The organism is Ensifer sp. BR816, assembly GCF_000378985.1.
Taxonomy (GTDB): domain Bacteria; phylum Pseudomonadota; class Alphaproteobacteria; order Rhizobiales; family Rhizobiaceae; genus Sinorhizobium.
The window spans coordinates 4,383,603-4,839,879 of sequence record NZ_KB905370.1 but is presented as its reverse complement, the minus strand read 5'-3'; the positions used below and the strand labels follow the sequence as shown (position 1 = coordinate 4,839,879).

The following is a 456,277-nucleotide window of genomic DNA, read 5'->3' as shown; positions in this document are numbered from 1 at the left end:
TGTTCCTTTTCCTCGGATCCGCGGCGGCCGGGACCTTCCTCGGCGGGCCGATTGGCGACCGCTATGGCGCTCGCTTCGTCATCTGGCTGTCGATCCTCGGCGTCATTCCCTTCGCGCTCATGCTTCCTTACGCGAACCTGTTCTGGACGGGTGTGCTCAGCGTGGTGATCGGCCTCGTCTTCTCGTCGGCCTTCTCTGCGATCGTCGTCTTCGCGCAGGAGCTCGTTCCCGGCCGCGTCGGGCTCATCGCCGGCGTCTTCTTCGGTTTTGCCTTCGGCTTCGGCGGCATGGGTGCGGCGGTGCTCGGCATCTTCGCCGACAGCCATGGCATCGAATTCGTCTACAGGATCTGCTCCTACCTGCCGCTGCTCGGCATCTTCACCGTGTTCCTGCCGAAAATCCCGTCGCGATAGCCTCTCATGACGGAGCGGTGCATGGCTCGCGCCGCCCCGTAAGCATTCCTAAATTATTGCCGGTTACCGTCTGCCAGTGGGGGTTGAAGGGCGAGGGGCAAGGAATGAGAAGGCGCGCGGCTACATCCGTCTTTCTGGCGACGTTGCTTTGCGCGGCCGCAAGCCGCGCCGAAACGCTGAACTTGCTGATCTGGGAAGCCTATATCGACCAAGGCCTCATCGACCGATGGACGCAGGAGACGGGCGTCTCGATCCGTCAGATCAATTTCGATAGCGACGACGCCCGCGACGAGATTCTCGCCGATCCGAGCAACAATATCGATCTCGTCGTCGTCGATGAGAACGGCGCGCAGCTTTTCGGTAAGAAAGGCGTTCTCGAGCCGCTTGAAGAGGCAAATTTGCCCACGCTCGCCGACTATGAGCCCAAGTGGCGCGATCGCTGCGCCGGACGCGGACTGCCCTATTTCTCCGGAACGGTCGGCATTCTCTATCGGTCCGATATCATCGCGCGGGCGCCGACCTCCTGGCAGGACATGATGCGGCCGTCAGTGTCGCTCAAGAAGCACATCGCGATGTTCGACGACCATACCGAACTCTTCGTGCCGCCGCTGATGCTGCTCGGCACATCCATCAATGCCAGCGAAACAGGAACCTTGAAGGCCGCCTTCGATCTTCTGAAGGCGCAGGCGCCGGCCGTGCTGACCTACGACTATGTCATCACCGCCATCCAGGACGGGGCGACCGGCAAAGAGATCCATATGGCGCTCGGCTACAGCGGTGACCAGCACGTCCTCAATGACAAGGTCGGCAAGCCGGGACTCTGGCGCTATTCGGTCCCCCGGGAAGGGACGCTTTCCTGGCTCGACTGCGTTTCGGTTATCGCAGGTTCGCCCCACAAACAGCGCGCCTTGGAGTTCCTCGACTTCATCGGTTCGCCGGAAGGCGCCGCGGCCAACGCCGTTGCCTTGACGATGCCGACCACGAGCAGCGCGGCATTGAAGCTTCTACCGGAAGCGATGCGCTCCGATCCGGAGATCTATCCGCCGGCCGCGACCCTGGCAAAAAGCCAGTACCAGCAGGAACTCTCGATCCAGTCGGTCCAGGCGCGCCGACGCATCATCAGCACATTGGCGAATTTTCAGTGACCCTCAGCAAGCGTGCACTCTATCTGATCTTTCCGGTCGTGCTTCTCGGCTACCTGCTTGCGGCGCTGTCGGTCTACTTCGCCCAGGAGCGCTCCATTCAGGCGCTGGAGAAGGCGAAGCTTTCCCAACGGCTCGAGCACGCGGCCGCGGTTTTCCAGAACGAGGTTCACCGCAGCAGGAGCTTCCTCAACGCGCTGCTGAACGGCAACGTCCTGCGCCAGTTCGTGGCCGAGGCCGATGAGCGCTACCGCGTCACCGCACACGGCACGCGTCTGCAGGAAAGCATAAAGTCGCTGTCGGAGGATCCGATAGCCTACATCTCCTTTGCGGTCCTCAACTCGAAAGAAGAAGCCGAATACTATTTCGAGAACAGCTGGGATCCCTTTGCCGAGATCGACGAACCCCAGCGCGACCTTGCAAGAAAGCTGATCGCCGGCAAGCGGCTGAGCGACTTAACCTATCTCGAGCCGACCGGCGACCGGCCGCGGATCGTCTACTCCCTCTTCGTCGACCCGGTCACCTTCGCCCGGCCGATGCCGAGCAACAAGACCAATGCGCTGCTGATGCAGATAGCCGTCCTGCCGGACCGGTTCCTCGCAATGCAGGCGGCACTGAAGAAGGAGTACGGAGCCGATCTCGTTCTCCAACCATGGCCGCTCGCCGTCACCGACAGGCTTTCGGCGAGCACGCCCCTCGGTACGCAGCTTTACGCGACGATCGTCGTCCCGGACGACTATCTCGGGGCCCAAGTGCTGCGCCGCAAGGTGCTGCTTGCCTGTGGCGCTCTCGCCATGAGCCTGATTTCCATTTTCCTGATCGTGCTGTTGATCAGGCGTTTCATCACCGGGCCGATCGCGAGCCTCGACGCCGATGTCACGGCGGTGATGAACGGCCAGCGTGACGATATCCGGGACATGGACGAAGCGGGCGAGATCGGGCGTTTGACCCATAACATCCGCGAGCTTCATGGCCAGTCTGCCAATGCGCTGCGCCTGGTGCAGCAAAGCTCCTGGGCCGACACCCTCACCGGCATCAACAACCGCGGCCGCTTCAACGCGCTGGCGGCCGGCGTCGTCGAGCAAGTGATCGCTTCGGACGAGAAGTGCAGCCTCTTGTTCATCGACATCGACAATTTCAAATTCGTCAATGACAAGCACGGCCATGATGTTGGCGACGACCTGCTCAGGACGCTTGCGATGCGCATCGGGCAAACGGTGGAGACGATCACCCGGCGGAGACAGCTGGAGCCTGCCGTCCTCGCCCGCCTGTCCGGTGATGAATTTGCGGTTCTGGTGAGGTCGAACCCCGGTAAAGGCACCGTCCGCGAAATCTCGGATGCAATCCTCGCCCTTTTCGATGGCGGCTTCGAAGTTTCCGGCAAGCGCTATCCGGTGACTGCAAGCATCGGCGTGGCGATCTGCCCGGATGACGCGACGAACATCGCCGAACTGATCTCCAATGCCGATGCCGCCATGTACCAGGCGAAATCCGGCGGCAGGAATCGCTCCTCTCGTTTCTCGCGTGCGCTCCACGACAAGCGGACGCGGCTGCGCCAGATCCAGGAGGAACTGCGGGGACTCGATCCTGACGAGCAATTCCGCCTGGTCTACATGCCGATCGTCAACGTGCGCGGCCAGGTCACCGGCTGCGAGGCCCTGTTGCGCTGGAATTCGCCCGTTCTCGGCCCCGTGACGCCGGACGAATTCGTCCCGATCGCCGAAAGCTCCGGTCTTTTCACCAAGATCGACTGGTGGGTCATCGACAAGGCGATGTCCGACTGCCGCCAGTTGAAGGCCCTTTTCGGACAAGATACGGTGCTGGCGATCAACATTTCCTCGGCGGAGCTGCATTCGCGCGCCCTCGGCGACTACCTGTCGGACTGCGCGACCCTCCATCGGCTCGAACCGCGATCGATCGACATCGAGCTTACCGAAACGTTCGCCGTCAAGATCAGCGACCAGCTTCGGCAGAACATCGAGGAACTGCGCCACAAAGGCTTCCGCCTGTCGATCGACGACTTCGGTGCCGGCTATACCTCGATCCAGCAGATCATCGACTACGCCGCGGACACGATCAAACTCGACCGGGCGCTCGTCACCAACCTCACGGCCTCGCACTCCCTTTCCGTGCTCAAGGCGGTGATCGCACTCTGCCATGCCAAGGACATGGCAGTGATCGGCGAAGGCGTCGATACGCCGGAAAAGCTCGCCATGCTGACGGCAGCCGGCTGCGACCGCTTCCAAGGCTATCTGATCAGCAAGCCGCTCTCGCTCGACGATCTGGCCATCTGGGCGCTGACCCGGACGGCGCAGCACGTCAAGGGCCGGCCCGCCGACGAGCAGTCCGGCAGCGCACGTCGGAGCTCGGGCCGCGAGGCGCGCCGGTGAATCTTGATCGCGGGGCCGGTTTTTCCTTGACCTTGCCCCGCCCAACGTCCTAACCGCAGCGCATCAATGCGCTGACGGCAGGGATGGCAATGAAGGTTCTTCTGATCGGTTCGGGCGGACGCGAACACGCGCTGGCGTGGAAGATCGCGCAGTCGCCGCAGCTTACCGCGCTCTACGCGGCACCGGGCAATCCCGGCATTGCCGAAGAGGCGACGATCGTCGCGCTCGACATCGACAACCATGCAGCTGTCGTCGACTTCTGCCGCGAGAAGGTGATCGATTTCGTCGTGGTCGGCCCGGAGGCCCCCTTGGTTGCCGGCCTCGCGGACGTACTCCGCGCCGCCGACATTGCCGTCTTCGGTCCCTCCGCCGCTGCCGCCCAGCTCGAAGGTTCCAAAGGCTTTACCAAGGATCTTTGCGCCAGATACGCAATCCCGACAGGAGCCTATAGGCGCTTTGCCGAAGGCGAGCCGGCCAAGGCCTATATCCGCGAACAGGGCGCCCCGATCGTCATCAAGGCGGATGGGCTCGCTGCCGGCAAGGGCGTCACGGTCGCGATGACGCTCGACGAGGCGCTCGCCGCCGTCGACGAATGTTTCGCCGGCGCCTTCGGCGCCGCCGGGGCCGAGGTTGTCGTCGAGGCGTTTCTCGACGGCGAGGAAGCGAGCTTCTTCTGCCTCTCGGACGGCAAGACCGTGCTGCCGCTCGCCTCGGCGCAGGACCACAAGCGCGTCGGCGACGGCGATACGGGACCGAACACCGGCGGGATGGGTGCCTATTCGCCGGCCCCGGTGATGACTGCCGAGCTGGTCGAGCGGACGATGAAGGAGATCATCGAGCCGACGGTGCGCGGCATGGCCGAAAGCGGACATCCGTTCACGGGTGTTTTCTTCGCCGGCCTGATGATCACGGCGAAGGGACCCGAACTCATCGAATACAATGTCCGTTTCGGCGATCCGGAATGCCAGGTCCTGATGATGCGCATGAAGAGCGACCTGCTGCCGCTGCTCTACGCCGCAGCGACGGGCACGCTCGACGGCATGCAGATAGAATGGCACGACGACGCGGCGCTAACGGTGGTGATGGCTTCGCGCGGCTATCCGGGAAGCTATGAGAAGAACACGCCGATCGCGGCCCTGCCCGAGGCGTCCGCCACGACCAAGGTGTTTCATGCCGGGACGGCACTCAAGGATGGCCGCCTCGTCGCCACCGGAGGCCGTGTGCTGAACGTCACGGCCATGGGGCGGACCGTCAGCGACGCCAAGGATGCCGCCTATGCAGGCGTAAACGCCGTTTCCTGGGAGAACGGCTTCTACCGCCGCGACATCGGGTGGCGTGCGGTCTCGCGCGAGAAGGCGTAAACGCCCGCAATCGCGGCATCATTCAATTTTTACCAATTCTCCTGACGGGAAGGTAAGGGAAGCCTCATATTCTCCTCCTCGATACTTTCGAGGAGAAACCGATGCGTTCCCTGCTGATCACCGCCGCCTTGACACTTGCCGCCGGCACAGCGACAGCGTCGTCGGTCGAGGACGTGACGTCCGGAACGGCGGTCAATTCCAGCGTCGCGACGATTTCCTGCTCCCAGTGCCCGCCACTGCAGCCCAAAAAGAAGGTTTCCTATGTCGTGCCCGAGCTGGCACCCGGTACCGCCAAGCTCGAACTCAAGGAAATCGATGGCGAAATGAAGTCGGTCCGTACCGAAGCCTGGCTCGGAGGATCGCCGGTCGTCTTCGTCAACAAGGCCTCGGAGGACGTCATCAAGGCCGCGGCCATGAAGGCAGATCCGGCACCGACGGGCGCGGCCGCCACCTCGATCGCCGCGGTGGCGGCCGTCGACCGGACGGCGAAGACCGCCGCGGTCGCGATCGTGGCGCGCGCCGAACCGGTGAGCGCGTCGATGGACGGCGGCAGCCGTTCACAGGAATTTGATCCGTCGGGCTTCGAACTTAGATTAGATTAGCACCATATAAATGAAGTTCCCTGCCCCATCGGCCGGATACTCAAGGCTGACGGGCGTTTCGCTGCAATGGCGAGAGGTTGCGCCCCTGAGAGAAGCAGGGGCGTAATCTTTTATAGGGCATCCTCGCCGGCAAGCCTCTCCACCAGCTGCTCGACTTCGCGGTCGGAGAAAACCTCGATGCCGTTCTGGCGAAGAAGCGCGGCGGTCACCCCCTCGCCTTTGACGCGCTCGCCGTTGAAGCTCCCGTCATACACGAAGCTGGAGCCGCAGGACGGGCTACCGTCAATCAGCAATGCGAAGCGACAGTTCGCCGCGCGTGCGAGCGCGAGAGCGTTTTCGGCGCCACGGCGAAACGCATCGGTTACGTCGCCGCCGGTCTTTTCAAGGACGCGTCCCAGACCGGAAAGGACGTTCGCACCGGTCCCGCCCATTTCGATCTCTGCCGGCGGCCGCGGAACCGGCATGCCCGCCGACATCTCGGGACAGAGGGTCACGAGCCGACCTTCCGCGCGCCAACGGTCGATCGCCGGATGGCACAGCGGTTTGGCGGCACCATCATAGCGCACCGCATGGCCCATGAGACAGGCGCTGACGAGGATCTTGGCGGTCATCGGTCTTCATAGACGGCCGGCCGCTGCTTCTTCAAGGGCGAGGCTCTATCTGAGGAATGCTACGACAACAGAGATCAACAGGAGACCGGCGAAGATGAGGTTGGCGATGCGTGCCTTCCTTGGATCGCGCAGTGTGGCGGCGATGGCAGCGCCGAAGGCGAGCCAGGTGGTATTCACGGCGATCGCGACGAAGGCCAGAACCAGAATCTTGGCAATCGCCGCAGGCTGCTGCCCTGATTCGATCAGACTGCCGGCATAGACGGCGCCGATCCCCGCATAGGCCTTCGGATTGGCGATCGCGAGAACGAACCCGCCGAGGAACGAAGGCACTGTCGATCGCCCTTCGTCCGCCGCGACCGGCGGCGCGGTGGCGATGTGCCAGGTCAGATAAAGCATATAGGCGGCGGCAAGAACCGCAACCGCCGTCTTCATGCCCGGCAGGCCGAGGAACACGGCGGTGACGCCGGTTGCTATCAGCAAAACGACAGTAACGGTGCCGAGATTGATGCCGGCGGCATAACGCAGGCTCCGCGCGACGCCATGGGCGGCGCCCATGCCGGCGAGGCTCAGCGTCGCCGGCCCGGGACTGCCCATCATCGGCAAGGCCCCAAGCGCGAGAAGTGCGAGTTCGCTGACCATCGCATCAGATCCACACGTCATTCGCAGCGGTGCGTTCGCCGCCTGCCTGTCCGGTGTTCAGCGTGCCGGTCGGCTCGATGAGCAGCATCTTCACTTCCTCTTCCGCATAGGGTTTGTGCTCGACGCCCTTCGGCACGACGTACATTTCACCCGGACCGATCGAGACCGAGCCGTCGCGAAAATCGATCCGAAGCGTCCCCTCCAGAACGATGAAGGCCTCATCGGTTTCCGGGTGATCGTGCCAGATGAAATCGCCCTCGATCCGGACGATCTTGAATTGGTAGTCGTTGAGCTCGGCGATCACGCGCGGCTGCCACTGATCGGTGAACATCCCGAGCTTCTCGGCAAAATTGATCGAGGCGTAGTTCCGGCTGGATGGGTTCATGGCTGCTTCCTCAAGCTGTCTTCAGCCCGGAATACAGCAGTTCAAGCGACCGGATCTTGAACGATCGTGCGGGATTCAATCGGCGGCAGAGGCCCCGCCATGCGCAGCCATCGGCCCGGCGAGACGCCAAAAGCCTTCTTGAAATGACGGCTCATATGCGCCTGATCGGCAAATCCGGCATCGAGCGCGGCTTGTGCCGTCGGGACGCCTCGCCGGAGGCCGGCCTTCACCGCCTCGAGGCGCCGTTGCACGAGATATCGATAAGGACTCGTCCCGAACAGCCGGCGGAAGTCGCGGCTGAGGCCCCAACGGTCGCGGCCGCTGATCGCCTCGAGCTTCTCCAGCGTTGTGGTGCCTTCGGGCAGGTCATGAAGATAAAGGCGCGCGCGCTCCGCCGCGCGATAGTCGAGCGCCCCGCCAACCTTGCCAGGACCACCGGCCGCGGCTTCGAGCGCATGGGCAAGTTCGAAGAGGCCGTCCTCGAACTCCAGGACATCGATCCGGGTATCCGTCGCCGGCAACAGGGCATGGACGGCAGCGAAGAGGCGCGGGTCGGATGAAAGGCCTCCCTTGATGTAGGGCAGCGGCCGGCCGCCCAGGACTCCCTGGACAGCGGCTGGCTCGATATAGATCATCCGGTAGCGGAATCCGTCCTCGGCACCGGCTTGGCCGTCATGCAATTCGTCCGGATGCAGCACCATCGTCGTACCGGGCAGGCTGGTGCGCTCGGCGCCGCGATAACGAAAACTTTGAACGCCCGAAAGCGTCTGGCCGACGGCATAGGTATCATGCCGATGCGGTTCGTAGGCGCGTCCGGCGAAGAAGGCTTCAATGCGCTCGAAGGGGATCGCGTCGTCGGCCACGGCGATCCAGTCGCCGCGCCGCCTCAGGCCCGGAGGCTCGATGGCACCTGCACCTGCGCTCGGATGATCGCTCGTCATTCTCCACAGATAGGATGGAGCCCGCCGGTTGTCGACGGGCACCCGATCGCACCGGGCGGCCTTTATCCCGAGATCTTCGAGAAGTCGGCAACTTCGCCGGTCGCGGAGCGGATCAGCCCCAGGAGCGCCAAGCGGTTGGCGCGGATCGCCTTGTCCTCGTCATTGACGAGCACGTCGTTGAAGAACACGTCGACCGGCTGGCGCAATTTGGAGAGCGCTTCCATGGCGGAGCGGAAATCCTCCTTGACGATCGCCTCGCGCGCATCATCGGAGGCGAGCTTGATCGAGGCGTGAAGGGTCCGCTCGGCGTCGAGCCGGAAAAGCTTCTCGTCGACGCTGGCGGCGACCTCGGTACCCTTCTTCTCTTCAGCCGCGAGAATCTGCGTGGCGCGCTTCGTGCCGGCGAGCAGGTTCTTGCCCTCCTCGTCCGTGATGAACGCCGTCAGCGCCTCGACGCGACGCGCGATCATCAACAGGTCGTCGGCCCCCGGCGTCAATACCGCGTCGATCAGGTCGTAGCGCGCCCCGAGATCGCGCAGGTAGACCTTCAGGCGATCGTGGAAGAAGGCGAGAAGGTCCGCGGCGACATCGCCGGCCACATCGGGCCGCTGCGCCTTGAGGGTCTTGAGCGCGACGTCGAAGAACGGCAGCAGCGGCAGGCGCGCCCTGCCCTCGAGAATGAGCCGGATGACGCCGAGCGCGGCACGACGCAGCGCATAGGGATCCTTCGATCCGGTCGGCTTCTCGTCGATCGCCCAGAAGCCGACGAGCGTATCAAGCTTGTCGGCAAGCGCAACCGCCACCGACACGGGATCGGTCGGCACGCGGTCGGAGGGGCCTTGCGGCTTGTAATGGTCCTCGATCGCATTGGCGACCGTGGCGTCCTCGCCTTGCAGTACCGCGTATTTGTGGCCCATGATGCCCTGCAACTCGGGAAACTCCCCAACGGCCTCGGTGCGCAGATCGGCCTTGGCAAGCACCGCGGCCCGCGCAACCAGGCCGTGACCGGCGCCGGTGACTTCGGCAAGCGCCGAGGCGATCGAACGGATGCGATCAACCCGCTCGCCCTGCGTGCCGAGCTTGGCATGGAAGGTGACGTTCAGCGCGTCGAGCTTCGCCATGCGCTGGTCGAGCGGCTTCGTCAGATCGAGCCCGAATTTCTCTGCGGACGGCTTCAGCGTTTCGAGATCCGGCAGGTCGCCCTGGTCGCGTTTCCAGAAATGCGCCGCGTCGGAGAGGCGTGCGCGCACAACCTTGCCGTTGCCGTGGACGATCTCCCTGCCGCCGTCCTTGGCCTCGATATTCGAAACGAGGATGAACCGGTTCGACAGCGTTTCTGCGCCCGGCTGCCGGGTCACGAAGCATTTCTGATTGGTCTTGATCGTCAGGCGGATGATCTCGGACGGAATTTCGAGATAGCTTTCCTCGAAGCTCCCCATCAGCACCCGCGGCCATTCGACGAGACCCGCCACTTCCTCGAGCAGGCCCTCGTCCTCGACCAATTCAAGACCGTTGGCGAAGGCGACGTTGCGCGCATCAGCGCCGATGATCTCCTTGCGGCGCTCGGCGTCGAGCACGACCTTCGCCTTTTCGAGCTTGTCGGCATAGTCGGCGAAGCGGCGAACGGTGATCGGCTCCGGCGCGTGGAAGCGGTGGCCGTAGGTGACATTTGAGGCGACGATGCCGTCGACCTCGAAGGGGATGACCCTCGTCTCCTCGGTTTCCGCACCGAAGGTGCAGACGATCGATTGCAGGGGCCGCACCCAGCGCAAGCTGCCTGGCCTCGCGGAGGCGACGCCGGAGCGCATGGACTTCGGCCAGGGAAAATCGCGAATGATCGCCGGCATCACCTCGGCGATGATGTCCTCTGCGTCCCGGCCCGGCTTGACGATGTGGGCGACGTAGAATTCGCCCTTCTTCGGATCGCTGTGGACATGGGCCTCGCCGATCGAGGAGAGGCCCGCGGCACGCAGAAAGCCTTCGATCGCCTTCTCGTTGGCGTCGGTGCGCGGTCCCTTGCGCTCTTCGCGGAGATCCGCGGAGCGGGCATTGAGGCCACGGATGTCGAGCGTCAGCCGACGGGGCGTCCAATACTCGCGCGCACCTTCATAGGTGAGACCCGACTCGACGAGCGCATCCGTCACGAGCTTCTTCAGATCGCCGGCCGCCTTGCGCTGCATGCGGGCAGGAATTTCTTCTGAGCGCAGTTCAATAAGAAGATCGGGCATGAATCGAGACTTTGTTCTGTTCCGGTGGGTGGCCTCGACTTAGCAAGCCCGGGTGAAAATGTCATCAAGTGCGGCGAGGAAATTGGCCCTCTCTACCAGCCGCCGCCACCGCCGCCGCCACCACCGCCGCCGGAAAAGCCGCCGCCTGAAGAAAAGCCGGAAGACGAACTCTTGGGCGGAGGCGGCAGCGAAGAGGTCATCGTATCGGCCATCGATCCCGCGAAGCCGCCGATCGTGTCGGAGAAAGATCCGGGACCGAAGGAGTCGCCATGGTACCAGCCTGGCTGGTAGGCAGCCGCTGCCGCGCCTCCGGCTGCGGCCAGAAGCCAGCGATCGAATGTCTCGGTCCAGGGCTTTTCGACGCCGAGTGCTACGGCGTAGGGCAGAAGCGTTTCGAAATGCCGCGGCGACATGTCCGGTGCCCCTTGCATGTTCAGCCGGTCTTTTTCGGCAAGCGTCAGATATTGCCGCAATCCGTCGATGCCATCCATCATCCGGCTGCCGAGCGGCGTCGGCGCGCCCATCAGGTAATAGAACAGGCCGTTGGCGAGGATGATGCCGCCGACCGCGAAAAACAACGGCAGGTCGTCCGCATCGGTCGCCGACGAGACAAGGACCGCCAGAATGCTCGAAACCACCGCAAACAGCACGAAGCCGATGAAGGCCAGCACGACGATCGACAGGATGCGCCGCTTGAGGCTCGAGCCGCGCTGCAACGACTTGCCGACCGAAACGGCGAAACCGGAAACGAAAACGGCGAAGAAAACCGGAACGATGATGAAGGGAAGCGTCTCCTCGCCAAGGTCGCCAAAGATGAAGAGTGCCGCTAGGGCCGCGATCGAAAGCACGACGCCGCCGATGATGTAGCCGGTATTGGCACGGTAATACTTGCCTCGGTGCTCGCGCTCCATGGCGCTGCGGAAGGTCGACCCGGTATCCGCCACAGCCTTGCCGTTCGCCCGATCGATCTTGAGCGTGCCGCCGGCCGTGTCGACTGCCCTCATCAGCGCCGCCTCGCCGCTAGGGAGCTTTTCGCCGCCGCCTTTGCCCGTCGCCGAAATGATGATGGCGTTCTTCAGGTCCTCCAGGACGACATGTCCCTTCACCGCCAGGTTGAGAACCGCCGCCGAGAGCGCAGTCCAACCCTCTCCGGAAAACCCTTTGTTGTCGATGTAATTGACGAGCGCCGGCGAGATGCCGTCCGGTGGATCCCAGCGCGGTACCATGACCCCGCGGGCAGGATCACGTCCGACGCGGACCCAGGCGCGGCCGTAGTAGAGGCTCACGACGACGAGACCGGCGCCGGCGATGACCAGTGCCAGGTGGTCGCGCAGCCACCAGATATTCTGCTGTGAGGCGCTCGGCCGGTCGATGCTGCCCTTCGGCAGCTTGACGGCGATAGTCAGCCCCTCCTGGGGGCGAAGCCTGCGCGTCGTGGCAAAGAAGATCTCTCCCCCCTCTTCGACCGCGCGCGCGTCCTTGCCCGTGGCGCCGTAGCCGCCTGTAAAGACGTCGAGCCCCTGGGCCACGACGCCATCCGGCAAGGTGACGGTCGCGGTCGCCTCCTCGATCGGGAAGGCCCATTCGGTGCCGGTCACGTTCCAGTAGAGCTCGTCGTGATCATCGAAAAAGCGTATCTGGCGGCTGGTCTCATAGGTGATCTGAAATATATGCTCACCGCGGGACAGGAAGACATCGGCGTTGCCGGTATAAATGCGGATGCCGCCGCTCGTCGATTCGGTTCGGTATTCCTCCTCCTCGCCATCGCGTTCGACAGATACGAGCTTGAAATCCACCCGGACGCGCCGGCCGTTCGGATCAAGGAAGGTCAAGGGAAAGTCACGATAAATGCCGCGGCGAATCTGGTTGCCTTCGACATTCGCGGTGATCGTTTCGGTCACCGTGAGCGCTCCGTCCTTGGCGACATCGATGACCGAATGGTAGGAAGAAATGATCTCTTCCGCCGCAGCCGGCCAAGACGCCGCAACGACGAAAAACACGAACGCAAGCGCCGCGAGAAGCCGCCTCATCAGGATTTCCTCTTCCGTGCCGCCTCAGAACTTGACCGACGGCACAGCGCGATCCGCTTCGTTGGTGATCTCGAAATAGCTGGCCTTGGCAAAGCGGAAGGCGCCGGCGATCAAGTTGGAGGGGAAACTTTCGACCTTGACGTTGAGATCGCGGGCAGCGCCGTTGTAGTAACGTCGTGACATCTGGATCTCGCCTTCGATCGTCTCCAGCGAGCCCTGGAGCTCGGCAAAATTCTCATTGGCCTTCAGATCCGGATAGGCTTCGGCGAGCGCAAAGATCCGACCAAGCGCCTGAGAAAGCGCTCCTTCCGCGGCCGCCCGCGCGGCGATGTCGCCCTCGGGAACAGCCTGGGCGCGATTGCGCAGAGCGACGACCTCTTCGAGCGTCGACTTCTCGTGTGCCGCATAGCCCTTCACCGTCTCGATCAGGTTCGGAATGAGGTCGGCGCGACGCTTCAACTGCACGTCGATGCCGGACCAGGCCTCTTCGGCCATCTGCCGCGCCTTGACGAGGCCGTTGTAGACGAACACCAGGTAAAGGATCACGGCGACCCCGATTGCCAGCCCGATCATGAAATGCCCTCCTTCGAAACCCGCGGGAGGTTAGCACCGACTCCGCGTGCGAGATACAGGACCTACAGGCGAAAAGCGTAGATTTCCCCGCTCCAGTTTTGAGGGCATTTGCGCCGTTAGGCCGGCCCCGCCGCAAGGCCGCCGCCCGCCAATCGCACCCGCCCAATCAATGGCTTGCAGCAGTTCTCATGCGACCCGCCGAGCTGTTCCGCCGGGAACGGCGCGACGGGCGCTTGTGGCGGATACTCAAACCATCAGAACAACCGCAACACGCAGACAAGACCATGACTTCGCTCGCCAACCTCATCAACGTCGTCGCCTTTACGGCCCTCTTCACTGCCCATGCGAGCGCAGCACCGGTCGAGAGGCCAACCGGCGTTCGCCGCGCCTTGCAGATCTTCGCCGGGGAGCTGTCGAATGGCCCCTCTCTGGAACCGATGTGGCGGCTCGACGGCAGCGAATTCTTTTGCACGCAACGCGGCGACCGCTCTTCCAGCACGCAGGCGCGAACCAGCCGGCACGCCACCATGCCGTGTGGTCGCAAGATCAGATTGGCCTGATCAGGCCGCGTCCCGCGTCGCGTTTACACCACCCGCTTCGGTCAGCAGGAAGGCTTCGCCACAGGCCTTGGCCAACGTCCGCACCCGCAGGATATAGCTCTGCCTTTCGGTCACGGAGATGACGCCGCGAGCATCCAGAAGATTGAAGACATGGCTCGCCTTGATGCACTGGTCATAGGCGGGAAGGACGCATTTGTGCAGGCGGTTGGTGCTGGCGTCGCCCGGCGCGCCGGCGGCGAGCAGCGCAATGCACTCCCTCTCGGCGTCGATGAAGTGCTGGTGCAACATGGCCGTGTTGGCATATTCGAAATTGTGCCGCGAATATTCCTGCTCGGCCTGCAGGAACACGTCGCCATAGCTGATCTTCTCCGCCCCCTCGCGACCGTTGAAGTTCAGGTCGTAGACGTTGTCGACGCCCTGGACATACATCGCCAGGCGTTCGAGACCATAGGTCAACTCGCCCGAAACCGGCGAGCACTCGATGCCGCAGACCTGCTGGAAATAGGTGAACTGCGAGACTTCCATGCCATCGCACCAGCATTCCCAGCCAAGCCCCCAGGCGCCGAGTGTCGGGCTTTCCCAATCATCCTCGACGAAGCGGATATCGTGCAGCAGCGGATCGAGGCCGATCGCCTCCAGCGAGCCGAGGTAGAGTTCCTGCAGGTTGGACGGGTTCGGCTTCAGGAGCACCTGGTACTGGTAATAATGCTGGAGCCGGTTCGGGTTCTCGCCGTAGCGGCCGTCGGTCGGGCGGCGCGACGGCTGGACATAGGCGGCACGCCACGGCTTCGGCCCGAGTGCACGCAACGTCGTTGCCGGATGGAACGTCCCGGCGCCCACTTCCATGTCATAGGGCTGAAGCACGGCGCAGCCCTTGTCGGCCCAGTAATTGTGCAGCGTCAGGATCAGGGCCTGGAAGGAACGCTTCGGGTTCATATGGTCCGGCAGGGAAGCGGTGGTCATGGATCACGTCCGAATTCTTCTAAGTCTTGGCGGGACAGGTGCCATGCCGCAGGGCAAGGGTCAAGCGCCTTGGCCCGATCCGCCCATCGAACGCCGGACCGGCGGACGTCATTCGTCCTCGCGCTTCAGGCGGTATTCCCCGGTTTTTGGATCCTTGACCAGCGTCCCGTTGGCCCCGGTCTCGCGTTCCCGGCGCACCCGTTCCTGGTGGCGCGTCACCTTTTGGGCATCGGCGATGAACTTGCGGTAGCCGATCCAGGCGATGAGGGCGACGATCAAGAGCAGGATGATCTGTGGCATGGTTTCTCCTCCGCTCCTCCTTGGATCAGACGGGATGCCGGACAGGAGATACAGCACCTTTTGTTACAGCGACCTTGCACGCCTGACCAGATGCCGTACCCATTGTCTCACAGGCCGAAGCGGGCCCAAAGCGCCCTTTCCTCGATCGCTTCGATGAGGCCCGCAGCGGCCGAGGCCGCCAGGGGTGCTGCGATCGATCCGCCAATCGCGGCGCCCGGCTGACGGCGTCCGAAGAGGCTGCGGCTCGGTTGGATCAGCTCCAGGCGTGCCTTCTCGCCGTAGCGTCTCTTCACCTCGCCGCGCATGTCGCCGAGCGCGTCGACGAGGCCCAGTTCCTGGCCGCGCCGACCGGTCCAGAAGAGGCCCGAGAAAATATCGGGATGGTCGGCAAGCAGCGAGCCGCGACGGGACTTGACCAGTCGGATGAAGGTATCGTGGATATCGAGCTGAAGGCTCTTGAGGAACTCGACGTCACGCTCCTTTTCCGGCTGGAACGGGTCGAGCACGACCTTGTTCTCGCCGGCGGTGTAGACGCGCCGCTCGACGCCGACTTTCTTCAGAAGCTCCGGAAAGCCGAAGCCGCCGGAGACGACGCCGATCGAGCCGACGATCGAACTCGGATCGGCAATGATCTCATCTCCTGCAAGCGCGATCATGTAACCGCCGGAGGCCGCGACGTCCTCGACGAAGATCAGCACGCGCTTCTTTTTCTCTTCCGCAAGATCGCGAATGCGCTGGTAGATCAGCCGGGATTGCACGGGCGAGCCGCCGGGCGAATTGACGGAAATGGCAACGGCCGGCGCTCCCTTGACCGAAAAGGCCTTTTCGAGAAGTGGCGCCACGGTCGCGAGATTGAGAGCCGGGCGGAACTGCCCGCCCCCGGACACGATGGTGCCGTGAAGCCGGATCGCCGGGATCGCAATCCCGTCCCTGCGAAAACGCCTCGGCATCAGTTTTCTTACGAACCCGGCCATTTCAACTCCTGCCCGATACGAACCCGACCCTGCATGTATGCATTGGCGCCGCAAACGCAATGGCATGCTTACCGTTAATCATCGGCGGCGATAGGCGCTGCGGCCATTGTTGAGATCATCGACCTCCGGCGAGAACCGATGCGTCCCTTCTGCGTGCATGATCAGCGGCGCGCGGAGCACCAGCCGCTTGCGGCTCTGCTTGATTGCCGTCACCAGGATCCTGACTGCATTCTCGCCGGCACGCGGCAAGAGCGGCGTGATCTCGATGCCGCCGAAACGGCGGCCGCAGGCCGCGATGATCTCGGCGATCGATTCCGGCCGGGCGATGAGCGAAAGCTGCCCGCCCGGCCTCATGATCGCTCCGGCCGTCTTGATCCAGGTCTCGAAGAGATCGTCGCTCATCGCATGCGCTTCGGCCTTGAGGCGATCCGGCGTCCTGCGGTCGGCAGCATCGTTGAACGGCGGATTCATGATGACGTGGTCGAAGGCATCATCCGGCAGGCCGGCCGCAACGCGGGCCTTGCCGTTCAGCGAAACATCCGCCTCGAGCACCGCGACCCGCGCCGCAAAATGGGCGTTCTCCGACAAGGCAAGGCTGCGGCGGGCGAAGTCGGCCATGATTTGCGAACGCTCGACGAGCAGCACCTCGGCCCCTGTGAGCCGCGCGGCGACGGCCATGCCGGCGGCGCCGGCACCCGCACCGAGATCGGCGACGCGGCAGGAACGCTCGCATGAAACGAGCGCGGCAAGCAGCATCGCATCCATGCCAGAGCGATGGCCCTGGCCGAGCGGCTGGATCAGATGAAACCGGCCGCGGTGAAACGCATCCACGGTTTCCGCCGTCGTCGTCATCGTCGTTATCGTCATGGCAGCATCCGCCTCTCGGACGGGCCGCAGTCGCCTCGCGACCAGCAAGGCTTCATTGCCGCAGTTCCTTTTCCAGCCCGGCATCGATCAGAATGCGCCGGGCCCTCTCGGCATCCTCTTCGGCCACCAGAAACCGCCGCGGCAAGAGGCCGAGCGAGCCTTCGAGGATGCTCATGTCCCGATCGGCGATGAGACACACGATCCCCGCATCCTTCATCAGGCTTTCCGCAAAGGAGAGCAGCACGGCGTCGTTGGTGCGGATCAGTTCCTTCATTCGCCTCATTGATCCCGTCTTAAATTGCAGAGGGCGAGGCAATTCGCCTCTTGCCGCCCGAAGCCCCTCTTTCTATTGTCGAACCTGACAACGAAGCAGGAGTCCGGGGCGTTGGGCGTAGTGATACCGCTGGAAGACAATAAAAACAAACCGGCTTCGGTGAAGCCGCTCGTCGGCCTGACGTCCTCCGACATGGAGCGCGTCAACCAGCTCATCCTTTCCAAAGCAGGCTCCGACGTTCAAATGATTCCGGAGGTCGCCAATCACCTGATTTCCTCCGGCGGAAAGCGGCTGAGGCCGATGCTGACGCTCGCCGCCGCCTCGATGTTCGGCTACGAGGGCGACGCCCATGTCAAGCTCGCGACAAGCGTGGAATTCATGCACACGGCGACGCTCCTCCACGACGACGTGGTCGATGAAAGCGATCTCAGACGCGGCAAGTCGACGGCGCGGACGATCTGGGGCAACCAGGCAAGCGTGCTCGTCGGCGACTTCCTGCTCGGACAGGCTTTCCGCATGATGGTCGAGGTCGGCTCGCTCGATGCGCTCGACGTGCTATCGACCGCCGCATCGGTGATTGCCGAAGGCGAAGTGCTGCAGCTCTCCGTCGCCAAGAACATGGAGACGACCGAGGACGACTACCTGCAGGTCATCCGGGCCAAGACCGCGGCACTCTTCGCCGCGGCCTCGGAGGTCGGACCGATCGTTGCGAGCGCCAGCAGGGCCGACCGCAACGCGCTGAAATCCTACGGCATGAATCTCGGCCTCGCCTTCCAGCTCGTCGACGACGTTCTCGACTATGGCGGCTCGTCGAGCGACCTTGGCAAGAATGTCGGCGACGACTTCCGCGAGGGCAAGATCACCCTTCCGGTCATCCTCTCCTACCGTCGTGGCACGCCGGAGGATCGGGCCTTCTGGCGCGAAGCCATCGAGGGCGGCGCCAGCGATGCGGCCAACCTCGACAAGGCCCTCGGACTCATTCGCCGCTACGGCGGATTGACCGACACGATCGCACGCGCCCAGCACTATGGGACGATTGCGCGCGACGCTCTGGCGCCGTTGCCGGCCTCTCCCTGGAAGGCCGCCTTGATCGAGGTGATAGACTTCTGCATCGATCGCGTGAGCTGAACGCCGGCCTAGGAGCAATATTCTCCGCGGGAGGATTTTCTTGCCGCGTTGCGCCAAAAAAGCCATTCTATTCTTTAAGACTTGCGTTCGGCAACTTGCGACCGACTCCGGAACAACCAGCAAAGACGCGGCGAGCCGAGACGATCGGCAACGAAAGGTTTGACATGCGGCATACTAAACTCCTTCGCCTCCTCAGCGGCGCGGCAATGCTGGCTCTTCTGTGCGTGACCGGCAGCCAACAAGCCTTTGCTGAAGACAAGGCGGCTGTCGAGGATGCCCGGCCTTTCGACATCAGGAGCGTCAACACCTTCGCTGGCGCCTTCCTGGCGGGGCGGACGGCCGATGTCGATCGCGATTTCGCGACGGCGACGGCGCTTTATCGCATCGCCCTGCAGTTCGAACCGGACAATAGCGAGGTCAAGCAGCGGCTGATGATCACGCTGCTGATGAGCGGCAAGTTCGACGAAGGCGTCAAGATTGCCGAGCAGCTGAAATCGGATCCGGCCGTCGAGCGAATCACCACGGCCGTCCGCGCCATCGAGGCGATCCGCAAGCGCGAATATCGCAGCGCCCAGAAGCTCCTGAACTATCAGGGTCCGAACGATCTCGACCGGCTGATGAGTACGCTTCTTTCCTCCTGGGCGAAATTCGGGCAGGGCCGGCCCAAGGAGGCAATCGCCCAGATCAAGGCGCTCGAAGGGCCGGAATGGTTCCGGGTGTTCAAGAACTACCATGCCGGCGCGATCGCTCTAGCCGCCGGTGACAAGGCGACCGCACGGGCGCGGCTGAACGATGCCATTCTCGACCGCGAGGGCGGCAGCGCCGCGCCGGATACCTTCATGCGCGCGGTCGAGGCGCTGGCACGCTTCGAAGCCCGCGAGGGCAACAAGCAGAAGGCGCTGGACACGGTTGCCGTCGGCGAGAGCATGGTCAACAACTACACGCCGCTCGAGGCGCTCAGAGCGAACATCGAAGAGGGCAAGCCCCAGGAGCAGCAGGTGCGCAGTGCCGTGCAAGGGGCTGCCGCCGTCCTCTTTTCAATCGGCGGCGCTCTCAACCGCGAGGGTGCCGAAGACATCGTCACGCTCTATCTGCAGACGGCGCGCAGCCTCGATCCGGAAAGCGCCGACATCCTGGTCATGCTCGGCGGTATCGCGGAAAATCTGAAGAAGCAGGACGAGGCAATCGCGCTTTACAAAAGCGTGCCGGCGGATTCGCCGATGCGCCGCGTCTCCGAGCTTCAGCTCGGCTTGGCGCTTGCCAGCGTCGGCAAGGTCGACGAGGCGAAGAAGCACCTGCAGGCGCTGATCGAAGTCGATCCGAAGAACATCCGCAACTACCTGGCCTATGGCAGCGTCCTTTCCGATGCCAAGGCGTACAAGGAGATGGGCGAACTCTACGACCGCGCCGTCGAGGCGATCGGCCCGGTTCCGAAGCGCAGCGACTGGACGGTGTTCTTCCAGCGCGGGATCGCCTACGAACGGCAGAAGATCTGGGAGAAAGCGGAGCCGAGTTTCCTCAAGGCGCTGGAACTCAACCCCAACCAGCCGCAGGTCCTGAATTATCTCGGCTATTCGTGGGTCGACATGAACATCAATCTCGACAAGGGCCTGGAGATGATCCGCAAGGCCGTCGAGCTCAAGCCCGACGACGGCTACATCGTCGATTCGCTCGGATGGGCCTATTTCCGCATGAACCGGTTCGACGAGGCGGTGACCGAGCTGGAGCGCGCCGCCGAACTGATGGCCGGCGACCCGACGATCAACGACCATCTTGGCGATGCCTATTGGCGGGTCGGACGCAAGCTCGAGGCCGTCTTCCAGTGGAACCAGGCGCTCGAAATGAAGCCTGAGGAAGCGGAAGTCCCGAAGATCAGGGCGAAGATCGAGAAAGGCCTACCGCCCATCAAGCCGGACGTCCCGGCCGCGGCGGATGCCAAGGAGACGCTGCCGAAGAAGCCGGGCCCCGAGGTCGCCTCGCCGGACAAGAAATCCTGACGGCATGCAGGCGGACAGCATAGCCGGCTTCGCGCTGACCTGTGCGGCGCCGGCCAAGATCAATCTGGCACTACATGTCGTCGGCCAGCGCGCCGATGGACATCACCTCCTGGAAAGCCTCGTCACTTTTGCAGAGTGCGGCGACCGGCTCGCATTCGCACCGTCGAATGCCGACCGTTTCACGGTATCGGGACCTTTTTCGCGTGATCTGCCGGTCTCGGCGGACAGCAAGAGCGGCAATCTGGTGCTGCGGGCTCGCGATCTGCTGCGGCAGGAGCTGACCGGGCGGGGCGACGCGGCGGGCCCTGTCCATCTGCACCTTGAAAAGAACCTCCCGATCGCCTCCGGGATCGGCGGCGGCTCGGCGGACGCGGCTGCGGCGCTTCGGGGCCTGCTTTCCCTATGGAACGCCGAGATCGCGCCGGAAAGACTCACGAAGCTGGCGCTGGACCTCGGCGCCGACGTGCCGATGTGTCTCGACGGTAGGCCGCTGCTTGCCAAGGGGATCGGCGAAGAGATCACCCCCCTTGTCGAGTTGCCGTCTTTCGCGATCGTCCTTGTCAATCCGCTCGTCGCCGTCTCGACACCGATTATCTTTCGAATGCTCGCCGAGAAGCGCAATCCTCCCCTCGCCCTTCCGCAAGGCGCCCGCACGGGAGCGGACTGGCTGACGGTGCTGACGGGGATGCGCAACGATCTGGAGCGGCCGGCGCGGGCGCTGGAACCGACGATCGAGGCGGTGTCGAACACGCTGCAGGAAACGGATGCCGATCTCGTCCGGATGTCCGGCTCGGGCGCCACATGTTTCGGGCTGTTCGACACCGACGAAAAGGCGGCTGCGGCGGCGCAGCACATTTCCGCCGGTCACCCACGGTGGTACGTTCTCGCCACCCGGACTGCGGGGAAGCAAGGATAAGCCAATGCCCGGCATCGACGAAACACGCCCCTTCATTCCCGTCGGCATCGCCGTCCTCACGGTTTCCGATACGCGCACGCCGGCAGACGACACGTCTGGCGACACGCTCGAGGCGCGGATACGAGCGGCCGGCCATCGGCTCGAGGCGCGCGCAATCGTGTCCGACGACCGGCAGAAGATCTATGATCAGGTGAGGGCCTGGACGCTGGAGGCGTCGATCGACGTCGTCGTCACCACCGGCGGCACCGGCTTCACCGGCCGCGACGTGACGCCCGAAGCGCTGGAGCCGCTTTTCGAGAAACGCATGGACGGGTTTTCCGAGGTCTTTCACCGGATCTCCTACGACAAGATCGGCACGTCGACGATCCAGTCGCGGGCAACAGGCGGCGTTGCCAACGCCACCTTCATCTTCGTGCTGCCCGGTTCGCCCGGCGCCTGCAAGGATGCCTGGGACGGGATCCTGAAGCAGCAGCTCGACTACCGGCACATGCCCTGCAACTTCGTCGAGATCATGCCGCGGCTGGATGAGCACCTGAAGCGCGGCTGAGCGCTCGCCTGTTCCGTTTGGAACAGCCACGTGCGGTTGAAAACCGCTAAGTTACTGCTCGTCAGCCCGTCAGACGGCAATGCACATGGCGAGCATTCCTTTCGGACGAAGCGAAGACGCCTCTTTCCATCTTATCCCCGCGGAAAGAGACACACAGGAGTAATATGACGTGGTGCCCCGCCGTTATGGAGATGGAGCAACACGGCAAGCCCTTTTTGGACAAGGTCATTTGAGAGTCGCTTCAGGGGGTGCCGCAAGGCACACCCCTCTTGTGACGAGAAACGTCGAAAGACCGGGCTGTTTCAGGCCCGCACGGCCGAGGATCGATTGCCGACGGTAACCCACGCCGGAACGAGTTCGGTCACAAGCTTGCGAGCCGCGCGGGCGCTGGCGATGTCGCTGAGCCGCATATTGGCGCGCGCGGCCGCAACGGCGTCCTGCTTTCGCAGCAAGAACCCAGCTTCCAACGGCGCAGCCCGCTGCGACAAGCGCTTGAGAAGCGGTCGACGATGCATGCGCGATGGTGAAAATCGCGCCGGATCCTTGTTGAGCGAGACATACTCGCTGAGTTCGTCCACCCATCGCCCAACGGGACGAGCACCCGGTTCAAGCAGCATCAGCCATTCGCCGCGCGCGGAACGGACGATATCGGCAAGGTCCCATTCGGCGCAGAAGCGGCAGCCGGCCGCATCGGCAACATGGACGGACCCATCGCGCGAGCCGTGATCCAGGATGATGACGTCGCTGACAAGCCCCTCGACGGCCCCGGCGACGAGCACGGACAACGTCTGTGCCAGTTCCGCTTCGTTATCCCTCGTCTCCATTATGATAGTCAGCATAACCGTTCCTAGCGTATCGCCGGTTCAAATACCACAATTCTTCAGGGGTGTTAGCGACCGTGTCTCGAGCATCTCGCGGTGCAACAAATTTTGTTCTTGCTTTGTTCCACTGGGTGCGCTAGGAAAATAATCAGAGCGGAACGATGCTGCAAAATCGGTTCCGAGGAGATTTCCATGACCGAGCTGTCTCAACTCAGGCAGGGCGCATTCGCGCCCGGCAACAGCGCAGAGCTGGCTGAAGCCATCGTCACCGGTACGGGCGTCAGAATAGAGATCGATCGCCGTCGAGGACGCGGTGCCGCCCTCAACATGGGCGGCCGCTTCGAGCCCCGGACCCATGAAGTGTTCGACGACGGGTGGCAGACGATTGAGGAATTGCCGCCGTTCAAGACGGAAGTTCAGGTCGAAAAGCCCCGTAACGTCATCACCCGAAACGAGTCGCCCGACATTTCCTTCGATCGTTCCATCAACCCTTACCGGGGCTGCGAGCACGGCTGCATCTATTGTTTCGCCCGACCGACGCACGCTTATATGGGGCTCTCCGCTGGGCTTGATTTCGAATCGAAGCTGTTCGCCAAGCCGGACGCGCCCCGCCTGCTGGAACGCGAATTGGCGAGGCCTGACTACAAGGTGCGTCCCATCGCGATCGGCACCAACACGGACCCCTATCAACCGATCGAGAAGGAATGGCGCATCATGCGCCAGATACTCGAGGTTCTGAAGGCCGCCAATCACCCGGTGATGATCGTGACAAAATCGGCGATGGTGGCGCGCGACATCGATCTGCTCGCGCCGATGGCGGAAAAGGGTCTGGCACGGGTCGGCATTTCCGTAACCACGCTCGACCGCAAACTGGCACGCACCATGGAGCCGCGGGCCTCGACGCCGAGCAAGCGGCTCGAAGCCATTCGCGCGGTCTCCGAAGCAGGCATTCCAGCCGGCGTCTTGGTGGCGCCGATCATCCCCGCCCTGAACGACCACGAGATCGAACGTGTGCTCGACGCGGCGAAAACAGCGGGCGCCACCGAAGCAAGCTACGTGCTTCTGCGTCTGCCGCTCGAGGTGAGCCCGCTCTTCCGCGACTGGCTGCTGAGAAATTATCCGGACCGCTACAGACACGTGATGGCGCTCGTCCGCTCGATGCGCGGCGGCAAGGATTATGACGCCGAGTTCGGCAAGCGGATGAAGGGCGCCGGTCCCTATGCGTGGCAGATCGGCCGGCGGTTCGAACTGGCGGCCAAGCGCCTGGAGCTCAATCTCACTCGCCGCCAGTTGCGGCACGATATCTTCGTGCCCCCGCTTGGGATGGGCGTGCAACTCTCGTTGTTGTAGGAGGACGCCAGCGCGCACCGACGCGTGTTCAACAGGATGAGCATCAAGGCGGTTTCACCCCAAGTTTCGGTTCCGGCGCCTCCCTTGCCTCAGGATGGCGCTGGCTTTCCTCCCGGTTACCGCCGCACACGTACCGGGGGGCTTGAAGGGAATCGGGCGAATATGCGAGGGTCCCCCGCATGTCACGTCGCAAGTCGCCCGATTCCCCGCTTTTTCCACTCGACCCGGTGCTTCCGGATTTCAGCTTCGAGATCGCTGCACAACGGGACGGTTGGTGGCCGGTCGCAGGCGCCGACGAAGCGGGCCGTGGCCCGCTCGCCGGCCCGGTGGTGGCAGCAGCGGTCATCCTCGACCCGGACGCACTGCCGGTCGGACTCAACGACAGCAAACTGCTGACGGCCGAGCAGCGCGAAGCGCTGTTCAACGAGATCATGGCGACCGCGACCGTATCGATTGCCTCCTCCTCCGCAGCGCATATCGACGCGACCGACATCCTCAAGGCCAGCCTCGATGCCATGCGCCGCGCCATCGACGGCCTGTCGATGGCGGCCCGTTTCGCGCTCATCGACGGGCGCGATGTACCGCCCGGGATCTCCTGCCATGCAAAGGCGATCATCAAGGGAGATTCGCGATCGGTATCGATTGCCGCCGCCTCCATCGTCGCGAAGGTCACACGCGACCGCATGATGGCCCGCGCCGACGCGACCTTTCCCGCCTATGGCTTTGCCATGCACGCAGGCTATGCCACGGTCAGGCACCGAAACGCCATTGACAGCCACGGCCCGTGTTCGTTGCATCGCATGAGCTTCCGTCCGTTTCGGCAGGACCAGGAGCAACCCGTTGCAATGAGCGCTGAACCGCTCGAGGCCAGTTCCTGACGAAGGACGCCTCGCCTACGGCTTGTCCTTGTATCGTGGCCGACCCGGGGACGCATCGTCGGCTGCCGTACGGCAGGGCTCTGTTTTTGATCCTCATTCCTGTGCTGGTCGCAGGTGTCCAGCCAGCCCAAGTGCTCGCGCTGAAGGACTCTTGCGCGCCGCGCCTGTAGCCGATCCGAGAACGGCAATGCCTGCGAATGCGGCGATGCGGGTCGCCGCATCGTGACAGCCGCCATCGCGATCGGCCCGCGCATCGCAGGTTGGAGCAGTTGCCTTTGCGGCCGCCCGTACCACAGAAAAAGCCCCGCGGAAGCGGGGCTCTCAACGTCACGAGATATGTTTGGAGCCTAGTTGAGGCGTCCCTTGACCTCGCCGAGCGCCTGGTTGAAAAGCGCTTGCTGAGCACTTGCATCGGTCTTGGCCGCAAGCACTTTTTCTGCTGCGCTGATCGCGAGATCGACAGCCGTCGCGCGAACCGCATTGATCGCGTCGCTTTCGGCCTGCTTGATCTTCTGCTCAGAGAGAGCCGTACGGCGGGCGACATAGTCCTCGGTCTTCTGCCTGGCTTCGGCGGTCAGCATCTCCGCCTCGCGCTGGGCGGCGGCGACGATGCCGGCGGCTTCGGCCTCGGCATCCTTGCGCTTGCGCTGGTACTCGGCAACCAGCTTCTGCGCTTCTTCGCGCAGGCGCTTGGCTTCCGCCAGTTCGTTGCCGATCTTGTCGGCACGCGCATCGAGCGCTTCGGCAATCTTGCCCGGCACCTTGAGATAGGCGATGAGGGCGAAGAAAAGGATCAGACCGACGAGGGCGTAGAAAGTCGCATCAAGAGCCATGGTTGGTTGTTCCTCAATTGCCTGCCGACGCTTTGACCGCGGCGGCGATCTCGGTCTTGGTGACGGTTCCGCCAATCAATTGCTTGACGACGGCCGTTGCCGTCTCCTCGGCGATCGCGCCGACATCGGCAAGTGCCTTGGACTTGATGTCGGCAATGCGCGTTTCGGCGGCAGAGATCTTCTTTGCGAGTTCGGCTTCGACAGCGGCGCGATCGGCGCTGGCCTTGCCCTTGGCATCTTCGCGGGCGGCCTCGGCGATCGAGTGGCCCTTTGCCTTGGCATTCGCCAGGTCCTGCTCGTAGGCCGCAATGGCGGCATCGGCCTCACCCTTCATGCGGGATGCTTCGTCGAGATCACGCGCAATACGGTCATGACGCGACTCGAGAATGCCGCCGATGCGCGGAATGATGACCTTCGACATCAGGAGATAGAAAAGCCCGAAGGTGATCGCCAGCCAGAGCAGCTGCGAAGCGAAATGGGTCGAATCGAAGGGCGGGAACACGCCGGAACCATGCTCGCCTTCGTGGGCCACACCCGTTTCGGTGTGCACCTCACCGGCCGCAGGGGCATCGTGCGCGTCAGCGCCTTCTGTGGTGGTTGACTGCTGGGCATAGGCCGCGGTCACAAACATGCTCACCTCCAAGGTGCACTCAAGAATATGCGCGGCCGCGACCCCGTAGGATCGCGGCCGGAACTTCAGCCGTTATCAGACGGCGAAGAGGAGGAGCAGGGCTACGAGCAGCGAGAAGATGCCCAGAGCTTCCGTAACGGCGAAGCCGAATACGAGGCGGCCGAACTGGCCGTCAGCTGCCGACGGATTGCGCAGAGCGCCGGAGAGGTAGCTGCCGAAGATGTTGCCGAGGCCGAGAGCCGTGCCGGCCATACCAAGGCATGCAAGACCTGCACCGATGAACTTTGCTGCTTCCGCTTCCATGATTGAACTCCTTCGAAATGGTGTTGCGGCTAGATTTGTGCTTCCGGCGGCGAGCCGACCGGAAGCCAGCGACTGTTATTCCTTAGTGGCTTCCGGGATGGACAGCGTCGTTGAGGTACATGCAGGTCAGCACCGCAAAGACATAGGCCTGAAGGAAGGCGACCAGGAATTCAAGACCGGTGAGAGCGACGGTCATGAGGAGCGGCAGGACCGCGCCACCGATGCCGAGCGCACCAAAGGCGCTGAGCGAGGCGACAAAGCCTGCGAAGACCTTCAGCGTGATATGGCCGGCCAGCATATTGGCGAAGAGACGGACCGAAAGGCTGATGGGACGGGAAAGGAACGAGATGACTTCGATCGACACCACCAGCGGCAGCAGCGCGCCCGGCACGCCATGCGGCACAAAAAGCTTCAGGAAGCCAAGGCCGTGCTTGTAGAAGCCGTAGAGGAGGACCGTGCCGATCACGAAGACGGCGAGAGCGAAGGTCACGATGATCTGGCTGGTGACCGTGAAGAAATACGGAAACATGCCGAGCAGGTTCGCCGTCAGAATGAACATGAACAACGAGAAGACCATCGGGAAGAACTTCATCCCATGGCTGCCCGCACCTTCACGAAGCATCGAGGCAATGAATTCGTAAGACAGCTCCGAGACCGACTGCATGCGCGTCGGGATAACGCCGCGCTGAGAGGTCGTCAGGTAAAGAAAGCCTGCGGCCGCCCCGACGGTCGCCACCATGAACAGCGACGCATTGGTGAAGGAAAAGTCAATTCCGCCAATTTCGATCGGGACAATCTTGTTGATCAGGAACTGGTGGGTCGGATCGTTTGACACCGCGCTTCTCTTTCGTTCTGCCCGCCCGCAAGCGGAAACCCTGTTCTTCCGGACGACGCCTCAGGCGCCGTCCCCGTCCTTCTTGTCACTTCCAGGGCCGCCTCCGCGCTGGTCGGGTGTCGCCACCAGACCGGCAGAACGCAGCACGTTCAAAACGCCGGCACAGAAACCAAGAAGCAGGAGGACGATCATGCCCCACGGCCCTGTACCCGCAAAATGGTCCAAAAGATAGCCCAGGAACGCCCCGACCACGATGCCGGCGATGAACTCGCTCGAGAGCTTCATCGCTGCAGCATAGCCCTTGCGGCTCTCCGCACTGCGGAGCTCGGCCTCGTCCGAAACATCCACGCGCTTCGACGCAATGTCTTCGCCAAGGCGCTTCAGCCGCGCTTCCAGACTTTCTTCCGGCTTCTCCGTCACATGGCTCCCCTTTGCAGCCCCACGCGGTCGAACGCGATCTCGGTCATACAAACGGCCGGCGCTCTAGCCACGGTTCGGCCCCATTTGAAGTCGCGCGCAACATAGTTTTAGGCACCTGCATAGTCAAGGCATGCAAGGGCATTGGGGGTGGACAATATTCACCCATTATTTCAGTAACTTAGGGGAAAGCTGCGACACCTGCGACAAAGCTGCAACGGGAATCGACATCGTTCTTGCGGGCCGTGTCCGCCTCGCAGCCACAAGTCGAGTGGAATCGAGGATCCCTGATCAGCTCCAGCCGCCGCCATAGGTCCGGTAGAAAATGTGCAGGCCGATCTGCCCCACACGCTTCATGGTCTTCGCCCAGGCGGGCTTCACATAGGTGGCGTGGTAATGCGTCGCAGAGCCGACTTCCGGCAACCATATCTTTCCGGCGGTGACGGCCATCGCGACCTCCTTCGCCGTCTTCCAATGCGAACGTGAGTAGATGAGGTCGCGGATCATGTCGCAGGCGAAGGAGAACTGGCAGCGGTTGCGCCAGGCCTTGTTTTGATAAACCACGCCGCAGATGGTCTTCGGATAGGTCGGATTGCGTACCCGGTTGAGAATCACCTGAGCAACCGCGGCCTGCCCCTTCACCGATTCGCTTCGCGCTTCGAAGTAAATGCCTTCGGCAAGGCAGGTCTGCTCGTCCTTGCTGAAGACCGTCGCCGGCAAAGCCGTCGCCGCCCAGGCATGATCGTCGGGTGCGATGTCCGGGATGAAGCGCCCGCCATTCTTGTCTTCCCGAAGGATCGAATCGAAAGGCGATTGACGTGCATAGTCCGGCTCCGGCCGGACGTAAGCGGTTGCGAGGATGTCGGCGTTGCTATTCGTCACGAGCTTGGCGAGCATCGGCGAAACGCCGGGATCCGGCTTCGGCGGCTTCTTGCGGTAGAAGGCCGTGGCGATCTCGATCTCCTTGCCTTTGATATTCGGCTTGGCGAAGGCCATCTTGTCGGCCCCGTCGAAATCCGGCTCCATCAGGAAGCTCGTGCGTTTAAGGATCGAGCCAGCGCTGAAGTCTTTCGGCGGCGTCACCGGGCTGACGGCAACGATGCGGCCCTTCTTCAGCTTGCGGGTGACGCGATCCTCATCGGGCGTCTCTCCCCGATGCTTTGATTCGGCGGTCAGGGCGACCTGCCTGCCATCGGGCAGCGTCATGCCGGCACCGCCGCCGAGCCCGCCCGTCGTGACCGGATCGGCGAACACCATTTCGACGTCGTGAACCGATCCTGCCGGCGACCGGGTCAAATACATGCGCCAGCGCTCGCCGTCGCCCCGGTTGCTACCGGAGAGAAATGTGGCGAGATCCGAATAGGCGGCGACCGAAGGAAAGCCGAGAAAAATGGCGAGGCCGATGAGCGCCGGGGCGCGCCAGGCCGAGAAGGACATGCGAAACTTCAGACGCGACTTCTGACCACTACGCACCATACCGCTCCACGCAACACTCACTCGCGCACGCGTTCTCGCAAGCCGGCTCCAAAGCCGGCCCGAAGATGCAATGCAGGGACGCTAGCGCATCGGCCCGAAAATCGGACCCGATTTTCGGAAAGCTCGACGCGTAGATTCAAAGACTTACAGCGACCTTTGTCGTCCTAAAGGACGCACGGCGCTGTAAGGACTTGAAGCGGCCGGACGGTTGACCGGAGTCGCTTCGTTGAGCCTCGAAAATGAAGCATTAACCTTGATGTTTGGTTAATGCGGAGCAGTTCGGTGAAGGCTCGTCAGATGATCACGTGGGAGCCGAGTTCGACGACGCGGTTGGTCGGCAGGCGGAAATAGTCGGACGGATCGATGGCCGCGTTGGCGAGCGCGATGAACAGGCGATCCTGCCAGTGCGGCATACCGGACTGGGCGTCGGGCACGAGCTTGCGCCGGCCGAGATAGAAGGACGTCGACATGATGTCGAACTTCAGGCCCGATTTGCGGAAGAGGCCGAGCGCCTGCGAAACGTTCTGCGTCTCCATGTAGCCGAATTTCATCTCGAGCAGCGTGAAGCGGTCCGAGAGCGGCCGGACGCTGACGCGCTCGTCCTTGGCCACCTTCGGCGTGTTGGCGGTGCGCACCGTCAGGATGAAGTTCTGCTGGTGCAGGACGTGATTGTGCTTGATGTTGTGCAGGAGGGCGGCGGGCGTCGAATCCGGATCGCTCGTGAGGAAGATCGCCGTGCCCGGTACGGCGACCGGCCCATGCTCGCTCTTGCGTTCGATCGACTTGATGAAGCTTGCCAGCGGAATGTCGATATGCCGCGTCTTGGCGTGGAGGATCTCGGTGCCGCGCTTCCAGGTCCACATGACGATGATGAACGTCGCGGCGATCAGGATCGGCACATAGCCGCCGTCATGGATCTTCAGCATGTTCGCGCCGAGGAAGACAATTTCCAACGCGAGGAGCGGCAGCAGAGCGGCGGCCGCCCACCAGGCCGACCAGTTCCAGCGCGCGCGCAGGAACTCGAAGGCGAGCAGAGTCGTCACGACCATGGCGCCGGTGACGGAGATGCCGTAGGCGGTCGCAAGCGATTCAGAGGAGCCGAAGACCAAGACCAGTGCCATCACGCCGAACATCAGCAGCGTGTTGACGTTCGGCAAATAGATCTGGCCGGTATGGGTCTCGGACGTGTGGAAAATCGCCATGCGCGGCAGGAAACCGAGATGGATCGCCTGGCGCGTCAGGGAGAAGGCGCCGGTGATAACCGCCTGGCTGGCAATGATGGTCGCGGCCGTGGCGAGAATGACCACCGGGAGCAGTGCCCATTTCGGGAACATCAGGAAGAACGGATCGGACATGGCCTCCGGATGCTCGAGCACGAAGGCGCCCTGCCCGAGATAGTTCAGGGTCAAGGCCGGAAAGACGACGGTGAACCAGGCCCATTGGATCGGCCGGCGACCGAAATGGCCGAGATCGGCGTAGAGCGCTTCCGCTCCGGTCACCGTCAGGAAGACCGCGCCCAGTACGACAATGCCGACATAGCCTTCGGTGAACAGGAACGTGGCGGCATGGATCGGATTGAAGGCAGCAAAGATCGACAGATCGTCGGCGATATGCACGAGGCCGATGCCGCCCATGACGAGGAACCAGACGAGCGTGATCGGCCCGAAGAAATTCGAGACGGCCGCCGTGCCCTTCGACTGCACGGCAAAGAGCAGCAGCAGAATGACCACGGCAATCGGCACGACGTAATCGCCCAGATCGGGGGTTACCAGTTTCAGGCCCTCGACAGCGGAGAGAACGGAGAGCGCCGGCGTGATCATCGCGTCGCCGATGAAGAGCGCCGCTCCCGCGACCCCCATGAAGAACAGGATCGGCGCATGTCCGTTGGCCGTCTTCATCAGCAGGGCGAGCAGCGAAAGCGTACCGCCCTCACCCTGGTTGTCGGCCCGCAACAGAAAGAGCACGTATTTGATCGTCACGATGATTGTCAGCGACCAGATCATCATCGAAATCAGGCCGATGATCTCGGCGTCGGTGACGCCGTCATGCGCGACCGGCCGCAGCGCTTCGCGAAAGGCATAGAGCGGGCTCGTGCCGATGTCGCCATAGACGACGCCTATGGAGCCAAGCCCAAGCACGAGCAGGCGGCGCAAGTTCTCGGATCCATGTACGGCAGGGGCAGACGACTGAGACATGGTTGTCCAACAGGCTCCTAGAGCCAGCCTTTCCAGCGAAAAAAGAAAAAGGGTGTCACGGCCGAAGAGACAATGACCGCCGTGAGAGCGGCGGCCTCGCCGTTGACGCCATATCTCGAAATCATGCGGCCGCCTTCTGGATGGGACCGATGAGGACGAACCATGATGGATTGGAAGGATCAGCCGCCACAGGATTTCCACAATGCCGATTCATCTGGTGCAGACCTCCGCCCCGCGACACCTCCCCTTGGCTGTCGTCCGGGCCGAAATCTCAGGCGAGAGGCGTCGAGCGCCTGCCTCTGCGCAAGCGGCAGGCATATGGCGCAACGCTCAGATAAAATCAATGCTTTTTCCCCATGCCGTCCGATGCGGCACCTCGGATGTCGTTGCGAACAGAACCTGACTCGACTTCGTGAATTCGGCAAGTCCTATGCTGTTTTTCCGGTAAGCCATGGGGTTTGGCGCTTAGGCTCCTCATCGAGGGCCTATTCGAAGACTATGTTCGGCATCGCACGGCCCTTGTTCCCCTCCGCGGCAGAGATTTGCTCCCAGACCCGAGTCGCGATGCCACGGTAGGTGTGCGCCACCTCACCGTCGGGATCGGAAACCACCAGGGGAGTGCCCGCATCCGAGGTTTCCCGGATTCCCATGGTGAGCGGAACCTCCCCGAGGAAGGGCACGTCGATGCGCTCGGCCTCCTTGCGGGCACCGCCATGGCCGAAAATATCGTAGCGATTGCCCGTGTCGGGGGCGACGAAATAGCTCATGTTCTCAACAATTCCGAGCACCGGAACCTCGACCTTGCGAAACATGGTAATGCCCTTGCGCGCGTCGGCAAGAGCGAGGTCCTGCGGCGTCGACACGATGACGGCGCCGGCGAGCGGTACCTGCTGTGCCATCGTCAATTGCGCATCGCCGGTGCCCGGCGGCATGTCGACGACGAGCACGTCGAGTTCGCCCCACGCCACCTCGCGCAGCATCTGAAGAAGAGCGGACTGGATCATCGGCCCGCGCCAGATCATCGCAACCTCCTCGTCGACGAGGAAGCCCATGGACATCACTTTCAACCCGTAATTTTCCATCGGCCGGATCAGCCGTCCCTCGATTTGCTGGGGGCGGCCGGAAATCTTCAAGAGGCGCGGCATCGAGGGGCCGTAGATATCGGCGTCGAGCAGCCCGACCTTGAGGCCATTCGCCAGAAGCGCCAGGGCGAGGTTTACCGAAGTCGTCGACTTGCCGACGCCGCCCTTGCCCGAGGCAACCGCAATGATCGCGCCGACGCCCGGAATGCCCGCCTTTGCCGGGGCGCCTCCGGCCGGTCGCGGGGGATGCGCGTGCCCGGACGGCGGTGCTGGCCGCTGAACCGGGGCAGCCTGGGGTGCCGCCTTGCGGTCGGCGGTCAGCGCGACCATCGCCGCCTTCACACCCGGGATCTCGCGCACGACCCTCTCGGCGGCAGCGCGCATCGGTTCGAGCTCCTTCGCGCGGTCGGCCGGCACCGTGATCGAGAAATAGGCCTTGCCGTCGGAGATGAACACGTCAGAGACCATACCCAGATCGACGATGTTGCCTTCCATGTCCGGGCCGCGCACGTTCCGCAGCTTTTCTAGAACCATTTCCCTGGTCACGTCCGGCATCTCGCCCTCTTGTCTCTCTGCGCGTCGCCAAAGCCCCCCGCCTACGCGAAAGGCCGCCGCGACGCCTTGAACGGCTGCACAATCAACCCTCAAATCGAATCCGATCCAAGGAACATGTGCAGTAAATAGTCGAGGCGGAGCCCTTCGCCAATGTGACATATGTGAAAATGAAGGACCGCCAGCCGACCACAGTGTCCGTACATCCGGGATCACAGGTGGCCGGCGGCGGCCCTTTGCTTCGCGACCTTCTTGGGCGCTGTCTTGTTTTAGTCCCCTCTGTGGACTGGCATTGGAAAAGCAGGAAACGTGCCAGTTACCTTTCGCTGGGAAAGGACAAGTTTTTCAAAATGATAACGATTAGGTGGCACGAAATCCGGGGCACGACTTCGCTTAATTTATGAGCATGCGTGTTTTTTGAGCACAACAGCCGGAGCGCAAGCGGGCAATCTGCGTCTACGTCAAATCCAGCGTGTCAGCTGATGTAGCCCTTCTTCATCGCCTTCACGACCGCCTGTGTGCGGTTTACGGCGTCGAGCTTCTTGGTGACATGGTTGAGGTAATGATTGACCGTGTGTTCGGAGAGGCCGAGGATCCCTGCAATTTCAGCACTGGTCTTGCCGGCTGCCGTCCAGCTCAGGCACTGGATTTCCCGCTCCGAGAGCGTCGTGTTGCTGCTCTTCCAGACGGAACCGATCTCGGCAAGGCGGTTGTAGACGTGGATCGCGATCATCTGTAGTTCCATCGCCGCGGTCATCGGCAAATCGGCCTCCGGGCCCATGAGTATGACGGCACCGCGACCGCCCTCGGCATCATGGACCGGGAAGTAATTTGCCTGGAAGATGCCGTTCTCGCGCAGCATTTCGATATATTCCGCGGCGGAAGCGGGCTTGCCACTCTCCTTCTCCCAGTCTTCGAGCGTGATCTGGAAGGGCGTAGTCGTCTCCCTCAAACGGCGAACGCCCGTGCTGAAGCGCAGCATCGACAGGCTGTCGTATTTGTTGAGAAGCTCCGCAGGCATATTGGAAATAACGGTGGCAGCGGAGAGCCGCTCCATGTCGATCGGCGGGATCGAGCAGATGAGGAAAGTCTTGAAACCGAAGATATGCGTGATCCGCCGCATGAAGCGGATGATGTCGAACTGAGTCTCCAGCTTTGCGATTTCAGACGCGAAATCACCGCCCCGGGGGAGATCGACGTCAGTCATCCCGGTCGTCATCGTATCCTGCATTCGCGCGTTCCATGACATTCATCAAACATCAAATAGCCTGAGCCGCGCATGATTGCCAACAGATGATCGGCGATGAGCGCCCGTCGGAGGCAAAAGGCTGTGTATTTCGTTTCACGCGGCCCGACGCACGGCGGGCCGCGTGAGGCTGATCCTTACTAGTTGATGAGGCCGGCTCGCATAGCCTTCGCGACCGTCTGAACGCGGTTGACCGAATCAAGCTTGCGTGTCGCGCGGTTGAGATAGTGATTCACCGTATATTCGGAGAGTGCCATGATTCGCGCCATCTCCACGGTTGTCTTGCCGGCAGCGGCCCAGCGCAGGCATTCGATCTCGCGCCGGGAAAGACTGCCAGGGCGACGCCTGTCACCCGTTCTAACCTCGCAAAGCCGGCTGTAGAGAAGCCCTGCCCAGAAATTGAGCGCCTGCATCTCGTCGCCCGTCACCACCTCCCTGTCACCGCCAAAGGCAATCGCCGCCCGACCTCCCTTCGCGTCGTGGACCGGCAGATAGAGACCGCGCGGCATGCCGGCCTGCTCGAAGACGCTGATGGCGGCCTCGCCCTTGCCGTCGACGCGCCGGCGCGCCAGGAGATGCGCATCATAGGTGAAGGGAATGGTGCTGCGGCGCAACCGCTGGATGACCGGACTTCCCTCGATCAGACCGGCGCTATCATAACGGCTCAGGAATTCCGCCGACCAGGACGTGAGCAGCGCCTGCGCTGCCAGGCTGTGGCAATCGGAATCCGGAATGGCCAGGACCATGAAGCCGCGGAATCCGAAAGCTTCGGAGACCTCGTCGAGCGCGCGCTTGACATCGTCTTCGTTGCCGATCGCGCCGTTGATGGAGCGGCCGTTCGGAAGGGCCAGCGACGTCATGTCCGCGTTGAAATCTATCATCGTTCCGCTCGCCTCCCACAACCTGCCCGATCCGTTTGCGAGCCCGGCTGGTTCACCGTCATAAACTGCTTCAGCGCCAAGAACCGGCCCCGCGAATCTGCAACCAGTCGTGGAGGCGGGGCCAGTCAGTTGAAGCTAGCGATCTATGGTCGCCGCGTCCAGTCGAAACTTCTAATTTACCGTAAAGCCATGCTACCGACCGCCGCGCCCGGGCCCCAACCGGATTCTGACCTCCTCTTCGATCTTGCCCGCGGCCCTGCGCACATCCGCCGCCCAGGCTGCGAGTTGCGTCATGGTGACGCGGTAGGAGGGCCCGGTTACCGATATGCCGGCAACCAGTTCATGCTCCGGAACGACAATCGGCGCCGCCACACAGCAGATTTCGGCCTCGTGCTCCTCGCGGTCGAAGGCATGGCCTTCGCGGCGAATCTCTTCGATTTCAGCGAGCAGGGATGGGGAAGAGCGGTGGGTACGCTCGGTGAACGGAACGAATTGCGTCTTTGCCGCGATTCGTTCCAGCTCGCCCTGGGGCAGCGACGACAGGGCCGCCTTGCCGATCCCCGTGCAATAGGCCGGCGAAGCCTTGCCGATCTGCGAACTCATGCGCACCGTCTGGCGGCTTTCGACCTTGTCGACATAGATGATCTCGGTCTCGCGCAATATGCCGAGATGAACGGTCTCGCCGGTCAGTTCATGCAGACGCAGGAGGTGCGGTTCGGCGATATCGCGAAACTGATTGCCGGACCAGGAGCGATAGGCGAGCTTCAGGAGGCGCAGTCCGGGCTCGTAGGAAAGGTCTCCCCGCTGCACCAGCAATCCTTCGTCGACCAGATGGCCGAGCAGCCGATGCAGCGTGCCGCGCGGCTGGCGGACGGATTGAAGGATGTCCGTGAACCGCTGGGGCCGGTCGGCCATTGCGACGGCCTCGAGCACCGCCATCGCCTTCCCCAGCGTGCCCGTCCCCGGCCCGTCGCTTTCCAGATCGGCTACACTCTTCCGGTCCATTTCGTCCGCTTTCGCCCGTTTCCGACCTTGACAGGATAAAAGCCCTGGCGCGATAATTCCAGAAAATAAAACACCGTTCCACATATTGGAACAAATCCCGTTTGGAAAGGTCGTATTCATGACGCTGCCGGGCAGTCAGTTTGCCGACTTGCGCAATCGCGGCGTGCTGGTGACCGGCGGAGGCTCCGGCATAGGCGCTGCACTTGTGGAGGGTTTTGCGCGCCAAGGGGCGCGCGTCGCCTTCATCGATATTGCCGAGAACGCCAGCCGGGCGCTCGCCGACAGGCTCGCCACCGAGACGGGGCAAAGGCCCGAATTCATTGCCGCCGATCTCACGGACGTCGGGGCCGCAAGAGCGGCTGCCGCTGCTGCCGTCGCGGCGCTCGGCTCCATTCGCGTGCTCGTCAACAATGCCGCACGGGACGACCGGCAGCCGCTCGAGGCGGTGACGGGAGAAAGCTGGGACGAAAGCCTCGCGGTCAATCTCAGGCATTTCTTCTTCCTCTCCCAGGCGATCGCACCGCACATGCGGCAGACGGGCGGCGGATCGATCATCAATTTCTCGTCCATCGCCTTCATGCTGAACATGCCGGAAATTCCCGCCTACGCGACCGCAAAGGCGGGTATCATTGGGCTCACCAAATCGCTCGCCGGAAAGCTCGGGCCGGACAATATCCGCGTCAACGCCATCCTGCCCGGCATGATCGTCACCGAACGGCAGAGGCGGCTGTGGCTCACGGAGGACTCGATCGCCCGTATGCAGGAGAGGCAGTGCCTCAAACGTGTTCTGGTCGCCGAAGATCTCGTCGGCCCTTGCCTCTTTCTGGCGTCGGACTGTTCCGGGGCAATGACGGCGCAGGCAATGATCATCGATGGAGGCGTGTCTTGATGACGGCAGGCTATTATGCCGCAGTGGATTGGGGGACTTCGAGCTTCCGCCTGTGGATCATCGGAGAGGACGGGACGGTGCTCGCCGAACGCCGCAGCGCGGAAGGCATGACGACCGCGGTCAGAACCGGCTTCCACGCCGTCCTCGACAGCCATCTTGCCGCCGTTGCGGCACCGGCCCATCTGCCGATCATCATCTGCGGGATGGCAGGCGCCCGCCAAGGCTGGCGGGAAGCGGGCTATCTCGATACGCCGGCGACGCTTGGCGCCATCGCAGGCAATGCGATCGCCGTTCCGGACGTGGATCGCGATATTCGCATCCTGCCGGGCCTGGCACAGCGCGACGGCCGGCATCCGGACGTGATGCGCGGAGAGGAGACGCAGTTGCTCGGGGCGGCTGGCATGCTCGACGGTGGCCGCCACCTCGTGTGCATGCCCGGCACCCACAGCAAGTGGGTCCGGCTTTCCGGCCAGACGGTCGACGGCTTTTCGACCTACATGACCGGCGAATTGTTCGACGCGATTTCGAAACACACGATCCTGAGCCATGCGGTGGTGGAGGCGGATACCATCGCCGCCGACAGCGCCGTCTTTGCGGAAGCGGTCACCCGGGCCCGGGAAACGCCGGCGCTGGCGACCAACCTCCTGTTTTCCGTGCGGGCGGGACAGTTGCTCCATGGCTTGGGCAGCGCCGACGCCAGGGCCCGCCTGTCCGGCACGCTGATCGGTCTGGAAATCGCCGGAGCGCTCGCCTCGGCGGGTTCGGTCGATGGCATTTGCCTCGTCGGCTCGGGCAGGCTTGGCACCCTCTATCGTTCGGCCCTGGAAAGCCAGGGGCTCGCAGTCCGGCTCGTCGACGCCGATGAGGCGGTGCGGGCCGGCCTTTCGACCGCTGCCCAGGCCATTTGGCCCCTTTGACGGAAGAAGAAGATGAACCGCATTCCTTTGCCACCGATGAAATATCCGCTGATTGCGATCCTGCGCGGGTTGAAGCCGGAAGAGACCGAAAGCATCGTCGGCGCGTTGATCGAAACGGGCTTTGCGGCGATCGAGATTCCGCTGAACTCGCCCGACCCGTTCCGATCCATCGAAACTGCGGTGAAGATGGCGCCTGCCCATTGCCTCATCGGCGCGGGCACGGTGTTGACGACGGCGCAGGTGGAGGAACTTGACAACGTCGGCGGGCGCCTCATGGTCAGCCCGAATGTCGAGCCGTCAGTCATTCGGCTTGCTGCGGCGAAGGGCATGGTGACGATGCCGGGGGTGTTCACCCCGACGGAAGCGCTCGCAGCCGCCGCAGCCGGCGCCAGCGGCCTGAAATTCTTCCCGGCCAGTGTCCTCGGTCCTTCGGGCATTGCAGCCATCCGCGCGGTGCTTCCGGGCGACCTCGAAATCGCCGCAGTCGGCGGCGTCTCGGAGACCAATTTTGCCGACTACGCCAAGATCGGCGTGCGCAGCTTCGGGCTCGGCTCGAGCCTCTACAAGCCGGGAATGAGCGCCGCGGATGTCAGGCAGCGGGCAGTTGCCACGCTCGCGGCCTATGATGCCGTCCATGGAGGCCAAGAGTGACCGATCTCGTTCCCTTTTCCGGCCGCATTCTCTGCGACTTCGTCTCCGAGCTTGGTGAAGGCCCGACCTACGACCCAAGCACCGACACCGCCTGGTGGTTCAACATCAAGGGCCAGGAGCTGCACGAGCTCCATCTCGAAAGCGGACACAAGACCATACATCCCCTGCCCTTTCTCGGCAGCGTGCTTGCCACCATCGATCCCGGCCGGCAATTGATCGCGTCGGATCTCGGACTTTTCGTTCGCGACACGGCGAGCTATACGCTCAGTCCCTTCAATACGATCGAGGACAAGCCCGGCAACCGGTCGAATGACGGCCGCGTCCATGCCTCGGGCGCTCTCTGGATCGGCACCATGGGGCGGACAGCTGAGAAGCATGCCGGCGCGATCTATCACGTCGCCGGCAGCCGGATCACCAAGCTCTACGGCAATATCACCATCCCGAACGGCATCTGCTTTTCGCCGGATGGCGCCACCGCCTATTTCACCGACACGGACGTCAATCACCTGATGCGCGTCGCCATCGACCCGGCAACGGGCCTGCCGACCGGCGACCCTGTCATCCTTTCCGACGAGAGCGCGGCACCCGGCGGCATCGACGGCTCGGTCTGCGATGCCGACGGTTTGATCTGGAACGCCCGCTGGGGGGCCGGCGCCGTCGAGGTATACAAGCCTGACGGCCGGAAGGTCGCCCACTATGCCGTGCCGGCGACGCAACCGAGTTGTCCGGCCTTCATCGGCAAGCGGGCGGACAGGCTGCTGGTGACCTCGGCCTGGCAGGATCTCGACGACGCGGCACGCTCCGCCGATCCCAACGCCGGCAAGACCTTCGAACTCGGCATTGAGGTCAAGGGCCGTTTCGAGCCGGCGTTCCTGCTCTAGGACAAGAACCGCCGACGAAGGCGGTCCTCTCATTCGGTACCCGATCTCAACAAATGCTGGCGGCGCCGAGAAAAAGTCATACAATTAATCCATGCGGTGAATCGCGCATGGAAAGGGAGTGCTCGGATGAGCGAAAAGAAAAAAGAACTGAGAAGCCGGCACTGGTACGGCGGCACACACAAGGATGGCTTCATTCACCGGTCCTGGATGAAGAACCAGGGGTTTCCGGATCATGTCTTCGACGGCCGGCCGATCATCGGCATCTGCAACACCTGGTCCGAGCTGACGCCCTGCAACAGCCACCTGCGCATCCTTGCGGAGGGCGTCAAGCGCGGCGTGTGGGAGGCCGGCGGCTTTCCGGTCGAATTTCCCGTCTCGTCGCTCGGCGAAACGCAGATGCGGCCAACGGCCATGCTGTTCCGCAATCTCCTGGCGATGGACGTGGAAGAGGCGATCCGCGCCTATGGCATCGACGGCGTCGTGCTGCTCGGCGGCTGCGACAAGACGACGCCGGGCCAGTTGATGGGGGCGGCCTCCGTCGACCTGCCGACGATCGTCGTTTCCTCCGGCCCGATGCTCAACGGCAAATGGAAGGGCAAGGATATCGGTTCGGGCACCGATGTGTGGAAGTTCTCCGAAGCGGTGCGTGCCGGCGAAATGAGCCTACAGGAATTCATGGCGGCCGAAAGCGGCATGTCGCGCTCGCCCGGCGTCTGCATGACGATGGGCACGGCAACGACAATGGCCTCGGTGGTCGAGGCGATGGGCCTTTCGCTGCCGACCAATGCAGCGCTGCCGGCCGTCGACGCGCGGCGCATGGCGCTGGCGCACATGACCGGCAAGCGGATCGTCGACATGGTGCACGAGGATCTGAGGCTGTCGAAGCTCCTGACGCGCAAGAACTTCGAGAACGGCATCATCGCCAATGCCGCCGTCGGCGGCTCGACCAATGCCGTCGTCCACCTGCTGGCGATCGCCGGACGCGCCGGTGTCGACCTCTGTCTGGAGGATTTCGACCGCGTCGGCGGCCAGGTGCCCTGCATCGTCAACTGCATGCCCTCGGGCAAGTACCTGATCGAGGACCTCGCCTATGCGGGCGGCCTGCCGGCAGTGATGAACCGCATTCAGCACCTGATGCACGCCGATGCGCCGACGGTGTTCGGCGTCCCGATCAGCAAATACTGGGAAGGTGCCGAGGTCTATAACGACGACGTCATCCGGCCGCTCGACAATCCGCTGCGTGCTGCCGCGGGCATCCGCGTGCTGAAGGGCAACCTGGCGCCGAACGGCGCAGTAATCAAGCCGTCGGCGGCAAGCGAACACCTGCTTGCCCATGAGGGGCCCGCCTATGTCTTCGAGACGATCGAAGACCTCAAGGCGAAGATCGACGACCCGGACCTGCCGGTCACCGAGGATACGATCCTCGTGCTCAAGGGTTGCGGCCCGAAAGGCTATCCCGGCATGGCGGAAGTCGGCAATATGCCGATCCCACGCCGGCTCGTCGAAAAGGGCGTTCGCGACATGGTGCGCATCTCGGATGCGCGCATGTCCGGCACCGCTTTCGGCACCGTCGTGCTGCATGTCAGCCCCGAAGCCAATGCCGGCGGACCGCTGGCGATCGTCAGGACCGGCGACCGCATCCGGCTCGACGCGATGAAGGGGGAATTGAACCTTCTGATCGGCGAGGAAGAGTTCGCGAGCCGCATGGCAGCCTGGCAGCCGCCGGAGAAAAAATGGGACCGCGGTTACTACAAGCTCTATTACGACACCGTGCTGCAGGCCGATAAGGGCGCCGACCTCGATTTCCTCGTCGGCAAGAGTGGCGACGAGGTGCTGCGCGAGAGCCACTGAAGCCTTTGGCCGCAGATTAATGGATGGATATGCGCCGCGCGCCGACTTCGGCATGCGGCGTTTCCTTTTCGGCCGCGTTGGCGCAAATGGCCGCCATACCGCTCGGTTGAGCGCATGCAAATCCGAAACAACCACCGGCTTTATATTTGTACTTTTTCCGGAACAGTTTTCGCTGCCGGACGTTGCTTGAGTACCACCGGCGCAGCGCAATCCGGAGCACCGGGCCTGCGCTTTGTCCGACAACGTCAACGAAAGGCACACTGATATGACCGACAAATTTATATCTTCCGTTGCCGCCGGCGCGCTTCTCGTGGGCGTTGCCGTCGCTCCGATGAGCTTCGCGCAGGAGACGACCACCCCGCCGGCACCGGCGCCCGAGACGCAGATGCAACCTGCGCCGGCTGCTCCGGCACCGGCTGAGCAGGCACAGACACCGGCACCTGCGGACAAGACCATGGCCGCTTCCGATGGAACGTACCTGACCGAACAGGCTGCAGAGCAGGTATCCGCCAACACCTATATCGGTCAGTCGGTGTACAACGCCAATGATGAAAGCATCGGCGAAATCAACGACCTCATCATCGAGAAGGAAGGCGGCGTCGCTGCTGCGATCGTCGGAGTCGGCGGTTTCCTCGGCATCGGCGAGAAGAACGTAGCGGTTCCGTTCGAGAGCATCTCGATCGCCGAACAGCCCGACTCGGATGCCCTGAAGCTGACGACGACGGAAACGGCTGAATCGTTGAAGGCCGCGCCGGAATTCAAGACAAAGGCGCAGCTGATGGCTGAACGGAATGCCGCGCAGCCGGTCGACACGTCGACCACCTCGGCTACCGGCACGACCCCGGCACCCGCACCGGCAGAACCTGCGCCTCAGCAGTAAGCAGTCTGCGGGCGACTGGCCAAATCGGAAAGCGGCGCTCAACGGCGCCGCTTTTCATTTTTAATACCAGGCATCAGCCACTGCGGCGGCCAGCGACGACGGTCAGCGTGCCGCAGCGTCTCGATGACGATCGGAGAGGTAGCGCATGGTGGCGACCGCATCGGCTGGCTTGCCGTAGAAGTAGCCCTGCCCCATGCCGCAGCCGAGCGCCTTCAACTTCAACACTTCTGACAAATCCTCGATCCCCTCGGCGACGACCTCGAGTTCCAGGCCCTCGCACAGCGACACGATCGCCCTGACGATATGCTCCGAGGCCCGATCGGCTGAAATCCGCGAGACGAAGGCGCGGTCGATCTTCACCTTGTCGAAGGAGAAATCCCGCAACCGGCAGAGGCTCGACTGCCCTGTGCCGAAATCGTCGAGCGACACGCGGACGCCGGCCGCTCGCAGTTCGGAGACGATCTTCTGGGCCACGTCGGCATCGGCCATAACAGCCGTTTCGGTGATCTCCAGCTCCAGGCGGCGCGGGTCGAGGCCTACCTGGTTAACGATCGCCAGGAGGCGGCCGCTCGTCGCCGAGTCCATCAACTGGGCCGACGACAGGTTGAAGGAGAGGAACAACTCCTTCGGCCATGCCAAGGCCGTCTGTGCCGCCTTGCGCAACAGCATTTCGGCGAGAGCCTCGATGAAGCCGCGTTCCTCGGCCAGCGGCACGAAGACCGAAGGCGAGACATAGCCGAAATCCGGATCGCACCACCTGGCGAGCGCTTCGAAACCGACGACGGCGTCGTTGCGAAGGTCGACGATCGGCTGGAAATGGACGTCGATCTCTTCGGCGATGATGGCGTTGCGCAAGGCCTGTTCGAGTTGCGTCGCCCGCTTCATCTCCTGGGCGATCTCCTGCGAATAAACCGTGATCTGGCCCCGGCCGCGCCGCTTCGAGCGGTAAAGGGCCGTGTCTGCGCTCTTCAAGAGATCCTCGAAGGCGGCACCGGCAAACGGATAGACGGCAAAGCCGAAGGAGGCGGAGAGCCGAACGGTGCGGTCGCCGAGATCGAAGGGAGCGGAGAGAATTTCCTTCAGCATCTGGCCGAGCTTCTCGGCGCCCTTCCGTTCGAAGACAAGCGGCAGCACGAGGGCGAACTCATCGTCGGCCGTGCGCATCACCGTCGCCCCTTCCGGAACGCAGGCCCTCAACCGTTGCGCGACCTGGCACAGGATCTGATCGCCTGCCTCCGGCCCGAAGAGATCGTTGATCGGCTTGAAGCCGTCGAGATTGGCGAGACCGATGGTGAACGGCGCCGGATCGCTGGCGCGTTCGGCCGCAAGTTCGCAAACCTTTTGGCGCAATTGCTGTGCGTTGCCCAGCCCCGTCAGCGGATCGGCGAAAGGGGGCCTATCCGGACCATGTCGGCCGGTGACGAGCTCGGCGAGCATCATTGCGGGGCGCTCTCGGCCGCAGCGCGCGCCGCTGCCGCACGCAGCACGCCCCGTCGATCGGAACTGATGTCCGACCAGGATAAGGGCAGTTTGGCTGACGTGCTCATTCCTGTAATGCCCTACTCTTGCAGGCCTGGAACGACAGCATCCGCGCGTTCGGCGCGCAAGGACTGCAGAATTCCAACGACTGGGCAGTTTCTCCCCGGTGGCGGCACCCATGAAAGGTACCTTGCATCGAACGATGCCAATCGGCGGTTAACAATCCTATATCGACCGATCATCAAATCTACGGAGTCGAAGCCGCCGGGGTGCTGCCGGCCGATCAGGCTGTCATTCGCAGAGTGGCGCCGCGCATGTATTTCCGCAGCAAAGCTTCGATCATGTCGGGACTGATCGGTTTCATGATGTGATCGTCCATTCCCGACGTCTCGCACTGCCGCAGGTCGATGTCGAGGGCCTGCGCGGTGACCGCAATGATGGGCGTGCGACGCCCCGTCTGACTTTCCGCGCCGCGAATGGCAACCGCCGCCTCGAACCCGTTCATGACCGGCATCGACACGTCCATCAGGACCAGTGACGGCCGGAGTTCATGCCAGAGTTCAACCGCTTCCCGTCCGTTCGCCGCAATCCGATAGGAGACGCCGAGACCGTCCAATATCTGCGCGAATACGAACTGGTTGATCTGGTTGTCCTCGGCGACGAGCACATCCACCTCGGGCACTTCCGACAGAGCCGCCGCATCCCCGTCATAGGAGACTTCCCAATCCGCCTCCTGAAACTGCGAAGCCGCCTGCTGCCGGTCGGTGCAGGCCCTGAAGATTTCGCCAAGCAGGGTCGCGGCGTCCGCATCCGACGCGACCTCGAGCAGCGGGCAGGTCTTCCACCCCGCGAGGATGGCGTCCCTGTCCGAAATTGCCGTATCCAATGCCAGAATGTCGAGCTTCAAGCCGTGGTCCTCTGCGAGGGCCGCAAAAGCTTCGAGTTCCTGCAGATTTCTCACGGCGCAGGCATCGAGGCCCGAGCCGCGCAGCCGTGCGACGATCCGCCCCTCCAATTCCCTGTCTGCCGTCGCCAAGAGCACGCGCAGACCGCGGGCCGGCAGCGTCTCGATTATCGAGCCGGTTTCAACAAGCTGCTGGACGTTCAGCGCCCGGAACGGATCGTAGAAATTCTGCGCCGGCGTGAAGATGCTGTAGTCACGGATCTGCAGCCCCGAATTGCCACCGCCATCTTCAGCGCCATGATACCAGGCGGCGATGTCGGTGACGTCGTTCATGCAGGTGACGACGAAGTGGCGGCCCGGTACGCCAACGCGATACTTGCGCGTCACGACCCACAAGTCACTGCCGTCCGCACGGACGATATGCTCCGCCTCGGAGTGCGGCCTGCCGGTCGCCAGCACGTGCCGGTCCGATTGCTCGAAGCGTTCCGCAAGCTCCGCCTCGACAACATCCCAGGCGGAACGACCGAGGATCGCCTCCGGCACCACATCGTGAATGGCGCAGAAGGCCTTGTTCGCGGCTATGTAGTTCAGGTTGCGATCCTTGACGCAGATGGGATTGGGCTGGGCATCGAGGATCTGCTCGGTGAGTTCGACACGTTCCAGGTCGGTCTGAAGCTGTTCCTCGCGCTTCTTCTGGTCGGAGACGTCGCAGACCGAAAATATGCCGATGCCGCTCGACAGGCGGCGCTTGCGCAGGCAGATCCAACGTGTACGGCCGGCCCGCTCGACATTTTCGTAGCGCTCCCGCCAATGGAGCCCCATGTGCTCGGCGATCCAGTCCTCCCGGTTCGCACGACGCCGGCTGTTCTCGGGCAGCGTTCCCGGCCGAAGGCCGGTATCGTAGACCGCGCCAAGGAAATCGCGAAGCCGCGTGCCGGGCTTCAACAGGTGCGGCTGGACAGGGAAGAATTGCAGCATCGAGGCGCTGGCATAGAGTATCCTGTCGTCCCGGCCGCAGACGAGTACGGCAAGGCCAAGCGCGTCGCAACTCGCCTCCAGAACAATCCTGTTGATGTCCGCGCCGCCCGACGCCACATCGTTCATTACACTGCCCTCGTCTCGCCGACTGCATGGGATCCTTCAAAAACCATGCAGCAACTGAAGTATTGCAGCGAGCTGGTGCGGCGCTGCAGCGGCGGTTCTGTTTCGGGACATGCTGGCTGGCCGCTCTACGGCACTCTTCGGGCGGGATCCGAGCGGCGTCCAGCAACGCCGCGGTGCTCCAAAGAACAAAACCCGTGATCATTCAGGTTGTTGTGGAAAATCGCAGCAGAACGTTAAGGCGGGATTAAATCGGCTTCCGATTTTTTCCCATCTGCTGCACGACGAGAACCAAGTTCTGCCCTCCCACCGATTGAACACTCACAGGAGCCCCTTTCCCTCTTCCTCCGAATCCTGGAAAATGGGCCATGGCCATCAAGCAACTCTCGGAAACGCTCATCAACCAGATCGCCGCCGGTGAGGTCATCGAGCGGCCCGCCAGCGCCGCCAAGGAACTGATCGAGAATGCGCTCGACGCGGGCGCGACCAGGATCGAGATCGCGACGGCTGGGGGCGGCAAGACGCTGCTCAGGGTGAGCGACAACGGCGGCGGCATGTCGCCCGCCGATCTCGAACTGGCGATCCGCCGTCATTGCACGTCCAAGATCAACGACAGCCTTGCGGACATCCATACGCTTGGTTTTCGCGGCGAAGCGCTCCCGTCGATCGGATCGGTCGCGCGCCTGTCGATCACCACGCGGACCGCAGGCGCCAGGGAAGGCGCGGCGATTTCGGTGACGGGCGGCAGGACCGATCCGGTCCGTCCCTCGCCTGCCAATGTCGGCACCGTCGTCGAGGTGCGCGACCTTTTCTTTGCCACGCCGGCGCGGCTCAAATTCATGAAGTCGGAAAAGGCGGAAGCCGCGGCGATTTCCGAAGTCGTCCGCCGCATGGCGATCGCCTTTCCGAAGGTGCGTTTCGTACTTTCCGGTTCGGATCGCGCGACCTTGGAGTTTCCGACGACCGGCGACGACCGGCTGGCGCGCATGGCGCAGGTGCTGGGCAAGGACTTTCGCGACAATGCCATCGAGATCGATGCGGAGCGCGAAGAGGCGAGGCTGACGGGTTTTGCCGGCGTGCCGACCTTCAACCGCGGCAACTCGCTGCAGCAATATGCCTTCGTCAACGGCCGGCCGGTGCAGGACAAGCTCATCCTCTCCGCCATTCGCGCCGCCTATGCCGAAACCATTCCGCAGGGACGCTATCCGGTTGCGGTGCTTTCGATCCTGCTCGACCCGGCCTTGGTCGACGTCAACGTCCATCCGGCCAAATCGGACGTGCGCTTCCGCGACCCCGGATTGATCCGTGGGCTGATCATCGGCGCGATCCGAGAGGCCTTGACCCGCGGCGGCGACCGGGCGGCGACAACCGGCACGCAAGGCATGATGCGCGCCTTCCGCCCCGAATTCTATCGCGCCGAACCGCACAGAGCACAGGCGCCCTGGACCGCCGCCGCCTCGCCCTATCGGCCGATGCAATTCGACGAGCCCGCGCGCGGCTTTGCCGAGGCACCGCAAGCGGCATTCGCGGAATTTGCGCAGCCATCGGCGCGTGCCGCAACTCCAGCCGCCGAGCCGAAGACCCCGAACGGCGCCGGCGAGCCCTCATTTCCCCTCGGTGCGGCACGCGCGCAGCTCCACGAGAACTATATCGTCGCCCAGACCGAAGACGGCCTCGTCATCGTCGACCAGCATGCCGCGCATGAACGCCTCGTCTTCGAGGCAATGCGGACGGCGCTGCATTCGCGGCCGGTGCCGGCGCAGGCGCTGCTGATCCCTGAGATCGTCGATCTCCCCGAGGACGACTGCGACCGGCTGGTGGCGCATGCGGAGGAATTCCTCCGCCTCGGGCTTGCGATCGAGCGCTTCGGGCCGGGTGCGATCGCGGTACGCGAGACGCCGGCGATGCTCGGCGAGATGGACGCGTCAGGGCTGGTGCGACAGCTCGCCGACGAGCTTGCCGAATGGGACACGGCCAGCGGCCTCGCGGGCCGCCTCGAATATCTCGCCGCGACCATGGCGTGCCATGGCTCCGTCCGTTCCGGTCGCCGGATGCGACCGGAGGAGATGAACGCGCTGCTCCGCCAGATGGAGGCCACACCCGGCTCGGGGCAGTGCAACCACGGCCGGCCGACCTATATCGAGCTCAAGCTTGCAGACATCGAACGGCTCTTTGGCCGCAGTTGAAAACCGCGCATCAGACCGCACGAGGCCGCAGTCACAATGGCGCCGGACCTGGAATTTCACTGGTCTTTTTGCGGTTGGCGGGATAGATCAGCTAGCAGGGCACTCACGAGGCACGCGCGCAAATGATGAACCGTTTGGACGGAAACTCCTCCCGGGAAGCGAAAATCCGCTATCTCGACGGCGACTTTCAGATCGTGTTGGCTGGTTCGCACGTCGTCTGCGCCATGACCGGCAAGGCGATACCGGTGGATGAGCTTCGCTATTGGAGCGTGGTGCGGCAGGAGCCCTATATCGACGCGGCCGCCTCGCTCGAAGCGGAGCGGCGTGCCGGCGGACTGCCTACGCAACAGTCCTGACGGGACTGCACTGCGCCTCCGGAGCGCTTCAACCCTTCCTGGCCGCGCTCAGTTTGCGCGCCCGCGCGGCGGCAAGCGTCGCATCGATGATCTTGGCGGGCGCCCGAGGATCATCGAACCGCACTTCGATTTCGATGACCCGGCTTTTGGCGGCCAGTTCGGCGGCCCGCCCGTGGCCGGGCTCGAGGCGGACCATGTCCTTCGCCGTCGTCACCAGCGTGTAGCCTCGGCTTTCGGCATGATCGATGAGATCGGCGATCTCGTCCTCCGAAAAATGGTGATGGTCCGCAAAACTCCGCGTCTCCTCGACGATCGCCCCCGTCTCGCGCACCGTCCGATAGAACTTCTCCGGATCGGCAATGCCCGCCCAGGCCAATACCTTCACGCCGGACAGCGATCGATGATCGAGACGCACCGTGTCGGCGACGTAGACGGCCTTGCCGGCGCGCGCCGCACGGCGAATCAGGCGATCGGCGGCCGGGCCGTGGCCGATCTTCAGAAGCGCCGTCGCGTGCCTGAGCTGGTTGGCGATCGGCGCGCGAACCGGGCCCGATGGCACCAGATGGCCATTGCCGATGCCGCGGCCGGAATCGATCACCAACAGTGCGAAATCGAAGGCGAGGCGGGCACTCTGGAAGCCGTCATCCATGATGATGATGTCGGCGCCTTCGGCAGCGAGCCTGCGGGCACCGTCGACGCGGCGACGGCACACGACCGTCAGGGCCTCGCGCGCGAGCAGCAGCGGCTCGTCGCCGACGTCCCGGGCCCGGTGATGGCCGGGATCGACGACGGTCGTGACATCCAGGGAGCCGCCATAGCCGCGGCTCAGGAACCCCGGCTTCAACCCCCGCGCCTTGGCCGCCTGCGCCAGTGCGATGGCGGTCGGCGTCTTGCCTGCCCCGCCAACCGTGAAGTTGCCGACGCAGATCAGCGGCACCGGCGGCGCGGCGCGACGCGCCCGGTCCATGCGGATTGCGGCGACGCGGCCATAGAGCCAGGAGAAGGGCCAGAGCGCATAGGCACGCCAATCGGCCTTTGTCCACCAGAACGGAGGCGCTTCGGAAACCATCTGCGACTGTGTTGCCTCCGCGGCTCTTGCTCGATCATTTCACAGTTTCGTTGAAACAGTGAAATGATCTAACTCTTTGAAACGGCGCAATTCCGGACGGAAAACCGTTACACACTTTTCCTGGAATTGCTCTAGATCATTTCATCGTTTCATTGAAACGGTGAAATGATCCAACTCTTTGAAATTACGCAATTCCGGGCGGAAAACCGTTACACACTTTTCCTGGAATTGCTCTAGCAGGCCGTTGAAGAAGTCAGTCGCGTTCGCAGACGAAGCCTGAATCGTCTCCGTTGTGGACGTAGAAGTGCCCGACAAGGCGTCCGGCGGAGCCGAGAGTTGCCCATCCGCGACCACAGACCGGGTCGCTCTCGTCTTGTCCCTCCCATGAGAACTCCGCACAGGCTGATCCATCGCGTGCGCCGTAGCGGACATCGAGAAAGCCCCTGAGCGCGACGAATGCGATTTCGCCGTCCGCCGTGCCCTGGAATGTCAAATGCGCCTCTTCGACGAGATCGAGGACGTCGTTGTCCCAGTTGTCCATCTCGACGATGCGCCAACGACCGGCGAAAGCCTTGGCGAAGGGAGAAACTCTCGCCATCAGCCTGTCTCCGTCATGAGCTTCGGCAGCCGCACAAGATTGTAGGCGGCGGCCGCGAAGGTGAAGGCCCATCCGACGCGGTCGCGCCCACGGAACTTCGTCTTGTCCTGCCCTGCAACGGTCTTGATCCAGCCGAATGCCTCCTCGATGCGCTTGCGGATGCGCAAGCTGACCCCATAGCCGGAATGGCGCGTCGTGCGACCATCAATGGCCGAGCGGCGGCCGTTGATGTTCTGCGCCACATGGGGCGTCACCTTCATCGACCGCAAATCTTTGACGAAGTCCTTTGTGTCATAGGCCTTGTCGGCACCCAGCGTGATCGCTTGTGGCCGGTCGGCGAAGGGCTCGATCATGTGCAGCGCCGCGACCCGTTCAGCATATCCGCTGGCCTCTGTCAGATAGGCATCGACCAGCAGACCATGGCGGTTTTCCATCAGCCCATGCCCCATGAAGCACAGCTTGGCCTCCTTGCCTTTGCCCTTCTTATAAAGTCTTGCGTCTGGGTCGGTCGTTGAAGCATGCGTCTCGTTGGAACGCTTTTCGCCATGAAAGTCTGCTTCGACATTCCGACCACCTGCATCCGAAGGTGGTTCGCGAGGGCCGTCCTTCGGCTTGAAGCTCTTGATCGACGCCCAGGCTTCGATCAGCGTGCCATCGACAGAGAAGTGGTCCGTTGACAGCAACCGCTTTACCTTGGGCTGCGAAAGGATCGCACCGAGGAGCTTCGCAGCGATGTCACCTTCCAGCAACCGGTCGCGGTTCTTCGAAAACACCGAATGGTCCCAAGCTGGATCGTCAATGCCAATGCCGACGAACCAGCGGAACAGAAGGTCGTATTCCAACCGCTCCATCAGAAGTCGTTCAGAACGGATCGAATAGAAGGCTTGCAAAAGCATGGCACGAAGAAGCTTTTCAGGCGCGATCGACGGCCGTCCGATCGGTGAATAAAGCGCTGCAAACTCCCGTTCCAAGAAAACCAGAGCGTCGTTCACGATCTGCCGGATGGCCCGCAGCGGATGATCACGACGAACGCGATCCTCCAGATCGACATAGCTGAAGAGTTCACCCGTCCTCACATCGCCGCCGCGCATGCATCACTCCAAAACTCGACGAAGCGAGTGAATCACGGCGAAAGCCTCCAGGCCAGCTTCTTTTTCAACAGCCTGCTAGGCCATTCGCCGCGAGGTGCTGCTGAGCGTACGCTTGGCGGCCGCCGACCGGCGACGCCACAAGAGACTTCAGAACGGGAAAAAAGGCAAGCGGATCAGCGGACCGTCGTTCAGAGTACCGCTTCCAATTCGGTGATGTCCGCCAGGCAATGATCGGAGGCCTCGGCGAGCGACTGTCTCGAGCCGGTTCCCGTCAACACTGCAACCGTCATGCCGACACCGGCATTGCGACCCATATGCATGTCGTGATTGTTGTCGCCGACCACCGCAACCTGCCGAGGCGTCAGCCCAGTCGCCGCGCAGAAGCCGAGCACCATGCCCGGCTGCGGCTTGACGCCATAGCCGCTGTCATAGCCGGCCACGTAGTGGAGATAGTTTTCAAAACCGAAGCGCCTGGCCGTTTCCCGGATCGAACGCTCGTTGTCGCTCGAGGCAACGCCGAGGCGGTAGCCCTTCGCGTGCAGGGCAGCGAAAAAGGCGCCGAGATCGGTCACCGGTACCGCATAGTCTGCGGACTGCGCAAACAACCCATCGAAGAGCGTCGTCAGTTCATCGACCGTGAAGGGCGCACCGGCGTGGACCATGCCTGTCGCAATCTCCACCGTGTTGCCGGCGGCGAGCAGGCTGTCCGGTGCGACATGGCCCGTGTCCGGGTCCATGCCGCCGGCCTGGAGGAGGACCCTTGCGAGACTCTCGTCGCCCCTGGCTGCGATGCGCGCCAGTTCGTAGTTCACCGGAACCCAGCTTTTCACGTAGTCGAGAAGCGTGCCGTCCTTGTCGAACAATATCCCGGCGATCGTATTGCCCGCAGCCATGGTGCCATCCGAATTGTTGTCAGCTTTCAGCCCGCGGCCTGAGCCGCGCCTTGACCACCAGCGGATTGATATAGGGTTCGAGCCCTTTCATCGTCGCCGTCAGCGCGCCTCGCATCTGTTGCACGGTTTCAAGCCCGGCGTCGATCATCGAGCGACGCATGTCGTCGTTGCCAAGCAGGTAGTTGACGCCTTTCGCCAGCATTTCGACATCGCGGACGATCTTGGCGCTGCCGTTCTTGGCGAGCGTCTGATAGGTCTCGCGGAAATTCTGGACATTGCTGCCCGACAGCACCGCACAGCCGAGCATGGCCGGTTCGAGCGGATTCTGCCCGCCTTCGGCAAAGAGCGAACGGCCGACGAAAGCAACCTCGGTCAGCCGCAGATAGAGGCCCATTTCGCCGATCGTGTCGCCGAGGAAAATGTCGACATCCGGCGTCAGGCGATCGCCGCGCGTGCGGCGCGCGACCTTCAGTCCCTTGGCCATCAATGCCGCTTCAACCGCGTCGCCGCGCTCGGGATGACGCGGAACGACGATCGTCAGGAGACCATTACGCTGCTTCAGAGCGTGGTGGACGACCCCTGCCGCCTCTTCCTCGCCCTCGAAGGTGGAGATCGCCGCCCAGGTCTTGCGCGAACCGATCTGCTGGGCATAGTCGCGCAGTGCCTGCGGGTCATGCGGCGGCGCATCGGTATCAACCTTGAGATTGCCGGACACCATCACCGGCAGCGCTCCGAGCGAACGGAAACGTTCCGCATCGACATCGGACTGGGCGATGACGAGCGCGAGGTTCTCGAACAGTGCATCGGCGAGCGACGGCCGCTTTTTCCAACGGGCGAACGTCCGGTCCGACAGGCGCGCGTTGACCAGAACCTGCGGAATGTGGCGTCGCCCCAGTTCGACGATCGTCATCGGCCACATTTCCGACTCGGCGATGATCGCCAGATCCGGCTGCCAATAGTCGAGGAAGCGGCTCACCGCCGGCTTGAAATCGAGCGGCACATACTGATGGATGACGGCGGTGCCCAGGCGCTCGGCGACGACCCGCGCCGAAGTCGTCGTCCCGGTCGTCAGGACCACGGCGATGCCGCGGCGGCGGATTTCCTTGACCAGCGGCGTTACCGCGACCGTCTCGCCGACGCTGGCGGCATGAAACCAGACAAGCGGCCCTGGCGGGCGCGGCGCGCTCGCATGGCCGTAGCGCTCGCGGCGCCGCGCCGGATCCTCTTTGCCCTTTGCCGCCCGCAAGGCCAGATAAGGTCCGACAAACGGGTAGATCGCCGTGCCAAGCCAACGATAGCTGGAAAGCGCAAGCCGTGCGCGCAGGCTACTCATAAACGCTCGCCCTTACCCGCGCCAATCAAGACATTAATCATTTTCCGGATCGAGCAGCCGGTGCATGTGGACGATGAAATAGCGCATATGGGCATTATCCACGGTCATCTGCGCCTTGGCCTTCCAGGCAACATGGGCGCTCTCGAAATCGGGGAAGATGCCGACGATATCGAGGTTGTTGAGATCGCGGAACTGCACGTCGGTCAGCGTCGTCAACTCGCCGCCAAAGACGAGGTGCAGGAGCTGCTTCTTGTCGGTATTCTGAGCCATTGTGTTCCCATTGTTCTTTCAAAACGTCGGCGTTGGTTTGCGGCATTCGCACCCAAAGGTCAATGGGAGTCGAACGGCCTGGAGGCGGCCAGCAATTCCGGCAGAACAAGCCCGGATCCGGCCCCCAGAACTCCATGGCTGACAATCGGGCGATTGTAGGACAGGGGCATGCCGTCGAGCCCCCGCAGCGCGCCGCCAGCACGCTCCAGAATGAGATCGGCCGCGGCAAGATCCCAGTCGTGCGCGTTCTTCTTGACGATCGTGCCGTCGATGCGGCCATCGGCGATCATCGCCAAACGATAGGCGAGCGACGGCACGTGCGGCACGCGCGCCAGCCTCTCGTTATGGGGGGAGACGAGCTTTCCGGCGATGTCCTCGGCCATCGCCACCTGCAGCGGCTCGTCCGGCACGGGGTCACGCACGGCAATCTCCACGCCATTCTTTCGCGCCACCCCGGCACGGGTCGCCTGGTAGACTTCCCCGAGCGCCGGCGCATAGAGCACGCCGGCCGTCGGCTGGCCTTGGTGAACGACGGCAACGCTGACGCACCAAAGATCCTTGCCGGCGATGAAGGCACGCGTGCCGTCGATCGGATCGACGACAAAGACGGTGTCGCGGGAAAGGCGCGTCGCGTCATCGTCGGTTTCCTCGGAAAGCCAGCCATAGTCCGGCCGCGCCGCAAGCAGCCTTGTCTTCAGTATGTCGTTCGCGGCGAGGTCGGCCTCGCTCACGGGGGAGCGGCCTTCATTCTTCCAGCGCACGTCGACGGTCTTGCGGAAATATCCGAGCGCGGTATCGCCTGCGGCCACCGCTGCGGCGAGAATGACCTTGAGATCCTCGTCCCAGCTGGGGGCGGTCTGGATGGCTGCTTCTGACATTCGACTCCTTCAAGCGCCGGACCGAGCCCACGCGTCTCATTCTGGCAGGAACTTACGGCCAGCACTCACGTTCCGGCAAGCGTCATGCCTTCGATGGCAAATGTCGGTGCGGCGATGCCGAACTTCCTGTCGATATCGTCGGCAGGCGTCAAAGCCATGAACATATGCTTGAGGTTGGAAGCGATCGTCACCTCCGACACCGGGAAGGTGATCTCGCCGTTCTCGATCCAGAAGCCGGAGGCGCCGCGGCTATACTCGCCCGTCACCATGTTGACACCCTGGCCGATGAGCTCAGTCACGTAGAAGCCGGCGCCGACGCCGCGGATCAGTTCGTCGCGCGAAATGGTCCCCGGCTCCAGGGCGAGATTGGTCGAGGCCGGATTGACCGTCGGCCCACCGCGCACGCCCCGCCCATTGGTCTCGAGCCCCAGTTCCCGTGCCGCCGACGTCGAGAGGAACCAGTGCTTGAGCACGCCATCCTCGACCATCGACAGCTTCGAGCCGGTGACCCCCTCGCCGTCGAAGGGACGCGAGGAGGAGCCGCGCACGATCAGCGGATCGTCCGTAACGGCGATGCCCTGCTTCATGATCTGCTTGCCCATCATGTCGCGCAGGAAGCTCGTCTTGCGCGCCACCGCGGCACCGTTGATGGCGCCCGCCAAGTGTCCGACGAACCCGCGCGCCATGCGCGGATCGAAGACCACGGTGACGTTCCTGGCGGTGGCGACCTGACGCGGGTTGAGGCGCGCCACCGCCCGCTCGCCGGCAACGCGTCCGATATCGTCGGCGCTGCGAAGCTCGTCGAAATAGAGCCGGCTGTCATAATCGTAGTCGCGCTCCATCTTGGTGCCTTCGCCGGCGATCGCGCTGACGGAGCGGCCGAAACGGGTCGCCATGTAGGAACCCGAAAATCCATGCGACGTCACCAGAACCAAACCGCCCATGCCGGCGGAGGCGCTGGCGCCGCTCGAATTGGTGACGCCGGGCACCGCAAGCGCCGCCGCCTCGGCCGCAAGCGCGGCTTCGGTCAGAGTCTCGGTCGAAACCTCGCACGCGTCGAAGAGATCCAGATCCGGATAGGATGTCGCCAACCGATCGGGAGCGGCGAGCGAGGCAAACGGGTCCTCCGGCGAAGCTTTCGCCATCGCCACGGCACGCTCCGCCAGGAGCTTCAGATCGAAGCCTGGATTGGCCGAAACGCTGGCGACGCGCCGCCCGACGAATACCCGAAGCGAGAACTCGTCGCTTTCGGAGGCTTCCGTCGCCTCGACCTTGCCCAGCCGCACGGAGACCGCGCGGGAACGGCCCCGCACGACGACCGCGTCGGCGGCCTCCGCGCCGGCCCGGCGCGCACGGTCCACCAGCTCGGCGGCGCGTTGTTGGAGGGTGGCGGAATCGATCGTCTCGGACATGATTAGGCCTTTCATTCCTGCCCCATTTATTGTGCAGTGGAGCACGCATCAAGGGCATCGCGATGATTCCCCGCCCAGCATCCGAATGATATCCGGCCGAACGCTCCCGTTTGAGGTCGTCGAACGCCGTTAGCATGAAAGCGTCGAGCATGGAAACGACACCGATCCTCTACACCCAGGCGCTGATGCTGCTCGGCGGCGCCGTTCTTGCAGCACCTTTGTTCAAGCGCCTCGGACTCGGCACCATCCTCGGTTATCTCGCCGCCGGCATCCTGATCGGCCCGGTCGCCCAGCAAATCACCGAGGGCGAGGAAATCCTTCATGTCTCCGAACTTGGCGTCGTGTTCCTGCTGTTCATCATCGGCCTGGAACTGAAGCCGTCGCGACTGTGGCAGATGCGGCGCGACATCTTCGGCCTCGGCACCGCGCAGGTGGTCGTAACCGGTCTCGTTCTCTCTTTTCTGATCACCTTCTTCGGCCTGCTCCAACCGGGCGGAAGCATCATCGCGGGATTCGGCCTGGCGCTTTCATCGACGGCCTTCGCCATGCAGATCCTCGATGAGAACAACGACGCAAACACGCGCTACGGCCAGCGCGCCTTCTCCATCCTGTTGCTCCAGGACTTGGCGATCGTCCCACTCCTGGCGCTGATTCCCCTCATGGCGGCACGGGCACCGGAAGCCACGATGACGCCGCTCCAGGCTTTCGCCGTTGCGGTCGCCGCCATTGCCGCGCTTTTTGCGGCAGGTCGCTACCTGCTCAATCCGCTCTTCCAGGCCATCGCCCGCACCGGCGCCCGCGACGTGATGATTGCGGCCGCCCTGCTCGTCGTCATGGGGGCGGCGACGATGATGCAGCTCGCCGGCCTGTCGATGGCAATGGGCGCCTTTCTGGCGGGCGTACTGCTCGCGGAATCCTCGTATCGCCACGAGCTCGAAGCCGATATCGAGCCATTTCGCGGCATCCTGCAGGCGCTGTTTTTCATGGCCGTGGGCCTGTCGCTCGAACTTCACGTCATTGTCGAGAACTATCTTCTGATCCTTGTGGCGGTACCACTCCTCATGGCGGTGAAGAGCCTGGTCATCTACGGGCTTTGCCGGGCGACGGGCTCTCACCACAATGACGCCGTGCGCATCGGCCTCCTTCTGCCCCAGGGCGGCGAGTTCGGTTTCGTGCTCTTCACGACCGCCGCCGTTGCTGGCGTATTCTCGCAGGGCGTCGCTTCCCTGCTCGTCGCCATCGTCACCCTTTCCATGGCATTGACGCCCGTGGCTGCCCTGCTGTCGAAGCGGCTTCTGCGCGACCAGGAGGACATGGAAGACGAAATCGAGGAGGATTTCGAAGGCGCCGGCGCCGACGTGCTGATGATCGGCTTCTCCCGCTTCGCCCAGATCGCCGCGCAGATCCTGCTGGCCGGTGGTCGCGAGGTGACGATCATCGACCATTCTGCCGCACGCGTTCGCCAGGCGGCGACATTCGGCTTCCGCATCTATTTCGGCGACGGCACACGGCTCGACGTGTTGAGGGCGGCCGGGATCGAGAAGGCGAAGATCGTGGCGGTCTGTACACAGAAGAAGGAGATCACCGACAGGATCATCAGCCTCGTCCAGGCGGAATATCCGAACGCCCGCATCTTCGCGCGCTCCTACGATCGCCTGCATACGCTGGAACTGCGTGCCCAGGGGGTCGAATACGAGTTGCGCGAAACGTTCGAGTCCGGCCTGCTGTTCGGCCGCAAGACAATCGAGGCGCTCGGCGTCGGCGGCGAGGAAGCAATCGCCATCATGGACGACATCCGCCGCCGCGACGAGGCGCGGCTGGTGCTGCAGGAGGCCGAGGGCATCACGGCCGGCCGCCACATGCTGCATTCAGAGCCTGTGCGGCCGGAACCGCTGGTCAAGCCGAAACGGGACGTCGACCACACCGTGGAGACGGAAGAGCGAATGCTGCCTCAGCTGCCGCCCGGAGAGAACGGACGAGCCGGCGATACGATGGCCAGTGCCGACTGAAGGGGGAAGCGTGGCGGCGAGCGAAATCAGTGCCCCGCCTGCCATTGGTCGATCCGTTCGGAGAGCGCCCGCTTCAGTTGTTCCTTCGTCGCAGCCGTGGCGGCAAGCACCTCCCGGGCACGCAGGAAATCCAAGGCGCGGAATCGGCCGACATCCGGGCGGAGCAGAATATCCGGGGCGCCGGCTTTCATTTTCATGGCGATGATCGATTGCATCATCAATTGGCTCGCGCCGAACAGGCTGTCGATGCGGCTCGGTATCGTCTTGCCGTCGCCATCAGGACCGCCGACGACGTCGACGGCGATGACGATGTCGGCAAGGTCGCGCAAGTGGTCGAAGGGAATCGGATTGTACATGCCGCCATCGATCATGACGCGGCCCTCGATCTTGACGGGCATGAAGATCGCTGGCAGGGCACAGGAGGCGGCGATCGCCTTGCGCAGATCGCCATGCTCGCAGACGCGCTCGGATTGCCCGTAATAATCGGTCGCCGTGACCTTCAGCGGTATCAGCAGGTCGGAAAAACGTGCGGGGATCGCCTCGGGAAGAAAGGCCGTCAGCACCCGCTCGATATTGAACTGCCCGAAGCGGAAGCCGCTCGACACGGCCTCCGACAGACTGCTCGGACGCAGCTGCCACAGGCGGTTGAGCACTTCGCCGCGATTGCCGACGGTTGAAAGCGTATAGGCGCGAATTTCGCTGCCGGTCATGCCGGCGGCCATGCCTGCACCCATGATCGCGCCGATGGACGAGCCGGCAATCGCCAGTGGCCGGATGCCCATCTCGTCAAGCGCCTCGATGATGTGGATATGGGCCAGGCCGCGCGCACCGCCGCCGCCAAGCGCGAGCGCGATCGTCGGTTCGCCCGCCAGGTCCGGCCGATCGCGCCGTGCAGATACGTGCTGCTCCATTGCCGTTCTCCGCTCCGTCCGCGCTCAGCCGGTGGCCCAGTCAGGCGGGCCAGAAAGGTCCAACTTAGATCAAGCGCCAAGAAATCGGTAGAAATGCATTCGCGTGTCGCCGAAGGCGCGATCGTCGAGCAGATCGAAGGCTCCGGACAATTGCGGTCGCACATCGGCCCGCTCCTCCAGCACCACCAGAGCGCCCGGCACGAGCCATCCGCCGGCTGCCGCCGACTCGAGCGCACGCTCGCCGAGCCCCCTGCCATAGGGCGGATCTGCGAAAACCAGATGAAACGGCTCCATCGTGCCGACCGGGCCGAGGTCCACGGCATCGCGGCGAAAGATCTTGGCGCGGCCCTGGAGCCCGAGCGCTTCGATATTGACCCGGATGAGCCCGCGCCCCTCGACCCCCTGTTCGACGAAGAGCGCCTGCCGGCACCCCCGCGACAGCGCTTCCAGCCCGACCGCGCCGGTGCCGGCGAAAAGGTCGAGAAGGCGGGTTCCCTCCAGTGCCTCGGGATAGGCATGGCTCAGGATGTTGAACAGGCTTTCGCGGGTCCGGTCGGTGGTCGGCCGGATATCATTTGATTTGGGCGTGGCGAGCGTGCGGCCCCGAAACTCTCCGCCGACGATGCGCACGGCCGGTTACTTCCCCTTGCCGCGCGGCTTGCCGCCGCCCGTGCGACCGCCGGACTTGTTACCGCCGGGCTTGCCGCCGGGTCTGCCACCGCTGGGCTTGCCGCCGCCGGGCTTGCCGCCGCGTGGACCGCCTGAGCGCTGACCGAACGGCTTTCCCCCCGCCGGCTTGCCGCCGGCCGGCTTTCCACGGGGCCGGTCGCCGAACGGACGATCGCCGCCTTCGCGGCCTTGAGGGCGATCTTCCTTGCTGCGGCTTGTCCGTGGCTTTTCGGAGAATGCGCGGCTGTCGCCTGCGGCCCGCGCCGGACGCTCGCCACGAGGGCGCTCGCTGCCTTCGCGGCGCGGCGGGCGATCGCCGTGGTCGCGCGATTTTCGTTCGCCGGGATCGAAGGACCGGCGCCGTTCAAAACCGCCGTCGCGCGCGTCGTCCTTGCGGCGGACCGGTTCGCTGGCGCTGATCCAGTCCCCGTCCTCGTCGGCACGCTTGACCGACGGACGCGGAGCGCGGTCCGGCCGAGCAGCGCCCTTGCTGGCACCGGCCTTGCGGTCGGGATCGAACTTTGCCGATGTTTTCGTGGCCGCGCCGTCTTTCGTCCTGCCGTAGCGCTTCGTCTTCGGCGCGCCTTCCGGACGCTCGCGACGAGCGGGCTTCGCTGACGGGTCTTCCTCGGCCGCCTTCGGCTTCTTTTCCGCGACCGGGCGCGCGCCAGGGGCCATCCACACATTTGCCGTTCGGCTGCGCTTGGCGGGCGCCCTCGGCGGACGATCCTCGAATTTTTCGCGGGGACGATCACGGCGATCGCGCGAACGGCTGTCATCGCGCTGCGTATCAAGGCGAGCAAGCGCCCGCTCGCGCTTGTCCTCGGGCTTTTCACGCCAGGCACCGCGTTCCGGCTTGCCCTTTTCAGCGTCCTCGCTGTGGATCTCTTTTTCCGCCGCGGCCGGCTGGTCGTTGTAGAGCGGCGCGTCGAAATTCGCCTTCGCTTCCGCGATCAGGCGCGGGCCGAGCTGATCCCGGAGCGTGCGGCCGCGGATCTCCTGGACATGGCCCTCGGGCAGGTCGCCGAGCTGGAACGGCCCATAGGAAATCCGGATCAGGCGGTTCACGTCGAGGCCGAGGGCCCCGAGCACGTTCTTGATCTCGCGGTTCTTGCCTTCGCGCAGGCCCATGGTGATCCAGACGTTCGAACCCTGGACCCGGTCGAGCGTCGCCTCGATCGCACCATAGAGGACGCCATCGACGGCAATGCCATCCTTCAGCCGGTCAAGCGCTTCCTGATCGATCTCGCCATGCGCGCGGACACGGTAGCGCCGCAACCATCCGGTCGAGGGCAATTCGAGCGCGCGCGCGAGCCCGCCGTCGTTCGTCAGAAGCAGCAGGCCCTCGGTATTGATGTCGAGGCGGCCGATCGACAATACGCGCGGCAGCTCATCCGGCAGGTTGTCGAAGACCGTCGACCGACCTTCCGGATCGGAATTGGTCGTCACCAGACCGGCCGGCTTGTGATAGAGCCAGAGGCGGGTGCGCTCGATACCGCGGATCGGATGGCCGTCGACCTCGATCCTGTCGGCGAGCGTTGCATTGACGACCGGGGTGTCGAGCACGACGCCATTGAGGCTGACCCGCCCTTCCATGATCATCCGCTCGACGTCGCGACGCGAGGCAACGCCGGCGCGCGACAGGATCTTCGAGATGCGTTGCGGCTCGTCGGCGCCGACGTCGGCTCCCGGCGCTGCGCCCTTGCCGGGCCGTGCCGCGTTGGCCTTCTTCTCGCCGGAAGGAAAATTGCCCTTCCGACCTTTTCCCTTGCCGGGCCCGGTGGACTTGTCTTTGAATGTCATTTCTGTTGCCTGCCTTTTGCGGCTGTCCTATCAGGTCGAAGGCCGTGGGTTAAGAGGAATTATGTGCACGTGATGGCGGAAACGACCCGCTACATGGATGCGGCGCTCGTCGAGGCGCGCAAAGCGGCGGCACGCGGCGAGGTGCCGATCGGCGCCGTCGTGGTGCTCGACGGCGAAGTGGTCGCTGCGGCCGGAAACCGCACGCGCGAATTGCGGGACATTACCGCCCATGCCGAGATCGAGGCGATCCGCCAGGCGGCGGCCGCCGTCGGCGACGAGCGGCTCTCCGGCGCCGATCTCTATGTCACGCTCGAACCCTGCACCATGTGCGCTGCGGCGATCTCGTTTGCCCGCATACGCCGCCTCTACTACGGCGCCGAGGACCCGAAGGGCGGCGCCGTCGAAAGTGGCGTAAGGTTCTATGGCTCGCCGACCTGCCATCATGTGCCGGACGTCTATTCCGGCCTCGCCGAGCGCGAAGCGGCCGAGCTGCTTCGCGATTTTTTCGCCGCCCGGCGTTGATGGATAGAATCAGCTGGCGGCGAGCGCCTCGAGCTCCTGGCCCGTCAGCCGGTAGCGCGTCCACTCCGAGAGCGGTTCGGCGCCGATCGCCTCGTAGACACGGATGGCGGGCTCGTTCCAATCGAGAACGCTCCACTCGAAGCGGCCGCAGCCCTCGGCAATCGCAATGCGGGCCAAGTGCTTGAGCAGCATCTTGCCCGCACCGGAGCCGCGATGCTCGGGCGTCACGTAGAGATCCTCGAGATAGAGGCCCTTGCGCGCCTGCCAGGTCGAATAGTTGTAAAACCAGATGGCGAAGCCGACCGGCGCGCCATCGACCTCGCAGATCACTGCCCGGCTGATCGAGCCCGGCCCGAATAGCGACGCCGTCAAGAGATCGACCGTCGCCTCGACCTCGTGCTCGGCCTTCTCATAGATGGCGAGTTCGGTGATGAAACGCAGGATCGTCGCCGCATCGGCCGGGACTGCATCGCGAATGCTGATGGCCATCGCTTAGAACGGCCAGTACCACTTGCTGCCGCTGTTGGCGACTTGCGCCGCCTTCTTGCGCCGGCGCTCCTTGTCCTTCTCCGACTCGCCGAGATCCGCTTCGGCACCCTCTGGCAGTCGGCGATATTCGAGCGGCGGGTCGCTCAGGAAACGGCGCTTGTCGGAATAAGCGCCCTGCTCGATCTTGCGGGCTTCGCGATAGGCCGCCTGTTGTTCCTTGGCGGAAAGACGGCGGCCGTTGGCGCTCGCCTTCGCGAGCGGCGAGACGTAGTTGGGATTGTTCTTGTTGGCGTCGGCTTCTTCGCGCAGCCGATCGCGCACCTCCTCGGGCGACTCGACCCAGGCGGGATTGGCCTCGCGGCTTGCGAGCGACTGCTGCGGCTGGATCAGCGAAGCCTGCTCTCCCTGCGGCGGCAATACCAGGCCGGCACGCGGCTGGTACTTGACCGGGTCCTTCTTCGGCGGAGCCAGGCTGATGGCGCTGCCAAGGTCGTCGACCAGCTGTTCGCCTGCCGTCTTGTCCGTACCATAGGTCGGGCCGCCGATGCAGCCGGAAAGCGCCAGGCTGCCCGCCACGACAGCAGCCAAGCTCGCAAACACCCGCAACGCTCGCGTCATTTCCATGAAGTTCCTTCCAGCCCGCCGCACCGCGCCCACCGCGGTCATTAAACGCCCCATGGCGGAAAAATCCGCCAAATTTCGGGCAGGTTGTACCGGATGAATGCGCCAAGCGCAATTCACCCGGCAACATCCGTCAAGCTTCGAAGCCGAGTTCCCTCAATGTGGCGGCGTCTCGCGCCGACACATCCGGATAAAGCGGATCGGATCCGACATCGGTGGTGATCCGCCAGGAGCGCGCGCATTTGCGGCCCTCGGCAAGCTTCGGCACGACTGCGACCTTGGCCACTTCCGGCAGGATGAACGCGCCGTCCGGCCCCTCGGCGGCGTCGATCGCAATCGCCGAGGTGATGCAGATCTCGGCGAAGTCCTGACCGTCAAGGGCGGCCCTCAGATCCGGATCGGCGACGTGGACGACCGGCGCGGCTTCCAGCGAGGAGCCGATGCGCTTGTCCTTGCGCTCGATCTCGAGCGCGCCGGTGACAACCTTGCGCACTTCCCGGATCTTCCGCCATTTTTCGGCCAGCGCATCGTTGCGCCATTCCGCCGGTACGGCCGGGAATTGCTCGAGATGCACGGAGACGGCCTGCGGATTGCGGGAAAGCCAGGCTTCCTCGGCGGTAAAGGGCAGCATCGGCGCAAGCCACGTCACCAGGCAATCGAACAGCGTGCGGATGACATTGAGCGCGGCGCGGCGGCGGAGCGACGAAGGCGCATCGCAGTAGAGCGCGTCCTTGCGGATATCGAAATAGAAGGCCGAGAGTTCGACATTCGAGAAATCGATCAGCGCGCGGGCGATCCGCTTGAAGTCGAAGGCGTCGTAGCCGTCGCGCACCAGCCGGTCGAGTTCGGCAAGGCGATGCAGCATCAGTTGCTCGAGTTCGGGCATGTCGGCGAGCGCGATCACCTCGCCCTTGTCGTGGGCGAGCGTGCCGAGCATCCACCGGACGGTGTTCCTGAGCTTGCGATAGGCGTCGATGTTGGTCTGGATGATCGTCTTGCCGAGGCGCTGGTCTTCCCAGTAGTCGGTCGTCATCACCCACAGGCGCAGGATGTCGGCGCCGGCATCCTTCATCACCTCCTGCGGGGTGACGGTGTTGCCCTTCGACTTCGACATCTTCTCGCCCTTCTCGTCCATGGTGAAACCATGGGTGACGACGGCGTCGTAGGGCGCACGGCCGCGCGTTGCGCAGCTTTCGAGGAGCGAGGAATGGAACCAGCCGCGATGCTGGTCGGAGCCCTCGAGGTAGACATCGGCCGGCCATTTCAGGTCCGGACGGTCCTCGAGCGTGAAGGTGTGGGTCGAGCCGGAATCGAACCAGACATCCAGGATGTCCATGACCTGGTTCCAGCGAGCATGGTCGTGGTCGTTTCCGAGGAAGCGTTCCTTCGCTCCCTCGGCGAACCAGGCATCGGCCCCTTCCTTCTCGAAGGCCTCGAGAATTTGGGCATTGACGGCGTCGTCCACGAGGATCTGGCCGTCATCGTCGGCGAAGATCGCGATCGGCACGCCCCAGGCGCGCTGGCGCGACAGAACCCAGTCCGGGCGTTGCTCGATCATGGCGCGCAGGCGGTTCTGGCCGGCGCCCGGGACGAAGCGGGTTTCGTCGATGGCATTCAACGCCCGCGAGCGCAACGTCGTGCCATCGCCGAAGTCCTTGTCCATGTAGACGAACCACTGCGGCGTGTTGCGGAAGATGACAGGCTTCTTCGACCGCCAGGAATGCGGATAGGAATGCTTCAGCCGGCCGCGGGCAAAAAGCGCGTGGCGGGCGATCAGCGCCTTGATGACGCGGTCATTGGCGTCGCCCTTCTTGCCCTTGTCGTCGATGACGCGGCCGGCGCCGCCTTCGGCGTCGGGACCGAAGCCGTGCGCCTCGGCGGTGAAGTAACCGGCGTCGTCGACGGTGAAGGGGATCGCCGAAGAGATGCCGCGCGCTTCAAGCGCCCGGGCGCTGTCCATCCAGGCATCGAAGTCCTCGCGGCCGTGCCCGGGCGCCGTATGGACGAAACCGGTACCGGCGTCATCGGTGACGTGTTCTCCATCGAGCAACGGCACCTTGAAGGCATAGCCCCCGCCGAGGCCATGCAACGGGTGCGCGCAGGTTATCGCTGCAAGCTCGTCTGCTTCGATGTCGCGGACGAAATTGAAGGTGACCTTCGCCTTGGCGGCCGACTCGTCCGCCAAGCGCTTGGCGAAGATCAGCTTTTCGCCGGGCTGCGGGCCATACTCGTTCTCGGCGGTCGCCACTTCGTAGAGGCCGTAGGCGTAGCGCGACGAATAGGCGATGGCGCGGTTGCCGGGGATTGTCCAGGGCGTGGTCGTCCAGATCACGACGAAGGCGCCGGCAAGCGCATCCGGTCCCTCGGTCACCGGGAACTTCACCCAGATCATGTCGCTTTCGACATCGGCATATTCGACTTCGGCCTCGGCAAGCGCGGTGCGCTCGACCACCGACCACATGACCGGCTTCGAGCCGCGATAGAGCTGGCCGGCTCTGGCGATCTTCATCAATTCGCCGGCGATGCGCGCTTCCGCATGGAAGTTCATCGTCGTGTAGGGATTTTCGAAGTCGCCCTCAATGCCGAGACGCTTGAATTCCTCGGTCTGAACCTGAATCCAGCCGCTGGCGAAATCACGGCATTCCTTGCGGAATTCGTTGACCGGGACGTCGTCCTTGTTACGGCCCTTCTCGCGATACTTCTCCTCGATCTTCCATTCGATCGGCAGGCCGTGGCAGTCCCAGCCGGGGACGTAATTGGCGTCGAAGCCGCGCATCTGGAACGAGCGGTTGATGACGTCCTTGAGGATCTTGTTCAGCGCATGGCCGATATGGATGTTGCCGTTCGCATAGGGCGGGCCGTCATGCAGCACGAATTTCTCGCGGCCGGCGGCGGAAGCACGAAGCTTCTTGTAGAGCTCCATCTGCTGCCAGCGGGCGACGGTTTCCGGCTCCTTCTGCGGCAGGCCGGCGCGCATCGGAAACTCCGTCTGCGGCAGGTAGAGCGTCGAGGAATAGTCGATCTTTTCAGCGGTTTCTGTCATGGTCTTTTGCATTCGTCTTTTCCGCGCGGATGATCACGCAGGCGGAAGGGTTCGGTATCTCGAAGATGACTGGAAGGGCGTGAAACGCCGAAATCCCGGACCTTCCGGCACGCTCTAGCGCGCACGGAAAGCCGGGCCAATAATTCGCTGATCGATGGTCAATCGACGGTGCCTGATCATAGTGGCCGGTTGTTTAAGGCGTTTTCGGCCTTTTGAAAAGGTCCGCGAGCACAGCATGGCTCGATTCTTTGGCCGAGAAGCAAGCGTACTTCCGTGCCGACCTCAGACAAAGTTGATCATGCGGTCGATGTCGCTCAAGGGCTGCACGCCGGAAAGAAGGGCACGCGCCTCCCTCTCGTCCTCCTTCATCTGCACCATCAACGGCTCGAGCCCGTCGAATTTCAGCTCGTCGCGCAGATGGCCGAAGAAGGAGACGGCGCAGACCTCGCCATAGAGGTCGCCGGAGAAGTCGAAGACGAAGGTCTCCAGCAGCGCTTCGCCGTCGCTGTCGACCGTCGGACGGCGGCCGAAGCTTGCGACGCCGTCATGAAGGGAACCGTCGGCGCGACGGAAGCGCACCGCATAGATGCCGTTCCTGAGTTCGACCTCCGGCGGCAAGCGCATGTTCGCGGTCGGATAGCCGAGCGTGCGTCCGAGCTTCTTACCGCCGATCACCTCGGCTTCGACCGTATAGCGATAGCCGAGCAGGCCGGCCGCGTGCGAGACGTCACCCTCGGCCAACAAGGAACGGATGAAGCTCGAGGAGATCACCGAGGCGTTCTCGTCGCGAAAAGCGTCGACCAGCGTCACGCCGAAACCCTCCTTGGCACCGGCTGCCATCAGGAAGGCCGGGCCGCCTTCGCGTCCCTTGCCGAAGTGGAAATCGAAGCCAGTGACGACGTGCGACGCGTGCAGCCATTCGCGCAGGATGCGATGGATGAAATCGGAGGCCGAAAGCTCGGAAAAGGTCCGGTCGAAGGGGTATTCGATTACGGCGCCGAAACCCATTCCCTCGAGGATGCGCGCCTTCAGCGGTGCCGGGGTCAGGCGGAACACGGGCTGGTCGGGCCTGAAAACGGTACGCGGATGCGGTTCGAAGGTGAGCACGAGGGCCGGAACGCCGCGGCCCTTTGCTTCATCAAGCGCACGGTTCAGCACCGACTGATGGCCCCGGTGGACTCCGTCGAAATTGCCGATCGCGATCACGCCGCCGCGCAGGCGTTCGGGAAGCGGATCACGGGTTTCGTTGCGATGAAAAACCGTCATGGCCGTCGTCCTGTCAGGCGAGCCGGGGCATCCAGCACTTCGGCGTCGCCCCTTCCTTTTTCAGGAAGGCGGCAAGCTTCGCCTCGTCGGTGCGGCTTTCATGCATGTATTCCTGCGCGTGGATGCCCGCACTGATATAGAGGAGATCGAAGCCCGCGTCCTGCGCCCCCTTCACATCGGTCGGCATGCCGTCCCCCACGGCGATGACCCGCGCCAGATCGAAGGCACCTCTCACTGCCTTCGCTTCCCCCAGCGCGGCGCGGTAGATGGCCTTGTAGGGCTTGCCGGCAATGCGCGCGTCGCCGCCGAGTTCCTCGTAGAGCTTGGCAATGGCGCCTGCACAAGGGATCAGCCGATGGCCGCGTTCCACGACAAGATCGGGATTGGCACAGATGAACGGTATTTTCCGCTTGGCGAGCGCCGTCAGCGTGGCGCGGTAGTGTTCGGGCGTTTCGGTCTCGTCGTCGTAAAAACCGGCACAAACGATCGTCTCGGCCTCTTCCGCCGAAACGATCTCGGTGCCCAATCCTTCGAGCAAAGGCAGGTCGCGATCGGCGCCGATAAAGAATATCCTCTTCTCGGCGGAAGCGATCAGTGCCCGCGTGACGTCGCCGGAGGTGACGATCCGATCATAGGCCTCGTCGGGAACGCCGAGGCCGCGGATCTGCACCTTGACGCTCGGATGCGGGCGCGGCGAATTGGTGATGAGGACGACCGTCACGCCGCGGGCGCGCGCCTCGGCAAGCGCCTCGCAGGCGGAGGCAAAAGCCTGAACGCCATTGTGAAGCACGCCCCAGACGTCGCAAAGCACCACGTCGTATCGGCCGGCGATTTCCCGAAAACTGTTGATCCTGACGGCCATCCTGGCTTCCTGCAAACTCGGCTTCCCGGCTGACATCGCAAGGAAGGGCCAAGAATACAAGCCTCGCCCGCAGAAAAACGCCGCACTTCCCACGATTCGGCACCGGCGGGCGCAGCGAAATCAGACAAGCATCAGCAGCCAGCCGGCGGCCGCACAGATTGCCAGCGTCTGGAAAATGCCGCGCTTCCACCACAGAAGCGAAGCCGCCGCCAACAGAGTCAGGAACAGCGCAGCCGGCTGGAGCGTCGCCGGGTCCGGATAGGGCAGTGAGAGGGGGCCGCTCTCCAACCGTTCGACGCGGCCAAAAAGGACGTGAAGGCCGAACCAGACGGCGAGGTTGAGGATGACGCCCGCGACCGCCGCCGAGATCGCCGACAGAGCGCCGGAGAGCGCGGCGTTGGCGCGCAGCCGCTCGACATAGGGCGCGCCGAGAAAGATCCAGAGGAAGCACGGAACGAATGTGACCCAGGTCGCAAGCGTCGCGCCGAGCACACCAGACGTCAGCGCATCGACACCGACCGGCGCCCTATGCGCTCCCATGAAGCCGACAAAGGCGAGCACGAGCACCAGCGGTCCCGGCGTCGTCTCCGCCAGCGCCAGTCCATCGACCATCTCGCCCGGCTGCAGCCAATGATAGGTCTCGACCGCCTGCTGTGCCACATAGGCAAGAACCGCATAGGCGCCGCCGAAGGTGACGACCGCCATCTGCGAGAAGAAGACGCCGATGTCGGTGTAGACGTTCGGACCGCCGAAGACAGCCGCGATCAGGAGGAAGGGGGCGAGCCAAAGAGCCCCCCAAACGGCAACGACCGCCGCCGCCCTCCCCCAGGTCGGCTTGCGATCGGGGTAGTCCGCTCCGATGACGGAGGGGCGATCGCCGATGTCTGGTCGATCACGTCCGCTTCCCCTTGCCGCCGTGCGATACCCAATCGTGCTTCTCCTCTCTCGCATCGCGCGCCCAGCGGTAGAGGGCGTCATAAAGGGTCATCCCCGCCTCGAGCTGTTCGAGGTCGTCGGCATACATGCGGGATAGACCAAGCGATACGGCGAGAAGACCGGCCGCCTGCGGCTCGAGATCGTGCCTGTCGGTATCGGCACCGCGGACGATGCGGGCGACATGCTCCAAGGCAGGGAAGGAAAGGCAGAATTCCTTGACCATCGTGTCGAACGTGCAGTCGTCGCCGCGGTGGCTCCAAAACACGCCTTCGATGTCGAACGGCGTTGCGCCGAAACGCTCGCCGACCGCTTCGACCTCGGCCGGCGCCACGTAGAGGAACCGGGCGCGCGGATCGACGAAGCGGCGGATCAGCCATGGGCAGGCGATACGGTCGATCTTCGGCCGGGAGCGCGTCACCCACACTGTGCCGCCCGAGGGATCGGCATTCGGCAAGCTCGCCATCGGCACGAGAGGCAGATCCCCCTCGCGCCAAGCTTCGAGACCGCCTTCCAGTATTTCCGCAGACGCACCGGCGTGCCGAAGCCATGCGGCAACGCCTTCGCTGAGTTTGCCGCCGTGCTTGCAGAGCACGACGACCCACTGGTCCTTGTATGCGTCCGCCCATTCGGGCGTATCGGCATGGGACCGGTGGAACGACGACGGCACGAGAAAAGGATCGGCGGCGAAATCGTCGTCATCGCGGACATCGATGAGGACGGGGGCTTTCGGAGTGCCGACGAGCCGGGCAAGTTTTTCGGGAGAGATGGAGTTGAACGAGGCCATGATACGACGTCCTTGATAGCTGTTGGACGCGAATTCCAGCATGACGCCTCGTGGGGCATTCGCTTACCCCATCGACACATGAAACAAAAAACCGCTTTTCATGTCAACGTTCGCGGCCGGCAAAAAAATCTCGAAGTCGATCCTTGACTCGTTCGGTAGCCAGCCTTATCTCGGCGGCGCTAGCACTCTTCAGACATGAGTGCTAAACACCCATCCACCGGGTCGATGAACGATCCGCAATGTCATTTGATCGAGGGATTAGACAATGGCAAGCACCAACTTCCGTCCGCTGCACGACCGCGTTGTCGTCCGCCGCGTCGAGTCTGAAGAAAAGACCAAGGGCGGCATCATCATTCCGGACACCGCGAAGGAAAAGCCGCAAGAAGGCGAAATCGTGGCTGTCGGTTCGGGTGCCCGTGACGAAAGCGGCAAGGTTGTTCCGCTCGACGTCAAGGCTGGTGACCGCGTCCTGTTCGGCAAGTGGTCCGGCACCGAAGTCAAGATCAACGGCGAAGACCTTCTGATCATGAAGGAAGCCGACATCATGGGCATCATCGGCTGATCGGCCGGCAACCCGACCTTCCGTAATTTGAAACCGGGCCCGTCCCGGAACTTCGAAACCAGGAGCTTTCAAAAATGGCAGCTAAAGAAGTCAAGTTCGGCCGCAGCGCGCGTGAAAAGATGCTGCGCGGCGTCGACATCCTCGCCGACGCAGTCAAGGTAACGCTCGGCCCGAAGGGTCGTAACGTCGTTATCGACAAGTCCTTCGGCGCTCCGCGCATCACCAAGGACGGCGTTTCGGTCGCCAAGGAAATCGAACTCGAAGACAAGTTCGAGAACATGGGCGCCCAGATGGTCCGCGAAGTCGCTTCGAAGACCAACGACATCGCCGGTGACGGCACGACGACGGCAACCGTCCTCGCCCAGGCCATCGTTCGCGAAGGCGCCAAGGCCGTTGCTGCCGGCATGAACCCGATGGACCTGAAGCGCGGCATCGACCTCGCCGTTGCCGAAGTCGTCAAGGACCTGCTCGCCAAGGCGAAGAAGATCAACACCTCGGACGAAGTCGCCCAGGTCGGCACGATCTCGGCTAACGGCGAGAAGCAGATCGGCCTCGACATCGCCGAAGCGATGCAGAAGGTCGGCAACGAAGGCGTCATCACGGTTGAAGAAGCCAAGACCGCCGAGACCGAGCTCGAAGTCGTCGAAGGCATGCAGTTCGACCGCGGCTACCTCTCGCCCTACTTCGTCACCAACCCGGAAAAGATGGTCGCCGACCTCGAAGACGCTTTCATTCTCCTGCACGAGAAGAAGGTTTCGAACCTCCAGGCCATGCTCCCGGTTCTCGAAGCCGTCGTCCAGACCGGCAAGCCGCTCCTGATCATCGCTGAAGACGTCGAAGGCGAAGCTCTTGCAACCCTCGTCGTCAACAAGCTGCGTGGTGGTCTGAAGATCGCTGCCGTCAAGGCTCCGGGCTTCGGCGACCGCCGCAAGGCCATGCTCGAAGACATCGCCATCCTGACGGGCGGCACGGTGATCTCCGAAGACCTCGGCATCAAGCTCGAAAACGTCACGCTCGACATGCTCGGCCGTGCGAAGAAGGTGTCGATCTCCAAGGAAAACACCACGATCGTCGACGGCGCCGGCCAGAAGGCCGACATCGAAGGCCGCGTTGGCCAGATCAAGGCGCAGATCGAAGAAACCACTTCGGACTACGACCGCGAGAAGCTGCAGGAACGCCTTGCCAAGCTCGCTGGCGGCGTCGCCGTCATCCGCGTCGGCGGTGCGACGGAAGTTGAAGTGAAGGAAAAGAAGGACCGCATCGACGACGCGCTCAACGCGACGCGCGCTGCCGTTCAGGAAGGCATCGTACCGGGCGGCGGCGTCGCCCTGCTGCGCTCCTCCGTCAAGATCACCGCCAAGGGCGAGAACGACGACCAGGACGCTGGCGTCAACATCGTTCGCCGCGCTCTGCAGGCTCCGGCCCGCCAGATCGTGGAAAACGCTGGTGACGAAGCCTCGATCGTTGTCGGCAAGATCCTCGAGAAGAACACCGACGACTTCGGCTACAACGCCCAGACCGGCGAATATGGCGACATGATCGCCATGGGCATCATCGACCCGGTCAAGGTCGTTCGCACCGCGCTCCAGGACGCAGCTTCGGTTGCTTCGCTGCTGATCACCACCGAAGCCATGATCGCCGAGCTGCCGAAGAAGGACGCTCCGGCAATGCCGGGCGGCATGGGCGGAATGGGCGGCATGGACATGATGTGATAAGGCGACAGCCTTAGCACAGGTGATCCATCCGGATCGGAAGGGCGGCTCTTCGAGCCGCCCTTTTGCTATTCGCGATTTCCGCCGACGATTACGTCAAGCTACTGCATGTCTCCTTAAATCGACCTCGATTTAAGGACAAAGACACGCAGCAATTCAAAGTGCTACAGCGACCTTTGCGCGTCTGATAAGACGCGCGGCGCTGTAGTCGCCCCTCCAGGCGCTTTCGCGCACTGGTCGGGCGATCTCCCACCGGGCCTTCACGCTCGTCCGCAAGCCGGCGCCTTCATGCCCAGCGCCGAGTGGCTTGCATCAGAGCAGGGCCCTCTGCTGGAATCGTTGCTGCGGTCGGAGATACCCCCCTCTGCCCTGCCGGGCATCTCCCCCACAAGGGGGAGATCGGCAAGTGGCAATGTCCCGCCCATCAAATATCCGTACATGGACTTAGCAGGTGCCTTGATTTCGGCATACACATGCTGGAGCGGGGCAGATCGGCGCTTTCCAGCCAATCTCCCTCCTTGTGGGGGAGATGCCTGGCAGGGCAGAGGGGGGTATCACACCCGCTCTCCCGATTTCCCATTCCAATCTGATCGGATGCCGCTACCAGGCCTTCCGAGCGCCTCAGGCGGCTTCGGTCCTGACACCGACCACCGAACCGATCGGCGCCGGCCGCCCGAGAAGATAGCCCTGCGCCTCGTCGCAGCCTTCCGCATGGAGAATGTCGAGTTGCTTCTGCGTTTCCACCCCTTCGGCGAGCACTGGCACTTGCAGGCTGTGGCCGAGGGCAAGGATGGCGCGGATGATGGCCTTTGCCTGGGGGCTGCCTTCGACTTCCGACATAAAGCTCTTGTCGAGCTTGATCTTGTCGAAGGGGAATGAACGCAGCGTTTCAAGCGAGGAATAGCCCGTGCCGAAATCGTCGATGGCGATCGTCACGCCAAGCGCCTTGATGTCGCGAAGCGTCATCAGGGCGCGTTCCTTGTCGTCGATGATCGTCGACTCGGTAATTTCCAGTTCGAGCCGCTTCGGGTCGAGCCCGGTCTCGACGAGAACGGTGCGGACGAGGCTGACTACGTCGCCATTCGCCAGTTGCACCGGCGACAGGTTGACGGCGATCTTGTACTCAGCGTCCCAGCCGGCCGCCTCGCGGCAGGCTTCGCGCAGCACCCATTCGCCGATCGGCAAGATGGCGCCGCATTCTTCGGCAAGCGGAATGAACTCGTTCGGCGGGACCATGCCGCGTTCCGGATGATTCCAGCGCAGCAGGACTTCGTAGCCGATCACGTCCGATGTCGTCACCGATTTCTGGACCTGGTAGTGCAGCGCCAGCTGGTTCTTCTCCACCGCCTCCCAAAGATCGTTTGCGAGCGCCCTGCGGCCCCGCGCAGCCTCGTCCATCGAGACCTCGTAGAAGCAGATCGACTGATTGAGTGCCGCCTTGGCGCGATACATGGCGAGGTCGGCGTTGTTGATCAACGTATCGGCGGTCTCAGCGTCCTGCGGATAGATTGCCACACCCATGCTGCCGCCGGATTTCAGCTCGAAATCGCCGAAGCGCATCTCTTCCTGCAGGCATTTCTCGATCCGTCGCACGAAATCGTTGAGCTCGGACAGGTCCTCGAAGCGCTTCACCGCAGCGAATTCGTCGCCGCCGAAGCGGGCGACGAATTCGCCTTCCTGAAGGCGCTCCTTCATCCGCTGAGCGATCGTGACGAGCACGAAGTCGCCGGCAGCATGACCGTGCAAATCATTGATTTCCTTGAACTTGTCCAGATCGATCCCGACGACTGCCACCTTGCGCGAGAACCATTGAGCCGCATCGAGCTCCTCATCCAGGTGACTGTTGAACTGCAGCCGGTTGGGCAGACCCGTGAGGCTGTCATGGCGGGCGAGGAAGGAAATCTGCTCCTCGGAGTCGAGCCGCTCGGTAATATCCTCGTAGGTGGAAACCCAGCCGCCATCGGGAAGGGTGCGGTGCTTGGCGAGGATCGAGCGACCGTTCGACAATTTCTCGACCAGGTCTCCGCCGCCCTTCGCGACGATGTCCAGCCTGTGTCTCTGATAGGCTTCTGTTGCCTTCGCCTGAGCGACCGCCGGGTCCGGATAGCTGCGGGCAAATGCCCGATCAAGGACTTCGCGAAACGTGAAGCCCTTGCCTGCCATGGAGTCCGGAAGATCGAATATCTCGAGGCAGCGACGGTTCGAAATCAGCAGGCGGTCGGCATGATCGAAGAGACATATGCCCTGGCTCATATTCTCGAGCGCGATATCGAGATTCTTGCTTACCTCGGCGATACGATCGGCATCCTCCTTCTGCTTGGTGATGTCCTTGGCGATCTTGATGAAGCCGGCGTGCCCGCCGTCCTCGCCGATGATCGGATCGATGACCACATGCGCCCAGAAGCGGGTGCCATCCTTCCGGTAGCGCCAGCCCTCGGTTTCATACTTCCCGGCGTCAAGAGCGATGCGCAGGGCGCGCGCCGGCAGGTTTGCCGCCTGATCCCTGGGCGAATAGAAGCAGGCAAAGTTCTTGCCGATGATATCCTCGGCCACGTATCCCTTGTTGGCCTCGGCGCCGGCATTCCAGCTCGCCACACGGCCGTCGACATCGAGCATGTAGATGGCATAGTCCTTGACGCTGCGCACGAAGCGGGAAAACTCCTTCTCCGAGGCCGCGGCGAGGATTTCGGCCTGGCGCGCGAAGCCGGCAGCAATCAGCACGGCGGATAGAAGAAAGAAGGCCGTGCCGGCGAGGACGAAGGCGAAAAGATGCGGCTGGATCATGCCTTCCCGCGTCCCGGCCGCGAACTCGACTTCGATCGTCACCGCACCCATCGCCGTGAAGTGCAGCACGACGATGCCGAGCGTCATCGCCAATGTTGCGACGAACTGGGCTTTCGGCGCGTGACCGCCTCGATTGATCGCATAGATCGCCACCATGTCGAAGAGCACCCCGGCCACGACCGACGCGACGACCAGCGTCGAATCCCAGCGTATGAAACCAGGCAGTTCCAGTGCGGCCATTCCGATGAAGTGCATGCAGCCCACTCCGGCGCCCAGCACCAAACCACCGAGCAGCCATGCGGGACGGCCCTTCGCATAGGTGGCGATTGTCAGGGCCGAGGTCGTCAGCAGGATCGCGACGATCAGCGACAAGGTGGTAAGGCGTGGCTGATAGCCGAGCACGACACCGGCGTCATAGGCGAGCATGGCGATGAAATGGGTCGCCCAGATGCCGAAGCCGCTGGCGATGCCCGCCGCTCCCAGCCAGATCGCCCGGGGCCTGCCTTTGGAAAGATGGGCGCGTTGAAGCAGCGTCACGGCACCATAGCTCGACAGGGCACAAATTACCGCTGCCAACGCCACCAGCCGCAGATCGTGTTCCACGACGAGGCACGAGAGAATCTTGAACATCGCAGGTCGCCCAAATAAACGCACAGCCCCGCACGCGCTTGTCCCACGTCGGGCGCTATCTGTTCGCTTTGCTCTCTTTAAGGAAGGATGAAAAATGGGCGAGCCCGGCGCCAATTCAACCAGACAGTGTTAACGAATTCTCGCGTAGCCGGAGCCGCCGGGGCGGCGGCCCGCCGCTATGCCAGCAACGACTTGAGGTCGATCTGCGGATCGGCCAGGAGCGCAGGATCGGGCGTCACGCCCGCTTCGAGCAGCTTCTTGCCGGTCACATAGGCCTTGGCGTCGTTGATGGCGTCGACGGCGATCAGCTTGCCCTGGCGGAAGTACCAGATCGAGACGCTGCCCTCGCGCTGGCCGGGGCGGACCAGGGTTTCGTCGTGGCCAAGCCCGAAACCGGCGATCTGCAGCTTGACGTCATACTGGTCCGACCAGAACCAGGGCTTGGGGTCATAGGGCGCGGAACCGCCGGCGAGAATGGCGGCGACCGCTTCCGCCTGGTCCACGGCGTTCTGGACGGATTCGAGACGGACGCGCATGTCCTGCCAGGGGAGCACCGCGCAGTCGCCGATCGCAAAGATCGCCGGATCGGATGTCCGGCCGTGGCTGTCGACCAGGATGCCGTTGGCAGTTTCGAGGCCCGCATCATGCGCCAGGGCATCGTTTGCCGCCACGCCGATGCCGACGATGACGACGTCGACCGGGATGACCGAGCCATCGGAGAGTTCCGCCGCGGTCACCTTTCCGTCTTCGCCGATCAACCGATGAAGGCCCATCCGCTCGCGGACATCGACCCCATGCGAGCGGTGGATCTCGCGGACGATCGCGGAGGTCGCGGCGGACGCCACACGCTGCAGGATACGGTCCGCCATCTCGATCACGGTGACGTCCAGCCCACAAGTGCGGGCAACTGCCGCCGCCTCCAGGCCGATATAGCCGCCGCCGACCACCAAGGCCCGCCGCTCCGGCTTCATCTCCTCGGCAAGCCGGTCCGCATCCTTGAAATCGCGCACCACATAGACGCCTGCGAGGTCGCCGCCGATCGCCGCCGGTAGCCGGCGCGGCGTGGCGCCCGTTGTGAAAGCCAGCGTGTCGTAGGCAAGCTTCGAGCCGTCGTCGAGCGTGACTTCTCTTGCGTGACGGTCCACCCGGGTGACGGTTGTCGACAGGCGAATCTCGATCCCGTGTTCCACATACCACGGCTCCGGCCGATAGAGCAGCCGGTCGAGCGTCATTTCGCGAAGCAGGTATTTCTTGGAGAGCGGCGGGCGCTGATAGGGAAGGCTCGCCTCGGCAGCGAGGATGGTGATCGGGCGAGCGTCCTGCAATGCACGGAGCTTGGCAACGAGAGCGAAGGCCGCCTGGCCGCCACCGATAACAACAAGTCTTCCCGACACGTTTCCCACCCGTTTGGACAGCCGATTCCAAAGCCGAGAGCAGGTGCGGGCGGAAAACCGCACACATATTGCCTCGTTCTGCCGCCTATCCGTAGCCTCCCGTCCCGAGTTTCGTCAACTCGGGACGGGACGGCCAGGATCATTCCTTGCGCGGGATTTCGATGCCCTTCTGCGCGGCCGGGCGTGCCAGACCGCGCTCGACCCAGGCCATCACGTTCGGGAAGCTCTTGTAGTCGAGCACTTCGGCACCGCCATAGAACTTGCGTGCGCCTTCGACCCAGGGATAGGTGGCGATGTCGGCAATGGTGTACTGGTCGCCCATCAGCCACTGCCGGCCTTCCAGCCGCGCTTCGAGAACGCCGAGCAGACGCTTTGCCTCGTCGCGGTAGCGTTCCACCGGGTAGGAGTTGTTGGCGACCTTTTCTGCCGCAAATTTGAAGAAATGGCCGAACTGGCCGAGCATCGGCCCGACGCCGCCCATCTGGAACATCACCCAGCACAGCGTCTCATAGCGGCCGGCCGGATCGGCCGGAATGAGCTTGCCGGTCTTTTCCGCGAGGTAGACGAGGATCGCACCGGATTCGAAGAGGCCGATCGGTTTGCCGTCCGGCCCGTTCGGATCGATGATGGCCGGGATGCGGCCGTTCGGGTTGAGCGAGACGAATTCGGGCGACTTCTGCTCGTTCGCATCGAAGGCGATGCGGTGCGCCTCATAGGGCAATCCGAGTTCTTCCAAAGCGATCGAGATCTTCACGCCATTCGGCGTCGGCAGCGAATAGAGCTGGATAATGTCTGGATTCTTCGCCGGCCAGCGGCTCGTGATCGGGAAAGAGGAAAGATCAGCCATAGGATGCCTCGAGGTGAATGGTGGGATGATGGGTGTTCGCCGTCCCTACATAGGTCGCCACGGTTGCATTTGTCAGTCCCGGAGCGAAATTCCGATCTTGCGACGGTTCAGAGGGCCGAGCGCACGGATGAAATGATGCGATCGATGGCCGGATTGCCTTCATGGGCCGCCTTGCGGGCCCGGACGAGGCAGGCTTCGGAGCGCAGGATCACACCGTCCGAGAGGATCTTCAGATGGTTCGCCTTCAAGGTGGAGCCGGTCGAGGTGATATCGACGATGATGTCGGCCGAGCCGGAGGCCGGCGCACCCTCGGTCGCGCCCAGGCTTTCGACAATGCGATAGAGCTGGATGCCGTGGCTGCCGGAGAAGAACTGCTGCGTCAGCCGCCAGTATTTGGTGGCGATCGCGAGCCGGCGGCCATGGCGGGCGCGGAAATCGGCCGCGACATCGCCGAGATCGGCCATGGTATCGACGTCGTACCAGACTTCCGGCACCGCGACGACGACATCTGCATGGCCGAAGCCGAGCCGGGCGGCGAATTCGACGCGCGCATCGGCGTCGGCAATGCCTTCGCGCACCAGGTCCTCGCCGGTCACGCCGAAATCGAAGGCGCCGCTGCCGACCTCGCGGGAGATTTCGGAAGCCGACAGGAAGGCGACTTCGACATCGTCCCAGCCCTCGACGCGTCCGCGATAGGAGCGGTCGTTGCCGACCGCGACGATCTTCAAGCCGGCGCGCTCGAAGATGGCCGAGGCATCGTCCTTCATCCGGCCCTTGGACGGCAGCGCAATGGTAATCGTCATTCCGCGCCCCCTGCGGCAGCGATGGCCCGTTCGATCCGGTCGAGCCAGAGAGAAAAACCGACCGCCGGAATATGCTCGCGGGCGCCGAGCAAAGTCAGCAGACGATCGAAGCGGCCGCCACCGGCAAGCACCGCCGGCGCTCCCTCGGCTTCGATCTCGAAGACGAGGCCGGTATAGTAGTCGAGCGGACGGCCGAAGGCGGCGCGGTAGCGGATGAGACTGGGATCGGCGCCCGCCTTGGCAAGCGCCGCGACCCGCGCGTCGAAGAGCGATAATGCGCCGTCGATCTTCAGTTTCGACTTCCTGGCGAATGCATGGAGCGCCGCCGGAGCCTCGGCGAGCGGCACGTCGAAGGCGAGGAACTCGCGCATGACGGCGAGTGCCGCCTTGTCGAGCCGCGTCGTCGCAAGCTCCATCTTCTCCTTCAGGCGGCGGGCGATGTCGCGCGGCGAACGGCTGGCATTGGTGGAATAGCCGGTTGCCTCCATCGTCTCGGCGAGATGGGCGACGAGCCGCTGCTCATCATCGAGGATGCCCATGATGGCGAGCCGCTCTACTTCGGGACCGAAGACACCGGGGGACTTGGGGTCGGCAAGCTCGCCCAGGAGCTTCTGCAATTGTTTCGGGTCGCCGAAGGCATGGATCAAGCGTTTTTGCCAGCCGCCCGGCAACCCGCAGGCGGCAATGACCGCCTCGAAGACGGACTGGTCACCGAGCGTCACCTTCAGCCGCCTACCCCGCAGCCGGTTGGCAAGCACCAGCATTGCGTCGCCGATCGCCCGCGCGTCGGCAGAGGCCGTATCGGTGTCGCCGAGGTCCTCTATGCCCGCCTGGTAGAATTCGCTTGACCCCTCGCGGCGCTGCCGGAACACCTCGCCGAGATAGGCGTAGCGCTGCGGCGTGCCGGTTGCGGTCTCGATATGGCGAAGACAGACCGGAATGGTGAACTCCGGGCGCAGGCAGAGGCTCTCGCCGGTCTCGCTTTCCGTCATGAAGATCCGCCGGCGCAGGTCTTCTCCGGCCATGTCCAGAAAGGGCTCGGCCGGCTGGATGACCGGCGTGTCGACGCGCAGCGTCTTCAACCGCTCGAAATCGGCAAGCAGGTCGCCGGCAAAGGCCGGAAGGTTGATCAGCGGCATCAGCCTGCCCTTTTCCGGTCCTCGGCCTGTTCTGCCAGAATCTCGCAGACCTTTGCGACGAGCTCACTCTCCGAGACGGAGACCTGGGCGACACGCGCCTCGCGCCAGGCGACATTGTCCTCGATCTCGCCCGAAAGCCGCTTGCCCTCGATCAGGTCCTTGATCTGAACGACGCCCGACGCGCGTTCGTCGCCGCCCTGGATGATGGCGATCGGCGAGCCGCGGCGGTCGGCATATTTGAGCTGGTCGCCGAAATTCTTCTTGTTGCCCTGGTACATTTCGGCGCGGATGCCGGAATGGCGCAATTGCTGCACGAAGCGCTGGTAGCGGCCCATGCTGTCGAGGTCGCGGTCCATAACGCAGACGACGACCGGCGCAACCACCTCTTCAACACCCAGCTTGCCGAGATTCTTTAACGCCGTCATCAGCCGCGACACGCCGATCGAGAAGCCCGTTGCCGGCACCGGCTGGCCCATGAAGCGCGAGACGAGACCGTCATAGCGGCCACCGCCGCCGACCGAGCCGAACACGACCTTCTCGCCCTTCTCGTTGGTGACGGCAAACTGCAGCTCGGCCTCGAAAACCGGACCGGTGTAATATTCGAGGCCGCGGACGACCGACGGGTCGATCTTGATGCGATCTGCGTCATAGCCGGCGCTGAGGACGAGACTGCGGATCGTGTTCAGTTCCTGGACGCCCTCCGCACCACGCGCCGTACCGGCGACGAGCTCGGCGAGTTCATCGGCGCTCTTCGCATAGTCGGTGATGCCGACGAAGAAGAGGATCCTGCGGATCTGCTCCACGTCGAGCCCGGCACCCTTGGTGAAGTCGCCGCTCTCGTCCTTGCGCCCCTCGCCGAGAAGCAGGCGCACGCCTTCGGGGCCGAACTTGTCGAGCTTGTCGATGGCACGCAGGACGGCGAGCCGCGCGTTCGCCTGGTCGTCGCCACCGAGACCGATCGCCTCCAGCACGCCATCCAGGACCTTGCGGTTGTTGACGCGGATCACATAGTCGCCGCGCGCAATCCCGAGCGCCTCCATCGTGTCCGCCATCATCATGCACATCTCGGCATCGGCCTGGACGCCGGCGGCACCGACAGTATCGGCATCGAACTGCATGAATTGGCGGAAGCGGCCCGGCCCCGGCTTTTCGTTGCGGAACACATAACCGGCGCGATAGGTGCGATAGGGTAGCTGGATCTCGTTGAAATTCTCCGCCACGTGCCTTGCAAGCGGCGCCGTCAGGTCGTAGCGCAGGCTCATCCATTGCTCGTCGTCGTCCGTCAGCGAGAAGACGCCTTCGTTCGGGCGATCGCTGTCGGGAAGGAACTTGCCAAGCGCATCCGTATATTCGAACAGCGGCGTTTCCACGGGGTCGAAACCGTAGCGCTCATAGACCTCGCGGATCTTCATGATCATCTCGTCGACGGCGCGGATATCGTCGGCCGAACGGTCGACAAAGCCGCGCGGCAGGCGCGCCTTGAGCTTCTGCGGTTTCTTGGGTTTGTCGTTCATGGAAGGCATTCCGGGCTTCAAGCTAGGTCGGGGCCTTCCCTACCGGATCGCGTCAAGGGCGGCAAGGGCAGCGGTCGACAAAGGACTACCGGCCGGACATCCGAAAGGGGTACGGAACCTGGCTGCGCGGAAAAGCGTTCCGGCTTGATGGCTGGCGATAACAAAGCGATGATTGTAAATCGTTATCGGTACGCTTATAAGTTAAGCCGATCGAGACGAGGGCTTCAACGGAGACTTTGGCAAAATGCTGACTGTCATGACGCCCGGGGCGGCAGCGATAAGACCGCTGAATCCGGAAACCCACGGAGCCTGGACCCGCATGCTCGCGAAGGCGGGCTACATGATCGACCCATGGCGCTGTGACGTCGACAGCGGCGCCTTCATGGTCGGCCTGCGGACCCTTTCGCTCCTTGGGCTTAGGCAGAATCCCTGCGGCATCATCGACCTCGTGCGCGCCTGTGACCAGGAAGATCGGGCGACGATCCTGGGCATCCTGGAGCAGGCGACCGCAACGTCCTCGTCCTTCTGTTTTTCTGCGATGGTCCGCCGGCCTCGCGGGATCTCATACCAACTTTGCTGCATCGGAAATTCAACGCTCAGCGAGCACGGCGCGGGAGGCTCCCTGCAGGGCGTCTTCGCGGTTCCCCGGAGTGGAGCGGCGCTGCCGGCTTGATGCAGGGCGATCACGACTTGGCGATCTCCTGGTGCCGCCTCTTCTTATTCCAGATCGGGTAGCCTATCTTGCCGGCATGCTTCGCTGGCTCGCCATCATCCTGCTGCTTCTGTCCGCCCCGCTTGGCGGAGCCCTTCCCGCGATCGCCTGGGCGCATGATCTTGCGGCGGCGACGGTGAGTGCGCATCGTCACGACGCAGCGGCCTCAGGTAGAATGCAGCACGCCTCCGCTGATCATGGCAGCCATTGTGTGCAGCAGGCCCATTGTCCGAGTTCGGCAAAACCAGGACACCCTGCGCTCTGCTCGGCCTGTGTCGCGATCCAGGCGGCGCCCCTTGGGCTCACGCGATCCGTGGGGCTTTCGATACGGCTCTCGCCGCAACAACAAGCGGCGCTGCCCGACCAGGCTGTCGAACCCCAGTCCCCACCGCCCAAACCCAACCTGTCCATCGAAAGCTGGCGCATCTGAGCGGACGCGACGAGCTTCCCTGGCGCACAGCAACAAATCTCAAAACTCGCATGAATGGAAAGGCACACTTATGTCCCTGAAAAGGATCACCGCTGCTTTGCTTGTTGCCGGATTGGTCGGCATGCCCGCCCTCGCCGAGGAGAGCCATCAAGGCATGCATCAAGACTCGACGGCGGCCAGCGTGGCACCGTCGAGCAAGGCCTTCGCCGAAGCGAACGCCAGGATGCACAAGGCCATGGACATCGTCTTTACCGGCAAAGCCGACGTCGACTTCGTGCGCGGCATGATCGCTCACCACCAGGGCGCGATCGACATGGCCAAGGTCGAACTCGAGCACGGCAAGGATGAAGCGATCCGCAAACTGGCGGAAGACATCATCAAAGCCCAGGAGGGTGAGATCAAGATGATGAAGGAATGGCTCGCCGAGCACGGCGGCTAGAGGCGACCGCCCTTCCCGCCTGGCAATCGGGGAGGGCGACTGCAATGCAGGCGGTCATGCAGCCGGCCGGACAAGCTTCCGCCGCATGTCCTCGATTCCGGCACGGCAGAAGCAGCCTTCCAGATGGTCGTTGACGAGCCCCATGGCCTGCATGAAGGCATAGACGGTGGTGGGGCCGACGAAGCTCCAGCCGCGCTTCTTCAGGTCCTTCGAAATCCGGACCGAGGTCGGCGTTGTCGGGTTGGCGATCAGCGTCTCGTAGTCCACGACACTGGGGCGCTCGCTTCCCTGCGGTTCATGTGCCCAAAAATAGACGGCGAGCGAGCCGAATTCCGATCGCAGCTCCTTTGCCCGCCGCGCATTGTTGATGGTCGAGACGATCTTGCCGCGATGGCGGACGATGCCGGAGTCGGCGAGGCAGCGCTCGATGTCCGCCTCGCCGAATTCGGCAACCATGTCAAAGTCGAAGCCGGCGAAAGCCGCGCGAAACGCCGCGCGCTTCCTCAGGATCGTCAGCCAGGAGAGGCCCGACTGGAAGCCTTCCAGGCAGATCTTTTCGAACAGCCGGTGGTCGTCTGTCACCGGGCGTCCCCATTCCTCATCATGATAGCGGCGATAATCTTCGAGATTGCCGTGCCAGGCGCAACGCTGCAGCCCGTCTTCGCCCGTGATCAAGCCTCTCGCCGACATCGCCGCCCTCTTACCATTGTTTCTCTTTTGTTCCGTTTACCATTTGCATACCAGATTCATAAAGCGGGGAATAACCCTACCCAAAGCTTTATCCACATCGCGGCCTTTTAGCGAAGCTGCGTTTACCATTCGGTGGCGGAGGAATGCGAGCATCGCGCCATTCCGATGTGCAGCCGCCGCGCTGCACGTGAAATTGTTCGGCGTAAGGTAGCGAGTCCGTCCGATGTTGAAGAAGTTCCTTTTGCTTGCCACGTGCCTTGTCTCAACCCTGCCCGCCGGCGCCGGCGCTCGGGATAGATACCAGAACCGGCCGCCGGTCATCGTCAGCCCGGATCTCACCGCTCCCTGGGTGATGCAACTCACCGGCGAAGGGGTTCGCCCGGCCGTCTATCGGCCGCAAGCCTCGGCCGCCACCCGAAAACAGGCGGAACCCCGTCCGTTGAAGCGTCGACTGGAAACGGCGGCCGTACAGCCTGCCGCCGCACGTGCACAACGACCGGCGAAGACGCCGTTCGACCCGCAATTCCTGCCACAGATGGTGGCCTACGACACGGGCGAGAAGGCCGGCACGATCGTCATCGACACGAACAACCGTTTCCTTTATCTCGTGACGGGCGACGGACAGGCACGGCGCTACGGTGTCGGCGTCGGCAAGCCGGGCTTCGAATGGGCCGGCGAACACAAGATCACGCGGAAGGCCGAATGGCCGAACTGGACTCCGCCTGAGGAGATGATCGCGCGCGAAGCGGCCAAGGGTCATTATCTGCCGGACCGCATGGACGGCGGCCCTCAGAACCCGCTCGGCGCCCGCGCCATGTATCTCGGCTCGACGCTCTATCGCATCCACGGCACCAACGCGCCCTGGACGATTGGCTATGGCGTGTCGTCCGGGTGCATCCGCATGCGCAACGAGGATGTCGTCGATCTTTACGAGCGCGTCAAAGTCGGCACCAAGGTTATCGTGATCTAGCGACACTCCGCCAAGTAGAATACATTCCCGTTAAAACTGGATTTTTCTCTTGCCGGATCGTGTTCAAACAGCAACAGCCGTTCCCTACGATACAAGTTCCGACCCTCACCTTGTTCTACAGGATGTATCACGGGCTTGCACTTGGGTTTATTTTGCATAGCTTGCCCGCAACGAGGGTTCAGAGGGAATCATAAATGAGACTTCATGCCACCCGGCTGGCCGCGCTCACCGTCGCGGCCGCTGCTTTTCTCATTGCCGCAAACGCGTCCGCCTTCACGCCGGCCGACATTGCCGGCGCCAAGGTCAAGCGCTCCGATGTCGTTCTGGCTGCCCAGCCTAAGAAGCCGCCGCAGAGATATTGGCGCACCAAGGTACGGTTCCGCACCAACGAGGCGCCCGGCACGGTGATTGTCGATACCAACAACAAGTATCTCTACTACATCGACGGCCCGAACCGCGCGACACGCTATGGTATCGGCGTCGGCCGCGAGGGCTTCGGCTGGTCCGGCGTGGTCAAGGTGGGCCGCAAGGCCGAGTGGCCGGCCTGGACGCCACCGGCGGAGATGCGCGTGCGCGAAGCAGCCAAGGGACGCATCCTACCGATGACGCAGGAAGGCGGCATCGACAATCCGCTCGGCGCCCGCGCGCTATATCTCTACAAGGGCGGCCGCGACACGATCTTCCGCATCCACGGGACGAACCAGCCCTGGACGATCGGCCAGAACATGTCGTCCGGCTGCATCCGGATGATGAACGAGGACGTCGAGCATCTCTATGATCGCGCCTCGATCGGCACCAAGGTGATCGTCATCGGTCCGGGCAACAAGGCCGGCGACGTCAGCTTCGACGACCGCGGCGTCGATATCTTCCGCCAGATTTTCGGCGGCTGACGCGTCGGGAGATTTGCCCCTCACCCTAGGCCTCTCCCCGTCCTGACGGGGAGAGGGACCGAGGCAGCGCCGCGTGTCCCTTCGCCCCGCTTGCGGGGAGAAGGTGCCGGCAGGCGGATGAGGTGGCAACCGCCACCGCTCAAATCCCGGCAGGTCTCGGACCCCCATAGGCCCAATCGAGCAACTCGACAGTGTGCAGGATCGGGATGTTCGTGCCGCTCGCGATCTGGGTGATGCAGCCGATATTGCCGGTGGCGATGACGTTCGGCTTGGTTGCCTCGATGTTCCTCACCTTGCGCGCCTTGAGTTTCGCCGAAATCTCGGGCTGCAGGATGTTGTAGGTCCCGGCCGAGCCGCAGCAGAGGTGCCCTTCCGCCGGCTCGCGAACCGCGAAGCCCGCCCGTTTCAGAAGCTGCTTCGGCGCCAGGGTGATCTTCTGCCCGTGCTGCATCGAGCAGGCGGAATGATAGGCGACGGTGAGGCCGCGCGCGCCCTGTTCCGGCAATTCCAGCTCCGAAAGATATTCGGTTATGTCTTTCGCCAGGGCGGAAACTCTCGCCGCTTTCTCGGCATAGGCCGGATCCAGCCGCAGCATATGGCCGTAGTCCTTGATCGTCGTGCCGCAGCCGGACGCGGTGATGACGATCGCGTCGAGGCCGTCCTCCTCGGCGGCCTTCAGCCAGACATCGACGTTGCGCCTGGCGGCGGCGAGCGCCTGCTCCTCGCGTCCCATGTGATGCACCAGCGCGCCGCAACAGCCCTCGCCCGCCGAAACGACGACCTCGACCCCCTGCCCGGTGAGGAGCCGGATGGTCGCCTCGTTGATCTCCGGTCTCAGAACCGGCTGGGCGCAGCCTGCGAGTAGCGCCACACGGCCACGCGGCGTGCCCTTTGCCGCATAAACGGCCGGTCTGACCGCCGCCGATGCCGGCGGCACCGCGCGCGGTGCGAGATCGAGCATGACGCCGAAGGTGCTGAGCCCCGGAATTCGCTTCAGCAAGCCCGCAAACGGGCGGGCAAGCCCGGCCGCCCGCAGCGCCAGCCGGAAGCGCGAGGAAGAGGGCAAGGTCGCGGCGATGACGGAGCGCGCGAAACGATCCTTGAGCGGCCGCTTGTAGGTTTTCTCGATGTGGATACGGGCGTGATCGACGAGATGCATGTAGTCGACGCCCGACGGGCAGGTGGTCATGCAGGAAAGACAGGAGAGACACCGGTCGATATGCGTGACGGTTTCGGTATCGGCGGCGCGGCCATTTTCGAGCATATCCTTGATGAGGTAGATCCGCCCGCGCGGACTGTCGAGCTCGTCGCCGAGCAGCACATAGGTCGGACAGGTGGCGGTGCAGAAGCCGCAATGGACGCATTTGCGCAGGATCTTTTCCGATTCGGCGACATGCGGGTCGGCAAGTTGTTCTGGGGTGAAATTGGTCTGCAACCGGATACTCCAATTCATTACGCGAGGCGGCGGCTCCGTTCTAGGCCAGCCAGCTTTCGGGATCGGTGATCGGCTCCTCGCGGGCCGCCTTCTGGAGCCCGATGACGCAGCGCACGACGATCCAGACCGCCGTCGCGACGAATCCGAGCACGCCGATGAGCACCACCGACAGAAGCGCCGAAATGACGCCGAACAGCAAGGCGATCCAAAAAGTGCGGATCGCCCAGGTGTAGTGCGTCCTTGCCCAGCCTTCGGCCTTGTCGCGGTTGAGATAGGCGAGAACGATGCCGACGAGTACGGTGACGCCGATCGCGAAGCCGATCAGGTAGAGCAGGTAGATGATCTGGATGTTGACCTTGCCCGGCTCCAACCAGCGATCGGTGTCACGGGAAGGCGGCGTCTGCGGACCAGGATCGGACATCGAGTTCTCCTTTCGCGTGTCGGCACGACTTGCCGCGGCATCCGACTCCAGTCAGGCGACCGCCGCCAGCCGCCCCGGGTTGAAGATCCCCGCCGGATCGAGCGCGGCGCGAACACGTTCGCTGAGTTGCGCCACCGCCGGAGCCTGCGGCTCGAAGGCCGGTATACCGGCGCGTGCTCCGCCCTCGGCGCGGACAAGAGTGGCATGGCCGCCACCCAGGGCGCGCACGTAGCGGCGAACCAGTTCAGCCTCGGCGCCTGCCTCCATGCGCAGCCAGACAAGACCGCCCTGCCAATCGTAGAATGCATCCACGCCCGTCTGAAGACGCAGCGCCGCCACGAGCTGGTGGCCCGCGGACGGCGCGGCGGAAACGCGCCACAACGGTCTTGCGGTGCCGTCTGCATAAGGCTTCACGTTGCGGATCTCGGTCCAGAGGGTTTTCGTCTCTGCGCTGTCGAGCTTCGATCCGGGGCCGAAGCGCGACAGCGCCGCAACGAGCTTTTCACTGCGCATCTCTACCGACGCCGCCAGGCCTTCGAGCCTGAGCACGGTTGCCGCGCCCCCCGGCAGGGCGCCATCGATGAAGCGGCCTCGCACGCTTTCGGGCAGATGAGCGGCGCCCGATACCTCCACCGGCTGGGCCATCGCCTCGGCCATGACCGCGGCTGCTTCCGCATCGTTGAGACCCGGGACGACGACGGTTGCGGCGGCCGGCGGAACCGGCAGGACCTTGAACGTGACCTCCGTCAGAATGCCGAGCGTCCCGTAGGAGCCCGCCATCAGCTTGACGAGATCAAGCCCCGTGACGTTCTTCATGACACGACCGCCGGCCTTGATTGCCTCGCCGCGGCCATTGACGAACCGCACGCCGAGCAGGCTGTCGCGGGCGGCACCGGCGACATAGCGGCGAGGGCCGGAGACGTTGGCTGCGAAGACCCCGCCAATCGTTGGCTCGCCGGTCGTCGCGAAAATCGGGCGATGATCCATCGGTTCGAAAGACAGCATCTGGCCATTGGCCGCGAGAGCCGCCTCGATCTCGGCGAGCGGCGTCCCGGCAAGCGCGCTCATCGTCATCTCCGCCGGGTTGTAGGTGACGATGCCCGAAAGACGCCGCGTCGAAAGCGTTCGGTCGGCCCGCACCGGATTCCCGAGTCCCGAACGTGTCCCGCCGCCGACGATGGCAAGCGTGACCCGCTCGGCCGCCGCGGAGCGCACTACGGTGGCGATCCCCTCCTCGCTTGCCGGTTCGAAATGGACGATCATGCCGCGGGCCGTCCTTCGAGCGGAAACACTTTCGAGGGATTCAAGAGCCATTGCGGATCGAAGGCGGCGCGCACCGCCATCTGCTGGCCGAGATCGGCCTTGCCGTACTGATGGTGCATCAGGTCGCGCTTCTCGATGCCGACCCCGTGCTCGCCAGTCAGGCAGCCACCCGCCTCGACGCAGAGCTTCAGGATGTCGTTGCCGGCAGCTTCAGCGCGCGCGGCGTCTGCGGGATCGTTGATGTCATAGAGGATCAGCGGATGCATGTTGCCGTCGCCGGCATGGAAGACATTGGCGACACGGAGCCCGTAGCTCGCGACGATCTCGCCGGTCCTGCGCAACACATGCGACAGCTGGCTGAGCGGAACCGTGCCGTCCATGCAGATGTAATCCGCAACCCGGCCGGTGGCGCCGAAGGCGGATTTCCGGCCTTTCCAGATCAGTGCCGCTTCCAGCGCCGACTGCGATTCCTTGATCGTCACGACGCCGTGACGCCGGGCGATCTCGATGATGCCTTGAAGCATCGCATCCATCTCCGCCTCGGAGCCTTCGACCTCGACAATGAGCAAGGCTTCGACGTCGAGCGGATAGCCGGCATGGGCAAAAGCCTCGCAGATCTCGATCGCCGGCCTGTCCATGAATTCGATCGCCACCGGGATGATGCCCGACCCGATGATATCGGCCACGCAGGAACCGGCCGCTTCCGACGAGGCGAAGCCGAACAACACCGGACGGGCGCCTTCGGGCTTGGCGATCAGCCGGACGGTCGCCTCGGTGACGATGCCGAGCTGGCCTTCCGAGCCGCAGGCGAGACCGAGCAGATCGTAGCCGGGCGCATCGAGCGCCTTCCCGCCGAGCTCGATCACCGTTCCGTCGAAGAGTACCATCTTGACGCCCAGGAGGTTGTTGGTCGTCACCCCGTATTTGAGGCAATGGGCACCGCCGGAATTCATGCCGATATTGCCGCCGATCGTGCAGGCGAGTTGCGAACTCGGATCGGGCGCATAGAAAAAGCCGTCGGCGCCCACCGCTTCCGAAATGTTGAGATTGGTGACACCCGCCTCAACCGTTGCCGTCCGGTTAAAAAGATCGACATCGAGAATGCGCGACATCTTCGAGAGACCGACGACGATGGCGTCCTCCTGAGGAATGGCGCCGCCGGAGAGCGAGGTGCCTGCGCCGCGCGGCACGACTGGGATGCCGTAGCGACTGCAATATTTGAGGACGGCGGCGACCTGCTCGGTCGTCTCCGGCAGGACGACCGCGAGCGGCAGGCGGCGATAGGCGAGAAATGCGTCGGTCTCGAACGGCTTCAGCCCCCGCTCGTCACTGATCAGACAGCCTTCAGGCAACAGGTCGGCAAGGTCGGCGATAATCTCCCGCCGACGGTCGAGGACGGCCTGCCTGGGCCTCAGAAACCCGATCGTCTCCGGCATGAACTCCTCCAACCAATGCGCCATGGCGCTTCAGAGCGGAATGGGGAAAAGCACAGGCGGTTTCCCGTTTCCCCGCGTCCCAAGCTCTTAGAATCGATCACGTTTATGCCTCTGAATCTTAGAGCATCTTGTCGACTTTGTGAAAGCCGAATGCACTATGACTGACATTCGGCAACTGCTATTCATCTTTTCCTTATCGGAAAAAATGGTCAGGATTGATGACAAATCTCGGTGATCTCGAAGTGTTCGCGCGCGTGGTCTCCAGCGGCAGCATGTCGGCGGCGGGTCGCGCGCTCGGCCTCTCCGCGGCGGTGATCTCCAAGCGTGTCAAGCGGCTCGAGGAGAGGCTCGGCACGCGCCTTTTGCAACGTACGACGAGACAGGTCTCCCTGACGGAAGCCGGACAGGGCTTCTATGACCGCGTCCTCGGCGTCCTCGCCGGCATAGAGGAGGCGGAGGCCTACGCTTCGGGGCGTTCGTCGCAGGCTCAGGGAACGCTGCGCATCACGGCACCGACCTCCTTCGGCCGCATGCATATCGCGCCGCACCTGACCGGCTTCATGAAGGATCATCCGGATCTGAAGCTCCACATCGTGCTCAGCGACGAATTCAGCGACATCGTCGCTGACGGCTTCGACCTCGCTATCCGGATCGGCGAACTCACCGATTCGAGCCTCGTCGCCCGCAAGCTCACGCCGGTCCGTCGCCTTCTCTGCGCCGCACCGAGCTACATCGCCCTTCACGGCGCCCCGCAGGAGATCGGTGACCTCGCGGACCACATCTGCCTGCCGGCGCACAACAACGACAATTGGAAGCTGGAAGGTCCGGGCGGCGCGCTTTCCTATCGTCCGGAAGGGCCGCTGGTTACCAATTCGTCGGAGATCATCCGCGAGGCCGTGATCGCCGGGGCGGGCATTGCGCTCCGCTCAACCTGGGACATCGGCACGGAATTGCGCGACGGACGGCTAGTCCAGGTGCTGCCGGAATGGGAAGGATCACACAAGCTGACGCTCTCGGCGGTCTATCCGAGCCGGCAATTCCTGCCAGCCAAGGTGCGGCTGTTCATCGACTATCTCGCCGCACTTTACGGCCCCGTCCCCTATTGGGAGCAATGACCCACGAAAACGTCAGCAGCCGCTATTTATGCTCAGCTTCCTCGTGATGGCGGCGGATGCGCCGGACGATGAGCCAGACGCCCAGAACCGCGAAAGGGACGGCAAGGCCGGTCAGGACTCCGGGGTCGATCGGGATCTCGTGGCTGACGGCCTTGGCGAGATAACCGAACAGCCCGACGACGTAGTAAGAGATGGCGGCGACCGACAAGCCTTCGACGGTCTGCTGCAACCGCAATTGCAGTTTCGCCCGGCGATCCATCGAATTCAGCAGAGCGCCGTTCTGCCGCTCGAGCTCGACATCGATCCAGCTTCTGAGCAGCGCTGTCGCGCGGGCAAGCTTGCGCGACAGGTTTGCCTGCCGTTCCTCGATCGACTGACAGGTACGCATTGCCGGCGCCAGCCTGCGTTCGAGAAAGGTGCCGATCGTCTCGTAACCGGGCACCGGCATTTCCGAGAGCGTGCGGATGCGTTCCTGGACGATGCCGTAATAGGCGCGGCTCGCCCCGAAGCGATAGAGGCTCAAGGCGGCGCCGGCCTCGAGGTCGGAGGCAAGGCGGGTGATTTCCGCCAAGAGGTCGTCCGCCTCCTCGCGCACGTTCGCCTTCATTCGCTGGGTCACGCCGGTCAGGCCATCCTCGGTCCGGCGGATTTCGGACGACAGCGATTGCGCCAGCGGCAGGCCCAACATGGCCAGCGTGCGATAGGTCTCGATGTCGAGCAGGCGCTGCACGAGCGCACCGGTTCCAGCTTCCGTCATGCCGCGGTCGATGATGAGAATCTGGGTAAGCCCATCGCCGTTCTGGCGGAAGTCGGTGAGGAGCACCGCCTGGCCGTTCTTCGTTTCGCTGTAACAGAGGCTCGTCGGATCGAAGGCCTTGATCGCCTCGCGCGTTTCCGGCGTATCCGGACGGATTTCGAGACGGATGCCGGCGATCAACAGGCCGGGCGGAGAGAAGCCGTCGCCAAAAGGATGGATCGGCACTTCGCCGCCGAACAGCTCTGGCGCCGGCGCATCCCAAAAATAGGTGGAGAACTCGGTGTGCCGCTCCCAGCGCAATGTCCCCTGTCCCCAGGGCATGGCGTGGTGATTGGCGTCGCGGCCGGGCGGTGCGATGCCGCGCGAGCGCGACAGTTCGGAGAGGACGGCATGGTCGACGATCGAGCCGCCCTCGGTGATGAAGGCGAGCTGAAAGATGACGCGCGGCGTCGTCACCAGCGCATAGGGCCGAGAATGAACTTCGCCGAGCACCTGGGCACGCAGGGGCGCTGCTGGAAATCCAAAACTTGCTTTCGCCATGAGCGCTTCATCCCCCTCGCGCGTCCATCACCGTTTTCTTATCAATCAACGGCGCAAATTGAACAGGACGCATTGACGCAGTTTGACTTTTGTCAGCGCCCGGCCGCCTACAGCGCTGCGCGTCTATCAGACGCGCAAAGGTCGCTTAGCACTTTGAACTGCCGCATGCTTCCTTAAATCGACTCCGATTCAAGGAAACATACTCGAGTGGACAATCAATTTGACCACTTGATCGGGCCTGCTAGATTGCCGCCGATGGCGGAAACAGATCCGCGGGAGATTTGCCGTGACCGAAGACCAGAGCGACCTCTACGCGCGGATCAGCCACAGCCGCACGGCGGACGAGGTCGTCCAGCAGATCGAGCTGCTGATCCTCGAGGGTGTACTGCGTGACGGCGACCGGCTGCCGGGCGAGCGGGACCTTTCGAAGAGGCTCGACGTGTCGCGGCCCATCCTGCGCGAGGCGCTCAAGGAGCTGGAAGCGCGCGGCCTGGTCGAGAGCCGCCACGGCGGGGGCACCTTTGTCGCCGACGTCGTCGGTCAGATCTTTTCGAAACCACTGATCGAGCTCATCGGTCGTCACCACAAGGCGACCCAGGATTATCTCGAATACCGGCGCGAACTGGAGGGCCTGACGGCGGAACTTGCCGCGACGCGCGCCACGGACTACGATCGCGATCTTCTCACCCGTGTCATCGAGCGCATGCGCGAGGCACACCGCCGCGGCGACTTCGACGACGAGCTCGAAGCGGACATCGAGTTGCACCATACGATCGGCGAAAGCGCCCACAACATCATTCTGCTGCATACGCTGAGAGCCTGCTACCGCCTCTTGACCCAGGGCATCTTCTTTCATCGCAGCTCGGTCTTCGGCGCACCGGGTGCGCGCGACCGGCTGCTTTCACAGCACGAGGCGATCTACGCCGCGATCATGGCGCGAGACCCGAAGGCCGCCAAGGCGGCCGCACAGAGCCATATCGACTTCGTTGCCGCCGCGGCACGCGAGGCGGAGCGCAGCGGCGAGTGGGCCCGCATCGCCCGGCTACGCCTCAAGCAGCGTAATGGGGCCGGATTCTAGACATTCCTCCAGGCGCCGGCCCGCCGCAGGCTTCCTCGACCACGATTAGCAATGAATACGACCCACAATGTCGTTTCCTGGCAAGCGGCACTCGGAAGCATTACATGTATTCATGCAGCGACGGTTTTGCTCACGGAACCGCAACGCTTCTTATCAGTTATTGATCGACGGACGTCATTTACACGCAAGTCAGACGCGCCATAATCTCGAATAGCTGATTTTGAATGTGATTCGTACAGGAGTCCTGAACCCCTTGAACCTCTTGCACCGGCTAGCTTCTGACGTGCATTTGATGCTGCGTCGACCGGCGCGCATGCAATATGCCGCGCTGTGCTACCGCATCCGCAAGAAGTCGAGGTCTCCGGAAATCCTGCTGCTCACCAGTCGCGACACGGGCCGTTGGGTCATTCCCAAGGGATGGCCGATGCAGGGCAAGCGGGCGTATGAAGTCGCCGAACGCGAGGCCTATGAAGAGGCCGGCGTGAAGGGGAAGGTGCAGAAGGCCGCGGCCGGCTCCTATGTCTACAAGAAACGCATGGACCATGGGCTGAAGATTCCCTGCAAGGTTCAGGTCCACGCCCTCGAAGTCGACAGTCTGTGCAAGAATTTCCCAGAGAAGGGTGAGCGGAAGCTCGAATGGGTCGACTACGAAGAGGCGGCCAGGCGCGTCGTCGAACCGTCGCTGAAGGAGCTCATCCTTGGCTTCGGCAAGCGGATGGCGGTCGCCCACCAGCCGGAGCCCGTGACCTCGGCAGACTGACGAAGCGGCGGTTCAAGCCCGCCCGCTCCGCCTTATCGTCGTCAATTTTTCCAACACTGCTTGAATGTGCCGTCGCGGACCGCTACTGGCGAATATGACAATGGAGAAATATTTGTGGCCAGGCCGCGCCTCGAAAAGCTGACGCTCGACAAGGATCTCGACAAGGTCAGCCTTGCCGAAGAGGCATCGCAATATGTCATGCGCCGGCTTGCCGCCCCCGGGCTCGGTCTGCTGTTCCTGATCCTCAGCATGGCATTCGCCGCCAGCTATTTCACAGGCGCGTCCGGCTCCGCCATTGTCGTCGCCGGGGCCGCGGTAGCTGCCTACATGGCGATGAACATCGGCGCCAACGATGTCACGAACAACGTCGGAGCCGCGGTCGGCGCGAAGGCCATGACGATGGCGACGGCGCTCGGTATTGCCGCCGTCTTCGAAATTGCCGGGGCGGTGATCGCCGGGCGCAGGGTGACGCTCACCATCGAGGCCGGTCTCGTCGACGGCGCCCGGCTGGTCAGCCTTGACGCGCTGGTCTGGGTGATGATGGCAGCGCTGCTGTCCTCGGCCGTCTGGATCAACGTCGCCACCTACGCGCGCGCGCCGGTCTCGACCACCCATTCGATCGTCGGCGGCATCATCGGTGCCGGCGTGGCGGCCGAGGGTCTCGCCGGCGTCAAATGGTGGACGATCGCCGGAATCACCGCGAGCTGGTCCGTCTCCCCGCTGCTCGGCGGCGCCGTTGCCGCCCTTTTCCTGGCATTTCTCAAGGAATTCATCATCTACCGCGACGACAAGATCGAGGCGGCGCGGTTTTGGATGCCGATCGTGCTCGGCGTCACGGCAGGCTCCTTCACCGCCTATGTTGCGGTGTTCGGGCTTGTCCATCTGCAGTTGATTTCGCTCTGGACGGCCCTCATCATCGGCGTCCTCGCCGGCATTGCCTGTTACGGACTGTGCAAGCCATGGATTCGCCGCCAGTCCGAGGGGCTCGATAACCGCAACCAGTCGCTTCGCAGGCTGTTTCGCCTGCCGCTCATCTTCTCCGCCGCGCTGCTTTCCTTCGCGCACGGCGCCAATGACGTGTCGAACGCCATCGGGCCGCTGTCGGCGATCGTCTCGGCCGTGGGCGGCACCCTATCGACGGCGCGTTCGGAAGCACCCTTCTGGGTGCTCACCATCGGCGCTCTCGGCATTTCCATCGGTCTGCTTCTCTATGGCCCGATCCTGATCCGCGTCGTCGGCGAGGAGATCACCCGCCTCAATCCGATGCGCGCCTTCTGTGTGGCGCTGGCAACGGCGGTCACCGTGCTGCTGGCATCGGCGCTGGGCGTGCCGATCAGTTCCACCCATACCGCGGTCGGCGCCGTCTTCGGCGTCGGCTTCTTCCGCGAATGGTACACGCGCCATTCGCAGCGCCGGCTCGACTATGTCCGGCGAAAGACCGGGAAAAGCGACTTCATGGTCGAGGCCATCGAAACGAATTTCGCCGAGGTGCGCCGCCGCCGGCTGGTGCGGCGCTCCTATTTCCTGTCGATCGTCGCCGCCTGGGTCGTCACGCTTCCGGCTTCCGCACTGCTCTCGGCGCTCGTCTATCGTCTCCTCGCCGGCCTGTTTCTGTGAGTAAAGTCGAATGCGCGCCAATTTCCGCATGCAACGCCTGTTCATCGATAGCCCCCTTCACACCGGAGCTACGCACGAGGCGACGAGGGAGCAGTTCAACTATCTCGTCAATGTGCTGCGCTTTGACGAGGGCTCGTCGATCCTGGCCTTCAACGGGCGAGACGGCGAATGGCGTGCGGAACTGTCCAGGCCAACCCGAAAGCACCTGGTGCTGACGGCAAGCGAGCAGACGCGTCCGCAGCCGGCTGCCTCAGACCTCGTCTATCTGTTTGCCCCGCTCAAGTCGGGGCGGCTCGATTATCTTGTGCAAAAGGCCGTCGAGATGGGCGCCGGCGCTCTGCAGCCGGTGATGACGCAGCATGTGCAAGGCAAGCTCGGCAATCTCGACCGCCTTCGCGCCAATGTGGTCGAGGCCGCAGAACAATGCGGCGTTCTCGGCATTCCTTCGGTGGAAGCGCCGCGAAAACTCGAGGAGCTTTTGGCGGACTGGCCGCGCGATCGGCGCATCATCTTCTGCGACGAGGGCAACGAGAGCCAGAATCCGCTGCCGGTCCTCGATAAGATCAACGAACGCAGGCTCGCCCTGCTGATCGGTCCGGAAGGCGGCTTCTCGGAAGCCGAGCGCGTGCTGCTGCGCAGCCTCGATTTCGTCACGGCGATCCCGCTCGGCCCGCGCATCCTGCGCGCCGATACGGCGGCGGTGGCCGCGCTGGCGGTCATTCAGGCGACGCTTGGCGACTGGCGATGAAGCCATCGATCGGCAGCGGCACGGGCACAGAGTTTTTTTGAGGGCATCTTGAAAGAAATTGACTTGCACCGCACTTGATTACGGTTCAAGCACCCTCCATCCAATCCTGCTGCTGGCGGGATCCCGCACATGTGAAGAAGACGAATATGGCCCGAGACACCACCGACCAGACGCCGGTCACCTCCGTTGCCGACCTGACCGCCTATCTCGCGTCCGGATCGAAGCCGAAGGAGAGATTTCGGATCGGCACGGAGCACGAGAAATTCGCCTTCTTCAAGGCGGACAACAGTCCGGTGCCCTATTTCGGCGAAGCCAGCATCCAGGCGCTTTTGAAAGGCATGGCCGAACGGAACGGCTGGGAGCCGATCGTCGACGAGGGCAATATCATTGGCCTTGCCGAACGCGACGGCAACGGCGCGATATCCCTGGAACCCGGCGGTCAATTCGAGCTTTCCGGTGCGCCGCTCGAGAACCTGCATCAGACCTGCAAGGAATCGAACCAGCACCTGGCCGTGCTTCGCGAAATCGCCGAGCCGCTCGGTATCCGCTTCCTCGGCATCGGCGGCAGCCCGAAATGGACGTTCGAAGAGACGCCGCGCATGCCGAAGTCGCGCTACGCGATCATGACGCGCTACATGCCCAAGGTCGGGACCAAGGGTCTCGACATGATGTATCGCACCTGCACGATCCAGGTGAATCTCGACTTCTCCTCCGAGGAGGACATGCGGAGCAAGATGCAGGTTTCGATGAAACTGCAATCGCTCGCCACCGCCCTCTTCGCCAGTTCACCTTTCACCGACGGCAAGCCGAACGGGCTCCTATCGTGGCGTGGAGAGATCTGGCGCGACACCGACAACCGCCGTGCCGGCCTGCTGCCCGCGAGCTTCAGGCAGGACTTCGGCTTCGCCGACTACGTCGAATGGGCACTCGACGTGCCGATGTATTTCGTCGTGCGCGACGGCCACTACCATGACTGCACCCATGTGACCTTCCGCCAGTTCATGAACGGGGCGCTGAAGGGTGAGATCGCCGAGTGGCAGCCCACCATGGGCGACTGGACCAATCATCTCTCGACCCTCTTCCCCGATGTCCGGCTGAAGCGCTTCCTCGAGATGCGCGGCGCCGACGGCGGACCCTGGCGGCGGATCTGTGCGCTGCCCGCCTTCTGGGTCGGGCTGCTCTATGACGACCAGGCGTTGGCGGATGCGGCGGCCCTTACCCGGGACTGGAGCTACGAGGAGGTTCAGGCTCTCAGGGACGCGGTTCCCAGCGAGGGGCTGGCCGCCAAGTTCAGAACGGCGTCGCTTCTCGACGTCGCCCGCGAGGTGCTGGCAATTTCCCGCGCCGGTCTGAAACGGCGCAACCGCTTGAATGGCGACGGCATAGACGAGAGCCACTTCCTGGAGCCGCTCGACGAGGTGCTGGCAAAGAAGGCGACGCTCGCCGAGGACCTGCTGGCGCTTTATAACGGCCGCTGGGACCGTTCCGTCGACCCGGTCTTCACGGAATACCAGTACTAGAGCATCGTGCTTTCAAGTAGAGTCACTGAAAGCAGAAAAGATGGCCTAGATTCAAGGTGCTAGAGCGTCCTTTGCACGTTCAAACGAACGCGCGGCGCTTTAGCGCATCGGCCCAAAAATCGGCATCGATTTTCGGAATGCACGATGCGTAGATTCAAAATGCTGCAGTGTCCTTTGCGCGTCTGAAGGGCATGCGGCGCTGTAAGCAGCGGAACACCTCGCGCGCCCAACAAAAAGCGGTTTCCAGCCCTTCGATTCCCGTTATAGTGCAATGACATGCGTCGCTCGCCCGGGAAGGAAATTGCCATGGCACCGCTTTTTGACATGTTCGCACAAGCGCAGAACGGCCAGGCGATCGAACTGATGGCGAAGCAGTTCGGTCTGGCCCAGGAGCAGATGGCCAAGGCGACGGCGGCCCTGTTGCCCGCCTTCTCTACGGGCTTCAAGCGCAACACCGCCAATCCCTATGATTTCGGAGCGCTGCTGACAGCACTCTCGACCGGCAATTATGTAAAGTATTTCGAGGACATGCGGCAGGCCTTCACGCCGCAGGGTGTAGCAGACGGCAACGATATCCTCGGGCAGATCTTCGGCTCCAAGGAGATGTCGCGGGCGATTGCGGCGCAGGCGGCGCAGATGACCGGCATCGGCCAGGAAGTCTACAAGCAGATGTTGCCGGTGATGGCGAGCACCCTGATGGGCGGCCTTTTCAAGGAGACCACCAGCCAGGTCAACGAAGCGCTCGCCAACAATCCGATGATGACGCTGATGCGGCAATGGATGGAGGCGACCGGCCTCGCCAAGAAGCCCGAACCCCAGCCGAACCCGTTCGACAACCCCTTCACCCAGGCAATGCAAGGGTTCTTCCGCGCGGGGCAAACGCAGGAGAAACCGAAAGCACCGGATTTCTTCGCTGACAATCCATTCGTAAAGGCATTTCAGGACGCGATGGGAAGCGGCAGTAGGGCGACCGACAACCCGCCCCAGGAAAACCCCGCCTTCGCCCAGTTCTCGCAGATGATGAACAAGATGTTCGATAGCGGCCTGGAGATGCAGAAGGAATATCAGAAGAACGTCGACGCGCTGTTCGAAGGCTATAAGAGCGCCTCCGATGGCAAAGGCTGAGGCGGCAGAATTTGCCGCTCGTGCCGGCCTTCTCCTCGCCTGCGGGAAGGTGCCGACAGGCGGTTGAGCGGCAAGGGCCATCCTCCCTTTGGTTCGCATTTCCTTACAGACAATGAAAAATGCCCGGTACATGTCTTGGCATGTACCGGGCAAGCGGCAGGGTCTATTGGCTCATACCCTGCGGGGAACGGATCGGTGAGTCATTGTCACCGTAGCTCGAATTTCGCGGCATGATCCGCGCGATGGCGGCATGTTTTCGCGGGATCATGCCGTAAATGGCGCATCCCTTTGAGGGCTGCATGATTTTGCCCTTCAATCGGATCGATTTCAGGAACCATGCAGAGGGCGGCGGGATGCGCCAGGGGATCAATCGTGGCGAACACCCTTGTAGAAAAGGTTCGCCCGGTTTCGCGACGCGCGCGTCAGGGAACTGCCCGGGTTCTCGAAGAAGGACGAGGTCATGGCCTCGCGCAGGTCTTCGCGTTTCAGACCCATGTCGAGCAGTTGCCGGTCGTCGAGATCGTGGAGACGCGCAATCTGGCAGCGGTTTCGGTACAGGCGCCAGACAGCCGTCAGCACGCCGATTGCGCCTGCTGTGGGGGACGCAAGCGACGGCTTGCCGGCAGCGAGGTCGAGATCGAGGGCGTGTTCGGTCGTGCGCATGGCGGAACTCCTTTTTCAGGCACGAAGAGGCCCACTCCCTGCGTGGGAGGTTACGCAGGGGCAAGCAGGAACGGTTTGGTTGATCGGCGGTGACGTCGCCGGGAGGATTGACGTGATTTTGCACGCTATGAATCGCAAATCCTTATTGATCAGTCCAACGAATGTTTCTAATGATATTCATCAAACAATTTTATGGGTATTCGGCCATGTCCGCACCGCTCGATATCGATCAGTTGCAAACCTTCGTCGCCATCGCCGATACGGGCAGCTTCACCAAGGCGGCCGATCGCGTCTTCAAGACTCAGTCGGCGGTGTCGATGCAGATGCGCCGGCTGGAGGAACGCATCGGCAAGCCGCTGTTCATGAAGGACGGGCGCGGCAACCGGCTGACCGTCGAGGGCGACAGGCTTTTGAATTTCGCCCGGCGGATGCTCCGCCTGAACAACGAGGCGATCGCCTCCTTCGACGATAACAGGCTCGAAGGCACGCTCCGGATCGGCACGCCCGACGACTATGCCGACCGCTACATGCCCGAGATCATCGTTCGGTTTGCAAAGACGCATCCGAATGTCGAGCTTTACATCGTGTGCGAGCCCTCCGCCGATCTCGCAGAGAAGATGGCAAAGGGCGACCTCGACATCGCACTCGTCACGCACAATCCGCGGGTGCGGGCATCCGACGTGGTCAGGACCGAACCGCTTTGCTGGGTCAGTTCGATCAATCACCCGCTACCGGAAAACGCGCCGATCCCGCTCGCCGTCGGACGCCGCGACTGCATTTGGCGCCAAGCGGCCTGTGCCGCTCTCGATGCGACCGGCCGGGAGTATCAGATCCTGTTCACAAGCTGGTCGTCGACGGTCGTCGCCGCCGCCGTGCTCGCCGGAATGGCCGTCTCGGTGCTGCCGGAATCGGCCCTTCGTCCGGGCATGAAGGTGCTGACGCTCGCCGACGGGTTCCCGGCGCTCGCGCCCGTGCAGATCGGCATCATGAAGCGGCCCGGCCTGTCGCCGTCGCTCTCGAACGCGATCACCAACCACATCACCGCCTGCCTCGACAACATCACCCCGATCGCGGTCAACGACGACCTCGACAACGACATCAAGGGCTATCCGCGCTATCCGCGTCTCAGGCAGAGCCATATGCTGCCCGGCTGGTGAGCCGCTTCACAGGCAAGGCGACGAGGGCCGCGACTCTTCCGAGACGTGGCCCTTCGCCCTTTCCGGCAACCTATCCCCGTGCCCCGCTACGATAATCCACGATTGAAATTCGAGCGGTTGTTCGATAGGCGTTTCCTATCATGCTGACGCTTCGACAGATGCGCTATTTTGATGCCCTCGCGACGGCCCGGCATTTCGGCCGAGCGGCCGAGCTCGCCCATGTCAGCCAGCCCGCCCTTTCGGCACAGATCATGGAAATGGAAGAGCATCTCGGGGTCAAACTCGTCGAGAGAAGCCGCGGCGGCGTGTTTTTGACCGGCAAGGGCGAAGACGTGCTGGCGCGGGTCCGGGTGATCCTGGCCGATGTCGACAGGTTGGAGGAGAGCGTCCGGGCGAATTCGGGAACGCTCGAGGGGCGCATCCGCCTTGGCGTCATCCCGACTCTGGCGCCCTATCTCGTGCCTAAGCTCATTCCCTATCTGCGTCGGCGATATGCAGAGATCGAAATCGAGCTCAAGGAATCGCTGACCGACAGGCTGGTCGCCGATCTTGGCGACGGCCGGCTCGACGCGGTGGTCGCCGCGCTGCCGATCGACGCGGACGGCATCGCCACGCGTGCACTGTTCTCGGACCGGTTCTTCATGGCGGTGGCAGACAACGACCGGAACGTGCTGATGTCGCCCCTGACCGAGGAGCAGGTCGATATATCGCAACTCCTCTTGCTGGAAGAGGGCCATTGCCTGCGCGATCAGGCGCTAGCCGTCTGCAGCACCGCAGGAAAGCGGCAATTGATGAGCTTCGGTGCCACCTCCATGGCGACGCTCCTGCAGATGGTGGCGAACGGCATGGGCATGACGCTCATTCCAGAGATCGCCGTTCCGAGTGAAGCGGCGCGCAATGCCATCCGCATCGTGCCCTTTGCAGCCCCCGAGCCCGCCCGCGAGATCGGCCTCGTCTGGCGCCGCAGCAATCCGCGCCGGCGCGACATGGACGCGCTGGCAGAAGCGATCGTCGACTGTGCCCGCGCGATATCCGGGGAGGCATCCACCTCGGGATAGAGGAACGCACAGCGATCCCCTGCCCCGAACTTCGGCGCTACGTCAGGCGAGCTTCGTCTTCAGGAACTCGATGGTCCGTCCCCAGGCGAGGTCGGCGGCGGCCTTGTCGTAGCGAGCCGCCGAGGTGTCGTTGTTGAAGGCATGGTTGACGCCGTCATAGACATAGATCGTGGCGTCCTTGCCGTTCTCCGTCAGCGCCTTGCGGTAGGCCTCGATGCCGGCGTTGATGCGCTCGTCGAGCCCGGCATAGTGGAGAAGCATCGCGGCCTTGATCTTCGCCACGTCCTCGGCCTTCGGTTGAGCGCCATAGTAGGCGACGCCGGCCTTGAGGTCCGCAGAATTCACGGCAAGGCGATTGACCATGCCGCCGCCCCAGCAGAAGCCGATCGCGCCGACATTGCCGGTGCTTTCCGGGTGCCCCTTGAGGAAGGTCACGGTCGCCACCGCATTGGAATTGGTCTTGCCCGCGTCGAGCGCACCGATCATCTCGCGCGCCTTGTCCTCGTCGCTCGGCGTTCCGCCGTCGGGCGAGAGGAAATCCGGGGCGAGCGCGACAAATCCGTCGAGGGCGACACGCCGCGCGACGTCCTTGATGTGCGGATTGAGGCCGCGATTTTCATGGATGACGATGACCGCCGGAAGCTTGCCCGACGCATTGGCCGGCCTGACCAGGTAGCCCTTCATCTCGCCATCTGCACCTGGATAGGTAACGTCCTCCCCTTTGAGCCGCTCGTCCGTCGCAGCAATCATTTCGGCCTTGGCGCTGTTGGCGGCCAGCATCGGCGCGATCGCGGCGGCCGCGCCCCCCCCCGCCGCCGAACCGGCGAGCGTCGTCAGCCTCTCCATGAAGCGGCGGCGATCCAGGGTCAGATGCGTGTATTCGTCATAGGCATCGACCATCGCCTGAGTGATCACAGGCTTGTTCATGACGCTCTCCATCAGCAGGTTTCCGCAGGCGACAGAGCAATGGCAAGCCGCCCCTCGACAGGATAGGTCAAGGGGCGGTGCACACACGTCAAAACTGCGTTACTTGCCGTGATCGATGCCTCAACTCAGGTCGAGAACGATGCGGCCGTCGATCTTGCCTTCTTCCATACGCTCGAAGATGGCGTTGATGTTCTCTATCTTGTCCCAGGAGAAGTGGGCTGCGACCTTGCCCTCGCCGGCAAATTCCAAAGCTTCCTCCAGATCCTGGCGCGTACCCACGATTGAGCCCCGCACCGTGATACGCTTCAGCACCGTATCGAAGACCGGCAGGCAGATCTGGCTCGGCGGCAAACCGACGAGCGCCATGGTGCCCTTCGAACGCAGCATACGGTAGGCCTGCTCCATCGCCTTTGGCGAGACCGCCGTGACCAGCGCTCCGTGGACGCCGCCGGTCCGCTTCTGCACCTGCTCGATAGCGTCAGCCGCCCTTGCATCGATGACGAGGTCGGCGCCGAGCTTCTCGGCGAGCGCGATCTTGTCGGGGAAGATGTCGGCCGCGGCGACATGCATGCCCATGGCCTTGGCATATTGCACGCCCATGTGGCCGAGACCGCCGATGCCGGAGATCAAGACCCATTCACCAGGCTTCGCCTCCGTCTCCTTCAGGCCCTTGTAGACGGTGACGCCGGCGCAGAGCAGCGGCGCAGCCGGACCGAACTCCAGCTTGGCGGGCAGCCGGCCGACGAAATTCGGATCCGCCAGGCCGTACTGGGCAAAGGTGCCGTCGACCGAATAGCCGGTATTCTGCTGGCTGCCGCACAGCGTTTCCCACCCGGTGCGGCATGGCGTGCAGCAGCCGCAGGCGGTGTGCAGCCATGGGACGCCGACCCGGTCGCCCTCCTTCAGCCGTGTGACGCCGGCGCCAAGCTTGGCGACGCAGCCGACGCCTTCGTGGCCGGGAATGAAGGGCGGATTGGGTCGCACCGGCCAGTCGCCCTTGGCGGCGTGCAGGTCGGTATGGCACACGCCCGTGGCCTCGTATTTGATGAGGACCTGGCCCGGTCCCGGCTGCGGTATGGGCAAATCCTCGATCACGAGCGGCTTGCCGAATTCGCGCACGACTGCGGCTTTCATTGTTCCGGCCATATCGATCTCCTCCGATGTTGAATGCTGGCATTGGAAATTGCGCCGGCGCCGCATCACCCTCCGCCAAAGCAGCGCGTTGACGGACGCAAGCTAGTGCGGGATCCGGCGCGCTCCCTTGACGCGCATCAAGGCGCGGCGGTTCGATGGAGGAGATCGTCTCAGAACTGAGACATTGAAGCCGGCAGATGCCGGGCGATCGTCAGTTCATTGCCATCCAGAGGGCAAGCCAGGTCCACATGGCCGCGAGCGTCACAAAACCGGCCAGGAAGAGAGGGCCGCGATGGCGAAGCCGATTGCTGGTCACATGCACGAGGGCGTGCGCGTAGCGTAAGCCGACGAAAAGCCAGGCGAGAGCCACCGCCAGAAGATTGTCGGCCTCGGCGATGTAAAGGAGGACGCAGCAGGCATAGAAGAGCACCGGCAGTTCGAACTGGTTGGCAATGCTGTTGCGCACGACCAGGCTCTCGCTCGGCTCCTGGCGATTCTCGCGAAATTGCGACGACTGCGCCTTGCCGGCGCGGACGACCGCCGACCGGCGCAGCGAGAGAAGCGCATAAAGCATGTAGACCAGCGCGACATGGGCGACCACGGGCCAGAATATCTCGAACCCCGTCATCGGTGCTCCGCTTCAAATTCCTGGATGGGAGAGCAAGGGCGTGGGACGCCGGGGCGGCGTCCCATCGAAGGTATCAGGCGGCGCCCGGATAGTTCGGGCTCTCGCGGGTGATCGTCACGTCGTGAGCGTGGCTTTCGCGAAGGCCGGCGCCGGATATGCGGACGAAGGTGGCGCGCTCCTGATACTCCTTGATCGTGGCGCCGCCGACATAGCCCATCGACGCCTTGAGACCACCGGCGAGCTGGTGCAGGACACCGCCAACGGCCCCTTTATAGGGAACCTGGCCCTCGATGCCTTCCGGCACGAGCTTCAGCGTGTCGCGGACTTCCGCCTGGAAATAGCGGTCGGCCGAGCCGCGCGCCATGGCGCCGACCGAACCCATGCCGCGATAGGCCTTGAACGAGCGGCCCTGGTAGAGGAAGACCTCGCCTGGGCTTTCCTCGGTGCCTGCAAGCAGCGAGCCGACCATGACGGCCGACGCACCGGCGGCGATCGCCTTCGCAAGGTCGCCGGAATATTTGATGCCGCCGTCGGCGATGACCGGGATGCCGGAGGCCTGCGCCGCCTCGACGGCCGCCATGATCGCGGCCAATTGCGGCACGCCGACACCGGCGACGATGCGCGTCGTGCAGATGGAGCCCGGACCGATGCCGACCTTGACGGCATCGGCGCCGGCGTCGATCAGCGCCTTGGTGCCGTCCGCCGTCGCCACATTGCCGGCCATGATACGGACCGAGTTCGACAATTTTTTCACACGCCCGACCGCGTCGAGCACGCGCTGCGAATGGCCGTGGGCGGTGTCAACGACGATCAGGTCGACGCCGGCATCGATCAGCCGCTCGGCGCGCTCGAAGCCGTCGTCACCGACGCTGACGGCCGCGGCGGCGCGGAGCCGCCCCTGGGAGTCCTTGGAGGCGTTCGGGTTCAGCTGCGACTTCTCGATGTCCTTGACCGTGATCAGGCCGACACAGCGCCCTTCAGGATCGACGACCAGCAGCTTTTCGATCCGATGCTTGTGCAGAAGGCGCTTGGCCTCCTGCTGATCGACGCTTTCCTTGACGGTGACCAGGCCCTCCCGGGTCATCAGCTCGTAGATCTTCTGGGACGGCTCGGAAGCGAAGCGGACATCGCGGTTGGTGAGGATGCCGACGAGGCGGCCCTGCGTCTGGCCGCCGCTGCCGCCGTTTTCGACGACCGGAATGCCGGAAATGCCGTGTGCCTTCATCAGGCTCAGCGCGTCGGCCAGCGTCGCATCCGGGCCGATCGTCACCGGATTGACGACCATGCCGCTTTCGAACTTCTTGACCTGGCGGACCTCTTCGGCCTGCTCGGCCGGCGTCAGGTTGCGGTGGATGACGCCGATGCCGCCGGCCTGGGCCATGGCGATCGCCAGCCGCGCCTCGGTGACCGTGTCCATGGCCGCCGAAAGGATCGGAAGATTGAGGTCGATATCCTGGGCGATGCGGGTGGCGATGTTCGTCTGGCCCGGCATCACCTCGGAATGCCCCGGCTGGAGCAGGACGTCGTCGAAGGTCAAAGCCTCCAGACCGGTTGCCGTTTCGATGATGCGCGCCATGGCCAGTTCCTCTTCGAATATACGAAAATCCCCGGGGACGATCAGCGACTTGTCCACCGGGTGACTTCAAAGCTTGTCTTGGAAGTTGGCGAGGGCTCGTAACACGGATATGTCAGAATGGAAATAGTTAAGGCCCGGAAATCTCCCGGGCCTGCATATTTGTTGTTGCAGAGCAGCAAAGCCCTGATCTCAAATGTCGAACTGGTAGGTCGCCGGCACGAAACGGTAGCCCGGGTCCTGCCGTTCGACGAAGCCGACGGCCGGGAACGGCATGTGATAGCCGATGAAGGGCAGCCGATCGGTAGCGATCATGTCGAAGACCTTGCGCCGCGTCGCGCCCGCGGCGGCCTTGTCCATGTCGAAGCGGACCTCCCAGTCCGGCCGCTGCAGCGACAGGACGTAATGATTGGCCGTATCGGCAGTCAGGATCAGCGCCTTGCCATCGGATTCGAGCCTGTAGATCATGTGCCCGGGGGAATGGCCGAAGGCGGCGATGGCAGTGATCCCCGATACCACCTCGGCACCGTCGGCGATGAAACTGGTCTTTTCCGCCAGCGGCACGACCTTGGCAAGCACCGCCTTGTGGCCGTTTTCGGCCGGCGTGCCGACGCGGGCCGCATCCTTCCAGAAATCGAATTCGATCTGGCCGGTCACGTAGCGGGCGTTCGCGAAGACCGGTTTGCCGCCTTCCATGAGGCCGCCGATATGGTCGCCGTGCATATGGGTGATGACAACGACCGAGACCTGCTCGGGCGTATAGCCGGCGGCGCGGATGCCGTCGGCGAGTTTGCCGGTACCGGCCTCCCGGCCGCCTTCGCCGAGGCCGGTGTCGAACAACACGATGTCCGACCCGGTATCGACGAGCACCGGCGAAAAGCCGTTGAGCAAACCGGCGGTCGGCAGGAAATTCTGTTCGAGCAGCGCGGAGACGGCCTCGGCCGGCTGATTGGTGCCATAGGTCTCGTGCGGATTTTCCGAGGCGCGCGTGCCGTCGCTGATCACCGTCACCTTGAAGGTGCCGAGCCTGAAGGACTTGAAAGCGGCATCATCCGTCATAGCGCCCTTTTCTGCACTTTCCTGAGCATTGGCAATTCCACCCAAGAGGCTTGGCGCCGCCAAGGCAGCCGCCCCCGCCCCGAACAGGGTTCGGCGCTTCAAACTATGTGTGATCATGATCGCTCCTGTCGATTTGCGCTGCCTCGCATGCCAGCAGGCAAGAAGTAGCGGCCTTGACCGAAAAGGTCAGCCGGATCACAGGCATTTGATCTGCAATCGCCGGTTTTGCCCCGACAAAGCCATCGGGACCGTCTACCGGACGTCGACCCCGCATCCAAGGCCTCTCATGAATCGCATCGTCCCGATGATCCTCGCCGTCGCTCTCTTCATGGAGCAGATGGATTCCACAGTCATTTCGACGTCGCTGCCGGCGATCGCGCATGACATCGGAGTCGGGCCGATCACGCTCAAGCTGGCGCTGACTTCCTATATGGTTGCGCTGGCGATCTTCATTCCCTTGAGCGGCTGGATGGCGGACCGCTTCGGCGCCAAGCGCATCTTCCGCGCGGCGATGCTCGTGTTCGTCGCCGGGTCGGTGTTCTGCGCCGTTGCCGACAGCCTCGTCGCCTTCGTGCTGTCGCGCTTCCTGCAGGGCATGGGCGGGGCGATGATGACGCCGGTCGCGCGCCTCGTGCTGGTGCGCGGCACGCCGCGCAGCGAGCTCGTCTCGGCCATGGCGCTGCTGACCATCCCGGCCCTCGTCGGACCCTTGGCCGGCCCGCCGCTCGGCGGCTTCATCACCACCTATTTCTCCTGGCACTGGATCTTCCTGATCAATGTACCGGTCGGCATCGCCGGCTACATACTGTCCGGCATCTACCTGCCGGAAATGGAGCGGCAAAACCCGCCGCCGGTCGATATTCTCGGCTTCTTGCTGGGCGGCATCGCCGCCTCCGGCATCGTCTTCGGCCTGTCGGTCATCAGCCTGCCGGCCCTGCCGCCGGCGATCGGCATCGCTTCCGTCGCGGCCGGCATTGCCGCGACCTTCCTTTACATCTTCCACGCACGCCGCCATCCGGCGCCGGTGCTCGATCTCGGGCTGTTTCGCGACAGCGCCTTCCGCGCCGCCTCGATCGGCGGCACTGTCTTCCGCATTTCCGTCGGCGCCGTGCCGTTCCTGATGCCGCTGATGCTGCAGATCGGCTTCGGCCTCAATCCGTTCCAGTCGGGGCTGATCACCTTCATCGGGGCCGTCGGCGCCATCACCACAAAATTCTTCGCCCGCCGCGTTCTCGCCTTTGCCGGCTTCCGCACGACGCTGATCATTGCCGCCGTCATCGCCGCCGGCACCACCTTCATCAACGGCTTCTTCACGCCGGCGACGCCTTACCTCGTCATGCTCACGATCCTGCTCGTCGCCGGTTTCGCCCGCTCCTTCTTCTTCACCAGCGTCAACGCGCTTTCCTTCGCCGATATCGACGACGCGGACGCCAGCAAGGCGACATCGATGAGCGCCGTGCTGCAGCAGATCAGCCTTGCGCTCGGCGTCGCCGTGGCGGGCGCGATCCTCGAAGTCCAAACCGCGTTGGGCGGCGGACCGCTGGTGCTCGACGACTTCCACGTCGCCTTCATGATCATCGCCGTCGCCAACCTGCTGGCGGCGATCCCCTTCCTGACCATGGCGAAGAATGCCGGCGCTTCCGTCTCCGGCCATCGAAAGGCGCTGCGGGAAGCCGAGGCGACGGCGGGGAAGTAAAGCGTCCTACAGGAACGTCGCCGGCAGTCGATACCCCCCTCTGCCCTGCCGGGCATCTCCCCCACAAGGGTGGAGATTGGCCGGAAGCACCGCCGCGCCCCCACATCAAGGCTGCGGATGCCGCAGTGCTGCAGGAATGAGGGGTCGCCGCGAGTCGATCTCCCTCCTTGTGGGGGAGATGCCCGGCAGGGCAGAGGGGGGTGATCCCCGCTACAGTCGCGTATCCTGCCCTATTCCGGCCGCTCGCAGACGGCGGCAATCTTGTTGCCATCGAGATCGCGGACCCAGGCGCCATAAAAATGCGCGTGGAACGGCCGCAGCCCCGGCGCGCCCTCGTCGGTACCGCCGGCAGCCAGCGCAGCTGCATGGAAGGCATCGACGGCGCTCCGCGTCTCGGCCACGAGCGCGATGCTCACGCCGTTGCCATAGGTGGCAGGCTCACGGTTGAACGGCGTGACCACCCAGAAGCGGACGCGCACATCACCGTCGGCGCCGTAGCCGATCTCGGTTTCGTCCCACCGCTGGCGGCGGTAGCCGAGGGTCGGGAGCACGCCATCATAGAACGCGCCGGCGCGTTCGAGGTCGTTGGTGCCGACCGTCACATAGAGCAACATGCCTATTCCGCCGCCTCTTCTTCGGTTTCCGTCTCCCTGCCGGCCTTCTGGCGTCCCTTGAAACCCTTGGCAAGCAGGAACATCTCGACCGATTCGGCACGCGACGAGGCCGGCTTCACATGAATGACCTGGCGGAAATTCTGCTTCAGCATGCTGAGGAGATCGCGCTCCGTGCCGCCCTGGAAGGTCTTTGCCAGGAAGTGCCCGCCCTCGGCCAGCACGTCGACGGCGAAATGCGCCGCCACCTCGCAGAGATGCATGGTGCGCAGATGGTCGGTCTGGCGGTGGCCGGTGGTCGGCGCCGCCATGTCGGACAATACGAGGTCGGGCGTTCCGCCGATCGCCTGCATGAGCTTTTCCGGCGCCTCGGGGTCGAGGAAATCCATCTGCAGGAAGCGGACGCCGGGGACCCCATCCATTTCGAGAAAGTCGATCGCCGCGACGCGCGGATCGGCATCGGTCGAATTCGTCACCTTGGCGGCGATCTGCGACCAGCTTCCGGGAGCGGCACCGAGATCGATGATGCGCTTGGCGCCGGCCAGGATCTTGTGCTTCTCGTCGATCTCCAGGAGCTTGAAGGCGGCGCGGGCGCGATAGCCCTCGAGCTGGGCGCGCTGTACGTAGGGATCGTTGATGTGCCGTTCGAGCCACCGGCGCGAGGACGCCTTGAGCTTGCCCTTCTTCACCTTCTGGCCGAGCTTGCGGCCGCTGCGGTTGCCGCCGATCGGGGATTTCGTCATGCCTTGTTCCCTTCGTGGGGCCGCTGCCGCTCTTCGCCGGCCTGAGCCGGACCGCGCTGCTGGTAGCGACGCGGACGCCCGCGGCGCCAGGCGCCGTCATCGGCCATCATGTCGGTGAGCAGCCCCTCGCGCAGGCCGCGATCGGCAACGCGCATCCGCGTCGACGGCCAGCGCCGGCGGATCGCCTCGAGGATCGCGCAGCCTGCGAGCACCAGATCGGCCCGGTCCGGACCGATGCAGGGATTGGCGGCGCGCGCGGCGAAATCCCAGGAGAGCAGCCGCGCCTGCATCGCCGAGACCTCGTCGTCGGAAAGCCAGAGCCCGTCCACCCGGCGCCGGTCGTAGCGCGGCAGGTCGAGATGGACGCCGGCGAGCGTCGTCACGGTGCCCGACGTGCCGATCAGGTGGAAGCCGCTGCCGGAGGCGCTTTCGAGGACCTCGACCGACGGACCGTCGAAATGGTCGAGCATGCCCTCGACCTCACCCACCATGGTCTCGAAACTTTGCGGAGTGACGTGCTCGCCGCCGTGGCGCTCGGACAGCGTGACGACGCCGACAGGCAGCGAGGTCCAATGGGTGATGTGGTTGGCAAGACGGCTCGAGCGGTTGTCGCCGATGCGGATCACCGCGATTTCCGAAGAACCACCGCCAATGTCGAAGAGCACGACCGACTTGGTCTCGCGATCGACCAGCGACGAGCAGCCGGAAACGGCGAGCCGCGCCTCGGTCTCGCGATCGATGATTTCGAGGTCGAGGCCGGTTTCCTCGGCGACGCGCTTCATGAAAGTCTCGCCGTTCTCGGCGGCGCGCGCCGCCTCGGTGGCGATCAGCCGGCGGCGGCGGATCGAGCGGGCATTGAGCTTGGAAGCGCAGATCTTCAGGGCCTCGACGGAGCGCTCCATCGCATCGTCGGAAAGCCTGCCGCTGGCGCCCAGCCCTTCGCCGAGCCGGACGATGCGCGAGAAGGCGTCGACGACACGGAACTGCCCCGGCCGGGTCGGCTGCGCGACCAGAAGGCGGCAATTGTTGGTGCCGAGGTCGAGCGCGGCATAAAGCGGCGCGGCCGGCTCGCCGGGCGTGACATAGGGGGCGCGCAAATCATCCTTGCGCGACTGCGGCGCGGCCGACGCCTCGCGCGGGCGCTGGGTTTCGGCGGACCGCTCAGGGGCAAGCGGCTTGCCTCCGGATGCCAGCGGCCGTCCTTGCAGACCGCGCCGGTGGCGCGCCTTCTTGCCGCGCTTCTGACCCTTCTTGTCGGTGATCGGGGTCTCTTGGGCCGGGGCTGCGCCGGAAACGGCGGCGGGAGCCTGGCCTTGCTGCCTTGCGGCCTTCGAACGGCGGCGCCGCTTGCGCTTGCGCGCCGGCTCGGCCTCGTTCAGTGCTGCGGGACGCCCTGCTTCTCCGGGAAGCCCGGATCGGCTGGCAATTGCAGACGGCGAACCGGACGGCTTGCGCCGCCTCCGTTTCCCCTTGCCGCCGCGCGGCACAAGCTTATGCGCCTCGCCACGACCTGCTGCCGACGCCCCGGATTCAGACGGCTTCGCGCCGTGTTCGGGGTCTTTCACTTGTCTCAACCACCGCGCCGCGCGAAGCCTTCCGGCCGCTCAAGGCGCTCTCTCGATTTTGCGTTGGCGCGACTGTACCAGCGCCGCCCTTTTTCGCCAAACTTTTTTTGAGACGCCGAATCGGCCCGCATCTCAGCCGCCGGCGCCGGGCCGAAAATCGGCGATCCGCCCTCTCCGCTCGGGCCGTGTGCGCCTTCACCACAGGCCGGCCGCATTTTTTTGCCAAAAGGTATTTGCATCGGCGGTTCTTTTGTTTATAAGCCCGCCACACCGACGCGGGCGCCATGCCGCCGGCAGGCCTTGGGGAATAGGTTAACGGTAGACCAGCGGACTCTGACTCCGTTAGTCCTGGTTCGAATCCAGGTTCCCCAGCCAATTCTCCCTAAAATCCCTTAATTCCTTGATTTTCCAGTCGTGCCGGATCCCGTTTTGGCATCATTGGCGACCTGATGCCAGAACTGTAGCCCAAAGGTGATGCCCACGCGAAATATGCGCGGCGGCCTCGCCGGTGGCAGGCAAGGGCAAGATACCCATGGCAGTCCGCCACGACGTCGAAAATCTCATTCGCCGCGGCAACACCTTCTACTGGCGAGCACGCGTCCCCATGTCGTTCGCGCGGTGCCGACCAGGCAGCCGGCTTTCACTGAGCCTTCACTGTTCCGACCATAAAAAGGCTCAAGTCATCGGTCGGAAGCTCAACATGCTGATGGCCGAGCTGAAGATGAAATCGAAGGAACCAATGTCCAAGGAGCAGCTCCAGAAACTCTGCGCACACGAGCGCGACGTCATGCTCCTGCATCTCGAAGACGTCGCCCTCGCGGCTAGGCGGTATGGCCGACCTGCTGACATCGAGGAGCTGGAAATCGACCTGGAGAATGGCTGGGCCTACAAACTGCTCGCCATGTTCGGCATCCGCCAGCATCTGACGCTGAAGGAAGGCTGCAGCGGCCATAGGTACCTGGTAGCGAACGGAGTTCCCACCTCGCATATCCCGGCGATTAAGTCGAATTACATCGAACTGTTTGACGAGGCAAACAGCCGAGCCTTTCAGGACGGCATTCGGATGCTGATGGATCAGTTCGGATGGCAGGCTGGGTCGCGAAGTGACAGCGCGCCGTCGCGCCGTCGATCGCATGTCCGCTGGAGGATGCCGCCACAGCGGCACGCAGAACTTTCCCGACGGGGGAGGAAGAGTGTAGGTTGGTCAAAGCCCGATTCCTTCTAACGCAAGGCTTGAGGGTCAGGCCCTTGTCGGTGTTACCAGCACCGGCTTGGGCCGCTTGCTCCGATCATGCCGGAGCCGCTCATACCTGGCAGGACCCTGAGCGGATCTCAAGGACCCTTGCCGCAAAATGAGAACGGATCCTGAACAAGGTAAACGGCGGGCTCACGCTTGAATTCTGTCCCACGCCTGATGGTAAACGGCCGGTAAAGCGGCTTGAGATCTTCCGCAGGGACCGACGCCGACCGAAGGTTGGAATCAAGAAAGGGGCCCGAAAGCCCCTTCCTTGTGTTCAGTCCGCCGACGCCTCGGCCGGTTTCGGCTTAAGCCAAGCCGGCTTCCTCAGCCCCGACCGTACCTCGTTGGAAACTATCGAGATGACATTGGAGGCGTCATCTGCCGCCGCTGGTATGGGACGCGCCAGAAACGCTGGCGGCTGGTAATTCGCTGGGGCGACATCCTCATCATCGACCGGATCTAGGCTTGGGGCCTCAATCTGCACGACGCCACCGAGCGCCTCAAGGCCGCTGCGCATCACCGCATCTGCCGAGTTCGGAGCAACTGGGCCTTTAAGCGGCCACTCGGGTTGCTTCGTCCGGGACGTTGCCCAGTCGAGCAACGGCAGCACCTCTTGGCGCAGCCAAACCTCGAGTTCCTTGGCCTCAGGCCATGCCTCTCGCTTGCCAAGATGGTCCAGTGTCAGGAAGACCTCGTACCAGTGGCTTGCGGTCGGCAGCTCGCTCTCTGAGAGCTTGCGAGTTTTGCCGAGCGGGCCGCAGGTTCGAGCTTCGGGATGAGCGCCGTTTTCTGCAGACGCTTACCCTTGCTCTTCAGAGCACTTACCACTTCTGCAGCAAGAGCTGCAGCATTTTCGACAAAGGCGGCAAAGCCGGTCTTTGTCTTGAGGTCGATTATCGCCCGCAGACCGGACAGGCCACCGATGTCGGCGAGCTCGTCACCGGTCACCGCCTCTGAAGCCTTCTCAGAGCTGTCGGCAAGCAAGGCTTTCACCTCGCTGACGCGAATGCCGCCATGTTCCTCGGCATGCGCCAAGGCAGCCTCGACCTTCTCCTCTGGCGCGGACGCAAGATGGAAAAGGACTGTCGGACTGATGGCAAGCTCGACCGCTCGCTCCCGGTAGCTCGACAGATTGCGAGCCACGGCCCGATAATTCCGGGCCGTCTTCGAAGAGATGTCGCATCGCTGCGAGACCCATTTCTCGAAAGTACCCGGCTCGACAAGCTCGGACGCCTGCTCTAGCAAGACGCCCAGCTCGAAGGCCTGGTCCGTGGACCGGCGCCCCAAGGCCTGGATGCCAGCGGCTGCCGCTTCTAAAGCCTTCATGCTCTGCACGCCGATGTCGAGCGCGTCGTAGTCAAAGCGGACGGACGTCCGTTTTGTTGTCTTCTTGGTCATGTCAAAGATCCTTGCAGGTTGCAAAAGCATCAACTGCACTTGCGCAATTGATATGTGTATCATCGCCCGTCGTTCAACATATGACAATGTATATCTCAAGCTGCATCTTAATATATACTAAGACAACAAAAGATAAAACATGGATAATTACATACCATTACTTAAAAAGAACGCTTAATAATTAATTTTAACGCAAAATAGCCCAAGTACTAAGACTGCAGCCACTGGTTGCGCACACCGTCACGCCCCCGTATTTTCGAGAGGCTGCCAACCTGGTATCACGAGGTCAGATCCATCGAGTCTCAAACTATGTCAAAGGCAGTTCTGACCACGAAGGTGGATCCCACCTATGACGATCTTCCGGAGCAGCGGTACCATTTCCCGCGCACCTATCTGCGCCAGGTCGAGGCGGCGCGAGGTGAATCGTCTACTATGAGCCGCGGCGGCCGAGCGGCGACCTGATGAAGACGGGCGGCAGACAGGCCTATTTCGCAACGGCCCGGATCACCGACATTATCGAGGACCCGTCCAAGCCCGATCACTTCTATGCGCTGGTCGAGGACTTCCTACCCTTCGATCACACCGTCCCCTTCAAGGAGGCGAACCACTATTATGAGAGAGGGCTGCGCAAAGACGACGGTTCCACCAATAAAGGGGCTTTCGGTCGCGCTGTCCGAAACATTTCAGACGCCGAGTATGACCTGATCCTCGCCGCCGGCTTCGCGCACGTCCTTGGAAAGCGGGATCGCGAACGGCCGGCGCCGGACCCGGTCGAGGAGGCGTACATCGGATTTGGCGACAATCCGCAAATGTCTTTCGAGATCGAGGTCGTCGATCGCCGGATCATTTCCCAGGTACTGCAGCGTCCTTTGCGGGACCGAGCGTTCTCCGTGGCCATCAAATCGGCCTACCAGGACACCTGTGCCGTCACAGGACTGAAGCTTATCAACGGAGGCGGGCGCTCAGAGGTCCAGGCTGCGCACATCCGCCCGGTAGCCCATGATGGGCCGGACAGCGTCCGCAACTGCCTCGCCCTCTCCGGAACGGTCCATTGGATGTTTGACCGCGGCCTGATTTCGGTCAATGACGATTACAGCCTGCTGATTGCCGACAGCGGTGTGCCCGACACCATCACGCGGCTCATCAATCCGGAGCGACGCCTGCTCGTCCCCTCACGGCTGGACGAGAGGCCGCATTCGGAGTTTCTGCGATATCATCGTGAGCGGGTGTTCAAAGGGTGAGGAAGCGGAAATGATTTCCGCTCTCCGTGCAGATATCTTACTCCTCGCCGAAAAAGTCGTCATCCAGCCGCTTGAACTCCACAGTGCGATAGCTGCGAACGCCGACGCCGTGTTCGATCATCAGATCGGCCAGCTTCTGCCCATTGATGAGGATAACTCTCTGGGCCAAATGCTTGACGTAGTCGCGCGCTGGCTGGCTGAAGGAGGAGGTGGTGACAAAAACGCCCTTGGTGGCACCAAGTCCGACAAGGCTGCCGACAAAGCCGTTCACATTCGGGCGGCCCACCGGATTGGTAGCCATCCGGTGAAGGCCGGTATGATTTCGCCTGATGGAATGCCACGTTCAGCAAACGCGCTGTTGAGCCGGATCGGGAAATTTGGGTTGAAAGCTGCTCGTCCGCCGCCGTGGACGGAAACGGACAAGCCGCCACAGAGGTTCGCTATTTCAGGGGCAGGAAGAGCTCTGCCACCGCCGCATGTTCAGGTGCTTCCGGAAAGAAGGTGAGGCGCTGGCAATACAGGGGGAAATCCCTCGCTTCCTCGCCACTGGCCGGTAGCAATCGCGATAGAGGTAAAGCGCGGCAGGCTCCAGATCATCAGTATTGCCGACGACTTTCAGCACGGCGCAACGGCCGCCGGGGATCATGCCCGCCTCAATATGCTCTTCGTTCGTCCTGATCGGCTGATCAGTGCTGACACAAAGGTCCAGCCGATACTCGTCCGGAGACGTCACACGCGGATCGGAATGGAAGATGTTGAAAGTCAAACTGGTCTTCGGATTCAGGCCAGTGGCTTTGCGCCATGCTATGAAGCGTTTGATCGTGTCGCCGATCCTTGCCGGATCACCTCGATGTTTCATAATCGCGACAGGGGTCGGAGACACCTCGCGGATTTCGATGTCATTGGCTGCAAATGTCCTTTGCATAAGCTTACTCCTTGCTTGGTTGAGAGGCCCGAGGGCGGCAAGCCACGGTTCCCAATCGGGAGATTTCCTGAACTGCGAAGGCGACTGGCTGAACCGTTGCCGAAATGCGCGAGCAAAGGCGTCAGGAGCTTCGTAGCCGGCATCCATCGCTATCTCGGTCACGCTGTCTACGTCCCTGTAGGCCAGCCTGTAGGATGCCCGCTTCATGCGTACGAGATGGATATAGCGATGCACAGACAGCCCAAGGGCCGCCGCAAACTGCCGGTGGAAATGATACTTGGAGAAGGCGGCCACGCACCCCAGGCAGGCACAATTTGCGCCTGTAACGCCCCTTTCTGATCTGACAATCGCCCCAAAAAATTCCGCAGGTTTTACAACTGCATGCTGCCTTTTCCGCGCCGGCAGCCGCAGCTTCGCGCGATGCCGATGCCGCAATCTACGATCGCACAAAAACTGGCCGGGGCCCAATTCGTCAGATGCAAATTCTTCCGCTTTGCGTGAAGGCTGTCATCAGCAGGCCGGTCGGCCCATGGCTCGTTTCGACCCTAGGACGAAGCCGCTCGCGCGGCACTGGCGCCCGTGGTGAGGGTGCAGGAATGATCTGAACGGCGTGCATTTGCAGGTGTGCGGTCCTGGCTGACGATTGAGGTGTTCTCAATCTTCAGACAGGAGGTTGCCATGACGGAGGAGAGGACGACCCCGCTGCGCGAGCGGATGATCGAAGACATGCGCATCCGTGGGATGGGCGACAAAGCTCAGCAGGCGCATATCCGAGCCATCAAGGATTTCGCCGGGTTTCTGAAGCGATCACCGGACACCGCCACAGCCGATGACCTGCGCGCCTACCAACTGCACATGACCAATGCGGGCATCACCCCGCCGACCTTCAACGCCCGCATCGTGGCGCTGCGGTTCTTTTTCGCCACCACCTGCGGCCGCGAGGAGATGAAGCGGCATATGCAGTTCCGTCGGCAGCCGCAGACGTTGCCCGTGGTCTTGAGCATCGAGGAGGTCTCCGACCTGCTGATGGCGGCTCCAGGGCCGGGCCTGAAGTATCGGGCGGCACTCAGCATCTCCTATGGCGCCGGACTGCGCGCCTCCGAGGTCTGCAACCTGAAGATCAGCGACATCGACAGCGACCGGATGCTGATCCATGTCGAACAGGGCAAGGGGCAGAAGGACCGCAAGGTGATGCTGTCGCCCGGGCTGCTCAAGCTGTTGCGCGACTATTGGCGCGAGGCGCGACCACAGGGGTGGCTGTTCCCGGGCAAACCGAAGATCAACCCGATCTCGCCGCGGCAGCTCAATCGCGCCTTTACCGCCGCCAAAACCATGGCCGGTATCGGCAAGCCCGCGACGCTGCACAGCCTGCGGCACAGCTTTGCCACCCACCTCTTGGAAGCGAACACCGATGTCAGGGTCATCCAGGTCCTTCTCGGCCATGCCAGGTTGGTGACCACCGCCCGCTATACCCATGTCGCCACCAAGACGATCCGCGACACCGTCAGCCCGTTCGAGACCCTGCAGACGCTGCAGGACCAAACGCTCCGACGCGGACTGGAGTAGCGCCGGTGCGGTGATCCGGCCGAGACTGGAGATCGGCGACATCTTCCGTGCCTATGGCCCGGCGTGGCGGCGGGCCAATGCCGGGCATGTCAGCCTCACCCAGCTCAAGGTCATGGCGGCCATCGAAGCCTGCCGAACCGAGGCGCTCGGCGGGCATGTGGCGGCCTGTGCCAAATGCGGCCACAGCCACATCGCCTATAATTCCTGCAAAAACCGACACTGCCCCAAGTGCCAGGGGCCTGCCGCGCGGGACTGGATGGCCGCCCGCGCCGAAGACCTGCTGCCGGTCGAGTATTTCCACGTGGTTTTCACCCTGCCGGCCGAGATCGCCCAAATCGCCTACTGGAACAAGAAGGCTGTCTATGACCTGCTGTTTCGGGCATCGGCGGAGACACTGACCACCATCGCCGCCGATCCCAAGCGGCTCGGCGCGCGCATCGGCATGACCAGCGTGCTGCACACCTGGGGATCGGCGCTGACCCATCACCCGCATGTGCACATCATCGTACCCGGTGGCGGACTGTCGCCGGATGGCACGCGCTGGATCTCATGTCGCCCCGGGTTCTTCCTGCCGGTAAAGGTTCTGTCGCGTCTGTTCCGGCGGCTGTTTGTCGAAGGACTGAGGGCACTGCATCAATCCGGCAGCCTCGCCTTCTTCGGGGCTCTCGCCGGACTTGCACAGGCGAAGGCCTTCGCTGCCTGGCTTGCCCCGTTCCGCAAATCCGAATGGGTCGTCTACGCCAAGCCCCCGTTCGGCGGTCCCGAGGCGGTCCTGGCTTATCTCAGCCGCTACACCCACCGCGTGGCGATCTCCAACAGCCGCCTGATCAGCGCCGACGCCGAGACGGTCTCATTCCGCTGGAAGGATTACCGGATCAAGACCGGTGACCGGCAGAAGGTGATGCGGCTGGCCACCGACGAGTTCATCCGCCGTTTCCTGATCCACGTGCTGCCCGACGGATTCCACCGCATCCGCCATTACGGTCTGCTCGCCAGTGCAGGCCACAAGGCCAATATCGCAAGGATCAGGAAACTGCTCGGGGCGCAAACGCCATCGCAGCACGACGCACCAAACGCCGAGGTCACGCCGCTCACCCTGAGAGAGCCATGCCCGGTTTGCGGCGGCCCGATGCGCATCGTCGAGATCTTCCGCCGCGGCCAACAACCCAGATGCCGCGCGCCACCCCGAAAGGACGCCGCATGACGAAATCCATCTCACATCAGCCGAGGCTGGTCCGCATCGACGAGGCGTTCCGGGGTGGCGCCGGTCAGCCTAAGGCAACCCAGCACACTGAAAAATCGCCGGCGCGAACCTACCAAAGACCTGTGACCCCGATCCCGATCGGCTCATGCAAACCTTCGGGGCTACACCTTCGCACCCGACGCTGCCGCCGATAGCCCCCTTGAAAAACCGCAGCCGCACGCTTTCCCCATAGGCGCTCTACCCAGCCCCCGCGGCCTCCTCCTTGGGAGGTTTGTCAACGCGGGCCGACACAGGCCCAGCCACCACCGTCGCGCCGCGGCCCGCATCGAAAAACCTTCGCCAGAGCGGTCATGAAAGAATGCAAAGTGAATGGCATGATAGAGCCAGATTGCAGACGCCAGACGATAGCGCCAGCTCATCCCCTGCCGTCGGCGCTGGCTAGACCGTCCCTGCTCCCGCCAGAAACGACATCATAAGCGCTGAAAGCCTCTGCGGGTCTTCCCAATGCGGATTATGTCCATACCCGTCGAGTGTGATGGATCGCACCGAGGGGAATGCCTGGGCAAGCGCCTCGCGGTGCGAGCTATCAAAGAGCGGATCCGCCGAACCACCGATACAGAGCACCGGCGCGGTGACCTGCCTGGCGCTATGCCGGAGATCGGTTTCGGCAAAGCCATCCAGGATGCCATGCCAGACGGCCGCCGGCATCCTCGCTGCGTCCATCCTCATCTTCGACAGAAATTCGGGGTCGACAGGTCGGCTGCAGGAATACCAGTCACGGAGAAATTGCCCTGAGGGGTCTATAGGATCGCGAAGTGCGCGGATGCGCCGCGCAAGTTCACTCCCGCTGCCGAAAGCTGGACGCAGGCTTGCGGACAGAAGCACCAGCGCGCTCACGTCATTGCGACGCCGGGCGGCGAGCTCGATGGCCGTCATCGCGCCCATGGAATGGCCGATGACGGCCATCTGCGAAATGCCGAGGAACGCCAGAGACCACTCAATGCTCGCCGCAAAATCGCTGACGTGCACTCCGTCGCCGATAGCCGACGCGCCGTGTCCGGGAAGATCGGGAATGATCAGACGATAGCCGGCGAGAAAGGGCTCAAGCGCGGCAAAGCTGCGGCCGGTATCAGAATAGCCATGCAGCAGCAGAAGCGGTGGCCCGCTTCCGCCGCTATCGACGAAAGCAATCGGCCTCCCCCCTGGCAATTCGACGCGCCGCTTGCGACGATGCCATTCGTCCTCGATGCTGCACATCACAGGCCGAGCGCGGCCTTCACCGCGGCAAGACCCGGTTGACCATCGAACGTCGACACCCCCGCCAGCCAGGTTTCCAGCCGCTTTGGCTCGTCTTTGATCGATGCCAGAGCGGCTTCTTCCGGTTCCATTCCATCATTCATGATGTAGGCCATGCCACGGTTCTCGTAGTCGACATCAAAGACGAGATTGTTCAAAAGCTTCGCGACGTTGGGACACTCCTGCAGGTAGCCCTTGCGCACCTGGGTGGAAACCGTTGCCGAACCGAAATTCGGGCCATAGAACTTGTCACCACCGGTCAGATACCTCATGTCGAAGACGGTGTTCATCGGGTGCGGGGCCCAACCCTGGAAAACGACGAACGACTTGTCGCGTGTCCGGCGGGTCACTTCCGAGAGCATGCCTTGCTCGCTCGACTCCACCACTTCCCATTCCTCGAGGCCAAGGGCCGGGTCCTTGATCGCGTCGAGCATCAGCTGGTTGGAGCCAGGCTCGATGCCGTAGAGCTTCCGTTCGAATTTGTCGGCAAATTTCTGCAGGTCGGAAAAGTCGCTGACGCCAGCCTCCCAGGCGTAAGTGGGAACGGCGAAGGTGTATTTGGCACCCTCGAGATTTTTTCGAACCGTCTCGACCGAGCCATCCTCTTTGTACGGCTTGTAGTAAGCGATCATGGCAGGGTCCCAGTAGCCAAGAAAGACGTCGAGGTCCTTGCTCTTCAGGCTGGTGTAGATGACGTCGATGCCGAGGAGCTGGCTCTTGGCCTCGTAGCCCAGCGCCTTCAGCAAGGTCAGGCCGACCCCGGTCGTAAAGGCAAGATCGTTCCATCCCGGCTCAGCCATGCGCACGGTTTTGCAGCTCTCCGGCTCTCCCGCAAACGCGGGACCAGCAATGGCAATGAGGGCAAGCGCCGCAGCCCCGGCTTTCAGAGATCGCTTCATCGTATTCCCCTTTTGTCCTGCTGGTCATTTTATTGTCCCATGGGTCAATTATTGATCTTTCCGGAAAGTTTGTCAATTGTGAACGAAATGAGGGCGTAGAAATGAAACTGACCAAGATCAGCGATATCCGGAAACGTGAACTCAGACGGGCGGCGTTCGAGGTCCTGCAGCGTGAAGGCATGGCGGGGGCAACACTGGAGAAGGTCGCCGCTCAAGCAGGCGCATCGAAAGGCATCGTGCTGCACTACTTCGCGAACAAGCAGGAACTGTTCGAGCATGCGATGCGCGAGGCGAACGCGGCCTTGAAGGATGCCGTGGTGGCGCGCCTGAACCGCGCCACCACCCCGTTCGAAAGACTGGAAGCGATCATTGAAGGCAACTTCGAGGACCGCTTCTTCCGGCCTTCGATTTGCCATGCCTGGCTAGCGCTCTGCGCCGAGGTGCCGCGGGAGCCGCAGTTGGCGCGTATCCAAAAAGTAATTCATGCGCGGATGCGATCAAATCTAATGTCGGCACTGGTTCACCTTCTGCCGGAGGACGAATGCGATGCCGTCGTTCTTGGCATCACCGCATTAATTGACGGGCTGTGGCTGCGCCTCGGTCTGCAGGCGACGGGCCTGACGCGTGAAGATGCACTTCGCCAGATGCGCGACTATCTCTCTCATCGGCTGCCCTCCGCCGCTCTATAAGCACCAGTCGCCGATCTCAGAGGGCCTCCGCGAGACGCCAGGATCGACCCGTTCCTGTCGTATGGCGGTGAGCGCCGAATGACTTGAGTCTGCCGCTCTCCGGGCGTTGGCCGACGCAGAGCCAGTCACCATCTTTGTCACCACCTGCCAAGCGGAGGTAGCGCGCTCTCAATCCAGCGAAGTGGCCACAAAAACAATGCAGTTTGAGGATACCAACCCGCAGGCGCTTCGGGTAGCGTGCGCATCAGGGTTAGGAGGGCACATGGGCCTGTCAGACATTTTCGGTCGACTGGTCGCATTGATCGGCGCCGTAGTAATCCTTTTGCGCCGCCAGGACGGTGATTCCCTGGAACCGGCCTATGGCAGCGCCCCGAAAGTCCCGGAAGCCAAGCCGCATGGCATTCCGACCCTGAAGATGCCGACAGCCAAGGGATGGACCGCGGAGCAAATGCCGACTGCGGCGGCCGGGCTCAAGGTGAACGCATTCGCGGCCGGGCTCAAGCATCCCCGTTGGATTCACGTGTTGCCGAATGGCGACGTACTGGTCGCTGAGGCACTGAGCGAGCCGGGGGGCATCAAATCTGTCTTCGACTACGCCATGTTCAGCACAATGAAGCGCGCCGCCGCAGTGGGCGCAAGTCCGAACCGCATCACGCTGTTGCGCGATGCGGACGGCGACGGCGTGGCGGAAATACGTGCGGTATTTCTCGACGGACTCAATCAGCCGTTCGGCATGGCGTTGCTGGGTGATACGTTGTATGTCGGCAACACAGACGGGGTGGTCGCGTTCCCGTATAAGACGGGCGACACGCGTATCAGCGCTGCCGAAAGCTTACGTCCTTCAAGGCCGGCGGGCATTGGACGCGAAGCCTGCTTGCGAGTCGCGACGGACGAAAGCTTTTCATCGGCGTCGGTTCGCTCAGCAACATCGGCGAGCGCGGCATGGCGGCAGAGGAAGGACGGGCCGCGATCCACGAGCTTGATCTCGAGACTGGTGAGCACCGCATATTTGCCTCCGGTCTGCGCAACCCGGTGGGCATGGCGTGGGAGCCCACGACAGGTGCACTTTGGACGGTGGTCAATGAGCGCGATGGACTGGGCGACGAGACCCCTCCCGACTATCTGACATCGGTGCGCGACGGCAGCTTCTATGGATGGCCCTATTGCTACTGGGGGCAGATCGTGGACGACCGGGTGCCGCAGGACCCGGCGATAGTCGCAACCGCCCTAACACCGGACTATGCCTTGGGCGGGCATACTGCATCGCTCGGCCTTTGCTGGCTTCCCGCAGGCAGTCTGCCCGGCTTCCCGGACGGCATGGTTATCGGGCAGCATGGCTCCTGGAACCGCAGCACGTTGAGCGGCTACAAGGCTGTCTTCGTGCCGTTCGTGAATGGATGTCCGGCCGGGCTGCCGCGCGACATTCTGACCGGTTTCCTTTCGCCTGATGAGCGGTCGTCCTACGGGCGACCTGTTGGAGTTGCCATCGGCCCGGACGGCTCCCTGCTGGTGGCGGACGATGTCGGCGATGTGATCTGGCGCGTGACGGGCGAGGCGGAGTGCGGCTGAAGGCGCAACGGGTGCTGCGCCGCAGGGGATAGGGCGTGGCACGCTGCCGTAGAGTGCTGGGGGCCGATCACCGCCGGCGAACAGGCGTTTCTCCGTCGCGCATTTCGCTGGTTGGCCGACCTGTGAAATTGCCCAAACTGTGGGCTGAATCGACGTATATCTGCGCCGCGCGTTCGAGGACCTGCTTCGACCCGAAGCGGTCCTTTGCCGAATGGCAGCTAGCTGAATTGTGCGGACAGCCGCCCACGGCCATATCCCCTCCACCCGCGGTCAACTCTATCAGGCACAGGGCTTGTGGCTGGGTCACGCCGCCAAGCCTGCCTTGCGCAGGCCAATCGTGAACTTCTCAGCGTCGGCGGGGTCTTGGAATGGTAGGCGGCCTATATGCTCAAGGGGGGAGTATCTTGGATTGATCTCCTTGAGCTCGCGCCAAACCTCGCGGGCCTCATCGAGCTTGCCCAGATGGCCCAATGCCGAAGCGAGAAATGCGCGCGACAGATCCGTGGTCGGGTTGACGGCGATCCTGTCGCGGAACAGCGCGGCCGACTTTTCGTAGTCGCAGGCCACGAAGTGGGCCGTGCCGAGGAAGTGTAGGTATTGCTGCTGAACCACAGGATCGAGGCGCATGGCGCGTTCAATGTAGGGGATCGCCAGTTCAGGCTCCCCTGTATAGATGTGCAAAACGCCGCGCATATTGAGAGCGGAGGCGAAATTGGGGTTGAGCGCCAATGCGCGGTCGGTTTCGTCGGCCCAGCGCTGATAATCCCTCCTGAACATGGCGACGAGGGAAACCACGAAATGGGTGAAGGGCTCCTGATCGTCCTTGCCGATCGCCTCGCTGGCGAAGCGCTCGGCCTGGTCAAGCGACGTCTCCGGCGCGCCACTCCAGTGGTTCTGATAATCGAGCACATAAGCCATGCCGAGGCCCGCATGGGGGGCGGCGTAGTCCCGATCGAGCGCGATCGCCTGTCGGAAGCACGCGGTTGCCTGATCGAACATCTCACGATCTTTCTTGACGCTGCTCAGGAACTCCCGCCCGCGCAAGAACAGATCATGGGCATCGACGTCCTTCGTACCGGCCTCGGCGCTGCGCGGTTTTTCCGCTTCGCTGAGTGTGACCTTCAAGGTGGTCACGATCTGCTGCGTGATATCGTCCTGGACCTCGAAGATATCGGTCAACTCGCGGTCATAGCGCTCGGCCCAGACATGGCCGCCGCTCGATCCGTTGATCAACTGAGCCGTGACACGAACCCGGTTGCCGGCCTTGCGAATGCTGCCTTCAAGCGCGAATTTGACGCCGAGCTCGCGGCAGACATGCGGGACGCTGAACGCCTTGTCCTTGTAAACGAAAGCCGAGTTGCGGGCGATGACGAACAGACCGGAGATCTTGCTAAGGTCAGTAATGATGTCTTCGGTGATTCCGTCGCTGAAATATTCCTGATCGGCATCGCGGCTCATGTTGTTGAAGGGCAGAACGACAATCGATGGCCTGTCCGGCAGCGACCCTTCCATGGGAACGGCCTTGGCGCCGGTCGCCGCGGCGTCGCGCAGCCAGCGCCAAACGCGAACCGGTCGATCGATGTTCTTGACCTGCTGCTTTCCGAGATCCTCGAACCTAAGCCCGAGGCGATCGCGCACCTGGTCATGGACTGCCCCGGAAACGTAGACGCCACCCGGTTCGGCAAGCGACTCTAGGCGGGCTGCGACATTGACTCCGTCGCCATAGATGTCCTCGCCATCGATGGCCACATCACCCAGATTGATGCCGACACGGAATTCGATCCGTTGCCGTTCCGGCACGTCGACGATGCGATTAGCTACCGCCTGCTGCAATTCGGTGGCCGCCCGAACGGCTTCCACGACGCTCGGGAACTCTGCCAGCAAGCCGTCGCCCATGAGCTTGACGATACGCCCATGATGTTCCGCGATCTTCGGTCCAATCAGGTCAGTGCGCAGCGACTTCAGCGCCGCGAGTGTTCCGTCCTCATCAGTCCGGATCAGACGCGAGTAGCCAACTACGTCAGCGGCCATAATGGCGGCGAGGCGGCGTTCCAAACCGATTTCCTCCCGCCTGAGAGAGTAGTGGATCGCGAGCCGAGAATCCATGAAAGTGTTGCGCCGGCACGTTCTGGAGTCCCCGAAGCGGCGCGTCTCGACGAAGCGCTGCTCGCTGGCCCTGGTGAAGGCCAAAGTTCGACCCGAGGACGAAGCCGCTCGCGCGGCACTGGCGCCCATGGCGAGCGTGCACCAATGATCTGAACGCGGTGCAGGTCTCGGGCCTGAAGCCACAGAGACTTGTATTGCCGCGCCATGGATCCGACCCTTGTGTTACGCCGCAACATTTCATCCGTTGTCAACGAAAGCACGGGATGCGCTAGAACTCAATGTCGAGATTGTCCTCGTGATCGTGATGGCCGGGAAGCTCGGGCGGCGGCGGGCCGGGCACCTCGGCCACCATCGCTTCCGTCATGATCATGAGACCGGCCATGGACGCTGCCCCTTGAAGGGCCGCGCGCACCACCTTGGCCGGATCGACAATGCCCGCCACAAACAGATCGCCAAACGTCCCCGCTTGCGCGTCGTAGCCCCATCCGTAGTCATCTCTTTGGAGAATTTGGGCGGCGACGAGCGAGCCATCCACGCCCGCATTGGATGCAATCTGTTTCGCCGGCCAGGTTACGGCTTCCTTGACGATGTTGATACCGCCTGCTGGTCGAGGTTCTCAGCCTTCAGCATCCGGATCGCCCTGCTTGCACGCAAGAGAGCGACGCCACCGCCGGGCAGAATACCCTCCTCTGCGGCGGCTCGGGTGGCGTGCATGGCGTTGCGAATCCGGTCCTTCTTCTCTCTAACCTCCGACTCGGTCGCGCCGCCGACCCGGATCACTGCAATTCCGGCGGAAAGCCGCGCCAGCCGCTCCTGAAGTTTTTCCCGGTCAAAGTCGGACGTGGACAGTTCGAGCTGCGCCTTGATCGCAGCGATCCGCGCAGCGATTTCCGCGCTTGAGCCGCCGCCTTCCGCGATCGTGGTATTCTGCTTGTCCACCCGAATCTTCCGGGCACGGCCGAGGTTGTCGAGCGAGATGGACTCGAGCTTGATACCGAGATCCTCGGAGATGACCGATCCGCCGGTGAGCAAAGCTATGTCTTGCAGGATCTCCTTGCGGAGCTCGCCATAGGCCGGCGCCTTGACGGCAGCCACTTTGAGGCCGCCGCGCAGCCTATTCACAACCAGCGCCGCCCTGACTTCCGCTTCAATGTCCTCGGCGAGGATGAGAAGTGGCTGGTCAGCCTGCATGACTTTTTCCAACAGCGGCAATATTTCGCTGAGGCGCGACAGTTTCTTCTCGCAAACGAGGACAAGCGCGTCCTCCATCTCCACCTGCATTTTGTTTCGATTGGTCACAAAATAGGGAGAGATGTAGCTGCGGTCGAACTGAATGCCAGTGATGACCTCGCTTTCGGTTTCGAGCGACCTGCCTTCCTCGATCATGATCACGCCATTCCTGCCGACCTTCGCCATCGCCTCGGCGATGATCTGGCCGATGTCCCGATCGCCATTGGCAGAAATCGTGGCGACCTGTTCGATCTCGCCATTTGAGGTGACAGACCTGGCATTCTGCTCCAATGCCGCGCCGATCGCCTCGACAGCGCGATCAATCCCGCGCTTCAGGTCCATCGGGTTCATACCAGCAGTGACCGCCCTGACACCGCCTCTGATGATCGCATCGGCGAGCACCACCGCCGTCGTCGTGCCGTCACCCGCCAGGTAGGAGGTTTTGATGGCGACCTGCCTGAGCAACTGAACGCCCATGTCCTCGAACCTGTCCTCGAGCAACGCGGGTATACTCGTCAATGGAGAGCCGACCGCGAGCGATCAAGTCAGCTCAGGCAATTGATCCGCCTTCAGCCCGCGCGCGGCCACAATGCGGCTTATTGTTGAAGCGCTTGGAACGTCCGCATTGGCGAAACGCTGGCACTCATGCGGCTTGAGCGAACGACGGGACACCACCCACCTGCGACGCCGATGAAGGCGAATTCCGACCCAAGTCGGCCATTGCTTGTCGAGGGCGCAAAGGTCCGCAGTGGCTGATATCTCGGGTCGTTCTACTCGAACCGGTCAGCCGCCAGAAACCACATCCGTCGGAGAAGCGGATCGCGGCGAACGAATTGATGGTAGAGGGCTGCCCCCGACCGTGTCGACCGCTTCCTTGATCTGGTCGGCCTCGCATCAAGGCACGTCCATTCTCGCCCATCGATGATATTGTGACGCATCGCGGACCCGCTAGACCGATGCCTTTTCCGTTCAAGCGCCGCCCCATCCTGTTGCTCGGCGTAACCCCTTCACTCCCTGGCTCTCAATGGTCCACGGAAGCGCATGGCCTCGATGAAGGCTGAAAACGCCGGAGAGTTCTGTTTGCGGCTGGGGTAGTAGAGATGATAGCCCTCGTAGAACGGGCACCAATCGGCGAGAACCTCGATGAGGCGGCCGTCCGCGAGGAATGGCGCGGCAAGCTCCTGCGGCGTCCAGGCGAGACCGAGCCCGTCGACGGCGCCGGTGAGAGCGGCCCCGGAGGTGTTGAACGTCGCCTGCCCCTCGACACGCAGGCTGATGTCGCGCCCCTCGGGCGAGCGGAACTCCCATCGGAGCGTACCGCCGGAGGACGACAATCGGATGTTGACGCAGTTATGCTCACGCAGATCCTGCGGCGTGGCAGGTGGTGCATGGCGCGCGAAATAGGCGGGTGAACCAACGACGCTGAAGCGCCAGTCCGGCCCGACCCGCGTCGCCACCAATATCCTTCTCCAGCGCCTCACCGATGCGCACGCCGGCATCGAAGCGCTCGGCGACGATATCGACGAGCGCGCAATTCATGTCGAGCTCGACCCGGATATCGGGATATTGTTGCAGGAACGCGCCGAGCTTCGGCCGGAAGATCGTCTCGATGATCGCGTCGGTGCAGGTGATGCGGATCGTGCCGGCCGGCTTGTCGCGCAGCGAGCCGATCTCATCGATCTCCGCGGCAATCTGCTCGAAGAGCGGCCCGACCTGCCGCAGCAAGCGCTCCCCGGCCTCGGTCGGCGCCACGTTGCGGGTCGTCCGGGACAAGAGCCGCATCCCCAGCCGCTGCTCCAGTCCCTTGACGGTGTGGCTGAGCGCCGATGGCGTGACGCCGAGTTCGGCCGCCGCCCTGGTGAAGCTGCGCTCCCGGGCGACGGCAAGAAAGGCGGTGAGTTCGTTGATCTGGTCGCGCGGCATTGCTGACTTCACAAACACATCAAGTTTACCGCTGCTAATCGCGATAGGCAACGCGTGTTAGCCTCAGCGGGATCGCAAAGTTTCAGGGAGGTGAGCCATGTCACGCATCGTCATTATCGGAGGCAGCGGCCATGTCGGCAGCTATCTGGTGCCGGCGCTCGTCGAGCGCGGCCACGATGTCGTCAATGTCAGCCGCGGCGCCGCCAGGCCCTATCGCCCGCATGAGGCCTGGAGCCGGATCGAACATGTCGCGCTGGATCGTGCGGCCGAAGAGAAATCCGGAGAATTCGGCGTCAAGATCGCAGCCCTCGAGCCTGATATCGTCATCGATATGATCGCCTTCGATCTCGAAAGCACCCAGCAGGTGGTCGAGGCGCTACGCGGCAGGATCGAGCATTACCTCTTCTGCAGCACGATCTGGGTCTACGGCCGCCTGTTCACGATCCCCTCCACCGAGGCCGATCCTCCCAATCCGATCGATGCCTACGGAAAGGGGAAGGCCGAGAGCGAGGCCTGGCTGATGACCCAGGCCCGCGTCACCGGTTTTCCCGCCACCTGCTTCCGCCCCGGCCATATCGTCGGCGAAGGCTGGAACCCGATCAACCCGATCGGCAATTCCGATCCGGAGGTCTTCTCCTTGATCGCTCGCGGCGACGAGCTGGTCCTGCCGAACCTCGGCCTCGAAACGGTCCATCACGTCCACGCCGACGACGTCGCCCGCTGGATCAGCTCGGCGATCGACAACCGCTCGGCGTCGATCGGCGAAGTCTTCAACACCGTCTCCGAACGGGCCGTCACGCTGCGCGGCTACGCCGAAATGGTCTACCGCTGGTTCGGCAAGGAGCCGCGCCTCGCCTACAAACCCTTCGAAGAGTGGATCCTCGGCCTTGGCGACTATGCCGAAAATACCCGCGGCCACATTATCCGAAGCTCCTGCCACTCGATCGAAAAGAGCCGCCAGCGCCTCGGCTACCAGCCTCGCTACACGAGTTTCGAGGCCGTCAAGGAATCCCTCCGGGCGATGATAGCGTCCGGAACGGTTATTGCTCCAGACGCTCAGCTTTGAGATTTGTTGACAACAGTCGCGGTTGATCCCGATCTGGCCGGGCCGTACCCTGCCTCTTAGGCGACAGCCATGGCCTCGTTTATCGCCAAAGCGATCTCGTCTTCACTGTGGCCGCCGTTGATCCCAATCCGTCCGCCGAAGACGAAATGGGGAACCGAGCGGATGCCCGCGGCAGCCAATGCCGCGGCCTCCTGCTCGACGCGCCGGTGCCAGACCGGATCGCGGGCGATCGCCCGGGCTTCGGCCCGTTCAAACCCGTGTTCCGCCGCGATATCGGCGAGCACATCGGCATCGGCGATATTGACCGCACCGAGGAAATAGGCCGCGGAAATCGCCACCGCCAGACTGTGCTGCGTGCCGCGTTCGCGGGCGGCAAGGACCAGCGCATGGGCAGCCTGCGTCGGATAGGCCCAGGCCTGCCGGCCAAGATCGAGCGGCAGCCCGGAGGCTCTGGCCTCCGTCTCGGGCCGCGCGAACGCGGCCTTCGGATCTGTGACGCCGTAGCGGCTGCGGAGCAGGTCGGGAATGTAGAGTCCTGTGGCCGGCGTATCCGGCATCAACAGCACCGGGCGATGCCTGATATCGGCGACAAGGTCGGCGAAGCGTTCGGCGAGCACCTTGTCCAACCGGTGTTGCCCGATGATGCACCAGGGGCAGGTGATATCGGTGTAAAGATCGATCTGCAGCATGACGCCCTTCCCGATCAGGCTTGCGGCAGCGGAGGGAGGATGGCCTCAACCCGGTCGCGCTTGGTGACGAGGCTCCAGATCTCCTCGGCGATATCGTCGGGATCGATCACCAGATACTTCGGATCGAGCGGCACGCCATTGGATGTCGCGGCGCGAAGGCCGGTCGAGCGGTCGATGAAGGCGCCGATATTCACAGTACCGGCATAGACGCCCTTCCCCGCGACCTCGGCATTGAGCGTGAAGGCATAATTTCGCGCAGCCGCCATCAGCGGACCGACGCCGCTCATGCCGGGCATGGTGACGACGGCCGTCAGCCCGCCGACGATGACGACCGCGCCATCGCTGCGCGCCAGCATGCCAGGCAGCACCGCATGCAACACCTCGACGGGCGCGAAGGTGAAGATATCGGCCATCGACCGCAGCTTTGCCGCATCGAGCTCCACCGCCGGCACGAAACTGGCGTCCGACGGCACCGGCGCATAGACGGCGACGTCGATCGAGCCGAACCGTTCCTCGATGGAACGCACGAGCGGCGCGATGCCGTCGAGATCGGTGAGATCGGCCGGAAATGCCGCCGCCTCGATGCCGGCCTCGGCGAGCTCGGCCACGCGCTCCTCGAGCGGGCCGGCACGCCGCGCAACGAGCGCCACGCGATAGCCTTCGCGGCCGAACCGCATGGCCAGCGAGCTGCCGAGCCCGGTTCCGGCGCCGAAGAGGGCAATGGTCTTTCTGTCAGTCATAACGTACTCCTGAGAGGTTGGTATGTTTCGCTGACCTGATATGATATTTTGACCGCCTGTCCCGCAAGAACGCATATTTTCGAGGCCTGGTCACATGCATATGCCTACCCCACCGAAGGAGCCCGGCACCCATCCCGATTGCCGCAAGGTCAACGAGATCCTCGGTCGCATGGGCGACAAGTGGACGATCATGGCGATCACCATGCTCGCCGGCGAGCCGCGCCGCTTCAACGAGTTGAAACGGCTAATCGGCGGCATTTCCCAGCAAATGCTGACCCGCACGCTGAAGGCGCTCGAGCGCGATGGAATGGTGACCCGCAAGGTCTATCCGACGATCCCGCCGCAGGTGGAGTACGCGCTGACCGATCTCGGCCGCTCTCTCGCCACTCCCCTCATGCAGCTCGCCATGTGGGTGTTGGATCATCTTGGGGAAATCGAAGCGCACCGGGCTTCACATGACGCGAGACTACTGAGCGAAGATAGATAGTCCGGTCTTGTCACTTGGACTAGCATGAGACCTGCCTGTATCGAAGCCGGACTGCCTCGCCTTGAAGGACTCGAACTGCAGACCCGTATTTGTCTCCAGAACGGCTCCCTTCGACCCTATTGTGACGTGATCTGAACAACCGGAAAGATCGACCCCTTGCGGAAGTTCAGTAAATGACATTTCAACTACCGCTCTCGCGCCAGAAGCCGAATTTCAGCGCCCTTCCCGAGCCTCCACATTGAGCACGCACTCGTAGAGGCATCCGGGTGACCGCGACATCGGCGAGACCACGATGTGATCAAGTGCACGGATCTTCATGCTGGCGTCATAGGCGTCCCTGCTGGGAAACGCGAGCGGACAGCAACGCCTGCATTGTGCAGGCGTTGGACAGCGTCGCTCGTGGCCTTGCTGCAGACATGATGAGCCCTACCCCCTTGGCGAAGCTGCGATGGAACCTCAGGCAATAAACGGGGCTTTCCCATCCCGTCTCGTCGACTGTTGCACAATACCCTCCGTTCGACCTGCGCACTGGATGTACTCGGCCCGGTCACTTCGCAGGTCGGCCGACCCATCCTAGCGTGTGTGCTGCTCGGATATCTGAGGCTCGGAGAACAGGGAAATTGTCGCGTGAGCGACTGCATCCTTTCGGGTGGGAGAGTTCGGATTGAGGGCAATCGCCGATTGCGTATCAGCATCAAAGAGAGCATGCTGTCGTCTTCAGCAGCCATTTTCAGGGCGCTGCTGCTTCGGGGCCTCAGTGTCCTGGCCCCAACGAAAGGAGGACAGCATGTCTTCCGACCTGCACTTTCACACCACCGCTCGTAACCTCGTCAGCGTGAGCGGATTTGGATACAGCGAAAACGTTCGGCGTCAGCAACTTCGTAAGCCCGAGCCAGCGGCCGCACCGCGCATCAAGCACTTCAGTTTGGCAGCGCCGCGCGCCAGCCTTCCCTGCCTTGATCGCGGATCACTGCGTCCTTGCTGAGCAGTCAGCGCACGGCGATGCCGCAGCAGAAAAGCGCCGCCAATCCACCGAAAATCGGGAGAACCACATGGCTAAGGGCCAGGCAAGAAGCAATCGCGAAATTCGAAAGCCAAAAAAGGACAAGACGACCGCACCAGTGGCCGCGGTACAGGGCACTCAGGTCAAGTTCGCAAATAGCGGGCTCAGCCTTGGCAAGAAGCAGAAATAGCTCCAAAGGGAGCACAGGCGTCTGGCAGACCGCCACTGCCTCAACCTGCCACGCGGCGGAAGATCCTTCCGGCCCGCGGGCGCCGAGGGACAATGCTCCCAACTGCAAAGAATATTTGTTCGGATGCGCGAGCGGAGGCCTGTTGGACGGCTACAGCGCCTCGCGAGACATATGGCGCGTTCCCGCGACACTCTCTTTTGCCCCAGGGGGCACCCATGACGACATTTGATTACACTGCTGGCGCAGGACTGTATCCCTGCAAGACCGTGCGAAGAACGAACCGGCTTCGATACAAGCGGTTTGATTCGGTCGCGGAAGCACTGCGTTTTGCGATCGAGGACATGCCGGCCTCGATGCTTCGCGGCTCCGTCCTGGAGGTCGAGGAGGCCCGCTACAATGGTCAGCAGATGCGGGAGCTTTACGAAGCCGACGCATACCCCTTGCCCCGGCGGGGACGCTAGGCCTTTGAGCGGTTTTCGGACCTCAGATCCGGATGTGCCGGTGGTGTGTGCCGCGTCTTCGCTGGCAAAAAAGCAACCAAAGATAGCAATAATGGAATTTCTAAAACAACAAGTGGACGCCGCCGTTAAAGTGCTGTACTGAGACCACATCGATACTTTGTTTGCCGATATTTGTTTTTGCTGCGCCTCGCGCCTCTTGACGAACTTCCCTCTCAAAAGTCGAAAATCCGCTGAGCGTCGCTCGGCGGTGATCAATGTTGCTAAGAAAGGGTTCGTCATGACCACTGGCACAGTTAAATGGTTCAATGCCACCAAAGGCTTCGGCTTCATCCAGCCTGACGACGGCAGTGCCGATGTGTTCGTTCACATCTCGGCTGTCGAGCGTGCGGGAATGAATTCGATCGTCGAAGGGCAGAAACTCGGCTTCGAGCTCGAGCGAGACAGAAAGTCGGGCAAAACGTCCGCAGGCCAGCTCCGCGCTGCCTAAAGCTTTTGGCCGCCGATGACCACGGATGTACTGGCATCGCGGCAAAAGGTTCGAAAGGCCAGGCGGATGTCTGGCCTTTTTCCGTTCGGAGGCTCCATTTGCCGGCACAACATTCGCGTCCCTTTCGGAGAGCGTGGATGGCTGGAGAGCGCGTGACCACGAGAATCAAGGGAATATCCATTGAGACACCTCAACGCCAATGGCTTTGCCGAACGCCGCACTGCTGCGGCCGAGGCGAAGCGTCAGCTTCTGGCAAAATTCGCGTCTGCCCCGAAGGCGACTGATCCCGAGATGCAGGAGCGGCTTGCCGCCCGCGAAGCGGTGGCGGTTGCCCGAAATGCCCGCCGGGCCGAGCGCGGGGCATTGAAGGAAGCATTGAAGGCAGCCGAAAACGAGCGGCTGCTGGCGGAAGCCGCAGCAGCGACAGCGGCCGCCGAGATCGACGAGAGGAAAGCGGCCGAAGCCCGGCAGGCAGAAATTGCCGATCATGCTTCACGCGCCGCGGCCGACGAAGCTGCGCGCAAAGCCAAGCCCGATCGCCGGTATGCGGCACGCAAGGCTCGTCAGGCCTGACACTTTCAACCACTACGCCCGAACTCCACCGCATGCTAAGGCGTGGCGGATGATCTGCGTGGCAAGGAAATACGGACCAGTTTTGATGAACGCACATGCGCGTCCGCCAGCATCCCTTGCGGAAGACAATGCCGGAGCATGGTTGAAGACGCTTGCGAAGTACCGTCAGCCCCGCATTGGCCGCAGCGTCCTGGAGCTTTTTGTCACCGCCGTTCCGTTCGCCGGCTTCTGGGCCATCGCCTATTTTTCTTTCGCTAACAGCTTCTGGTACGGGCTGATCGCCATCGTTCCGGCCGCAGCCTTTCTGCTGCGGCTTTTCATGATCCAGCACGATTGCGGCCACGGCTCGTTCTTCGCGCGTCGCGGACTCGACGATTGGACAGGACGTGTGATCGGCGTGCTTACGCTGACGCCCTACGATTATTGGCGCCGGGCGCACGCCGCTCATCACGCCTCTGCCGGCAATCTGGACGAGCGGGGCGTCGGCGATATCACCACTCTTACTGTCTCGGAATACCGTGCACTTTCGTCCATGAGGCGGCTCGGCTATCACCTGTACCGGCACCCGCTGGTGATGTTCGGCTTCGGCCCAGCATGGCTCTTTCTCCTCAAACAGCGCTTGCCGGTCGGGATGATGAACGGAGGGGCGTTGCCCTGGGTTTCGACGATGGCGACGAATGGTGCGATCGTGGTGTGTGCCGCCTTGATGACTTGGGCAATCGGCCTCCTGCCGTTTCTCTTCATTCACCTGCCGATCGTGCTCCTGTCGGGCGCCGCCGGCATCTGGCTCTTCTATGTGCAGCACCAGTTTGAAGATACGCACTGGTCGGCCGGCGAGGATTGGCACTTTCCCCAGGCGGCCCTACACGGCGCCTCCCATTATGACCTGCCGCTCGTGCTGAGATGGGTAACCGGCAATATCGGCATTCATCACGTGCATCACCTGTCGAGCAGGATCCCTTACTACAGGCTGCCGGAAGTTCTGCGTGACCACCCGCAGCTCGCGCATATAGGCCGCATTACTCTTTGGGAAAGCTTGCAATGCGTCAGGCTCGTACTTTGGGACGACAGACGCCAGAAACTCGTTTCATTCAGAGATGCCGCCGGTGCGGCAGTGCACTTGTAGCAGCGGCTCCACAGGTCCTCGTGGAGACCCGGCTCAGTCTGTAAAGACGTCCAGAACACTTGCTCCATTCTGCAGGCCTCCGCTACGCGTTCGTTAGCCTGCCATCTCTCCGCCGATGAAAACCTGGACGGCCTCGATTCCCTCCCTCACCCCTGCGAATTCTTGACTTGTGTGCACGCTGTACCCGGCTCGGAACCGTTGCGTAGCGACACGAGCTCGGGGTCGTCGCCGATGAGGGTGGCTCGACGGATCCCGGCCTTGGCTACTTCTTGGTTTGGACGGCAAACGCAATCCGGGCCTGGACAGGTGCCTGTGCCCCGTCTGAGCTAGGTGGTCGGTAATCTCGGGCTGGCCCGAGCCCCTATTGCAGGCGGGGACGCGATTGTAGCTCAAGTGGAAGACCTTGAATTGCGTAGCGCGACAGCGATGACCTGTATGGTTGTCTGTGCTTGCCGGCCTTGCCCAGTTGACACGCCAGCTTCGCCGCCAGCGCCGATCGGGAGCCCACACCGGACAGGAACAGCTTGGTTACAAGCAAAGCCGCCATATTGAACAACCGCTGGTCCTCGACAAGGAGGTTGGCGTCATAGCCCGCATCGTCCAAGACTGATCGGATCATTTCCAGGTCGGATGGTGAGATGTTGTCGATGAAAGACATGCAACCGCCCTTTGCTGGGGCCAGGGCTGCCGGCCCTCAGCAGTAGCGCCCGTGACATTTGCTACTGAAGGTTGGACACTGCGCCTTTGCCATGAAAATAGCAACCGTCCCTGGGTTGCTCCGCCGTTAGATTTGCTCAGCATGTAAAGGCCCGAAGACGCATGCATTCTGCCTTTGGTATGCCACCGAACGCCGATGGCTGACCGAAGCCGCGGAAGACGTCATCAGAAGCCGAAGAAGGAAGCGCCGGTTCCACCGATGCCCGCTGCAGGCATGGACTTCTGACCGAAGCGAGCGCGGTCCGCGCCGACGGCGCGGACCGCCTGGGGGAGTTGTGAACTGATGTTTCGCCTCTCAATGGCTAAGGCGTTCGAACATCGATTTGGAGCAGGTTGGCAGGAGCCCGAGACGTGGCGCTCCGGGTCGGAAACTCCGTTGTCGCGATCGGCAACCCCATCGGGCTTGGGCAGACCGTGACCTCTGGTATCGTCAGCGCCCTTGGGCGCGGCGGCATCAATGTCGGGGGCTACGAGGATTTCGTTCAGACAGATGCTTGATCAACTATCCGGCAGGACCAGGTCGATAGTGTTCCCTCTCAACCTCCCGAGTCCATCTGCCAAGCGATCCACTGCAACCACCTCACGGTGCAACTGCGCCTCGGAGCCCGGGTATCGAGTGTCGGCTCTGGCGCGCATTGCTGTCGTTCAGCAAGCTACACACCAACTGCCGGATTCCACCCGACTGAGACGATCGGAAGCCGGCAACCTGCCCCCGTCCGGGATGTCGACTCCGATCCCTCGCCTTGAGCCGATTCGAACCTCAGACCAGCGGAGGAAGGCAAGAGCCCCAAGGTTCAGTATCTTTGGATTTATTTGTTATTCCAAGGATTTACGACGGCAAGTCCCGCCGCTTCAAAGGGGCTGATGTCGCGCGTAGCTATGATAAATCCCTTGGAGGCGGCAATCGCGGCGATATATCCGTCCGGGGTCGGGAAACCCCTGCCGGCCGCTCTGGCCTTCACCGCCAAGCCGGCGTAGTGCCTAGCAGCTTCCACGTCGAACGGCAAGACACGATCGCCAAACAGTTCAAGCACGCCGTCAAGCGTCTCGGCTAGAGCCTTCTTGCGCCGACCGTCGGGCAACGCACCGATGCCAAACAGCAGTTCAGCCAACGTCACACTTGACAGATACAGCGTTTCAGCGGCCTGTTCGTTCAGCCAAGAGCGGACGGCTAGATTGGGTTCTGGTTTCATCGCCTCGGAGACGACATTCGTATCCAAGAGGATCATTCAAACCTCATCGGCTCCGCCGGTGCATCATCACGTACCTGGTCAAACACGGCGAAATCATCATTGGTCAGCCCCTGCCGTCGGCCGAGCTCTGCCAAGGCATCGCCCATACGGACGCGCTGCTCCGGCCTCACTACACTTTCGAGAATGTCGCGGACTTCCGCCTCGGCGCTGCGGCCGTGCATCGCGGCCCGCACGCGCAAAGCTCGATGCACCTCATCGGGCACATTCCGCACTGTCAGAATTGCCATCGTCAAATCCTCGCATTCGCTGTCAATGACAGCAATATAAGAATGATGCAGTCTTTTTGCAAGGTCGCGCAGGTACTCGGTTTCGCGAAGCCGTTCGATCGACCGCGAGAATACGGGCCCGCAATAGACAGTTGTGCTTTCTGCCACCGGAGATGCGGCCAGCGTTCGGTTCCGGTCGATACATTATGCGACGTGTAAGGCACAGATCGGGAACACGGTACCCATCAGTACCAACCCTCGTTCCCTATTCCTCTTGCATCACCCGGGCGGAGGTAGGAGTGTACCGTACGTTCGCCAGTCTGTATGAACGCCTCCACCGGCATGCCGGAATGGAGGGCGAGCTACCGAACCGGTCGAGTTCTTCGGCTGAGATCTGGATCCGCGCGGTATACGATGCCTCGCCGGCCTGCGGTTGGTGCTCAAGTTGGAGGCGACCGTCTGGATTTCGCCAACGATCTCCGATGTCGTGCGTTGGTTGAAGGCGGAGAAGCGAAGGACCGCTTTCTGCCGAGATGCGGCTGAGCGATATCGGCCGGCTGAGCGTCGACGACAAGGCTGTCGGGTGTCGGGACCGGGACGATCTGCATGACCGTTTCGCCAACGCCGACAACGCCACCGACCGTGTGCACCATGAGCTACGTGGACGATTCCGATTTGCGGCGCGAGAATGTCGATGCGATTCAACTGATCCCCGGCGGCGACACGCTGCTCGGTGAGTTCCGCCAGCTTGTTGTCGACGTCGCGGAGCTCGGTCAGCACCCGAAGAGGCGATCCTGGTTGAGCCTGAGGATCTGCCGTTCAGTTGTTTGCGTCGCAGCGCGGCGATCTCGGCGGTGAGTTGCCCTCGCTCACCCGACAATAACTTTCTGATAGATGTATCCTACCTGTCTGCGCAAAGAGCGAAGACAACGAGCTTCTCTGCTTGATAGCCCGCCGCCCTCTCTGCTGCTCGGAAGCAATCGACCCGTGCATCCGCTATTGACGACACAATCACTGCTGGCTATAGCACCAGTAATCTTGAGTCTAATAATCAAGATATGTGCGACGCAAAAACCGAGCGTGAGGCCAGACCGGATGGAATATTGCCTTCTCTCACCAGCACGATTGATCCCGACAGAAGAGGTGAACCACGACAGGGCGGATGCACTGCACGCGCAAATCCTGCGAGCGGGCAGATGGACCGCGCCGATAACAATCGAGAAGGACGCTCTGTTCGTCATGGACGGTCATCACCGTCTGACTGTCGCACTTCGCCTCCGCCTCGCCACCGTACCGGTGGTTCTTCTCGACTACGATTCCGTCCAGGTCGAGAGCTGGCGCCCGGGCGAAACGATCACGCCCGCGGCGATCTTCGCTATGGCACGGAGCGGTCGCAAATTTCCGTATAAAACCACACGGCACATCTTCGAGCGCGGACTGCCGCGATGCGACCTGCCGATCGAGCTTCTGCGCAATCCCGCGCCCGTTTCGGCAGCGTCGGCCCCTGTCGCGGAGGCTTTTCGATGACGGTGCATGGCCACAAAATCGACGCCGGCCTGCCGCCGATCCTGCGGCCCGTAATCGCCGAGCTTCTGGCCAGAAGGGGCTCCCTCCTACGAGACTGGGTCGCCCGCCATGGCTCGCCGCTCAATCTCGTGTGGCCAGATGCGTTGCGGGAGAACCTTGACGCGCTAAGAGCCGCGCTGACGGAGCACCACATCGCCCACGCGATCTTTTATGGGGCGAAGGTCAACAAATCACCCGGGCTGATGCGGGCAGCGCTTGACGCCGGCGCCGGGCTCGACATCTCCAGCCTTTACGAACTGCGCGATGCGCGACGACTTGGGGCCGAAGGTGCAAGGATCGTCGCAACCGGGCCGGCAAAGACGCCCGCCTTTCATCAGCAACTCCTCGATTGCCAGGCCCTGATATCGGTCGACGCGCCGGAAGAGCTGGAGGATCTCATCGCCGCATTGCCGGCAGATGGCGGCCCGCAACCAATCCTGCTGCGCCTGCAGCCGCGGGATCAGAAAAGGAGCCGCTTCGGCATGCCGGCCGAGGCCGTCATCCATTGCCTCGCTCGGCTTGCCAGCGAAAACCGGCTACGCTTCGACGGGCTGCACTTCCATCTCAGCGGCTATCGCTGGGAGACCCGTTTGGCGGCGTTGAACGAGGCCGCCGATCTCATCGCCGAAGCGAGGCAAATGGGATTCTCCCCGCGCATGATCGATATTGGCGGCGGCCTACCGATCCAATATGTCGATGAGGCCAAATACCAGGCGCATCTCGCGGCCCAAACCCCCGAGGATTACCGCACCGGGGCCGTGCCCGACTCCTTCTATCCCTATGGCGGCGCTCTTTCGGCAGCCGACTGGCTGAGCGAGTTGCTGCAGGCAAAAATGAGCAAGGGTACGAGCGTCGCCAACTATCTCGAGCACGAGCGTCTGATCCTGGCGATGGAGCCCGGGCGGGCCCTTGCGGATCAGGCAGCCATCAGTGTCTTCCGGATCTTGCGGGTGAAGGCGCTGGGCCCGGATGCGCATGTCATCTTCCTCGAGGGCAGCAGCTTCAGCGCCTGCGAAACCTGGTTCGCCTCCGAGTTCCTGATCGACCCCATTCTCGTGCCTGCCACCAGGGCGGCCGTTCAATCGGCGCCGGTCCGCGCCTATCTGGCCGGCCATAGCTGCCTCGATGAGGACGTCATCAGCAACAGGTGGCTAACCTTCCCGACCGCGCCCAAGGCCGGCGACCTGCTCGTCTACGCCAATACCGCCGGTTATCAGATGGATCTCCTCGAAAACGAGTTCCATCGCCATCCCATGCCCGCCCGCTTCTGCGTCACCCAAGACGCGGAAGGGCGGCCCAATCTCGTCCCCGACACAATTGGAGAGCTTTAGATGCTGCACACGACCGTAACGCAATTGATCGGCCAGACGCCGCTCATGTCGATCGAGGTACCGGAGCGCAATGCCACTTTGGTGCTGAAGATCGAGAAGAACAATCCGGGCGGTTCGATGAAGGACCGCATGGCGCGCAGCATGGTGGTTGCGGCGGTTCAGGACGGGCGCCTCGCCCCCGGCGGCACGATCGTCGAATCCTCTTCCGGAAACACCGGTACCGGACTGGCGCTGGCGGCACTGGAATTCGGGATGCGTTTCATCGCCGTGGTCGACCACCATGCGGCGCCCGACAAGATCCGCATGATGCGGGCGCTCGGCGCCGAGATCCGCTATGTCGAAGGCGACTTTCGCGAGGACGAGGTCGCCGTTGTCGCGCGGCAGCGGCTGGCCGCGCAACTCGGCGCGCAGCTTCCCGGCGCGCTCTTCATGAACCAGTCCGACAACCCGGCAAATCCCGAGGGCTATGCCGGCCTCGTCGATGAGTTGCTGGAGCAGCTCCCGGACGGGATCGATGCCTTTGTCGGTTGCGTCGGGACCGGCGGCTCCATGACCGGCATTTCGCAGCGCCTCAAGCGCCACAATCCAGCCGTGCGCACGATCGCGGTCGAGCCGGCCGGGTCGATCGTCTTCGGCAAGCCGGGCCATCCCTACTTCCAATCGGGCACGGGGACGCCCGCCGGCGACGAGGTCGGCAAGGTGCTCGACTACTCGTGCATCGACGAGGGCGTCCAGGTGACCGACACGCAGGCCTTCGAGACGGCGCGTTATATCGCCCGGCGCAAGGGGCTGCTCGTCGGCGGCTCGACCGGTGGCGCCATCTACAAGGCTCTGGAATTCATTGTAGCAGGCAAGCTGACCGGCACGGTCGTGACCACGGTGGCGGACGGCGGCGAGAAATATCTCGGCACGATTTTCGACGACGAGTGGATGGCGAAGCGCCGCCTGCTCGACCCTGCCATTGCAGACCAGTTGGACGGCTGGCTCGCCGGAAGGGCGCGCGCCGCATGAAGGTGACGATTTGCGGCGCCGGTCGCACCGGACATTTGAATGCCGTCCTCTTCAAGCAGAAGCCCGGTATCGCGGTTTCCGTCCTGACCTCTTCCACGACGGTCGCGGAGCGGTGGGCCGGTGGCGACGATCTTTGGCAGGCAGAGACGCGAGACGATCGCGTCTTGAACGCCAGGCCCGACTATGTCGGAAGGGATCCGGGCCGGGCCCTCGAAGGCGCTGACGTCGTGATCGTAACCCAGCCGGCGCAGGCTCGGCCGGCGCTTCTGCGCGACATCGCGCGGCACTTGCCGAAGGACAGAACCGTTTATGTCGGAGCCATTCCTGGCTTTTGTGGCTTCGACTGGCTGGCGGCACAGGCTCTCTCGGAGCAGGACAACGTCGTGATTTGGGGCATGAAGGATGTGCCCCACATCGCCTTCGATCTCCTTGCTGGTCAACGCGTGCGCATGGGCGGAGCAAAGGCGGAACTCTTTGTCGCTCTTCACCGCCGCGAACGTGCTGCGAACGCCGCTGAGCTCGTGGCGATGCTCAATCGCCTCTATGAGGCGCCCGTCACCCTGCTCAAGGATTATCTCGAAATCACCCTGACGCCCGGCAACGCGCTGATGCACCCTGCCGTGCTCTATGCCCTCATCGGTCCCGGCGCACCCTTTGAGAACACGCCCTTTAACGAACCGCTATGCTGGTGGAGCGATTGCCCGCAGGCGGGCGCCGAACTCCTGGAAGCTTGCGACGCAGAAAACCAGGCGATCCGACGGGCGAGTGAAGCGCGTCTCGGCATCGACCTCAGTTCGGTGAAGCCGCTTCGCCAGGAACTGATCGAGGCCTATGGCGAGCAGATCGAAGACGATCGGACGATGTACACGCTTCTGCGCACCAATCGCGCCTATGCGGGGATCCGGGCGCCGCTCGCGCCCAATCCGGATGGCCCGGGTCTCGTCATCGATCGCGACAGCCGCGCCTTTCATGAGGACATTGCCTTCGGACAAGCGCTGCTCGTCTCGATGGCGGCGCGCCTCGGAGTAGCGGCCCCGACGATCTCCAAGACCTACAACTGGGCGCGCGACTACCATGGCCAATTGGCCGCGGGCGCGCCGGACTATGTTCCGACAGACTGGCCGGAGGCTCAATGATGGACGAGAGAACTTCTTTCGCGGCAGCTGCCGTTGCGAGCGACGAACGCGCGCTTTTGTCGAATGCATCGCTGAACGCGATCAACCGGCTGGTGCGCTGCCTGTTCGCCGAACGCGTGCTCGATCCCGCCGCGCTGATGTGGGCGCGCGACGGCCGTCAGGCCTGGTTTCCACTCTGGGCCTCGCGGCGCGTGCTGCATTTCACCGACTTGCGACTGGCACCGGCCGGAACATTGCAGAATCGCGGGCAGGTCGAGGTGCTGGACGGAACCGGTGGTCGCCAGAAAATTGACGATCCATCGGCCCTGATGAGGGAGGTAGCCCCCTCCCTCGCGATTACGCCTGCTCCCGATGGCCTCGAGCATCTGGTGCGCGACGTCGACAACAGCATGGCCAACGACATTCTCGCCCGCCGCGCCCGCGAAAGCTGGAGTGCCACGTTGCGCCGGCAGATCGCCGAAGCCGGCGCGCCCGGCTTCCTCGCCTATCTCCGCGAAAGCCTCCCGACTCACCTGGCGGCGATGACGCTCGACCAATGGGGCGCCCTCGAAGGCCATCCCTTCTACCCGACCTGGAAGGCAAAGCCCGGCCTGGCGCCGGAGGACGTCGCGGCGCTGTCGCCCGAGTTCGGCGCGCGGGTGCCCCTCGTGATCGCGGCACTGCGCAACGACTGGGCCTACATCGAGAAGATGCCGCATGTCGGCAGCTATTCGGAATGGTTCGCAGAAAACTTCCCGGACCTCTGGCGCGAATGGGCGGAGGGCTTGAAGGCGCGTGGTAAATCGCCCGAGGGCTGGATTCCCCTCCCCGTCCACGGCTGGCATCTCGAGAATTTCGTGCGCCGCGAATTCGCGACCGAGATCGAGAACGGAGTGCTCGACCCCGAAGGTCCGGGGATCGTCACGCTGCCGGCCATGTCATTCCGCACGATGCTTCCGGAAACCGAGGCGCCCAGGCCCTTCATCAAGCTGCCGGTGGCGATCTGGATGACCAGCGAACAGCGCACGCTGCAGGGGAAATCGATCCATATGGGGCCGCGCCTCAGCACGTTGATTTCCGACATCCTGTCGAAGGAGGATGATCTGAAGCGCGAGCTGGAGATCTTCACCGAGGAGCTGGGCGCGATTCTGCACCATCCCGAGACCGGCGACGAGCACCCCGGCCGCTTCCTTTCGGTGGTCTATCGCAACGCCGATCCCTTGACCCGCGACGACGGCATGCTGCCGGTGACCGTCGCTGCCCTGCTGACGGCAAGTCCGCTCGACGGCCGGCCGCTCATTTGCGAGCTCATTGCCAGGTCCGGCAGCGCAAGCGAAGCGGCCGTCGCGGCGTTCTTCCGCGCCTATGCGCGCACCGTCGTCCGCCCGGCACTCGCCATGTATCTTCTCTACGGCATTGCCTTCGAGGCGCATCAGCAGAACAGCACAGTCCTTTTCGACGATCGTGGCATGCCGCGAAAGCTGCTGATCCGCGACTTCGGTGACGGCCGCAGCTTCGCGCCGCTGTTCAACGAGCGCGGCTACGATCTGAAACCGTTCAGCCGCAAGGGCATTCTGCCGACCACATTTGACGACGACATCAGCCTCGTGCGCTCCTTCGTCATCGACGCCTGCTTCGTCTGCCATCTCCACGAGATCGCGCTCTGCCTCACGGAAGAATATTCGCTCACCGGCTACAGCCTGTGGCACATCCTGCGGGAAGAGACGGAGGCGGCGTTCGAGGCGCTCAGGCCGCGGATGCTGTCGGATGCGTTCTGGATCGAGGAGCGCGACGCTTTCCTCGAACGGCCCTGGCCGACGCGCTCGGTGCTGCGGATGCATCTGGAACGCTATCGCGATTACCGGGTCGAACATCACTTGCCCAATCCACTGGCGAGTGCGCAATGACCGGTACAGTCGCCGTCCTGCGCGGCTTCGGACCCGTCTTCGCGCTGCTCTTCGGCCTGCAGTTCATTTCCATGGGCGCCATGGAAATGAGCGGTCCCTTCTGGCCGATCCAAATCCGGGCTTTGAACCCGTCCGAGAGCGTCTTTGCGCTTGCCGGAATCGGCGTCTATGTCTGCCCCATGCTCGGCGTGTCGCTGACGAGCGCCTTCTGGGGCCGCATGGGCGACCGCTACGGCAATCGGCTGATGATGGTGCGGGCGCTTGCCGGCCTGGCGATCACGCAACTGCTCGTCTCCTTTGCCCAGGACGTCTGGACCATTCTGGCGCTGCGCTTTCTGCAAGGGGCCTGCGCCGGCTATATCGCCCCGGCTCAGGCCTATGGCGTTCAGGTGACCGGCGGACGCGATCGCGCCGGCCTCTTCGCCTGGCTCCAGGTGGCGACCAATGTCGGCTCGCTGGGCGGCGCCTTCCTCGGCGGCCTCATTCTCGATGCCTTGCCCTTCGCCGCCGTCAATCTCACCGCCGGCGCGATCTGCGCGCTCTGCGCCGCTGTCGCCTGGGCGAGCCTGCCGGTGCCGCCACAAGGAGCAGGCGGCACAGGACCGGTCAGGGCGGCTAAGATATCGCGGGCGCCGCTGACCGGCATCTCGGTCACCGGACTTCTCGTGCTGATGGGACTGCTGCTCGCGAGCCGGATGGTTCTGCAGGTGCCGTTTGCGCTCTACATGTCGGAGGTCTATGGCGCCCGGCATTGGATCACGGGCTTGAGCTACGGGCTGCTTGCGTTCGGCTTTGTGGTCGGCGCGCCGATATGGGCGCGGATATTCGAGGGGCAAGCACCGACCTTCGTGCTCGGATGGAGCGTGCTGATCGCCGCCGGTTGCCTCGTGGTCACGAGCCTTGCCGGCTCGACCCGCGACATCGGCCTTTTCGCTGCGCTCTATCTTGCCTGGGGCGCGCTGCTCGGGGGAACGACCCCGGTTCTCCTGTCGCTCGTTTCGGCCGCGACGGTGAGCGACCGGCAGGGATCGGTTCTCGGGCTCGCGCAAACCTGCCAGCAGGGCGCCTCGGTTGTGGGAATCATCACCGGTGTCGTCGCAACCCAACGCTTTGGGCTTGAAGTGGCATTCCCGTTCGTTGCAGGCCTTTACGGTCTGTCTTTCTTGATGGCGCTCGCCCTGTGGCTCCAATCGCGCCGTCCATTCAGTAGAGGAGAAATATCGTGAGGAGAATATGTTCGGCGTTCCAAGCCGTAGTCGCCGTGCTGGCCCTGTGGGTTCCGGCCGCAGCCCTTGCCGAAGAAACGGCCGCGGCGGACAGGCAAACGCCGATCACCGTCACCGACATTGCCGGCCGCGAGGTGACGGTGAATGCGCCGGTCAAGCGCATCCTCCTTGGCGAGGGGCGGCAGCTTTATCTGATCGCCTCGCTCGAGCCGGAAGATCCGCTCGGCCGTATCGTCGCCTGGCGTAACGACCTGATCGAGGCCGATCCGGCCACCTACGCCCAATATCTCGAAGCCTTTCCCAAACTCGCCAAGCTGCCGGCCTTCCCGGGTCAGGAAAATGGGCTGCTCGACATCGAGTCGACCATCGTCCAGAAGCCTGACGTGGTGCTTCTCAATCTCGAGGCTATGCGCGCCAACGAGGACGTGAAATATATCGAGAAACTGGCGGAGCTGAAGATCCCGGTCGTCTATATCGACTTCCGCCACTTTCCGCTGAAGAACACCGAACCGACCATCCGGCTCCTCGGCAAGATCATGGGGCGCGAGGCGCGTGCGGAAGAGATCATCGAATTTCGCCACCAGGCGATGGCCCGCGTCACCGACGTCATCGACCGGGTAAAGCCGCAGCGTCCGAGAGTCTTCATCGAGCGGATCGGCGGTTATGCCGACGATTGCTGCCTTTCCTTCGGCGCGGAAAACTTCGGCAAATATGTCGAGCTTGCCGGCGGCCACAATATCGGCAGCGATATCCTGCCCACCACCTTCGGCCAACTCAATCCCGAGCAGGTGATCGTCGCCAATCCCGAGCATGTGGTCGTCACCAGCGCCGACTGGCAGGCCTATGTGCCTGGCGGCCATTGGATTCCGCTCGGTCCCGGCGCCGACCCTAAGGTTACCCGCAAAAAACTCGAATGGTTCACCACGCGCGGCGCCTACACGGACATCGCTGCGCAAAAGTCGCGGAATTTCCACGGCATCTGGCACCAGTTCTACAACAGCCCCTATGAGTTCATTGCCGTCCAGCAATTGGCAAAATGGTTCCATCCGGACCTTTTTGCCGATCTCGATCCGGATGCGACCTTTGCGGAGTATCACCGCCGCTTCCTGCCCATACCGTACCGGCCGGGCTATGCGGTGAGCCTCGCAGACGGCGCAGATTGATCGCCCGCGCCGGACGATCCAATTCCTGCTCGCTTCCCTTTGAAAAGAGAAGGCGCCCCCGTGATGTTCACCGGGGCGCCTTCTTTTTGCTTGGTCTCACCATAAGCGTCACCGGCACGGGAGCTTCCGGTTGGTGACGGGTTGACAGCTCAGAAACCAGTCGTCATCGACACTTTCACCGTCAGCGGCGCCCCTTGCGATATCGTTCCGAAGCTTGCGACGCCGGACCAGTAGTCGAGGTCGAAGACATTCTCGACTTCGGCTCGGAAGGTCACCGGCTTTTCGTTGATCTCCGTGCGGTACCGGGCGCCGAGGTCAAGCCGGGTCCAGGAAGGGATTTCCTGGGTGTTGGCCGTGTTGACGAACTGCTCGTCCGTGTGGATGACATTGCCGGCGAGCGTCAGCCCGGACATGAACGGCGTATCCCATTCCGCGCCCAGATTGACCTGCACCGAGGGCACACCAATCGGCGTGTTGCCGCGGATCGCGTCGTCGTTCGTTTTCGTGAGTTCGCCGTAAATGAAGGTCACGCCGCCGAGCACGCGAATCTCGGGGGTGACCTCGCCGAAGATGTTCAACTCCACGCCACGGTTGCGCTGTTCGCCACCTTCGACGAAGACCAGGTCGCTGCCGCGCGTCTCGAGCTGACCGAACGGCTTTTCGATCTGGAAGGCGCTGACGGTCACCGCCACGCGGCCGAGGTCGACCTTGGTGCCGATCTCGTACTGCTTGGACCGGTAGGGCGCGAGCGTCTCGCCAGCATTGATCGCCGTCGTCGGAGCGGTGTCGCCAACACTTAGGCCTTCGACGTAGTTGGCGTAAAGCGCGACGTTATCCCACGGCTTGACGACGATGCCGGCGAGCGGTGTGATCACGCTCTCATCGGAAAAGCTGGTGACGGCGCCCGTGACCGGACTGTAATTTTCGGTATCGATATGCTGCCAGCGCCCGCCCAGTGTCAACTGCACGCGTTCGTCGAGCACCGACATCGTGTCAGAAAGCGCAAAACCGTAGAAGGTGTTTTCCGAGACCCTCGGCACGTGAGTGGGCTGCGGCACGTCCTGCTTGGGACGGGGGAGCGGATCGAAAAGATTGGTGAATTGCGCCGTTCCCGAGTTCGAGCCGCGATTGAGCGTCTGCTGAAGGCCGCTGACCTGGAACGTGACCGTATGTTCCACCGCCTCCGTGTCGAACTGGGCCCGTACCCCGGTTTCGGCCGTGAGCCGGTCGACATCGAATATGAAATTCTGCGGCGTAATGCTGACGTCGCCGGCGGAGTTCAGAATGACCGGCGTGCCAAAAAGCCGTTCGACGCGCGAGTTGCCGCCGCCGATGGCCGCGAAGATCGTCACAGCATCGCTCAAGTCATATTCGGCCCGCCCCAACCAGGAGAGATCCTCGGTCTTCGACCATTCCCACGGTTCCTGAACGTTCGAGCGTCCATCCGGTGCGTCCGGAATTTCTATGCCGGCCATCGGGAAGAACGGACGCTGCGGAGCGTCGATGTCCTGCCGCTGACCGATGATGTCCAGCGTTGCCCTGAAGTTCTCGCCCTCATAGTCAAGCGCCAGGGCGCCGACCGCAACATCAAGCGACTGGTCGTCGATCGCCGTGTCGCCACCATGATAGCTGCCGTTGAAGCGCACGCCGAACTGGCTTTCCTCGCCGAAACGGCGGCTGAGGTCCAGGTGGCCGCCGCCGTAGAGATCCGAGGCATAATCGGTCGTTACCCGCGTCAGATCCGTATCCGACGCGCGCTTCGGCACGATGTTGATGGTGCCACCGACACTGCTGTTCGGCGAGATGCCGTAGAGCAGTGCCGCCGGCCCCTTGAGCACCTCCACGCGCTCGGCATAGTCGGTGAACAGGCGGTAGGTCGGAGCCACACCGTAGACGCCATCGAAGGCGACTTCGCCAAAGTTCCCCTCGTTGATCGGGAAACCCCGGATATAGAAGGAATCGAGCATGCCGCCGGAAGCGTGCGTGCTCCTCACCGAGGGATCATTCGCCAAAACGTCGGCCACCGTGCGCGCACCCTGATTCTCGATCGTCTCCGCGGTGTAGCTGGTGATGTTGAACGGCGTGTCCATGAAGTCTCGGTTGCCGAGCAAGCCGACGCGACCGCCGCGAGCCACCTGCCCCCCGGCATATTCCTCCGGCTGCGTGCCGACGGTCGCCGTCGAAGTGCCCGCCTTCACCTCGAGGCGCTCCAATGCCGTGGCGTCTTGCGCCAAAGCGGCGCGGCTCACCGTCGCGAGCAAAACAGTCAGCAATCCAACACGCAGTTCCATAAATAGCCCCCTGTAACACATTGACCAAGAACAATGGTTTGCCCCAGCAAGGAGCTAAACGTCGTTGGTTCGAGGGGGTGCTAATTAACATGACTACATTTGTCAAGATATATGCAAGGGAGCGGGACTGGAGCCGATTTAAGCTGCGCTCAGCCACTGGGGCGGGCCAACCAGGCTGCTTGAAGTCGGCCCGACCTGGCAGCCGAGCTACCTCGCCCGCAACAGCTGACAACTCAACGGAAGCAGTGACTTTATTGACCGGTATATCCAACGCGCGGGCCTGCAGGCGCCGGCGGCCGAGGATGATCCTGCCGAGACGATAGCACCGCGTCTTCCCGATCCACCGATCCGATCAATCGGTCTGGCGACGAGCAACATTAGATCGGTCATCTGGTGCACCGGCTTCAGGGGTAATTTCCAATGGATCCAAATTCCCGGAGTTCTTGATGCGAACGGACAGCCCATCCACAAGGATGGAATCGCGGCCGTTCCCGGAGTCTATTTTGCCGGTCTCGATTTCGCAACGACGCGCAAATCAGGCACGATACCAGGAGTTGCTGAAGAGGCCTTGCGTCAGGTGAGCCACCTCGCCCAGAGAGCGGATCATTCTGCATAGATCGGATTTGCCCAAGGCTGGCGTTTGCGTGCTCTTGCCCTCAAGGCAAAGACCTGACGCAGAAGCGGAGAGAAAGCGTTCCACTCCACCCAGAAATGCCATGAAGCTAATTTAGTACTGTGCCATATGGAAATTTTCGCTTGCGGGAGTGTACGATGGAGAGTTCTCGCGATCCGGCAGCCTTCCGTGAATTCGAGCACACCGGGTGGGAAACTGCCAGCAGAGGATACGACCAGCATTTTGCGCGTCTTACTAGGCAAACCGTGCCAGCTCTCTTGGCCGCCGCACGCGTTGCGAAGGGAAAGCGCGTGCTCGACGTCTGCACCGGCCCAGGAATGCTTGCCCGCGCGGCGGTGGAGCGAGAAGCGCAAGTCGTCGGCCTCGACTTCTCCGGCAAAGTCATAAAAATCGCCCGGCGCAATGCGCCAGACGCCGAGTTTCTGGAGGGTGATGCCCAGGCTTTGCCGTTTGATGCCGACAGCTTTGATGCCGTCGTTTGCGGCTACGGCATAATCCACGTCCCAAATCCCGAGGCAGCACTCTGCGAAATGCATCGCGTGCTGAAGCCCGGAGGGTATCTCGCCGCTAGTGTCTGGCAATCTCCGGCCCCAACCAACGGCTTTGGCTTGCTCTTCGGCGCCGTCAAGATTCACGGCAATCTCGACGTACCCCTGCCCCACGGGCCAGATTTCTTTCAGTTCAGTGAGCCCGAAAAATTGAGGACAGCATTTGAAGAATGCGGGTTTGCGGACGTGGCCGTCGCGGGCGTCGATCAGATCTGGGAAGTGGCCGCGCCGTTGGGAATGATCACGGCAATCCTCGAAGGGGGTGTGCGCGCCCGTGGCCTACTGCTGGCCCAAACCGAGGAGGTGCAAGGCGCCATTTCCGCGACGGTTGCGAACGGCATAGTGCAGTTTCGGTCCGCCGACGGGACCTATCGAGTCCCGATGCCGGCCCTCGTGGGCTCAGGGAGGAAGTGATCCGTTCGCACCCCGAGCGCAAGCTGATTCTCGAACCCTCCAGACTTGCCGTCGCAGAGCGGTCATCGAGGTGTCCGCTCCAAAAGAAGAAACGACTCGCTGCCGCCGGGTCTACCACCCACTAATTGATGAGTCATCAACGCCACCTACATCGCCCATCTGGGCCGTGAAACAAGCGTATAGTGTAGGCTTATTCGCTCAGCCTGAAGGCGAGCACTACAGGTGCTCCTTGCCTATGCTGTCTCCTGCCGAATACATTCCCGGGAAAGATGCGAGAAAGCTCGGCAAGATCTTTGAGCAGCTACTGGATGAATACCGGATTACCCGCGACAGCGATGAAGCAGACAGGTTTGCCGACCGATTGATCACGGTTTATCAGTCGGGTGTCCGGGATGCAAAGCTTCTGAAAAGGCTTACCATTCCCGTCGGAATGCAGCATTGGGCGGTCTGGCGAGACGGATCGCCGCCGCGCACCCCGCAGGAACGCTCTCCCTCGGGATCCCCCCAGAAGGGCTCGAACCTTTGATTACCTCTGCCGTGGTGCCGAGAGCTAAAGCAGCAGATCCGTGCTATGTTTTCGTATGGACGAATTGTCCTTGATCGAAAGCCGCCTGACCGCGACGGAGAAGGACGTGGCGGATGCGGCGAAACTCGTTTCGCTTCAACGCGACATCGTTACAAAACTCGAGGACGACGGCCGAGATGCCACAACGGCACGCAAGTTATTGGTTTATTTTGGCCGGAGTCTGGCGCTGCATACAGCGGAGAGAGACCGTTTCATCTGACAAATGAAGAGGATTGCAAACAAGACGTAGGCAGCTAAAGCCCCCGTACGATAGCGCTCCCTTGATTTGAACTTATGTGCGGCGAGATACTGTGTCGGCGTTGAAGGCTGTCGCGACTGTTTCTTCCCCATCCCAAAGTACAAGCATTAGCTAATTCTCGTCACCGGTGGCCAGATAGGCTATTCTCTTCTTTCTGCGAAGGTTGATTGCTGATTGATGGCATGCCGGTCGGTGGACCGTTGGGGTTCCTCCTGAGTCTCGTTTCTGGAGAGTAGAGGGGGCGGACATGGAGGTCTCAGGCCTCAGCATCAGACGTCAAGCAAATCTACTGAAGCGCGAGCTTGCCGAGGCGAACGAACGGCAGGCCGCGACGAGCGAGATCCTGCGTGTGATCTCAACCTCGCCCGATAACGTGCAGCCGGTGTTCGACGCGATAGCCGAGAGCGCAGCAAGGCTTTGCGCGGCAGAATTCTGTTTCGTATTTCGGTTCGACGGAGAGCTGTTACATCCGGCTGCTTATCACGGCATTTCGCGCGAGGGCATCGAAGCGGTACGTGCCAAGTTTCCGCAGCAACCAAATAGAGGCAATGTCACGGGCCGTGCCTTTATCAGCGGTGTGGTCGAGCAGATCCCCGACGTTTTTGCCGACCCCGATTATAAGATGCTCCCTCTCGCCAAAATCGTGTCTTACCGCAGTGCCATTGGCGTGCCACTTTTGCGGAACGGACGCCCGATTGGATCGATCGCCGTCACTCGAAGCTTGGTCGGATACTTTCCCGAGCGGCAGGTCGAGCTTCTGCGAACGTTCGCCGACCAGGCGGTGATTGCGATCGAGAACGTTCGGCTCTTCGATGAGGCGAAGGCGCGCAACCGAGAGCTCTCCGAGGCGCTCGAGCAGCAGACGGCAACCAGCGAAATCCTGCGCGTCATCTCGACTTCGCCTACCGACGTGCAGCCGGTGTTCGACTCAATCGCGAAGAATGCGGCGAGACTTTGCGCGGCGGAATTCTGCTTTGTCTTCCGGTTCGACGGGGAACTCATGCACCCGGTCGCTTATCATGGCGTCTCTCGCGAAGGCATCGAAGCGGTCCGAGCCATCTTTCCCCGGAAACCAAGCAGGGCCAATGTTACGGGGCGTGCCTTTCTCAGCGGCGCCATAGAGCAGATTGCGGACGTGTTTGCCGATCCCGAGTATCAACTCCTCTCGTTGGCGAAGATCATGTCCTACCGCAGTGCCATCGGTGTGCCGCTCACGCTGAACGGCCGTCCGATCGGAGCGATCGGCGTCGATCGCCGCGAGGTCGGATGCTTTCCGGAGCGACAGGTCGAGCTCCTGCGTACCTTCGCCGATCAGGCGGTGATCGCCATTGAGAACGTTCGGCTGTTCACCGACCTGGAGAAACGGAACCTCGAGCTAAAAGAATCGCTGCAGCAGCAGACTGCGACAGCGGATGTGCTCAAGGTCATCAGCCGATCGGCTTTCGACCTCCAGGCCGTGCTCGATACGCTTGTCGAGTCGGCCGTGCGGCTTTGCGAGGCTTATGATGCGGCTATTTTCCTGAGGGACGGAGACACGCTCTATCTGAGGGCGCATCACGGACCGATACCGATCGATTTCGCTGGCTGGCCGGTGTCACCGGGCTGGGTTACAGGACGGGCGGTCCTGGACCGAAAGCCGGTTCATGTCCCCGATCTGAGCGCCGAAGCCGACGAGTTCCCGGACGGGCAGAGCATGGCCGTTCGGATGGGACATCGCACCATCCTTGCAGCGCCCCTGCTACGGCAACACGAGGCAATTGGCGGCCTCGTCATCCGCCGAACCGAAGTCAAGCCGTTCACCGAAAAGCAGATCGGCCTTCTACAGACCTTTGCCGACCAGGCCGTCATAGCGATCGAGAATGTGCGGCTGTTCGACGAGGTGAAGACGCGGACCGCCGAACTGGCCGAAGCGCTGAAGCAACAGACCGCGACGGCCGACGTGCTGAAGGTCATCAGCCGCTCCGCATTCGACCTGCAGGTGGTTTTAGACACGCTCGTGGCGTCCGCTGCCCGTCTCTGCGACGCGGAGATGGGGACGATGACCCGGCCGATGAGTGGTGCGCACTACCCTGTCGCCAGCTACGGCTTCTCACAGGAATTCGGCCAGTATCTTCGGGCTCTCCCGCTGGAACCGGGGCGCGGCACCATCGTTGGGCGGACGCTGCTCGAAGTCCGGTCCGTTCAGGTCGCCGATGTTCTCGACGATCCGGAATACGAGCTGCTCGAGGGGCAAAGACTTGGCGGTTTTCGCACGGTGCTGGGCGTGCCGCTCTTGCGTGAGGGAAGTCCGATCGGCGTCCTCGTATTGACCCGCTCGACCGTGCGGCCATTCACCGATAAGCAGATCGAATTGGCTTCGACTTTCGCCGACCAGGCGGTGATCGCAATTGAAAACGTCCGCCTCTTTCAAGAGGTGCAAGAGAGAACCGAGGAGCTGTCGCGCTCGCTCAGAGAACTGAGAACTGCCCAGGACAGACTGGTCCAGACGGAGAAACTCGCCTCGCTCGGGCAGCTCACCGCTGGTATCGCCCACGAAATCAAAAACCCGCTGAACTTCGTCAACAATTTTTCGGCGATCTCCGTTGAATTGATAGAGGACCTGCAACACGCACTCGATGGTGCAGTCGCAGAGGGGGCAGGACGGGCCGAGATCGACGAGCTCTCTGCGATGCTCAGGGGCAATCTCGAAAAGATTGTCGAGCATGGCAAACGTGCCGACTCGATCGTCAAGAACATGCTCCTGCACTCACGCCAAGGGGTCGGTGAGCGCAGGCCGGTCGACATTAATGCCCTTGTCGAGGAGAGCCTCAATCTTGCCTATCATGGCGCCCGCGCCGAAAAGCAGGGATTCAACATAACCCTGCAGAAATCGTTCGATCCGGCGGCCGGGGAAGTTGACGTTTACCCACAGGAGATCACGCGCGTCCTTCTCAACTTCGTCTCGAACGGCTTTTATGCAACGGGACGCCGCGCGGCCTGCGAGAACGGTGATGTTTACGAGCCGATGCTGGCCGCGATCACCCGGAACCTCGGCGACAGCGTAGAGATTATTATCCGCGACAATGGCCCCGGCATCCCCTCTGATGTGAGGGCGAAAATGTTCAACCCGTTCTTCACCACTAAGCCTGCTGGCGAGGGAACGGGGCTCGGGCTTTCCCTCAGCCACGATATCATCGTCAAACAGCACGGCGGTTCGATCGAGGTGGAAACAGAGATCGGGCGCTACACAGAGTTCCGCATCCAACTGCCCCGAACTGCCGCCGCGACAGCAACCTCCAAGGACGGATCATGAGCCTTCTCATCCTTGTAGTCGACGACGAGGCGGACATCGAGCATCTTTTTCGCCAGCAGTTCCGCCGTGATTTGCGCGGCGGGCGGTTCCTGATGGAGTTCGCGCAATCAGCGCGAGCTGCGCTCGAGCGGATCGCCGATGCGAGGGACGTCACCCTCATTCTCGTCCTGTCTGACATCAATATGCCGGGCATGAGCGGTCTTGAGCTACTGCCGATGGCGCGCAGAATACGGCCGGATGTGCCGGTGATCATGATCACCGCTTATGGAGATCCGCAGACGAGACAGGAAGCACTCGATGGCGGCGCCGAAGCACTGCTGACGAAGCCGATCGATTTCGCAGCACTTAGAGCAGAAATCGACATGCGTATCGGGCGGCTCACATGAGCATCAGCATTCTCGTTGTGGACGATGAGCCGGATCTCGAGATGCTTCTCGTCCAGAAGTTTCGGCGAAGGATCCGCGGAGGCGCATTACGTTTTCTCTTTGCCCGCGATGGCGTCGAGGCGTTGACGCTACTTGCTGATCACGAAGAGGTAGACGTGGTGCTGAGCGACATCAATATGCCGCGCATGGACGGGTTGTCGCTGTTGGCCAAGCTGCGGGAAAGGGGCGAGAACCTCTCGACGATCATCGTCTCCGCCTACAGTGACATGGCAAACATCCGAACTGCGATGAACCGCGGCGCCTATGATTTCGTCACAAAGCCAATCGATTTCTGCGATCTCGAAGCAACAATCGACAAGACAATTCGCCATGTGGAGAACATGCGAGAGGTGCAGCGCCGGCAGGCAGCGGCGGAGCAAGCTCGTGCGTCGCTGTCGCGTTACTTCTCACCCAATCTCGCCGATCGCCTTGCAAGCAGTGCCAATGCCCTTGACCTCGGTGGCGCGCGAAGGGAGGTAGTCTCGCTCTTTACCGACTTGACAGGCTTCACTTCACTCGTGGAGGCGATCGAACCAAACGTGCTCGGACCCCTCCTCAACGACTACATCGTAGGAATGACTGACATCGTGTTTGCCCACGAGGGGACCGTAGCAAAGATAATCGGCGATGCACTCCACGTTCTTTTCGGAGCTCCGGCGGATCAACTGGACCATGCGGGGCGCGCCATCGCCTGTTCGCTGGAACTCGACGGCTTCGCGTGCTCCTTCCGCGAACACTGGAGCAAGAAGGGAATACCTCTCGGCCATACCCGAATCGGCGCGCATGCTGGAAGCGCCGTCGTCGGTAATTTCGGGGGAGGAAGGTTTTTCGACTACAGTGCCTATGGCGACACGATCAATGTTGCCGCGCGCTTGCAAGCGGCCAACAAGACGTTAGGGACCCGTATCTGCGTGAGCGCCACCATCGCCGCCAGCGCCGAAGGCTTCTGCGGCCGCCCTGTAGGTGATCTCCTCCTCCGGGGCCGGACCGAGCCTGTCCGCGCGTTCGAGCCGCTTAATGCCGAACGATGTGCCAGCGCAGAAACGCAGGCGTACTTAACGGCTTTCGAGCAGTTGGAGGCCGGCGATAGTCATGCAGTTGCTTCATTTGCTGCCTTGGTTGGTCGTGACGCGGAGGACCGACTCGCCAGTTTTCACCTGAAGCGACTGCTAAATGGTGAAACGAGCACGATGATCACTCTGTGAATCGTCAGTCAGGGATTCTGGCCCCATGCAGCAAGGCGTCCACCAAAATCGGCCACCGAGGTGTCAGAGGCCATATTAACAGGGATTGTCGAGTGGGACCCCCGAGGGTGCGGGGAGCGTCGACGCCCCGGATTCGAGCCGAGCTGCAAGGACGAGTCGAGTGCCGCTGGCGGCAAGGCGTTCGCAGACTACCCGGCCAATTCCGCCCGGGGCTCCCAGTGACAAGAATAGTCCGCATCGCCCACCTCGTGATCTCGGGCTGCGGACGCGCCATCTTAACCTCACGTTTCATTCACAACCGGGGACTTCGGCGGCACGCCTGTTTCGCCGAGGTTCCAAAGATCCCTGCCAGCACTGCCAGGCCCTCGCGCACGATGGCCGTCGGCCTGGGGCCAAGGCTGCGGTTCCCGCGTAGGCGGCAATGGAGAACGAGAGTTTCATCGACAGCCACGTCAAGGATACGCTGAAGGAAATAAGGGGCTACTGACGACAGATTTCAAATGCAGCGGAGATTTGTGCACCGCAGCCGCAGCAAGCCGCTTGGCACGTTAAAGAGTGCTATATCTTAGCAAGATGGCCCGTCAGACGTGCCGCCTCTTCCGCCACACCCACTATGATTCCCGATTTCCGCGTCGAGGCAAAATCGAGGCCGGAAAAATACAGCCCTGGAACCAATCCGATCCCGTCTTGGTGAATGGGCTGGCCGCTGCCATCGATGGAGTCCGGGATTTTGATCCATCGGAAATCGCCTCTGAAACCTGTGCACCAGATTACCGACGTTATGCCACTCGTCGCCAATTCGAGTGAGCGGATTGGTGGATTGGGCAGGCGCGGCGCGATGATCTCGGCAGGGTCGTCCTCGGCAGGCGGCGCGTTCAGCCCGGCGCGCCCGATGTATGCGTCAATAAAGCGCTTGACGTTGGCTGAACTCTCGTCCGCAAAGCGTATATGCTCATCCAGGTCGTCGCCGAATACCAGGCTGCCATTCTCTACACCCAAGAAGCGACCGACCAACACGACACCCTCGGCGCTCAGCGATTGCAGGCTGATAGTGTGGGTGGCACCGAGCAGGCCCCTCGCCGGCAGCTTCCCGGAGGGCAGGACGAATTCTTGGCGCGGCATGTCGAGAAAGCCCGACAGGGTCATCCAGTGGAAGATGTCGCCGCCGCGGTAATGCCGCACCAGACGGCCGGCCCGGCTGGTCGCCAGAAAGACCGAGCGACCCGCAAGCACCAGGTCTTCGGTAATCTGACCGCCTGACTGACCGCTGCCAACCACGAGGACTGCACCTTGTTCCAGTTCGGCGGCATTGCGATAGGTCGAGGAATCGAGCTGGCGAATTGTCGGCGGCAGTTCCGCCGCCCATGGCGGCCGCTTCGGACAATTCAGGCTACCGCTCGCGATCACGACGTTGCGCGCGCGAAACGCACCGCGCGGCGTCGCCATCAGAAAGGCCTCATCATCCCTAGAGAGTTTCTCGACCGGAGTCTCGGTTATCACCGGTAACCGATGCCGCTCGACATAGCTCTCGAGATAGGTGACGAACTGTTGCTGCGTGCTGGCACCCCACGGGTCCGGTCCGGCAAAGGAATCGCCGGGCAGCAAAGAACGGATATTCGGTGAGTTCAGAAGGAAAGAGTCCCAGCGCTGGGTCCGCCATGTCTCGCCTACGCGGCTCCGTTCAAGCACCTGATGAGCGCATCCTTGCTGCTTGAGAAAATAGCTGACCCCAAGCCCGGCCGAGCCTGCGCCTATGACAACCGCGTCGAGAATTCCTGTCATGGTTCCCCCTGCCGGAAAGGCCGCATTGTGACGCGCGAAGCGGCCGCGGTTGGGATCGGCGTTTGGACACACGGCCTGCCGCTTCGGTGTCAAAAGGCCCCCCTCAGACCTTTTGAAACTCGATCCGATAAATTACTTCCTCACCCGTCACAGGGTCGATCCCCGGCGCGTCGCTGATCACCAGCCTGTCGCCGCTGATCGAATACGGTCGGATGAGTTCGGCCACCCCCCAAAGAGGATTCCAGCTTGCATCGACGTGATGCGTGACCCTGCCGTTTTCGACCGTGTAGGAGCCGCTATAGGCCAGCATAGAATCGAAAAGAGCAGCCTTCTCATCATTCGTAAGCTTGGCCGCCTGGGGTGCAGGCCGAGCACGGCTGACCACCAATGCCATCATGCGGCCGTCTGCCTGATAAGAGAGGAATCCCACAGGCTCCGCGCCCATGGCATCGGTTACCTCGCCGGAGACAACAACTTTCCGCGTCCACGAGAGCATTCGCCAGGTTCCGAGCAATGCGGATGCGCTTGGCATGTGGTCCCCCTCCAAACGGCCCACGCAGTTCACGCACGATATCATACACTTTGGGGCAGCACGACTGTGGCGAGCATACTGCGTCTTCTTCACGTTGCGGACCGCGGCTTCCGTTCGAGCGAAACCCGCCCGGCGATCATCTTCCGTTCAACGGCTCTCCAGGCAAATGCGTGACCAGGGCCGCATCAAGGGTCAGGCTGTCGCTCCAGCCTGACGGGGTGCTATCGCCCTTTTTCTCCAACGCCGCCGTTGAGGAGCCATGCCGCAGTTGATCGGAGCGAAAGAGCAAGCGACTGCTTTGGCGCTCTCCGGTCGAGGGCTTTCCGTCTCCTGTCGACCCTTGGACGAAGCCGCTCGCGCAGCGGGGTCGTCCTCTCCTCCGTCATGGCAACCTCCTGTCTGAAGATTGAGAACACCTCAATCGTCAGCCAGGACCGCACACCTGCAAATGCACGCCGTTCAGATCATTCCTGCACCCTCACCACGGGCGCCAGTGCCGCGCGAGCGGCTTCGTCCTAGGCCCCAATAGCTGACCGTCGTGAGCGGCTCGACAACTATCTCCTATCCCGTGTGGTCGCAGAGGGATTGGTCGGCCATGGAATAATGCGAACTCCTCGCGGAGTGGCCTGTGCAACGCTGGTGGCCCAATCACCACCACCATGGACAGCTCGTTGCCAATGTCTTGGGTCGGTGCGCTCGCGTCGGTTGGCTAACAAAGCCGCTTAGGCAGCCTGCGGCAGTTGGCGGCACCGCGCTGCTGCAGGCGGCGTTGACTGCGATCGACTGCGTTTCAACTCACGTATGTTCAGTGGGGCCTTTTGCTTCGCACCCTCCGGACAAGCCCTGCGGGCAATCCGATACCGTTCGTTCAACGTCCAGCGGCGTTTTCCCTCACGCGGCACGCTGCATCTGCCAACCGCTCGGCAGAAAGACGCCCAGCCCGCACTGCGTCGGCGATGCCGTCGGACAAGGCGTGGATGTGTGGCCCTCCTCCGACGAGCAGGAGGTCGACCCCTGCGTTGAGGGAGGCTATAGCGGTGTCCAGAAGCGATGCGCCGCGCATCGTGGCAGGAGCGTCAAGATCGTCGCTGACAACGAGGCCCTTGAAGCCGAAGTGCCCGCGCAGCAGCGCGATCACAGTCGCTGACGTGCTGGCAGCATTTTGTGCGTCGAACGCGGCGACGGGCGCGGGGCCTGTCATCACCGCTTTCGTCCCAGCCTCGATCGCAGCCCTGAACGGCAGGGCACTTCCGAGGATGCGGTCGAGTGTCGTTCCGAGCGAAACATCGACCAGCGCAGGGTCAGCTTCAAGATCGTTGAAGCCCGGAAAGTGCTTCGTCACTGCAGTGATCCCCGCCTTCTGGACGCCCTTGACGTACGCCGCGGCAAGCCTCGCGACGGTTTGCGCATCCCTGCCCATCGTCCGGTTGTGCAGCCATGGATTTCGGCCGTCGACGACGTCTGCGATCGGCGCCAGGAACATCGTGACGCCGAGCTCGCGAGCGGCTGCCGCGACTTGTTGGCAACGTTCGGCGAGCACGTTTTCAGACAACGCCTCCGCGTCTTGCAAGTCGGGGAGCGCACAGACAAGCCCTTCCAGCCTCTGGATGCCGCCCAACTCTTGGTCGACGGCGACTATGAGCTCGGGACATCCAGCCCGGAGCCTGTCGACAGCGGTCCGAAAGATCTCCGGCGTCTCCGTGGCCAGTCTTTCTTTTGACATCTCTCGAGCCACGTACTCGGCCCGTGTTTCCCCGATCAGAACGGAACGGCCGCCCTTTTTCAGAAACGGTTCCATCACGTCCGCAAAATCCAGATTGTCGAACGCCGGCAGGAGTATTGCCCTGGCGTCCTGATCTAGTGTGAGGGTCATCAGCCTAGATCCTTTTAATGTCTCTGCGCGGTTTCTGAGCGCAGGAAATCGGCCGCCCGCTCGCCGATCATGATGCACACGGCATTGGGGTTACCCGAGATCAGCGTTGGCATAACCGAGGCATCAGCGACCCGCAAACCGTCGATCCCTCTCACCCGAAGCTGCGGGTCGACCACCGCCATTTCGTCCTGCCCCATGCGGCACGTCCCCGAAGGGTGCAAGGCGGCGTGGGCGTCCTTGAGACAAAATGCCTTGATATCCTCGCGCGTCTTGAGAGACGGCGACGGCGTGTGCCGGGCGGCGACGTATCGGGCGATTGCCGGCTGCGCCATGATGTCGAGCGCGGTCATTGTTCCGTCGGTGATGGCGTCGAGATCGTATGGGTCCGAGAAGTAACGCGGCGCTACGCGCGGATTTGCCGTCGGGTCAGCGCTAGCGAGCGTCACCTCACCTCTGGAGCGGGGTCGGATCTGCCCCAGATTGACCGTGCATCCGTTACCTCCGGGCACCGCATCGACCCCCTCCTCGATGCCCGCGCCAACGACCATGAAATATTGGATATCAGGGGTCGTCTCGGCCTTGTCGCCCCACCAGAATGCGCCCCCTTCAATCAGGTTCGATGACGCCGGGCCACTACGGAAGAGAGCGTAGTTCAGCCCGGCCGCCGCTTTCCAGAGAGGCCTTTTATACTTGTCATAGCTGTGCGGTCCGTTGAGCTGGTAGACTATCGAGATTTCGATATGATCCTGGAGGTTCTGGCCCACGCCAGGCAGGTCCGCCTGGAGGTCTATCCCCTGGCGTCTGATCTGGCCTTCGGGACCAATCCCGGACAGCATCAGGAGCTTGGGCGTGCCAATCGCCCCGGCGGAGAGGACGACTTCCTGCTCGGCCCTATAGACTACGGTGCGTTTGCCCTTCACACATTCGACACCGACTGCGCGTCCCTTCTCAACTATCACGCGCGTAACCGTGGTCCCAGTCTCGATCCGCAGATTGCTCCGTTTGCGGGCTGGGTTGAGATAGGCAACCGCGGCAGAGCTGCGGCGCCCGTTGCGGGCCGTTATCTGATACAGGCCGCAACCTGCCGGATTTCCTGAGTTGAAGTCGGGGTTGTAAGGAAGACCCGCCTGCTGGCAGGCCTGCAACCAGGCGCGGGTCAGGGGATGAATATAGTCGATATCCGAAACTCCGAGTGGCCCCCCGACACCATGGACTCCGTTGCAAAAGCGATTGTTGTCCTCGGCGCGCATGAAGAACGGCAGGACGTCGGCATAGCTCCAGCCTTCGGCACCCAGGTTGACCCACTGCTCATAGTCGGACGGCACGCCACGAATGTAGATCATCGCGTTGACGGAGCTGCCGCCGCCAAGCACGCGGGCCTGCACCATGGTCGGCGTCTCAGCGCGTCGCTGATCGGCCATCGGTTCCCAGGGAATGCGCTTCAGCAGTTCGCCCTGCGCGGTTTTGTAGTACGCGCCGGGAATGTGAATGTAGGGATTGAGGTCGCGCGGCCCCTCCTCGAGGAGCAGTACTCTAACGGCGGGGTCCTCCGAGAGACGCGAGGCCACGACACACCCGGTCGAGCCTCCGCCGACGACGATGTAATCAAACGTGTTGACTTCATCCGGCTGCCGGGAGCGAACTCCGAAAAGCGCCGACCCAATGTCCCAGCGTGCCATCATCGCCCCCTTGAGATCGAATTGCCTGCCTTGATAGCGAGCGCAGCGACCGTCAGTGCCGGATTGACGGCGGCCGAAGTAGGTAAGACCGACGCGTCCGTGACGTACAGATTCTCCAAGTCGTGGCTGCGGCAATCGAGATCGACAACCGATGCTTGCGGGTCAGTTCCCATTCGGGCGGTGCCACACTGGTGAGAGGTCGTCTTCCGGCCGAACGTGCGCGTCAGGACGATGGGAAAGCCGGCCTTGCGCATGACCTCGCGGGTTCTTTTGATCAGCGCTTCGTGGGCACGCATGTTTGAGCGCACCCAATGCATCACGATCCTGCCGTCCTTCACCATTACTCGGCTGTCTGGATTGGGAAGGTCCTCGCTTGTGAGAAACCAACCATAGGCATAATGCGCCATGAGCCTTGCCATCCAAGCCGGCACCGACGGCGTTTGCGCCTTGAGGATATTGCCGGTGATATGGCCCAGCAGTTGAACATTGCCCAGCGGGAAGCCCGTATCTGGGTCCTTGTTGTAGAAATCGTTGAAGGCCAGCGTCTTCTGATAGACGGCGGTGTTGGGTGATCTTGGATCGATCGCCAGCATCGCCGTCGTGTTGTGATTCATGAAGTTGCGGCCAAGTTGGTCGGAGCTATTGCCGAGGCCTCGGGGATGCGTGCTATTGCCGGATCTCAGCAGTAGCGCGGCCGACTGAACCGCACCGGCAGCCACTGCAAAAATTTCGGCGCCGATCCGCTGCTCCACACCATCCTTGATATAAACGGCGGCCGTCACTTTCGTGCCGAGCGGATCCGTTTCCAGCCGCACCACATTTGCGCCCGTAATGACGTTCACGTTCGGGTGGGCCAGGGCACTGGCAAGCGGGCCGACCTCGGCGTCGATCTTACCGCGTCCGGTATTCGGGAACGCGTCCCACCCTGTCTTCGCGCGTCGAAGCCACTCCTCGATATCGATCGCCAGCGGCAGGCTTGCCGGGTGGACGCCGGCCTTGCGCAATCTTGCGCGCACCGCGGCAATGGCCGGTTCGTCGGGAACAGCCGGGAAGCGATACGGATGCGATCGCGGCGGCTCCGTCGGATCCTCGCCGGCCGCACCACGGACGCCATAGATTTCCTCTGCCCGCTCATACCAGGGCTCCATATCGGCATAGCCTAACGGCCAGCCAGGCGAGCGGCCTTCCATATGCGGACGGGGCTCGAAGTCCTCGGCCCGGTAACGGTACATCACCGCCCCGAAGAACTTGGAATTGCCACCGACATAGTAGTAGTTGCCCGGCAGGAACGACTGGCCATCGGTACCCACCCATTCTTCGGACGACCTGTAGAAGCCCTTCTGGAAAATGGCCACGTCATCCCGAGCCTCGGGGGTGTCCTTCAGGTACTCCCCGCGTTCGAGAATGAAGATGCGCTTTCCCGAGCCCGCAAGACTATAGGCGAGAGAGCTGCCGCCGATCCCCGACCCGATTATGACAATGTCCGCTATCTGGTCCATGAAACATCCTGTCAATTGATCAGCTCTTCGCTGTCCGAATCGAAGAGGACGATTTTCGAAGTATCGACGGCGAGCGTGGCTGCGGTGCCTGCATTGACCTGCTTTGGCGGCAAACGGGCCGTGACTTCCACGCCGCCGAGATGGAACACGGCAAGCGTATCGGGGCCGGTGGGCTCCACCACGTCAACGTCCACCGAGATTGCACCTTGCGCCTGCCCATTTCCGACGCTGAATAACTCGGGCCGGATGCCAATGAGAACCTTGCGGTTCGCATATGTGGATGCGGCTTGGCTGGACAGACCTATTCCCGGGATCCGCGCGGCCGGCCGGTTAGCAACGTCGATGATCGCGGTCGCGGTCGTACCTTCGACTTCGACCCTGCAGGGAATGATGTTCATGGACGGCGAGCCGACGAATTTTGCGACATAGACGTTGGCGGGCCGGTCATAGACCGTCTGCGGGTCGTCGAGCTGCTGGACCACACCGCCCTTCATCACGGCAACGCGGGTCGCAAGCGTCATCGCTTCGATCTGGTCGTGCGTTACGTAGACGATCGTCGTGCCGAGCCGCGCGTGCAAGCGCTTTATCTCCGTGCGCATATCGACGCGCAGCTTAGCGTCGAGGTTCGACAAAGGCTCATCAAACAGAAACAGCTTGGGTTGACGCACAATGGCGCGTCCCATCGCAACACGTTGGCGCTGACCGCCCGACAATTGCGAGGGCTTGCGATCAAGCAGATGCGTGATCTGCAGCAGGTCGGCGGCAGCCCGAACGGCTTTGTCGCGGTTAGCTGGCGATACACCGCGGATCTTCATGCCGAATTCGATGTTCTGTCGAACCGTCATCGTCGGGTAAAGTGCGTAGGACTGGAAGACCATCGCAATGTCGCGGTCTTTTGGCGACAGCTCGTTTACGACCTTGCCAGCAATCCGGACCTCGCCGCCCGAGATGTTTTCAAGACCGGCAATCATGTTTAGAAGCGTAGACTTACCACAGCCGGAAGGACCAAGAAGGACGAGGAAGTCGCCAGTCCCAATGGAGATACTCACCTCCTTGAGGACTTCGAGATTGCCGTAGGTTTTGCGGACGCGATCGATTTCAAGAGTGGACATTGGATCAACCTTTCACAGCGCCGGCCGTCAGTCCGCGGACGAAATAGCGTCCAGCAACGATGTAGACCAAGAGAGTGGGGATGGCGGCGATCATGGCGGCGGCCATGTCGACGTTGTACTGTTTGCGCCCGGTGGTCACGTTGACGATGTTGTTGAGCGCGACCGTTATCGGGCTGTTGCCGCCGGACGTGAACGAGACACCAAACAGGAAGTCGTTCCAGATCTGCGTGAACTGCCAGATACAGGAGACAACAATGATCGGAATCGACGTGGGCAGGATGACGCTCCAGAAGATCCTGAAGAAGCCTGCTCCATCCACCATAGCCGCTTTGGTGAGTTCGTCCGGCAACGAGACGAAATAGTTGCGGAAGAACAGCGTCGTGAAACAGATGCCGTAGGCGACATGGACGAATACGAGGCCCGGAATGCCGCCGGCGAGGCCGAGCAGTCCGAGCGTTCGCGCCATCGGGATCAGGATCGCCTGATAGGGCAGGAAGCATCCGAAGAGCAGCAAGCCGAACACAAAGTTCGCGCCCGGAAATCGCCACTTCGTCAGGATGTAGCCGTTGATGGCGCCGATACCGGTCGACAGGACGACGGCCGGAACGACCATGAGCAGCGAGTTCACGAAATAGGGTCTGAGGCCGGTGCACTCGGTACCGATGCAGGCCTGCGACCAGGCGGAACGCCAGGCATCGAGGGTGATGGTCTGCGGCGGCCCTATGAAGGAGCCGCCGTAGATTTCGTCGAGCGGCTTGAGCGATGTCACGACCATAACCCACAGAGGCATCAGATAGAGCACCGCCATGACAGCGAGTGGGGCATAGATGAACAGGCGACCCAGACGGATCCGGTTTTGACGCGGGAGGACTTCTGCCATTGGTTTTGGCTGCGAGAGGGCGTTAGCCATTGTTGCGCTCCCGGAGTTCGGAATAGAGGTAGGGGATGATGATTGCCGCGACGGTCATGAGCATCATGATGGCGCTCGCCGCTCCGACCCCCATCTGGTTCCTGCGGAACGTCGCCGAGAACATGAAGGTTGAGGGAAGCTCAGTCGCCGAGCCGGGGCCACCGTTGGTGAGCGCCAGCACCAGGTCGAAGCTCTTGATGGCGATATAACTCAGAAGGACAATCACGCTCAGCATCGCCGGCCGCAGCATCGGGATGATGATCTGCCGATAGATGAGCGGGAGGCTGGCGCCTTCGATCTGCGCGGCCTTGATGACCGAGTTGTCGATCCCTCTGAGGCCGGCCAGGAAAATCGCCATGGCAAAACCCGAGGATTGCCAGACGCCAGCAATCACAACCGTGTAGATCGCCATCTTGGGGTCGGTGATCCAGTCGAACGTGAAGCTCGTCCAGCCAAGTTCGTTGACGACCTTCTGGATGCCGAGGCCGGGATTCATGATCCACTTCCATGCCGTCCCGGTGACGATGAACGACAGGGCCATTGGATACAGGTAGACTGCCCTCAAGAATCCTTCCGCCCGGATGTTCTGGTCGAGCAGGATTGCCATGAGCAGGCCAATGCCCGTCGAGAGCAATAGGAACAGGGCGGAGAAGATAAAGAGGTTCGCGACGGCAGTGTGCCAGCGCGGCGTCGCCCACAGCCGAACAAATTGCTCGAAACCAGCGAAGTCGTAGACCGGTACGAACTTCGAGGAGGTGAACGAGATCACGCCTGTCCAAAGGATGAACAGGTAGACCGTGACGATGACGATCAGCAGGCTGGGAGCGACGACAATGCGTGGAAGCCAGCCTGCCAATCGTGATGAAAAACTCTTGGCGGCGTTCATGAGCTAGCTCCGATGACCGAATCCTTTGAGATGGGCCGGGTGCCGGGCACCCGGCCGCTGTGTCAGCGGGCGTTGTCGATGCCTTCGACGAGCATCTTGACGGCGTCTTCCGAAGACATGTTGCCGACAAAGAACTGGGCAGCCACATCGCCAAAGACCGATGCGAATTCCGGCTTGGCGGCAAAGCCGTGTGTCATCGCGCCCAGCATGCTACCCGCCTCGATTGCTTCGGCACGTTCGTTGAAGCCGAGCTTCGCGCAGTCATCGAAGTCGTCCACGGAGACGTCCGTTCGAGCCGGGATGGAACCCTTGATCAGGTTGAAGCCCTTCTGCACCTTGGGATCCATGATCGTCTCGGCGAGAGCCACCTGGGCTTTCTGGACAGTCTCGTCCTTCACGGTGAACATGCCGAAGCTGTCGATGACGTATTGGAACGTCGGCACCTTGGCCGGGGTGGCGAAGCAGTAGAAATCCGTATTCGGCTTCAGCCCCTTGGCGAGGAACTCGCCCTTCGCCCAGTCTCCCATGAACTGCATCGCGGCTTCGCCGTTGATGACCATGCCGGTCGCGACGGCCCAGTCTCGGCCGACGAAATTGTCGTCGACGAGGCCACGGACCTCGCGCAGCGTGTCGAAGACCTTGGTCATTTCCGGACTGCTCAGCGCCGCCGGATCGAGGTCGATTGCTGCCTTCTTGTAGAATTCGGGGCCGTTCAAGTCCGACAGCAGCGCATCGAAGATGATCCCGATCTGCCAGGGCTCGTCGCCCATCGCGACCGGCGTGACGCCTTTCTCCTTGAGCTTCTTACCGGCAGCGATCAGTTCCTCCCATGTCTTGGGAGGCGCGATGCCGGCGTCGTCGAAGATCTTCTTGTTGGCCCACACCCAGTTCTGACGGTGCATGTTGATCGGCGCCGCAATGAAGGCATCGCCCGAGGTGACGAAAGTAAGCAGTTGCGGGGGAAGCGCCTCACGCCACCCGCCTTCCTTGGCAAGATCGTTCAGATCGCGAACGACGCCCTGTTCGGCCCACTGGGGACCTTCCCAGCCCAGGAATTGCATTGCTCCCGGCGGGTCGCCCGAAGTCAGGCGTGACCTCAGGGCCTGCTGCGCGTTCGCGCCGCTCATGCCGCCGACGGCGGAGTCCTTCCACTGGAAACCCTTCGTTTCCAGGTCCTTGCGGATGACGTTCAAGGCGTCGACTTCGCTCTGGGAAACCCAGTGGTGGAGAACCTCGATCGTGCCTTCCGCACGCGCAGCCGCCGGCACCAGCATGGTGGCGGCGACAAGACTTGCAAGAAACTTTGACATCTATGTATTCCTCTCTGGTTGCGGTTGATCGCAGGCCCTTGGCAGGCTCTTTATGCGAAGTTGTCAGTTGGGGTCCGCCGGCATGGCATAGCCGACGTTCTTGCGGCCGTAGCGACGAACCCGAATGTTCGACTGCTCTGCGTGGCCGGCAAATCCTTCCATGAGGCAAAGGCGAGAGCCGTATTGCCCGATCAAAGCGGATGCCTCGTCCGTCTCGATGCGTTGGTAGGTGCAGGTCTTGAGGAACTTGCCGACCCAGAGACCGCCCGTGTATCGGGCAGCCTTGTTCGTCGGCAGCGTATGATTGGTGCCGATGACCTTGTCGCCGAAGGAGACGTTCGTGCGGGCGCCCAGGAACAGCGCGCCGTAGTTCCTCATGTTGTTAAGGAAGTAGTCGGGATCGCGCGTCAGGATCTGGACGTGCTCGGAAGCAAGCCGGTCACCTTCGGCGACCATCTCGTCGATCGTGTCACACAGGATGATTTCCCCGAAGTCTTCCCATGCCTTTGCGGCAATCGCCGCGGTCGGCAGGATCTTCAGGAGGCGATCGATCTCGGTCAGGGTGTCACGAGCAAGTCTTTCCGAGTTCGTGATGAGAACCGCTGGCGAGTTTACACCGTGCTCGGCCTGCCCCAGAAGATCCGTCGCCACCAGTTCGCCATCGGCGCTGTCGTCAGCGATGACAAGTGTTTCGGTCGGGCCGGCGAAGAGATCGATGCCGACTTTCCCGAAGAGCAAGCGCTTCGCTTCGGCAACATAGGCGTTGCCGGGACCCGCAAGCATGTCGACCGATGCAATCGTTTCCGTCCCGTAGGCCATCGCCGCGATCGCCTGAACACCACCAAGGCAATAAATCTCGTCGGCGCCTGCAAGTGCCTGGGCAGCGACGATCTTCTCGGAAGTCCTGCCCTGGAAAGGCGGTGCGCAGGTGATGACACGTTCGCAGCCGGCAACGCGGGCGGTCAGGACCGTCATATGCGCCGAGGCCAGCAGCGGATACTTACCGCCCGGCACATAGCAGCCGACATTCTGAATCGGGACGTTGCGATGACCCAGGATCACTCCAGGAAGCGTCTCGACTTCGAGGTCGGTCAGCGTTGCCTTCTGAGCTTCTGCAAACTTTCGGACTTGGTCCTGCGCGAAGTCGAGGTCTTCGCGCTCGCGCCCCGTGAGCGAGTTGATGGAGCGGTCGATTTCTTCCTTCGAAAGACGATAGGTTTCTCGGTCGAGCTTATCGAACTGGATCGACAGTTCGCGAACTGCCTTGTCACCACCGTTTTTGACCTTTGCGAGAAGCGCCTCGACTGCTTTGGTCACCGCGCTGTCGGTACCGCCTTCTTCTACAGAGGCCTGCGCTGATTTGATGTGCCGTATCATGACAAAGACTCTTCGTTTACGGTCGCCGCAAGCGCCGCACTCTCAACGTGGTGGATGGTGAGTGGCGAGGGCGGCCTACCGCCACCCTCGCGAGATCTGCTTAGAGATGCTGCTCGCGTGCACGCATCTCAGCGTAAGCAGTCTGTTCCTTCTCGTAGTACGCTGGCGACGGGAAGTCCCACCAGCCAGTGGCGAACGGACCTGCCGCGTCGCGTGATACGACGACTTCAACCAGGGCCGGACCGCCGCATTCCAAAGCCGCCTTCAGGCTGCTTTCCAGGTCTTCGTCCTTTTCGACCTTCCACGCCTCCAGACCGAAGGCACGGGCCGACGCCGCAATGTCTGCCGAATAGGGCTCGCCATTGCCGGCGTGACGCTTGAACTCCGATGCAATGTGACGCCCCATGAACTTGCGCTGACCGCCGCGGATCGACATGTAGCCGGAATTGTTCAGCACGAGGAACACCACGTTGATGCCGTTCATCGCTGCCGTACCCATTTCCGGCAGGGACATCATGAAATCACCGTCGCCGACGATCGCCACGACCTGGCGATCGGGGCAGGCAAGCTTGGCGCCCAGCGCAGCCGGAACCGCCCAGCCCATTGGAGAATAGGAACCCGAGGTGAGATGCGTGCGCGGCTCATAGACCGGGAAGCTCTGCTTGACCGAGCCTTGTGTGTTGCCCGATCCGACGACAACAATGCCGTTGCGGTCCAGCACCTTGCGCAGCGCCATGAGGGGCCGCTGCGAGGTGAAAGGGGTTTCGCGGCTGTTCTCGCGCGGCTCCACCTGGGCGCGCCAGTCGGCCTTGGCCTTCTGCACGTCGGCCAGGAACTTCTCGCGACGCGACAACATCCTCGTCGAGTCGGCGTCGGAGATCATGGCCAACATCGCTTCCAAAGCGACTTTGGCATCGGAAACGATACCGACTTCGGTCTCGTAGTTCTTGCCGATTTCGCGCGGATCAAGGTCGATGTGGATCAGCTTGGCCGACGGTATCGAGAAGGACACGCCCTTGGCGTAGGATGAGGCGGACCAGTCGGTGAAACGGCAACCGACCGAGACGACCACGTCAGCGGAAGCAGTGATGGTGTTGCCGCAGGTCGTGCCGGTCTGCCCGACGGCTCCGATGAACAGTGCGTGATCTTCCGAGATCGCGCCTTTGCCGTTCCAGGTGATCGACACCGCCGCGCCGAGCTTTTCGGCAAGGCGCGTCAGTTCGGCCGAGGCATTGGCGGTGATCGCCCCGCCGCCTGCGACTATGACCGGACGCTCGGCGTTCAGCAGAACCTTGATGGCCGCCTCTATCGCCTTCGGGTCCGGGTAGGCCACGCCGATCGGCAGGCGCTTTTCCAGCGGGTGAATTGCGACATCCGCCGCCTCGACCTGCACATCCATCGGCACTTCGACGTGGACGGGACCGGGACGGCCCGTCATCATCGCGCTAAAGGCACGGTGCATGATGCTCGGCAGGACCTGAACCGAGTTCGCTTGCCAGGCGCGCTTCGTCACCTGCTCGGTGATACGCGGGAAGGCGTTGTCCTGCTGGCGCTCCAGTTCCTGCATGGTGCCATGACCATGCATGTAGGTCTGCGGCGAGCCGGAAACATAGAACAGCGATGTGGAGTCGCAATAGGCCGTTGCCAGGCCGATGATCGTGTTCGCGGCACCCGGACCCACCGAGGTCGAACAAGCCATCGGGCGTCCCGACGCCCGGAAATAGCCATCCGCCATATGCACAGCGCTTTGCTCGTGCATGACCTGGATAAAAGGAAGCTGCGAACCTTCTTCAAGAAATGCGTCGAAGAGCGACCAGATGCCGTGGCCCGGAACACCGGCGACATACTCCACTCCATATTCCTTTAGTGCTTTCGCGACGACTTGACCGCCCGTGAGCTTCATCTGATCAACCCTCCTCGGTAGTGTTTTTGCCAGCGAGCCTTCGGATACCGGCTCTTTCGATCCTGGGATGAACAGTCCGCGTTTCGTGCAAACCTTACAAGTTCGCAGGGCACGATTAGCTGACGCAGACTGACGCAAGACCTGCTGAGCTTTGCATCGCCCCTCTGGGACCTTCCGCTCGATAGGCTGGCTCTTCGCGCGGCTCTGTTCCCAGACGATCTGCATGCCGCTTGGTGGCCGCCTCAAGAGGATTCGCAACTAGACGCACGCTGCGCGTATACTTGCGCGGTAAATCAGAGTCCCGCGCAATAGGCATTTCGCTCTTGTCGTGGCTTCCTGTGAAGAAAGTAGCCTTCCAGGAGGAGTTCGCCGTGGAGAACAAAATTAGAGATCTCGCGTTTGCCGACGAGTTCATTTACGCGAAGCTCGTCGAGAACGTGGTTGACCACGAGGTCGAGGATGCAATCGTCGTCAACCTGAGCCCGCGGCCGCTTGTAACCGGGGAAGAGCATCCGGCGATCGTTCCCGCCTGGAAATCCACCTGGCTGCGCGGCGGGTGCATCAAGAGCGCCGAACGGGTCGCGCTAGTGAAGGTGCAGCGTGCGACCAATCTTGGAGGAGCCATGTTCCGGGGCTGGGATTGGCTCGGCAACCGGATCCGCAGTTTCCCGAGGGACACGCCCCTCTTTATCTCGAAGCAGGACGAGCTCGGCACGGTCACGACGGACCCCCGCGTTTTCACGAACGAGCGCACAGAACACGAGGCGCCGCAGGTATTTACGCTGAAGCTAAATCTCTGGTGGGCACCCGGCGACACGGACTGTTTCATTCATCATGAGCATCCGTTTTTGGAGACGCACACGCAGATCCACGGCTCTGGCAGGATGCAGAAGTTCAGAGAACGCGACCCATCCACCTTGTACGAAGACGTGGTGATGCCCGTCGGCTATTCGCATGATCCATTCTGCAGGGTGACTGGAAGGAACCAGTGGACCTACCCTTGGCACCGGTACTATGCGGACACCGACTCCGTCTGGTTGGCTGTGGAATTGCATCCCTGACGAATACGAGCCCGGCCATTTCAGTCGGGCTTCACCCCATCTGGATCATGTCAGACCCATCACCCAGATATTGCAAGGCTTCGCGGGGTATCGAAGGATCGTTCCGATCCATCACGGTCAGGTTGTTGAGGTGCTCGCGTTTCAGAAGGCCTGGCCCGCGGTAGTGGAGAGCCACTTTGGTGGAGTATGGCTGTCTGAACATGTTTGCGGCGATGCCGCTGGCTATGCCGAACATGAACTTCTTCGCATTACGCTTTACCTGAGCGTAAACTCCAAAGGTCAATTCGTTGCGTTGGATTCCTTCGAAGTCGGCCGTGAAGATGCGGTCGGCCACGGGAAAACAGAAGCCGTAGTACTTGAAAACATATTCAGTCTTCTTTGGATCATCGAAGCTCGGGAACCGTTCGACATAATAGTGCTGAAGGAACTCCTTGTTGCGGTAGATGCAAAAGGCGGACCGCAGCACGAAACCTTTGTAGATGGAGGAGAACTGATACCTGTCATAGACACCGAGGATATCGTCATCCAGAGAATTGTTCTCGACGATCATGTTTGACACGAAGCGCGAGAACTCCGGTAGCTGGCGAGCGGTAGACATGGCATGGAAGAAGTTTCCGTCGACAAGTGTGCGAAACTCGTCTGGATCCGAAAACAGGATTGGAACGCTGAGGCCGAAATAGTTCGCGATCATCCTTAGATTGGATGCAGATGGCACGTGAGCGCCTGAAAGATACTTGTTGAACTGCTGCCGGTTGACATTGATCTTTCGACAGACGGCCGCAATCGAACCGTGTCCCTCGCACAGGGTTCTGAGATTGGCCGCCAGAGCGCCGGCATTTCCCGCGATATGATCCAATCTTGCAGCCCTCCGAACTGAAGCAATAGGAAGCACATCTTACTTCTTTTCGCGAAGGACATCAACGGGGTGCGAAGTTGCTCTCCGCGGAGTCTTGCCGCACTGTGGCCGAAAGCCGATCCGCGAGGCACCCATGGAATTGCGACAGAGCGCCGCCGAAGGCTGGTCCGTTATGGGCACCGGGACAATCGCGACCGAGCAGATGGTTGCGGCCATTCGTGCGATGGGGCATTCGCCGCTGTGGGTGGTGAGCAAAAGCAAAACCGATGCCCTTCATTTCGCAAACGACCTGAGCATCCCCCAGGCCACCACAGATATGAAGCGGGTCTGGTCCGACCCGGCCGTCAAGTTCGTCTACATCAGCGCCACGCTCAAGCGCCGACAGCATTACGTCCTCGCAGCGGCGAATGCCGGAAAACACATTCTCTGCGATGGACCGCTATCGGAAGACAGCAAAACCGCCAGGCGACTGATCAAGCACTGCTCCGACAACGGAGTCGTGCTCGCGGTGAACCAGCCCCTTCGTGCCTCCACGGTTCACCAGACTATGCGCCGGCTCATTCTCGATGGAGAAATCGGTACGATCCAGTCCGTTTCGATCTTGCGCGGCGGCCCCTTTCAGCCTCCTCCAAATCGGAGGGGGGAGATATCCCCTGATGGTGGCAGCGTATTTCTTGACATCTGCGCCGAGGACATTGATCTCGCGCGCTTTCTCACCGGTGGCGAGCCCATTGAGGCGATAGCCTTTGCCAAGGAATCGAACGGCTCGCCTTACCATCTGGCATATACGATCCGCATGAAGGATGGCAGCTTTCTCCAGGCGCATGAGAGTTTTGGCACAGCCGACATGGAAAGCATGGTGGTGGCAGCCGGCACTGATGGCGTGCTGATTGCCAGCGGGACCTTGAGCTCGCGCGGTACCGGCGTCCTGGTGCGCAGGCTCGCGGGCCGTAACGAACTCGTTCCCGTGCGTGACCGCGATCTGCACACCGCCACCCTGGAGGAATTCGTGGCAGCGGCAAGACACCAAGCGTCCCCACTAGCGACTGGCATGGACAGTTTCGCGGCGCTGGTCGCTACCGAAGCGGTGGCTTCAGCGGCCAAAAGAGGCCGGGCGACGGTGATCCGGCCATTTGACGAGAGCGCCTGAACACACGCATCGCGCGCTTATCGGAAGCTCGTATTCCGCCGCACCTATGAAGCTGTCGGCGAGCAGAAACGTGAAATAGAAAAGGCTAGGTTATGACCAAAAAGCACCAGCTCCTACTGCACTCTCTCGTCGCGAAGCATTCAACGCTGGCGATCGATCTCGACATCGCCGAGGAGGTCGGTTTCGACGGCATAGAAGCATCCGCAGCCAAGCTGAGGGCATTTCTGGGGTCTGGCTTTTCCGAAGCCGAGCTGGCGGCGCTGCTGCAGGATGTGAACGTGCCGGGCATCGGCTTCCTAGTCGATATAGAGCGCCAGGGCGAGGCGAGGAAGCAGCTCATGCGAGAAGCGGAGGAGCTCTTTCGTCTCGCTTACATAGCAGGGGCCAAAGGGGTTCAGGTGCTGACCGGTCCCGTCAACGTGGAAGCGGTGCTGCGCCATCAGGACGGCCTCCCAACGAACCTTTACAGCGGCTTGCTCGGTCGAGCCATTGAGGAGCAAATCGCCCTTACCGCAACGAACCTCTCGGAGATCGCCGACCTCGCTGCCAGTCATGGGCTTCTCATATATCTCGAAGCGCTTTCCTGGACGCCCCTGAACACGATTGAAAAGCAACTGATGATAATCGATCGCTCCCGGCGCGATAACATCCGGATGGTGATCGATTTCTGGCACTGCTATACGTCCGGAAACACCCCTGACGACATCGCGCGGCTCGACAAGGACATCATTTATGGCGTCCATGTGTGCGACTCGTTGGCATTTTCCGGCGGAGTTCCCGATGAAGTGGTATTGAGAGACGTGCCGACGGGCGGAGGAGTGATCGACCTGAAGCTGTGGGCCGATGCAGTCATAGCGACTGGCTACGACGGGTGGTGGAGTTGCGAGCTCTTCTGCAGAAAACAACAACAGCAGAACAGCTACGATGTCGCCCGCGAACTGCACGCGCTGATGTCGACGCTGGTCGCTGGCTGATCTCCCTTTGGGATCGTCCGAGTCACCATTCGCAACAGATGGAGGCAACTGCGTCATATTGCTTCAGGTATTTTAGAGATGAGAAATCCACCTGCGGACCGCTGTGACTTATCGTGCTTGGATACTTGGCGACGGGAGGCGATCTTGAAGTTTCACAGAATTAACGTTCCGGGCACTCCGATCGCTGTCGCAATCCTGACAGTGCTCTGCCTCTGGTGGCTCGGCCCTCACATCGGCAACTTTTCCGCCCAGGTTGCTTCCCTCCACGAGCTTCAGGCCACCCTGAAGAGAGATGCGGTGATCACCATTTTCCAGGGCAATTAGCTAACGCGCTCGCCACCTGCTGTACGTTACCAACATCGCAAAAGGTGGCAGGCGGCGGTGGTTCTCCCCATCGCCGCCACTCTTTCAGGCCTGTCATTTATGCGCGGTCTTACACATAGATGGGCCAGCTTGGATAAGACCATGGACACGTTCCCTCCCGTTTCATTTCTCCATCGCCTGGCGGACGCGGCTTCTATGGAGACGTTGCCTCGATTCCGCACCACTCTCGAAGTCGAAGAGAAGTTCAAGCCTGGCTATCGTTTTGATCCCGTGACCTTGGCGGACAAGGAAGCCGAAAGAGTCCTGCGTGAACTGATTTCGTCTGAGTATCCCGAGCACGCAATCCTCGGTGAAGAGTTCGGCGAGACCGGGACTGGACCATGGAAGTGGGTCCTTGACCCGGTCGACGGCACGAGGCCCTTCATATGCGGTATTCCTGTCTGGGGAACGTTGATCGGTCTGACACTGGAAGGTCGCAGTGTGATGGGGATGATGAGCCAGCCCTTCACGCAGGAGCGCTTCTGGGCGGATCAGGAAGCGGCTTGGGCGAAAAACGTGTCGGGCACCCACCGCATGAGGACGCGCTCGACGACAGATCTGTCTCGAGCGATCCTGCACACGAACTCTCCCGAACGTTTTGGGGAATTCCCGGATGTCCGCTTCGAACGCTTGCGGGACAGCGTCCAGATGACGCGCTATGGCGGCGAATGCTATGCATTCGCCATGCTCGCAGCCGGACAGATCGATCTTTGTCTGGAATTGTCCCTGCAGCCATACGACATCGTCGCCTTGGTCCCGATTATCGAGCGGGCTGGCGGTGTTGTGACGGGATTAATAGGCGAGCGCCCCGAAGCGGGCGGCCATGTTCTGGCGTCTGCCAATGAGGCGCTGCACGAGCGTGCGCTTAGAACGCTGACCCCCTAAAGATTTCGGAGGGATGCGAGAACTCCGTCGGCGATCGCACAGACGTGACAACTTGATCCGACCGGCGCAATCTCCGATGACGAGCCGCCCCGCGACGCTGTTCGCGCACGCCTTCCGAACGCTTCTTGTTTTCCGAAATCACGCGAAGCTTTCACTGGTTTGAGTTTGCTTGTGGAACTGCGATAAGCGGCGTTTCAAGTAAAGGGTGCCGAGTGAAATCAACGCAAACGCAAGCGTCACCAGTCCCAAGCTGATTGTGAGGCTCGAAACCTGCGCGACGAAACCCAGCAGCGCTGGTCCAAGTAGCAGCCCGCTATATCCCATCGTGGTCACGATCGACATCGCTCTTCCGGCCGCATGAGAACCAATTCTTCCCGCCGACGCGAAGACCGCAGGTATCATGTTCGCGACGCCGAAACCGCACAACGCAAGGACCGCCATACTGATTTCGACGCTGTTTCCAATCAACATCGTTGAAAGGGACAATGCACAAACCAGTCCTCCGTATCTCAGCACGTTCACGTGCCCAATTCGTTTGGTCACGCCGTCGCCAAGCAGACGGCCGATTGCCATGGCTGCGGCGAAGATCGCGAAAGCGTAGGCCCCCACACTCTCCGAAGAACCGAGTGTGTCGACCATGTAAACAGCCGACCAATCCATGATCCCGCCCTCGGCCAGGAAAGCCAGAAAGGCAACAACGCCGAACAGGAGGACCAGCAGTGTCTGCGACCTATCCAACGTAGCTTGGCTATCAGTCGCGACGGTATCGGTGCGTGATTGTTGTTTGGCGTCGTTACGAGCGACAAATCGTGTCGACACCGCTGAAAGAAGCACGAGAATTCCGGCGCCTCCCAGACATTCTCGCAACCCGCCGCCAAAGGAAGCAAGGAATCCGACCAACGAAGCCCCAACGATATTCCCGATGCTAAACAGAGCATGAAAGGACGACATTAAGTGCCTTTCCGTTGCTCGCTCGATATCCGATGCCTCGATGTTCATCGATACGTCGAGCGTTCCAAAGGCGGCGCCCGCCAGAAACACAAGCGCTCCGACCATGACAAGGCCGTCAACGAATGGAATCATGAGGATTGCGAGGCCGAACACCAGGCTACCCCCAAGACTCAAGACGTAGCTCCCGCTAATGCGATCACTAATACGGCCGACATTCACCATCAGAACGATCGCCCCGAGGGCGAAACACAACAGCAAAGTCCCAAGTTGCCCTTTGTCCAGGCCCAACTTCGCTGCAAGCAACGGCAGGCTCGAAGCCCATGCCCCAATTCCCACGCCGCCCGCGAGAAAGAAGAGGCTGCACCGCACGCGCTTCGAACTGCGGAGGGTTTCGACCGAAAGTGGAAGCCTGTTCATTAAGAATGCCCAGATTTAATAATGAGGGAATTTTCGAGGCTTCAACAATGTCTGCCGCGCGGCGAGGAAGCCTCGTCAAGACAGTTCTAGTTTGTGTTTCCGGGGACGCAAGCTCGCACTGTACACATTCCTGACGCAAGCTGACGCACTCCGCTGCACGGCCATCACGGGGCTCCCGAGCCTGCGTCAGTGAGCGTCAACCGTTTCTCCCGGTGAAAAATTGTCGGGTTTCGGCGGTGAATTCAGTCTCCTGCCACTATCTTGATAAGGCGAAAGCGGCCACGTCGCCGGTGACGTTGAATCGGGCCACTGGCGCTCACAGCGTTTCCGCCCTAGCCGCAGCTACGCCGATGTCGCAATCTACGATCGCACGAAAAATGGCCCTGGGGGACGTCGGCCGAACGAGAACGCTCCTGGTCTTTTAGGCAAATGCGGACATCCCTATTGATCGCTCGCGCCATGAACCGACCGGTCCTCCGTCTTGTCTCCGCCCCGCTCGGGTTTCTTGGGGCGTGCAGCCCGTGAAAGCCTTGTGAACCTTGGCGAAGTGGGATTGGCTAACGAAGCCCGACGCTATTGCGGCATCTATGACGGGAATCGCGGAATTCTCAAAAAGTGCGTGCGCCCGCTCGATCCGCAGTTGGCGGTAAAATATCCGTGGCTGCATGCCAAGATGCTGCTGGAATAACCGCTCGAGACGGCGGCGCGACATGCCAGATGACGCTGCAAGCGCGTCCATCGTCAGAGGTTCGGAAACTGATTTTTCCATGAGTTTGCAGGGAGCGCTCGCTGGAGAGGGGATCGCGTCAAACCGCTGGACGTTTCGGTGCGGACGGGAGGCGCATTTTTCCTGGTCGCCAACGAACGAAGAGCCGGGCAGTGGAAGCTCAACATTCTCGTTGAGTGGTTTCTTTCGCAGACTGCGGACCTACGCTCAAACGGCATATACCTGCGTCCAATGTCCGGAGTTGCCGGAGCCGTTCGGGCGAACCGCGCGGAATCGCTGTTTCCCACCCGACTGAGATGTTGGTGAACGTCACAAAGAGTTATTGCGGGCTTTCCAACCTCCGGCCCACTTCGCAGAGACTGTGCGCCGGGACCCGCGTGCCCGCGAGCACCTACTCGTCTAAATATGGATAAGAAGCAGTGGGCCGCGTCTACGTGGCCGGCGGTCGGTACCGGATCGTCTTCGCCTTTCCGAGAGCTTCAATCGTCTCCTCAACGCTGAGGAGCACAGTCGTCTCGATAGAGCTGAGCGCGCCTCCTGCGCCGATGGCTAGCGCGACAGCCGCCATCGAGACGGTATCAGGCGCCTCCCACAGGTTCCAGCCATCATGCTCACCAAAGCCGTACCAGAACCCGTGGAGCTTTCCCCCTACTGATTCAATATACGTGCGTGCCGCCTCTCGGCGATCCTCGGGGTTTTCGATCATGCGCGCCCACGTCTCGGGTGTGTAGCTGAAGCGCGTGAGATACATCGCCATGGTTTGCCTCCTCCGTCAGCACAGTCCAGTTAACGCTCAGTCCAGAGCTAACGCGAATCATTTCCACCGTGCGGACATGTTGCGGTGAATGGTTTCAATTTCGCCGTTTCTCTTGGCGCGGCGGGCTCCAGATAATCCAGCCACAATCCGCAGAGGGCAGAATAGACCCGAACGGTCGCTTCTAGGAGGATTACCATTGGGCCGCTTGAAGGTTGAGCGCTGCGGCAGTGGAGGGTGGATTTTGGGAGAAAGGCTATGTCTAGTTGGAACTCCGGCCGCATCATCGGCCAGAAGCCTCCATTGAAGCCGAAGGAGGTCTGGGCCATCCAAACCCGCCTGCAGATGTCGAGTGCGGTGCGCGACCTGGCGCTGTTCAATCTCGCGATCGACAGCAAACTGCGGGCTTGTGATCTCGTCGCGATCTCAGTTGCCGATGTTGCAATTTCCGGCAGGGTGCGCGACCGGGCGATCATCATCCAACGGAAAACAGGCCGACCAGTGCAATTCGAACTGACCGATCAAACGCGGGAGGCTGTCGGTGCCTGGATCGGACGTCGGAGGCTCGGTGAACGGGATTACCTGTTTCCCAGCCGAGTGCACGCAAAGCCGCACCTGTCGACGCGGCAGTATGGCCGGATCGTCGAACGGTGGTGTCGAGCATCGGGCTTGATCCGAAGCGCTACGGCACGCATTCGATGAGGAGGACGAAGGCGGCCCACATTTACAAGAAGACAGGCAACCTGCGCGCCGTCCAGCTCTTGCTCGGCCACAAGAAGCTGGAGAGCACCGTGCAATACCTCGGAATAGAGGTGGATGACGCCCTTGCCATTTCTGAGCAAGTAGAGCTGTAGCGCTCAAGGCCGGCGCTTCGCCTCAAAGCGCCGGCCGCTGGCCTGCTGAGCGAAGCTTCGACCCGAAGCGGCTGCATTGCGTTGTGGAAAGCGGTCACGTGCGCCTATCCGTTTCTGGCGCGGTTCCCTGCTAGCGCCGCTCAGGCCTTTGAACATCCTTGACGGGCATATTTTGCGCCCTGCTCCATCGTCGGTCGGAGATCGAACGCGTACGCGCTGCCAACCGGACAAGGCAAGCCTCAGCTAAATTAGCTTCATGGCGACCAACAAACCAAACAACATGCTGGCGACCCCCCGAAACGCCGCAGCCCACCGCTCATGCAGCTGTGTAAGATATCACTCGTTGGATGGAGACCCGAGGCCAAGCGTATCAAAGCCATCCACGCGAATGTCCCCTCCCCTCCTCCCAGGGTAAACTGGCTGCCGTCGAACGGGCCCCGACGGTAGCCACATTTTTTGTGAGACCCAGACCGCGCCGAACGCGAACCTTGGCCGACAGGGGTTTGGCACTCGTGCCCGCGCAGGATGGTTATTGTGCCGGCCGACAGCTTGGCGAAGCCGAACGCCTTCAACTCACGCCCGACCGTCGTCTCATAGTTCAAGGAAGCATGTCCTTCATCCGGTAATAGGCACCCACAATTGGCAGAAACCAAGGCGTGCCGGTGTGCATCGGCACGGCCCGCCACGCCATGCCCTCAAGCGGATTGGCATCCTTGCGCCCCATCGCCATATCGGCGAGCGCGGTACCCATGAAAGTCGACAGCTGAGCTCCGTGTCCCGAATAGCCCATGCTGTAAAGCACACCCTCGGCGCTGCCAGCCCGGGGATAACGATCTTGGGTGCATCCAACGAGGCCGCCCCAGCAATAGTCGATCTCGACGCTCTCAAGCTGCGGAAATATGCCGACCATCTGCTTGCGCAAGAGCTGACCGGAGCTGACGTCGGTCTTCTGGTTCGACTCGGCCGAAAATCTCGCCCGACCGCCGAACAGCATACGGTTATCCGGCGTCAGGCGAAAATAGTTCGCGATGTTCAGCGAGTTGGTAAAGTTGCGGTTTCCCGGAACAGTCGCGGCAATCTCCTGTTTGGTGAGCGGGCGCGTGGCGATGATGAAGGAAGCGATCGGCATCATCCTTCGGCGGAAATAGCCGAAGGCGGCCGATGTATAGGCGTCAGTCGCCAGAATGACCTGGCGAGCGGTAAGCGAGCCGGTCGGCGTTGTTAGCCTCCAACCATTTGCTGCGCGTTCGCGGCCAATGACAGGGTTTCGCTCCCAGATCGCCGTACCATAACGATGGGCGGCATTGGCCACACCATTGGCGTAGCGGCCCATGTGCATCATGGCGGATTTCGGAGACAGGATCGCCCCGTGGAACGCATCCGAACGGACCTCGTTGCGAAGATCCTCACGAGTGAGCCATTCGGCCGACGGGTCGACCTCGCGGCGGATCTCTTCGCACATCGCCTGCAGCTTCTCGACGTGAGAGGGCTTGGATGCGAGCTTGAGTTTTCCGCCTCTACGGAAGTTGCAGTCGATCTTTTCCTCCTCGATGAGCGCTTCGATCATGTCGATCGAGTCATCGTAGGCACGCCACAACCGGCGCGCCTGGATTTCCCCGAAATGGCGCTTGGCGGCACTGAAGCTCGCGAAATGTCCACTGTTGAGGTGCCCGCCATTGCGGCCTGACGCGCCATAGCCGACATGCTCGGCTTCGAGCAAAGCGACCTTTACCCCGGACTTCGCGAGCTTGCGCGCAGCACTGAGGCCGGTGAAGCCGGCACCGATCACAGCAACCTCGAAGTCACCGGCGACGGGCCCGACCACGCCCCCGGCGAATGGAACGGAGGTATCATGCCAGTAGGAGGCGAATTTCATCGCTGCACACCCTTCATGCTAATCTAAGCCCGCTTCGGATAGCTAGAGTGTACGCCCGCTTCTGCGGATGAGCAGCGGCACAAGCGTTCTTGTTTCGCAACAACTCCTGCGTTTAGTAGCGCAAACCACAGGCTCTTCTGTTTGCGCGCAAACTTCGCGGCGTGCATTTTAGTAGCCGCGTGTCCGATCGACGAGGCCGACCAGACTTTCTCCGGCGCGGTGTCGTCGGATATTTTCTATGACCGCTTGTGCTGCCGTATGCGGTTGCGTCACGGAGGCGATATGCGGCGTTAACACCACCTTCGGATGGGACCAGAGTGGATGGTTTTGCGGTAGCGGCTCGGGATCTGTCACATCGAGCATTGCTGCGGCCAGATGATCGCTGTCGAGCGCCTCGATAAGGGCGGCCTGGTCAAGCTGCGGGCCTCGGCCAACATGAAGCAGCCGTGCGCCCACCGGCAGCAGCGAGAAGAGCTCGGCATTGAGGATGCCGCGTGTCTCGTCGGTCAGCGGCAGCAGACAGACGAGAATATCTGTCTGCATCAGAAAGCCGGCAAGTTCATCTGCTCCATGGAAGCAGGTGACGCCGTCCAGCTTCTTTCTGCCGCGGCTCCATCCGGATAGCGGAAACTGAAACGGCTTCAAGCGTTCGATTGCTGCCTGGGCCAACATGCCAAGACCCAGGAAGCCCACGCGTCGTTCGGTGGCCCGCGGAGCGGCAAGAGCCTGCCACATCTGCCGTTTCTGCAGCTCCCGATAGGCAGGCAACTCCCGGTGCAGCGTCAGCACACCGAGGGCAACATACTCCTGCATCATTCGAATGATGCCATCCTCGACCATGCGAACGAGTTTTACATCATCGGGGACGCCGTCTTGCTTGAACTGATCGACGCCTGCGCCGATGGAAAACAGCACTTGCAGATTGCGATAGCGCGAGATGTCGTCAGGAACGGTCCAGGTCAGGAGATAACGCACCGTGTCCGGGTCTACGCTTTCGCTGTGATGAAAGAATTCCACATCCGGGAGCTCGCGCGCAAAGAGCTCACGAAAAACTGCCCCGCGTGCGGCATCGGAATTGAAGAGAAATGCCATGGAATTCACCCTCTTTCATCATGCGGCAAGGTGCTTGCCGAGATCCTCGATCATCTTCTGGCACGCCGCGAGTTCGCCGATCTCAATGTATTCATTGGGACGATGGGCGCGGTCGATATCCCCCGGGCCGCAAATGATCGCGTCGATGCCGGCCTGCTGATAAAGCCCCGCCTCGGTGCCATAGCTCACTGCCGCAAGCGGCTCGTGCCCCGTCAACGTCCCCAGCAGGGCGGCGAGTTCGCTTCCCTCGGCAAGCGACAGCCCAGGATAGGTGCTCAGCTCGTGCCAGCCCACATCGAACCCGCTGTCGCGCAGAGCGGCGAGCCGGGTCCTTACCGGCTCGAGCACGGATGACGGGGAAACACCTGGCACAGCGCGGACCTCGATATCAGCCGTGCAGCGGTCGGGAATGATGTTGACCGCCTGACCGCCAGCGATGACGCCAACTTGCAACGACGAGTATGGCGGCGCGAAATCATGGTTGAAGGGCCCTTTTGTGAGCGATTGGCCGTAGGTCACGACCTCGGTAATCAGATTGGCCATCGCATGAACCGCATTGAGGCCCAGATCGGGGCGGGAGGAATGCCCCGAACGCCCGATCACTTCCAGCCGCACGGCCGCCTTACCCTTGTGTGCCCGCACGGCCTGCATGCGGCTCGGCTCGCCGATGATCGCTCCGAGCGGAGCATCGCACAGGCCCGGCAACGCAGCGATGAGGTGTGGCACACCGCGGGCGCCCGCCTCTTCGTCATAGGAAAAGGCAAGATGGACCGGCCGCTGTAGCTTCATGCCTGCAAGCTTCGGCAATGCGGCCAAAGCACAGGCGAGAAAACCTTTCATGTCGGTCGTGCCGCGGCCGTGCAGCTTATCCCCCTCTCTGCGCAGGACGAAAGGATCCGAGCTCCAGTTCCGTTCGCCGGCCGGCACGACATCCATGTGGCCAGACAGAATATAACCCCTGCCCTCGCGCGGCCCAATGGTGGCAAACAGATTAGACCGGTCACCTTCGGGGCCGGGGTGGACCGTCACTTCAGCCCCCGTTGCCAGACAGTACGAACGAATCCAATCGACAATCGCGCTGTTTGGAGTGCCCACGACAGAGGGAAATGCGATCAACCTTGCGAGGATCTCTTCGACGTTCATGGGGACCTTGCCTTCTGAGTTGACGCGTGACAGTCAGGTTAAGCCGAGGCAGGAGTTTTCTCTGCCGAACATAGCCTCGCTTCGGCTGAAGATTTCGAATAGTTGACGCGAACAGTGAAACCCGCCGGCCGCTGCGTGCAATATTGTAGCTATGTTGCAATCGGCGGTGGGATCGTGGGATCAAAGACACTGTTTGACCGAGAGTTGGGCCTCCGATGATCGGAGCGGATTAGGCTGAAATGCAAAAATCAGTGCGCCTGAAATCCTTTGAATTGATTGCGCGGGATATCAACGATGTCGACGTGAGTTTGCTTCACGCGTTGTCGATCGGCGTTGGTTGGCCGCACCGGCCCAAGGATTGGGATTTCCTGCGTCGCGCCGGCCACGGCATCGTCGCCGTTGATGGTATCGGACGCGTGTTCGGAAGCGCGATGTGGTTCCCTCACGGGGACGACTTCGCCACGGTCGGACTGGTGATCACATCGCCGCGCACGCAAGCGCAGGGAAACGCCCGATGGCTCATGGAACAGGTGTTTGAACGCTGCGCCGGCCGCAATTTGAGCCTAAATTCCACCGATGCGGCCTATAAGCTGTACCTTTCGCTCGGCTTCACGAAGGAAGCGATCGTATACCAGTACCAGGGAGACGTCGCACCGACGCTTCCGATGCTGCCACCCCTGAACGGCGAGTTGAGTGAACCGTCAAGGGAAGAGCTCGACGAGATCACCGCTCTCGATGCGCGGGCCTTCGGCGTAGATCGCGGGAAGCTACTCGCACTGCTTTCGGAGAACGCTTCAATTTGCGTATTGCGACGGGGTGGCGAACTTGTCGGCTATTCCATGTGTCGTGAGTTCGGGCGGGGCCAGGTCGTCGGCCCGATAGTGGCAAGCAATGATGGTGACGCAATCCATCTCACGGCCATGCATTTGAAGCGGCTGGCAGGACAGTTCGCCCGCGTCGACACGCGTGACACCGGGGCGTTTGCCGAATTTCTGCAGCAGTGCCGACTCGCGATTTCGGAGACGGATACGACCATGTCCAAAGGCCGCCGGTTTCTGAACCGAAAAGAAAACGAGCCGTGGGTCTATGGCTTGGCCGGCCATGCGTTGAGCTGAAATGCAAGCACTCAACTGGCGCCTTGGTCCGCGGAGGGTGTCGCATTTCAGGTTTTCCACGCGTCAGGCTCAATGATGATCTGGCCCAGGAAATACTATTGCTGAACCTTGCGTATCTGCTTTGGTACCAAGGATGATGCCGCTCGCGCGGCACTGGCGCCCGTGGTGAGGGTGCAGCGATGATCTGAGCCCATTTGCGGGTTTGCCGTCCTGGCTGAGGGTTGAGCGCTCTCAATCATCAACCCCAGGCCATCATGCAAGACGGCGGCGCTATGAGCAAAACGCACAGCAGATTGGTCTGTTTGTACCGTTCCGACGGAGCGGTCCGCATCTCATCATTGCGGACACAATGCTTCGCCGGAGGATCCAAATGACAACCTACAACATTGCTCTTATCGGGTTTGGTGGCGTCAATCGCGCTTTGGCCGAGCTCATAGCGACGAAAAACCCGCTGTGGGAACGGGACCTCGGTTTCCGTCTGAACATTGTCGCCGTCAGCGATCTCTATCTTGGCTCTGTTATTTCGCCCAACGGGCTCGATGCCAAGACCCTCATTGAAGCAAACTTCGCGAAAGGCGGGTTCGGGCAGCTTTCTGGCGGCAGCGCGGAAGCCGACAACGAGACAATCATCAAGACGGCGCCTGCCGACATCATCGTGGAAGCGACATTTACAAACCCGAAGGACGGCGAGCCAGCTGTTTCCCACTGCCGCTGGGCCCTGCAGTCCGGCAAGCATGTCGTCACCACGAACAAAGGGCCGGTCGCGATCGCTGCCCGGGAACTGAAGGCCCTTGCAAAGGCGAATGGCGTTCATTTCGAATATGAAGGCTCCGTCATGAGTGGAACCCCTGTGATCCGCATGGCGGAAAAGGCGCTCGCCGGCGCAGAGGTGAAGGGTTTCGAGGGAATCTTGAATGGCACTTCGAACTTTGTCCTCGGCCGTATGGAAGGCGGCCTTGACTTCGCCACTGCGGTCAAGGAAGCCCAGATACTCGGCTATGCGGAAGCCGATCCAACTGCCGATGTCGAAGGTTTTGACGTTCGCCTCAAGGTGGTGATCCTGGCAAACGAGCTGCTGGGAGCAAGCCTCAAGCCCGAAGAGGTCACGTGCACGGGAATCTCCAAGCTTTCTCCTTCCGATATTGAAAACGCGAAAGCAGGAAATAGCCGTTGGAAGTTAATCGGATCGGCGGTTCGGAATGAAGACGGGACGGTAACAGGCAGTGTTTCTCCGAAGCAACTTCCCTTCGAGCATCCACTCGCTGGTGTAAACGGCGCGACGAATGCCGTATCGCTGAACACCGAACTGCTCGGCTCTGTCACAATCACCGGCCCTGGCGCCGGCCGGATCGAGACCGCTTATGCGCTGCTGTCCGATATTGTCGCCATCCACAAAGCTCAGGCGGCCGCCGCTGCGAAAGAGGCCGCATGATGCAGAGCCTGGCCCTCAGCAAGAAGACCTCCGTAGACGAGATCATTATCAGCAATCCCTTCGACGGCAGCTTTGTCGGAACGGTTTCTGAGACCAGCGCCGACAGCGTGAACCTGCTGCTTGAGCGCGCCAATCGCGGTGCGCAGGTCGCACGGTCCCTGCCCCGTCATAAGCGCTCCGAAATTCTCGAAAAGGCGGCAGCGATCGTCGAAGCCTGCAAGGAGGAATTTGCAGTCCTTATCGTGCGCGAGGCGGGGAAGACAATCACCCAGGCCCGCAAAGAAGCTACGCGGTGTGTCAATACGTTGAAGCTCTCGGCGGACGAAGCCAAGCGCAATGCTGGCGAGGTGATCCCCTTCGATTCCTATGCAGGCTCGGAATCCCGTCAAGGCTGGTTCACACGGGAGCCGCTCGGCATCATCACTGCAATCACGCCTTACAATGACCCTCTTAATCTTGTGGCCCACAAGCTCGGCCCCGCGATCGCCGGTGGCAATGCGGTACTCCTGAAGCCCTCGGAACTTACGCCTTTCTCGGCCATCAAGCTGGTGGAAGTGCTGCACGAAAGCGGGTTGCCGGAGGAAGTCATCACGGTAGCTGTCGGCGGGGCGGACCTGGGCAAAGCCCTCGTTTCGGCCAAAGATGTTCGGATGATCTCCTTCACCGGTGGCTTTTCGACCGGCGAGGCCATCGCGAAGAGTGCCGGTATCAAAAAGCTCGCGATGGACCTCGGCGGAAATGCACCGGTTATCGTCATGGAAAACAGCGATTTTGACGCGGCGGTTGAAGGGTGCGTGTCGGGTGCCTACTGGGCGGCGGGCCAGAACTGCATCGGCACGCAGCGGATTCTGGTCCAGCGGCCCGCCTACGAGCGCTTCAAGGCAGAGTTCGTCGCTCGGACTGCCGAGCTCAAGACCGGCAATCCGATGGAAGCGGAAACTGACGTAGGCCCGATGATTTCCGAAAAGGCGGTCAGCCGAGCTGCTGCCATGGTCGAGCGCGCAATCGCCGCTGGCGCAACGCTCCTTTCCGGGCACAACCCCTCCGGCACTCTCTACCCGCCAACAGTACTGGAGAACGCGCCAGCAACGTGCGACCTGTGGATTGAGGAGGTCTTTGCACCGATTGTCATCCTGCAGCCGTTCGATGAACTGGAGGAGGCAATTCAGCTGGCAAACAGTCCGGAATACAGCCTCCACGCTGGTATCTTCACCAACGATCTGGAGGAGGCTCTTCATGCCGCCAACCAAATCGACGCTGGGGGCGTCATGATCAATGACTCGTCCGACTATCGGTTCGACGCGATGCCCTTTGGCGGCTTCAAATATGGCAGCATGGGACGTGAAGGCGTTCGGTTTGCCTATGAAGACATGACCCAGCCGAAGGTCGTTTGCATCAATCGGCTGAAGCGGTAGCAGACGCCGCTTCTCCAGACTTGATCGGGTCCCTTCGGACTGATGTTCTATATGACGTCCATGCGCATCGAGCCGAGCCCAACTTCGACGTTTTGACCTTCGGCTCAAACACTTCCCCGAACCCAGCCAAACTCTGGCGCGGGGATGGATATTTTGCAGCGATGCATCGAGGGAAATTGAAGTCGACGTCGACTGCAAACATGGCGGTGATTTCGTCAGCCAAACAGGGGAGGAAAATGGCTGTTTTTACCGAGCTGTCTGAAGAAGATCGCCAGTCTATCCCCGCAGCCTATGGGTTTAGGTCGCTTTCATCAGTGATCGGGATCGCTGACGGCGACAGCGAGACGACCTACCTGTTTCGCGCCGAGGAAGGCGAATTCATCGTTACGCTTTTCGAGAACGGAGCCCAGCCTTTAGATCTGGAAAGAGCTTTCGAAACGATGGAGGCGCTCTATCGAAAGGGCGTCCCCTGCCCCAAGCCGCTGCGCACCGTCGAAGGCCACGCCACGTGCCGGGCCGCAGGTCGATTGGTTGCCATAGTCAGCTTCGTACCGGGCTCCTCATCGACCATTGCCGGCGCGGCAAAATGCCGAAGCCTGGGTCGTGTGATGGCTCAAATCCACGCGGTCTTGGAACGAAAGGTAAAACGCACATCAACGGATCTCCCAACTGGGGCAGTTCATGGCGCGTTGGCCCAAGAGAATGTCTTTTTTCTTGGAGAGGAAGTAAGCGGGGTCATAAATTTCAGGCTGCGGCACGATGATGTGCTGGTATCGGAGGTTGCTGATGTGCTTGTCGGTTGGGCGGGCGAAACCAACGGAGAACTGAACAAGGAGCGGGCGCGCGCCCTACTACAGGGTTATGAAGAGGTTCGAAGCCTGACCGGCGCGGAAAAGGAGGCATTGCCGGGCTTCATAATGGCTTCGACCTCGAAGCGATTTGCGAGCCAGAAGGAAAGAGCCTTCCTACCGGAAATCGCCGTGGTAGCTTATCGATCGGTAACGCCCGAAATCACAGGCTAATCGACCGGCACCGACCCCATGAAATATCTTCTCGATCGAACCGACGAACAGATACTTGTCGAATTGAAGGCCAACGCCCGGATCTCGCACGCGGAGTTGTCGGCGAAGGTGAATCTCTCGCGTAACGCCGTGCGAGTGCGGATCGAACGACTTGAGCGCGAAGGCTTCATCAAAGGATATACGATCGTCACCGGCGATGGGGGGAGTAGCCAACACGTTACGACGGCCCTGATCTTCGTCTATCGGCACGATCGCATGAGGGGTGGCGACGTTATTCAGGCGCTGCGGAAAATCCCGGAAGTCGTGGCTTGCGACGTCATGACTGGTGACTTCGATCTCCTCGTCAGGGTCGAGTCTCCCGAGGCTGACCGCATCCGGCAGATTTGGCAGCTTATAGCCGAGATGCCCGGGGTGCGCGATACGCTGACTGCCTTTGCTCTCTCCTCTGTGATCCGAAAATAGAGTGCCGCAGAGCAGAGGCACATCGTGTTTTTGACCTCACCCGAAAGAAGCCACGTTCAGATCTGCTATCGCTCGACATCGAGCGCGTGGACGCTTTTGTTAACGCTCCTCTTAAGCCGACATTCAGGCGACATAAATTGTTGTCTTCAAGTGAAATGGGGCATGCTTCTAACGTAGGCCCGCCCCGGCCGCATTGCACTGTCGAAAGGTTCAAACCATGATAACCGAACGAGGAACCCAGTTCTATATTGGCGGGGAGTGGCAAGAATGCGCGAGCACACCACGTCTGCCCGTCGTTGATCCCGCCTCGGAACGGGTTATTGGGCGTATCGCCGCCGGAGACGCTAGTCACGTCGATCTTGCGGTTGCGGCAGCGCGCAAGGCCTTCCCCGCCTTCTCTCAATCATCTGTGTCCGAGAGGCTCGAGCTGCTCGGCAGGGTGCATGCACTGCTGAAGGAGAGAGCGGAACTCTTCGCCGAGACCCTCGTCATGGAGATGGGCGCAGCGATCAGCTTCGCGCGTGCCTCGCAGGTTTTTTTCGCTGCCGAACACGTTCGCGTCCAGATGGACGTGCTTCAGAACTATTCATTCCTGGCGATTAATGGGCACACCGCAACGGCCAAGGAGCCGATCGGCGTTTGTGCTTTGATCACCCCGTGGAACTGGCCACTCTACCAGATCACTGCCAAGCTTGCCCCAGCCATCGCGGCGGGTTGCACCGTCGTCCTCAAACCCAGTGAGTTGTCTCCCTACAGCGCCTTGCTCTTCGCCGAACTGATGCACGACGCCGGTACTCCGCCAGGAGTGTTCAACCTGATCAACGGCACTGGAGAGAGGGTTGGCGCAGCTCTTTCCAGCCATCCAGATGTCGACATGATCTCAATCACCGGCTCAACTCGCGCGGGAGTACTCGTCGCACAGGCGGCGGCCCCGACGGTCAAGCGGGTGGTCCAGGAACTTGGCGGCAAGTCACCCAACATCCTGCTCGACGACGCCGAATTTGGCGAGGCGGTACCGAAAGGAGTCCTTGCCGGCATGCGCAATGTCGGCCAGTCATGCAGCGCCCCGACACGCATGCTCGTACCCGCCCATCGGCTCGCCGAGGTCGAGGATCTGGCTAGCAAATCCGCGCGCGCCATCCGCGTCGGCCACCCGCGCGATTCCGAGACCACCATGGGGCCGGTCGCCAATCGCGCCCAGTATGAGCGGGTGCAGACGATGATCCGTGCAGGAATCGACGCAGGCGCAAAACTCGTTTGCGGCGGCCTGGGACGTCCGGCCGGCTTGGATCGAGGCTTCTTCACGCAACCGACTATTTTTTCCGAGGTTCGGCCAGAGATGCGCATCGCTCGCGAGGAGATCTTCGGGCCGGTGCTGGCGATCATGCCCTACCGGGACGAAGAAGAGGCAATCGCGATCGCCAACGACACAGTTTATGGACTGGGGGCCCATGTCCAGTCCTCGGATCCGGAGCGGGCACGGCGGGTTGCCTCCCGGATCCGGGCCGGGCAGGTTCATATCAACTATCCGGCATGGGACGGGGCGGCCGCGTTCGGTGGCTACAAGCGCTCAGGCAATGGTCGCGAATATGGCGTGCACGGGCTCGAGGAGTATCTCGAGACGAAAGCCATCCTGGGCTATTGACGACCCGGTTCCGGGCGAGCGGCTTGCCAGGGCGGCGGCTTCAGCGCCTGTCGAAGCATTGTCAGGAAGACCGCAGTCCGGGCGCTTCGCCCGTGCCGCGAGCCGAGCATCGCGACGATGTCGGCCGATGGGAGCTTCCAGTCGGCCAGCACCTGCCGCAGCCGTCCGTCAGCGAGATCTTCTGCCACGTTCCACTCCGATCGGATCATGATGCCCTGCCCGGCAAGCGCCCACTCGCGGATGACGGCACCATCGTTGCTCGACATGACCGGATTGACGCGCACCGTCGCAATCTCCTGACGCGGCCCCTTGAAGCGCCACAGCGTCACGTCCTCGTCGTTCTCCCGAACGGCAAGACAACGGTGTTGAGCAAGATCTGCGGGCGATGAAATGGGCGGTGCCGAGTCGAGGTACGTCGGACTTGCGCAAAGTACTCGAGGGTTGGGCGCCAATGTCGTAACGACCTGGTCCAGATGCCCCGGCGCCCCGATGTGAACAACAATATCATAGCTTTCAACGAGCAGAGCCGCCGGATGATCGGACAGCTGCAGGCTAGCGGTCGCACCACCGTGCTCTCGTGCGAACGCTTCCACGACCGGGGCCACATAGAGCCGTCCAAACCCGTGTGGTGCGGCGACCCTGAGGTGTCCGCGAACCACACCCCTGCGATCAGACAGGGCTTCGGCAAGCGAATCGATGGCCTCGCTGACGATAACGCTGTGCGAAGCGACCAACGAGCCCTCTTCCGTAAGCCGCAGCCGCCGTCCGGAGCGGTCAATCAGCCGCACCCCGACTTTCTCCTCCAGCGCGCGCAGGCGCTGTGTCACCGCCGGAGGCGTAACGTTCAGCTTTCTCGCGCTTTCGGCGAGAGATTTCGAGCCTGTCAGCACTGAAAAGAAGGCAAGGTCGTCAGACGTCAGCATTAATCAGCACCTGAAGCGAACATTCACCAGTCATTAATTGTCATCTTCATGGTTTGATTGCAAGGTGAAATCCAAATTGGAGATCAGATTCATGGCTCTAGCGACGACCGACCCCACCCCCCGGCTGGCCGCCTCGACCCGCCTTGAGGACTTGGAAACACCCTGTTTGGTCCTGGATGCAGACCGGATGGATCGGAACGTCGGGCGGCTCAGGAGCCGCCTTGACACCTTGGACGTGTCACTCCGGCCGCATCTGAAAACAGCGAAGTCGACCGAAGTGGCGCGGCGGGTAATGAGCTCGCCGGCGGGCCCGGCGACCGTCTCTACCCTGAAGGAGGCTGAACAGTTCGCGGCGGCAGGCATCCGGGACATGGTCTATGCGGTCGGCATCGCCCCAGCGAAGCTCGAGCGTGTCGCGGAGCTGCGGGCGAACGGCGTCGATCTCGTAGTCACTCTGGATACTGTTCAGCAGGCACAAGCCGTGGCCGAGGCGTCTCGGCGGACCGGGACGCGCATCCCGGCCATGATCGAGATCGATTGCGACGGCCACCGCTCGGGTGTGCGACCCACTGATCACGCGCAGCTGGTGGAAATCGGGCAGGCGTTGACCGCAGGTGCCGAGCTGCGTGGCGTGCTCACCCATGCCGGCGACAGCTATAAGGGCGGAGGTGTCGAGGCGCTGCGGCTCTACGCGGAAACGGAACGATTGGCCGTCGTGGAGGCCGCGCGCATTTTGCGGAACGCGGGGCTGCCGTGCCCGGTCGTCAGCGTCGGCTCGACCCCGACGGCCCATCACGCGACGGATCTCGCTGGAGTGACGGAAGTCCGCGCGGGCGTGTTCGTCTTCTTCGACCTGGTGATGGCTGGGCTTGGTGTTTGCCAAATCGACGATATCGCGCTCAGCGTGCTCGCAACCGTCATCGGACACCAGCGCGAGAAAGGCTGGATCATAACCGATGGCGGATGGATGTCGCTGTCGCGGGACCGCGGCACTGGCAAGCAGGCCGTCGACCAGGGCTATGGCCTGGTCTGTGACATGGATGGCACGCCCTATCATGACATCATCGTTGCCGACGCGAACCAGGAACATGGAATCATAGCGGTGCGCCCCGGATCGAATGCACGACTCCCGGATCTGGCGGTCGGAGACCGGGTCCGGATCCTGCCGAATCACGCCTGTGCGACCGCTGCGCAGCACGAAACCTATCACGTGGTCCGCGGCCGCTCGCACGCTGTCGAGGCCCGTTGGACCCGCTTTGGAGGCTGGTGATGCCCAAATCCATGACAGTGAATACCGATCGAGCGCCAAGCCCGGCGGGCCATTACTCACAAGCGAAGCTCGTCGGTCAGCACCTCTACATTTCGGGCCAGCTGCCGATCCGACCGGGTGGAGAAGCCCTGCCGGACGACAGCTTCGAGACCCAGGCGGTGCAGGCCCTCGACAACCTGCTGGCGATCCTGGAAGCCGCAGGCGGAACCCCGGCCGATCTCGTCAGGGTGACCGCCTACATTGTCGGCGTGGCCAATTGGCCCCGCTTCAACCAGGTTTATGCGGCGCGACTAGGGGATTCCCGCCCGGCTCGCACCGTCGTTCCGGTGCCGGAACTGCACTATGGTTATCTCGTCGAAGTCGATGCGATAGCCGTCATTGCCCCAGATGCTCCTGCCGGAGGGGCAGGAAACAGTGCCGTTTAGATCGGCCGCCAAAGTTCAGGTCAGCCCCCATGTCTCCAATCGTCAAACGCATACAGAACGATCAAGAGCTTCCCGCCCAGGCGGATGTCGTCGTCATCGGCGGCGGCATCGTCGGTGCAACGGCAGCTTTCTTTCTCGCAGAGCGGGGACTGTCCGTCGCTCTGGTCGAAAAAGGCCATGTCGGCTGCGAGCAGTCGAGCCGCAACTTTGGTTGGTGCCGGCGGCAGATGCGGGATGCGCGCGAGTTGCCGCTCTCAGGCATCGCGTTGCAAGCTTGGGATGAGTTCGCGGCGAAGATCGGTGACGACGTCGGCTTCCGCCGATGCGGTCTGCTTTACGCCACGGACAATCCGAAGCAGCTGGCGGAATGGGAAGCATGGCGTGAGACGGCCCGCCCGTTCAACGTCAATACGAAGATGCTGAGCGCCAGGGAAGCGGCTGCCGCAATTCCGGCGAAAGGCCGCCAATGGCTTGGCGGGGTCCATTCCATCAATGACGGCAAGGCCGAGCCCGCGATCGCCGCGCCGACTATCGCGAACGGCGCTCGCAAATTTGGGGCGACGATCCACCAGGAATGCGCTGCCCGAGGCCTCGAGATGGTCGATGGAGCGGTGGCGGGGGTTATCACGGAAAAGGGGACCATCCGGACGCAAGCCGTTCTTTGCGCCGGTGGTGCCTGGACGTCGATGTTTTGTCACCAGTACGGCGTCCTGTTCCCGCAGGCGAGCGTGCGCCAGACGGCGCTGCGTACCCGACCCACAACGGACCTGGGTGAGGCGATCTATACGCCGGAGTGCGCGTTGACCCGCCGGTTGGATGGCAGCTACACGCTTGCGATCAGCGGCAGGGCTACATTGGATATCACTCCACAAGGCCTTCGCTACGCCCGCTCGTTCATGCCGATGTTCATGAAGCGTCTGAAAGCGGTGCAAATAGGCATCAACGGGTCCTTCTTTCGTGGTCCGGAGGCATTCGCTAGCTGGAATAGCGACACGACGTCGCCGTTCGAGCGGATGCGCGTTCTTGACCCGGCGCCGAGCCGCCGCACGATCGCGGCTATTCTGAAAGGTGTCACAAACCAGTTCCCTGCACTGACGGGCATCGAAGTCGCCGACAGTTGGGGAGGCTATGTGGATTGTACGCCGGACGCGGTACCGGTCATCTCGCAGGCCGATGGGTTGAAAGGTCTTTACCTGGCCGCGGGCGGTTCCGGCCACGGCTTCGGGCTCGGGCCGGGCATCGGCCGCCTGGCAGCCGACCTGGTTGCCAATGATACACCCTGTGTCGACCCCACGCCCTTCCGGCTGTCGCGCTTCTTTGACGGCTCCAGAATCAAGGTGGGCGGAATTTGATGGTGTAGATGAAGCTCGTGTGAGGTCGGCGCAACAGATTTCGCCTGGGCGAGGAGCCCCGATGTGTCACCTGTCCCGGCGACGCGGGCATGCAGACCCGAATGGGCAGTCGGGACCGCGGAAAGACTGCCAAGGCAGGGCCTGTCCCATACTTGCTTGAAGAAGCCCCGAATCGGAGGTGGAGTCTCGTGCGCCCCAATGGAAGGCGCCCATCCCGCCTGACGGGCCCGAACCTGGGAAGCTGATGCAATACCCAGGCGAGAGTAGAGGACCGGGCGGATTATGGCGGAGATGCCGTAGGTGGCAGTGACCTCACCACCGATATTGGCTGATAAACGACGCTGGTTACGCGTCGAAGAAACAAGGAAGCAAGGCATGCATCTGTTCGCAAGCAAGGACCTCGAGGAAGCCGCCGCACTCGTCTATCGGTATATGTCACCCACTCCGCAATATGCATGGCCGCAGATTTCGGAAAAGGCAGGGGCCGTGGTCTGGATCAAGCACGAGAACCATACGCCGGCCGGCGCTTTCAAGGTCCGCGGCGGAATCACCTTCATGGATTGGCTCCGCCGCAGCGGGAGTCCGACCAGAGGGATCGTCACGGCGACGCGCGGCAATCATGGCCAGAGCCAGGCCCGTGCCGCCCGGGCAGCCGGTCTTGCCGCCAAAATCGTGGTCCCGCACGGCAATTCCGTCGAGAAGAACGCAGTCATGCGGGGCTTTGGCGGCGAGGTCATCGAGTACGGCCGCGACTTCGACGAGGCCCGTGCCGAAGCCCGGCGCCTTGCCGCCGAAACCGGTCTCTTCCTGGTGCCGCCCTTTCATGAGGAGATCGTCCGGGGTGTCGCGACCTACGGGTTGGAACTCTTTAGCGCGGTGCCTGATCTCAATGCCGTCTATGTGCCCATCGGCTGCGGTTCGGGGATTTGCGGCGTCATCGCCGCGCGCGAGGCCCTGGGCCTGAAGACGGAAGTGATCGGCGTCGTTTCGGCGCACGCGCCGGCCGCGAAGCTTTCCTTCGAGGCCGGACGGTTGATAGAAACCGAAACGGCGCTGACTTTCGCCGACGGCATGGCCGTGCGCATACCCGTCGAAGACGCTTTCGCAATCTACTCGAAGGGCGCCTCGCGAATCGTCGCCGTCAGCGACGAGGAGATCGCCGAAGCGATGCGCCTCATCTACCGCGCCACCCACAATGTCGCCGAGGGTGCCGGCGCCGCACCGCTTGCGGCGCTCCTCAAGGAAGCCTCTGCCATGCGCTGCAAGAAGGTCGGGCTAATCCTCAGCGGCGCAAATGTGGACGCCGAGATCTTCATGAAAGTACTGGCCGGTGAGACACCGACGGTGACGGTAAGCAAGTGACAGTCGGCGGCACGAGAGCTTCCAGGCAGAGTTTTCCCTATGGCTATCTCGTCGAAGTCGATGCGATAGCCGTCATGCATCCGCTTCTAACGACGACGCGGATATCACTTTCACTCAGGTAAAAAACGGAGAACTAGATGTCACTACTGAAAACCATCGACCCGAATCCATCGTTTGAACCGAAGCATAGGACTGCCGAGCCGGATCGCCTGATCGCCGGCAGCCCCGCTTTCAAGACCTGGTTGCAGGACACCGCCAAGGAGGGCAGTGTCAATACCGGCGTTTTCGAGGCGACGCCCGGTGAGACGCACTCCATCAAGGGCGAAACGTTTGAATTTTGCCACCTCGTCCATGGTGTGATCGAGTTGACTGAGAAGGGTAAGGAGCCGGTCATCTATCGCGCGGGCGACAGCTTCGTGATGAAGCCCGGCTATGTCGGGGTCTGGAAGACAATTGAGACGGTGCGGAAAATCTTCGTCACAGTCATCTGATCCTTTGAGCGAGGGGATGCTTGCTCGACGTGCATTGTTCCTAATTTCAGGGCAGGAACGGAGCGATCCGGCAATCACGAATTGAATGGGCGGTTTATCCGCCCATTCCGTCTTGCAAATCCGGCTCGCCCTCGCAGCGAAAACCGCTTCAAGGCCTCATGCATCGCTGCTGTCGCGCTACAGCCTGAAACTTCAATGCTTCACCCGGCATCGCGACAACCCGCCGCTGCTGTTCCAAGGTGAGCTTAGAGACCAACGAAATGGATCAACCCATGCAAACGGAAACGGTTACTCTCGCGCCTTTCGAGGCTCACCATCTGGATGGTGCCGTAGCGCTGTCGCGGGCAGCAGGCTGGGCGCACAGGAGGGAAGACTGGGAAATGATATGGTCGCTAAGCGAGGGACGCGTTGCCCTCGCGGGCGACCGGGTTGTGGGCACGGCTCTCATGACTCCCTTCGGCAATACCTGCTCAGCCATCAACATGATTATTGTCGACGAAAGCCAGCGCGGCCGGGGACTTGGAAGAAAATTGACCAGCGCCGTGATCGAACTCGCCGGGGATCGGGAATGCCGTTTGACGGCAACGAGTGACGGCTTGCCTCTTTATGAAAAGCTGGGCTTCGTTGCGACTCATCAAGTCGTCCGCCATCAGGGTGTCGTTGGTCAGGTCGATACACCTGAAAATGTCGGGTGGTTCGGGCCCGGCGACGCCATGCCGGCAATCAAAGCGCTCGACCGTGCGGCTTTCGGCGCCGATCGCGGCGCGCTCCACGATGCGCTGGCGAAGGAGGGGCCGTTTGCCGTTGTCCGGAAGGGTGACAATATCGTCGCCTTCGCGGCCACGCGATCTTTCGGAATGGGCGAAGTCGTCGGGCCAGTCGTGGCAGAAAACGCCGAACAGGCGAGGGATCTGATTGCCTTTATCCTCTCCGGGAAGGAAGGTCGTTTCGTGCGCATCGACATCCCTGAACAGAGCCGCCTTTCGTCGCTGCTCGCCCGCTGGGGGCTGCCTCACGAGGGCGGAGTCGTTGCGATGGCTCGAGGTGCTACAGGCGAGTCGAAAACGCCGGAGGTTCGAACTTTCGTCCTGGCCAGCCAGGCTCTCGGCTGACTGAATATCTCCTAGGGATACTGCTGGAAACACGAGCTGGGTTTGAGAGACGCTTGGGCGAACAATCCGCCCAAGCATTTTGGACATTGCCGACCCGACAGACCTCCTCTGCCAGGTCGCCCCGTCGCCGCCGTAAAAATCGAAAGCAATGTGCGTCGGAACGGTCTCTTTGGTGCAACGATTAAGTGACGGTGACGTAGATTTTCCGCACCGTCTCGATCGTCTTCCAGACCCCGACATAGCCAGGCTTCATCACGAAGCTGTCGCCTGCGCGATAAATGACCGGCTCCTTGCCCTTCTCTGTCAGCTCGACCACTCCCTGCAGGATATGGCAGAATTCAAAGGTTTCGCCCTTGATGGAGTGCGTCTCGCCGGGAGTGGCCTCCCAGACGCCGGTATTCACCTTGCCCTCTTTGTCGCTGTCCTGCGCCCAAGTTTTGAAGGCGGGTGCGCCCGCGATAAGCCGATCCGGCGCGGGGGTCGCGTGCTTCGGTTCGAACGAAGGATTCGGGTCGATCAATTTGAGTAGTGACATCTGGTTCTCCATTTTTACCTGAGTGAAAGCAAATCCGCGTCGTCGTTAGACAAGATGGATGCGCGTCGGCCCCGCGGTACGAGATTGTCAATAACGGTAGAAGGAAGCGGTCAGGATCGCAGGGTGCCTACCAGCTTGCGGCGATGTATTTTGTTTCGAGATATTCGAGCATGCCGTGGTGGCTTCCCTCGCGGCCGAGGCCGCTCTGCTTCATGCCGCCGAATGGGGCCGCAGCGTCGGAGACGACGCCTCGGTTGATTCCGACCATGCCGCTTTCCAGCCGTCCGGAGACCGCAAGCGCGCGTTTAAGGTCGCTGCTGAACACATAGGACACCAGCCCGTATTCGGTGTCGTTCGCCATCTGGATGACCTCGTCCTCAGTCTCAAATGCAATGACTGGCGCAACAGGCCCGAAGATTTCTTCGCGAAGGATCTCGGCATCGGGAGAAACGTCTGCCAGTACAGTAGGCGGATAGTAGAAGCCGTCGCCGTTCGACCGGCTACCGCCGGTAACCAGTCGGGCTCCCTTGGCAACGGCGTCGTCCACCAGGCGTTCTACCTTGGCGACCGCGGCCTCGGTGATCAGTGGCCCAAGCTGCGTGTCCGCGGCCAGTCCTGGTCCGACCTTAAGCGCGGCCATCTCTTCCGCGAACCGGCGCGTGAAGTCCGCCAAAATCCCCTTCTGGACATAGAAGCGGTTCGCAGCAGTGCATGCCTCGCCGCCGTTGCGCATCTTGGCAACCATTGCTCCGGCGACGGCCGTCTCGAGGTCGGCATCGTCGAATACAACGAAGGGCGCATTGCCGCCGAGTTCCATCGAACAACTGACAACCTGGTCCGCAGCCTCGCGCAGCAGTGTCCGGCCGACGCCTGTCGAGCCGGTGAACGATAGCTTCCGTACCCGCTTGTCATGCAGCATGGCGCTGACCACGGGGCCCGCTTTCCTCGTTGTCACGATGTTGACCGCTCCGGCAGGAACGCCTGCCTGCCGCATGATTTCGCCGATCGCCAGTGCCGTCAGCGGCGTCTCCGCTGCGGGCTTCAGGATGCATGTGCAGCCCGCGGCCAGTGCCGGCGCGATCTTCCGGGTCGCCATTGCCGCGGGGAAGTTCCAGGGCGTCACCAACACGGCGATACCAATCGGCTCGTGGTTGACGATGATCTGATTGGCGCCGGAGGGGGCAGGTCCGAATTCGCCCGGCGCCCGTACAGCTTCTTCCGCGTACCAGCGGAAAAATTCGGCGGCATAGGAGACCTCCGACCTGGCGTCCGCGAGTGCCTTGCCGTTTTCCACGGTGATCAGTTGTGCCAACCATTCGGCCTGTTCGAGCACAAGGTGAAAACACTTCATCAAAACGTCCGAGCGACGCCGCGGCGAGGTCGCCTTCCAAGCCGCTGCGGCCTTTTCCGCTGCGTCGACTGCGGATATTCCATCGGCGATATCGCCATCGGAAACGGTGGCGATCACATCTCCGGTCGACGGATCTACCACTTCAAAGGTGCGGTCTTCTTTTGCAGAAACCCATAGACCGCCGATGAACAGTTGCGTAGGAGCATCTCGAACTACGGCAGCCGAGGCGGGAGAGACAATCGGAGTTGTTTTTTGCGCGGGAGTTGGCTTCACGTTCAGCACCTCGCTACCAATCAGGTTCGACACGCGATCAATATAAGATTGGTTTTGGAATTGGTGTCAATATAGATCAAATTGGTTGCGGTAATAATTTGCGACGCTCATGAACGTGGCTGCGGACTTTTGAGCTGTTGGGGCGCAGTCGGTCGGTGCACGAACATGAAGCGTTGGGCAAAGACACGACCGCCTCAGCACTCGAACATTTTGCCGGCACTGAGTTCCTCAGCGCGCTGAAAGGCCAACGTGGCAATTGCGGTGTCCTGAATACCTGTACCGGTAAGATCTGCTATTGTGATGTCTGCGTCGCGAGTACGTCCGACCTTGCCGCCGGCAATGATTTGCCCCAGTTCCGGAAAATCCGTTTCGCTCGCAACCAGCCCAGCCTCTATGGCATGATGAAGTTCCCCCAGCCTCCGCGTCTGTCTCAGGCTGTCCGCCACATAAATGTCTGCGCGCGCAATAGCGTAGGGATCGATCTCGTTTTTGTGTTCTGCGTCGGAGCCCATGGCTGTCACGTGCTGCCCCGGTTCAAGCCAGGAGGCATCTAGGATCGGCCGGTCTGCGGGTGTCGTTGTCACGATAATATGAGAACCCGATACTGCCTCCCTCGGATCGGCGAAGGCTCTAACCGAAACGCTGTGCTCGAGCTTCAACTGTTCGACGAGCACCTCTGCCTTGCAGTGATCACGCGCCCAAATGCGGACTTCTTGGATTGGTCTCACCAGAGTGAGCGCTTGGAGTTGCAGTCTCGCCTGAATACCGGCGCCGAAGATGGTTGCGATCGAAGCACTGTCTCGCGACAGATGCTTTGCCGCAACTGCACCAGCGGCTGCTGTCCTGACGTCTGTCAGGTAACCATTGTCAAGAAGAAGCGCCTGAATCAGTCCGGTTTTACTTGAAAGCAAAACCATCATTCCGTTTGTACTCGGAAGGCCGAGCTTCGGATTGTCAAAGAAACCGGGGCTGATTTTGATCGCGAAGCCGCTCAAGCCTGGAATATAGGCGGTTTTGACATCGACTTCGCCTCTGCTCTCAGGCACATCCAGACGCAGAATGGGCGGCATCTCCACCGCATTGTCGACCGCAAGCGCGCGAAACGCGCCTTCCGTGCACTGAACCGCATCGACGTCGAGCGGAATGATCTGTCTGAGCTCAGGCTCCGTAAGTATTCTAATAATAGGCATCAGCCCACCTCAGTTGCTATATGAGTCGTTGATGATTTTTCGATGCAACGTCATGTCGATATTCTGACCCGACAGTATGACTGCTATCGGACTTTTAAGATGAGCCAGCTTGCCGGAAAGCAGCGCCGCGATACCAACCGCGCCGGCGCCTTCGACGACCTCACGCTCTTGCTCGTAAGCGTGCCGCACACCGGCAGCTATCTCGCGTTCATTGACGAGGACGATGTCGTCGAGAAGGGTTTTGCACATCGGGAAAGTCCAAGCGTTGCCCAATCCGATTCCACCGCCGAGCGAGTCGGCCAGACTGCGATACTCCTTCACTTGCACCGGGTGGCCGGCGTCGATGCTAGCCTTCATGGCGGCCCCCCGATCCATAGTGACGCCGATTACCTTGGCCTGGGGTCGCATGGCCTTTACGGCTGCCGCGACGCCTGCGGCCAACCCACCTCCAGAAAGAGGAACGAGAACGGTCGCGACCTCGGGCATCTCCTCGACGATTTCAAGCCCGATCGTTCCCTGGCCGGCGATGACGTGGGGATGATCAAAAGGCGGGATCATGCTGAGCCCATCTTCTGCAACCAGCCGCTCGACTTCCGCTTGCGCGTCGTCCTGCGAAGAACCCACTACGCGTACTGTTGCGCCCAGCCGTCGGATTTCCGAGACCTTGTTCTCCGGCACCAGACGCGACATGCAAATGGTCGCGCAAGAAGCGACTGCCCGGGCAGCATAGGAAAGTGCCCTTCCGTGATTGCCGGTTGAGGCTGCGATGACGCCGCGATCGCGCTCCAATTGGCTGAGTTGAAGAACTGCATTTGTTGCACCCCGGAGCTTAAAGCTACCGGTCGACTGGCGATGCTCGAGCTTCAAGCTGACCTGCGCTCCGATGCGTTCGGAAAGCGAAGTCGATATCGTTAGAGGCGTGCGGAGAACGTGACTGGCGATGCGCTCACGTGCCTGCTCGATCAGGTCTTGGCTAATCATTGCGTTATATTTCACCTGCTTCGAAACCGGTCATGATCGGCCAGGTGGTCGCGTACCGGGCTCGCCTCATCGGAGGTGCTCATGCAGCAACGCGGCGCGGCGGCCCAGTTCATCGTACTGCACCAAGTTGGTGGCCCAGCCAGTGGGAGGTCAATCGGCAGCGTGCTCTAGCAACAGGCTGGGGTCGTTGCGCGCGCCGCCCTTCACAATGATGGCGGTCGCGCGCACTTCACCGATTTGCGGAGACAAGCGGATGTTGGCGCGCTCAGTCGCGCGCGACCCAAAGTTTGCGTGTGGTCTCGATAACCCGCCATGTGCCGACGAAGCCGGGATGCATCACAAAAGCGTCACCAGCACTGATCCTGCGGGGCTCGCCTCCATCCTCGGTGAGTTCGGACACTCCGGAAAGGATGACGCAGAATTCAAAGGTCTCGCCCTTGATCGAACGGTAGGCGCCTGGAGTTGCCTCCCATACGCCCGTCCGCATCTTTTCGTCTGCGGTCGCGGCGATGTCCCAGCTAAGAAACTGCGGCTGTCCGTCGACCAGCCGCTCGGGAGGCGGGGCGCCCTTGCGCGGCGTCGGGAGATTGTTCTGGTCGACGAAGGTTAGTTTTGACATAGATCACCTTTCCACTGTGAAGTTTATTTTCCGAAAGACAGTTTTCTTTCGATCAGCTTTAACGAAGTTAAGCTGATTACGTTCATCATCAGGTAAAACGCCGATGTGATGATGAAGATGTCCATGATGGCGAAGGTTTCGCTCATCAACCGTTTGGCATAGCCGGTGATCTCGAGGACCGTGATCGTCGATGCAAGGCTCGATTCCTTGACGATGATGGCAACTTCGCTGCTATAGGCAGGCAAGGCTTGCCTAACCGCCAGCGGAAACTTGACGTGGCGAAAAGTGGACCACACCGAAAGGCCGCAGGCTTGCGACGCCTCGATCAGACCCCGCGGAAGGGAAAGGAGTGCGGTCCGAAAGATTTCCGCCGTATAGGCACCGGTGTTGAGTACGACCGCCAGGATCGCCGTGTGCAGGCTGTCGCCGACAATCCACCAGATCACCGGGTTACTGCGAATGGCATCGAGCTGGCCTAGTCCATAATAGATCACGAAGACCTGCACCAGCATGGGCGTGCCGCGGAAGATCGCGCAGTAGATATCCGCGCTCCTGCTCACTATCCGGTTCTCGGATGTGCGGATGACAGCCAATGCAATGCCAAACGGCAATCCCACAGCGACGCCGAAGATGCTGATCAGCAAAGTCGTCTTGGCGCCTAGCACAAGGAACGGAACAGCGTATGTGACAAGGTCTAGTTCCATCTTATCCCCGACTGAAGCCACGGTTGAAGACCCGCTCCGCATGACTGAAGAGCGTCTGGCTGATTGCCGTCAGCGCAAAAAACATCCCGGCAGCAGCGCAGTAGAACAAAAGCGGAGAGCGAGTAATCCCGGCGGCGATCGCCGCGGAGCGCATCAATTCCTGCATACCCACGACCGACACCAGCGAGGTGTCCTTGATGGTCATCTGCCAAACATTGTTGAGGCCGCCGAGCGCGAGTCGCAGAGCGATAGGCAGCGTGACGCGGAAGAAGGTGACGTGAGGCGGCAGAGCAAGGGATTTTGCCGCTTCCAGCAAGCCCAACGGCACGGCGTCAAGCGCGCCGCGCAACACTTCGATCGAATAGGCACATGATATTGCCGCGATCGCAACAACGCCGATGAGGATGGGATAAGCGCTGTCGGCGCTATTTTGGTATCCGAAAGCGGTTGCCAGCCTCTGAACCCACTCGATCGAGCCGAAGAACAAGAGGTAGATGACGAGCAGCCCAGGAACGCCGCGCACAAGAATGCTGTAGCCGTCCACCGCCTGCGAAAATATGGGAAGGCGTCGCCACCGCAACAGGGCCAGCGGCACCGCCACGATAACCCCGGCGAGCATCCCGAGCAGGCCGACCGCCAGTGTCACTGCGGCGCCGCGGAGAAGGGCAAATCCCCACCCCTGCTCGACCAGAAGAACCCATAGGTCAAAAGACATCGGACATATCTCCCATGACGTCGTCGCGACTTCGGCCGCGACGACGTGTCGATCTCAGCCTCACTTCGTGCAGGGAATACCGTAATCGTCCTTGAACCAATGAAGGCTGGCATTCTTCACCTTGCCTTCTGTGATCATCTTGCAGAGCGCCGCATCCAGTTTTGCCTTGAGCTCGGCATTGCCCTTGCGCATGCCGACGCCCATGCCGTGACCGAGCGACGCTGGATCATCCATCGCCATGATCTTGACGTTGACACGGGCGAACCCTGTCCCGTCCGGAGTAGCGAGGAAATCCGCCCAGGTCGGGGAGTCGCCGAAGGCGGCATCAAGGCGGCCTGCAGCGAGGTCAGCCGTCTGCTGCGTCGTTGCGTCGTAGGTTTTCAGATCTGCGTTGGGGACGTGCTTTTGGATGAATCTGGCGTATGTGGTTCCAGTCACCACGCCGAGGCTCTTGCCGTCGAGCGCCTTTACGATCTCATCCAGGCTCTTGAGACCGGCAAGGGGGGAGTCCTTCGCCACCACGAAATAGAGGGGCGTGGTGGCATACGGAATGGAGTATTCGATTTTCTTTTGCCGTTCCGCCGTGATGCCCAGGCCGGAGATGATGACGTCAAAGCGGTCGCTGTCCATTGAAGGCACGAGCGTACTGAAGGATTGGACAACGAACTTGCACTTCAACTTGAGTTCAGAGCAAATGCCGTTCGCTATATCGGCATCGAAGCCGGTAACGTTACCGTTAGCGTCGGCCATGCTGAACAGCGGCGCGTCTCCTTCAGTGCCGATCCGCAGTACCCCTTTTTCCGCTTGCGATGCCGCGGCTGAGAACAGGAAGAGACCAGATGCGAGAACTGAGCGAAGTTTCGTAATCGTCGACATTGGAGTTACCCCTCTTTTCGTTTGATGGCGGCCGTCAGGCGGCCAGTGGCATCACGCTGGAAAGGAATCGCGCCACAGCGTCCGACGCTGGATTGCGAAGCAATTCTTCCGGCGTACCGTCCTGCTCAATTTCACCTTTGTGCAGGAAGATCATTCGGTTCGAGACGTCTCTCGCGAACCGCATCTCGTGGGTGACGAGAAGGATGGTGGCTCCCTCATCTGCAAGCCCTCTGATCACCCTTAGAACCTCCCCGACCAGCTCCGGATCAAGTGCGGAGGTGGGCTCGTCGAAAAGCATGATCTTCGGGCTCATCGCGAGCACGCGGGCGATCGCAACACGCTGTTGCTGGCCGCCGGAGAGTTGATGGGGATATCGGTCTCGGAAATCGGCCATGCCGACCTTCGAAAGCGCCGAGAGCGCGATGTCCTTCGCGTCGCACTTGTCCTTTCCCAGGACGTGGAGCAGCGCCAGGGTCACATTGCCAAGCACAGTCTGGTGCGGCCACAAATTGAAGTTCTGGAACACCATGCCGATGCGACGGCGAAAGTTATTTATGTTGTCAGCACTGTGGATCTCGGTTTTGCCATGATGGTTCACGACCGCCGAAACGGCGTCACCCATAACCTCGATTACACCGGAGGTGGGCGTCTCAAGGAAATTCACGCAGCGGAGCGCCGTGCTCTTGCCCGAACCGGACGACCCAACCAGCGAAATGACCTCGCCCTCTGTCATTCGAAAGCTGACGCCGTTCAAAACCTTGGTCGGCCCAAAGGATTTGCAGAGTTCACGGACCTTCAGCACGTTTGCCGTCATCACCAATGCCGTATCCTCAGCCTTTCACCGCACCCTGCGCGTAAAGTTCGCGCAGCACTTCATCCACTGCAGCCTTTGCGATGAAGACCATCTCGTCGATCTCCGCTTCGCTCATGGTGAGCGGTGGTGCGAAGCCCAGGATGTCGCCATGGGGCATGGCGCGAGCGATGAGGTTTCGGTTGCGCGCGGCCTGAGAAATACGCGCGCCGACCTTCAACGAAGGACTGAATGGCACTTTCGCCCCGCGGTCCGGGACAAATTCGACCGCCGCCATCATGCCCACCCCGCGCACTTCGCCGACGATTGGGTTCTGTTCAAATTCGGCTTTGAGCCGGCCCAGGAGATAAGCCCCCTTCTTCGCCGCCTGTCCGGGAAGGTCGTCGCGCTCTACGATATCGAGCACTGCGTTTGCGGCTGCTGCGCCGAGGGGGTGGCCGGAATACGTGTAGCCGTGCGAGAAGGCGCCCACTTGAGGCGTAGCCTCCTGCATGACCTCGTAAACCTGTTCGGACACAATCGAGGCCGAAAGCGGCACATATGCCGATGTCAACCCCTTCGCGACCGTGACGAGGTCCGGCACCATGCCGTACAGATCGGAGCCGAACATTGCTCCCGTGCGGCCAAAACCGCAGATCACCTCGTCAGCAATCAACAGGACGTCGTACTTCTTCAGCACCGCCTGGATTCTTGGCCAGTAGCCTGAGGGCGGCGGGATAATACCTCCGGTGCCGAGCACCGGTTCAGCGATGAATGCAGCCACCGTTTCCGGGCCTTCGGCCAAGATAAGTGCTTCGAGCTCATTCGCGCGACGTTCAGAAAACGCCTCTTCCGTCTCGTCCGGTACGGCGCCGCGATAATGATGGGGCACGCCGGTGCGCAGTATGCCGGCCACCGGCAGATCCATGTGGTCGTGGTAGAAGCTGAGCCCGGTCATCGAGCCTGACACTACGGAGCAGCCGTGATAGCCACGTTCGCGCGCAATGATCTTCTTCTTCGCGGGCTTGCCCCGAAGATTGTTGAAATACCAAACGATTTTAGCTTGCGTCTCGTTGGCGTCCGACCCGGAAAGACCAAAGAAGACCTTGGACATGCGCCCGGGCGCCATTTTCACAAGCCGATCGGAAAGCCGGGCGAGTTCTTCCGTGGTATGGGCGGCGTAGGAGTGATAATAGGCCAGCTTATACGCCTGACGGGCGATGGCTTCGGCCACCTCCGTTCGGCCATAGCCGACGTTTACGCAATAAAGACCTGCAAAACCATCGATATATTCGCGCCCGCTCGCATCCTTGATGCGAACACCCTTGCCGGTTTCCACAATGGTCGGCGCGGTCGCACCTTCTGCGTAGTCCTTCAGATATGTGAATGGATGCAGGACAGATCGCCTATCCATTTCACCTATTTCAACAACAGTTTTCATTGCAACTTCCTCAGGCGGCGCGACCGCCAACACACATATTCAAGTTCGATGAATGCCTCCCGGGACCCGATTGCTTCAAAAGCCAAAGGGGATCGGTACACGCCGTCGCCGCGGTGACTCGGACATCGCCGAAAAGAGGCGCACCGCGGGTCTATTGCGTACAGAGACACCGCCTGCCCGGCTGCCCACGATCGCCTCGCTAACGAGGTAAGGTCGCAGTCGTCGACATCGGCGATTTTCCGTCGCCTGCGAGATCGACGACCGCGGTGGCGCCCGACCCATGCCATCTACCCGCGACAAAAGCCCGGGTGCGGAAAAGCGTCGGATTGCTCCTTATTTTCAGCGCATCCCACGCCGACAGCCCATTATTCAGCATATTTTCTCTCGGATTGGCGTGTCCAATGAGCGAGAGCTTATGTGCATCCGAGCGATCGATTTTAACGGACTGAGGGCCCCGCACGCAGAAATCCTGCTTTTGCGGCGCTCAAGCGAAGATAAACTGCATAGGAGTGTGGGGTGGAACTCGACAGGCTAGACGCTCGCCTCCTGAGTGTTTTGCAGACAAACAATCGGCACAACTATGAGGTGCTTGGTGAACTGGTGGGGCTGTCGCCGACGGCCGTGCAAAGACGTGTAAGACGCCTGAGAGAGCAAGGGGTCATCGAAGCGGATGTCTCGATTGTGAAGCCGAAGATGATCGGCCGGCCAATCGCCATGCTGGTGCTTGTGTCCTTGGAGCGGGAACGCGCCGACATAGTGGACCGCTTCAAGCAATCTATCCGCCAAACACCTGAGGTGATGAACGGCTATTACATCACCGGCGAGTCGGACTTTGTCTTGATCGTGACAGCCCAAAGCATGGAGGACTATGAGGTGTTTACGCGAAAGTTCTTCTATGAGAACCCGGATATCAAGGGATTCAAGACAATGGTGATAATGGACAGAGTGAAGGTTGGCTTTGCATTGCCAATCGACCTAAGTGCGTTCTGAGTTTCAGTTTCAATCAGCGTAAGTAGGTCTGCTGGCTTGGTACTGCGGCTGTTGCGCCTTGGAGGCGTTACGTTATCGTATCGACCACTCTCCATCAAGGGAGCTGTCCGGTCGACCCACGGCTCACTAAATGCCGAACAGATTCGTCAGGGGCATATGGTACTTCGTGATTGGCGATTTGAGCACGACGAAACTGAAGTATTTCTCGATTCCGATGTCCATTTCTACCAGCCGCTCCATCAGCGACTGGTATTCTCCTATGCTGCTCGCCACGAACTTGACGAGATAGTCATAATCGCCCGAGACGACGTGGCATTCGATGATTTGCTCTATATTTTGGATGGCCGACATGAAGCGGGCGATGTCGGCCTGGCGATGGTTCCTCAGGGTTATCTCTGTAAAGACAGTCAGAACCGGGCCAAGCTTTCCAATGTTGATCATCGCAGAATAGCCGCCGATATAGCCTTCTGCCTGCAGTTTCTTCACCCGTACGAGACAAGGGGTTGCGGATAGGTTAACTAGCTCAGCGAGCTCGACATAAGTCATACGTCCGTTCTTCTGGAGCTCGGAGAGGATCTTGATGTCAATTCTGTCCAGTTTCATGTGCGCCCACCCGGTTGTTGCCACGACCTTTGCATGAGCGGTGGGAGTCTCGTCAGTGGACGAGGCTCGGTGACAATAATCCCTTGGGTTACAAACGGCAGCCGATCTAACGGCTACATCATTTCCGGTCTTCGGATCGCCGAGCCATCGCTGAACCGGCTCAGCCTGTAAGGCGAGATGTCGGTCAGTGGTTCCTTATTCAAGACGATCTCGCTTACCAGCCGGCCAGCCCCCGGTCCGATCGCGAAACCGTGTCCGCTGAAGCCTGCTGCGATTACGTAGCCGGGAAGTTCCTCCACTCGCGAGATAACCGGCACGAGGTCCGGAGAGGTATCGATGAGCCCGCCCCAGGCGCGCTCGACCCCGATCCCTTTAAGCGCAGGGTATTCGCTCTCAAGGTTCTTCACTGCGAGCTTGACGAGTTCCGCGTCAGGCGCCGGATCCAGAATGCGGCTCTTTTCAAACGGCGAGATCTCGTCGTTCTCCCAGTTGCCGAATGCATCGGGACCATTCCAGAAGCTGCGGTTGAGGCGGTATTTGAGCTTCTTGCCGATCTTGCTGCGATACATCTCGTAGAATTTGAACGCATATCGCATTCCCCGCGGCGTGATGTCGAGCGTACCATGTCCGGGTACGGCAATGGTGTAGGAGCCGTCAATCCGACGCCGCAACACGAAGTTCGAAGCCGATAGGCACCCTGCTTGAACAATTTCGGGCGCCGGGGTTGTCTTGATCGCCGTCCCGGCGATGTTGGCGACTGGAAGTTCGATGCCATAGCGATGAGAAAAGCGGGAAGCCCATGCCCCGCCGGCGCAAACAACAGTGCTCGCTTTCACAAATCCCCGCTCCGTCCAAACCCCTGTTACCCGGCCATTAGTAATGTCGAGGCCTCGAACGGCGCAGTTCTGGTGGAGCGACACGCCCTTTTCCTTCGCAGCCTCGGCGATGGCAGGCACGGCAAGGCTCGGTTCCGCTCTCCCGTCGGTCGGAGACCAGACGCCGCCGACCCAGGAGGATGTGCCGCCCGAGGCCCGCTTGTTCGCCTCGGAAGCCGTGAGGATCTCGCTGTGAAATCCTTGGACTCGTGCGGCCAGGCCCCACTTTTCCCAACGGGCCACATCCGCCTCTTTCTTGGAGCAGTAGAGTATCCCGCTTCGACGGAAGCCGAGATCGCGGCCGATCTCGGTGCCCAATTCCTCCCAGCGCCGCAGACTGTACATGGCAAGGGCAAGCTCATGGAGATCGCGGTTCTGCTGACGGACCCACCCCCAGTTGCGGCTTGACTGCTCGCCGCCGACGATGCCCTTTTCGAGCAGAGCCACGGAGACCCCTTGGCGGGAGAGTTCGTAGGCCGTGCATGTACCGACGATCCCTGCCCCGATGACGACGACATCCACCTGGGTTGGAAAAGAGGCGCTGTCTCGGACTTTCTGAACCTCGACGGGCATGATCTGTATTCCTCTGCAATAGTCCTCGAGATTCTCGAATAGCGCTCCCGCAAGAGCGCTGGAGTCCTCAATCGGTTAAGCTCTATCGGCGGGCGCGGTACAGGGCGATGCGGTCCTGCATCCGATAGCCCTGGATGATGGCCGGCATGAACCAGGGATTGCCCCGGTAAAGGGGAATGAACGCAGGCGGCCGGAAGTCGAAGGCCGTGCGCGCCTGCTCGCCATGGCCCAGCAGCTTGTGAGCCGCCCGCATTCCAATCCATGGCGCCCAGACTACGCCCGAACCGCAGAAGCCGGTTGCATATACGACGCCGTCCTTCTCGAAGATGCGGGGCAACATGTCGCGGTGCATCGCCACATTACCAAACCAGGTGTGCGACAGGCGAACGTTCTCCAGTTCCGGAAAAAGGTTCACCAGTCCCCGGCGCAGAAACAGCTTTGGCGCGGCAGGATCGCCTACGCGAGAGCTGTCGCGCCCGCCCAACAGAATGCGTTTGCCGTCGGGCGTGGGGCGGTAATAGAAGCCCAGTTGCCGCCCCTCAATCATCATCATCCGCTTCGGCATCAGCCGCGCCATCACGTCCGGCGCGAGCTCCTCGGTGACGATGATCCGGCTGCGAACCGGGACCAGCCGGCGGCGCAAGAAGGGAACCGCGCCGTCAGTATAACCGTTCGTGCAGACAAGGACCTGCCGCGCCTGAACCGTTCCGGCCGAAGTCACGACCCGGAACTCGGAGCCGTCTTTCTCTATAGAGTTAACGTGGGTCTCCGAATGGACCGTCAGTCCCGAAGCGAGAGCGACCCGCAGGAGCTCGGCGTGGAACTTGGCCGGGTGCAGCCCACCGATATCCATCCGCGCCATGCCGCCGCGGTAGAAATCCGTGCCGATGTAGTTACGCTGTTCGGCGTACGGCACTGCATAGGCCTCGATCCCCACTCTCTTCGCCAGCACTTCGGCGCTCCGGGCCGTCTTCTCGTAATCGTCATATCCGATTACGCCCTTGAACTGGCCAACCAGCTGAAAGTCGCAATCGAGCCCCTCGGTCCTGATGAAGTCATAAAGGAACTCGCGGGCGATCTTGCCCTCCGTCTCGATTGCATTCGCCTTCTCTTCGCCGAAGCGCCGGGTAATCGTGGCGTAATCCGGCCGAATGCTTCCGCTGGTGATTCCGCCATTGCGCGTCGAGGCCCCCTCGCCCGGGTTCATCGCATCGAAGGCCGCGACCGAACGGCCCTCGCGCGCCAGAACGAGACCCGCCGACAGACCGGTGTATCCGGCGCCTATGATCGCCACGTCGAGCTTCTTGGCCAGCGGCTGTCCCGGCAGCGGTTTGACGGGTGCCTCTTCCCACCAGTAGGGCGTATCCTTGTCTGCGATTCTGGAGTCTTCCATTAGACTGACTTCTCGTTGCGTTCGGCCAAGGCCTTCTGAGCTTTCTGGGAAAACAGGCGGCGTTCGCCCATGATATGGTTCGATCAAGTGCGGCAGCTACGCTTCGCCCTTTTCGAACCCCTCCAAGAGCGAGCCTTTCCCTGAAGCTGCCGCCACCGGACGGACCCCATTCCCGTCATGTGTGATCCCCGCGAACATCGAGCGCATCCCTGAGGCCGTCGCCGATGAAGTTGAAGCTGGTTACGGCGATGGTAATGGCGGCACCCGGAATGATCGCCAACCACGGGGCGCTGCCCAGATACTGTTGCGCGCCGTTCAGCATATTGCCCCAACTGGGCAGCGGCGGCTGAATTCCATAGCCGAGGAAGCTGATATAGGCTTCCATGAGGATCGCGCGGGCGACGGTCAAAGTGGCCGCGACGATGATCGGACCCATGGCATTGGGAAGGATTTCGCGGAACATGATATGGGTTCCGCTTAAGCCCAGCATGCGACCGGCCTGGACGAATTCCCGCTCGCGAAGAGAGCGGACCTCGGCCTCGACGATCCGCGCAACCTCCATCCAGCTCGTGGCAGCGATGACAACCGTAATCATCATCGGGCTTGGCTTTAGCGCTGCGGCAAGCGCCAGCACCAGGAAAATTGACGGAAACGACAGGAACCCATCCACCGTCCGCATCAGCGTCGTGCCGATCCAGCCGCCCCGGTAGCCCGCGAGCACGCCGACCAGGGTGCCGATCAGCGTCGACAACAGCATCGCGGAGAAGCCGACCAGCAGGGAAACCCGCCCCGCCATGAAGAGCCGCGCCGCCAGGTCCCGTCCCAGCGGATCGGTGCCCAGATAATGGTGGCCGGTGAACGGCGGAGCAAAGCGGGCGCGCAGATCGATATAGAGTGAATCATACGGCAGCAGGTACGGGCCCAGGACGCACGCCAGCGTCAGGACTGCGATCATCACCATCCCGAGCAGAGCCAGATGGTGGTTCATGAAGCGGTGCGCGGTTCGGCTGTTCCACCAACGCTCCTGGCGTGAGTTTGCGACAATGGCGGTCATAATGGTGGCCTCCTGTTGAGCGTCCATGAGGCGCTTAGCTCAGACGGATACGGGGATCGATGATGGCGACGACGATATCGGCGATCAGGTTGCACAGCACGACGAGTATTGCCGAGAACATCAGCAGCCCCATCACCACCGGGTAGTCGCTGTAGCCGAGACTGTCGAGGAACAGTCGGCCCATTCCCGGCCAGGTAAACACCGTCTCGGTGACCAGAGCCCCCGTGAGAACGCTGGGAAGCTGCATTCCCGCAAGTGTGATCATTGGCAGCAGCGCATTGCCGACGACATGCTTCATCAGGATCCGGCGCTCGCTCAGCCCCTTGGCGCGGGCTGTCTTGACGAATTCCTGGCTGATGACGTCAAGCGTCGCCGTGCGCATGTAGCGGCTCCAGATGGCGACATGGACCAGCGCCAGCACAATACTCGGCATGATCAGGTGATGGAGGTAATTCAGGGCCGAGCCGTCGCCTATCGTGTACATATTGCCAGCCGGCAGCCAGCCCAACCGGAGCGAGAACACGTATATGCCGACAAGCCCAAACCAGAAGGTCGGGATCGACAACGCCACCATGGCACCGACTGTCGCCAGATAGTCGAAGACCGAATATCGGTGCGTGGCGCCACGAATGCCGATCCATGTGCCGATGGCGATCGCGATGACGGTGGATGAACCCATCAACAACAGCGTTGCAACGAGGTGACGGCCAATCACATCCAGGACCGGCGCGCCGTCTCGGAAGGAGTGACCCCAGTCGCCCTGTACGAGGCGCCAGGCCCAGTCCATATATTGTATCCACAGCGGGCGGTTGAGCCCCAGCTGCTCCTTCAGACGATTGAGATCATCCTGTGTCATGCTGGGATCAAGCCCGAATTGCGCCAACGGGCCGCCCGGAATGAGATTCAGGACGACGAACCCGATGACCGAAACGATCAGGAGCAGGACGAGGCTTTGTGAAAGGCGATTGAGCAGGAAGCCGCGCATTGGCTCTCCTCCTTCATGACAGCATCAATGGATAGGCCGCCGCCGCAACTCGCGACGGCGGCAGCGTATGTCAGCTTTGCCAGCGCCATCCGGCGGCATGCCAGGAGGCCGTGCGGGTGTTGGAATTGGGCTCCCACCCCTCGAGACCTTCCTTGCGACCAACTACATAGGTAGCGGCAAACAACGGCAGGAACGGCAGGTCCTCACGAACGATTTCCTGAATACGGGAGTAGATCTCGCGACGCGCCTCCGGATCGAAGGTTTGGGCACCTTTCTTGAGCAGCGCGTCAACTTCCGGATTGGAATACTGGCCGACATTCGAGCCTTTTCCGCCCTTGGCAGCAATTGCGCTGCTAGCGAGGCGGTTAGTGGCGTCCGGATCCGCCGCAATGAGATGGGTAACACCCGCGATCGCCGAGTCGAATTGCGACTTGAGCCAGAACTCACCAAACATGACGGCCGCCGGCAGATTGGATATCGTCATCTCGACGCCGATCTCCGCGAATGTCTGCTGCAGGAACTGCTGCACTTGTTCGCGCAGATTGTTGCCCGACGTCGTCGAATTGGCGAACGACAGCCGCACCCCGTCCTTGGCACGTATTCCATCCGGCCCCGGAACCCAGCCCGCCTCGTCGAGGATCTGTCGCGCCCGGTCAAGGTTGAACTCCTGCGCCGGCAGGTTCGGATTGTAATAGTAGGACGTCCGTGGCATGAACGTCTCGGTGAGCGTGCCGACGCCGTAATAGATCGCGTCGATAATTGCTTTTCTGTCCATCGCGGCATAGAGCGCCTTGCGGACAGCCGGGTCCTTGAATTGCGGCTTCTCGAGATTGAGATAGATCGACTCGACTGATGCCCCAGATACAAGCGTCACCACACGGCCCGGCAATGTCTTGGCTTCCTCGTAGTGGTCGGCGGTGATGTATGCCTGGTCTGTAAGGTCGATGTCGCCGCTCTTGAATTGGGTATAGAGCACGGTCATGTCAGGGATGTACTTGAAGACGAGCCGCTCGACATAGGGGCCATCCCCAAAATATTGAGGGTTCGCGACCAGCTCGAGATGATCCCCCGCGACGCGCTGCGCCCATTTGAATGCACCGGTGCCGACAGGTGCCTGATTGAAGGCGGCAGCGTTTGGATCGGCCTCTTTCTCAAGAATGTGCTTGGGCACCATAAAGGTTTCGGTGAGGAACGACAGATAAGGGGCGAAAGCCTCCTCCATCCGCCAGGTAAGCTCAGTCGGCGAAACCACCGTGATATCTCTTACCAGTGAATGCCCGCCCGTGCGCCAGGCGCGGAAGTTCGGGTTGGTTATGAGCTCGAGAGTGAACTTCACATCCTCGGCGGTGAAGGGCTCGCCATCGTGCCAGCGAACGTCATCACGCAGGCGGACGCGCCACTTCAGACCGTCCTCCGAAATGCCGCCGTTCTGCTGTGTTGGCACTTCGGCGGCAAGATTGGGCTGAAGAACACCCTTCGGATCCATGCGGAAGAGGGCGTCGAATAGGGAAAAATGGACCGCATCGTCTACCTCGATATGGGCCATCAGCGGATGGAAGACGGTGGGTTCCTGCGAAAGCCCGACGACGACGCGGCCGGTTGGGTTAGCAGTATCGGCAAAGGCAGGCTTGCCGAGCAGGTTGGGAGCGGCAAAGCACGCAATGCCGCCCGCTGCCATTAAGCGAAGCGCGTCGCGCCGTGAATAGCTCGATTTCGTTGTAGAATCTTTCGTCATGATATTTCCTCCCTAGTTGTATTTCGTCGGCAGCTCTCAAGAGTTAACGGCAATCGGTTGAGTGTCTTTCGGTCGCTCCCCGGGAATTGCAGCAACCAGCTCGCGCGTGTAGGCCGATTGCGGGTTCAGAAAGATTTGGGACGGCGGGCCGTGCTCGACGATCCGCCCTTTTTGCATCACCGCGATTTCGTCGCAGATCTGGCTGGCGACGCGCAGGTCATGGGTGATGAAGATCATCGATACGCCGGTTTCCCGCTGGATCTGGTCGAGCAGCTTGAGGATCTGCGCCTGGATAGAGACGTCGAGCGCAGAGACTGCCTCGTCGGCAATCAACAGCTTGGGCTTGAACATCAAGGCCCGGGCGATGCCGATGCGCTGGCGTTGCCCACCGGAAAACTCGTGCGGATAACGTCCGAAGGCGCCGGCATCGAGACCGACATGGGCCAGCAGCCCCCGCGCCTCCTCACGCGCCTGAGCATAAGGCATGCCGTGCGCGACAGGACCAACGGTCAGGATTTGTCCAATGGTCGAACGCGGGTTGAGCGACGCGAAAGGATCCTGGAAGATCATCTGGATCCGGGGCCGCAGCGGACGAAATTCGGATTCCGACAGCTTGGCGATGTCGCGGCCTTCAAACAGGATTCGACCACCATCACTGTCCTGGAGCTTGATCAGAAGCCTTCCGAGCGATGATTTGCCGGAGCCGCTTTCGCCGACCACGCCGAGCGTGCGTCCTGCGGCCAGTTCGAACGAAACATCCTTGACAGCCGGCACGATACGCTGGCTGCCGAACAGGGCACTGCCGCTGCGATAAGTCTTGGACAATCCTTCAACCTTCAGGATCGTCTCGTTGCTCGCCTTCTCCTGAACTGCTCGATCCTTGCCGGTAAGGTGCGGTACGGCAGCGATCAGGCGCTGGGTATAGGGGTGGGTGGGGGATTTGAGAACCTGCTCGGCGGTGCCTTGCTCGACAACGCGGCCCTTCTCCATCACCACGACACTGTCGGCGATCTCGGCCACGACACCGAAGTCATGGGTAATGAACATCACGCTCATGCCCTTGCGGCGCTGAATGTCACGGATCAGCTTCAGGATCTGCGCCTGCGTGGTGACGTCGAGCGCTGTGGTCGGCTCGTCGGCGATCAGAACCGTGGGCTCGAGCGCGAGCGCCATGGCGATCATGACGCGCTGACGTTGCCCGCCCGACAGCCGGAACGGATACTGGTAGTACATCAGCTCCGGATCGGGCAGCCCCACTTCCGTCAGCAGCTCGATGGCGCGATTGCGCCGCGACGCCTTCGTGCCCACGCCATGTGCCGTCAGGACTTCGGTAATCTGCTCGCCGACCGTCATCAGCGGGTTGAGCGCCGAAAGCGGATCCTGGAAGATCATGGATACGATGCGGCCGCGCAGTCCGCGCAGCTTCTTCGCCGGCGCGCCGATGATGGCCGTGCCGTCGAGATGAATGGCGCCGGACGAGACCGGGATCAGCTTCGGCAAAAGCCCCATGATCGTGTTTGCCGTTACCGACTTGCCTGACCCGGACTCGCCGATGATGCACAGGATCTGGCCACGCTTGAGATCAAACGAGATGTTCTCGACGGCATGGGTCCGTTCCATGCCTTTCGGCAGGTCGACCGTCAGGCCACGCACCGAAAGCGCTGCGTCCTCTCCAGAAACAGCCTCTGTTCCAGCAACCATCGAGGTTCCTCCCTTTTCAACGGAGCCGTTGCGTTGCGATTTTAGTCGCTGCTATGCGCGCTGCATCCGACAATCGATCTGCAAGCAGGCGCAGCATGCATTCCATGTAGTTCAGCGCCACTCGCTACCAATTTTGGTTTTACGCGCGCAATCAATATAAGATTGGTATTGCAATTGGTGTCAATATAGATCAATTTGGTTGAGGCAAAATTATTAGCGAGGACTCAATGAGCGTGGTGTTGAAGGATTTCATCGAGGCGGAAGGTCTGGAGCCCGGGGATCGGTTACCGCCTGAGCGCGATCTGGCGCTCAAACTCGGGCTGCCCCGCACCGCACTTCGACGGATGCTTGCTTCTTTGGAAAAGGAGGGCCGGCTCATCAGGCACGTGGGGCGGGGGACATTTATCGCTGGCAGCGGGGTTACCTCGACGGCCCTGCGCCGTCCGCCAGGCAGCACGGGAGACGCGTTGCGCACCTATCCGGCCGAGGTTTTTGAGGCTCGGCTGATCATGGAACCCAAGATCGCCGCCTTGGCGGCGTTACGGGCGACCAGGCAGGAGATCGACGAAATGCAGAAATCGATCGATCGGGGCAGCACGGCGGCAACCCTGGTGGAATTCGAGAAATGGGACGCTGTCTTTCACCGCATCATCGTCGGAGCCGCCCGCAATGGCCTTCTCGCCTCGCTCTACGAGGGGATTCACACGGTACGGGCGGGAAACCTCTGGGGGAAGATGAAGGAACAGTCGCTAACCCCTGAGCGCATGAAGGCCTATATCGCCAAGCATCAGGCCACTCTTGACGCCATCAAAGATCGCGACAGCAGAGAGGCCGAGCGAAACATGTACGACCACATCGTCGAAGCGAGAACCAACATACTTGGCCCAAACACCTGAGCACCCGACAGCGGTCCTGATTGAAGCGTGTTGCGGCGTCTTCACGTCTCCGTCAGGACGGGCTTCCAATTCGATCCATGCGCCGCTCAAGACGCAGCATGGAAATCCTGTTGAATGGTCGCGAGAAGCCAAGACACAAATTGGTCGACCCCAGCCGACTTCTTCGCCAGCGCGGACCGGATGATGCCGTAATGTGAGCCATCTGGCTGGAAGCCGAGCGGTGCGGCGAGGCGGCCTTTGCGGATATCGTCGATGGCAATGATCTTGGGGCACATGGCCACACCCAGACCGCCGGCTGCCGCCTCCACCATCAGGAAATGATGGTCGAGAAAGCGCGTCGAGCGCGGCTTCGGCGCGTCCTGATGGGCGGCGGCCCACTTCTGCCAGGCATCCGGCCGCGTATTCGCGGCAAGCGCGACATAATCACCGGCCGCAAACCGATCCGCCATGGCGGGGTGCATGACGGGACCGACTTCCTCTTCAATCAGCCGTCCGACCTGCCAGTTCGCATCGATGGCGAAATCCAGCCTGCGGATCGCGAGCGTGATACGGTCGCGCGCAAAATCGAAGCCCCCGCCCCCGACGGAGAGATGAAGGTCGATCTCGGGATGGCGATCCTGGAACTCCGAGAGCCGCGGGATCAGCCAGCGCATGGCGACGGACCGTTCACAGGAAACGACGATCGGCGGTGACACGTCGACTCTGCGGATATCCTCCAACGCCGACGCAACGAGCGCCAGCGCGTCGCTTGTCGCCTGCGCGAGGCGCGCGCCCTCTCCCGTCAGCCTCAGGCCGCGCCCATCGGGTTCCAGCAAACGGATTTGGAGGTGCTCGGAAAGTTTCGAAACGCGCCGGCTGACGGCACCATGCGTCAAGCTTAGCTCAGACGCAGCCGCACGCACGGAACCGAGGCGCGCAACGACCTCAAAGGCCCACAGATCATCGAGGGAAGAAAGGTCCGAACGCTTCATCGGTGACAATCTATCACCAATATACGTGAAATCATATCGATTTTCTTTTCGAAACTCAAAGCATAGCTTGAGGTCATGGTAGAAACCGTTGACAAAATCAAACACATTGGCGTCGTCGCGGACGACCTGACTAGCGCGGCGGACGGGGCAATTGCTTTCCTAGAACGCGGCTATGTCCCCCGCATCTGCAGAGTTGGACCGGACGATACCCACGCCAGTCTCGTCTCCATCGACACCGGCAGCCGCACGCTCGATGAAACCGCAGCAACACATGTGACGCGCCAGGCGGTGACGACGCTTGCAGACAGGCCGTTCCTGTATAAGACGGTCGACTCCACCCTGCGTGGCCACATCCGCGTGGAAATGGCCGCAGCATTTGCGGCCAGCGGCCGGCCACGTTTGGTGATCGCACCTGCCTTTCCCGCTGCCGGGCGCACGACGATCGACGGGATTCAGCTTCTGCACGGCCAGCCGGTTGCCCAAACGGCGTACAGCCGCGACCCTGTCCATCCCGCCCACACGTCGCGCATCGAAGACTTGATCGAGCCCAGCCTCGGCCGCATCGCTAGAATTTCTGCGCACACGGAGGACGGCGCGATCGGCAAGGCCATTGGCGACGCTCCGGTGGTCATCGTCGATGCATGCGACCAGGTGATGCTGAATCGTCGGGTTGCGGAGATCCAGAAGCACGGCCCGGTGCTGTGGGTCGGCTCGCCAGGCATGGCGGAGGCGCTGGCCACGGTGGTCGAGCGGCGCACAGGCCAGCACACCTTCACGCCCGAAGCTACGCCGCGCCGTGTTCTCGTGCTTGTCGGCAGCGCAAACCATGTCAGCCATTCGCAGTGCGAAACGTTGGCCGCGACAGGCGCTTCGGTCGCAATGCGTGCGACGGATCTCGACGAGGCAGCGCCTGTCGTCTGCCTCCGTACGCCGCACATCCGCACCAGCGACCCGGCGCAGGCTCTCGCCACCCTGGTGGACGAGGCAGAGATGGCTTTATCCCGGCATCGGTACGACGCCGTCGTCGCAACGGGCGGAGAAACGATGCACGCCCTTTTGGACCGGCTCTCCATTCACGCTTTCGATTTGATTCGCGAACTCGAGCCCGGGTTTCCCCTCGGCTGCGCTCGTCTTGCCGATGGACGAATGAAGCTGCTCGCCATGAAGGCAGGCGGCTTCGGTTCCGCCATGACGCTGCACAATGCCGCCGACACCATTCGCCGACTTGGAAAGGAGCCCGCATGAACGCCTCCCTGCCGCTCGCCGTCACCATGGGCGATCCATCCGGCATCGGGCCGGAGATCGTGGCAAAGACGATGCTTGCCCGCACCGACCTCCGTCGCAGCGTCGTCATCGGCGATCCGGCCGTGATGACGAAGGCCATCGCCAGCCTCGGCGGCGGTCTGCAACTGAACGAGATCCATGACATCGCCGACGCGAAGCCGGATGGCGCCCTGAATATCCTCGCCGCCTCCCGCATCGAAACCCCACCCGAACTCGGCAGGGTGAGCGCCGCCAGCGGCCGCATGGCCTATGATGCCGTCGTTGCAGCGATCGATTTCGCCAGGGCGGGCAAAGTCGCCGGCATGGTGACGGCGCCGATCCACAAGGAGGCGCTCGCCGCTGCAGGGCTTCCCTACCCCGGCCACACGGAAATCCTCGCGGAAAAAGGCGGCGCCAGGCGGGTGGCGATGATGCTCGCCAATGACGATATTCGCACCGTTCTGGTAACGATCCACTGTTCGCTGGCAGACGCGATCCGCCGGGCGGATTTTCCGGCACAGATGTCTGCGATACGCCTCGCCCACCAAGGGGGTCGTGCGTTGGGAATCGGCCGCCCCCGCATCGCCGTTGCAGGGCTCAATCCGCATGCCGGCGAAGGCGGTCTCTTCGGAGACGAGGAAATCCGGATCATCGCGCCCGCCATCGCGGCAGCCCGAGCCGAAGGCATAGACGCGAGCGGCCCCTGGCCCGGCGATACGGTTTTCATGCAGGCGCGAAATGGCCGCTTCGACGTGGTCGTCGCGCAGTATCACGACCAGGGGCTGATCCCGGTCAAATATCTCGGTCTGGAAAGGGGCGTGAACATCACGCTCGGCCTGCCCTTCGTGCGCACAAGCCCTGACCACGGCACCGCCTTCGACATCGCCGGCCGTGGCATTGCCGATCCGAGGAGCCTCGAAACAGCGATCGATTACGCCCGCCGACTGGCGAAGGCGCCATGTGACCAGGAGAATTGACATGACCCCCCTCGATTTCATCTTCATGCTGACCCGCAACGACCGGACGATCCCGGATGCGCTGGCGCAGCTTCCCCTGGTGCTGTCTGCAGGTGTCCGTCATATCGGCTTCAAGGATATCGGCCTGCCCTTCGAGGTGCTTTCCGAGCTTAACCGGGAAATCCGGGCCGCAGGCGCGAAGAGTTATCTCGAAGTGGTTTCACTCGACCGGGCCAGCGAAATCGAGTCGGTGCTCGCCGGCCTCACGCTCGGCGTCGACTATCTGCTTGGCGGTACCCATGTCGACGACGTCCTTCCCCTCCTCAAGGGAAGTGGTATCCGCTACTACCCCTTCCCCGGCCGCATCGCGGGCCATCCCAGCGTTCTGGAGGGTTCCCAGGCGGAGATCGTTGCAAGCGCAAAAGAGCTTGCCGCCCGCGAGGGCGTGCACGGCCTCGATCTCCTCGCCTATCGAGCCGATGTGGATGTCGCTAACCTCATCCGCGCCGTCTGCGGCGCCGTCGCCAAGCCCGTCATCGTCGCAGGTTCGATCGACCGCGCCGAGCGCATCCACGCTGTCGTCAGCGGCCGGGCGGCCGGCTTCACCGTTGGCACCGCCGCTCTCGAAGGCCGCTTCCCTGCAGCCGTTCCAGGCTTGACGCATCAGCTCCTGACTATCACTTCCATAAAGAACCAGGCGAAAGCGCTAGCCGCGCAATAACGGAGAATGCCCGATCACTGCGACGTCGTAATGGCCATTGACCGGACGCTCCGCGGCCCCGCCAAAGGGCCGGGGCGGTGTCGTGCCAGTAGGAGAGGAATTTCATGGCGGCGCGCCTTCTCGCTCGAGATCGAAACGCCCGCAGTCCAGTCGGAGCAGGCGAAATGTTGATGAGATCTATGGCCGAAACAGGTTTGTTAGCGGCAGATGCCCCTTCACCACCGGCGATTTCAACACGACGAAGCTGAAATATTTGTCTATGCCGACGTCCAACTCGACGAGCCGTTCCATGATCTCTTGATATTCGCTGATCCCGGCAGTAACGAATTTCAGGAGGTAGTCGTAGCCACCCGAGACCACATGGCACTCGATCAGTTGATCGATCTTCTCAACGGCGGCGAGGAAGCGTGCAAAGTCGGTCTGCCGGTGGTTCTTGAGCGTGACCTCCGTGAACACCGTTAACGTCTGCCCCAACTTGGCGACATTGATCCGCGCCGAATAGCCCTCAATATAGCCCTCCGACTGCAGCTTCTTCACGCGCATGAGGCACGGGCTCGGCGATAGGTTCACCACCTCCGAAAGTTCCACATTCGTCATTCGGCCATTCTGCTGCAGCACGTGCAGTATCTTGACGTCGATCCGATCGAGTTTCATGGACTTACTTTCGCTTATGAGGATCGCTCGAGCCCGGGATCCGGTAAATTCGGCCGCCAAGACAGCCTAGTTACACCTGTGCGACGGCCTTCTTGAGCGCGCACTCCATGGCTTCGAGGAACCGGTCCACATGCTCCGCCTGGCAAATCAGCGGCGGGCGCACCTTCAGCGTATCCTCGTTGGCGCCCGTCGTACTGATCAAAACGCCATCGTCACGCATCAGGTTTACGATATCCAAAGCCATGGCGCGCCGGCTGGCCTCTCCCGCTCCATCCAATCCGATGTCGATGCCGAAGAACAGCCCGGCATTTCGAATACCGCGAATGCCGGGGTGCAGCTTGGCAAGATGCTCCAACCCCAGCCTCAGGCGCTCACTCATGGCGTGCGCATGCTCGCGGATCCGATCCCTTTGCAAGATTGTCAGGACGGCGTCAGCCGCCGCGATCCCGACGGTATTGCCGCCGAAGGTGTTCGAGTACCGGGCAGTGGCGCCAAAGCGATCCATCGGTGCCTTACGGCCGACGACCGCGCCGATTGGAAATCCGTTGCCCATGGGCTTGCCGAGGGTAACGAGGTCCGGAACAACTTCGTGCCGCCCAAAACCCCACATGTGTGTGCCCGTTCGTCCAAATCCCGGCTGAACTTCATCGGCAATGAGGAGGCCACCCGCCTCCCTCACCGCCCTGACGCCGCCGGCGATGAAGCCAGGCGGGTCCACCCAGACGCCGTCGCTCGAAAAAATACTGTCGATGAGCAGGGCCGCGACGCCAATGCCACGCCGGTTCAGGTCTGTAATGGCGGCTCGCACCTGCGCTTCAAAGAAATCCGCTGCCTGTGATTCCGCAATGCCTGCCGGACCCGGTAGAGACACCATGCGCACGGAAGGGCTGAGCCTGACGGCATCACCCAAATTGGGCGACACCATCGCCGTGGCCGCGCTTGTTCCGTGATATGCGTATGACGAGACGATCACGCCCTCATTACCGCTTGCCAGCCGGGCGATCCGGAGCGCCAGATCGTTCGATTCGCTTCCCGTGCAGGTAAAGACAACGCGGCCCAACTCCTGGGGAAAGGTAGCCACGAGCCGTTCGGCATAGTCGACAAGCCTCGGTTCGAGATAGCGGGTATTTGCGCTAATTCGGCCGGCTTGTTCTGCCATGGCGGCGTTGATCTCTGGATTGCAATGCCCGAGAGAGGGCACATTGTTGTAGAAATCCAGATAGCGACGTTCGTCCGGGTCGTAGAGCCACATGCCTTCGCCGCGAACGAAATGGACTGGTCGGCGATATTGGAGCCGATAGGAGGAGCCTAATACTCTGTCGCGGCGGGCAATCAGCTCGGACTCACGCTGAGGAACGTCAGCTTCACCGGGAGTGTAGCGGTTGGGCATGAGATCTGTGGACATAGCTTGATCCTGCTTAACTTTCCTTGCGCGAGAAGGTCGCGAGTTACCGTACTGATTTCCAAGGCGAGTGACCAAACACTCCGAGTGCCTCCAGCAACGCCGGGCTAAGGCAGCACGCGACGCACGGCCATCTCGGCCTCCTCAACGCCTAGCGCCGATAGGATAGAGAGTCCGTGTTCGGCTCGGGCCACGTTCTTTTTGATATACGCTGACTCGGCCGGAAACAGGTCCGCCCGCCAGTAGTTGATCAGGGTGAGGGCGCCCTGCCGCGCCCTTATCAGCCCGACGAGCAGTTTCGCCTCAAGCGCGGAAAGTGGAAGCACGGCGGCATAACCGGCGATGAGACTTTCTGCGCCGCCCAGAGCCAGAGACGGATCCGTCACCATGTGGCTCGCCGCAATCGCGAGATCCTGAATGCGCGGGGCCCAGCAGCCGTCGCCGAAATCAATGAACGCGACACCATCCTCGGTCAGGAGTGTGTTGAACGGGTTGGGGTCATTGTGCGTGACCTGCCATGCTATCTCGCGCAGTTGCGGCTCGATAAGCTCGACGTAGTCGCGCATGGCAACACGCACGGATTCTGCAACGGGTCCCGATGGCAGGTGCTTCTCCAGTTCCATTAGCCTCGGCCAGCATCCGACATGCCAGAGGATCGGGCGGTGCATAGCGGGCAATCTCAGAGGCTCGAGAGCCAAACTGAGCCTACCAAGCGCCTGGCCGACCCGGTTAAGGACCTCCGGATTTACGTTCGCCTGGTGCAGCGGCACCCCCGAAAGTCGGGTCTGCAGGTAGCCGCAAATATCCTCCTCTTCGAACATCAGCGTACCCCCGCCGGTACGCACGATATGAGGTGCTGCGAAACCGCAAGCACCTTCCAGCCCTGAAAGAGCCGCAGCCTGGAAGCGGAAACTGTCTCGTCCTTCCGGCCGCGCTGACGTTTTGAGGATCAACCGATCGCCGTTCGACAGTGCGACCTCTGCGGTACACTCGACTTCCGAGGACAGAACCCTGAGCGTTCCCGTCAATCCGTAGTGGCGCAGGAGCAGCTCGCCCAGGTCGCGTGCTTCCGCAGGGCTTGGCTTTGTCGCCAGAATAGCGGCGGCGGCCCCAAAATATGCTTCGGTGAAGGGCGCGCAGACCAGCTGGGTGCCGTCGAAATGACCCTCGCCGTTGTCTGGAGCCGTATCGTTACAAGCACCCAAGATTGAGACCCTCGCACTGTTTGGAGCGGGCGGCATGTTCATCCGAAATGCGACCGTTGAGATTGCGTCCAGTCCGCGGCGCCCCGCGTAAAGGCCGGGCGTTTGCTGCTGATGGCGGGGAACCACAATCCCCGCCTTCAGCACGATTGTCTCGGTCCCGGTTCCGGAAGTTACCTCATCGGCGCCGGGCTCGTGATGCCATTGCCGAACGAGGCGGCACGTAATCGCCCCCTCAGCCCCTCGACACTCGGGCAAACCGAGGCTCGTTATCGGGCCGCTGGAAGAGAGATTTTCAAATGTATTCGGACTTCCTCAGAGACCGACGACGCCCGGCAATTCCGAGATGCCGGCGATCTCGGTGTAGCCGTAATAGGGATTGGCCGGCTCGTGGCCGCGATTGACCCAAACCTTGTTCTTGATCCCGAGGTCATGTGCGGACATCAGATCGTAGCGGAACGAGGAGGAGCAATGCAGTATGTCCTCCGGACCGCAGCCAAGCATGTCCAGCAAATATTCGAAGGCCCGGAAGTGCGGCTTGTAGGCCTGAGCCTGTTCGGCGGTGTAAACGGCATGGAAGGGCGCGCCGAGCTTCTCGACGTTGGACATGATCTGCGAGTTCATCGCATTTGACAGGATGACCAGCGGAATCTCCTTGGCCACCTTGGCAAGGCCCGCCGGAACGTCCGGATGCGGCCCCCACGTGGGAACGCGTTCGTATACCATCTGGGCGTCTTCGTCTTTGAAGTCGATGCCGTTGCGTTTGCAGGTCCTCGCCAGTGCGTTATGAACCACCTCCGCATAGGGCTTCCAGTCGGCCATGACTTCATCGAGTCGGTACGCCGAGAAGTCCGCGATGAACTGCAGCATCTTCTGCTCGCTCATTCGGTCGCCGTAAAGGTCGCGTGCCGCCTCCGCCATCTGAAAGTTGATCAGCGTGCCGTGGCAGTCGAAGGTGATGTATTTCGGGCGGAAAGTGGTCATGCGCTTCGTCCTTTTCTTGGCGGGATCTGTTTGCGTTATGAGCAATCATAGGCTCGCCTCAGCCGCTCTACCGGTCGATTTCCTCGGCTCGTCAGCAGAAAATTCTGACCTCGAAGTCCGATCGGCCCTTTCGATTGCGCATGGACGGTGATCCCACCGCCGAGACGTCGAACGGCGGCGCCGCCATTTCCCAGTGAACATGCCGCCGTGCATATCCGCCCCGCAACATCCACTGACGCTCCCGCCGCCTTCGAGCGCTATACACGAGTTGGCGTTCGGGTTGGATGGCGATGCTGTCCTGCCCGTATCCGGCATTACGCACCACAGACCCGCGAACCCGTCGAGCTGTCAGGATAGATGGGAACTGGAAAATCGGCCCACAGTCACTCCCGCATGTTACGCGGACGACCGCTAGCGGCCGCGTAACAAACGCGTCGAGCCCGATGTGCCGTTGCGTCACGCCGGATCACACTGTCCTCTGTCGCCAGGAGGTTACTCGTGCGGAAGGGGCCCCGAAAGGCCATGCTTGCTCCCCTTCAAACGTAAAGAGAAGGGGCGAATGAACCGCCCGCTCCCATCACAGCAACAGCACCTGAGCGCCGGTTTTTCAGGCGCGCTTGAGGGCTGGCTCCAGGCCAACGGCGGCGGCTAACCCGCCGATATCCTTGATCTCGGTGTATTCGTAATAGGGATTGGCCGGCTCATGGCCGCGGTTGACCCAGACCTTGCTCTTGATGCCCAGGTCATAGGCGGTCATCAGGTCGTAGCGGAAGGATGAGGACACATGGGTGATGTCTTCGGGCCCGCAGCCGAGCTTGTCGAGCATGTATTCGAAGCCCTTCATCAGAGGTTTGTATGCCCCGACTTCTTCTGCCGTGATCACCATATGGATGGGCGCGCCCAGCTTTTCCACGTTCGACATGATCAGGCTGTTCATGGAGTTCGACAGGATGACCAGCGGAATTTCCTCGGCCACCCTGGACAGGCCAGCCGGGACGTCCGGGTGCGGACCCCAGGTTGGCACTTCGTCATAGATGCGTTGCGCGTCTTCGGGTTTGAACGGGATACCGATGCGTTTGCAACTGCGCTCGATGGAATTGTGCACCACTTCGAGGAAAGGCTTCCATGGCCCTAACACCTCGTCAAGGCGATAGCCTCTAAAGGCCTCGACAAAGCCGGCCATCGCTTCTGGGGAGAGACGCTCGCCGTAGACGCGCCGCGCAGCCCCGGCCATATCGAAATTTGTGAGCGTGCCGTAGCAGTCGAAGGTGACGTACTTCGGTCGAAATTGGGTCATGGCGTGTAATCCTTCCAAGTTTCCACGGCACAGTGTGCCGATACAAGATCATCGTAGTGGGCATGAGATCGCCGTGCGGATAGACCGCAATGCGGCAGCGACGCAGATATCTTTGAGAGTCCGCATCTGATCAGTTTCGTTTTCTGTGCCTTTTTTATACCGGGCCAATCCACCCAGGCGGAGCACTCCACCTTGATTGCTGCTTTCCGGCCAGTGGGAGCACCCTGGCATAACTTTGCGGCGATGGCAAGCAATTGTCCAACAATTTTTTGAATGGTCGCCATCCCGCTACCTCCCGACAGCTTGAGTGCGTCGCTATTCAATCAACACAAATTTCTTAGTTAAATCGTTGCAATTTCTCCGTCTTTTCCGTCACTTGTAAGAATCATCGGAGCATTCTGCCCGGTCGTCAATCGTTCATTCGGCAGCAAAAAGACTGACGCCCCCAGCCGCAAAAGGTCCCAATCGAAAAAATTGTTGTACAAAAATTGAAACGTGAGATACTGGGGCCATCGAGCTGCCCATTCTCGAGGCAGGATCTGAATGAGTTGAAGATGGATCACAGGCATCAGTGCGGGCCAGCCCGCGTCCCTGAGCTTTCCGAGCCGTGCCATCCCGTGGGCGCTGCGGAAGCCGAAGAAATCGCCGAACGACTATATGGCGCGCGTGGCTCGGCCATGCGCTTTGAAACCGAGAAGGACGACACGTTCCTCCTCAACTGCGCGGCCCGGGGGAAGTTCGTGCTAAAGATCGCTCATCCATCTGAGCGGATGGAGGAGCTCGATTTCCAGGTCGCACTGATGCGTCATCTCGAGCAGCGGGCCCCTGACCTACCCATCCCCCGTGCGCTTCGTGACGTCGACGGCGCGGATTTGCCCGTCGTCACGACCAGTGCCGGCGAGCAGCGAGCGGTGCGGCTCATCACCTTCCTCCCCGGTACTCCGCTCGACCGGACATCTTGCACAGCCCCACAGCGCGAACGGATCGGCGAAATCCTCGCAAAGCTGCGGCATTCCATGGCCGATTTCTCGCACCCCGCAGACGGCCGGGCGGTGGCATGGGACGTCACCCATCTGCTCGATCTCACCGATCTGTTGAGATTCATCCCCGGGAGCGGCAAGCGGGCCTGGACCGTCCGCGCGCTCGAGCGGTTTGCCGAAGTCAAGCCGGGGCTCGACCTGTGCCGGCGGCAAGTGCTCCATAACGACTTCAATACGTCGAACCTGGTCGTCGATCATGCCAGCCCGCAGTTCCTGACCGGCGTCATCGACTTCGGCGATGCGGTCCGTACCGCTATCGCCGTCGATGTCTCCACGGCGTTGATGAATCAAATGCCAAGAACTTTCGACCATGGAAACCGGCGTGACCTGTTCGATGAACCGCGCGACGTTCTGCGCGGCTATCTCCGCCACGCCGAATTGACGGAAGAGGAGCTCCGGCTCATCCCCTTCCTGTCGATGGGCCGTCTTGCGGTCCGTGCGCTGCTGACGTGCTGGCGCGCCGAAATCTTCCCCGAGAATAGCCGCTATATCCTGCGCAATACCGAAGCCGGCTGGGCCCACCTCGAGTGGTTCCACTCGATTTCGACCGCGCAGATATCCGAACTTCTGACACGATAGGAACCGTGATGTCCAAGCAAGCGACTACCCTGCCCAAGGGCTTCCGTGGCGACATGCCAAATGGCTTCAACCCTCAGGACACGTCTCATCTCACAAGTGAAGATCTGGCGCATGTTGCCAGGCGGCAAAGGCTGCTCGGGCCCGCTTATCGCCTCTTCTACAGGTCGCCGGTTGAGATCTCCCGTGCCAAGGGCGTCTTCCTCTATGACAAGCACGGCAACGAATATCTCGACGCCTACAACAACGTGGTATCGCTGGGTCACTCTCATCCGCGTGTCGTCGAGGCGATCCAGAAGCAGCTCGAGATACTCTGCACCCACACGCGTTACATGCAGGAGCCCCTGCTGGACTATGCCGAAGCCCTGATCAATACTTTCGGTGGCGAACTCGGCCGAACCGGATGCGCGATGTTCACATGCACGGGCTCGGAAGCCAACGATCTCGCGTTGCGTATCGCGCGTTACCACACGCGCAAGACCGGCGTCATCGTCACGGCCGAAGCCTATCACGGCAACAGCGGCGCGGTGGCGGCAATCTCGCCGTCGCTCGGCAAAAAGTCGGCTCTGGATCCCTATTCTCGCACGGTCGCGGCGCCGGATTCCTATCGTTTGCCCGTCGAGGAAATCGGCCGGCGGATGGCGGAGGATGTCGCTGGGCAGATCGCCGACATGGAGCGGCATGGCGGCGGCCTAGCGGCCTTCATCGCCGACTCCGTCTTCTCCTCCGATGGTCTCTACGTCGATCCGACGGACGTATTGGCGCCGGTGGCGGAAGTGGTGCGCAAGGCGGGCGGCCTGTTCATCGCCGACGAGGTGCAGTCCGGATTCGGGCGGACCGGCACCCATCTTTGGGGTCACTCCCGCCACAAGGTCGATCCGGACATCGTTACCATGGGCAAGCCCATGGGCAACGGCTATCCCGTCGCCGGCGTAGTCCTGCGGCCCGAACTCGTTGCCGAATTCGGATCCAGCATGCGCTACTTCAACACCTTTGGCGGCAACTCCGTCGCCATCGCCGCTGCAAGGGCGGTGCTCGACACGATCCTCGAAGAGGGCCTGATGGACAACGCCGCCAAGGTCGGCGGCGAAATCCTTGACGGCCTCCGGGTCCTGCAGAAGAAATATGAATTCGTCGGCGATGTTCGCGGGGCCGGCCTCTATTTCGCCGTCGAACTCGTCAAGGATAGAGACCGGAAAACGCCGGACATGGACCGCGCACTTGCAGCCGTCAATGCCTTGCGCGACCGGCGCATCCTCATTTCCGCGACCGGAGCGGACGCGCATATCCTGAAGATCAGGCCCCCGCTCATCTTCACATCGACCAACGCGGCGCGTCTGCTCGAGGGCGTCGACGAGGCGCTTCGGTCCGTGCAGATCTAGGACCCACCATGCAGCCGGGAGGCGCAATATCATCTCCCTTGCCCTACGCCGCCGCATGTGGCGTAGGTATGCAAACAAATCAACGAGCAAAGCCACACCCATGCCGCCGCTGCACGCCAAAAATCAAGCCGAAGATCTTGAGACGAATGTCGAGCTCTTGCCCGCTAGCGCTGTGGAAAGCCTGACCCACGCCTTACGGAGGCGCATCTTGTCGGGAGATTTCCGACCGGGCGAGTTCCTCCGCGACGTGAAGATGTGCGAGGAGCATTCGACCTCGCGGCATACATTCCGTACAGCAGCCCAGGTGCTCGTCACGCAGGGCCTGCTGCGTCAGATACCGAACCGAGGCTTTGTGGTGCCCGAATTCGGGCCTGACGATATTGTCGATATCACACGCGTGCGAGGCGCCATCGAGGGCGAGGCCATTCGTCTGATCGTGCTGACCGGGGTCATCCCACCTCTGGCGCTGGAGGCGGTCGAGGTTATGCGAACGTCGACTCTCTCCTCCGACAGATCCCTGCTGGTTGCCGCGGACCGTGACTTCCACCGCGCGATCATTGCCGCTAGCGGCAGCGCTCGACTGAAGCGAACCTATTCAGACCTCGAGGGCGAGATCGAGCTTCTCCTCGCACAGCGGCAGGATTTCTACGCCACTGCCGAAGAAATGGCGGAGGAACACGAGCGGCTCATCAACAGCTTGAGAAGCCGCCACTACGATACGGCGCGGGAGGCGTTCCAGGAGCACTGGGAAGATCTCCAGATAAAATTGCTCGATCAACGCTGACCAGCGCTCCCCGCGGAATTTGACAGCTCGGAAGGATAACCTGCCAGGCGGCGCTGAGGATGCCGGTGCCGCCGGTTCGACGCGGAGCAAGCACCATCTTGGATGCTTCCTCTCCGGCTCCGCCGGAGACTGCTTCTCGACGGAGTCGCGGCGTCGACGCCTACCGCATGGCGCCGAAGGCGCAGTAACGGCCGCTGCCAGCGAGCTTGAGCGAATAACGCTGCGGAGAGGTTTGATGCGTGAATATTCCATCGCAACCCTACCCGGCGACGGCATCGGACCTGAGATGATCGCCGCCGGCAGGCTCTCTCATGGCACCAACACACTCGCGCGCATGAACAAGTGCGGTTTTAATCCGAAGGAGATGCTCGCGCGCCACGATAGTTATGCGGCTTTAAGGCCATCGGGGATCTCGTCATCCTCGGGCCAACACCAACATCAACGACATCCGCGCCATCCTCATCAGCGGGAGCTAGCCAATGAAACTTGATCGCATCGACGTCAAGATACTTAGCGCATTGCAGAAGAATGGCCGAATGACGAATGTCGAGCTTTCGGAAATGGTCAATCTCTCGCCAAGTCCCTGTTTGTTGCGCGTGAAAAAGCTACAGGCGGAGGGCTATATCGAGGGTTATTCTGCCCAGATCAATATCGGAAAACTGGGCCAGACGTTGACGGTGTTCACCGAGATCACGCTGAAGAACCACCGTCAATTGGACTTCGCCAGATTTCTTAATGCGATCGAGAAGGTCGATCAGGTCATCGAGTGCCATCTGGTTTCCGGAGGCTACGATTATCTCGTAAAATTCGTCACCGCCGGAATCGAAGAGTATCAGACGTTGATGGAGCGGCTCCTCGATTGGGAAATCGGCATTGACAAGTACTTCAGCTTCGTCGTGCTGAAATCGCCCCTGGTCAAAGCGCATTTGCCGCTGGAAAGCCTGTTCCAAGAGGAACCACGTAGAGACCTTGATGCCGACGGTGTGGCGGCCGTCGGGCATTGATGAGCAGCCGGCATCTCGTGCCGATAGATTGATGAGAGACGACAACCGAAGAACCGGCGGGCTATAGAAGCATCTTCTGCTCCCTCGTTCGCTTGCCGTAAAGATCGCGCGCCGCCTCCACCATCTGAAAGTTGATCAGCGTGCCGAGGCAGTCGAAGGTGATGAATTTCGCGCGGAGGGTGATGCAACCGTCGAGGCGCCGAGGGCGGAGCCGCCTTTTGCCAGTCAGCAAAGGACAAAATATGACCCGCTTCTCAGCACCTGCCGCAAAGGCTAACTATGCCGCCATGCATATTCGGCCCGCCTCATCCGCAGACGCTCCCGCCGTCTGGTCAATTATTGAGCCCATGATCCGAGCGGGAGAAACCTATGCGCTTGATCCCAACCTGAGCCGGGCAGAGGCTCTCGCGTACTGGATGGGAGCAGACAAGGAAGTCTTCGTTGCCGAGCAAGCGGGCGCCATCCTCGGCACCTATTACATGCGTCCCAATCAGGCTGGCGGTGGTCAGCATGTTTGCAACTGTGGATTCGTCACAGCGCCTGATGCGACCGGTAAAGGCGTCGCACGTAGTTTGTGCGAACACTCAATGGCAACTGCCCGCGCCCACGGGTATCGGGCGATGCAGTTCAACTTCGTCGTGAGCACCAACCGGCGGGCCATTTCGCTATGGCAAAAAATGGGTTTTGAAGTCGTGGGCACGTTGCCCGGCGCGTTCAGGCACCCGACGCCTGGCTACGTTAACGCGTTCGTTATGTATCAAGCGCTATAGACGCAGTTGGCGTTCGCGACGTTGGGTGAGATGGTGTCCTGCCCGTATCCGCATTGACACAGCAGAGCTTGCGAATTCGTCGAGGAGCTTATGCCCGGTCGCGGTGACAGTCGCGCCCTTGGCCGTTTCAGCACCTGCCCGCCGCCTCATGGCCGCGATAGGATGGCGAGTGGATGAGGCAGATCGCACCGTCGAGTTCGACAAGCGAGTCCACTCATTTTTTCCACCAAAATCAACCGAGTGCCTGACTGACCAGCGCGTAGTTGCGGTGATACGTGGGCTTGCTTTGCCCGCCCCCGGCCCCGGGACGTCGCATCTTGATCCCACAGCCGGCGTGGTTGAGCCCGCGCGCGGTGAGCCATCCTGCAAGATCCGTGGAAACATCCGTGTCGATACGGACGAACCTGCCCTGGTGATGGGCGAGCAGGAAATCGATCAGGGCCCTGGCTTCGGAAGCGCTTCTCGCTACCACCGGTCCGATGACCAGCCCACGGCCGAAAGACCGGATCGCCGCGAAGGCCTGGATCTCGCCGTCCTCGCGAATGACAGCGAACTTCGCCCGCTCGCGCAGAATTTCCATCAATGCCGAACGGTCATGGCCGTTTGCCGCGCGGTCCAGCGCCACCAAGTAAGCATGATCGCCGCTCTCGCTCCATGTTACATGGGCCGGCGCCTCAACCCGCAACGGCTCGCCCTGGTGCTGCACGGTCTCGCCAGTCGAAGCGAAACCCACCTTCTCATAGAGCGGAAGACCTTCCTGCGTCGCCACCAGATAGCAGGTGCGCTCTCCCGCCTTGGCAAGCGCCTTTTCCAACATCTTCCGGCCGAGGCCGCGGCCGCGCATCGCGGCATCGACGATGACCATGTTGATGGTGGCGACGTCATCGCCATAGGGCGTCATCATGACGGTCGCGACGAGGCGATCCTCTTCGAGTGCGACGATTCCCTGGCTGATTGACTGAACCAGTTCCCAATCCTCGCGCCGATGCGGCCATTGGACCTGGCGGGACAGTTCCAATGCCCTGTCCAGATGCTTTGGTGTCATCTTCTCGAGAATGATCGCTTGGCTGGTCATGATGCGGTTCCGGCCTGTGTCTTCAAGGTTCAAGGTAACCCGCATAAGACAGCAGTTCCTCCCGACGTACGGACATGCGCGACGCGTTCGCGCTAAGCTTTACCGCCTGTGCCGCATCTTGTGCCGACCGTGACTGAATCTATACGCCGATGCCTGCACTCGGAAAGGCGCCGGCTGCAACTCTCTGCCAAAGCTTCTATGCGATACAGAGCAATCTGCTTCCAGTCGAGGCGAATCCGGCCACTAATCTCCCCGCTCTCCGACTATCGTGATTTCGGTCCTGTGCCGATGCCAGAAGTTAGAAAGGTCATGCATGAAAACGCTGCTGCTTAAGAAAGATGACGTAAGACGGCTAATCGGCATGACGGAAGTCATCGGCGCGGTGGAAGAGGCATATAAGGCCTTTAACAGCGATCAGGTGGAGCAGCCCGACTATATAGGAATAGATCTCCCGTCGCCTCGCGGGGAAATTGACTTCAAGCTTGGCTACTACAAAGCCAATGAAGTGATCTCCATGAAAGCCTCTTCTGGGGGGTTCGTCGACAACCCGACTGCACACAGCGTGCCCAATGGTATGGCGACCATTTTCCTGTTTGACGCCAGGAGCGGTGCGTTGATTTGCGTCATGGATGGAAGCTTGATCCTTGGTCTCAGAACGGGGGCGTCTGGAGCCGTGTCCGTCAAGGCCCTGGCGAGGAAGAACGCCAGGACGATCGCATCGATCGGGACAGGCAATCAGGCAAGAATGCAAATCCGGGCGATCAACGAGATCATGAAGATCGAAGAGATCCACGCATGGGACAATAACCCGGAGACGCTTTCCAAATACAAGACGGATATCGAAAGCGAGTTTGGCATTCCTGTCATCCTGGCAAACTCCAAGAAAGAAGCCGTTGAGCAGGCCGATATCCTGATTACGACGACCCGCGGAAAAGGGTCGCTTGTGGAAGCGGAATGGGTGAAGCCCGGCACGCACATCGTTGCGATCGGTACAGACCAGCAGGGCAAACAGGAACTGGATCCGGAGCTATTCCGGAACGCGAAAGTCGTCGTCGACTCGATCTCGCAATGCACAGAAAAGGGCGAGACCTGGCATCCGCTGGATAGAAACATCATCGCCAAAAGCGACATTCATGGAGAAATCGGCGAGGTATTGCTGGGACGGAAGCCGGGACGCGAAAGTGATGACGAAATCACGATTTTCGATTCCACGGGGATGGCCATACAAGACAATACGACCGCCAGCAAAATCTATCAGAACGCAGTAGCCAATAACGTCGGCACCTTCTTTCAATTTTTCGAGTGATGACCATGCGCAACTACCCCACCATTCAGGACATCCGTGAAGCCCGGGAACGGCTGAAACCGCACGTCAGGCACACGCCGCTCTTGCGTGCGGAGAAAATCGAGAAAGCGGCTGGCTGTCAGCTTTATCTCAAACCCGAAACCCTTCAGATTACTGGCGCCTTCAAGATCCGCGGCGCCCTGAACAAGGCTCTCTCGCTCTCAAGAGAAGAGATCGAAAACGGCATTATCGCGACGTCGTCGGGCAATCATGCCCAGGCGCTTGCTTACGCGGCCAAGATGCTCGGCGTAAAAGTGATATTGGTCCTTCCGATCACCACACCCAAAATCAAGATCGAAAACACGAAAGCCCTTGGGGCGGAAGTCATTCTTTTTGATGGTGATAATGCTGCTAGATGGAAAAAGGTCTACGAAATCGCTGAAGGAAACAAGTATGCGGTTATTCACGGCTTCGAGGACCCCGTTGTAATGGCTGGCCAGGGAACGATCGGCTGTGAAATACTCGAGGACCTGGACGATGTGGACACGGTCATTGTTCCCTTAGGCGGCGGAGGCCTGATCTCGGGAATCGCAACGGCTATCAAGGAAACGAAGCCGTCGGTGCGCGTTATTGGGGCAGAGCCTGCCTTGACACCGAAGTATTTTCACAGCCGGATAAACAAGGAGCGCACATCGCTTCCCTTGAAGAACACCATTGCGGATGGCTTGAGGTTAAGTGTTCCGGGTCAAAACCCGTATCCGATCATCGAAAAATATGTGGACGAGATTGTTCTTGTTGAAGACGAGCACATCATCGCCGGGATGCGTGCGCTTGCCAAGGATGCGAAATTGATCGCTGAACCAGCCGCCTCGATCGGCGTCGGAGCACTGTTGGCGGGCATCATCGACGTCAAGCCCGATGAAAAAGTCTGTGCGGTGTTGTCTGGCGGGAACTGGGATCTACGCGACCTAGCCGAGATATACAAATAAGCGGGGGAACAGTTCCAGCTGCGGTCAACCCCGGTCGCAGTTGAACGTCTGCGATCCCTCATCGCCAAGCCAAGCAAGAATCTGCCGGTCCGGAATGGGGCGCGACACGTCATTCGGCGATCAGCTTGGCGACGACCGCTTCCCACGCGAAAGGTCACTTCCAGATCCCAAACGCTACGGCACGCATTCGCTGAGGAGAACGAAGGCGGCGCATATTTGCAAGAAGACGGGCAACCTGCACGCCTCCAGCTCCTGCTCGGCCACAAGAAACTGGAGAGCACAGTGCAATACCTCGGAATAGAGGTGGACGACGCCCTTGCCATTTCTGAGCAAGTGGAACTGTAGGACTCAAGGCCGGCGCTTCGCTTCGAAGCACCGGCCGCTGGCCTGCCGAGGCGAAAGATCGACCCACTGCGGTTCTTAGCATCTGACCGCCGAATGGCGGAAATCTGCACAATTACGTCACTCGCCGGATCCCCGAGGGTCCCGATACCCGACGGCCGCGAGATCCGGTTTTGCCCCAGACAGAGAGGCCCGGCATGTACGCGCATGCCGGGCCTCCGCGTCGCGGCCTGCCCCCGTCTATCTTACAAGGCCGCGATAGATCGCCGGCAAGGCCTGCGGCAGCCTGCCGATATGGCTGACGACGGCGTAGCCGTTCTGGCCGAAGATCACCGGCACATAGGATTTCGCCTCGCGATCGACCGTCACCCCGAACACGTTGACGCCAGAGCGGCGGGCTTCGCCGACGGCGCGACGGCTGTCCTCAAGCGCAAATCGTCCTTCGTAGTGATCGACATCGTTCGGCTTCCCGTCCGTCAGGACGATCAGCAGCCGGCGGCGGTTCGGCCGCTTGACGAGACCTGCCGCTGCATGGCGGATCGCGGCGCCGATGCGGGTGTAGTATCCGGGCTTCAGCGCGGCAATGCGCGACTCGACCGTCGCGCTCATCGCCTCGTCGAAGGCCTTCACCGTCTCGATCCGCACCCAGTCGCGCCGCCGCGAGGTGAAGGTCAAGATCTCGTGGCTGTCGCCACAGGCCGAGAGCCCGTGCGCCAGAACCAGGAGCGCCTGTTTCTCGACGTCGAGGACGCGGAGATCGTCGAACCAGGCATCGGTCGAAAGCGACACGTCGACCAGGATCGTCACGGCAAGATCATGCGCCTGCGGCCGGCTCATCATATGGATGCGGTCGCTCCCCTGCCCGCCGGCCATGAGATCGGTGCGGGCGCGTACGACCGCATCGAGATCGAGATCGGCCCCGTCGATCTGCGCCCTCAGCATTTCGTGGCGCGGCCGCAGCACTTCGAACTGGCGGCGGACGCGGCGGATCAGGCTCTTCGCCGCAGGGTCCGCCTCGCCGGCGACACCCTCCGCGGATGCGGGCCCTGCGAGCACGCAACAATGGTCCTTCAGGTAGCTGCCGCTGCGATAATCCCATTCCGGATAGGTGAGCTCGGCCGTCAGCGGCGTGCGGTCGAGCGCCTCGGGCGGCAGGTCGAGATCGAAGCGGAAGCGCGCCGCCGGCCGTCCCTGGCGTTCGCCGAGCGTCATCTCGTCGAGTTCCTCGGCGGCCTGGGCATCATGGTCGTTGCTGTCGTTCGCCGGGCGGTCGACATTGACCATTTCGGCCATGGCGAGGATCTTCTCGAAGCGGTTGAGGATAAAGGGACTGCGCTCCGACTGCCGCTGAGCCTCGCGGGTGGCGACGTGGCGCGTCGTCTCCGCTCCTTCCGCTCCGCCGCCACCGCGGGCGGGCTCGTCCTCGCGGCGTCCCTGCGTCTCCTGGCGCAAGAGCGCGTCCGGCCACAGCGGCACCGGCAGCATCGGGAGATAACCGGGCGGCGCCTTCTGCGGAAAGATGATCGGAAGCACGTCGTCGCTCAGCCCCGCGCCCTTTCTCAACAGATAGAGGATGCGGTTTTCGACGTGCTGCTCGACGGAAGGAAGCGAGCGCCGTTGCCGGACATTGAGCACCGCCCTTGAGAGGCGGCGATAGCGCGGGCGCATGGCGGGATAGGTGGCGAGCACCGACGTCACCATCTGGTCCGCACGGGAAAGGAGCGCCAGGTCGCGCGTAAGCGGGTCGGCGGCGTTGACCGGCGAAAGCGGCATGACTGCCATCACCGCCGCCAGCCAGAAATAGAGGTCGCGGTTGAGGCGACGGGAGGGAAACAGATCGATCTCCCCCGGCAGCATCAGCGTCGCGTGGTCGCGTGCCGGCTGCACCAGCTTTTCCTCGCCGAGCCCCATGCGCTGGCGCAGCCGCAGCCGGTGCGCCGACGTGCGGCCGCGGGCCTGTGCGATCTGCACCGCCCGCTCACCGCCGAGACCGCGGAAATAGACGGCGAGCACCGCCTGGACGTCTTCGAGCCGGACGGCCTCGTCCGGGAAGCGCGGCCAGCTGCGGGTGTTGCCGATGAAGCGGTGCCAGGCGCGGCCGACCGTTTCTTCGAGCTCGAGAAAGTCCAGCATTGTCCTGTCCTTTAGACGGTTGGAACGGGATGCGAGCGGAAAACCGCGCACACTTTTCCTCATCCCGCTCTAGCGGATGACCGCGTCGGAAATTTCGATCAGCGCGGCCTTGACGTCCGGCTCGTCGGTCAGCGGCTCGATCATCGTTGCCAGCACCGCATCCTTGAGCGCGAGTCCACTGTCGATGAGGCTTGCGCAATAGACGATGAGGCGCGTCGAGACGCCCTCTTCGAGGTCGTGCCCCTTGAGGCCCCGCAGCCGATGCGCGAGGTCGACGAGCGGCGCGACCCGGGCTTCGTCGAGACCGCTCTCCCCGGATACTACGGCGATCTCGCGGTCCCTCGGCAGGAAGTCGAACTCAATGGCGACGAAACGCTGGCGCGTGCTCGGCTTCAGGGTTTTCAAGAGGTTCTGGTAGCCGGGATTGTAGGAGACGACCAGCATGAAGCCGGGCGGCGCCTCGAGCACCTCGCCGGTGCGCTCCAGCGGCAGGATGCGCCGGTCGTCGGTGAGCGGATGGAGAACGACGGCAACGTCCTTGCGGGCCTCAACGATCTCGTCGAGATAGCAGATGCCGCCTTCGCGGACGGCCCGGGTCAGCGGTCCGTCCACCCATACGGTATCGCCGCCCTTGAGGAGATAACGGCCAGTCAGGTCGGCTGCGGCGAGGTCGTCATGGCACGATACGGTTGCAAGCGGCAGGCCCAGCCGTGCCGCCATATGCGCGACGAAGCGCGTCTTGCCGCAGCCGGTCGGACCCTTCAGGAGCAGCGGCAGCTGGCGGGTCCAGGCGCTTTCGAAGAGGGCGCATTCCTGGCCCGAGGGAGAATAGGCCGGGATGTCGCAGTCCGCCTTCAGCGGGTTTTTCAGGGCAATGTTCATGAGAAGGCTCCGATATCGGGTTTTGGGGCGGGGCGGCCGGCCGTACGGGCCGACCGCTTCGCATCATTCCGCCGGTTGAGCGGCCGGGTTGAGGACCGGGCTCCGGCTCTTGCCCGGAACCAGCACGGCCCAGAAGAACATCAGCGCCGAGATGAGCACGACGACGCCCGAGCCGAGGCGGATCCAGTAGAAGAGGGCAAGCTGCTCCTGCACGGCCATGAAGCTCTCGCCGAGCACGCGCTGCAGGTGGACCTGGACGACGCCGGCGAAGGTGAGCGCGAAGGTCATGACCGACATGGCGCTGCACATCGCCCAGAAGCTGGCGATCGACAGCCACTGGTTATAGGGCGCCCGTCCGCGGATCTCGGGGATCGCATAGGCCATGACGGCGAGGTTGAGCATCACATAGGCGCCGAAGAAGGCGAGGTGTCCGTGCGCGGCGGTGACCTGCGTGCCGTGGGTGTAGTAGTTCACCGACGACAGCGTATGCAGGAAGCCCCAGACGCCGGCGCCGAAGAAGGCCATCACCGAGCAGCCGATCGACCAGAGGAGTGCCGCCTTGTTCGGGTGCTTGCGGCCGGCCTTCCAGGTCATCACGAAGGTGAAGACCACCATGGTGAAGAAGGGTGCGACCTCGAGCGTCGAGAACAGCGAGCCGATCCATTGCCAGTAGCCCGGTGCGCCGATCCAGTAATAGTGGTGGCCGGTGCCGAGGATGCCGGAGAAGAGCGCCAGGCCGACGATGACGTAGAGCCACTTCTCGACGACCTCGCGGTCGATGCCGTTGAGCTTGATCATCAGGAAGGCGAGAACCGAGGCCATGATCAGTTCCCAGACGCCTTCGACCCACAGGTGCACGACATACCACCAGTACATCTTGTCGAGCGCGAGATTGATCGGATTGTAGAAGGCGAAGAGGAAGAAGATCGCGACACCCCAAAGGCCGAAGATCAGGATGTTCGTTACCGTCGTCTTGCGGCCCTTCAAGACCGTCAGGGTGATGTTGAAGAGGAACATCAGCGCGACGACGACGATGCCGACCTTGATCGCGAGGGGCTGTTCAAGGAATTCCCGGCCCTCGTGGATGTGGAAGATATAGCCGACGACGGCGATTACCGCCGCCACGAGGAAGATCCAGAACTGGGCGATGGCGATCCTGGGACTATAGAGCTCCGTTTCGGCCTCTTCCGGCAGCAGGTAATAGGTCGCCCCCATGAAGCCCATCAGCAGCCAGACGATCAGCGCATTGGTGTGCACCATGCGGACGATGTTGAAGGGCAAGAGTTCCGAGAGCGTGTTGGGCAGCACATAGATCGTGCCGGCAAGAACGCCGAACAGGATCTGGGCGAGGAACAGGCCGAGGGCGCCGTAGAAATACAGCATCGCGACCTTTTGCGTTTGATACTTCATGTCTTTTCTCCTTGTCCCGCCGGCTCAACCCGCCTCGTTCGGCGGCCAGCTCTGCGTCTTGATCCGGCTCGTCCATTCGAGGAAGTCGGCAAGGTCGTTCAATTCCTGTTCGGTGAGATTGAACTGCGGCATCTGCCGCCGCCCTTCGGCGCCGGAAGGCTGCGCCGCCATCCAGGATTTGAGCGTCTCGCGCGCGCTTTCCGGGTCGCTCTCGCCGCCCCAGCGCTTCCACACATTGCCGAGCTCGGGCGCGAAATAGGCGCCTTCGCCCAGCAGGGTGTGGCAGTTGATACAGGAGTTCTTCTCCCAGACGTGCTTGCCGCGTGCGACCGAGGCCGTCAGCGTCGTCTCGTCGGTGGATTCGGTCTTCATGTAGTAGTGGCTGTGGGCCGTGAGGCCGACAAAGATCGCAAAGAAGAAAATGGAGCCGCCATAGAAGACGTTGCGTGCCCCTGTCTTGGTAAGGCGTTCTGCCATCCCATGGTCCTTTCGATTCCGGGAGGCCGCAAAGTGCTGGCCGGCCTGAACAAATCCCCGCCGGTGGGGCCACAGGACGTATTCCCCGCGCCGCCGGCAAACGTGATCTTTTCTAGGGATTCGCGGCGCGCTTTCTTTGCGTTTCGGCAAACAAGGATGAAGAGCGCTTCAACCGGCGAGTGAAACGGCCGAGATGAGCGCTTTCGCCGCAGCCGCGAGGGCGAAAAATGCCGGCCATGCAAGGAGGCTCATGCGAAGAGCCGGCGGGCCCGAGCGCAGGCCGAGGAAATCAAGCACCACGAGGCGCGCCTTCAGCACCGCGAGCAGCAGCAGGAGAACGGCGAAAACGATCGGAGCGGCGGGCTCCTGCACCCAGCGCGACAAAAGCATGCCAGCGACGACCATCGCTACGAGGATCCCCCAGGTCTTCTTCAACTGTCGCGGGCCGAGATCGCTCATCGTGTCAAACCAGATAGAGAATGGGGAACATGACGATCCAGACGAGGTCGATGACGTGCCAGAGGGTGGTCACAAGATCGACATTGGCCGGACGCAGCCGCCAGGCGACGAGCAGGAGGAGGACGCCGACGAAGGCGACATGGACGAGGTGAAAGCCTGTCAGGATGAAGTAGAGCTCGAAGAAGGTCCGAAATTCGGCCTCGCCGGCGAAGCGGATTTCGGTGCCGTATTCGTAGAGCTTGACGGCGACGAAGGCGAAGCCGAGGAGTGCCGCGAACACCAGCGCCCGACGCCTGGTCGGCACGGAGGTTCCCCTGCCCGCCGCTCTGGCCGCCTGCCAGCCGCTGGTCAGGAGCACGAGCGTGTTGAGGGCGGCGATGGCCGGCTTGAGATGCAGGCGCGCGACGGCGAAATCCTCGGGCGCGATCATCGAGGCGACCAGGAAGGCGCCGATGAGAATGCCGAAGGCGGCAAGTTCGCTCCAGATCAGAACCCAGAGAATGAAGGTGTCCGCTTCCTCTTCGCCGGCCGCGCCGGCCGCCGCTGCCTGTTGCATGCCGCATCTCCGCACAGAGCGGGATGAGGAAAACTGTGCGGGGTTTTCCTCATCCCGCATTCCGCTCTATCGATCACGATAAAGCGGATAGGAGAAAGCGGCGGCCGCTTCTTTGCGCCCGATCAAAGACTGGTGCGGCCGGCACGCTATCTTCCGTGGAAAACGGAGATAGCAATGAACGACGCACAGATCGGCCTTTCGGTCGCCACCCCGATCATCATCATCTTCTCGCTCGTGCTTTATCGCATGGGCGTGCTGCAGCGGACCGGCACGGTCGCCGCAGTGCTGGCGTCGGTCGCCTGCGCCGCAGTCCTGTTCATCGACCGATAGAATGGGCCAGGTGGTCTACTTTCCGCAGGCGGGGAGAGGGGACTTGGCGGTGCGGCATCTCCCTTCTCCCCGCAAGCGGGGAGAAGGTCGCGGCAGCGGGATGAGGGGCAAATTGGCACTCAACGGATTCTGAGACTGAATACGATGCTACAATTCCTACTGGCGCTCGTCGTCTTCCTGCTCCTCCACTCCATTCCGGCGATGCCTGCCATCCGCGCGTGGCTGATCGACCGGCTTGGACGGGCGGCCTATTTCTCGCTCTATTCGCTCGTCTCCATCCTCGTGCTCGGCTGGGTGTTCTACGCGGCGCTGAACGTTGACTATATCCCGCTGTGGGAGCCCGCGGCCTGGCAGGCCTGGGTGACGCTCGTCGCGGCGCCGATCGGCGTCTTCCTCGTGCTCGCCGGCCTCCTCAGCATCAACCCCCTCTCGGTCTCGATCCGCCAGGGGCAGAGGCCGGGCGCGATCGTCGCAATCACGCGCCATCCTGTTCTCTGGGGGTTCGCCATCTGGGCGCTCGGCCACCTCGTCGCCAACGGCGACGTGCGGTCGCTGATCCTCTTCGGCGGCTTCGCACTTTTCGCACTCGGCGCCATTCCCATGCTGGAGAGACGCGCCCGTCGCCGGCACGGGGACGACTGGCACCGGCAGGCCGCCAAGACCTCCATCCTTCCTTTGGCGGCGCTTTTTTCCGGGCGCACGCCCCTGTCCGGCGATATGTCGCTTGCAATTGCGGCGACGGCGACCGCGGCGCTCACTCTGTGGCTTCTCGCCGGCGGTCACGCCGCCCTCTTCTACGCCGACCCTCTGGTTCTCGCGACGGCGTTCTGAACGAGCGATTGCGGGTCCCATTCGGTCGCGAGCGGCGCGACCGGCAGGCCGATCAGGTCGATCGCGCGGGCAGCGAGGTGGTCGATGATTTCCTCGACTCTCTGCGGCCGGTGATAGAAGGCCGGCACCGGCGGCATGACGATCGCGCCCATTTCGGTAACGGCCGTCATGTTGCGCAGGTGGCCGAGATGCAGCGGCGTCTCGCGCGTCATCAGCACGAGCCTTCGCCGCTCCTTGAGATGGACATCGGCAGCGCGCACGATGAGGTTGTCGGCAAGGCCGGCAGCGATCGCCGCAAGCGTCCGCATCGAGCAGGGAACGACGATCATGCCGGCGGTTCTGAAGGAGCCGCTCGCCGTCGCCGCGCCGATATCGCCGGCCGGATAGCTGCGATCGGCGACCGTCAGCAACTGATGCAGCGCATGCGGGCCGACCTCGTGCATCAGCGTGCGCCTGGCGGAATCCGAGACGATCAGATGTGTCTCGACGGACGGGATATTCCTGAGGCGCTCGACGACCCTCAGCGCCAGCGCGGCTCCCGAAGCACCCGAAACGCCGACGACCACACGCTGCTTGTTCACGCCATTTCTCCCAAGCCAAGTTCGGCCCACAGCCGATCGACCCGCCCGACCACTTCCGCCGGCATTTCGAGTACGCGGCCCCATTCGCGCTCCGTCTCCGGCCCCAGCTTGCGGGTCGCGTCGAGCCCGAGTTTGCCGCCGAGCCCCGGCTTCGGCGAGGCGAAATCGAGATAGTCGATGGGTGTGTCGCTGAGGACGGTCACGTCGCGGCTGGCGTCGAAGCGGGTCGACAGCGCCCAGATGACGTCACCCCAGTTCTTCACGTCGATATCCGGATCGACGGCGACGATGAGCTTGGTGTAGTTGAACTGCGGCAGCATCGACCAGAGCCCCATCATGATGCGCTTCGCCTGGCCGGGGTAGCGCTTGTCGATCGACACGACCATCGCGCGGTAGGAGCAGGCCTCCGGCGGCAGGTAGAGATCGACGATTTCGGGGAATTGCCGCCTCACCAGCGGCAGGAAGAGCTCCATCATCGCCTCGCCGAGCTTCGAAGGCTCGTCGGGCGGGCGGCCGGTATAGGTCGAAAGATAGAATGGCTTGCGGCGCATCGTGATCGCCGAGAGCGTCATCACCGGAAAGCGCTCGACGGCGTTGTAGTAGCCGGTGTGATCGCCATAGGGGCCTTCCTCGGCGGTCTCCTCTGCCGAAACGATCCCTTCGAGGACGATCTCGGCATTGGCAGGGACCGAGAGCGGAACGGTCAGTGCCGGCGCAACCGGCGGCCGCTGCGCTTTCAAGAGCCCGGCGAAGGCAAGTTCGCTCATGCCTTCCGGCAGCGGCATCACGGCGGCGAGGATTGTGGCCGGATCTGCGCCGATCGCGACCGCCACCGGCATGTCCATGCCACGCTGCTGCCACATCCGGTGGTGCCGGGCGCCGCCGCGATGCGCGAGCCATCGCAGGATCAGCCGGTCCGGGCCGAGCACCTGCATGCGATAGATGCCGACATTGACGTCGGTCGGATCGTCAGGCGCGCGGGTGATGACCAGCGGCCAGGTGACGAGCGGCGCCGGCTCGCCGGGCCAGCACCATTGGATCGGCAGCCGCGAAAGATCCGCCTCCGCGCCCTTCCAGACCGTCTCCTGCACCGGCGGTCGGGCGACGCGTCGCGGCCGCATCGCGAGCGCGGCCTTGAGCAGCGGCAGCTTGCTCCAGGCATCCTTCAGCGACTGCGGCGATCTCGGCTCGCGCAGGTCCGCCAGCATTTCGGCAAGCCGCGGCAGGCCGCCCGCCGGAAGCCCGAGGCCCCACTCGATCCTCTCCCCGGTGCCGAAGAGATTGGCGAGCAGCGGTATGTCTGAGACGCGCCCGGAGGCATCGACCGGCTTCTCGAAGAGCAACGCCGGCCCGCCGGCCTGGAGCACGCGCCGGTGGATCTCCGTTACCTCATGCACGAGCGAAACCGGGCGCGAGATGCGGTGCAAACGGCCGTGCCGCTCGAGCATGGCGGCGAAGTCCTGAAGCCCGGAGAAACGACGAGTGGATGGGTCCGCATGGTTCATGCGAGCGTCTCTCGCCCGCCGAAACCTTCGTGTCTTTGCGCCAGCGCAAATTGCGCGGGGCAGCTTGCCGCTAGCTTCCAAGCGCCCGAGTCATTTCGCAAGAGACACAGATAAATGGAATTCCCGCCTTCGCTGGCCGCACCCCTTGCCGTCGTGCCGATCCCGGTCGTCGAAGCGGCGGTCAGGCTGATGTTCAGGAGCCTGCTCAAGCGGCACCCGGCGCTCTTCGAGCGCCTCGGCGAACACAAAGGCAAGCGCTACGGCTTCCGTCCGGTCGACCTGCCGCTCGTCTTCCTGGTGGAGCCGGCACGACCGGCGGTCTCGGTCATGCGCAAGCCGGCCGATGTTGCGGCAGATGCGGTCGTGGAGGGGCCGCTGTTCCTTTTGCTGGCGCTTCTCGAGGGCCGCTCGGACGCCGACGCCCTGTTCTTCTCGCGGGCGCTCACGGTCACCGGCGACATGGAGGCGATGCTGGCGCTGCGCAATGCGCTCGACGGCTGCGAGATCGACCTGCCGCGCGATCTCGGGGCGTCCGCCGGGGCGCTCGCGCCCCTCGTCAGCCGGGCTGCCGAGGCGATCCGCCGCCGGGCGCTTGCCGGGGAGAATGCCGCATGGAACTGATCTGCCCGGCCGGAACCCCGGCCGCCTTCCGCGAAGCGGTCGATGCGGGTGCCGATGCGGTCTATTGCGGCTTCCGCGACGAGACCAACGCGCGCAATTTCCCCGGTCTCAATTTCTCGCGCCAGGAACTCGGCGAGGCCATCACCTATGCCCGGAGGAAGGGCACGCAAACCTTCATCGCACTCAACACCTTCATGCGCGCCGGCCATGAGGACCTCTGGTACCAGGCTGCTAGGGACGCGGTCCGCCTCGGCGCCGACGCCCTCATTCTTGCCGATTTCGGGCTGATGGCCCATGTCGCCGAGACCTATCCGGAGCAGCGGCTTCACGTGTCGGTGCAGGCGTCCGCATCCAATCCGGACGCGGTGAATTTCCTGGTCGAGGCCTTTGGCGCCAGGCGCGTCGTTCTGCCCCGCACGCTGACGATCTCCGACATCGCCCGATTGGCCCGGCAGATCCGCTGCGAGATCGAGGTCTTCGTCTTCGGAGGGCTGTGCGTAATGGCCGAGGGCCGTTGCTCGCTTTCCTCCTATGCCACCGGCAAGTCGCCGAACATGAACGGCGTCTGCTCGCCGGCAAGCCATGTGCGCTACCGCCAGGACGGTGGCGAGCTCGTCTCCGAGCTTGGCGCCTACACGATCAACCGCTTCCCGCGCGAGGAAGCGGCTGGCTATCCGACACTCTGCAAGGGCCGGTTCGATATCGCCGATGCGCGTGGCTACGCCTTCGAGGATCCGGTCTCGCTCGACGTGATGGACCAGATCGATGCGCTTCGCGAAGCCGGCGTCAGCGCGCTCAAGATCGAAGGCCGCCAGCGCGGAAAAGCCTATGTCGCCGAGGTGGTCTCGACCCTGCGCAAGGCGCTCGACGCGAAGCCGGAGGACCGCCGGGCGCTGCTTGCCCGCCTCAGGCTGTTGAGCGAGGGGCAGCGGACGACCGCGGGCGCCTACGAAAAGCGCTGGAGGTAACGCGCATGAACGCCGCCAAGCCCACGCTGACCCTCGGTCCCGTCCTCTATCTCTGGGAGGGAGAGAAATGGCGCGACTTTTATTTCAGGATCGCCGACGAGGCGCCGGTCGATGACGTCGTCATCGGCGAAACCGTCTGCTCGAAAAGGCTGCACTTCACCGACCCCTGTTTCCCGCCGGTAATCGAGCGGCTGGAGGCGGCCGGGAAACGCATCGTTTTTTCCACGCTCGCTCTGGTGACACTCGAGCGCGAGAGCCAGTATGTTCGCAGCCTGGTTGCCGACAGCCCCTACCCTGTCGAGGCGAACGACCTTTCCGCCCTTGCTCTGCTTGAAGGCGAGCCGCACTGGATCGGACCGCTCGTCAATGTCTACAACGCTACAACGGCCAGGCTGCTCGCCAGGCGGGGTGCGACGAGCATATGCCTGCCGCCGGAACTGCCGGCAAGCTCGATCGCAGAGATCGTCTCGGCAACGCCCGGCATCGCGTTCGAATTACTCGCCTTCGGGCGCATGCCGCTCGCGATTTCGGCGCGTTGCGCCCACGCCCGCGCCAAGGGGCACATCAAGGACAATTGCCAGTTCGTCTGCAAAGAGGATCCGGACGGACTGCCGGTGAAAACGCTCGATCGGCAATCGTTCCTGGCCGTCAACGGCGTGCAGACGGTTTCCTTCACCTGCCAGGCGCTGCTTGCCGAGTTGAAGGATCTCCTTGCCTGCGGCGTGCACCGCTTTCGCCTCTCGCCGCAAGACTGCGACATGGTGGCAGTCGCCCGGCTCTACGACGACGTCTTGCAGGGCCGTCTCGATCCGGAAGAGGGCATCTCGCTGCTCAGGCAGATCTATCCGGCAGCCCCGCTCTCCAACGGCTTCCACCACGGACAGGAAGGCGCTGCCTGGGTCGCCCGCGCACGCAACATCGGACATGGAGCAAGCACATGAGGCCGAGAGACTGCGCAGTCGGTCACATGCATGGCGTCGTTCCGAGCGGCGCGGCCGATTGCGAGTGCCATGAGCAATTGCATGAGGAATTCAGCTATCTGGGCGGGACCGACCGGGGCCGTATCGTGCGACGCCTGCTCGCCGCGGCCGATGAGCAGCGGCGAAGGATCGAGGCGCTGCTCGTGCTGCTGGGCGATTTCGACCCGAACGAACCGGGTTCACTGGATGACGGCGTGATCGCGGAGGCCGGCCTGCTCTTCCACGATATTGCCTGCGCGGCGGAAGTTGGGTTCAGCCTGCTGGGACAAGCGCGCCGGTTGGAGTTCGGACGCATGGGGCGGGGACATTCGAACAGCACCGCCATAGGCCCAGCCTCTGCCGGGACCGCGACTTGAACAACCGTTCTGAAGGAGTGCATCGATGGACGTCTCGAAACGGAACCGCTGGCGCGATGCGGCACTGGACATCCTCATGTCTCACGCCCCTGTGCCCGTAGAAATGAGTTTTGTTCTCGAAGCGCTGCAAGAGGAGGAAGCCGCCTGCCGAGAGGAAGCCAAGCGACCGATGACTGGACCGATAAGCCGGAATGATCTACTCGCCATCAACCTCGTCGGGCCACATCTGGGCACCATGTAGGACTCGCAGAATACGAATCCTGTCCGCCATCGCCACGTAGGCTGCGATGTAGGGCGTACGCGGGATGACAAGCTCACGTGTTCCTGCAATTCGGCCAGGACGGCCGCTTTCGGGGAAATCAACAAGACGACGTGCAGCACTGACGATGGCCTCATCGACATGGACCGCCGCCCTTGGATTCTCTGTTTCAATGTAACTGAAGATTTGTCGCGATCGTCGAGTGCGTATTGCGTCCAGACAAGCTTCATCGCTCACCGACTGCAACCTTGTGCATAGCCGCGGCCCGCCGCGCACGAAAATGCGCATCGGCTTCGGCATCCTCGGCGTCGGGTCGCGTGTCCTCAAGCGCCTGCAATACCCTGGCACGGAACCAGGCATCGTGGACCTCGCTGTTGCTCACGAGTTCCAGTGGCAAGGCGCCCTCATTCGCCGTCCGGGTCAACAGGATTCGAACGGCATCCGAAACCGTCAGGCCCATGTTTTCCAGAACCGCGGTGGCGCGCTCCTTGACGTCAGCATCGATCCTTGTCTGCACCAGTGCATTTGAACCCATAATGCTCTCCTTCGACTGATGCGATTGTAATACACTTGCATGACAACTTCCAGCCCGGCTACAGCCAACCGCCGGTGAAGCCGGCGCGGCGAAGTCCGGTGACCACCGGCTGACATCGGCGCATGGTGTTCCAGAGCAGGCCGGTGCGATAGTTTTCTATCATCAACACCACCGGCCCCTGGTCGATGCCAAAGTGATAGGGAGTGATCCAGAACCCCGCGGCACCGTCGTCCACCGCAAAGGACTGGTTGAACGAAGGCTTGAAACCGTAAAGTCGCGTCATGCCGAGGTCCATTTTTGCGAAGTTTCTGACCGTGGGCACGACGATCTCCGGCGCGAAAGGCAAGGAGGCGATGACCACCCACGGCGATACCGTGCCGTCGTCCGGTCCGAACGGCGCGCCGCGGGCGATATAGTCGAAGAACTCCCGCTCGGCCCCGTCGATCGTCCGCTTGAGCCACCCGGGGCCGTCGCTTGCCGTGAACCCCCAGCAGTGCTCTCCGTAACCGGCGAAACCCAGCGGATTTCGGATGGCGTATTCCTGCTGCACATAAGTCGCTTGCCGGCTGTTTTGAAAATAGTCGCTATCGTGCGAGCGCATGAATTCGTCGCGGATGCCGCGGAAATCGATCCACATGTGGGAAAGCTGGTGCGTGAAGAGAGGCCCCGAATAAAGCAGCTCCCGGCCGAATATATTCCGCCATTCGTAGCTTTCCGCATAGGCGGCATAGGATTCGGCCGGCAGGGGATGGGTCGGCGAGCCCAGGCCGAGGATGTAGAGAAGAAGCCCCTCGTCATAGCCGCGCCAACGATGCGGGATGAATCCGCTTTCCGGGCGCCAGCCGTGCGTGAGCGTGGGACCATGATCGCGCGCCCAGTTCCAGTCTGCGCGCTCGTAGAGCGCCGAGGCAAGCTGCCGGATTTCGGTTTCGTCGGCCGTGTCCTGGTCAAAATAGGTGGCGACGGTCAGCGCGCCCGCGAACAGGAACGCCGAATCGATGGTCGACAATTCGCATTGCCAGACCCGCTCACCGGTCTCGATGTCGAGGAAGTGGTAGAAGAAGCCCTTGTATCCGGACGCTGTAGGTTCGGGGCCCTGAGGACAGGCCATCAGATAGCGCAGGCGCCTGCGAGTGATTTTCGCGGCGAATTCGCGAATGACAACACCGCGCTCGACGACGACCGGGATTGTCGCCAGAGCCATGCCGATTGCAGCAATGCTGGCAGGTGCTCCCGGCGCCGTCTTGTCGCGGACCAGCCCGTTGTCGGGATTGGTGCAGTGAAGGTAGTAAAGCAGCGTCGTAAACTGCAGCCGGCCGAGGTCCTGGTCGGTCGGCAGGCGGTGCAGATCGGGGTCCGTCGAAGGCAGTTGCGTCATGATCTTCAGCCCGAAATGACCGGAAACCGCTACTGCATGTTTCCTTAGATCGTAGTCGATTCAAGGTGAGAAACATGCAGCAATTCAAAGTGCTACAGCGTCCTTTGTGCCTCTGATAAGACGCACGGCGCTGTAGTGCGCCGAGCGTCTTTTCAGGCACCACCACGCGTCACACATTGTCTCCTTCCGTCGATGTCCGCCGAGATGTTCCCGTCGCGCTTTTCTTGCCCCATTTCCACCCGGTTATTGCCGGCATGTCGTCGCCATGCTCCTCGATATATTGCCGGTGCTCGATCAGCTTCTCGTGGATAGCCTGCTTGAAGTAGGCCGCCCGGGCGCCCAGTTGCGGCAGCCGGTCGATGACGTCCTCGACGAGGTGGAACCGATCGAGCTCGTTCAGCACCACCATGTCGAAGGGCGTGGTAGTGGTGCCTTCCTCCTTGTAGCCGCGAACATGCAGGTTGCCGTGGTTCGTGCGGCGGTAGGTGAGGCGGTGAATAAGCCAGGGATAGCCGTGGAAGGCGAAGATGATCGGCTTGTCCTTGGTGAACAGGGCGTCGAAGTCGCGGTCCGACAGGCCGTGCGGATGCTCCTCCGATGGCTGCAGCTTCATGAGGTTGACGACGTTGATCACCCGGACCTTCAAGTCCGGCAAATGCTCGCGGATCAATTCGACCGCCGCGAGCGTTTCGAGCGTCGGAACGTCGCCGCAGCACGCCATCACGACATCGGGTTCGGCCCCCTTGTCGGTGCTCGCCCACTCCCAGATACCCAGTCCCTCGCTGCAGTGCTTGACGGCCTCGTCCATCGTCAGCCATTGCGGCGCAGGCTGCTTGCCGGCAACCACGACGTTGATGTAGTTGCGGCTGCGCAGGCAGTGGTTGGTGACCGAGAGCAGCGTATTGGCATCCGGTGGCAGGTACACACGGATGACGTCTGCCTTCTTGTTGACGACGTGATCGATGAAGCCGGGATCCTGATGGCTGAAGCCGTTGTGATCCTGGCGCCAGACGTGCGAACTCAGGAAATAGTTCAGCGAGGCGACCGGCCTTCGCCAGGGAATCTCGTTGCAGACCTTCAGCCATTTGGCGTGCTGGTTGAACATCGAATCGATGATGTGGATGAAGGCTTCGTAGCAGGAGAAGAAGCCGTGGCGTCCGGTCAGCAGGTAGCCCTCCAGCCATCCCTGGCACTGGTGTTCGCTCAGGACTTCCATCACCCGGCCATCCGGCGACAGATGATCGTCCTCGGGATAGATCTCCGCCATGTAGCAGCGCTTGGTGACCTCGAGCACGTCCTGCCAGCGGTTCGAGTTGTTCTCGTCCGGGCTGAACAAGCGGAAGTTCTTGTTCTCCAGGTTCAGTTTCATCACGTCGCGGAGAAACTTTCCCATCACCCGTGCCGACTCGGTCGTGGTGGCGCCGGGGCTCGGCACCTGCACCGCATAATCGCGGAAGTCCGGCATCTTGAGGTCGCGCAGCAGCAGGCCGCCATTGGCATGCGGGTTGTCGCTCATGCGGCGGCGCCCTGACGGCGCAAGCGCCGCCAGTTCGGATTTCAGCCTGCCATCGCCGTCGAACAGCTCCTCCGGCTTGTAGCTCTTCATCCATTGCTGAAGAACCTGGATGTGTTCCGGCTTGTCCATGTCCCCCATCGGCACCTGATGCGAGCGCCAGTAATCCTCGCATTTCTTGCCGTCGATCTCGGCCGGGCAGGTCCAGCCCTTCGGCGTGCGGAAGACGATCATCGGCCAGTTGGGACGCTTCACCTTGCCGTTGGCACGGGCGTCGTTCCATATTTGCCGGATCTCCGCAACGGCCGCGTCCAGCACCCCCGCCAATTGCTGATGCACGTCCATGGGATCGCGCCCATCGACGAAATAGGGCCGGTAGCCCATGCCCTCGAAGAATTTCTGCAACTCCTCGCGAGGGATGCGCGCCAGGAAGCACGGATTGGCGATCTTGTAGCCGTTGAGGTGGAGGATGGGCAGGACGCAGCCGTCGCGCGCCGGATTCAGGAACTTGTTGCCGTGCCAGCCGGTTGCGAGCGGTCCCGTCTCGGCCTCACCGTCACCGACGATGCAGGGGACGATCAGCTCCGGGTTGTCGAATGCCGCCCCATAAGCGTGGCTGAGCGCATAGCCGAGCTCGCCGCCTTCGTGAATGCTGCCGGGCGTCTCCGGAGCCACGTGGCTCGGGATGCCTCCGGGGAAGCTGAACTGCTTGAACAGCTTGGCCATCCCTTCCGCGTCCTGGCTGATATCCGGATAGACCTCGCTATAGGTTCCTTCCAGATAGGCGTGGGCAACGAGCGACGGCCCGCCATGTCCCGGACCGATGATGTAGACCATGCTGAGGTCGTCGCGTTTTATCACCCGGTTCAGATGGACGTAGAGCATGTTCAGGCCCGGGGACGTGCCCCAATGGCCGAGAAGCCGCGGCTTTATGTGTTCGCGCTTCAAGGGTTCCCTCAACAGGGGATTGTCGAGAAGGTAGATCTGGCCGACCGAAAGATAGTTCGATGCCCGCCAGTAGGCGTCCAACAGGCGAAGTTCCTCGGCTGACAACGGCTTGTCCGCCACCGGATTTTCGTTGAGCGCTCCTTGCGAAACCATGGGTGCCTCCTTGATCGAGTGCCCAGACCGCCGCGTCGGGAAGGGCGCTTCCTGTACGCGCCCGATTGCTTTAAGGCCTTCGGCCTGGGGAATAATGCGAAAAGCACGTTGCTATTGAATCGCGAGAGGTGTTTTCGAACGTCTCGGAGGAGCGTGCATTCGACCCCGCGCACGACATCGCGGGTTCGGCGCGATTTCCTCGCCTGCCCCTGCGTAAGTATTCCCTGTAATACCCTCCTAGTATTATCCGATCATTCTCGCACAAAATCCGCCCAACGCACAGTAGGTCATGCGACGCTCACCGAGGGCGGGTTCTTTCTGGTGGCGGTGGGCAGGGGCCGGCGTTCCAGATTTCGGCCGCATATTCGCCGATCGTCCGATCGCTGGAGAAGCGTCCCGAATTGGCAATATTGAGCAACGCCTTCCGGGTCCATGCCGAAGGATCGCCGTAGAGAGCCTGCAACCGTTGATCCGCCTCCAGATAGGAGGTGAGGTCCGCCAAATGCCTGAAGACGTCGCCGCTCGTCAGCAGGATATTGCGGAGCGCGTCGACGACATCGGGATCGTAGCGGCAAAAATGACCGGACAGTATCAGGTCCAGCACCGCACGGGTTTCCGGTTCGTTGTCGTAGTGCCAAAGCGGACTGTACCAGCCGCGGCTTCCCGCGACCTCGTCGGCCGTCAGACCGAAGAGGAAGAAGTTCTCCTCCCCCGCCGCCTCGGCCATCTCGATGGTGGCCCCGTCGCGGGTGCCGATCGTCAGAGCGCCGTTCATCATGAACTTCATGTTGCTGGTGCCGCTCGCCTCGTATCCCGCCGTCGAAATCTGGTTGGAGACATCGCTTGCGGGAATGAGACGCTCCGCCAGCGAGACGCAGTAGTCGGGCAGGAACACGACCTTGAGGCGCCCACGCACGACGGGATCGGCGTCAATGGTGCCTGCGAGATTGTTGAGGAATTTGATGATGAGCTTCGCCACATGGTAGGCGGGCGCCGCCTTGCCCGAGAAGAAGAAGGTGCGCGGGGCGATATCCAGGTTCGGATTTTCGCGGATCCGGTTGTAGAGCGTGGCGATCCTCAGCGCGTTCAACAGCTGCCGCTTGTATTCATGGATGCGCTTGATCTGGCTGTCGAAGATCGCGTCCGGATCGACGACGATGCCGGCGCTGGCTTGCAGCCATTCAGCAAAGCCAAGCTTCGCCATTCGCTTCGCCCGGCGCACGGAGTCGACGAACCCGCTGTCGTCGACGAGCGGTTTCATCCTTTCCAGCTCGGCGAGGTCGGTGACCCATCCATCGCCGACAGCCTCGGTTATGCAGCGCGCAAGCGGCGGATTGGACAAGAGCAGCCAGCGTCGGGGGGTGACGCCGTTCGTCTTGTTGTTGAACCGGCCGGGGAATATTTCCGCGAGGTCCCTGACTGTCGTTTCGCGCAGCAGCCTCGAATGGATCTCGGCGACCCCGTTGGTGCTGTGCGATCCGACGATCGCAAGATTGGCCATGCGGACCAGCCGCTCGCCGCCCCGTTCGATCAGGCTCGCCCGCTCTACACGGCCCTGATCGCCGGGAAAGCGGGCGAGGATCTCGTCCCGGAGCCGCCGATCGATCTCGAGGATGATCTCCAACTGGCGCGGCAGCATCAGTTCGAACCACCGCAGCGGCCATTTCTCAAGCGCCTCGGGCAAAAGCGTGTGGTTGGTATAGGCAAGGCAACGCCTGGTAATGTCCCAGGCTTCGTCCCAGGCCAACTCCGCTTCATCGAGCAGGATGCGCATCAGTTCCGCGACGGCGAGGCTCGGATGCGTGTCGTTGAGCTGGATCGCCACCTTGTCGGACAACAGCTGCCAATCGGAATTGGTCGCGCGGAAACGCCGGATGAGATCGGCTAGCGAACAGGCGACCAGGAAATATTCCTGAACGAAACGCAGGCCCTGCCCCATACTGGTCGAATCGTCGGGGTAAAGCACCCGCGTTACGGTCTCTGCCGTCAGCCTTTGTGCCAGGGCGCTAACGAATTCACCGGCGCTGAAGGCTTGGAAGTCGAAGGTTTGCGGCGTTGCCGCTGCCCAAAGCCGCAGCGTGTTTATGGTCCTGCCGCCATAGCCCACGATCGGCCTGTCATAGGGCATGCCGAGCAGGCGGGACGGCATCCCGACAGCGACCCGCAAATTCCCGCCGCGAACCTCGAAGGAGCAGCCGAGATCGATTTCCACCGCATCTTCCGGCCGGGCGATCTCCCAGGGATCCGGCCGGCGCAGCCAGTTGTCGGGCTGCTCGCGTTGCCAGCCGTCAACAATCGTCTGCTTGAAGATCCCGTACTCGTAGCGCAGCCCGTATCCCATCGCCGGCAGTTGCATGGTCGCCATCGAGTCGAGGAAACAGGCCGCGAGCCGGCCAAGCCCGCCATTGCCGAGCCCGGCGTCCGGCTCTTCGGCAAGGATGGCCGTTTCGTCCAGATGTTCCTGGTCGAAGAGCCGCCTGGCGAGGGGATCGAGGCGAAGATTGAGGATATTGTTGCTGAGCGAGCGGCCGATCAGGAACTCCATCGACAGGTAGTAGATCCGCTTGGGGTTCTCCCTGCGATAGGTCTGCTCGGTTAATTGCCAACGCTGCGACAAGACGTCTCTCACCGATCGCGCGATCGCCTCGTAGCGTTCGCGACTGTCCGCATCCTCGGGCGCGACGACGTTGTCGAACAGCAGATGGCGCTCGTAGAGCCCGTCGTGGCTTCCCCTGAAACGTATCGGACCGCAGCCATAGTGTTCGGGAAGGTCCTGAAAGGCAGGCGGTTCGGAACCTTGCGGCTGGCCAGCCGCCTTCTCGCTTCTCATGGTGGCTCCCCATCACCGTGCTGCGGCGGAGCTTCGGCCCGGACACCCCAGCCAGTTGGAATTGCTTTCCGTATTCGCAAGCAGCGCGTGTCAAAAAAGTGCGCCTACCGCAGGCGACGGCCTGCCCTCTACGACTCGTGCTTCGGAAAATGATCCACGACGCCGGCGACGCCGCGGACGCTTTCAGCGGCGACGCGCGCGGCCTTTCTGCACTCTTCCGTTGAAACATTCCCCCACAAATGCACCACGCCGTTTGCCACGGTCACCGTCACGTCCTGCCCTTCGAGGCCGGTGTTCTCGCTCAGGCGGATCAGGATGCTGCGACGGATCGCTTCGTCACCGGGGGCCGTTTCATCCGGCTTGGCGGAGATGATCGCCTGGAGAAGATCGGCGCGGCTGACAATCCCGACGACGGCGCCGGCCCTCATCACCGGAAGGCGCTTGATGCCGTGCTCCTCCATCAGGTAAGCGACACGCGCCAGCGACGTATCCTCGTCGACGGAGACCGGATTGCGGCTCATCACATCGGCGACTTTCCAGGCGTTGCTCTTGACGTAAATCTTCGCCTTCTCGTCGGGAGACAAAGTCTCGTCGACGAGCGTTGCAATGGCGCGATGGCCCAGTTCGGTCCTTCGCAACAGGTCACCCTCGGTGATAAGGCCAACGAGTTGTCCCTCATCGTCGATAACCGGGATGCCGCTGATGTGATTGGCGAGCATCACCTCTGCGGCCTGCTTGACGCTGTTGTCCGGGGAGACCTTGATAACCCTTATCTTCATCACGTCTCTGACCAGCATCGCGCCAACTCCGACGTAGAATCCGGGCCACAACCCTGCCTCCTACAAAATAGCTCTCCAGCAGCACTTAGACAACTCGGCACTTGGCTCGCGCACACCCGGCCGGTTGCGGTTCACGGGCCGTCTGATCGAAAACAATCCCATCGACATCGGAACAAAATGGACGAATTTCATCGGTCCTGAGCCTAGAATAGGCATTTGATCTCCATCCAGGGAGGGACGCGCGATGAAAGTCGGTATCGTCGGAACCGGAATGGTGGGCAGTGCGGCTGCCTACGCTCTCGGCCTGCGGGGCGTGGCAAGCGAGGTTGTGCTGGTCGATCTCGATCCAGCTCTCGCCGAGGCGCATGCGCTCGATATCGCCCATGCGATGCCGTTTGCCTCGGGAACCTCAATCAGCCACGGTGACTACGACCGCCTTCGAGATGCCGGCGTGGTCATCATCGCCGCAGGCGTCGCGCAGCGACCCGGCGAAACGCGCACCGACCTGCTTGGCCGCAACGCTGCCGTTTTCCGGACGGTTGTCGGCGAGATCATGCGCGTCTGCCCCGATGCAATTCTGCTCGTCGCCTCCAATCCGGTCGACATAATGACCCAGGTCGCGAGGGTCTATTCGGGATTGCCGGCCCAACGGGTGATCGGCTCGGGGACAATCCTCGACACTGCGCGGTTTCGCAGCCTGCTCGGGGCGCATCTGCGCGTCTCGCCGCGCTCCGTTCATGCCTATGTGCTGGGCGAGCACGGTGACAGCCAGGTGCTGGCCTGGTCCGGCGCCAGGGCCGGTACGGTCCCGATTGCCCTGTTCGGTGCACAAATCGGCGCGCCCATCACCGAGGCAGTGCGGACAGAGATCGACGACAAGACCCGCAACGCGGCCTATGCGATCATCAAGGGCAAAGGCTCTACCTATTACGGGATCGGAGCGGGTCTTGCCCGGATCGTCGGCGCGATCAGACAGGACGAGCAGGCGGTGCTTTCGGTTTCGAGTGTCACTCCGCTTGTCGAGGGTGTGCAGGATGTCGCCCTGTCGATTCCCCGTGTCATCGGTCGCGACGGCATTGCCACGGAACTGCTTCCCGATCTCGACGCACAGGAACGTGCCGCGCTCCAGCGAAGCGCTTCCCTGCTTCGGGGCCTGTTCGAGTCTGTAACCATTTGAAATTAATGATAAATCTGGATGCCTCGATCGAGGCACCAATTCATGCCTACGCATGCCGTTTCGGCGGTGCACCCAGCACCACAGCTACAAGGACCAGTGTGCGCTTTTTAAACTTGCGAAGGGTACGTAGATGGACAGCCAGCCGGTACCGCTTAGAACAACCGCAATTCGCTTCGTGCGGGCGGTTCGCATCTTCCTGGGTTCAGAAGTCGGTGGCAGGGCCAAGCTCATGTTTGCCGGGCTCATGGCGCTGTTGTGCGGGTTGAACGGCCTCAACGTAGTCAACAACTACGTCGGTCGAAACTTCATGACCGCAATCGCCGAGCGCCAGACCGCCGAGTTCATCCGGCAGGCGATATATTACATCTGTGTGTTCGCTGCTCTCACGATCGTGGGCGTCATCGCCCGCTTTGCCGAGGAACGACTGGCCCTGCTCTGGCGCGAATTCCTCACTCGGCGCGCCGTCAATCTCTATCTCGAGGATGGAACCTATTACCGCCTCGACGTCTCCGGGCGGCTCGCTCATCCGGACCAGCGGATAGCCGAGGACGTGCGCGCTTTCACGGTCACCACGCTGTCTTACGTCATCATGCTGTTCAGCAGCAGTTTGACAGTAGTGACTTTCTCAGGCGTGCTGTGGTCCATAAGCCCCTTCCTGTTCGGCGTAGCCGTCCTGTACGCGGCTTGCGGCTCGTACATGACAATTGTCCTGGGGCGGCCGCTCATCAATCTGAACTACGATCGGCTCGACAAGGAGGCCAGCTTTCGCTCCAGCCTCATTCACGTTCGCGAAAATGCCGAATCCGTGATCCTTACGCATAGCGAGGAGCGACAAAGAACTCGTCTGGTGCATCGCATTGACGATCTGATCGCCAACATTCGGAGTATCACCGCCATCAACCGCAACCTGGGATTTTTCACGAGCGGCTACAACTGGATGATTCAGATCATTCCGGACTTGATCATCGCTCCGGCTTTCATGAGAGGGGAAATCGAGTTCGGCGTCATCACCCAGTCGGGGGCGGCCTTTGCAATGCTGGTCGGCGCGTTTTCATTGGTTGTCAGACAATTCAACTCGATCTCGAACTTCGCCGCGGTAGTCTCTCGGCTGAGTTCTTTGCTGGAGGCCATTGAACACGCCCGAGCGGCTGAGGGATCGGGCATCGAACGGGTCGAGCAGGAAGGTCGTTTGGCCTACGAGAGGGTGACGCTGGGTCCGGCCGGTGGCACGCCGCTGCTGAAGGAGCTGTCCGTATCGATCCCCTTGGGGACGAGGGTATTGCTAACGGGGTCCGACCCGGCTGCGGGAGTGGCGTTGTTCAGGGCGACCGCCGGTATTCCGACAGCCGGCACCGGGCGGATCATTTGCCCCGGTGCGAGCGATCTGATGTTTCTCCCCCAGCGACCGTACCTGCCACCAGGTTCGTTGCGGCAAATTCTGCTCCCCCCAGGTAAGCCGGGTGAAATCTCCGACGACCGAATTCTTCAGGTACTGCGAGATCTTGGTCTTAAGGATTTCGTCCGCGATGCCGATGGACTGGATAAGGAGCAGGACCGGGAAATCTCGTTGGGCGAGCAGCAGCTCTTGGCTGTCGCCAAGGTCCTTCTTTCCAGGCCGCGATTTGTCTTCCTCGATCGGATCGGGACTACTCTCGGGCACGAACAGTTTCGCAAAGTGCTAGGCCTGCTCTCGGACAATTCGATCACCTGCATCAGCAACGGTGAGGACTATAACAGTCGTGGTCTCTACGAAGCCGTATTGGAGTTCGGCGAGGATGGGCAGTGGACATTGACACCCAATCGACCGTGACCTTTTCGGGAACGGCCGCCCTCGTCCGGAGTATTTGGCCGGTCGCGCCTGATCACGACGAGCCGGTTGTCGAACCCCCGCAGCGGGTTTAACCTTACCAAGGGCTAATGCAGGAGTGCGGTATCATGGCTCGAGCCATGAGGCCGATTACAGAGGCGAGCTGGCCGGCCCCTCGTTGGGAGATAAGGCGATGCTGCATGTTCCCCTGAATCGCACCCGATTTCAGGAGAAAAACATGCAGCCATTCAAAGAGCTGCAGCGATTTTTGCGCGTCCGGTGAGGCGCGCGGCACTGTGGCCCGATGTTGCATATGGCCAGTGCGTCGCCAAAGGGGAGACGCGTGATGGTTGGTTCGTTCACGAATAGAGCCGCGCCACTTGAGGACGCCTCTGCGGAAAATGCCGCTCCTTCCCCTGCGGTGGCCTTGCTCTCAAACGGCCGCTACAGCGTTCTATTGACGACTGCCGGTGCAGGCTATGGGTCCTGGCGTGGCCTGGACGTCACGCGCTGGAGGGAGGACTGCACACGCGATTGTTGGGGGCAGTTCTGCTACGTCCGCGATCGGGCGACGAACAAGCTTTGGTCCATCGGCATGCAACCGCTTTCCCAGGGCGAAACGGACCACGAATGCGCCTTTTTCGGCGACCGGGCCGAGTTCCGCTGCCGCGCCGAGGACATCGAAATCTCCTGGGCGGCCTGCGTACCGCCAGACAGCGATGTCGAAGTGCGCCTGCTCGCCATTTCCAACCATGGCGCCACGCCGAAAACCCTCGAACTCACCAGCTATTCCGAGGTCTGCCTGAACCACCGCCGCGCCGACAGGGCGCATCCGGCCTTTGCCAAGCTCTTCGTGGAAACGCTGTTCGATCAGGCGACCGGTGCCCTGTTGGCCAGACGCCGACAGCGCAATGCGGCGGAAAAGCCGATCTGGGCAGTGCATGTTTCGGCCTCGAGCACCCGCGACGGTCCGTCGGTCGAGTATGAGACCGATCGGCTCAAATTCCTCGGGCGCGGCCGCACGCCGGCAGACCCGATCGTCTTCGACAAGGCCACTCCGCTATCGGGAACAACCGGGCCTGTGCTCGATCCGATCTTCTCACTGAGATGGACGATCGATCTCCAGCCAGGCACGACGGAACGGGTGGCTTTCGCGACAGGCGCGGCAGACTCCGAAGCGGACGCGCGGGCGATTGCCAGCCGTTTTTCAAGCCTCGAAGCGGTGGAGAAGGCATTTTCCGATGCGGCCGTAAGCTACCGCAACGAGCTTCGGGATTGGAAACTTACTGGTGACGACGTCGCTCTGTTCAACCGGCTCGCGGGAAGGATCGTCTTCGCCGATTCAATCTTTCGAGATTCAACGGCATCCGTGAACACAAGACTGATGAGAGAGGCGCTCTGGTCGCATGGAATATCCGGCGACCTTCCGATCGTTCTGTTACGCATCGCCGCAGGCGGGGATGAGTCGCTCGCTGGCGAGGCGATCCGCGCGCATGCATTCAGCCTGCGTCGGGGTCTGGTTTTCGACCTCGTCCTCCTCGATGAACGGGACCCGGGCGCGACGGAGGCGTTGGTACAGACACTCCAAACCAACGCCGAGGGCGAGCCGATCGAGAAGCCGCCGGGAATCTACATCCTGTCGGCGGCCGAGGTTCCAGACGATCATCTGGAGACGCTCACCGCCGCGGCACGCATTGTCCTGTCAAGCAGCCAAGGATCGCTCGCCGACCAGCTTGAGGGGCGAAAAAGCGCGTCGCCGGCTTTGGGAGCATCCCGGCCACGGATGCCGGAAGCACCAGCAAGACGCCCCGCCGACCCCGGCGCAGACCTCATCTATTGGAACGGGTTCGGCGGCTTCGCCAAAGACGGAAAAGAATATGTCATCGTGGTGGACGGTGCGGGAGCACACACCCCGGCGCCGTGGTGCAACGTGCTCGCCAACCCGAATTTCGGTTGCCTGACGAGCGACGCCGGGCTCGGCTTCACCTGGGCGGGCAACAGTCAGCTCAACAGGCTGACGCCCTGGTCGAACGACCCGGTGTCGGACACGCCCGGCGAGGTCGTCTACCTCCGGGACGAGGAAAGCGGCGAGATCTGGACGCCCACGCCTCTCCCACTCGGGCGCGGTGCCTCGGTCACCGTTCGGCACGGGCAGGGCTATAGCCGGTATGAGAGCGACAGCCGTTTGCTGCGGCAGGAGATGACGGTGCACGTTCCGTGGGACGATCCGATCAAGATCGTCCGTCTCTCGTTGCTGAACGACGGAGCGAGCGCGCGTCATTTGACGGCGACCTATTTCGCCGAATGGGTTCTAGGGACACAGCGCGAGGACGCGATGATGCAGGTCATCTGTGAACGCGACCTGCAGTCGGGAGCAATCATTGCGACCAACATCTGGGAGGGTGCGTTCGCCGGAAAGCTGGCCTTTGCCGCCGCAAGCGAGGTCCCGCGATCGGCCACTGGCGACCGTGCCGAATTTCTTGGCCGCTACGGTTCCGTATCGCGACCCGAGGGCCTCGAGAAAGCGAGTTTCGCGGCGCAGTTCGGCTCCCTTAGAGATCCCTGCGCCGCGCTGATGGTGGACATTCACCTGGCCCCCGGTGAGAAGACCGAGGTCGTTTTTGCGCTCGGCCAGGGCGATGACCTCGACCAGGTCCGTACCCTCGTGCGGCAATATGCAGATCCGCATCGCGGACGAGAGAGCCTGGCGATCGTGTCTCGGCACTGGGGCGATATTCTCGAAACCGTTTCGGTCAGGACGCCGGACCCTGCCTTCGACCTGATGCTGAACGGATGGCTGCTGTACCAGGTGCTTGCCTGTCGCGTCTGGGCCCGCTCTGCCTTCTATCAGTCCGGCGGCGCGTTCGGTTTTCGCGATCAGCTGCAGGATGTGATGGCCCTCGTCCATTGCGCCCCGCAGGAAGCACGTTCACAAATTCTGCGAGCCGCCGCCCGCCAATTCAGCGAGGGGGACGTCCAGCATTGGTGGCACCCGCCGTCCGGCGTCGGGGTACGCACCCGGATGACCGACGACCTCTACTTTCTGCCGTTCGTCGTCCATCACTATGTTACGGCGACGGGCGACATCAAGATACTCGATGAGGTGGTGCCTTTCATCAGCGCGCCAGTTCTGGAGGAGGACCAGGAGGAAGCCTTCGGACGACCGGACCTCAGCGCCGAAGCAGAAACAATCTACGAGCACTGCGTCCGGGCTCTGGAACGCGGATTCAACCTCGGCCGCCACGGCTTGCCGCTGATCGGGACGGGTGACTGGAACGACGGCATGAACAAGGTCGGTGCCGAGGGCAAGGGTGAGAGCGTCTGGAACGGCTGGTTCTTCCTGACTGTCCTGGGGGCCTTCGAGGCGATCGCATCGTCGCGCGGAGACGAAAGCCGCGCCGCGTGGTGCCGTGAACGGGCCGAAAAATTGCGTGCCGCTCTCGAAGCGCACGCCTGGGACGGCGCCTGGTATCGCCGCGCCTATTTTGATGATGGCACGCCGCTCGGCTCCACCTCCAACGACGAATGCCAGATCGATGCGATCCCGCAGGCCTGGGCCGTCATCTCCGGTAGAGCCGATCCGGAGCGAGCTTCGAAGGCGATGGACGCCGTCTATCAAAGGCTCGTTCGCCATCAACACAAGCTGATCCAGCTGTTCGACCCGCCCTTCGACAAGGGGGCGCTGCAGCCGGGCTACATCAAGGGCTATGTTCCCGGCATCCGGGAGAACGGCGGGCAATATACCCATGCGGCGGCCTGGGTCGTGCTGGCTGCCGCCCTCAAGGGCGATGGCGACAAGGCCATGCAACTCTGGAACCTGCTCAACCCGGTCAACCATGCGACGACGCGACAGGACGCCCAGCACTATATGGTCGAGCCCTATGTGGTCAGTGCCGACGTCTATGGCGCGTCGCCGCACAGCGGGCGCGGCGGCTGGACATGGTATACGGGATCGGCCGGTTGGCTCTATCGCGTGGCGCTGGAAGCGATCCTTGGTTTTCGTCGTGAAGGCGATCGTCTCGCGATTGAACCCTGCGTGCCCGGGAATTGGCAGGATTACGAACTACGATACAAGCATGGATCGACAACCTATCTCATCCATGTGGACAACAAGGCTGGAACGGGCCGCGGCGTGCGGGCGCTGTTCCTGGATGGCGAACAACTGTCCGATGCCAGGGTGGCGCTTGCCGACGACGGTCATCTCCACGATGTCTGGGTGATCCTCGGCTAGCCCAAGCCAGCCCAAGTCCCAAGCGCCGCAAGCGGACCCGTGATTCACTTCGGCTCGGGCGCACCCGCTCCTTCTCCACGGACGAGGAAGCGCCTGAAGGCCTGCAGCGTCTCGGGACTGGCGTGGTGCTCCATGCCTTCCGCATCGATGCGGGCGGTTTCGGGCGAGATGCCGATGGCGCAGAGGAAGGATTCAACGATCTGGTGTCGCTCGCGGCTGCGGTCGGCAAGCGCCCTGCCCGCCGCCGTGAGAAAGATGCCGCGGTAGCGGCGCTGCTGAATATAGCCTTCGGCCGTCAGCCGCTTCAGCATTTTCGCGACGGTGGGCTGCGCGACGCCTAAGCGCTGGGCAATGTCCACCTGCCGCGCTTCCCCGCCGTCTTCCAGAAGGTCGGCGATGAGCTCGACGTAATCTTCGATGAGTTCGGTGCGGCGGTTGTTGCGCGTCTGACGAAAGCTTTCGACTTGGGTATCTGCGTCGATCAGGCTCGTTTCGACGAGGTTCGCGGTGTCCTCTTGCTGCGGCAAGTCGGAGATTCCTTTGATGATGATTACCGGTCCCGAAATAGTATAGCCGCAGCTATTTTTCAATCCGTCTATAAATGTTTATCACGCGCACCCACCTCAAAGGCGTCAATAGCGCGCTCTCCAGATTATAGCACTTGCTATATTCATACCATCATGCTCTATTTCATCTCGTATGCTAATCGAAGTGGAGCGGACCATGCTGAAATGGGCGCAAGCGGCGTTGAGCAGGCGGAACCTGCTGCTCGGCGGGGGAGCCGCGACGATCGGCGCTACATCTATCTGCGCGACCAGGACCGTCGCCCAGGAAGGCCACGGTAACCATGCGGCAGGCGCCAAGCCGCAAGGCTTTGCAGCGCCTTCGCACCAAACCGCCCACGGCGCGATGATCACCGTCGGAACGGTCGACAATGAGCGCAACGGTTTCGATCCGACGAAATTGCTGACCGACTGGTACACCGGAACGGTTTCGACGCTTCCCGACGGCCGGAGGCTCAGGAGCTTCGAAATCGTCGCCGAGGAAAAAGAGATCGAAATCGCGCCGGGCGTGATGTTCCCCGCCTGGACCTACAATGGCCGGGTGCCGGGTCCCGCCATCCGCGCCACCGAGGGCGACCGCCTCAGGATCGTCTTCAAGAATTACGGCTCGCACCCCCATTCCATGCATTTCCATGGCATCCATTCCGCCCGCATGGACGGCATCCCGGGCGCCGGCGTCGTCGGCCCCGGGGAGGAATTCATCTACGACTTCGATGCGAAGCCGTTTGGCTGCCATCTTTATCACTGTCACGCCCTGCCGCTTGCCCGGCACATCCACAAGGGCATGTACGGAATGTTCGTGATCGATCCGGATCCGGCTCGTCATCCCGACAATGCCGAGGTGGCGAAGTCTCGGCTGTTCGGATCGCCGGAAAATGCCGAATGGCAGGAAATGGCCATGATCATGAACGCCTTCGACACGAATTTCGACGGCGAGAACGAGTTTTACGCCTGCAACACGATCGCGCATTGCTACGCCAAGGAGCCGATCAAGGTCGTCAAGAACCGGCCGGTGCGCATCTATCTTGTCAATGTCACCGAATTCGATCCGATCAATTCCTTCCACCTGCACGCAAACTTCTTCGACTACTACGACCAGGGCACGACGCTGACGCCGACGCTGAAGACGGTCGACCTTATCACCCAGTGTCAGGCCCAGCGCGGCATCCTCGAGTTCAGCTTCAAGGATCATGAGCCCGGCGCCTATATGTTTCACGCCCACCAGTCGGAATTCACCGAGCTCGGCTGGATGGGCATGTTCGATGTCGTGGAGGAGCTGGCATGAACGAGAACCCGCGCAACCTCCATCCCGCCACGACCGTCGCCGCCCCGGGGTCGCGTCATCTCGCCTGGCTTCTGCTGCCGGTCGCCGTGCTGGCGGCGGCCATTCTCTGGCTAGTCCAGACCGACCCGTTGCAGGGCTTCAACAATGGCGCACCGCCGGTCGAGAACCTGACAATCGAGCGCATGGTCCTCGATCAGGACGGTCTGCGGATGCTCGTCCGCGCCGGCGGATCGGAGCCGATGACGATCGCACAGGTGCAGGTCGATGCGGCCTACTGGCAGTTCGCGCAGGAGCCCGCCGGCGCGATTGCGCGCGGGCACACCGCGTGGATCTCGATTCCGTTCCCCTGGGTGCTCGGCGAAGCCCATAACGTCACGCTCGTCACCAACACCGGCGCAACCTTCGATCACGAAATTCCGGTCGCCGTGCCGACGCCGACGGTCTCGAGCGGCACGCTCGCCTCCCAGGCCATCCTCGGCGCCTTCGTCGGCATCCTGCCGGTGGCGGTCGGGCTCCTATGCTATCCCGCCCTTCGCAGTGCCGGTCGCAACACCATGACCTTCCTCTTGGCCATGACCGTGGGGCTGCTCGCCTTCCTGCTGGTCGACACCACGATCGAAGCATTGGAATTCGCGGGCGAAGCCGCAGCGGTCTTCCAGGGAAGCATCATGGTCGTGCTCGTTGCGGCAGCAAGCTTCCTGGCGCTGATGGCGATCGGCCGGCGCAACGGCTCTCCGACCGGGCTGGCGCTTGCGACCTACATCGCGCTTGGGATCGGCCTGCACAATTTCGGCGAAGGACTGGCGATCGGCGCCGCCTTTACCGCGGGTGCTGCCGGCCTCGGCACCTTCCTCGTGCTTGGCTTCACTCTTCACAACGTCACCGAGGGGATCGGCATCGCCGCCCCGCTCCTGAAAATGCGGCCGCCGCTCCTGTCGTTCGTCGGCCTCGCTTTGCTCGCCGGTGGACCGGCGGTTGTCGGGATCTGGGTTGGAAGCCTCGCCTTTGCGCCGCAGTGGACAGCCATTGCGCTCGCAATCGGTGCCGGCGCCATCGCCCAGGTCATCGTCGAGGTAACCGCCTTGCTCTCCCGTGGCGCGGACGAGCGCGGCGGCCTTGGCGGCCTCCTCGGCCCCGCGGCATTCGGTGGCCTCGCCGCCGGCGTCGGCTTCATGTATGTGACGGCCATGCTCGTCAAGATCTGACGCCTGCGGGAGTGCCTCTCCGCAACCTTACCGGACGGGTCGAAGCAGGCGCAGGGCATTCATCGTCACGAGCACGGTTGCGCCCGTGTCGGCCAGGATTGCCGGCCATAGCCCGGTCACGCCGATGATCGTGGTCACCAGGAAAACGGCCTTCAACCCCAGGGCCATGCCGATGTTCTGGAAGATGTTGCGCATGGTGCGCTTGGAGAGCTCCACCATCCGGGCGACATCTCCGACGCGGCCGTGAAGAACTGCCGCATCGGCGGTTTCCAGGGCGACGTCCGTCCCTCCGCCCATGGCGATGCCGATATCGGCGGCGGCAAGTGCCGGCGCATCGTTGATGCCGTCTCCGACCTTGCCGACGACGAAACCTTCCTTCTTCAGGTCGCCGACGATCCGCTGCTTGTCCTCCGGCATCAGCTCGGCCCTCACCTCGATCCCGAGCTGCGCCCCGATCGCGGTCGCGGTGCGCTTGTTGTCACCGGTTAGCATTACCGTCCGGATGCCGGCACCGGCCAGCGCCTTGAGGCCGGCAACGGCATCGGGCCGCGGTTCATCGCGCATGGCGATGGCACCGGCAAGGGTGCTGCCGGCAACGAGGACCGAGACTGTCTTGCCCTCATCGTTCAGCGCCGTGATCATCCGCGAATGCGCCATGCCGATCGAGGTCCGTTCCGCGGCCGCCTTCGGTGATCCGAAGAACACCTCTTCGCCATCAATCACCGCCGTGACTCCCTTGCCGCCCAGCGCTTTCGAGTGGCTTGCCGCCGGGATCTCGATCCCGTCTTCCTCGGCCTTTGCGAGGATTGCCAGCGCCAGCGGATGGCTCGAGCCGACCTCGAGCGCGGCCGCCAGCCGAAGGGTCTCGGGTCCCGACTTTCCGAACGGCACGAGATCGGTCACCTTCGGCTTGCCTTCGGTCAGGGTCCCCGTCTTGTCCAGAGCGACGGCCGTCAGCTTGCCAAGCCCTTCGAGCACCGCGCCGCCTTTCATCAGCAGGCCTTTGCGCGCACCGGCGGAAAGCGAGGCGGCGATCGCAGCCGGGGTCGAGATGACCAGGGCACAGGGGCAGCCGATCAGCAGGATCGCCAGACCCTTGTAGCCCCATTCGCTCCAGCTCGCGCCCACCATGATCGGCGGCAGAACGGCCACCAGCGCAGCGACTGCGACCACCCCGGGCGTATAGTATTTGGAGAAGCGATCGATGAAACGCTCGGTCGGCGCCTTCGATTCCTGCGCCTCCTCGACGAGCTTGACGACCCGGGCAATGGTATTGTCCTCTGCCGTCGCAGTCACTTCGACACGCAAGGCGGCGTCGCCGTTGACCGTGCCGGCAAAGACGGTCGCGTCGACGCCCTTTTGAACCGGCACGCTCTCGCCGGTCACGGGCGCCTCGTCGATCGCGCACTCGCCGGAAACGATCACCCCATCGGCGGAGATGCGGTCGCCGGGGCGAACCAGGATGATCGATCCCACCGCCAGCGAGTCCGCCGGCACTTCACGTATCTTGTCGTTTTCCTCGAGCAGCGCGGTCTTCGGCACCAGGGCGGCCAGCGCCTTGATGCTGTCGCGCGCCTTGCCGGCTGCCACGCCTTCCAGCAGTTCGCCCACCAGGAACAGGAAGACGACCGCTGCCGCCTCTTCCGTGGCATTGATGATCAGCGCCCCGACCGCGGCGATCGTCATCAGCATTTCTATGGAGAACGGCGTGCCGGCAAAGGCGGCCATGATCGCGCGTCGCGCGATCGGAATGAGGCCGACGAACATGGCGATGACGAAGGCGTAGGTCTCGATCTGCGGAAAAAGATGGCCGACGCCATAGGCGACGACAAGCGCCGCTCCGGCCGAAAGGGTGAGACGCCCTTTCCTGCCCCGCCACCACGGGCCTTCGCCCGGACCATGCGCGTGGCCGTGCAGGGCCTCGCCGCCCTCCCACTCCTTCGGGGCCGGAGCCGGCGCGTCCCCGAGCAGGCCGGCATGGTTATGCTCCTGCACCTTCGCCGCACGCTTCGCCACGATGGGCGCGATCGTGAAACCGAGGCTCGAGACTTTCTTTTCGATTTCGGCGACGTCGGCACCGGCGCTGTGCTTCACGGTCATCGTGCCGCCGGTGACCGAAACGGAAACTTCCTCGACTTTGGGCATGCGCAGCACCGCCGTGTTGATCTTCGCGGCGCACGAGGCGCAGTCCATGCCTCCAATCCGGAATCGTGTCTGCAATGACGTGGTCATGGGTGCGTCCTCTCGTGCATGAGGCGCCCTTATAAGACCTCTAGCCACTAGAGATGCAATGGGGAGATCGACATTAATTCAACGAGTAGTCGCAGCGGCCCGGGTGGGCGTTCCGACGATCCCGATCAGATGATCAATACGGTCGTACCGACAGGGGTACGGCTGTAGAGATCGACGATGTCCTCGTTCGTCAGACGAACGCATCCGCTCGACACCGCCTGGCCGATAGTCCACGGCTCGTTCGTACCGTGCAGCCGGAACATGCTGTCTTCTCCGCCGCGGTAAAGATAGAGGGCGGCTGCCCCAAGCGGATTGTGGGGGCCGCCGGTGACACCGCCGGCATATTGCCGAAGGTGCGGCTTGCGCTGCATCATGTCTTCGGTCGGTCTCCAGGAGGGCCATTCCGCCTTGCGGCCGATCGTCGCCCGGCCCTTGACCGTGCGCCCTTCCTCCCCGACCCCGATGCCGTAGCGAATAGCCCAGCCGCCGCCTTCAACGTAGTAGAGATATCGCTGCGTCGTATCGACGACGATCGTCCCGGGCGCCTCGCTGCCTGTATAGGCGACTTCCTGCCTTCGGTAGCGCGGGTCGATCCGCGTGCCGGCCATAGGCGTCTGCGTTCCTCCCACAAACCCTCCCAGGGGCCGCAACGAATGACATCCGGAGGCCAGCAAAGCCAGGCCGCCCAACACCAGAATCCGGCGCGTCATGTGGTCCTTGTCCATTTTCACCTGCTGAGCAAATTCGAGAGTCCCGCCGCGCAGCGCACGTCCTGTTGACTTCAAGCGCGAGGAAAAATTCATGATCACTGTATCGACCCTTTGAACGGGTCGGCGAGCGCCGCATCGGGGCGGCTGACGGGGTATTTCGTGCGGGAAACACCTGCCGCCAGCTTTTCAGCGCCATCCTTCTTCAGGCGCGCCCGGAAGCTCGGGTGCATGCCGCCATCGACATAGGCCGTGATCGGTACGGCCTTGGCCCCGGCAACGGCCGAGTCGACCTTCTCCCTTTCCGCCTGCATCTTCGCCATCAGATCTGCATCGGCATTGGTCAGCGGCGGACATGCGGCCAGCGGGTCCACGGGTTCGCCGCCCGCGAACTCGGCGTTGAAGACATAGCGCCCGCCACAGGCGGAAACCTTCGGCTGCCGTTTGGTCAGCCGGAAGGCGTCGTATCCTTCCTTCAAGGTTCGCCAGAACGGAAAGTTTTCATCACCGCGATGCAGGGCCATGTTCTTGGCAGTCATGCGGAACGGATAGGCCTGAACCTGAAAGCTCTGCTGCCCCCCGGAAAGTGCCTTCTGGACGAGTGCATATATTTCGCCGACCTGCTGGTCGGTCATCGCATAACATCCGGCCGACGAGCATGCGCCGTGCACCATCAATGCCTCGCCCGTGTAGCCGCGCGCGGATTCCAGCCGGTTTGGATAGCCGAGGTTGAACGACACGTAATATTGCGAGTTCGGGTTCAGCATGTTGGCAGAGACGTGATAGAAACCCTCCGGTGCCTGCCGGTCCCCCGACTTTGTCTTCGGGCCGAGCTTGCCGGACCAGCGGCACATCGGATAGGTCTTGAAAAGCGCGTAGGAACCGGTCTTGTCGACCTTCCAGACTTCGAGTTCGCTTTCCTGCTTGAAGATGCGGACCAGAACCGGGCTCTCGGAGCGCATGCCCTTCTTCGACAATTCGGCCATTGTCTTCCTGGAAAGGGTCGGCGGCTCCTTCGAAAGCCCGGCCATATCCATGCCGACACACCCCGACAAGGATGCGCCAAGCAGGGCGATGCTGGCGAGGCGACGCAGCGCCGCGGTCAGCGGACGGCGTTTCATGGGGTGGACGTGACGACCGTTCATTCAGACCGCCCGCCTCTGATTTCCCTTGAGGCGGGGCATCGCGCTTCGCGATAGCTGTGCATGCGGTAAGGCGTGTGGATCACAGGAAACGATCTCTTCTGCTCATGGTAATCAGCGAACCCGGTTGTCTGGTTCGGCGGAATCGCAACAACCGTCAGACCTCGGGTGGCCTTAGCATCAAGAGGAGAACGCCAATTTCAAGGCACGCGATCAGCGTGGACAGATTTCCCGTCAACACCACGACGCGGAACGCGCCCATCCTGCCATCATCGTGACATAGACGCCAGTCGAACTCATAAGCAAGCTCATCTATGTTACCGGCGATTTCGGTCGACTCACGCGCTATGGCAGAAGCAATGTCATAGCGGCCATGCCGGCCCGCCGGGAAAGAAGGAATTTTATGACAGTCGTCGCCTCGTTCATGTACCGGGATGGAAAGCGTGCGGAAGACCTGCCGCTTTCCTCCACTTCGATCTCCTTCCAGGAAAACGAGTTTGCCTGGATCGGGCTGTCTGCTCCGACAGCGGAAGAGATGGCGGCGCTGCAGCAGGCATACGGGCTTCACCAGCTCGCCGTCGAGGATGCGCTCAACCCGCACCAATTGCCGAAGGTCGACATCTACGGCGAGCAATTGTTCGTGGTTGCCAAGACCGCGCATCTCGAAGGCGACAAGATCCTCTACGGCCAGACGGCCCTGTTCGTCGGCCGAAACCACATCATCTCGGTAAGACAGGGCTCGGCGCGTGCGCACACCGAGCTTCGCGCCCAGCTGGAGGCATCGCCGCAATTGATGCAGAAGGGGCCGGATTACGTGCTGCATGCGATCATCGACTTCATCGTCGATGGGTATCTTCCGGTCGTCCAGACGATCGAGGACCGGGTGCTGGCGATGGAAAAGCACATGCTGATCGCGTTCCTCGAACGCGATCAGATCCGCCGGATTTTCCGCCTGCGTCGCCAGGTCATCCTGTTTCAGCGCATCCTCGGCCCGATGTCGGAGGTGGTCGGCAGGCTGGCGAACCTGGAGCTGCCGTGCATCGATGATCACGCCAAGCCCTATTTCCGCGACGTGCTCGACCATGTCCGTCGCGTCGAGGCCGTGGTCAGCGGTCTGCGCGAGGTCATCACCTCGGTGTTCGAGGCCAGCAACCTGCTGGAGCAGCAGCGGCAGGGCACGATCACCCGTCAACTGGCGGCCTGGGCGGCCATCCTTGCCGTTCCGACGGCAATTGCCGGGATCTACGGCATGAATTTTTCGAACATGCCGGAACTGCAAACGCGCTACGGCTATTTCGTGGTGCTCGCAACGATCGGCGTCTTGTGTTCCTTTCTCTACTATCGCTTCCGGAAAGCCGGATGGCTCTGAACCCGTCCCTCGCCTTCGCGGTCGAGCCGGCTAAAGGTGGTGCAGCACCAGCGGCCGGCCGTTCATGCGCTCGACGTTCATCCGGTAACCGAAGTCCAGCACGAACAACTTTCGATGCGGGCGATAGTAGGCGGCGAAACGCTTCAGCAATTCGGGCAAGGACGGATTCCTCGATCAAACAAATGTGACGGGAGCGGCTGCATTTGACGTGATGTCTCTGCCGTCGGCAGGATCCGCACCGCTAACTGCAAAAGAAGACTATCGTTGTCAACTTAAAATGAATTGCCGGACGCGAGAAGGAGGAGATCGTATCGGGCGCCGGCTCAGTCGCTGCCGGTTCGGCCGTGCCAGGGGTCGGGACCCGGATCGCGGCCTGCCGCCGCCTCGGCCAGCCGGCCGAGATAGTGAGCCCAGCCTTCTGCGTGGCCGGCGCATTGCTCGGCATTGGGCAGGCCGGTATGGGTCAGCCGCAGCAGCGTCCCGTCCGACTGCTCGATCAGATCGATCTCCACCAGGCTCGATCCCGGCGGTACGATCTCGCTGCCGTCCCAGCCAAAGCTGTAGGCGAGCCGATGCACCGGCACGACCTCGCGGAACGAGCCGCGCGCGAAGCGAGCCCCGGTGACATTGACCAGATAGAGCCCGTCGGGCTCCGGCTCGACCTCCGCTTCCGTGCCCATCCAGCGCAGGATCTTCTCGGGATCGGTCAAGAGCGCGAACACCGCGGCGGGCGGCGCCGGGATATGCGTCTCGCGGCGGACGACGAGGGACTCTTGCATCGGACTCCCCATGGTTGCGGTGGACGGCACGCATCCGTACCTGCCCCATGATAGCCCCGCGCGGCCGTCTGCGCCACCACAACGGCGCCGTGCGCCCGGGAAGACGCGCAATCGCCTCTGCAAGGATTTGAATTCACGGATGATATTCCAGCTCCATCGATCTCGGCGGCAGGATTAATGCTGCCACGCGGATGACAGGCGACGGGCGGTGGCGGTAAGATCGCCGCATGGATCTGCCCGCACCCCTTGCCTGGCTGGTGGACGAGGCCGGCGCCTCGCCCGGCCCTGACCGGTTCCTGGCCGAGCTCGCAAGCCGCCTGCTGGCCAACGGCCTTCCCCTGGCCGGCGGCGCCCTGACGCTGGCGGTGCCGCATCCAATCATCGCCCGCCGCACCTGGCTGTGGCGGGCGGAGACCGGCGCAGTGATCGAGGCTCTCGGCTTTGCCGGCGGCCCGGTGAGCCAGGCCGGACGCGACTGGCTTTCCGGGCTTGGCCCGGTGCTGGAGGACACGATCGCAGCGGCACGGAACGAAGCGAGGCTCGGCTGGGCCGGCACACGCGCCTTCGCCCCTGCCGAGGTCGTGAGGCTGCGCCAGGCGGCGCGCTTTGCCGCGGCACCCCTGGCTGCGCTCGCCGAGCGGGCGGCGCTTTCCGCATTGCTCGAGGCCTATCTCGGCCGGCGCAGTGCCGCCCGGGTCAAGGCGGGCGCGCTGACACGGGGCACCGGAGAGACGATCCGCGCCGCGCTGCTCTATGCCGATCTGCGCAACTTCACCACCCTTTCCGAGGTCACCGAGCCGGAGGCGATGATCGCCGCCCTCGATGCCTGGTTCGACCGCGTCGCCGGCGCGATCCACGCCTTCCGCGGCGAGGTGCTGAAATTCATCGGCGACGGCGTGCTGGCGATCTTCCCGGTGACCGGTCCGGCGGCCGAGGCCTGCGAGGCGGCCCTTCGCGCCGTCGTCGCCGCCCGCGCCGGCATGGCCCATCTCGACGCCGCGCGCCAGGCAGAGGGCCTGCCGCCGCTCCCCTTCGGCACGGCGCTGCATCTCGGCGACGTCCTCTGGGGCAATATCGGCGCCGTCGACCGGCTGGACTTCACCGCCATCGGCCCCGCCGTCAACCTCGTCAGCCGCCTCGAGGGCCTGTGCCGCCCGCTCGGCCGCTCGGTCTTGATCTCCGGCGCCGTCGCCGCGGAAACCTCAAGCCCGCTGCTGCCGCTCGGCGACCACAAGCTCCGCGGCATTGCGGCGCCCTGCGCGGTGTTCACGCTGGAGGATGGGTGAGCGGGGAGTGGTGGCCACATCTGCGGTCTCATCGCCCCCCTCGATGACGCGCGAGGTGGAGCGGCCGGAGACGCGGTCGTGGTCGGCCTCGCTCGCCTGCATCCTGAGCTTCTGCGCCCGCTCGGCCTCGGCGACGGTCGATATCCGCGAGGGATATTCGTAAAGCTCGCGCTTCATCGCATCGGGATATTTCCTAGGATCACTACTCTCGCGCGCAAGGCGCCTTCGAAGCCGCCGCCCCCGCTTTTCGTCCCGCACCGTTCGGTCAGCCGATTGGACGAACCGGCACGACCTCAGTTGGTGTTACGGTAACCAACTGGAATTGCTCGAGTTGCGCGAGAATTGAGAAATGCTCCAGTGCCGGCATACGCTGAATGCTCTCTACTCGCTGCATGGGACTAAATGCTCCCGAGATCGCAAGGGCCGGAACAAACCCGAAGCATTCCCCATTTTGAAGAGCCCCATACCTTTCGACGCAACGATCGTACATTGGACGTCCATCAGCATCGAGAAAATCGGCTTCCTCGCGGTCAGGTACAATAGCGGAAGCAATGTGATCTGCGGATGCAGCAGGCTTCCAGCTCGGCAAGGTTAAAGCTCGGCAGTACACTACACCCAGAGGAAGCTCGATCTCAAATTTAAAGTATTTATCAGACCAACATTGTAGAACGCCAAACGCGCTATATCCTACGACATGGCAATCTCTGTGGTGAAAATCACTATCTGCTCCGAATATCAAAGCGAGAACAGAACGAAATTCATCCGGATCACAAAGTTGGAAAAGGCCTCCATGAAACCCAACGAAACCATACCGTCTGATGAATTCCGCCAAAGAACCCGGCAGAATCTTCTCGACACGTGCGATTTGGCTTTCGCTTGGTTTGTCAGCAGGGAAGACGGGTGAGTAGGTCTTCAGAAAGTACTCGAAATTCTCGTGCACGGCAAACATTCCTTATCAGCAGGGTTTGAGAACTACACGCATTTTGTCACGGGCACGACCGTCTTTGCGCATCTGTTCGGCTTCTTCTCGAAGTGAAGCAGCTCGTCCTTTTTGTGTCCACTGGTTACCAACATCTGAATTGACCTCGGTGTCGCCAAGCACTGGATTACCCGCTGCATCGGTTGAAAATATTGCGGGATTTCCTCCGGCGACCATGTCCAAAAAGTGGGTGGCTGCCATACCTCCAGTCATTTCTGCGATCTCGGCCTCCGTTTTGCCCTGTTCCCGCAAATACGATTTATACCAAGCCCTATGTTTCTGCTGTAGATATGGTTGTCGCAACGGCCCAGTTCCTCCGGCTTTCTCCAAGACCCAATGCGCGTATGCCATATCGTCTGCAGTCATATTCTCATTTATGTATTTCATTTGTTCATCTAATTGACGTCTATACTCAGCAGTCTTACCTTTCAATTTGTCAGGAATCTCAAAGCAGTGAACGTCTAGTATTCTCGTACTTCTCGCTCCGTCGTCACCTTTTTCTTCGGCTTTTCTTTCCCTTTCCACCGCCTCCTTCGCGCGACGCTCCGTCTTCGCAGCATCGCCGAGGTCCTCAAGTCCTTCCGCTGCCCGACCGGCCAACTTTGCCTTCTTGAGAGGATTGACTGCGCCCAACACTGCCGCGGCTAGGTGTCCGCCGGCCTGCGAAACACCTCCCTGGTCGTAAGCGTTCGTGACGCCTCCCCAGAGACCCCTCAGCCCGTCGACACCACGGTTCCAGATACCGGTAGCTGCCTCGCCCGGATTGTTCAACGCGTATTCCACCGCATTGCCCGCTCCCGTCAGAACGTTCTCGCCAAACTCGACTACCTCAGCGCCTGTTGGCAGCGCCTCGTAGGCCGATTTGATATCCTGACCAATGAGAGAAGGATCCTTGACGTACTCTCCGGCCCTTTCGATCCCGGCATTGATCGCCTGCGCTTCACTCGAATTGTTATAGAACCCGTCCCAGCCCTTTTCGGCTTGGCCTCGCTTGTCGCCTTCGTCGTTTCCATCCGGCGCCTTGTTGATTTCCGTCGATTTCACATGCACATATTCGCCCGGGCAGTTGCCGTTGTTCAGCGTGCAGGTATCGGAGTGGCGTTGCACCGGTATGCCGTTGGCGCGAACGATCGGCGAGGACGAAACAGGCTCGACCGCCTTTCCCTCCGTGCCGGACTTGACACCTGCATGTCCCGGCTCGGCGCCGTAGGTGGTAGTCATCCGGGAGTTGTGGCGTTTGATGACCTTTCCATTGGAGCGAACATCCGGAGAGTAATTCTGGTCGTCGCTGCCCTTGCCGTGAACTGCGAAGGGGACAGGCTTGTCTCCGACCTTGACGACATCGGGTGAGGTAAAGACCGCCAGCGCTTCCGCCGTATCGGGAATCAATTCAGGCGGGTGGGGAACTGGGGCTGTTGGCAGCGGACCCTTTTTCTTCTCGTACGGAGCGATGAGCCGGTCGGCCTCTTTCCACTTTTCGATAGCACCCGCTCGAGCGCCGGCGTTCATGAGGGCATCACCCTGTGCCGTTAGTCGCTCAAAGCCCTGGCGCACTGCTGGCGGCATCTGATCCCAATGGTAGGTTCTTCCACCGACGATTTCGATAGCGAGGCCGTCCTCCGCCATTAGACGGCCTCCTGAAGTTCAGACAGGCAATCAAGGCGCGGTTGGCCGATCCGCTGCGGCCACGGAAAGCCCGTGCGCCATGTCAGATAGACCCGCCCGATGCCCGGACGAAAATCGAAATGCACGCCGTCGAGCACCATCGGAGCGATTTCCGGACCGCGTCCCTGGTCAATCGTCACCTGCAGCTTGACCTTCGGCAGCGTGCCGCGAACAAGCGGATAACCAAAAACGAGATTCTCAAGCTCATACTCTTCATCGCCATTTAGCCATGGCTCTGCGATGAGGTCGGGATGCGCGCACTGCCAGTAGCGGAAGTCGAAATCCCCCGGCAGCAGCGGATGCCGCTTTGCCAGCCATTCGTCGCCATACGTGCCTGCATATTGATACCGCTGCTCCCACCAGGGGGCGATCGCACCAAAACCCTCAGGCCGCCCGTCAAAATTGTTGGACCCGACCGGCATTGCCGGGTCTTCGATCTGCGGAGCAGGATATTCTGCACTATCCCTGTACCTCTCGCTGTCGACGATCCCACGTCCGATCGAGTTGAAGCGGTATCGTCCATCCGGACTCGGTCCGATCTTTCCGGGCAACAGGCCCCCATAGGCGAGGCGCCAATCGATTGGAACATAGGCGACCGGAGTCGCCTCCGTTAACTCCCAACCATCCAACACATCTTCCGCATTGCGATCGAAAATGCCTCGCAGGGTCTTGCGGGTTCGAGCTCGCCAAGATCGTGGCCCCGTCACCCTCAGTCGCTTTTCGACCGGCCCAACGCGCAGTCGACACGTCCAGTCCGTCCGGGGTGCCTGTTCCGGTGAAAAGGACGCGCCGTTAAAAGTCACGTCCGTAGCTGGTTTGAACGGGACGAGGTCGGATTGCGCCGTCAGCGGCCCCTCGTGTGGATTGCCGTCATAAACGTCGGAAAGAATCAGCGGATGCTGCGCCTTCGCGGGCACCAAGGGCCCGCCTGACGCCAGCAGGAAAGTCCCACGAGCCGCAACAACGCCGAGCAAATCGCCGGCGAGATTGAATTGTCGAAAGGCAATTGCTGGAAACGGCGTTCGGTTGTCGACGGACATCGATCGATCAACCCTTGGCCGTATTATCCGATGAGGTCGGCGAGGCCTCCGCGAGACCTCCCCCGGGTTTATTCAGATCGACCACCCGCCCATTGATCTGCGTCGGCCCGGATGCCGTGAAATTGAAGTTGGTCCCAAGGATGATGACAGTTCCATCCTTGCGCATGATGAACTTAGACGCGCCGCATTCGATGACGAATTCCTCACCGACGATGGTCTTCTTGAACTTGCCGATATTGGACATCTCTGTCTGGCCGACATTGGTGATCTTGCTCATGCCGATCTGCTCGACCTGAGCGACCCCAACGCTGGTCGATTGGAAGGATTGCACGATCGTGTTCATGATGCCGGACATGGGGAAAAAGGCGCCGGCAGCCTCCCCCATGCCAGTCCCCGAGGCTGCGAGATTGGTACCTGCGTCGCTGCGGGGATTAGCGCCGGCCACGACGCCGTCGCGGGACTTCAGGCCACCTCCGGAAAGGAACCCAAGGGCGGATTGGGCCAGCGTTATGCCGAAAGATGCCAACGCAGGCCCACCACCACCGGCAACTGCACCGGCTTGCTGCAAGAGATTGGCGGTTTGCCCCGCCAGGCCCGCGACCCCCATAAGCGTCTGAAGCGCGTTCCCGCCCGTACCGCCCACCACCGTGTTCATCGATCCGCCGATCTCGTGCTTCTGGTTGCCGCCGACCTCGACGGCGCGGTTGGCGCCGATCGAGGCGACCTCGTGCCGGTCGATGCGCTTGGTGCGGTCGTTCAACACCCGCGTCGTCTGGTCCTTCTGGGCGTGGAAGAACTGGTTCTCCTTGCCCGCCTCATCCTCGAAGGTGATCTCGTTGAAGCCTTGGCCCTTGTGCGTGTTCGAGCGCAGCACCATGCGGGTCTTGTTGGCCGGCAGGTCATAGGGCACCGGATTGGCCGGGTTCGGCACGACGCCGGTGACCAGCGGCCGGTCCGGGTCGCCGTCGACGAAGGCGACCATCACCTCCATGCCGATGCGCGGGATCACCTGCGCCCCCCAGGTGCCGCCGCCCCAGCTTTGCGCCACCCGCACCCAGCATGTGTCGGAGCCGTCCTTCTTGGCCTTGCGGTCCCAGGGGAACCACAGCTTGATGCGGCCGTATTTGTCCGGGTGGATCTCCTCGCCCGGCGGGCCGGCGACGATCGCAACTTGCGTGCCTTCGATGCGCGGCCGCTTCGTCTGCCGGTGCGGCGTCATCGGCACGCGCGCCGGCACCGCCTCGAATGTGTTCGAATATTCCGGGTCGTTGGAATTCGTCTCATAGGAGCGGTCGACCACCGTCTGGCGCATCGAGACGATCACATGCTCCTCGTAGGCGTGCTCCGGATGGGCGACCTCGTAGGGGGTGAAGCGGCGGCCGACCTCGATGACGCGCGAGGTGGAGCGGCCGGAGACGCGGTCGTGGTCGGCCTCGCTCGCCTGCATCCTGAGCTTCTGCGCCCGCTCGGCCTCGGCGACGGTCGATATCCGCGAGGGATATTCGTAAAGCTCGCGCTTCATCGCATCGGGCATCTGCACCAGCGACGGCGTCGCATTGCCCGGCACCATGCGCGGTGTCTCGAAGTTCCAGTCGGCGCCGGCGCGCTGGCCGGGCACATAGGAAAAGCGCCGCGACCAGTCGTTGATGTGGTTGCGGTCGGACGAGCCCTGGGCCAGCCGCACCCGGCCCTCGCCTTGCGCCGAGGCGGACGGCTTCGCCCAGGAGATGGCGCTGTCGGCGACGTTCAGCCGATGGCTGCCCTGCTCATGGCTGAACCAGAAATAGAGCCCGTCCTCCTCGAAGCGGCGCAGGAGATAGTCGAGATCGGTCTCGTTCCACTGCACCGAATAGTGCTGCGGCGGCGGCCGCGAGACGATGCCGGAGACGTCCGGGGCGGGAATGCCATGCTCGGAAAACAGCGTCTCTACGATGTCGACCGCGGTCTTGTCCATCCAGATGCGGCAGTCGGAGCGGCGCGACAGGAGCCACATCTGCGGCCGCAGCACCAGCGAATAGGCGCGCAAACCGCGGCTGACGGGTGGGCCTTCGTTGAGCTCGGTGACGAGCCCGTTGAACGGACGGCGGACGCCGCCGTCGTCTTCCTCGCCCTGCTGCACCTCGATCGACAGGTCGACGAGCCGGCCGATCAGTTCGTCCGGCTTCACCGCCTCACGCTTGGCGCGCACCGACAGGCGGATCTCGAAGAGCTTCGACACGGCCTCTTCGATCTCAACACGCTCCGGCAGCAGCTGGTCCTCGCCGAGCGGCGAGGAAACCTTCAGGATGCGGCTTGCCTGGATGAAATCAGCGGCAAAGGATTGAAGATCGTCCATATCATCAAGTCCTGTCATGGAAGCGGTCGGTCACTGCTGTTGCGGCCGAGGATGCGTTTCGAGATAATCCGCCAGCGCAGAGAAATACACTTGCAGCATTTTGGTATTGGCCTCATCGGACACTTGCACGTAACTGTCGACAAGCGCCTGGCGCTTGGCTTTTCCGCCAGAACTTCGATAGAAATCCAACAGGACCGACAGATCTTCGGAAGATAACGTCGCCAGGACAAAACTGAGCCGCCCTTGTTCTTCCAGGCGCGCCACTTCCTTGGCAACCGGCTTTTCGTTCTCGTTTCTGGACCGCAGCGATGCAATGACATGCGGCGTTTCGGAAGAGGACGCCAATTCCGCGGCGCTCGGGTCGGAGAACGCCTCCATGGCGGCATATATCAGCTGCGACGTGAAGGCGGTCTCGACGGCAAGCTCCGGCGCCGCCATCAGATCGGTCAGCTCACGGATACGGGCGCCATTCTCCGGATCGGCAAGACGCGATTCGATTTCCTTTGCCGCAGTCTGGTCCTGCGCTTCATGGATCCGCGCGATCTTTCCGCGGCCCTCTTCGAAGGCCGCGGCCGCCCTGGCGAAGGCCTCGGGATCGACGGACCCGCCATCGGCCTCTCCGACATTCTCCATTATCGCGGCGCCCATGCTTTCTGCGTCGAAGGCGGAGCGAGCCGCAGTTTCGAGCAGGGGTTCAGCCTGCGAGACATCGGCATTTCCCCGCTCGGCGACGGCCTTCGCGACAATCTCGAGCGCCGCGGGCGTACCGGAGAGACGCAGGCTCACCTCCTCGATCTGAACGAGAGATTTGTCTATCGAGCTCGATGCACCCGCAACCACGGGAGCGCATCCGGTCACGACACACGCCAAGACCGGCAGTATCAGCCGGCGAAGGCGGCCGTTCGATCCGAGAGACTTTGAGAAACGAGCAATCAACGTCATCCGCCCCGTCCTAGATCATCCGGACGTCGGTCAGTTGCTTGGGGCGCGCATCGGCGGAAAGGCGATTGATGATCTGCTCGGCTTTCACCAATTGGTCGCGGCCCGTCGGGTCGATCAGGATCTTCTCGGCAAAGTTCTGCTGCGGGTAAAACGGCGAGCCGCCGAAAAGACGGCTGAGCGTGTCGATGCGCTCCCTGACCGCGGACCCGATATTGGAATATTCGATGCGCGTGCCCGGCTCGAAGGGCTGCAGCAGCTTGCCGGTCAGCCGGGGCGCGGTTTCTCGAGGATAGTCAGCCGCCGAGGGCATTTGCGCAATGGGCTTCCTGGCGAGCACGAGTTCCCGGGCGGTGCCCGGCACGCTGCCGCCGGTCGGCGGTACGAATGTCACGAGCTGATCCGAATCCATGACGGCGCTCATGTAGAAGAGCAGTTCCATTTTCTGGGACAGCCTCGATTCATCGACGCGCCGGGCGGCGGGCGGATTGGCGAAGGGCGTCTTGCCGACCAGTTCGGCAAGCTTCAGCTTGTCGGCCTCGGAGATCGACCTGTCGTCACGCACGCCGGCGGTGAAATCATGCACGCAGATGTGATTGATATTTATGAAGTCCTCGATCTGCGTCATGAAATTGATGGCGGTCGGCGCGGACGCAATGGGGGCGCTGCTGGTCAGTTTTTCCGCAGCGCTGGTGACCTGCTTGCCGGCGAGCTTCTTGGCCTCATCCAGGATGCCGCCGAGTGCAAACATCACCGTCTTGCTGCTGGCAGCCGCATGCATCAGGTCGAAAGTGCGATTGAGATTGTTGTTGCAGATCACGCGGAGCGCCGCGCGACCCGCCAGCACCCGCAAGGAGGCTGTCGCGAAAGCGGCCATCATGACGCTGCCGGTCAACACGGAAGCCGCGAACACGAACAGCTCCGCCGTCATTTTGTCGCGCGCTTCCTGTGCCTTCAGCGTCCGCTGGAAATTTTGCAAGGCGAGGTCATAGGCCCGCACATAGGGGTTGGCGACGTTCGACTGCCATTGGGACTTGTATTTGGGCAATTCCACAAGAGTGTTATTCAAACGATCAGTTGCGGACGACACGTTCATCTCCCTTGTCCAAACTGCGGATAGTGTTCCGCGATCCCGTGACGACGGCTTGCGAACCGCACGGAAACGACTGCGCCAGCGCCTCGCCCACCAGCGTCGCGGCGTTCTCGTCGAGCCGCGCGGGCGGCAGATCGCCGAGATAGGTATGGATTCGGTCGGTGAGTTCATGCGGGAGGACCGTTCCTGCTCCGCACCATCGCGTTCCGCTGGTGGCGTCGGCGATGCCGGCGACGTAAGCGTTGCCGCGCGCGCTCGAAAGCATCCGTCGGGTCTCCTCGTTCGACGCCTCAGGCGCCAGCCTGCCTTCGAGTGCCGCTTTCAGTTCCGCACCGCTGAAAATCCAATTTCGCGCCTCGTCGCCGGCCAAGGCGGACGTCGAAAGCATCATGGCGGCGACGGCGCAGCCGCCCGAAAGCAGGCGGACTGCACAACGGATCGCTGGACGGTGTGTTGGAGACATGAACGCCTCATCGAAATGACAAAGGATGCCGCCGGCGCGAATGTCGCGCCGACGGCCGAGGCTTGCGATCAGGCGGCCTTGGTGGTCGCCAGATCGTAGGAAGCGATCATCGGCGACTGCGGCGAGTGGTTGTCGTCATACGGCGTGTACTTCACTTCGAGCTTGGTGAAGTTGAGCTTGATCGTCTCGACCGGGCGGTCGCCGTTGGAATCGATCGAGTAGCTGGCGATCAGCGTGTTGGTCAGCGAGTACTCGATATAGGTGTCGCCCGGATTGCCGGTCGTCACCAGGTGGATGACGGCGCGCTTGCCGGTGCGGCCGGAGCAAGCCTCCTGGAACAGCTTCGTCGATGAGGAATCGCTGACCTTCGTCAGGATCACTTCCGAAACCGTCGGCTCGGAAGCCTCGCGGTTGGCGGCAGAGCCGGCGGAGGTGTTCATGTTGCGCGAAACGTTCCAGTGGATCGCTTCGATGTCCATCCACTTGCGGTGCTGCTCGTGGGTGGCATCGCCCTGAATACCGTCGATCTGCAGGTAAATCGGCATGCTTGACTCTCCTGTTGGGATTGCGTTTGCCCTGTCGCTTCAGGGCGCGGTTGCCTTCCGGGTTTTCGCCGCTGCCGGGCGATCAACGTCCGGGGCTGCTTCATTCGCTCCTCCTCTCCGGGACGGGGCGAATTCTGGTTCCGCCTGGCCGGCATCGGCGGCCGAGACGGTGAAATGCGCTCCATCGAAGCCGATCTCGACATGCGCCACCTTGCGCTTGCCGGCGATCAGATCGAGGAAGAAGGTCGAAAGGACCGGCAGCAGGTCGCGGGCGATCATCACCTCGATGGCGCGCGCCCCCATGTCGGAGGACCTGGCGCGCGAGACGAGCGCGTTACGTGCTTCGAAGGAGAGCGACGCCGTCGTGCCATAGGCTGCCGCCAGCCGATCGCGAATGCGGCCGATCTGGATGTCGACGATGCCCGATAGCGCCTCGCCGCCAAGCGGCATGAAGGGAAGGATGGTCGTGCGGCCGAGGAAGGCGGGCTTGAACTGTTTCCCGAGTTCCGGCAGCAGCAGGGTTTCGAGCGCTTCGCCCTCCGGCATCGTTTCGGGATCGGCCGAGAGCGCCGCCAGCAGTTCCGAACCGGTGTTGGCGGTCATGAAGATCGTCGTGTTCTTGAAGTCGATGTCGCGGCCTTCGCCGTCGCGCAGCGTTCCCTTGTCGAATACCTGGTAGAAGATCTCCTGGACGCCCGGATGCGCCTTGTCGATCTCGTCGAGCAGCAGCACGCCATAGGGCCGCCGCCGGACCGCCTCGGTCAGAACGCCGCCCTCGCCGTAACCGACATAACCGGGCGGAGAACCGAGCAGCATGGAAACCTTGTGCTCCTCCTTGAACTCCGACATGTTGAGGGTCGTCAGGTGCTGGCTGCCGCCGTAGAGGATGTCGGCGAGCGACAGCGCCGTTTCGGTCTTGCCGGTGCCCGACATGCCTACCAGCAGGAAGACGGCCGGCGGCTTGCGCGGGTCGGATAGCCCTGCCCGCGCCGCCCGCATGGTCGAGGCGATGCGCCCGATGGCGAGGTCCTGGCCGATCACCCGCTCCTTCAGCCGGTCCTCCAGCGTCTTGACCGTTTCCACCTGATCCGACAGCAGCTTGCCGACCGGTATGCCGGTCCAGCGGGAGACGACGCTCGCCACCACGTCGCGGTCGACAATCCGCGGCACGAGCGGCGTCTCGCCGGTCAGCGCCGCGAGCCTCGCCTCCGCCTGGGCAAAGGCCTTGCGGGCGTTCTCGGGCGATTGCTCCACAGGCAATTGCGCGACATTGGAGCTAGTCGGGGAGCCGCCCGGCTCCCCGTTCACGGCCTGCCCGGCCGGCGCGGGCTCGCCGGAGAAGGCGGCCTCGAGCCGGTCGACTTCGCCGAGCAGCCGCAATTCCTCGGAGTAACGCGCCTCCTGCGCGGTGATCTCCTCGCCGATGCGGCGCCGCTCTTCAGCGATGCGATGGAGCCGCGCGGCGATTTCCGGCGTCCGCGGTTCCTTTTCGAGCCAGGCTGCTTCGTGGCCGATCAGCTCCTCTTCGTTCTTCAGCGCCTTCAACGCTTCCGGCGTGGTCTGGCGGGCAAGCGAGACGGCGGCGGCGGCTGTGTCGATCAGGCTGATCGCCTTGTCCGGCAATTGTCTGGACGGAAGAAAGCGGGCCGACAGCCGGACCGCCGCGGCAAGCGCCTCGTCGCGGATGCGAACCCTGTGATGGGCGGCGAAGGTCCCGGCCACCCCGCGCAGCATCCGGATGGCGGTTTCCTCGTCCGGTTCATGCACCTGGACGACCTGAAACCGCCGGGTGAGTGCCGTGTCCTTCTCGACATGGCGCTTGTATTCGCTCCATGTCGTGGCGGCGATGGTGCGCAATTCGCCGCGCGCCAAGGCAGGCTTCAGGATATTGGCGGCGTCGCCCTGGCCGGCCGCTCCGCCCGCCCCGATCAGCCCATGCGCCTCGTCGATAAACAGGATGATCGGCTGCGCCGATCTTTTCACCGCATCGACGACGCCGTGCAGGCGCCGTTCGAACTCCCCCTTCACGCCGGCTCCGGCCTGCAGCAAAGTGAGATCGAGCAGGAGCAGGCGGACGTCGCGCAGCCTCTCCGGCACGTTGCCGGCGGCAATCTCCAGCGCCAGCGCCTCGGCGATCGCCGTCTTTCCGACGCCCGCTTCGCCGACGAGGATCGGATTGTTCTGGCGCCGCCGCATCAGGATGTCGATCACCTGCCGCAGCTCGCTGTCCCGGCCGATCACCGGATCGATCCGGCCGTTCGCCGCATCCGCCGTCATGTCGTGCGTGTAGAGGCGCAGGAATTCGTCCTCTCCAGCCGAGCCGGCCGCCTGGGCAACCGGGGAGCCGGCCGGCATGTCGTCCGCCGCCACCTCGTCGGCGACCAGCAGCGCATCCAGGGCTTTCACGTCGAGGTCACGCAGCGACGGCACGATGGCGCGTACGACGATTCGCAGCGACTGCTCGCCGTGAAGTGCCGCAAGAAGATCACCGACACCGACGCTTGGGCGGCCGTATTGCAACGAAGCGACGAGCCAGGCTTCGCGGGCGAGCGTCAGCAGGTTCGGCGAGAGCGACAACGCCGCCGAACCATCGCGATGGACGTCGTCGATCGCTGCGTCCAGTTCCTGGCGCAACGCCCCGGCGGACAGCCCCACTTTCCCGAAGACCGTCACGGTGTCGCCAAGATCCAGCAGGGAGCGCAACCAGTGAGATATATCAACGGTTGCGTGCTGCCGGCGCGCCGCCAGGGAGGCAGCCGCCTCGAGGCCAATGCGCAAGCTCGGCTCGAGGGTCCTGATCAGACGGTTGAGATCGATGTGCGACATCCAGAAGTCCTGCATTCCCGTCAAGCATCAGAGCAACCATGAGATGCGGGCAGGACAACTACGGCGATTGCCTGGAGTTGTCCAGACAGAATGTAAAAAAATCAGCAAAACCCCTACAATCTATCTGTCTTTCATAAATTCGTCATATATCGGACACGGTTGACAAGACATATTGCCGTCATCAATGTGCAATTCTATATTTCCTCATTCAAATTCGAGAGGGTTGGTATCGGTGGCGAACCGAAACATTGCCGCAGCACTAGAAGAAAATCGACCATGCGGAGAAAATCTCCGCGTTAGTGCTGTCGGAAAGGAAATATACTTTAGAATTAAGGATGCTCGAAACGCAGCACGAGCGGCTGAACGAGGTATTGTGCCAGGGGAAAAGCTTGGCCTTTCGCCAGCTTGGGTTGATGTCAGCAACCTCGGGATGCAGATCCTTTCTTCGATGAGCAAGGATCTCGAAGTATTGGCATGGCTGGCAGAGTCGCAATTACGCTTGCACGGCTTCCATGGGCTTGGCGAAATCTATGCGGCGACGGCCGCGCTCATGCGCAACCATTGGGAGCGGCTGCATTCGATCGGCGACGAGCCGGAGGAACGCTTTGCGCCGCTGGCCGGCCTCAACGGCATCGGCAGCGAGGGCACGATCATCCAGGCGCTGCGGCTCGTCCCGCTCGTTCCGGGCGGCAAATTCGGACAGTTTTCGCTTTGGGATTTCCAGCTCAGCTTGCGCAGCGGCGAAAGCGAGCGGCGCGAGGAATTGCAGGAAGCCGTCGACCGCGCCGGCCGCGAAGCCATGGCGGCCTATCTTGCCGATCTCGAGCAATGCATCGCCGATTTCGATGGGCTGACCGCGCTGCTCGACGAGCGTTTGGGCGACGCAGCACCGCCGAGCTCCAACACCCGCAACGTGCTTCTGGAAGCCGCCGCGGCGATCCGCACCCTGGCCGCAATCGAAGCGGCCGATGCGGCTCCCGCCATGGAGGAGGCCGCTGTGCCGGCCCTCGAACAGCGGCCGATCGTCGTCGGGGCCCATCGCCGCAACGGCATAGCGTCGCGCGAGGAGGCATTCGAACTGCTCCTCACGGTCGCGCGCTACTTCCGCAAGAGCGAGCCGCATTCGCCGATTTCGCTCGCCATCGAAACACTGGTCAGACGCGGCCGCATGGATTTTTCCGAGCTGCTCGCCGAGTTGCTGCCCGAGAAGAACACCCGAAACGCCGTGCTGACCGCAGCCGGCATTCAGCCACGGACAGAGGGAAGCTGACTGCGCCCGACCCGGGAAAGCGGCGTCGGTAGCGGCCGGACAACAAACAGTTTTTGAGATCGCATGAAGGAGAATTCCAATGGCAAGTGTGCATGAGAAACTGGAGCGGGTTCGCAAGCCCCGGGTCCATATCAAATACGAGGTGGAAACCGAGGGGGCGATGGTGGTCAAGGAACTGCCGTTCGTCGTCGGCGTGCTCGGCGATTTCTCCGGCGATCCAACCGAGCCGCTGAAGCCCTTCGGCGAGCGCAAGTTCGTGCAGATCGACCGCGACAATTTCGACGACGTCATGCGCCGCATGACGCCCGGCCTCAACATCACCGTCGACAACACGCTCCAGGGCGATGGCTCGCAGCTGCCCGTCTCGCTGAAGTTCGAAAGCATGAAGGACTTCGAACCCGGATCGATCGTCAACCAGGTCCCGGCGCTCAAGGCGCTTCTCGATGCACGCAACGAGTTGCGCGACCTGATGAGCAAGGCCGACCGTTCGGAAGAGCTCGAACGCCTGCTCGAAGGCATCCTGCAGAACCGGGACGATCTTTCGAAGGTGGTTTCCGAGCTCTCCGGCAAGGAAAGCGGCGGCAAGGATCCCGCGAACTGAGGCCTGGCGGCATGCCCGTAAACGGGCCGCCCATTACCCATCAGGAGCGGGCCGCGACCATCGCCATGACCCTGATGCGCTTTTCGAAAGGATCGACATGATGAACGCCGAAACGCAGCTCAAGGCCAAGGGTGAGGCCGTCTATGCCGAGGACAACCTGTTGTCCAAGGTGGTGGCGGCAACCCGCCAGACGGAGCCCGACCGGGCACAGGACCTGTTGCGCACCCTGACGGACCAGGCCCTCAAGGGTACCGTCAAATATGACCGCAACCTCACCATCACGCTCAACAGCGCCATCGCCGAGCTCGACCGCACGATCTCCCGGCAGCTGGCGGCGATCATGCAGTCGCCGGAATTCACCAAGCTCGAGGGCACGTGGCGGGGCCTCCACTATCTCGTCAAGAACAGCGAGACCAGTGCCAACCTGAAGATCCGCGTTTTGAACGCCTCCAAGCGCGAATTGTCAAAGGATCTGGCGAAGTCGGTCGAGTTCGACCAGTCGCGCCTGTTCAAATCCATCTACGAGGACGAATTCGGCACGCCCGGCGGCGAGCCGATGGGCGCTATCGTCGGCGACTACGAATTCGACAACTCCTTCGAGGATATTGAATTGCTGCAGGGCGTCTCCTCGATCGCCGCGGCCGCCTTCGCCCCGTTCATCTCGGCCGCGAGCCCGCGCATGTTCGGCTTCGAGGACTATCGCGAACTGTCGAAGCCGCGCGACCTCGAGAAGATCTTCGAAACGGTCGAATATGCCAAGTGGCGGAGCCTGCGTGAAAGCGACGATTCGCGCTTCGTCACGCTCGGCCTGCCGCGGGTGCTGGCCCGCATGCCCTATGGTCCGAAGACCAGCGCCATCGACGAGTTCGACTACGACGAGACCGGCGGCTCGCGGACCGGCGAACTTGAGCATGACGCCTATTGCTGGATGAATGCGGCCTATGTCATGGGCACGCGCCTCACCGAGGCCTTTGCCAAGAGCGGCTGGTGCACGTCGATCCGCGGCGCCGAAAATGGCGGCAAGGTGGAAAACTTGCCGATGCACATCTTCTCCAGCGACGACGGCGACCTGGACCTCAAATGCCCGACGGAAGTCGGCATCACCGACCGCCGCGACGCCGAGCTCGGCAAGCTCGGCTTCCTGCCGCTCTGCCACTACAAGAACACCGACTACGCCGTCTTCTTCGGGGCGCAGACGACGCACAAGCCGAAAATCTACGACAAGCCGGAAGCAACCGCCAATGCCGCGGTTTCGGCGCGCCTGCCCTATATGATGGCGACGTCGCGCTTTGCCCATTATCTCAAGGTCATGGGCCGCGACAAGATCGGCTCCTTCATGGAGGCCGAGGATTGCGAGACCTGGCTGAACCGCTGGATTTCCAACTACGTCAACGCCAATGACGACGCCGGCGAGGAGTCCCGCGCCAAATACCCGCTGCGCGATGCCAAGGTGACGGTGCAGGAGATTCCGGGCAAGCCCGGCTCCTACAATGCGGTCGCCTGGATGCGCCCGTGGCTGCAGATGGAGGAACTGACGACCTCGCTGCGCATGGTCGCGCGCATCCCCTCGAAGAACTGATCGGAGATGCGCCCGGACCGCGACAGCGGCCGGGCGCATTCCGCCTTCAGCACGTGGCAGTCATGACCGATGCATCGAGCATTTGGCGGCGGCGCGCCGATCAGTTGATCACCCTGATCGATGACGCGCTGAACCGCCAAGTCAACGCGATCCTGCACCATCCGAGCTTCATGGAGATGGAGGCGAGATGGCGCGGCCTCGCCATGCTGGTGCGCGAATCCAGCAGGGCCACGGATGTCAAGATCAAGCTCCTGAGCGTCGACTGGCGGAGCCTGGCGCGCAGCATGGAACGGGCGGCGGATGTCGACCAGAGCCATCTTTTCGAACTGGTCTACAGCCGCGAATTCGGCATGCCTGGCGGCGAGCCCTTCGGCCTCCTGATCGGCGACTTCCATTTCTCGCCGAGCGATCCTTCCGGCGGCGATGCGGTCGGGACGCTCGGGCAGATCGGCATGGTCGCCGCCGCCGCCTTTTGCCCTTTCGTTGCCGGCGCTTCGCCCCGGGCGGTCGGGCTTGAGCGTTTCGAGGAGCTCGATCGGGTCCATGAATTCTCCTGGCTCGAGCACGACCCGCAGCGCCTGCGGTGGAACAGTCTCCGCCGGCGCGACGATTCACGCTTCATCGGCCTCGTGGCGCCGCGCATCCTCATGCGCCCCCCTCTTCAACCCCTGTCGCGACGACGCAGGGACGGTTTTCCCTTCCGGGAGCATGTCGCCGCAGACGGTTCGACCCTTCTCTGGGGAAACGGCGCCTTCGCCTTCGCGATGATCGTCATCCGCAACTTCATGGAGTCGGGATGGTTTGCGGATATCCGCGGCGTCAGCCAGGACGCGCTCGACGGCGGGATGCTGGCAAGCGGCCAGTTGCCGCCCTATGATTTCGCAACCGAGAGCGAGGGCCTGTCCGCCCAACCGCCCGTCGAAGTTCGGCTCACCAGCAGCCAGGAACAACAGTTCTGCGATCTCGGGATCATCCCGCTCGCGACGACCTATCTGTCGGCGGCGGCGATCTTCAATTCCAACCAGTCGCTGCACGCGCCGCAGAACTTTGCCGACGAGCACGCCCGCCAGAATGCGAAAATCGCTGCGATGCTTCAATATGTGCTCTGCGCCTCGCGCTTCTCGCACTATCTCAAGGTCATCATGCGCGACGACATCGGCCGGGTGACCGATGCCCTGTCGATCCAGCGCCGGCTGGAGGATTGGCTGTCGGGCTATACGCTCGGCAATGACGACGCAGACCTCGATCTGAGAGTCCGCCGGCCGCTGCGCTCGGCCGGCGTCACCGTCGACGAAGTCCCCGGCAAGCCGGGAACCTATTCCTGCACGATCCGGCTGCAGCCGCATTTCCAGCTCGACGACGTTTCGACGAGCTTCCACCTGATTGCCGAAACCGCCAGCGGCGGCCAGCCCGCGCCGCGTTCCTCGGCCCCGATGCAAAGGATGTTCGCATGACCCTCGCCGCCAGCGTCGCGCAGCTGATCGCCGACAATGCCCTTTTCGAGGCGATCGAACGGCTGAAATCGCACCTGAAGACGGCACCGGCCGACAAGCCCGCCCGACATCTCTACATCGACCTTCTGATTCTTGCCGGCGAATACGGTCGTGCTGACGCCCAGTGCAATCTGGCGTCGAGCCTCGCCCCGGAAGATATGATGGGGTTCGGGGTCCTGCGCAACCAGTTGCGCGCCATGGCGGCACGCGACGCCTGGTTTGCCGATGCCGCGGTTCCGGAATTTCCGCAAGGTCCGAGCGATCTCGACAAGCTTGCAGTCCGGCTCGGCCTCGCCCACAGGGCCGGATCCGCCGAGGACGCCAAGGCCGTCCTCGAGGAACTCGACGCGGGACGTGGCGAACGGTCCTTTTGCTGGAACGGCAGGCAGGTCGCGGACATCCGCGATCTCGACGACCGCATTCCGCATGCGCTCGAGGTGATCATGAGCGGCGGCGCCTATCTCTGGGTCGACATCGCCAAGATCGCCTCGGTGACGGTCGAACCGATTGCCCGGCCGCGCGACCTTGCCTTCCGGCGGGCGGAGCTGACGCTCACCGACGGAGCCAGCGCCCCCGTCCTGCTGCCGGCCATCTATCATGGCACGGCCGGTGACGAGACCCTGTTCCTTGGCCGGCAAACCGAATGGGTCGCGGAGGGAACCGGCATCACCACCGGTCGCGGGCAGCGCTGCCTGCTCGTCGGTGACGACGTCGTGTCGTTCCATGACGCGATCACCCTTGCCGCCGCCGAAAGCGGCGATGCAGTCAGGGGCGTGGTCCATGGTTGATCCTCTGGAAAGGTACCGCGCGGGCGAGCGCGTCCTTGCCCGGTCCGTCCTCGACCGTCTCGTCGACAATAGCCCGGACCTCAAAAGCGACCCGCCGGTCAGCCTGGCAGAACAGGTGCGCGAGATGCGCGAGGCGATCCGCCGTGACATCGAGGCCCTGCTGAATACAAGGCGCCGTCCGAACTCGCCGCCGGCGGCGCTCTCCGACCTCGGCGACGCACTCGTCAATTACGGCGTCGACGGGATGGTGTCGGCGAACCTCTTCACCGACGAGGCGAAGGCGCGCTTGGCGCGGATCATCGAAAGACGCATCGCGACGTTCGAGACCCGTCTTGCGCATGTCCGCGTCACGATCCTCAAGAACCGGACGATCACCGACCGCGCCTTGCGGCTGCGCATCGAAGCCAGCTTCCGGCTGATCGACGGCATGCCGCCGATCAGTTTCGAGTCGGTCATCGACCCGTCCACCCAGCGCTTCCTGGTGGCGGGAGCCGCCAATGGCTGACGGCTTCCTTGAGCGCTATAGCGATGAACTTTCGGCGCTGCGCCGACGCGCGGCGCGCTTTGCCGATGCTTTTCCCAAGATCGCCGGGCGCCTGCGCATGACCGAAGACGTCGCCGACGATCCGCATGTCGAGCGGCTGATCCAAAGCTTCGCCTATTCTGCCGCGCGCGTCAGACAGAAGCTCGAGGACGAGTTCCCGGAGCTGACCGACGGGCTCATGGAAACGCTCTATCCGCACTACCTCGCGCCATTGCCGTCGATGAGCATTGTCCGGTTCGAACCGGGCGAATCGCTGGCGTCGCTGCAGACCGTGCCGCGCCACACGGAAATCATCGCCGAGCCGGTGCGTGGCGAGTCCTGCCGTTTCCGCACCACCCAAGATGTTGAGGTGGCGCCGATCGAGATCGTCGCCGCGTCGCTGACCGGGCAACCGATCAGCGCCCCTGTAGCGCCCTTTGCCGGTACCGCAAGCTGCCTCCGGCTGTCCATCCGCTCGCGCGACATGCGCCTCTCGCTGAGCGAGATCGGCCTCAAGTCGCTGCGGCTCCATATCGCTTCTCCCTGGCAGCAGGCCGTCTCGCTCTACGAATTGCTCGTCAACCACACGCTCGGGATCGCGCTGGCCCGTCATGCCGACGACACCGCACCGCTGTTCCTGCCGAAGTCGAGGTTGAAACCCGTGGGGTTCGAGGCCGATCAGGCGATGCTGCCCTATCCGAGCTCGAGCTTCAGCGGCTATCGCCTGCTGACCGAATTCTTCGCGATGCCGCGCAAGTTCCTGTTCCTCGATATCGACGGGCTCGACGCCTGGCGCGGGCACATCCTCGACGTGTTCATCTATCTCGACGCCGGAGACAACAAGCTTGAACGGACCGTCACGGCGAGGGACTTCGCCCTCAACGCCACGCCCGTCGTCAATCTCTTCAGGCAGACTTGCGAGCCGGTGCCGCTCGATGGCGCGCGCACCGAATATCCGCTGCTGCCCGATGCGCGTCGCCAGACGACACGGGAGATCTATGCGATCGAAAGGGTGCTGCTCACCGGATCACAGGGACAGGAGGAGGTTTGCCAGCCCTTTTTCGGCCGCAGCCAGCGCGGCGGGCCCGCCTCGGTCTACTGGCAGGCTTGCCGTCGTTTCGACGAGGATGACGGGACGTCGGACATGGAGATCGCCTTTGTCGATCGGACGCGCGATACAGCCGGCATCGTCGATGCGGTCGCCAGCGTCGATGCGCTCTGCCTGAACCGCAACATCCCCGAGCAATTGCCCTTTGGCGGCGGTCACCCTTACCTGCAGCTGGCCGTCGGCAGCGAGGCGGTGTCCTCGGTTCACGCCCTTCTGCCGCCGACCGCCTCGGTGAGGATGAGCCAGGAACAGGGCCGCCAATGGCGGCTGATGTCGCATCTGCTCTTGAACCACCTGTCGATCTTCGACAACGAGGGGGCTGCGCTCAAGGATATTCTGTCGCTTTACGCCTTTCGTGACAGTGCGGAAACGCGGCAGCTGGTCGACGCGATCGCCGGCATAAGAGCGCATGCCTCGGTCGCGCGGGTGAAGGGCGGCGGCATGGTGCCGGGGACCGAGATCGCGCTTGAATTCGACCCTGCCGCGATCGACCGGGCTTCCGCCTATCTTTTCGGCGCCGTGCTCGATCGGTTCTTCGCGCTTTACACCTCGCTCAACAGCTTCACGCGCCTCACCGTCTCGCTGAAGGGACAGTCGACACCGATTGCCCGCTGGCCGGCCCGCGCCGCCGAGCGACCGCTGCTCTAGGGGTGACCGGCACATGGATACGCCTTCGCCGAAGACAGAAGCGCTTGCCGCACTGCTCGAGACCGACCCGGGCCGGTTCGAGCCGACGACGGCTTTCCGTGTTGCGGAGCAGGCGGCAGATGGCGGCCTCGATGTCCGGGCGCATGCCGGCGTCTCGGTCGCGCCGCTGGCGGTCAGCGGTTTTCGCCGCAGGGAAGGCAAGGCCTCGGTCCAGAGCGGCCTGGCGGCGCTGACTGGGCCGGTCGGCTCGATGCCGCCCTTCTACAACGAACTGGTGATGCGCGAGGAACGCAACCGGTCGCGCGCACTCGCAGCCTTCTTCGATCTCTTCAGCGCACGGATCAGCGAACTCTTCCTGGCCGCCGGCGAGAAATACCGGATGGCTCGCCGCCTGCGCTGGAGCCGGGGCCGCCACGGCAACGCGTTCCTCACCAGCCTGTTCGCGCTGACCGGGTTCGGCACGGCCCGTCTGAAAGAACGGAGCGGGTTCGATGACGACCTCATCCTGCGCTTCAGCGGCTTCTTCGCCGCCCGCACCCGCAATGCCGCCAATCTGCAGGCGATGCTTGCCGAATTCACCGGACTGCCGATCGAAATCGACCAGTTTCGCGGCCGCTGGCTGCCGATCCCCCTCGAGGAACGCAGCCGGATGCAGCCGGGAAACGGCCTGCAGCTCGGCGTCAACGCGTCGGCCGGCGCCTTCACACGCAATTTCAGCGGCAGCTTCCGCGTCGTGATCGGACCCGTCGACTATCCGGACTATCTGGCGCTGACGCCGGGAAGCCGCAGCCTGGCGGAGATCTTCTCGCTGACGCGCCTCTATGTCGGGACGGGCCTCGACTTCGACATCCAGATCATCCTGAAGAAGGAGCAGATCCCTCCGTGCCGGCTCGGCGACCGCAACGAGCCCGCCAGGCTCGGCTGGAACAGCTGGGCCCGGATTGCCCCCGCTGCACGCGACAGCGGCGACGCGGTCATTCCCGAACCGCGGCCGGTCAGCGACAACGGAAGGATGGTCGGCGATGCGGCTTGAACTCAGGCAGATCTCCGGAGAGCCAGTCCGCGCCGGCGCCGAGGGCTGGAGCTTCGAGCGGGGCCGCAGAACGCTCGGACGCGGTGCGGATTGCGACTGGCAGGCGCCCGATTCCCGGCGGCTCGTTTCCAAGCTGCATTGTACCATCGAGCGCGATCGCAACGGCTTCATCCTGCGCGATCAAAGCGCCAACGGTTCGAGCGTCGACGGCGTTGTCTTGCGTGAGGGCGATACGGCCCGCCTGCGCGACCAGTCGCGGATCGAGTTCGGTGAATGCGCCTTCACCGTGAGGATCAGCGGCGAAGCCGATCTCGAGCTCGATGATCCGGATGCGCGATTGGCGCTCAGCGACGAGCCGCTGACAATTTCGTCGATCCTCGCCGACATTGCGCCAGGCGGGCGCACGGGCAATGGAATTCTCGGCCGGCGCGACGCCGACGCCTGGACGGATGTCGTTGCGCCGCGAAGGGAGCCGGCCGGCAAGTCGTCACGCAATGTCGAGATCGGCTGGGACGGCCCGCCGGCGATCGAAACCGCCACGAGGCCGATCCTGCCCGACGACTGGAACGACGATTTCGACAACAGCAACCGCTACGAGCACCAAGCCGCAACCCACGTCCCGGTTCCGCTCGGACGCCCCCGCCGGAAGCCGATGCTCGAGACGGACATCGCGGAGACGGCCCCCGTGCCGGACGGGACCGCGTCGGCCGTATCTCTACCCGTCGCGGCGGCATCTGTACCGGGTGCGCCCTCAGCCATGCTGCGCCAGCTCGAACAGTTGCTCGACCGGATGGCCGAGGCGATCGATGGCGCCTATTCGACCTTCGATCTCGATCCGCCGGTGCCGGGCGAGGAAAGCGATTTCCTTGCCGATGATCGAGAGGGTGCGCTGACCCGGCGCTTCAACGGCCTCATAGAGCGCCAGGTCGACTTCAACGACCGGCTGCAGCGGCTGGTGCGCGAAACAAGCCGGATGCTGGAGCCGCGCACGCTCGAAGCGCGGGTCGACGCCGAACCGCGCAGGCTGCCATGGTTGAGCGACCGCAGCTACTGGCAGGCCTACCGCGCTCAGTTCGAAAGGGAGAACCGGCAGCTCTCGCTGCTCGAGTTCTTCCGCGATGCGATGCTCGAACATGGCGAGAGCCACCCGAGCGCTGATACCACAGGAAGGACAGGTCCCAAGACATGAGAAACGAAAACCGGGTGGCCTGGAGCGAAGGAATGTTCCTTCGCGTGCAGCATTTCCAACAATCCGATCGCTGGACGGAGCGGCTCGTGCGCACGACAAGCCGCCATCTCAGCCCCTATCCCTGGGGCGTTGCGGAAATCGGCATCGATCGCAGCGCGCTGGCAATCGGCCAGTTCGCGCTTTCGAACCTGCGCGGCATCATGCCCGACGGAACCCCTTTCGAGGCACCCGTCGATACCGATCTTCCGGCTCCGCTCGCGCTCGACGAGTCGACCCGCAACGCGATGGTCTATCTTGCGCTTCCAGCCCGCCAGCCCGGAAAGCCGGACATTGCGCTGAACGGCAGTGCCGGCCCCAATCACGTTCGCGTCGTCGCCAGCCATTACGAGGCGCCGGACGCCAATATCGACGCCGACTTCCTGGCGGAAATCGATGTCGGCCGCCTGAACCTGCGCTACCTCAAGACGGGTGACGACCTTTCCGGCTACGATCTCATCGGCCTTGCCCGCATCATCGAGGTGCGTTCCGACAAGGCGGTGGTGCTCGACCCGGACTATATCGCGCCGAGCCTCACCTGCGCGGCCGTGCCACGTCTCGGCGAACTGATCACCGAACTTCTCGGCATCGTGCGGCACCGGGCCGAGGCAATCGCCGAGCGCATCGGCGATCCGACCGTGCGCGGCACAGCCGAAGTCGGCGACTACTTCCTGCTGCAGATCCTCAATCGCGCCGATCCGATGCTCAAGCACATCTCTGTCAACGCGACCCGGCTGCATCCGATCGTCTTCTACGAAGAGTGCATCCGGCTCGCCGGCGAACTGGCGACGTTCACGACGGACAGCAAGCGCGCCTCCGATTTTCCGCCCTACCGGCACGATGATCTGAAAGCGACCTTTGCCGCGGTGTTCGACGACCTGCGCCGTTCGCTGTCGTCGGTGCTGGAGCAGGCCGCGGTGCTGATCGACCTTGTCGAGCGTCGCCACGGGGTGCGCGTCGGCACGATCAACGACCGTTCGCTCCTCGCCGATACCGGCTTCGTGCTTGCGGTGCGCGCCGACATGCCGGCGGAAGAGGTCCGCCGGAAGCTGCCCGCACAGATCAAGATCGGCCCGGTCGAGCGCATCGCCGACCTGGTCAATGTGGCGCTCGCCGGCATTCCGGTGCGGCCGCTGCCGGTGCTGCCGCGCCAACTGCCCTATCGCTCGGGCACCGTCTATTTCGAACTCGACACCAGCAACCCGCTCTGGAAGCAGCTCGACACGTCGGGCGCCATCGCCCTGCATCTGGCCGGCGAGTTTCCGGGCCTTGAAATGGAACTGTGGGCGCTAAGAGAATGACCAAGGAACGTTCTTCCTCCTGGCAGGACCTGCCCACCGTCGTCGAGATCACCGAGGCAGGGACCCGCAAGGCGAGGTCCGCCCGCAAGATGGCGGAGATGCTCGACGACATCGTCGAATTCGAGAGTGCCAGCGACGCCGCGAGCCCGCCCTCGCCGCGCGGCTCTCCGGTGGCGTCGCTGGTCGAGGCGTTCGATTTCGGCGGCGACGGCATTCCGACGCTGGTCAAGTCGGGCGCACCGCTCATCAATCTCGCCCACGCCCTTCGTCATGCCGACGTCCAGCCGGACATCGACGAGCTTCGGCGGTCCGCCCTCGGAGCGATCAATCGCTACGAACGCGACCTTGCCGCCGCACGCATCAGCCCCGAGCGCGCCCGCGCCGCCCACTACATCGTCTGCGCCACCGTCGACGACGTCATCCTCAGCAAACCGTGGGGCGTGCGCGCCGGCTGGGCCCGCTCCGGTCTCGTCTCGACCTTCCACATGGACGTGACCGGCGGCGACCGCGTCTTCGATCTGCTCGACCACTTCCACCAGAGTCCCGGCACCAACAAGGACCTGCTGCTTCTGATCTATCTCTGCCTGTCGCTGGCATTCGAGGGGCGGACGCGGGTGTCGGATCGCGGCACGCTGGAACTCGGGCGCATCCGGGATAGCCTCTACAAGACCTTGCTCGGCCAATACGGCGTGTTCGAGCGGGAATTGTCGCCGCACTGGCAAGGGGTGCAGGCGCGTCACAAGCCGTTGCGCACCTCCGTCGCCATGTGGACGCTGCTGTCGGCGCTGGTCCTTGTCCTGGCGCTCGGCTACATCCTCGTCACCTTCTCGCTCAATGGCCGCTCCGACGCCACCTTCGAGCGGCTCGCCAATCTGCCGCCGCATGAAACGCCGAGCCTGACGATCGAGGCGCCACGGGCGAAGGCCGAAGCGCCGCGGGTCGTCGCGGCGCCGCCGAAGCCGCCGGAGCCGAAACCGCCGGAGCCGCCACGGGCGCCGCCGCGAAGCCGCCTCGACAACCTGCTCTCCTTCCTGCAGCCCGAGGTCGACCGCAAGCTAGTGACGCTGTCGGATGCCGACGGCCGCCTCCTCGTCCGCATCAACAATTCGGGCCTGTTCGATGTCGGAAGCGCCGAGGTCAGCGCACCGTTTCGCGGCCTGCTCGAGCGGATCGGCGGGGCGCTTGCCGCCGAGCGGTTCCGCGCGATTGTGATCGGCTACACGGACAATGTGCCGATCCGAACCGTGCAGTTCCCCTCGAACTGGCATCTTTCGGAAGCGCGCGCCAAGGCCGTCGGCGACATTCTCGCCGCCTATACCGGAACGGATGCGATCATCACCGACGGACGGGCCGACAGCGACCCGATCGCCGGCAATGAGACGCCGGAAGGCCGCGAGATGAACCGCCGCACCGAGATCCTGGTCCTGACCGATTCGGGCGAGCGGTTGGACGCGGCCCGCATCCCGTCGACGCCTGCCACAAATGCGCCCGTCCAGGAAAACGGCACGCTCCCGGAAAATAGAACGCCATGAATCCGCTCAGCTATTTCTATACCCTCAGATCCTATGTCGACTCCTATGCGGGACTGTTGGGCCGGCGGTTCCTGTCGATCATCTGGGTGGCGGCGATTTGCGTCGTCATCTGGTTCTATGGCTATCTTCTCGCATTCGGCGACTTCAAGCCGCTGGCGAGCGTTACTGCCCGGCTCATCGCCATCGGCCTCGTGCTTGCCGCCTGGGCAGCCTATCTCGCCTATTCCTTCTACCAATCCCGCAAGCGCGATGCCGAACTCGTCGGCGATCTCGCCAAGGACGCCGGTGCGGACGCCGCCGCCAGCCAGCAGGCAGAGGTCGCCGAGATCCACGGACGCCTGAAGGAGGCGCTGGCACTTTTGAGGCGCGTAACCCGCAAGCGCTTCGGCTACGTCTACGAACTGCCCTGGTACGTGATCTTCGGCGCCGCCGGCTCCGGCAAGACGACGGCGCTCACCAATTCCGGACTGAAGTTTCCGCTAGGCGACGCGCTGGGCAGCAATTCGGTCCAGGGCGTCGGCGGCACTCGGAACTGCAATTGGTGGTTCGCCGACGAAGCCATCATCATCGACACGGCCGGCCGCTATACGACCCAGGACGATCTCAACGGTGCGTCGAAGGCCGGCTGGGAAGGCTTCCTGAACCTGATGCGCAAGTATCGGCGCGCCCAGCCGGTCAACGGCGTACTGGTGACGATCTCGATCGCCGATCTCAGGATCCGCGACCAAGAGTCCCAGATGGAGGAAATCCGCGCCATCCGCCAGCGGCTGTCGGAACTCGACGGCCTCCTCGGGGCGCGCGTGCCGGTCTATGTCGTCCTCACCAAGGTGGACCTGCTCACCGGCTTCGTTGAATTCTTCGACGGCTTCAGCAAGACCGACCGGGAGCAGGTATGGGGCATGACATTCGATCTCGAGGCGAGCTATCAGGCCGCCAACCTAGCCGACCGCTTTCTGGAGGAATTCGCTCATCTGCAGAATCGCGTCGACGCAATGCTCATCGAACGGCTTCAGCAGGAGCCGGACGCCGAGTCGCGCGGCCGCATCTTCCGCTTTCCCGCCGAACTCGCAGCTCTCAAGGACCGGCTGCACGAGGTGCTCCAGGAACTGTGCTCCGGCTCCAAGCTGGTCGAGGCGCCTTTGTTGCGCGGCCTTTACCTCGCCTCCAGCACGCAGACGGACGAAAAACCCGTCGCGTCGCGCCTGAAGCGAAGCTATTTCCTGTCGCGCCTCTTCCGGGAGGTCATCTTCGCGGAAGCGTCGCTGGTGACGCGCGACCGGCGGCTTTCGCGCCGGCAGTTGCTGCTGCGCCGTGCCGCCTATGGAGCGGCGGCGGCAGTGCTTGTCGTCGTCCTCGGCAGTTGGGCGGCGACCTACTGGCGGAATCTCGACGCGCTCTCCGATGCAGAACGGCGGCTGAACGCCTATGAGGAACTGGCGCGCGGCGTATCCGTGCGCGACGTCTCGGATGCCGACTTCCTGCGTATCCTGCCGGCGCTCGACGAGCTCAGGAACGTGCCATCCGGTTTCGCGCAGGCCGGCTTCTGGCCGGTGAGCTTCGGTCTCGACCAGGAAAGCAAGCTCTCCGGGCGCCACCGCGACGCTTACCAGCGGGCGCTCACCGCACTGCTTTTGCCGCGCATGCTCGTGCAACTGCAAAAGGAGATAAAGGCCGGCGGCACAACGCTCCGGACCTTCAATGCGCTGAAGCTCTACGGCATGCTGGGGGGTCTGGGCCCGCTCGACCGGGAATTCGTCTCGCGGCAGAGCGAGGACATGTTCGCGGCGGCCTATCCGGGCGAGGGTCGCGCGCCGGCGCGACAGGCGCTGCTCGAGCATGTCGAGGCCATGGCCGCCGGGACCCTGCCGCCGATCGATCTCGACGAACGTCTCATTGCGGAGGCCCGCGAGAAGATCCGCGCTCAGGGGCTGGCGAGCCGGGCCTACGACATCCTCACCAATTTCCGGCAGGCGCGTGCCCTGTCCGGCTGGAATGCCGCCGACGCCCTCGGACCTTTGGGGGAACAGGTCTTCACCCGAACCTCCAAGGCGCCGCTCCGCCAGGGGATTTCGGGCCTGTTCACCGCGAACGGCTACCGCACGGTTGTGCTGCCCCGCCTGGGCGATGCGGCACGCGAGGCGCTCGACGAACAATGGGTCCGCGGCGGAACGGTCAGTCCGGCCCCGCAGACCGTCGACGGCGTTGCCGAGGCAGCGCTGCAGCTTTATTTCGACGCCTTCCAGAAGCAGTGGGCAAGCCTGCTTTCCGACATCCGCGTCCGCCCCTCGCAAACGCCGGCCGAGGCGACCGAGACTGCACGCATTCTCGCCAGCGACGCCAATCCGGTCGAGGCGGCGGCAAGGTCGATCGCTACGGCGACGGACTTGCGGGTGCCGACAGGCGGCGAGCTGGCCTCGGCAGCCGATGCGGCGAATGGCGCGGTGACCGCGGCCTTGGCCAGCACCGCCAATACGCCGGATCCCTATGCCGGTCTCCGGGCAGCCCTCGAACCGCCCCGGAACGCCGATGCCGCGTCAGGCGGAGCGGAAAAGGAGCCGCCCCGCACCCAGGTCGAGTCCCTGCGGCCGCTGCTGCAGGCCCTTCACGGCCAGCTCTCGCGCACCTCCACCGCTTCGGCAGAAATCGCACAGGTCTTCGACGCCGGCAGCCAATTGACGAGCGCCAACCAGGACCTCTTGCAGGAGGCCCGCGGCCTGCCAGCGCCGCTCGACGCCTGGATGGCCGGCGTCGCGGTCGACGTCGCTTCGCTCGCCGTCAAGACGGCGCGCGCCCGCACCGACGATCTCTGGGCCGCCGAAGGCGCCAGCCTCTGCTCGGGCATCGTCTCCGGTCGCTATCCCTTCGACCGGAATTCCCCCCGCGATGTGCCGATGGGAGACTTCGTTCGCCTGTTCGGCCCGGAAGGCCTGTTCCAAACCTTCTTCAAGGAACGTCTCGAGGCCTTCGTCGACACCAGTTCAAGCCCGTGGGGATGGCGCGGCACCTTCGGCGCCGAGAGCATTCCCAGCCCCGGCATTGCCGAATTCGAGAAGGCCGACAAGATTCGCCGGGCCTTCTTCCCGGCTTCCGCCACCGAACCGGCGATCTCCATCAAGATCAAGCCGCTCTCGCTGTCGCAGTCCTCAAACGCCGTGATGATGGAGATCGGCGGGGAACGGGTGGTCTATTATCACGGGCCGATCCAGGCGAAGTCGATTTCCTGGCCATCGAGCCAGGGCAGCAATGTCTCGCGCGTCGCTTTCCAGCCCGGCGGCTGGCAGCAGGCCACGACCGAAAGCGGTGACTGGTCGGCTTTCCGTCTCTTCGACCGGGCAGAGCTGAAGCAGGAGGGCGGCGATCTGTTTCGCGCACGCTTCGAAAGTCACGGGCAGGTGGCGGAATTCGAGGTGCAGTTCGGTTCCGTGCTGAACCCCTTCCGGCTCCCGGCGCTGGCGGATTTCTCCTGCCCCGTGCAGTTCTGAGGGGACAGCGCAATGCGCCAGACGAGCGACATCAAGGCTGCGGAAGCCGATCGGATCGGCTTCTTCGGGAAGCTCCCCACCCACGGTGACTTCGTCTCGACCGGCATCGGCCACGCGCTGCAACGCGAACTCGACGATTGGCTGCAATCAGGCTTGCGCGCCTGCCAGGACCGTCTGGGCAATGACTGGCGCGATGCCTTCCATGGCATGCCTGTCTGGCGGTTCATCGTCGAACGCGGCCTTTGGGGACCGGCAACCGTCGCCGGCGTGCTCCTGCCGAGTGCGGACCGGGTCGGCCGCAGTTTTCCGCTGGTCATCGCCGCACAGCTCCATTCCTTCGACGACCATCCAAGACAGCTCTATCTCGACTCGCCGTGGTTCACGGCTGCCGAAGCCCTGGCCGAGACGTCGCTTGCCCGCGATTTCGATATCGGGACCTTCATGGCGAACGTCAAAAGGCTACGCCTGCCGCACGCCCCGGAGTCGGCGATCGCCGGACGGTTCGCAGCACTCAGGCGCGAAAGCAGCAGCCTCTGGTGGAAGACCGACGCGGCGGGCCGCGAGGCGAAGGGTTTTCGCACGGCCTCGCCCCCCACCCCTGTCGACTTCCTCCGCCTGGTCGAAAGCGCCGCCGGGCCGGCGGCACCTGCAAGTGAGGAACCGGCAAGGGCCGAGGTTGTGGAAAACGAGGCGGCCGCGCATATTCCCGCACCAACCTCTCCGCCGGCACCGCTTCTTGAGATCGCGCACAGTCATGCAACGCATCCCGGCACGCGGCTGGCGCTCAATGCCGATGCGCTGATAGCATCGGATCCGGCCCGCCTGTTTGCGGTCGCGGACGGCATCGGTGATGAGCCGGCGGCGGCCGAGGCCTCCCGCATGACCGTCGCCGTGCTTGCCGACGCCGGCGGCCATGCTTCGCTCGACGAGGCGATTAAGGATATCAAGGGCAAGCTCGGCCGCGTCCACGGGCTGCTGCAGTCCATCGCCTCGTCGGCGAGCCGCCAGGCACCGGCCGCGAGGGTCGCCGTCCTGTGCGTCAAGGGCGATCGCTTTGCCGTGATCTGGGCGGGCGATGTGCGGTGCTATCTCCTGCGCGACGGCCTGATGCGCTCACTGACGCGCGACCATGTCGAGATCGGCATGAGGCGCCGCCTGACGCGCTATCTCGGCGCCGAGCGGCAGCTCGTTCCCGAGACGCTGATCGATCGCGTCGAGGCCGGCGACCGCTTCCTGCTGTGCAGCGGCAGCCTTATCCGCGTGCTCGGCGAGCGCGCCGTCGCCGAAGCCCTTCTCGACGCAGACCTCGAGCACGCGGCCGAAGCCCTGGTGCAGGACGCATTGATTGGCAATGCGCGCGACAATCTGAGCGCCATCGTCGTCGACGCGGTGCGGCGATGAGCGGCGACCCCGAGGATGACCTTGCGCTTGTTTCGGCACGGTTTTCCGCCCTCTGGGCCGTTCTTGCGCCCGAGGGCGAGGCAAGACCGCTGATGATCGATCGGGTGCGCGATGCACTGGACCGGGGCCGCTCCAGGCTTGCGCCTGATGCACCCGACCTCATTGCCAACAGCTTCTGCGTGGACGAAACGGTCTATGCGAGCGATCGGACGCTGGTGCTGAAGCTGCGCCATCGCGACCTCGGCACGCCGCACGCCCTCAAGACCCTGCCCCCGGCCCGGCGCGACGATGTGGTGCTCAGGCAATGGCTGCTGCACGAGGCGCGCCTTGCCGGCACCTTGGTTCACCCGAACATTATCCCTTTGCGCGCCACACTGCGGCTGGCCGATGGCCGTCCGGCGCTCCTTTCCGACTGGATGCCCGCGACGTTGTCGCAGCGCCTCGCTGCGCGTCCCCTCGCCTTGTCGGAGATCGTCGCGATCATGAAGGCGCTCCTGTCGGCGCTTGGCTATCTGCATGCGCAGGGCATCGTCCATGGCGATATTTCGCCGGCGAACCTGTTCTTCGCCGATGATGATTGCCGCTCACCGAAGCTCGGCGATTTCGGACTGGCGCTCGCAAGGGGCGAGCGGCTCGAAGACCTCCACATGGCGCGCGGCGCCCACCCCGAATTTGCCGCCCCCGAACAGCGGGCCGGTGCGCGCCCCGATGCCAGCTCCGATCTCTATTCTTGCGGACGCATCCTCGAAACGCTCGTCGCGCGGTGCGACGCGGAGAAAGACGAGAAATCGGCATTGTCGGCGCTCGCTTCCCGCCTCACGCAAGCCGAGCCCGCCAATCGACCGCACGACGCGATCGAGGCTGCGGCATTGCTCGACGAAGCGCGACGTCCTTAGCTGGAGCCCGGAAGCGGCGCGGCAGCGGTCGGCGCGCTCTTCTGGAAAACCGTGAGCAGCTTGGCGACGTCGACGAGGCCGGCATTGCTGGCATAGAGCATGTCGCCGTTCTGCATCTTGAACTGCTGCATCAATGCGAAATTGGCGACGTCGCGCAGGTTGACGCGGTAGATCACCGGTTTCGAGCTGGCGACCGGCAGGGCAGCGGTTTTCAGATCCGCACCGCCCGGCTGGATGAAGACCTGCTCGTTGCGGAAGACATAGAAATTGCGCGCGTCGGCACGGTCGTCGAGGAGGCCGCCGGCCCGGGCGAGCGCCTGCGCCAGCGTCAGCTTGCCCTGCTCGAACTCGAACTCGCCGACGCTCCTGAAGGCGCCGATCGCCGTGAAGCTCGGCGCATCGTTCTCGACGAAGACCTGATCGTCCGGCAGCAGATAGACGTTCTGGCTGTTGTCTTCCAGCAGCCGGGCGAGCGGCACGCTGGCGCGCTGCTTGCCCCGCATCAGGGTGACCGTCGACGAACCGGGCGCCGAGGAGGAGCCGCCGGCAAGGGCAATCGCGTCGAGCACGCGCTCCTTGCGCGCCGTCAGCGGGAAACGCCCTGCCGCCCGCACGTCGCCATTGACGACGACGCCGGTGGTCGGCTTTTCGACCACGGTAACGATCGCCTGCGGATTGACCGCCGTGCCGCGCAGGCCGCTGACGATCTGGGCCTGAAGGCCTTCCGGGGTCGATTCAAGGACGCGCTGGCGACCAACGAAGGGGAGCGTGACGAAGCCGCTCGAATCGACCGTGAACCGGCCGAGATTGAGGGTCTTGCTGTTGGCGGAGGAAAACAGCGCCTCCTCGCCGGAATCGATGATCGTCACCTCTATGACGTCGCCGCGACGAAGCCGCTGGTCCATGTAACCGGCGGAGCGCATGGGACTCAGTCCCTTGTCGGTCGGGAGATAGGACAACGGTGCCGACGAAGTAACGCCCATCGGCGCCTTTGCGAGATCGACGACCTGGATCCGTTCATTCGTGCCGGCGATCCTGGCGTTGTATATGTCGCTTGGGTTCGGCCCGTCGGCAGGGCGCGCACAGGCGCTCAACACGACACATAGGGCGACCGGCAGCAACTCCCGCATGGCATATCCTTTTGGTAGATTCGTGCGCTGCAGAGATACCAGCCATGCGTGCCGTGGCAATACGCGGGGTTGCAGAATTTGGAAGTGTGACAACTTTACGGCAATTAAATGTGGCACATCCGCAACCGGTACCCGCGTCAAGGCGCCGAGGAAGCGGCAATCGGGCTTGGAAAGCCCGGTTCGTGCAGTCCTGCGGGCCGGCCGGAAGCGCTGAATTCAGCGACGAACGTGCGGTGATTCGCGGTGCCCATGGACCTTCGGAGACCCCGCCCAAATCAGCCGCCTAAGCCCCTTTCCAAAGGCGTGGCAGGGGGCCGTCTGCGCCATGGAGCGGGTCGGTCGCGGGGAGCGGCAGGTTGGCGATCGTTTGCAGGTCGGTCGTGCTGGCGGCCTTCGTCTGGATATCGGCCGTCTGTCCGGGCGGATAACCGCCGACGACTAGGAAACCGTCGCTCGATCCGAGATTCCTGTGACCGGTGCCCGCCGGCAGTATGAGGCAGTCACCTGCACCCACCTCTAGCACCGCGCCGTCGGGACCGCCGATCAACAGCCTGGCGCTGCCCCTGGCGATACCGAGAACTTCGTGCGCGCCGATATGGTAATGCTGATAGGAAAAGACGCCGTTACGCCAAAGCCCTTGCCAGCCGGCCTCGGCAAAGCGCCGCTCGAACTCGGCCGCCGCGTCGCGCTCCGCGGTGGACAGGCCCTGACGATAGACCAACACCGGCAATCTGGGGTGGTTCGGCACCCAATCGCTCGGTGGGAACCTCATGATTTCAGGCTCGCGCATTTCCGGCTCCGGCAACTTTGACTCGCTATGCCTGATTATAGGGTCGGCTTGCGGAATTTCTCTCCGGCTCATCAGAGCGCCTCTTCGAACTCCGGCAGAACGTTGAAGAGATCGGCGACGAGGCTCTTCTTGCTCAACCGGCTTCGTAGATCAACGATGATCGCTCCTAGTTGACACATGTATGATAACTGACATATTTCTTTTCGTGACGCGGGATAGCTTCGCAGCCTCTTGCCCTCGCCGCGGCCCGCGGGAATGATCTCTCGAGCACAGCATGCATGGATGGCGGCTCACAGCAGCGAACGATGGGGAACTGAACAGTGACAAGCGCTTCTCGGAACTGCCGCGTCGGCGTCGACATCGGCGGGACGTTTACGGACATCGCCCTCGACCTTGACGGGACGCTCCACTCGACCAAGGTTCTGACCGACTACACGGCGCCGGAGCGCGCCATCCTGAAGGGCGTCAAGGCCGTCGCCGAGGCGGCGGGCATTGCCCTTTCGCAGATCGACATCCTGATCCACGGAACGACGCTCGCGACCAATGCGCTGATCGAGCGACGTGGGGCGAAGACGGCTTTCATCACCACCGAAGGGTTCCGCGACGTGCTCGAAATGCGTACCGAGAACCGCTTCGAACAGTACGACCTCAACATTTCGCTGCCGCCGGCGCTGATCGGGCGCGCCGATCGCTTCACCGTCCGCGAACGCGTCAACGCCGCCGGTGAGGTGCTTCTTGGCCTGGATAGCGCCTCGCTGGAGGCGGTGGTCGACGCGATCGCCGCCGGCGGTTACGAGAGCGTGGCGATCGGCTTCATCCACGCCTATGCGAACGGCGACCATGAGCGACAGGCGCGCGAGCAATTGCTCGCCCGTATCCCGGACCTCTCGGTGTCGATTTCGTCCGAAGTCTCGCCGCAGATGCGCGAATTCGAGCGCTTCAATACGGTCTGTGCCAACGCCTATGTGAAGCCGGCGATCAAGTCCTATCTCGACCGCCTCGTCGTCTCGCTGAAAGAGATCGGCGTCGGTTGCCCGGTCTATATGATCCATTCGGGCGGCGGCATCGTCTCGGTTGAAAGTGCTGCCGAATTTCCGGTGCGGCTCGTCGAATCCGGCCCGGCCGGCGGTGCGATCTTCGCGGCCGACATCGCCCGTCGCCATGGCCTCGACACCGTCCTTTCCTTCGACATGGGCGGCACGACCGCAAAAATCTGCCTGATCGAAAACCAGGTCCCGAAGACGGCGAAGACCTTCGAAGTCGCCCGCACCTACCGTTTCCGCAAGGGTAGCGGCATGCCGATCTCCATCCCGGTGGTGGAGATGGTGGAGATCGGCGCTGGCGGTGGCTCGATCGCCGGTGTCGACGTCATGCGCCAGATTCGTGTCGGGCCGCACAGTGCCGCTTCGGAGCCGGGCCCGGCCTGTTACCAGCGCGGCGGCCTCAAGCCGACCGTCACCGACGCGGACCTGCTGCTCGGCAAGCTCGACCCCGAGAATTTCGCCGGCGGCGCAATCCCGCTTTCCGTTGCCGCATCACGCGATGCGATGGACCGCGAGATCGGCGCCAGCCTCGGTCTCGACGCCGAGGGGGCGGCCTACGGAACCTGCGAGATGGTCGACGAGAACATGGCCAATGCCGGCCGCGTCCACACGGTCGAGAACGGCAAGGACATCTCCGACTTCACCATGATCACCTTCGGCGGCGCCGGCCCGCTGCACGCGGCGCGGCTCTGCGAGAAAATGGGGATTTCGACCTTCCTCGTGCCGCCCGGCGCCGGGGTCGGCTCGGCGATCGGCTTCCTGCGAGCGCCGTTCGGCTACGAGTCGGTCCGCAGCGCCGTGTTCAACCTGTCGCATTTCGACAGCGACGGCGCCAACCGGCTGATGGCCGCAATGACGAACGAAGCGCTGAGCTTCGTCGCCGGCGGCCTCGACACGGCCGATCCGGTCATCGAACGCACCGTCTTCATGCGCTACGCAGGCCAGGGCTGGGACATTCCCGTCGCCCTGCCCTTCGAGCATTTCGATGCGGCAAGTGCCGAACGCATCCGTACCCTCTTCGAGGAGGCCTATGCGCGCTTCTTCGGCCGGGCGATCGAGGGCCTCGACATCGAGATCGTCAGCTGGGCAGTCAAGGCGAGCTCGGCCCTCCCCGAGGTCGCGCGCGTCGAAGCCGTCGGCCGCCGCCGCGATGCAGAACCCGGAAAACACCGCCGCCTCTTCGATGTGGGACAGAGGGCATTCCTCGAGGCAGGCATCCACGAACGCGAGGCGCTTTCCCCCGGCGACGTGGTTTCCGGCCCGGCTGTGATCGTAGAGCGCGAAACCTCGACCGTGCTCACATCCTCCTTCGTCGCCACCGTCCAGGCGGATGGCTGCCTCCTCGCCACGCGCCGCTGAATGGGTCCCCTAAATTCAGGAATATTGCCATGAGCGAAACCCTAATCGACATCCACATGCAGGTGATGTGGAACCGGCTGATCTCCGTTGTCGAGGAGCAGGCACAAACGCTGATCCGCACGGCCTTCTCGACATCCGTCCGCGAGGCCGGCGACCTTTCGGCCGGCATCTTCGACCTCGAGGGCCGCATGCTCGCCCAGGCGGTCACCGGCACGCCCGGCCATGTCAACGCCATGGCGGAATCGGTGGCGCACTTCATCAGCGATATCGGCCCGGAGAATATCTTCGAGGGTGACGTCTATATCACCAACGATCCCTGGAAGGGCACCGGCCACCTGCACGACATCACCGTCGTCACGCCGTCCTTCCACCATGGCAGGCTGGTCGGCTATTTCGCCTCCACCGCCCATGTCGTCGATGTCGGCGGCCGCGGCTTCGGCCCGGATGCGCGCGAAGTCTACGAGGAAGGCCTGTTCATCCCGATCATGAAGTTCTTCGACCGGGGCGAGGTCAACCGCACGCTCATTCATATCGTCCGCAACAATGTCCGCGAAAGCGACAAGGTGGTCGGCGACTTCTATGCGCTCGCCGCCTGCAACGAAACCGGCCATCGCCGCCTCGTCGACATGCTGACGGAATTCAACCTGGAAGACCTGGGCACGATCGGCGCGTTCATCCTGAAGCACAGCCGCGAAGCGACGCTTGAACGGCTCAGAAACCTGCCGCATGGAAGCTGGTCCTACAGCCTCGACCTCGACGGCTACGACGAGCCGGTGCATCTCGCCGCAAAGCTCTCCATCGGCGCGGACGGCGTGGTGGTCGATTTCGACGGCACGTCGGCCATGAGCAAGTTCGGCATCAACGTGCCGCTCGTCTATGCCAAGGCCTATGCCTGCTACGGCATCAAATGCGTCGTCGCGCCGGAGATCCCGAACAACGCCGCCTCGCTCGCGCCCTTCGACGTCGTCGCCCCGGAAGGCTGCATCCTCAATGCCAAGCGGCCGGCACCGGTCGCGGTCCGCCATGTGCTCGGCCACTTCGTGCCCGACCTCGTGCTCGGCGCACTCCACCAGGCGCTGCCGGGCAAGGTGCCGGCCGAAGGGGCAAGTGCGCTCTGGAACCTGCACATGAGCGTGCGTCCGGTCTCCGACGAGATCGGCGGCAAGGGCGCCGAAATCCTCATGTTCAATTCCGGCGGCACCGGCGCGCGCCCGTCGCTCGACGGCCTCAACGCCACGGCCTTTCCGAGTGGCGTCCATACGATGCCGATCGAGGCAACGGAAAATGTCGGCCCGATCATCGTCTGGCGCAAGGAATTGCGCGAAGGCTCCGGCGGCGCCGGCGAGCAGCGCGGCGGCCTCGGCCAGGTGATCGAAATCGCCGCCGCCGAAGGCTACGCCTTCCGCTTCTCCGCCATGTTCGACCGGCTCGGTCATCCCGCGCGCGGCCGTGACGGCGGAGGCGACGGTGCGGCCGGCTCCGTGTCGCTCGACGACGGCACAACGCTCAAGGGCAAGGGACTGCAGTTCGTGCCGGAGGGTCGCAAGCTCGTCCTTCAGCTCCCCGGCGGCGGGGGCTACGGCACCCCGGCCAAGCGCCCGGCAGCGGCAGTCGATGACGATATCGCCAATGGCTACGTCACGCCGGACCAGGCGGCCGCAGACTACGGCAGGAAGAAATCGGACGGGAAGAAATGAACATCATGAATTTCGAAAGCCGTCGGGCCGGCAGCATCAAATCGTCTCCGTCGATGGCCGTGTCGCTTGCGGCCAAGACCATGCGGGCGAAGGGCGAGGACGTCGTCGATCTTTCCCTCGGCGAGCCGGATTTCGATACGCCGGACTTCATCATCGAGGCGGCGATCGCCGCGATGCGCGGCGGCAAGACCCGCTACACCGGTCCGAACGGCCTGGAGGAATTGCGTTCGGCGATCGTCGCGAAGTTCAAGCGCGAGAACAGCCTCGACTATGCCATGGATGAAATCTCCATCGGCAACGGCGCCAAGCAGATCCTGTTCAGCGCATTTCTCGGTACGGTCGAACCCGGCGACGAGGTGATCGTGCCGGCGCCCTATTGGGTGTCCTACACGGATATCGTCATCCTGCATGGCGGCGTCCCCAAGACCATCGCCTGCGGCGTCGAGGACAATTTCAAGCTGACGCCGGAACGCCTCGAACAGGCAATCACCCCGAAGACGCGCTGGGTGCTGTTCAACTCGCCATCGAACCCGACCGGCGCGATCTACACCAGCGACGAGCTCGCCGCACTCGGCGCGGTGCTGGAGCGCCATCCGCACGTCCTCGTGATGTCCGACGAGATCTACGAGCATATCGTTGCCGGCGACGTGCCCTTCACTTCCTTTGCGAACGCCTGCCCGCAATTGCGCGAGCGGACGCTGATCATCAACGGCGTATCCAAGGCCTATGCGATGACCGGCTGGCGGCTTGGCTATGCCGCCGGGCCGAAGAGCCTGACCAAGGTCTTGAACAAGATGCAGTCGCAGAGCACGACCTGCCCGGCGTCGATCTCGCAGGCCGCAGCCGCCGCAGCGCTCAACGGTCCGCAGGATTTCGTCGCGCAGGCCGTCGCCGAATACAAGGCCCGCGGGGAGTTGGTGACGCGGGGCTTCCGTGCGATTCCCGGCCTCGAGGTCCGTGCGCCGGAGGGCGCCTTCTATCTCTTCCCGAAATGCACCGGCTATATCGGCGGGACAGCGCCGGATGGAACTGTGATCGCGAACGACACCGCATTGGCTTCCTACCTGCTGACGGCCGGAAAGGTCGCGACCGTCCCGGGTGCTGCTTTCGGCGTCGAGCCTTACATCCGCCTGTCTTTCGCGACGTCGCGGGAAAACCTGCATATTGCCATCGAGCGCATCGGCGAAGCACTCGGCCAGCTTCGCTAAGGAGGGAAACATCATGTCCGATTTTCAAAGAGTGCTGCTGACCGGTGCCGCCGGTGCCCTCGGAAGCGAGCTGCGCAAGTCCGGAACCCGGCTTGGAAAGGTCGTGAGGCTTTCCGCCCGAGGCCCTTGTCAGAATCTCGCGCCGCACGAAGAGGACTTTCCGCTCGACCTCGCCGATTTCGATGCGGTCTCGCAGGCGGTGAAGGGCTGCGATGCCATCGTCCACATGGGCGGCCAGGCTGTCGAAGCGGCGTGGCAGACCATCCTCGATTCCAATATCGCCGGTGGCTACAATATCTATGAGGCGGCCCGACGCCACGGCGTCAAGCGCATCGTCTATGCGAGTTCCGTGCATGCGATCGGCTTCTACGAGCGCACCGAGACGATCGACGGCAACGTGCCGACGCGGCCCGACAGCCTCTATGGCGTGTCGAAGACCTTCGTCGAAAATCTCGCGCGCTATTACTTCGACAAGTTCGGCATCGAGACGGTCTGCCTGCGCATCGGCTCGTCCTTCCCGGAGCCGACCGATCGTCGTCACCTGATCACCTGGCTGTCCTATCGCGATTGCCGCCAACTGGTCGAAAAGTCGCTCTCGGCTCCGCGCGTCGGCTTCATGATCGCCTACGGCATGTCCAACAACGCGGAAGCCTTCTGGGACAACCGCACGGCCGCGGTGCTCGGCTACAAGCCGCAGGACAGCGCCGACGCCTATCGCGAGAAGGTTTTCGCCAACACCACGCAGGGCGATCCGAACGACCCGGCCGTGCGCTTCCAGGGCGGCAGCTTCTGCGCTGCCGGCCATTTCGAAGACGAGAGCAAGTGATGCAGGCTTCCAGGACCTCCTATGATGTTGTCATTGTCGGCGGCGCCGTCGTCGGCAGTTCGACCGCCTTTTTCCTGGCAACCAATCCCGACTTCGACGGCTCGGTTCTGGTGATCGAGAAGGACTGGACCTACCAGCGTTGCTCGACGGCGCTGTCCTCCAGTTCGATCCGTCATCAATTCTCCAACGCCATCAATGTTCAGGTCTCGCAATTCGGGACCGCGTTCATCCGCGACTTCAAGACGCATGTCGCTGTCGATGACGATACGCCGGAAATCGGCTTCCACGAGGCCGGCTATCTGTTCCTTGCCGGTGACGAGCGCGGCGCCGAGGTGTTGCGACGCAACCACGAAACCCAGGTCGCCTGCGGCGCGGACGTGACGCTTCTCGATGTCGAAGCCCTCGGCCGCCGCTTCCCTTGGCTCAATCTGGAGGGACTGACGCTCGGCAGCACCGGCGAGCGCGGCGAAGGCTGGTTCGACAGTGTCGGGCTGATGCGGGGCTTCCGCAAGAAGGCCCGCTCTCTCGGCGTCCAATACATCGAAGACGAAGTCGTCGCGGTCAATCGCGAGGGCGACCGCATCGTCTCCGTGACGACGAAGAGCGGCCAGACGATCGGCTGCGGAACGATGGTCAACACCTCCGGCACCAACGGCAGACGCGTGGCGCGCATGGCCGGCCTCGACATTCCGGTCGAGCCGCGCCGCCGCTCGCTCTTCGTGGTGGATTGCCGCACGCCGCTCGAAGGTAAGGTAGGGCTTACCATCGAGCCGAGCGGCGTGTTCTTCCGCCCGGAAGGCAAGTTCTACCTGATGGGCACCTATCCCAAGCATGATCCCGAGGTCGACCCGAACGACTTCGAGGTGATGCACGACGAGTTCGAGGAGGAGATCTGGCCGACGCTGGCAAACCGCGTGCCCGCCTTCGAGGCGATAAAGGTCGTCAATAGCTGGGCCGGCCACTACGACTACTGCACGCTCGACCACAACGTCATCCTCGGGCCGCACACCGACGTGCAGAACTTCCTCTTCGCCAACGGCTTTTCCGGGCACGGGCTGCAGCAGTCGCCGGCGATGGGGCGCGGGCTTTGCGAACTGATCACCTATGGCGGCTTTCGCACGCTCGATCTTTCGCCCTTCGGTTACGAGCGGGTGGCTGCCAACAGGCCGTTCCTCGAAGACGCGGTCATCTGAAACATACGGCCCACTTGGGGGATCACGCTATGACTATTGGCACCAAAGGCCGCAATGGCGGCCAGATTTTGATCGACGCCTTGCGCATTCACGGCGTCGAGCGCGCTTTCTGCGTTCCGGGTGAAAGCTATCTCGCCGCGCTCGACGCGCTGCATGATGCGAAGGACGATATCGAACTGATCGTCTGCCGCCAGGAAGGCGGCGCCGCCTACATGGCGGAAGCCTACGGAAAGCTGACCGGCAAGCCGGGCATCTGCTTCGTCACCCGGGGCCCCGGCGCCACGAACGCGTCGGTCGGCGTCCACACGGCCTTTCAGGATTCGACGCCGATGATCCTGTTCATCGGCCAGGTCGCGCGCGACCAGGTGGAGCGCGAGGCCTTTCAGGAGGTCGACTACCGGCGGATGTTCGGGCAGATGGCGAAATGGGTTGTGCAGATAGACGACGCTGCCCGCATTCCCGAGCTGGTGAGTCAGGCCTTTCACCGCGCCGTCAACGGCAGGCCCGGCCCGGTCGTCGTCGCCCTGCCCGAGGACATGCTGACGGATTGCGTCGATGTTGCCGATGCGCCCGCCTACAAGACTGTCGAGATGCACGCGGGACAGGCCCAGCTGAACGAATTGCGGGCCCGGCTGGAACAGGCGGAGCGGCCGCTCGTGATCGTCGGGGGCGCCGGCTGGACCGCCGATGCGGTCGCCGACATCCGCACCTTCAGCGAGGCGATGCATCTGCCGGTCGCCGCCTCCTTCCGCTGCCAGGATCTGTTCGACAATACGCATCCGAATTATGCCGGCGATCTCGGTCTTGCGGCCGGGCCGAAACTCATCCAGCGCATCAAGGACAGCGACCTCCTGATCGTCATCGGCGCCCGTCTCGGCGAAATGACGACCGGCGGCTACAGCCTGATCGACATACCGGTGCCGAAGCAGTCGCTCGTCCACGTCCATGCCGGCGCAGAAGAACTCGGCCGCGTCTACCACGCGGACCTACCGATCAACGCTAGCGCCTCCGCCTTCGCGCGGCAGGCGGCCGGGCTGGCGCCGATCGCCGAGCCGCGCTGGGCCGAATGGACGCGCGGGGCGAATGCGGACTACCGCGAAAACCTCACGCACCCGGCCGTTCCCGGTCCTGTGCAGATGGGCGATATCATGGCCTGGCTGCGCAGCCATCTTCCCGCCGACGCCATCCTGACGACGGGGGCCGGCAACTATTCCGCCTGGGCGCATCGCTTCTACCAATACCGGACATTCAGGACGCAGCTCGGCCCGACCAACGGCTCGATGGGCTACGGCGTTCCGGCCGCGATCGCGGCGAAGATTTCGGCACCAGAGCGTCCGGTCATCGCCTTTGCCGGCGATGGCTGCTTCCTGATGAACGGCCAGGAACTAGCGACCGCCATGCAATATGATGCCCGGGTCATCGTCCTGGTGATCAACAACGGCATGTACGGGACGATCCGCATGCATCAGGAGCGGCACTATCCGGGCCGTGTGTCCGGCACGCAATTGACCAATCCGGATTTTTCGGCGCTGGCACAGGCCTATGGGCTCCACGGCGAAATCGTCGAGACGACGGAAGACTTCGCCCCCGCCTTCAAGCGGGCCGAAAATTCCGGCAGGCCAGCGCTGATCGAAATCCGCATCGACCCGGAAGCCCTGACGCCGAAAATGAGCCTCAGCCAGATCCGTGAACAGGCGCTGGCGCAAGGCAGGTAGTACGAAGGCGCGTCCTCGGCATCTCCCTCTGCCCTGCCGGGCATCTTCCCCACAGGCGGGGAGAACGGCAAGCCGCGGGTTCTCTGGCTCTTCTCATCGACAGCGCCAGCCTCACCCCTGAGAGGCGGCAGTGGGGCTTAGCAGTGCATCTCCCCCCTTGTGGGGGAGATGCCCGGCAGGGCAGAGGGGGTGGCTGCACCCACGCCGCCCGATTTCCTCCGTAGTCAGCCAGCCGGCTCACTCCTCCGCCGCCGTCGCCGGCTCGTCGAGCATGGCCCGGTAGCGGTTGAGGCTCTCCTCGAGATGCAGCGCCAGGGCGTTCTTGGCCGCCTTCACGTCGCCCTGCGTGATCGCCGCGAGGATTGCCGCGTGTTCCTTGTTGATCTTCTTCAAGTAGGCTTGATAGCCGCCTGCCGACTGGCGGTGCTTCAGCACCAGATCGAGGCTGATTTCCCCTCTGACAGCGTCAAGAAACCGCGGAAAATGCGGGTTGCGCGTCGCCTTGGCAATCGCGAGGTGAAAGTCGAAATCCGCCTGGGCCTCGATCTCTACGTCGGTCGTGACCAGGCTTTCCAGTTGATCGTAGGCCCGGGCGATGTCGGCCAGGGCTTCCGGCGTCCGCCGCGACGCGGCAAGCGCCACCGACTGCAGTTCGACGCCCAGGCGCAGTTCGAGGATCTGCATGGCTGAGCGAATATCGTCGATCCGGCTGATCTCGAAATTGAGCGTCTTGGCATCCTTTTCTGTGACGAAGACGCCTGCGCCCTGACGGGCGGTCACGCGCCCCGCCACCTTCAACGACGTCAGCGCTTCGCGGATCACCGTCCGGCTGACACCGAACTCCTCGCAGAGCTGTGCGCTGGAAGGCAGCTTGTCTCCCGGACCATAAAGACCCGAATCGATGCGCGAGGCGAGTTGCGCGACGACGATTTCGCCGAGATTGCCTCGTTGTGTGATGACGCTCACGTCTGGGCCCAGTTCCTGCGGGTAGCTCTGATCATTGCTTCACATATCACATATCATGCGAGTTGTGCACATCACAGACCAGCGCTTTCAACAGCTGCAGCGGATGCGGCAGGCCCGGCGAGCCCATCAGCTTCACCTGCGATCGACAGGAATAGCCGGTGGCCATCAGGACACGCTGCAGACCGGCGTCTTCCACCTTCTTCCGCCAACTGAGCCCATAGATGGTTTCGGACAAAGAACGATTTTTCCGTTCGTGGCCGAATGTCCCGGCCATGCCGCAACAGCCCGCGTCCTCGACCGTCAGCTTCAGGCCGAACGCTTCGAAAATCGCGCCCCAGGACCGGACGCTGTCGGCAGCATTGGTCCGCTCCGTGCAGTGTGGCAGCAGCACATACTGCGTCTCCGGCCGGTCGGCCTTGCAAGCTGCCAGATGCTCCAGCCGCCCGCTCAGCCATTCCTGCGGCAGCAACACCGCCGGCGTCTTCACAGCCCCCAATGCGACCGGGTATTCGCTGCGATAACAAAGCGTCATCGACGGATCGAGGCCGACCAGCGGCACGCCGATTGCCGCCAGCTGGGAGAGATGGCGGGCATTGCGTTCAGCCGTCCGCTCGAAGGCCCCAAGATAGCCATGGACGTGGAGCGCCTTGCCGTTGGGCTTCAGCGGCGCAACGAAAGGCTTGAAGCCCAGCGCCAGAAGCAGATCGATGACGTCGAGGAGAAGCGCGGGCTCGAAATACGACGTGAAGCTGTCCTGGACGAGAATCACGCTTCTTTCCTTTTCGGATGCGGAAAGCGCGCCCAGTTCCGCCGGCCGCGCGATGGCGACGCCGCGCCTGCGGAGCTCCGCTGGCACGGACACCTTCGAAAGGAGCGGCAACGCCGTCAAGCCGACCTTCCCCATGAGCGCCCGCCCGGGCCGGGTTCCGGCAACCAGATTGTAGAGCCAGCCCATCTTCGCCATGGCAGGCAAGAGGTGCTCGATCGAGGCGATCAGTGGATCCTTCAACGGCCGCAGATAGCGGCCGTAATACAGTTCGAGGAATTTCGAGCGGAAAGCCGGAACGTTGACCTTCACCGGACATTGGCCGGCGCAGGCCTTGCAGGCAAGACAGGTATCCATCGCCGCGCGGACCTGGTGGGAAAAATCGCCGTCCTTCGCCCTGCCGAGGCTGGCCAACAGGCGCGAAAGAAGACCGCGCCACACACGCCGTCCGCGCAGTGTCTCGGCTTCGGCCTTGAGGTCCACGCCCCGTTCGGCCATCAGCCGCAGCCATTCGCGGATGAGCGAAGCCCGCCCCTTGGGGGAGAAGCGCCGGTCGCCGGTCCCCTTGAACGACGGGCACATGGCGGAATCGGCATTGAAATCGAAACAGGCGCCATTGCCGTTACAAAAGGCGGCATTGTCGAAGGCCTGGCGTGTATCCGGGTCGATCCGGCGGTCGAAGGCGCCCCTGAGGGGCAGTTCGTCGATCCGCGTCAGCGCTCCGTGGCCGGGCGTGGCGATTTTTCCGGGGTTGAGCTGGTTGTGCGGATCGAAGGCCGCCTTCAGCCTTTGCAGCTCCGGATAGAGCGGACCGAAGAAATCCGGAGCATATTCCGAACGGACGCCCTTGCCGTGCTCGCCCCAGAAAACGCCGCCATATTTTCGCGTCAGCTTTGCGACGGCATCGCTCACCCGGCGTACCAGCGGCTCCTGTCGCTCATCCGTCAAGTCGAGTGCCGGCCGGACGTGCAGGACGCCCGCATCGACATGGCCGAACATTCCGTAGTCGAGCCCCTCCGCATCGAGAAGCGCCCGGAACTCGGCGATATAGTCGGCAAGATGCTCAGGCGGCACGGCCGTGTCCTCGACGAAGGCAATCGGTCGGCGTGGCCCCTCGACATTGCCGAGCAGCCCGACGGCACGCTTGCGCATCGTCCAGATCGCCTCGATGTCGTGCCTGTCCATCGCCAGCGTAAATCCGCGCCGTCCGGGCCTGCCGTCGGCCGAAAGCGCTGATGTCACCTGATCGAGCTTCTGGCGCAGCCCTTCCTCGTCATCCGCCAGCAGCTCGACGATATTGATTCCTGCGACGTGCCCGGCTCGCTCATCCGCGAAGAACCGGGCAATGCTCTCCCAGACGATGTCGTTTCGCGCCAGCGACAGGACCTTGGCATCGATCGTTTCGACCGAGGCGACCTTCAACTCCACGAGGAAACGCGCATCCCGGAGCGCCGCGTCGAAATCGTCGTAGCGGATATTGATGAGCGCCGCGAAACGCGGGATCGGCAAGAGGTTCAGCTCAGCCTCCGCGATCATCGCCAGCGTTCCCTCGGCGCCGCACAGCACGGCATTCAGGTTGAGGCCGCCGTCCTCGGTGCGAAGATGGGCGAGATCGTAGCCGGTGAGGAAACGGTTGAGCTTCGGAAAGGTCGCGCCGATCAGGTCGCGATTCTCCCGCTCGATCGCGTCGGCCAAGCGATGGACTTCGCCCACCCGATCCGACCGTTCCAGGACCGCCGGAAGTGCGTCGGGCGCAAGCGGCCGCGACAGCCATTCGGTCCCGTCCATGAGGACGGCGTTCAGCGCGAGAACATGGTTGCTGGTCTTTCCATAGATGCAGGAACCCTGGCCGCAGGCATCCGTGCTGATCATCCCGCCGATCGTGGCGCGGTTGGAGGTCGACAGCTCGGGCGCGAAGAACAGGCCATGGGATTTGAGCGCCTTGTTCAGCTGATCCTTGACGACACCGGCTTCGACGACTGCCGTTCTTCTGACCGGATCGATGGAGAGAATCCGGTTCATGTGACGCGACATGTCGATGACGATGCCGTCGGTCAGCGACTGGCCGTTGGTGCCGGTACCCCCTCCCCGCATGGCAAAGGCAACGCCGCGGAACCGTGGCTCCGCGGCAAGCCGGGCGATCAGCATGAGGTCCGCCCGTTGCCTCGGAAACAGAACGGCCTGCGGACGGAGCTGATAGATCGAGTTGTCGGTCGCAAAGACCGTGGTCGACCCGGCATTGTCCTCTATATCGCCGGCAAACGCCCCGTGCCGCAGGGCATCGAGATAGTCCGCATAGGGGGGTCCCAACTTGGGGCCTGCGGCCAGGGCCGGTATCATCGATATTCCTCGAATGCGCACTACTTAATAACTTGGCATATGAGTGATATCATACTAATTTGGCGATCAACAGTTCAAATTGCGAGGACGAACGAATGAAGGGACAAACGGCGGTAATCGTGGGCGGCGCTTCGGGCCTTGGCCTCACCACCGCGAAACTGATGGTCGAGCGCGGCGCTGCGAAGATCGGACTGATCGATAAGAACGAGGAGCGACTCGCCGAAGCCGCCAGGATCCTGACCGATCTCGGCGCCGAAGTCGCGACCGCGAGCGGCGATATCTCCGTCAAGGAAAGCGCCCATGCCGCCTTCGAGGAAATTGCGGCGCGGCTCGGGCGCATCCATGCGCTCATCAACAGCGCGGCGATCTATCCGCGCAAGGCCATTCTCGAGATCACCGATGCCGATTGGGATCTCGAAAACGCCATCAACATCAAGGGCACCTATCACATGATGGTGGCCGCCGTGCTGCACATGCAGCGCTTCGTCAATGCGCCGGAAGTGACGGGCCGGATCGTCAACGTGACGTCGGTCGATGCCTTCAAGGCGCATCCCCAGAATGCCCATTACGCCGCCACCAAGGCGGCCGTCGTCAGCCTGACCAAGTCCTTCGCCGAGGCGTGCGCGAAGGACCAGATCCTCGTCAATTCCGTGGCGCCGGCCGGCTTTGCGACCGATCGCGCCAAGGAACTCGGCTTCCTGCCGGAACTTGCCAAGGCGAGCGCACTCGGCCGGGCCGCCGAGCCGGTCGAAATGGCGGAATGGATCGTCATGATGGCATCGAGCCGCAACACCTATGCGACCGGCGAGAACGTCGTCATCAGCGGAGGATATATCTATGTCTGACGCATCGAACTACAGAACGGCGCTCGTCACCGGCGTCACCAGCGGCATCGGCCGGGCCACCGTGCTGAAACTTCGCGACATGGGGCTGACGGTGCTCGCCGTCGGCCGCAACGAGGAGACCCTTGCGGCGCTTTCGCAGGAATGCGGCGCCTTACCGGTGAAGGCCGATGTCCGCGACACGCAGGCAATTGCCGACCAGATCGGCGATCGCGAGATCGACATTCTCGTCAATAACGCCGGAATCCTGTCGACGCGGGCGAGCTTCCAGGAGATCGATCCGGACGAGATCGACGCGATGATCGACATCAACCTGAAGGCGCCGATGCACCTGACGCGCCTCGTGCTGCCGGGCATGGTCGCCCGCAAGCGCGGCCACCTGATCTATCTGGGCTCCAGCGGCGGCCAGGCCCCCTTCCCGTCGATGGGCGCCTACGGCCCCTCCAAGGCCGGGCTCAGCCTCTTCTGCGACAATCTCAGATGCGATCTTCTCGGCACGTCCGTCCGCGTCAGCGAGATTGTCCCCGGCCGCGTGCAGACGGACCTCTACAGAACCGCGCTCGGTCCCGAACAGGCGCGTGCAGCCCTCTATGACGGCTACCGGCCAATCCAGCCGGAACACATCGCACGCCTCATCGGCACCGTCATCGAACTCCCGGACTTCGTCGACGTCGCCCGTATCGAGGTCTTCCCGACCGACCAGGCAACCGGCGGCGGGTCGATGGTGAAGTTCGACGATTGATCGCGGCACTTGAACGCAGCGCCTAGTTCGCCCGGATCAGGCACCCGCTGTTATCGCTCGCGATAGAGGACCATCCCTGCGTGATGCAGCACGCCATCCGTGAAGTCACCGTCGGCAGTGAAACCGGTATCGTCCCAGTATTCGATGTGCTCGCCGGTTACCTCGTACCGGCCTTGATAGGCGCTCTTACGGTTTCCCCGCGCCTCGTCGTAACGGCCGTTCGGCAACAGTTCGTGCCGGATAAATCCGTCGGCGGTCGCCCACATGCCAATGTATGGATGCATCTGATTGTTCCCGCCCATGTCGTCCTCTGCAGAAGCATGATGAGAACGCGCCGCCGCGACAGAGGCGGTGGCGCCAAGGTCAAGTCGGCCGCGCATCAGTGAGCCGCCCGCGCTGGACGCACGACGATCTCGCTGACGTCGACATCTTCCGGCTGTTCAATCGCGAAACGTACTGCCCGCCCGATCGCATTCGGCCGAAGCGCTATGGCGCGGTAGCCCTTCATCGCTTCGGCTGCGGCGGGGTCGGTGATCGAATCGGCGAGCTCGCTCTCAACCACGCCGGGATGGATACAGGTCACGCGGATGTCGTTCCGCTCCTGACGCAGTCCGTCCGAGATGGCCCGCACCGCATATTTCGTCGCGCAGTAGACAGCTGCCGTCGGTGACACGGTGAGCGCTCCCACCGAGGCGATGTTGATGATGTGGCCCGAGCCGCGTGCGGCCATTTCCGGCATCACGGCGGCGATACCGTAGAGGACACCCTTGATGTTGACGTCGACCATCCGGTCCCATTCTTCTACCTTCAAGGAGGCCATCAGGGACAACGGCATCACTCCTGCATTGTTGACGATCACATCGATGCGCCCGAACCTATTGCACGCCGCTTCGGCAAAACCGACGACGTCCAGGCGGTCGGTGACATCGAGCCTGCGGGTCAGTACATCGCCGCCACCAGATCTTATTTCTCGCGCCAATGCATCGAGACGATCCCCTCGACGCGCGCCAAGCACGAGCTTTGCCCCTGAGTTGCCCAGTTCGCGGGCGATGCCCGCGCCAATGCCGCTCGAAGCACCTGTGATGAGTACGACCTTATCTAACGACATGTGGATCTCCTTTCCGATGACGTGGAACCCGCGTTAGCGGTTGCCACAGAGATAAGCCGATGCCATTGTCGCGATAAGCCCACCTTAGCTTTCCAGATTGGCAAGGATTGCTAACCAATGCATTCGGACTTTAACGCGCTGGCCACATTTGCCCTCGTCGCGGAAGAGAGGAGTTTTCGTGCTGCGGCGGACCGCCTGGGCGTCACCCGCTCGGCCGTCAGCCAGACGATCCGCCGCCTGGAGGAAAGTTTGGCCGTCGCGCTCGTCCGACGAACGACCCGCAGCGTCAGCCTGACTGAGGACGGCGAACGGCTCTACTCTGAGGTGGCGCCGGCGATTGCCGAGCTCAATGCAGCACTCTCAGCGATTGATGATGTTCGTGGACGTCCACGCGGCCAGTTGCGGCTCGCGGTTTCCTCGATCGCCGAGAGCTTCCTGTCCGGAGCCATGCTCGCTGCCTTCGCGGAAGCCCATCGCGACGTCGAACTCGACATCACCGTCTCTGACGAAGAATTCGACATCGTCGCCGAAGGCTACGATGCCGGCGTTCGGCTCGGCGAGGTAATCGCGCAGGACATGATCGCCGTGCCGGTCTCAGGCCAGCAGCGGCAGCTCGCAGTCTGTTCGCCCAGCTATATTGATCGCTTCGGCAGGCCTTCGCACCCGCGTGAACTCACGAGCCATCGTTGTATTGGCTGGCGACCCGCGCCGAAACTGGCACCCTACCGCTGGGAATTCGCCGAGGGCGGGAAGGAATTCAGCGTCGCGGTGAAGCCTGAGATTACCACCAACGATATGGCACTGATGATCAGCCTCGCTTGCGCTGGTGCAGGCATCACCTTCGGCATGCAGGAAAGCTTTCGCGCATGGATCGAGCGAGGCGACCTGGTCCCTGTACTGGAGGATTACAGCCCGAGCTTTGCCGGGTTCTATCTCTATTACCCGAGCCGCCGCAACATGGCTGCGAAACTGCGCGCGTTCGTCGATCATCTGATGCGATTCGATGCACGGCATTAAGCCCCCAACGGAAAACGAAGCAGTGGCGGCTCTTGGCGCGCGGACCAGACCTCGTGCAGAGAGCGTCCGAACTCGCGCGCTCCACCCATCGCAGACCGTTTGCCGGTCGGAACTGCCGACCGTTTCGGAGCCAAGACCACACTTCCAACCGCGTCTACTACGCTCCTGTCCCGACTTCGCCATCCCGTCCAAAAACAGGCTTGACGCCACGGCGATTACGGTGACTATTGGCGTCCATTCACCAGGGGGGTCCCGGCAAGGGGCTGAGATACTGCTAGAGCGCGCAGTGACCCGTTGAACCTGATCCAGTTCATACTGGCGTAGGGACGGTGCAGACGTTTGATGCCAGGATTCCGTATACCCACGATCCATCGGCGATGCGTCTTTTCATCCTTCCGGCTTCAGAACTGGGTCTCCAACGCGAAAACTTTGGAGCCTCAAGATGAATGTTTTCAAGCCTCTCGCCGCAGCGCCGTCGGTCACGCAAGGGCCGCTTCCCGCATCGAAAAAGGTCTACAAGCCGGGCGAGATCCATGCCGATATCCGCGTGCCGATGCGCGAGATCGCGCTGCATCCGACCTCGGGCGAGCCGCCGGTCACCGTCTATGATGCCTCCGGCCCCTATACGCTCGAAAACGCCGATATCCGCATCGACGCGGGCCTGCCGCGGCTGCGCCGCGACTGGATTCTGGCGCGCGGCGATGTCGAGAGCTACGAGGGCCGCGCGGTCAAGGCGGAGGACAACGGCTTTGCCACCGGCGAGCGGCTGACGCCGGAGTTCCCCGTCCGCCATCAGCCGCTCAAGGCGAAGCCCGGCCAGGCCGTCACCCAGCTTGCCTATGCGCGGGCCGGCATCATCACGCCGGAAATGGAGTTCATCGCCATCCGCGAAAATCTCGGCCGCAAGGCCGCCAAGGAGGCGCTCGCCCGCGACGGCGAGAGCTTCGGCGCCGCGGTCCCCGATTTCGTCACGGCGGAATTCGTCCGCCAGGAGGTGGCGAGCGGCCGGGCGATCATCCCCGCCAACATCAATCATCCGGAATCCGAGCCGATGATCATCGGCCGCAATTTCCTGGTGAAGATCAACGCCAATATCGGCAATTCCGCCGTCACGTCGTCAATGGCCGAGGAAGTCGAGAAGATGGTCTGGGCGACGCGCTGGGGCGCCGACACGGTCATGGACCTTTCGACCGGCCGCAACATCCACAACATCCGCGAATGGATCGTCCGCAATTCGCCGGTGCCGATCGGCACGGTGCCGCTCTACCAGGCGCTGGAAAAGGTCAATGGCATTGCCGAGGATCTCACCTGGGAGGTCTTCCGCGACACGCTGATCGAGCAGGCCGAGCAGGGCGTCGATTATTTCACCATCCATGCCGGGGTGCGGCTGCAGTATATCCCGCTCACCGTCAACCGCGTCACCGGCATCGTCTCGCGCGGCGGCTCGATCATGGCCAAGTGGTGCCTGCACCATCATCGCGAAAGCTTCCTCTACGAGCATTTCGAGGAAATCTGCGACATCTGCCGCGCCTATGACGTCTCCTTCTCGCTCGGCGACGGCCTGCGCCCCGGCTCGATCGCCGACGCCAACGATGCTGCCCAGTTCGCGGAACTGGAAACGCTCGGCGAGCTGACGCAGATCGCCTGGGCCAAAGACTGCCAGGTCATGATCGAGGGCCCCGGCCATGTGCCGATGCACAAGATCAAGGAGAACATGGACAAGCAGCTCGCCGTCTGCGGCGAAGCGCCCTTCTACACGCTCGGGCCACTGACGACCGACATTGCGCCCGGCTACGACCATATCACCTCCGGCATCGGCGCGGCGATGATCGGCTGGTTCGGCACCGCCATGCTCTGCTACGTGACGCCGAAGGAGCATCTGGGGCTCCCCGACCGCAACGACGTCAAGGTCGGCGTCATCACCTACAAGATCGCCGCGCATGCCGCCGACCTCGCCAAGGGCCATCCGGCCGCCCGCATCCGCGACGACGCGCTGTCGCGCGCCCGTTTCGAATTCCGTTGGGAGGACCAGTTCAACCTGTCGCTCGATCCGGAGACCGCCCGCAATTTCCACGACGAGACCTTGCCGAAGGAGGCGCACAAGGTCGCGCATTTCTGCTCGATGTGCGGCCCGAAATTCTGTTCGATGCGGATCTCGCACGACATCCGCGCCGAGGCACAGAAGGAGGGGCTGGAAGCGATGGCGGCGAAATACCGCGACGGCGGCGACCTCTATATGCCGCTCGAAGGCAGCGCGCAGCCCGCCGGAGAATGAGATGCGGGTGCTGATCAAGGGGGCCGGCGTCGCCGGCCTCACGGCCGCCCATGAACTCGTTGCGCGCGGCGCGGCGGTCATGGTCGCGGAACGAACACAAGGCTTTGCGAATGCCGCCTCCTGGTATGCCGGCGGCATGCTCGCGCCCTGGTGCGAGCGGGAAAGCGCCGAGGAAGCCGTTCTTATCCGCGGCGCCGCTGCCGCCGACTGGTGGGAGGCCGTGCTGCCCGCCGGTTCGGTCCATCGCAACGGCACTCTGGTCGTCGCCCCGCCGCGCGACGCGGCCGAACTCCGGCGCTTCGCCTCGCGCACCTCCGGCTACCGCTCGATCGGCGCGGAAGAGATCGGAGCGCTCGAGCCGGCGCTCGCCGGACGCTTCCGCGAGGCGCTGTTCTTTCCTGAGGAAGCGCATGTCGATCCGCGCCGCGCACTTTCGGCGCTCAGGCATGGGCTCGAAGCGCAAGGCGTGGTTTTCAGCGGCGGCACGATCGACCAAGGCCGCTTCGACCTGACCGTCGACTGCACTGGCGCCGCAAGAATCGGCGAAATCAAGGGGCTTCGCGGCGTTCGCGGCGAAATGCTCTATCTCCAGACAGACGAGGTCGCGCTCTCGCGTCCGGTGCGGCTGCTGCATCCGCGCATCCCTCTCTATATCGTGCCGCGCGGCGGCGGGCTCTTCATGTGTGGGGCGACGATGATCGAGAGCGACGACGCCGGCCCGATCACCGCCCGCTCGCTGATGGAGCTGTTGAATGCCGCCTATGTGCTGCATCCGGCCTTTGCCGAGGCCCGCCTCGTCGAGACCGGCGCCGGCGTGCGCCCCGCTTTTGCCGACAACCTGCCGCGCGTCATGCGTCAGGCAAACACGATCACCGTCAACGGCCTCTACCGCCACGGCTTCCTGCTGTCGCCGGCGATCGCCGAGGAGGTGGCTGCACTTGCCTACGACGTGCCTCCGATAGACCCCTCCCCAACCCCTCCCCACAAGGGGGAGGGGCTAAGCAGCCGCTGCGATCGGCTGCAATTTTCGGCCGTCTCGCCAGATGCAAAGGTTACGGCCGAGGCTGAGGCAGCGCGGCCCAGGAAGCCCCTCCCCCCTGCGGGGAGGGGTTGGGGAGGGGCGAATTCCGACGAGCTAGAGTGGAATGAAGGGAAGCATTTTTGCTTCTCGGAGAGGAGAGGACAGGACCGATGAAGCTGACCATCAACGGCGAGGAGCACGAATTCCCGGCCGCCACGCTCGCCGATCTGCTCGCTCTCCTCGACTATGAAGGCGACTGGCTGGCCACGGCCGTCAATGGCGAACTCGTGCACGCCGCCGATCGTCGAACCCATCTCCTGAACGACAACGACCGGATCGAGGTCCTGTCCCCCATGCAGGGAGGCTGATCATGCCGCAATTCTATGGAACCGAACTGCGCTCGCGGCTGCTGCTCGGCACCGCCCGCTATCCCTCGCCGGCAATCCTCGCCGAAGCGGTGCGGCGGTCAAACACCGATATCGTCACGGTTTCGCTTCGCCGCGAGACCGCCGGCGGGCGCTCCGGCGGCGCCTTTTTCGAGCTGATCCGCGAGCTCGGCGTCCGCGTCCTGCCGAACACCGCCGGCTGCCATTCCGTCTCGGAGGCGGTGCTGACCGCGAAGATGGCGCGCGAGGTGTTTTCGACCGACTGGATCAAGCTCGAGGTCATCGGCCATCAGGATACGCTGCAGCCGGACGTCTTCGGCCTCGTCGAAGCAGCGCGTATCCTCACCGGCGAAGGGTTTGAGGTGTTCCCCTATACGACGGATGACCTGGTCGTGGCGGAACGGCTGCTCGAGGCCGGCTGCAAGGTGCTGATGCCCTGGTGCGCGCCGATCGGCAGCGCCATGGGTCCGCAGAACGTGCCGGGCTTACGCGCGATGCGCGCCGAGTTTCCCGACGTGCCGCTGATCGTCGACGCCGGCATCGGCCGCCCCTCGCATGCGGCAACGGTGATGGAACTCGGCTACGACGCGGTGCTGCTCAACACCGCAGTCGCCGGCGCCGCCGACCCGGCCGGCATGGCCGAGGCCTTCGCCAAGGCGATCGAGGCCGGCCACACGGCCTATCACGCCGGCATGCTGGAGCCGCGCGACATGGCCGTTCCCTCCACCCCCGTCATCGGAAAGGCGGTTTTCTCGTGAAGCTCGACCCGTTCTATCTCATTGTCGACAGCGCCCAATGGATCGAACGGCTGGTGCCGCTCGGCGTCAAGCTGGTGCAGCTCAGGATCAAGGACGGGAGCGACGAAAGCCTTCGCGGCGAGATCCGCAGAGCCAAGGCAATCTGCGCCGCCCATCGCTGCCAGCTGATCGTCAATGATTACTGGCGGTTGGCGATCGAGGAGGCTTGCGACTTCGTCCATCTCGGTCAGGAGGACCTCGCCGATGCCGATCGCGGCGCGATCCGCGCCGCCGGGCTGAAGCTCGGGGTGAGCACCCATGACGAGGCGGAGCTCGAAACCGCGCTTGCCGCCGAGCCCGACTATGTGGCGCTCGGGCCGATCTACCCGACGATCCTCAAGAAGATGAAATGGGCGCCGCAGGGGCTGACGAAGCTTTCCGCCTGGCGTGAGCGCGCCGGCTCACTGCCGCTCGTCGCCATCGGCGGACTCAATCCGGACCGGATCGACGGCGTCTTTGCCCATGGCGCCGACAGCGCCGCCGTCGTTACCGACATCACGCTCAACGCCGATCCCGAAGGCCGGACCAAGGAATGGATCGGGAAGACGGAGGTGCGGCGTTAGCTACCCGACCTCGAGGGCCGGTCTCCAATGAGCCCGGCTCTTATTTCTATCGCTGACGCTCAGCGCCGCGAGGGCTCAGCGGGAATTTCTCCGCATCGTCATTCCATGGATCGAAGATCATTGCACCGGATGGCCGAGCGTCCTTCACATTGCGCGTGACAAGATAGAGGTCATGTTCGATCGCCGTCGCTGCAAGCATCGTGTCGATCACAGGCGGGGCGTGACCGCTGTCGCGTTTCACTTCCCCTGAAATTCGGCCCCATTGCCGCACGATGACGTCGTCAAGCGAGAGGACCCGCCGGCCAAAACGCTCGGCGAGCGCGTCGCGTGCCGCCATGTAGCGCGGCCGGTCGGCGTGGTCCTCCGAAAGGTTGTGAATGCCCTTGTCGTACTCGGCAAGCGTCAGGACGCTGATGTAGAAGGCTTCCTCATCCTGATCGGCTGCCCATGTCTTTACCGAAGGCGCCCCCTTCGGATTGATCAATGCGGCCACGACATTGGTGTCGAGCAACCAGCCCTTCAAAGCTCGATATCCCGGCCGCGATCCATCTCGCGTTCAAGATCAAGGCCGCCAAGATGCAGACTTTCCATGAATTCGACGAACGGTGCTCGCGGCCTCTCGGGCACGAGCCGATCGAACTCCTCGGCGGACATGATTACAACCGCATCCCTGCCCCGCACTGTCACGCGCTGCGGCCCGTCCTCGCGCGCGTGTCGCACCACCTCGCTGAAGCGCGCCTTCGCGTCTTCGAGCTTCCACCATCCGCGCGCGTTTTGTCCGCGCGCTTTCTTCAACTTGGTCAGTTCCGCTTTCTTGCCCATCGTCGACCACCTAGTCAGATAGTCAGATATGTAGCACGTCTCTCACAGATCTTCCAGATGGGGCGCCGGCGCCGTCAAGACCAGCACGAGTCGGATGCCGGCGGTGGGCGCAACGGCTTCGCCGGCCTCCACTTCGTTGCGACCCGATGAGCACCCGCCGGACAGCATCCCGCTCACCTCGTCGCCATGCTGGCGACCAGATCGCTGAACCTTTCGCCCTGGATGCCGACATGCGATCGCAGCAGCCGGCGGGCCTCCTCGCCGTCGCCGGCAAAGATCGCATCGACGATGCCGCAATGTTCCGAGAAGGACGTGGTGAGACGATTGCGCACGCGCAACTGCAGCCGGCGATAGGGACGCAGCCGGCGATGCAGTTGCGCGCATTGCTCCTCGAGGAACTCGCTGCGGCTCGCCGCATAGATGGCCTTATGGAATTCCTCGTTGTCGTAGTAATAGGCGTCGCTGTCGCCGGCCTTGGCGGAGAGCTCGCAGCGCCTGTGGGCGGCGGTGATCGCCTGACGCGCGGCTTCGTCGAGGCGGCGCGCGGCAAGCGATCCGGCCAGGCCTTCGAGCTCCGCCATGACCTCGAACATTTCGTAGATGCGGTGCGGTCCCGGATCGATGACCACAGCGCCGCGGCGCGGGCGAATCTCTATTAGGCCGATCGCATTCAGCTGCATCAGGGCCTCGCGAACCGGCGTCCTCGATACGCCGAAGCGACTGGCAAGAACCGTTTCGTCCAGCCGTGCCCCCGGGCTGAACTCATTGGAAAGAATGGCGTTTTCGATCTCGTCCCGGAGCCACCGGCCAACATTCTCGGACATCCGTTCCCGCCTTCATAATACGTGGCTTCATTTCTTGTATACACGATCATTGACGTCGCACACACAATGTGCCACCTTATATACCATATTGCGATGCCTCGAAAGTGAGAACGCCGGCAATTCGGAATAGCGTAGGCTAGGGTGCGCACATGCAGCAGGAGGAGAGTGGCATGCCCGGAACCTCTTTTTTCAGCGATATGCTGCAGGGCATCACCGAGCGCGGCCGCAAGCTGCTGTTTGCCGCCTCGCGGAGCACGGACGCCGTCGAAGCGGATCTCGAGACGCTTTGCGAAATGCTGCTGTCGAGCCGCGGCGAAGCCTCCGGCATGGCCATTGCCGCCGAAATCCTCGGGCGCTGGAGCAAGCTCGACGAGGCCGGCGTCGGGCAGTTCATGCAGATGCTGTCTGACAAATTCGGCGCCGATACGGCGAAGCTCGACAAGGCGGTCGATCGGTACCGCAGCGAGAAGAGCCCTGCCGCGGTCATCGCGCTCCACAAGGCGGCGGAGCCCCGCCGTCAGGAACTGCTGCGGCGGTTGAACCATGCGCCGAGCGGTACGGCGAAGCTCGTCCGGATGCGTCAGCAGCTGCTCGCCTGCACCGATCGGTCGGACGAGTATCGCGCTCTCGACGCCGATTTCACCCATCTGTTCGGCTCCTGGTTCAATCGCGGATTCCTGACGCTGCGTCCGATCGACTGGTCGACACCGGCGCACATCCTGGAAAAGATCATCAAATACGAGGCCGTACACGAGATCGCCGGCTGGGAGGAACTGCGCCGGCGCCTGGCGCCCGCCGACCGGCGCTGCTTCGCCTTCTTCCACCCGCGGCTGGTGGACGAGCCGCTCGTCTTCGTCGAGGTAGCGCTGACCCGATCCGTGCCAAGCGCCATCAGGGACGTCCTCGACGAGGGTCGGGAGCAGATCGAGCCCGACCAGGCGACGACCGCCGTCTTCTATTCGATCTCCAACTGCCAGGAAGGCCTGCGCGGCATCTCCTTCGGCAATTTCCTGATCAAGCAGGTCGTCGAGGATCTGCGCCGGGACCTGCCCGCCCTCAAGAATTTCGTCACGCTTTCGCCGGTCCCGGGCTTTGCCCGTTGGCTTGCCAAGGTGCGCAGATCGGAGGCCGAACCGCCGCTTTCCGACGAGGACCGCAAGGTTCTGGCGCTCCTCGACGACCGGGCCTGGGCGGCCGACGAGAGCGCAGCAAGCGAGATCGAGCGCCTGCTTTTGCCGCTCGCCGCCCATTATTTCCTGATCGAGCGCACGCCGGAGGGCCGACCGGTCGATCCGGTCGCCCGCTTCCATCTCGGCAACGGCGCCCGACTGGAGCGGCTGAACTTCCTCGGCGACTGCTCGGCCAAAGCCATGCGCCAGGCGCACGGGCTGATGGTCAACTACCTCTACAAGCTCGAGGACATCGAGGCGAACCATGAGGCCTTGGCGCAGCGAGGCGAGGTCACCGCCTCGCCGACCGTCAAGAGCCTGCTCGGCCGAACCGGCGAAAGCCGCCGCGGCGGCAAGGGCGAGATTTCACGACCGTTCGCGCAAGTCATGAACGGCAAGTCTGGAGGAGGGCGCACGTGAGCAACCATCTGTTTGACGCCATTCGGGCCGCCGCTTCCGGCGATACGCCATTCATCCGGATCAACGGCGGCCGGACCTGGACCTATGGCGACGCGCTCGCGTTTTCGGGCCGGATCGCCAGCGCCATCGACACACTCGGCATCCGCCCGGGCGACCGGGTCGCCGTCCAGGTCGAAAAGAGCGCCGAAGCGCTGATCCTTTATCTCGCCTGCCTGCGCAGCGGCGCGGTCTACCTGCCGCTCAACACCGCCTATACGCTCGCAGAGCTCGACTATTTCATCGGCGACGCCGAACCGCGGCTGGTCGTCGTTTCCCCGGCGGCCCTGGAAAGCGTCAGAAAAATTGCCGAGCCGCATGGCGCCATTGTCGAAACGCTCGGGACCGACGGCACGGGCTCGCTTCTCGATCTCGCCCGCGACGAGCCGGCCGACTTCGTCGACGCGTCCTGCGCGGCCGATGACCTGGCGGCGATCCTCTACACCTCGGGAACGACGGGCCGGTCCAAGGGGGCGATGCTCACCCACGGCAACCTGCTCTCGAATGCCATGAGCTTGCGCGACTGCTGGCACGTAACCGCCGGCGATCGCCTGATCCATGCCCTGCCGCTCTTCCATACGCACGGGCTGTTCGTCGCCACGAATGTCACGCTGCTCGCCGGCGCTTCGATGTTCCTGCTGCCGAAGTTCGATCCGGACGAGGTGCTGTCGCTGATGCCTGACGCGACGCTCTTGATGGGCGTGCCGACCTTCTACGTCCGCCTCCTGCAGAGCCCGCGTCTCGACCGGCAGGCGGTCGCCAACATGCGGCTCTTCATTTCCGGGTCCGCGCCGCTTCTCGCCGAGACTCACGTCGAGTTCAGGAAGCGCACCGGCCAGGCGATCCTCGAGCGCTACGGCATGACCGAGACCAACATGAACACCTCGAACCCCTATGACGGAGAACGGATCGCCGGAACCGTCGGCTTCCCACTGCCGGGCGTGACGGTGCGCGTCACCGATCCCGCCACCGGCGCCGCCCTGCCGGCGGAGGAAACCGGCATGATCGAGATCAAGGGGCCGAACGTCTTCAAGGGTTACTGGCGGATGCCGGAAAAGACCACCGCGGAATTCACCGCCGACGGGTTCTTCATCAGCGGCGATCTCGGCAAGATCGACCGGGACGGCTATGTCCACATCGTCGGCCGCAGCAAGGACCTGGTGATTTCCGGCGGCTACAACATCTACCCCAAGGAAGTCGAGGGCGAGATCGACCAGCTCGAGGGTGTCGCCGAAAGCGCCGTCATCGGCGTCCCGCATCCCGATTTCGGCGAGGGCGTCACCGCCATCGTCGTGCGCAAGCCCGAGGCGGCGCTCGACGAAAGCGCCATCCTCGGCGCGCTCAGGGACCGGCTGGCCCGCTACAAGCAGCCGAAACGCATCATCTTCGCCGACGACCTGCCGCGCAACACGATGGGCAAGGTCCAGAAAAACCTTCTGCGGCAGCAATACGCCGACTTATACGCCAGGACATGACCGCGCGCCCTCTGGGAGGAAGGCGCGAGCATCATCTCAATCTCGAAAACAACAGCTACGGCGCTGGAGGCGCCGGAGGGAGGGGAATCATGGGCATCGAAATCCTATCCATACTGCTATTGGTCGGCATGTTCGTCATCGCGACCATCCAGCCGATCAACATGGGCGCGCTGGCCTTCGGCTGCACCTTCCTGCTCGGATCGCTGATCATCGGCATGAAGGCCAATGACATCTTCGCCGGCTTCCCGAGCGACCTGTTCCTGACGCTCGTCGCCGTCACCTATCTCTTCGCAATCGCCCAGATCAACGGCACCATCGACTGGCTCGTCGAATGCGCCGTGCGGCTGGTGCGCGGGCATGTCGCCTGGATACCCTGGGTGATGTTCATGGTCGCCGCGGTGATCACCGGGTTCGGCGCGCTCGGGCCGGCGGCCGTCGCCATCCTGGCGCCGGTGGCGCTGAGCTTCGCCGTGCAATACCGCATCCATCCGGCGATGATGGGGCTGATGGTCATTCATGGCGCGCAGGCAGGCGGCTTCTCGCCGATCAGCGTCTATGGCGGCATCACCAACCAGATCGTCGTCAAGGCCGGCCTGCCCTTTGCGCCGACATCGCTGTTCCTCTCCAGCTTCTTCTTCAACCTGGCGATCGCCGTGCTGGTGTTCTTCGTCTTCGGCGGCTTGCAGGTCATGAAGCAGAAGGCGGCCATGTCCGGTCCGTTGCCAGAACTGCACCCGGAGGGCGTGTCCGCATCGATCCGCGGCCATGGCGGCACGCCGGCCAAGCCGATAAGGGAGCACACCTACGGCACCGCGGCCGACACCGCTGCGACATTGCGCCTGACCCCGGAAATGATCGCCACGCTGATCGGCCTGACGGCGCTCGGCATCGGCGCCCTGGTCTTCAAGTTCAATGTCGGCCTCGTGGCGATCACCGTCGCCGTCGTTCTGGCGCTCATCTCGCCGAAGACCCAGAAGGCGGCGATCGACAAGGTCAGTTGGTCGACGGTGCTGCTGATCACCGGCATCATCACCTATGTCGGCGTCATGGAGAAGGCCGGGACGATCGACTATGTGGCGAGCGGCATTTCGAGCCTCGGCATGCCGCTGCTGGTGGCGCTGCTCCTCTGCTTCACCGGCGCAATTGTTTCGGCCTTCGCCTCGTCGACGGCCTTGCTCGGCGCCATCATTCCGCTCGCCGTACCGTTCCTGCTGCAGGGCCAGATCAGCGCAGTCGGCGTCGTCGCGGCGATCGCCATCTCGACAACGATCGTCGACACCAGCCCGTTTTCAACCAACGGCGCCCTCGTCGTCGCCAATGCGCCGGACGAGAAGCGCGAGCATGTGCTGCGGCAGTTGCTCATCTACAGCGCACTGATCGCCATCATAGGTCCGATTGTTGCGTGGCTGGTGTTTGTCGTGCCCGGTCTGGTCTGAAGCCGGCACGGATTGCTGTCTTCCGGCATCGTCGATGTCGACAAGAAAAGCCCCGGAACGCGGAGCGTCCCGGGGCCATCTGGTCGCCTGACCGGGAGAACGAAATCAGGCGGCCTGTACCTTCTTCGGAATGCGGGCCCATTCCGGGATCCAGTCGCGATGGGCGACGAGCAGGTCGTCGACCAGAGACCAGATCTGGTCGAGGTCGAGCTCGGCCGCCGTGTGCGGATCCATCATCGCCGCGTGGTAGAGGTGCTCACGGTTCTCGGTGACGAGCGCCTGGACGGTCAGCTCCTGGACGTTGATATTGGTGCGGATCAGCGCGGTCAGCTGCGGCGGCAGGGCGCCGATATAGGTCGGCTGGATGCCGCAGGCGTCGACGAGGCAGGGCACCTCCGCGGCGCAGTTTTCCGGCAGCGAGGTGATGCAGCCATTGTTCCTGAGGTTGCCGTAGATCACCGAAGGCTCGCCGGTCCAGACCGAGTTCATGATCGACGAGGCATATTCGTGGCTTTCGGCCACCTCGATCGTCTCGGCCTCCTTGAAGGCGGCCGCCTGGCCCTTCCAACGCTCGATCTGCTCGATGCAGCGCTTCGGATATTCGTCGAGCGGGATGCCGAACTTCTCGATCAGGTCCGGACGGCCGTCCTTGATGAAATAGGGCGTGTATTCGGCAAAGTGCTCCGAGCTTTCGGTGACGAAATAGCCGAGCCGCGTCAGCATCTCGTAGCGCACCCTGTTCGGGCAGCGCGGGTTCCAGTGGCTGGGCTTCGGGAAGCGCCCTTCGCGATAGCCGCGGACGAGATCCGGATAGAGGTCGCGATAGCTGCCGTCCTTCTGGCGATGCTCGAACTTGAGATAGAACGCCATGTGGTTGATGCCGGCCGCACGATAGCGGATCTCCTCAAGCGGAATGTCGAGGTCGCGAGCAAGCTCGAAGGCGGTGCCCTGCACCGAATGGCAGAGGCCGACCTGTTTGATCGTCGGGTACTTTTCGGCAATCGCCCAGGTGTTGATCGCCATCGGGTTGACATATTGCAGGAGGATCGCCTCCGGGCAGACCTGAAGCATGTCTTCGCAGATCTTCCAGAGATGCGGCACGGTGCGAAGCCCGCGCATGATACCGCCGACGCCGAGCGTGTCGGCAATCGTCTGGCGCAGCCCGTATTTCTTCGGCACCTCGAAATCGGTGACGGTGCAGGGCTCGTAGCCGCCGATCTGGAAGGCGACGACGACGAAGTCCGACCCTTCGAGCGCCTTCCGCTGGTTGGAATAGGTTTCGATCTTCGCCTTGACGCCGAGGGTGCGCACCAGCTTGCCGGCGACTATCTCGCTTTCGGCGAGACGTTCGGGGCTCAAATCCATCAGCGCGATGGTCGCGGCCGAAAGCGCCGGCCGCTGCAACACGTCGCCGATGATGTTCTTCATGAAGACGGTCGAGCCGGCGCCGATGAAGGTGATCTTGGGTTGTCTGGTCATGGAAAGCCTCTGTTCTGGAAGGTCACGCGGCCACTTCGAAGGCGGCTCTGACGAGCCGCTCCGTATAGGCAGTCTTGGGATTGGAAAGAATTTCGCTCACCGGTCCCTCCTCGACGATCTTGCCGTGCTGCATCACCACCACCCGATGGCAGAGCGCGCGCACGACCTTCAGGTCGTGGGAGATGAAGAGATAGCTCAGGCCCCGCTCGTCCTGCAGCTTGCGCAGGAGCTCGATGATCTGGGCCTGCACCGAGAGGTCGAGTGCCGAGGTCGGCTCGTCGAGCAGGATGAATTCCGGCTCGAGCGCAATCGCCCGGGCAATCGCGATGCGCTGGCGCTGGCCGCCGGAAAATTCATGCGGAAAGCGCGACAGGATATTGGGGGGCATGCCGGCGCTGACAAGCGCGTCCTGGACGCGCGCAAGCCTATCCCTGCGGTTCTCGCCGAGGCCGTTGACGATCAGCCCTTCCTCGATGATCTGGCCGATCGACATGCGCGGGTTGAGCGAGGCGAAGGGATCCTGGAAGACGATCTGGATGCGCGAGCGCAGCGGCCGCATGCCCTTGCGATCCTTGCCATGGATCGGCTCGCCGTCGAAATAGATCTCGCCTGCGTCGGTGTTGATCAGCCGGATCAGCGCCTGGCCGAAGGTGGTCTTGCCGGAGCCGGACTCGCCGACGAGGCCGAGCGTCTCGTGCCGGCGGAGATCGAGGCTGAGGCTGTCGACGGCGACCAGCTCCTTCATCTCCGGCTTGAAGAAGCCGCCCTTCTTCAGCATGAAGGAGACCCGGACGTTGCGGCCGTCGAGCATGATCGGCGCATTGTCCGGCAGCGGCTTGGCCCTGCCCGACGGTTCGGAGGCAAGCAGCCGCCGCGTATAGGCATGCTGCGGGTTGGCGAAGAGCGCTTCCGTCGTGTTGTGTTCCTTCACCTCGCCGAGCTGCATCACATAGACGTAGTCGGAGAATTGCCTGACCACCGTCAGGTCGTGGGTGATCAGGATCACCGCCATGCCGAGTTCCTGCTGCAGCTTGCGGATCAGGTTGAGGATCTGCGCCTGCACGGTGACGTCGAGCGCTGTCGTCGGCTCGTCGGCGATCAAGACGTCCGGGTCGTTGGCGAGCGCCATGGCGATCATCACGCGCTGGCGCTGGCCGCCGGAAAGCTGGTGCGGATACTGGTTGAGCCGCGCCTCCGGGTCCGGGATCTGCACGTGGCGCAGGAGTTCGAGCGCCCGCTCGGCTGCGGCGCGGCGGCTCATGCGGCGATGCGCCCGGATCGCCTCGATGATCTGACTGCCGATCGTATAGACCGGGTTCAGCGAGCTCATCGGCTCCTGGAAGATCATCGAGATCCGGTCGCCGCGCAGCGCCCGGCGCTGTCGCTTCGAAAATTTCAGCACGTCCCTGCCGTCATAGTCGATGCGCGAATGCGAGGCGATCGTGGCGCGCTTCGAGAGCAACCCCATGATGGTGCGGGCCGTCACCGACTTGCCCGAGCCGGACTCGCCGACGATCGCCACCGTCTCGCCACGATAGAGCTGGAAGGAGACGTCCTTCACCGCCTCGACCGTGCCATTCTCGACCTTGAAGGTGACGGCCACCTTGCGGGCATCGATGACCGGCCGCGTATCTTTCGTCTGACGATCCCGCCGCTCGTCCGGCGCCGGCACAATGGTTTCGACTGTTGCCATCGGCGTGCTCCTCAATAGGGGTCGATTGCGTCGCGCAGGCCGTCGCCGAGCGCATTGAAGGCGAAGACAGTGACAAGCACGAAGGCGACCGGCGAGAGGATCCACGGGTAGGATCCGATCGCCGAATAGTTCGCCGTGTCCTGCAGCATCAGCCCCCAGGAAATGAGCGGCGGCTTGACCGCAAAGCCGAGGAAGCCGAGGAAGGATTCGAGCAACACCACCTGCGGGATCGCCAGCGTCACTGCGACGATCACATGGCTCATCACATTCGGGAAAATGTGCTGGAAGATGATGCGCCGGTCGGTGGCGCCGATGGCGATCGCCGCCCGCACATAGTCGATGCGGGCAAGCGCCAGCGTCTTGCCGCGCACCTCGCGCGACATCTGCGCCCAGCCGAGCGCCGACATCACGATGACGACGAAGGCGAGGAAGACATTGGTCGGTGCCGTCACCGGGATCAGCGAGGCGAGCGCCAGGTAGAGCGGCAATTGCGGGAAGGCGAGCACAAGCTCGACGAAGCGTTGCACCCAGGCGTCGAAACGCCCCCCGAAATAGCCCGAAACCATGCCGACGGTCGTGCCGACCACGGTGACGATCGAGACGACCGTCAGCGCGATGATCAGCGAGATGCGGGAGCCGTAGAGGATGCGCGAAAGCACGTCGCGGCCGAACTTGTCGGTGCCGAGCAGGTGCACCGGCGTGCCGTCGACGGCGCCGAAGAGATGGCGCTCGGCCGGGATCAGCCCGAAGAGCCTATAGGACGCGCCCTTGACGAAGAAGCCGAGGATCTGCGGATTGTCGTAGTCGGGACCGATGATCGGCTGGAAAGTGATCGGGTCGAGCTCCTCCGTCTCGCGCACCGGATAGCTGCGCGGCGAAAAGACGAAGTTGCCCTCACGGTCGCGGAAGCTGATCGCCTGCGGCGGCGCGAAGGCGACGCCGGTCGCCTTCGGATCGACCGGCGACAGGAAATCGGCAAAGATCGCCATGAGGACCAGCAGGCTGACGAGGATCAGGCCGAGCAGGCCCGTCCAGGAGCGTTTCAGCCGCCGCCAGACGAGGGCGGTATAGCTCTCGTGGTGGTGCTTTTCTTCCGGCTGCATGGCGACCGGCACGGTGCTGTGGGCTTCGATGGTCATGCGTAGGCCCCTCCTCCCATGCGCACGCGCGGATCGAGCGCGGCGAGCAGCATGTCGGCGATGATGTTGCCGACGATCAGCGTTGCCGAGAGCACCAGCATGAAGGTCGCGGTGACATAGACGTCGCCGACCCACATGGAGCCGACGATCGCCGGGCCGACTGTCGGCAGCGCGAAGATGATCGCCGTTTCGATTTCGCCGGTCAGCATGTAGGGAAGCACGACGCCCTGATACATGATGAGCGGGTGCAGCGCGTTCGGCACCGCATGCCGCATCACGACGGCGCCTTCGCTCAGGCCCTTGGCGCGCGCGGTCTCGACATATTGAGCGTTCAGCGTGTCGAGCAGGTTGCCGCGCATGACGCGCATATTGTAGGCGAGCCCGCCGAAGGTGGCGATCGCCACGACCGGCCAGACATGCTTCACCAGGTCGACGAACTTGTCCCACGACCAGGGCGCGCCGCCATAGCGGGCCGAATGGAAGCTGTTGATCTCGCTCACATTGAAATGGAAGACGAGGATATAGACGATGATCAGCGCCATCAGGAAGCGCGGCACCGTCATGCCGAGGAAGGAGACGGTCGAAAGCAGGCTGTCGACCCAGGAATATTGCTTGGTCGCCGCAAGGATGCCGAAGCCGATGCCTATGACGGAGGCGAGGATGTGGCAGACGAGCGCGAGCGCCAGCGTGCGCGGCAGGCGTTCGCCGACGACGTCGGCAACCGGCTTGTTGTAGTAGAGGCTGTGGCCGAAATCGCCGCGCGTCACGATGCCGGTCATCCAGTTGACGTATTGGAGCGGCAGCGGCTTATCGAGGCCGTGCTCCTTGCGGTAGGCCTGTGCCTGGGCGTCGGCTTCCTCGAAGGAGGCACCGCCCTGGTTGATGAGCTGCGAGCGGATATAGTCGCTGTAATCGCCGGGCGGCGCCTGGATGATGGCGAAGGTCACCACGCTCAGGACGAACAGCACCGGAATGGCAGAGGCGATGCGGACCAGCAGAAATCTGAACATGGCCGTTTCCTTCTGTCGGTTTTCCATTGGCGATGCCGCCACGGAGTGAAGGGCGATCCCCCCGGCCCTGAGGTCAGAGCCGGAGGGGACGATCAGGTTCAGTTGCTCGGGCCGCTGTCGCCGGGCTTACCGGGAAGCTGCTCCGCATAGAGCTCGTAGTCGCCCTGCTTGTCGGCCGCGACGAAGACCCGCTCGCGGATGATCGTGTCCTCGGCCCAGTTGAACATGAAGATCGGCGCACCCGGAGGAATGTTCGAGAAGCGCTTGTTGATGATCAGCGCACCCGGATATTCGGTGAGCCCGACCGTATCGACATTCTCCGTCGAGACCTTCTGGAACTGCTTCATCAGGTCGGCACGCGCCTCGTTGTCGTTGCTCGCGATGAACTTGTTGACGAGGTCGACGAGTTCCTGCTCGTAGGGCATGAGGTCGACCTTGCCGCTTTCCGGCGCCCGGTGATGCCAGCTGGTGCGCGGGCCGGTCGGCGCGAGCTGCGTCGTGTTCTGCACCACGGAGGTCAGCTCCTGGTCGTTGCGGCGGATCAGCCAATCGAACTTGCCCGCATATTGCGTCGCGTCGCGCTTGGTGCCGTCGACCGAATTCAACACGACCTTGAGCCCGAGCTGTTCCATCTGGCCGATCAGGCCTTCCGCCAGGTTGCGGTCGGTGCCGTAGTCGGAATTGACGAGCATCACGATCTGCACGTCAGCGCCGCCGGCGGTGCCTTCGGGGAAGTTGACGAAGCCATTGCCGTCCGTGTCCTTGAGGCCGACCTTTTCGAGGAGCGCCTTGGCACCTTCGAGATCGAACGGATAGTAGATGGTCGAGTTCCGGTCATAGAAGCTGGTGCCGGAGGAGAGCCCGCCCGGATAGATCGCCGTAAACGGCCCCTTCACCAGCGCTTCGCCGAGCTTCTTGCGATCGACCGCCATGGTGACGGCCTGACGGAAGTCGAGATTGCGGTTGAGTTCGCGGACCGCCTGGGCGCGCTCGTCCGGCTCTCCCCAGCCATTGGCCGAGTAGTTCATGCGCAGATTGTAGCCGATGACACGCGGGCCGAAGGCGAGCCGTGCCGGTGCCGCTTCGTTGGCCGCACGCTTCAGCGACTCCACGAAGTTTTCCGGCTGCTCGAGGTTGGAGAAATCGCCCGATCCGGCAATCGCCTGCACGTCGCGGTCGGCCCAGGTCGACAGCTTGTAGTGGACTTCGTTCAGATAGGGCAGCTGGTTGCCGGACTCGTCGACCTTCCAATAGTAGGGATTGCGACGCAGCACGATGATGTCGTCCGGCCGATAGGCAACCGGAACCCAGGCGCCCATCACCGGAATGTTCATATATTCCGGCGGGAAGCCGTTCTTGTATTGGTCGTAGGTCGTGCCGGCATATTTCGGATGCTTGGTCTTGAGGATATGCGACGGGCCGGGGCAGAAGGTGCCATAGGCCATGGAATAGAGATGCTGGCGCGGGAAGGCCTCCTTGAAGGTCCATTCGACCGTATACTGGTCGACCTTCTTGAGCGTCGTTCCTTCGCCGAAGGTTTCGGGCGTCGCACCGTTCAGCGGTGAGACATTCGGATCGACGACATTGTCGTCCCAGTAGAACATCACGTCGTCGGCGTCGAAGGGGTCGCCGTCCGACCATTTCGCCCCCTCTATCAGGTGCATGGTAAGCTTGTGCCCGTCCTCCGACCACTCCCAGCTTCTGGCGAGGTTCGGCAGCGGCTCGACGTCGCTGGCCTCCACCTGGTAGAGCGGCGCGGTGCGGGTCAGGCATTCCGACATGCCGATGTCGATGCCGCCCCAGCCCTGGGTCTGGCCGGCGCTGTAGTTCCAGCCTTCCGGGCGGCCGCCGATGACATGGCGCATGACGTCGCCATAGACGCCCGTGCCGTCCGGCATGTTGCCGGCCTTGAAGACCATCGGCTCCTTCGGCAGGCGCTCGGCGACGGGCGGCAGCTTGCCGGTCTTGACGAATTTCTCGGTTACCCATTCCGGCTCTCTATATTCGGGCAAGGCCTTGAACTCGAGAATGGAATCGCGCGCCACATAGGTGATCTTGCCCTGCGCCGGCACGGGCGGCTGCTCGGGCACCACGGTCGGTTCGGATGCGAAGGCCTGCACCGCGAAGGCGGATATGCCGATCAGCAGGCTGGCCGTTGTTGTCAATCGATACGTCTTCATTGCCTCAGGTTCTCCCTCCTGTTCGCCACGCCGGGACGGGTGGCGCTCCTCCTTGGCCCGAGCCCCCCGCGACTCCTCACGCAGGTGTGCTCGCGCCGTCATTTCAATGCGGCGGTCTAGTGCCGTGGGTTACCCCCTCTGGCTGCCGCCATCTCCCCCACAAGGGGGGAGAATAAGTGCCGCTAACCCTCGATCCGACCGACACGGCGCTGCAAACCGAAATGCTCGACGGACGCGCAGGGCGTGCCACATCTATTCTCCCCCCTTGTGGGGGAGATGGCCGGCAGGCCAGAGGGGGTAGCGGCACCCACTATCTTCCATATCCACGGCCGCCTAAACCGCAGCCCGCAGCTTCGCGGCTTCCTTCTCGGCGCGGATTTCCTCGATGGAGCGCACCTCGCGCCGGGCGGCACCCGTCCACTCGCGGGTCTTCACCGTCGAGCGGGCGAGCCGCTCCTTTGCCGCCTCGACGGCATGGGCGTATTGCGGCAGCCACTCGGCCTGGGCGACGACCATTTCGTCGACCATCTGCCAGACCTCCTCCGGCGTGCAGATCGCGCCCACCAGCGGGTCGTGCAGCACCGCCAGCTTCAGCAGATCGATGTCGCCGGTAATCGCCGCATGCACGGACATGCGCTGGACATTGATCGACGAGATACAGGTGGCGGCACAGGCCTCGGGAAGCGTGATGCCGGACACCATGTTAATGCCGAAACGATCGACGAAGCCAGGAGATTCGATGATCGAGTCGGCCGGCAGGTTGGTGATCACGCCGTTGTTCTTGACGTTGAAATGGCCGCGATAGACACGGCCCGTCTCGAGCGCTTCCAGGATATGGCTTGCATGCTCGTTCGACCGCTTGATCGTATCGAGCGGCTTGCCTGCCTCCTCGAGGAAGCGGGGATATTCCGTCTCGAACCAGTTGCGGGTCTCGGTCGAATAGCGCAGATACCCGCCGGTCTCGCCATGGATCCAGTCGGACATGTCGATCCATTTGGTGATCTCGTCGGGACGCTTGCGGTACCAGGGCAGGTATTCGGAAAGATGGCCGTTGCTTTCGGTCGAATAGACGCCGAAGCGCTTCAGCACGTCGATGCGGAGCTTTTCCTGCTTGGAGAAGACCGGATGCGCCTCGAAGGCGGCGATAAGTTCGTCCTTGCCGATCTTGCGGCCGTTCAAGCGAACGTCGATGAACCAGGTCTGGTGGTTGATGCCGGAGCAGACATAGTCGAGCTCGCCCTCCTTGGCGCCGAGGATTTCGGCGATCTGCTCGGCGCCGTGCTGGACGCCGTGGCAGAGGCCGACGGTATCGACCTTGCCGTACTCGATCGCCGCCCAGGTGTTCATCGCCATCGGGTTGGCATAGTTCAGGAACTTAGCGCCCGGCTGGGCGACTTCGCGGATGTCCTTGCAGAAGTCGAGGATCACCGGAATGTTGCGCTGGCCGTAGAGAATGCCGCCGGCACAGATCGTGTCGCCGACGCATTGGTCGACGCCGTATTTCAGCGGAATGCGAATATCGTCCGCATAGGCCTCGAGGCCGCCGACCCGGACGCAGCTGATGATGTAGCGGGCGCCTTCGAGCGCCTTGCGCCGATCGGTGGTTGCGGTGACGCGGGTCGGCAGGTTGTTCGCCTCGACGATCCGGTCGAGGATCGTCTTGATCATACCGAGATTGTGTTCGCTCAGGTCCGTCAGCGCGAACTCGACGTCGCGGAGCTCCGGCACGGACAGGATATCGGTGAAAAGCTTCTTGGTGAAACCGACGCTGCCGGCGCCGATGATGGCGATCTTGAAGCTGCCCATTGTCGTCTAAAACCTCCTCGCGATGGCGTCTTCGCGCTATAAGGGTAAAATCAATTCACTGAATCGATGCGTCCACCATCCGCGGACCGTCCTCACCGAACCCTGCTTCAAACGCTGGTAGTCCATGCGTCTTGCGCGATCTGTGGCCATTATGTGTATAATCTGCCGCACGACTAGAGAGGGATTGTGCTTTCATGGGTAATTCTATGCTGCAGCAATTGATCGACCGTGGGCCGGTGATGCGGACCGTTTCGCTGCCGCGGGGAAGGCAGAGCCTGCACACCATGCCGACGAGCACCGGCTACGAAATCCGGACCGATTCGAACTACGACTGGGACGGGCGAAAGCGCGGCCAGACGCCATTCACGGTATTGCAGTACACGATCGGCGGCGCCGGCAACCTGCGCTACGAGCACCGCACCCATCGCGTGCGCGAGGGCGAAACGCTGCTCCTGCTCGTTCCGCACAATCATCGCTACTGGCTGGAGGAAGGCGGGCGCTGGGAGTTCTTCTGGATCTCGATGAACGGCGAGGAGGCATTGCGCATCCACCGCTCCATTCTCGCCGTCACCGGGCCGGTCCTGAAGCTGCAGCCTGAGACGGTCGAAAGCCTCGCCGACTGCAGCCTGCGTCTCATCACCGGCGGGGAAACGCCGGGCCGCGCCTCGGCCATCGCCTATGAGGCGGCGATGGCGCTTTATGACGACGTCTTCGGATCGCATCCGGTCTTCAGCGAGGAATACCGGAAGATGCATCACGTCATCGAGCACATTCTGGCGAATCTCGAAAAGCCGCTGCCGGTCGAGGAACTCGCCCGCGTCTCCGGCTTGAGCCGCGCCCATTTCTCGCGCGTCTTCGCCGCAAGCGAAGGCATGCCGCCGGCCGAATTCGTGCTGCAGAAGCGACTGCAGCGGGCGGTGAAGCTGTTGACCAAGACCGCCGACCTGCCGGTCAAGGAGGTGGCGATCCTGTCCGGCTTCGACGACCCCAACTATTTCGCCAAGGTCTTCCGCCGCGTCTTCGGCGCCAGCCCGACCGAGTTCCGCACCACCGGCATGTATGCGAGCGTGCCCGCCAAAAACCAGAAGACAAGTGAGCAGGTGACCACGCTGGCTGCTGCTTGCGATTGAAATCTGCGCGATAAAATTTTACTAAATAAGACGTGCGAAGACGCGACTGACCGACGGGACATAAGAGAATGGTGACAATCAAGGAAATCGCAGCGGCCGTCGGCGTGTCGTCGGCGACCGTGTCGCGGGTCTTGAACTACGATCCGACCTTGTCGATCTCCACCAGGAAACGGCAGGCGATCATCGAGACGGCCGAAGCGCTGAATTATGCGACGCCGCGCAATCGCAGCCGTGCGGCCGCCCAGGGCCTCGGCGTCGGATTGAAGATTGCCCTCGTGCATTTCCTCGAACCTGCCCAGGAACTGGCCGATCCCTATTATGTCGGCGTGCGGCTCGGCATCGAGAGCCGCTGCCAGGCGCTGAAAAGCGAGATCGTCAAGATCGTCCATACGGGAAGCCCTCCGGAGGCGGCGATCCTCGAGGGCGCGTCCGGGGTCGTCGCCGTCGGCCACTATTATGGCGACGCACTCGAATGGCTGCGCCGCCACAGCCGCCACCTCGTCTTTGCCGATTACGCGCCGGCGGGCGACGCGGACGACAGCGTCCTAAGCGACGTCGCGACGGCCATGACCCGGCTTCTCGGGGCGGTTCACGCCATGGGCTATCGCCGGATCGGCTTCATCGGCTGGATCGACGCGTTTCACGAGCCCGAAAACATCTATTCGGAGCGTCGCTGCCGCACCTATATCGAGTGGATGACGAAGGCCGGGCTTTTCGATCCGGATCTGTGCCTCGTCGAACGGATGACACCCGATAGCGGCTACGCGCTCGCCAGGACGATGCTGTCGAACCCCAGCCCGCCGAAGGTGCTGATCACCTGCAACGACAACTTGGCGCTCGGCGCCTACCGGGCCATTCACGAGATGGGCCTGAGGATCCCCGAGGATGTGGCGGTGGCGAGCTTCAACGATATTCCGGTGGCGCAGTTCCTCGGACCGCCGCTGACCACCGTCAAGATCCCGGCCGAACTGATCGGCGAAACCGCCGTCGACCTGCTGCTCGAGCGCCTGTCGGGACGTGAAGTCGCCAAGAAGGTGGTGCTCGGCACCGAGATCGTCTGGCGCGGCAGCACGCCCGCGCCGGTCGATCTCGGACTGACAAGATCGGGCGAATTGAGCCCTGTCTAGCGTTTGGGCAGTCGTCATACGCCGTGGCGCAATTGGAGCGAACCGACCTAACTCGCACTCCCCTCTGGCAATTGCGAATTCATTTCCCCGGAACGGTCAGCTTGCCACCGCTGTATATCCGGATAGAATATACGTATATTCGAAGCCAGGATATACAGCCTCAGGAGATCCTATGTCCCTCTATATTCGCGACGATGCCGTCGGCGACCTTGCGAAGCAGGTCCAGCAGGCCATCAATGCTCCCAATAAGACCGAAGCGGTGCGCAGGGCGCTTCTCAACGAGTTAGAACGAGCAAAAAAGACCATCCCGTTGAAAGGGCGGATCAAAAGGATTCAAGAGAGCGTTCGTGCCATGGGTCCCGACGATCCGAACTTCGACATGAAGAAATTCACCGATGAGCAGTGGGGCGATGCCTGATGTTCCTCGACGCCTCTGCGATAGTTGCTATCCTCGGGGAGGAGGAGGACGCCGACATGCTGATCGACAAGATCGAGAAGGCGAAGCAGCCGATCTACTATTCGTCGATCTCGATGTTCGAGGCGGTCATCAGCCTAGCCCGTAAGAAGCGAGATGGCACTCTTGGAAACCAAGTGCCGATCCCACCTCACCTAATCGATCTGGCACAACAGCATGTTGAAGCGTTCATCGAGACGATTGGAGCGAACGCGAAGCCTATCGATGGCACCATGCATCGCATGGCAATCGAAGCCTGCCGAACCTACGGAGGCGTCGTTGCCCATGCCGCACGGCTGAACTTCGGAGACTGCTTCTCCTATGCTTGCGCGAAAACCTACCACCTCCCTCTTCTCTTCAAAGGTGACGATTTTACACACACGGACATAGAGCGGGCTTGAATGGCCCCCGGATGGGTTTTTCGGGCCTCCGAGATGGGAACTGGCTGGGCCGAAGCCAGCGAGTAAATATTTACTGAAAATCTTGCATCGCTCTCGATTTTAGGAAATACTCCGCGTCGAGACAGGGAGGACTGTCTCGGGGAACGAACCTTGAGGGAGGAAATTCATGGATATTTTTGCGCGTGCCCATCTGTCGCGGATCGCCGCTCTTGCGCTCGCAAGCGCCAGCTTCCTGGCGGTCACCGCCGCAGAGGCGAAGGAAATCACCATCTGGTGCTGGGATCCGAACTTCAACGTCGCGATCATGAAGGAAGCCGGCGCCCGCTATACCAAGACGCATCCCGACGTCACCTTCAACGTCGTCGATTTCGCCAAGACCGACGTCGAGCAGAAGCTGCAGACGGGCCTTGCCTCAGGCACTGCCGACGCGTTGCCCGACATTGTGCTGATCGAGGACTACGGCGCGCAGAAATATCTGCAATCCTTCCCCGGCGCCTTCGCGGCCCTATCCGGCACCGTCGACTATTCGGGCTTCGCTCCCTACAAGGTTGAAGTGATGACCGTCGACGGCCAGGTCTACGGCATGCCCTTCGATTCGGGCGTCACCGGGCTCTATTATCGCAAGGACTACCTCGAGCAGGCCGGCTTCAAACCGGAAGACATGCAGAACCTCACCTGGGATCGATTCATCGAGATCGGCCAGCAGGTCGAGGCGAAGACCGGCAAGAAGATGATCGGTCTCGACCCGAACGATGCCGGCCTCGTCCGCATCATCATGCAATCGGCCGGCCAATGGTATTTCGACAAGGAAGGCAAGGCGAACATCACCGGCAATCCGGCGCTGAAGGCAGCGGTCGAGACGGTCGGCAAGATCATGTCCGCCAATATCTACAAACCAGCCAACGGCTGGTCCGACTGGGTTGGAACTTTCACCTCGGGTGATGTCGCGTCGGTCGTGACTGGCGTGTGGATCACCGGCACCGTCAAGGCGCAGCCGGACCAGGCCGGCAAATGGGGCGTAGCGCCGATCCCGGCGCTCTCGATCGAAGGCGCGACGCATGCGTCGAATCTCGGCGGATCGAGCTGGTACGTGCTCGAAAGCTCCGCGGAAAAGGCCGAGGCGATCGATTTCCTCAACGAGATTTACGGCAAGGACATCGATTTCTACCAGAAGATCCTGCAGGACCGCGGCGCCGTCGGTTCGCTGCTCGCCGCCCGTAGCGGGGCGGCCTATGAGGCGGCCGATCCGTTCTTCGGCGGTGAGAAGGTCTGGCAGAACTTCTCCGACTGGCTCGCCAAGGTGCCGTCGGTGAACTACGGCATCTTCACCAACGAGGCCGATCTCGCGGTCACAGCGCAACTGCCGGCGCTGACCCAGGGCACGCCGGTAGACGAAGCACTGAAGGCGATCGACGCCGAAGTCGCCGGGCACATCCAGTAGCCGGGAAAGCGAGCAGGCGGGCAAAGCTGCCTGCCGCTCTACAGTTGGCCGTGGCGGCTTAAGCCACGGCCAGTGGTTCCCTGTTAATCATGAGGTTGACGATGGCTCTCGCCCGCCGCGGCGGCATCGGCCGATATTACGACGTCAATGGCTGGCTGTTCGTCGCGCCGGCGCTCGGGCTGATCGCCCTGTTCATGGTCTATCCGATTTTCTGGTCGCTCTGGATGTCCTTCCAGTCCGGCCGCGGCATGATGATGAAGTTCGCCGGCTTCGGCAACATCGTCCGCCTCTGGAACGATGCGGTGTTCATCAAGGCGCTGACCAACACGATGACCTATTTCGTCGTGCAGGTGCCGATCATGATCCTGCTCGCCCTCATCCTGGCGTCGCTCCTCAACAATCCGCGGCTCCTCGGCCGGGCGTTCTTCCGCACCGCGATCTTCCTCCCGTGCGTCACCTCGCTCGTCGCCTATTCTGTGCTCTTCAAGGGCATGTTCGCATTCGACGGCATCGTCAATTCGACGCTTCAGGCGATTGGCATCATTGCCTCGCCCATTCCCTGGCAGACGCATCCCTTCTGGGCGAAGGCGCTCGTCATCATCGCCATCACCTGGCGCTGGACCGGCTACAACATGATCTTCTATCTCGCGGCGCTGCAGAACATCGACAGGTCGATCTACGAGGTCGCCCGCATCGACGGCGTTCCGGCCTGGGCGCGCTTTACCCACATCACCATACCGCTCTTGAAGCCGGTCATACTGTTCACCACGGTGATTTCGACGATCGGTACGCTGCAGCTCTTCGACGAGGTCTATAACCTCACCGAAGGCAAGGGCGGCCCGTCGAATGCGACGCTCACACTGTCGCTCTATATCTACAACCTGACCTTCCGCTTCATGCCGAATTTCGGTTACGCGGCGACGGTTTCCTACGTCATCGTCATTCTCGTCGCCATTCTCGCCTTCCTGCAGTTCTTCATGGCAAGGGAGCGCGACAAATGAGAACCAGTCCCGCCAACATCGCCTCCGCCATCCTGACCTATGGCTTCGTCGGGCTGATGGCCTTCCTCTCCGTCTTCCCTTTCATCTGGATGGCGCTCGGCGCCACCAATTCCTCGATCGACATCATCAAGGGCAGGCTTGCGCCGGGCGAGGCGCTGGCAACCAACATCGCCAACTTCTTCACCCTGGTGAATGTGCCGCTGGTCTTCTGGAATTCGGCGAAGGTGACCATTTTTGCGACCGTGCTTACCCTCGCCGTCTCATCGCTTGCCGGCTACGGTTTCGAGATCTTCCGGTCGCGCCACCGTGAGCGCCTTTACCGGGCGATGCTGCTGACGCTGATGATCCCCTTTGCGGCGCTGATGATCCCGCTCTTCATCATGGTGGGCAAGATGGGCCTCATCAACACCCACATCGCCGTCGTGCTGCCGACGATCGGCTCGGCCTTCATCGTATTCTATTTCCGCCAGAGCACCAAGGCCTTCCCGTCCGAACTGCGCGACGCGGCGAAGGTCGACGGCCTGAAGGAGTGGCAGATCTTTCTCTATATCTATGTGCCGGTGATGCGCTCGACCTATGCGGCCGCCTTCATCATCGTGTTCATGACCGCCTGGAACAACTATCTCTGGCCGCTGATCGTGCTGCAGTCGAATGAGACGAAGACGATCACGCTGGTCATCTCGTCGCTCGCCTCCGCCTATTACCCCGACTACGGCGTGGTCATGGTCGGCACGATCCTTGCGACGCTTCCGACGCTCGCCGTCTTCTTCTTCATGCAACGCCAATTCGTCCAGGGCATGCTGGGCTCAGTCAAATAGGAATCACGATGCGCTCTGTTACCTCATTCAACGATTCATGGGTCTTTTCCGAAGGCTTCGACGCCACCGATGCCGGCAGGCTGCAAGCCGGTGAGCCCGTCAGCCTGCCGCACAACGCCGTCGAACTGCCCTTCAACTACTTCGACGAGACCTGCTATCAGTGCGCCTTCACCTATCAGAAGGTCATCGCCTGGCGTCCCGAATTCGCCGAGCGCGAGGTCTCGATCGTCTTCGAGGCGGCCATGGCGGACGCGGTCGTCTATCTGAACGGCGAGGAGATCGTCGCCCATAAGGACGGCTACACCCCGTTCGAAGCGCGCCTCACCGGCCGGCTCCGCAAGGGCGACAACCTGATCACCGTCAAGATCGATGGCAGCGAGAACCCGGAAATCCCGCCCTTCGGCGGCCGGATCGACTACCTCACCTATGCCGGCATCTACCGCGACGTCTGGCTGAAGCTCACCGACCCGGTCGCGATCCGCAATATCAAGATCGAAACCCGCGACGTGCTTTCCGACGCGAAGGCCGTCACGGTCCGCTGCGACCTCGCCAATCCGCAAGGCCTCGCCTTCGCCGGCACCGTGACGGCGCTCCTGAGGGATGCCAATGGCGAGCTTCTCGCCGAAGCGATCGGCGAGACCCAGGGCGAGAGCATCACGCTGGAAATGACCGGACTCAAGGGCCTGTCGCTGTGGGACATCGACCATCCGGTGCTCTACCAGGCTGAAGTGCAGCTCAGGACCGATCACGGCCGCGATCTCCTCGCCTCGCATTTCGGCTTCCGCACCGCCGAATTCACGATCGACGGCTTCCGGCTGAACGGCCGTCCGCTGAAGATCCGCGGCCTCAACCGCCACCAGGCCTTTCCCTATGTCGGCTACGCCATGGGGCGCACGGCGCAGGAGCGCGACGCAGAACTCTTGAAGCACAAGCTCCACTGCAATCTCGTCCGCACCTCGCATTATCCGCAGTCGAAATGGTTCCTCGACCATTGCGACCGCATCGGCCTGCTCGTCTTCGAGGAGATCCCCGGCTGGCAGCACATCGGCGGCGAGACGTGGAAAGAGGAGTCGATCCGGAACGTTCGCCGCATGATCGAGCGCGACTGGAACCACCCGTCGATCATCATCTGGGGTGTCCGGATCAACGAGTCGCAGGATTCGCACGATTTCTACGTCGAGACCAATCGCCTCGCCCGCAGGCTCGACCCGACCCGGCAGACCGGCGGCGTGCGCTACATCACCGACAGCGAGTTCCTCGAAGACGTCTACACGATGAACGACTTCATCCTCGGCAACGAGGAATTGCCCGGCTCGAACCGGCCGCGCACGCCGCTGCGCCCGCAGCAGGAATGCACCGGGCTTTCGCGCAAGGTGCCGTACCTCATCACCGAGTATGGCGGCCACATGTATCCGACGAAGATCTACGATCAGGAGCAGCGGCAGGCCGAGCATGTGCGTCGGCACCTCGAGGTTCTGAACGCGGCGCATGGCGACCCGAGCATTTCCGGCGCGATCGGCTGGTGCATGTTCGACTACAACACCCACAAGGATTTCGGCTCCGGCGACCGGATCTGCTATCACGGCGTCATGGACATGTTCCGCGAACCGAAATTCGCCGCTTACGTCTATGCCAGCCAATGCGCGCCCTCCGAGGAGGTGGTGATGAAGCCCGTCACCTTCTGGGCGCGTGGCGAGCGCAATATCGGAGGCGTGCTGCCCCTTATCGTGCTTACCAACTGCGACGAGATCGAACTGAAATACGGCTCGCTGACGAAGCGCGTCGGCCCGGACCGCGAGACCTTCCCGTCCCTGCCGCATGCGCCCGTCGTCATCGATCATCGCCACTTCACCAAGGACGAGCTCGGCGTCTGGGGCATGAAGTGGGAAAGCGCCGAGTTCACCGGCTTCATTGGCGGCAAGGCCGTCGCCCATCTGCGGATGGTCGCCGATCCGCTGCCGACGACCCTGGAAATCGCGGCCGACAGCAAGACGATCCGGGCAGAGGGCCGCGACAGCGTCCGCATCATCGTCCGCGCCCTCGATCAGGTCGGCAACATCCTGCCGTTCCTGAATGACGCGATCGACATCGAGGTCAAGGGTCCGGCGCGGCTCCTCGGGCCGGGCCAGGTGATCTTCCAGGGCGGCTCGACCGGCTTCTGGCTGGAGTCGACGGGCGCTGCCGGCGTCATATCGGTAAGCGTGAGCTCGCCGCGCCTCGGCACCGCCAAGCTCGAGCTCGCCGCTACGCCCGAAGGAGCGTCGCGCGCATGAGCGAACTTCAACTCAGCAATGTCCGCAAGTCCTATGGCGGCCTGGAAGTCATCAAGGGCGTCGATCTCGACATCAAGTCCGGCGAATTCGTCGTCTTCGTGGGGCCGTCCGGCTGCGGCAAGTCGACCCTGCTCCGGATGATCGCCGGGTTGGAGGAAATCACTTCCGGGGATCTGACGATCGACGACATCCGCATGAACGATGTCGACCCGTCGAAGCGCGGCATCGCCATGGTCTTCCAGTCCTATGCGCTCTATCCGCATATGACGGTTCGGGAGAACATGGGTTTTGCACTGCGCTTCGCCGGCATTCCGAAGGCCGAGATCGAGAAACGCGTCAGCGAGGCCGCCAACATCCTCGAACTGGGGCCGCTGCTGGAGCGCAAGCCGAAGCAGCTTTCCGGCGGGCAGCGCCAACGCGTGGCGATCGGCCGGGCTATCGTCCGCCACCCGAAAATCTTCCTTTTCGACGAGCCGCTATCGAACCTCGACGCGGAACTGCGTGTCCACATGCGCATCGAGATCGCACGGCTGCACAAGCAGCTCGCCGCCACGATCATCTATGTCACGCATGACCAGGTCGAGGCGATGACGCTCGCCGACAAGATCGTCGTCATGCGCGGCGGCGTGGTCGAGCAGATCGGCTCGCCGCTCGACCTCTACGACGATCCCGCCAATCTCTTCGTCGCCGGCTTCATCGGCTCGCCGAAGATGAATTTCCTGAAGGGGGTGATCGAGACCGGCGACGGCGGGACTTTTACGCGGCTGTCGGACTATGGCGACGCGAAAATACCCGTCGGCCTCACTGGGGCGACGCCTGGAACCGCCGTGACCGTCGGCATCCGGCCGGAGCATTTCAAGGAGACAGGCACGGCAGCCCTCGATCTAACCATCGACATGCTCGAACATCTCGGCGGCGAGACCTTCGCCTATGCCCGCCACGGCAATGGCGAACTGGTGGTGATCGAAACGAAGAACGGCCGCGGCCTCAAGTCCGGCGACCGCATCGCCGCCCGCTTCGACCCGGCCTGTGCCCTGCTGTTCGACGCGGATGGCAAGCGGTTGCGGTAGCGCGATTTGCCATCAGTTCTACAGCGCCGCGCGTCTATCAGACGCGCAAAGGTCGCTGTAGCACTTTGAGTTGCTGCATGTCTCCTTAAATCGAGGTCGATTTAAGGAGACATGCAGTGGACGAGGCTCCGCCTTTCGGCCCACGCCTGAACCGTGGCGCCAAGGTTCGTCTCATGGCACTTTTCGTAAAACCCGACGGTGGACGCAGGCATGTCGTCCGGAATGGGCACAAGATCCTGAAGCCGAAGGCCGCTTGTTTTACCGAGTGCCGGGTCCGCCAATTCGCTCTCGCTCAGCTTGCCGACGCGATTGGCCAGTTCTTCGAAATAGGCGAGGTTATCGTCCACCGCCGAAGGAGAAAACGTCCGGCCATGGGCGGGGATGACGAACCTGGCATCGAGGTCACGGATCCGCTCGAGTGACGATGAGATCAGGCGAAGGTCGTCCGGGTTCCTGCTCCAGACCTCGGGGATCGGGAACTCCACCGCATCGACGGCCAGACAGACGCGAAGCTCAGGGATCCAAACAGCGATGTGGTCGGGCGTGTGGCCCGGCGTATGGATAAGCTCCAGCGTCAGGTCGCCACCGTTGAGGATCATCGAACCGGAAAACGTGATATCGGGAGCGATCAGTTCGACATTCTGAAATCTTAAACACTGGCTCGCCTTGTCGCGCAGGACCTGCCGCGAAGACGGATCGCGCAAACGTTCGAGTGCTGCAGCATGCGCAATAATGGGAGCTTGCCCGGCAACGGCCGCGTTACCCCAGAAGTGATCCCAGTCCATGTGCGAGTTGACGACAAGCAGCGGGCGGGTCGCCGCTCTTTCCCCCAGCATATCCAATGCCGTCCGGCATAGCTCGGGCGTTCCCAAGGTGTCGACCAGGACGTTGAACCGTTCCGTGCGAACAAACACGGCATCGACTTCGTCGCCCGCCCTGACGATCACGATCCGATCGTCAAGTTCGGGATAGGAGCATAGTTCTAGGGAAACATTCACCTGAGGTCGCCCCCTATGGCCTCTATCGGCGTCAGTTCGCTGAAAGCGAATGCCTAGCAATCCCGGCAGAGCAATCGCCACCCTCGTCCGGCGGCACCCCCAGTGCCTCGAAAAACGGTACCCGACATCGCGGTCGATTACCTTAAATAGTTTGGTTTACCTCTCTGCCCATCCGAATCACCAACGGGGGTAATCATGGTAGCGGCAGTTTCGGCGACGACGAGCACCGTCTTGACGTCCAGCACAAGCAGCACCGTCTCGCAGCTCAAGGCCGAACTGGCCGCCAAGCAGAGCGAACTCGCGAGTGCAAAGACCGACGACGAGAAGTCGGAGATCAATTCCGAGATCGCCAAGCTGCAGACTGCGCTCGCCAAGGCCGAAGCGAAGGACAAAGGCAGCGACAGCACGAGCAGCACGTCCACCTCGACCGCCAGCGGGTCGGCAACGGCATCGAAAGTCTTGGTGACGGCGGCAGATCGCGCCGCGCCGGAAAGCAGGGTGTCGAATGCCGCAATGGACGTGCTGATGACACTCGGTTCGCCAGGCGGTGAGGCATCCGATGGTGCTGAAGCCGACGCGGGCATGCCGCCCTCCTTGTCGGCGCTTTATGCAGAGATGGACAGCGACGACGACCGTTCCCTTTCGACGGCCGAATTCATCGCAGGCAACAGGGACCGCATGGGCGAGGACGCGGCCGGCGGCGTCTTCGATGCCCTCGACAGCGAAGGAACCGGCGCCCTCTCCGAAGACCAGTTCATCGCGGGAGCCGGCCGGGGACGGCCCGACGGAAACCCGCCGATCGGGCCGCGGCCCGGCTGGCCGATGCAGGCCGACGACGGCCAGTCGCTGGCTTAGGCCACGCCCTCCGGCACGGCTGCGACGAAGGTCCGGCGGCGAACCCGGTGTTCGCCGGGGCCCTGGCGCAGTCTCCGATTTAGGAAACCCCAAGCACCAAGCCGTGCCATAAATCATTGAAAACGTTGTATCTTTATCATGGTTAACGGAATTTAACCTTTTCTTGCGCGTTTCGGATAGGCGCCTGATTGTCCGTGGCACCGAAGCAGATTACCGCTTGATGCGTTCCACGCATGTTCGTCGTAGTCGGAACGGGATATCAATGACCGATATCCGGCGGCATGGAGATGGAACGGGCAGTTTTCACTGCCCGGGGACATGCGTGCCGTACGGTTGTCATTCGTCCCCGGTCCACCCTCCGCCGGGATTGTCGGCCTTGAATGCGGCAACGGACAACGCCATGAACGAGGGTTTTGATGGTCAGTGTTTCTTCAAGCAGTAGTGCAGCCTATTCCTCCACGCAGAGAACAATGTTCAACAGGCTGGACAGCAATTCGGACGGCAAGCTGACGAAGGACGAATTCGTCGCGGGTCGGCCGAAGGATGTGAGCGAGTCGCAGGCGTCCGCGCTCTATTCCAGCATCGACAGCGACAATGCGGGCTCGATCAGCGAGGAGCAGTTCGATGCCTCGATGCCGTCGGGCGGTTCGGTCGGCTCGATGACGTCGCTGCTCTCGAGCGACGCGATGGCGGTGCTGATGGCGATGTCGCCGCAGGGCGGCCACCCCTCCGCATCCGACATCTACGCCGAAATGGATGCCGACGGCGATGGCAGCGTGACCGAGGCGGAATTCGTCGCCGCTCGCCCGGCCGACATAAGCGAGGAGGACGCGACCGCGCTCTATGCCACCATCGATACCGAAGGCACAGGCTCGATCACCGAGGCGCAATTCGCCGAAAGCATGCCGGACGGCCCGCCGCCGGGCGGCATGCCGCCGCAAGAGGCATCGTCGACGGAAGGCGCCTACGACGCGCTCGACACCAACGAGGACGGCACGGTTTCCCTCGAAGAGTTCTTGGCCGGTCGGCCGGACGACGTGACCGAAGAGCAGGCGACCGCCCTCTTCGAAAGCCTCGATACCGAGGGCACGCGCTCGATCACCGAGACGCAGTTCGCGACGCTGGGCCCATCAGGGGATCCACTGCCCTTCTCCAGCGACGCGGATGGGCTTGACGGTCTCCTCGCGCTGATCAACGCGATGGCGACCGCCGACGAGGCTTCGACCGACGCGGCTTGAGGCGCTTCGGTCTTGTGACATAAGGCGCCTCCTGCATGCTTCCTTGGATCGCATTCGATCCAAGGGTAAAAACATGCAGCAATTCAAAGTGCTGCGGCGACATCTGTGCGTCTGAAAAGACGCACAGCGCTGTAGGCAGAGGCGCCTTATGTTTCTGCAAGATGCTTGCTCGGTCGCACCATTGGCATTCTTATGCGCCGAGTGGACAGGCCGGTTGGAACGGACATGGGATATGATGCGAAGGGGACGGGCGTGCCGGCCAGCCGGGCACGCGGCCGGCCGAAGGTGCGGTCGGACGAGGAAAGCCGCGCGCTGGTTGTCGCCTCCGCCTTCGAGCTCTTCCTGGAGCTCGGCTACGGCGCGACCTCGACCAACGCGATTGCCGAGCGCTGCGGCATCTCGAAGCGCACCTTCTACCGGCTTTTTCCCGGCAAGGTCGACCTCTTCGCCGCGACCGTGGCCCATCACCGGCGGCTGATGACGGTGTTCCCGCCTCATGATCCTGAGATACCGATGGAGGAACAACTGGCGACCGTCTTCCGCGTCGATATCGACGAAGCGGAAGACCACCGCCGCACCGAATTCATCCGCATGGCCGTGGATGAGAGCCGTCATTATCCGGAGCTTGTCCAGATCGTCGGAGCGGAAGGCGCCAAGCGGAGCCAGCGAGAACTCGCCGACTGGCTGGAGGAAGGCAAGGCGAAGGGGCTGCTCGACATCGGCGACCCGCTTGCCACCGCGCGCATCCTCATGGACTTGATCTTCGGCGCGGCCGCACTCAAGACCGGCCACGGCACCGAATGGCCCGGCGGCCCGGACAGGCCGGGCTTCATGCGCAGCTGCATACGGCTGGTCGTCAACGGCATCCGGGCGAGATAGGAATACAACTCCCTCCTAGGCTTGGTGATGGCGGCCGTTACCAACGAAAACGCGACGAAACCGCAAACCCGTTGAAGGAAGCGAGGCGAGAAATCCGCCTCGCCAACCAGGATCCACACGCCGACGCGCGATCGCCCCCACCTTCGCACCGACCTCTCATCAAGGCTTCGGCCTGTACCAGATCGGCGAGGTATAAGCCCGCTCGGTGACGGTCATCGTGGCGCCCGGCAATGGCTTGACCCCAAATCGCTTGCCATCATAGGCGGTCCAGCGCGGCGTCGGGATCTCGATCACCCGGCCGTAATAGAAGGCGGGCTGAGTGGCGTCGAACTCCGGGTCCTCCCATACGGCAATGAGTTCGGGCGCGCCGATCGTGTTGGTCCAGGTGGCGTTCGGCTCGTCCACGGTGTTGCCGACCGGGGGAAGCTTGCCGTCGCCGCCGGGCTTCCGGCCTCCCGACCAGGCGACGTCATAGACCTTCTCGTGCAGGCTGCCGTCCGCGTCGAGCCAGCCCTTGACGATCTGGTAGCGGTCGAGATTGGCGCCGATCGGGTCCTTCAGCGCCGCCACAAGGAAGGTCGGCGCCTTGCCCCCAGGCGCCGCGCTGAGGTCGCCGCCCATCGGCACGCCCTTGCCGTAGCCGATCCGGGCCGGCAGGCGGTCCTGCGCATCCTGCTGGACGAAGTCCCAGCCGCCGAAGAACCGCACGATCATGCGGGGGCCGGTGGTGGCATAAGTCTCCTTGCGCTCCATCGCGTCCCAGAGGGATTCGCGCGTATTCTCCCGCGACCAGACCGCCGCATAGCCGGAGGCGGAAACCTCCCAGTCCATGACCTTCACGCCGGTCTTGGGGTTGTTGATGAACGCCTCCATCATCCGGTGCGGGCTCGGCTCCTGTGGCACCGTCTTGCCGAAGAAATTATCCTCCTCCATGGCGGCGAGCCCCGTATGAGCGTCGCTGCTGCCGACGAGGCCGAACGTGTAGGGATTGGTCCCGAGTTCCTTTTCGAGCTTCAGCCCGTTCTTGTAAGCCGAGCGGGCATATTCGAATTCGAGCATCTCCTTCGTCTTGGCGACGCTGCCGTCGAGATTGCCCTTGTCCCAGATCTCGAAGGCTGCGAACTCGTCGTTCGGCGACAGGAAGGGATGCGCCTCCCCGGTGCCCTTGGTTTGCGTCGCCTCGTAAAGGCGCTCCCATTTCGCCCGCGTCTCAGCGTATTCGCTATCGAGCTTCTTCCCGAAGGCCTCGACGACGGGGAACATCAATCCATTGCTCAGATTGCCGTTATGCGCGATCGCCAGCACGTTGCCGCCGGTCTTTGTTTCGTAGGCCTGCATCCATTTCCACAGCTCGGCCGGGTTGTCGCTGCCATAGGGCGGGTAGACCGTGAACGGCTCCACCTGGCTCGCCTTGTCGCCATTGTCCCGGAAGATGACGTTGCGGTGCAGATTGTTGCCGCCGGTGTTCGATGTCCATTCGAAGCCGATGAAGGCCGTGAAGCGGCCCGGAGCGTTGTATTCCTCCGCCGCGTCGATCGTGTCCTGCCAGGCGCTGTGATAGGCGGGCGTTCCGGGGAAATACATCAGATCCTTCGGAAAGGTCGCGTGCGAGAACGCGACGATGATGGCCATCGCCGCGTCCGCGCCCTTGCCGGATTGGATCATGTCGTACCATTGGCGGCCCGTCGGATCGGCCAGCAGGTTCGGCTTGCCCGCGAAGAGGTCTGGGAAGAAGCCCATATTGTCCGAGTGATCGGCGACGACGAGAAAATCGAGCGGGCGGGACAGCTTTACCGGCTGACCGGTGTTCGAGGTGATCTCCTCGCCACGCGCAAAGCGATAGGCATCGCGTGGGGCGATCCGGGCGCCGAAGGCGCCGGCATCCATCGAGAACGAAGTATGCAGGTGCGTGTCGCCGAAGAACGGCCGCGTCGGAAAGTCCCGGCCGACATAGGGCGAGTAGGCAGGCGGGCGCCGCTGCGCCTCCTCGGCCTTCCTCTGATCGAGCGTGCCTGTGTCCTGCGCGAGCGCAGGCAGCGCGAGACCGATCGCCAGGCTGGTGAGAGCCGTCCCATAAAGCAATGTCTTCGTCATGACGTCCTCCTGGAAAATTCCGTTTTAATGGTCTAGCGGGCAGGCAGTTCGCCGCTCTCCCCAGCAATTGCTTTGTCGTCGTATGTCCGCGCCGGCTGTGGCTGCAGCGAGAGGCGCTGGGCCTTGTTGCGACCGAGACCCTGTCTGCGTATGTTCAGGCGTCGCTGCAGCAAGCGGCCGCTGCCCGATCCACGCGTAGGCAAGCAGGAACTGCGCCTGTCGGACCGCTGGTCCATAGAGACGCATGAGACCGAGCCGATGCGCCTTGCCGATCGTCAGTCGCCCGCTCGCGATCTCGTCGATCACGACTTCGCCGGATACGAGAACCAATTCGTCTCGTTCGGGGCCGGTCGCGTGCACGCGCAGGCGCATGCGCTTTTCGCCGAACTCAAAACGCGTCCAGAGCATCGGCTCGATGAGGACGAGCGAGAACGACAGGGGGCGTGCCTCGCCGGCGGCACCGAGAGCCTTTGCGAGCTGTTCCAATGCTTTGACTGTCTCGCGGTATCTGGCACCGAACAAATCGGGCGGCGCGCCCGCGGGACTGGGAGCCGGCAGGCGACGGTCGGCGACGGCGGACGAGATCGATCCGAGAACGTGCAACGCGTCTGGATAGGCCCAGTTCAGGATCCCGCGCGCCATGGTCACGTCATCGTGGTAGCCGCAGGCAGAGCCGGCCCTGGCAGCCAGCGTCACGGCCGTAGCAAGCGACAACGACATAAACACACGAGCCAGGCAAGCATGTCGGCGCATATCCGCCTCCTCAGACTCAGAACATTGCCAGCCGCTGCATCGTCCAGAACATCGCAACGGAACCGATTGCATAGGCCGGAATGCGTTGCGCCCAGGTCGGAAGCGGCAAGGGAACCCGGCGAACGGCGGCAGCCAGTGCCAGGACCAGAGCCACGAAGACAAGCTGACCGGCCTCCACGCCAAGATTGAAGAAGAGCAGTGCAATCGGTACGTGTCCCGCCGGCAGGCCGGTCTCGCTGAGGGCCCCTGCAAATCCGAAGCCGTGCAGCAGCCCGAACCCGAAGGCCACGAGCCACGGTGCCTGCGCCGCCACGCCGCTGCGCCCTTGATCACGATGCACGATTTCCGCGGCGACGAAGACGATCGACAGCGCAATCACCGCCTCGACGGGCGTTTGCGGCACGCGCACAACCCCAAGCGTTGCGAGCGCCAGAGTGATGGAATGGGCAATGGTGAAGGCGGTTATCGTCTTCACCAGCGGCCCGATTTTCCGCGCCAACATGAGCAGCGCGAAAACGAAGAGCAGGTGATCGATCCCGAACAGGATGTGCTCGATCCCGAGGAGCAGGTATACCCCGGCGACACCCACAGCGGAGCCCGCCATCGGAATGGTCGCCGATGGCTCGCTCGGCGTCAGTCGCTGCGTCCACCCGGAGCCATTAAGATATTCGACGCGCGCCAGCACGTCGGTCATCGTCGCCTCGAGCCCGGCAATCGTCAGCGTCTGGCCGCGCAGATCGGGGATCCTCAATTCCCACGTCTCGATCGTCGCGCCGCCAACGACGCGCGTCGTCGGCAATGAGGCTTCGGCCTCGCCGGAAAACATCGGCGCGAGAGCCAGTCGCATCTCGCCCCGCATCGGCACTTTCCATAGGACGAAGAACGCGCCCGGCTTTTGCTCGCGCAACTCGAGATAGGCCGGCCGAATTTCGTGCGACAGGGCCAGGCTCGGCAACGACCAAAACCACGCAAGAGCCAGGCAGAAGACGGCCGCGAAGCGTTTCATCGGACATCCTCCGTGGGCCGGGGCAGGGCGCTGACAAGCGGCTCGGCACCCGCGTCGGCCGCGATGTCGTATTTCCCGAAAAGCTCGGCGAAATACCGTCTCTCATAATCGCGCCGCTGCTTGTCGCGCCATTGCTCGATCACATCGGCCTTCACCTCGGCGAAGGGCTTGATCGCCGCAGGGGCCGTTTCCGACAGGCGGACGAGGTGCAGCCCATAGGCGGACTCGATCGGGCCGCTCCATTTGCCCGACGGTAGCGTGACGAGCCTCTGGGCGAACCCGGCGCCGAATTGCGCGGCAATGTCGGCCTCGGTGCTGTCTCCCAGTCGCGATGCGAAAAGCAGCGGATCACCGCGGTCGATCATTTCCGCATCGTCGAGGGCGTCCGATGCGGCGAGGACGCTCCGGGCGTCGGCTGCGGCATCCGAGCGCTTCGAAGTGCTGAAGAATACGTGATCAAAGGATAACCGTGCCTCCCGGCGGAACCTGTCCGGATGTGCATTGTAGAATTGGCGCAGGTCTTCCTCGCTCGGCTCCGCAATCGGTGCCGTATCCTCGATCAGAAAGGTCATTTTTTGCGCGAGCCTGCGGCGGATGATCGTGTCGTCCTGGTCAAGTCCCAATGCGCGGGCCTCGCGGGCCAGCATTTCTTCCTTCACCAGTTCCGCGACGAGACCGCGCAACTCGTCGTCGGAAGGCCTGCGTCGCCATTGATTGGACCATGTCTCGGTGACCCAACGCAACTGCCCGTCCGTGATCCTGATTTCGGCCGATCCGTTGGCGCCGCCATCGCCATTCAACCAGCCATAAGCAAGAAACAGGCCGATGCCAGCGACGGCGAAGTGAATGAGAGGTTCCTTGAGCAGCTTCATGATTTTCGCCCCGCTAGTGCTTTGGTGTCCGCGAGATCGGGAAAATATTCGCCCGGTCCAACGCGCCTTCGATCTCGGCAGCAAGGTCCGCTATGAGTTCTTGGTATTCCAGGCGACGCGCGGTGCGGACTGTCTCCGGCAGCTGCTCGACCGCCGCCAACGCCTGCCCGGCGGCAGCGAGGTCGTCGCACATGACGCGAAAGTTCTCGTCCCGCTCGAGCAGGGCCTCGATTTGAGCGCCGCGCGCCGGAAAGAGGCGGCTGGCCGCCTGCAACCCGGTCTCCCCACCAGTGCTTAGCGAGCGAGGGCCCATTTCTGGGAGCCTTTGAAACTGGAACTATTTCAACTTGAGTATATTGCGCTGGACCAATGCAGGGATGTATTTTACGCGAGCAAACAGGAGCAAGTGGTGCGCCATGCATGCACTTGCCGCGGCCTGTCGGGGGCAAGGCCATGGTCCAAACTCGATCCGTGGAATTCGCTCCGGCAGATCCAGCGGCGTTGCCGACCGGACCTGACGTTCGTTTGCAACTCGTCCGAATTCAGTCGAGCCCCGAATTCGATGTCCCCGCACGTGCGCGCAAGTTCCTCGCCTATATCGTCGAGGAAGCCATTGGCGGGCGCGCGGACCGGATAAAGGCCTTCTCGATTGCAGTCGGAGTCTTCGGCCGCGATTCCTCGTTCGATGCCCAGACCGACCCGGTCGTTCGCATCGAGGCGGGGCGGATAAGAAGGGCGCTTGAACGCTACTACCTGGTTGCGGGCCAAAATGACCCCATCATCATTACCGTGCCGAAAGGTGGATACGTTCCCGTCTTCGGTTGGAATGGCCATGCTTTGCTGCCGGGGCCAAGCGGCGGGCAACCCGGCGACAAGCGGGAAGAAAAGAGCGCTGACAATGCACCGCGTCGGTGGCGGTACATCCTCACCGCTTCCGGCCTCGTCATCCTCACCTTGATCGCACCCTACATGCCTTGGGGTATCGGCCAGTTCGCAAACGTGCCGTCGCGTTCGGTCGAAACGGTACGAACGGCGCCGGATGTGCCGCGGCTGATCGTCTTGCCGTTCGACGATCTATCGGGGACCGGCAAGTCGAGGATCATCGCGAGGGGCCTGACGGACAAGGTCATCGAACACGTTTCCAAGTTCAAGGAAATCGTTGTGATCGCAGGGCGTCCTTCCGACCCGCGCTCCAGCGGCGCCGTCGAAACAGGCTACGCCCTTTCCGGTGGGGTGCGTCTCGATGGCGACAAACTGTGGCTGACAAGCCGGCTCATCAATCGGGGCGATGGTTCGGTCCTATGGGCCGAAAGCTACAACGAGGATATCGAGGTCCGCCATCTCGTCGATCTGGAGGGGGACATCGCCCGTGCGGTGGCGACGGCGCTTGCGCAACCTTACGGGGTCATCTTCCGCTCTGATGCTTCGAAGGCGGCCAATATTCCGCCGGATGACTGGGAAGCCTATCAATGCACATTGGCCTATTATGGCTATCGTGCCGATCTCAACCCGCAGTCCCACGCTTCGGTACAAGACTGCCTGAAGCGGGCAGTAGAACGATTTCCCGGCTATGCCACCGCATGGGCGCTGCTCTCGCTCACTTATATCGATGAATTGCGTTTCCGATACCGCATCGAGGCTCCCTCACCGCCGCCGCTCGATCTAGCCATGGCGGCGGCCCGGCGCGCCGTCGAGCTCGATCCACAGAACGTTCGCGGCCTGCAGGCGGAGATGCTGGCCTTTTTCTTCCGCGGCGATGTCGAGACGGCATTGAACATCGGATCGAGGGCGGTCGACATCAACCCGGGCGATCCTGAGTTGAGCGCCGAATACGGCCTTCGCTTGGCACTGGCAGGCGAATGGAAGGGCGGATGCGAACTTGTCGCGAAAGCGGTAAGCCGGAATTCGGGACCGCTCGGCTACTTCGAGGCATCACTCGCCCTATGTTCCTACATGCAGGAAGACTATGTCGAAGCCGAGCAATGGATAAGGGCGGCCGATGTCCATGCGAATCCGCTTTACCATTTCATTGCCGCGGCCATTTTTGGTCAACTGCAGAAGACGGAGGAGGCCGCCAACGAACGGCAGTGGATCGAGACCAATGCGCTCGACCTAATGAAGAATATTCGCCGCGAGGTAGCGCTGCGCATCCATCGGCCCGCGGATCAGGCCCATTTCACGGACGGCCTGATGAAGGCTGGCCTTCCTGTTCCGTAACCCATCCGTCAATTCTGTTCTCGCGTTCGAGGCGCGGAGCCCGTCTCGAACGCGACTGCGCGTGGATCCGACCCAAAATCATCGTGATCCAGAAACCGCTGGCTCACAACGCCCGAGGCCCTACTCGCTCCGCCTACCGCGCGCCCATCCTGAGCGCTCCGTCGAGGCGGATGACCTCGCCGTTCAGCATGTCGTTCTCGCAGATATGCCGCACCAGGGCGGCATATTCGCCCGGCCGGCCGAGGCGCGGCGGGAAGGGCACGCTCTTGCCGAGCGAATCCTGCACCTCCTGCGGCATGCCGGCCATCATCGGCGTTTCGAAGATGCCCGGTGCGATCGACACGACGCGGATGCCGGAGCGTGCAAGTTCGCGCGCGATCGGCAGCGTCATCGCCACGACGCCGCCCTTCGAGGCCGCGTAAGCGGCCTGGCCGATCTGGCCGTCGAAGGCGGCGACCGAGGCGGTGTTGACGATTACGCCGCGGCCACCTTCGAGATCCGGCTCCTCCCTGGCGATCGCCTCCGCGGCAAGGCGGATCATGTTGAACGTGCCGATCAAATTGATGCCGATCGCCCGCGCAAAACTGTCGAGCCGGTGCGGACCGTCGCGGCCGAGCACTTTTTCGCCGGGCGCTATACCGGCGCAGTTGATGAGCCCGTTGAGATGCCCGAAATTGTCGATCGCCGCCTGCACGGCGGCGGCCCCGTCCGTCTCGCTCGTCACGTCCGTCCGCACGAAGCGGGCGCGGGCACCAAGTTCGGCGACGATCACGGCGCCTGCCTCGGCATTGACATCGGCGACGACCACCTTCGCGCCTTCGGCGACGAACATCCGCGCGACGGCCGCACCGAGGCCGGACCCGCCGCCGGTGACCAGGAATACCTTGTCCAGGATCAGCATGGCCGCACTCCGCAAACGAGGCCACCCCGCGTGGCCGCCTGTTCCTCAGTCATCTTATCCTCCCGCCGTTGTTTTTGATTTGATGCAAGGCGCTGCCCGGAAACCCTGCCATTTTGGGCGGCCGCATCAGAGTACCAGTTCCCAGGTCTGGCCGACCAGGTCCTTGCCGAAGCTGTGGTGCCTTTCCTCGCCGATCAGCCGGAAGCCGGCCCGCTCATAGAGGGTCCGCGCTGCGACGAGGATACTGTTCGTCCAGAGGACCACGCGTCGGTAGCCGGAGGCACGCGCCTGCTCGATGCAGGCGTCGACAAGCCGCTTACCGATGCCCAGGCCGCGCGCTTCCGGCTCGACATGGAGCAGGCGCAACCGTGCCGTCGCATCATCCTCACCAACGAGGAAGACTGCACCGACCGGCGCCCCATCGCGTTCGGCAATCCAGCAGAAATCGCGACCCTTGCGAAAATTGCGGAGGAAGGCGGCGCCGATTTCCGCAGCCAGGGCCTCGTAGGTGATGTCCCAGCCATATTGCTCGGCATAAAGCACCGCCTGGCGTTGAACGACCCAGCCGATATCGCCGATGCGATGGGCGCGCAATGTGATCGCCGGCCCTTCCATGGGAGATCCGCGCAGCAGTTCCATCGTCTTGCGCAGTGCGCGTTCGAGTTCGCCCAGTTTCTCGTCGGGAAGACTGCGGAGAAGCCGGGCAATGTCCTTGTCGGCGGCCGCCTGAAGCTCCGCCAGTGCCGCCCTGCCCTTGTCCGTGAGCGACAGTATGCGGCGCCGGCGATCGGCGCCGTCGGAACGGGCCTTGCTCAGCCCGCCGGCGGCAAACCTCCGCAGGATGCGCGCGAGATAGGCCGAGTCGAGACGCAGCTCGGCGGCGATTTCCGATGCTGCCGGGCTTTCGCGATGACCGAGTTCGAAGAGCACGCGCGCCTCGGTCAGCGTGAAGGCGCTCTCGGTCAGCGTCTCGTCCAGAAGCCCGATCGTGCGGGTGTAGAAGCGGTTGAACCGCCTGATTTCGCCGATGAGCCCGTTCCGATCAACCTGCATTCCAGAATCCCCCTACGCGACGGATATTCGCGCCATTAGTGGACTGAGTCAACTAAATTGGCTCGGGGTTCGCCGGCAGCCGTCTGGAGAACCAAGCGGGCGGAACAAGTTCGGTCTCTGTCAATTTTATGCGCATGAAGATCATTGCTCTTTTCGCAGCGTCGCTGACATTGAGCCTGTGTGGCATCGCCAGCGCGCAGGAACTTCGGCCAGAATCCATCAACCAGGCCTCGGTCGCGTCGATCCCGCCAGAACGGCCGTCCGACGCCTCGCCTCGGCCCGACCCCGCCATCGTTCATCTCCAGGTTCTTCTGGATCGCGCGGGCTCGTCTCCCGGAGTGATCGACGGCTACTACGGCGAGAATGTTGCCAAGGCGATTGCCGGGTTCGAGGCCATGCATGACCTTCCCGTCGATGGAAAGCTGGACCCTGAAGTCATCCGCCGACTTTCGGACGATAAGCCGGTCGTCGAGCCCTATCGCATCTCTGAAGACGATACGAAGGATCTCGTCGAAAGCATTCCCGACGATTATTCCGAGCAGGCCGAGATGAAGCATCTCGGATATACGAGCGTGGCGGAGAGGCTGTCCGAGCGCTTTCACATGGACATCGACCTCTTGAAGGCGCTCAATCCGGGCTCGGCCTTTGCCGTCGGAGACACGGTCTCGGTTGCCATGCCCGGCGTCGCGAAGGAGGGCAGAGTTAAACGGATAGAGGCGCGCAAGCGCGCCGGGCAAGTCCTGGCTTTCGCTGACGATGGCACGCTCCTTGCGGTCTATCCCGCCTCGATCGGCAGCGAGGAGACGCCTTCGCCCTCCGGCAGGCACAAGGTGAAAGGCGTCGCCCGCGAGCCCACCTATGTCTACAACCCCAAAATCAACTTCAAGCAGGGCGACAACAGCAAGGTTCTGACGCTGCCCAGCGGCCCCAACGGCCCGGTGGGAAGCGTCTGGATCGACCTGACCGAGCCGACCTATGGCATCCACGGCACGCCGGAACCGTCGCTGATCGACAAGGTTGGCTCACACGGATGCGTTCGGCTGGCGAACTGGGACGCGGAGGAGTTGGCGGCGATGGTGAAGCCGGGGGTCATCGTCGAGTTCACCGACTAAATTACCGCCTCGGCCGGTTATTCGCCGGATCGCCTACGCGCCGACCCGGGCAACGAGCGGCACGTAGTTCTCCAGTTCCGGCGCCGGGAAATTGAGCGTCGCGCCGATTTCGGCCGAGCGATAAAGCCCCATCAGGATCTCGACCACGGCGAGACCGTCCTCGAAGGTCTCGAGCGGCTTCACGCCCTTGCGGAAACTCTCGACCATGTGCCGGTTTTCGTCCGTGTAGCCGTAGACGCCGGCCTCGTCCTCGAGCACCGGCATCAGCCCCTGTTCGGCATTCTGCTTTTCGACCAGGTCCTCGCCCTCGGACCCCCTGACCGCCCGCGACAGGAAGATCTTCAGGCCCGTGCCGAGCGAATTGTATTCCAGCGCATATTCGGGCCCGAGAAGTTCGAGCTGGATGCGTAAGCCGGCGCCGACATAGGCCCAGGAGGTCGTCGCTTCGATCATCAGCTCGTTGCCCGCCTCGTCCTCGAGCGCAACGGTGGCGCGGGCGAAATCTTCCGAGGGACGGTTGCGGTAGTCGACCTCGTTTCCGTACCGCTGCCGCAGTTGGTCGGCATAGGCCGGTCGGGTCCATTTGAGATTGGCGACCGTGCCGTTGACCGCCTTGACCTTCAGTGAACTGCGGGGCGCTCCGGGTGCCGTCAGCAGATGGCGCGCCACCTCGACGCTGTGGCACATCATGTCGGAAAGCACGCCGCCGCCCTGCTTGTCGCCCTGCCAGAACCACGGCTCGTGCGGGCCGGAATGCTCTTCGGCGGCGCGCGCCAGATAGGGCCGGCCGGTCGTCGAAGCGGCGCGGCGCCAGATGATCTCCTTGCCGCGCAGCACCGGCGTGCAGAACACCTGGTTTTCGAGATAGCCGTGGTTGAGGCCGGCATCCTCGGCGAGCCGCAGCATCTCGCGGGCCTCGGCGACGGTGCGTGCCAGAGGCTTTTCGCAGGCCACCGCGAAGACCCGGCTGCGCCCTGCCTTGATCTCCGCATGGAGCGCGCGCATCACCTCGAGCCGCGTATAGTTGGGCGAGAGGATCCAGATCGCATCGACATCCTCGGCCGAGAGAAGATGGTCGAGGCTCCCATGGGTGCGGCAGCTGCCGAGCTCGAGCGCCCTGACCTCCTCGGCGAAGCGTTCGCGATTTTCCGCCTTGCGGCTGTAGACGCCGGTCACTTCCACATGGCGCACGCCGACGAGCGACTGCAGATGGAAACGGGCGATGAAGCCGGTCCCGACAAAGCCGACGCGCAGGGTCTCTTTCGGTAGTGTGGTCATTCCTTCCTCCCCAGGATAGCTCACGCTGAAGGCGGCGCCGTGCTGCCGCGAATATTGAGCGCCGTCGGCAGCACGATCGGTTCGCCGCCGGCGCGGCTGCCGCCCGAAAGGATGCTGAGCAGAAGAGCCATCGCGGTGCGGCCAATGTCCGCGCGCGGCTGGCTGACGGTCGTCAGCGGCGGATAGAAGGCCTTGCTCAGATAGAGATCGTCGAAACCGACGACCGAGACCTCGCCCGGCACGTCGTGTCCCATCCGTCTCAGCTCGTGGGCAGCGCCATAGGCCATCTCGTCATTGGCGACGAACAGTGCCGTCGGCGGCGCCGGCAGCGCAAACAGCGCCCGGCAGCAGTCCTGTCCGCTTTCGAGCAGAAAATTGCCGCGCGCCTCGTAGCCGTCCGGGATCGTGAGGCCCGCTTCGCGCATGGCGAGCCGGTAACCCTCGCGGCGGTAGAGGCTCATCGGCTCGGGGACGGGACCACTGATATGGGCGATCCGCCGGTGCCCGAGTCCGATCAGATGCTCGACCGCCTCTCGCGCGGCCCGGACATTGTCGACCTGCACATGCGGCAGTCCCGAACCCTCGATCATTTCCAGCGCCACCACGACCGGCAGGTGGCTCCAGCTGCCCGTGCGATTGCCGCCCGGCGGCAGTTTGCCGGTCATCAGGATCATCCCGTCGGCATGACCGTCGCGCAGCATGTTGAAATATTCGATCTCGCGGACCGGATCGTTTTCGGTATTGCCCATCAGCACCGCATAGCCGGCTTCTCGTGCCGTCGCCTCGACGCCCTTCAGAATGTCGAGATAGAAGGGGTTGCCGACGTCGCGCACAACGAGGAGCACCGCCATCGACTTGCGGGTCCTCAAATTGCGGGCGCTGACATTGGGGCGATAGTTGAGCTCGCGCGCCAGATCATGGATGCGCTGGCGGGTCTCGGCCGTCACCAGCGCCGAGTCGGAAAGCGCGCGCGAGACGGTGGCGACCGACACGCCGGCCTTCTCGGCAATGTCCTTGATCTTCGGCCGGTCCCTCATGCGCGCATCGCCCGGCCCCGGCCATAGAACATCATGAGGAGAAGCAGCGTCGCGCCGAACACCATCTGCCGGCCGGATTCGTCGATGTTCACGGTGGTGAGGATCCCCTGCAGGATGACGAGCAGGAAGGCGCCGGCCATGGTGCCGGTATAGCCGCCCTTGCCGCCGGCAAGCGACGTGCCGCCGAAGACGACGGCGATGATCGAGGTCAGCGTGTACTGCTCGCCGACATTGGCGAAGGACGAGCCGGAATAGCCGAGCAGGCAGAGGCCGGCGATTGCCGCGAACATGCCGGAGATCATGAACAGCGCGATGCGCATAAGCCTCACCGGAACGCCCGCCATATAGGCCGCATGCTCGTTGGAGCCGATCGCATAGATGCGGTGGCCGAAGACGGTGCGGTTGAGCATGAAGGCCATCAGGATGCCGATCGCCACCCACAGCCAGATGATCCCCGGCACGCCGAAGAAGAGCGGCTGGGTGACGAAGCGCGACAGGGCCGGCGCGGCCTGGCCGGAGGGAATGCCCATGCGGATGACGACGAGCAGGCCCTGTAAAACGCCGAGCATGCCGAGCGTCATCACCAGCGGCGGGATGCGCAACAGCGTGATGCCGAGGCCGTTCAGCAGCCCGAAGAAGGCGCCGGCCACCAGGCAGGCGGCGATCGCCGGCAAGATGCCGATATCGGCGCCGTTCATGACGTTGCCGGCGATGATCGCCGACAGCGACACGACGCCACCGACCGAGAGATCAATACCCTCGCGCCCGCCGAGGATGACGACATTCTGGCCGGCCGCGACGATGCCGAGCAGCGAGGCGACAATTAGGAGCCGCAGGATCTGCGCGCCGCTGGCAAAGCCGGGAGACATGAGCTCGCCGAGATAGAGGAGGAGCACGATCAAAGCGAGCGCGACGACGATCGGCTGGCGGAGGAACGACATCACCCTGCTCATGGCCGCGCCCTCCGTCCGGCGAGCACGCCGGCCATCAGGACGACGAGGATCGCGAGGCCCTGGACGAAATTCTGCCACTCCGACGGCGTGCCCATGAAGAAGACCACCGAACTGATGAGGCCGATCGTCAGCGCGCCGAGGAGCGAGCCGACCACGGTTCCCCAGCCGCCTGAGAGCGCGCTGCCCCCAAGCACCACCGCAGCGACGCTGAAGAGCGTCATCTTGCCGCCGACCAGCGGATCGCCGCTTGCCGTGTCGCCGGTGATGCAGAAGGCGGCAAGGGCGGAGAACAGCCCGCAGAGCAGATAGCCGCGGATCCGGATCGCCACGACCGGCAGTCCCGTCTGGTAGGCCGCCTGCTGGTCGTCGCCGACGGCGAGCAATTGCGTCGCAAGCCGCGTCCGGCTCAGCACCGCAAGCAGCACGACCAGGCCCACGAGGATATAGAAGACGAAGGGGAGCCCGAGCAGCCGGCCGCCATAGGTGCGCCAGAAGATCGTCGGCGCCGGCGTGCCGGCGACCGGCAGGATGTAGAGCGCCAGGCCGGTGAAGAAGATGCTCGTCGCGAAGGTGGCGACGATCGCCTGCAGCCGCAGCGCCGCGACGACGAGCCCGTTGACGAGGCCGCAGGCAAGCCCCAGCAAGAGACCGATGGCAAGCGCCAGCAGCACCGCGCCGGCCCCTCCCCCCCAACGCTCCATCAGCACGACAATCGCGACATTGACGAGCGACAGGATCGAGCCGGCGGAGAGATCGATGTCGCCGGCATAGACCACATAGGTCTGGGCGATCGCCAGCAGGATCAGCGCCATATAGGTGCTCAAGAGCCCTGTCAGCGAGCGATAACTGAGGCTGTTCGGCGAGAAGACCCCGTTCAGGGCAAGCAGCACCAGCACGATGGCGAGCGCCGGCAGGAACGGATAGCGCTCGAGCAGTATGCGCAGGCCGCCGGCGCGCCGATAGGTCGGGCTGGTTGCGATCTCTGTCATCAGGCGGCCTCGTAAGCGGCTTGATAGAGGTTGTAGCGGGTGCGCTCCGGACCGATGAGTTCCCGGCTGACCGAGCCGCCGTTGAAGACCAGGATGCGGTTGGCATTGCCGAGCAGCTCGGCATCCTCCGAGGAATAGAGAATGATGCCGAGCCCCTCGGCCGCCAGTTGCCGGATCAATGCGAAGAGATCGGCCTTGGCGGAGAGGTCGATCCCTTTCGTCGGATCGTCGAGCAAGAGTACGTCCGGCCGGTCGATCAGCCAGCGGGCGATGATCACCTTCTGCTGGTTGCCGCCGGAGAGCGAATTGATCGGATGGAAGAGGCTCGCGAATTTCGTGTGCATGCTTTCGAGCGCCGGCGCGACCTTGTCGCGGAGCTTCGACGGCCTGGCGATCATCAGCCGGTCGCGCAGATAATGGATCGGCGTGACGTTTTCGATGATCGGCCGGCCGCTGATGACGCCGTCGCGGCCACGGTCGCCGGAGACATAGGCGCAGCCGCGCCGGATCGCGTCGCGTGGGCTCGTCGCATCGAAGCGGTCGCTGCCGATCAGGATCTCGCCCGTCGAGACCGAGCCGGCGCCGAAGATTGCCCGGAGCAACGCCGACTGGCCCTGGCCGTGCAGTCCGCCGAAGCCGAGAATTTCGCCGCGCGCCACCTCGAAGCTGACATTGCGGAAGCCGGCGCCGGAAAGATTGCGGACCGTGAGCGCCGCCCCGTCCTTGGCGTCGACGGCGGCCGGGGCCGAGGACTGCGAGGCCGGCATGTCGCCGGCGCCGCCGACCATGAGCCGGATAACCGTGCCCGCATCGGTTTCATTAAGGTTGAGCGTGGTGATCGTCTCGCCGTCGCGGATGATCGTGACGCGGTCGCCGATCGCCTTGATCTCGTCCATGCGGTGCGAGATGAAGATGATGCCGCGGCCGCGGCGCTTCAGATCGCGAAGAATCTCGAAGAAGCGCTCGACCTGGGCACGGTCGAGCGCCGAGGTCGGCTCGTCGAAGATGATGAGCGGCGCCTCGCTGGCCAATGCCTTCATGATCTCGACGAGTTGGCGCTGGTCGGGCCTGAGATTGCCGACGAGCGCGTCGGCGGAAAATCCTTCGCCGGATACCCCGTCGAAGAGGGCGATATAGCGTGCCGCCCGGTCCTTCAGCGCCGCCCGGTCGACGAAGAGCCGGGCCCTTGCCGGCAGCGCGGCCAGGCAGATGTTCTCCTCGACGCTGCGGTGGGCGGCGAGGCTGAGCTCCTGATAGAAGATGCCGATCCCTTGGGCGCGGGCCGAACGCGGCCCGGTGATCGTCACCGGCGTGTCGTTGATCAGGATCCTGCCCTCGTCCGGCCGCACGCTGCCGGCAATGATCTTGCAGAGCGTGCTCTTGCCGGACCCGTTCGAGCCCATCAGCACATGCACCTCGCCGGCCATAACTTCGAGGTCGCCGCGGCGGAGCGCCAGGGTCGCGCCGTAAGCCTTGCTCACGCCGTTCAGTTTCAATTTCGACATGGGACTGCGTCCGTTACCATCCGGTGGTCAGGCGCGGGCCAAGAGAGACCGCGCCTGACGTCGAAAAGGCTCACTTGAAGAGCGCTTCCGCGTCTTCGATCGTCAGCGAGCTCGTATAGGAATAGTAGCCCGGCTTGCCTTCGAGCTGCTTTGCCGCCTCTTCGACGTTCTTCGAGTCGATGAACGGGATCGGCAGGTAGAGCGCGTTGCCGTATTGGCCGGCCTTGGCCGGTTCCTTCAATTCCTTGCCCTGCAGCATCAGGACGGCGACGTTGAGCGCGCTCGCCATGACGCCGGGCGGGTTGACGGTCGCGCCGGAATTCAGCTTGTCCTTGATCCAGAGGTCGATGAAGTCCTTGCGGATCTCGCCGGTCGCGGCAATTTGGTCCTTCTTGCCGGCATCCGTGATCGACTTCCAGGCGCCGGCCGCCATGCCGTCCTGCACGACCACGCCGTTGACGTCCGGATAGGTGGCGAGGATGTTCTGCATCGCCTGCTGTCCCTGGGCCTGGTCCCAATTGGCGTTCACCTCGTTGACGATCTGGATATCCGGAAAATCCTTGAGGACCGATTTGTAGCCGGCGACGCGCATCTCGTTGGCCGGATGACCGGCGACGCCGTTGATCGCCACGACCTTGCCCTTTCCGTCGAGCGTCTCGGCAAGCCACTTGGCGCCGGCAGCACCCCAGGCGGTCTGGTCGATACCGACATAGATCGCATCGGGCGAGGAGACTTCCGCATCCGTCGCGATCACCAGGATACCGGCCTCCTTCGCCTGCGCGAAGATCGGATCGAAGGCCGTCGGGCTGTTCGGGTTGACGATGATGGCGTTGACGCCTTCGGCGATGAAGTTGCGGATATGGGCGATCTGCCCGGGCACGTCGACATTGGCGCTCTGCACCGAAACCTCGACGTCGACCCCCTTGTCCTTCCATTTCGCCGCGGCTTCCTTGGCCTCGTCGATCATCTGGGTGCGCCACTCGCTGCCGACCCAGCCGTTCGAAAGACCGATCTTGAAGGTTTCCGCATTGACCGCCGAAGCGGAGACAACGAGGGACGCAACCGTACCGAGCGCAAAAGCAATGAATTTCGTCATGAGATCCTCCCAAATCTTGCGAGCGCTATGAAGCCAGAAAATGTAATCGATTTCAATGCCGAGTTTCAGCGTATAAAGATACTGTCGTTAGCGTGAACTAAAGTTCACAAACCTCTTGTGAATATCAACTCTGTAAATTACAGTTCACAAATGATCGAAGTTCGCCAATCCACTGTGTTTTCCGACTGGCTGAGGAGTCTACGCGATCGGAATGCCACCGCCCGCATCGTGGCGCGAATTCGTCGCCTTGAGCTTGGCAATCCGGGTGACATCAAGTCCGTCGGAGACGGGGTGAGCGAAATGCGGATCGACTATGGTCCGGGATACCGCGTGTATCTGACCTACGCCGGTCGTACAGTAGTCATCCTGTTGTGGGGTGGAGATAAATCATCGCAAAGCCGCGACATTGCGCAGGCGAAGAAGATGGCAAAGGAGATTTGATATGACAGTCGAAACCAAACGCTTTGATGTTCTTGACTATCTGAAAACGCCGGAAGAGCGGTTTGCATACATAGAAGCCGCTTTTGAAGACGGTGACCCTTCGCTGATCGCGCATGCACTCGGCGACGTTGCACGCTCAATCGGCATGAGCGCCGTTTCCAAAGAGGCGGGCGTAACACGTGAGGCACTTTACAAGGCGCTCAGCGAACACGGCGATCCCAAGCTTTCTACCCTCGTCGGCGTCGCGAGAGCGTTGGGCATCAAACTTTCCGTTTCGCCATCAGCGGACGCGGCAACGCCGAAGGTTGTCTGATCAACGGATCGTTTCGTTGCATCTGCCCACTCGGCGCAGCCACTGCGGGTCCGCCGCACGCCCAATCGGACGCGGCCTGAAAAGCAATGACTTCCGACTGAGCTAGCAGGCAGTCGCCACGCAAAGGCGACGAGGTTAGAGCCGCCCTTACGCCGCGCATCGAACGTTCGTGAGCCAGAGCCTTCCGGTGCCGCGCCCCGCCGCGCGCATTACTTGCCCATCACTGCTGCCTCGGCCCTGGCAAAGAGCGCTTCGAAGCGCGGCTTCGCCCGGGCAGGGACCTCGATCGCACGATAATTCTGCGGGAGCTCGACGTCTCCGACCTTGATCAGCATCACCATGCCCATGCCGAAATGCGGCGAGCATTTGATGCCGTAAAAGCCGGGCCGATCGAAGGTGACGACGATTTCCTCGTTGATCTTGCCCTTGAAGCCCGGATGTCCGTCCGGGACCATCCCGTCGATCGTCGCGGCATTGTGGCTCTTGTTGGTGGCGATGAACTTGACGCTCTCACCCGGCTGCAGCGCCAGGAAATCCGGTTCGAAGACCATCGAACTCTTTTCGCTCCGGTTCAGCATCTTGACCTCGACCGTCTCGGCGCTGGCCACGGCCGGCATCGAGAGTGCGATCAGGGCGAAGAGCAGGAGCCTGGCAAGCTTGATCATGAGATTCTCTTCAGCATCGGCTTTTCGGCAGCCGGCAAACTGGGTGCGCGGTAACGGATATGACAGCGGCCCTCGCTTTGACGCTCGACATCGACGTTGACACCGAAGACGGTGCGGATCCGCTCTTCGGTGAGGACCTCGTAGGGGCGCCCCAGCGCGGCGATGCGGCCGCCGCTCATCAGCGCGATCCGGTCGCAGAACATGGCGGCATGGTTGAGATCGTGAAGCGCCGCGACCGCCGTCAGCTGCTGCTGGCGCACCAGATGCAGGAGCCCGATCTGATGGCCGACGTCGAGATGGTTGGTCGGCTCGTCGAGGAGGAGGATCTGCGGCTGTTGGGCGAGCGCCCGGGCGATGTGCAGGCGCTGCCGCTCGCCGCCAGACAGGGTATGCCACATCCGCGCGGCGAGCTGCGCCATGCCGACATTGCCGATCGCCTCGTCGACGATGGCCTCGTCCATAGCCGACCATGGCGTGAGCGGCCCAAGATGCGGCGTGCGGCCGAGTTCCACCGCCTGGCGCGCCGAGATGCGCTCGCCGGTTTCCGCCTGCTGCTCGACCAGGGCGATGCGCTTGGCGATCTCCTTCCGGCTCAGCCTGTCGACGCTCTCTCCATCGAGCAGCACGCGACCGGATCGCGGCCGCCTGAGGCCGGCAAGCAGCGACATCAGGCTGGTCTTGCCGGAGCCGTTCGGACCGACGATGCCGAGAAACTCGCCCTCGACGACGTCGAGCGAGACATCCTCGAGGATTGAGGCCCCGCCCGCCGACCATGAGACATTGCAAGCCGAAAGCGTCATCGAACCGTCCTGCGCTGGCTGAGGACGGCGGCGAAGGCGGGCGCACCGACGAGCGCGGTGACGACGCCGATCGGCAGCACCTGCCCCGGAATGATGATGCGCGACACGATGTCGGCGGCGATCATGAATACCGCTCCCACCAGGGCGGAGACCGGCAGCAGCAGTCCGTGCCGGACGCCGACGATCATGCGGGCGATATGCGGGATGACGAGGCCGACGAAGCCGATCGACCCAACCATGCTGACCATGGTCGCCGTCATCATCGCCGAAACGCCGATCAGCACTCCGTAGACCCGGCGCACCGGGATGCCGAGCGAAGCGGCTGACTCGGAGCCGAAGGTGAATGCGTCGAGGGCGCGTGCGTGCCAGAGACAGACGATGAGGCCAAACACCGCGACAGGCACGGCGAGCCAGACATCCGGCCAGCGGACGCCCGAAAGATTGCCGAGCAGCCAGAACATGATTGCCCGCGCCTGTTCCGCATTCGCTGCCTTGGTGACGATCAAGGACGTGAGCGCGTTGAAGAGCTGCGAGCCGGCGACACCGGCCAGAATGATCGCCCCATGGCCCCTGCCCGCCCGCATCGCCAGCAGGCTGACGAGCCCGAAGGCAAGCAGCGCTCCGGCGAAGGCACCGACCGGCAGCGTCAAAAGCCCGGCTCCGACGCCGAGGACGGCGACGCCGACCGCGCCGGTCGATGCGCCCGCCGAGATGCCGAGGATATAGGGGTCGGCCAGGGGATTGCGCAGCAGCGATTGTAGCACGACGCCGGAAAGCGCCAGCGCCGCACCGCAGCTGGCAGCAACGATGGCGCGGCTCACCCGGTAGTTCCAGATGATGCCCTCGTCGAGCGCATCGAGGCCGTAGCCGGCATCCCACAGGCGGTTGGCGACCGTCTTGGCGACGACGCCCATCGGAATGGCCGTCTCGCCGATCGCCGCACCCAGCCAGAGCGCGATGAACAGCACGACGAGCGCCAGCAGGCTGGCGCTCGTCCGGGACAGGGATGGCGCGGTGCCGATCACTTGTTCAGGCCGGATTTCTCGACCGCATCGGCAAGCACCTCGATGCCTTCGATGGTCCGGATCGTCGGGTTCATCGCCTGGGCGTCCAGCTCGACCACATGGCCGTCCTTGACGGCGGGCATCAGGCTCGTGACCGGATCGGACTCCAGGAACTTGTGCTTGACCGCGACGTCGTCGGCGGGGAAGCGGCGGCGCTCCATCTTGCCCGCGACGATCAGCGTCGGGCCGGACTTGGCGATGGTTTCCCAGCCAACGGTCGGCCATTCCTCTTCGCTGTCGATGACGTTCTTGATGCCGAGCGAGCGCAAGATGTAGCCCGGCGCGCCGTTCTTGCCGGCGACATAGGGGTCGATGTCGAGCTCGGCGCTCGAGAACCAGAACACCGCGGAGAGCTTGCCGTCCGCCGAGGCGATCTTCTTCTTCGCCGCTTCCTCACGCGCCTTCAGCTCGGCGACCAGCGTCTCGCCGCGTTCCTGGACGTTGAAGATCTGCGCGAGTTCGGTGATTTCCTGGTAGATCAGGTCCATCGTGAACACCGAATGGCGAACGCCGTCGCCGCCGCCGGTATTGTCCTTGCCGACACAATCGGCCGGAGAGGTATAGACCGGAATGCCGAGTTCCTCGAACTGCTCCGGCTTGGCGACGATGCCTTCGGGCCCGACATGCCACTGGAACTGGGCGGTCACGAGATCCGGCTTCTTGGCGACGACGCTCTCGAAGCTCGGATCGTTGTCGGCAAGCCGCTCGACCTTGGCATTCACCTCCTCGTAGCCCTTGATCACCGGCCCGATCCAGACGGCGGTGCCGACCATCCGATCCTGGAGGCCGAGCAGATAGAGGATTTCCGTGCTGCTCTGGCCGATCGAGACGGCCCGTTCGGGCGCCTTTTCAAAGGTGACCTGGCGGCCGCAATTGGTGAGCGTCAGCGGATAGCTGGTTTCGGCGGCTTTCGCCTCCATGCCGATCGCCGCCATAAGAACGGCGGCAGCGCACAGGACGCCGTGTTTCGATTTCGCAAACATGCTTTTCATAAGTCTATTCCCCGGATTCGATGAACGGGCCGCAAGCATGCGGCCAGTGCGGACGGACGGAGTCAGTCCGGCTGCCGACAGTTCGGCGGCGTCGCGGAACGGGAAAGACCGAAGGCAAGGCGCGGGTCGGCGCAAGGAGAGGTCATGCTGTGTCCTGTTCCGGGCATCCCCGCCCGTGATTGGAGTGAACGCATGACGGCAGGTCTCCTGGCTTGCGGATATCTGCCGTCCACCTGCCTTCCCGCGATAATCTCGCAGTGGCACGACGCTTCTCGCGTCACGAGGATGGGCGGCAATCCGCTCACAGTTGCGGGGGCAGCCACGGTCTTGGTCCCATTTGGGTCGTCCGCACCGTGTTCCCTATTAATCCCCTTCGCTTCATCGTAGGGGAACCGTCATCGGCTTCCTTAATTCGTTGATCTCAGCCGGTCAAGGCCGGTTCCGCGGCCATGCCGCCGCTCAAGCCGCGGGAGCGAACATTGTCCTCGCTGCAACGGGCGCCATAATTGGATATAGTGCTCCGACCCTCAAGCGATCTTCAAGGCGGGAGGAAGAAAGATGTCGATCGACGCGGGACCGCGAAAAGTGGACGCCGAATATGCGATCGAGTACCTGCAGGAGCATCCGGAAGCCGGGCTCTGCTGCGAGGACCGGCGCTCGTGGATAACCCCAAATGCGAACGAGACCGATCGGCAGGTCCTGCTTCTCGATACCGCCGAGGCCGAGCGACTGAAAGACGACGCTCGGCTTCGACTCGTCTCCGGCATCGCTCATGCGGGCCGGTCGCTCTGGGTTGTTCGCAGAATGACATAGAGATTCGCTGCGGCCGCCTATCGAGTGGCAACCCGCTCCTGTGCTGTCCCTGCCGAAGGCGTCGACCTTCACGTATTCGGTCTTCAGCCCCCAAGTTGCTGCACGAAGTGTCCGGGGGAGACTTCCAGATAGGCGCGCTTGGGTGGCTTGTAGTCATAGGGGCGCACCGGGCTCTTGATTTCCTGGGTCGATGCCGGCGGCATCGATCCGCGCCGCGAGGGCTCGGGGATCGGAACGGCCGAGATCAGGCGGCGCGTGTAAGGGTGTTGCGGGTTGTCGAAGATCGATGCGCGCGGACCGATCTCGACGATTTCGCCGAGATACATGACCGCGACGCGATGGCTGATGCGCTCGACGACCGCCATGTCATGCGAGATGAACAAGTAAGCCAGACCGCGACGCTCCTGGAGGTCGAGAAGGAGATTGGCGACCTGCGCTTTCACCGACACGTCCAGGGCCGAAACGGCCTCGTCTGCGACGATGAATTTCGGGTTCAGCACCAGGGCGCGGGCGATTGAAATTCGCTGACGCTGGCCGCCTGAAAATTCATGGGGGTAGCGATCGGCCACGTCCCCCGACAAGCCGACCTGATCGAGAAGCTCGGCCACGCGTTCCCTGGCCTGGCCCTTGCTCATCAGGCCGTGCGCGATGATCGGCTCGGCAATTGCCGCGCCGATCCTGATGCGCGGGTTCAGCGAGGCGAATGGGTCCTGGAAGATCATCTGCGCGGTTCGGCGCAGCGCCCTGATCTCACGCCCTCCTGCCTTGAGCACGTCCTGGCCATCGACGATGATCGACCCGGCGGACGGCTCAAGCAGCCGCATGATCGAGCGACCCGTCGTCGACTTGCCGCAGCCCGACTCGCCCACGAGCGCCAATGTTTCGCCCGGGTGCAGATCGAAGGAGACGTCCTCGACCGCGTGCACCCGTCCATGCGGAAGGTCGAAGCGCACCGCGAGGTTGGAAACCTTCAGGATTGGCTCGGTCCCGCCCGCAACGGCCTTCATCTCGCGGCCGTCGAAGGCCTCTCCCGTGTTGGGATCAACCTCGGGAAAGCGCTTCGGTGCCTGGGCAGCGCCCATGGTGCCGAGACGCGGGATCGATGCCAGTAGCGCCTTGGTATAGGACTCGCGCGGCGCCGCGAAGAGGCGCTCCGTCGATCCGCTCTCGATCATGTCGCCGCGGAACATCACCACCGTCCTGTCGGCAACCTCGGCCACGACGCCCATGTCGTGCGTGATGAAGAGGACGGCCATCGTCTCGTCCCGCTGCAATTCGCGAATGAGATGCAGGATTTCGGCCTGGATCGTGACGTCGAGCGCGGTGGTCGGCTCGTCGGCGATGAGGAGCTTCGGCCGGCAGGCAAGCGCCATGGCGATCATCACGCGCTGACGCATGCCGCCCGAGAATTTGTGCGGATATTCGTTGAGGCGTGTGCTGGCCGACGGAATGCGCACGCGCTCCATCAGTCGTAGCGCTTCCGCCTCGGCGCTCTTCCACGACAGGTCCTGGTGCAGCACCAATGCCTCGGCGAGCTGGTTGCCGATCGTGAACACCGGATTGAGTGACGTCATCGGCTCCTGGAAGATCATGCCGATCCTGCCGCCGCGTACCGCGCGCATCTCGGCCTCGGACAGTTTCAGGAGATCACGCCCGTTGAGAAGAATCCGCCCCTCGATGCGCGCCTTGCCCGGCGGCAGAAGCCGCATGGTCGAAAGGGCGGTGACGCTCTTGCCCGATCCGGACTCGCCGACGATCGCAACGGTTTCGCGGGCTCGGATGTCGAAAGAAATGTTGCGCACGACCGGCCGCCAGCCGTCGGATGTCTTGAAGGAGGTCGTCAGGTTCTCGACCGCCAGGATTGGCAGGACCGCCGAAGGATTCTCGCTCATGGTCAGGTTTCCTTCGCAAGGCGGGGATCCACCAGGTCCCGCAATCCGTCGCCGACGAGCTGCAGCGACAACACCGAAAGCACGATCGCGATCCCCGGAAACACCATCAGCCAGGGAGCGGAATTCATGAATTCGCGGCCGGAGGCGAGCATCGTGCCCCAGGTCGGCATGTCGGTCGAAACGCCTACCCCGAGAAACGACAGGCTCGCTTCGGCCAGCATGGCAGAGGCAAAGATGAAGGTGGTCTGGACGAGAATTGGCGAGGCGAGATTGAGCAGGACATGGCGAAGCAGAATCTGCCGCGTCGGTAAGCCGAGCGTGACGGCCGCCTCGATATAGGGCAGCTCGCGCAGGACCAGCGTCGAGCCGCGAACGATGCGTGCCAGGCGGGGGGCATAGGTTATGCCGAGCGCCAGGATCACGGTCACCAGCGACGGCCCGAGCGCGGCGACGAGCGCGATCGCCAGCAGGATGTCGGGAAAGGACATCATCGCATCGAGCAGGCGCGAGACCGGCGCATCGAGGCGGCGGAAATATCCGGCAAATACGCCGAGTGTCACGCCAAGCAGGGCGGAGATGCCGACGACCCCGAGGCTGACAAGCAGGGACACGCGCCCGGCATAGATCGCGCGCGAGAAAATGTCCCGGCCGAACTCGTCCGTACCGAACAGATGGGCGAGCGAAGGCCCTTTCAGCTTGTTGACGATCGACAGCTTGTTCGGCGCGTAGGGCGCAATCAAAGGCGCGAAGGCGGCCGCCAGCACCACGAGGGCAAGAATGATGGCGCCGAACAGGATTGCGCGATTGCCGAAAAGGCGGCTCAGCTTCGTCACGACACTTTCGGAGAACGAGGCGCCCGTCATTGGCGTACCCTCGGGTCGACGATCATATAGAGCATGTCCACGACGAAGTTGATCAGGACGTAGATCGCGGCAACGACGAGAAGCGTGCCCTGGATCACCGGATAGTCACGCCGGAGCACCGCCGAGACGACCAGGTTGCCGATGCCGGGCAGGCCGAATACCGTTTCGGTCACCACGGCCCCGGCGACCAACATGGCGATGGAAAGACCGATAACGGTGATGATCGGAATGAGCGCGTTCTTCAGCGCATGCTTGAGGATCACGCGCCCTTCGCCCGCGCCTTTCGCCCGCGCCGTGCGGACATAATCCTCGCCGAGAACGTCAAGCATCGCCGCGCGGGTAAACCGGGTTATCAGCGCCGAGTTGACGATGCCAAGTGCGGCTGCCGGAAGAACGAGATGGTTGAGCCGTTCGACGAAGCTCGTATCGGGCCCGCCATAGCCCGAGGCCGGAAACCACCCCTGACCTACCGCAAAGACCTGGATGAGCATCAGGCCCAGCCAGAAGCTCGGTATGCTTGCGGCGACCATGGTCAGCGTTACCACCACCTGGTCAAACGGCGTGCCGCGTTTGACGGCGGAGAATATGCCGACCGGCAGCGCGATGACGACGGCGATGAGAATCGAGAAGAGGGTCAGGAAGAAGGTCGGCTCCGCCCTCTCGGCAAGTGCCTGCGCGACCGGCTGGCCGAGAAAGATCGATTGCCCCAGATCGCCCTTCAGTATGCCCAGCACGAACTGGGCATACTGGGCGATGAGGGGGGCATCGAGCCCCATCTTCGCTCGCAGTTGCGCGATGTCTTCGGGCGTCGCATCGGAGCCCAGCATGACCGCGGCCGGATCACCAGGGGTGACGCGCACTATGATGAAGACAACCGTCACGACGAGGGCCAGCACGATCACCATGCCGCCCAGTCGATGAAGGAGCGCCTGCGAGATTTTCAGCATCGTCTATCGCCTCACTTTTTCGGAGTGACGTTCCAGAAATGTGGCCAATAGGTCGGGGTATAGTCGGGTATGGACTTGGAGACGCCGGCCAGTGCGTTGAAGTTGCCGACCTTCACCAGCGGCGCATCGTCATAGATGACTGCCTGGATACCCTGCCAGGCCTTGATCTTCTGGTCCTGATCCGCCGCCGCCATATAGGCAGCGACCGCCTTGGCCTTTTGGTCGGAGACATACCAGCCCGGATAGCTGTCGGTGATCGTGTTGATCGTCGTCGGGTCGCCCGGAAAGTTGGAATGGGTGATGAAGATGTCCCACTGCTTCGGATCGGCGCGGCGCGTCGTCAGGGTGGCCCAGTCGACGACCTCAAGGTCGACCTTGAAGCCCGCAGCCCCCAGATAGGCCTTGGCGACTTCGCCGATCTTGTAGTGGAATTCGTATTGACGGCTGGTCAGGAGACGGATCGGCGTGCCATCGTAGCCGCCTTCCTCGATGAGGGCGGCGGCGGCCTCAGGGTCTCCCTCGCCGTAACGCGCGATGCCCTCCTCGGTATGCCAGAGGAAGCCCTCCGGAAAAATCGAGCCGTCGACGCTGAAGAAGCGCTCGTCGGAGAAGGCGGCCAGCATCATGTCGGAGGGATTGAGCGCGACCTGAACGGCCTGGCGCAACGCCTTCTTCGTCAGCACGCCCTCCTTCATGTTCATGTTAAGCGAGGCCCAGCCGGCGTTCTCGAAGATGACGGGTCCGGCGCTGTCGCTCGCCTCGACCCGCTCGAACGCGCTCACCGGCAAGGCGTCGGCGTAGTCGAACTGGCCCGATATCAAGCCCTCGACACGCGTATTGGCATCGGGCACCGGAACGAACCGGATCTCCTTGGCGATCGCTTCACGCTTTCCGGCATAGTTGCTGGCCTCTCCCTCCGGAGACTTGTACGCCTCGAACCGGACGAGCTGGGTGTACTGATCCGGCTTGCGCTCCTTCAGCGCATAAGGGCCGGTGCCGATGAAGTCGGTCAGCGTGTCCGCCACCTTTTCCGAGGGTATGATGATCGACGCCTGGGAAAGCGTCGCCAGCAGCGGCGCATAGCGGGACTTCAGCTTGATGACGATCGCATGCTCCCCATCCTTGGCGACGCTCTCTACGACCGAGGCAACCTGCTTGCCCTTGGAATTGACGCTCATCCAGCGCGAGAGCGACGCGACGACATCCTCGGAATCGAAGGCGCTGCCATCGTGGAATTTCACACCTTCGCGCAAGCCAATGCGGTAGGTCAGACCGTCTTCGGAAACCTCGGGCATGGCCGCCGCGAGCAGAGGCACTGACTTCCATTCTGCATCATAGGTGAAGAGCGTCTCGAAGATGTGCTGGTCGATCGTCAGAACGATGTCGGTCGGCGTCTGCATCGCGTCGAGGGTCGGCGGCTCGCCGACGGTCGCCACCGTGAGGACGCCGTCCGACCTTGCCTCGGCCGCGGTTGGACTGGTGAAGCCAGCGAGCGCGGCTGCGCACGATGCCACAAGAAGCGTTTTTCTCATCATGATCCCCTTTTGGTTTTTGAGAAGTCTGCGCGATGTCGACCGGATGCCGTGGTCCAGTTCGCAAGGCCCAACGATGGCGCATCGTCGCCGGCGCCGCGATGGAGAAGGCCTCCCGGGCAACCGCACGGAATCCCGCGTGGAAGGGCTGGTCGCCCTGGCCGATATTCCGAAATCTCCCTGCGGGCATATCAGAGCCCCTGGCTGCGACGTCCACCTCTACTCCGCTTCATTATGAAATTTATTTTCTTAGTAATGCCTCAAATATCCTATAGGTCAAGCCGTTTTCCGGAAAATTGGCACATTTATGTAATTCATTTTCATCTTTCTGAAAATTCGCTCAATCGCAGAACCAACCGCAACCCGCTCCCGGCCATGCCTTTCTTGTGATCGACGACGAATATCGAAGCCGCGGCAAGGGCTTGGCCATGCGGCAACAACCCCCGTTGCCGGTGCGAAAGGGTTGTGGCGACCGGCCGCGTGAAAATCAAACGATCAAATTCACCGAAAATTTTCATCCCGCGCGACGGAGGGTGCGGCGGCGTCCCGCGAGAACGCGTGCGTCAGGTCCAGCAGGTGCGAGGCAGCGATACGGCGGTTCTGCGCATCGGCGTCACTCCGGCAGGCCGGCCAAACGCAGGCCGTCCGCGAGCGCCGCAAGATCTTCCGGCCGGTGGATCGGAAGCCAATCCTTGAGGTTCGAGACGCGCAAGGATGGATCCAGCGCGCGCAGGCGCTGCATCGCCTGCCTTGCCTTGTCCATTCGCCCGGCGAGCGCATGGCTGGCCGCCACCAGGCTGACCGCGACAAGGAAACTGGGCAGGTTCCCGGCGGCCTTCTCGGCCCAGGCGGAGGCGGAATCGAAGCGGCCCGCGAAGAAATGCGCCAGCGCCGTCCCCGCCTGCATCCGGAACATTTCCGGGTCCAGCGGGCTAAGACGAACGGCGTGCTCGAGATGCTCGATTGCGGCGTCTGTCTCCCCCCGGAAGGCGCGCAGGAAGCCACCGAGGAACCAGGCGGGAGCGAGGTTCGGATTGAGATACTTTGCCCTGTCGAGGAGGGCAATGCCGCTGTCGAGGTCGCCGGCAAGATGGCCAAGCGCATGGCCGCCTCTCGTCAGAGCCACTGCGTCGTCGCGGCCAAGTTCCACCGCCAGCCGCGCCAGCCGCGCTCCCTCGGCGATTTCGCGCGGACGGTCGGTCATCCAGCCGTTCACCTTGCGCCAGAAGTGACACCAGGCGGCCATGCCATAGGCCGCCGCAAATTCCGGATCGAGCTCGGTCGCCCTGTAGAACAATGGCAGCGCCGTTTCGATCGCCTCTCTGGTCCCGCTGTGCAGCTTCGCCATGCCGCGCAGATAGTAGTCGTAGGCGTCCAGGCTATCCGTCGGCTTGCGCTTGGCGCGCTCGATTTCCGCCCGTTCGAGTTGCGGCGCGATCGCGCCGACGACGCTTTCGGCCATTTGGTCCTGCAGTTCGAAGATGTCAGAGAGAGTGCCTTCGAAACGCTCCGCCCAGAGATTTGTCCCGGTCGTGGCGTCGATGAGCTGCCCGGTCATGCGCAGCTTGTTGCCGGACTTGCGCACGCTGCCCTCCAGCACGTAGCGCACGCCAAGCTCCCGGCCGACTTCCTTCACGTCCACCGCCCGGCCCTTGTAGGTGAAGCTCGAATTGCGCGCGATCACGAACAGCCAGCGCAGGCGCGACAGCGCCGCGATGATGTCCTCCACCACGCCGTCGGCGAAGTAGTCCTGCTCCGGATCGCCGCTCAGGTTCTGAAAGGGCAAGACGGCAATGGAGGGCTTGTCCGGAAGGACGAGCCCGGACGGCGGATGCCCCGGATCGCCGGAGCCCTGTTCGGTCACGCCTGGCGCGTCGCGCCGTTGCAGATTTTCGATGCCGTCGATGCTGATCTCGGCGACGAAGCGGAAGCCCTTGCGCGCGACGGTGCGGACCAGCCGCTGCTCATCGCCGCTGTCGCCGATTGCCTTGCGAAGCGCATTGATATGGCTGGTGATCGTCGAATCCGAAACGATCCGTCCGCCCCACACCGCCTGGAGCAGGTCGTCCTTGCTGACGACGCGGTCGCGGTTTTCGATCAGATGCAGCAACAGGTCGAAGACCTGCGGCCCGACGGCCACGACCTGCGTGCGCAGGGTAAGTTCCCGGCGCTCCGGGTCGAGCGCATAGTCTCCGAACAATAATCGCACCTTGGAATCCCCTGGCCGAGTGCCTTCGGCTCCACAGCGCCGCGCGTCCTTTCAGACGCACAAAGGTCGCTGTAACACTTCTGAATCGCTGCATGCTTCTATCCCGAAATCGGTTCCGATTTAAGGGAACATGCAGCGGCCCGGCAACCGACGATATTTCAGTCCATTGAAAGTGCGACTTGCGTGGCGCGCTCGACCGTCTGCCGCAAGGGCATCGATCGAGCAACGCTTTGGACAAATAACCAAGCTTGCCTGGAGGGCAATTCAAGCCCGCCACAAGGACTTGCCGGAAGCACTCGGGCACTCTCTCCACATCGGCGGCAAGGGTTGCGGTCGAAGAAGAGGGAGACAAGCCATGAAGATCGTCGTCATCGGAGGCACCGGCCTCATCGGGTCGAAACTTGTGAAGAACCTCCGCGAGCGCGGCCATGAGGCGCTCGCAGCCTCCCCCAATACGGGCGTGAACACCATCACCCGCGAGGGCCTGCCCGAAGCGCTCGACGGCGCCGATGTCGTCGTCGACGTGGCCAATGCGCCGGTCTGGGAAGACAAGGCCGTCCTCGAGTTCTTCGAGACGTCGGGCCGCAACCTGCTGGCTGCGGAAGCCGCCGCCGGCGTGCGCCACCATGTTGCCCTCTCCATCGTTGGCAGCGAGCGGCTTCCCGACAACGGCTACTTCCGCGCGAAGGTCGCGCAGGAAAACCTCATCAAGGCGTCCGGCATTCCCTACAGCATCCTCAGGGCCACGCAGTTCTTCGAATTTGTCGGCGGCATTGCCCAGTCGGCCACCGTCGGCAAGGAGGTTCGCGTGTCGCCGGCGCTGTTCCAGCCGATCGCATCCGACGACGTGGCCGCGGCGCTTGCCGAAGTCGCCGTCGCACCGCCGGTCAACGGCACGGTCGAAGTCGCCGGTCCGGAGGCGATCCCGCTCGACGAAGTCGTCAGGCGCTTCCTGCGGTCAACGCAGGACACCCGCAAGGTCGTCCCCGACGTCCACGCTCGCTACTTCGGCTCCGTCCTCGACGATCAGTCGCTGACCCCCGGCAAGAACCCGCGCCTAGGCTCGATCCGCTTCGAGGATTGGCTCGCCGAGGCTCGGCAAGCCAGCCGCTGACCGGGCGTTTCGACGAATACCCCCTGGATCCGTTGCGGTTCGGGGGCGGCGAACTTTCATCCAGGAAGGAGAACTGAAATGCTCACCCGATTTCTCTCGGCCGCTGCCTTCGCAGCGCTCTCGGTCACCGCGGCCTCGGCCGACGACGGACACACGGACAAGGTGACGATCGTATTCGATCGCGCCCTTCCCAATGTCCCCGGCAAGAGCATGAAGGGCATACTCGTCGAATACGAGCCGGGCGGTTCGTCACCCGCCCACACGCATCCGGACTCCGCCTTCATCTATGCGACGGTGCTCGAGGGCTCGATCCGCAGCAGCGTCAATGGCGAGCCGGAACGGGTCTACAAGGCCGGCGAGAATTTCTACGAGGAGCCCGGCGCGCGCCACGGCGTCAGTGATAACGCCAGCAAAACGGAACGTGCGAAGCTGCTCGCCGTCTTCGTCGTCGATACCGACGAAAAGGAACTGACGACGCCCATCAAGGATTGAGAGCCAGGACCGGGCCGATCGGCCCCATCCTTTCGAGACCTGGCCCGGCCAGGCGACGGAGGAGCGACCCCTGTCCGTCTCCGAGACCAACAATTTCGGCGCAGACGACATCCCGGTCGGCGGCGAGGTACGGCTTGCCTATGATCCCGATGCGCTGGTCGCTCTTTCGGACTGAGATCGGATGGCGCTCTCGGGTCCACGGGCGCCACGCCCAGCGGTGGGTTTCCGTCATTGGGGTCGAGGCTGCCGTCTCAAAGCCGGCCAGGGCCGTGCAACGGCTGGACGCCTCCCCCGTATTGGTCTATATTTTAGACCATGAATCGGCTGCAGAAAAGATCCGTGCTCATTACCGGCGGCGCCAAGGGCGCTGGTGCTGCGAGCGCCACGCTCTTTGCCGAGGAAGGCGCGCGCGTCGTGATCGCGGACCGTGATGCTGAGGCGGCGAACCAGCTGACGGCCAGGCTCACCGCCCGCAACCTCGATGTCCGCTTCGTTCACGCGGACGTGTCGCGGCCGGAGGATGCGGAAACCGCCTATCTGGCGGCTCGAGAGGCCTTCGGACAGGTCGATATCCTGTTCAATCACGCCGGCATCATCATCGTCAAACCGTTTCTGGAGTGCACGCTCGAGGAATGGGACGAGTTGATGAACAACAACGCCAAATCAGCATTTCTGATGTCCAGGCTCGTGCTGCCGGAAATGCTGGAGCGCGGGAAAGGCGTGCTGATCTTCACCTCGACGACCGGGGTACGTGCCGCCACCCATCTGGAGGCGCTTTATTGCGCGTCGAAATCGGCCATGCATCAACTGGCTCGCGCTTTGGCGGTAGAGTATCGTGACCAGGGAATCAGGTCCAATCTGATTTGCCCCAGTTTCGTGCGTACGCACCATGGAGAACACGAGATAGAACAGTTGCGCAGCTACGGCGTCTTTGCTTCGGAGAACGATGTGAATGCGATGCAGGGTCGCATCTGCGAACCGGAGGAGGTCGCGGAAGTCGCGCTGTTCCTTGCCTCGGACGCATCCAGCTTCGTCAACGGAGCGGAACTCTTCGTCGACAATACGTTTACGGCGGTCTGAACGGTGCTCTGGGGCCTAAGGCAAGTCGAACCTCAAGCGGCCCATGGGCTTGCCGTCGATCTATTGCAGCGCCAGATCCATTCCGGACTGCTGTTGCCCGCCGAGCGGCTGCCGGCGGAGCGGCAGCTCTCTGACAGATTTGGGATCAGCCGCGTGACCCTCAGGGAAGCGCTGCGGGTGCTGGAGACCAATCAATACATTACGGTTCGCCGGGGCGCCCAGGGCGGCGCTTTCGTGACCGACGAGGATCGGCTGAGCCAGCTCGCGCGCCGACGGATGTCTCGGGCTCCGGCCGCCACGATGCGTGTAGTCGAATTCCTGGCCGTGAACCAGTTGGCAGCGGCCCGGCTGGCGGCAGTTCGGCGCGGCACGGCCGATCTCAAGCGCATGCGCCAGGCGACGGATATGATGCATTCCGCGATCAACGGTCCGCAGCGCAAACAGGCCGAGGCATTGTTTTTCCTGGCCCTCGGTGACGCAACGCAGAACCCCCTACTCTCGCGCGCCATCGAAGACGGGCTCGCGGAGCTCTTCCTCCCCTTCGAGAAGGCGCCGGCAGAGAGCGCCGCCTCCGTCGCGCTGAAGTCATTCGAGAACTTGCTGCGCGGGCTGAATGACGAGGATGCCGCCTCATCGGAGATCGCAATGGCGGATCTGCACACGCTTCTGTGGGATACCGTCCGCCGGATAACCAGAAACGCAGCCTGATGTTTCACCCGCGCCTAAAATAAGGGCTTGACACCGCGCCTTTATTTCAATGGTATTAACCTCATACCATTGATCCAATAAGCAGGGGTGTCATGAACGTCGCGTCGAATATATCGAAAAAGCTTGTCGTGGCGGGGCGGCTGCAAGGCCGAACGGCGATCATCACCGGCGGGGCAAATGGGATCGGCCGGGCAGCGGCGCGCATGTTCGCCGAAGCCGGTGCCAGAGTTGCCATCCTTGATATCCAGGCGGATGCAGGCCGGAATGCTGCGGCGGAAATCGAAAAGGCCGGCGGCCAGGCCATGTTCCTGCACACCGACGCATCGGATACGGCAGCCGTTCGCGCTTCGCTCGATACCATCGTTAAGGCATGGGGGGCAGTCGATACGCTGTTCAGCCACGCTGGCACGATCATCGTCAAGCCGCTGCATGAATGCACAGACGACGATTACGAGCGCCTCCTGAACATCAATGTCCGCTCGTCCTTCGTCGTGTGTCGCGAAGTCGTTTCGCACATGCTCGAAAACGGCGGCGGCTCGATCGTCATCACGTCATCGATCGGCGGCGAAAAGGGATTCGGCCTCGAGAGCCTCTACTGCATGACCAAGGGCGCTGTCCTGCAGCTCGCCCGCTCCATCGCCGTCGAGTACCGCGACAAGGGGATCCGCGCCAACGCCGTGTGTCCGGGCTTCGTGAAGACGGCCCATGGGCTCCGCGAAATCGATGAGCTCGACGGGCTTGGCCAGAAGTGGAACGAGGCGGATCTCAACGCCGTGCAGGGCCGGCTCTGCGAACCGGAGGAAGTTGCCGCGGCGGCGCTGTGGCTGGCTTCGGATGAGGCGAGCTTCGTCAACGGACTGGCGCTCTACGTCGACAACGGCTGGTACGCCAAAGGCTGAGACTGCAGCACGATAAAACCAGAAGGGAACGAACATGAAAAAACAATTTATCGCATCCGCAATGCTGGCGCTGACGCTCGGAGCAGCGTCGCCATCCATGGCCTTCGAGCCCGAATCCGACCAGCCGATCAAGCTGATGATCGCCGACTGGTCTTCGATGTTGATCGACACCGAGATCCTCAACATCATCCTGTCGACCTACGGCTACAACGTCGAAAAGGTGGTCGCGGATGACAGCGCCCGCTATCCCGGCTTCGAATCCGGCGACCTGACGATTGCGCTCGAAACCTGGCAGACCACGCAGGACAAGGCTTTCACCGCCTCGGTTGCGACCGGCAAGGTGCTCGACATGGGCGAACTCGGCCCGCATGCGAAAGAGGACTGGTGGTATCCGGCCTATATGGAGGAAAAATGCCCCGGCCTGCCGGATTGGAGGGCGCTACGCGATTGCGCCGCCGCCTTTGCTGCGCCGGAAACCGCGCCCAAGGGGCGATACCTCAGCGGCCCTGTCAGCTGGGGCGGCCATGACGAGGAGCGCGTGAAGGCGCTGGATCTACCCTTCGAAGTCGTCCACGCCGGTACCGATGCGGCGATGTTCGCGGAGCTTCAGTCGGCTTACGAACGCAAGGCGCCGATCCTGCTGTGGATATATGAGCCGCACTGGGCGCCGACGGTCTATGACGGTTCCTTCGTCAAATTCCCTCCCTATGAGGCTGCCTGCTATACCGACCCGTCCTGGGGCGAGAGCAAGACGGCATCGTACGACTGCGGCAAGCCGGAAGGCTGGATCAAGAAAATGGCCTGGGCCGAAGGCGAAAAGGTCTGGCCCTGCGCTTATGACATCGTCCGCAAATTCACCATGGACGGCAAGGAAGTCGGCGAGCTCGTCTACGAGGTCGACGTCAAGGCACGTCCCGTCGAGGAGGTTGCCATGGAGTGGGCGAAGAAGAACGAAGCCAAGTGGCGGTCCTGGGCAGCCTGCGCAGAAAAGTGAGGACGGTGACGTGGGTCGGTTGAACGCGGCTCCCGCGCTGAAGGGCGAGATGGCAGATATCCTCACACAGCCGAACGGAGCATCGTGGCGCAATTGGGCCGTTGTGCTTCTGCCTCTCGCGCTGATCGCGGCGACGCTCTTCCTGCCAGGCCCGCTGGCGCGCCTGCCCGATTGGGCAGTCGTGCCTCTGGCCGGCTGGGTTGGCAACGGGCTCAACTGGTTCGCGCGCGAAGCGGCCATCGGTGGCGTGAAAGTCGCCGACATCACCCGTGCCCTGGCCGCAGCGGCCGAAATGCCGATCGATTGGCTGAAGGTGCTGCTCGCCGAAGGCTGGGTGAAGGGTGCGGGATTCAACAAAGTGCATATCGCCCCGCCATTGAGCTGGCTTGGTGTCATCCTGGCGACCTCGCTCCTGGCGCTCCGTCTTTCCGGGCGAGGCCTGGCGCTGCTGACCTTGTTGGCGGGCGCTTACCTTGTCTTCTTCGGCCTCTGGCTTTCAGCCATGACGACGCTCGCCTCCGTTGTGCTCTGCGTCGTCACCGCGCTTGCTCTGGGGCTCGCGATGGGCATCTGGGCCTATCGTTCCCCCGGCGCGGAAACCGGACTGCGCGCGGTCATGAACGTCATGCAGACCGTGCCGATCTTTTCCTATCTTTTGCCGACGCTGCTGCTGTTCGGATACGGGCCGAGTGCGGCGCTGTTTGCCACGGTCGTCTACGCTCTGCCGCCAATGGTGCACGCCACGGTGCTGGCGCTGCGCTCGGTGCCCGCTGAAACACTGGAACTGGCGCGGATGACGGGCTGCAGCCGAACGCAGGCCCTCTGGAAAGTCGAGCTGCCGGTGGCGGCGCCGCGGCTTGCCATCGGACTGAACCAGGTGGTGATGATGACACTCAACATGGTGATCATCGCTTCCATGATCGGCGCGGGCGGGCTCGGCTACGACGTGTTGCGGGCGCTGCGGCGGCTCGATTTCGGCGCGGGCTTCGAGGCGGGCATGGGCATCGTCGCTCTCGCCGTCGTGCTCGACCGGCTGACGCAGGTCGCCGCACGCAATCAGTCGACCGGGCGACGGGGACTCTGGAGGCGACGCGACACGGCTCTCGCCATCTTGCTGTTGCTGGTCCCGACTGTCGCGAGCCTTGCGGTGCCCGCGCTTGCGACCTGGCCTCAAGGCTGGACGCTGACGACGGCACTCTTCTGGAATGGTGCGGTCAGCTTCATCAATCAGAATTTCTATGAGCCCCTGGAAGCGATCCGCACCGCCATGCTGCTCGGCGTGATGAATCCGTTCCGCGATCTGCTTCTAGCCGCTCCCTGGAGCGCCGTCGTGCTTCTGGTGACGCTGACAGGCTACGCGCTGGGTGGTCTGCGCACCGCGTTCGGCGTCGCTCTGTTGATGCTCTTCATCGTCGTGACCGGCTATTGGGAAGCCGCAATGTCTTCGGTCTACCTGACGATACTGTCGGTCGCGCTCGCGCTTGCCATCGGCCTGCCCTTCGGCATCTGGGCCTCCGCCCGTCCGAGGCTGCACCAGCCGGTGCAACTGGTGCTCGACACGCTTCAGACCCTGCCGACGCTGGTCTACCTGCTCCCGGCGGTCATGCTGTTCCGCAACGGCGACTTCTCGGCCTTGATTGCAATCGCGTCCTACGCCATAGCGCCCGCTGTTCGCTACGGCATGGCGGGCATGGCGCACGTGCCTTCGGAACGCATCGAGGCGGGCATCATGTCCGGTTGCACGCCGTGGCAGACCTTTCGCTTCATACGCCTGCCGTCGGCCCTGCCGACTCTGCTGCTGGGCGTCAACCAGACGGTGATGATGGCGTTGTCGATGCTGGTCATTGCCGCTCTGGTCGGTACGCGCGAGCTGGGACAGGAAGTCTATACCTCGCTCGCCCGGGGTGAAACAGGTCCGGGAATCGTCGCGGGCCTCTGTGTCGCCTGTATCGCTCTCGTCGCCGATGCATTGCTGAAATCCGGCGCCGCACGCGCCGCCAGACATGAAGGAGATGTCCATGTCTGATGCCAATCTTCTCTCTACCAGCAAGGACGCGAAAGGCAGGCCTGTCGCGCTCGAAACCAAGGGCGTCTGGAAGGTGTTCGGTCAAGGTGCCGGCGCCTTCGGTCAGCTCCCGGCAACCGCTCGCACCGCCGAGGCGTTGGCCGCCGCCAAGCTTGTCGGAGCAGTACAGGATGCGACCTTCCAAATCGCCCGCGGCGAGGTGTTCGTCATCATGGGGCTTTCCGGATCGGGAAAGTCGACGCTTCTTCGCTGCCTCACCCGCCTTATCGAACCGACGGCAGGTGAAGTCCGCTATGATGGCGAGGATATTCTGAAGCTTGGTGACAAGGCGCTGGTGGAGCTTCGCCGCCGCCGCATGGGCATGGTGTTCCAGCATTTTGCGCTGCTGCCCAACCGGACCGTGCTCGGCAATGTCGCCTTTCCGCTGGAAGTGCAGGGAACGCCTCGGGCCGAGGCCGAGGTGCGCGCGCTGGAACTCATCGAAACCGTGGGGTTGAGGGGCCGGGAGGCCCGGTTTCCTGCGGAGCTATCCGGCGGCCAGCAGCAGCGGGTGGGCATCGCCCGGTCGCTGACCACCAATCCGGAGTTCTGGTTCCTCGATGAGCCATTTTCGGCGCTCGACCCGCTCATCCGCGCCGATCTTCAGGCCGAGGTGCTGCGGCTGCAGCAAACCCATACGCGCACCGTGGTCTTCGTGACTCACGACCTCGACGAGGCCATTCGCATCGCCGACCGGATTGCCATCATGGAGGGTGGACGGATCGTCCAGATCGGCACGCCCGAAGAATTGGTGACCCGGCCGGCGACGGACTATGTCCGCCGCTTCGTTGCCAAGGTTTCGCCGGCGCGGGTGGTTCGGGTATCCTCCCTGATGGGACCTGCTGAAGGAGGAGGCGTCGCGCAAGGGGTGAAAGCCAATGCCACGATCTCCGAGATCGCGCCGGAACTCGTGTCCGCGACAGGGGCACTGGCCGTCCTGGACGACGGTGGCAGACAGATCGGATCGCTCGACCATCGGCGAGCGCTCGCGACGCTCGCTGCCGGAGCCTGACCCGAAAATCAAATAGCCCACGACACAGCGTGTCGTGGGCTACGTCCATTTAGACGGCCTCGCCTGTTGGCTTAATTCACGTTCATGCCGGCCTTGCGACCCTCGTAGAAGGCAAAGGGCGCCTGCCGCGGCGCCACGCCGTCGCCGATTTCCACGAATGCGATTCCCATCTCCGCAAGTTCCAGCGCAAGCCAGTTGAACGCCGAGTTTGGCGTGGCCATGACCAGGCTGTCAGCTTCAACGGTTTCAGTGGCTCCGGTTAAATGCGAGACAAGCACGGCAGAATTTCCGTTCCAGCTCGCTACGCTGGTTTCGGTGTTGAAGGTGACGCCCAGTTTCTTCAGCGTTCGCCGCAGGGCAACGTCCGCCGAAGTGCGTTGAAGCTCCTTGCCAACAAGCGCGTCCGGGGTGACGAGCGAGACCTGATGGCCCTGCTCTGCAAGCTTCCAGGCCGTCCCGCATCCTTTCCACCCGCCGGTCTCGTCAAGCACGATGACCCGGCTGCCCACTTGCACCTGGCGCGCCATGACGTTTTCGGCAGAAAAAACATTGCCGTTTTCGATCCCTGGAAGCCCGGGCTGATCTGGCAGCGCCTTCTGGAATCCGGTTTCGCCAGGCAATGATCCGGTCGCAAGAATAACGACGTCGGCGCCCATGGTTGCGACGTCTGCGCCCTCCATGAAGGAATTCAGCCGCACGTCCACGCCCAGCTTATTGAACTGCGTTTCGTACCACTGGATCAGATCCAGGATTTGCGCCCGGCGCGGCTGCTCGCCGGCAAGGCGAAATGCGCCGCCCAAGCGATCAGACGCTTCCGCGAGCACGACCGTGTGCCCCCTCTCCGCGGCGACACGCGCTGCTTCCATCCCCGCCGGCCCGGCGCCGACGACCAGTACTTTTCGGGAGCGCTCGGCTGGTCGGAAGCGATCCCCTCCCCATTCTGCTTCCCTGCCGACGGATGGATTGATGAGACAGCTGATCCAGTAATCCCGCGACCGGCGACCCCAGCACATCTGATTGCATGAAAGACAGCCCCGGATGTCCTCCGGGACCCCGTTGCGGGCCTTGTTGACGAGGTGCGGATCGGCGATCTGCCCCCGCACGATGGACACCAGGTCGGCCGAGCCTTCGCCGATCGTGATCTCCGCGTTTTCAGGCGTCCGGATATGACTTTCAGCGGTCACCAGGGCATGCCGCACAACCTTTTTGAGGCGCGCCGACAGGTCTGCCCCGAGTCGTTCCGGGTAGAGGAATGTCGGCATGAGACTGCCATAGTCGAAGTAACCGCCGGAGCCACAGGTCACATAGTCGATGAGTTGGTCCTGATCGAGCAGGGAGACGATTTCCGCGATCTCGTCGCGAGACAAAGCGGTGGGACAGCCAGGTTCATCACTCACCGTCAGTCCGACAATGAAGTCCGGCCCGCATGCCTCCCTTATACGGCTCAGGATTTCTCGGGAGAACCGGGTGCGGTTGACGAGTGAGCCGCCCCATTGGTCGTCACGTCTGTTGTAGAACGGCGTCCAGAATTGATCCAGCAGACCTCCATAGGCGGCCCATACTTCCACTCCGTCGAAGCCGGCCTTCTGGCAGCGGACCGCCGCCGCAACAAAATGAGCGATGGTCTCCTCAATTTGCCGCTCGGTCATTGCGTGTGAGCCATCGCTGTCGTGGTAGCTCGGACCACCGGAAGGCGACCAGTGGGGGTGGTAGGAAAGGTCCGAGTCGCCGTGACTCCCGACGTGGTAGAGTTGCTGCAGCACGACTGCGCCATGCTGCTTGACGCTCTCCGTCAGTCTCTTGAATGCCGGGATTACCGCGTCATCGGAGTGTCGAAAATTGCCGCGCGTGAGCACCGTCGCGGCGTGAACCGGCATGGGTTCGACGACGATCATGGCCGCTCCGCCGAGCGCCCGCTCGACGTAGTATGCGATATGCTGATCGCCAGGGAGACCGTCTTCCGACATGTTGGCCGTGTGCGCACCGAACACGACTCTGTTGCGAAGGCGATGACCGCGAAGGGCAATCTCGGAAAAGATCCGCGGAAACTCAGTTCTCATTTGGGAAACCTGAAGGCAATGTATGTTGAGATGACTATGCGGGCGGGTCCGGGCGAGCCCGCCGCGACGGGCTCACGCCGGTTCACCACCGTTACAGCGCAGCTTCGATCTTCGTTGCGACCTCTTCGGAAACCCATGATCTCCAGACGTTCGGGTATTCCTTGAGGAAGTGGGCGGCTCCGTCTTCGCCACCCGCTTGCGTATCCGTCATCCACGACATGACGGAATTGACGGTGTCGTTGTCCCAGGCGCGCTTGCTCAGATAGGCGACCACGTCCGGGTTGTCGCCTGAAGCCAGCCTCTTAGAAATAAGGGTGACGACATGATCTCTGGGCCACTCGTTCTTCTTCGGATCGGGACAGTCGGCCGACGTGTTGCAACGCTTCCACTCCGTCGCATCATGCGGCACCCCCGCCTCCAACCGGACCATCGGATATTTGCCGAGCAACGCGGTCGGCGACCAATAGTAGCCCAGCCAGCCCTGTTTGCGTTCATGGGCTTTTGCCAAGGCCCCATCCAGCCCGGCCTGCGTGCCCGGATCGACCAGTGTGAAGTTCTTGGAGGGTGCGGCATAGGCCTTGAACAGCTGGGCGCTGACGACGGAGCCGCCCGATCCTGTTGGACCGTTGAATACCGCGCCCTTCGAGGAATCCTCGGGGTTCGGAAAGAGCTCAGGATGGCCCAAGGCATCGTCGACCGTCTTTATCTCGGGGTGAGCGTCGACGATGAACTTCGGAATGTACCAGCCCTGGACGCCTCCATCCGAAAGCGCCTGTCCGATTTGTACAATACGGCCCTCCTCGGTACCGCGCTTTACGATTTCCGGGACGAGATCCACCCAGGCTTCGCCGGCGATGTCCGGCTCGCCCTTCTCGACCATCGACGTGATGGTCGGCACCGTATCGCCGGGGACGAAGTCGACCTTGCAGCCAAAGCCCTGCTCGAGAACGAACTTGTCGACGTTTGCAAGCAGTTCCCCGCTTTGCCAGTTCATGTTTGCGACCGTGATATTGCCGCACTCCGCCTTCGCCGTAGTCGCCATTCCGGCGACAAGGCCTAGCGCCGACAGTGCAAGAATATTCCGCATGCTCCACCCTTTCTCTGTTCCCTTGAGGTTTTCTTGGCCGTTCCATTGCTGAGGTGCGGCTAAGTGCACGTTGGGTTGCGAGCGTTGGGCGGCCTCCAATCCCGAGACCAACGCATCAATCCTCCGAGCCCAACGAAGGTTATTTGCGCCGGCTGGAGCCGTATTGTATGTTTCGGACAAGTTTTATTGGAAATTGGAGGCACGGCCCCTTGCACAGCGGCTATTCCCACCTTGGACCAACCAAGCCGCCCCCTCGCGTCGACACACCGCTCCGCGTCGGTATCGTGCCGACGCCGAATTTCACTCTCATGCCGCTTGCGTGCTTCATAGATTTTCTGAGGCTGGCCGGGGATGAGAGCGACTACAGCCGGCAGATCTATTGCACCTGGGATGTATTGTCGCACAACGAGGAGCCGATACTATCCAGTTGTGGCGTGCCGATCATCCCGAACAAGTCATATGGGGACCCAGCGGACTACGACTGCATAATCGTTCACGGCGGGATACTTCACTCCGAGGAACGACCCCATACGGAGCTTTACGAGTTCATCCTGTCCGCCTCCAGAAAAGGCGTCCTGCTGGTCGGAAACTGTTCCGGAAGTTTTGTGCTCGCCGAAGCGGGTCTCATGTCGGGCAAGAGATGTGCGGTACATTTCTCTCTGGCCGCAGCACTGCGTCAATCTTTCCCCGATGTCATCCCCGTAACCGATGCACCGGTTGTGTCCGACGGAAACGTCGTTACCTCGCCCGGCGGTCTGGCCGCCATCAACCTGGCGATGTTTCTGGTGGGCGACGCCTGCGGAGAATCGCGCGTTCACAAGGCCTTTCATTATTTGTTGGGGGATCGCGGCTTCGACAAAGTGAAAATCCCGGAGGAGGCCGAGATCGGCCTGAAATGCGAGGATCGCCGGGTCGCCAATGCAATCGGTCTCATGCGCCAGAAAATGTACGAGTTGAGCTCGATATCGGAGATCGCCGCAAGCGTGGGAACCTCGGAGCGCGAGCTTTCCCGTTTATTCAAGCGCTATCTGAAAGTCGCGCCAAGTCAGTACTGGCGTCAGATGCGCCTCAAGGCGGCCAAATGGATGGTTCTCAACAGCGATCGCTCGATTGCCCAGATCGCCTATGAATGCGGCTTTGCCGACTGCGCGCACTTTGTTCATTGGTTCAAACGCACATATCATGTCACGCCCGCAAAACTGCGGAGATCGCATCGGGAATTCGGCCTTCGTTGATGTATTCGCGAAAGCGGCTTATTTGAGCTGAATCACGCTATATATGGCAGCCCTCGGGCTGCCCGGCTTCTCGAGCGCTGCCCAAAAGAGTTCGACAGAATAAGGCGCGCCTTATGCCGCGCCCATGAATATCCTCGTTTGCCCAATTCGCCTCGGAACACGCAGAATGCGATGTGGTCGTACCTGCCATCCATCAGGAATTGTACCACTCGGGGGGAGCGTCAAATGATCAGACACCGCGTTGCGGCGGACCTTGCCACCAGCGTTGCACTTGCGACGCCGGTCGTCGCCCAGGAATATGGGCGCCTTCCCACAGCTGAGACGAGTAATCTCGGCGCAGCAATGTAAGCGCGTCCGCGCCGAGGGCTGGCCGCAGGTGGAAGAGGCTCGGGATCGGAGATCATGGACGTGATCCGCGCCCCGCGCGACGAACCCACCTAGCCCACCGAAAAATAGCCAGCGGTACCCCGCACGGGCCACGGACATGCGGCGGCGCCCGCAAAACCGGTGCGTTTGGCAGGAGCCTCCTGACGAACGCTGGGGTGGGCCAGTGCGGCGTCCCACCTTCCGAATACAAGCCGCAGGAGCAGGAAACGTTTATCGCTATCCAATGGAGGAAACAATGTCACTAGAGAGGGCAGCGGCCGTTCCAGCCGCAACCGTCCGAGAGGAGACGTCCGCGGCGTTCAAAAGACGCTTCATGGTCAGGATGATTGCCGTCCTTACGGGCGGGATGTTTCTGGACGGCTACATCCTCGGGATCGTCGGTCCGGTGTCCGGCGAGATGGCCGCAGATCTGGGTGTTTCGGCGTTCTGGGAGGGCTTGATCGCAGCGGGCGCGCTGTTCGGCATCCTGATCGGCTCTCCGCTCGGGGGCTGGGCCGCCGACAAGTGGGGCCGCAAGCCGCTCTTCATGCTGGACATGGGCCTCTTCGTACTCTCCTCCGTCATGCAATTGTTCGTCGGCTTCATGCAGTTCTTCATCGACTCCCCCATGCAACTCTTCGTGGTTCGCCTGTTGATGGGCATCGCGATCGGCGCCGAATATTCCGTCGGCTGGCCACTGATGTCGGAATTCGCCCCTGCGCGGCTACGCGGACGGCTCATGGGCCTGACCATCATCGCCTGGTATGCCGGGTTCATGGTCGCCTTCGTCGTCGGCCACGTGCTGAGCGAGTGGACTGACCTCGGATGGCGGGCCATCCTCGGCACAAGCACCCTGATCGCCGTGGCCCTGTTCATCGCCCGCCTCGGCATGCCCGAGTCGCCGCGCTGGCTGTGGAACAAGGGCCGCAGGGGCGAGGCCCGCGACATCGCTCACCGCTATCTGGAGAGCGCCACAGACATGGCCGACCTGGAGCACGAAGACGTTCGCAAGGGCAGTTTCGGTATGCTGTTCTCCCCGCGGTACTGGCGGGCCACGCTGTTCGTGTCGATGTTCTGGTTCTGCGCCGTCACACCGTACTTCGCAATCGCCACTTTCGCCGACAGCGTGCTGAAGCAATATGGTCTCGGTGGCGGGCTCGCCGGCGGCGTCGGGCTCTCTGCGGTGGCTTTGGCCGGGGTTGTGGTCACGGTCCTGTTGATCGACAAGCTCGGCCGACGCGTTCTGACCGTGCCGCCGCAGTGGCTGGCCACCGTGCTTCTTGCGATCATCGGGCTGTGGGCCGATGCGCCGCCGGTGGTCGTGCTGGCTCTGTTCCTCGCCTTCTCCTTCGTCAATGCGGGGTACAATGTGCTGACCAGCATTTATCCGGGCGAGGTCTTCCCGACCGAGATCCGCGGGGTGGGTACGGGCTTCGCGGCCGCCGTCAGCCGGGTCGGTGCCGGCCTCGGCACGTTCCTGCTGCCGTGGTCCATGACCAATCTCGGCGCATCGGCGTCCATGCTGATTGCCGCCGGCATCGCCGCTCTCGGAGCCGCGCTGTCGCAATGGCTGGCCCCCGAGACCAAGGGGAAGAGCCTCAGCGAAACGGCTGCCGGATATTCGCACTAACTGGACGGATTGTCCGAACCGGGTGCAAATCTCGTGTTGAAGGTCTGTCTGAGAGTTGGCGTCCCAGGTCACTCTCAGACAGGAGGTGCAGATGGCCGGGATCGGCCCTCTGCACCTCGTATGATCACAGGCCTGGCGGTCAGTTACTGGCGGCCCGAGACCGCGACAGTCCGGTCCGCTGCGCAATTCCTTGGATCGGAATGGTCTAAGGAAGAATTACGCGGCAGTTTGAAAGTGTTATAGCTCCCTTTGCGCGTCTGAAAAGACGTGCGACGCCGTAATCCATAATCCCTCAGGCGACGATGTTCTTGGATGCTGCTCAAACGCCGTTATCTTCCCTCCCTCGGTTCATTCGCCACTTTCGAGATTGCGGCGAAGCATCTGAGTTTTACCCTCGCCGGGAACGAACTCAACGTGACCCAGGCCGCCATCAGCCAGCAGATCCGCGGTCTCGAGAAATCGCTTGGCGTTACCTTGTTCATCCGCAAGCACAACAGTCTCGAGCTGACGTTCGATGGTCACCGGCTCTTGACTGCCGTCAGCGGCGGGCTGGATATAATTTGCGACGCCATCAAGGATATCAATACTCCGCCAGATCCACCCGTCATCACCTGTTCGGGCACCAATGCGGCGATCGCCTGCTGGCTGAAACCCCTCGTGGACAGCTTCCGTTCGGAACGGCCAGACATCAGGTTCGTTCTTCTGGCCTCGGACGAGGACGACACATTGAGAAATTTCGACGAGGTCGATCTTTCTCTCATTTGCGGAAACGAGCGCTGCGAGGTCGGGGAAAATCTCTTTTATCTCTTTCCGGATATCGTCCAGCCGGTCTGCAGCCCCGATTATCTGGAACACCACGGGCCGTTCCCGGACGCCCGAAGCCTCGGAAACGCGGATTTATTGGACCTGCATCGAAAGCATTGGACGTCCGATGCCATTGGCTGGCATCCGATCACCTGGGACGATTGGTTTCGGGCTATCGGTCTCGATGCGCCGCACTTATCGCCAATCATAGTCAGCAACAACTACCCGTTTCTCGTGAACGCAGCGGTCAAGGGAGAGGGGATCATTCTGGGGTGGCATCACCTCGTGAGATCGCTCATGGACGAGGGCGCACTCTGCGCATTGTTCGATGCGCCCCTTCACGTGGATCGGGGATACTACATGAAGGTGAACCAGGCATCTCTGGATAAGCCGCATGTCCAGGAGTTCAAAGATTTCGTTCTCACGGGACTTGCGGCGGCGGGTCAGGAAGAGTCGCTTTAACTGCCAAGCGACAGCAGGATTTTCGAGCTGTTCGCAGAGCCGCGACATGGCGAAGAAGTGCCATCAAACTTGCCGCGGGAACGCAAGAGCTGAGCCGATATATCGGGGATGCTTTACGGCACTGACGCGAGAATTCGAACGGCCTTGGCGGGATCGCGGTCACTACTGACGCTCGGGGCGTGGCCCAGCGTTCGGCAGCCCGATCGAGATCGGCTCTTGAGAATGCAGGTCGGAAAGCCAAATCATACTACAGCGCCGCGCGTCTTATGAGACGCGCAAAGGTCGCTGTAGCACTTTGAATTGCTGCATGTCTTTGTCCTTAAATCGAGGTCGATTTAAGGAGACATGCAGTAGCCGGCATCAAGGAACGGAACGGCCAAAGCTGCCAAGCGTTCTGGCAGGGAGCCGGCATCAGAAGGAGGAACTCATGACCGAGAATATCGCTGAGAAGTCCTGCACGCCCTGCCGCGGCGGCGTACCGCCGCTGACCAGGGATAAAGCCGCCGAATATCTTTCGCAGACACCAGGCTGGGAACTGCTGGACGACGGGCATCTGATCCGCCGCAGGTTCAAGTTCACCGACTTCAAACAGGCGCTGGCCTTCGTCGATGACGTTGGCCGGTTGGCGGAAGAGGAGGGACATCACCCCGACGTCTGTTTCGGCTGGGGCTATGCGGAGGTCTCGCTGCAAACCCACAAGATCAAGGGACTGCACGAGAACGATTTCATTTTGGCGGCGAAGGTCAACCACCTGCCCAGCTTATCTTGAATTTCCGCCGAGGCCGGTTCGTAACGGCGGTCTTGGCGCCCTCCCGGAAAACTGGATCCCAATCCTTGCGGAGGCGCGGATCGCTCGACGAACCGCCTCTGTCGTCATGGCGCTACCATATAGCCCGCCAATTTGTTGACCTTGGCGCAAGCCGAGACGAGAACCTTGTCTAGACCCGAACCGCCAACACGGCACAGCAATCGCCCGCCTTGATCAGCCCCGGGTGGTGGCGCGCGATCAGGACCCCGTCCATCTTGGCCTGTACTTCAAACGGCTCTGCACCGGTACGTCCTGTCGGATGGATTCGCGCTATCATGGAGCCGCGCTGGACCGGTTCGCCGAGGTCCGCCAGAAATTCGACGAGCCCGGGCTCCTCAGCGAAGGAGAAGCAGTCGCCGTCCGGCATGTCGAGCCATTCCGTCGACCGTGCGTCGATCTCCCCCTTCAATATCCCGGCATGGCGCAGGACATTGCGAACGCCGCGTTTGGCGATCTCAGCGCTTTTTCGCGTTGCCGAGCCGCCACCGCCGAGTTCCGTCGTGATGAAGATCTTGCCCATTTCCTCCGCCGCAGTGTCGTACATTCCGACCGCGTCGATCTCGAGCATCTTCATCGAGTAAGGTGCTGCGAAAGCCTCAACGAACCCGAAGGCTTTTGCCTCCTGCTGCTTGTCCGGCAGGACGTGGGCTGCGCAAAAGGGAAGGAAATCGAGGGTCCTTCCACCGGAATGGAAGTCGAGCACGATGTCGGCAAGGGGCAGGAGAACGCGCTGAAAATAGTCCGCGATCTTCTCGGTCACGGTGCCGTCCGGCCTGCCCGGAAAACTGCGGTTGAGGTTACCCTTGTCGACTGGAGACGTTCGGGTGCCACCCAGAAACGCCGGATAGTTCATCGCCGGGACGATGACCACCCTGCCGCGCACATCGGCTGGCTCGATCGTGCGGGCAAGATCGAAGAGGGCGATCGGCCCCTCATATTCGTCGCCATGATTGCCGCCGGTGAGAAGGGCCGTCGGGCCCTCCCCGTTCTTGACGACCGTGATCGGGATCATCACCGAACCCCAGGCCGAATCGTCGCGGCTATAGGGCAGGCGGAGAAATCCGTGCTGGACGCCATCGGCCCCGAAATCGACCGTCGCAGTGATCGGCGACGACCGCAGGTACTGCTCTCTCATGGCTCAATCCTTAACCATCAGCTTGCGCGGCACGGAGGCGAGGCATTCGACACCGCTCTCGGTGATCAGGATGCTCTCGGTGGTTTCGAAGCCCATGTCCTCGAGCCAGAGCCCCGTCATGAAATGGAAGGTCATGCCGGGCCGCAACTCCGTCCTGTCGCCCGGGCGCAGGCTCATGGTGCGCTCGCCCCAATCCGGCGGATAGGAAAGACCGATCGGGTAGCCGGTGCGGTTGTCCTTGACGATGCCGTATCTCTTCAACACCACGAAGAAGGCGTTGGCGATGTCCTCGCAGGTGTTGCCCGGCCTGGCGACCGCGAGCCCCGCCTCCATGCCCTCGAGCGTCGCCTTCTCGGCGTCGAGGAAGGCCTGGGTCGGCTTGCCCAGGAACACCGTGCGCGACAGCGGCAGGTGATACCGGTTGTAGCAGCCGGCGATCTCGAAGAAGGTCCCCTCGCCCCGCTTCATCGGCCGGTCGTCCCAGGTGAGATGCGGCGCGGATGCTTCGACGCCCGAGGGAAGCAGCGGCACGATCGCCGGATAGTCGCCGCCGATGCCGTCGACGCCGCGCGTGCCGGCGTCGTAGATCTCGGCGACCAGATCGCATTTGCGAATGCCGACCTCGATCTTGTCGAAGATACGCTGATGCATCGCTTCGACGATGCGAGCGGCGTTGCGCATGTATTTGATTTCCGTCTCGCTCTTGACGGCGCGCTGCCAGTTGACGAGCGCCGTCGCGTCGACGAAGCGGGCATTCGGCAGGTGCTTCTGCAGCGAAGCGAAGGCTGCCGCCGAGAACCAGTAATTGTCCATCTCGACGCCGATCCGGAGCGAACCCCAGCCGCGATCGGCGAGGATGCCGGAGAGATAATCCATCGGGTGGCGCTCGGTCGACTGCACATAGTGGTCCGGATACCCGATGATGTTTTCATGGCCGAGATAGGCGGTCAGCTTGGCGCCATTGGCGTCCTGGCCGCGGCCGAACCAGATCGGCTCGCCCGCAGGCGGCACGATCACCGCCTGGTGCACATAGAAGGACCAGCCATCATAGCCGGTGAGCCAGGCCATGTTGGACGGGTCGCTGACGATCAGGAGCTCGATGCCCTTGGCTTCCATCGCCTGGCGGGTCTTCCTGAGCCGCGCTTCATATTCCCCAAGGGAGAATTTGAGGTTGGGTTGGGTCATGTCTCTTCCCTCGTTTTGCCGGGCAACGCCGGCGTCAGCTCTCGAACGTCGTTCCCGCATTCGCGGCATTCGCCCGCGCGAAGGCGAGCGTGGCGATGGCGGTATCCTGGATGCCGGTGCCGGTCAGGTCGGCGATGGTGATCTCGTTGGCGCTCGTGCGTCCCGCCCTCAGACCGGCGATCACCTGGCCAAGCTCGGCGAGCTCTGCATCCGGCGCCACGACCCCGGCGGCAATCGCGTGATGCAGTTCGCCGAGACGGCGCGTCTGCTTCAGGCTGTCGGCGACATAGGTGGCGCGGGCGATCGCCCACGGATCAAGCTCGTTCTTGTGTTCGGCGTCCGAGCCCATGACGGTGACGTGCTGACCCGGCTCAAGCCAGTCGGCCTCAAGGATCGGCTTCTCTGAAGGAGTGGTGGTGACGACGATGTCGGCGCCGGCGACGGCGGCCTTTGGATCGATCGATGCCTTGACTGGGAAGCCGAGCTTTCCGGTCAGCGCGGTCGCCGCTGCTTCGGCGTTAGCCGCATCGCGGGCCCAAAGCCGCCCCTCGCGGATCGGCCTCACGAGAGTGAGCGCTTCGAGCTGGAGCCTCGCCTGCATGCCGGCGCCGAAGATCGCGGCGACGGAAGCGTCTTCCCGCGACAAGTGCTTGGCCGCGACGGCACCGGCGGCCGCCGTGCGCACGTCCGTCAAATAACCATTGTCAAGCAGCAGCGCCTGCACCAATCCGGTCTGGCTCGACAGCAGCACCATCATGCCGTTGGTGCTCGGCAGCCCGATCTTCGGATTGTCGAAGAAGCCGGGACTGATCTTGATGGCAAAGCCGTCGAGGCCGGGCACATAGGCCGTCTTGACGTCGACCTCGCCGCGATGCTCGGGAATGTCGAGCCTCAGGATCGGCGGCATCGCCACCGCCCTGGTGGCGAGCGCATGGAAGGCATTCTCGACGCAGGCGACCGCCTCGCGATCGAGCGGCACGATACGACGCAGCTCCGCCTCGGTGAGAATCGTCATCGTCGTCATGCCGCTGCCTCCTTGCGAAACGGATCGGTTCCGCCGTTCATCACGCTGAGATGCAGTCCCATGTCGACATTGCGGCCGGAGAGAATGACCGCGACCGGACCGCCGATGGTCTTGATCTTGCCGGCGAGAAGCGCCGCGATCCCGACGGCCCCGGCGCCCTCGACGATTTCACGCTCCTCGGCATAGGCATGGCGCATGCCGGCGGCGATCTCCGCCTCCGTCAGGAGGATGATGTCGTCGAGGAACTCCCGGCACATGCTGAACGTCACGCGATTGTCGAGCCCGATGCCGCCGCCAAGCGAATCGGCAAGGCTCGGCTGTTCCTCGACGAGCACGGGCTTGCCGGCGGCAAGGCTCGCTTGCATCGCCGCGCCGCGCTCCATGGTCAGCCCGATCACCCGCGTCGCCGGCCTGCGCGCCTTGACCGCCGCCGCCACCCCGGCCGCCAGCCCGCCGCCCGAAACCGGCACAAGCACGATCGCAACGTCCGGCATCTGCTCGACGATTTCGAGGCCAAGCGTCCCCTGCCCTGCAACGACCGCCGGATGGTCGAAGGGCGGCACCATCACGAGACCTTTTTTCGCGACCAGCCGCTCGACCTCTTGCTGCGCCTCGTCCTGCGACCTGCCGACAATCCGCACATCCGCGCCGAGACGCCTGATTTCGGAGACCTTGTTTTCCGGCACGAGATGGGACATGCAGATCGTCGCGACGGAGCCTTCCGCCCTTGCCGCATGGGCGAGCGCCCGGCCATGATTGCCGGTCGAGGCGGCGACGACGCCGCGCGCATGCTCCTCATTGGACAAAGAAAGCACCGCATTGGTCGCGCCGCGCAGCTTGAAGCTGCCGGTCGTCTGGTGATGCTCGAGCTTGAGGCCGACAGGCACGCCGCAGAGGCGGCTCAGCGATGCCGAGGCAACCAGCGGCGTCGTCAGCACGCGTCCGGAAAGACGCCGCGCCGCGGCTTCGATATCATCGATCGTCATGGGGAGAGACGCGTTCACGGCCATTCCCCCTTAAGTGGCAGCGCCATCAGTCGCCCGAGCCGCGGACGTGCCTCCTGATCGCCGCAAAGGCGCAGGCAGGCCCAGGCGGTGGCGTAATTGCTGGTGACGACCGGCTTGCCGATCGCCGCCTCGATTTCGCCGATCACGCCGGCCGCGCGAACGGCCGTGCAGGAGATGAACAGCGCATCGGATTCCGGTGCGGTTGCCTCCTTCGCAAAGGCGACGATCTCCTCAGGGGCGATCCGCGCCATTTCCCGGTCGTCGGAAAGCCCCAGGCAGGTGAAGCGGTCGATCTCGAAACCGAGTGCCGCAAAATAATCCGCCATCGGCCGGCTGGTCTCGACCGTATAGGGGGTCAGTACGGAAATTCGCCTGGCGCCGAGCGTCCGCAAGCCTTCGACCGCAGCCGCCGTCGGGGTCACTACGGCAGCACTCGGCTTGGCGGCCTTGATCGCCGCAGCGATCTCCTTGTCGCCGATGACGACGGACGCCGACGTGCAGGAATACATCACGACGTCGAGCGTTTCGCCGGGCAGGATCAGGCCAGCCGCCGCCGTCAGCGACGGCTGCATCGCCCGCAAATTCTCCGGCGTCACCGGATTGGCATAGGGAATGCGCGCGACATAGACGCCGATCCGGTCCGATGCCACCAATCGATGAAAGTCGACTTCCGTGGTGTGGTCGGTGGCAAGGATGATGAGGCCGATGCGCTTTTCCAGCGGCCGGTCGTCGAGACGCGGTGCGCGCGCTGCCAAAGAAAGAGCGACAGGCTTTTCCATCAACGTTCGTCCACCCGCGCGTAACGCTCTTCCAGCCAGCGCAGGAAGAAGACCGAGATCAGGCTCATGATCAGGAAGAAGACGCCGACCAGCGTCATCGGCTCGATATAGCGATAATTGCTGTTGGCGATGCTTTTCGCCTGGTTCATCAGTTCCAGCACCGTGATTGCCGAAAGCAGCGGCGTCTCCTTGAACATCGCGATCAGGTAATTGGCGAGCGCCGGGATCATCGGCGGGATCGCCTGCGGCAGGATCACGTGGACCCAGGTGTGGCGGGCCGTGAGGTTCGTCGCCTTGGCGGCTTCCCACTGGCCGCGCGGCACATTCTCGATGCCGGCGCGATAGACCTCGGCGGCGTAGGTGCCGTAATGGATGCCGAGGCCGATGACACCGGCGAGCAGCGCCGGCAGACGGATGCCGATATCCGGCAGCACGTAGAAGATGAAATAGAGCTGCACCAGCAAGGGCGTGCCGCGGATGAACTCCACTGCGAAGCTCGTCGTCCGCGCGATCGGCGCCGGCGCCACCATTCGCAGGATCGCGAAGATTAGGCCGATGACGGCGGCCACCGCTGCACCGAGGATGGTGGCGAGAATGGTGATCTGCAGCCCCTCGATGAGGGTCGGCATGATCTGGCGGACGAATTCCCAATCCCATTCCATGGTCAGGCCCTCACGCCGTCGAGGCCGCGGGTGACGCGCCGCTCCAGCCAGCGCATGCCGAGCGAGATCAGCCAGGCCATGACGAAGTAGAGCACCAGGATCGTGGCGAAGGGGATCAGCGTGCTGCCCGTCTGCGCCCGCACCACCTGCGCCTGGAAGGTCATGTCTGTGAGCGAGATCAGCGAGACGACCGCCGTCCCCTTGAGGAGCTCGATCGCATTGTTTCCGAAGGTCGGCAGCATCAGCGGCAGCGCCTGCGGCAGGATGATGTGGCGCATCGCCTGGAAGCGCGAGAGGTTGAGCGCAATGCAGGCTTCGCGTTGCTCGCGGCCGATCGCTTTTACCGCACCGCGCACCACTTCCGCGCCATAGGCACCGACATTCAGGCCCAGCGCCAGCACGCCGGCCTGTAGCGGCGTCAGGGTGATGCCGGCAAAGGGCAGCACGAAATAGACCCAGAAGAGCTGGACGAAGATCGAGGTGCCGCGGAAGAACTCGATATAGGTCGTGGCAAGCGCGCGCACCGCCATGAACCGGCTGACGCGCCCGAGCCCCGCCGCAAAGGCGACGACGACGGCAAGCGCCGAGCCCATCAGGGTGAGCTGGACGGTCACCCAGGCGCCCTCGAGGATCAATCCGATATAACCGGACCAGTCGATCATCGTTCAATAATTCCCGTCAGATTGGTTTCTTCGGCGCACCGCCAATGGGTGCTCCCCTCCGTTCGTCGCGGAGGGGAGGCAGGACGCATTGATTACTTCGCGGCGCAAAGCTTCTCGCGCGTCGTCGACATCGCCGCCTTGGCGGAGAAGCCGTAGGGCTCGATGATCTTGGCGAAGTCGCCGGATTCCTTCATCTTGGCGAGCTCGACGTCGAAGGCGTCGCGCAGCGCCTCGTCGCCCTTCCTGAACGCGGCGCCGTCGCAATAGACCGGGGCGCCTTCGACCGGAGCGACCACTTCGATATTCGGGTCGTTGGCCTTCGAGACGAGGTCGTTGATCGAAAGCACCGGCAGCGAATAGACGTCGATACGACCGTCCTGCAGCATCTTCATGCCGCTCTGGCCGTCCGGCACGACGATGACGCGGTCGCGCGGCACGCCGGCTTCGAGCGCCAGTTTTTCCTCGGTGCCGCCGCCCGGCGCGCCGATCTTCGCATCCGGATTATCGGCAATGTCCTTGTAGCTCTTCAACTTGAGCGGATTGCCCTTCTTCAGCGCGAAGGCTTCGGCATCGCACAGGATCGGCTGTGAATAGGCGACCGCGCCGCAGCGCTCCGGCTTCATGAAAAGCCCGGCGGTGATCGCGTCGTGGCGCCCGGCCTGCAGGCCCGGGATCATCGCGCCATATTCGGAGATCGAAGCAACGATTTCCGGAACGCCGAGCCGCTTGAAGATCTCGCGGGCGACGTCCGGCGCGGCCCCCGAGACCTTGCCGTCGGCGCCGACGGCGGTAAAGGGCGGCTCGTTGGCGATGGCGACACGCGCGAAGCCCTGCTCCTTCAGTTCCTCGAGCTTGTTTTCATCCGCCGCAACGGGCGTCGCCGCGGCAACTGCCATAAAGGCCGTCGCGCCTGCCGCCATTGCCATCAAAGCTTTCAGTGTCATCGTTCCCAACTCCTCTATTGTTCTCTTCACCTTGTTGCTTGAGGCAATGTCGGCCCGAGAGCTCAGACGCGGTGCCCTGCCGCTATGATCTTGCGCAGGAAGGTCTGCGTGCGTTCCTGTTTCGGATGCCGGAAGATGTCTTCGGGCCTCCCCTCCTCGACGATCTTGCCGCGGTCGAAGAAGAGCACCCGATCGGCGAAGTCATGGGCGAAGCCCATTTCGTGGGTGACGAGCAGCATCGTCATGTCCGTCTCGGCCGCGAGCCTGCGCATGACGCTCAGGACTTCCTCGACGAGCTCCGGATCGAGCGCGGAGGTCACCTCGTCGAACAGCATGATCTTCGGCGACAACGCCAGCGCCCGGGCGATCGCGACGCGCTGCTTCTGGCCGCCGGAAAGCTGCGCCGGCATGCTCTTGGCCTTGTCGGCGAGCCCAACCATGTCGAGAAGCTCCATCGCCCGCTTTTCCGCCGCGGCGCGCGGAACGCCCTTTGTCAGCATCGGCGCCAAGGTGACGTTGTCGAGCACGCATTTGTGGGGAAACAGGTTGAAGTGCTGGAAGACCATGCCGATCTTCTCGCGCATCTTATGGAGATGCCGCTCGTCGGCCGGTACAAGGCTGCCCGCCTTCTTCATGTGATAGAGCTGATCGCCGTCGACCTGGATAAAGCCGTCGCTGATCGTCTCCAGCGTCATCAGAATGCGCAGGATCGTCGTCTTGCCCGAACCGGAGGGGCCGATGAGGGCGAGCTTCTCGCCGGGCATCACCTCCATCGACAATCCATCGAGCACGGTCAGCGGACCGTATCTCTTGACGATGCTGTCGATGCGGATGATTGGCTCGGACATTCGCGTCTCTCCCTTTGAGAGCGGTAATGTCCTAACGATGATCTGGTTCCGAAATCATGTCAATGTGAATAATAATATCATGACAATTATTCCGCCAATGCCCAAGACTTGGGCATCCGGATCAGATTGCAAGCAGCAATGCCTCCGGATCACCAAGCGCCAGCGAGGCGACGATGCCGAGCCCGGTTTTGAGCTCCTGTTCGGTGGTCGAGCCGAGGGAGATCCGCACGGCCGGGCGCCAGCCGCTGTCGGCGGTGCGGAACGACGCGCCCGGCGCGATCGCCACCCCGCGCAGGCGCGCCTGGGAGACGAAGGCCTCCTCCGCGTGCCCCTCGGGGAGCGGCAGCCAGACATGCAGGCTCTGCGGATGGCTGCGGTGCGGAAGTCTGCCGAACGTCTCCGTGGCGATGGCGTGTCGGGCGGCAAGCGCCCGGCGCTGCCAATTGACGAGTTCGACCGCCGTGCCGTCGCTCACCCAACGGGTGGCGATCTCGGCGATCGACGGCGTCGCCATCCAGTTCGAGACGAGATGCCGGTTGGCGACCGCCGCGACATAACGGTCCGGCGCCGCGAGATAGCCGATCCTGAGGCCCGGCACCGTGATCTTGGTGAAGCTCGTCACGTAAAGCGTGCGCTCCGGCGCCAGCGCCGCCACCGGCGGCAGGCGCTCCTCGAGCAGGGGGCCGAGAATATCGTTCTCGATGATGGCGATGTCGTACCGGCGGGCCACTTCAGCGAGGGCAGCTCGGCGCTCGGGGCTCATCAGGGTCGCGGTCGGATTGATCACCGAGGGCTGCAGGAAGATCGCGCGTATCACGCCCTTGCGGCAGGCCTCGTCAAGCGCTTCCGGCACCATTCCGTCGTCATCGATCGCGATGCCCTGGAGGTGAATGCCGAGATAGGTCGACAGCGGCACCAGCGTATGATGGCTGATCGCCTCCGTCGCGATTGTCGAACCGGGCGGAGCGACGCTCATCAGAGCGACGGTCATGGCCGAGGTCGCACCATTGGTGAGGCTGATATTGAGCGGCGAGACGTCGAGCCCGCAGCGCGAAAGCCATTCCGCCGCGATGGTGCGATGGCGCGGGAACACCATGTTCGGCCGGAAGGAAAGCGCCGAACTTGCGGGCAGGTTCTCGGCAAGCCAGGCGAAGGCCTGCCGCATCTTGTCGAGATGGATCTGCTCGCAGACCGGCTTCAGGATCGACAGGTCGATCAATTCGCCGAGCCGCTCCGGCAGATAGGGCGGGTCCGGCTCGCGCGGCCGCGTCTGCACGAAGCTGCCGCGCCCGACCTCGCCCGAAATCAGCCCGCGCCGGATAAGCTCGTCATAGGCGCGGCTCACGGTCTGCACCGAAAGCTGCAAATCGTCGGCAAGCTTGCGATGCGTCGGCAGTCGCGTGCCGTTCTGCAGCCGGCCCTCCTCAATCGCACGGGCGATTTGATCGGCCAGCGAGAGATAGGCCGGGCGGCGCAGAAGCGTTGTGTCGGGCATCCAACTTGTCATGATTTGAACAGTGATCAAAATCAGCTCAATTGACAATGCAAAAGTGAGAACCCAATGTCTTTTCCCGGATTTCGATTTCAGGAAGGGCGCCCCGCATGAAACTCGACGCGATCGACCTGCGCATCCTCGAGGCGATCCAGGCTGACGGACGCATCACCAAGCTGGCGCTTGCCGAAAAGGCGGGGCTCTCGCCGACGCCGTGCTGGATGCGGCTGAGGAAACTGGAGAAGGCCGGCATCGTCGCCGGATACCACGCGCGCGTGGCGCTGCGCCGCGTGGCCCCGGTCGCAAGTGTGATGATGGAGGTGACGCTTGCCAATCACCGGCAGGCGGATTTCGACCGTTTCGAGCGCGCCATCGCCGCAATTCCAGAGATCGTCGCCTGCTGGTCGGTCGGCGGCGGCGTCGACTATATCCTCAAGGTGGTGACGGCCGATATCGACGCCTATCAGCGGCTGGTCGATGATCTGCTCGGCCGCGAACTCGGCATCGATCGTTATTTCACCTACATCGTCACCAAGACGGTCAAGGAGGAGACCGTCTTGCCGCTCGGCGCGTTGTTGCCGGTGGCAAGTTAAGCGATTGAGCGGAAAATGGGAGGCGCCCTCAGCTTTCGGGGTCGCCCATCTCAAGAACTTCGTGCCGTTTCAACTCATCGATCGCCTCAAGCGCTTCGTCAGCCGACCAGCCTGCTGAAACCGCTGCCTGCACCAGCCTCGTTTCCACCTCCTGCTCAAGCTCCATATACAAAGGCTCTAACGCTTCCTGCGCGGTCAGGACGTGTTCCCCGGCTGTAATGACAGGACGTTGGGGCGATGGGGCAGTCATGGCGCAATTCTCCCTCCTTCACACGGGCGTGTCTTTCGACAACGTGCACATCGATCTTCTGTTCCACGCGTGCGCATAGATATTGAGGAAGGAGATGAAGCTTGCGCGTGCACACGTCAGACTGCACGTACCTCACCTCACCCTTTCCAGAGCCAGCTCCAGACAATTTCTCTCGCGGGGGACGCTCCTTTGGTCAAAGTCTCTGCCGCGGAGCGGCCGAATGGACGATCTCTCGCACTAACGGTGTCAATCTTTTCGCAACGACGAGGAGACTTGGACATGACCGCTATTTTTGCGCGCACCGCCTTCCACGAAGCCTTGAAACACCTGAGCGATCGGCAATTGCTGCGGGAGCTCGCCTATGTCGGCGGCCGCTGGATTGCCGGGCGAGACGGCAAGTGTCTGGAAGTGAGCGATCCCGCGAGCGGTGTCGCTTCCGCCTTCGTCGCTTCGCTGGATGCGGCGCAGACCTCCGAGGCGATCGATGCGGCGGAAAAGGCGTTCAAGTCCTGGCGCGATACGCTCCCGCAGCAACGCGCCGTGATCCTGCGCAAATGGCACGAGCTGATGCTCGCCGCCCGCGAGGACCTGGCCCTGCTGATGACGCTGGAACAGGGCAAGCCGCTTGCCGAGTCGCGCGGCGAGATCGACTATGCGGCTTCCTTCATCGAGTGGTATGCCGAGGAGGGCAAGCGTCTCAATGCCGAAAGCGTGACGAGCCATCTCTCCGGCGCCGAGATGATCGTGCGCCGGGAAGCACTTGGCGTCGTCGGCATCGTCACGCCCTGGAATTTTCCTTCCGCCATGATCACCCGCAAGGCGGCCGCAGCGCTCGCCGCCGGCTGCACCGTGGTGGCGCATCCTTCCTCCGAGACGCCGCTTTCCGCTCTCGCGCTTGCCGAGCTCGGCGAGCGCGCCGGCCTGCCCGCCGGTGTCTTTAACGTCGTCACCGGTAATGCGGCGACGATCGTCGGGCGCATGTGCGAAGACGCGCGCATCCGCGCCATGAGCTTCACCGGCTCGACCGAGATCGGCCGGCTGATCGCGGCCCAATGCGCGCCGACGATGAAGCGGCTGGTGATGGAACTCGGCGGTCATGCGCCGCTGATCGTCTTTGCCGATGCGAATGTGGAGAAGGCGGCGGATATTGCCATTGCCGCGAAGTTCGCAACCTCCGGACAGGACTGCCTTGCCGCCAACCGCATCTATGTCGAACGGCCGATCCTCGAAGCCTTCCAGGAGGCCTTCGCCGTCCGCATTGCGCGCCTGAAGGTCGGAGCCGGACTCGAGCCGGGCACCGATATCGGCCCGCTGATGCACGAGCGCGCCGTCGCCAAGGTCGAGGAGCAGGTCGCCGACGCGGTGAAACGGGGCGCGAGGCTCGCCGCCGGCGGCAAGCGCCACCCGGCCGGGCCGCTTTTCTTCGAGCCGACGCTTTTGACCGATGTGCCCGACGAGGCGCTGATCATGCGCGAGGAAACCTTCGGCCCGATTGCCGCCGTCACCGCCTTCGATAGCGAGGACGAGGTGATCGCCCGGGCGAACGACACTGGGTACGGGCTCGTCGCCTATGTGGTCACCGAAAACGGCGCCCGCCAGATGCGGCTCGCCCGGGCGCTCGAATACGGCATGGTGGCGATCAACCGCGTGAAGATTACCGGCGGGCCGATCCCCTTCGGCGGCTGGAAACAGTCCGGTCTTGGCCGCGAGGGCTCCCGCCACGGCATGGAGGCCTTCACCGAGCTCAAATATCTCTGCATCGACACCGCCGCCTGAAAGAACTCGACGAAAGGAACGACCATGCTCGAACGAAGCAACGAACTCACCGCCTGGGACCGAGACCACTTCTTCCATCCGTCGACGCATATGGGGATGCATGCGCGAGGCGAGAGCCCGACGCGCGTTATCGGCGGCGGCGAAGGGGTCTACATCACGGATATCGGCGGCAAGCGCAGCCTCGATGCCTTCGCCGGACTTTATTGCGTCAATGTCGGCTACGGCCGCCAGAAGATCGCCGAGGCGATCGCAGAGCAAGCCAAGAACCTCGCCTATTACCACGCCTATGTCGGCCACGGCACGGAAGCGTCGATAAGGCTTTCCAAGATGATCATCGACCGTGCGCCGGAAGGCATGAGCCGCGTCTATTTCGGGCTTTCCGGTTCGGATGCCAACGAAACCAACATCAAGCTGATCTGGTACTACAACAACATCCTCGGCCGAACGGAGAAGAAGAAGATCATCTCGCGCTGGCGCGGCTATCACGGCTCGGGCGTGATGACCGGCTCGCTGACCGGCCTGCATCTCTTCCACAATGCCTTCGACCTGCCGCGTGCGTCGATCCTGCACACCGAGGCGCCCTATTACTTCCGCCGTCCCGACCGTTCCATGAGCGAGGAACAGTTCTCGGACGATTGCGCCGCGAAGCTCGAGGAGATGATCCTTGCCGAAGGGCCCGACACGGTTGCCGCCTTCATCGGCGAGCCGATCCTCGGCACCGGCGGCATCGTGTCGCCGCCGAAAGGTTACTGGCAGAAGATCCAGGCGGTGCTTGAGAGATACGACATCCTGCTCGTCGCCGACGAGGTCGTGACCGGTTTCGGCCGCCTCGGCAGCATGTTCGGCTCCGACCACTACGGCATCAAGCCGGACCTGATCACCATCGCCAAGGGTCTGACCTCGGCCTATGCGCCGCTTTCCGGCACGATCGTTTCGGACGAGGTCTGGCAAGTGCTGGTGAAGGGCTCGGACGAATTCGGCGCCATCGGCCATGGCTGGACCTATTCGGCGCATCCGATTTGTGCTGCTGCCGGCATCGCCAATCTCGAGCTGATCGACGAGCTCGGCCTCGTCGAGAATGCCGGTTCGACGGGCGCATATTTCCGCGCCGAACTACAGAAGGCGGTCGGCGACCACCGGCATGTCGGTGAGGTGCGCGGCGACGGGTTGATGGCGGCGATCGAATTCGTCGAGGACCGGGACGACCGCAAGTTCTTCGATCCGGCCCGCAAGATCGGGCCGCAGGTGGCTGCAGCGCTCCTCGAGCGCGGCGTCATCGGCCGCGCCATGCCGCAGGGCGACATTCTTGGCTTCGCCCCGCCGCTCTGCCTGACGCGCGCGGAGGCCGACATCGTTGTCAAGGCCGCGGCCGAGGCGATCCAGTCCGTCCTCGGCCGCTGAAGGAGAGGGCCCATGATGCATTCCGTTCCGAAGACCATGGCGGCCGTGCTGCTGACCGGTCATGGCGGACTCGACAAACTCGTCTATAGCCGGAGCGTCCCCGTCCCGGCTCCGGCGGCCGGCGAGGTGCTGATCAAGGTCAGCGCCTGCGGCATGAACAACACCGATGTCTGGGTGCGTGAAGGCGCCTACGGCACCGAGGACGATCCCGCCGCCGTCTCGACCTGGCGGCGTCACGGCAACACGCTGACCTTCCCGCGCATCCAGGGCACCGACACGGTCGGGCATATCGTCGCCGTCGGCGCGGGCGTCGACAAGGCCCGCATCGGCGAACGCGCCATGGTCGATTTCTCGATCTACAACCGCGACGACGATAGCCTCGCCGACATCGACTATATGGGCCATGGCCGCGATGGCGGTTATGCCGAATACATGGCGCTGCCGGCCGAGAACGCCCATTTGGTTGCGACCGATCTCACCGACGTCGAACTCGCCACTTTCTGCTGCGCCTACCTGACCGGCGAACGGATGCTGGAACGGGCGCGGCTTGCGGCCGGCGAACGCGTCCTGGTGACCGGCGCCTCCGGCGGCGTCGGCTCGGCGATCATCCAGCTCGCCCGTGCCCGCGGCGCCATTCCGATCGCGGTTGCCGGCCCGGGCAAGGAAGCCGCCACTCTCGATATCGGCGCCGAGGCCGTCGTCACCCGCGGCCGCGGAGATCTCTTCGAAGCGGTCAACGAAGCCGTGCACGGCGCGCCGATCGACGTCGTCGCCGATCTCGTCGGCGGCCCCCTCTTCAACGATCTCCTCAAGATTCTGCGCCCGGAAGGCCGCTACACGACCGCCGGCGCCATCGCCGGTCCGGTCGTCCAGCTCGATCTCAGAACGATGTATCTGAAGCAATTGGAACTGCATGGATCGAGCCAGGGGAGCCGCGCCGATTTCCGCCGGCTGGTGCGCTACATCGAGGAAAAGAAAATCCGTCCGCTCGTCGGCGGTACGTATCCGCTGTCGGAATTTCACCGCGCGCAAAGAGACTTCATGGCGAAGAACTTTGTCGGCAAGCTGGTCGTCGTTCCGGACTGACCTCGCCTCGATGTCGAGACCTATAGAACGATGACCTTCGCGCCGATCCTCACCCGCTCGTAGAGGTCGATCACGTCGTCATTCATCATGCGAAAACACCCGGAGGAAGAGGATCGGCCGATGCTTTCCGGTTCGTTCGAGCCGTGGATGCGATAAAGCGTGTCGCCGAGGTAAATGGCGCGTGCGCCAAGCGGATTGTCGACGCCGCCGGCCATGTAGGCCGGAAGCTCCGGCCGCCTGGCGCGCATGTCGGCGGGCGGGCGCCACTCCGGCCAGGCGCGTTTGCGGCTCACATGCTCGGTTCCATGCCAGCCGTAGCCTTCACGGCCGACGCCGACGCTGTAGCGCAGCGCCTTGCCGCCGGGGACGACGTAATAAAGCGCATAGCGGCTCGTATCGATGATGATCGTTCCCGGCGCTTCCCCCGTGCGGTATTCCACCAATTGCCTTGGCAGGAACGCGCCAACGTCCGGAGTGACCAACGCCCCCCGGACCTGGCGCGGCGGGTAGGCCGGCGGCGACATCAGGAACTCGATATAACCGCTGTCGATCCAGACGCTCTTGTTCTTCTTGTCCAGGATCGGCGGCCAGGGCTCATCCGCGGTCGCATGCGCGGCACTCGGCGCCAAAAGAAAGATAAGAAGCAGCCGCCGCAGGCATTGCCTTGTCGACAGAGAATCCGACATGTGAGGTCTCCTAGACCGTTGCAGGCGTTCAAATCAAACCATTGGCGACGAGCGCATTCGCCACCGCCTGGAAGAGCCGGTCGGGAACCGGCGCCCCGACCGGTGTCTTGCCGAGTTCGGCGGCGAGCTCTGCGTCGGCGACGAAGGGAATTCCTCGGTTCCGTGCCTCGGCCCGCATCGAGGACGCCGCCGTGCCGACGGCGCGGCAGACGAGGATCGGCACCGGCGTTTCGCCGCGTACATAGCGCACGCCGACCGACACCGACCGCTCCTGGCCGATCAGCAGCACGGCACTCGCAAGGCCCGTCCGCGTCGTTCCCAACAGGCGCGCCAGCTTGCGGCGCTCCTGCCTGATCAGCGGATCGCCTTCCGTATCCTTGTGTTCGCGCTTGCTCTCCGACCGGGTCATCCGCATCTCGCGCAGGAAGAGCCAGCGCTGCAGCAAGACATCGACAACGCCCATGACGACAAAAGCGGCGATCGCGATCGATGCGATGGTTTTCAGCATGGAGAGCGACGTCGCGTGCAGGCAGGCAAAGCCGCAGGTGGGCGACTGGAACAGCGCTCCCAGGCCCGCATGGAAGACGACGGCGAAGGCGATGGACAGCGCAACGATCTTGAACAGCGCCTTGCCGAAATCGACGACGCTCTTCAGCGAAGCGATCCGCTTCAGCCCCGAGCCCGGATTGATACGGTTGAAATCGGGTTCGAGCGGCTTGGCCGAAAAGACGAAGCCCTTGGTGATCGCCACATTGGTGGCGAGAATGGCGATGATCGAGATGCCGAGGATGGGCAGCACCGTCGTCCAGAGCGCATCCGCGGCAATGGTGCTCAGCCGGTACCAGACATCGGCGAAGGGGCGCACGTAGATCTGCGACGCCTCGTCGACAAGCAGATCGATCTTGAGCTGGAGATTCGGTGCGACATAGAAGAGAAACAGGGTAGACAGCAGCACCACGATGCCCGAAACCATATCCGGGCTGTGCAGCACCTGGCCTTTCCGGCGTGCGTCCCGGATCTTCTTCTCCGAAGCGGGAAGCGTCTTCTCCTCGCTCGTTTCGCTCATGTGACGCCGTCGTTTCTGGACGCCGCCAGCAGGCCGATCTCCTGGGCGCGCCTGGCGACGTCCGGGATAGAACGCAGCTTCGCCGCCTTGGCGAGGATTTGGCTTTTCTGCGTCGCCGACATGTCAGGCACGGCAACGGAGCGCGCCTTCTCCGTTTCGCCGGCCATGGTCAGAACGATCAGGTAGTTGACGAAATGCCGCCTTTCGGCGAGCGGCGAGCCCACCACGCCCGTCATATGCGTCACCGCCTGCGTGAGATTGTTCGACAGCGCTTCGGCAAGCGCCAGGTTCGTCGCGGTATCGAGGTTGGAGGGCTGCAGCGCGAGCGCCCTCGAAAAGGCACCCTCGGCCGCCCCTCCGTTGCCGCTGAAGACCAACGCCGTTCCGAGCCGATTGTAGGCCACCACCGAATTCAGCGCCTCGGCCGCCGGTGCCAGGCTTCGCGCCGCCGAATCCGCCTCGCCCTTCTGCAGCTGAGCAGTGCCCAGCCCGAGCAGCGCATCGGGATCCTTCGGATCAATTTCGAGAGCGGCGCGGAAGGTCTCTTCGGCTCCCTCGGCGTCGCCCGCCTTGAGGCGCGCATTGCCGAGCCGGACGCGCATCGATGCATCGTTCGGCGCGTTGGCGGCGGCGCGCTCGTATAGCGCCAATGCCGTCGCACTTTCGCCCTTCGCTTCGATGCTTTCGGCAACGCTCAAAAGCTTCGTCTGGGCGCCCGCCGCCTTGTCCTTCTCCTTGTCGGCAGGAACCGTGGTGCAGGCAGAAAGCGCCAGAAGCGCAACGACGGCGCCGATCCCCCGCCCCACGGCACGCCGCCGCCGGCTGGATTTCAGAAATGAACACGCCTTCATTCTACCCCCGTCTCATTGGCCGCATTGGTGTTTTGGCGGCCATCGTCCCCATAGCCGTCGATGTAGCGTTTCGCGGCGCGCGCAACCGGAGCAGCCATCGCCGGGCCCATGTCGCGCCCCTTGAGCAGATGCCGCTGATCCGCAGCCATGAGCTGCAGATTGAGGTTGTTGGCGCAGCCGGGCGGCAGATAGAGCGGCTGGTCGGCCGTATCGGGTGTGATGCAGGCATCCGGCACCAGTACCTGGCTCGCGGTCGTGTCGTAGCCCTTGCGAACGATCCCGGGCTTCGCCGGTGGGGCGCCGTGCATCGAGAGATAGCTGTAGTTGGGAGAATAGGGTTGCGGATGCGAACCGCTGCAGCCCGCCAGGGCGATGAGGCCGGCGGCCACCGTCGCGCCGGCCTTCGCCATTCCCGAAAGAGGATCATTCGACATAGAAGCCGTATCCCTTGTTGACCGCGGGCTTCGCCTTCTTGCGCGGCGAGGTAATGGCACCGGCGGGGCTGTCCAGCGGCGTTTTCATGTTTCGCTCGGAGGTGGGAGTCACCAGGTAGGGGGTGATCAGGATGACCAGCTCCGTTTCGTTGCGCTGGAACCGCTTCGATTTGAACAATTCGCCGAGGATCGGCACGTCCCCGACGACGGGCGTCTTGTTCAGCGTCTGCGATTCCTGGCGCTGGAACAGGCCGGCGATCGCAAAGGTCTGGCCGCTGCCGACCTCGACGGTCGTATCCGCCCGGCGGATGCGCAGCGAAGGCACCACCAATCCGGCGATCGAAACGACGCTGTCCTGCGAAACGCTGCTGACCTCGGGACGAACCTGCAGCGCGATGCGGTTGTTGGGCAGCAGCGTCGGCGTGAATTGCAGCGACACGCCGAACTGCTTGTATTCGATGCCGATCTGGCCTTCCCCGGCCGGCACTGGCACCGGTATTTCGCCGCCCGCCAGGAAGCTCGCGGTCTGGCCGGTGACGGCGGTGATATTCGGCTCGGCGAGGATGGTCAGGATACCGTTCGCCTGCAGCGCGTCGAGCAGGACGTTGACATTCACATTGTCGCCGCGCGCGCCGATGGCGATGCCGGTATCGTCCTCATTGCTGGCGCCGCCGGTCCGGACGATGCCGAAGGAGAAGGACCCGCTGTTGACGAAGACGCTCCAATCGATGCCGAAGCGCGTCAGCTCGTTGCGGGCGACCTCGGCGAAGCGGACGCGGATATTGACCTGGTTCGCGCCGGCAATCGTCGTGTTGTTGAGCGCCGGCCTGTCGGGCGTCGAATAGCTCTGCAGGACGCTTTCCATGTCCATCGCCTCGCCGACATTGCGGGTCTGGCCGGTGCCGACATATTGGCCGCCGAACAGGCTGATATCGACCCTCGTCGTCGGCTGAAGCGCCAAGGCCGACTGCTCCGCGGCTCTCGCATTGCCGCTGACCCGGACCTGGACGTTGCCGCGCGTCATCTGATCGGCGCTGAGTGCGATCAGATTGGTGTCGCCGGTCTTCGTCGCGTAGATATAGACGACGCCGGGCGAGACGACGCGCACGTCGGCGATCGCCGTGTCGGCAAGAAAAACCGACTCGACCGGTTCGTCGAAGCGAAGGATCGTGCCTTCGCCGACCGTCAGTTCCAGAACCTGGCCGTTGATGGCATCGACCTTCACCTGCGCGCTCGCCGAGCCGAGCGCACAATGGACCGCCAGGGCGATCAGCAAAATAAACAGAAAGAGTTTCCCCGTCGCGATGAAGCGAAGGCTTCGCAAGTCTGGCATTCCACTCCCTATTCGTTCCCCTCGCCCCGCGCCCCCGCGCGAGCAAGACATGAATTCTTCTCGATGGTCTCTGGCGGCGGCCTCATGCGCGACCGTCGCTTCCGAGTTCCCGCACCTCAGAGACCGGTAGCGCGATATAGCCGAGGCACTGGACGCTGAACTCCGCAGCGATTTCCTGGTAGGACAGAACCGCCGCATAGACGTCGTGCCGCATCAGCAGGTTTCGAATGTGCCGGCGAAGGTCCATCGAGGTCAGGATCGCGGTGCGCGACTGCACGTCCGCCTTCTCCCGCCGCTTCTTGAGCTCTTCGAGGATCGGCGCTGCCAGCCGTTCCGGAACGGTGCCGGCCGGACCGCCATGCTCGATCGCCGCCCTGAGTTCGTCTTCGAAGGGGCGTGTCAGAAGATAGGCCGATACGATCCGGTTGCCGTCTGCAAGCCGGAAGCAGATCTGCCGCCCGAGGGCGGCCCGCACATGGTCGGCAAGCGCCTGCAGGTTCTGGATCTGCGATGCGCGCTCGGCGATCGTCTGGAGAATAATGCGCATATTGGTGATCGGGACATTTTCCTCGATCAGCCTGCGCAGCACGTCGGCGAGCCTCTGCACCGATACCCCCTCCAGAACCTCCTTGATCAGATCGCCGAACGGCTCCTCCAGCCGGCCGAGCAGCGCTCGCACCGCCTGCGCGTCGATGAATTCGGGCGCGTAGCGGCGCAGCACGCGTTCGAGAAGCGTCATCGCCACGTCGGCCGCCTCGCAATGGCCGACACCGGCAGCGTCGAGGGCTGCCGCATGGGAGCGCTCGACCCAGGCGAGCTTCAGCCCCATCAGGTCCGGCTGCGTCACATAGGGGATCGCCATGATGTCGAGATCGACGGTTTCCTCCCAGACCATCAACTGGTCGAGCGGAAGCGCTCCGTCGACGACGGGAACACCCTCGAAATCGATGCGGATCTCGCCCGGAGCCAGGCGGGAATCCGTGAGCCGGCCGATCGCTGGAACGCGAATGCCGAGGTCTTCCAGGATCGCGTCGGCGAGGCCTTCCGTCCGTTCGGTGAACACCGATTCCGGAAGTTGTTCGGCAAGCGCCTCCCCCATGACCAGAGTGAGCCTTTGCGCCACTCCGGCGTGCGCGCCCGCCCCGGCCAGACTGCCCGCTATATGATCGACGACCCGTCCGCCGGGGGAAACCGGGCGGGGGGTTTCGCGTCGGCGCGGCACGGGCCCCGCAACCTCCTCCTCCTCCGCCTGGCGTCTGCGCGCCGTATAGGCGAGCAGGCCGGCCACGCCGGCGAGCGCCCAGAAGACGACGAGCGGAAAGCCCGGAACCAGCCCAAAGCCGAAGAGGATCGCCGCCGCCAGTGCCAGCGCGCGGTCGCTCGCACCGAGCTGGCCGAGGATTTCGGAACTCAGGTCCTGCGGGCCCCGACCGGACGGCACCCGCGTCACCACCGCCCCTGCCGCCACCGCCATCATCAGCGCCGGTATCTGCGAGATGAGGCCGTCGCCGACCGTCAGCAGCGAATAGGTATGCGCCGCTTCGCCGACCGTGAGCCCGCGTTGCAGGGATCCGATGGTGAGCCCGCCGATGAGGTTGATCGCAATGATGATCAATCCCGCCACCGCGTCGCCCTTGACGAATTTCATCGCGCCGTCCATGGCGCCGTAGAACTGGCTTTCGCGTTCGAGGTCGTCGCGCCTGCGGCGCGCCTCCTGCTGGTCGATGTCGCCGCTGCGCGCCTCGTTGTCGATGCTCATCTGCTTGCCCGGCATCGCATCGAGTGCGAAGCGTGCGCCCACCTCGGCAACGCGCTCGGCGCCTTTGGTGATCACCACGAACTGGGCGACGGTGATGATCAGGAAGACGATGAGCCCGACCAGCACGTCGCCGCCGACGACGAAGGAACCGAAGGCCGCGACGATCTGGCCGGCATCCGCGTCGGTCAGGATCAGCCGCGTCGTGGTGATCGCCAGGGCCAGCCGGAAGAGCGTTCCTAGCAGGATGATCGATGGCAGCGAGGAGAATTGCGCCGGGCTCGAAATATAGAGCGCGCCGACGAGAATGAGCAGGCTGTAGAAGAAGTTGAAGCCGATCAGCACGTCGACGAGCAAGGTCGGCATCGGGATGATCATCATGGTGATCGCCAGCATCACCACGGCCGCTATGACGATGTCCGACCGCCGGGACGCGGCCCGGGCGAACTGGTTGACCGTGGCGATCGCGCTCATTCCGCCGCCCTCGCCCGAAGATAGGCTTCGAAGGCTTCGCGGGCCCGGTCCTTCTCACCGCTGAGCCACTCGGCCTTGCTCCTCAGCCGCGCAAGGGCCGGGTCGATGGCGTCTGCAATATCCTCGATCCGATCGATGGCGGCGATCGCACGCGGGCCGGCGCCGGTCTCGGCGAAGGCCTCGGCCAGCGAATGCAGCACGGCGATATCGTCCGGCGCCATTTTCGCCGCAAGGAGAAGAAACGCCAGGCCGCGCTCATGGTGGCCGGCGCGACAATAGAGCGAACCGAGCGCATGAAGGAATTCGAGGCTGTCGGCGTTTCGCTGCGTCAACTGCTTTGCGCCTGCAAGAGCCGGTGCTGGAGATCGCGCCTGCTTTCGATCTCGTCAGTCAGCATCGATGCGGTTAGCTTGGCGATATCCTCGTCGAGGTCCAGTCCGGGCAAGACCTCCCGGACGATGTAGGTCAGGATCTCCTGGGAGCGCGACAGGTCGAACAGCGTCGCATTCGAAAGCCTCGCCCGCTCGGCCGCGCCGGTCCGGAGATTGCCGCCCGGCATCTTCTGGCGCGCCTGGCGGATCGACTGCAGGAGCCGCGCGTCGAACGCCTGCGTTTGCGCCCGTCCGGCCGCTTCCGGTGGCAACGACACCGCGCTTGGCTGGCCGCGGCTGCGATTGTCGTGACGGCGGACCTCGATGCTCATCTTGCTGCCCCTCTGGTCGCGCGCTTTAGAAGCGGAGGACGAATTCTTCGCCTTGCCGCGCCGCCGTCAGGCTGCCGTCGCGGATATCCTTGATGTACCAGCCGTCCTCGAGTGCCGCCCCCTTGTAGAGACGCGCCCCGTCGGCACTGATCGCATAGGGGGTCTCGCCGAACCAAATGGCCTGGAGATGGAACTTCGGGGCGCTCTGCAGAGCGGCCTCGCCGACCAGGCTCGTCAAAACGAAATTGGTGCCATAGGAGCGATCGAACCAGGCCTGGACCTCGCCCCACGACTTGCGGGCCTCGTCGTCGACGGCACCGGAAACGGAAAACCGCGTCCCGTCGACCGCGACCTTCAGCTCCGACAGCCCGGTGTCGTGGAGCCTCGCCGCGAGCGCCGCCGAGACGTCCTGTGGCGAGGGAGCCGCGGACGCTATCGTCCCGGTCGTCACTGTTTTGCCGTCGAGACCCGTGATGGACGACCGGTGATCGACCTCCGCAACGCCCGCCTGCACCGCCGCTATGGTGAGAAGCGAAAAGGCGGCCACGCCGCCGAGCATCCAGCTGGTGCGCGACGACCTTTCCGCCTTTCGTTCGGCGGCTTCCCGCACCGGCCGGGAGAGGCTGAGGCGCGCGCTGCCGAGCGTAACGGTCACGGGGACCGGAACCTGAAGCCCGTGCCCGACGGGCACGGTCGTGTCGTCCACCACGAGATCGGCGCCGATCGCCTCGACCAGGACGTCGGACCCGGCAAACTGCAGGCGCATGTGATGCGCCGAGACGTCGCGGTCGCTGAGCATCAGATCGCAATCGGCCCCGGAGCCGATCAGATAGGCGCCCTTCTCCAGCGGCAGACAGACGCCGCTGTGAACGCCCTTCAGGACATCGAGCGTCAATGGCGCGGCCGAATTCCTCAAGACCAGATTGGATGCCATGGAACCATCACCTCGCTCGCGGATAGCCGAGACGCCGACGCCGTGCACAAAGCACGGCCCGGTCCAAGTCAGGAATCTTTGCAAAGGGGATGAAGGGCGGCCTCAAACCGCCCCTCGGGCTTCCTTAGCCGTTCGGACGCTGCTTTTCGGCGTCGAGCGCGACCTTCTTGTCGGTCGTGATCTCGGTAATTTTACTAGATTTCTCGATGGCCTTGTCGAAGGCCGCCGTCATCGACTTGATTGAATTGTCCGCTGATTGCGTACCGCCTACACCGGCAACAGCCATTGTCTTCTCCTTGATGATACTACCGGCTCCAGAGCGAGAGTTCACGCTGCCGGCATGCTTTCCTTCTCGAGTCGACACCCATGGGGCGGTGCAATGGTTAAGGTCGAAGTCAGAGAATGACAATTTGCAAGAGCATCACATAATATTTCAGTATGTAATTATTCGTGATATCAAACGATTGAATCGCGCTAAATTCACTTATTCATTGTATTATAATTCCGTAATATGGTTTATCTCACTTTGCGTTCCAGCTTCTGCTTGTTTAGTGATCGGCATTGCTACGGATTTAGTCCAACTGCGAGTTGCGTGCGCTGGTCTACTGTTATAGCTTTCAGCCGCTTGGTGCGAATAGTCGGAACGTTTTCCATGAAATCGGTCATTCTCTCGGGGAGGCTCTGTGTGTTTGCTATCGCTACATTAGCATCCGCAGGGCTCGCTTCAGCGGAGACGCCGCGCTGGTACGACAGCCGATACAACTATGTCCTGATCAACCAGGATGTTCGCGACGCATTGAAGGAATTCGGCCGCAACCTCTCCCTTCCCGTCGTCCTGTCCAACAGCATTCGTGGCCAGGTGCGCGGCGAAATCCGCGCCGCAACGGCAGGCGACTTCCTCGACAAGCTGACACAGGCCAATGGCCTGATCTGGTATTTCGACGGTTCGATCCTGCACATCAATACGAGCGACGAGTTCTCGACCCAGATCATCGACATAGGCAGGGCGAGCGGCCGCTCCGTCATCGACGAGATCGCGCGCCTCGACCTCATGGACGAGCGCTTTTCGGTGCGCGCCACCGCCAATGCGCCGGCGCTTCGCGTTTCTGGCCCGCCGCCGTTCATTGGAATGGTGAAACAGGTGGTTTCGACCGTCCAGCCGCCGCCGGCGACACAAACGGACGATCCGCGGGTGCGCATCTTCCGCGGCGGACAACGCGACGAGGTCGCCGACGATCTGACCGACAACGGTCGCGAGACCGCCGCCAGTTCCAAGAAAAGCAATACCCCAGGAGAGCAATGATGGCCGGTCCGGTAGCCCCGACGACACAGACGCCCACCCAGACACAGTATGTGGACCCCTCTCAGGCCCAATTCGAGGAAGCACTGCAGCAAGCCGTCGCAAGCGGCGGCGGCCAGTTGATAGGGCAGGAAATGATGAAGATCGCCCAGGAAGTTCTGAACGAGGCCTTATCCGACGAGGAGTAAGACCCTCTTTGCCAACAGGAGACGCAATCATGACGGTTGTCCCGCCGGTGGAGACTGCCCCGCTCCCAATGTCCCTTGCTTCGCTGGAGTCGAACTCGATCGCTTCGCAGAACCTGTTCGAGCACTCGGCGCTGAACGCCAATACGCTGCCGCATGGCGCAAGCCCGGCAGATCTCGGCCGAGCGATCGTCGACAACCTCAAAGGCTTCGCCGAGCGCGCCGGGAAATCTGCGAGCGGTACCGAGTCCGTCAGCCACCCCGACCAATCCGCGACCTCGCGGTCGTTTGCGTCAAACGCGCCCGGTAGCGAAGCGAATGCAGCACGTACTTCGGACAGCGACGCCGGACGGCTGGTCGATGCTTTGGTGAAGGCCTTCGATCACGCGATCGAGTCGGGGATGGTCGTCCGCAGCCTGACACAGTTCACCAGCACGGCGATGACGCTCACCAAGGGTCAATGAAGACCTTGCGGCGTTTCCCAGCAGTTGCGCGCGGACTGGTGCTCGCGGTGGTGGCCTTGTCGCTGCAGGCCTGCAGCGTCGACCTCTATACCAATCTTGACGAGCGCGAGGCGAACGAGATGGTCGCCACGCTGCTCTCGAAGGGCATCGCGGCGGGCCGTGTCGTTGAGAAGGACGGTAAGCTGACGGTGACCGTCGACGAGGATCAGTTCTCGCAGGCGGTGACCGTGCTCAACATGGCCGGACTGCCCAAGGAGAAATTTGCGACGCTCGGCACCGTGTTCCAGCAGGAGGGGCTTGTCGCCTCGCCCGTGCAGGAACGCGCCCAGATGATTTATGCGCTGAGCGAAGAGCTGTCCCGCACCGTTTCCGAAATCGACGGCGTTCTTTCGGCACGCGTCCACGTCGTCCTGCCCGACAACGACCCGCTGCAGCGCAACGCCATACCGGCCTCGGCTTCCGTGTTCATCCGGCACGAGGCCGATCTCGACGTCAATCCGCTGATCCCGCGGATCAAGACCCTGGTCGCCAACAGCATATCCGGCCTCACCTACGAGAAGGTCTCGGTCGTGCCGGTCGCCAGCCAGCGGGGCAGCGAGCCGGTCGCCGCCGAGCTGACCTCCTTCCTCGGAATCTGGATGCTGCCGGCGAGCGTCGCCAAGGCCCGGCTGATCTTCGGCGGTCTCGTCGGCGTCCTGATCGCGGCGGTCGGTGGCCTTGGCTATCTGGCGTGGCGGAAACAGAGCCGGCGACAGAAAGTCTATCCGCTGCAACCCTATGGTCCGGCGAAATGACGGGTGCTTCGCTGTCGGGCGCCGACCCGGAGAGCGTGTGGACCGTTTTCCAGACGGCTCCGGCCCGCCTCGTTGGCCCGCGCCTTATCATGCAGGCCTTTGACAACACGATCCCGATCGAAACGGCGATCCGGCTGCAGCGATCCGACCGCGTGCAGCGGCCGCTCGCACGCCTCATCAGCGAGAAGTATCGCCTTCCGGAGCCATTCTCCTGTCCACGCCCGTCGGAGGACGACCTCGAACTCCTCGCATTCCCGCTCGAACGGATCGAGCAATACAGCCATGCGGCCGGCGCCGTGTTCTGGGGCCATGTGCTGGCCGGCGAAATCCGCAGCCGCGAGGTCGCCGAGATGAAATCGCGGATTGGCGACTTCGCCTTTCAGCTTGCCATCCACAACCGCGACCTGGCCGCCGGCCATCCGCCTCCAGGCGACCGCGATCAACTGATGCAGGCGATCGAAACCGACGGCCGGAAATGCTGGGCCAGCTGGCAAGCCTCCCTGCCGCAGCCGCTGGCGGCCTGGCTGCGCCTGCGCGACGGGGCCGCCAACGAAAACATAGCGTTTCTGCAGGAGAGCGACACCGAGCGGGGTGCCGCAATCGTCCGGCGCCTCATGCAGGACAAGAACAAAGAGGCGAAGGAGGCCGGATGAGCGAGCTCCCTCCTAGCCCCACCAGGAAAATTCTCCGGCAGGCGGAAGCGGAGCATTGGCGCGAGGGCTTCGCCTTCCTGGAGGCGGCCAAGGCCGAGGCGGACCGGCAGCGCGCGGAGCTGCACGAGCGCGTCGAAAAGAGCAGGAGAGAGGGCTACGAGGCCGGCCGGCTCGACGGGGAGCGCCAGGCGGCAGCGCTGCTCGTGAAGACCACCGCCGACGTCAATGCCTATGTGGCTGGGCTCGACCGGCAGATCGCCGAACTCAGCCTGGCGGTCGTCGAGAAGTTGGTCGGCCGCTTCGACCAGGCCGAGCTCGTCGCCCGGCTGGCGCAGCAGGCCTTGCAGTCGTTCCAGCATGAGCGCGAGGTGACGATCACCGTAGCTCCAGCGCTTGCCGAGCGCGTCGCCGAACTCGTGCATCGGTTAAACGACAGTGGCACGCTGAAGATTGCCGTCCTTGCCGACCCCAGGCTCGACGGCAGCAAATGTGTTCTTGCCAATGCCGTGGCGGTTGTCGATGCCGGGCTCGACACACAGCTTTCGGTCATCCGCGAGGCACTGCTTGGCGCTCGGTCCAGCCGCACGGATTCGCCCGCATGAACGAGCATTTCTTGACCGATCCCGGCGAACTCGTCCGGCGGCTGCGCGAGCGGGCGCTCGGGAGCGAAACGCGGCCCGTGCATGGCCGCGTCCGCCGGATCACCGGCATCATCGTCCACGCGACCGCACCGATGGTGCGGATCGGCGAACTCTGCCATCTCCGCGATCCCGTTTCGGGCGCGACGGTACCGGCGGAGGTCGTCGGCTTCGAGGACGAGGAGGCGGTGCTGACGCCGATCGGCGATCTCGACGGCATGTCGACGCGCGCCGAGGTCATCGCCACAGGCAGGACGCTGCAGATTCCCGTTTGCGACGACCTCCTCGGCCGCGTCCTCAATCCGCTCGGCGAAATCCTGGACTTCACCGGCGAGCGAAGAACTCCGGTCGTCACCGACACCTATTACCCGACGCACAGGCCGCCGCCGCATGCGCTCCAGCGCGACCTGATCACCGAGCCGCTGCAACTCGGCATCCGGGCGATCGACGGGCTGCTGACGGTGGCACGCGGCCAGCGCGTCGGCATTTTCGGCGAGCCGGGCGTCGGCAAATCCTCGCTGCTTTCCGCCATCGTCCGCGGCACGCAGGCAGACGTCATCGTCATCGGGCTTATCGGCGAGCGCGGCCGCGAAGTGCGGGAATTCATCGAGGGACAGCTCGGCGAAGAGGGGCGCCGGCGCTCGGTCGTCGTCGTCGCGACCTCCGACCGGCCGGCCATCGAACGGGTGAAGGCGGCCTATGCCGCGACGGCGATTGCCGAGTATTTCCGCGATCAGGGACGCGACGTGCTGCTTTTGATGGACAGCGTCACCCGTTTCGCCCGCGCGCAACGGGAGATCGGCCTTGCGGCCGGCGAGCCGCCGACGCGCCGCGGTTATCCGCCGTCGCTCTTTGCCGCCTTGCCGCGCCTCCTGGAACGCGCCGGGCCAGGACGAGGCGGCTCGATCACCGCGCTTTACACCGTGCTGACCGAAGGCGACGGCACGCTGGACCCGGTTGCCGAAGAGACGAAGGCCATTCTCGACGGCCATATCGTGCTCAGCTCCGATCTCGCCGAGCGCAACTTCTTCCCGGCGATCGACATCCTGAAGAGCCGCAGCCGGCTGATGGAAACAGTCGCCGGCAGCACGCACCGGGAGGCCGCAGCCCATTTCCGGACGCTGCTTGCCCGCTACCAGGAGATCGAGCTCCTGTTGCGGGTCGGCGAGTACGAACGCGGCGCGGACGCACTCTCGGATGAGGCGATCGACAAGCGCGACGCCATCGAAGCCTTCCTGCGACAGCCGGGCGAGGCGTTTTCTTCGCTCGAAGCGACCATCGAACAGTTGAAAAGGTTGGCCGCGTGAAAAAGAAAGGCGACTTGCGACAGCTCGTCGAATTGAGAGCGATGCGCATGCGGCGGGCGGAGGAGCAGGCCCGGCGTCAACACAGTCGTCATGACCAAACCGTCCGCGCTCTCGAAGGTGCAAAGGCCGAAGGCATTGCTCGGGAGGAACAGCGCAGGCGGGAAGAGCAGGCGCTCTACGCCAATCTTGCTCAAGGGCCAATCGATCATCGCGACCTCGAACGATATCGCGGCGCACTGTCCGACCTGGATCACCGCGCCCGTGAACTGGAGGAGCGCATCCACGGCGCGGAGCGCCACGAACGGCAGGAGGCCCTGAAACGAGAAGAGCTGGCGGCCGAGTATCGACGCAAACAGCAGCTGCATGACCGGATCCTGATCCTCGCCGAGGAGAAGCAGCGAAAGAACACGAAGCGCGCCGATCTCGTCGGCGAGACCGAGGACGAAGAGGCGATCCGCCACAAGGGCAGGAAGCGATAGGATGAGCTCGACGGTGCAAGCAAGGATCGGCGCCGCCGAACTCCGCCCGCCGGCGGAGGACGCCGCGTGGCTGCCGGAAGTGAACGCCGCGCATGTGGACCTGCTCAACCTGCTGGTCGGGATCCGGGCTCCGTTCCGGCTGTCGCTGGCGCCGGTTGGCCTCAGTTTCGAACCCGGCGGGCGCACGGGACGCCTGGCGGAACCGGTCGAGCTGGCGTTCCGGATCGGCACCTCACCGGGTCGGTGGCTGGTGCCTGCCGCCGCCCTTGACGGGCTCTCGGCGGCACTCGGAGTCCATGGCAGCATCGCTGGCCTTACTGCACTGCAGCGCAGCATCCTCCTCGAAGAGACCCTCGCTGCTTCTCTCGAAGCACTGGAGAAGCGTCTCGGCGAGCCGCTTCGCCTCGGGCCGCCGGATGCGACGCCGGACTATCCGATCATGCTCTGCTGGACGATCGATGGCGGCGATCTTCCACTGCCTGCGGAATTGCACCTGAGCGCCGCGGCGGCGTTGAAGCTCGGCAGAGCCTTCGATCCCCGTGCCGGCCTGCTGAATGCGTTCACGGGCGATCTCGTTCAACCGGTCCAGATTCGCGCCGGCACGCAGCAGCTGAGCCTGGGCGAACTGCAAAGTCTGCGTCCCGGCGACGTGGTCATGTGCGAGCAATCCCATGCCGACGAGCCCGTCGCCGTGCTTGGCAACCACCTCATCGCCGCGCTCAACCGGAGCGAAGCCGGCCTCGTTTTCGCCACCGGCTGGCAAGCCCTGAAACCAAGTTGGGAATCTTCCGCCATGTCAAAGCAGGAAACGCAATCGTCCGAAGAGCTCGAACCGCTCGCCGATCTGCCGGTCGAGCTCGTCTTCGAGATCGGGCGTGCCGAATTTCCGCTGAAGGAGATCGCCAGGATGGGCGAAGGCACGGTGCTTCATGCAAGCCCGAGCCTCTCGAGTCCCGTCAACATCCTGGCGAATGGGCGGCTCGTCGGAAAGGGCGAATTGATCAGGATCGGCGAAGGTCTCGGCGTGCGCGTGGTGCGGCTTTCGACCGATGGGTGAGACGACCACCAATCTCATCCCGATCATTATCATCGTCTCGACGATCGGGCTCATCCCGCTCGCCGTGGTGACGATGACCGGTTTCCTGAAGATCTCGATCGTGCTGTTTCTGATCCGCAACGCGCTCGGCATCCAGCAATCGCCGCCCAATCTGGTGCTTTATGGCGTCGCGCTGATCCTCACCGTCTATGTGACGACGCCGCTCGTTGGCGAAATGTACCGCACGCTTTCGAGCGAGCAGGTCGACATGCAATCGATGGACAGCATGATGCGGGCGGCCGACCAGCTCAGGGCGCCGCTGCAGGCGCACCTCACCCGCTACACGGACGAGAACGAGCGCCAGTTCTTCCTCCAGGCGACCGAGCGCATCTGGTCGGAGGAAGCGCGAGCCTCGGTGAAAACCGACAGCCTGCTGATCCTCGTTCCGGCCTTCGTCAGCTCGGAGCTCACCCGCGCCTTCGAGATCGGCTTCCTGCTCTACCTGCCGTTCCTGGTCATCGATCTCATCGTCTCGACCGTGCTGATGGCGATGGGGATGATGATGGTCTCGCCGACGCTGATCTCCATCCCGCTGAAGATATTCCTCTTCGTTGCCGTCAATGGCTGGTCGCGGCTGATGCACGGCCTCATCCTGAGCTACGGGTAGCCCCCATGGACCAGACCGCCTTCCTCGCGCAGATGCAGAAAGCGATGTTGACCGTGCTGATCGCCTCCGCCCCGGCGCTGGCGATTGCGATCGTCATCGGCATCAGCGTCGGTCTCATCCAGGCGCTCACCCAGATCCAGGACCAGACGCTTCCGCAGGCGGTCAAGCTGGTCGCCGTCATGCTGGCCCTGGTCGTGCTCGGGCCGATGCTCGCCGTCCAGGTCGCCAATTTCGCCAGCAACACGCTCGACATCTTTCCGGCCTTGACGCGGTAGGAGAGCGGCGTGGATTTTCTTTCCGCCACGCAATCGCTGTTCGACCTCATCTATCCGGTGCTCGCCGGCACGGCGGTCGCGATGGCCCGCGCCCTTGGCATGATCGTCATCACCCCGGCCTTCGTCCGGCTCGGGCTCACGGGGCTGATCCGCTCGGGCGTGGCAATCGCCATCGCCCTGCCGCTGATACCCAGTTTCACCGCGACCCTCGCCGAGGGGCAAAGCCTCTCGACCGTGGTGATGACCGGCCTAATCCTCAAGGAGGTCGTCCTCGGCATCATCATGGGCGTGGTGCTCGGCATTCCCTTCTGGGCCGCCGAAGTCGCCGGCGATCTCGTCGACCTGCAACGCGGCTCGACATCGGCGCAGCTCGTCGACCCTCTGCAGGCGACCGAAACCAGCATCGCCGGAACCCTGTTCGTCCTGGCGCTGGTCGCGCTGTTCTTCAAGTCGGGCGGTTTTTCGCTGCTCGCCGACACCTATTACCGAAGTTATGAGGTCTGGCCCGTCACCAGCTTCGCGCCGGCCCTTGGTTCCGGCTCGGCCGAGGCCGTGCTCGCCATTCTCGACCGGGTCATGCAGATCGGCGTCCTGCTGATCGCGCCGATCGTGCTTGCCTTGCTCATTGCCGACCTGATGCTTGCCTATCTGTCGCGCATGTCGCCGCAGCTCCATGTCTTCGACCTGTCGCTGGCGATCAAGAACCTGCTCTTTGCCATCCTGATCTTGCTCTATCTCAACTACCTCCTGCAATACATGGTTGCGGAGTTCGCCGTTCTGAGGGACGCGCCGGCAATGTTGCGCGGCCTGCGCGAAACAGCACCGCGCTAAGAGCTTTTCGCAGGCGCCTCGAAAACCTTTCCTGTCATCAAAGCTTCAAGCAGGCCCGCCATAGTGGCCCGCACGCGCTCGCGCGCAAATCGACCATCGTCTTGATTTGCAAGACCATTCTTCGTTTCCCGCGCCTTTCCGCCGGATGTGCACGCCTTGCGTGCCGCAGAGAGCCAAGGAGTTCCCACCCATGTCCTATCGCATCGATATCGACGGCAAGCGCCGCTACGACGCCGGGGGCGACCGCGCCATTGCCGTTTCCGAAGAACAGCGACGGTTCTTCGTCGAGCAGGTCAACCAGGCCGTGCGCGAACGGGCCGCGGCGGGTGGGCCGAAGACAATCGATCCGGCGACGGAAAAGACAATCGTCGTCGAAAAGGGCGACAGTCTCTGGGAGATCGCCAGGGAGAACCATGTCAATTTCGACGATCTCGTCGCAACCAACCGTATCAAGTTGACTGAGAACACGGCGGGGGTCGACCCGAACGAGGTGGTGATCGTTCCGCTCGCCTCGCCCGAGCTCGTCGCGCAGGGGCCCGTCGACGGCAAGGGCGTGCCCGAGGGAGAGGCCGCCTTCATCAACGATCTCTACGGCCGCGGCAACAAGCTCGCCTATGCAGACGACCCTTCGAAGATCGACTACATCGCGGAAGGCAATGACATGCAGCGCGATGTCGGAGCCTATCTCGACAACGTGCCGAAGGCGGAGCGACAGGCCGCAGCCCTGCGGCTGATGAACAACGACTGGCTCGATGCAGGCCCCGCCGGCTACGCCGTGAAGGCAGCAATCGAGGAACGCGGCCTGAAGACGGACGCGGAGGCCGTGCTGGCGGACGAGATCTATGATCGCGGCAACCGGATCCAGTATTCCGACGATCCGCAGATCGATTATCAGGCGGAAACCGACAAGGTCGCCAAGGACGTCAGAAGCTTTGTCGAGACGCTGCCGGAGAAGGAGCGGTCCGAGACGCTGCAGCGCCTCTACGATCGCGACTGGACGGATGCGGCGCCCGGTCGGATGGCGATCGAAGAGGTGGCGAAGGCGCTGAATATCAGCTTGCGCCCGTCGACGCATGCCGGCGCCGATGTCGAGCACAAGGCACGCGACATCATCGACACGGCAAATGCCGCCGGCGGACCAGACAAGGCGTTCGAAGAGCTCGCCTCGGCCTTTGGCTCGGCAACACCGGAGGTCCAGCGCGTCCTGCTGCACTCCGAGTATGCGAAGGCTCTGATCGACAAGGCGGCGAACTGGGCATCGAAGCCGCTCGCCGATTATCAGCCGGAACAACCTTTGAGCGATCAGGGCGATGCCGCGACGACGATGGGCAATCTCGAGCGGCTGACAGCCGACGCCGATCCGCGCCTGGCCGTCGAACTCGTCTCGTCCGCCATGCCGGTGATCGAAGCGGCAAACGGCCGGAAGCAGGAAAAAGTCGGCGGCGACCTGATCGGAATGAACGGCCAGGCGAACCTGATGACGATCATCGACCGCATCGGCGGCAGCCCGAGCGCCGATGCGGTTGTCGAGCGTTTTGCCAAGATCGGCGGATACCACCCGAACTCCATACCGATGGCGATCGCCAATGGCTCCCGCCTCGACTATCCGATCGCCATTGCCGCCGAGAGTGCGCCGGCTTCACCGGATTTCGTCGTCCAGAACGTCGTTCCGCATGTCAAGCAATATGCCTCCGCCAAGGTCAACCAGGACGTCGTCGCCTATTCGGCCCATATGCAGGAGCTGCAGTGGCTGGTGTCCAATCACGGCTGGACCATGACGCCCGAACAGCTCACCAAGGCGATCGAAGACTACAAGAAGGAAAAGGGCCCTCAGTGGGCGGAGACTGAACAGCGCCTCGAGGACAACATCGCCGCGAGCGGCGAGAAATTGCTGCGGCAGCTGACGGCGCTCGGCAACCTGCCGCCGGAACTGGCGTCGCAGCGACAGGCCGTCGACGATGAGATCGGCAAGATCCTGTCGGACGAGAAGTCCGCGATGGCCGTCGAGATCGCGATGAAGAAGAACCCGGCGCTGCTCGACAGTCCGGCCGTTTTGAATCTGATGGGCTACCAGGCACGCCTGACCGACCGGGGCCGCAAGCTCGCCGAAGAGGCGACGACCCAGATCATCCGCCACAAGGTCCTGCCGTCCTTCACCGAGCTGCAGTCCGGCGGACCGGCGGCCCTCGGCAAGGCCAAGGCCAGCCTGGAAGCGCTGAAAGAGGGCAGGCTCGCGCAGATGCTCGGCATTCCCAAGGCCGACATGGACCGGGCGATCGATGCGGTCGGCAAGTCCTTGCCCGAGCCGGGCGAAACGGTCGAGCAATCCCGAGCGAAGATGGCTGCCCTCAACGACGACCTGAACGAGCTCAAAAGCTCGAGGGGCGTCCGGTCCTTCGCCAACACCACCGGGCCGGGCCAGATGCTGCGCCTGATCGGCCTGGCCGCGACAGGGGCGAGCGTCGCAAATTCCGCGACGGCAGCCCAGACCAACCCGACGCTCAGAAACAATCTCAAGGTGGTGATCGATGCGGTCGGGCTCGGCCAGCGAACGGTGGAGATCCTCGGCGGCATGGACCACCTCAACTCCGACTCTGCCGCCGTCAAGCATTTCGGCAGCAGCAGCCGGCCGGCGGTGAAATTTCTCGGGGCACTGAGCGGCGGCTTCGATGCTTGGGTCGCCTTCGACTATTTCAAGGCCGGCGACCCGCTGATGGGAAGCCTTTCGGCCGCCGCGGCGGGCGGGACGATCATGGCAGCACTCGGCACCGGCTCGATGTTCGGCCCGGCCGGCCTCGTCATCGTCGGCGCCGCGGTGATCGGCCAGATGATCGTCGCCGACACCCGCGATTCGAACAGATACATGACCGACACATCGAAGCGGTTCCTCGCCCATTCCGACCTCAACGAAACGGCAGCCGGCGCGCTCGTCGACCAGAGCGGCGATGGCCACAGCCCGGTGCCGATCCTCGCCAGATATGCGGAGCTGAAGGGCTATCGCCTCGACCAGCCGACCGACCGCCAGCGCTTCATCGACTGGCTGAACGGCATTCCGAAGGAAGGGCTGGAGAAACTGCGCGACAATCTGCACCACACACTCGACGAGATCGGCGGCGACCCGTCGAAACTGCCGGCAACCGCCGGTTCGGACCAGAGCTATACCGACGCGCAGCGTCTGAACGAGCGCTATGTCAGCGGCCAGGTCTATATACCGAGCCTCGCCGACAAGATCCGAAACGGCGATGCCGCCCCCGCCTCGGCCAAGCAGATCGATGTGGCACTCTCCGAACTCGGCATCGCCGTCCCGGTCGCCTGACGCGCGGACGCCGCCCGCGCGCAACGGCCGGGCGGCGTCGGGGACAAAGACAGCATCAGCTCGTCAGAATAAGATTCTGACGTGTCCATTCGGCCAGTTCCGGAATCGTCCGCGGGCGACCAAATGACGGATCACGCGGAACCGTTCCGCCATCCGGCATCTCCAACGGTTCGAGCCGTTTTGGAGCCGTCATCGGATAATTCCCCTTGTCATCCGGCTTGGTTTGATGGACGCCCGCCACGAATTCTCGCAGCTTCGCCATGTCCTTGGTTCCTCGCAGGCTTTCGGTCAGGGCCTGGGGCGTCATGCCCAGTTCCTTGGCAAGAGGCTCGATGATTGAACCGACGCTGTTTCCATCGCCGTCGTGATTTGAAAGTTCCTTCGCCGCGTTCTGCGGAAATCCGGCCTTGATGAGAAATCTCTCGGTCGGCCCCTCGTAGTAATTTGCGGCCTCGCTGCGTCGATACTGGTTATAAATGGCCTCGCCGACGATACCGACCACGGCGAGTCCGGCGCCCCACAGACCGGCCTTCGGCGACTTCATCAGCGACAGGAACGTCCCGACGGTCGTCGTCGCCGCAAAGGCCGAGTTTGCCCATTTGCCCTTCGCCGCATAGTCGAGGGTATAGGCGACCATCAACGCTCCGCCGGCGCGGTCGAAATACTTGGAGAACCAACCCCACTTCGACGTGCCGCTGACTTCGGCAAAACGCGTCGCCTTGTCCAGGAAGCCGCCCTTTGCCACCGTGCCCCGTTCGATGAGCGAACGAACGCCGCCCGCGGTCAATTGCGCTGCCTCCTGGGCGATCCCCGCCGTCAGCCAGACGCCGAAAGACTGCGTAAGCAGGCCGGGTGTGGCGAAATTGTCCTTCGCACTTCCGAGATAGAGGAGGCCTTGAACCCCTGCCAGACCCTTGCCGAAGCCCGACGCCGTCGTGATCCCGGCACGCGGGTCGAACTTGGATCCGTCGAACGCCTTGCTGAGACTTTCGATGGCAGCCTTGCGCGCTTTCGGATCAGTCGCGGCGTTCGGCCCGTTGAGCAACAAGGATGAATTTTGTGCCAGCTTCGGATCGAACTGTCCGGGGCTCATGCGCGAAGCCGTGTCGATACTGCCGGGCGTCGGCGGCTTGTACGCCTTGTTGCCGCCAAGCGCCTCATAGGCGGCGACCGTTCTGTGCATGCCGATGACCGCCCGGCCAGACCAGTACAAGGTTGGTGCAGCAGGAACCGGTTCGGTTTCCGGCTTTGCGGTTGCCTCGATGTACGCCTTGCCCATTTCCGTCCAGGCCTGCTCGCTGTTGCTCACCGCGAACTGACTTTTCTCGTCCTGTTCCAGGCCGTTGGTCGCCTTCTTGTAGCGATCGAGGCCGTCGAGCCCTTTCAGGTCCTTCAGCCCGTCTTCGGCCGCATGCAGCGCGCTCAGGGTGCGGAAGATCCGCGCACCCTGTTCATCCATCTTGTCCTTGCTGCCCTTGTTGCTGGCGATCGAATCGTTGAGGCCGTCGGTCAGCTGTTTGGCCGAGAGCGACGATTTCCAGTCATTGGCGACGACGAGATGATCCTTGGCGAAGTCGCCCACGACATTCTGGCTGTTCTTGGTCAGGTCGTCGGTGCCCTTGATCACGGCATCGAAGACCGCATTCGCGCCGCTGGTGTTGCCGGATTTGTTGAGCTCCTTGACGACCGCGAGGCTCAGGGTCGGATCGTTGCCACCTGCAACGGCTTTCCTAAACGGTTCGCCAGCCGCCTCAGGGTCGACAGGTTTGACCTCCGGATAGGGGATGCCGATTTCCTTGCCGATCTTCTTCTTGTCTTCCAGCGAAAACGTCCTCGCTTTTTCGGGAAGCTTGGCTTCCCAATCCGCAAACGTCTTGTCCGTCGTATCTTTTACGGCCTTGGCGATCGACTTGGCGCTGTCATCGATGAGCTTGGCTCCGCCGGGCGCCTTCGAGATCCTGCCAAGCGCTTCGGAATAATTCGCAAACATGTCGTGCTGCGCCAGAGTCCGCCACAGATTGGTTTCCGGATTGACGTAGCGACCTGCCAGGCTGTCGGGAAGTGCACCGGAATTGATGGCCGTTTGCTGACCGATCGTCTGCTGGATGACATCCAGCACTTTTGTGTCCTTGTTTCCGAACGCCTCGATCGGTTGATTTGCCTGTTGAACAATCAGGACCGCGGTTTCGTCGGTGACGTTCTTGGTCACCTCGTTGAGGACCTTGGCGGCTCGGGCGGCACCGTCCTCTTTCTTGAACTGTGTGGCGTCCTCTCCGTCGAAACCCTTGAAGTCGTTCTTGCCTTCGCGGAACGCGTCTTGCACGCGTTTGGCGGGTCTATTGACGAGAATCTCTTGCCCGCTGGCATCGAGCGCCTCGACAAAGCCCTTGTCGGCCGGGCCAAAGGTTTTCAGCGTTTCGCGGGCGCTGTTGATCGCGGCTTCGCCGCCGTCGGGGGCACCCTTCGCGAGTTTTGCGAACTGGTCGGTAAGTTCGGTTTGAACCTTCCCCCATTCCGCGGAATTCTTCTGAGCTGCGGTCACCAGCTTGCTGATCGGCTCAAAAACCGCATTCAGGTTGCTCTCGACCGTCTTCCGCTCACTCTGCACGAGCTTCTTGTATTCGTCGGTATTTGGTCCGAGCGTGATGAGATCCGCCTCGCGCTGATCGAGAGAGGTCTTGAGCTTATCGGGCGTATAGGCCTGGTTCTTGCCGGCGGATTGCAGATCCGTCTGGACCGCGAGCTTCAGCGCCTTGGTCTTTTCATCCTTTTCAGCGGGACTTGTCGCCTTGTCAGCGTCGGCTTGAAGCTCGGCGATGCTTTCAAGGCTCGTGCGCCGCTCTTCGCTCAAGATCCGCAAAGACCCGCCTTCATCAATCACGTCGGGATTGCGGATGGTCGGGTTCGTCAGCAGTATATCGGGAACACTCTGTTCATAGAGCGGCGCAATGCCGGAAAGCGTCTCGTCTTTCTTGATCTTATGGTCGACGCGACCATCCTGCTCCTTTTCAGGATTGCCCTGCGGCACGGATGGCTGCCTGGCTTTTTTTACGGCGTCGGAAAATTGGCTCGCTTTTGGATCGTGGAGTGCAGCCGTCGCGCGATGAAGCGTTGTGCGCATAAGACGATTGAAGTCGAGAATCCCCATACTGTCACCTCCCATGATCTGTCACAAAAGCGCAGCACATCTAACAAATGTTCTGATTTGTGGCAAACGGTATGAAAGGATTCTTCAAATAACATATTGAGTTTACTGATCCTAACTTCAGTATATTCGGTGAAATTGTATTAGCTTATTATGATTTTCTTGAGATAAAAATCACGTACGCGCGAGAAATAAACTTTGCATATTCATTGTATTACGTTGATCTCTAAAAGAGACATTGCGAATACAGGCTGATGCGCGGCATTCAAGACACGACCCGGGAGACAGTTGCCCGGACAGGCTTCAGCAGCCGAGCCCGGCGGGATCTACCAGTCTCCGTCGTCGTTCCGTGCTGCCCGTCTAAGCGGCATGGAATTCCAACCGGATTCCGCAGTGCACAATAGTTCATCACTGAAAGCTAATGTCCACTTTATAGGCAGCCGGCGGAAAACTGTTTTTGTCTCGAAAATTCAACAACATAACAAGCTATTTCAAATCTGGCACGGCGCTTGCGTTTCATTGTTTGCCTCGGTCAACGGTGATTTGAGGCGAGCTCAGGTGCCTGAAGCGCCTGCCGAAGACACCGGCGTCGCAAGGTCTTTGCCTCCGTGTGGGAACCCTCCCAGTCCCCGGAGCGCAACTTCCGCGCGGCGTTTTTTTGTCGGTGTCGACCGGCCAACAATTCGAGGGAACATGCGCATGACCAGGATCTCAATCGGCGGCTTGACACGCCGCAGCCTGTTGAAGACGACCGCGACGGCCGCCATGGTCGGGGCGGCCAGGACGCTACTGCCCTCCGGAGCCTTTGCCCAAGGGGCCGGTCCGGAAACCACCAAGGCCGTTCTCGGCTTCATCGCCCTGACCGATTCCGCACCGCTCATCATCGCCAAGGAAAAGGGCTTCTTCGACAAACACGGCATGACCGAAGTCGAGGTCGTCAAGCAGGCCTCCTGGGGCACGACCCGCGACAACCTGGTGCTCGGCTCGGCCGGCGCCGGCATCGACGGCGCCCATATCCTGACACCGATGCCCTACCTCATCTCGACCGGCAAGGTGACGCAGAACAACCAGCCGCTGCCGATGGCGATCCTCACCCGCCTCAACCTCGATGCCCAGGGCATTTCGGTCGGCGCGGCCTACTCCGATCTGAAAGTCGGCCTGGACGCCTCGGTGCTCAAGGACGCCTTCGCGAAGAAGAAGGCCGGCGGAGCCCCCGCCAAGGTCGCGATGACCTTTCCCGGCGGCACGCACGACCTCTGGATCCGCTACTGGCTCGCCGCCGGCGGCATCGACCCGGACAAGGATGTCGAGACGATCGTCGTCCCGCCGCCGCAGATGGTCGCCAACATGAAGGTCGGCACCATGGACTGTTTCTGCGTCGGCGAGCCCTGGAACGAGCAGCTCGTCAACCAGAAGATCGGCTATACGGCCGTCAACACCGCCGAGCTCTGGGCCAAGCATCCAGAAAAATCCTTCGCGATGCGCGCCGATTGGGTCGAGAAGAACCCGCATGCGGCGAAGGCGCTGGTCATGGCCGTCGAGGAAGCCGCGCAATGGTGCGACGACATGGCCAACAAGGACGAGCTCGCCAAGATCGTCGGCAAGCGGAGCTGGTTCAACGTGCCGCCGAAGGACATCGTCGACCGATTGAAGGGCGAATACGACTACGGCAACGGCAAGGTCGTCGAGAACAGCCCGCACTTCATGAAGTTCTGGCGCGACCACGCCTCCTACCCCTTCCAGAGCCACGACGCCTGGTTCCTCACCGAGAACATCCGCTGGGGCAAGCTCGCACCCGATACGGACATCAAGGGGCTGATCGCCAAGGTCAATCGCGAGGACATCTGGCGCGAGGCGGCGAAGGACCTCGGCATCGCCGACATCCCGGCGTCCACGTCGCGCGGTCCGGAGACCTTCTTCGACGGCAAGGTCTTCGATGCCGCCAATCCCGAGGCCTATCTGAAGAGCCTGGCGATCAGCCGCATCGCGTGATGCCGCAAGAGCGGTCGGGTCCCCAACCCGGCCGCCCCACCGCATGTTTGCCTAAGTCGCAGGGCGCTCTAGACCCGAACCCCCAGGAGAACGGCATGTCCGTCACAAATCTCATGCTCAAACCGCAAGCGCCGCCGCAGCCGTCGGCCAATGTCATCGCCCTCGAGCGCACGGCAGGGCCGGGCAACGACAGCCGCCTGCCGCGCCTCGTTGCCACGGCCGCAACGAATCTCTTGCCGCTGCTCGTCACGCTGTCGCTCTTCATCCTCGCCTGGCAGATTGCCTGCTCGTCGCCCGAGTCGAGCCTGCCCGCCCCGACTCGCGTGCTCGAGGAGAGCTGGGAGCTGATCGCGCATCCCTTCTACAACGGCCAGGGCGTCGACCAGGGCCTGTTCTGGCACGTCTTCGCCAGCCTGCAGCGCGTCGCGCTCGGCTATGCCATGGCCGCCGCGGTCGGCGTGGCGCTCGGAACGCTGGTCGGCCAGAGCGCGCTTGCCATGCGCGGCCTCGATCCGATCTTCCAGGTGCTGCGCACCGTGCCGCCGCTCGCCTGGCTGCCGCTTTCGCTCGCCGCCTTCCAGGACGGTACCCCCTCGGCGATCTTCGTCATCTTCATCACGGCGATCTGGCCGATCATCATCAATACGGCGGTCGGCATCCGCAACATTCCGCAGGACTACCAGAACGTCGCCCGGGTGCTGCGGCTGAACGGCCTCGAATATTTCGCCAAGATCATGCTGCCGGCTGCAGCCCCCTACATCTTCACGGGCCTAAGGATCGGCATCGGCCTTTCCTGGCTGGCGATCGTCGCCGCGGAGATGCTGATCGGTGGCGTCGGCATCGGCTTCTTCATCTGGGACGCCTGGAACTCGTCGCTGATCAGCGACATCATCGTGGCGCTGATCTATGTCGGCATCGTCGGCTTCCTCCTCGACCGGCTTATCGCGCTGATCGGCCGCGCGATCACCCGCGGCACCGCGAACGGCTGAAGAAGGAGAAACCAATGACCAAGAGCTATCTCTCGCTTGAACTCATCGACAAGACCTTCGAACGCGGCGGCAAACGCACCGAAGTGCTGAAGGAGGTCTCCCTCTCCGTCGACAAGGGCGAGTTCATCTCGATCATCGGCCACTCCGGCTGCGGCAAGTCGACCCTGCTCAACATCGTCGCCGGGTTGACGCAGGCGACGAGCGGCGTCGTGCTGCTCGACGACAAGGTCGCCGACGAGCCGGGACCGGACCGCGGCGTCGTCTTCCAGAACCACTCGCTGCTGCCGTGGCTGACGGTCTACGAAAACGTCCGGCTCGCCGTCGACAAGGTGTTCTCGGCGACCCGCAACAGGCAGGAACGGCATGAGTGGACCATGCGCAACCTCGAACTGGTGCAGATGGCGCATGCCGCCGACAAGCGCCCTGCGGAAGTCTCCGGCGGCATGAAGCAGCGCGTCGGCATCGCCCGGGCGCTTTCCATGGAACCGAAGGTTCTGCTTCTCGACGAACCCTTTGGCGCTCTGGATGCGCTGACCCGCGCGCATCTGCAGGACCAGGTCATGCAGATCCACGCGACCCTCGGCAACACGGTGCTGATGATCACCCATGACGTCGACGAAGCGGTCCTGCTTTCCGACCGCATCGTGATGATGACCAACGGCCCGTCTGCGCGAATTGGCGAAATCCTCGACGTGCCGCTCGCCCGCCCGCGCCGGCGCATCGATCTCGCCTCCGATCGCACCTACCTGAAATGCCGCGAAGCGGTGCTGAAGTTCCTCTACGAGCGCCACCGCTTCGTCGAGGCTGCGGAGTGATTACCCGCGCGCCGGCAGCCTTCGCAACGAACAGCCGTTGGGAAGGCACGCCGGCGCGTCACTCCGGAAGACCGGCCTTGCGAAAGCCATCAATGAAGTGCTCAAGCGTCCGGGCGTCGCGGAACGGCTCCGTCGCGGCCCAGTGGCGGGTTGTGAAATGCGGGTTGCCGACGAGGAACAGTTCGGCCTCCGCCCGCGCCTCGTCGAGCCGGCCCAGTTGGGCAAGGCTTGCCGCCAGAAAACGGCGTGAGCTTGTACGATAGGTCTCGTCCCTCAGCAGTGTCTCGACAGCCGCTTCGTATTGCCGGGCCGCATATTGCGCCTGGCCGAGCGTCAGATAGTACCAGCTTGCCGGAAACGGGTTCAGCCGGAATGCCTTGTTGATGTGCGCAAGGCCCTCCTCGACCCGCCCGGCGAGGACCGCGATGTCGGACAATGCCGCCCAGGTGTCGGCCTCGTTGGGGTCGAGCTCGATCGCCTTGGCGAATTCCGCATCCGCCTCGGCGAAGCGGCGCTCATAGGCAAAAAGGTAAGCCAGGATCCAGCGACTGCCGGCATCGTTCGGATCGATCGCTACGGCCTTGCGTGCCAGGTCCAAGGCAACGCTGCGGGTAGGCTCCGTTGGCCCACCTGAATGGACCCATCCCATCCAGTGGTTCATGGCAAGCCAGCGATAGGCCTCGGCGTATTCCGGATCGAGCGAAACCGCGCGCATGAGCATAAGATGCGCTTCGCGCGCCGTCTGCGGCGAGTCATCCATCAGCTTGCGCGCGCGCACGCAGAGATCATAGGCCTCGAGATTTTTGGGCCGATTGCGCGGCGGCGGTGCGCGCAGCCGGCCTAGCAGCGCCTCCACGATCTTGCCGGTGACCTCGTCCTGAACGGCAAATATGTCTTCCAGGCTGCGATCGAAGCGTTCCGCCCATAGATGATCGCCACTCGCCGCGTCGACCAGCTGGGCATTGATGCGCACACGCCCGGCGGCGCGCCTAGCGCTGCCCTCCAGCAGGTAGCGCACGCCAAGCTCCTCGGCGATCCCGCGCACGTCCATCGCCTTGCCTTTGTAGGCGAAGGCCGAGTTGCGGGCGATGACGAACAGGCCGGAGCTCCTGGACAGGTCGGTGATCAGGTCTTCGGTCAACCCATCCGCGAAGGATTCCTGCTCGGGATCGTTGCTGACATTGACGAAGGGCAGCACGGCTATCGATGGTTTATCTGGCAGCGGCAGGGGTTGTCGCTTCGCGCCGAGCTGCTTAACGGCACCCGTAAAGCGGTAGCCGACGCGCGGAACCGTGGAGATCCAGTCACCACCATCGGCGGTCGGGCCAAGCAGCTTCCTGAGTTGCGCGATCTGGACGGTGAGGTTGCCTTCCTCGACGGCCGTGCCCGGCCAGGCCGCGTCCATCAACTCCGCCTTGCCCAGGATTTCGCCCGGCCGTCCGACGAGTGCCGCAAGCAGCTTCAGCCCGCGGTACCCAACGGCCACGGGATCATCGTTCCGCAGGAGCGTTCCCGCACCTGGATCAAGCACGAACGGACCGAAGGCGAAGCGCGAACCCTGCATAGGCGCATCTATAGTCCGTTTGGACGTTTTTGAGAACTTTTTGGAAGGCCTTAAGTACGCCGCTGCTCGCATCCCGCAGAATTCGGCCTCTTTCAGGTCGAGGGTCAATCCGGCCCCCAAACGATGGAGGTTATTATGAGCCCTACCCCCTATCCTGTCTCGGCGCCGCGGGAGACAGCACCTCCGGAAAAGCGCGAGAACCCGCTGCGTTTTCGCTACAACCTCAGAGACATGATCGCGAAGTGGCGCGATCGGGACCGTTTTCGCGCAGAGCTCGAGCAAAAGCTTCGCGACGATCCGCACTTGATCGACGACATCGGCATGACCAGACGGCAGGTCGAGGAAGAGCTCGCCAGGCCTTTCTGGCAAGTGCTGTAAGGTGCATGCCGCAATGACATCGGATCGCCAGTTTCCACCTGCCGCCCTGGCTCGCCGGCACAGGCACGACACGACATCACCAGGACAAGACGCGGCCCCATGGGCTGCGATGGCGGGCATCATCGCGACCGTCACGGTGTTTGCCGTGGCGCAGGGGCTGACCTATCCGCTGCTCAGCTTCCTCCTGAAACGGCAGGGAGAGACCGCCGGCCTGATCGGTTTGTCGGCGGCGATGACGCCGCTGGGTTTCATTGCTTCGGCGCCCTTCATTCCGGGCCTCGCGCGGCGCTTCGGCGGGGCGCGGTTTGCTCTCCTGTGTTCGATCCTGGCGGCCGCTACCTTGATCGCGATTGCGCTGCTCAGGGACCCGTGGGCGTGGATGCCGCTGCGCTTCCTGCTTGGCTTCTTCGCCAACCCGCTCTCCGTGATCAGCGAAACCTGGCTGATCGCAATTACGCCCGCGGCGCGCCGAGGCCGCATCATGGGCCTCTATTCGTCGATCGTTTCGGGCGGCTTCGCCATCGGCCCGCTGTCGCTCGGCCTCACCGGCACCGAGGGTTGGCCGCCCTTCATGATCGGCATCGTGGCCTTTCTCCTCTGCGGCCTGATCGTGCTTGCCGTCGTGCCGCGCCTGCCGAGGATGCCGCATGAAGGCGAGGCAATATCGCTCGGCGGCTTCTTCGCCCTGGCGCCGCTCCTGTTGTTCGCGGTTTTCACCGCGGCCGCCTTCGAACAGATCCTGCTTTCCCTGTTCGCGGTCTATGGCGCCGCGCTCGGCAGCGCCGAGGAGCGCATCGCGTCGCTCATCGCCTGTTACATCGCCGGCAATGCCGTGCTGCAGATTTTGCTCGGGCGCGTCGCCGAACGGTTTGGCTCGCGGCGGACCATGTTGTTCTGTGCCCTGGCGTCGCTGGCCGGCTGCCTGCTGCTGCCGTCGATCTTCGACGCGTGGCTCGTCTGGCCGCTCGTTTTCGTCCTGGGCGGGGTCTCGTTCGGGATCTACACCATGGCGCTGATCCAGCTCGGCGAGCGTTTCAGCGGCCAGGCCTTGATCGCCGGCAACGCCGCCTTCGCATTCGCATGGGGCATCGGCGGCATGGTCGGCTCGCCCGCGACGGGCCTGGCGATGCAGCTGATCGGACATCAGGGGCTGCCATCGTCGCTTGGCCTGCTGTGCTCTGTACTGGCGGTGTTTCTGCTGGCGGAGAGACGGCGGGTCTGATCGCGGCATCAGTTCGATGCCGCGTCGATGGGTTGTGTCTCAGTTTGAAATTTAAGCCTGAGCTTTTTGCTTGGCTTGGTTCTTCTGCGTGCCGCGATGTTGATTGCAGTGAAAGCAAGCGGCGGCAAGGTTGCTCATCTCGTCAGTGCCGCCGTCCATCAACGCTTTCTTGTGTTCGATGGTAGCGCGTGTCGGACCCTTCTTCGTAAAGGGACGGCGACAATAGCAGCACACGCCACCTTGGCGTTTGACCAAGACGCGACGCACCCACATTCGATATAACGGATTTCTTAGCTGCTTCATGTTTCCCCAAGCACAGGGAACTACAGGAGCGATCAAGCGTCAATCCGCTTCTTATAGGGGCCGGCCGCCCGCCTGATTGCGAAATCTTTGCAATGGACTGGACCGCGACCTGCACCTTCTCGGGAGAGACGTCCGAGTTCAGGGATACACAGGGCTAGAACAGTAAACGACGTACCGCCTGCAGGGAACTCCAGGCGGTACGCTTATTACGGATGAAATGTCGCCGGGTCGGCCGGCGACCGCATGACCAGGTTACGCGGCCTTTATCAGGTCGCCGTGCGGATCCAGGACGAACTTGGTCGCGGCACCCTGGTCGAAGCTCTCATAGCCTTGCGCGGCATCTTCGAGCGAGATGACCTTCGCGTTGACGATGTCGGCGATCGGCAATCGATCATGCAGGATCGCCTGCATCAGCTGCCGATTGTACTTCAGCACCGGCGTCTGCCCGGTGTGGAAGGACTGTGCCTTTGCCCAGCCGAGACCGAAGCGCAGCGACAGGCTGCCATGCTTGGCCGCGTCGTCGACGGCGCCGGGATCCTCGGTGACGTAGAGCCCCGGGATGCCGATCGAGCCGGCGGCGCGGGTGATCTCCATCATCTGGTTGAGCACGATTGCCGGCTGTTCGCCGCCCGCGTGGCCACGCGCTTCGAAGCCGACGGCATCGATGGCACTGTCGACCTCGTTGGTGCCGACGACCTCGGCGATCATGTCGCCCAACCGATCGCTCTTGGAAAGGTCGATGGCCTCGAAGCCGACCTTGGCGGCATGCGCGAGGCGATCCTTGTTGAAGTCGCCGATCATCACGACGGCGGCACCGAGAATGCGGGCGGAAGCGGCCGCGGCAAGGCCAACCGGACCGGCGCCTGCCACATAGACCGTCGAGCCGACGCCGACGCCCGCCTGCACCGCACCGTGAAAGCCGGTCGGCAGAATGTCGGACAGCATCGTCAGGTCGCGAATTTTCGCCATGGCCTTGTCGCGATCGGGAATTTTCAAGAGGTTGAAATCGGCATAGGGCACCGTGACGTAGCGCGCCTGGCCACCGATCCATCCGCCCATGTCGACATAGCCATAGGCGCCCCCGGCACGGGCCGGGTTCACAGTCAGGCAGACACCGGTGTCCTGCGACTTGCAGCAGCGGCAGCGACCGCAAGCAACGTTGAAGGGTACGGAGACGATGTCGCCGATCTCCAGCATTTCCACGTCAATGCCCTTTTCGATGACCTCGCCGGTGATCTCGTGGCCAAGGACGAGACCCGGCATGGCCGTCGTTCGGCCGCGCACCATGTGCTGATCGGATCCGCAGATATTGGTGGAAATCACCTTGAGGATCACGCCATGCTCGATACGCCGGCCGTCCGGTGCTTCCAGCCTTGGGTCGTCGATGTCGCGCACTTCCACCTTGCCGGGTCGCATGTAGACGACGCCTCTGTTCCTGCTCATGTCCGTCTCCTCCTTGGGTTGAACGTCTCATCATTTGCGGCCGCGACCACGCGCGAACGCCCTCTCCCGCCCGATCCTCCGTGGACCGGGCCAATCGCTTGCAGCCGCGCGCATACCGAGCGGACTTCGCAAACGCTCTGCAGGACCGATGGGGTGGAAGCGAGAGTTGAACGGAGCAGCCCGGCGGGCACGCCACATCCGCCTCTCAATCGCCCGCCGCGATCGGTCGAGTCTGCGTTCAAGGCTGGTTTCCGTGCTTCGGAACCGTCCGTTCGGACGCTCTCGACACCTTCCCGGCTGCAGCCAGTGGCATTCGTCGAGATTTGGTTCCGCTACCGTTGCGGGGGCAGCACCGGCCTGTAACCGGTTTCCCAATTAACCATCGGACAATGTCGAGATGGCCACCTTGAACGCGCTGAGGTAAACACGCCTGCAGGCGGATTGACCTCCGGAAATACGACATCCTTCACATGCTCAACGACACCACGTCTATCGGCTGTGACGCTCCTGGGGCGCAGAACGAAAGGCCGCACCGGTAAGACGGTGCGGCCTTTGGAACGTGGTGGAAGGTTGGCAGCGATCACCTCAGCCGGGTGACGGCTACATCAGAGAGTAAGGTCAAGACCGGGCGGCGCTCGACGAGCAGCCACCAGACCTTATGCCTCCGCCGGCCCGTAGAGGCCGAGTTCATCGAGCAGCGCCCGCTGCCGGTCGGCACTTTCGACCAGCAGGCCGGTGTAGCGGTCGACGATCCGGTCGCGATGGTCCGGATCGGTAATGGCTGAGAGCGCGCCCAGGATCGCCGCAACCTTTTCCGAGGTCTGCCGCAGCTCGTCCAGAAGCCCGGCCTTGCTGCCGGCCTCGGCGACCACCTGCTTCGTCACCCTGCCGATGCCCGCAGGCGTGCGGCTGCCGGCCGACACATAACCCTCGGGCAGATCGCCCTTGAGGTTGGTGACCGACTTGAACTGGATGACGTCGAAGATCTGGTCAACCGCCTGCTTCGCACCGGTCACCCGCGACGGGTGGTCGGTGTCGGCGGCGGCGTGCGGCAGCAGTTCCAGCTTGCCCTTGTGGCGCTCTTCGAGCGGCAGGTAGGGAAGCATCGGCCCGCTGAGCTTGCCGGTCGCGGCGTCCTTGAAAAGGTCGGCGTCGATCGCCGCATACGCGATCTTGCCGGACGACAGCGCTTCGTCGAGCGCGGCGGCATCGACGACCTCGCCCCGGTCGTAGTTGACCAGCACCGCGCCGTCATTCATCGCGCCGAGCACCTTCTGACCGACGGTTCCGGCGTTGGAATAGATGCCGGTCGCCGCGTCCAGGCGGCCGAGGCCGATATGGACGGAGAGCACGTCGGCGCCGGTCGCCGCCGCAATCGGGCTTGCGGCATGCTCGAAGCCTTCCGCCTCGATCCAGCGCTTGTGATGGTCGCGGGCGTAGATCGCCACCTTCATGCCGAAGGCCTTGGCGAGCTTGGCGACTTCGCGGCCGATATTGCCATAGCCGAGGATGGCGATCTTCCGGCCCTCGAGCTTGGCGGTCGGAAAGTCCTTGAGCTGGCGGCCGGTGTCGAAGTCGCCCTCGGCGACCATCCGGTGCAGCTTGTCGACCGGCAGGTCGGGAACGACCTTGAGGATCGCCTTCATCGCCATCTGGGCGGTCGCCCGGCTGTTGATGCCCGGCGTGTTCATCAGCGGCGCCTCGCCGCCCTCGCCGTTGCCGCCGCCCCAGGAGGCCGAGCCCATGTTGCCGGTGCCGGCGCCGATGCGCACGCCGCCGAGCGGGAAGACGGAGGCCTTCGGGATGAAGGTCGCCGCCGCGATCAGCGCGTCGTACTGGCCCTTGTCGGTTTGCGGCAGGATCTCCGCCTCGGTGCTGAGGTTCGGCTGGTAGAAGAAGTGGATGCGGCCCTTCTCGAGCGCCGACTTGTCGCCGAGCGGCCCGAGATGGAAGACGCCGCCCTTATCTTCGATATAGGCCTTGATTTCGCTGTGATCCGGCTGGCCGTCGGCGCCGAAGCGCAGGCCCAGCAGATCGGCGATCAGCACCGTATAGGCGCGCGCCGGATCGTCCTTGCGGACGGCCCCGCCGGCCTTGGCCGATGCCTCGAAGGTGACGCCGTTCTTCGCCAGTTCCTCTTCGAGGACGACGATTTTGGCGCGCAGATAGGCGTATTGCAGGTTTTCCAAGAGCGCGACGACATCTTCCGGCTCACGGATGCCGCCGACCCAGGCGCGGTAATCGCCGGGCGTGCCCGGGAAGGCGTTGACGTAGCGGGCCGCGTCAAGGCCAGGCTCGTATTCGCCGTTCGGATGGGTAATGCCCTCATAGCCAAGCAGCTGCTTCGAACGGGCGATGATGCGGGCGTGGATGGCGGGATCGGTGATGCCGTCGTCCTCGACCTTCAAGAGCGTCACCGCCGCGCCGCGCCGCTCGGCATCCGTCACGGTCAGCGACAGCAGCGGATGCGACTTGACCCACTCGTCGATCACCTGGCGATTGCCGGCAGAACGGCGGTTGAGCTCGACGACGGAGCCGACCCGCGCCTCCGACTGCAGGAGGCCGAAGGTGGTCTCGGCAAAGGCGAGCGCGCTGTAGGTGTTGATGACGCCGCCGAGCATGCGGTCGTCGCCGGCATCGTAGAACGGTCCGGCATCGACGGAGCGCTTGGCCGAAAATGGCTGCCTCGGATCGATCGGCGGCGCGATCTTCAGCTGGCGCGGGATCGCCCAGGCAGGATCGTGCTGGTTCTTCTCGATCAGGGCCAGCGCATGCGGCGTGAAGGAGGCGACGAAATAGCCCGAAACCCCGCCGATCGCCTTCTGGAACGGCATGAACAGGCAGCACTTCGCCATCACGGCGCTGACCAGTTCCGGCTCCCACGGCATGGCGCCGAGCATCGAGGTGGCGTCGAACACCGCATGGCGGTTTTTCGGATCGGCGTCGA

At 62.8% G+C, this 456,277-nt stretch carries 406 protein-coding genes, 1 tRNA gene, 13 pseudogenes and 3 riboswitches (2 of these 423 only partly in view); of the genes and pseudogenes, 199 read left to right on the top strand and 221 right to left on the bottom strand.

What is annotated here, in order from left to right:
- The 5 genes from RHIBR816_RS0123150 to RHIBR816_RS0123130 form a co-directional block, all read left to right on the top strand.
- A protein-coding gene (locus RHIBR816_RS0123150) for an MFS transporter (RefSeq protein WP_018238983.1) crosses the window boundary here: on the top strand, positions 1 to 413 show its end. Its footprint begins 781 nt before the window's first position; 413 of the gene's 1,194 nt are visible here — the last part of the coding sequence; its start codon lies off the left edge, out of view; its stop codon occupies positions 411 to 413.
- 104 nt (positions 414 to 517) lie between these two features.
- The gene (locus RHIBR816_RS0123145; protein WP_026187339.1) at positions 518 to 1,558 is read left to right on the top strand and encodes a spermidine/putrescine ABC transporter substrate-binding protein; all 1,041 of its coding nucleotides are present in this window, start codon (positions 518 to 520) and stop codon (positions 1,556 to 1,558) included.
- On the top strand, positions 1,555 to 3,945 hold the full coding sequence (locus tag RHIBR816_RS0123140; RefSeq protein WP_018238981.1) for a bifunctional diguanylate cyclase/phosphodiesterase: 2,391 nt from the start codon (positions 1,555 to 1,557) through the stop codon (positions 3,943 to 3,945). Before RHIBR816_RS0123145 ends, RHIBR816_RS0123140 begins: the two co-directional genes overlap by 4 nt.
- A gap of 89 nt (positions 3,946 to 4,034) precedes the next feature.
- A complete protein-coding gene (gene purD / locus RHIBR816_RS0123135; protein WP_018238980.1) occupies positions 4,035 to 5,306 on the top strand; it encodes a phosphoribosylamine--glycine ligase in 1,272 nt (423 codons plus the stop codon).
- 101 nt (positions 5,307 to 5,407) lie between these two features.
- Positions 5,408 to 5,908 carry a plant virulence effector HPE1-like domain-containing protein gene (locus tag RHIBR816_RS0123130; RefSeq protein WP_018238979.1) on the top strand — a complete coding sequence of 167 codons (501 nt, stop codon included), beginning with the start codon at positions 5,408 to 5,410 and terminating at the stop codon, positions 5,906 to 5,908.
- A 110-nt stretch (positions 5,909 to 6,018) separates the two neighbouring features.
- On the opposite strand, the gene RHIBR816_RS0123125 is transcribed toward RHIBR816_RS0123130, so the two are convergent.
- The 7 genes from RHIBR816_RS0123125 to RHIBR816_RS0123095 all read right to left on the bottom strand — a co-directional run bounded on the left by RHIBR816_RS0123125 (position 6,019) and on the right by RHIBR816_RS0123095 (position 13,315).
- Positions 6,019 to 6,519 (bottom strand): DUF523 domain-containing protein, encoded by a 501-nt coding sequence (locus RHIBR816_RS0123125; RefSeq protein ID WP_018238978.1) that lies wholly within the window; start codon positions 6,517 to 6,519, stop codon positions 6,019 to 6,021.
- A 45-nt stretch (positions 6,520 to 6,564) separates the two neighbouring features.
- The gene (locus RHIBR816_RS0123120; protein ID WP_018238977.1) at positions 6,565 to 7,158 is read right to left on the bottom strand and encodes a LysE family translocator; all 594 of its coding nucleotides are present in this window, start codon (positions 7,156 to 7,158) and stop codon (positions 6,565 to 6,567) included.
- A gap of 4 nt (positions 7,159 to 7,162) precedes the next feature.
- On the bottom strand, positions 7,163 to 7,543 hold the full coding sequence (locus RHIBR816_RS0123115) for a cupin domain-containing protein (protein ID WP_018238976.1): 381 nt from the start codon (positions 7,541 to 7,543) through the stop codon (positions 7,163 to 7,165).
- Positions 7,544 to 7,584: 41 nt separating this feature from the next.
- Positions 7,585 to 8,484, bottom strand: coding sequence for an AraC family transcriptional regulator (locus tag RHIBR816_RS34560; RefSeq protein ID WP_018238975.1), 900 nt, complete (start codon positions 8,482 to 8,484; stop codon positions 7,585 to 7,587).
- Between the two features lie 62 nt (positions 8,485 to 8,546).
- On the bottom strand, positions 8,547 to 10,712 hold the full coding sequence (gene glyS / locus RHIBR816_RS0123105; protein WP_018238974.1) for a glycine--tRNA ligase subunit beta: 2,166 nt from the start codon (positions 10,710 to 10,712) through the stop codon (positions 8,547 to 8,549).
- A 92-nt stretch (positions 10,713 to 10,804) separates the two neighbouring features.
- A complete protein-coding gene (locus RHIBR816_RS0123100) occupies positions 10,805 to 12,742 on the bottom strand; it encodes a DUF2207 domain-containing protein (RefSeq protein WP_018238973.1) in 1,938 nt (645 codons plus the stop codon).
- 24 nt (positions 12,743 to 12,766) lie between these two features.
- The gene (locus RHIBR816_RS0123095; protein WP_018238972.1) at positions 12,767 to 13,315 is read right to left on the bottom strand and encodes a LemA family protein; all 549 of its coding nucleotides are present in this window, start codon (positions 13,313 to 13,315) and stop codon (positions 12,767 to 12,769) included.
- Positions 13,316 to 13,503: 188 nt separating this feature from the next.
- On the opposite strand from RHIBR816_RS0123095, the gene RHIBR816_RS37215 reads away from it, so the two are divergent.
- Complete coding sequence (locus RHIBR816_RS37215) at positions 13,504 to 13,875, top strand: hypothetical protein (RefSeq protein ID WP_245262654.1); 372 nt, start codon at positions 13,504 to 13,506, stop codon at positions 13,873 to 13,875.
- Here the strand turns inward: RHIBR816_RS37215 and RHIBR816_RS0123085 are convergent, their stop codons facing one another.
- The 5 genes from RHIBR816_RS0123085 to RHIBR816_RS0123065 all read right to left on the bottom strand — a co-directional run bounded on the left by RHIBR816_RS0123085 (position 13,876) and on the right by RHIBR816_RS0123065 (position 17,253).
- Positions 13,876 to 14,838: a glycine--tRNA ligase subunit alpha gene (locus RHIBR816_RS0123085; protein ID WP_018238970.1), complete on the bottom strand. Its 963-nt coding sequence runs from the start codon at positions 14,836 to 14,838 to the stop codon at positions 13,876 to 13,878.
- A 108-nt stretch (positions 14,839 to 14,946) separates the two neighbouring features.
- Positions 14,947 to 15,138 (bottom strand): hypothetical protein, encoded by a 192-nt coding sequence (locus RHIBR816_RS0123080; protein ID WP_018238969.1) that lies wholly within the window; start codon positions 15,136 to 15,138, stop codon positions 14,947 to 14,949.
- A 107-nt stretch (positions 15,139 to 15,245) separates the two neighbouring features.
- The gene (locus RHIBR816_RS0123075; RefSeq protein ID WP_026187338.1) at positions 15,246 to 16,112 is read right to left on the bottom strand and encodes a S49 family peptidase; all 867 of its coding nucleotides are present in this window, start codon (positions 16,110 to 16,112) and stop codon (positions 15,246 to 15,248) included.
- Positions 16,113 to 16,190: 78 nt separating this feature from the next.
- On the bottom strand, positions 16,191 to 16,964 hold the full coding sequence (locus RHIBR816_RS0123070; RefSeq protein ID WP_026187337.1) for a tRNA1(Val) (adenine(37)-N6)-methyltransferase: 774 nt from the start codon (positions 16,962 to 16,964) through the stop codon (positions 16,191 to 16,193).
- A gap of 67 nt (positions 16,965 to 17,031) precedes the next feature.
- Positions 17,032 to 17,253 carry a DUF2007 domain-containing protein gene (locus RHIBR816_RS0123065; RefSeq protein WP_018238966.1) on the bottom strand — a complete coding sequence of 74 codons (222 nt, stop codon included), beginning with the start codon at positions 17,251 to 17,253 and terminating at the stop codon, positions 17,032 to 17,034.
- Positions 17,254 to 17,364: 111 nt separating this feature from the next.
- Between RHIBR816_RS0123065 and RHIBR816_RS0123060 the strand changes: the two genes are divergently transcribed.
- The 4 genes from RHIBR816_RS0123060 to moaB all read left to right on the top strand — a co-directional run bounded on the left by RHIBR816_RS0123060 (position 17,365) and on the right by moaB (position 21,841).
- A complete protein-coding gene (locus tag RHIBR816_RS0123060) occupies positions 17,365 to 18,381 on the top strand; it encodes a polyprenyl synthetase family protein (protein ID WP_026187336.1) in 1,017 nt (338 codons plus the stop codon).
- Positions 18,382 to 18,545: 164 nt separating this feature from the next.
- On the top strand, positions 18,546 to 20,378 hold the full coding sequence (locus tag RHIBR816_RS0123055; protein WP_018238964.1) for a tetratricopeptide repeat protein: 1,833 nt from the start codon (positions 18,546 to 18,548) through the stop codon (positions 20,376 to 20,378).
- 4 nt (positions 20,379 to 20,382) lie between these two features.
- Positions 20,383 to 21,294 (top strand): 4-(cytidine 5'-diphospho)-2-C-methyl-D-erythritol kinase, encoded by a 912-nt coding sequence (locus tag RHIBR816_RS0123050; protein WP_018238963.1) that lies wholly within the window; start codon positions 20,383 to 20,385, stop codon positions 21,292 to 21,294.
- Between the two features lie 4 nt (positions 21,295 to 21,298).
- Positions 21,299 to 21,841, top strand: a complete 543-nt coding sequence (moaB, locus tag RHIBR816_RS0123045; protein ID WP_018238962.1) for a molybdenum cofactor biosynthesis protein B — start codon at positions 21,299 to 21,301, stop codon at positions 21,839 to 21,841.
- Positions 21,842 to 22,143: 302 nt separating this feature from the next.
- Here moaB and RHIBR816_RS0123040 read toward each other — a convergent pair whose 3' ends face one another.
- Positions 22,144 to 22,680 carry a glycosyl transferase gene (locus tag RHIBR816_RS0123040; protein ID WP_018238961.1) on the bottom strand — a complete coding sequence of 179 codons (537 nt, stop codon included), beginning with the start codon at positions 22,678 to 22,680 and terminating at the stop codon, positions 22,144 to 22,146.
- Between the two features lie 174 nt (positions 22,681 to 22,854).
- Between RHIBR816_RS0123040 and RHIBR816_RS0123035 the strand changes: the two genes are divergently transcribed.
- Complete coding sequence (locus tag RHIBR816_RS0123035; protein ID WP_018238960.1) at positions 22,855 to 24,012, top strand: PA0069 family radical SAM protein; 1,158 nt, start codon at positions 22,855 to 22,857, stop codon at positions 24,010 to 24,012.
- Positions 24,013 to 24,191: 179 nt separating this feature from the next.
- Positions 24,192 to 24,890, top strand: a complete 699-nt coding sequence (locus RHIBR816_RS0123030; protein ID WP_018238959.1) for a ribonuclease HII — start codon at positions 24,192 to 24,194, stop codon at positions 24,888 to 24,890.
- A 347-nt stretch (positions 24,891 to 25,237) separates the two neighbouring features.
- Here RHIBR816_RS0123030 and RHIBR816_RS0123025 read toward each other — a convergent pair whose 3' ends face one another.
- From RHIBR816_RS0123025 to RHIBR816_RS0122970, 11 genes are all read right to left on the bottom strand, one after another.
- Entirely contained in the window at positions 25,238 to 25,723 is a 486-nt protein-coding gene (locus tag RHIBR816_RS0123025; protein WP_018238958.1) for a F0F1 ATP synthase subunit B, read from the bottom strand.
- A 13-nt stretch (positions 25,724 to 25,736) separates the two neighbouring features.
- A complete protein-coding gene (locus RHIBR816_RS0123020) occupies positions 25,737 to 26,354 on the bottom strand; it encodes a F0F1 ATP synthase subunit B (RefSeq protein ID WP_018238957.1) in 618 nt (205 codons plus the stop codon).
- A 75-nt stretch (positions 26,355 to 26,429) separates the two neighbouring features.
- The gene (locus RHIBR816_RS0123015) at positions 26,430 to 26,657 is read right to left on the bottom strand and encodes a F0F1 ATP synthase subunit C (RefSeq protein ID WP_012707029.1); all 228 of its coding nucleotides are present in this window, start codon (positions 26,655 to 26,657) and stop codon (positions 26,430 to 26,432) included.
- A gap of 82 nt (positions 26,658 to 26,739) precedes the next feature.
- Complete coding sequence (locus RHIBR816_RS0123010; protein ID WP_018238956.1) at positions 26,740 to 27,492, bottom strand: F0F1 ATP synthase subunit A; 753 nt, start codon at positions 27,490 to 27,492, stop codon at positions 26,740 to 26,742.
- Positions 27,493 to 27,552: 60 nt separating this feature from the next.
- Positions 27,553 to 27,912, bottom strand: coding sequence for an AtpZ/AtpI family protein (locus tag RHIBR816_RS0123005; protein WP_018238955.1), 360 nt, complete (start codon positions 27,910 to 27,912; stop codon positions 27,553 to 27,555).
- A 288-nt stretch (positions 27,913 to 28,200) separates the two neighbouring features.
- A complete protein-coding gene (locus RHIBR816_RS0123000) occupies positions 28,201 to 29,385 on the bottom strand; it encodes a cell wall hydrolase (protein ID WP_084811158.1) in 1,185 nt (394 codons plus the stop codon).
- Between the two features lie 293 nt (positions 29,386 to 29,678).
- A complete protein-coding gene (locus RHIBR816_RS0122995) occupies positions 29,679 to 31,580 on the bottom strand; it encodes a potassium transporter Kup (RefSeq protein ID WP_026187334.1) in 1,902 nt (633 codons plus the stop codon).
- A 485-nt stretch (positions 31,581 to 32,065) separates the two neighbouring features.
- A complete protein-coding gene (locus RHIBR816_RS0122985; protein ID WP_018238951.1) occupies positions 32,066 to 33,217 on the bottom strand; it encodes an Mrp/NBP35 family ATP-binding protein in 1,152 nt (383 codons plus the stop codon).
- Positions 33,218 to 33,689: 472 nt separating this feature from the next.
- Positions 33,690 to 34,463 carry a LuxR family transcriptional regulator gene (locus RHIBR816_RS0122980; RefSeq protein ID WP_034815602.1) on the bottom strand — a complete coding sequence of 258 codons (774 nt, stop codon included), beginning with the start codon at positions 34,461 to 34,463 and terminating at the stop codon, positions 33,690 to 33,692.
- A 137-nt stretch (positions 34,464 to 34,600) separates the two neighbouring features.
- The gene (locus RHIBR816_RS0122975; RefSeq protein WP_018238949.1) at positions 34,601 to 35,341 is read right to left on the bottom strand and encodes an autoinducer binding domain-containing protein; all 741 of its coding nucleotides are present in this window, start codon (positions 35,339 to 35,341) and stop codon (positions 34,601 to 34,603) included.
- Positions 35,342 to 35,533: 192 nt separating this feature from the next.
- Positions 35,534 to 36,346 (bottom strand): IclR family transcriptional regulator, encoded by an 813-nt coding sequence (locus RHIBR816_RS0122970; protein WP_018238948.1) that lies wholly within the window; start codon positions 36,344 to 36,346, stop codon positions 35,534 to 35,536.
- Between the two features lie 118 nt (positions 36,347 to 36,464).
- On the opposite strand from RHIBR816_RS0122970, the gene RHIBR816_RS0122965 reads away from it, so the two are divergent.
- The 6 genes from RHIBR816_RS0122965 (at position 36,465) to RHIBR816_RS0122935 (ending at position 42,415) form a co-directional block, all read left to right on the top strand.
- Positions 36,465 to 37,235, top strand: a complete 771-nt coding sequence (locus tag RHIBR816_RS0122965) for an SDR family NAD(P)-dependent oxidoreductase (RefSeq protein ID WP_018238947.1) — start codon at positions 36,465 to 36,467, stop codon at positions 37,233 to 37,235.
- Positions 37,235 to 38,152, top strand: coding sequence for a 2-dehydro-3-deoxygalactonokinase (locus RHIBR816_RS0122960; RefSeq protein ID WP_018238946.1), 918 nt, complete (start codon positions 37,235 to 37,237; stop codon positions 38,150 to 38,152). Before RHIBR816_RS0122965 ends, RHIBR816_RS0122960 begins: the two co-directional genes overlap by 1 nt.
- Before the next feature lie 12 nt (positions 38,153 to 38,164).
- Positions 38,165 to 38,803 carry a 2-dehydro-3-deoxy-6-phosphogalactonate aldolase gene (locus RHIBR816_RS0122955; protein ID WP_018238945.1) on the top strand — a complete coding sequence of 213 codons (639 nt, stop codon included), beginning with the start codon at positions 38,165 to 38,167 and terminating at the stop codon, positions 38,801 to 38,803.
- Entirely contained in the window at positions 38,800 to 39,684 is an 885-nt protein-coding gene (locus RHIBR816_RS0122950; RefSeq protein ID WP_018238944.1) for an SMP-30/gluconolactonase/LRE family protein, read from the top strand. The genes RHIBR816_RS0122955 and RHIBR816_RS0122950 overlap by 4 nt, the downstream gene beginning before the upstream one ends.
- A gap of 126 nt (positions 39,685 to 39,810) precedes the next feature.
- On the top strand, positions 39,811 to 41,535 hold the full coding sequence (locus RHIBR816_RS0122945) for an IlvD/Edd family dehydratase (RefSeq protein ID WP_018238943.1): 1,725 nt from the start codon (positions 39,811 to 39,813) through the stop codon (positions 41,533 to 41,535).
- Positions 41,536 to 41,800: 265 nt separating this feature from the next.
- Entirely contained in the window at positions 41,801 to 42,415 is a 615-nt protein-coding gene (locus RHIBR816_RS0122935; RefSeq protein ID WP_018238941.1) for a PRC-barrel domain-containing protein, read from the top strand.
- A gap of 102 nt (positions 42,416 to 42,517) precedes the next feature.
- Here RHIBR816_RS0122935 and RHIBR816_RS0122930 read toward each other — a convergent pair whose 3' ends face one another.
- The gene (locus tag RHIBR816_RS0122930) at positions 42,518 to 43,855 is read right to left on the bottom strand and encodes a bifunctional diguanylate cyclase/phosphodiesterase (RefSeq protein ID WP_018238940.1); all 1,338 of its coding nucleotides are present in this window, start codon (positions 43,853 to 43,855) and stop codon (positions 42,518 to 42,520) included.
- A 322-nt stretch (positions 43,856 to 44,177) separates the two neighbouring features.
- Positions 44,178 to 45,902: a response regulator gene (locus RHIBR816_RS0122925; RefSeq protein WP_018238939.1), complete on the bottom strand. Its 1,725-nt coding sequence runs from the start codon at positions 45,900 to 45,902 to the stop codon at positions 44,178 to 44,180.
- A gap of 365 nt (positions 45,903 to 46,267) precedes the next feature.
- Here RHIBR816_RS0122925 and mutL point away from each other — a divergent pair, with 365 nt between their 5' ends.
- Complete coding sequence (gene mutL, locus RHIBR816_RS0122920) at positions 46,268 to 48,085, top strand: DNA mismatch repair endonuclease MutL (protein ID WP_018238938.1); 1,818 nt, start codon at positions 46,268 to 46,270, stop codon at positions 48,083 to 48,085.
- A gap of 122 nt (positions 48,086 to 48,207) precedes the next feature.
- On the top strand, positions 48,208 to 48,441 hold the full coding sequence (locus RHIBR816_RS0122915) for a DUF2093 domain-containing protein (RefSeq protein ID WP_018238937.1): 234 nt from the start codon (positions 48,208 to 48,210) through the stop codon (positions 48,439 to 48,441).
- A 28-nt stretch (positions 48,442 to 48,469) separates the two neighbouring features.
- Here the strand turns inward: RHIBR816_RS0122915 and lpxK are convergent, their stop codons facing one another.
- From lpxK to RHIBR816_RS0122875, 8 genes are all read right to left on the bottom strand, one after another.
- Entirely contained in the window at positions 48,470 to 49,510 is a 1,041-nt protein-coding gene (lpxK, locus tag RHIBR816_RS0122910; protein WP_018238936.1) for a tetraacyldisaccharide 4'-kinase, read from the bottom strand.
- A gap of 253 nt (positions 49,511 to 49,763) precedes the next feature.
- A complete protein-coding gene (locus RHIBR816_RS0122905; protein WP_018238935.1) occupies positions 49,764 to 50,108 on the bottom strand; it encodes a hypothetical protein in 345 nt (114 codons plus the stop codon).
- Entirely contained in the window at positions 50,108 to 51,199 is a 1,092-nt protein-coding gene (locus RHIBR816_RS0122900) for an IS5 family transposase (protein ID WP_018238934.1), read from the bottom strand. The genes RHIBR816_RS0122905 and RHIBR816_RS0122900 overlap by 1 nt, the downstream gene beginning before the upstream one ends.
- 188 nt (positions 51,200 to 51,387) lie before the next feature.
- On the bottom strand, positions 51,388 to 52,092 hold the full coding sequence (locus RHIBR816_RS0122895; RefSeq protein WP_018238933.1) for an HAD family hydrolase: 705 nt from the start codon (positions 52,090 to 52,092) through the stop codon (positions 51,388 to 51,390).
- Positions 52,093 to 52,111: 19 nt separating this feature from the next.
- Positions 52,112 to 53,425: a lipid IV(A) 3-deoxy-D-manno-octulosonic acid transferase gene (waaA, locus tag RHIBR816_RS0122890; RefSeq protein ID WP_018238932.1), complete on the bottom strand. Its 1,314-nt coding sequence runs from the start codon at positions 53,423 to 53,425 to the stop codon at positions 52,112 to 52,114.
- Positions 53,426 to 53,458: 33 nt separating this feature from the next.
- Positions 53,459 to 53,695: a DUF4170 domain-containing protein gene (locus tag RHIBR816_RS0122885; RefSeq protein WP_018238931.1), complete on the bottom strand. Its 237-nt coding sequence runs from the start codon at positions 53,693 to 53,695 to the stop codon at positions 53,459 to 53,461.
- Between the two features lie 59 nt (positions 53,696 to 53,754).
- A complete protein-coding gene (locus RHIBR816_RS0122880; protein WP_018238930.1) occupies positions 53,755 to 54,573 on the bottom strand; it encodes a 3'(2'),5'-bisphosphate nucleotidase CysQ in 819 nt (272 codons plus the stop codon).
- Between the two features lie 65 nt (positions 54,574 to 54,638).
- Positions 54,639 to 55,985 (bottom strand): TldD/PmbA family protein, encoded by a 1,347-nt coding sequence (locus RHIBR816_RS0122875; protein WP_018238929.1) that lies wholly within the window; start codon positions 55,983 to 55,985, stop codon positions 54,639 to 54,641.
- 149 nt (positions 55,986 to 56,134) lie between these two features.
- Between RHIBR816_RS0122875 and RHIBR816_RS0122870 the strand changes: the two genes are divergently transcribed.
- A complete protein-coding gene (locus RHIBR816_RS0122870; protein WP_018238928.1) occupies positions 56,135 to 57,994 on the top strand; it encodes a monovalent cation:proton antiporter-2 (CPA2) family protein in 1,860 nt (619 codons plus the stop codon).
- Positions 57,995 to 58,020: 26 nt separating this feature from the next.
- Here the strand turns inward: RHIBR816_RS0122870 and RHIBR816_RS0122865 are convergent, their stop codons facing one another.
- The 3 genes from RHIBR816_RS0122865 to RHIBR816_RS0122855 all read right to left on the bottom strand — a co-directional run bounded on the left by RHIBR816_RS0122865 (position 58,021) and on the right by RHIBR816_RS0122855 (position 61,377).
- A complete protein-coding gene (locus tag RHIBR816_RS0122865; protein ID WP_018238927.1) occupies positions 58,021 to 58,905 on the bottom strand; it encodes a patatin-like phospholipase family protein in 885 nt (294 codons plus the stop codon).
- 69 nt (positions 58,906 to 58,974) lie between these two features.
- Positions 58,975 to 59,535: a 16S rRNA (guanine(966)-N(2))-methyltransferase RsmD gene (gene rsmD, locus RHIBR816_RS0122860; protein ID WP_018238926.1), complete on the bottom strand. Its 561-nt coding sequence runs from the start codon at positions 59,533 to 59,535 to the stop codon at positions 58,975 to 58,977.
- A 6-nt stretch (positions 59,536 to 59,541) separates the two neighbouring features.
- The gene (locus RHIBR816_RS0122855; RefSeq protein ID WP_018238925.1) at positions 59,542 to 61,377 is read right to left on the bottom strand and encodes a pseudouridine synthase; all 1,836 of its coding nucleotides are present in this window, start codon (positions 61,375 to 61,377) and stop codon (positions 59,542 to 59,544) included.
- Between the two features lie 72 nt (positions 61,378 to 61,449).
- On the opposite strand from RHIBR816_RS0122855, the gene RHIBR816_RS0122850 reads away from it, so the two are divergent.
- Positions 61,450 to 61,899 (top strand): nucleoside deaminase, encoded by a 450-nt coding sequence (locus tag RHIBR816_RS0122850; RefSeq protein ID WP_018238924.1) that lies wholly within the window; start codon positions 61,450 to 61,452, stop codon positions 61,897 to 61,899.
- A gap of 9 nt (positions 61,900 to 61,908) precedes the next feature.
- Here the strand turns inward: RHIBR816_RS0122850 and RHIBR816_RS0122845 are convergent, their stop codons facing one another.
- From RHIBR816_RS0122845 to RHIBR816_RS0122815, 7 genes are all read right to left on the bottom strand, one after another.
- The gene (locus tag RHIBR816_RS0122845) at positions 61,909 to 62,388 is read right to left on the bottom strand and encodes a GNAT family N-acetyltransferase (protein ID WP_018238923.1); all 480 of its coding nucleotides are present in this window, start codon (positions 62,386 to 62,388) and stop codon (positions 61,909 to 61,911) included.
- Between the two features lie 3 nt (positions 62,389 to 62,391).
- Positions 62,392 to 63,012 carry a hypothetical protein gene (locus RHIBR816_RS0122840; protein WP_018238922.1) on the bottom strand — a complete coding sequence of 207 codons (621 nt, stop codon included), beginning with the start codon at positions 63,010 to 63,012 and terminating at the stop codon, positions 62,392 to 62,394.
- Positions 63,013 to 63,142: 130 nt separating this feature from the next.
- On the bottom strand, positions 63,143 to 66,052 hold the full coding sequence (gene ileS / locus RHIBR816_RS0122835; protein WP_026187333.1) for an isoleucine--tRNA ligase: 2,910 nt from the start codon (positions 66,050 to 66,052) through the stop codon (positions 63,143 to 63,145).
- 282 nt (positions 66,053 to 66,334) lie between these two features.
- Positions 66,335 to 67,318 carry a bifunctional riboflavin kinase/FAD synthetase gene (locus RHIBR816_RS0122830; RefSeq protein WP_018238920.1) on the bottom strand — a complete coding sequence of 328 codons (984 nt, stop codon included), beginning with the start codon at positions 67,316 to 67,318 and terminating at the stop codon, positions 66,335 to 66,337.
- A 13-nt stretch (positions 67,319 to 67,331) separates the two neighbouring features.
- On the bottom strand, positions 67,332 to 68,180 hold the full coding sequence (locus RHIBR816_RS0122825; protein WP_018238919.1) for a TIGR01459 family HAD-type hydrolase: 849 nt from the start codon (positions 68,178 to 68,180) through the stop codon (positions 67,332 to 67,334).
- 120 nt (positions 68,181 to 68,300) lie between these two features.
- On the bottom strand, positions 68,301 to 69,131 hold the full coding sequence (locus tag RHIBR816_RS34555) for a chromate transporter (protein WP_018238918.1): 831 nt from the start codon (positions 69,129 to 69,131) through the stop codon (positions 68,301 to 68,303).
- Positions 69,073 to 69,900, bottom strand: coding sequence for a sulfurtransferase/chromate resistance protein (locus tag RHIBR816_RS0122815; protein WP_026187332.1), 828 nt, complete (start codon positions 69,898 to 69,900; stop codon positions 69,073 to 69,075). Before RHIBR816_RS0122815 ends, RHIBR816_RS34555 begins: the two co-directional genes overlap by 59 nt.
- A 265-nt stretch (positions 69,901 to 70,165) precedes the next feature.
- Between RHIBR816_RS0122815 and groES the strand changes: the two genes are divergently transcribed.
- On the top strand, positions 70,166 to 70,462 hold the full coding sequence (gene groES / locus RHIBR816_RS0122810; RefSeq protein WP_012706990.1) for a co-chaperone GroES: 297 nt from the start codon (positions 70,166 to 70,168) through the stop codon (positions 70,460 to 70,462).
- A 74-nt stretch (positions 70,463 to 70,536) separates the two neighbouring features.
- Positions 70,537 to 72,174 carry a chaperonin GroEL gene (gene groL / locus RHIBR816_RS0122805; RefSeq protein ID WP_018238916.1) on the top strand — a complete coding sequence of 546 codons (1,638 nt, stop codon included), beginning with the start codon at positions 70,537 to 70,539 and terminating at the stop codon, positions 72,172 to 72,174.
- Between the two features lie 621 nt (positions 72,175 to 72,795).
- Here groL (RHIBR816_RS0122805) and RHIBR816_RS0122800 read toward each other — a convergent pair.
- From RHIBR816_RS0122800 to hisS, 6 genes are all read right to left on the bottom strand, one after another.
- Positions 72,796 to 75,588, bottom strand: coding sequence for an EAL domain-containing protein (locus RHIBR816_RS0122800; RefSeq protein WP_018238915.1), 2,793 nt, complete (start codon positions 75,586 to 75,588; stop codon positions 72,796 to 72,798).
- Between the two features lie 176 nt (positions 75,589 to 75,764).
- Positions 75,765 to 76,982 carry an NAD(P)/FAD-dependent oxidoreductase gene (locus RHIBR816_RS0122795; protein WP_026187331.1) on the bottom strand — a complete coding sequence of 406 codons (1,218 nt, stop codon included), beginning with the start codon at positions 76,980 to 76,982 and terminating at the stop codon, positions 75,765 to 75,767.
- Positions 76,983 to 77,121: 139 nt separating this feature from the next.
- A complete protein-coding gene (locus RHIBR816_RS0122790; protein ID WP_018238913.1) occupies positions 77,122 to 77,829 on the bottom strand; it encodes a glutathione binding-like protein in 708 nt (235 codons plus the stop codon).
- 107 nt (positions 77,830 to 77,936) lie between these two features.
- A complete protein-coding gene (gene hisG / locus RHIBR816_RS0122785; protein WP_018238912.1) occupies positions 77,937 to 78,632 on the bottom strand; it encodes an ATP phosphoribosyltransferase in 696 nt (231 codons plus the stop codon).
- Positions 78,629 to 79,771, bottom strand: coding sequence for an ATP phosphoribosyltransferase regulatory subunit (locus tag RHIBR816_RS0122780; RefSeq protein WP_018238911.1), 1,143 nt, complete (start codon positions 79,769 to 79,771; stop codon positions 78,629 to 78,631). The genes hisG and RHIBR816_RS0122780 overlap by 4 nt, the downstream gene beginning before the upstream one ends.
- On the bottom strand, positions 79,771 to 81,294 hold the full coding sequence (gene hisS, locus RHIBR816_RS0122775) for a histidine--tRNA ligase (RefSeq protein ID WP_018238910.1): 1,524 nt from the start codon (positions 81,292 to 81,294) through the stop codon (positions 79,771 to 79,773). Before hisS ends, RHIBR816_RS0122780 begins: the two co-directional genes overlap by 1 nt.
- A gap of 235 nt (positions 81,295 to 81,529) precedes the next feature.
- On the opposite strand from hisS, the gene RHIBR816_RS0122770 reads away from it, so the two are divergent.
- The 3 genes from RHIBR816_RS0122770 (at position 81,530) to RHIBR816_RS0122760 (ending at position 82,866) form a co-directional block, all read left to right on the top strand.
- Positions 81,530 to 81,958: a hypothetical protein gene (locus RHIBR816_RS0122770; RefSeq protein WP_018238909.1), complete on the top strand. Its 429-nt coding sequence runs from the start codon at positions 81,530 to 81,532 to the stop codon at positions 81,956 to 81,958.
- Between the two features lie 31 nt (positions 81,959 to 81,989).
- A complete protein-coding gene (locus tag RHIBR816_RS37635) occupies positions 81,990 to 82,427 on the top strand; it encodes a hypothetical protein (RefSeq protein WP_157628227.1) in 438 nt (145 codons plus the stop codon).
- Between the two features lie 70 nt (positions 82,428 to 82,497).
- Positions 82,498 to 82,866 (top strand): DUF305 domain-containing protein, encoded by a 369-nt coding sequence (locus RHIBR816_RS0122760; protein ID WP_018238907.1) that lies wholly within the window; start codon positions 82,498 to 82,500, stop codon positions 82,864 to 82,866.
- Positions 82,867 to 82,920: 54 nt separating this feature from the next.
- Here the strand turns inward: RHIBR816_RS0122760 and RHIBR816_RS0122755 are convergent, their stop codons facing one another.
- Complete coding sequence (locus RHIBR816_RS0122755) at positions 82,921 to 83,556, bottom strand: DNA-3-methyladenine glycosylase I (RefSeq protein ID WP_018238906.1); 636 nt, start codon at positions 83,554 to 83,556, stop codon at positions 82,921 to 82,923.
- A 223-nt stretch (positions 83,557 to 83,779) separates the two neighbouring features.
- Here RHIBR816_RS0122755 and RHIBR816_RS0122750 point away from each other — a divergent pair, with 223 nt between their 5' ends.
- Positions 83,780 to 84,526 carry a L,D-transpeptidase gene (locus RHIBR816_RS0122750; protein WP_018238905.1) on the top strand — a complete coding sequence of 249 codons (747 nt, stop codon included), beginning with the start codon at positions 83,780 to 83,782 and terminating at the stop codon, positions 84,524 to 84,526.
- A 194-nt stretch (positions 84,527 to 84,720) separates the two neighbouring features.
- Entirely contained in the window at positions 84,721 to 85,416 is a 696-nt protein-coding gene (locus tag RHIBR816_RS0122745; RefSeq protein ID WP_018238904.1) for a L,D-transpeptidase, read from the top strand.
- A 139-nt stretch (positions 85,417 to 85,555) separates the two neighbouring features.
- Here the strand turns inward: RHIBR816_RS0122745 and glcF are convergent, their stop codons facing one another.
- Genes glcF through RHIBR816_RS0122725 form a run of 4 tightly spaced genes read right to left on the bottom strand, consistent with a single transcriptional unit; the run spans position 85,556 to position 89,971 of the window.
- On the bottom strand, positions 85,556 to 86,869 hold the full coding sequence (gene glcF, locus RHIBR816_RS0122740) for a glycolate oxidase subunit GlcF (RefSeq protein WP_052522702.1): 1,314 nt from the start codon (positions 86,867 to 86,869) through the stop codon (positions 85,556 to 85,558).
- Positions 86,870 to 86,891: 22 nt separating this feature from the next.
- A complete protein-coding gene (locus tag RHIBR816_RS0122735; RefSeq protein WP_018238902.1) occupies positions 86,892 to 87,272 on the bottom strand; it encodes a membrane protein in 381 nt (126 codons plus the stop codon).
- A 51-nt stretch (positions 87,273 to 87,323) separates the two neighbouring features.
- A complete protein-coding gene (glcE, locus tag RHIBR816_RS0122730; RefSeq protein WP_018238901.1) occupies positions 87,324 to 88,535 on the bottom strand; it encodes a glycolate oxidase subunit GlcE in 1,212 nt (403 codons plus the stop codon).
- The gene (locus RHIBR816_RS0122725; RefSeq protein WP_026187329.1) at positions 88,532 to 89,971 is read right to left on the bottom strand and encodes an FAD-binding oxidoreductase; all 1,440 of its coding nucleotides are present in this window, start codon (positions 89,969 to 89,971) and stop codon (positions 88,532 to 88,534) included. The genes glcE and RHIBR816_RS0122725 overlap by 4 nt, the downstream gene beginning before the upstream one ends.
- A 218-nt stretch (positions 89,972 to 90,189) precedes the next feature.
- Here RHIBR816_RS0122725 and RHIBR816_RS0122720 point away from each other — a divergent pair, with 218 nt between their 5' ends.
- Complete coding sequence (locus RHIBR816_RS0122720) at positions 90,190 to 91,086, top strand: LysR family transcriptional regulator (protein ID WP_018238899.1); 897 nt, start codon at positions 90,190 to 90,192, stop codon at positions 91,084 to 91,086.
- 22 nt (positions 91,087 to 91,108) lie between these two features.
- On the opposite strand, the gene RHIBR816_RS0122715 is transcribed toward RHIBR816_RS0122720, so the two are convergent.
- Complete coding sequence (locus RHIBR816_RS0122715; protein WP_018238898.1) at positions 91,109 to 92,383, bottom strand: DUF3422 family protein; 1,275 nt, start codon at positions 92,381 to 92,383, stop codon at positions 91,109 to 91,111.
- Between the two features lie 286 nt (positions 92,384 to 92,669).
- Between RHIBR816_RS0122715 and RHIBR816_RS0122710 the strand changes: the two genes are divergently transcribed.
- The 6 genes from RHIBR816_RS0122710 to RHIBR816_RS0122685 all read left to right on the top strand — a co-directional run bounded on the left by RHIBR816_RS0122710 (position 92,670) and on the right by RHIBR816_RS0122685 (position 99,231).
- A complete protein-coding gene (locus RHIBR816_RS0122710; protein ID WP_018238897.1) occupies positions 92,670 to 93,461 on the top strand; it encodes a FadR/GntR family transcriptional regulator in 792 nt (263 codons plus the stop codon).
- 253 nt (positions 93,462 to 93,714) lie between these two features.
- Entirely contained in the window at positions 93,715 to 94,221 is a 507-nt protein-coding gene (locus RHIBR816_RS0122705) for an NUDIX hydrolase (RefSeq protein ID WP_026187327.1), read from the top strand.
- Positions 94,222 to 94,335: 114 nt separating this feature from the next.
- The gene (locus RHIBR816_RS0122700; RefSeq protein WP_018238895.1) at positions 94,336 to 95,838 is read left to right on the top strand and encodes an inorganic phosphate transporter; all 1,503 of its coding nucleotides are present in this window, start codon (positions 94,336 to 94,338) and stop codon (positions 95,836 to 95,838) included.
- Positions 95,839 to 95,848: 10 nt separating this feature from the next.
- Positions 95,849 to 96,586 carry a 16S rRNA (uracil(1498)-N(3))-methyltransferase gene (locus tag RHIBR816_RS0122695; RefSeq protein ID WP_018238894.1) on the top strand — a complete coding sequence of 246 codons (738 nt, stop codon included), beginning with the start codon at positions 95,849 to 95,851 and terminating at the stop codon, positions 96,584 to 96,586.
- A gap of 146 nt (positions 96,587 to 96,732) precedes the next feature.
- Complete coding sequence (locus RHIBR816_RS0122690) at positions 96,733 to 98,106, top strand: glutamate--cysteine ligase (protein WP_018238893.1); 1,374 nt, start codon at positions 96,733 to 96,735, stop codon at positions 98,104 to 98,106.
- Positions 98,107 to 98,412: 306 nt separating this feature from the next.
- On the top strand, positions 98,413 to 99,231 hold the full coding sequence (locus RHIBR816_RS0122685; RefSeq protein WP_018238892.1) for a DUF937 domain-containing protein: 819 nt from the start codon (positions 98,413 to 98,415) through the stop codon (positions 99,229 to 99,231).
- A gap of 366 nt (positions 99,232 to 99,597) precedes the next feature.
- Here RHIBR816_RS0122685 and RHIBR816_RS0122680 read toward each other — a convergent pair whose 3' ends face one another.
- A complete protein-coding gene (locus RHIBR816_RS0122680; protein WP_018238891.1) occupies positions 99,598 to 99,894 on the bottom strand; it encodes a DUF1127 domain-containing protein in 297 nt (98 codons plus the stop codon).
- A gap of 206 nt (positions 99,895 to 100,100) precedes the next feature.
- Between RHIBR816_RS0122680 and RHIBR816_RS0122675 the strand changes: the two genes are divergently transcribed.
- Both RHIBR816_RS0122675 and oxyR read left to right on the top strand, forming a co-directional pair.
- Positions 100,101 to 101,051 (top strand): LysR substrate-binding domain-containing protein, encoded by a 951-nt coding sequence (locus RHIBR816_RS0122675; protein ID WP_026187326.1) that lies wholly within the window; start codon positions 100,101 to 100,103, stop codon positions 101,049 to 101,051.
- Positions 101,052 to 101,191: 140 nt separating this feature from the next.
- Positions 101,192 to 102,109: a hydrogen peroxide-inducible genes activator OxyR gene (gene oxyR / locus RHIBR816_RS0122670; RefSeq protein ID WP_018238889.1), complete on the top strand. Its 918-nt coding sequence runs from the start codon at positions 101,192 to 101,194 to the stop codon at positions 102,107 to 102,109.
- 42 nt (positions 102,110 to 102,151) lie between these two features.
- On the opposite strand, the gene RHIBR816_RS0122665 is transcribed toward oxyR, so the two are convergent.
- The 5 genes from RHIBR816_RS0122665 to RHIBR816_RS0122645 all read right to left on the bottom strand — a co-directional run bounded on the left by RHIBR816_RS0122665 (position 102,152) and on the right by RHIBR816_RS0122645 (position 107,547).
- Positions 102,152 to 103,036, bottom strand: a complete 885-nt coding sequence (locus RHIBR816_RS0122665) for a dienelactone hydrolase family protein (protein ID WP_026187325.1) — start codon at positions 103,034 to 103,036, stop codon at positions 102,152 to 102,154.
- Positions 103,037 to 103,156: 120 nt separating this feature from the next.
- On the bottom strand, positions 103,157 to 104,182 hold the full coding sequence (gene adhP / locus RHIBR816_RS0122660) for an alcohol dehydrogenase AdhP (protein WP_018238887.1): 1,026 nt from the start codon (positions 104,180 to 104,182) through the stop codon (positions 103,157 to 103,159).
- 199 nt (positions 104,183 to 104,381) lie between these two features.
- Positions 104,382 to 104,798 carry an MAPEG family protein gene (locus tag RHIBR816_RS0122655; protein WP_018238886.1) on the bottom strand — a complete coding sequence of 139 codons (417 nt, stop codon included), beginning with the start codon at positions 104,796 to 104,798 and terminating at the stop codon, positions 104,382 to 104,384.
- Positions 104,799 to 104,871: 73 nt separating this feature from the next.
- The gene (gene guaB / locus RHIBR816_RS0122650; RefSeq protein WP_026187324.1) at positions 104,872 to 106,374 is read right to left on the bottom strand and encodes an IMP dehydrogenase; all 1,503 of its coding nucleotides are present in this window, start codon (positions 106,372 to 106,374) and stop codon (positions 104,872 to 104,874) included.
- Positions 106,375 to 106,563: 189 nt separating this feature from the next.
- Positions 106,564 to 107,547 (bottom strand): MBL fold metallo-hydrolase, encoded by a 984-nt coding sequence (locus RHIBR816_RS0122645; RefSeq protein ID WP_026187323.1) that lies wholly within the window; start codon positions 107,545 to 107,547, stop codon positions 106,564 to 106,566.
- 169 nt (positions 107,548 to 107,716) lie between these two features.
- Here RHIBR816_RS0122645 and RHIBR816_RS0122640 point away from each other — a divergent pair, with 169 nt between their 5' ends.
- Positions 107,717 to 109,126 carry a DHA2 family efflux MFS transporter permease subunit gene (locus tag RHIBR816_RS0122640; RefSeq protein WP_026187322.1) on the top strand — a complete coding sequence of 470 codons (1,410 nt, stop codon included), beginning with the start codon at positions 107,717 to 107,719 and terminating at the stop codon, positions 109,124 to 109,126.
- 230 nt (positions 109,127 to 109,356) lie between these two features.
- Here the strand turns inward: RHIBR816_RS0122640 and RHIBR816_RS0122635 are convergent, their stop codons facing one another.
- Genes RHIBR816_RS0122635 through RHIBR816_RS0122625 form a run of 3 tightly spaced genes read right to left on the bottom strand, consistent with a single transcriptional unit; the run spans position 109,357 to position 112,045 of the window.
- On the bottom strand, positions 109,357 to 109,740 hold the full coding sequence (locus tag RHIBR816_RS0122635; RefSeq protein ID WP_018238882.1) for a VOC family protein: 384 nt from the start codon (positions 109,738 to 109,740) through the stop codon (positions 109,357 to 109,359).
- 2 nt (positions 109,741 to 109,742) lie between these two features.
- Positions 109,743 to 110,480 (bottom strand): RlmE family RNA methyltransferase, encoded by a 738-nt coding sequence (locus RHIBR816_RS0122630; RefSeq protein WP_018238881.1) that lies wholly within the window; start codon positions 110,478 to 110,480, stop codon positions 109,743 to 109,745.
- On the bottom strand, positions 110,477 to 112,045 hold the full coding sequence (locus RHIBR816_RS0122625) for a Ppx/GppA phosphatase family protein (RefSeq protein WP_018238880.1): 1,569 nt from the start codon (positions 112,043 to 112,045) through the stop codon (positions 110,477 to 110,479). Before RHIBR816_RS0122625 ends, RHIBR816_RS0122630 begins: the two co-directional genes overlap by 4 nt.
- A 301-nt stretch (positions 112,046 to 112,346) precedes the next feature.
- On the opposite strand from RHIBR816_RS0122625, the gene RHIBR816_RS0122620 reads away from it, so the two are divergent.
- Both RHIBR816_RS0122620 and RHIBR816_RS36350 read left to right on the top strand, forming a co-directional pair.
- Positions 112,347 to 112,420: transfer RNA gene (locus RHIBR816_RS0122620), tRNA-Gln, on the top strand.
- A 157-nt stretch (positions 112,421 to 112,577) separates the two neighbouring features.
- Positions 112,578 to 113,270 carry a DUF6538 domain-containing protein gene (locus RHIBR816_RS36350; RefSeq protein ID WP_245262653.1) on the top strand — a complete coding sequence of 231 codons (693 nt, stop codon included), beginning with the start codon at positions 112,578 to 112,580 and terminating at the stop codon, positions 113,268 to 113,270.
- A gap of 696 nt (positions 113,271 to 113,966) precedes the next feature.
- Here RHIBR816_RS36350 and RHIBR816_RS0122605 read toward each other — a convergent pair.
- On the bottom strand, positions 113,967 to 114,782 hold the full coding sequence (locus tag RHIBR816_RS0122605; RefSeq protein WP_157628226.1) for a hypothetical protein: 816 nt from the start codon (positions 114,780 to 114,782) through the stop codon (positions 113,967 to 113,969).
- Between the two features lie 210 nt (positions 114,783 to 114,992).
- Between RHIBR816_RS0122605 and RHIBR816_RS38525 the strand changes: the two genes are divergently transcribed.
- Both RHIBR816_RS38525 and RHIBR816_RS34545 read left to right on the top strand, forming a co-directional pair.
- Positions 114,993 to 115,145 carry a hypothetical protein gene (locus RHIBR816_RS38525; protein ID WP_245262651.1) on the top strand — a complete coding sequence of 51 codons (153 nt, stop codon included), beginning with the start codon at positions 114,993 to 114,995 and terminating at the stop codon, positions 115,143 to 115,145.
- Positions 115,145 to 115,924, top strand: coding sequence for an HNH endonuclease (locus RHIBR816_RS34545; RefSeq protein WP_245262650.1), 780 nt, complete (start codon positions 115,145 to 115,147; stop codon positions 115,922 to 115,924). The genes RHIBR816_RS38525 and RHIBR816_RS34545 overlap by 1 nt, the downstream gene beginning before the upstream one ends.
- Positions 115,925 to 115,961: 37 nt before the next feature.
- Here RHIBR816_RS34545 and RHIBR816_RS0122595 read toward each other — a convergent pair whose 3' ends face one another.
- Positions 115,962 to 116,225, bottom strand: coding sequence for a restriction endonuclease (locus RHIBR816_RS0122595; RefSeq protein WP_018238876.1), 264 nt, complete (start codon positions 116,223 to 116,225; stop codon positions 115,962 to 115,964).
- A 139-nt stretch (positions 116,226 to 116,364) separates the two neighbouring features.
- Positions 116,365 to 117,197 (bottom strand): annotated as a pseudogene (locus RHIBR816_RS34540) (GyrI-like domain-containing protein).
- 330 nt (positions 117,198 to 117,527) lie between these two features.
- Here RHIBR816_RS34540 and RHIBR816_RS0122585 point away from each other — a divergent pair.
- Entirely contained in the window at positions 117,528 to 118,415 is an 888-nt protein-coding gene (locus tag RHIBR816_RS0122585) for a site-specific integrase (RefSeq protein ID WP_026186521.1), read from the top strand.
- Between the two features lie 10 nt (positions 118,416 to 118,425).
- Positions 118,426 to 119,619 (top strand): IS91 family transposase, encoded by a 1,194-nt coding sequence (locus RHIBR816_RS0122580; protein WP_018238875.1) that lies wholly within the window; start codon positions 118,426 to 118,428, stop codon positions 119,617 to 119,619.
- A 438-nt stretch (positions 119,620 to 120,057) separates the two neighbouring features.
- On the opposite strand, the gene RHIBR816_RS0122575 is transcribed toward RHIBR816_RS0122580, so the two are convergent.
- Positions 120,058 to 120,876, bottom strand: coding sequence for an alpha/beta fold hydrolase (locus RHIBR816_RS0122575; RefSeq protein WP_018238874.1), 819 nt, complete (start codon positions 120,874 to 120,876; stop codon positions 120,058 to 120,060).
- Positions 120,876 to 121,814: a choline ABC transporter substrate-binding protein gene (choX, locus tag RHIBR816_RS0122570; RefSeq protein ID WP_026187320.1), complete on the bottom strand. Its 939-nt coding sequence runs from the start codon at positions 121,812 to 121,814 to the stop codon at positions 120,876 to 120,878. The genes RHIBR816_RS0122575 and choX overlap by 1 nt, the downstream gene beginning before the upstream one ends.
- Before the next feature lie 101 nt (positions 121,815 to 121,915).
- Here choX and betI point away from each other — a divergent pair, with 101 nt between their 5' ends.
- Positions 121,916 to 122,503 carry a transcriptional regulator BetI gene (betI, locus tag RHIBR816_RS0122565; RefSeq protein WP_018238872.1) on the top strand — a complete coding sequence of 196 codons (588 nt, stop codon included), beginning with the start codon at positions 121,916 to 121,918 and terminating at the stop codon, positions 122,501 to 122,503.
- A gap of 262 nt (positions 122,504 to 122,765) precedes the next feature.
- Positions 122,766 to 124,072: pseudogene (locus RHIBR816_RS34535) on the top strand (sorbosone dehydrogenase family protein).
- Between the two features lie 303 nt (positions 124,073 to 124,375).
- Here RHIBR816_RS34535 and RHIBR816_RS0122555 read toward each other — a convergent pair.
- The 3 genes and pseudogenes from RHIBR816_RS0122555 to RHIBR816_RS34525 all read right to left on the bottom strand — a co-directional run bounded on the left by RHIBR816_RS0122555 (position 124,376) and on the right by RHIBR816_RS34525 (position 129,331).
- Positions 124,376 to 126,178, bottom strand: coding sequence for an adenylate/guanylate cyclase domain-containing protein (locus RHIBR816_RS0122555; RefSeq protein ID WP_371259062.1), 1,803 nt, complete (start codon positions 126,176 to 126,178; stop codon positions 124,376 to 124,378).
- 268 nt (positions 126,179 to 126,446) lie between these two features.
- A pseudogene (gene groL, locus RHIBR816_RS34530) lies at positions 126,447 to 127,906 on the bottom strand (chaperonin GroEL); the annotation flags it as partial.
- A gap of 509 nt (positions 127,907 to 128,415) precedes the next feature.
- Positions 128,416 to 129,331 (bottom strand): annotated as a pseudogene (locus RHIBR816_RS34525) (LysR family transcriptional regulator).
- Between the two features lie 97 nt (positions 129,332 to 129,428).
- On the opposite strand from RHIBR816_RS34525, the gene RHIBR816_RS0122535 reads away from it, so the two are divergent.
- A complete protein-coding gene (locus tag RHIBR816_RS0122535) occupies positions 129,429 to 130,397 on the top strand; it encodes an NAD(P)-dependent oxidoreductase (protein ID WP_018238867.1) in 969 nt (322 codons plus the stop codon).
- 56 nt (positions 130,398 to 130,453) lie between these two features.
- On the opposite strand, the gene RHIBR816_RS0122530 is transcribed toward RHIBR816_RS0122535, so the two are convergent.
- A complete protein-coding gene (locus RHIBR816_RS0122530) occupies positions 130,454 to 131,086 on the bottom strand; it encodes a DsbA family oxidoreductase (RefSeq protein WP_018238866.1) in 633 nt (210 codons plus the stop codon).
- 14 nt (positions 131,087 to 131,100) lie between these two features.
- Positions 131,101 to 131,826 (bottom strand): SDR family oxidoreductase, encoded by a 726-nt coding sequence (locus RHIBR816_RS0122525; protein ID WP_018238865.1) that lies wholly within the window; start codon positions 131,824 to 131,826, stop codon positions 131,101 to 131,103.
- 94 nt (positions 131,827 to 131,920) lie between these two features.
- On the opposite strand from RHIBR816_RS0122525, the gene RHIBR816_RS0122520 reads away from it, so the two are divergent.
- The 6 genes from RHIBR816_RS0122520 to RHIBR816_RS0122495 all read left to right on the top strand — a co-directional run bounded on the left by RHIBR816_RS0122520 (position 131,921) and on the right by RHIBR816_RS0122495 (position 136,153).
- The gene (locus tag RHIBR816_RS0122520; RefSeq protein WP_018238864.1) at positions 131,921 to 132,313 is read left to right on the top strand and encodes a helix-turn-helix domain-containing protein; all 393 of its coding nucleotides are present in this window, start codon (positions 131,921 to 131,923) and stop codon (positions 132,311 to 132,313) included.
- A gap of 845 nt (positions 132,314 to 133,158) precedes the next feature.
- A complete protein-coding gene (locus RHIBR816_RS37630; protein ID WP_157628225.1) occupies positions 133,159 to 133,506 on the top strand; it encodes a hypothetical protein in 348 nt (115 codons plus the stop codon).
- Between the two features lie 215 nt (positions 133,507 to 133,721).
- Entirely contained in the window at positions 133,722 to 133,967 is a 246-nt protein-coding gene (locus tag RHIBR816_RS0122510; protein WP_026187319.1) for a hypothetical protein, read from the top strand.
- Between the two features lie 277 nt (positions 133,968 to 134,244).
- On the top strand, positions 134,245 to 134,454 hold the full coding sequence (locus tag RHIBR816_RS0122505; protein ID WP_018238861.1) for a cold-shock protein: 210 nt from the start codon (positions 134,245 to 134,247) through the stop codon (positions 134,452 to 134,454).
- Between the two features lie 180 nt (positions 134,455 to 134,634).
- Positions 134,635 to 135,027 (top strand): DUF6481 family protein, encoded by a 393-nt coding sequence (locus tag RHIBR816_RS0122500; protein ID WP_018238860.1) that lies wholly within the window; start codon positions 134,635 to 134,637, stop codon positions 135,025 to 135,027.
- 85 nt (positions 135,028 to 135,112) lie between these two features.
- On the top strand, positions 135,113 to 136,153 hold the full coding sequence (locus tag RHIBR816_RS0122495) for a fatty acid desaturase (RefSeq protein ID WP_018238859.1): 1,041 nt from the start codon (positions 135,113 to 135,115) through the stop codon (positions 136,151 to 136,153).
- 361 nt (positions 136,154 to 136,514) lie between these two features.
- Here RHIBR816_RS0122495 and RHIBR816_RS0122490 read toward each other — a convergent pair whose 3' ends face one another.
- A complete protein-coding gene (locus RHIBR816_RS0122490) occupies positions 136,515 to 136,811 on the bottom strand; it encodes a hypothetical protein (RefSeq protein ID WP_018238858.1) in 297 nt (98 codons plus the stop codon).
- 413 nt (positions 136,812 to 137,224) lie between these two features.
- Here RHIBR816_RS0122490 and RHIBR816_RS37625 point away from each other — a divergent pair.
- A pseudogene (locus RHIBR816_RS37625) lies at positions 137,225 to 137,365 on the top strand (serine endoprotease DegQ); the annotation flags it as partial.
- A gap of 314 nt (positions 137,366 to 137,679) precedes the next feature.
- Here RHIBR816_RS37625 and RHIBR816_RS0122475 read toward each other — a convergent pair.
- Together RHIBR816_RS0122475 and RHIBR816_RS0122470 are read right to left on the bottom strand one after the other, a co-directional pair.
- Positions 137,680 to 138,099: a type II toxin-antitoxin system VapC family toxin gene (locus RHIBR816_RS0122475; protein ID WP_018236868.1), complete on the bottom strand. Its 420-nt coding sequence runs from the start codon at positions 138,097 to 138,099 to the stop codon at positions 137,680 to 137,682.
- Complete coding sequence (locus RHIBR816_RS0122470; protein WP_026186917.1) at positions 138,096 to 138,350, bottom strand: plasmid stabilization protein; 255 nt, start codon at positions 138,348 to 138,350, stop codon at positions 138,096 to 138,098. Before RHIBR816_RS0122470 ends, RHIBR816_RS0122475 begins: the two co-directional genes overlap by 4 nt.
- A 585-nt stretch (positions 138,351 to 138,935) precedes the next feature.
- On the opposite strand from RHIBR816_RS0122470, the gene RHIBR816_RS0122465 reads away from it, so the two are divergent.
- The 8 genes from RHIBR816_RS0122465 (at position 138,936) to RHIBR816_RS0122430 (ending at position 147,648) form a co-directional block, all read left to right on the top strand.
- Positions 138,936 to 139,187 (top strand): hypothetical protein, encoded by a 252-nt coding sequence (locus RHIBR816_RS0122465; protein WP_026187318.1) that lies wholly within the window; start codon positions 138,936 to 138,938, stop codon positions 139,185 to 139,187.
- Positions 139,188 to 139,424: 237 nt separating this feature from the next.
- Entirely contained in the window at positions 139,425 to 139,856 is a 432-nt protein-coding gene (locus RHIBR816_RS0122460; protein WP_034815594.1) for a ParB N-terminal domain-containing protein, read from the top strand.
- On the top strand, positions 139,853 to 141,226 hold the full coding sequence (locus tag RHIBR816_RS0122455; RefSeq protein WP_018238852.1) for a Y4yA family PLP-dependent enzyme: 1,374 nt from the start codon (positions 139,853 to 139,855) through the stop codon (positions 141,224 to 141,226). The genes RHIBR816_RS0122460 and RHIBR816_RS0122455 overlap by 4 nt, the downstream gene beginning before the upstream one ends.
- Positions 141,227 to 142,237, top strand: a complete 1,011-nt coding sequence (locus tag RHIBR816_RS0122450) for a cysteine synthase family protein (RefSeq protein WP_018238851.1) — start codon at positions 141,227 to 141,229, stop codon at positions 142,235 to 142,237. It abuts the gene before it with no gap.
- Positions 142,234 to 143,373: an NAD/NADP octopine/nopaline dehydrogenase family protein gene (locus tag RHIBR816_RS0122445; protein WP_018238850.1), complete on the top strand. Its 1,140-nt coding sequence runs from the start codon at positions 142,234 to 142,236 to the stop codon at positions 143,371 to 143,373. Before RHIBR816_RS0122450 ends, RHIBR816_RS0122445 begins: the two co-directional genes overlap by 4 nt.
- Positions 143,373 to 145,259 (top strand): IucA/IucC family siderophore biosynthesis protein, encoded by a 1,887-nt coding sequence (locus RHIBR816_RS0122440; RefSeq protein ID WP_018238849.1) that lies wholly within the window; start codon positions 143,373 to 143,375, stop codon positions 145,257 to 145,259. The genes RHIBR816_RS0122445 and RHIBR816_RS0122440 overlap by 1 nt, the downstream gene beginning before the upstream one ends.
- Complete coding sequence (locus tag RHIBR816_RS0122435) at positions 145,256 to 146,485, top strand: MFS transporter (protein ID WP_018238848.1); 1,230 nt, start codon at positions 145,256 to 145,258, stop codon at positions 146,483 to 146,485. Before RHIBR816_RS0122440 ends, RHIBR816_RS0122435 begins: the two co-directional genes overlap by 4 nt.
- Positions 146,482 to 147,648 (top strand): ABC transporter substrate-binding protein, encoded by a 1,167-nt coding sequence (locus tag RHIBR816_RS0122430; protein WP_026187317.1) that lies wholly within the window; start codon positions 146,482 to 146,484, stop codon positions 147,646 to 147,648. The genes RHIBR816_RS0122435 and RHIBR816_RS0122430 overlap by 4 nt, the downstream gene beginning before the upstream one ends.
- Before the next feature lie 149 nt (positions 147,649 to 147,797).
- Here the strand turns inward: RHIBR816_RS0122430 and RHIBR816_RS0122425 are convergent, their stop codons facing one another.
- Positions 147,798 to 149,939 carry a TonB-dependent siderophore receptor gene (locus RHIBR816_RS0122425; protein ID WP_026187316.1) on the bottom strand — a complete coding sequence of 714 codons (2,142 nt, stop codon included), beginning with the start codon at positions 149,937 to 149,939 and terminating at the stop codon, positions 147,798 to 147,800.
- 771 nt (positions 149,940 to 150,710) lie between these two features.
- Between RHIBR816_RS0122425 and RHIBR816_RS0122420 the strand changes: the two genes are divergently transcribed.
- The 6 genes from RHIBR816_RS0122420 (at position 150,711) to RHIBR816_RS0122395 (ending at position 157,281) form a co-directional block, all read left to right on the top strand.
- Entirely contained in the window at positions 150,711 to 151,535 is an 825-nt protein-coding gene (locus RHIBR816_RS0122420; RefSeq protein ID WP_018238845.1) for a class I SAM-dependent methyltransferase, read from the top strand.
- A gap of 235 nt (positions 151,536 to 151,770) precedes the next feature.
- Positions 151,771 to 152,061, top strand: coding sequence for a hypothetical protein (locus tag RHIBR816_RS34520; RefSeq protein WP_018238844.1), 291 nt, complete (start codon positions 151,771 to 151,773; stop codon positions 152,059 to 152,061).
- A gap of 70 nt (positions 152,062 to 152,131) precedes the next feature.
- A complete protein-coding gene (locus RHIBR816_RS0122410) occupies positions 152,132 to 152,320 on the top strand; it encodes a hypothetical protein (RefSeq protein WP_245262649.1) in 189 nt (62 codons plus the stop codon).
- A gap of 286 nt (positions 152,321 to 152,606) precedes the next feature.
- On the top strand, positions 152,607 to 155,651 hold the full coding sequence (locus RHIBR816_RS0122405; protein ID WP_018238842.1) for a GAF domain-containing protein: 3,045 nt from the start codon (positions 152,607 to 152,609) through the stop codon (positions 155,649 to 155,651).
- A complete protein-coding gene (locus RHIBR816_RS0122400) occupies positions 155,648 to 156,037 on the top strand; it encodes a response regulator (protein WP_018238841.1) in 390 nt (129 codons plus the stop codon). Before RHIBR816_RS0122405 ends, RHIBR816_RS0122400 begins: the two co-directional genes overlap by 4 nt.
- A complete protein-coding gene (locus tag RHIBR816_RS0122395) occupies positions 156,034 to 157,281 on the top strand; it encodes an adenylate/guanylate cyclase domain-containing protein (protein WP_018238840.1) in 1,248 nt (415 codons plus the stop codon). The genes RHIBR816_RS0122400 and RHIBR816_RS0122395 overlap by 4 nt, the downstream gene beginning before the upstream one ends.
- Positions 157,282 to 157,839: 558 nt before the next feature.
- On the opposite strand, the gene RHIBR816_RS0122390 is transcribed toward RHIBR816_RS0122395, so the two are convergent.
- The 11 genes from RHIBR816_RS0122390 to RHIBR816_RS0122340 form a co-directional block, all read right to left on the bottom strand.
- Positions 157,840 to 159,063 carry an NAD(P)/FAD-dependent oxidoreductase gene (locus RHIBR816_RS0122390; protein WP_026187315.1) on the bottom strand — a complete coding sequence of 408 codons (1,224 nt, stop codon included), beginning with the start codon at positions 159,061 to 159,063 and terminating at the stop codon, positions 157,840 to 157,842.
- A gap of 103 nt (positions 159,064 to 159,166) precedes the next feature.
- Positions 159,167 to 159,595 carry a lipocalin-like domain-containing protein gene (locus RHIBR816_RS0122385; RefSeq protein WP_026187314.1) on the bottom strand — a complete coding sequence of 143 codons (429 nt, stop codon included), beginning with the start codon at positions 159,593 to 159,595 and terminating at the stop codon, positions 159,167 to 159,169.
- Between the two features lie 868 nt (positions 159,596 to 160,463).
- Positions 160,464 to 161,468, bottom strand: a complete 1,005-nt coding sequence (locus tag RHIBR816_RS0122380; protein ID WP_018238837.1) for a glycoside hydrolase family 3 N-terminal domain-containing protein — start codon at positions 161,466 to 161,468, stop codon at positions 160,464 to 160,466.
- 14 nt (positions 161,469 to 161,482) lie between these two features.
- Positions 161,483 to 163,150: a GMC family oxidoreductase N-terminal domain-containing protein gene (locus RHIBR816_RS0122375; protein WP_018238836.1), complete on the bottom strand. Its 1,668-nt coding sequence runs from the start codon at positions 163,148 to 163,150 to the stop codon at positions 161,483 to 161,485.
- Complete coding sequence (locus tag RHIBR816_RS0122370; RefSeq protein ID WP_018238835.1) at positions 163,147 to 164,646, bottom strand: GMC oxidoreductase; 1,500 nt, start codon at positions 164,644 to 164,646, stop codon at positions 163,147 to 163,149. Before RHIBR816_RS0122370 ends, RHIBR816_RS0122375 begins: the two co-directional genes overlap by 4 nt.
- A gap of 11 nt (positions 164,647 to 164,657) precedes the next feature.
- Entirely contained in the window at positions 164,658 to 165,758 is a 1,101-nt protein-coding gene (locus RHIBR816_RS0122365; protein WP_018238834.1) for an ABC transporter ATP-binding protein, read from the bottom strand.
- A gap of 4 nt (positions 165,759 to 165,762) precedes the next feature.
- Positions 165,763 to 166,638, bottom strand: coding sequence for a carbohydrate ABC transporter permease (locus RHIBR816_RS0122360; RefSeq protein WP_018238833.1), 876 nt, complete (start codon positions 166,636 to 166,638; stop codon positions 165,763 to 165,765).
- Positions 166,639 to 166,660: 22 nt separating this feature from the next.
- Positions 166,661 to 167,554 carry a carbohydrate ABC transporter permease gene (locus RHIBR816_RS0122355; RefSeq protein WP_026187312.1) on the bottom strand — a complete coding sequence of 298 codons (894 nt, stop codon included), beginning with the start codon at positions 167,552 to 167,554 and terminating at the stop codon, positions 166,661 to 166,663.
- Between the two features lie 62 nt (positions 167,555 to 167,616).
- Positions 167,617 to 168,864 (bottom strand): ABC transporter substrate-binding protein, encoded by a 1,248-nt coding sequence (locus tag RHIBR816_RS0122350; protein WP_018238831.1) that lies wholly within the window; start codon positions 168,862 to 168,864, stop codon positions 167,617 to 167,619.
- 63 nt (positions 168,865 to 168,927) lie between these two features.
- Complete coding sequence (gene hisD / locus RHIBR816_RS0122345; protein WP_018238830.1) at positions 168,928 to 170,241, bottom strand: histidinol dehydrogenase; 1,314 nt, start codon at positions 170,239 to 170,241, stop codon at positions 168,928 to 168,930.
- 100 nt (positions 170,242 to 170,341) lie between these two features.
- Complete coding sequence (locus RHIBR816_RS0122340) at positions 170,342 to 172,144, bottom strand: thiamine pyrophosphate-binding protein (RefSeq protein WP_018238829.1); 1,803 nt, start codon at positions 172,142 to 172,144, stop codon at positions 170,342 to 170,344.
- Between the two features lie 371 nt (positions 172,145 to 172,515).
- Here RHIBR816_RS0122340 and RHIBR816_RS0122335 point away from each other — a divergent pair, with 371 nt between their 5' ends.
- Entirely contained in the window at positions 172,516 to 173,205 is a 690-nt protein-coding gene (locus RHIBR816_RS0122335) for a hypothetical protein (RefSeq protein ID WP_026187311.1), read from the top strand.
- A gap of 31 nt (positions 173,206 to 173,236) precedes the next feature.
- Here the strand turns inward: RHIBR816_RS0122335 and RHIBR816_RS0122330 are convergent, their stop codons facing one another.
- Positions 173,237 to 174,061: a helix-turn-helix domain-containing protein gene (locus RHIBR816_RS0122330; protein ID WP_018238827.1), complete on the bottom strand. Its 825-nt coding sequence runs from the start codon at positions 174,059 to 174,061 to the stop codon at positions 173,237 to 173,239.
- A 133-nt stretch (positions 174,062 to 174,194) separates the two neighbouring features.
- Between RHIBR816_RS0122330 and RHIBR816_RS0122325 the strand changes: the two genes are divergently transcribed.
- The 4 genes from RHIBR816_RS0122325 to hisN all read left to right on the top strand — a co-directional run bounded on the left by RHIBR816_RS0122325 (position 174,195) and on the right by hisN (position 177,433).
- Entirely contained in the window at positions 174,195 to 175,211 is a 1,017-nt protein-coding gene (locus tag RHIBR816_RS0122325; protein ID WP_018238826.1) for a Gfo/Idh/MocA family protein, read from the top strand.
- A 92-nt stretch (positions 175,212 to 175,303) separates the two neighbouring features.
- Positions 175,304 to 176,185 carry a sugar phosphate isomerase/epimerase gene (locus tag RHIBR816_RS0122320; protein ID WP_018238825.1) on the top strand — a complete coding sequence of 294 codons (882 nt, stop codon included), beginning with the start codon at positions 175,304 to 175,306 and terminating at the stop codon, positions 176,183 to 176,185.
- Between the two features lie 144 nt (positions 176,186 to 176,329).
- Positions 176,330 to 176,509, top strand: a complete 180-nt coding sequence (locus RHIBR816_RS0122315; protein WP_157628224.1) for a hypothetical protein — start codon at positions 176,330 to 176,332, stop codon at positions 176,507 to 176,509.
- A 141-nt stretch (positions 176,510 to 176,650) separates the two neighbouring features.
- A complete protein-coding gene (gene hisN / locus RHIBR816_RS0122310; protein WP_018238823.1) occupies positions 176,651 to 177,433 on the top strand; it encodes a histidinol-phosphatase in 783 nt (260 codons plus the stop codon).
- A gap of 138 nt (positions 177,434 to 177,571) precedes the next feature.
- Here hisN and RHIBR816_RS0122305 read toward each other — a convergent pair whose 3' ends face one another.
- From RHIBR816_RS0122305 to RHIBR816_RS0122295, 3 genes are all read right to left on the bottom strand, one after another.
- Positions 177,572 to 178,801: an MFS transporter gene (locus tag RHIBR816_RS0122305; RefSeq protein WP_018238822.1), complete on the bottom strand. Its 1,230-nt coding sequence runs from the start codon at positions 178,799 to 178,801 to the stop codon at positions 177,572 to 177,574.
- 421 nt (positions 178,802 to 179,222) lie between these two features.
- A complete protein-coding gene (locus RHIBR816_RS36340) occupies positions 179,223 to 179,513 on the bottom strand; it encodes a helix-turn-helix domain-containing protein (RefSeq protein WP_245262737.1) in 291 nt (96 codons plus the stop codon).
- A gap of 445 nt (positions 179,514 to 179,958) precedes the next feature.
- On the bottom strand, positions 179,959 to 180,285 hold the full coding sequence (locus RHIBR816_RS0122295; RefSeq protein ID WP_018238072.1) for a GYD domain-containing protein: 327 nt from the start codon (positions 180,283 to 180,285) through the stop codon (positions 179,959 to 179,961).
- A 255-nt stretch (positions 180,286 to 180,540) separates the two neighbouring features.
- Here RHIBR816_RS0122295 and RHIBR816_RS0122290 point away from each other — a divergent pair.
- Positions 180,541 to 181,136, top strand: a pseudogene (locus RHIBR816_RS0122290) (tyrosine-type recombinase/integrase).
- Between the two features lie 598 nt (positions 181,137 to 181,734).
- Here RHIBR816_RS0122290 and RHIBR816_RS0122280 read toward each other — a convergent pair.
- The 3 genes from RHIBR816_RS0122280 to argE all read right to left on the bottom strand — a co-directional run bounded on the left by RHIBR816_RS0122280 (position 181,735) and on the right by argE (position 185,247).
- Positions 181,735 to 183,012: an FAD-binding oxidoreductase gene (locus RHIBR816_RS0122280; protein ID WP_018238820.1), complete on the bottom strand. Its 1,278-nt coding sequence runs from the start codon at positions 183,010 to 183,012 to the stop codon at positions 181,735 to 181,737.
- Positions 183,013 to 183,180: 168 nt separating this feature from the next.
- The gene (locus RHIBR816_RS0122275; RefSeq protein WP_018238819.1) at positions 183,181 to 184,104 is read right to left on the bottom strand and encodes a glyoxylate/hydroxypyruvate reductase A; all 924 of its coding nucleotides are present in this window, start codon (positions 184,102 to 184,104) and stop codon (positions 183,181 to 183,183) included.
- An 18-nt stretch (positions 184,105 to 184,122) separates the two neighbouring features.
- Positions 184,123 to 185,247, bottom strand: coding sequence for an acetylornithine deacetylase (gene argE / locus RHIBR816_RS0122270; RefSeq protein WP_026187308.1), 1,125 nt, complete (start codon positions 185,245 to 185,247; stop codon positions 184,123 to 184,125).
- Between the two features lie 239 nt (positions 185,248 to 185,486).
- Between argE and RHIBR816_RS0122265 the strand changes: the two genes are divergently transcribed.
- From RHIBR816_RS0122265 to RHIBR816_RS0122240, 6 genes are all read left to right on the top strand, one after another.
- Positions 185,487 to 186,362, top strand: a complete 876-nt coding sequence (locus tag RHIBR816_RS0122265) for a GNAT family N-acetyltransferase (RefSeq protein WP_026187307.1) — start codon at positions 185,487 to 185,489, stop codon at positions 186,360 to 186,362.
- A gap of 370 nt (positions 186,363 to 186,732) precedes the next feature.
- Positions 186,733 to 187,794, top strand: a complete 1,062-nt coding sequence (locus tag RHIBR816_RS0122260; RefSeq protein WP_018238816.1) for a homoserine dehydrogenase — start codon at positions 186,733 to 186,735, stop codon at positions 187,792 to 187,794.
- A complete protein-coding gene (locus RHIBR816_RS0122255; protein WP_026187306.1) occupies positions 187,794 to 189,209 on the top strand; it encodes an aldehyde dehydrogenase family protein in 1,416 nt (471 codons plus the stop codon). The genes RHIBR816_RS0122260 and RHIBR816_RS0122255 overlap by 1 nt, the downstream gene beginning before the upstream one ends.
- A 236-nt stretch (positions 189,210 to 189,445) precedes the next feature.
- The gene (locus RHIBR816_RS0122250; protein ID WP_026187305.1) at positions 189,446 to 190,231 is read left to right on the top strand and encodes a phosphotransferase; all 786 of its coding nucleotides are present in this window, start codon (positions 189,446 to 189,448) and stop codon (positions 190,229 to 190,231) included.
- Between the two features lie 18 nt (positions 190,232 to 190,249).
- A complete protein-coding gene (locus tag RHIBR816_RS0122245; RefSeq protein WP_018238813.1) occupies positions 190,250 to 190,693 on the top strand; it encodes an Lrp/AsnC family transcriptional regulator in 444 nt (147 codons plus the stop codon).
- A gap of 217 nt (positions 190,694 to 190,910) precedes the next feature.
- Entirely contained in the window at positions 190,911 to 192,338 is a 1,428-nt protein-coding gene (locus RHIBR816_RS0122240) for an aldehyde dehydrogenase family protein (protein ID WP_026187304.1), read from the top strand.
- On the opposite strand, the gene RHIBR816_RS0122235 is transcribed toward RHIBR816_RS0122240, so the two are convergent.
- Positions 192,332 to 193,261 (bottom strand): LysR family transcriptional regulator, encoded by a 930-nt coding sequence (locus tag RHIBR816_RS0122235; RefSeq protein WP_018238811.1) that lies wholly within the window; start codon positions 193,259 to 193,261, stop codon positions 192,332 to 192,334. The two genes, RHIBR816_RS0122240 and RHIBR816_RS0122235, sit on opposite strands and share 7 nt — an antisense overlap.
- Positions 193,262 to 193,352: 91 nt before the next feature.
- On the opposite strand from RHIBR816_RS0122235, the gene RHIBR816_RS0122230 reads away from it, so the two are divergent.
- Together RHIBR816_RS0122230 and RHIBR816_RS0122225 are read left to right on the top strand one after the other, a co-directional pair.
- The gene (locus tag RHIBR816_RS0122230; RefSeq protein ID WP_026187303.1) at positions 193,353 to 194,531 is read left to right on the top strand and encodes a DSD1 family PLP-dependent enzyme; all 1,179 of its coding nucleotides are present in this window, start codon (positions 193,353 to 193,355) and stop codon (positions 194,529 to 194,531) included.
- Positions 194,531 to 194,956, top strand: coding sequence for a RidA family protein (locus RHIBR816_RS0122225; protein WP_018238809.1), 426 nt, complete (start codon positions 194,531 to 194,533; stop codon positions 194,954 to 194,956). Before RHIBR816_RS0122230 ends, RHIBR816_RS0122225 begins: the two co-directional genes overlap by 1 nt.
- 20 nt (positions 194,957 to 194,976) lie before the next feature.
- On the opposite strand, the gene RHIBR816_RS38520 is transcribed toward RHIBR816_RS0122225, so the two are convergent.
- Positions 194,977 to 195,135, bottom strand: a complete 159-nt coding sequence (locus tag RHIBR816_RS38520) for a hypothetical protein (protein ID WP_234820172.1) — start codon at positions 195,133 to 195,135, stop codon at positions 194,977 to 194,979.
- Between RHIBR816_RS38520 and RHIBR816_RS0122220 the strand changes: the two genes are divergently transcribed.
- The 4 genes from RHIBR816_RS0122220 to RHIBR816_RS0122205 all read left to right on the top strand — a co-directional run bounded on the left by RHIBR816_RS0122220 (position 195,064) and on the right by RHIBR816_RS0122205 (position 199,273).
- Positions 195,064 to 196,308: an FAD-binding oxidoreductase gene (locus tag RHIBR816_RS0122220; RefSeq protein ID WP_245262736.1), complete on the top strand. Its 1,245-nt coding sequence runs from the start codon at positions 195,064 to 195,066 to the stop codon at positions 196,306 to 196,308. The genes RHIBR816_RS38520 and RHIBR816_RS0122220 overlap by 72 nt on opposite strands.
- A 375-nt stretch (positions 196,309 to 196,683) precedes the next feature.
- A complete protein-coding gene (locus RHIBR816_RS0122215) occupies positions 196,684 to 197,670 on the top strand; it encodes a threonine dehydratase (protein WP_018238807.1) in 987 nt (328 codons plus the stop codon).
- A gap of 137 nt (positions 197,671 to 197,807) precedes the next feature.
- Positions 197,808 to 198,161: a cupin domain-containing protein gene (locus tag RHIBR816_RS0122210; protein WP_018238806.1), complete on the top strand. Its 354-nt coding sequence runs from the start codon at positions 197,808 to 197,810 to the stop codon at positions 198,159 to 198,161.
- A gap of 272 nt (positions 198,162 to 198,433) precedes the next feature.
- Positions 198,434 to 199,273: a GNAT family N-acetyltransferase gene (locus RHIBR816_RS0122205; RefSeq protein ID WP_026187302.1), complete on the top strand. Its 840-nt coding sequence runs from the start codon at positions 198,434 to 198,436 to the stop codon at positions 199,271 to 199,273.
- Between the two features lie 181 nt (positions 199,274 to 199,454).
- Here RHIBR816_RS0122205 and RHIBR816_RS0122200 read toward each other — a convergent pair whose 3' ends face one another.
- From RHIBR816_RS0122200 to RHIBR816_RS0122155, 10 genes are all read right to left on the bottom strand, one after another.
- Complete coding sequence (locus RHIBR816_RS0122200; protein WP_018238804.1) at positions 199,455 to 199,808, bottom strand: cupin domain-containing protein; 354 nt, start codon at positions 199,806 to 199,808, stop codon at positions 199,455 to 199,457.
- A gap of 127 nt (positions 199,809 to 199,935) precedes the next feature.
- The gene (locus tag RHIBR816_RS0122195; protein WP_026187301.1) at positions 199,936 to 201,432 is read right to left on the bottom strand and encodes an NAD-dependent succinate-semialdehyde dehydrogenase; all 1,497 of its coding nucleotides are present in this window, start codon (positions 201,430 to 201,432) and stop codon (positions 199,936 to 199,938) included.
- A gap of 194 nt (positions 201,433 to 201,626) precedes the next feature.
- Positions 201,627 to 202,622, bottom strand: coding sequence for an ectoine utilization protein EutC (eutC, locus tag RHIBR816_RS0122190; protein WP_018238802.1), 996 nt, complete (start codon positions 202,620 to 202,622; stop codon positions 201,627 to 201,629).
- Between the two features lie 9 nt (positions 202,623 to 202,631).
- Positions 202,632 to 203,603: a hydroxyectoine utilization dehydratase EutB gene (gene eutB / locus RHIBR816_RS0122185; RefSeq protein ID WP_018238801.1), complete on the bottom strand. Its 972-nt coding sequence runs from the start codon at positions 203,601 to 203,603 to the stop codon at positions 202,632 to 202,634.
- Between the two features lie 265 nt (positions 203,604 to 203,868).
- Positions 203,869 to 204,222: a cupin domain-containing protein gene (locus RHIBR816_RS0122180; RefSeq protein WP_018238800.1), complete on the bottom strand. Its 354-nt coding sequence runs from the start codon at positions 204,220 to 204,222 to the stop codon at positions 203,869 to 203,871.
- Between the two features lie 23 nt (positions 204,223 to 204,245).
- On the bottom strand, positions 204,246 to 204,926 hold the full coding sequence (locus RHIBR816_RS0122175) for an ABC transporter permease (RefSeq protein WP_026187300.1): 681 nt from the start codon (positions 204,924 to 204,926) through the stop codon (positions 204,246 to 204,248).
- Between the two features lies 1 nt (position 204,927).
- The gene (locus RHIBR816_RS0122170) at positions 204,928 to 205,641 is read right to left on the bottom strand and encodes an ABC transporter permease subunit (RefSeq protein ID WP_018238798.1); all 714 of its coding nucleotides are present in this window, start codon (positions 205,639 to 205,641) and stop codon (positions 204,928 to 204,930) included.
- A gap of 60 nt (positions 205,642 to 205,701) precedes the next feature.
- Positions 205,702 to 206,517, bottom strand: a complete 816-nt coding sequence (locus RHIBR816_RS0122165) for a transporter substrate-binding domain-containing protein (protein ID WP_018238797.1) — start codon at positions 206,515 to 206,517, stop codon at positions 205,702 to 205,704.
- A 34-nt stretch (positions 206,518 to 206,551) separates the two neighbouring features.
- On the bottom strand, positions 206,552 to 207,331 hold the full coding sequence (locus tag RHIBR816_RS0122160; protein WP_018238796.1) for an amino acid ABC transporter ATP-binding protein: 780 nt from the start codon (positions 207,329 to 207,331) through the stop codon (positions 206,552 to 206,554).
- Positions 207,332 to 207,347: 16 nt separating this feature from the next.
- A complete protein-coding gene (locus tag RHIBR816_RS0122155; protein ID WP_026187299.1) occupies positions 207,348 to 208,748 on the bottom strand; it encodes an aspartate aminotransferase family protein in 1,401 nt (466 codons plus the stop codon).
- Positions 208,749 to 209,264: 516 nt separating this feature from the next.
- Here RHIBR816_RS0122155 and RHIBR816_RS0122150 point away from each other — a divergent pair.
- Entirely contained in the window at positions 209,265 to 209,738 is a 474-nt protein-coding gene (locus RHIBR816_RS0122150; RefSeq protein ID WP_018238794.1) for an Lrp/AsnC family transcriptional regulator, read from the top strand.
- Positions 209,739 to 209,864: 126 nt separating this feature from the next.
- On the opposite strand, the gene RHIBR816_RS0122145 is transcribed toward RHIBR816_RS0122150, so the two are convergent.
- The 7 genes from RHIBR816_RS0122145 to RHIBR816_RS0122115 form a co-directional block, all read right to left on the bottom strand.
- Entirely contained in the window at positions 209,865 to 210,341 is a 477-nt protein-coding gene (locus RHIBR816_RS0122145; protein WP_018238793.1) for an Lrp/AsnC family transcriptional regulator, read from the bottom strand.
- 113 nt (positions 210,342 to 210,454) lie between these two features.
- The gene (locus RHIBR816_RS0122140; protein WP_018238792.1) at positions 210,455 to 211,789 is read right to left on the bottom strand and encodes an FAD-binding oxidoreductase; all 1,335 of its coding nucleotides are present in this window, start codon (positions 211,787 to 211,789) and stop codon (positions 210,455 to 210,457) included.
- Between the two features lie 82 nt (positions 211,790 to 211,871).
- Positions 211,872 to 213,182: an FAD-binding oxidoreductase gene (locus tag RHIBR816_RS0122135; protein ID WP_018238791.1), complete on the bottom strand. Its 1,311-nt coding sequence runs from the start codon at positions 213,180 to 213,182 to the stop codon at positions 211,872 to 211,874.
- Positions 213,183 to 213,357: 175 nt separating this feature from the next.
- Positions 213,358 to 214,236 (bottom strand): ABC transporter permease, encoded by an 879-nt coding sequence (locus RHIBR816_RS0122130; protein ID WP_018238790.1) that lies wholly within the window; start codon positions 214,234 to 214,236, stop codon positions 213,358 to 213,360.
- A 34-nt stretch (positions 214,237 to 214,270) separates the two neighbouring features.
- The gene (locus RHIBR816_RS0122125) at positions 214,271 to 215,221 is read right to left on the bottom strand and encodes an ABC transporter permease (RefSeq protein ID WP_018238789.1); all 951 of its coding nucleotides are present in this window, start codon (positions 215,219 to 215,221) and stop codon (positions 214,271 to 214,273) included.
- A 70-nt stretch (positions 215,222 to 215,291) separates the two neighbouring features.
- Entirely contained in the window at positions 215,292 to 216,956 is a 1,665-nt protein-coding gene (locus tag RHIBR816_RS0122120) for a peptide ABC transporter substrate-binding protein (RefSeq protein WP_026187298.1), read from the bottom strand.
- 36 nt (positions 216,957 to 216,992) lie between these two features.
- Entirely contained in the window at positions 216,993 to 218,657 is a 1,665-nt protein-coding gene (locus tag RHIBR816_RS0122115; RefSeq protein WP_018238787.1) for an ABC transporter ATP-binding protein, read from the bottom strand.
- Positions 218,658 to 218,884: 227 nt separating this feature from the next.
- Here RHIBR816_RS0122115 and RHIBR816_RS0122110 point away from each other — a divergent pair, with 227 nt between their 5' ends.
- Complete coding sequence (locus tag RHIBR816_RS0122110; protein WP_018238786.1) at positions 218,885 to 219,553, top strand: FCD domain-containing protein; 669 nt, start codon at positions 218,885 to 218,887, stop codon at positions 219,551 to 219,553.
- Positions 219,554 to 219,639: 86 nt separating this feature from the next.
- Here RHIBR816_RS0122110 and RHIBR816_RS0122105 read toward each other — a convergent pair whose 3' ends face one another.
- Complete coding sequence (locus RHIBR816_RS0122105; protein WP_018238785.1) at positions 219,640 to 220,524, bottom strand: LysR substrate-binding domain-containing protein; 885 nt, start codon at positions 220,522 to 220,524, stop codon at positions 219,640 to 219,642.
- 75 nt (positions 220,525 to 220,599) lie between these two features.
- Between RHIBR816_RS0122105 and RHIBR816_RS0122100 the strand changes: the two genes are divergently transcribed.
- Genes RHIBR816_RS0122100 through RHIBR816_RS0122090 form a run of 3 tightly spaced genes read left to right on the top strand, consistent with a single transcriptional unit; the run spans position 220,600 to position 223,464 of the window.
- Positions 220,600 to 221,769, top strand: a complete 1,170-nt coding sequence (locus tag RHIBR816_RS0122100) for a four-carbon acid sugar kinase family protein (RefSeq protein WP_018238784.1) — start codon at positions 220,600 to 220,602, stop codon at positions 221,767 to 221,769.
- Positions 221,766 to 222,764 carry a 4-hydroxythreonine-4-phosphate dehydrogenase PdxA gene (gene pdxA, locus RHIBR816_RS0122095; protein ID WP_018238783.1) on the top strand — a complete coding sequence of 333 codons (999 nt, stop codon included), beginning with the start codon at positions 221,766 to 221,768 and terminating at the stop codon, positions 222,762 to 222,764. Before RHIBR816_RS0122100 ends, pdxA begins: the two co-directional genes overlap by 4 nt.
- 1 nt (position 222,765) lies before the next feature.
- A complete protein-coding gene (locus RHIBR816_RS0122090) occupies positions 222,766 to 223,464 on the top strand; it encodes a 4-hydroxythreonine-4-phosphate dehydrogenase (protein WP_018238782.1) in 699 nt (232 codons plus the stop codon).
- Between the two features lie 177 nt (positions 223,465 to 223,641).
- On the opposite strand, the gene RHIBR816_RS0122085 is transcribed toward RHIBR816_RS0122090, so the two are convergent.
- The 6 genes from RHIBR816_RS0122085 to RHIBR816_RS37620 form a co-directional block, all read right to left on the bottom strand.
- The gene (locus tag RHIBR816_RS0122085) at positions 223,642 to 224,118 is read right to left on the bottom strand and encodes an Lrp/AsnC family transcriptional regulator (RefSeq protein ID WP_018238781.1); all 477 of its coding nucleotides are present in this window, start codon (positions 224,116 to 224,118) and stop codon (positions 223,642 to 223,644) included.
- Between the two features lie 70 nt (positions 224,119 to 224,188).
- Positions 224,189 to 225,523 carry an aspartate aminotransferase family protein gene (locus RHIBR816_RS0122080; protein ID WP_026187297.1) on the bottom strand — a complete coding sequence of 445 codons (1,335 nt, stop codon included), beginning with the start codon at positions 225,521 to 225,523 and terminating at the stop codon, positions 224,189 to 224,191.
- Positions 225,524 to 225,627: 104 nt separating this feature from the next.
- The gene (locus RHIBR816_RS0122075) at positions 225,628 to 226,869 is read right to left on the bottom strand and encodes a phosphotransferase enzyme family protein (protein ID WP_245262648.1); all 1,242 of its coding nucleotides are present in this window, start codon (positions 226,867 to 226,869) and stop codon (positions 225,628 to 225,630) included.
- Positions 226,870 to 227,037: 168 nt separating this feature from the next.
- A complete protein-coding gene (locus RHIBR816_RS0122070; protein ID WP_026187296.1) occupies positions 227,038 to 227,706 on the bottom strand; it encodes a haloacid dehalogenase type II in 669 nt (222 codons plus the stop codon).
- A gap of 607 nt (positions 227,707 to 228,313) precedes the next feature.
- Entirely contained in the window at positions 228,314 to 229,003 is a 690-nt protein-coding gene (locus RHIBR816_RS0122065; protein WP_018238777.1) for a haloacid dehalogenase type II, read from the bottom strand.
- Complete coding sequence (locus tag RHIBR816_RS37620) at positions 229,000 to 229,287, bottom strand: hypothetical protein (RefSeq protein WP_157628223.1); 288 nt, start codon at positions 229,285 to 229,287, stop codon at positions 229,000 to 229,002. Before RHIBR816_RS37620 ends, RHIBR816_RS0122065 begins: the two co-directional genes overlap by 4 nt.
- 333 nt (positions 229,288 to 229,620) lie before the next feature.
- Between RHIBR816_RS37620 and RHIBR816_RS0122060 the strand changes: the two genes are divergently transcribed.
- The 5 genes from RHIBR816_RS0122060 to RHIBR816_RS0122045 all read left to right on the top strand — a co-directional run bounded on the left by RHIBR816_RS0122060 (position 229,621) and on the right by RHIBR816_RS0122045 (position 233,789).
- Complete coding sequence (locus tag RHIBR816_RS0122060) at positions 229,621 to 230,622, top strand: phosphotransferase (RefSeq protein WP_018238775.1); 1,002 nt, start codon at positions 229,621 to 229,623, stop codon at positions 230,620 to 230,622.
- An 8-nt stretch (positions 230,623 to 230,630) separates the two neighbouring features.
- A complete protein-coding gene (locus tag RHIBR816_RS0122055; RefSeq protein WP_018238774.1) occupies positions 230,631 to 232,001 on the top strand; it encodes an aspartate aminotransferase family protein in 1,371 nt (456 codons plus the stop codon).
- 100 nt (positions 232,002 to 232,101) lie between these two features.
- Entirely contained in the window at positions 232,102 to 232,785 is a 684-nt protein-coding gene (locus tag RHIBR816_RS0122050) for a GntR family transcriptional regulator (RefSeq protein ID WP_018238773.1), read from the top strand.
- Between the two features lie 235 nt (positions 232,786 to 233,020).
- Positions 233,021 to 233,275 (top strand): hypothetical protein, encoded by a 255-nt coding sequence (locus RHIBR816_RS37615; RefSeq protein WP_084811145.1) that lies wholly within the window; start codon positions 233,021 to 233,023, stop codon positions 233,273 to 233,275.
- Positions 233,265 to 233,789 carry an Lrp/AsnC family transcriptional regulator gene (locus RHIBR816_RS0122045; RefSeq protein WP_018238772.1) on the top strand — a complete coding sequence of 175 codons (525 nt, stop codon included), beginning with the start codon at positions 233,265 to 233,267 and terminating at the stop codon, positions 233,787 to 233,789. Before RHIBR816_RS37615 ends, RHIBR816_RS0122045 begins: the two co-directional genes overlap by 11 nt.
- 67 nt (positions 233,790 to 233,856) lie before the next feature.
- Here RHIBR816_RS0122045 and RHIBR816_RS38515 read toward each other — a convergent pair.
- Positions 233,857 to 234,018: pseudogene (locus RHIBR816_RS38515) on the bottom strand (haloacid dehalogenase type II); the annotation flags it as partial.
- 58 nt (positions 234,019 to 234,076) lie between these two features.
- Between RHIBR816_RS38515 and RHIBR816_RS0122035 the strand changes: the two are divergent.
- Positions 234,077 to 234,559, top strand: a complete 483-nt coding sequence (locus RHIBR816_RS0122035; RefSeq protein WP_026187294.1) for a GNAT family N-acetyltransferase — start codon at positions 234,077 to 234,079, stop codon at positions 234,557 to 234,559.
- A gap of 232 nt (positions 234,560 to 234,791) precedes the next feature.
- Here RHIBR816_RS0122035 and RHIBR816_RS0122025 read toward each other — a convergent pair whose 3' ends face one another.
- The gene (locus RHIBR816_RS0122025) at positions 234,792 to 235,634 is read right to left on the bottom strand and encodes a GNAT family N-acetyltransferase (protein WP_026187293.1); all 843 of its coding nucleotides are present in this window, start codon (positions 235,632 to 235,634) and stop codon (positions 234,792 to 234,794) included.
- Positions 235,635 to 235,947: 313 nt separating this feature from the next.
- On the opposite strand from RHIBR816_RS0122025, the gene RHIBR816_RS0122020 reads away from it, so the two are divergent.
- The 3 genes and pseudogenes from RHIBR816_RS0122020 to RHIBR816_RS38510 all read left to right on the top strand — a co-directional run.
- Positions 235,948 to 236,940, top strand: a complete 993-nt coding sequence (locus RHIBR816_RS0122020; RefSeq protein WP_018238768.1) for an ornithine cyclodeaminase family protein — start codon at positions 235,948 to 235,950, stop codon at positions 236,938 to 236,940.
- Positions 236,940 to 237,908, top strand: a complete 969-nt coding sequence (locus RHIBR816_RS0122015) for a pyridoxal-phosphate dependent enzyme (RefSeq protein ID WP_018238767.1) — start codon at positions 236,940 to 236,942, stop codon at positions 237,906 to 237,908. Before RHIBR816_RS0122020 ends, RHIBR816_RS0122015 begins: the two co-directional genes overlap by 1 nt.
- A 163-nt stretch (positions 237,909 to 238,071) precedes the next feature.
- Positions 238,072 to 238,253, top strand: a pseudogene (locus tag RHIBR816_RS38510) (integrase); the annotation flags it as partial.
- Between the two features lie 237 nt (positions 238,254 to 238,490).
- Here the strand turns inward: RHIBR816_RS38510 and RHIBR816_RS0122005 are convergent.
- From RHIBR816_RS0122005 to RHIBR816_RS0121980, 6 genes are all read right to left on the bottom strand, one after another.
- Positions 238,491 to 240,383: a nitric oxide reductase activation protein NorD gene (locus RHIBR816_RS0122005; RefSeq protein WP_018238766.1), complete on the bottom strand. Its 1,893-nt coding sequence runs from the start codon at positions 240,381 to 240,383 to the stop codon at positions 238,491 to 238,493.
- A gap of 69 nt (positions 240,384 to 240,452) precedes the next feature.
- The gene (locus RHIBR816_RS0122000) at positions 240,453 to 241,265 is read right to left on the bottom strand and encodes a CbbQ/NirQ/NorQ/GpvN family protein (protein ID WP_018238765.1); all 813 of its coding nucleotides are present in this window, start codon (positions 241,263 to 241,265) and stop codon (positions 240,453 to 240,455) included.
- 63 nt (positions 241,266 to 241,328) lie between these two features.
- Positions 241,329 to 242,675 carry a nitric-oxide reductase large subunit gene (locus tag RHIBR816_RS0121995; protein ID WP_018238764.1) on the bottom strand — a complete coding sequence of 449 codons (1,347 nt, stop codon included), beginning with the start codon at positions 242,673 to 242,675 and terminating at the stop codon, positions 241,329 to 241,331.
- A 24-nt stretch (positions 242,676 to 242,699) separates the two neighbouring features.
- Positions 242,700 to 243,152 carry a cytochrome c gene (locus tag RHIBR816_RS0121990; protein WP_018238763.1) on the bottom strand — a complete coding sequence of 151 codons (453 nt, stop codon included), beginning with the start codon at positions 243,150 to 243,152 and terminating at the stop codon, positions 242,700 to 242,702.
- Between the two features lie 168 nt (positions 243,153 to 243,320).
- Positions 243,321 to 243,611, bottom strand: a complete 291-nt coding sequence (locus RHIBR816_RS0121985) for a cytochrome C oxidase subunit IV family protein (protein ID WP_018238762.1) — start codon at positions 243,609 to 243,611, stop codon at positions 243,321 to 243,323.
- Positions 243,612 to 243,615: 4 nt separating this feature from the next.
- On the bottom strand, positions 243,616 to 244,167 hold the full coding sequence (locus tag RHIBR816_RS0121980) for a cytochrome c oxidase subunit 3 (RefSeq protein ID WP_018238761.1): 552 nt from the start codon (positions 244,165 to 244,167) through the stop codon (positions 243,616 to 243,618).
- Positions 244,168 to 244,341: 174 nt separating this feature from the next.
- Here RHIBR816_RS0121980 and RHIBR816_RS36315 point away from each other — a divergent pair, with 174 nt between their 5' ends.
- Positions 244,342 to 244,497 (top strand): hypothetical protein, encoded by a 156-nt coding sequence (locus RHIBR816_RS36315; RefSeq protein WP_014327920.1) that lies wholly within the window; start codon positions 244,342 to 244,344, stop codon positions 244,495 to 244,497.
- A gap of 144 nt (positions 244,498 to 244,641) precedes the next feature.
- Positions 244,642 to 245,328 carry an NnrU family protein gene (locus RHIBR816_RS0121970; RefSeq protein ID WP_018238760.1) on the top strand — a complete coding sequence of 229 codons (687 nt, stop codon included), beginning with the start codon at positions 244,642 to 244,644 and terminating at the stop codon, positions 245,326 to 245,328.
- Here the strand turns inward: RHIBR816_RS0121970 and RHIBR816_RS0121965 are convergent.
- Together RHIBR816_RS0121965 and RHIBR816_RS0121960 are read right to left on the bottom strand one after the other, a co-directional pair.
- Positions 245,292 to 245,909, bottom strand: a complete 618-nt coding sequence (locus RHIBR816_RS0121965) for a UbiX family flavin prenyltransferase (protein WP_018238759.1) — start codon at positions 245,907 to 245,909, stop codon at positions 245,292 to 245,294. The two genes, RHIBR816_RS0121970 and RHIBR816_RS0121965, sit on opposite strands and share 37 nt — an antisense overlap.
- The gene (locus tag RHIBR816_RS0121960) at positions 245,906 to 247,414 is read right to left on the bottom strand and encodes a UbiD family decarboxylase (RefSeq protein ID WP_018238758.1); all 1,509 of its coding nucleotides are present in this window, start codon (positions 247,412 to 247,414) and stop codon (positions 245,906 to 245,908) included. Before RHIBR816_RS0121960 ends, RHIBR816_RS0121965 begins: the two co-directional genes overlap by 4 nt.
- Before the next feature lie 114 nt (positions 247,415 to 247,528).
- Between RHIBR816_RS0121960 and RHIBR816_RS0121955 the strand changes: the two genes are divergently transcribed.
- Genes RHIBR816_RS0121955 through RHIBR816_RS37605 form a run of 5 tightly spaced genes read left to right on the top strand, consistent with a single transcriptional unit; the run spans position 247,529 to position 250,580 of the window.
- Positions 247,529 to 248,035 carry an SCP2 domain-containing protein gene (locus RHIBR816_RS0121955; RefSeq protein WP_018238757.1) on the top strand — a complete coding sequence of 169 codons (507 nt, stop codon included), beginning with the start codon at positions 247,529 to 247,531 and terminating at the stop codon, positions 248,033 to 248,035.
- On the top strand, positions 248,026 to 249,003 hold the full coding sequence (locus tag RHIBR816_RS0121950) for a peptidase U32 family protein (protein ID WP_018238756.1): 978 nt from the start codon (positions 248,026 to 248,028) through the stop codon (positions 249,001 to 249,003). Before RHIBR816_RS0121955 ends, RHIBR816_RS0121950 begins: the two co-directional genes overlap by 10 nt.
- Positions 249,004 to 249,008: 5 nt before the next feature.
- Positions 249,009 to 249,944, top strand: a complete 936-nt coding sequence (locus RHIBR816_RS0121945) for a U32 family peptidase (protein ID WP_018238755.1) — start codon at positions 249,009 to 249,011, stop codon at positions 249,942 to 249,944.
- Between the two features lie 26 nt (positions 249,945 to 249,970).
- Complete coding sequence (locus RHIBR816_RS34505) at positions 249,971 to 250,339, top strand: hypothetical protein (protein WP_018238754.1); 369 nt, start codon at positions 249,971 to 249,973, stop codon at positions 250,337 to 250,339.
- A 25-nt stretch (positions 250,340 to 250,364) separates the two neighbouring features.
- Positions 250,365 to 250,580, top strand: coding sequence for a hypothetical protein (locus tag RHIBR816_RS37605; RefSeq protein WP_018238753.1), 216 nt, complete (start codon positions 250,365 to 250,367; stop codon positions 250,578 to 250,580).
- Here RHIBR816_RS37605 and RHIBR816_RS36305 read toward each other — a convergent pair.
- From RHIBR816_RS36305 to RHIBR816_RS0121910, 6 genes and pseudogenes are all read right to left on the bottom strand, one after another.
- Positions 250,536 to 250,828: pseudogene (locus tag RHIBR816_RS36305) on the bottom strand (type II toxin-antitoxin system RelE/ParE family toxin). The gene RHIBR816_RS37605 and the pseudogene RHIBR816_RS36305 overlap by 45 nt on opposite strands.
- Positions 250,825 to 251,133: a type II toxin-antitoxin system RelB/DinJ family antitoxin gene (locus RHIBR816_RS0121930; RefSeq protein ID WP_018238752.1), complete on the bottom strand. Its 309-nt coding sequence runs from the start codon at positions 251,131 to 251,133 to the stop codon at positions 250,825 to 250,827. The pseudogene RHIBR816_RS36305 and the gene RHIBR816_RS0121930 overlap by 4 nt, the downstream one beginning before the upstream one ends.
- A gap of 58 nt (positions 251,134 to 251,191) precedes the next feature.
- Complete coding sequence (locus RHIBR816_RS0121925; protein WP_018238751.1) at positions 251,192 to 252,511, bottom strand: glucoamylase family protein; 1,320 nt, start codon at positions 252,509 to 252,511, stop codon at positions 251,192 to 251,194.
- A gap of 169 nt (positions 252,512 to 252,680) precedes the next feature.
- A complete protein-coding gene (locus tag RHIBR816_RS0121920) occupies positions 252,681 to 255,125 on the bottom strand; it encodes a phosphoketolase (protein WP_018238750.1) in 2,445 nt (814 codons plus the stop codon).
- Positions 255,126 to 255,423: 298 nt separating this feature from the next.
- Entirely contained in the window at positions 255,424 to 257,955 is a 2,532-nt protein-coding gene (locus RHIBR816_RS0121915; protein ID WP_018238749.1) for a glycogen/starch/alpha-glucan phosphorylase, read from the bottom strand.
- A 128-nt stretch (positions 257,956 to 258,083) separates the two neighbouring features.
- On the bottom strand, positions 258,084 to 258,752 hold the full coding sequence (locus RHIBR816_RS0121910) for a CBS domain-containing protein (RefSeq protein ID WP_026187290.1): 669 nt from the start codon (positions 258,750 to 258,752) through the stop codon (positions 258,084 to 258,086).
- A gap of 226 nt (positions 258,753 to 258,978) precedes the next feature.
- Here RHIBR816_RS0121910 and RHIBR816_RS0121905 point away from each other — a divergent pair, with 226 nt between their 5' ends.
- The 3 genes from RHIBR816_RS0121905 (at position 258,979) to RHIBR816_RS0121895 (ending at position 265,949) form a co-directional block, all read left to right on the top strand.
- The gene (locus RHIBR816_RS0121905; protein WP_018238747.1) at positions 258,979 to 259,911 is read left to right on the top strand and encodes an L-lactate dehydrogenase; all 933 of its coding nucleotides are present in this window, start codon (positions 258,979 to 258,981) and stop codon (positions 259,909 to 259,911) included.
- Positions 259,912 to 260,041: 130 nt separating this feature from the next.
- The gene (locus RHIBR816_RS0121900) at positions 260,042 to 261,721 is read left to right on the top strand and encodes an ABC transporter ATP-binding protein/permease (protein ID WP_018238746.1); all 1,680 of its coding nucleotides are present in this window, start codon (positions 260,042 to 260,044) and stop codon (positions 261,719 to 261,721) included.
- 343 nt (positions 261,722 to 262,064) lie between these two features.
- Complete coding sequence (locus tag RHIBR816_RS0121895) at positions 262,065 to 265,949, top strand: GH36-type glycosyl hydrolase domain-containing protein (RefSeq protein WP_026187289.1); 3,885 nt, start codon at positions 262,065 to 262,067, stop codon at positions 265,947 to 265,949.
- Between the two features lie 44 nt (positions 265,950 to 265,993).
- On the opposite strand, the gene mntR is transcribed toward RHIBR816_RS0121895, so the two are convergent.
- A complete protein-coding gene (gene mntR, locus RHIBR816_RS0121890) occupies positions 265,994 to 266,476 on the bottom strand; it encodes a manganese-binding transcriptional regulator MntR (RefSeq protein WP_018238743.1) in 483 nt (160 codons plus the stop codon).
- Between the two features lie 196 nt (positions 266,477 to 266,672).
- On the opposite strand from mntR, the gene RHIBR816_RS0121885 reads away from it, so the two are divergent.
- Together RHIBR816_RS0121885 and RHIBR816_RS0121880 are read left to right on the top strand one after the other, a co-directional pair.
- Positions 266,673 to 267,797, top strand: coding sequence for a multicopper oxidase domain-containing protein (locus RHIBR816_RS0121885; protein ID WP_018238742.1), 1,125 nt, complete (start codon positions 266,673 to 266,675; stop codon positions 267,795 to 267,797).
- Positions 267,794 to 269,002: a ZIP family metal transporter gene (locus tag RHIBR816_RS0121880; protein ID WP_018238741.1), complete on the top strand. Its 1,209-nt coding sequence runs from the start codon at positions 267,794 to 267,796 to the stop codon at positions 269,000 to 269,002. Before RHIBR816_RS0121885 ends, RHIBR816_RS0121880 begins: the two co-directional genes overlap by 4 nt.
- A gap of 27 nt (positions 269,003 to 269,029) precedes the next feature.
- Here the strand turns inward: RHIBR816_RS0121880 and RHIBR816_RS0121875 are convergent, their stop codons facing one another.
- The 3 genes from RHIBR816_RS0121875 to RHIBR816_RS0121865 form a co-directional block, all read right to left on the bottom strand.
- The gene (locus tag RHIBR816_RS0121875) at positions 269,030 to 271,234 is read right to left on the bottom strand and encodes a heavy metal translocating P-type ATPase (protein WP_026187288.1); all 2,205 of its coding nucleotides are present in this window, start codon (positions 271,232 to 271,234) and stop codon (positions 269,030 to 269,032) included.
- Between the two features lie 125 nt (positions 271,235 to 271,359).
- On the bottom strand, positions 271,360 to 271,959 hold the full coding sequence (locus tag RHIBR816_RS0121870; RefSeq protein WP_026187287.1) for a L,D-transpeptidase: 600 nt from the start codon (positions 271,957 to 271,959) through the stop codon (positions 271,360 to 271,362).
- 80 nt (positions 271,960 to 272,039) lie between these two features.
- Complete coding sequence (locus RHIBR816_RS0121865) at positions 272,040 to 273,086, bottom strand: murein L,D-transpeptidase family protein (protein WP_052522701.1); 1,047 nt, start codon at positions 273,084 to 273,086, stop codon at positions 272,040 to 272,042.
- Positions 273,087 to 273,486: 400 nt separating this feature from the next.
- On the opposite strand from RHIBR816_RS0121865, the gene RHIBR816_RS0121860 reads away from it, so the two are divergent.
- Positions 273,487 to 274,452: a magnesium and cobalt transport protein CorA gene (locus RHIBR816_RS0121860; protein WP_018238737.1), complete on the top strand. Its 966-nt coding sequence runs from the start codon at positions 273,487 to 273,489 to the stop codon at positions 274,450 to 274,452.
- Between the two features lie 30 nt (positions 274,453 to 274,482).
- On the opposite strand, the gene RHIBR816_RS38905 is transcribed toward RHIBR816_RS0121860, so the two are convergent.
- Together RHIBR816_RS38905 and RHIBR816_RS0121850 are read right to left on the bottom strand one after the other, a co-directional pair.
- Positions 274,483 to 274,611: a hypothetical protein gene (locus RHIBR816_RS38905; RefSeq protein ID WP_018238736.1), complete on the bottom strand. Its 129-nt coding sequence runs from the start codon at positions 274,609 to 274,611 to the stop codon at positions 274,483 to 274,485.
- A 164-nt stretch (positions 274,612 to 274,775) separates the two neighbouring features.
- Complete coding sequence (locus tag RHIBR816_RS0121850) at positions 274,776 to 275,231, bottom strand: SRPBCC domain-containing protein (RefSeq protein ID WP_018238735.1); 456 nt, start codon at positions 275,229 to 275,231, stop codon at positions 274,776 to 274,778.
- 227 nt (positions 275,232 to 275,458) lie between these two features.
- On the opposite strand from RHIBR816_RS0121850, the gene RHIBR816_RS0121845 reads away from it, so the two are divergent.
- Positions 275,459 to 276,517 (top strand): adenylate/guanylate cyclase domain-containing protein, encoded by a 1,059-nt coding sequence (locus RHIBR816_RS0121845; RefSeq protein ID WP_018238734.1) that lies wholly within the window; start codon positions 275,459 to 275,461, stop codon positions 276,515 to 276,517.
- A 33-nt stretch (positions 276,518 to 276,550) separates the two neighbouring features.
- Here RHIBR816_RS0121845 and RHIBR816_RS39065 read toward each other — a convergent pair.
- The 10 genes and pseudogenes from RHIBR816_RS39065 to tssH all read right to left on the bottom strand — a co-directional run.
- A pseudogene (locus RHIBR816_RS39065) lies at positions 276,551 to 276,775 on the bottom strand (contractile injection system protein, VgrG/Pvc8 family); the annotation flags it as partial.
- A gap of 7 nt (positions 276,776 to 276,782) precedes the next feature.
- A complete protein-coding gene (locus RHIBR816_RS0121835) occupies positions 276,783 to 277,457 on the bottom strand; it encodes a GAD-like domain-containing protein (RefSeq protein WP_198294153.1) in 675 nt (224 codons plus the stop codon).
- Positions 277,458 to 277,472: 15 nt separating this feature from the next.
- Positions 277,473 to 279,122 (bottom strand): PAAR-like domain-containing protein, encoded by a 1,650-nt coding sequence (locus tag RHIBR816_RS0121830; protein WP_018238730.1) that lies wholly within the window; start codon positions 279,120 to 279,122, stop codon positions 277,473 to 277,475.
- Positions 279,122 to 280,201, bottom strand: coding sequence for a DUF2169 domain-containing protein (locus tag RHIBR816_RS0121825; RefSeq protein ID WP_018238729.1), 1,080 nt, complete (start codon positions 280,199 to 280,201; stop codon positions 279,122 to 279,124). Before RHIBR816_RS0121825 ends, RHIBR816_RS0121830 begins: the two co-directional genes overlap by 1 nt.
- 7 nt (positions 280,202 to 280,208) lie before the next feature.
- On the bottom strand, positions 280,209 to 282,536 hold the full coding sequence (gene tssI, locus RHIBR816_RS0121820) for a type VI secretion system tip protein TssI/VgrG (protein ID WP_018238728.1): 2,328 nt from the start codon (positions 282,534 to 282,536) through the stop codon (positions 280,209 to 280,211).
- Positions 282,537 to 282,566: 30 nt separating this feature from the next.
- Complete coding sequence (locus RHIBR816_RS0121815; RefSeq protein WP_157628222.1) at positions 282,567 to 283,376, bottom strand: hypothetical protein; 810 nt, start codon at positions 283,374 to 283,376, stop codon at positions 282,567 to 282,569.
- 112 nt (positions 283,377 to 283,488) lie between these two features.
- Entirely contained in the window at positions 283,489 to 284,571 is a 1,083-nt protein-coding gene (locus tag RHIBR816_RS0121810; RefSeq protein ID WP_084811143.1) for a hypothetical protein, read from the bottom strand.
- Positions 284,549 to 285,031 (bottom strand): Rap1a/Tai family immunity protein, encoded by a 483-nt coding sequence (locus tag RHIBR816_RS34495; RefSeq protein WP_018238725.1) that lies wholly within the window; start codon positions 285,029 to 285,031, stop codon positions 284,549 to 284,551. Before RHIBR816_RS34495 ends, RHIBR816_RS0121810 begins: the two co-directional genes overlap by 23 nt.
- Positions 285,032 to 285,099: 68 nt before the next feature.
- Complete coding sequence (locus RHIBR816_RS0121800) at positions 285,100 to 285,576, bottom strand: type VI secretion system tube protein Hcp (protein ID WP_018238724.1); 477 nt, start codon at positions 285,574 to 285,576, stop codon at positions 285,100 to 285,102.
- Positions 285,577 to 285,615: 39 nt separating this feature from the next.
- Positions 285,616 to 288,402, bottom strand: a complete 2,787-nt coding sequence (tssH, locus tag RHIBR816_RS0121795) for a type VI secretion system ATPase TssH (protein ID WP_026187285.1) — start codon at positions 288,400 to 288,402, stop codon at positions 285,616 to 285,618.
- A gap of 232 nt (positions 288,403 to 288,634) precedes the next feature.
- Between tssH and tssA the strand changes: the two genes are divergently transcribed.
- The 14 genes from tssA (at position 288,635) to RHIBR816_RS0121725 (ending at position 307,282) form a co-directional block, all read left to right on the top strand.
- Entirely contained in the window at positions 288,635 to 289,672 is a 1,038-nt protein-coding gene (gene tssA, locus RHIBR816_RS0121790; protein WP_245262646.1) for a type VI secretion system protein TssA, read from the top strand.
- 79 nt (positions 289,673 to 289,751) lie between these two features.
- Positions 289,752 to 290,273, top strand: a complete 522-nt coding sequence (tssB, locus tag RHIBR816_RS0121785; protein WP_018238721.1) for a type VI secretion system contractile sheath small subunit — start codon at positions 289,752 to 289,754, stop codon at positions 290,271 to 290,273.
- A gap of 100 nt (positions 290,274 to 290,373) precedes the next feature.
- A complete protein-coding gene (gene tssC, locus RHIBR816_RS0121780; protein WP_026187284.1) occupies positions 290,374 to 291,852 on the top strand; it encodes a type VI secretion system contractile sheath large subunit in 1,479 nt (492 codons plus the stop codon).
- 62 nt (positions 291,853 to 291,914) lie between these two features.
- Complete coding sequence (gene tssC, locus RHIBR816_RS0121775; RefSeq protein ID WP_018238719.1) at positions 291,915 to 293,306, top strand: type VI secretion system contractile sheath large subunit; 1,392 nt, start codon at positions 291,915 to 291,917, stop codon at positions 293,304 to 293,306.
- Positions 293,303 to 294,133, top strand: coding sequence for a type VI secretion system accessory protein TagJ (locus RHIBR816_RS0121770; RefSeq protein ID WP_018238718.1), 831 nt, complete (start codon positions 293,303 to 293,305; stop codon positions 294,131 to 294,133). The genes tssC (RHIBR816_RS0121775) and RHIBR816_RS0121770 overlap by 4 nt, the downstream gene beginning before the upstream one ends.
- Entirely contained in the window at positions 294,126 to 294,638 is a 513-nt protein-coding gene (tssE, locus tag RHIBR816_RS0121765; protein WP_018238717.1) for a type VI secretion system baseplate subunit TssE, read from the top strand. The genes RHIBR816_RS0121770 and tssE overlap by 8 nt, the downstream gene beginning before the upstream one ends.
- A complete protein-coding gene (gene tssF / locus RHIBR816_RS0121760; protein WP_018238716.1) occupies positions 294,631 to 296,412 on the top strand; it encodes a type VI secretion system baseplate subunit TssF in 1,782 nt (593 codons plus the stop codon). The genes tssE and tssF overlap by 8 nt, the downstream gene beginning before the upstream one ends.
- 13 nt (positions 296,413 to 296,425) lie before the next feature.
- Entirely contained in the window at positions 296,426 to 297,445 is a 1,020-nt protein-coding gene (gene tssG, locus RHIBR816_RS0121755) for a type VI secretion system baseplate subunit TssG (RefSeq protein WP_018238715.1), read from the top strand.
- On the top strand, positions 297,435 to 298,634 hold the full coding sequence (locus tag RHIBR816_RS34490; RefSeq protein WP_018238714.1) for an FHA domain-containing protein: 1,200 nt from the start codon (positions 297,435 to 297,437) through the stop codon (positions 298,632 to 298,634). The genes tssG and RHIBR816_RS34490 overlap by 11 nt, the downstream gene beginning before the upstream one ends.
- Positions 298,631 to 299,971, top strand: coding sequence for a type VI secretion system baseplate subunit TssK (gene tssK, locus RHIBR816_RS0121745; RefSeq protein ID WP_018238713.1), 1,341 nt, complete (start codon positions 298,631 to 298,633; stop codon positions 299,969 to 299,971). Before RHIBR816_RS34490 ends, tssK begins: the two co-directional genes overlap by 4 nt.
- On the top strand, positions 299,968 to 301,503 hold the full coding sequence (gene tssL, locus RHIBR816_RS0121740) for a type VI secretion system protein TssL, long form (protein ID WP_018238712.1): 1,536 nt from the start codon (positions 299,968 to 299,970) through the stop codon (positions 301,501 to 301,503). The genes tssK and tssL overlap by 4 nt, the downstream gene beginning before the upstream one ends.
- Positions 301,500 to 304,985, top strand: a complete 3,486-nt coding sequence (gene tssM / locus RHIBR816_RS0121735) for a type VI secretion system membrane subunit TssM (RefSeq protein ID WP_018238711.1) — start codon at positions 301,500 to 301,502, stop codon at positions 304,983 to 304,985. The genes tssL and tssM overlap by 4 nt, the downstream gene beginning before the upstream one ends.
- Positions 304,986 to 304,997: 12 nt before the next feature.
- The gene (tagF, locus tag RHIBR816_RS0121730; protein WP_018238710.1) at positions 304,998 to 306,386 is read left to right on the top strand and encodes a type VI secretion system-associated protein TagF; all 1,389 of its coding nucleotides are present in this window, start codon (positions 304,998 to 305,000) and stop codon (positions 306,384 to 306,386) included.
- The gene (locus RHIBR816_RS0121725) at positions 306,383 to 307,282 is read left to right on the top strand and encodes a serine/threonine-protein kinase (protein WP_018238709.1); all 900 of its coding nucleotides are present in this window, start codon (positions 306,383 to 306,385) and stop codon (positions 307,280 to 307,282) included. Before tagF ends, RHIBR816_RS0121725 begins: the two co-directional genes overlap by 4 nt.
- On the opposite strand, the gene RHIBR816_RS0121720 is transcribed toward RHIBR816_RS0121725, so the two are convergent.
- Positions 307,279 to 308,412 carry a polysaccharide biosynthesis/export family protein gene (locus RHIBR816_RS0121720; RefSeq protein WP_018238708.1) on the bottom strand — a complete coding sequence of 378 codons (1,134 nt, stop codon included), beginning with the start codon at positions 308,410 to 308,412 and terminating at the stop codon, positions 307,279 to 307,281. The genes RHIBR816_RS0121725 and RHIBR816_RS0121720 overlap by 4 nt on opposite strands.
- A gap of 283 nt (positions 308,413 to 308,695) precedes the next feature.
- Complete coding sequence (locus RHIBR816_RS0121715; protein WP_018238707.1) at positions 308,696 to 309,202, bottom strand: hypothetical protein; 507 nt, start codon at positions 309,200 to 309,202, stop codon at positions 308,696 to 308,698.
- Between the two features lie 320 nt (positions 309,203 to 309,522).
- On the opposite strand from RHIBR816_RS0121715, the gene RHIBR816_RS0121705 reads away from it, so the two are divergent.
- Genes RHIBR816_RS0121705 through RHIBR816_RS0121680 form a run of 6 tightly spaced genes read left to right on the top strand, consistent with a single transcriptional unit; the run spans position 309,523 to position 318,243 of the window.
- A complete protein-coding gene (locus RHIBR816_RS0121705; protein ID WP_018238705.1) occupies positions 309,523 to 311,604 on the top strand; it encodes a hydantoinase/oxoprolinase family protein in 2,082 nt (693 codons plus the stop codon).
- 29 nt (positions 311,605 to 311,633) lie between these two features.
- Positions 311,634 to 313,301 carry a hydantoinase B/oxoprolinase family protein gene (locus RHIBR816_RS0121700; RefSeq protein WP_018238704.1) on the top strand — a complete coding sequence of 556 codons (1,668 nt, stop codon included), beginning with the start codon at positions 311,634 to 311,636 and terminating at the stop codon, positions 313,299 to 313,301.
- Complete coding sequence (locus RHIBR816_RS0121695) at positions 313,298 to 314,509, top strand: pyridoxal phosphate-dependent aminotransferase (RefSeq protein ID WP_018238703.1); 1,212 nt, start codon at positions 313,298 to 313,300, stop codon at positions 314,507 to 314,509. Before RHIBR816_RS0121700 ends, RHIBR816_RS0121695 begins: the two co-directional genes overlap by 4 nt.
- 13 nt (positions 314,510 to 314,522) lie before the next feature.
- On the top strand, positions 314,523 to 315,335 hold the full coding sequence (locus tag RHIBR816_RS0121690; RefSeq protein WP_018238702.1) for an NAD(P)-dependent oxidoreductase: 813 nt from the start codon (positions 314,523 to 314,525) through the stop codon (positions 315,333 to 315,335).
- On the top strand, positions 315,335 to 316,528 hold the full coding sequence (locus RHIBR816_RS0121685) for an FAD-binding oxidoreductase (RefSeq protein WP_018238701.1): 1,194 nt from the start codon (positions 315,335 to 315,337) through the stop codon (positions 316,526 to 316,528). Before RHIBR816_RS0121690 ends, RHIBR816_RS0121685 begins: the two co-directional genes overlap by 1 nt.
- A gap of 29 nt (positions 316,529 to 316,557) precedes the next feature.
- Positions 316,558 to 318,243 (top strand): thiamine pyrophosphate-binding protein, encoded by a 1,686-nt coding sequence (locus RHIBR816_RS0121680; RefSeq protein ID WP_018238700.1) that lies wholly within the window; start codon positions 316,558 to 316,560, stop codon positions 318,241 to 318,243.
- Positions 318,244 to 318,480: 237 nt separating this feature from the next.
- Here the strand turns inward: RHIBR816_RS0121680 and RHIBR816_RS0121675 are convergent, their stop codons facing one another.
- Together RHIBR816_RS0121675 and RHIBR816_RS0121670 are read right to left on the bottom strand one after the other, a co-directional pair.
- Positions 318,481 to 319,209, bottom strand: a complete 729-nt coding sequence (locus tag RHIBR816_RS0121675) for a FadR/GntR family transcriptional regulator (RefSeq protein WP_018238699.1) — start codon at positions 319,207 to 319,209, stop codon at positions 318,481 to 318,483.
- A 46-nt stretch (positions 319,210 to 319,255) separates the two neighbouring features.
- Positions 319,256 to 322,315, bottom strand: coding sequence for an FAD-binding and (Fe-S)-binding domain-containing protein (locus RHIBR816_RS0121670; protein WP_018238698.1), 3,060 nt, complete (start codon positions 322,313 to 322,315; stop codon positions 319,256 to 319,258).
- Positions 322,316 to 322,410: 95 nt separating this feature from the next.
- On the opposite strand from RHIBR816_RS0121670, the gene RHIBR816_RS0121665 reads away from it, so the two are divergent.
- Both RHIBR816_RS0121665 and RHIBR816_RS0121660 read left to right on the top strand, forming a co-directional pair.
- Positions 322,411 to 323,160 (top strand): SDR family NAD(P)-dependent oxidoreductase, encoded by a 750-nt coding sequence (locus RHIBR816_RS0121665; protein WP_018238697.1) that lies wholly within the window; start codon positions 322,411 to 322,413, stop codon positions 323,158 to 323,160.
- Positions 323,153 to 323,899: an SDR family oxidoreductase gene (locus tag RHIBR816_RS0121660; RefSeq protein ID WP_018238696.1), complete on the top strand. Its 747-nt coding sequence runs from the start codon at positions 323,153 to 323,155 to the stop codon at positions 323,897 to 323,899. The genes RHIBR816_RS0121665 and RHIBR816_RS0121660 overlap by 8 nt, the downstream gene beginning before the upstream one ends.
- A 50-nt stretch (positions 323,900 to 323,949) precedes the next feature.
- Here RHIBR816_RS0121660 and RHIBR816_RS0121655 read toward each other — a convergent pair whose 3' ends face one another.
- Entirely contained in the window at positions 323,950 to 324,279 is a 330-nt protein-coding gene (locus tag RHIBR816_RS0121655) for an Atu4866 domain-containing protein (RefSeq protein ID WP_018238695.1), read from the bottom strand.
- On the bottom strand, positions 324,279 to 325,007 hold the full coding sequence (locus RHIBR816_RS0121650; protein ID WP_018238694.1) for an SDR family oxidoreductase: 729 nt from the start codon (positions 325,005 to 325,007) through the stop codon (positions 324,279 to 324,281). The genes RHIBR816_RS0121655 and RHIBR816_RS0121650 overlap by 1 nt, the downstream gene beginning before the upstream one ends.
- 117 nt (positions 325,008 to 325,124) lie before the next feature.
- Here RHIBR816_RS0121650 and RHIBR816_RS0121645 point away from each other — a divergent pair, with 117 nt between their 5' ends.
- The 6 genes and pseudogenes from RHIBR816_RS0121645 (at position 325,125) to RHIBR816_RS0121620 (ending at position 331,066) form a co-directional block, all read left to right on the top strand.
- The gene (locus RHIBR816_RS0121645; RefSeq protein WP_018238693.1) at positions 325,125 to 326,024 is read left to right on the top strand and encodes a LysR family transcriptional regulator; all 900 of its coding nucleotides are present in this window, start codon (positions 325,125 to 325,127) and stop codon (positions 326,022 to 326,024) included.
- A gap of 233 nt (positions 326,025 to 326,257) precedes the next feature.
- Positions 326,258 to 326,369, top strand: a riboswitch (TPP riboswitch).
- Positions 326,370 to 326,466: 97 nt separating this feature from the next.
- Positions 326,467 to 328,299, top strand: a complete 1,833-nt coding sequence (thiC, locus tag RHIBR816_RS0121640; RefSeq protein WP_018238692.1) for a phosphomethylpyrimidine synthase ThiC — start codon at positions 326,467 to 326,469, stop codon at positions 328,297 to 328,299.
- 1 nt (position 328,300) lies between these two features.
- Positions 328,301 to 329,242 (top strand): annotated as a pseudogene (thiO, locus tag RHIBR816_RS34485) (glycine oxidase ThiO); the annotation flags it as partial.
- Between the two features lie 248 nt (positions 329,243 to 329,490).
- Positions 329,491 to 329,688, top strand: coding sequence for a sulfur carrier protein ThiS (gene thiS / locus RHIBR816_RS0121630; protein ID WP_018238690.1), 198 nt, complete (start codon positions 329,491 to 329,493; stop codon positions 329,686 to 329,688).
- Positions 329,689 to 329,690: 2 nt separating this feature from the next.
- Positions 329,691 to 330,464, top strand: a complete 774-nt coding sequence (locus RHIBR816_RS0121625) for a thiazole synthase (protein WP_018238689.1) — start codon at positions 329,691 to 329,693, stop codon at positions 330,462 to 330,464.
- Positions 330,461 to 331,066, top strand: a complete 606-nt coding sequence (locus RHIBR816_RS0121620; RefSeq protein WP_018238688.1) for a thiamine phosphate synthase — start codon at positions 330,461 to 330,463, stop codon at positions 331,064 to 331,066. The genes RHIBR816_RS0121625 and RHIBR816_RS0121620 overlap by 4 nt, the downstream gene beginning before the upstream one ends.
- A 46-nt stretch (positions 331,067 to 331,112) precedes the next feature.
- On the opposite strand, the gene RHIBR816_RS0121615 is transcribed toward RHIBR816_RS0121620, so the two are convergent.
- The 3 genes from RHIBR816_RS0121615 to RHIBR816_RS0121600 form a co-directional block, all read right to left on the bottom strand.
- Complete coding sequence (locus RHIBR816_RS0121615) at positions 331,113 to 331,589, bottom strand: type II toxin-antitoxin system VapC family toxin (protein ID WP_018238687.1); 477 nt, start codon at positions 331,587 to 331,589, stop codon at positions 331,113 to 331,115.
- Positions 331,586 to 331,888: a type II toxin-antitoxin system Phd/YefM family antitoxin gene (locus tag RHIBR816_RS0121610; protein WP_018238686.1), complete on the bottom strand. Its 303-nt coding sequence runs from the start codon at positions 331,886 to 331,888 to the stop codon at positions 331,586 to 331,588. The genes RHIBR816_RS0121615 and RHIBR816_RS0121610 overlap by 4 nt, the downstream gene beginning before the upstream one ends.
- 173 nt (positions 331,889 to 332,061) lie before the next feature.
- Positions 332,062 to 332,712 (bottom strand): GntR family transcriptional regulator, encoded by a 651-nt coding sequence (locus tag RHIBR816_RS0121600; protein WP_018238684.1) that lies wholly within the window; start codon positions 332,710 to 332,712, stop codon positions 332,062 to 332,064.
- A gap of 170 nt (positions 332,713 to 332,882) precedes the next feature.
- Here RHIBR816_RS0121600 and RHIBR816_RS0121595 point away from each other — a divergent pair, with 170 nt between their 5' ends.
- The 3 genes from RHIBR816_RS0121595 to RHIBR816_RS0121585 all read left to right on the top strand — a co-directional run bounded on the left by RHIBR816_RS0121595 (position 332,883) and on the right by RHIBR816_RS0121585 (position 337,248).
- On the top strand, positions 332,883 to 334,301 hold the full coding sequence (locus tag RHIBR816_RS0121595; protein ID WP_018238683.1) for a malonyl-CoA decarboxylase: 1,419 nt from the start codon (positions 332,883 to 332,885) through the stop codon (positions 334,299 to 334,301).
- Positions 334,298 to 335,812 (top strand): malonyl-CoA synthase, encoded by a 1,515-nt coding sequence (locus RHIBR816_RS0121590; RefSeq protein WP_018238682.1) that lies wholly within the window; start codon positions 334,298 to 334,300, stop codon positions 335,810 to 335,812. The genes RHIBR816_RS0121595 and RHIBR816_RS0121590 overlap by 4 nt, the downstream gene beginning before the upstream one ends.
- Before the next feature lie 89 nt (positions 335,813 to 335,901).
- Positions 335,902 to 337,248, top strand: coding sequence for an SLC13 family permease (locus RHIBR816_RS0121585; RefSeq protein ID WP_018238681.1), 1,347 nt, complete (start codon positions 335,902 to 335,904; stop codon positions 337,246 to 337,248).
- A gap of 105 nt (positions 337,249 to 337,353) precedes the next feature.
- On the opposite strand, the gene RHIBR816_RS0121580 is transcribed toward RHIBR816_RS0121585, so the two are convergent.
- The 6 genes from RHIBR816_RS0121580 to RHIBR816_RS0121555 form a co-directional block, all read right to left on the bottom strand.
- On the bottom strand, positions 337,354 to 338,727 hold the full coding sequence (locus RHIBR816_RS0121580; protein WP_018238680.1) for an alpha-glucosidase/alpha-galactosidase: 1,374 nt from the start codon (positions 338,725 to 338,727) through the stop codon (positions 337,354 to 337,356).
- A gap of 22 nt (positions 338,728 to 338,749) precedes the next feature.
- The gene (locus RHIBR816_RS0121575) at positions 338,750 to 340,420 is read right to left on the bottom strand and encodes an ABC transporter ATP-binding protein (protein WP_018238679.1); all 1,671 of its coding nucleotides are present in this window, start codon (positions 340,418 to 340,420) and stop codon (positions 338,750 to 338,752) included.
- An 11-nt stretch (positions 340,421 to 340,431) separates the two neighbouring features.
- Entirely contained in the window at positions 340,432 to 341,559 is a 1,128-nt protein-coding gene (locus RHIBR816_RS0121570; protein ID WP_018238678.1) for an ABC transporter permease, read from the bottom strand.
- Positions 341,556 to 342,569 (bottom strand): ABC transporter permease, encoded by a 1,014-nt coding sequence (locus tag RHIBR816_RS0121565; RefSeq protein ID WP_018238677.1) that lies wholly within the window; start codon positions 342,567 to 342,569, stop codon positions 341,556 to 341,558. The genes RHIBR816_RS0121570 and RHIBR816_RS0121565 overlap by 4 nt, the downstream gene beginning before the upstream one ends.
- A gap of 98 nt (positions 342,570 to 342,667) precedes the next feature.
- Positions 342,668 to 344,749 (bottom strand): ABC transporter substrate-binding protein, encoded by a 2,082-nt coding sequence (locus RHIBR816_RS0121560; protein ID WP_018238676.1) that lies wholly within the window; start codon positions 344,747 to 344,749, stop codon positions 342,668 to 342,670.
- Positions 344,750 to 345,082: 333 nt separating this feature from the next.
- Entirely contained in the window at positions 345,083 to 346,555 is a 1,473-nt protein-coding gene (locus RHIBR816_RS0121555) for an alpha-glucosidase/alpha-galactosidase (RefSeq protein ID WP_018238675.1), read from the bottom strand.
- Between the two features lie 194 nt (positions 346,556 to 346,749).
- Here RHIBR816_RS0121555 and RHIBR816_RS0121550 point away from each other — a divergent pair, with 194 nt between their 5' ends.
- The 9 genes from RHIBR816_RS0121550 (at position 346,750) to RHIBR816_RS0121510 (ending at position 356,270) form a co-directional block, all read left to right on the top strand.
- Positions 346,750 to 347,685 carry an AraC family transcriptional regulator gene (locus RHIBR816_RS0121550; RefSeq protein WP_026187280.1) on the top strand — a complete coding sequence of 312 codons (936 nt, stop codon included), beginning with the start codon at positions 346,750 to 346,752 and terminating at the stop codon, positions 347,683 to 347,685.
- A gap of 68 nt (positions 347,686 to 347,753) precedes the next feature.
- Entirely contained in the window at positions 347,754 to 348,812 is a 1,059-nt protein-coding gene (locus RHIBR816_RS0121545) for a LacI family DNA-binding transcriptional regulator (RefSeq protein ID WP_018238673.1), read from the top strand.
- Positions 348,813 to 348,984: 172 nt separating this feature from the next.
- Positions 348,985 to 349,230, top strand: coding sequence for a type II toxin-antitoxin system VapB family antitoxin (locus tag RHIBR816_RS0121540; protein WP_018238672.1), 246 nt, complete (start codon positions 348,985 to 348,987; stop codon positions 349,228 to 349,230).
- Entirely contained in the window at positions 349,230 to 349,667 is a 438-nt protein-coding gene (locus RHIBR816_RS0121535; protein WP_018238671.1) for a type II toxin-antitoxin system VapC family toxin, read from the top strand. The genes RHIBR816_RS0121540 and RHIBR816_RS0121535 overlap by 1 nt, the downstream gene beginning before the upstream one ends.
- 166 nt (positions 349,668 to 349,833) lie before the next feature.
- Complete coding sequence (locus RHIBR816_RS0121530) at positions 349,834 to 351,108, top strand: ABC transporter substrate-binding protein (RefSeq protein ID WP_018238670.1); 1,275 nt, start codon at positions 349,834 to 349,836, stop codon at positions 351,106 to 351,108.
- A 101-nt stretch (positions 351,109 to 351,209) separates the two neighbouring features.
- The gene (locus RHIBR816_RS0121525) at positions 351,210 to 352,109 is read left to right on the top strand and encodes a carbohydrate ABC transporter permease (protein WP_018238669.1); all 900 of its coding nucleotides are present in this window, start codon (positions 351,210 to 351,212) and stop codon (positions 352,107 to 352,109) included.
- Positions 352,106 to 352,927 (top strand): carbohydrate ABC transporter permease, encoded by an 822-nt coding sequence (locus RHIBR816_RS0121520; RefSeq protein ID WP_018238668.1) that lies wholly within the window; start codon positions 352,106 to 352,108, stop codon positions 352,925 to 352,927. Before RHIBR816_RS0121525 ends, RHIBR816_RS0121520 begins: the two co-directional genes overlap by 4 nt.
- Positions 352,928 to 352,935: 8 nt before the next feature.
- Positions 352,936 to 355,200, top strand: a complete 2,265-nt coding sequence (locus RHIBR816_RS0121515) for a glycoside hydrolase family 2 protein (protein WP_018238667.1) — start codon at positions 352,936 to 352,938, stop codon at positions 355,198 to 355,200.
- Positions 355,197 to 356,270 (top strand): ABC transporter ATP-binding protein, encoded by a 1,074-nt coding sequence (locus tag RHIBR816_RS0121510; RefSeq protein WP_018238666.1) that lies wholly within the window; start codon positions 355,197 to 355,199, stop codon positions 356,268 to 356,270. The genes RHIBR816_RS0121515 and RHIBR816_RS0121510 overlap by 4 nt, the downstream gene beginning before the upstream one ends.
- A 101-nt stretch (positions 356,271 to 356,371) precedes the next feature.
- Here the strand turns inward: RHIBR816_RS0121510 and RHIBR816_RS0121505 are convergent, their stop codons facing one another.
- Entirely contained in the window at positions 356,372 to 357,268 is an 897-nt protein-coding gene (locus RHIBR816_RS0121505; RefSeq protein WP_018238665.1) for an MBL fold metallo-hydrolase, read from the bottom strand.
- A 195-nt stretch (positions 357,269 to 357,463) separates the two neighbouring features.
- On the opposite strand from RHIBR816_RS0121505, the gene RHIBR816_RS0121500 reads away from it, so the two are divergent.
- The 3 genes from RHIBR816_RS0121500 (at position 357,464) to RHIBR816_RS0121490 (ending at position 360,240) form a co-directional block, all read left to right on the top strand.
- A complete protein-coding gene (locus RHIBR816_RS0121500) occupies positions 357,464 to 358,123 on the top strand; it encodes a hypothetical protein (RefSeq protein ID WP_018238664.1) in 660 nt (219 codons plus the stop codon).
- Between the two features lie 416 nt (positions 358,124 to 358,539).
- Positions 358,540 to 359,361, top strand: a complete 822-nt coding sequence (locus tag RHIBR816_RS34480; RefSeq protein WP_084811141.1) for an EF-hand domain-containing protein — start codon at positions 358,540 to 358,542, stop codon at positions 359,359 to 359,361.
- 225 nt (positions 359,362 to 359,586) lie between these two features.
- Positions 359,587 to 360,240, top strand: a complete 654-nt coding sequence (locus RHIBR816_RS0121490; RefSeq protein ID WP_018238662.1) for a TetR/AcrR family transcriptional regulator — start codon at positions 359,587 to 359,589, stop codon at positions 360,238 to 360,240.
- 159 nt (positions 360,241 to 360,399) lie between these two features.
- On the opposite strand, the gene RHIBR816_RS0121485 is transcribed toward RHIBR816_RS0121490, so the two are convergent.
- Genes RHIBR816_RS0121485 through RHIBR816_RS0121465 form a run of 5 tightly spaced genes read right to left on the bottom strand, consistent with a single transcriptional unit; the run spans position 360,400 to position 365,239 of the window.
- Positions 360,400 to 362,334 (bottom strand): DUF3604 domain-containing protein, encoded by a 1,935-nt coding sequence (locus tag RHIBR816_RS0121485; RefSeq protein ID WP_018238661.1) that lies wholly within the window; start codon positions 362,332 to 362,334, stop codon positions 360,400 to 360,402.
- A 24-nt stretch (positions 362,335 to 362,358) separates the two neighbouring features.
- Complete coding sequence (locus RHIBR816_RS34475) at positions 362,359 to 363,087, bottom strand: hypothetical protein (RefSeq protein WP_157628220.1); 729 nt, start codon at positions 363,085 to 363,087, stop codon at positions 362,359 to 362,361.
- Positions 363,088 to 363,103: 16 nt separating this feature from the next.
- Positions 363,104 to 364,093 (bottom strand): HupE/UreJ family protein, encoded by a 990-nt coding sequence (locus RHIBR816_RS0121475; RefSeq protein WP_018238659.1) that lies wholly within the window; start codon positions 364,091 to 364,093, stop codon positions 363,104 to 363,106.
- A complete protein-coding gene (locus tag RHIBR816_RS0121470) occupies positions 364,090 to 364,965 on the bottom strand; it encodes a peptidyl-prolyl cis-trans isomerase (RefSeq protein WP_018238658.1) in 876 nt (291 codons plus the stop codon). The genes RHIBR816_RS0121475 and RHIBR816_RS0121470 overlap by 4 nt, the downstream gene beginning before the upstream one ends.
- A 13-nt stretch (positions 364,966 to 364,978) precedes the next feature.
- Positions 364,979 to 365,239, bottom strand: coding sequence for a hypothetical protein (locus tag RHIBR816_RS0121465; protein ID WP_026187278.1), 261 nt, complete (start codon positions 365,237 to 365,239; stop codon positions 364,979 to 364,981).
- Between the two features lie 179 nt (positions 365,240 to 365,418).
- On the opposite strand from RHIBR816_RS0121465, the gene RHIBR816_RS0121460 reads away from it, so the two are divergent.
- Positions 365,419 to 367,182: a hypothetical protein gene (locus RHIBR816_RS0121460; protein WP_052522743.1), complete on the top strand. Its 1,764-nt coding sequence runs from the start codon at positions 365,419 to 365,421 to the stop codon at positions 367,180 to 367,182.
- A gap of 133 nt (positions 367,183 to 367,315) precedes the next feature.
- Here the strand turns inward: RHIBR816_RS0121460 and RHIBR816_RS0121455 are convergent, their stop codons facing one another.
- Positions 367,316 to 368,083 (bottom strand): 3-hydroxyacyl-CoA dehydrogenase, encoded by a 768-nt coding sequence (locus RHIBR816_RS0121455; RefSeq protein ID WP_018238655.1) that lies wholly within the window; start codon positions 368,081 to 368,083, stop codon positions 367,316 to 367,318.
- Between the two features lie 126 nt (positions 368,084 to 368,209).
- Positions 368,210 to 369,136, bottom strand: coding sequence for a helix-turn-helix domain-containing GNAT family N-acetyltransferase (locus RHIBR816_RS0121450; protein ID WP_018238654.1), 927 nt, complete (start codon positions 369,134 to 369,136; stop codon positions 368,210 to 368,212).
- 128 nt (positions 369,137 to 369,264) lie between these two features.
- On the opposite strand from RHIBR816_RS0121450, the gene RHIBR816_RS0121445 reads away from it, so the two are divergent.
- Positions 369,265 to 370,248: a L,D-transpeptidase gene (locus RHIBR816_RS0121445; RefSeq protein WP_018238653.1), complete on the top strand. Its 984-nt coding sequence runs from the start codon at positions 369,265 to 369,267 to the stop codon at positions 370,246 to 370,248.
- Positions 370,249 to 370,281: 33 nt separating this feature from the next.
- Here RHIBR816_RS0121445 and RHIBR816_RS0121440 read toward each other — a convergent pair whose 3' ends face one another.
- From RHIBR816_RS0121440 to RHIBR816_RS0121415, 6 genes are all read right to left on the bottom strand, one after another.
- Entirely contained in the window at positions 370,282 to 371,526 is a 1,245-nt protein-coding gene (locus RHIBR816_RS0121440; RefSeq protein ID WP_018238652.1) for a Gfo/Idh/MocA family protein, read from the bottom strand.
- 20 nt (positions 371,527 to 371,546) lie between these two features.
- Positions 371,547 to 372,563, bottom strand: a complete 1,017-nt coding sequence (locus tag RHIBR816_RS0121435; protein ID WP_018238651.1) for a LacI family DNA-binding transcriptional regulator — start codon at positions 372,561 to 372,563, stop codon at positions 371,547 to 371,549.
- Complete coding sequence (locus RHIBR816_RS38055; protein ID WP_018238650.1) at positions 372,560 to 373,516, bottom strand: ABC transporter permease; 957 nt, start codon at positions 373,514 to 373,516, stop codon at positions 372,560 to 372,562. The genes RHIBR816_RS0121435 and RHIBR816_RS38055 overlap by 4 nt, the downstream gene beginning before the upstream one ends.
- Positions 373,513 to 374,505, bottom strand: a complete 993-nt coding sequence (locus RHIBR816_RS0121425) for an ABC transporter permease (RefSeq protein ID WP_018238649.1) — start codon at positions 374,503 to 374,505, stop codon at positions 373,513 to 373,515. Before RHIBR816_RS0121425 ends, RHIBR816_RS38055 begins: the two co-directional genes overlap by 4 nt.
- A complete protein-coding gene (locus tag RHIBR816_RS0121420) occupies positions 374,505 to 376,010 on the bottom strand; it encodes a sugar ABC transporter ATP-binding protein (RefSeq protein ID WP_018238648.1) in 1,506 nt (501 codons plus the stop codon). Before RHIBR816_RS0121420 ends, RHIBR816_RS0121425 begins: the two co-directional genes overlap by 1 nt.
- Before the next feature lie 70 nt (positions 376,011 to 376,080).
- Positions 376,081 to 377,106 (bottom strand): ABC transporter substrate-binding protein, encoded by a 1,026-nt coding sequence (locus RHIBR816_RS0121415; protein ID WP_018238647.1) that lies wholly within the window; start codon positions 377,104 to 377,106, stop codon positions 376,081 to 376,083.
- 150 nt (positions 377,107 to 377,256) lie between these two features.
- Here RHIBR816_RS0121415 and RHIBR816_RS0121410 point away from each other — a divergent pair, with 150 nt between their 5' ends.
- Both RHIBR816_RS0121410 and RHIBR816_RS0121405 read left to right on the top strand, forming a co-directional pair.
- On the top strand, positions 377,257 to 377,547 hold the full coding sequence (locus RHIBR816_RS0121410) for a type II toxin-antitoxin system RelE/ParE family toxin (protein WP_018238646.1): 291 nt from the start codon (positions 377,257 to 377,259) through the stop codon (positions 377,545 to 377,547).
- Position 377,548: 1 nt separating this feature from the next.
- A complete protein-coding gene (locus tag RHIBR816_RS0121405) occupies positions 377,549 to 377,860 on the top strand; it encodes an addiction module antidote protein (protein ID WP_018238645.1) in 312 nt (103 codons plus the stop codon).
- Positions 377,861 to 378,069: 209 nt separating this feature from the next.
- Here the strand turns inward: RHIBR816_RS0121405 and RHIBR816_RS0121400 are convergent, their stop codons facing one another.
- The 4 genes and pseudogenes from RHIBR816_RS0121400 to RHIBR816_RS38050 all read right to left on the bottom strand — a co-directional run.
- Positions 378,070 to 378,525 carry a pseudoazurin gene (locus RHIBR816_RS0121400; RefSeq protein WP_018238644.1) on the bottom strand — a complete coding sequence of 152 codons (456 nt, stop codon included), beginning with the start codon at positions 378,523 to 378,525 and terminating at the stop codon, positions 378,070 to 378,072.
- Complete coding sequence (locus tag RHIBR816_RS0121395; RefSeq protein ID WP_018238643.1) at positions 378,522 to 379,325, bottom strand: ABC transporter ATP-binding protein; 804 nt, start codon at positions 379,323 to 379,325, stop codon at positions 378,522 to 378,524. Before RHIBR816_RS0121395 ends, RHIBR816_RS0121400 begins: the two co-directional genes overlap by 4 nt.
- On the bottom strand, positions 379,322 to 380,350 hold the full coding sequence (locus tag RHIBR816_RS0121390; RefSeq protein WP_018238642.1) for an iron ABC transporter permease: 1,029 nt from the start codon (positions 380,348 to 380,350) through the stop codon (positions 379,322 to 379,324). Before RHIBR816_RS0121390 ends, RHIBR816_RS0121395 begins: the two co-directional genes overlap by 4 nt.
- Positions 380,347 to 381,297: pseudogene (locus RHIBR816_RS38050) on the bottom strand (ABC transporter substrate-binding protein); the annotation flags it as partial. The gene RHIBR816_RS0121390 and the pseudogene RHIBR816_RS38050, both read right to left, overlap by 4 nt.
- A 263-nt stretch (positions 381,298 to 381,560) precedes the next feature.
- A riboswitch (cobalamin riboswitch) is annotated at positions 381,561 to 381,793 on the bottom strand.
- Between the two features lie 146 nt (positions 381,794 to 381,939).
- Between RHIBR816_RS38050 and RHIBR816_RS0121380 the strand changes: the two are divergent.
- Positions 381,940 to 382,194 (top strand): hypothetical protein, encoded by a 255-nt coding sequence (locus tag RHIBR816_RS0121380; protein ID WP_018238640.1) that lies wholly within the window; start codon positions 381,940 to 381,942, stop codon positions 382,192 to 382,194.
- A gap of 83 nt (positions 382,195 to 382,277) precedes the next feature.
- Here the strand turns inward: RHIBR816_RS0121380 and RHIBR816_RS0121375 are convergent, their stop codons facing one another.
- From RHIBR816_RS0121375 to RHIBR816_RS0121355, 5 genes are all read right to left on the bottom strand, one after another.
- Positions 382,278 to 384,086: an ABC transporter ATP-binding protein gene (locus RHIBR816_RS0121375; protein WP_018238639.1), complete on the bottom strand. Its 1,809-nt coding sequence runs from the start codon at positions 384,084 to 384,086 to the stop codon at positions 382,278 to 382,280.
- A gap of 2 nt (positions 384,087 to 384,088) precedes the next feature.
- The gene (locus RHIBR816_RS0121370) at positions 384,089 to 384,949 is read right to left on the bottom strand and encodes an ABC transporter permease (RefSeq protein ID WP_018238638.1); all 861 of its coding nucleotides are present in this window, start codon (positions 384,947 to 384,949) and stop codon (positions 384,089 to 384,091) included.
- Positions 384,946 to 385,887: an ABC transporter permease gene (locus RHIBR816_RS0121365; protein ID WP_026187275.1), complete on the bottom strand. Its 942-nt coding sequence runs from the start codon at positions 385,885 to 385,887 to the stop codon at positions 384,946 to 384,948. The genes RHIBR816_RS0121370 and RHIBR816_RS0121365 overlap by 4 nt, the downstream gene beginning before the upstream one ends.
- A gap of 20 nt (positions 385,888 to 385,907) precedes the next feature.
- Positions 385,908 to 387,431, bottom strand: coding sequence for an ABC transporter substrate-binding protein (locus tag RHIBR816_RS0121360; RefSeq protein WP_018238636.1), 1,524 nt, complete (start codon positions 387,429 to 387,431; stop codon positions 385,908 to 385,910).
- 610 nt (positions 387,432 to 388,041) lie between these two features.
- Positions 388,042 to 389,637, bottom strand: coding sequence for a winged helix-turn-helix domain-containing protein (locus RHIBR816_RS0121355; protein ID WP_026187274.1), 1,596 nt, complete (start codon positions 389,635 to 389,637; stop codon positions 388,042 to 388,044).
- A 355-nt stretch (positions 389,638 to 389,992) separates the two neighbouring features.
- Here RHIBR816_RS0121355 and RHIBR816_RS0121350 point away from each other — a divergent pair, with 355 nt between their 5' ends.
- From RHIBR816_RS0121350 to RHIBR816_RS0121310, 9 genes and pseudogenes are all read left to right on the top strand, one after another.
- Positions 389,993 to 390,751: an SDR family oxidoreductase gene (locus RHIBR816_RS0121350; RefSeq protein ID WP_018238634.1), complete on the top strand. Its 759-nt coding sequence runs from the start codon at positions 389,993 to 389,995 to the stop codon at positions 390,749 to 390,751.
- Positions 390,752 to 390,829: 78 nt separating this feature from the next.
- Positions 390,830 to 391,243: a cupin domain-containing protein gene (locus RHIBR816_RS0121345; RefSeq protein ID WP_018238633.1), complete on the top strand. Its 414-nt coding sequence runs from the start codon at positions 390,830 to 390,832 to the stop codon at positions 391,241 to 391,243.
- 61 nt (positions 391,244 to 391,304) lie between these two features.
- Positions 391,305 to 391,418, top strand: a pseudogene (locus RHIBR816_RS38500) (Fe3+/spermidine/putrescine ABC transporter ATP-binding protein); the annotation flags it as partial.
- Between the two features lie 164 nt (positions 391,419 to 391,582).
- The gene (locus RHIBR816_RS0121335) at positions 391,583 to 392,323 is read left to right on the top strand and encodes an SDR family NAD(P)-dependent oxidoreductase (RefSeq protein WP_245262644.1); all 741 of its coding nucleotides are present in this window, start codon (positions 391,583 to 391,585) and stop codon (positions 392,321 to 392,323) included.
- Positions 392,324 to 392,326: 3 nt separating this feature from the next.
- Positions 392,327 to 393,031, top strand: coding sequence for a FadR/GntR family transcriptional regulator (locus tag RHIBR816_RS0121330; protein WP_034815574.1), 705 nt, complete (start codon positions 392,327 to 392,329; stop codon positions 393,029 to 393,031).
- A gap of 128 nt (positions 393,032 to 393,159) precedes the next feature.
- Entirely contained in the window at positions 393,160 to 393,930 is a 771-nt protein-coding gene (locus RHIBR816_RS0121325) for an SDR family NAD(P)-dependent oxidoreductase (RefSeq protein ID WP_034816574.1), read from the top strand.
- 34 nt (positions 393,931 to 393,964) lie between these two features.
- Positions 393,965 to 394,924: an ABC transporter substrate-binding protein gene (locus tag RHIBR816_RS0121320; RefSeq protein ID WP_026187272.1), complete on the top strand. Its 960-nt coding sequence runs from the start codon at positions 393,965 to 393,967 to the stop codon at positions 394,922 to 394,924.
- A 10-nt stretch (positions 394,925 to 394,934) separates the two neighbouring features.
- On the top strand, positions 394,935 to 396,950 hold the full coding sequence (locus tag RHIBR816_RS0121315) for a proline/glycine betaine ABC transporter permease (RefSeq protein ID WP_245262640.1): 2,016 nt from the start codon (positions 394,935 to 394,937) through the stop codon (positions 396,948 to 396,950).
- Complete coding sequence (locus RHIBR816_RS0121310; protein ID WP_018238626.1) at positions 396,943 to 398,001, top strand: glycine betaine/L-proline ABC transporter ATP-binding protein; 1,059 nt, start codon at positions 396,943 to 396,945, stop codon at positions 397,999 to 398,001. The genes RHIBR816_RS0121315 and RHIBR816_RS0121310 overlap by 8 nt, the downstream gene beginning before the upstream one ends.
- Positions 398,002 to 398,072: 71 nt before the next feature.
- Here RHIBR816_RS0121310 and RHIBR816_RS36280 read toward each other — a convergent pair whose 3' ends face one another.
- Together RHIBR816_RS36280 and RHIBR816_RS0121300 are read right to left on the bottom strand one after the other, a co-directional pair.
- Positions 398,073 to 400,061: an FAD-dependent oxidoreductase gene (locus tag RHIBR816_RS36280; RefSeq protein ID WP_018238625.1), complete on the bottom strand. Its 1,989-nt coding sequence runs from the start codon at positions 400,059 to 400,061 to the stop codon at positions 398,073 to 398,075.
- A 91-nt stretch (positions 400,062 to 400,152) separates the two neighbouring features.
- Positions 400,153 to 401,148, bottom strand: a complete 996-nt coding sequence (locus tag RHIBR816_RS0121300; protein WP_018238624.1) for an ABC transporter substrate-binding protein — start codon at positions 401,146 to 401,148, stop codon at positions 400,153 to 400,155.
- Positions 401,149 to 401,357: 209 nt separating this feature from the next.
- On the opposite strand from RHIBR816_RS0121300, the gene RHIBR816_RS0121295 reads away from it, so the two are divergent.
- The 5 genes from RHIBR816_RS0121295 (at position 401,358) to RHIBR816_RS0121280 (ending at position 406,414) form a co-directional block, all read left to right on the top strand.
- Entirely contained in the window at positions 401,358 to 402,383 is a 1,026-nt protein-coding gene (locus RHIBR816_RS0121295) for a GlxA family transcriptional regulator (RefSeq protein ID WP_018238623.1), read from the top strand.
- A 225-nt stretch (positions 402,384 to 402,608) separates the two neighbouring features.
- Positions 402,609 to 402,731 (top strand): hypothetical protein, encoded by a 123-nt coding sequence (locus tag RHIBR816_RS38900; protein WP_256375034.1) that lies wholly within the window; start codon positions 402,609 to 402,611, stop codon positions 402,729 to 402,731.
- Positions 402,732 to 403,005: 274 nt separating this feature from the next.
- Positions 403,006 to 404,379 (top strand): MFS transporter, encoded by a 1,374-nt coding sequence (locus tag RHIBR816_RS0121290; protein ID WP_026187271.1) that lies wholly within the window; start codon positions 403,006 to 403,008, stop codon positions 404,377 to 404,379.
- 312 nt (positions 404,380 to 404,691) lie between these two features.
- Positions 404,692 to 405,645 carry a LysR family transcriptional regulator gene (locus RHIBR816_RS0121285; RefSeq protein WP_018238621.1) on the top strand — a complete coding sequence of 318 codons (954 nt, stop codon included), beginning with the start codon at positions 404,692 to 404,694 and terminating at the stop codon, positions 405,643 to 405,645.
- A gap of 427 nt (positions 405,646 to 406,072) precedes the next feature.
- A complete protein-coding gene (locus RHIBR816_RS0121280) occupies positions 406,073 to 406,414 on the top strand; it encodes a 4a-hydroxytetrahydrobiopterin dehydratase (protein ID WP_018238620.1) in 342 nt (113 codons plus the stop codon).
- Between the two features lie 169 nt (positions 406,415 to 406,583).
- Here the strand turns inward: RHIBR816_RS0121280 and doeB are convergent, their stop codons facing one another.
- The 10 genes from doeB to RHIBR816_RS0121230 form a co-directional block, all read right to left on the bottom strand.
- The gene (doeB, locus tag RHIBR816_RS0121275) at positions 406,584 to 407,588 is read right to left on the bottom strand and encodes a N(2)-acetyl-L-2,4-diaminobutanoate deacetylase DoeB (RefSeq protein ID WP_018238619.1); all 1,005 of its coding nucleotides are present in this window, start codon (positions 407,586 to 407,588) and stop codon (positions 406,584 to 406,586) included.
- A 3-nt stretch (positions 407,589 to 407,591) separates the two neighbouring features.
- A complete protein-coding gene (doeA, locus tag RHIBR816_RS0121270) occupies positions 407,592 to 408,773 on the bottom strand; it encodes an ectoine hydrolase DoeA (protein ID WP_018238618.1) in 1,182 nt (393 codons plus the stop codon).
- Between the two features lie 34 nt (positions 408,774 to 408,807).
- Positions 408,808 to 409,797 (bottom strand): ectoine utilization protein EutC, encoded by a 990-nt coding sequence (gene eutC, locus RHIBR816_RS0121265; RefSeq protein WP_018238617.1) that lies wholly within the window; start codon positions 409,795 to 409,797, stop codon positions 408,808 to 408,810.
- Positions 409,794 to 410,801, bottom strand: a complete 1,008-nt coding sequence (gene eutB / locus RHIBR816_RS0121260; protein ID WP_026187270.1) for a hydroxyectoine utilization dehydratase EutB — start codon at positions 410,799 to 410,801, stop codon at positions 409,794 to 409,796. The genes eutC (RHIBR816_RS0121265) and eutB (RHIBR816_RS0121260) overlap by 4 nt, the downstream gene beginning before the upstream one ends.
- The gene (gene eutA, locus RHIBR816_RS0121255; RefSeq protein WP_018238615.1) at positions 410,798 to 411,583 is read right to left on the bottom strand and encodes an ectoine utilization protein EutA; all 786 of its coding nucleotides are present in this window, start codon (positions 411,581 to 411,583) and stop codon (positions 410,798 to 410,800) included. The genes eutB (RHIBR816_RS0121260) and eutA overlap by 4 nt, the downstream gene beginning before the upstream one ends.
- Positions 411,583 to 412,245 (bottom strand): ectoine/hydroxyectoine ABC transporter permease subunit EhuD, encoded by a 663-nt coding sequence (gene ehuD, locus RHIBR816_RS0121250; RefSeq protein ID WP_018238614.1) that lies wholly within the window; start codon positions 412,243 to 412,245, stop codon positions 411,583 to 411,585. The genes eutA and ehuD overlap by 1 nt, the downstream gene beginning before the upstream one ends.
- 2 nt (positions 412,246 to 412,247) lie before the next feature.
- Entirely contained in the window at positions 412,248 to 412,907 is a 660-nt protein-coding gene (ehuC, locus tag RHIBR816_RS0121245) for an ectoine/hydroxyectoine ABC transporter permease subunit EhuC (RefSeq protein ID WP_018238613.1), read from the bottom strand.
- A 92-nt stretch (positions 412,908 to 412,999) separates the two neighbouring features.
- Positions 413,000 to 413,851, bottom strand: coding sequence for an ectoine/hydroxyectoine ABC transporter substrate-binding protein EhuB (ehuB, locus tag RHIBR816_RS0121240; protein ID WP_026187269.1), 852 nt, complete (start codon positions 413,849 to 413,851; stop codon positions 413,000 to 413,002).
- Positions 413,852 to 413,913: 62 nt separating this feature from the next.
- The gene (gene ehuA / locus RHIBR816_RS0121235) at positions 413,914 to 414,699 is read right to left on the bottom strand and encodes an ectoine/hydroxyectoine ABC transporter ATP-binding protein EhuA (RefSeq protein WP_018238611.1); all 786 of its coding nucleotides are present in this window, start codon (positions 414,697 to 414,699) and stop codon (positions 413,914 to 413,916) included.
- A gap of 121 nt (positions 414,700 to 414,820) precedes the next feature.
- Positions 414,821 to 416,242 carry a PLP-dependent aminotransferase family protein gene (locus tag RHIBR816_RS0121230; protein WP_026187268.1) on the bottom strand — a complete coding sequence of 474 codons (1,422 nt, stop codon included), beginning with the start codon at positions 416,240 to 416,242 and terminating at the stop codon, positions 414,821 to 414,823.
- A gap of 59 nt (positions 416,243 to 416,301) precedes the next feature.
- On the opposite strand from RHIBR816_RS0121230, the gene RHIBR816_RS0121225 reads away from it, so the two are divergent.
- Positions 416,302 to 416,784, top strand: coding sequence for an Lrp/AsnC family transcriptional regulator (locus tag RHIBR816_RS0121225; protein WP_018238609.1), 483 nt, complete (start codon positions 416,302 to 416,304; stop codon positions 416,782 to 416,784).
- Positions 416,785 to 416,812: 28 nt separating this feature from the next.
- Here RHIBR816_RS0121225 and RHIBR816_RS0121220 read toward each other — a convergent pair whose 3' ends face one another.
- Positions 416,813 to 417,034: a hypothetical protein gene (locus RHIBR816_RS0121220; protein WP_018238608.1), complete on the bottom strand. Its 222-nt coding sequence runs from the start codon at positions 417,032 to 417,034 to the stop codon at positions 416,813 to 416,815.
- A 279-nt stretch (positions 417,035 to 417,313) separates the two neighbouring features.
- Here RHIBR816_RS0121220 and RHIBR816_RS0121215 point away from each other — a divergent pair, with 279 nt between their 5' ends.
- The 3 genes from RHIBR816_RS0121215 to RHIBR816_RS0121205 are packed head-to-tail and all read left to right on the top strand — an operon-like array spanning position 417,314 to position 421,297.
- On the top strand, positions 417,314 to 418,810 hold the full coding sequence (locus tag RHIBR816_RS0121215) for an NAD-dependent succinate-semialdehyde dehydrogenase (RefSeq protein WP_018238607.1): 1,497 nt from the start codon (positions 417,314 to 417,316) through the stop codon (positions 418,808 to 418,810).
- A gap of 24 nt (positions 418,811 to 418,834) precedes the next feature.
- On the top strand, positions 418,835 to 420,211 hold the full coding sequence (locus RHIBR816_RS0121210) for an aspartate aminotransferase family protein (RefSeq protein ID WP_018238606.1): 1,377 nt from the start codon (positions 418,835 to 418,837) through the stop codon (positions 420,209 to 420,211).
- Positions 420,212 to 420,223: 12 nt separating this feature from the next.
- Positions 420,224 to 421,297, top strand: coding sequence for an alcohol dehydrogenase family protein (locus RHIBR816_RS0121205; RefSeq protein WP_018238605.1), 1,074 nt, complete (start codon positions 420,224 to 420,226; stop codon positions 421,295 to 421,297).
- Between the two features lie 20 nt (positions 421,298 to 421,317).
- Here the strand turns inward: RHIBR816_RS0121205 and RHIBR816_RS0121200 are convergent, their stop codons facing one another.
- The 10 genes from RHIBR816_RS0121200 to RHIBR816_RS38045 all read right to left on the bottom strand — a co-directional run bounded on the left by RHIBR816_RS0121200 (position 421,318) and on the right by RHIBR816_RS38045 (position 429,820).
- On the bottom strand, positions 421,318 to 421,983 hold the full coding sequence (locus RHIBR816_RS0121200) for a L,D-transpeptidase (protein WP_018238604.1): 666 nt from the start codon (positions 421,981 to 421,983) through the stop codon (positions 421,318 to 421,320).
- Between the two features lie 28 nt (positions 421,984 to 422,011).
- Positions 422,012 to 423,049 (bottom strand): EscU/YscU/HrcU family type III secretion system export apparatus switch protein, encoded by a 1,038-nt coding sequence (locus tag RHIBR816_RS0121195; protein ID WP_018238603.1) that lies wholly within the window; start codon positions 423,047 to 423,049, stop codon positions 422,012 to 422,014.
- Positions 423,046 to 423,900 carry a tetratricopeptide repeat protein gene (locus RHIBR816_RS0121190; protein WP_018238602.1) on the bottom strand — a complete coding sequence of 285 codons (855 nt, stop codon included), beginning with the start codon at positions 423,898 to 423,900 and terminating at the stop codon, positions 423,046 to 423,048. The genes RHIBR816_RS0121195 and RHIBR816_RS0121190 overlap by 4 nt, the downstream gene beginning before the upstream one ends.
- Complete coding sequence (locus RHIBR816_RS0121185; protein ID WP_026187267.1) at positions 423,897 to 424,334, bottom strand: hypothetical protein; 438 nt, start codon at positions 424,332 to 424,334, stop codon at positions 423,897 to 423,899. The genes RHIBR816_RS0121190 and RHIBR816_RS0121185 overlap by 4 nt, the downstream gene beginning before the upstream one ends.
- Positions 424,324 to 425,667: a type II and III secretion system protein family protein gene (locus tag RHIBR816_RS0121180; protein ID WP_026187266.1), complete on the bottom strand. Its 1,344-nt coding sequence runs from the start codon at positions 425,665 to 425,667 to the stop codon at positions 424,324 to 424,326. The genes RHIBR816_RS0121185 and RHIBR816_RS0121180 overlap by 11 nt, the downstream gene beginning before the upstream one ends.
- Positions 425,668 to 425,749: 82 nt before the next feature.
- Positions 425,750 to 427,897 carry a type III secretion system export apparatus subunit SctV gene (gene sctV / locus RHIBR816_RS0121175; protein ID WP_018238599.1) on the bottom strand — a complete coding sequence of 716 codons (2,148 nt, stop codon included), beginning with the start codon at positions 427,895 to 427,897 and terminating at the stop codon, positions 425,750 to 425,752.
- On the bottom strand, positions 427,894 to 428,229 hold the full coding sequence (locus RHIBR816_RS0121170; RefSeq protein ID WP_018238598.1) for a type III secretion component: 336 nt from the start codon (positions 428,227 to 428,229) through the stop codon (positions 427,894 to 427,896). The genes sctV and RHIBR816_RS0121170 overlap by 4 nt, the downstream gene beginning before the upstream one ends.
- Entirely contained in the window at positions 428,226 to 428,600 is a 375-nt protein-coding gene (locus RHIBR816_RS0121165; RefSeq protein WP_018238597.1) for a hypothetical protein, read from the bottom strand. Before RHIBR816_RS0121165 ends, RHIBR816_RS0121170 begins: the two co-directional genes overlap by 4 nt.
- A 25-nt stretch (positions 428,601 to 428,625) precedes the next feature.
- On the bottom strand, positions 428,626 to 429,534 hold the full coding sequence (locus RHIBR816_RS0121160) for an FHA domain-containing protein (protein WP_018238596.1): 909 nt from the start codon (positions 429,532 to 429,534) through the stop codon (positions 428,626 to 428,628).
- A 124-nt stretch (positions 429,535 to 429,658) separates the two neighbouring features.
- Positions 429,659 to 429,820 (bottom strand): hypothetical protein, encoded by a 162-nt coding sequence (locus RHIBR816_RS38045; RefSeq protein WP_018238595.1) that lies wholly within the window; start codon positions 429,818 to 429,820, stop codon positions 429,659 to 429,661.
- Between the two features lie 366 nt (positions 429,821 to 430,186).
- On the opposite strand from RHIBR816_RS38045, the gene RHIBR816_RS0121150 reads away from it, so the two are divergent.
- From RHIBR816_RS0121150 to RHIBR816_RS0121090, 13 genes are all read left to right on the top strand, one after another.
- Positions 430,187 to 430,837, top strand: a complete 651-nt coding sequence (locus RHIBR816_RS0121150) for a hypothetical protein (RefSeq protein WP_018238594.1) — start codon at positions 430,187 to 430,189, stop codon at positions 430,835 to 430,837.
- Positions 430,837 to 431,022, top strand: coding sequence for a hypothetical protein (locus RHIBR816_RS0121145; RefSeq protein ID WP_018238593.1), 186 nt, complete (start codon positions 430,837 to 430,839; stop codon positions 431,020 to 431,022). The genes RHIBR816_RS0121150 and RHIBR816_RS0121145 overlap by 1 nt, the downstream gene beginning before the upstream one ends.
- 29 nt (positions 431,023 to 431,051) lie before the next feature.
- Positions 431,052 to 431,483 carry a hypothetical protein gene (locus tag RHIBR816_RS0121140; protein ID WP_026187264.1) on the top strand — a complete coding sequence of 144 codons (432 nt, stop codon included), beginning with the start codon at positions 431,052 to 431,054 and terminating at the stop codon, positions 431,481 to 431,483.
- Entirely contained in the window at positions 431,480 to 432,277 is a 798-nt protein-coding gene (gene sctJ / locus RHIBR816_RS0121135) for a type III secretion system inner membrane ring lipoprotein SctJ (protein WP_018238591.1), read from the top strand. The genes RHIBR816_RS0121140 and sctJ overlap by 4 nt, the downstream gene beginning before the upstream one ends.
- Positions 432,274 to 432,930 (top strand): hypothetical protein, encoded by a 657-nt coding sequence (locus RHIBR816_RS0121130; RefSeq protein ID WP_018238590.1) that lies wholly within the window; start codon positions 432,274 to 432,276, stop codon positions 432,928 to 432,930. Before sctJ ends, RHIBR816_RS0121130 begins: the two co-directional genes overlap by 4 nt.
- Positions 432,927 to 433,532, top strand: a complete 606-nt coding sequence (gene sctL / locus RHIBR816_RS0121125) for a type III secretion system stator protein SctL (RefSeq protein ID WP_018238589.1) — start codon at positions 432,927 to 432,929, stop codon at positions 433,530 to 433,532. Before RHIBR816_RS0121130 ends, sctL begins: the two co-directional genes overlap by 4 nt.
- Positions 433,529 to 434,875: a FliI/YscN family ATPase gene (locus RHIBR816_RS0121120; RefSeq protein WP_018238588.1), complete on the top strand. Its 1,347-nt coding sequence runs from the start codon at positions 433,529 to 433,531 to the stop codon at positions 434,873 to 434,875. Before sctL ends, RHIBR816_RS0121120 begins: the two co-directional genes overlap by 4 nt.
- Positions 434,872 to 435,354 (top strand): type III secretion protein, encoded by a 483-nt coding sequence (locus tag RHIBR816_RS0121115; protein ID WP_018238587.1) that lies wholly within the window; start codon positions 434,872 to 434,874, stop codon positions 435,352 to 435,354. Before RHIBR816_RS0121120 ends, RHIBR816_RS0121115 begins: the two co-directional genes overlap by 4 nt.
- Before the next feature lies 1 nt (position 435,355).
- Entirely contained in the window at positions 435,356 to 436,411 is a 1,056-nt protein-coding gene (sctQ, locus tag RHIBR816_RS0121110; protein WP_018238586.1) for a type III secretion system cytoplasmic ring protein SctQ, read from the top strand.
- Positions 436,404 to 437,057: a type III secretion system export apparatus subunit SctR gene (gene sctR, locus RHIBR816_RS0121105; RefSeq protein ID WP_018238585.1), complete on the top strand. Its 654-nt coding sequence runs from the start codon at positions 436,404 to 436,406 to the stop codon at positions 437,055 to 437,057. The genes sctQ and sctR overlap by 8 nt, the downstream gene beginning before the upstream one ends.
- Positions 437,058 to 437,062: 5 nt before the next feature.
- Entirely contained in the window at positions 437,063 to 437,332 is a 270-nt protein-coding gene (locus tag RHIBR816_RS0121100; protein WP_018238584.1) for an EscS/YscS/HrcS family type III secretion system export apparatus protein, read from the top strand.
- Between the two features lie 9 nt (positions 437,333 to 437,341).
- Complete coding sequence (gene sctT, locus RHIBR816_RS0121095) at positions 437,342 to 438,163, top strand: type III secretion system export apparatus subunit SctT (protein ID WP_018238583.1); 822 nt, start codon at positions 437,342 to 437,344, stop codon at positions 438,161 to 438,163.
- Between the two features lie 190 nt (positions 438,164 to 438,353).
- Positions 438,354 to 441,479, top strand: a complete 3,126-nt coding sequence (locus tag RHIBR816_RS0121090; protein WP_018238582.1) for a LysM domain-containing protein — start codon at positions 438,354 to 438,356, stop codon at positions 441,477 to 441,479.
- A 55-nt stretch (positions 441,480 to 441,534) separates the two neighbouring features.
- On the opposite strand, the gene RHIBR816_RS0121085 is transcribed toward RHIBR816_RS0121090, so the two are convergent.
- Positions 441,535 to 444,507 (bottom strand): LysM domain-containing protein, encoded by a 2,973-nt coding sequence (locus RHIBR816_RS0121085; RefSeq protein ID WP_245262636.1) that lies wholly within the window; start codon positions 444,505 to 444,507, stop codon positions 441,535 to 441,537.
- An 816-nt stretch (positions 444,508 to 445,323) separates the two neighbouring features.
- Between RHIBR816_RS0121085 and RHIBR816_RS0121080 the strand changes: the two genes are divergently transcribed.
- The 3 genes from RHIBR816_RS0121080 to RHIBR816_RS0121070 all read left to right on the top strand — a co-directional run bounded on the left by RHIBR816_RS0121080 (position 445,324) and on the right by RHIBR816_RS0121070 (position 448,420).
- Positions 445,324 to 446,616 carry a CmpA/NrtA family ABC transporter substrate-binding protein gene (locus RHIBR816_RS0121080; RefSeq protein ID WP_026187263.1) on the top strand — a complete coding sequence of 431 codons (1,293 nt, stop codon included), beginning with the start codon at positions 445,324 to 445,326 and terminating at the stop codon, positions 446,614 to 446,616.
- A 95-nt stretch (positions 446,617 to 446,711) separates the two neighbouring features.
- Complete coding sequence (ntrB, locus tag RHIBR816_RS0121075; RefSeq protein ID WP_018238579.1) at positions 446,712 to 447,605, top strand: nitrate ABC transporter permease; 894 nt, start codon at positions 446,712 to 446,714, stop codon at positions 447,603 to 447,605.
- A gap of 14 nt (positions 447,606 to 447,619) precedes the next feature.
- On the top strand, positions 447,620 to 448,420 hold the full coding sequence (locus RHIBR816_RS0121070; protein WP_018238578.1) for an ABC transporter ATP-binding protein: 801 nt from the start codon (positions 447,620 to 447,622) through the stop codon (positions 448,418 to 448,420).
- Positions 448,421 to 448,478: 58 nt separating this feature from the next.
- On the opposite strand, the gene RHIBR816_RS0121065 is transcribed toward RHIBR816_RS0121070, so the two are convergent.
- A complete protein-coding gene (locus tag RHIBR816_RS0121065; RefSeq protein WP_018238577.1) occupies positions 448,479 to 449,984 on the bottom strand; it encodes a winged helix-turn-helix domain-containing tetratricopeptide repeat protein in 1,506 nt (501 codons plus the stop codon).
- A gap of 135 nt (positions 449,985 to 450,119) precedes the next feature.
- Between RHIBR816_RS0121065 and RHIBR816_RS0121060 the strand changes: the two genes are divergently transcribed.
- Together RHIBR816_RS0121060 and RHIBR816_RS0121055 are read left to right on the top strand one after the other, a co-directional pair.
- The gene (locus RHIBR816_RS0121060; protein WP_018238576.1) at positions 450,120 to 450,362 is read left to right on the top strand and encodes a DUF1127 domain-containing protein; all 243 of its coding nucleotides are present in this window, start codon (positions 450,120 to 450,122) and stop codon (positions 450,360 to 450,362) included.
- Positions 450,363 to 450,471: 109 nt separating this feature from the next.
- Entirely contained in the window at positions 450,472 to 451,584 is a 1,113-nt protein-coding gene (locus RHIBR816_RS0121055) for an MFS transporter (RefSeq protein ID WP_018238575.1), read from the top strand.
- Positions 451,585 to 451,635: 51 nt separating this feature from the next.
- Here the strand turns inward: RHIBR816_RS0121055 and RHIBR816_RS34470 are convergent, their stop codons facing one another.
- From RHIBR816_RS34470 to RHIBR816_RS0121040, 3 genes are all read right to left on the bottom strand, one after another.
- Positions 451,636 to 451,857 (bottom strand): HNH endonuclease, encoded by a 222-nt coding sequence (locus RHIBR816_RS34470; protein ID WP_018238574.1) that lies wholly within the window; start codon positions 451,855 to 451,857, stop codon positions 451,636 to 451,638.
- Positions 451,858 to 452,139: 282 nt separating this feature from the next.
- Complete coding sequence (fdhA, locus tag RHIBR816_RS0121045; RefSeq protein ID WP_018238573.1) at positions 452,140 to 453,330, bottom strand: formaldehyde dehydrogenase, glutathione-independent; 1,191 nt, start codon at positions 453,328 to 453,330, stop codon at positions 452,140 to 452,142.
- A 224-nt stretch (positions 453,331 to 453,554) separates the two neighbouring features.
- Positions 453,555 to 453,754: riboswitch (cobalamin riboswitch) on the bottom strand.
- A 232-nt stretch (positions 453,755 to 453,986) separates the two neighbouring features.
- Positions 453,987 to 456,277, bottom strand: partial view of an NAD(P)-dependent oxidoreductase gene (locus RHIBR816_RS0121040; protein ID WP_018238572.1) — the 3' portion only. 685 nt of this gene lie beyond the right edge of the window; 2,291 of the gene's 2,976 nt are visible here — the last part of the coding sequence; its start codon lies off the right edge, out of view — the gene reads right to left on this strand; the stop codon is at positions 453,987 to 453,989.

Coding starts and splice junctions, on each gene's coding strand:
- RHIBR816_RS0123145 (WP_026187339.1), top strand. CDS start 518: ATGAGAAGGCGCGCGGCTACATCCGTCTTTCTGGCGACGTTGCTTTGC.
- purD (WP_018238980.1), top strand. CDS start 4,035: ATGAAGGTTCTTCTGATCGGTTCGGGCGGACGCGAACACGCGCTGGCG.
- RHIBR816_RS0123130 (WP_018238979.1), top strand. CDS start 5,408: ATGCGTTCCCTGCTGATCACCGCCGCCTTGACACTTGCCGCCGGCACA.
- RHIBR816_RS0123125 (WP_018238978.1), bottom strand. CDS start 6,519: ATGACCGCCAAGATCCTCGTCAGCGCCTGTCTCATGGGCCATGCGGTG.
- RHIBR816_RS0123120 (WP_018238977.1), bottom strand. CDS start 7,158: ATGGTCAGCGAACTCGCACTTCTCGCGCTTGGGGCCTTGCCGATGATG.
- RHIBR816_RS0123115 (WP_018238976.1), bottom strand. CDS start 7,543: ATGAACCCATCCAGCCGGAACTACGCCTCGATCAATTTTGCCGAGAAG.
- RHIBR816_RS34560 (WP_018238975.1), bottom strand. CDS start 8,484: ATGACGAGCGATCATCCGAGCGCAGGTGCAGGTGCCATCGAGCCTCCG.
- glyS (WP_018238974.1), bottom strand. CDS start 10,712: ATGCCCGATCTTCTTATTGAACTGCGCTCAGAAGAAATTCCTGCCCGC.
- RHIBR816_RS0123100 (WP_018238973.1), bottom strand. CDS start 12,742: ATGAGGCGGCTTCTCGCGGCGCTTGCGTTCGTGTTTTTCGTCGTTGCG.
- RHIBR816_RS0123095 (WP_018238972.1), bottom strand. CDS start 13,315: ATGATCGGGCTGGCAATCGGGGTCGCCGTGATCCTTTACCTGGTGTTC.
- RHIBR816_RS37215 (WP_245262654.1), top strand. CDS start 13,504: ATGCGACCCGCCGAGCTGTTCCGCCGGGAACGGCGCGACGGGCGCTTG.
- RHIBR816_RS0123085 (WP_018238970.1), bottom strand. CDS start 14,838: ATGACCACCGCTTCCCTGCCGGACCATATGAACCCGAAGCGTTCCTTC.
- RHIBR816_RS0123080 (WP_018238969.1), bottom strand. CDS start 15,138: ATGCCACAGATCATCCTGCTCTTGATCGTCGCCCTCATCGCCTGGATC.
- RHIBR816_RS0123075 (WP_026187338.1), bottom strand. CDS start 16,112: ATGGCCGGGTTCGTAAGAAAACTGATGCCGAGGCGTTTTCGCAGGGAC.
- RHIBR816_RS0123070 (WP_026187337.1), bottom strand. CDS start 16,964: ATGACGACGACGGCGGAAACCGTGGATGCGTTTCACCGCGGCCGGTTT.
- RHIBR816_RS0123065 (WP_018238966.1), bottom strand. CDS start 17,253: ATGAAGGAACTGATCCGCACCAACGACGCCGTGCTGCTCTCCTTTGCG.
- RHIBR816_RS0123055 (WP_018238964.1), top strand. CDS start 18,546: ATGCGGCATACTAAACTCCTTCGCCTCCTCAGCGGCGCGGCAATGCTG.
- RHIBR816_RS0123050 (WP_018238963.1), top strand. CDS start 20,383: ATGCAGGCGGACAGCATAGCCGGCTTCGCGCTGACCTGTGCGGCGCCG.
- moaB (WP_018238962.1), top strand. CDS start 21,299: ATGCCCGGCATCGACGAAACACGCCCCTTCATTCCCGTCGGCATCGCC.
- RHIBR816_RS0123040 (WP_018238961.1), bottom strand. CDS start 22,680: ATGCTGACTATCATAATGGAGACGAGGGATAACGAAGCGGAACTGGCA.
- RHIBR816_RS0123035 (WP_018238960.1), top strand. CDS start 22,855: ATGACCGAGCTGTCTCAACTCAGGCAGGGCGCATTCGCGCCCGGCAAC.
- RHIBR816_RS0123030 (WP_018238959.1), top strand. CDS start 24,192: ATGTCACGTCGCAAGTCGCCCGATTCCCCGCTTTTTCCACTCGACCCG.
- RHIBR816_RS0123025 (WP_018238958.1), bottom strand. CDS start 25,723: ATGGCTCTTGATGCGACTTTCTACGCCCTCGTCGGTCTGATCCTTTTC.
- RHIBR816_RS0123020 (WP_018238957.1), bottom strand. CDS start 26,354: ATGTTTGTGACCGCGGCCTATGCCCAGCAGTCAACCACCACAGAAGGC.
- RHIBR816_RS0123015 (WP_012707029.1), bottom strand. CDS start 26,657: ATGGAAGCGGAAGCAGCAAAGTTCATCGGTGCAGGTCTTGCATGCCTT.
- RHIBR816_RS0123000 (WP_084811158.1), bottom strand. CDS start 29,385: ATGGTGCGTAGTGGTCAGAAGTCGCGTCTGAAGTTTCGCATGTCCTTC.
- RHIBR816_RS0122995 (WP_026187334.1), bottom strand. CDS start 31,580: ATGTCTCAGTCGTCTGCCCCTGCCGTACATGGATCCGAGAACTTGCGC.
- RHIBR816_RS0122985 (WP_018238951.1), bottom strand. CDS start 33,217: ATGCCGGACGTGACCAGGGAAATGGTTCTAGAAAAGCTGCGGAACGTG.
- RHIBR816_RS0122980 (WP_034815602.1), bottom strand. CDS start 34,463: ATGTCATGGAACGCGCGAATGCAGGATACGATGACGACCGGGATGACT.
- RHIBR816_RS0122975 (WP_018238949.1), bottom strand. CDS start 35,341: ATGATAGATTTCAACGCGGACATGACGTCGCTGGCCCTTCCGAACGGC.
- RHIBR816_RS0122970 (WP_018238948.1), bottom strand. CDS start 36,346: ATGGACCGGAAGAGTGTAGCCGATCTGGAAAGCGACGGGCCGGGGACG.
- RHIBR816_RS0122965 (WP_018238947.1), top strand. CDS start 36,465: ATGACGCTGCCGGGCAGTCAGTTTGCCGACTTGCGCAATCGCGGCGTG.
- RHIBR816_RS0122960 (WP_018238946.1), top strand. CDS start 37,235: ATGACGGCAGGCTATTATGCCGCAGTGGATTGGGGGACTTCGAGCTTC.
- RHIBR816_RS0122955 (WP_018238945.1), top strand. CDS start 38,165: ATGAACCGCATTCCTTTGCCACCGATGAAATATCCGCTGATTGCGATC.
- RHIBR816_RS0122945 (WP_018238943.1), top strand. CDS start 39,811: ATGAGCGAAAAGAAAAAAGAACTGAGAAGCCGGCACTGGTACGGCGGC.
- RHIBR816_RS0122935 (WP_018238941.1), top strand. CDS start 41,801: ATGACCGACAAATTTATATCTTCCGTTGCCGCCGGCGCGCTTCTCGTG.
- RHIBR816_RS0122930 (WP_018238940.1), bottom strand. CDS start 43,855: ATGATGCTCGCCGAGCTCGTCACCGGCCGACATGGTCCGGATAGGCCC.
- RHIBR816_RS0122925 (WP_018238939.1), bottom strand. CDS start 45,902: ATGAACGATGTGGCGTCGGGCGGCGCGGACATCAACAGGATTGTTCTG.
- mutL (WP_018238938.1), top strand. CDS start 46,268: ATGGCCATCAAGCAACTCTCGGAAACGCTCATCAACCAGATCGCCGCC.
- RHIBR816_RS0122915 (WP_018238937.1), top strand. CDS start 48,208: ATGATGAACCGTTTGGACGGAAACTCCTCCCGGGAAGCGAAAATCCGC.
- lpxK (WP_018238936.1), bottom strand. CDS start 49,510: ATGGTTTCCGAAGCGCCTCCGTTCTGGTGGACAAAGGCCGATTGGCGT.
- RHIBR816_RS0122905 (WP_018238935.1), bottom strand. CDS start 50,108: ATGGCGAGAGTTTCTCCCTTCGCCAAGGCTTTCGCCGGTCGTTGGCGC.
- RHIBR816_RS0122900 (WP_018238934.1), bottom strand. CDS start 51,199: ATGCGCGGCGGCGATGTGAGGACGGGTGAACTCTTCAGCTATGTCGAT.
- RHIBR816_RS0122895 (WP_018238933.1), bottom strand. CDS start 52,092: ATGGCTGCGGGCAATACGATCGCCGGGATATTGTTCGACAAGGACGGC.
- waaA (WP_018238932.1), bottom strand. CDS start 53,425: ATGAGTAGCCTGCGCGCACGGCTTGCGCTTTCCAGCTATCGTTGGCTT.
- RHIBR816_RS0122885 (WP_018238931.1), bottom strand. CDS start 53,695: ATGGCTCAGAATACCGACAAGAAGCAGCTCCTGCACCTCGTCTTTGGC.
- RHIBR816_RS0122880 (WP_018238930.1), bottom strand. CDS start 54,573: ATGTCAGAAGCAGCCATCCAGACCGCCCCCAGCTGGGACGAGGATCTC.
- RHIBR816_RS0122875 (WP_018238929.1), bottom strand. CDS start 55,985: ATGTCCGAGACGATCGATTCCGCCACCCTCCAACAACGCGCCGCCGAG.
- RHIBR816_RS0122870 (WP_018238928.1), top strand. CDS start 56,135: ATGGAAACGACACCGATCCTCTACACCCAGGCGCTGATGCTGCTCGGC.
- RHIBR816_RS0122865 (WP_018238927.1), bottom strand. CDS start 58,905: ATGGAGCAGCACGTATCTGCACGGCGCGATCGGCCGGACCTGGCGGGC.
- RHIBR816_RS0122855 (WP_018238925.1), bottom strand. CDS start 61,377: ATGACATTCAAAGACAAGTCCACCGGGCCCGGCAAGGGAAAAGGTCGG.
- RHIBR816_RS0122850 (WP_018238924.1), top strand. CDS start 61,450: ATGGCGGAAACGACCCGCTACATGGATGCGGCGCTCGTCGAGGCGCGC.
- RHIBR816_RS0122845 (WP_018238923.1), bottom strand. CDS start 62,388: ATGGCCATCAGCATTCGCGATGCAGTCCCGGCCGATGCGGCGACGATC.
- RHIBR816_RS0122840 (WP_018238922.1), bottom strand. CDS start 63,012: ATGGAAATGACGCGAGCGTTGCGGGTGTTTGCGAGCTTGGCTGCTGTC.
- ileS (WP_026187333.1), bottom strand. CDS start 66,052: ATGACAGAAACCGCTGAAAAGATCGACTATTCCTCGACGCTCTACCTG.
- RHIBR816_RS0122830 (WP_018238920.1), bottom strand. CDS start 67,318: ATGACGGTTTTTCATCGCAACGAAACCCGTGATCCGCTTCCCGAACGC.
- RHIBR816_RS0122825 (WP_018238919.1), bottom strand. CDS start 68,180: ATGGCCGTCAGGATCAACAGTTTTCGGGAAATCGCCGGCCGATACGAC.
- RHIBR816_RS34555 (WP_018238918.1), bottom strand. CDS start 69,131: ATGCGAGAGAGGAGAAGCACGATTGGGTATCGCACGGCGGCAAGGGGA.
- RHIBR816_RS0122815 (WP_026187332.1), bottom strand. CDS start 69,900: ATGGCCTCGTTCAACTCCATCTCTCCCGAAAAACTTGCCCGGCTCGTC.
- groES (WP_012706990.1), top strand. CDS start 70,166: ATGGCAAGCACCAACTTCCGTCCGCTGCACGACCGCGTTGTCGTCCGC.
- groL (WP_018238916.1), top strand. CDS start 70,537: ATGGCAGCTAAAGAAGTCAAGTTCGGCCGCAGCGCGCGTGAAAAGATG.
- RHIBR816_RS0122800 (WP_018238915.1), bottom strand. CDS start 75,588: ATGTTCAAGATTCTCTCGTGCCTCGTCGTGGAACACGATCTGCGGCTG.
- RHIBR816_RS0122790 (WP_018238913.1), bottom strand. CDS start 77,829: ATGGCTGATCTTTCCTCTTTCCCGATCACGAGCCGCTGGCCGGCGAAG.
- hisG (WP_018238912.1), bottom strand. CDS start 78,632: ATGACGATTACCATTGCGCTGCCGTCCAAGGGCCGGATGAAGGACGAT.
- RHIBR816_RS0122780 (WP_018238911.1), bottom strand. CDS start 79,771: ATGCCGCTGATCAACCTTCCGGCCTTTGCCGGCGACCTGCTTGCCGAT.
- hisS (WP_018238910.1), bottom strand. CDS start 81,294: ATGCCTTCCATGAACGACAAACCCAAGAAACCGCAGAAGCTCAAGGCG.
- RHIBR816_RS0122770 (WP_018238909.1), top strand. CDS start 81,530: ATGCTGACTGTCATGACGCCCGGGGCGGCAGCGATAAGACCGCTGAAT.
- RHIBR816_RS0122760 (WP_018238907.1), top strand. CDS start 82,498: ATGTCCCTGAAAAGGATCACCGCTGCTTTGCTTGTTGCCGGATTGGTC.
- RHIBR816_RS0122755 (WP_018238906.1), bottom strand. CDS start 83,556: ATGTCGGCGAGAGGCTTGATCACGGGCGAAGACGGGCTGCAGCGTTGC.
- RHIBR816_RS0122750 (WP_018238905.1), top strand. CDS start 83,780: ATGTTGAAGAAGTTCCTTTTGCTTGCCACGTGCCTTGTCTCAACCCTG.
- RHIBR816_RS0122745 (WP_018238904.1), top strand. CDS start 84,721: ATGAGACTTCATGCCACCCGGCTGGCCGCGCTCACCGTCGCGGCCGCT.
- glcF (WP_052522702.1), bottom strand. CDS start 86,869: ATGAATTGGAGTATCCGGTTGCAGACCAATTTCACCCCAGAACAACTT.
- RHIBR816_RS0122735 (WP_018238902.1), bottom strand. CDS start 87,272: ATGTCCGATCCTGGTCCGCAGACGCCGCCTTCCCGTGACACCGATCGC.
- glcE (WP_018238901.1), bottom strand. CDS start 88,535: ATGATCGTCCATTTCGAACCGGCAAGCGAGGAGGGGATCGCCACCGTA.
- RHIBR816_RS0122725 (WP_026187329.1), bottom strand. CDS start 89,971: ATGCCGGAGACGATCGGGTTTCTGAGGCCCAGGCAGGCCGTCCTCGAC.
- RHIBR816_RS0122720 (WP_018238899.1), top strand. CDS start 90,190: ATGACAAATCTCGGTGATCTCGAAGTGTTCGCGCGCGTGGTCTCCAGC.
- RHIBR816_RS0122715 (WP_018238898.1), bottom strand. CDS start 92,383: ATGGCGAAAGCAAGTTTTGGATTTCCAGCAGCGCCCCTGCGTGCCCAG.
- RHIBR816_RS0122695 (WP_018238894.1), top strand. CDS start 95,849: ATGCGCGCCAATTTCCGCATGCAACGCCTGTTCATCGATAGCCCCCTT.
- RHIBR816_RS0122690 (WP_018238893.1), top strand. CDS start 96,733: ATGGCCCGAGACACCACCGACCAGACGCCGGTCACCTCCGTTGCCGAC.
- RHIBR816_RS0122685 (WP_018238892.1), top strand. CDS start 98,413: ATGGCACCGCTTTTTGACATGTTCGCACAAGCGCAGAACGGCCAGGCG.
- RHIBR816_RS0122680 (WP_018238891.1), bottom strand. CDS start 99,894: ATGCGCACGACCGAACACGCCCTCGATCTCGACCTCGCTGCCGGCAAG.
- RHIBR816_RS0122675 (WP_026187326.1), top strand. CDS start 100,101: ATGTCCGCACCGCTCGATATCGATCAGTTGCAAACCTTCGTCGCCATC.
- oxyR (WP_018238889.1), top strand. CDS start 101,192: ATGCTGACGCTTCGACAGATGCGCTATTTTGATGCCCTCGCGACGGCC.
- RHIBR816_RS0122665 (WP_026187325.1), bottom strand. CDS start 103,036: ATGAACAAGCCTGTGATCACTCAGGCGATGGTCGATGCCTATGACGAA.
- adhP (WP_018238887.1), bottom strand. CDS start 104,182: ATGGCCGGAACAATGAAAGCCGCAGTCGTGCGCGAATTCGGCAAGCCG.
- RHIBR816_RS0122655 (WP_018238886.1), bottom strand. CDS start 104,798: ATGACGGGGTTCGAGATATTCTGGCCCGTGGTCGCCCATGTCGCGCTG.
- guaB (WP_026187324.1), bottom strand. CDS start 106,374: ATGGCGCGCATCATCGAAACGGCAACCGGTCTGGAGGCTTTGACCTTC.
- RHIBR816_RS0122645 (WP_026187323.1), bottom strand. CDS start 107,547: ATGATCACACATAGTTTGAAGCGCCGAACCCTGTTCGGGGCGGGGGCG.
- RHIBR816_RS0122640 (WP_026187322.1), top strand. CDS start 107,717: ATGAATCGCATCGTCCCGATGATCCTCGCCGTCGCTCTCTTCATGGAG.
- RHIBR816_RS0122635 (WP_018238882.1), bottom strand. CDS start 109,740: ATGTTGCTCTATGTGACGGTCGGCACCAACGACCTCGAACGCGCCGGC.
- RHIBR816_RS0122630 (WP_018238881.1), bottom strand. CDS start 110,480: ATGACGAAATCCCCGATCGGCGGCAACCGCAGCGGCCGCAAGCTCGGC.
- RHIBR816_RS36350 (WP_245262653.1), top strand. CDS start 112,578: ATGGCAGTCCGCCACGACGTCGAAAATCTCATTCGCCGCGGCAACACC.
- RHIBR816_RS38525 (WP_245262651.1), top strand. CDS start 114,993: ATGTCAAAGGCAGTTCTGACCACGAAGGTGGATCCCACCTATGACGAT.
- RHIBR816_RS34545 (WP_245262650.1), top strand. CDS start 115,145: ATGAAGACGGGCGGCAGACAGGCCTATTTCGCAACGGCCCGGATCACC.
- RHIBR816_RS0122595 (WP_018238876.1), bottom strand. CDS start 116,225: ATGGCTACCAATCCGGTGGGCCGCCCGAATGTGAACGGCTTTGTCGGC.
- RHIBR816_RS0122585 (WP_026186521.1), top strand. CDS start 117,528: ATGACGGAGGAGAGGACGACCCCGCTGCGCGAGCGGATGATCGAAGAC.
- RHIBR816_RS0122575 (WP_018238874.1), bottom strand. CDS start 120,876: ATGTGCAGCATCGAGGACGAATGGCATCGTCGCAAGCGGCGCGTCGAA.
- choX (WP_026187320.1), bottom strand. CDS start 121,814: ATGAAGCGATCTCTGAAAGCCGGGGCTGCGGCGCTTGCCCTCATTGCC.
- betI (WP_018238872.1), top strand. CDS start 121,916: ATGAAACTGACCAAGATCAGCGATATCCGGAAACGTGAACTCAGACGG.
- RHIBR816_RS0122555 (WP_371259062.1), bottom strand. CDS start 126,178: ATGGATTCTCGGCTCGCGATCCACTACTCTCTCAGGCGGGAGGAAATC.
- RHIBR816_RS0122535 (WP_018238867.1), top strand. CDS start 129,429: ATGTCACGCATCGTCATTATCGGAGGCAGCGGCCATGTCGGCAGCTAT.
- RHIBR816_RS0122530 (WP_018238866.1), bottom strand. CDS start 131,086: ATGCTGCAGATCGATCTTTACACCGATATCACCTGCCCCTGGTGCATC.
- RHIBR816_RS0122525 (WP_018238865.1), bottom strand. CDS start 131,826: ATGACTGACAGAAAGACCATTGCCCTCTTCGGCGCCGGAACCGGGCTC.
- RHIBR816_RS0122520 (WP_018238864.1), top strand. CDS start 131,921: ATGCATATGCCTACCCCACCGAAGGAGCCCGGCACCCATCCCGATTGC.
- RHIBR816_RS0122510 (WP_026187319.1), top strand. CDS start 133,722: ATGACGACATTTGATTACACTGCTGGCGCAGGACTGTATCCCTGCAAG.
- RHIBR816_RS0122505 (WP_018238861.1), top strand. CDS start 134,245: ATGACCACTGGCACAGTTAAATGGTTCAATGCCACCAAAGGCTTCGGC.
- RHIBR816_RS0122495 (WP_018238859.1), top strand. CDS start 135,113: ATGAACGCACATGCGCGTCCGCCAGCATCCCTTGCGGAAGACAATGCC.
- RHIBR816_RS0122490 (WP_018238858.1), bottom strand. CDS start 136,811: ATGTCTTTCATCGACAACATCTCACCATCCGACCTGGAAATGATCCGA.
- RHIBR816_RS0122475 (WP_018236868.1), bottom strand. CDS start 138,099: ATGATCCTCTTGGATACGAATGTCGTCTCCGAGGCGATGAAACCAGAA.
- RHIBR816_RS0122470 (WP_026186917.1), bottom strand. CDS start 138,350: ATGGCAATTCTGACAGTGCGGAATGTGCCCGATGAGGTGCATCGAGCT.
- RHIBR816_RS0122465 (WP_026187318.1), top strand. CDS start 138,936: ATGACCGTTTCGCCAACGCCGACAACGCCACCGACCGTGTGCACCATG.
- RHIBR816_RS0122460 (WP_034815594.1), top strand. CDS start 139,425: ATGGAATATTGCCTTCTCTCACCAGCACGATTGATCCCGACAGAAGAG.
- RHIBR816_RS0122455 (WP_018238852.1), top strand. CDS start 139,853: ATGACGGTGCATGGCCACAAAATCGACGCCGGCCTGCCGCCGATCCTG.
- RHIBR816_RS0122450 (WP_018238851.1), top strand. CDS start 141,227: ATGCTGCACACGACCGTAACGCAATTGATCGGCCAGACGCCGCTCATG.
- RHIBR816_RS0122445 (WP_018238850.1), top strand. CDS start 142,234: ATGAAGGTGACGATTTGCGGCGCCGGTCGCACCGGACATTTGAATGCC.
- RHIBR816_RS0122440 (WP_018238849.1), top strand. CDS start 143,373: ATGGACGAGAGAACTTCTTTCGCGGCAGCTGCCGTTGCGAGCGACGAA.
- RHIBR816_RS0122435 (WP_018238848.1), top strand. CDS start 145,256: ATGACCGGTACAGTCGCCGTCCTGCGCGGCTTCGGACCCGTCTTCGCG.
- RHIBR816_RS0122425 (WP_026187316.1), bottom strand. CDS start 149,939: ATGGAACTGCGTGTTGGATTGCTGACTGTTTTGCTCGCGACGGTGAGC.
- RHIBR816_RS0122420 (WP_018238845.1), top strand. CDS start 150,711: ATGGAGAGTTCTCGCGATCCGGCAGCCTTCCGTGAATTCGAGCACACC.
- RHIBR816_RS34520 (WP_018238844.1), top strand. CDS start 151,771: ATGCTGTCTCCTGCCGAATACATTCCCGGGAAAGATGCGAGAAAGCTC.
- RHIBR816_RS0122405 (WP_018238842.1), top strand. CDS start 152,607: ATGGAGGTCTCAGGCCTCAGCATCAGACGTCAAGCAAATCTACTGAAG.
- RHIBR816_RS0122400 (WP_018238841.1), top strand. CDS start 155,648: ATGAGCCTTCTCATCCTTGTAGTCGACGACGAGGCGGACATCGAGCAT.
- RHIBR816_RS0122395 (WP_018238840.1), top strand. CDS start 156,034: ATGAGCATCAGCATTCTCGTTGTGGACGATGAGCCGGATCTCGAGATG.
- RHIBR816_RS0122390 (WP_026187315.1), bottom strand. CDS start 159,063: ATGACAGGAATTCTCGACGCGGTTGTCATAGGCGCAGGCTCGGCCGGG.
- RHIBR816_RS0122385 (WP_026187314.1), bottom strand. CDS start 159,595: ATGCCAAGCGCATCCGCATTGCTCGGAACCTGGCGAATGCTCTCGTGG.
- RHIBR816_RS0122380 (WP_018238837.1), bottom strand. CDS start 161,468: ATGACCCTCACACTAGATCAGGACGCCAGGGCAATACTCCTGCCGGCG.
- RHIBR816_RS0122375 (WP_018238836.1), bottom strand. CDS start 163,150: ATGATGGCACGCTGGGACATTGGGTCGGCGCTTTTCGGAGTTCGCTCC.
- RHIBR816_RS0122370 (WP_018238835.1), bottom strand. CDS start 164,646: ATGGACCAGATAGCGGACATTGTCATAATCGGGTCGGGGATCGGCGGC.
- RHIBR816_RS0122365 (WP_018238834.1), bottom strand. CDS start 165,758: ATGTCCACTCTTGAAATCGATCGCGTCCGCAAAACCTACGGCAATCTC.
- RHIBR816_RS0122360 (WP_018238833.1), bottom strand. CDS start 166,638: ATGGCAGAAGTCCTCCCGCGTCAAAACCGGATCCGTCTGGGTCGCCTG.
- RHIBR816_RS0122355 (WP_026187312.1), bottom strand. CDS start 167,554: ATGAACGCCGCCAAGAGTTTTTCATCACGATTGGCAGGCTGGCTTCCA.
- RHIBR816_RS0122350 (WP_018238831.1), bottom strand. CDS start 168,864: ATGTCAAAGTTTCTTGCAAGTCTTGTCGCCGCCACCATGCTGGTGCCG.
- hisD (WP_018238830.1), bottom strand. CDS start 170,241: ATGATACGGCACATCAAATCAGCGCAGGCCTCTGTAGAAGAAGGCGGT.
- RHIBR816_RS0122340 (WP_018238829.1), bottom strand. CDS start 172,144: ATGAAGCTCACGGGCGGTCAAGTCGTCGCGAAAGCACTAAAGGAATAT.
- RHIBR816_RS0122325 (WP_018238826.1), top strand. CDS start 174,195: ATGGAATTGCGACAGAGCGCCGCCGAAGGCTGGTCCGTTATGGGCACC.
- RHIBR816_RS0122320 (WP_018238825.1), top strand. CDS start 175,304: ATGACCAAAAAGCACCAGCTCCTACTGCACTCTCTCGTCGCGAAGCAT.
- hisN (WP_018238823.1), top strand. CDS start 176,651: ATGGACACGTTCCCTCCCGTTTCATTTCTCCATCGCCTGGCGGACGCG.
- RHIBR816_RS0122305 (WP_018238822.1), bottom strand. CDS start 178,801: ATGAACAGGCTTCCACTTTCGGTCGAAACCCTCCGCAGTTCGAAGCGC.
- RHIBR816_RS36340 (WP_245262737.1), bottom strand. CDS start 179,513: ATGTCGCGCCGCCGTCTCGAGCGGTTATTCCAGCAGCATCTTGGCATG.
- RHIBR816_RS0122295 (WP_018238072.1), bottom strand. CDS start 180,285: ATGGCGATGTATCTCACGCGCTTCAGCTACACACCCGAGACGTGGGCG.
- RHIBR816_RS0122280 (WP_018238820.1), bottom strand. CDS start 183,012: ATGAAATTCGCCTCCTACTGGCATGATACCTCCGTTCCATTCGCCGGG.
- RHIBR816_RS0122275 (WP_018238819.1), bottom strand. CDS start 184,104: ATGGCATTTCTCTTCAATTCCGATGCCGCACGCGGGGCAGTTTTTCGT.
- argE (WP_026187308.1), bottom strand. CDS start 185,247: ATGAACGTCGAAGAGATCCTCGCAAGGTTGATCGCATTTCCCTCTGTC.
- RHIBR816_RS0122265 (WP_026187307.1), top strand. CDS start 185,487: ATGCAAAAATCAGTGCGCCTGAAATCCTTTGAATTGATTGCGCGGGAT.
- RHIBR816_RS0122260 (WP_018238816.1), top strand. CDS start 186,733: ATGACAACCTACAACATTGCTCTTATCGGGTTTGGTGGCGTCAATCGC.
- RHIBR816_RS0122255 (WP_026187306.1), top strand. CDS start 187,794: ATGCAGAGCCTGGCCCTCAGCAAGAAGACCTCCGTAGACGAGATCATT.
- RHIBR816_RS0122250 (WP_026187305.1), top strand. CDS start 189,446: ATGGCTGTTTTTACCGAGCTGTCTGAAGAAGATCGCCAGTCTATCCCC.
- RHIBR816_RS0122245 (WP_018238813.1), top strand. CDS start 190,250: ATGAAATATCTTCTCGATCGAACCGACGAACAGATACTTGTCGAATTG.
- RHIBR816_RS0122240 (WP_026187304.1), top strand. CDS start 190,911: ATGATAACCGAACGAGGAACCCAGTTCTATATTGGCGGGGAGTGGCAA.
- RHIBR816_RS0122235 (WP_018238811.1), bottom strand. CDS start 193,261: ATGCTGACGTCTGACGACCTTGCCTTCTTTTCAGTGCTGACAGGCTCG.
- RHIBR816_RS0122230 (WP_026187303.1), top strand. CDS start 193,353: ATGGCTCTAGCGACGACCGACCCCACCCCCCGGCTGGCCGCCTCGACC.
- RHIBR816_RS0122225 (WP_018238809.1), top strand. CDS start 194,531: ATGCCCAAATCCATGACAGTGAATACCGATCGAGCGCCAAGCCCGGCG.
- RHIBR816_RS38520 (WP_234820172.1), bottom strand. CDS start 195,135: ATGGCCTTTTTCGACCAGAGCGACGGACAGTCCCCGCTCTGCGAGAAA.
- RHIBR816_RS0122215 (WP_018238807.1), top strand. CDS start 196,684: ATGCATCTGTTCGCAAGCAAGGACCTCGAGGAAGCCGCCGCACTCGTC.
- RHIBR816_RS0122210 (WP_018238806.1), top strand. CDS start 197,808: ATGTCACTACTGAAAACCATCGACCCGAATCCATCGTTTGAACCGAAG.
- RHIBR816_RS0122205 (WP_026187302.1), top strand. CDS start 198,434: ATGCAAACGGAAACGGTTACTCTCGCGCCTTTCGAGGCTCACCATCTG.
- RHIBR816_RS0122200 (WP_018238804.1), bottom strand. CDS start 199,808: ATGTCACTACTCAAATTGATCGACCCGAATCCTTCGTTCGAACCGAAG.
- eutC (WP_018238802.1), bottom strand. CDS start 202,622: ATGCCTATTATTAGAATACTTACGGAGCCTGAGCTCAGACAGATCATT.
- eutB (WP_018238801.1), bottom strand. CDS start 203,603: ATGATTAGCCAAGACCTGATCGAGCAGGCACGTGAGCGCATCGCCAGT.
- RHIBR816_RS0122180 (WP_018238800.1), bottom strand. CDS start 204,222: ATGTCAAAACTAACCTTCGTCGACCAGAACAATCTCCCGACGCCGCGC.
- RHIBR816_RS0122175 (WP_026187300.1), bottom strand. CDS start 204,926: ATGGAACTAGACCTTGTCACATACGCTGTTCCGTTCCTTGTGCTAGGC.
- RHIBR816_RS0122170 (WP_018238798.1), bottom strand. CDS start 205,641: ATGTCTTTTGACCTATGGGTTCTTCTGGTCGAGCAGGGGTGGGGATTT.
- RHIBR816_RS0122165 (WP_018238797.1), bottom strand. CDS start 206,517: ATGTCGACGATTACGAAACTTCGCTCAGTTCTCGCATCTGGTCTCTTC.
- RHIBR816_RS0122160 (WP_018238796.1), bottom strand. CDS start 207,331: ATGACGGCAAACGTGCTGAAGGTCCGTGAACTCTGCAAATCCTTTGGG.
- RHIBR816_RS0122155 (WP_026187299.1), bottom strand. CDS start 208,748: ATGAAAACTGTTGTTGAAATAGGTGAAATGGATAGGCGATCTGTCCTG.
- RHIBR816_RS0122145 (WP_018238793.1), bottom strand. CDS start 210,341: ATGAAACTGGACAGAATTGACATCAAGATCCTCTCCGAGCTCCAGAAG.
- RHIBR816_RS0122140 (WP_018238792.1), bottom strand. CDS start 211,789: ATGCCCGTCGAGGTTCAGAAAGTCCGAGACAGCGCCTCTTTTCCAACC.
- RHIBR816_RS0122135 (WP_018238791.1), bottom strand. CDS start 213,182: ATGGAAGACTCCAGAATCGCAGACAAGGATACGCCCTACTGGTGGGAA.
- RHIBR816_RS0122130 (WP_018238790.1), bottom strand. CDS start 214,236: ATGACCGCCATTGTCGCAAACTCACGCCAGGAGCGTTGGTGGAACAGC.
- RHIBR816_RS0122125 (WP_018238789.1), bottom strand. CDS start 215,221: ATGCGCGGCTTCCTGCTCAATCGCCTTTCACAAAGCCTCGTCCTGCTC.
- RHIBR816_RS0122120 (WP_026187298.1), bottom strand. CDS start 216,956: ATGACGAAAGATTCTACAACGAAATCGAGCTATTCACGGCGCGACGCG.
- RHIBR816_RS0122115 (WP_018238787.1), bottom strand. CDS start 218,657: ATGGTTGCTGGAACAGAGGCTGTTTCTGGAGAGGACGCAGCGCTTTCG.
- RHIBR816_RS0122110 (WP_018238786.1), top strand. CDS start 218,885: ATGAGCGTGGTGTTGAAGGATTTCATCGAGGCGGAAGGTCTGGAGCCC.
- RHIBR816_RS0122105 (WP_018238785.1), bottom strand. CDS start 220,524: ATGAAGCGTTCGGACCTTTCTTCCCTCGATGATCTGTGGGCCTTTGAG.
- RHIBR816_RS0122100 (WP_018238784.1), top strand. CDS start 220,600: ATGGTAGAAACCGTTGACAAAATCAAACACATTGGCGTCGTCGCGGAC.
- pdxA (WP_018238783.1), top strand. CDS start 221,766: ATGAACGCCTCCCTGCCGCTCGCCGTCACCATGGGCGATCCATCCGGC.
- RHIBR816_RS0122090 (WP_018238782.1), top strand. CDS start 222,766: ATGACCCCCCTCGATTTCATCTTCATGCTGACCCGCAACGACCGGACG.
- RHIBR816_RS0122085 (WP_018238781.1), bottom strand. CDS start 224,118: ATGAAACTCGATCGGATCGACGTCAAGATACTGCACGTGCTGCAGCAG.
- RHIBR816_RS0122080 (WP_026187297.1), bottom strand. CDS start 225,523: ATGTCCACAGATCTCATGCCCAACCGCTACACTCCCGGTGAAGCTGAC.
- RHIBR816_RS0122070 (WP_026187296.1), bottom strand. CDS start 227,706: ATGACCACTTTCCGCCCGAAATACATCACCTTCGACTGCCACGGCACG.
- RHIBR816_RS0122065 (WP_018238777.1), bottom strand. CDS start 229,003: ATGACCCAATTTCGACCGAAGTACGTCACCTTCGACTGCTACGGCACG.
- RHIBR816_RS37620 (WP_157628223.1), bottom strand. CDS start 229,287: ATGGCGACCATTCAAAAAATTGTTGGACAATTGCTTGCCATCGCCGCA.
- RHIBR816_RS0122055 (WP_018238774.1), top strand. CDS start 230,631: ATGTCCAAGCAAGCGACTACCCTGCCCAAGGGCTTCCGTGGCGACATG.
- RHIBR816_RS0122050 (WP_018238773.1), top strand. CDS start 232,102: ATGCCGCCGCTGCACGCCAAAAATCAAGCCGAAGATCTTGAGACGAAT.
- RHIBR816_RS37615 (WP_084811145.1), top strand. CDS start 233,021: ATGCGTGAATATTCCATCGCAACCCTACCCGGCGACGGCATCGGACCT.
- RHIBR816_RS0122045 (WP_018238772.1), top strand. CDS start 233,265: ATGAAACTTGATCGCATCGACGTCAAGATACTTAGCGCATTGCAGAAG.
- RHIBR816_RS0122035 (WP_026187294.1), top strand. CDS start 234,077: ATGCATATTCGGCCCGCCTCATCCGCAGACGCTCCCGCCGTCTGGTCA.
- RHIBR816_RS0122025 (WP_026187293.1), bottom strand. CDS start 235,634: ATGACCAGCCAAGCGATCATTCTCGAGAAGATGACACCAAAGCATCTG.
- RHIBR816_RS0122020 (WP_018238768.1), top strand. CDS start 235,948: ATGAAAACGCTGCTGCTTAAGAAAGATGACGTAAGACGGCTAATCGGC.
- RHIBR816_RS0122015 (WP_018238767.1), top strand. CDS start 236,940: ATGACCATGCGCAACTACCCCACCATTCAGGACATCCGTGAAGCCCGG.
- RHIBR816_RS0122005 (WP_018238766.1), bottom strand. CDS start 240,383: ATGCTGGACTTTCTCGAGCTCGAAGAAACGGTCGGCCGCGCCTGGCAC.
- RHIBR816_RS0122000 (WP_018238765.1), bottom strand. CDS start 241,265: ATGAACATTGCCCTGAAAAACCCGCTGAAGGCGGACTGCGACATCCCG.
- RHIBR816_RS0121995 (WP_018238764.1), bottom strand. CDS start 242,675: ATGAAGTATCAAACGCAAAAGGTCGCGATGCTGTATTTCTACGGCGCC.
- RHIBR816_RS0121990 (WP_018238763.1), bottom strand. CDS start 243,152: ATGGCAGAACGCCTTACCAAGACAGGGGCACGCAACGTCTTCTATGGC.
- RHIBR816_RS0121985 (WP_018238762.1), bottom strand. CDS start 243,611: ATGAGCGATCTCGGCCCGCGACAGTTGAAGAAGACCTGGGGGATCCTC.
- RHIBR816_RS0121980 (WP_018238761.1), bottom strand. CDS start 244,167: ATGCAACAGGCAGCGGCGGCCGGCGCGGCCGGCGAAGAGGAAGCGGAC.
- RHIBR816_RS36315 (WP_014327920.1), top strand. CDS start 244,342: ATGAACGACGCACAGATCGGCCTTTCGGTCGCCACCCCGATCATCATC.
- RHIBR816_RS0121970 (WP_018238760.1), top strand. CDS start 244,642: ATGCTACAATTCCTACTGGCGCTCGTCGTCTTCCTGCTCCTCCACTCC.
- RHIBR816_RS0121960 (WP_018238758.1), bottom strand. CDS start 247,414: ATGAACCATGCGGACCCATCCACTCGTCGTTTCTCCGGGCTTCAGGAC.
- RHIBR816_RS0121955 (WP_018238757.1), top strand. CDS start 247,529: ATGGAATTCCCGCCTTCGCTGGCCGCACCCCTTGCCGTCGTGCCGATC.
- RHIBR816_RS0121950 (WP_018238756.1), top strand. CDS start 248,026: ATGGAACTGATCTGCCCGGCCGGAACCCCGGCCGCCTTCCGCGAAGCG.
- RHIBR816_RS0121945 (WP_018238755.1), top strand. CDS start 249,009: ATGAACGCCGCCAAGCCCACGCTGACCCTCGGTCCCGTCCTCTATCTC.
- RHIBR816_RS34505 (WP_018238754.1), top strand. CDS start 249,971: ATGCATGGCGTCGTTCCGAGCGGCGCGGCCGATTGCGAGTGCCATGAG.
- RHIBR816_RS37605 (WP_018238753.1), top strand. CDS start 250,365: ATGGACGTCTCGAAACGGAACCGCTGGCGCGATGCGGCACTGGACATC.
- RHIBR816_RS0121930 (WP_018238752.1), bottom strand. CDS start 251,133: ATGGGTTCAAATGCACTGGTGCAGACAAGGATCGATGCTGACGTCAAG.
- RHIBR816_RS0121925 (WP_018238751.1), bottom strand. CDS start 252,511: ATGACGCAACTGCCTTCGACGGACCCCGATCTGCACCGCCTGCCGACC.
- RHIBR816_RS0121920 (WP_018238750.1), bottom strand. CDS start 255,125: ATGGTTTCGCAAGGAGCGCTCAACGAAAATCCGGTGGCGGACAAGCCG.
- RHIBR816_RS0121915 (WP_018238749.1), bottom strand. CDS start 257,955: ATGAGAAGCGAGAAGGCGGCTGGCCAGCCGCAAGGTTCCGAACCGCCT.
- RHIBR816_RS0121910 (WP_026187290.1), bottom strand. CDS start 258,752: ATGCTGGTCAGAGACGTGATGAAGATAAGGGTTATCAAGGTCTCCCCG.
- RHIBR816_RS0121905 (WP_018238747.1), top strand. CDS start 258,979: ATGAAAGTCGGTATCGTCGGAACCGGAATGGTGGGCAGTGCGGCTGCC.
- RHIBR816_RS0121900 (WP_018238746.1), top strand. CDS start 260,042: ATGGACAGCCAGCCGGTACCGCTTAGAACAACCGCAATTCGCTTCGTG.
- RHIBR816_RS0121895 (WP_026187289.1), top strand. CDS start 262,065: ATGGTTGGTTCGTTCACGAATAGAGCCGCGCCACTTGAGGACGCCTCT.
- RHIBR816_RS0121885 (WP_018238742.1), top strand. CDS start 266,673: ATGCTGAAATGGGCGCAAGCGGCGTTGAGCAGGCGGAACCTGCTGCTC.
- RHIBR816_RS0121880 (WP_018238741.1), top strand. CDS start 267,794: ATGAACGAGAACCCGCGCAACCTCCATCCCGCCACGACCGTCGCCGCC.
- RHIBR816_RS0121875 (WP_026187288.1), bottom strand. CDS start 271,234: ATGACCACGTCATTGCAGACACGATTCCGGATTGGAGGCATGGACTGC.
- RHIBR816_RS0121870 (WP_026187287.1), bottom strand. CDS start 271,959: ATGGACAAGGACCACATGACGCGCCGGATTCTGGTGTTGGGCGGCCTG.
- RHIBR816_RS0121865 (WP_052522701.1), bottom strand. CDS start 273,086: ATGAACGGTCGTCACGTCCACCCCATGAAACGCCGTCCGCTGACCGCG.
- RHIBR816_RS0121860 (WP_018238737.1), top strand. CDS start 273,487: ATGACAGTCGTCGCCTCGTTCATGTACCGGGATGGAAAGCGTGCGGAA.
- RHIBR816_RS0121850 (WP_018238735.1), bottom strand. CDS start 275,231: ATGCAAGAGTCCCTCGTCGTCCGCCGCGAGACGCATATCCCGGCGCCG.
- RHIBR816_RS0121845 (WP_018238734.1), top strand. CDS start 275,459: ATGGATCTGCCCGCACCCCTTGCCTGGCTGGTGGACGAGGCCGGCGCC.
- RHIBR816_RS0121830 (WP_018238730.1), bottom strand. CDS start 279,122: ATGGCGGAGGACGGCCTCGCTATCGAAATCGTCGGTGGAAGAACCTAC.
- RHIBR816_RS0121825 (WP_018238729.1), bottom strand. CDS start 280,201: ATGTCCGTCGACAACCGAACGCCGTTTCCAGCAATTGCCTTTCGACAA.
- tssI (WP_018238728.1), bottom strand. CDS start 282,536: ATGGACGATCTTCAATCCTTTGCCGCTGATTTCATCCAGGCAAGCCGC.
- RHIBR816_RS0121810 (WP_084811143.1), bottom strand. CDS start 284,571: ATGAACGTGTCGTCCGCAACTGATCGTTTGAATAACACTCTTGTGGAA.
- RHIBR816_RS34495 (WP_018238725.1), bottom strand. CDS start 285,031: ATGTCTCCAACACACCGTCCAGCGATCCGTTGTGCAGTCCGCCTGCTT.
- RHIBR816_RS0121800 (WP_018238724.1), bottom strand. CDS start 285,576: ATGCCGATTTACCTGCAGATCGACGGTATTCAGGGCGATGCCACCCAC.
- tssH (WP_026187285.1), bottom strand. CDS start 288,402: ATGTCGCACATCGATCTCAACCGTCTGATCAGGACCCTCGAGCCGAGC.
- tssB (WP_018238721.1), top strand. CDS start 289,752: ATGGCAAGTGTGCATGAGAAACTGGAGCGGGTTCGCAAGCCCCGGGTC.
- tssC (WP_026187284.1), top strand. CDS start 290,374: ATGAACGCCGAAACGCAGCTCAAGGCCAAGGGTGAGGCCGTCTATGCC.
- tssC (WP_018238719.1), top strand. CDS start 291,915: ATGACCGATGCATCGAGCATTTGGCGGCGGCGCGCCGATCAGTTGATC.
- RHIBR816_RS0121770 (WP_018238718.1), top strand. CDS start 293,303: ATGACCCTCGCCGCCAGCGTCGCGCAGCTGATCGCCGACAATGCCCTT.
- tssE (WP_018238717.1), top strand. CDS start 294,126: ATGGTTGATCCTCTGGAAAGGTACCGCGCGGGCGAGCGCGTCCTTGCC.
- tssF (WP_018238716.1), top strand. CDS start 294,631: ATGGCTGACGGCTTCCTTGAGCGCTATAGCGATGAACTTTCGGCGCTG.
- tssG (WP_018238715.1), top strand. CDS start 296,426: ATGGATACGCCTTCGCCGAAGACAGAAGCGCTTGCCGCACTGCTCGAG.
- RHIBR816_RS34490 (WP_018238714.1), top strand. CDS start 297,435: ATGCGGCTTGAACTCAGGCAGATCTCCGGAGAGCCAGTCCGCGCCGGC.
- tssK (WP_018238713.1), top strand. CDS start 298,631: ATGAGAAACGAAAACCGGGTGGCCTGGAGCGAAGGAATGTTCCTTCGC.
- tssL (WP_018238712.1), top strand. CDS start 299,968: ATGACCAAGGAACGTTCTTCCTCCTGGCAGGACCTGCCCACCGTCGTC.
- tssM (WP_018238711.1), top strand. CDS start 301,500: ATGAATCCGCTCAGCTATTTCTATACCCTCAGATCCTATGTCGACTCC.
- tagF (WP_018238710.1), top strand. CDS start 304,998: ATGCGCCAGACGAGCGACATCAAGGCTGCGGAAGCCGATCGGATCGGC.
- RHIBR816_RS0121725 (WP_018238709.1), top strand. CDS start 306,383: ATGAGCGGCGACCCCGAGGATGACCTTGCGCTTGTTTCGGCACGGTTT.
- RHIBR816_RS0121720 (WP_018238708.1), bottom strand. CDS start 308,412: ATGCGGGAGTTGCTGCCGGTCGCCCTATGTGTCGTGTTGAGCGCCTGT.
- RHIBR816_RS0121715 (WP_018238707.1), bottom strand. CDS start 309,202: ATGCGCGAGCCTGAAATCATGAGGTTCCCACCGAGCGATTGGGTGCCG.
- RHIBR816_RS0121700 (WP_018238704.1), top strand. CDS start 311,634: ATGAGCGAAACCCTAATCGACATCCACATGCAGGTGATGTGGAACCGG.
- RHIBR816_RS0121695 (WP_018238703.1), top strand. CDS start 313,298: ATGAACATCATGAATTTCGAAAGCCGTCGGGCCGGCAGCATCAAATCG.
- RHIBR816_RS0121690 (WP_018238702.1), top strand. CDS start 314,523: ATGTCCGATTTTCAAAGAGTGCTGCTGACCGGTGCCGCCGGTGCCCTC.
- RHIBR816_RS0121685 (WP_018238701.1), top strand. CDS start 315,335: ATGCAGGCTTCCAGGACCTCCTATGATGTTGTCATTGTCGGCGGCGCC.
- RHIBR816_RS0121680 (WP_018238700.1), top strand. CDS start 316,558: ATGACTATTGGCACCAAAGGCCGCAATGGCGGCCAGATTTTGATCGAC.
- RHIBR816_RS0121670 (WP_018238698.1), bottom strand. CDS start 322,315: ATGATACCGGCCCTGGCCGCAGGCCCCAAGTTGGGACCCCCCTATGCG.
- RHIBR816_RS0121665 (WP_018238697.1), top strand. CDS start 322,411: ATGAAGGGACAAACGGCGGTAATCGTGGGCGGCGCTTCGGGCCTTGGC.
- RHIBR816_RS0121660 (WP_018238696.1), top strand. CDS start 323,153: ATGTCTGACGCATCGAACTACAGAACGGCGCTCGTCACCGGCGTCACC.
- RHIBR816_RS0121655 (WP_018238695.1), bottom strand. CDS start 324,279: ATGCGCGGCCGACTTGACCTTGGCGCCACCGCCTCTGTCGCGGCGGCG.
- RHIBR816_RS0121650 (WP_018238694.1), bottom strand. CDS start 325,007: ATGTCGTTAGATAAGGTCGTACTCATCACAGGTGCTTCGAGCGGCATT.
- RHIBR816_RS0121645 (WP_018238693.1), top strand. CDS start 325,125: ATGCATTCGGACTTTAACGCGCTGGCCACATTTGCCCTCGTCGCGGAA.
- thiC (WP_018238692.1), top strand. CDS start 326,467: ATGAATGTTTTCAAGCCTCTCGCCGCAGCGCCGTCGGTCACGCAAGGG.
- thiS (WP_018238690.1), top strand. CDS start 329,491: ATGAAGCTGACCATCAACGGCGAGGAGCACGAATTCCCGGCCGCCACG.
- RHIBR816_RS0121625 (WP_018238689.1), top strand. CDS start 329,691: ATGCCGCAATTCTATGGAACCGAACTGCGCTCGCGGCTGCTGCTCGGC.
- RHIBR816_RS0121610 (WP_018238686.1), bottom strand. CDS start 331,888: ATGGGCAAGAAAGCGGAACTGACCAAGTTGAAGAAAGCGCGCGGACAA.
- RHIBR816_RS0121600 (WP_018238684.1), bottom strand. CDS start 332,712: ATGTCCGAGAATGTTGGCCGGTGGCTCCGGGACGAGATCGAAAACGCC.
- RHIBR816_RS0121595 (WP_018238683.1), top strand. CDS start 332,883: ATGCCCGGAACCTCTTTTTTCAGCGATATGCTGCAGGGCATCACCGAG.
- RHIBR816_RS0121585 (WP_018238681.1), top strand. CDS start 335,902: ATGGGCATCGAAATCCTATCCATACTGCTATTGGTCGGCATGTTCGTC.
- RHIBR816_RS0121580 (WP_018238680.1), bottom strand. CDS start 338,727: ATGACCAGACAACCCAAGATCACCTTCATCGGCGCCGGCTCGACCGTC.
- RHIBR816_RS0121575 (WP_018238679.1), bottom strand. CDS start 340,420: ATGGCAACAGTCGAAACCATTGTGCCGGCGCCGGACGAGCGGCGGGAT.
- RHIBR816_RS0121570 (WP_018238678.1), bottom strand. CDS start 341,559: ATGACCATCGAAGCCCACAGCACCGTGCCGGTCGCCATGCAGCCGGAA.
- RHIBR816_RS0121565 (WP_018238677.1), bottom strand. CDS start 342,569: ATGTTCAGATTTCTGCTGGTCCGCATCGCCTCTGCCATTCCGGTGCTG.
- RHIBR816_RS0121560 (WP_018238676.1), bottom strand. CDS start 344,749: ATGAAGACGTATCGATTGACAACAACGGCCAGCCTGCTGATCGGCATA.
- RHIBR816_RS0121555 (WP_018238675.1), bottom strand. CDS start 346,555: ATGGGCAGCTTCAAGATCGCCATCATCGGCGCCGGCAGCGTCGGTTTC.
- RHIBR816_RS0121550 (WP_026187280.1), top strand. CDS start 346,750: ATGGGTAATTCTATGCTGCAGCAATTGATCGACCGTGGGCCGGTGATG.
- RHIBR816_RS0121545 (WP_018238673.1), top strand. CDS start 347,754: ATGGTGACAATCAAGGAAATCGCAGCGGCCGTCGGCGTGTCGTCGGCG.
- RHIBR816_RS0121540 (WP_018238672.1), top strand. CDS start 348,985: ATGTCCCTCTATATTCGCGACGATGCCGTCGGCGACCTTGCGAAGCAG.
- RHIBR816_RS0121535 (WP_018238671.1), top strand. CDS start 349,230: ATGTTCCTCGACGCCTCTGCGATAGTTGCTATCCTCGGGGAGGAGGAG.
- RHIBR816_RS0121530 (WP_018238670.1), top strand. CDS start 349,834: ATGGATATTTTTGCGCGTGCCCATCTGTCGCGGATCGCCGCTCTTGCG.
- RHIBR816_RS0121525 (WP_018238669.1), top strand. CDS start 351,210: ATGGCTCTCGCCCGCCGCGGCGGCATCGGCCGATATTACGACGTCAAT.
- RHIBR816_RS0121520 (WP_018238668.1), top strand. CDS start 352,106: ATGAGAACCAGTCCCGCCAACATCGCCTCCGCCATCCTGACCTATGGC.
- RHIBR816_RS0121515 (WP_018238667.1), top strand. CDS start 352,936: ATGCGCTCTGTTACCTCATTCAACGATTCATGGGTCTTTTCCGAAGGC.
- RHIBR816_RS0121510 (WP_018238666.1), top strand. CDS start 355,197: ATGAGCGAACTTCAACTCAGCAATGTCCGCAAGTCCTATGGCGGCCTG.
- RHIBR816_RS0121500 (WP_018238664.1), top strand. CDS start 357,464: ATGGTAGCGGCAGTTTCGGCGACGACGAGCACCGTCTTGACGTCCAGC.
- RHIBR816_RS34480 (WP_084811141.1), top strand. CDS start 358,540: ATGGTCAGTGTTTCTTCAAGCAGTAGTGCAGCCTATTCCTCCACGCAG.
- RHIBR816_RS0121490 (WP_018238662.1), top strand. CDS start 359,587: ATGGGATATGATGCGAAGGGGACGGGCGTGCCGGCCAGCCGGGCACGC.
- RHIBR816_RS0121485 (WP_018238661.1), bottom strand. CDS start 362,334: ATGACGAAGACATTGCTTTATGGGACGGCTCTCACCAGCCTGGCGATC.
- RHIBR816_RS34475 (WP_157628220.1), bottom strand. CDS start 363,087: ATGCGCCGACATGCTTGCCTGGCTCGTGTGTTTATGTCGTTGTCGCTT.
- RHIBR816_RS0121475 (WP_018238659.1), bottom strand. CDS start 364,093: ATGAAACGCTTCGCGGCCGTCTTCTGCCTGGCTCTTGCGTGGTTTTGG.
- RHIBR816_RS0121470 (WP_018238658.1), bottom strand. CDS start 364,965: ATGAAGCTGCTCAAGGAACCTCTCATTCACTTCGCCGTCGCTGGCATC.
- RHIBR816_RS0121460 (WP_052522743.1), top strand. CDS start 365,419: ATGGTCCAAACTCGATCCGTGGAATTCGCTCCGGCAGATCCAGCGGCG.
- RHIBR816_RS0121455 (WP_018238655.1), bottom strand. CDS start 368,083: ATGCTGATCCTGGACAAGGTATTCCTGGTCACCGGCGGCGGGTCCGGC.
- RHIBR816_RS0121450 (WP_018238654.1), bottom strand. CDS start 369,136: ATGCAGGTTGATCGGAACGGGCTCATCGGCGAAATCAGGCGGTTCAAC.
- RHIBR816_RS0121445 (WP_018238653.1), top strand. CDS start 369,265: ATGCGCATGAAGATCATTGCTCTTTTCGCAGCGTCGCTGACATTGAGC.
- RHIBR816_RS0121440 (WP_018238652.1), bottom strand. CDS start 371,526: ATGACCACACTACCGAAAGAGACCCTGCGCGTCGGCTTTGTCGGGACC.
- RHIBR816_RS0121435 (WP_018238651.1), bottom strand. CDS start 372,563: ATGAGGGACCGGCCGAAGATCAAGGACATTGCCGAGAAGGCCGGCGTG.
- RHIBR816_RS38055 (WP_018238650.1), bottom strand. CDS start 373,516: ATGAGCAGGGTGATGTCGTTCCTCCGCCAGCCGATCGTCGTCGCGCTC.
- RHIBR816_RS0121425 (WP_018238649.1), bottom strand. CDS start 374,505: ATGACAGAGATCGCAACCAGCCCGACCTATCGGCGCGCCGGCGGCCTG.
- RHIBR816_RS0121420 (WP_018238648.1), bottom strand. CDS start 376,010: ATGTCGAAATTGAAACTGAACGGCGTGAGCAAGGCTTACGGCGCGACC.
- RHIBR816_RS0121415 (WP_018238647.1), bottom strand. CDS start 377,106: ATGACGAAATTCATTGCTTTTGCGCTCGGTACGGTTGCGTCCCTCGTT.
- RHIBR816_RS0121410 (WP_018238646.1), top strand. CDS start 377,257: ATGATCGAAGTTCGCCAATCCACTGTGTTTTCCGACTGGCTGAGGAGT.
- RHIBR816_RS0121405 (WP_018238645.1), top strand. CDS start 377,549: ATGACAGTCGAAACCAAACGCTTTGATGTTCTTGACTATCTGAAAACG.
- RHIBR816_RS0121400 (WP_018238644.1), bottom strand. CDS start 378,525: ATGATCAAGCTTGCCAGGCTCCTGCTCTTCGCCCTGATCGCACTCTCG.
- RHIBR816_RS0121395 (WP_018238643.1), bottom strand. CDS start 379,325: ATGACGCTTTCGGCTTGCAATGTCTCATGGTCGGCGGGCGGGGCCTCA.
- RHIBR816_RS0121380 (WP_018238640.1), top strand. CDS start 381,940: ATGTCGATCGACGCGGGACCGCGAAAAGTGGACGCCGAATATGCGATC.
- RHIBR816_RS0121375 (WP_018238639.1), bottom strand. CDS start 384,086: ATGAGCGAGAATCCTTCGGCGGTCCTGCCAATCCTGGCGGTCGAGAAC.
- RHIBR816_RS0121370 (WP_018238638.1), bottom strand. CDS start 384,949: ATGACGGGCGCCTCGTTCTCCGAAAGTGTCGTGACGAAGCTGAGCCGC.
- RHIBR816_RS0121360 (WP_018238636.1), bottom strand. CDS start 387,431: ATGATGAGAAAAACGCTTCTTGTGGCATCGTGCGCAGCCGCGCTCGCT.
- RHIBR816_RS0121350 (WP_018238634.1), top strand. CDS start 389,993: ATGAAGATCGTCGTCATCGGAGGCACCGGCCTCATCGGGTCGAAACTT.
- RHIBR816_RS0121345 (WP_018238633.1), top strand. CDS start 390,830: ATGCTCACCCGATTTCTCTCGGCCGCTGCCTTCGCAGCGCTCTCGGTC.
- RHIBR816_RS0121320 (WP_026187272.1), top strand. CDS start 393,965: ATGAAAAAACAATTTATCGCATCCGCAATGCTGGCGCTGACGCTCGGA.
- RHIBR816_RS0121310 (WP_018238626.1), top strand. CDS start 396,943: ATGTCTGATGCCAATCTTCTCTCTACCAGCAAGGACGCGAAAGGCAGG.
- RHIBR816_RS36280 (WP_018238625.1), bottom strand. CDS start 400,061: ATGAGAACTGAGTTTCCGCGGATCTTTTCCGAGATTGCCCTTCGCGGT.
- RHIBR816_RS0121300 (WP_018238624.1), bottom strand. CDS start 401,148: ATGCGGAATATTCTTGCACTGTCGGCGCTAGGCCTTGTCGCCGGAATG.
- RHIBR816_RS38900 (WP_256375034.1), top strand. CDS start 402,609: ATGATCAGACACCGCGTTGCGGCGGACCTTGCCACCAGCGTTGCACTT.
- RHIBR816_RS0121290 (WP_026187271.1), top strand. CDS start 403,006: ATGTCACTAGAGAGGGCAGCGGCCGTTCCAGCCGCAACCGTCCGAGAG.
- RHIBR816_RS0121285 (WP_018238621.1), top strand. CDS start 404,692: ATGCTGCTCAAACGCCGTTATCTTCCCTCCCTCGGTTCATTCGCCACT.
- RHIBR816_RS0121280 (WP_018238620.1), top strand. CDS start 406,073: ATGACCGAGAATATCGCTGAGAAGTCCTGCACGCCCTGCCGCGGCGGC.
- doeB (WP_018238619.1), bottom strand. CDS start 407,588: ATGAGAGAGCAGTACCTGCGGTCGTCGCCGATCACTGCGACGGTCGAT.
- doeA (WP_018238618.1), bottom strand. CDS start 408,773: ATGACCCAACCCAACCTCAAATTCTCCCTTGGGGAATATGAAGCGCGG.
- eutC (WP_018238617.1), bottom strand. CDS start 409,797: ATGACGACGATGACGATTCTCACCGAGGCGGAGCTGCGTCGTATCGTG.
- eutA (WP_018238615.1), bottom strand. CDS start 411,583: ATGGAAAAGCCTGTCGCTCTTTCTTTGGCAGCGCGCGCACCGCGTCTC.
- ehuD (WP_018238614.1), bottom strand. CDS start 412,245: ATGGAATGGGATTGGGAATTCGTCCGCCAGATCATGCCGACCCTCATC.
- ehuC (WP_018238613.1), bottom strand. CDS start 412,907: ATGATCGACTGGTCCGGTTATATCGGATTGATCCTCGAGGGCGCCTGG.
- ehuB (WP_026187269.1), bottom strand. CDS start 413,851: ATGACACTGAAAGCTTTGATGGCAATGGCGGCAGGCGCGACGGCCTTT.
- ehuA (WP_018238611.1), bottom strand. CDS start 414,699: ATGTCCGAGCCAATCATCCGCATCGACAGCATCGTCAAGAGATACGGT.
- RHIBR816_RS0121225 (WP_018238609.1), top strand. CDS start 416,302: ATGAAACTCGACGCGATCGACCTGCGCATCCTCGAGGCGATCCAGGCT.
- RHIBR816_RS0121220 (WP_018238608.1), bottom strand. CDS start 417,034: ATGACTGCCCCATCGCCCCAACGTCCTGTCATTACAGCCGGGGAACAC.
- RHIBR816_RS0121215 (WP_018238607.1), top strand. CDS start 417,314: ATGACCGCTATTTTTGCGCGCACCGCCTTCCACGAAGCCTTGAAACAC.
- RHIBR816_RS0121210 (WP_018238606.1), top strand. CDS start 418,835: ATGCTCGAACGAAGCAACGAACTCACCGCCTGGGACCGAGACCACTTC.
- RHIBR816_RS0121205 (WP_018238605.1), top strand. CDS start 420,224: ATGATGCATTCCGTTCCGAAGACCATGGCGGCCGTGCTGCTGACCGGT.
- RHIBR816_RS0121200 (WP_018238604.1), bottom strand. CDS start 421,983: ATGTCGGATTCTCTGTCGACAAGGCAATGCCTGCGGCGGCTGCTTCTT.
- RHIBR816_RS0121195 (WP_018238603.1), bottom strand. CDS start 423,049: ATGAGCGAAACGAGCGAGGAGAAGACGCTTCCCGCTTCGGAGAAGAAG.
- RHIBR816_RS0121190 (WP_018238602.1), bottom strand. CDS start 423,900: ATGAAGGCGTGTTCATTTCTGAAATCCAGCCGGCGGCGGCGTGCCGTG.
- RHIBR816_RS0121185 (WP_026187267.1), bottom strand. CDS start 424,334: ATGTCGAATGATCCTCTTTCGGGAATGGCGAAGGCCGGCGCGACGGTG.
- RHIBR816_RS0121180 (WP_026187266.1), bottom strand. CDS start 425,667: ATGCCAGACTTGCGAAGCCTTCGCTTCATCGCGACGGGGAAACTCTTT.
- sctV (WP_018238599.1), bottom strand. CDS start 427,897: ATGAGCGCGATCGCCACGGTCAACCAGTTCGCCCGGGCCGCGTCCCGG.
- RHIBR816_RS0121165 (WP_018238597.1), bottom strand. CDS start 428,600: ATGAGCATCGAGGTCCGCCGTCACGACAATCGCAGCCGCGGCCAGCCA.
- RHIBR816_RS0121160 (WP_018238596.1), bottom strand. CDS start 429,534: ATGGCATCCAATCTGGTCTTGAGGAATTCGGCCGCGCCATTGACGCTC.
- RHIBR816_RS38045 (WP_018238595.1), bottom strand. CDS start 429,820: ATGGCTGTTGCCGGTGTAGGCGGTACGCAATCAGCGGACAATTCAATC.
- RHIBR816_RS0121150 (WP_018238594.1), top strand. CDS start 430,187: ATGAAATCGGTCATTCTCTCGGGGAGGCTCTGTGTGTTTGCTATCGCT.
- RHIBR816_RS0121145 (WP_018238593.1), top strand. CDS start 430,837: ATGGCCGGTCCGGTAGCCCCGACGACACAGACGCCCACCCAGACACAG.
- RHIBR816_RS0121140 (WP_026187264.1), top strand. CDS start 431,052: ATGACGGTTGTCCCGCCGGTGGAGACTGCCCCGCTCCCAATGTCCCTT.
- sctJ (WP_018238591.1), top strand. CDS start 431,480: ATGAAGACCTTGCGGCGTTTCCCAGCAGTTGCGCGCGGACTGGTGCTC.
- RHIBR816_RS0121130 (WP_018238590.1), top strand. CDS start 432,274: ATGACGGGTGCTTCGCTGTCGGGCGCCGACCCGGAGAGCGTGTGGACC.
- sctL (WP_018238589.1), top strand. CDS start 432,927: ATGAGCGAGCTCCCTCCTAGCCCCACCAGGAAAATTCTCCGGCAGGCG.
- RHIBR816_RS0121120 (WP_018238588.1), top strand. CDS start 433,529: ATGAACGAGCATTTCTTGACCGATCCCGGCGAACTCGTCCGGCGGCTG.
- sctQ (WP_018238586.1), top strand. CDS start 435,356: ATGAGCTCGACGGTGCAAGCAAGGATCGGCGCCGCCGAACTCCGCCCG.
- sctR (WP_018238585.1), top strand. CDS start 436,404: ATGGGTGAGACGACCACCAATCTCATCCCGATCATTATCATCGTCTCG.
- RHIBR816_RS0121100 (WP_018238584.1), top strand. CDS start 437,063: ATGGACCAGACCGCCTTCCTCGCGCAGATGCAGAAAGCGATGTTGACC.
- RHIBR816_RS0121090 (WP_018238582.1), top strand. CDS start 438,354: ATGTCCTATCGCATCGATATCGACGGCAAGCGCCGCTACGACGCCGGG.
- RHIBR816_RS0121080 (WP_026187263.1), top strand. CDS start 445,324: ATGACCAGGATCTCAATCGGCGGCTTGACACGCCGCAGCCTGTTGAAG.
- ntrB (WP_018238579.1), top strand. CDS start 446,712: ATGTCCGTCACAAATCTCATGCTCAAACCGCAAGCGCCGCCGCAGCCG.
- RHIBR816_RS0121070 (WP_018238578.1), top strand. CDS start 447,620: ATGACCAAGAGCTATCTCTCGCTTGAACTCATCGACAAGACCTTCGAA.
- RHIBR816_RS0121065 (WP_018238577.1), bottom strand. CDS start 449,984: ATGCAGGGTTCGCGCTTCGCCTTCGGTCCGTTCGTGCTTGATCCAGGT.
- RHIBR816_RS0121060 (WP_018238576.1), top strand. CDS start 450,120: ATGAGCCCTACCCCCTATCCTGTCTCGGCGCCGCGGGAGACAGCACCT.
- RHIBR816_RS0121055 (WP_018238575.1), top strand. CDS start 450,472: ATGGCGGGCATCATCGCGACCGTCACGGTGTTTGCCGTGGCGCAGGGG.
- RHIBR816_RS34470 (WP_018238574.1), bottom strand. CDS start 451,857: ATGTGGGTGCGTCGCGTCTTGGTCAAACGCCAAGGTGGCGTGTGCTGC.
- fdhA (WP_018238573.1), bottom strand. CDS start 453,330: ATGAGCAGGAACAGAGGCGTCGTCTACATGCGACCCGGCAAGGTGGAA.